Below are 452,050 nucleotides of genomic sequence, written 5' to 3' on the forward strand. Positions count from 1 at the left end.
ACCCGGACCCCAGCCCGTCGGACCCCGGCCCCGCCCCCCCCGCCCCGGGCCCCCCCCCCCCCCCCCCCCCCGCGCGCCCCCCCCCCCCCCCCCCCCCCCCCCACGGAGGGTGGACAGTACTCATAACTGTCCGTGAGCATGGGTGCGTTGGGTGTGAGGTACGGGGCAGGTGCGCGAGAGGTGGCCAGGATGGCCGGTGGCACGAAGGAGACAGGTGGTGGCGATGGCTGCGGAAGCGAGCCGGAGTCGTCGGACAGCATGCGGACGTTCGGCGCGATGGTCCAAGCGCTTCGAGAACACGCGGGGTTGAGCCGGGAGCAGCTCGGTGAGCTGTGCGGTACTCGAAGCACATGGTGGCGTCGATCGAGGTCGGCCGCCGGATGCCACCGGCGGACTTCGTCGAACGCGCGGAAGCGCCGCTGGGGAACACGGGAGCGCTGCAAAGGTCGGCACCGCACCGGCGCGGCGGCCTGGGCTGGCGCGGTGGTTCCGGGAGTGGGCGAGGCTGGAGAGGGACGCGATCAGCCTCCATACGTACGAGTGTCGGCTGATCCCGGGCCTGTTGCAGACGGAGGCGTACGCCAGGGCGGTGTCCTTGAGCGTGCCGCCGCTGCCGGACGAGGCGAAGCTCGAAGAGCGAGTGGCCGCACGGCTCGCACGCCAGGAGTTGCTGTCCACGAGCCGCCAACCGCCGTGTGCGTTCAGCTTCATCATCGACCAGGCCGTTCTGGAGCGGCACACCGGCGGTGAGGCGGTCACGCGGGAGCTGTTCGACCACCTGCTGGCGGTGATCGAGCAGCACTGGAACGTGGAGGTGCAGATCATCCCGCTGCGGCAGCCGTCACATGCGGGCCTGGACGGTCCGTTGCAACTGCTGGAGACTGCGGACAACCAGTGGTTCGGCTACTCGGAGGGGCAGAAGAACGGACGGCTCATCGTCGATCGTCAAGAGATCAGCGTGTTGCAACAGCGGTATGCAAAACTGCGCTCGCAGGCTCTCACCCCCGAGGACTCCAAGAGCCTGCTCCGGCAGATGCGAGGAGACCTATGAACAGCATCGACCTGGCCCGGCACAAGAGCAGCCACAGCGGCTCCCAAGGCGACGACTGCGTCGAAGTCGCCGTCTCCTGGCGCAAGTCCAGCCACAGCAGCGGCAGCGAAGGCGACTGCGTCGAGGTCGCCGCCTGCCCGTCCGCCGTCCACGTCCGGGACTCCAAGGACAAGACCGGCCCCCAGCTCGCCTTCTCCCCCGACGCCTGGGCCGACTTCGTCGCCTTCGCCCGCCGCCACCAGCCCTGACCCCTGCACCTCCACCGGCCAACCCGGCCTCCGGAAAGGATTCCGAGACCTCCGGGCGAGGCTCGGATCGCACTTCACTTCGGCGCGTGACCGTGGAACGGGTGCGGCCACTGGTGGGCAATGTCCGACCAGGTGGTACCGCGAGCGACTGCATGCACCTGCCTGCTGCTCATCCGCCGCAACCGGACCACCGGCGAACTCGCCTAGCCGATCCCGCTGGAGCAGGTCGCGGTCGGCCCGGCAGGCGCTCTTGTGTTTGCGGTCGGCTCAGCGGACCGTCGGAGTCGGCGGCGCGACAACCTCGCGCAGCTCGGCGGCGGCCTGGGCCATGAGCTGGGCCAGGGTGGTGTCCGGCTCGGCTAGCCAGCGGGGCACGGCGCGCCGGTGGATCGCCAGCACCACTTCGACGATGAAGCGTGCTTTCCCGGGCTCGACGCCGCGGCGCCCGAGCGCCGATGCCAGCGCGTCGGCGATGTCGGCGAGCTTGATCAGATCGCGCTCTGCCAGCGCCGGGTTGGCGGCGATCACTCTTCCCCGGCGCAGCAGGAACTCGCGTGGGCGGAAGACTTCCTCGGCGGTTCCCAGCGCGGTCAGCAGCGCGTCGATCGGGGTGATGCCCGGGTCGGCCGCCTCGACCTGGGCGACGAGGTGGGCCTCAAGTTCGTTGCCGGCGAAGAGAACTTCCCGCTTGTCGGGAAAGTAGCGGTAGAAGGAGCGCTCCTTCAGACCGGCGACGCCTGCGATCTGCGCGACCGAAGTGCGCTCGAACCCCTGCTGTTCGAACAGCTCAAGCGCCGCGCGTTCGAGCCGGCCCTGTGCGTCGGATTCCCATCGTGGCATGCCACCAGCGTACGACAACAGAAGCTGTTATCGACTGGTACGGTCAATGACGACAGATGCTGTCATCAGTCAGGAGATCGTCATGCAAGCTCTGCAGTTCGACCGGTTCGGCTCCCCGGACGTGGTCGTGCTCCGCGACGTCCCCCAGCCGGAGCCTCGACCCGGCCAGATCCGGATCGCCGTGCGGGCGTGCGGCCTGACACCGGCCGACTGGCACCTCGTCGACGGTCTCCTCGCCGACCATCTACCACCGCTGCCGCGCGGGCTCGGCCTTGAGGTCGCGGGGACCATCGACGCGCTGGGCGAGGGCGTCACCGGCGTCCGGATCGGCGACCGCGTGTTCGGCCCGGCCACCTTCGACGGCCCGACGGCCGGGGCCGCCGAGTACGCACTGATGCCGGTCTGGGCGCGCATTCCCGAGGGCGTGACCGCCGAGCAGGCCGCCGCGCTGCCGATGGCGGCCGAGACGGCATGGCGCGCGCTCGACGACCTCGGCGTTCAGCCCGGTGAGCTGCTGCTCGTCCACGGCGCGGGCACCACCGTGGGTGAGGCGGCGGTGCGCTTCGCGATGCACCGGGGTCTTCGGGTGATCGCCACCGCCGGGCCGACCCGGGCCGCCGCCCTGGAAGAGATCGGCGCCCAGGTGACCCCCTACGGAGAGGGGATGGCCGAACGCGTCAGCGCACTGGCCCCAGGCGCTGTGGACCGCGCTCTGGACACCACGCCGACCGGGGGCCGGATCGACCGCCCTGACCAGCCCAGCCCGGCCGGCGGCTCACTGCCGACCCTGATCGAGCTGACCGGGGACCCCGACCGTGTCCTCACCGTCTCGGACTTCGCCGCCGCAGCCGAACTGGGCGTCCGGATCACCACCGAGATCCGCTACGACCAGATGAATGAGTTCGCCAGGCTGGCCGGCGAAGGCATCCTGGTCGTACCGGTCGCCCGCACCTACACCCTCGACCAGATCCAGGAAGCAGCCAAGCTCAGCCAATCCCGCCGCCCCGGCGGCAAGCTCATGCTCGTCCTGTGATCACCTTGCGGCCGCCGAGCTTCGCAGGGCGCGGAGGGTGGCCGACGCGCCGAACGCTGAGCGCTCCAACTCAGGAGGGAGGAGTTCGCCCTGATCTCCAGCAGTATCAGGATGCACGCGCTCGTCAGGCGGGGGCGACTTCACCTGCAGCTCGTCAGCGCTGATGATCACGCTGGGCCCGGGTGCACGGTCACATGTGACGAGCAGCCACAGGAGTGCAGCAGGACGCGGACGATGCGGCCGGCCAGGCGCACCGGCACCGAATGGCGGCCCATACGGACACAGATCTCGGATCGGCGGACATCCACTCGAGGATGGAAGACCCGGCCGGTCTCAAACGGCTCGTTCGGTACCGGCCGCAACAACGACTGTTCCAGTGCGAAGTGCTCCCCGCCGGTACGCGCGCGAGAGTCGATCCGCCACAGGTCATCGGCGGCTTCCCACTCGGCGATCCACGCGTTGAGCTCCATTCAACCCGGTAGATTCTCGGCCATGTCTCTCGATCTCATCGGCATTCCGGATATCCAGGTGCCTGCGGCCGAACTCGTTCCGTTCTCCCCGGAGGATGGCCTCGGGTGCGATATCGCCTTCTCTGACGACGGCCGGCTGCTCGCGGCCATCAGCGGTGAGGGAACGCTGGTGGTGTGCGAGACCGCCGGCTGGGCCGAGGTGTGCCGCGTAACGGAGGCCGTCAGCTTGCATTCTCCGCGGCTGATGTGGGTGCCGGGCAGTACGGTCGTCACGATCGCGGCCGCGGACGACGACACCATCGAGCAGGTGGCCTTCGATCCGCGTACCGGCGACTCGGTCGAGGTGCCGGCCGAGGCCGGGGTCAGGCGGTCCCGGACGGGCCGTGTTCGCGCCACCTTTGGATACGACGCGGGCATCGAGGTCCTCATCGAGGACGGTACGGGACCGCGCCGCCACCGGCCCGGGCCGGACCTTCTCTTCGAAGCCGTCTCGTTCACCGCGGACGAGACCCGTATGTACGCGGCGACCCTGGACGGTGGTGTCTACCTCCTCGAACCGCCGGAGGCCGATCGCTTCACGAAGACCTTGCGGATGATGCCCGCGGTGGCCACTCTGGCTGTGGCGCCGGACGGCCGCCACCTGGCCGTTTACGGTGTTCCTTCCGCTGATGGGGAGGAGTACGTGATCGCCGTTGTCCGGTTGGAGGACGAGGTCGTGGTCGCGTCGCACGACCTGGGCCATGACGTCAGCACATTGGCCTGGTCGCCCGATGGCGCAACGCTCGCCGCACTGGTCGTGCGCGACCGCGACGCCGGTGGCGACGTCGAGGTCATCCGGATCATGTCGGCCGGCGGCGATCGCTCTTCACAACTCGCAACCCAGCAACCCTGACCGCCCGCCCCCGGCCCGCCCACAGTGCGGTCACTTTCATAAACATCATGGCTCCGCCCCCCAAGCGCGGTCAGAACTCACGGACAGACGCGGCCACTTCTCGCGAACGAAATCAGGGCCGCGTGGTGGCGTGAACGCAGGCGGCCACCGCGGGACTGTGTGAGGTGTGAATGGACTCAACAGAGCACGGGGGCCGTCCACCTAAAAGGGCGGCGTTGGAGGTCGCGATCACCGCGGCGCCACCAGCCCTGACCCCTGCACCTCCGCCGGCCAACCCGACCATCGCACTTCACTTCCAGGGCCGAACGGGCTGAGTGCCGTGCCCCGTCTCGGGGGATCTGGTCCACGTCTCAGGCGGTCTGGTCCCTTTTTTGCTCGTGGTTTCAGGTGATCTGGTCGGTCGTCGTGATTGAAGCGCCCGGGTGCCGGGCCAGTCCCACGCCCCCCGGCATGAGTGCCAGGGGGCTGGGCAGCCAGGTGAGGACAGAGCGTGGGGTCGGAGAGGGCTTGTCGGCCGTAGTCCACCGGTCGTTCATTGCGCGCCTGCCTCGGCGGATCTCCGGATGCCCCGGAGAAGGAAGCCCACACCCAGCACGACCGCCACCATCGCCGGCGGCACGAGCTGCCAGGGAACACCGAGCCACACTGCGGGCAGCCCCACGCCGAAGATGGCTGCCAGGTTGGTAAAGAACAGCCTCTTGCCGGACCTGCTCCAGGTGAAGGGGCCGGGGCGGCGCGGCGCGACGAGGCGTACCGCGCCGAAGACGAGGCCGGGCACCGCGAGCAGGCCGAGGCCCGCGCCTCCGGCGGCGATCATCTGGGGCTCGTCGCGCGGCTCGTCGGAGGTCTTCTGCCGGATGCTGCCCTTGGTGAGTGCGACGATGTCGCCGCGCCAGACGGTGCCGACGGCTTTGTCGCCCTCCTGGAGCGTGTCCAGGAGGGGGCCGGGGTCACCGAAGGCCAGCGTGCCGTGGAACCGATTGCTGTCCACGGTCGCCCGGTACTCGCCGCCCTTGCCTCCGCGGACCTCCGTGTCCACGATGTCGAGGTCGATCTCCCGCAGGCAGTCCTCCCGCCACGCATCTGGCGTCGAGTGGGCCGGGCAGCGTTCGGCTGCGCGGTAGTCCTCGTATCGCGCGACGTCGGCGGGCAGCCAGTCAGTGAACGCGAGGACGCAGCCCGCCGCCAGGGCTCCGGACACCGCGATCATCAGCAGCCCCAGGACCCGCGTCACTCCGGCCCGGAAGGCTGTCAATTCCCGCAGACCGGTCATCTCGCACTCCACCCCTCGCAGGCCGGCGCCCCGGCCTGTCGGCATATCCTCCTCTGTCGGGAACCTGCAACGTCATGAGGGGTGCTGGCAGGTCAGGCCGGTGTATCCCTGCCGGGTCCAGGCAATCAGCAGGGGTGGACTCGGCTCTCCTCAACTGCTTCTCGTCGGCGGCCTCGACCAGCTCGTCCACCAGTTACGTGGCAAGGGTGTAGCGGACGCGGTAGCCACGCGCCTTTCCCAGGTGCGGGCTGCATGGCTGCCAGGGCGATGACCTGGGCTTTTGCGGCTGGCGTACACATCCTTGCGGGCACCGTGCACGCCGCCCGATGCTCGGGGGCGTTCCGGAGACCGTGCGTCACTCCGGACCGCACCGGAAGGGAAGTGAACGCGTTCGAGTCGACCGAACGGCCGCCGCGTCGACGGCGGGCGCGCGAGGCCGGGGCAGCGCCGCCCGGCGCAAGCATCTTCCGATTCTCTGAAACGGCCCGCGCAGGGCCTTCTTACACGGGGTTGGCCTTCATGCGATCTGCTATGCCGGCACCCTGGTCAGCGCGACCTCCCACGGCTCGAACAAGTCGTCCGCCCTGCTGCGGGACGGCACCCTGCTCTACAAGGTCGATCTGGGCTACACGGCCGCGCCCTCGGCCACCGGCGAAGTCGGCTTCACCGCCGGTGACGTCGACGCCCGGGTCCGTGAGCTCGCCGAAGAGTTCCACACGGGGGTGACCGCCGGAGACGGCTCCTAGCCGTCCGACGAGGAGCCGTCTCCCACCGCCCGGTCCGCGCCCGTGTCGAGCACGCCCGCGCACGCATGAAGACGTGGAAGGCCCCCCTACACCTCTGCCGCCTTCGGGTCCACCGGGTGGACCGCCAGGGCGTGGACCGTCACGTCCATCCAGGGCCAGACCGGCAGGGACGAGATGATCGCGTGCATCTCCGTCGGGTCCGCCGCCCGCCACAGGCCCCAGTTGTCCGTGCGGCCCGGGACCCGCCACATGCGGACCAGGTGGCCCGCGTCGGCGAGTTCCGCCGCGCGGCGGCGTTCGGCCTGGGAGACGGAGTCCTTGTGTTCGGGGTCCATGCCCTCGGGCCAGGTGATGCGTATGTTGATGAGGAATTCCAAGGGACTCTCCTGTCGTCTCGTACGGGGAGGGCGTCAGGCGCCGAACGGGTCCGCGGGCGTGCCGTATTCGGTGACCACGGACTTGGTCCGGAGGAATTCGGCCACTGCCTCGACGCCGTTCTCGCGGCCGATGCCGGACTGCTTGTAGCCGCCGAAGGGGACGCTCCAGTGCAGGAGGCGGTACGTGTTGACCCAGACCACCCCCGCCTGGAGCCGGCGGGAGACCAGGTGGGCGCGGGCGGCGTCCCGGGTCCAGAGGCCGGCCGCCAGGCCGTATTCGACGGAGTTGGCGATCTCGACCGCCTCGTCGTCGGTGTCGAAGGGGTGGACCGTGACGACCGGGCCGAAGACCTCCTCGCGGCAGACGGCCGCGTCGGGGGCGGTGTCGACGAGGACGGTCGGCTCGTACCAGTAGCCCTCCTTCGCATCCCCCTCCACCGGCGCCCGCCGCCCGCCCGTCACCGCGCGGGCGCCGCCCGCCAGCGCCTCGTCCACGTACCCCTCGATCCGCTCCAACTGCGCCGCGGACGCCACCGGGCCCACGTGCGTCGCCGGGTCCGCCGGGTCGCCCACCCGCAGCCGCCCCACCGCTTCCGCGTACCGGCTCAGGAACTCCTCGTACACGTCCCGCTGTACGAGGATCCGCGAGCCCGCGACGCACGTCTGGCCCGCCGCCGAGAACGCGCCCTGGCGGGCGGCGGTGACGGCGGCGTCCAGGTCGGCGTCGGCGAAGACGATGTGGGCGGACTTGCCGCCTGCCTCGCAGACGTAGCGCTTCATCCGGCTCGCCGCGCGGGCGCCGAGGGTACGGGCGACCGCGGTGCTGCCGGTGAACGTGACCATCGCGACGTCCGGGTGTTCCACCAGCCGGCCGCCCTCCTCCGCGCCGCCGATGACGACGCTGACGACGCCCGGCGGCAGCCCGGCGTCGAGGGCGAGTTCCGCCAGCCGTACGGAGGACGCGGGGGCCTGCGGCGGCGGCTTGAGGACGACGGTGTTGCCCGCGGCGAGCGCCGGGGCCAGCTTCCACGAGCCCAGCGACAGCGCGCCGTTGAACGGCGTGAAGGCGGCGACGACGCCCAGCGGCTCCTGCCGGATCAGTGCGTCGGTGGTGGCGCCGAGCGTGCGGTGGCGGTCGTCGAGGGTCTCGGCCGCGGCGGCGAAGTAGCGGTACCAGCGGGCCAGCGCCCGCATCTCGCCGCGGGTGGCCGCCAGCGGCTTGCCGTTCGCCAGGGTCTCCAGCCGGGCCAGTTCGTCGGCGTGGTCCACGATGACGTCGCCGAGCCGGTGGAGGAGGTCGGCGCGGGCGTGCGCGGGCAGCGTGCCCCACGGGCCTTCGCGGAAGGCCGCGGCGGCGCCGCGCACCGCGTCGTCCACGGCGTCGGGGTCGATGTGGGCCAGCGCCCAGACGCGGCCGTTCGCCGGGTCGGTCAGCGGTACGGACGTGCCCGCGGGCGCGCGCCGGGCGCCCTCCGTGTGGGAGGTGTACTCGGCGGCGGCCGGGGTGGCGGGGGTCATGGTGCGGGGGTCCTTTCGGCGAGGGCGGCGCGCACGGCCGGGGTGTCGTGGTGGTGGCAGGCCACAAGGTGGCCGGTCGCCGAGACGGCGGCGGGCGGCGGGGAGTCGCCCTCCCGGCACTCGGCGGTGGCGAAGGGGCAGGACGCCTGGAAGCGGCAGCCGGGCGGCGGGGCCGACGGGTCGGGGGGTTCGGCCCGCGGGCCGTCGGCGGGTGTGCCGCCGTCGTCCCGTACGCCCGCCGCCCGCGGGTCCGGCACCGGCACCGCGCGCAGCAGCGCCCGCGTGTACGGGTGCCGCGGCGCCGCGAACAGTTCGGCGCACGGCGCGCTCTCCATCACCTTCCCGCCGTACATCACGACGACGTGGTCGGAGAGGTGCCGGACCACCCCCATGTCGTGCGAGATGAAGAGGAAGCTGACGTCCCGCTCCCGGCGCAGGTCCTGGATGAGGTTGAGGATCTGGCCCTGGATGCTCACGTCGAGCGCGGAGACGATCTCGTCGCACACGATGAACCGCGGCTCCACCGCCAGCGCCCGCGCGATCGCCGCCCGCTGCCGCTGCCCGCCGGACAGTTCGTGCGGGTAGCGGTCGGCCAACTGCTTGCGCAGGCCCACCTGGTCGAGGAGTTCCGCGACCCGCCCGGAGGCGCCGCCCGGCTCCACCGTGCGGTGCACGGTGAGGACTTCGCGGAGCATGGTGCGCAGCGTCATCCGCGGGTTGAGGCTCGCGTACGGGTCCTGGTAGACGATCTGCGCCACCCGCGGCAGCGTCCGGTCGCGGCGCAGTTCGCCCAGCTCCCGGCCGTGCAGCCGCACGCTGCCGGAGGTGACGGGCGACAGGCCGAGCAGGGCGCGGCCCGTGGTGGTCTTGCCGCTGCCGGACTCGCCGACGAGGCTGACGATGCTCCGCGCCGGGACGGTGAAGGAGACGCCGGCGACGGCGTGGGTCGTGCCGGTGACGCGCCGCAGCAGCCCGGTGCGTACGGGGAAGTCCACCCGCAGGTCCGTCACGACGGCGGCGGGCGGCGCGGTGTCCGAGGCGGTCATGTGCCTGCTCCTCCGGTCGGTACGGGGACGTTGACGGGGCAGCGCACGAGGTGCCCGGCGCGTACCGGCTCCGGCTGCGCCAGAACTGGGACACCGTCCCCGCACTCCGCCCGCGCCAGCGTGCAGCGCGGCTGGAACGCGCACCCCGGCGGCGGCGCCGACGGGTGCGGCGGCAGTCCCGGGATGGCGGGGAGCCGGTCGCCGGGCTTCCGGTCCATCCGCGGTACGGACCGCATCAGGGCCCGCGTGTACGGGTGGCCCGGCGCGTCGAACAGCTCGGCGGTCGACGCCGTTTCGACGATCATCCCCCCGTACATCACGGCGATCCGGTCCGTGACCCCGGCGACGACGCCCAGGTCGTGGGTGATGAGCACCAGCGCCATGTCCAGCTCCCGGCGCAGCCGGTCGATGAGCCGCAGCACCTGGGACTGGATGGAGACGTCGAGCGCGGTGGTCGGCTCGTCGGCGATGAGCAGCTTGGGTTCGCGGCTGATCGCCATGGCGATCAGCACACGCTGGCGCATGCCGCCGGAGAGCTGGTGCGGGTACGCGCGCAACCGTTCGCGGGCCGCGGGGATGCCGACGAGCTGGAGCAGTTCCGTGCAGCGGTCGGCGGCGGACCCGCGGTTGTGGCCGTCGTAGCGGATCAGCGGCTCGGCCATCTGCTTGCCGATGGTCATGGCGGGGTTGAGCGCGGACAGGGCGTCCTGCGAGACGAGCCCGATGCCGGAGCCGCGGACCGCGCGCAACTGCTTCTGGCTGAGCGCGGTGAGGTCAGTGCCGTCGAACTCCACCCGGCCCGAGACCCGGGCGCCGCCCCGCCCCAGCATGCCCAGGACCGCCAGCATCGTCTGGCTCTTGCCGCTCCCGGACTCGCCGACGACGCCCAGCGACTCGCCGGCGGCGACGCGGAAGGAGACGTCGCGGACGGTGGTCAGCCAGGAGTCGTGGCCGTGGCCCGGGTGGGTGACTTCGAGGTGCGCTACGTCCAGCACGTTCACGTTGTGCCTCCCGCTACGCGAGCTTGATCTTGGGGTTGAAGTACGCCTGCGCCACGTCGACCAATAGGTTGATCAGCACGAAGGCGACGGCGATGACGAGGATTCCGCCCTGGACGAGGGGGATGTCGCGGGACGAGATGGCCTGCTGGAGCGCGAGGCCGACGCCCGGCCAGGAGAACACCGTCTCGGTGAGCACCGCCCCGCTGAGCAGGAACCCGGCCTGGAGCCCGATCACCGTGACCACCGACGGCATCGCGTTCGGCAGCACGTGCCGGACGATGACGTGGAACTCGCCGATGCCGCGCGAACGGGCCGTCTGCACGTAGTCGTTGTCGATGACCTCCAGCACCGCCGAGCGGGTCATGCGGGCGATGACCGCGAGCGACCAGGCGGCCAGGGTGATGACGGGCAGCACCATGTGCGCGGCCGTGTCGAGCGCGCCGCCGCCGGCGATGGAGGTCATGCCGGTGGCCGGGAGGATCCGCAGTTGCAGCGAGAAGACGACGATCAGGACCAGGCCGAGCCAGAACGACGGCACCGAGTTGAGGAACAGCACGCCGACGGTCAGCCCCCGGTCGCGTACGGAACCGGGCTTCTGCGCGGCCCACGTACCGATCGCCACGCCCAGCACCGCGGCGACGACGATGGCCGTGCCGGAGAGCAGCAGGGTGTTGAGCAGCCGCTCGGACAGCACCTCGGAGACCGGGCGGCCGAAGGACAGCGAGCGGCCGAGGTCGCCGCTGAAGAGGTTGCCCAGGTAGGTGAAGTAGCGGGAGATCGCGGGCTCGTCGAGGCCGAGGTCGGCGCGGAGCGCCGCGCGGTCCTCCTCGGACGAGGTCGGGCCCAGGAGCGCGGTGGCCTGGTCGCCGGGGATGATCTGGCCGAGGCCGAAGGTGGCGACGGTCACCCCGAGGAGCACGGGGATCATCTGCAGCCCGCGGCGCAGGATGAAGGTCAGCATGCCTCGTCTCCCGTCTCGTCGCTCTTCGCCGCCCGCGACCGCCGCGAGCGGGGGTCGAGCCGGTCGCGTACGCCGTCGCCGAGGAGGTTGAAGCCCACCGCCAGGACCACCACCGCCAGCCCCGGGAGGGTGGCGACGTGCGGCGAGGTCACCAGCAGCGCCCGGCCGCCGCTGAGCATCTGGCCCCAGTCGGGCGTGGGCGGCTGCGCGCCGAGGCCGAGGAAGGCGAGGCTGGCGCTGAGGATGACGTTGCGGCCGGTCTGGAGGGTGGCGAAGACGACCACGCCGCCGAGCAGGTTCGGGGCGATGTGGCGGAACGCGATCCGCCGGTGCCCGTACCCGAGGGCCGAGGCCGCCTCCACGTACTGCTCCTGCCGCAGCGAGACGACGTTGCCGCGCACGATCCGGCCGAACTCGGGGATCGTCACGACCACCACCGCCACGATCAGCGACGTGGTGCTGGGCCCCAGCGCGACGCCGATGCCCAGCGCGAGCAGGATGCCGGGGAAGGAGAACATCACGTCGAAGACGCGCATCAGCACGCTGTCGGCCCAGCCGCCGACGTAGCCGGAGAACAGGCCGATGCAGCCACCGACCGCCAGCGCGAGGACCGTCGGCAGGATCGCGACGAGCAGCGCCATCCGGGCCCCGTACATGAGCCTGCTGAGGATGTCGCGGCCCACCTCGTCGGTGCCCAGCAGGTGGCCGTCGCCGAAGAGGCCGAGGCCGATGGCCGCGGGATCGGTGTCCAGCGGGTCGTACGGAGCGATGAGGGGCGCCAGGAGCGCGACGAGGACGGTGGCGGCGACGATGCCGCCGCCGAGGTACGCGGTGGCGTTGCCGGCGGAGAGCCGGGCGAGCCGGCCGCGCGTGCGCGTCCGTGCCGGCGGGCGGGCGGCGGGCGCGCCCGCGGCTCCCGGGGGTGCTGCCGCGGTGGCCTTCATGGCTGTTCTCCCCTCACTTCTCTCGGCACCTGTCTCACTTCTCTCCTTGTCGCGGGCTCACCGGCGGCGGATGGTGGTGTAGTCGACGTAGACGGAGGCGGCGGGGGCGACGCCGCGGACCTTGTCGCCGAGGAGCCGGGGCAGCCGGTCCTGGTAGAGGAAGACCCAGGGGGCGTCGGCGGCGATCTCGTCGGCGGCCTGCCGGTAGAGCCCCATGCGGCTCGCGGTGTCCGGCTCGCCCCTGGCCCGGTCGAAGAGCGCGTCGACGCCGTCGTTCGCGTACCAGCCCCGGTTGACGCCCGCGGGCGGGTGCGCCTGGCCGCTGAACATCCGCTCCAGGAAGTCGGCGGCGTCGGCGCCCGTGGTCCAGCCGTTGAACGAGCCGTGGGTGCGGTCGTCGTAGCCGTTGCCCTCCTCGGCCACCAGCGACGCGAACTCCATGTACCGCACCTTCAGCGACACCCCGACCGCCTTCAGGTCCTGCTCCAGCAGCGCCATGATCTCGGTCGCCTGGGAGAAGCCGGGGCCGCTGTCGGGCGCGAGGAGCGTGATGCGCACCGGCGTCTCGACGCCGCTCTCGCGGATGAGCTGCCGGGCGCGCTCCGGGTCGTACGTGTACGGGGAACTGCCCGCCCCGTCCGTCTCCGCGGCCGCCTCGTCGTACGCCTCGTTGCCGCGCGGCAGCGGGCCGGTGGAGGGCGCGACCTGGCCCTGGGTGAGGGTCGCGATCGCCTCCCGGTCGACGGCGTAGTTGAGCGCCTGCCGGAACTTCGGGTCGTCGGTGGGGGCGATGCGGGCGTTGAGCCGCAGGAAGTACTGGTTCGCCGCGTCCGGGTACTGCACGCGCATCGCGTCGTCGTGGGTGAGCTGGTGCACCTGCTGGGCGCCGGCGCTCAGGATCGCGTCCACCTCGCCGGTCTCGGCGGCGATGGCGAGCGTGGTGGGGTCGGTGACCGACTCGACGACGATGGTCGGCGTGCGCGGCTTGCCGCCCCAGTAGCCGGTGTTGCGCTCCAGGGTGATGCGCCGGCCGTGGTCGGCGGCGCGCTGCGTGAACGGCCCGGTGCCGACCGGGTGCAGGCCGATGTCGTCGGGCTTGCCCGCGGTCAGCGACTTCGGGCTGACGATCGACATGCGGCGGTCGGTGAGCAGCCGCGGGAGTCCCGCGTACGGCTCGGAGAGGCGCAGCGTCAGCTCGTACGGCCCGGTGACCTCGACGCGCTCGATCCAGCGGGTCAGGAACGTCATGTTCCCGGCGGCGGTGGCGTCGTGGACCGGGGAGTCCTCGTCCATGATCCGGTCGAAGTTGAGCTTGACGGCGTCGGCGTCGAGGCGGGCCCCGTCGGCGAAGGTGACGCCCCGGCGCAGTTCCAGGGTGTAACCGCGGGCGTCGGGGGCGGACTTCCAGGACTCGGCGAGGCCGGGGCGCAGCGCGGGGGCGCGGTCCGTACGGGCGCTCAGGTCCTCGCGGATGAGGGGGTCGTAGAGGGCGTCGACGATGCGCAGGCCGACGGTGCCGGACATGCGGTGCGGGTCGAGGGGCGGGATCTCGCCCTCGGCGCCGATGACCAGGGTGCCGGAGTCGCGGCCGAAGGACGGGTTGGCGCTGCACCCGGCGAGCAGGAGGGCGGCGGCGAGGGCGCAGCCGGCGGCGGCGCGCAGGCCCCTGCGGGGGGCGCGGCGCGGACGGGGCGGACGGGGACGGGGACGGTGCGTGTACCTCATGCCGGTCGCCTTCGGTCGTCGTCGGTCGGGTCGTGGTCGGGGCGGGTGCCGGGGCCGGGGCTCGGAACGGGATACGGGGCGGAGAGCGGGGCGGGGTTCGGGCTCGGGGCGGCGCCGGGGGCGGAGCCCGCGGTGGTCCGGCCGGCGGCGGCGCCCTCGCGCAGGTCGGTCAGCACCGCGCGGGCCGCGTTGCGGCCGGGGGTGCCGGTGACGTAGCCGCCGGGCCAGACGCCGGCGCCGGAGAGGTAGAAGCCGCGCAGCGGGGTGCGGTATCCGGCGACGGCGGGGTGCGGGCGGGCGCCGAAGAGTCCTGCGGGGAGCATGTCGCCGTGGGTGATGTTGCTCTCCACCAGGCCGAGTTCGCGCTCGATCTCGACGGGGCCGAGGAAGCGGTGGGCGGTGATCCGGTCGCCGAGGCCCGGCATCAGCTCCTCCAGCACCGCGACGCAGCGCCGCCCGAACGCCTCGGTGCGCGCCCCGTCCCAGCCGCCGTCCTCCGGTGCGTACGGCGCGTGCCAGGCGTTGACGCTGACGAGGTGGGTGTCCCCGGGGGTGAGTCCCGGCGAGGTGAGGGTGGGGATGAGGCCCCACATCAGCGGGCGTTCCGAGGTCCGCCCGGCGAGGGCCGCGGTGACGGACTCCTCGATGTGGCCGAGCGAGTCGCCGAAGCGGAACTGGCAGGCACGCGCGGAGTCGGGGTCGGCGTCCTCGGGCAGACCGGCGTACGCCGGCAGGGAGTCGACCTCCAGCACCAGCTTGAACGCCGAGCCGCGCATCCGCTGCCCCGTCACGTCCGCGCGGACGTCCGCGCCGAGCGCGCCGTCGTCGAGGAGGTCGCGGAAGAGGTGGACGGGGTTGACCGCGGCGACGACGCGGTCGGCGGTCAGCTCCTCGCCGGCCGCGGTGACCACGCCGCGGGCTCCCCGCTCGTCGTAGAGGATGCGGGAGACGGGCGCACCGGTGTGGAACTCGACGCCGTGGGCGCGGCAGTCCGCTTCCAGGGCGTCGACGATGGCGCTCATCGAGCCGACCGGCAGTCCCGTGGAGCCGCGCAGCGCGACGCGCTCGGCGTCACCCGGGCCGCGGAGCCCCGCCGCCGACGCCCGGGCGAAGGGGCGCATCATCAGCCCGATCGCCGTGCCCGGCGCCGACGGCGGGACGAGCTGGGCGTTGAGCGCCAGCATCCCGAGCAGTCCCCCGACCTGCTCGGAGTGCAGCCGCTCTGCCAGCAGCCCGCGGAGACTGCCGTCGAAGACGGCGGTGAAGAGCTTGAGATCCTCCGGGTCGCTCAGCCGGGCGCGCAACTCGCCCAGTGCGGGCGGCGGTTCGTCCAGCGAGACGCCGAGGGCGGCGCCGAGGCGGTCGAGTCCCGCGATCAGCTCGCGGTAGCGGCCGGACTCGCCGGCGGCGAGGGCGTCGAGCTGCCGGTCGACGCGGGCCTGGTCGCGCCAGCCGACGAAGCTGCGGTCGGCGAAGCGGTGCACGACGGTGGGATCGGCCCGTACGAACCGCAGACCGTGGTCCGCGAGGCGCAGCTCGCGGACCACCGCGGGGTTGAGCGAGCCGGGCGAGTTGGTGAACGACAGGGTGCGTCCCGGCAGGAACTCGTACGGGCCGCACGGCCCGCCGAGGCGCTCGCGCGCCTCGGCCACCGCGACGCGCAGCCCGGCCCGGCCCAGATAGGCCGCGGCCACCAGGCCGTTGTGGCCGCCGCCCACGACGACCGCGTCAAAGCGCCTCATTGCGCACCACGTCCCCTCCGCCGTCCTGTCGTCCTGCTGTCGTCTGCCGTCGTCTTGCCGAATGCCGCGCGGGTCAGCCCTGCGGGCCCGGCCGGAACCCCTCGTCGAAGACCCGGACCCAGTTGCCGCCCGAGATCAGCTCGATCTCCCGCTCGCCGAACCCGCGGCGGCGCAGTTCCGCGAGCACGTCGGCGTAGCCGCTGCCCGCGGCGAACCACTCGGGGAAGTCGACCTGGCCGGAGATCGGCACCATGGGCTTGCGGCTCCACCGCCCCTGGCGCCACCAGTGCAGTTCCTCGTCGCCCTGTCCCGCGTAGTAGTCGGAGGCGAGGCCGACGTGCTCGACGCCGATCAGCTCCACGGTGTACGCGACCATGTCGCAGAAGTCGGCGACGCTGCACGCCTGCCCGTTCGGCGCCAGCCGCGGGTACATGCTCAGCCCGACGACGCCGCCCTGCTGCGCCGACTCCTTCAGCACGGTGTCGGACTTGTTGCGGAAGGCGAGTTCGACGTCCTCGCCGACGAACGCGCGCGGGTTGGCGTGCGTGATCATGACGGGCCGCTCGGACGTCCCGATCGCCTCCAGCGAGGTCCGCTCGTTGCAGTGCGAGATGTCGACGAGCATCCCGACCCGGTTCATCTCCCGGATGAGGTTCACGCCGTACGTGCGCGAGAGCCCCGCGTTGTCCGCCTCCCAGCAGCCGGCCCCGGCGGAGTTCTGGGTGTTGTACGTGAGCTGGGCGATCCGCACGCCGGCCTGGTGGAACGCGCCGACGAGGTCGAGGTCGTCCTCGAACGGGCTGCTGTTCTGGAAGCCGAGCACGACCGCCGTGCGGCCGTCGCGGTCCGCGGCGCGGATGTCGTCGGCGGTGCGGCCCTCGCGGAGCAGGTCGGCGTGCTCGGCGAGATGCCGTTGCCAGCGGCCGACCTCCCGCATGGTCTCGGTGGAGTCCTCCCAGATCGCCACGGTGACGTGCACGGCGGTGAGCCCGGCGGCGCGCCACTCCTCGAAGCGTTCGCGGGCGGGCTTGTTGAACTGCAGTGCGTCTACGAGCACGGTCCTGTTCCTCTGCGGTGCGGTGGGGTGTGGTTCGACGGGCCGGCAGGCCGACGGGGTGCGCTCAGCCGGGGAGGCCCGGGATGCCGCCGAGCCGGCCGAGGGCCGGCAGCTCGTCCCGTAGCCCCAGGTGGCGCAGGGCCCGCCAGAGAGACGCCTGATTGCTCGTCACGACGGGAACACCGGTGTCGAGTTCGAGGTACGGCAGCACCTCGAAGGTCCGGAAGGTGCCGCAGGAGATGAGGAGCGCGTCGGCGTCGGGCGCCGCCTTGTGCAGCCGGCGGCCGAGCCGGTAGGCGCTGTCGGCGTCGTGCACGCTGGCGTCGTACGGGTCGGTGAGCTGGAGCCCCTCCATCGCCGTCACCTCGAAGCCGAGGGCGGTGAGGTAGGTGCGCAGGGACTCGTTGACCTCGTCGGTGTAGATGGTGCCGACGGCGACCTTGGTCGCGCCGAGGGCGCGGAGGGCGTCGTTGGTCGCCTGCTGCATGGTGATCGCGGGTACGCCGGTGGCGGCGGTGATCTCGCCGGTGACCTTCTCGTCGGTGCCCGGGCCCGGGATGAAGGTGCCGGGGGCGCCGCACTGCACGATCAGGTCCACCTTGGCGGTGGCCAACTGCCGGGACGCCTCGACGACCTGGCTCATCATCTCCCGCAACCCGGCGGCGTCGACGCGCGGGACGATGGTCCGGGCGTCGGCGAACGCCACGCCCGTAGGGGCTACTTCACGCCACTCCTCCGCTCCTTCGATCGCCGTCGCGGGGCGTATCTGCCCGATTCGTGCACGCCAGCCGAGCAACATCAGAGGCTCACCTCAAGTTCTGGGACACTGTACCAAGACTGATTGGGACACCGTACCTTCAGCTTTTGGGCAGGTCAATGGGCTGGAAGCAGCAGGATGCGGGCGCAAAAAGGCCGGTCAGACGCCTATGGAGCGCCGGACCGGCCGGAAATCGCGGTGGGGACGGGGTTACTGAGGGCGAGGCGGCTGGAGAGCGGGGACCGCCGGGGGCGGGTGGGCTACGCGGGCTGGCGCCAGCGGAGGGCGATCTCCGCCGCCGCCTTCTGGAGCGCCGGCACCAGCTCCGCCATGCGCTCGTCGGTGAGCCGGGCCTCGGGCCCGTAGATGCTGAGGGAGGCGACGAGGCTGCCCTGCGTGCCGATGGGCACGGCCACCCCGCAGCCGCCGGCGATCCACTCGCTGCGGCTCAGCGCGTAACCGTTCTGCCGGACCTCGGCGACCTGTCCCAGAATCCGGTCCGCGGCCTTCTCGTCGGGACCGTCGGCCACGTGCGCGTCCACGAGCCGGCGGAGTTCGTCCGCGGGCAGCAGGGACATCAGGACCCGTCCGGTGGCGCCGGAGAACAGCGAGTAGGGCCGGCCCACACCGGTGATGAGCCGCAGCGGCTGCGAACTCTCGGCCTCGTGCACGGTGACGCGGCGGCCGTCGACGATGGTGGAGATGCAGGCGGTCTCGCCGGTCACCGCGGCGATCCGCGCGGTGGTGCCGGTGGCGGCGCTGACCAGGTCGCTGTTGTCGGCGTGCTTCCAGGCGAGGGTGAGCGCGGCGGGCCCGACGACGTACTTCCGGGTGGCCTCGTCCGCGACGGCCAGGCCGACCCGCTCCAGGGAGGCGAGGATGCGCTGCGTGGAGCTCTTGCTGATCGCGAGGTCGCGGCTCAGCTCACGCACGCCGCGCGGGCGGTCGGCTTCCGCGATGGCCTTGAGCACCATGAGCGCGTGATCCACGATCTGCACGGTCCCGGACCCCTGCGCGCCCCGCCCCGCACCGGCGGCGGAATCCGCGCCGCCGTGCCCGGCGGGGGCCGCCGGCTCCGACGCCTCTCCGGTCGCCATCGAGCCCGGTCCTCTCCCTCGCGGGCGCTCTCTGCACCGCCAGGAAGTATCACACAGGGCCCCATGAGCAGTCACTTCACGCCCCGGGCGACCGGATGGGGAGCCGCCGCACATGTGGGTGGACCACATCCGCCACTGGGCGGCGAGGAACAAGGTCGACCGGTCGAGGCCCGCCTCTGCCCACCGATGACTCAGGAGGCGAACGGCTCGATCTCCCCCGCGAAGACGATGACCTGGTCGATGAGGCTCCGCCGCATGTGGACGACGTCCGTTCCCGCCAGCCGGGGGCCTCCGTCCGGCGTGGTGAAGACCCACTGGTACCGGGCCCACTCGTCAGGCATGTCCACCGCCGAGCAGCGCACCATCGTGCCGGTCCCCGCCGGGTGGCGCCGGATGTCCAGCACGAACCGCTCGACCGCCCCGATTCCTTCGCTGCGGCCCAACGGCCCCCAGAAGACCACGTCCGAGGTCAGGGCCTGGGAGAGCAGGGCAGTCACATAGCTCTCGTCCGAGGCGTTGAACGCGGAGATGAACGTGTCGATCGCGGAGCGTGCGGCCTTTTCCTCCATACCCCAGTAATACCAGCCGTTTCGCATGCGCTGACGAGGGAGCGGCCGGCACCGACGAGAGGTGCCGGTGCCGGCGCCGGCGCCGTGCACCCGGGTCAGTGCTGGTCGTCGTCTACGTCGTAGTGGCGCTGGGACAGGCGCATCGGGCGGGGCGGCTCCGGGGTGCTCGCCACGGTGACGCCCGGGCGGCCCGCCTCGACGACGAACTCCGCCGACGTGGTCGCCGTCGTGCCCTCCGGGCGCCAGACGGTGTCGACGGTGCGCAGCGAGGCGGTCATCCGCTCGCGGGTCACGTCGCACAGCACGTACGCGCGGCGGTTGTCGATGTACTTCCAGTGCGGGCTCTCCGCCATGATCGGGTCGTACGTCCGGTGGAAGGCCACCGGGTCGCTGTCCCCGCCCGAGGAGATCGACGAGCCGGTCAGCTCGGCGCCGACCACGGGGCTCGCCGGGTCGTCGAAGTCGGGCTTGAGGTCGCAGACCCAGGTGGAGTGGCGGTCGCCGGTGAGGACCACGGGGTTCTGCGTACGGCCCGAGCCGAAGAACTCCAGCAGGCGGCGGCGCTGGGCGCGGTAGCCGTCCCAGTTGTCGAAGTCGAAGACCTGCTCGGCGCCCGCCCTGCGGTCGTTCTGGGCCCACATGAGCTGGTTGGCCAGCAGGTTCCAGCGGGCGCCGGAGCGCTCCATGCCGCGGACGAGCCAGCGCTCCTGGGCGGCGCCGGTCATGGAGCGGGCCGGGTCCCCGGCCTGTTCGAGGGTGGTGATCTGGTCGCTGCGGTACTGGCGGGTGTCCAGGACGTGCACGGTGGCGAGGCTGCCGTAGCGCAGCGAGCGGTAGAGCTGCATGTCCAGGCCGTCGGGCATCGAGGCGCGGCGCAGCGGCATGTGCTCCCAGTACGCCTGGAAGGCGGCGACGCGGCGGGCGCGGAAGGACTCCGGGGTCTGCTTGTCGGGGTCCTGGGGGATCTCGTCGGCCCAGTTGTTGTCGATCTCGTGGTCGTCGAGGGTGACGATCCAGGGGGCGTGCGCGTGCGCTGCCTGCAGGTGCGGGTCGCCGCGGTACTGGGCGTGGCGGTTGCGGTAGTCGGCGAGGCTGTACGGCTCGTCGGTGCCCTCGTGCTTGCGGACGGTGGTGTCGCGGGGGACGGACTCGTAGATGTAGTCGCCGAGGAAGGCGATGAAGTCGACGTCCTCCTGCGCCGCGTGGTGCCAGGCGGTGAAGTAGCCGTCCTGCCAGTTCTGGCAGCTCGCGAAGAGGAAGCGCAGGTTGCGTACGCGGGCGTCGGTGGCGGGGGCGGTACGGGTGCGGCCCGCCGGGGAGGTCTCGCGGCCGGCGCGGAAGCGGTACCAGTACTCGCGGTCGGGCGCCAGGCCGTGCACCTCGACGTGGACCGAGTGGCCCTGCTCGGGGCGGGCGAGGGCGGCGCCGCTCTTGCGTATCCGGCTGAAGGAAGGGGAGTCGGACACCTGCCACTGCACCGGGACGGGGCGGGCCGGCATGCCGCCGCCGGCGAGCGGTTCCGGCGCCAGCCGGGTCCAGAGCACGACCCCGTCGGGCAGCGGGTCGCCGGAGGTGACGCCGAGGGTGAAGAGCCCGGCGGGCAACCCGTCTGCGGTGCCGCTGCGTTCGGCGGCGGTGGCGGTGGAGGGGGCGAGGAGGGCCGGGGCGCCGGCGGCGGCGCCGAGGGTGCCGAGGGCGAGGGCGCCGCCGGTGCCGAGCACACTGCGGCGGTCCGGATTCGAGCGAGAACTCACGGATTCTTCCTTCTTGTGTGGGAAGTTGCCTGAGAACTCGCATGACCATGACAGCGCGAGAAGAAGACGCGTGGAAGCGGCGGCTACGGCCCGGTGGGCACCGCTTGAAGGATGGGAGACGGGAGCCGGGCGCGGGTGGCGGAACGCCCGGACGGCGGGTCGCGGGCTGACGGGTGGCGGGGTTCCGGCCTCCGGACTCCGGGTGCCGGGCTCGGGCACCCGGTGCCGGGTTCCGGGTGCCGTGCGAACGCCCAGGTGGGCGGCGGGCGTTGCCCCGTCAGGCCGGCGGCGGGGGTGCGGCGAGTGCGTCGACCTCCGCCGCGTACAGCTCCGCGGGGTCGAACCCCATGCCCCTGAAGTGGCCCGCCAGTTCCAGCGACAGCACCCCGTGCAGCCGGGTCCAGGCGGTCAGCGCCCGGTGCAGGACGGCGGGCGGTGCGGGGTGGCCGCGGGCCCAGTCGCGGTGGGTCGCCAGGTGCCCGGAGAAGGGTGTCTCCGCGGGCCCGTACGGCATCGCGGCACAGGCGTTGAGCACCGTGCCCATGATCTCGGCGGAGATCGCGGTGATGTCGTCGGGGGCGTGGTAGCCGGGGATGGGCGTGCCGTAGATGAGCAGGTAGCGCTGCGGGTCGGCCAGCGCCCACGTACGCAGGGCGGCCGCGAGGGCACGGAGGTCAGGGGCGCCGTCGCCGGCCGCGGCGGTGCGCGTCGCGTCGGCCATGCTCTGGTACGCGTCCCTGATCAGCTCGGTGATCAGCTCGTCGCGGTTGGCGAAGTAGCGGTAGAGCGCGGGGCCGCTCATTCCCATCTGCTTGGCGATCGCGTTGAGGGAGAGCGCGGAGGCGCCCGCCGTGCCGATCTGGTCCCACGCGTGCTCCTTGACCTCCGCGCGCACCTGGGCGCGGTAGCGCTCGCGGGGGGTCGTCGAGTCCGTCTTCGCGGCCATGGCCTGCCCTCACCCCTTACAGCTTCAAGGTCTCGTTAGAAGGTATCACTCTTCCCGTTGACTCCGGCCTTTCGCGAGCGTTATAACTTCTCACTAAAGGAACGGCCTATACGAATCGGGAGACCGTCATGTCAGCCACCACCCACACCACCGAGGGGCGGTAGACCGATGCTGTCGCGCATTGCCGAGCTCGCCATCCGCCGCGCCCGCCCGCTGCTCGTCCTCGCCGCGCTCGCGGTCGCCGCCATGGCCGTCGCCGGCCTCGGCGCCTTCGGCAAGCTCAGCGGCGGCGGGTTCAGCGACCCGGACGCGCCGTCCAGCCGCGCCGAGCGGGTCATCGACGAGGAGTTCGGCGGCGACACGAACCTCGTCCTGCTCATCGACGCGGAGCGCGGCGGGCCCGGCTCCCCCGCCGCCGCCGAGCGCGGCCGGCAGCTCGCCGAGGGGCTGCGCGCGGAGGAGACCGTCTCCCACGTGGTGTCGTACTGGGACCGCGACGACGAGGCCCTGAAGTCCCGCGACGGCGACCAGGCCCTCGTCCTCGCCCACGTCGAGGGCGGCGACCGGCACGAGGGCGAGAACGCCGAGGCGCTGATGGCGAAGTACACCGGCGAGCGGGACGGCGTCTCCGTACGCGCCGGCGGCAGCGCCGCCGTGAACAGCGACATGGCGACGCAGGTCGCGGAGGACCTCGCCCTCGCCGAGGCGGTCGCCATCCCGGTCACCCTCGTGCTGCTGCTGGTCGCCTTCGGCAGCCTGGTCGCGGCCCTGCTGCCGCTCGTCATCGGCCTGATCGCGATCCTCGGCACCCTCGCCGAGCTGTACGTGCTCGGCAGCGTCACGGACGTCTCCGTCCTCTCCGTCAACCTCACCACCGCGCTCGGCCTCGGGCTGAGCATCGACTACGGCCTGCTCCTCGTCTCCCGCTTCCGCGAGCAGTTGGCGGCCGGCGACTCCGTACCCGACGCCGTCCGCCGCACCGTCACCACCGCGGGTCGCACCATCGCCTTCTCCTCCGCGGCCGTCGTCGCCGCCCTGGCCGCGATGCTGCTGTTCCCGCTGGTCTCGCTGCGCTCGTTCGCGTACGCCGGGATCGGGGTGGTGGCGATCGCCGCGGTCAGCTCGCTGCTCGTCATCCCCGCGCTGCTCGCCGTCCTGGGCCACCGCGTCAACAAGGGCCGCATCCCCGGCACCCGCGCCGCCCACCGCGCCGACTCCCCGCTGTGGGGCCGGATCGCGGGCGCCGTGATGCGCCGGCCGGTGCTGGCCTCCCTGCCCGTGCTCGCCGTGCTGCTGCTCGCCGCGAGCCCGCTGCTGGGCGTCGGCTTCGGCACCCCCGACGAGCGGGTGCTGCCCGGGAGCGCGCAGAGCCGCCAGGTCACCGCGGAGCTGCGGGCCGGGTTCGCCGCCGACGAGGAGGCCGCGGTGCAGATCGTCACCACCGGGCCGGTCGCGGACGGCGCGCTCGGTGCGTACGCGAGCGACCTCTCCCGGCTCGAAGGGGTGCGCCAGGTCGACGCCGCCACCGGCAGCTACGCCGACGGCAGCCACACCGCGCCGGGACCGGCCGCCGACGCCCTCGCCGCCCCGGATGCGCAGCGGCTCACCCTCGTACACGACCTGACCCCTGCGTCGGACGCCGCGCAGGACCTCGTACGCGACATCCGCGCCGTCGACCCGCCCGCGGGCGCGGACGCGCTCGTCGGCGGCGGCGACGCCCGGCTCGTGGACTCCAAGGACGCCATCGCCGACGCGCTGCCCGTGGCCCTGGCCTGGATCCTCGGCACCACGTTCGTGCTGCTCTTCCTCTTCACCGGCAGCGTGATCCAGCCCCTGCGGGCCCTGGTCCTCAACGCGGTCAGCCTCATGGCCACCATGGGCGCGCTGGTCTGGATCTTCCAGGACGGCCACCTCAGCGGCCTGCTGGGCTTCACCGCCCAGCCGATGGAGACCGGCACGGTGGTGCTGATGTTCTGCGTCGTCTTCGGCCTCTCCATGGACTACGAGGTCTTCCTCACCAGCCGCGTCAAGGAGCTGCACGACGCCGGCGCGACGCCCGCCGAGGCGGTCACGAAGGGGCTCGCGGGCACCGGCCGGATCGTCACGATGGCCGCCGGGCTGCTGGCCGTCAGCTTCTTCGCCTTCGTCACCAGCGGCGTCAGCTTCATCCAGATGTTCGGGCTGGGCAGCGGGCTGGCGATCCTGGTGGACGCGGTGGTGGTACGGGGCGTGCTCGTACCGGCGGCGATGCGGCTGCTCGGCCGCTGGGCCTGGTACGCACCGGCGGCGCTGCGCAGGCTGCACGCGAAGGTCGGGCTGAGCGAGGGCCCGCGGGCCGCGGAGGCCGCGCGGGGCGCGGAGTCCACCGGGGCTCCGGAGTCCGGCGAGGCTCCAGAGTCCACCGGGGCTCCGGCGTCCGTCGAGGTTCCGGAGTCCCCGCAGGTCCACGACGTGGAGGAGCGGGAGCCGGCGGGCGCGTAGCGCCCGGAATGCCCGACCTCACGCGGCGGGTGCGGGAGTTGACAGCTATCTGCCAATTCCCGCCCCGCCCGCGGCGGGTCATGATGCCCGTACGGCTCCGACGTCGGTGACGCCTGAAGTGGGGTATCCGGATGAGCAGTGGCTCCTCGCCCGCACCGTCCTCGCCGACCCCGCTCCCGCCACCCGGTTCCGCCGTACCCACGCACTGCCCGTACTGCGCGCTGCAGTGCGGCACCCGCCTGCGGCCCGGCGCCACCCCCGCGGAGCCGCTGCACGTCGAGCCGGACGCCGACTTCCCCGTCAACCAGGGCGGCCTGTGCCAGAAGGGCTGGACCGCCCCTGCCGTCCTGCGCGCCGCCGACCGGCTGCGCACCCCGCTCGTCCGCGACCGCACCGGCCGCCTGGCCCCCGCCGGCTGGGACGGGGCCCTGGACACGGTCGCCGCCCGGCTCGCGGAGATACGCGCCGCGCACGGCCCCGACTCCGTCGCCGTCTTCGGCGGCGGCGGGCTGACGAACGAGAAGGCGTACCTGCTCGGCAAGTTCGCGCGCGTGGCCCTCGGCACCCGGATGATCGACTACAACGGCAGGTTCTGCATGTCGTCCGCCGCGGCGGCCGGCGTCGCGGCCTTCGGCCTGGACCGCGGGCTGCCGTTCCCCGTCACCGACCTCGGCGAGGCCGACACCGTCCTCCTCGCCGGCGCCAACCCGGCCGAGACCATGCCCCCGTTGATGCGCCACCTCAACAAGGCCGGCGCCCTCGTCGTCATCGACCCGCGCCGCACCGCCACCGCCGAGCGCGCCGCGCTCCACCTGGCCCCCGCCCCCGGCACCGACCTCGCGCTCGCGCTCGGGCTGCTGCACATCGCCGTCACCGAGGGGCGGCACGACGAGGAGTACGTCTCCGCCCGTACCGTCGGCTTCCGCGCCGCGTGGCGGCGGGCGGCGGGCTGGTGGCCGGAGCGCGTGGAGCTGGTGACCGGCGTGCCGGCCGACGCGCAGCGGGAGGCGGTGCGGCTGCTGAGCGAGGCGCGGCGCGCGTACGTCCTCAGCGGGCGCGGCGCCGAGCAGCACAGCAAGGGCACGGACACGGTGGCGGCGTTCGTCAACTTCGCGCTGGCGCTGGGGCTGCCGGGGCGGCCGGGCTCCGGGTACGGGTGCCTGACCGGGCAGGGCAACGGGCAGGGGGGCCGCGAACACGGGCAGAAGGCCGACCAGTTGCCCGGCTACCGGCACATCACCGACCCCGGGGCACGGGCACACGTCGCGGGGGTGTGGGGCGTGCCACCGGAGAGCCTGCCGGGTCCCGGGCTGAGCGCGGCGGAGCTGCTGAACGCGCTGGGCACGGCGGACGGGCCCCGGGCGCTGCTGGTGTTCGGCTCGAACCCGGTGGTCTCGGCGCCGGACGCCGACCGGGTCCAGCGCCGGCTGGCGGAGCTGGACCTGCTGGTCGTCGCGGACTTCGTACCGTCGGAGACCGCGGCGATGGCGGACGTCGTGCTGCCGGTGACCCAGTGGGCCGAGGAGGAGGGCACGCTCACCAACCTGGAGGGCCGCGTCCTGCGCCGCCACCGCGCGCTCACTCCCCCGCCGGGCGTACGCACCGACCTGGCCGTGCTCCACGAACTCGCCGTCCGCCTCGGCGAGCCGCCCGACCGCTTCCCGGCAGAACCGCGCCGCGTCTTCGACGAGCTGCGCCGCGCGTCCGGCGGCGGTACGGCCGACTACGGCGGCGTCAGCTACGACCGTCTGGACGCGGGCGAAGCGCTGCACTGGCCCTGCCCCGCCACCCCCGAAGGCTCCCCGCCGCACCCCGGCACCCCGCGGCTGTTCCTCGACCGCTTCGCCCACCCGGACGGCAAGGCGCGCTTCCAGGACGTCGACCACCGCGAGCCGGCCGACACACGCGACGACCGCTACCCGCTGTGGGCTACGACGGGCAGGCAGCTCGCGCACTACCAGTCGGGCGCGCAGACCCGCAGGGTGCCGGAGCTGGTACGGGCCGCGCCGGAGGCGACGGTGGAGATCCACCCGGACACGGCGGCGCGGGCGGGGCTCGCGGAGGGCGAGCTGGCGCGGGTGCGCTCGCCGCGCGGCGCGGTGCTGGCGCGGGTGCGGCTGGTGGCGACGCTGCGTACGGACACGGTGTTCCTGCCGTTCCACTTCCCGGGCCACGGGCGGGCGAACCTGCTGACGGGGACGGCGCTCGACCCGCGCAGCCGGATGCCGGAGTTCAAGGTGAGCGCGGTGAGCGTGGAGCCGGTTGAGCTGCCGGAGCGGGTGCGGGAGCCGGCGGTGCGGGGCGCGGCGGGATGAGGCGCAGGGGAACGCGGACGGGGCGGCGGAGGCGCCGGGCGGCGGGCACGCGATCCAGGGCGGAGGCGGGCCCGTTCGGCACCGGCGGGAGTCCGCCGGCTTCCCGCGTCGTGATCGTCGGCGGCGGCCCCGTGGGCCACCGGGTCGCCGAACGCCTGCGCCACCACGGGCACGAGGGACCCGTCACCCTCCTCGACGCCGAACCCGGCCCCGCGTACCACCGCGTCCTCCTCCCCGCCCTCCTCGACGGCAGCCTCACCGCCGCCGACCTCCGGCTGCCGGACCTCCCGGACGTGACCGTCCGCCACGGGGTCTCCGCGGCCGGCATCGACCGCCGCCTGCGGCAGGTGCGTACGACGGAACACGACCGGCTCCCGTACGACACCCTCGTGCTGGCCACCGGCGCCCGCCCGCACCTCCCGCCCGTCCCGGGCCTGCGGCACGCGTCGGGCTGGCCGATCGACGGGGTCACCGGGCTGCGTTCGCGCACGGACTGCGCCCGCGTGCGCGGCGACGAGATCGTCGTCCTCGGCGGCGGCCCGCTGGGCGTGGAGACCGCGGCGGCGCTGCGCCGCGCGGGCCGCCGGGTGACGCTGGTGCACCCGGGCCCGTACCCGCTGGACGACCGCCTCGACGCGGAGGCGGGCGGGCTGCTGACCCGGCATCTGACCGGGCTGGGCGTCGGGTTGGAGCTGGGCCGGGTGGCCGCCGGGGTGCAGCCGGGGAAGCTCTCGCTCGATGACGAATGGCTGCTGGCCTGGGACACCCTCCTGTGCTGCACGGGCGTGCGCCCCCGCACGGGACTCGCGGAGGCGGCGGGTCTGGCGGTACGTACCGGGGTGCTGGTCGACGCCGCGGGCCGCACGAGCGACCCGGCGATCCGCGCGGTCGGCGACTGCACGGAGCCGGCGGGTTCGCTGTACGACGGGTGGGAGCAGGCGGAGGCGGTGGCGAGATCGCTGACGGGCGCATCGGTACCGGGCGGGAGGACCGCCCGCCGCCCGGTGTTCCGGCTGCGGGTGCCGGGGCTGACGCTGGGGGTGCTGGGCGACGGGCGGGGCGGCGCGGGGGACGAGATCGTCACGTACCGCGACCCGGCCCGCGGCCGCTACGCCCGGCTGGCGCTGGACACCGCGGGCCGCCTGCGAGCGGCCGTCCTGACGGGCCTCCCCCAGGCCCTGGCCACCCTCACCCAGCTCTACACCACGGACGCCCCCCTCCCCGAAAGCCGCCTGGCCCTCCTCCTCGGCCGCCCCGCCCCGCGCACAGGCCCCCTGCCGGAACTGCCGCCGGAGGCGGTGGTGTGCCGGTGCAACAACGTGACGAAGGGGGCGCTGGCGGAGTCGTGGGAGGCGGGCGCGCGGACGGCGGAGGCGCTGGCGGAGGCGACGAGGGCGACGACGGGGTGCGGTTCGTGCGAGGACGACATCAGGGGTCTGTGCCGGGAGTTCGCGGGAAGCACGGCATGAACCGCCTGGTGGTCATCGGCTACGGAATGACGGCACACCGCCTGGTGGCGGAGCTGCGCACCCGGGACCGCCGGGGCCTTTGGCAGATCGTGGTGCTGGGCGAGGAGCGGCACGGGGCGTACAACCGCATAGGGCTGACGGACAGATTGAGGGGCGCAGAGGAAGCGCGACTGATGCTGGGAACCCAGAACGCCCCGGGACTCCAGGTCCGCACGCACACAAGAGCAACGGCTGTGGACAGACCGGCACGAGAGGTGGTGACGGCGGAGGGCGAGCGCCTGCCGTACGACGCCCTGGTGCTGGCGACGGGAGCTGTGCCCGCCCGACCGCCGCTGCCGGGGGCGGAACTGAGGGGCTGTTACGTCTACCGGACGCTGGACGACGTCAACGCGATCCGCAGGGCGGCGGAGACCGCGCCGGGAAAGAGGGCGGTCATCGTGGGCGGGGGCCTCCTGGGCCTGGAGACGGCGGAAGCCCTCCGCCGCCACCTGGGCGTACGCCCGCACGTGGTGGAGGCGGCCCGGCACCTGATGCCGGCGCAACTGGACCTGGCGGCGGCGGAGATGCTGGCAACGGGCCTGAGCGAAAGAGGCATCCACCTCCACCCGGGGCGGGCACTCAAGTCCATCGACGCGGGTCCGGACGGTGCGGCGACGGGGGTGACCCTGACGGACGAGACCCGCATCAGGGCGGACCTGGTGGTCTTCACCGCGGGCACCCGCCCCCGCGACGACCTGGCGACGGCCGCGGACCTGCCCAGGGGCGAGAGGGGCGGCTGCCTGGTGGACGACGACTGCCGCACCACGGACCCGGCGATCTGGGCGATAGGCGACTGCGCGGCGATCAACGGGCGCCGCACGGGCACGGTGGCCCCCGGCTACCACATGGCGGCCACAGTCGCCGGCCACCTCACCGGCAACCCCACCCCGCCACCGCCGCTGTCCCCGGCGGAACCGTCAACGGTGCTGAAACTCCCGGGCGTAGACGTAGCCAGCATGGGCAACCCCCACCCCGCGGGGAACGCCACTATAGAACTCACCTACACCCACGCGACCCCCACCCCGCGCTACGCCAAACTCATCCTGGACCCGGAAGCCAACACCCTCCAGGCCGCCATCCTCCTGGGCCACCCGTCGGCGTACCCCCGCCTCCACGCCCTGATAGGCCAGGAACTCCCGGCCCCCGCAGAACAACTCCTCACCTGACCCGCTGTTCCTGCGCCTCGGCCAGCCGCTCGACCTGCTTTTTGATCAGGTCCGCCGGAAACGGCGTGGTGTGCCCCAGGTCGTACCTCAGGAAGGTCGCGATCACGTCACCGACCCGCACCACGGTGAACTGCGACACCCGCTCTCGCGGGTCTTTGGGATGATCCATCGGAATCATCTCCAGAAAGGTCACCGCCTCGTCGCCGAACCCGGCGGTCGACTTTTCTTCGATCCTTGCCCGGTAATCTCCGCCGTAGCTCTCACCCTCGTAGGATTCGCAGCGGTCAAGCGCCTCCCGGAGACGATCGAACTCACTCTCCGCCCGTCCTGCCGGGTAAGCGGCGATAACCGAATCACCAGCGAAGATGTCGTCCTTCCAGTTGAAGAGCTGCGACACTCCGGCAGATGCACTCTCGCCGCTGCGGATTTCATTAACGAATTGACAGTAGGGATCCGACACGGGCGGAAATTCACTCTCCCCCTCCTCTGCCGCGAACTCCGTTACCTCCATGCCCCCTTCGGACGCCTGCGGCACCTCGCCGTCCTTGAAGGTAAGCGCCTTGAGCTCAGCGGACGTCAGAGGCTCCGGCACGCGCTCCGCCGCCTTACTCGCCCGCGGCTTCCTTTCTTCGGGTTCGGCGTCCTGCGGTGCCGAACAGCCGGAGAGCAAAGCGAGGCCGACGCTCAACGCGCCGGCCACGGGCACCAGGTACCGCATACTGAAGCCCCACCCCTGTGACAACGAACGTAACGCTGCAACAACCTAGCGTTGTCGTCACCTCTGGACTAGACCTTCTCGGGTAGATAACCCGATAGTTACGGACAAGGTGCGCCCCGCGCCGTCCCGCGGGGTCGGGGTTCGGGGCGGCGCGGGGCACGGGTGGAGGGCGGTGGGTCAGCCTGTTTCGGTGGCGGAGGAGCGGGCCGGGACCCTCAGGGTCTTGCCGTCGGAGAAGGTCACCGTCTGGTCCGTGGCGCCGTAGTTGTGCGCCGCGTACGTCTTCGTGGCGCCCGTCGCGAAGACCGCCGCCGTCGGGCTGTCCGCCGTCACCGCGGTGTCCGGCGCGCCTGTCGCCGCCAGGGTGTGGATCCAGTGGTAGACGTGCGCCCACGACTCGCCGGCTTCCGGCGCGTACGTGCCGCCGCCGCCCGCCGCGTACGCCTGGCGCGCCGCGGCCGGGTCGCTCAGGGCCTGGAACTCCCAGAGGAGTTCGCGCCATTCGACCGCCGGGCCGCCGTTCTCGCGTTCCATCTCCGCGAGGTTGCGGTCGATCGCCGTCTTGTCGCGGGCGAGGTGCAGCGAGGCGCCGGTGACCGGGAGGACGTTGATGCCGTGGATCTCCTCCGGGTTGCCCGTCCACCACGTGGCGTGCGCGCCGCCCGCGCTCCACACCATCCCCAGCGTGTTGTGCTGGAAGTCCGCCGGGAAGGCGTCCTCGTCGGCGTCGAACCAGTAGTTGCGTACCGCCTCCGACTCCGTCGTCAGCAGGTACACGCCGAGGTCGCGCAGTTCGGTGTCGCCCGTCGCGGCGCCGAACATGATCAGGCCGGCGCTGAGGTTGACCGACTCCGACGACGCCTCCTGGTTGTTGCCGGCCGCGAAGCCCGCGTGGCCCGCGGCCCAACTGTGGCCGGCGTAGACGTCGAAGCCGCGCAGGAACGGGTAGCGGTCGCCGTCGCGGGCCGGGTTGGCGGCGTCGGCGATCAGTTCGCGGACCATGCCGCCCCAGGCGGAGTCCGCGGCCCAGGCGGGGTCGTACTGGGCGACGACGGCGGCGGCCATCACGTAGTAGCCGTAGTGGAAGTGATGGTCGTTCAGCTCGGTGTCGCTGCCGTACGAGGCCGGGTAGCCGGTGAGCGTCTTCCACACCGCGTCGTACGAGAACTCCGTCTCGCCGCCCGCCGTGAACCACTCCTCCAGCCGCGCCTTCATCACCCCGAGGATCTTGTCCCGCGCCGCGGTCGCGTCCACCTGGTCCGCGAGCGGCACGACCTGGGCGAGGCGGCCGAGGGCCTTGCCCGTCCAGTACGTGTCCGCGCGGCCGATCGAGGCGGTGTCCGCGACCTCGTTCACGAAGGCCGCCAGCCGCCCCCGGTCCACCCCGCCCGACTCCGGCAGCGCGGGCAGGACCCCCGTCACGTCCTGGGACGTGGTGAAGGAGGCACCCTCGCGGACCTTCATCGTGCCGCGCGGCGAGACGTATTCGTACGCCGTGAGCTGGTCGGAGGTGTGCTTCCACTGGTGCGGGTAGAGCGCCTGGAGGGTGCCGGTCTCGGTGCCTTCGCGGGCCTCGGTCTCCAGGGTGTACGTGGCGTTCATGCGGCCCTGGCCCTGCGCGTAGTCCCAGTCGACGCGGGAGCCGGTGACGAAGCTGAAGGCGTAGCGGCTGAAGGTCTCGAAGGCGCCCGGGTCGGGCAGCACGGCGACGGAGTAGTAGTCCTTGCCGCCGAGGTCGGCGCTGAGGGTGCTGCCGGAGACGGTCCAGTCGCTGCCGGTGGGGGCGAAGAGCGCGTAGTGCTTGCCGCCGACGGTGATGCCGAGGGCGTTGCCGTCGTCGGCGAAGACCTGGGGCGCGGCGGCGGCGGTGATCTGCGCGGCGCCGCCGGTGGCCTCGGCGTAGACGTACGGGCTGCCGTGGCCGATGGTGGCGCGCAGGGTGCGGCCGCCGCCGGCCCAGTAGGGGCTGACGGTCCAGTCGGACCAGCCGTCCGCCCGGGCATCGGGCGAGTTGAGGCCGGCGACGCCGAGGGTGAGGTCGGCCTTGTGCTGGAACTCGTACTGCACGCCGCCGCCGACGACGACGTGCTCGGTGGCGTACCCGACCTCGAGACCGCCGGACACGGCGCGGTAGCTGAGGGGGTGGCCGAACATGGGCAGGGAGTACGGGTTGTCGGCGGCCCGCTGGAAGGCGAGCGACGACCACCAGTCGTTGGTCGGTACGGGCCGGTCCGCGACCCGCTCGGTCACCTTCGGCGCCACCGGCTGCCCGGCGTTGTCGACGGGTCCCGAGGTGCCGGGCGGCCGGGTGTCGGAGTAACTCCCCCGTCCGACCGGTATCTCCGCGGCGGCCGCCGGCCCGGCGGGCAGTGCGGTCCCGGCGGCGACGGTGGCGGCGGCGGTGAGGGCCAGGAGGATGCGTCTGTGCTTCTGCTGTGGTCCCACGAGCTGCGTACCTCGCAATGAGTGGGGGACAAAGGAGGGTGAGAGCGCTCTCAGAGGGGCGTGGCAGAACCTAGAGCCGCCCGAAACCGCTGTCAACACCTCTCGTCAGGACTCAACCCGACGTCCACTCACCCGCGTTCAGTTCCCGAACGCACCCCGGATTGGCCCGAATCGGGCGCATGGAGTCCGACCGTAGAGCCCCTCCCCCGTGAGGAAGGTGGAATCATCGACGCTCAGGGGCCGACCACCTCCGGATGTCCGAGCGACACGACATTGCGGGCCCGGCGGGGGCCGCGTCCGATGTCGGCCCTGGGTCACGCTCCCGACGAGCACGAACGGTGATCATGAAAGACTCCAGAGGCGAACGGCTCACGTCCCTCGTCGTGTGCGCCGGCGCCGGCGGCATGGCCCTCGGCTTGGAGCAGGCCGGCTTCGAACCCGTGCTGCTCCTCGACAACCGTCCGGTGGTGTGCGAATCGCTGCGCCTGAATCGTCCCGGTTGGCAGGTCCTCGAGACCGATCTGCTGGAGTTCGATCCGGTGGATCACCAGGAGACCTACGACGTGGATCTCTTGGTGGGCGGTCTGCCCCGAGTTAAGGCAAGTGCGGCGGTGACCCGCGAGGACACCGGCGAGGAGCTACGCCTGCTCGTGGCGACGATCATGCTCGTGCACGGGGTGCAGCCTCGTGCCCTGCTGCTCGAGAACCTCCCGGATCTCGTATCGAAGCCTGCGTATGCATCGATCCGCTCGGATATCGCCGCCGAGCTCGACCACCTCGGTTACCGGCACCGTTGGTTCGTGGTCAACGCGATGGACCACGGTGTGCCACAGGACCGGAAGCAGGGGCTCTTGGTGGCCTTCAAGGGCGATCACCTGGACGACTTCGTCGCACCGGGTCCCGGCACGACTCCCCCACCCACCGTGGGAGAGGCGTTGGGTGCCTCCATGGCCGCGGGCGGCTGGCCGCACGCCGCCGCCTGGGCGGCGCAAGCCGACCGCGTCGCACCGACGTTGGTCGGTGGTTCCTGGAATCGTGGCGGTGCCGACCTGGGTCCGACGGGATCGAAACGGGCCTGGGAGCGCATGCGGGTGAACGGCGGCACCGTGTTCGACGAGGTGCCGGGACCGGATTTCCCGTGGGACCTCTCGCTAGGCGTCAAGGGCATGGTGTCACTGACCGTCGAGCAGGCGGCGCGGCTCCAGGGCTTCCCCGACGACTGGTCGTTCGCCGGCCTCAAGACGGTCCGCTACCGCCAAGTGGCGCACGCCTCGCCGCCCCCGGTTGCACGAGCCCTCGGACGAGCGGTCAAGACCGCGCTGGGACTCCGATCGGCACCGGTCATGGATTGAGGAGTCCGGCGAAGAACCCCAGGGACGGGGTCTGCGGGGTGCCGATGAGAAGGGCCCTGTCCAGAAGACCGTTGTTGTACTCGCAACTCGTCTCCGGGAGCATCACGCATGCATGGCAGGCGGCGAGGTTGGTCCCCCCGCTGCCGGAGATCTCGGTCTCCAGACAGAGCGGGTCGGCGGAGCACCACTCCGCACGGTGGATCGCCGAACGGACCGCGACGGCGAGAGGTGCGGGTTCGCCCTGGGCCACCAGACCACCCAGGCTGCCGGCCGAGTCGGTGGTGGCCGTGTAGATCAGTACGCCGGCCATCCCGGCACCCGAGTAGATCCGCTCGCGGAGCGAGGCCGCCGGGTAACCGGAGTCCAGGCTCCACTCGTTGATCATCACGTGCGCGAAGGTGTGCAGCAGCACCATGCGCGGGTCGGCGGGTGACACGGGCACCCGCCCGGAGGCCGGGGCCCGCTCGGTCAGCACGCGCTGGTGCCGTTCACGGATCAGCTCCACTCGGTCGGTCACGGCAGGCGATGCCGCCCACGTGTCGATCGCCTCCTCGTCCAGGCGAAGGAAGACACCCTCGCCGTGGACCTCCATCGCGGGCAGCCAGTCCGTCCACATCGAGGACAGCTCTGCCTCGTGCCCTTCGGTGGACGTTTCCGGATCGATGACACGGGTGAACGCCTTGAGAGCACGGACCTCGCGCAGCTTCTTCACCAGCATCGGGCTGATCGGGCCCGTATCCGCCGAGGCAGTCCCACCCTCGGCCGGGGGCTCGCAGACGAACTGCTCGGTATGCGAACCGGAGTCCTCCGGGTTGCCCACGCACAGTCTCTCGTACTCCAGGACTCGCAGTGCCCGATAGCGCTGCTCCTGATCGACGTGGGGACCGGCCTCGTCTGTGGAGTCCTCCGCCTCCATGGCGGCCAGGAGTTCCAGGACTTTCTCACCACTCAGCGGAGGAGTCCCGTCGAAGGCGCCCTTCAAGTAGGCCTCGATCTCGGCCGCGCCCGAGTACCTGCGCAGCGCGTCCCAATGCCGATCGAGCGCGTTCACACGCACGTCGCTCCACGGCGGGATGGACAACGCCGAACGAAGGACCGGCTGCCACACGGAGGAAGAACCTCGTTGGAGTGTTCTGGGCGGCCGAGAGCAGACGACGTCGGGTACGTTCCTCAGCCAAGGTCGCCTGCCCTCACAGCGAATGTGCAGATCCCCGAGGGCCTCCCGGCGGAACGAGCCCTCCATGGAGACGTCCGGCACACCGCAGGAGCATGAGATCACCACGGAGCGGAGGGAGGAGGTCCGCCCGGAGGAGGTGAGGCTCATCCGGCCCCCGCAGAGTCCCCTCTCACCCTCGGCACGCCGACCGCGGTGAAGCCACTTCCAGTACGGGAAGTCGTCGATGTGCCCGTCTTCGCAAGCCATCACGAAGCGAGACGGCACCAGAGGCTCGGCACACTCACCGCATTCGTTCCGGCCCGGTGGTGGGTTGAAGTTGCGCACGTGATCCAGCGCGTGGCACTCGGGGCAGTGGTGCCACAGCGGGAAGCGGCGAACTCGCACGCCGTCCCGGCTGTCGTCGCCGGAGGCCGGTGGCACGCGGAAGTGACGCACCCCCAACACGCGGGCGAGGCGCGGCTCGTGGATCACGGGTGCCTCGTCGCGAGGCCAGTATCCATCGGCCCCGTCGATGCCGGAGACGATGAACGACTCCTGCTCCACGGCGATCAGTGCGCCCACGCCGTAGGTCGTGATGGCCTGCGCACGGCGGACCGCACCTCGCCGGGGCAGATTGCGGGCGGGGGCCGAGGAATCGCCCGCGCCGCGGCGGCGGCGGGAAGGCGGCGGTGTCATCGGGATGCCTCCAGGAACAGAGCGGACTCGGCGTCGACGTCGCGGAGGGACCACAAAGTCTCCCACGCCTCGACGTCCTCCAGGGCGTCGTTGTAGGGCTTGAGCAGAGAAGGGACACGTCGCCCGCGCCTCGGCTCGTAGTAGAGGCCGCCATGCGCCGCCGCCTCGTCGCACCACCAACCGACGAACTCGTCGAAGGCATCCGCCACATGGGAGACCTCTTCGGGAGCCACGGCCTCGACCCGCTCGAGGATCTTCGGGCGGACCTTCTCGCGCAGCTCGCCGAGATGGCGGTCGACGTTCCCGGCATCCTCGTCCTCCCGAAGACCCGGGATCAGGATGCGGGCCATGGCGACGATCACCGCATGCAGGCCGCGGTCACGGGCCCGCGCCGAGAAAGGCGTCACCGAGGTCGATTCGACCTCGCGGTAGAGGGCGGAATGGAAGTGCTGGAAGCTCTCGTAGTGCGAACGGTCCCGGGACCGGACCGCGTTGAGCATCACCGCGACCAGCCCTGGGTGGGCACGACCCACTCGGCTCGTGGCCTGGATGTATTCGGCCGTGGTCTGTGGCTGACCCATGACGGCCATCAGCCCCAGGCGGTCCACGTCCACGCCGACCGCGATCATGTTCGTGGCCAGCAGAACGTCCACGGCATCGCTTCCGGGCAACCGCCTCTCGATCTGCTTCAGCCGGGCCGGAATGTCGCTCGCGTCGACCCGGCTGGTCAGCTCGGAATAGTTTCCTACGGAACGAGGCTCGCAGCCGTCCCGCGCGGCCAGGTGTTCGAGATAGGCCACCACGTCGTCGTGGACCTGGAGTTCGGCGGCGGAGAGCAGGCGCAGGCTGTTGAAGTAGCCGACCAGCGTCCAGTACGCGTCGCGCACGTCCTGGGTGGTGCCGGCCCGCATCGCGTGGTGGAGCAGGGTGGCGTACGTGCGGATCAGCAGGGTCGACTGACTGGTACCGGGTGCGAGCAGGCCCACGTAGCGCCGCGACGCCTTGTCCCGAGCAGGCGTCTCCACCGCGAACCAGGAGTCACGGGCGTCGAGGCCGGCCGGCGGGAACTGGCGCACCGTACGGGAGAACAACGCCTTGCCCTGATCGCCGGCGCGCCGGATGGTCGCCGTCGAGGCGAGCACCTTGGGACGCGCGGCGAGCACGTCGACGGCGGTCTCGTACAGACCGGTGAGGCTGCCCAGGGGACCGGAGATCAAGTGGAGCTCGTCCTGCACGATCAGTTCGGGTGGCGGGGTGGAGTCCTGGCTGTCCCGGTTGAACAGCGCGGAAGTCTGCGCACGCCACGGCATCGAGGCGAACTTGTCGACGGTGGCGATCACCAGAGTGGGCCGAGCCTGATACACGGCCTGATCGACCAGGTGTACGGGCAGGCCGCCGGCGAACGCGCACGCGGAGCCGGGACATCGCACGTGCATTCGCTCCGCCGACTCGTCGACCGAGTAGTGGTACGCGTCGAGCGCAGTTCCGCACCACGGGCAGGCGTGTAGCTGGACCGGGTTCTCCTTCTGCAGCGTCTTACCGGAACGGGCCGCACGGAGCTGCTCGGACGCCCGTTCCAGCGTGTTGGGGGTTGCAGAACGGCCGACCCACATACCGAGGGAGATCTCTTCGCGGCCCAGTTCGGCGGGATTGTCCCGGCGCATCCGCTCCATGGCACAGATGAGGCTCGCGGCCCGTTCGAACTGCTGGAGCGTCAAGAGCCGGAGCGTGTACCGCATGAGGACGGTGACTCCACCGCCGTCCCGGCCCCTTCGCATCCTGCGCAAGAAGGTGGTCAGGGCGATCAGTCCGAGGTATGCCTCCGTCTTCCCGCCGCCGGTGGGGAACCAGAGGAGGTCCGACACACCTCGGTCCGGGTGCTCGGAGTCGTCCACTCCGGCCAGGCAGAGCAATACGAACGCGATCTGGAAGGGACGCCAGCGTGCCGAGGCCGGGTCCGGATCGCCGGCTCGACCGGCTTTGATCCAGGCACTCCTGGCGCGCTGGGTCGCCATGGCCTCGTTGGCGAGCCGGAACGCGCGCATGAGATCGGGTTTGTCGCGCAGCAGCGCGATGCCCGCGCGAATCCGGTCCAACGCTTCCTGACACGCATCGACTTGGTGGGATGCGGCTTCCTCGTACGCGCTGCCGACGAGAGCGGTGGCCTCGGCCCTCTTCCACACGATCCACTGCTCATAGCCCTCGGCCAGCGCCTCCAAGGCAGCGATCACGGCCACGTCGGAGGCTCGCGCGAGGCTCAGCATGGTGAGGGCGCGGTCGTCGATGTCGGGGTTCGAGTCCGTGAGCAGCACCTCGTGGGTGGGAACGAACTCGGTACGCACCTCGTCGACACCTGCCGTCACGACGTCGGTCATACCGACCGGAGGCGGAGTCCAATCCCATACGGCGGCACAGCCGTGACCGGTGGCGAAGGTGGGAACGTGCCGGTGGAGCAGCCGGCTCGTCTCCAGCTCGGAGTCGATTGCGGAGCGCACGGCAGGGCGCTCCACGAATGCGCTCGACCCGTCCGCGGCGCGCACGACGAGTCCGGTCTGGAACAGTGCGAACGCGTCCTGGAGCGCCCGCTCCTCCACCCTTCGGGCATTGACCATGGTCACGGTCACGGTGACCGTGCCTGTGACCGTCGACGGAGGTCGCACGTTCACTTCCAACCGCACCGCTCCGTCCGCCAGTTCGTGCGAGGGGCGCCCGGCGACCCTCAGGTCGAACGTGACCTCCGGCAGATCCAGTTCGATGCGGCGCCAGCGTTCCCGCTGTTCCGAGGTCGTACGGGCCTCCGTGCGGCGGGCCGAGACCTTGCGGCCCTCGGCGTCCTCCGGCTCGTACGCGGACGCGGACGCGGCGACGACGATCTCCGGGCACACCGCAGGGTCGACCGCGAAGGTGAGGCCGACGGCGGACGGTCGCCGGTCGCCCGCGCCGGGGCGCTCGTCGGTCGGGCTCGACTCGTCGCCACTCCGGCTCCGGGGGACGGGCTCCACGTCCAGACCGAGCTGTTCCTGGACGTCGTCCGCGAGTCGACTCCTCGTCTTGGCATCGGCCGGACGAGGAAAGAGGACACCGACGGGATAGCGGGTGAGCGGTGCGTCCTCCTCCAACACCTCGCCGCGATCCTCCACCGAGGCTCCCGCATCCGGGCCGAACAGTTCCCGCCGGAGCTTGGCCACCAGATCCTCACGGACCTCGTAATGTGCGGCATGGCGCCCTGCGTGGCTGGTCATTGCTGCTCCTCCTCGACGCCGGCATGCCGCCGGAACCGTCCGATCCCGCTGATGCGCGGTGCGATCCACACTCCGTGATCGCCCAGGCCCGCGTTGGCCCCCGCCGCGGTGCTCCCGGCGATCGACTCCAGACAGTCGATCCTCAGTCCGATGATCTCCTCGGGCCACCGGACATCCCACGACGTGCCCACTTTCAAGACGGAGTACAGCTCGCTGCGAAAGGTCTCGGAAGCGCCGCCGATCTCTCGTCCCTCGTGCAGCAATGCATAGCCGGGGCTCTGCTCCGCCCCCATGGGAAGCTCGTCGCGCAGCATGAACCTCACCCGATCCCCGGGACGCACCTTCTCCAGCATGTAGGCCTGCGCGGCGACCGCGTCGACATGGAGGTCCGCCGGCTCCAACGCGCCCACGTCACCGGCCCGCACCTCGATCCCGTCGCGCCGCCACTTCTGTCGCGGATTCGGCACTCCCCGGTACCAGCGCGCCGTCGGCTTGTGCTTGAGCACCGTCGCCGTCTCCGGTGCGGCGACACGGTAGATGTCCTCACGCGCCCGGGTCATCGCCACGTACAGAGCTCGGGCCTCCCCGGGCATGTCCAGGTCCGGAATGCCCCGACGACGCAGTTCGGCCACCGTGGGAGGACTGGGCAGCACGACCCGGTCGAACTCCAGCCCCTTCGAGCGGTGGACCGTGGACACGACCAGACGCGCCGGTTCCGGGTCGGCCAGTTCGTCGGGGAACCGACGCTCCACCACAAGCCTGCGCAGGCGCGTCACGTCGATGGTTCCCCGCCCCGCCCCGCGTGCCGCGAAACGCAGGGACCGCCACACGCGGTCGTGGGAAGTTCCTTCCGGCAGCGGCATTCCGCCGAGGAGCTCCCGAAAGCGCTCCTCGGTGAGGGTGACGGCCTCGGTACGGCGCAGCAGCTCGGCCACCCAGTACGGCACCGGCCGGTCCTGGAGCGACCGTCGCAGGGAGTGCTGCACGCCGTGCATGTGCAACAGCTCAGAAGTCACCAGGGCCTGCCGGTTGTCGCGGGTCAGGATCGCGCAGGTGCCGGGGAAGGAACGGAGTACGTCCAGGGTGAAGGAATCCGTCAGAGCGCCCAGGTCCGGCAGGTCGAGCAGCAGTCCACGCAGCTCGCCGTGGAGCCGTTCGGCTGCCTCGTCGACACCCTCCGGTGCACTGCCGACCCCCTGCACGCCAGGGCCGAGAACGAGTGCGGTGCGAGCTTCCGGGGTGGTGGCCCGGAAGTTGCGTGTGAGTCGCAGCTCCACCAGGTCGTCGTAGTAGGACGCACGGACCCAGCGAAGAAACAGGTCGGCGCGGTCGGCGTACTCCTCCGGGTTCCGATCCCGGTCGATCTGGAAGTCGTAGATCGCCTGGGCGGAGTCGCCGACGAGCGTGAACCCACAGGAGTCCTGCAGTTGATCGAGGAGCGACTCGACCAACTCCCGACGCGCGCCGACCAAGTCCTGAACCTCGTCGATGATCACATGTGCAGGGGGTCCGGACTCCAGCGAGGCGAGTGCGTCCTCCTCGATCGCCTTGCGAGCGGCATCGATCCGCTCGGCGAAGGAGAGCGCCGACCACTCGCCGTCCGGATACGCCTGCACGAGCAGGGAATAGGCCCAGGAGTCGAAGGTCTGTACGCGCACACGCCGGGCGTGCTCGCCGTGGCGGGCGATGCGGTCCCGCAGTTCTCGGACGGCCGCTCGGGAGAAGCTGAGGACGAGCAGCTCGGATGCCTGCAGAGCCTCGTCGGGATTCATGTGGCCGACGAGTGCGTCCATGCGGCGTACCAGCGTGTGGGTCTTGCCCGTACCCGCATCGGCGGTCACCAGCAGGCGGGTGTCCCAGGGCTGGTCGACCACGGCCTGCTGCTCGGCGGTGAGGGCCGGTCCGCCCTCCGGATCGCCCGTCACTTCTCGCTCCACAGGTGCTCGAACCCGGTGAAGGCGAGGGCGGTGTGGAAGTTCTTGATGTTGTCGCGCACGTTGAGGATCAGGCAGGTCTCCTTGCCACCGTTCCGAGGCCCACGCAGACCCCGTCCGATCATCTGCTGGTACACGTTCGGGCTGTAGACGGGTCGGGCGACCACCACCGCACGGGTGGCAGGGGCATCGAAACCCTGGGTGAGGACACCGTAGTTGGTCAGCACCCGCACCCGTCCGTCGCGGAACTCCCGGACCCTGGCCCGACGGTCACTGTCCGAGGTGGTGGCGTCGACGGACGACGCAGAGATCCCGTGGTCCTTCAGGCGGGCCGCAAGGTACTTGGCGTGCTCCACCGAGGTCGCGAACACCAATACCGGCCAGTCGTCCGGCATCCCCGCGATCTCGGTGACGATCCGCCGGCTGCGGTCGTGGTCCTCTGCCAGCCGTTGTTCCGCGGCCTTGGACAGCAGGCTGAACTGCTCGGCGCTCTCCCGCTCCTGGCGGGTCAACTCGATGGTGCCGCCGACAAGTTCACGATGTTCGACCTGTGCAAGTACGCCCAGCTCCTGAAGAGTCCCGTACGGATCGCCCGAGGGGAAGACGCCCTCGTCCAGTCGACGGGCACCGAAGCGATTGACCAGCCGACGTGTCTCCTCCTCGTGGACGCCGCGGAAGGGCGTGGCCGTGAGGCCGAGCAGATGCCGCTCGGTCCGATGCTGAGTCAACCCGAGCAGTTGCAGGATCTCGGTGTAGCGCGCGCTGGTCGCCGCATGTGCCTCGTCCACCACGACCAGCGCCGCGTCCCGCAGCCAGGCGTACCGGTCGCTGTCCAGGCACACCTGAAGCTTGGCATCGGTGGCGACGACGAGTTGCGGACCGTCGTCGATCCGGGCCGCCTCGTTGGACGTCCAGAGTCGGTTGATCGTCAGCCGGCTCTGCGCACCCGCTTTGCTCCACACGAACTGCCAGCTCTGAACGGCTTGTTCGCACAGCTCCTCGGTCTGGGCGATCCACAGGATCGGGCCCTTGAGGGTGCCGGCCTGCTTCACCCAACGGATGACGGCCTCCGCGGTGACACGGGTCTTGCCGGCACCGGTGGGCAACGACAGCATGGCCCGCTGCGGAGCCAACCGCTCCAGCATTTCGAAGATGTTGAGGGCCAGCCGCTCCTGGTAGTCGTGCAAGCGCGGGAAATCGCGCGGGCCCTCGACCGACAGACTCTGTTCCAAGGTCGGGGCTCTGTAGCCGGCGAAGGGGGCGGGCAGCCCGAGATCGGCCACGAACGAGACGGCCGCGGAGCCGCCGGTGTAGGACGAGGGGGCGCTCGGAAACCGTTCGAGGATGTCGCGGGCGTGGGTCTTCAGCACCGTGTCACCGTGCGCGTTGAACGCCATCTGCGCGATCCGACGTCCGGAAGGCTCCTGACCGTCGAGCTCCTGGCGCTCCGCCTCCAGCAGGCCGGCGGGCAGCCGGTCGCGCAGGGCCGCGGAGCCGATGAGCAGTTCGAGCTTCGCCGTCACGTCCTCGGCCTCACGCACCGCCTTCAAGGCGGCGCGAACCTTCTCGTCCTGCTCCTGCCGGACCTGAGCCTCGAGGACCGCCTGGCAGCCGGACTCACCCATCCGCAGACCGAGCTCGCGGTCGACCGCCCGGAGCACACCGAGCCGGTCCAACGAGTCCACGACTTTGATCACGCTGCCCTGGCGGGCGCTCTCCAACGACTTCGCCCGCGCACCGTTCGGGGTACGGACGACCTCTTCCAGCGTGGAGCAGCGCAGCAGGACGTACGTGCCGACGGAGGCCCCCATCTTCTGGCGCAGTGTCGGAAACTCCTCGGACAACGGCACCGCTTCCACCGTCGACTCGTGCCGGGTCTCGCGGCTGACCACGTCATCGTGGCGCAACATGCCCCATCGTTCGACCATGAGATCGGCCGAATCCTGATCGGGCATCAGAAGCGCCGGAACGCGCTCGGCCCGCAGTGAGCGGTACTCGTCCGCGTCGGCGGCCACGGCGATCTCGCCGTCCTCCCGAGCATCCCATGCGTCGCCGACCCGGCAGCGGGTCAGGGAATCCTCGGGGAAGTCGATCTGCAGACGGGTGAGCAGGACGTAGGTGGAGCCGACGAAAGCATCGTCCTCGCTCTCTTGGAGGTTCGTGAGCAGTTGCTCCCACTGCCGCGGACGGACCTTCTCGACGCTGTCGACGAGGCCGAGCTTGCGGGCCTTCTCGGCACCGATCGCGGCCACCGGGAGTACGTCCCCGTATGCCTCGAGTCGAGGTCCCACCGCCTCGCGCAGGGGCTTGATCCCCTGCGATGTCATGACTCGGGCGTGCCGGTCGAGCATCCAACGGATCGGTGAGGGAACCGCCCGTCGGGTGGAGGTCTGAGCACCGATCTGCAGGGTCCAGTTCTCGATGAGACCGTCATCGGGGAGCACCTGAAGAAAAGCGGCGCGCGCCTCCTCCGACATCAGCGGCAGGAGGTGAAGCGGGCCGGCGACGGCAGCGCCCTCGGTCCCGGTCCGAGCCAGTGTCGGACGACTCGCCCGGTCGTCGAGCGTCCGGCAGTACCAGGCGTGCAAGGCCTCGCGGTACTCCTCGTACCAGGACTCGTTCTCGGGCCGGTGGCCGGAGGTCGGCCGATCCCGCAGGCCCACGTCGCGGAAGAAACCGGCGTCGTCCGAGTGGAACCCCATGTCGACAGCGAGACCCGCGTCACGCTCCGCGGTGACGACCGGACCGGGGAGCATACAGTCGCGGAGAGCCTGGAACCGCCCGTCCGCCGTGCGCACCCTCAAGGCGTCCATCGGGTTCGCGACGCGCCGGATCACCTCGGGGCCCACGGCCGAGGCACCCGCCCGATGGAACAACTCCCAGAACCGCGTCCACTCCTGCGGACCGTAGGAGTCGAAGCCCTTGTCGAGAACGCTGACGAACCGACCCCGTACGTCCGCCTTCTGGATTCCGAGCGCGCCGAGCGCAGAAGACAACGACAAGTCGTCGGCCAGTACCCGATCGACGTAGATCAGCGATTCCCGCAGGCCGTCGTCGTCGGCGCGGCGGAAGACCTTGCCGACAACGGGTGCCACCAGACCGTGCTCCTCCGTCAGGACGATCCTGGCCTTCCTGGCCTCCGCGGCAATCTCGGCACGCGAATCGATCATGTCGGCGACGATTCGGACGGCCGTCGCCGAAGCCCGTGGCGTGCCGTCGGAGACCAGCGCCTCGAGCCACTCGCAGACTCCGGCCCGTTGCCGCCTGCTCCTTTCCAGGATGTGCCCGACCTTGCCGGCACGGAGGGTGGTGACCTCCGCGGACGGATGCAGCCAGTCCTTCGGGCGTCCGGAGTAGGAGTGCCACAGTCGCAACCAGCGGTCGCTCGCGGTGAGATCGCGGGACAGGTCCGGGTGAATGCGCAACTCGTGGGGGATACGGAGCACGCCGTCCTGATCAGGCAGCGACGGGCGCTGGGCTGCCGCGTCCCAAATGTTCTCCAGGAGATATTTGTCCGCCCAACTGATCGCCTCCCTGGAACGTCCGGGGAGGAGAGGCAGGTACGCGGCAGGGTCCTCCGTCGGCGCCAGCTCGGGCAGGGAGTCGACCACCAGACGGGCCGCGACCTGGATCATCTCCCTGTTGAAGGGGGAGGCGTCGAGCAGATTCTGGCGGTCCTCGTTCGTCTTCCAGGCGCCGTTGAGGATCCCGGTAAGGGACATCTCGTACTTGCTGGGGAAGTACGCCCAGAACTGCCCTCGCCGGCGCTGCCCCGCAGGGGTGAACAGGCCGTTCTCGTCCCGCTTGTAGTCCGGGACGGCCCAGGCGAGATCGATGCTCAGCCGGTCGTGCAGTTCCCCGGCATCACGACGGGCGGCCTCGGTCGGCTCGTGGCTGTGGGTGAAGACCCGCCATTGCGAGGTGACCGGCGGCCTGCCCACGCGCTCCTCGTGCACCGTGTGCAGGCTGCCGTCCCGGTCCGCCCGTAGAGTCCGGCGGACGACGGGGCGTGGCCGGTGGTCCTCCAACACCACGTGGCCGACGTGCGGCGAGAACAGATGGAAGCTCGAAGGGAATTCCTCGCGGACCTCGTGGCCGGCGGCTCCCGGATGACCGTGCATGTCCCTGCCGAGCCGATCGGCGGCGTCGGGCAACAGCGGCAGACGGACCACGGTGGTGGCCCATTCGAGCAACTCGTCGAGTACGCGGTCGCGCAGCCGCTCCGCGGCCACGTCCAGCTCACGGGCCATGCGCAAGACCGGGGCCTCGAACTCCTCGCCGAGCCGCTCGCGGACACCGGGCACATCGCGGATACGCCCGTACGACCAGGCCCGATCGAAGCCGAAACTACCGTCGCGACTGAAGAACTCGGGCGTGTCGGTCACCACCAGCACCGACTTCACGCCCACGCCGAAGCGTCCGATCTGACCGCCACGCTTCTTGGACATGCTCATACGGAGGATGGTCTCGGCGCCCTCGGCGGTCACCGGATCCCCCTCGTTGGCGCAGTACAGGTGGGTCTCGGTGAGGATGACGTGAATCCGGCCGCCGGGCTGGGCACGCAGCTCGTCCGCGGCGTTCTGGACCAGCTCGAAGAGCTGCCGGTCACCGTAACCGCCCTGGGCGATGCGCCGCTCGCCGTTGGCGTGCTCGGAGATGAGTCCCGGATCGATGCGGTAGGTCTCCAGAACTCGGGAGGACTGCTCGACGACGGTGTGGATCACGGAGGACTGCGCCTGCTGTTCGGCCACGAATGCTTCCAATTCAGGAGGAAGGGGAGACAACGGTCGGCGATCTCAGTTGGAGAGCTGCACGGTGAACGTGGCAGCGGTGACGCAGCGGCGGCCGACGGACTCCCGGACCTGACGACGCGCGCCCTTCCGATCGGCACGCTGGAACGCGTCCCGGTAGGGGGCGATCATGTCGCGATCCAGATCCGTTAAACGGTCGCGCGGAGTATTCTGCGACGGCATTCGGAAAACCGCACTTTCACTTTGGCGGGTCAGGGCAGGACGCAATGACACTGGCTCCGATGAAAAATCCCGGACGATTTCGCATCACCCGAGAGAAAAACCTGCTGACGAACCGGCATGGACGAATCCCTGGGCGCGACAAACCTAAGACTCCCATGGGACGTCCGGGCTGCAGGCCCCTCCCTGAGCCTCATCCACTCGGCACCATGAACGCGGAAAATGATATGGCTGTGCCCTCGGAGAGGACAGATACCGCACTTCCCCGAGTTTCCGGCGGGGTTACGGAAACACATGTCTAGCACACGGAAGGGATGAGCCGCAAGGGCTGCGAGACTCGATCGAACTTTCGAAATCGCGGGCACATTCCGCCGGTTTCCCAGGCAAACACGGACGCAATATCGATCTTTCACGGCGAAGCACATCCGGGCAGCGGATCCCCATGTCAAAGATCTTTTGACAAGGCTCCGACGTGTCAACAGACATGCGGTACCGTGACTCCCACCGACCGATCAAGGTCACGAGGGAAGCAGGTGGGACGTGGAGGCGGCTGAGGACTTCGGCCCCTGGCTGGCACGTCAGCTCAGGAACGCCAAGAAGAGTCAGACCGAGTTGGCCGTGGAGCTCGGGATGACCCGCGCAGCCGTGTCGGCCTGGATCGTCGGTCGCTCCGTCCCACGCGACGAGACGATCCGCCGCATCGCCCAGGTCCTGCAGACGGACCTGGAGACCATCCACTCGCGGAGCTCCGACGCCCAGGCCGGCCTTCCCGTCACCTGGTATCACCGGCCGGCCCCAGCGGACGGAGGGAGGGAGTACGGCAACGCCGCGGCGTTCGCCTTCCACGCGGACGTGTCGGTACTCGCACGCGAAGCCACACAGAACAGCCTCGACGAGCGACTGGACTCCGCGGAGCCGGTTCGGGTCCGCTACACCTTGCACGAACTCACGGGAGAGGCCCTGGCCGGCTTCCGCGAGGCGATCGACTGGGAGCACCTCCTCCCCCACTACGAAGCACTCACCGCGGACGACAGCAAGCAGGGCAAGGTCTCCCGGACCATTGCCGCCGGCCTGCGGGACATGTACCGACACGACCGCTTGGTCCTGCTCCGCGTCGACGACTACAACGCAGCAGGTCTCACGGGGGACGACTACGGCAATGGGCGTTTCGCCGCAGTCGTCCGCCGACAACTCGACAGCCACAAGCGGGGCACCGGGGCAGGCGGTTCCTACGGCTTGGGCAAGGCCACGCTCTGGGCGACCAGCCGACTCGGCCTCGTACTGATCAACTCCACTCTCTCCGAACCTCACGAAGGTCGTACCGAACGTCGACTGATCGGACGGCTGGACCTCCCCTGGCGCGACGTGGACGGGGTCGCCTTCGCCGGTCCCGCCTGGTTCGGCCGCGCCGACCCCGACGCGGCGAACAGCGACGTGGCCCGCTCGTGGTGGTCCGACGAGGAGACCGTGGCCAGGCTGCACCTCACTCGTGACAGCTCGGCCGCCGGTACGTCGTTCCTGATCGTCGGCGCTCACGACGTCGCCAGCCTTGTACCGGCGTCCGACACCACAGACGAGGCATCCGGCGAGGACGACGAGTCCGTCCATCGGATGCACGCCAGACTCGTCGAGGCATTGGGCCGCAATTTCTGGGCTGCGATGACAGGCGGCGGTGCCCACAAGCCGCACCTCGAGGCGTCCGTGCGTACCTACCGCAACGGCGAGGTGCTGATCGCCGAGGAGCGCGTGGACCCGTCGGTCACCCAACCTTCCCGTACCCGTGCGCTGCGGGCCTTCCTGGAGGGCGACACCGTCGCCCGTCTCACCGCTCCCGGGCAAGTGGCCCGCGCCACGGTGCCGTTGAACGTGCCCCTTCGCGGAGGTCCGGCGCGCGGTGGCGTAGCCCACGAGGCGGTACTCCTCGTGACCTCTGCCGAGGACGCAGACGGCGACTACAACAGATTGGTCTCCATGCGGGGCACTCGAATGACGGTCAAGGACAGCGCCGTCACGTTCCTTCCCGTCGGCACCAACCCCTTCCAGGCGATCTTGCTCACCGGACAGGCCGCCGGGCAGGATGCCCCCGGAGCGGATGCCGCGGAGGAGTACCTGCGGGCCTCCGAGCCGCCCTCGCACAACAAATGGGGGCAGACGGAGGAGTTGCGTCTCGCCTACTCGCCGTCCGCGTACCGACGCATCCACTCCCTGACGACCAACGCCAACAACGCGGTGCGAGAACTCGTCGCCGTGTCCCGGGCGAAGACCCGCAAGAGCGGCGAAGCCGCAATCGCCGGCCGGTTGACTGTCGGCGGCGGACCGAAGAAGCGAGGTCGCGCGGGCGGACCCACCACCCTGCCCGAGTTGGACAACGTGGATGCACGGATCGACGAGACCGGTGCCTGGTCTGTGACCGTCGACCTGCGGATGTCGTCGACGGTCGACACGGATCGCCCCGTCACCCCCGTCGCCAAGTTCGACGTCCGCTCCGGGCCCCGCCCCAGTGCGCCCTGGAAGGAACTCGTGGCGATCAGCGGTTGCCAGGTCGTGGACGGGGCCCTCCTGCTGACTCCCGGCAACCGCAAGGCGGTCTTCCAGGGCATCACCGACGTGTCCCGCCATCCCGTCCGTGCCCAACTCACCGGTCTCGTCGTCGAACTCCGCACCGGCAAGGGGGAACAGGTGTGAAGGTCTATCCCTATCGACGGCTCTCAGGCAATGTGCCGTGGCGGGTCGAGAGTGCCCAGCTCAAGGTCGAGGGCGCGTCCTGGGAGGACGTGGAGAGCAAGTACGTTTCCACCGTCGAGCGTGTGGTCGCCCTCGGCCCCGACGAGGACCGTCCGGACTGGGCCGAGGCCCGACTGCGTCTCGCCGCGGACCTTCCGGCGAAGGCGGTCGACCCCGAGGGCCCCTGGCAGGACGTGACCGTCGTTGCCGTCCTGACCGAAAGAGCCACGAACATGCGAACGGCGGTGGAGCTGTCGCCGATCTCCGCCGACGGCCGAAAGAGGACGGGCGAGCTCCATGTCCACCGATGCGACGTCCTCGACCGAGCCTCCGTCACCATGAGTGTGGTCGCCACGGTGGAGGGCGTTCCCGGTCGGGTGATCGCCACCTCGGACACGGACTGGTTCGTCGACGTGGTCGCGGACGCGCCATCACTCGCTCGTGAACTCGAGGTCAAGATGGTCCGCTTCGCCTCCGGGCCGAGCCGCCTCCGGCGGTTCGCCGATTCTCCCTGGACTGTCGACACCACGGGCCGGATCCCGGCGGTGAACGTGAACATCGACTTCGAGGGGCTCGGCGAGCTTTTCGACGTCGACGGCGGCAGCGGTACGGAGAAGACCGTTCGTGAGCTCCTCCTCGCCCAGATGTGCTGCGAGGTCTGGACCGCCGTCTTCCACTCCGCCGTCGGAGACCTGGAGATGGAAGAGGACGGCTCCCCGCTCTTCCCGCACGGCTGGCAAGGCGAGGTGTTGCGAGAGATGTTGCCCGACATGTATCCCGAGCTCACACCGGAGGAGGCCCTGAGGGTGGTCCATGCGGCCCGGACGGGGACCGCGGCAGCCGGTTGGGCCGAGCTCCAGCCCCGCGTGCATTTCGCCGGGTCCCGGCGGGCCGGCGTCCCGCGTACGCTCTCCACCACCATCCGCGACCTGGAGCGACTCACACGAGGGGACGAGGCATGACCGGCCGGCCCGGGCACCTCCCTGAACGTCTCGCGATGCTGACCAACACGGAGGCACTGGACTTCCTCACCGATGGGCTGCTCACCGGCCGTGAGGAGGTGCCGAGCATCCGGCTCAACGAAGTCACCGAGCCTCTGCCGCACGACGAGCGACGCGGTGATCTACGGCCCGTACGTGATCTGATCGAGGATGCCATGGCGCACTGCCTGAGCGAAGGACTCAGGCCGACGCAGGCCGACGCCTGGCTCGCTCCCCGTCTGCACGCAGCGCTGCGCCTGAGCCGGAAGGAAGCGGCAGATCCGGCGTTGTGGAACTACCTCGCCCTCGGAGTCGCTCCCGACCACGTCGTCTGGCGCTGGCTGTCGGAAACGAGGGACGGCAAGCCGGCCAGGGTGGCCACGGATCGCTTCCGCGGCCCGTACCACAAGCAGGCATTTTCCCGCCTGTGGTGGGCGGCCGAGCTGTTTCGCGACGGCGCGGACTACGAGCCGGTCGTCGTTGCCTGCGGCAACCAGGACGTGCTGAACACTGCCCTACGCATGTCCGTGATCAGTCACCGGCCCACGGCTCAAGCGATCGTACGATTGGCCGAGAAGGGCGTGATCAACACCGGCCGTGAGGTCAACGCGCTTCTCGGAGCGGTCAATGCCTCGGCGGCGACGCTGATGTACGACCTCCTCGCCCCCGATGCCGAGCGTGAGTCCCGTCCGCTGCTGGAATGGATCGACGAGGCGGAAATCGCCCGCCAAGTGTCGCGGAGCGCACTTCCGACCGGGCCTCAGGAAGATCCTGCTCCGCCGACGTCGGTGAGCGTGCTGGTGGAGTACTTCTCCGAACTCTTCACAGACGCCCCGGTGCGAGGCCGCGCCGAGGCGGTGGAGGCCTGATCCTCGGGCTGTGGGCAGTTCGGACCGCAGGTTTCCCCGTCGTCCTTGCAGCCCTCCTTCCGCAGAATGCGACGCTCTTCGTCCGTCGCCTTCCGCCACCCCTCCCGCAGCTTCTCCTCCGGTGGAAGCGGCAACCCGAGCGCCGTAGCCAGCACATGCATGCCGAACAAGGGCGGCACGGCATTACCCACCTGCTGCGACCGGTCTCCCCCCGACCAGGGATAGTCCGGCGGGAAGGTCTGGAGAATGCCGGCCTCGCGAATGGTCAAGCGGTTGGGAGAGTGTGGCCTCCCGTCCTCACGGAACACCGCGTTGCGAGAAACCTTGCCCGTCACGGTGAATGCGGGCTGCCTGTGCGTACGGACGCCACGGTTCTTCGGGTCACCACCGCTGCCGTAGTTGGAGACGATCTCGAAGGGGGTGTCGCGGCCTTCGAACCGGTCGCCATCGATCCCGTCCTCCTGAGCCTTGAGCACCTCCCCCATGGAGACCCAGGGCTTGAGAGACAGCTCCATCCCGCCCAGAGGCGGCGCGATCTGGCCGGCCGCAGCCGTGTTCTCCGTGCACTCGAACCCGCCTCGTCCGGGAAATCGCGGGTCGTAGGTGTGGTGTGTGGGCATGGGCAATCGGGGCACGGCGTAGTCGGCCAGCCGAGCCATCAGGATCGTCCGGCGACGGGTCTGGGGGACGCCGTAGGCCTCGGTGTGCAGAGTCCTGACCTTGGCGACGTTGTATCCGACCCGCTCGCCGTCCTTCCCCGGCAGCCCCGCACGCAGGACGTCGGCATAGACGTCCCAGAGCGCCTTCACCCCGGGCACCTGTTCCAAGACGATCACGTCGAACGCGCGCCCCTCACGGTTGGGACAGGTCAGCGCTTTGATCGCATACCGGAGCGGTTCCAGGACCAAAGGAGTCCTGGGATCGGCATCGAGCTCTTCCAACTGCTTGTCGATCAGTTCGTCGTCGTCACCGTTCACCAGTGCGCGGACGAACCCCTCGACTTCCTTCAGCGCCTTTCGCCCCGCCCCGTTGCCCGCCACCGAGTACGTCTGGCACGGAGGCCCCCCGACCAGCACGTTCAGATCTTTCGGCAGCTCGTGGAATCTCTCCCGGCGCACGGCACTGACGTCCGCATGCCATGTCCGAAGCCCTGCCTCGTAGCGGGTCTCACAGGCGTTCCTGTCCCATTCGATTCCCAGCGTCTCCACGCCGATCATGCGCGCTGCCACATCGAGACCGCCCGGACCGGCAAAAAGGTCCAAAATGTGCGGATGCTCAAGGAATGGGGCGTCTGTGTCCAGGCTGGCCATGTGGCGAAAGTGTAACCGGGCGACGGTCGGTGCGTGGCAGCCGGTGGAGACTTCCACCGAAGCCGTCCTCCGCCACGTCCGGGGAGCTATGCCTTGCGCCGGGACCGCACCAAGGCGGCGATCCGATCGGACGCCTCGTCTGCGTCCTCGTGCTCCCAGACACGCACCGAAGCCCAGCCGGCCCGGGCGAGACGCGCATCGGTGTCGACGTCCCGGGCCCGATTCTTCTCGATCTTCTCGCGCCAGAACTTTGCATTGTTCTTCGGCCAAGTCGCGTGTTCGGGGCACCCGTGCCAGAAGCAGCCGTCGACGAAAACGGCGACGCGCGCAGGACCGAAGAGAATGTCGGCCTCGCGGCGCACGCCTTTGAGCGGGCGGCGGTGGACCCGGTAGCGCAGCCCTGCGGCATGGAGTGTCCGGCGGACTGCAATCTCGATGTCCGTGTCGCGACTCCGCTGCTTGCTCATTCTCGCGCGGGTCTTCGCTGTCGTCTCCAGGTCGCCCATGGACCCCATCCTGCCGCGACGTGCGGGGCCGCGCCGACTCTCGACCCCCGTGGAAATTGCGCGCGGCGGACCCGGCGGGGTCCGCCGGGTCCGGGTCTGGGGTCTGGTCAGGGCTTGCGGAGGAGACCGCCGTACTCGTACAGCCTGTTGCTCTCCTTCGTGATGCCCACGTACTCCTTCAGCTCCGGCGGGACCGGCGGGAGCGGCGGCTGGGACGGGTCCGGGCGCCACTCGGCCAGGTTCACCATGCCCGGGGAGACCGGCTCCAGGCCGTCGGTGAAGGCGTCCACCTGCTGCGGGGTGCGGGTCTGCCACGGGACGCGGTTGTTGTTCATGTACTCGGACGTGACCCGGGCGTGCTCCTCGTCGTCGGTGACGACCTGGGAGATCGCGAGGTAACTGCCCGGCGCGGACCGGTCGATGATGGTACGCAGGATGGTGCGCGGGTCGTCGGCGTCGACCAAGTGGTGGGGCACGGAGAGGAAGAGGATGGCCAGCGGCTCGTTGAAGTCGATGAGCCGCTGGAGGTCCGGATGGCCGAGGACGACCTCCTGGTCGCGCATGTCGGCCGTGATCACCACGGTGGAGTCGTCGTCGGCGAGCAGCGCGCGGCCGTGGGCGAGGACGATGGGGTCGATGTCGACGTAGACGACGTTGGCGGACTTGTCGATCTCCTGCGCCACCTGGTGCACGTTGTTGTTCGTGGGCAGGCCGCAGCCCATGTCGATGAACTGCCGGATCCCGGCCTCGTGCGCGAGGTAGCGCACCGCGCGGTAGAGGAAGAGCCGGTTCTGCCGGGTGATGTCGACGCCCTCGGGGAACCGCGGCAGCCCGGCGCGAATCATGTCGCGGTCGACCTCGTAGTTGTCCTTGCCGCCCAGCATCCAGTCGTAGGCGCGGGCCGAGGTGGGGCGGTCGGTCGGAATGCCGGGTATCGCGGGTCCTTCGTCAGGCATGACTGCCCACTCTCCTCGTCTTGTCACGGCCGAACATACCTACGTACGGCGGGAGTTGAGACTATCCGCTCCCGTCCACCCGGACCACCGGGACTCGGCCCGCGCTCAAGGCCCCCGCCCGGCGCCACGGGCGGGCGCCGGCGGGAGGGCGCGGGAGGCGGCGGAAGACGGGGACGGGCGGGGTGGTGCCGCGCAGCGGGCGCGGGGCGTTGACCGGGGGGGTTTGCGGTGGGGAGCAAAGGGGTCGTCCGCGGGGGTCCCACCGGGCGATGGTGGTGACCGCAACGCGGAGGGCCGGGTGGACACGGCCCGGTCCGCCGCGTTGCACCCCGTGCAGGTCCGTACGGGGACTGCAAGATGGGGGATTCGTACCGTGCGCAGGAAGATGAAGGCTTCTGCCGTGGCGAAGAGGGTCTGGGGCCAGTCGGCCACGGCCTCCGGCGCACAGCAGACCGGGGTCGACGGGATCACCGGGCGGGGCGGGGTGGTGCTGCGGCTGCCGCTGCCGGGCGTGGCGGGGGGCCGCGGGGGCGACGAGCCCGCCGGCACCCCCGGCACGGCGAACTGCGTCAGGGCACTGCCATCCGGTTCCGCCACTCATCCGGGCTGATCGGTCCGGCCGCCCGCGGTCGCCCCGCAGCCGCACCGGATCCGCACAGCGGCGGGTCGCCGGGCCGGGCCCCGGGCCGTACTCCGGTCCGCGGTCCGGTCCGCGACCCGCCGGGCCGCCGCCGCGCCCGTCCCGCCCGGAGCACCCGGAGCACCCGACCCGCCGGACGCGCGCAGCACCGCCGCGCCCGCCGGGGTGAGGGTGTGCAGCACCGAGCCGCCGTCGCGGACCGTGGTGATCAGGCCCGCGTCGCGCAGCGTGCCCGCGTGCCGGCTGGCCGCGGAGGCGGAGACACCGGTGGCACGGGCGAGTTCACCCGTCGTCGCGCCATGCGCGGTGGCGTGCAGGACGGCCGCCCGGGCCCGGCCGAGGAGCGCGGCGAGCCGCTGCTCCGGGGGAAGGCCGGGACCGGGGGGTACGGGGGCCTGCCGGTGGTGGACCGGGTACCAGAGGACGGGCGGGAGTTCGGGGTCCGCGAGGCTCACGGGGGCGTCGGCTGCGAAGTACGACGGCACGAGCGTCAGACCCCGCCCGTCCAGGCGAAGGTCCCGGTCCACCCCGGCGGGGTAGCGCACCTCCAGCACCGGTGCGCGCCAGCGCATCGCCGGCGCGAGGCCGGCGAGCATCCCCTCCGCGCCGCCGTCCAGCAGCCCGCGGACGCGGGCGGTCCGCTCGGCTTCGAGCCGGGCCCAGATGTGGTCGGACCAGGGTTCGACGACGGCTTCGTAGTACGCGCGCAGGAGCCGTACGAACTCCCTGCGCTCCCCCGTCTCCGCCAGCTTCTGCGCCCACGCCGGGGCGCCGACCGTACGGGCGAGGCGGCCGACTTCGCCGCGCACCCGGCCCGGTGGCGCCGCGAGCAGCAGCTCCGCGCCTTCGCGGAACGACGTGACGGACTCGCCCGGCGCCTGACCGGGCGTCAGGAAGTCCGGGAAGTACCGCGCCCGCGGGTACAGCGGGAGGAGGGTCTCGCGCACCGCCCGCTCCAGGCCGCGCTCGCGCAGCATCCGGCGGGCCATGCGGTACCACGCGGCGTGCGCGTACCGGCCCCTGCTCGTCTGCAGCCGGTGCAGGCTGACGGCGATCTCCCAGAGGGGATCCGGCGCGTCGGCGAGGCGCGTTCTGGCCAGGTCGGCGTCGCGGAAGTGGATGCGGAGCATGATCGTCCCCCGATCGGTGGAACCCGGCCCCGCGCGCGCATCGGCGAGCGCGCGGCCGTTCCCCGAGTGACGGCCCCCGCGGCCGGTGACGTGATCCACGATGCGGAACGCACCTGGTGCGAACCTTGCAGGCACCTAGAATCCGCTGGTAGAGCCGCCGGGCGGGCGGCCAGGCAGACGAGGACGCGCATGGAGTTTCACCTGCTCGGCCGGATCGAGGCCGTGGCAGCCGACGGCCGTCCGGTCGACCTCGGGCCCGCGCGGCAGCGGAGCGTACTCGCCGCACTGCTGCTCGACGCCGGCCGCGCGGTGCCCACGGCGCAGCTCGTCCACCGGGTGTGGGGATACACCGCGCCGCAACGGGCCACGGAGACGCTGTACAGCTACCTGTCCCGGCTGCGCCGTGCCCTCACCGGCTCGCAGGCGGCCCTCGCCCGCAGCGCCGACGGCTACGAACTGACCGTCGGACCCGCCGACTCGGTGGACGTCCACCGCTTCCGCCTGCTCCTCACCCGGGCCCGCGCCGCGACGGCGACGGCCGATGGCGGGGCCGGGGCCGATGCCGGTGCCGGGGCCGCCGAACTCTTCCGCGAGGCGCTCGCGCTCTGGCGCGGCCTGCCGTTCCCCGGCGTCGACACCCCGTGGTTCAACGGCGTACGCGAAGCCCTCACCAAGGAGTTGCTCGCCGCGGAGCTGGACTGCGCCGACGTGCGGCTGCGCCTCGGCGACCACGCCGCGCTGCTCACCGAACTCGCCGCGCGCAGCGCCGCCCACCCGCTCGACGAGCGGCTGGCCGCCCAGTACATGACCGCCCTCTACCGCTGCGGCCGCCCCGCCGACGCGCTCGACCACTACCGGCGCATCCGCCGCCTGCTCGCCGAGGAGCTGGGCATCGATCCTGGCCGGCGGCTCCAGCAGGTGCACCAGGCGGTGCTGGGCGGCGACCCGGAGCTGAGCGTGCCGGAGTCCGCCCGGGCGGCCCCGGCCCGGCGGCCGGAGTCCACTCCGCCCGCCTGGCTGTCGCAGTGCCAACTGCCTCCTGCCGTACGGGGCTTCGCCGGCCGCACCGACCTCGTCACCCGCCTCGCGGAGCTGCTGGAGTCCCCCGACGCCGCGCCCGTCGTCGTCTCCGGCTCGCCGGGGGTCGGCAAGTCGGCGCTGGCCGTCCACCTCGGCCACCGGCTGCGGCAGGCGTTCCCCGACGGCCAGTGGTACGTACGGCTCCAGGGCACCCGCGAACGCCCCCGGGACCCCGCCGACGTCCTCGCCGGCCTGCTGCGCGTCTCCGGCGAGGACGCCGCCGCCGTCCCCGAGTCGCTGGAGGACCGCGCCGGGGCGTTCCGCGGCCGGGTCGCCGACCGCCGCGTGCTGCTGGTGCTCGACGACGCCGCGGACGCCGAGCAGGTACGCCCCCTGCTGCCCGGCACCGCGGGCGTCGCGGTGCTCGTCACCAGCCGCTCCGACCTGCGGGGCCTGACGGCCAGTCATGCGGCGCACCCCGTACCGCTGGACGTGCTGCGCCCCGGCGAGGCCGGGGACCTGCTCGCCGGCATCCTCGGCGAGCGGCGCGTCGCCGCCGAGCCCGCGGCGGCGGCGCGGCTGGCGGAGCTGTGCGCCCGGCTGCCGCTGGCGCTGCGGATCGGCGCGGCCAACCTGGCGGCGCGGCCCGGGCGTTCCCTGGAGGCGTACGCGGACGAGCTGGCCGGTGACGGGCGGCTGGCCAAGCTGTCCATCGCCGGCGACCGCGAGGCCGCGGTCCGTACCGCCTTCGACCACTCCTACGCCGCCCTGGAGCCGGCCGCCGCCCGGCTGTTCGGCCTGCTCGGGCTGCACCCGGGGCCGGACTTCACGGCGGCGTCGGCCGCCGCGCTGCTCGGCTGCCCGCCCGCCGCGGCCGAGGAGCCGCTGGACCGGCTGGCGACCGCGGGTCTGGTGCAGCACACGGGCGCCGACCGGTTCCAGTTCCACGACCTGCTGCGGCTGTACGCCGCCGAGCGGGCGGCCGCCGACCCGGACGCGGAGGCGGCGTGGCGGCGGCTGTGCGCCTGGTACCTGGACTCCGTGGACGCCGCCACGGCCTTCGACTTCGCCGGCTTCCCCCAGCTCCCCCGGCGGCGCCGCACGTCCGCCGGGTTCCGCACCGGGGCGCAGGCGCTCACCTGGCTCGACGCGGAGCGGGCCAACATCGTCGCCGTCGTCGGCCGCGCCGCCGCGTCGGGACCGTACGAGATCGCCTGGCAACTGACCGACCAACTGCGGATGTTCTTCTACTACTGCGGCCACCAGCCCGAATGGGACGCGGCGGCCACCGCCGGGCTGCGGGCGGCGGCGGAGTGCGGCGAGGTGGCGGCCCGCGGGGCGATGTACCACAGCCTGGGGCTGCTTCGGCAGAGCACCGGCGACTCCGACGCCGCCCTCGAAGCCCTGCACCGCGCACGGGACGACTACCGGGCCAGCGGCCTGGCGACCGGCGAGGCGGCCATTCTGGGCAACCTGTCCGTGCACGCGGGGCAGCGCGGTGAGATGCGTGAGGCCCTGCGCTTCCAGGAAGCCGGCATAGAGGTGATCCGTGGTCTCGACAAGCCGCTGCAACTGGGCAGGGCGCTCAACATCGTCGGCCTGATCCACGCGTACCTCGGCGAACTCGACCGCGGGCTCGACCGCACCACCGAGGCGATCGAGCTCTGCCTGCGCCGGGGGCAGCCGCCGCGCACCATCGCCCCGCTGATCAACCGCGCGCTGATCCACAGCTATCTGGGGCGGTACGAAGAGGCGCTGGCGGATGCCGCCGGGGCGCTGCGGCTGAGCCGGGAGCACCGCGCCCGCAAGCACGACGCCGGTGCCCACGGGGCCCTGGCCGGCGCCCACCTCGGCAGGGGCCGCCCCGACCTCGCCGAGTCCCATGCCGAGCAAGCGCTCAGGGCCGCCCGCGAGGTCGGTGACCCGAGCCAGGAGGTGGACGCCCTGATCGCCCTCGCGACCGTCCAGGGCCTCGGCGGCCACCTCACCCCGGCCACGGACCACCTCACGGCGGCCCTGGCCGTCACCCGCCGCTGCGGCTTCCGCCACCAGCAGGCCGAAGCCCACGCCGCCCTGGCCCCCCTCCACCTCGCCCGCGGCGAGGTGGCCACGGCCGCGGACCACGCCGAACTCGCCCTGGCCACGGCCCGCGAACTGGACCTCCCCCTCACCGCCCACCGCGCCCTGACGGCCCTGGCGGCGACAGCCCACGCGGCGAACGCCCCCGACAGGGCCGCCCGCCACACGGCCGAAGCCCACCGCATCGAACAGCAAACGGGCTACCACCCGCCCCCGAACCCCTGACCCGGGGAAGGTGGTTCGGCGGTTCCCGTACGGGGCGGGGGTGATTACCCGTGATTAGCTTGCGGGTTGCCTTGACGGCCTTCGGAGGGTGGCGGCACAGTCCCGGTAATACGCATTAGCCGCCGCCCTTCTCGGTCCCGCTCCCGCCGCTCGTGCGTATGAGCAGTACGCGTCGCGCGCAGCCGCCCACCCCCCGCAGCCGACAGAGGAGCCCCCATGACACTCGACCGCCGCCGCTTCCTGCGCACCGCCTCCGCCGCGTCCGCCGCCACCGCCGGCGGCGGCCTGATCGCCCTCGGCAGGGCCGGCGCCGCCCCGGCGGCCGCCGCGCCCGGAGGGTTCCCCGACTACCGGTACGTGCGCACGCTGCTGGTCCCCGGGCAGCTCTCGTACAACCCCAGCGGCGAGATCATCTTCCCCTGCGTCCGCGGCGTCTACGACCGCCTCTCCGCCCCGCTCGGCCGCTACTACCTCTACTACGCCCCCCACGAGAACCCCGGCGGCATCTGCCTCGCCTACGGCGACTCCCTGGAGGGGCCGTTCACCGAGTACCCGCGCAACCCGGTCGTCGGCAACGTCTGGTCCCCGCACTACAGCGTCAGCCACGTCTCCTCCCCCCACGTCATGTGGCACGCCGGGCGCCGCGAGCTGTGGCTCTACTTCCACGGCGAGAACAACACCACCCGCCTCGCCCGCTCCAAGGACGGCATCTCCTTCACGTACGACAAGACCGTGCTCACCACCGCGATGCTTCCCGCCGGCACCACCGAGACGTCCTACGCCCGCGTCTTCCCGTACGAACTGCCGGGCCGCGGCGCCCACTACGTCATGCTCTTCATGCGCAACGACCGCAGCAACCACCGCGACATCGGCTGGGGCTGGTCGGCCGACGGCCGCACCTGGACGTTCGACCCCGCGCCGCTCATCGACCACGCCGCCGTCGGCGCCTCCGACGTCTCCGGCGCGCATCTGCTGGAGCGGGGCGGCAGCGCGTACGTCGTCTACCACACGGACAAGGGCAGCGGCGGGAACATCCTGATCACCGAGGTCGGCGCCGACTTCTCCCGCCGCAGCCACCTCGGCGTGTTCTACGACTCCCGCACCACGGGCCCCGAGAACGGCCGCGCCGCGGCCCCGGCGTTCGGCACCGACCGCGGCGTGCCGTACATGATCTACGAGGCCGGCGAACGCCTCTCCGGCGTCATCGCCATGGCCCGCGGCTGACCCGCGGCGGCGGGGACAGCGGGGACAGCGGGGACAGCGGGGACAGCGGGGGCGGCGAGGGCAGCAGGGGCGGGCGGGGCGGCTACCGCAGCACCCGCACCGGGTCCCCGTCGCCGTCCACCGCCGTCACCTCGTACGGCGTCGTGCTGCCGTCGATCCCGTACTTCTCCAGGTCGGCGGCGAGATACCGGCCCTGCCCGCTGATCCGCCTGCCGTCGCCGAGGACGACCTCGATCCGCTCGACCTCCTGCGTGCCCGCGACCACGATCCAGTGCCGGTACGGGCCCTCATCGGCCGGGTCCGTGCGGTCCGACCAGGACGCCACCGCGGCGTCGCGCCACAGCGTGCCCGCCGCCTCGCCGCGGAAGACGAAACCGCCGCGGTCGCGGTCGTCCGAGGCGAGCATCCGCAGGTTCTCCTCGCCCGTGCCGAGGGTGAGGAGCGAACCGGTGCCGCCCGCGGGCAGTTCGCCCCGCCACAGCTCCGAGACGTACCAGAGGCCGGTCAGCGGCTCCCGCATCTCGCCGTGGTCGACGCAGGCCAGCCGGGACAGCAACCGGAGCTGCGCGGCGTCGAGTTCCCGCTCCCCCACACGCGGCCGGTCCCCGGGCGGCCGGCGCCCGGAGGCGTCCAGGGGTCGTACGTCGCCCTGCAGCAGGGCCCCGACGGGGCTGCGCCCGGAGCGTACGGCGTGGACGAGCCCGCGGTTCCGGTCGGCGACGACGCGCAGCCCGCAGCCGTCAGGGCCCGCCTCCGGTACGTCGAGCGCCACGCCGTCCGCGACCTCGACCGGCCGCCACCGCACGCCGTCCCCCGCAAGTACCGCGGCCTCGTAGCCCGTACGGGGCGCGCCGCCGCCCAGCCAGATGTCGCCGGGCCCGTCGGCGGGCCCGAGCAGCAGCGACCCGGCGGCGACCCGGGCGGGGGTCTCGTCGTCCGCCGCCGAGCCGATCGGGGTGACCCACTCCACCGCCCCGCCGCCCGCGGCGGGCCGCGCGTAGGCGCTGCCGAGGCCGGTCTCGTCGAGCAGGACGACGACGTCGCGGTCCCCGGCGCGGCCGGCGTGGACGACGGAGATCCCGCCGCGCGGGCGGTCGTCGGGGGGTTCCGCGCGCCAGGCGTCGGCGGCGCTGCGCACCAGGTCCTCGTCCGCGTCCGCGTAGTCCAGCACGGGGTTGGGGTCGTCGGCCGCTACGCCGCCCGCATCCGCCCCGCCGACGGCGGCACCCCGCGCGACATCCCGCTGACGCCGCGCGAACTCGAAGTCCTCCGCCTCATCGCCGACGGCCTGTCCAACGGCGAGATCGCCGCGGAGCTGCAGCTCAGCCACGAGACGGTCAAGACCTTCGTGTCCCGCATCCTCACCAAGCTCGATCTACGGGACCGGGTGCAGGCCGTCGTCTACGCGTACCGGCAGGGCCTGGTGACCTGACCCCGCTCGGGGCGGCCGCCCCGCCAAGCGGCCCCGGCGCTCCACGGCCCGCGTGCCCAGTGGCCCCCGTGCTCAGTGGCCGCGCAGCTCGGCGCGGGCGGCTTCGAGGTCGGCGGTGCGCGGGCGGTTGTGCGGGAGCTTGCCGAGGACGACCGCCATGCCGCAGGTGTTCGTCAGCGCCGAGAACACCAGACCGCCCGCGATGCCGGCCGAGATCAGCAGCAGCGCCGGGTGGACGAGGACGCCCAGGAGGAGGCCGAGGAGCACGACGCTCCCCGCGGTGAAGCGCACCTGGCGCTCCATGCTCCAGCCGGCCCGGGTGTCGCAGGCAGCGGGAGTGTGCAGGTCGTGCCCGGCCGCGGCCCAGGCGCCGGTGCCGCCCACGAGCGTGGCGGCGGTGATGCCCTCCCCGGCGAGCAGCTTGCAGGCGCTCTCGGAGCGGGCTCCGGAGGCGCAGACGACGAGGATGTCGCGGCGCTCGGCGGCGTGGCGTATGTCGTCCAGCGCGGCGCGCAGGTGGTCGAGCGGGATGTTCACGGCGCCTGGCAGGTGACCGGAGGCGTACTCGGCGGGGGTGCGCACGTCGACGACGACGAGTTCGCCGAGCCGGGTGCGGGCCTGGTCCGTGGCGAGGGTGGCGGGAATGCTGGTCATGGCGGGTGGTGTCCTTACTGTTCGACGTCGTCCCGGGCCGGGACGTACGATACCCACAGGGGTATTTTTTCCGAGGAGTGAGCGTGGAACTGGAGCTGGAGGGCGCGGACCTCAAGGCCGTGCTGAACCGCCTGCGCCGGGCCCAGGGCCAGATCTCCGGAGTGATCCGGATGATCGAGGAGGGGCGCGACTGCGAGGACGTCGTCACGCAACTCGCCGCGGCGTCCCGGGCCTTGGACCGGGCCGGGTTCGCGATCATCGCGACCGGGCTGCAGCAGTGCGTGACCGACATGGAGTCCGGCCGCAAGAACGGGGAGGACCCCGAGGCGATGCGCGCCCGGCTGGAGAAGCTGTTCCTGTCGCTGGCATGATCACTCCGCGCGGCCGGCTCACGCCACCGCGTCGATCAGCATGAACGCGGCCACCGCGAGCAGCGCGACGGCGAAGACCCGCTGCAGCGCGTCCCCGGAGACCCGGGCGGCGAGCCGCTTGCCGCCGGCCGCGGCGAGGACCGCGGCACCGGTGAACGGGCCGACGACCGCCCAGTCGAGATCCGCCACGGTGCCGGCGCGGGTGGCGAGGGCGGCGAGCGCGTTGACCGTGATGACGAGCAGGCTGGTGCCGACCGCCGCCTTCATCCGCATGCCGAGCACCCCGACCAGCGCAGGTACGGCGAGGAAGCCGCCGCCGACGCCCACGAACCCCGTGACCCCGCCGAGCCCGGCCCCCGCCGCGGCGGCCCGCCCGGGACGTACCGCGGGAGTGGCCTCCGCGCGCCGGCGGCATCGCAGCATGCACACCGCGGCCGCCCCGGCGACCACGGCGAAGGCCGCGGTCAGCGCCGCGCCGGGCACGTGGCCGGCGAGCGCCCCGCCGAGCATCGCGGGGCCGGCTCCGGCCGCCGCGAAGAGCAGGCCCGTACGCCACCGCACGTGGCCCTCGCGGGCGTGGGCGGCGAGCGCCGTGGCCGAGGTGAGGGCGACGATGACCAGGGCGGCGGAGGTCGCGGCCACGGGGCCGAAGCCGAGCAGGTAGATCAGCGCGGGCACGGCCAGGACGCTGCCGCCGCCGCCGAGCGCGCCGAGGGCGCCGCCGATGAGCGCGCCGGCGGCGAGGGCGAGTATGACGGCGGTCACGGGACGGCGCCGGTGGGGCGGGGCCCGTACACCGGGCGGCCGCCGGGGCGTATCGGGCGCCGGCGGGCGGTCACGGGGCGGTCCGTACGGGAAGTCCCGCCTTCGCGGCGGAGTCGAAGGAGTCGTCGACGGCGACGACGTCGCGGCCCGCGGCGTCCAGCAGGGAGGCGGCGATGGCGGCGCGCATGCCGCCGGCGCAGTGCACCCACACCTCACCGGCGGGGATCTCGGCCAGGCGTCCTGGCAGGGTGTGGATGGGGATGTGGACGGAGCCCTCGACGTGCCCGGCGGCGCGGCGCTCCGCGTCGCGGCGCACGTCCAGGACGACGGCGTCTGCCGCCGTACCGGCCAGGTCGGCGAAGGTGGCGCGGGGGAAGGAGGCCGGGGCCTCCCCGTCGCGCACCCAGTCGGCGGGCGTGCCGGTGGCCGCGGCGGCGGGGCGGTCGATGCCGACCCGTACCAGCTCGCGCTGGGCGTCGGCGAGCTGCGCGGCGGACTCGGCGAGCAGGGTGACGGGCTTGCCCCAGGGGATGAGCCAGGCGAGGTACGTGGCGAGCTGCCCGGCGGCCTCGAAGTTGAGCGAACCGGAGACGTGCCCCTCGGCGAAGGCGACGCGGTTGCGCAGGTCGACGACCCACTCCCCCGCGGCGAGCCGCTCGGCGATCTCCCGGGCCGCGGCGGGGGCGGGCGGGGTGAGGTCGACGGGGGCGGGACCCGCGGTGTTGGCGGGGCTCATGTGGACGTAGTACGCGGGGGTGTCGTCGAGCCCTGCGAGCAGGTCGGCGACGAAGGTGTCGACGTCGCGGGTGAGGGCGTCGTTGACGGCCTTCTCCCGGCCGATGGTGGTGTCGCTGCCGGTGGCCTGCGCGGAGGAGCAGAAGCTGCCGAACCCGTGGGTGGGCAGCACGGCGGTCTCCTCGGGCAGTTCGTCGGCGAGCCGCCGCGCGGAGGCGTGCTGCGCGCGGGCCAGGCCCTCGGTGAGCCGGGGCTCGACCAGGTCGGGGCGGCCGACGGTGCCGATGAGCAGGGAGCCGCCGCTGAAGACGGCGACGGCGGTGCCGTCCTCCTCCAGCACGTACGAGGTGTGGTGGGGCGTGTGCCCGGGGGTGGCCAGGGCCCGCAGGGCGAGGCGGCCGTCGATCTCCGTACGGTCCCCGTCGCGCACGGGTACGTGCCGGAAGGAGACGCGGGCGCCGGCGGGCACGAGGTAGGCGGCCCCGGTGACCCGGGCCAGCTCCAGGCCCCCGGTGACGTAGTCGTTGTGCACGTGCGTCTCGACGACGTACGAGATCCGCACCCCGCGCCGCGCGGCGGCGGCGAGCACGCGGTCGATGTCGCGCGGAGGGTCGACGGCGACGGCGGTGTGCTCACCGCCGGCGAGATAACTGCGGTTGCCGAGCCCCGGCACCTCGATCGTGTCGACGAAGAACACGACGTACTCCCTTCCAGTGGCTAATTACCCCGGGGGGTATATCAGCGACCGTAGCATAATTACCCGGGGGGGTATTTTGGGAGGCGGGGAACACCCCGGGAGAACGGCCTGCCGGGACCGCGCCGGCGCCCGGACACCGCCCCTCGCCCCGTGCCCCACACACCACGCGCCGACCATCGGAAGGGCAGCCGACCGCCATGCGCTACGACCGCACCGTGCACCTCGACACCGACTTCACCACCGCCGTCGCCCGCACCCGCGACGCCCTCGCGGCGCAGGGCTTCGGCATCCTCACCGAGATCGACGTCACCGCCACCCTGAAGGCGAAGCTCGGCCACGACATGGAGGACTACGTCATCCTCGGCGCCTGCAACCCGCCCCTCGCCCGCCGCGCCCTGGACGCCGACCGCTCGATCGGTCTGCTGCTCCCCTGCAACGTCGTCGTCCGCCGCGACGGCGACCGCACCGCCGTACAGGCCCTCGACCCCGGCACGATGGTCACCCTCACCGGACTCGACGCGCTGCGCCCGGTCGCGGAGGAGGCGACCGCACGCCTCGACGCGGCGCTCGCCGCGCTCGCGCCGCTCACCGGGGCCGGGGAGACGGACTGACGCCCGCGCCCCTGGCGGCGGCCCGGGTGATGTTGCGGGCCATGCCGCCGAAGACGACGTGGTGGAAGGGGAACACCGACCACCAGTAGGCGTGCCCGAGGAGGCCGCGGGGGTGGAACAGGGCGCGCTGCCGGTACCGGGTACGGCCCGCGGCGTCCCGCTCGGCGTACATCTCCAGCCACGCCAGCCCCGGCATCCGCATCTCCGCCCGGAGCCGCAGCAGGTGCCCGGGCTCGATCTCCTCGACGCGCCAGAAGTCCAGCGAGTCGCCGGCCCGCAGCCGCTCGGCGTCGCGCCGCCCGCGGCGCAGGCCGACGCCGCCGGCGAACCGGTCGAGCCAGCCCCTGACCGCCCAGGCGAGCGGGAAGGAGTACCAGCCGTTGTCCCCGCCGATGCCCTCGATCACCTTCCAGAGCTCGTCGGGGGGTACGTCGACGGAGAGCCGGCGTTCGTCCTCGTAGAGGCTGCCGCCCGCCCAGTCCGGGTCGGTGGGCAGCGGGTCGCTGGGCGCACCGGGCACGGCGGCGGACGACCACCGGGTGGCGACGCGCGCCTCGCCCACCCGGCGCAGCGCCAGGGCCAGCGCCTCGCCGAAGGGCAGCGGGCGCCCCGGCAGGTCGGGCACGTACCGGGCGATGTCGTGCTCGCGGCAGACGACCTCGTGGCGCAGCGACTCGGTGAGGGGGCGGGCGAGGGCGGCGGGCACGGGGGTGACGAGCCCGATCCAGTGGCTGGACAGCCGCGGGGTGAGGACCGGCACCGGCAGGATGAGCCGCTTGCGCAGCCCCGCCGTGGCGGCGTAGCGGCGCATCATCTCCCGGTACGTCAGGACGTCGGGCCCGCCGATGTCGAAGGCCCGGTCGACGTCCGGGGGCATGGCGGCGGCGCCGACCAGGTAGCGCAGCACGTCGCGGACGCCGATGGGCTGGGTGCGCGTGTTCACCCACCGGGGGGTGACCATGACCGGCAACCGCTCGGTCAGATAGCGCAGCATCTCGAACGACGCCGACCCCGAACCGATCACGACCGCGGCCCGCAGCACGGTGGCGGGCACGGCCCCCTCCAGAAAGATCCGCCCGACCTCGGCCCGGGACCGCAGGTGCGGGGACAGGGACGCCTCCGGCACCCCCCGCGGCGTAAGGCCGCCCAGATACACGATGCGCCGCACCCCGGCGGCATCCGCCTCCCGGGCGAAGACGCGGGCCGCCCGCCGGTCGGTCTCCTCGAACCCGCCGCCGGAGCCGAGGGCGTGCACCAGGTAGTACGCGACATCGATCCCGCGCAGGGCGGCACCCACGGACTCCTCGTCCGTGACGTCCCCGCGCACGACCTCGACGTCCCCGGCCCAGGGATGGTCGCGGAGCTTGCCGGGCGTACGGGCCAGGCACCGCACCCGGTGCCCGGCCGCGAGCAGCTCCGGCACCAGCCGCCCGCCGATATACCCGGACGCCCCGGTGACCAGGCACGTCAGCGTTTCGGAGGTGGGCTGGCCATCGGTGTCCATGATCGATTCCTTCGGAGGGGCCGGTCGTCACCGCGTGCGGGCAGTACGACTCCATGATCACGTCGAAGGGGCCGCGGCGCGCGGCAACGTGGCCCGGACAGCGGCCGGGACAGGCATGTGAACGCATCACCACCCGCCACGCCCTTTGTCGGAGACCGACGGGCAAATGAGCGCTTGCCCGGGTCTGGCGGCTGCACGACGTCAACTCGCCGCGACGCGGAGTCAATTATTCCGCGGGAGCGCGTGACCCCCTTGCCGTCGAACACATGATCCCCCTAGCGTGGCTGCCCGTTCGAAAGGCGAACACCCGCTGCGCGCCGGACCGCCGAATCCTGCCCCCGGCGCCGCGGTACCTGCCGATCAGCTCGCACCGCCGGGCAGGAGCGGGGGACCCACGGGTCCGGCCCCCGCCGGACCGCGCCGTCCCTGCGACGGCTCGGGGTGAGGTCCGCCGAAGCCGGCGGCCGGGCAGCTCCAGCCCGAACCCGACAGCTCACCTCGCAGGCGTCCGGAGAAAGAGGCCCGTACGATGTCATCCCCTCACGGCCGCCACCGCGCGGCGCGCCGCCCCGGCAGCGCCCGCAAACTCGCCACCCGCGCCTCGGCGGCGGGCGCCACCCTCGCCCTGCCGGTCATCGGCGCGTCCGCCGCCTTCGCGGAAGAGGACACCACCTACACCGTCACCTCCGGCGACACCCTCTCCGTCATCGCGGCGGAGCAGGACGTCGACGGTGGCTGGAAGACGCTGTACGAGAACAACAGAGCCGTCATCGGCGAGGACCCGAACCTGATCTCCCCCGGCATGGACCTCTCCCTCGACGGCCCCGCCGACGGCCCGGGCACCAACGCCGACAACGCCTCCTACGGCACCGCCACCGCCGCGCCCGACCCGACGGCCGTCATGCCCGTGGACGGCAGCACCCCCACGGCCGGCTACGAGGCGTCGGGCGCGAACTGGCAGAACGGCCACACCGGCCAGGACTGGTCCGTCCCGGTCGGCACGACGGTCAAGGCCGCGGCCAAGGGAACCGTCGTGGAAGCAGGCTGGGACGACTCGTTCGGCTACCAGATCGTCATCAGACACGGCGACGGGGACTACACCCACTACGCCCACCTCTCGCAGATGGACGTCTCCGAGGGCACCGCGGTCGGCATGGGAGACCGCATCGCCCGATCCGGCGCCACGGGCAACGTCACGGGCCCGCACCTGCACTTCGAGGTCCGCACGACACCGGACTACGGCTCCGCCAAGAACCCCCTCACCTGGCTCACCAACCACGGCGTAACCACCTGACGCGACCCGGGACGGTCGGGGCGGGCCTCCAGGGGCCCGCCTCACCTCGCCACCCCTCACCTCGCCACCCCTTTCCTGCCGGCACCGGGCAGAATCTGCCATCAGCAGAAGGGGAGACGTCTCCGGCACCGGGACCCGTCATGCTGGGCAGATGCCGAACGACGATCACACCGAAAGCCTCCGCGCGGCCGAACGACGCCTTCAGGCGGCCCAGCTCGCCTCCGACGTCGACGTAATGGGCGAACTGCTGGACGACGCGGGACGGTTCACCGGTCCCGACGGACGCCTCTACTCGAAGGGCGACGACCTGGAAGCCCACCGGACCGGCCACCAGGTGCTGACCGGCCTTGAGGAAGAAGACCTCCGGGTGTTCGCTACGGCGCACACCGGAGTCACCTGGTTCCTCGGCACGCTGGAGGGCTCCGTCGGCGGGCAGCCGCTGCGTGCCCGGATGCGCTACACCCGGACCTGGAGCCGCGACCGGGCAGGCTGGAGGATCATCGCGGCGCACGCCGGCTTCGTCACCGAATGATCCCGTCGGCCGGGGTTCAGTCCTCTTCGAGGGGCCAGGTCTCCCAGACGGCGTCCAGGCGTCGGTACGCGTCGTCGAACCAGGCGTCGGCCAGGGGGACGGTGACCGTCACCGTCGTCAGGGAGGCGGAATGGTCCTTGATCGTGACCCGGCACCTGTCGTCGTCCTCGTCGAGCTCGACGTACAGCCACGGCGCCCTCGATCCCTCGCGCCAGGCGATGTCCTCGCCCGCGTCGAGCGAGTCCAGAGCCTGCTGCCACTCCCCCAGGTCCTCGGGGAAGAGCCAGGTCTTGAGGGTGCCGCGGACGAACGGCGTTTCGACCACGAACTCCCCGACCAGCACATCCGCTTCGACGGGGGGCTTCCGCGTCTCCCTCCCGTCGATCCGGAGGACGACGCTGTTGCCGTCCCCCTCCAGACGGATCAGGTCGATCGGATCCTCAGCCATGACTGCCCCTCCCTGCTCGCGCACGTCGCCGAAGACTAGTCGCCACCACTGACACGACAGCGGCCGAGGGTCCATCAGCCCGCGCAGGCCCGGGAGTTGGCACCGTCGAGCACCGACGGACCGTCAGGCACCCAAGTCACGGCGCACTCCACGCACCAGCGGTCGCCGCCGCTCGTACGAGGCCCGCGGCAGCCGGAGGGCGAAGGGCTCTCGCCTGGGCGGCACCGCGCGGCGTTCTCCGGCGCGGTGCCGTCGGCGTGGGGAATGAGTTAGATCATCTGCTGTACCCACCAGAAGAGCAGACCCGCCAGCCCGGTACCGAGGCCGTAGTACAGGCCGCGCAGAAGGTGTGTAGTGATCTCGCTCCTGCGCGTGCGGCACCGGCAACTCCGCCGGCAGGCCGGGGCGTGGTGCACACGGATCCGGTTGTTCCTCGGACGCACGGCGGAATTGGCCGGCGGGCGCGTGAGCTTGGGCACCGGGACACCCTTCTTTCGTCAGTGCTGTTCGCAGTGGCGTTTGAAGCGGTCGGCGATCTCGCTTTCCGGTCGGCAGACCAGCGCGTCGCGGACGTCTTCGCGGGAAGCCAGACGCTGTATTTCCCGGTGCATGTGCGGTTCCCAGCCGGGTTCGCAGTGGCGGTCGACGTAGTCGGCGAACAGGCTCACGCCGGATATGAACTCGTCGTCGGGTCCGCCGTCCTTCTGCAGTTGCGTACGCCAGTGGCCGGCCTCGGCGGGCTCGCCGAGACCGAGGTGGTGCAGGTGCAGGCAGTACGCGGCGGCGCGGCTGCCGGCGCCGGCGGCCAACTGCCACCAGAACTGCGCGCTTTCCCGGTGATCCGCCTGGTACAGCATGCAGGCGAAGACCTGCATGCCGCGGATCGCCCCGTCTATGTCGGGCACCTCCAGCCACGTCTCGTGGCCCTGCGGCCCGTGGTCGCTGAGCAGACTGGCCAGCCGGCCGACGAACCCGGTCGCCCCGGCCCGGTTGACGGTCCAGCGCACCAGGACCGACAACTCGTCCCGCGCCTGCACCACCGGAGAGGCGTCCGTGCCCGGCCCCGTATACCCGGCCGGCCCCTCCTGCAGCCGCCGGAGCCCGGCCGCCACGTCGAACCGCCGCCGGCCCGCCAGCATCATCTCCCCGGCCCCCGCCAGGAGTTGTTCCACCGCCGAGCTCTGTTCGCTCACTTCGTGTCCCCGTCCTTCTTCAGCAACTGCGCGAGATCCCGTTCCAGGCGCTTCGTGGCGCGACGGCAGTGGTAGTCGACGGTGCTGGCCGTGACACCCAGGTACCAGGCGATCCGGTCGGTGGGGAACTTGCACAGGTAGCGCAGCACCACCACGTCGAACTGCCGCGGAGAGAGCTTCGCTATCGCCTCGTACAGCCCGACGCCCGCGTTCTGCTGCTCCAGGAGCTCCTGGTACACGGCCAGCACGTGCGCGATCTCGCGCCGCACCTTGGACTCCTCGACGTACGAGGCGACCACCCGGCGCAGGATCGCCCACGCCTGCTGCCGCAGGTCGCCGTGCCGGCCCAGTTCCTCCCAGCGGTTGCGGATCTGATGAAACGCCAGGTGGATCGCCTCTGCCGCGGTCTCGTCGTCGAGCCAGTGCTGGGCGTACGTGAAGTACGCGTCCGCGTTGGCGAGGTACAGCGCCTCGCACACGGGCGGGACGTGCAGCATGGCGTGCGTCACCGGGCTGCTGTGATCCTCTGCGGGGACTTCCTCGGTCATAGGTCCTCTTCGAACGGGGGCCGGATATGGAGAATCGGGTGACTCCCTCGTCACCCGATGAACTGCTGCACCCAGCCAACCCGACCACTTGAGCGAACACGCATGAGCAGCGCGCCATTTTCGCTCCGCGATCATGGATTCCGCGCCGCCCACAGCGACTTACCTCGCGGTAACGCCCGGCGAACTGCACGTTCGGGAATCCGGCACAACCGCGGTCTACACCTCTCGGCCATCGTGATGTGTCTCACAGTGCAAGCTGTGACCTGAGCCCTGAAATTGCAACCACGGACCGGAGACCAAACCAGACCACAAGACACCCACCATTGCCCGCCCTTCGACCGGAATAGGCAGCCACACGAATGAACCGGCCCGCCCGACGCCCGGACCACGCGACGGGGTCAGGCAAGCCGGGCAGATCCCGACCAGCCGTTCGGTACGGGCACTCGACGACTCTTCACTCGTAGATGCGGGCGAAGGCGGCCGTGGGCAGTGGTCCCCAGGTGTCCTCCCAGGCGATGGCGATCCCGTGCTTGTCTTCGAGGAAGCGCAGGAAGGCGGTGTCCAGGAGTTCCTCGTCGGTGTAGGTGAAGTCCGGTATCGCTTCGTCCGCTCCGGCCTCTCCCGAACGCAGCGTGAGCTGATCGCAGTAGGTCAGCACCTTTCCGTCCCGGGCGTAGCCGATCTCATGCTCCCCGTTCACGCTGCGGTACACCGAGTAGGTCCGCGTGCCGCGCGACAGCGCGGCCAAGTGGGCCGTGGAGCGGGCCGAGAACTCCTCGATGGCGTACGCCCAGCCGGGGACGGCGCCGGCGCGGACGATTGCCTCGGGGCAGGAGAGGAACCCGGCCTCGGCAAGGCGAGACAGGAGGGGCTCGTCTTCCAGGTCGAGGAAATCAATATCACCCAGCGGGTCGTCCTCCTCCCGCGACAGAAACTCCATGGCCTCGTCCTCGGTCAGCTCGTGGATGTGCTGCCGTTGCGCGCCCAACCGCACCAGAAGCTCCTCCGGCGTGATGTTCTCGCACAACGTGAAGGTGTAGCCCAGATCGTGCGCATTCGCTATCCACCGAATACCGTTCACCACGTCACGCCCTTCCGGCAGCCCGGCACGTACGCCGCAAAGTAGCCCACCAATCCCCCGCACGGGCAGGGAACTTCTGAACACCCGGCGGACACGGGCTGCCCCAAGGGCGCCGCCCGGGTACGCGCGGAGGTGCCCCGGCCGCCGGGTGCCGACTTCCGGACCGGCGGTGATGGGTGCGTGGGGCGGGGTGTCAGTGGGCTCCCGTATCCTTCCGGCCACCGCACATCGACTGGGAGGACCAGGAGAATTGAGTCGCCTTTCCGCTTTCCCGCTGCCCTTCAGGGCATCGCGTTCCCTCTCGTTCGCGAAGCCTCGCACCCTGCGGGAACTCGAGATGATGGAGTGCAGCGCCCATATCCGGGCGAAGCCGGAGTGGTTCGAGAAGAGGAACGACGCCGGCATCGTCGCCAGGTGGACGCAAGAGGCGATAGCCCAGGGCCTTACCGAGGCGCAGGTCCGTTACGTGCTCGCCGAGCTCGCGCACTACGCGGCGCTGCGCGACGGAAGCAACGGCGCGGAGGTGTCTGCAGTCGACGGGGTGTGGCAGTCGGACCGGCTGGTCGACGACGAGTTGCGGTCCCGGTTGCGGGAAGCGGTCCGGGTGCTGGAGGAGGTGCCGGAAGAGGAGCGGGACTGGCATCCCGGCTCCGCCGGGCAGGTGCTCGATCTGGTTCATCCGTCGCTGTTCTGCCTCGTGCACGGGGTGAGCGGCGCGCCGGAGCGGGCTTGGGAGAATCCGACGGACCGCTGGTCGACGTACGAGTTCTCGGAGAAGTTCCAGTGGCTGCCCACGGACGTCGACGTCAGCGCCGACGGCGAGGTCGCCTTCCGCTCGTACGTGAACAACGTCCACCCCGAGGCCCATCGCGAACTGGCCGACGTGCTGCCCGACTTGTTCGCCCGGATGCGGCCGCTGCTGGAGAACGTGCTCACCGACCTGCGCCATCCGCGGCCCCCGCGGATCGTGGCGGATCCGTACGGGTGGTACGACTCGGAGCCGGAGTATCCGGACGAGGCGGACCACGGCGACAAGGCGGCCCACGAGGAAGCCGTACGCGCCTGGGAGGAGGCCCAGGACGACTGGTGGGCGAACCGCAGCCCGGTTGTCCCCGACGCGCCGGCCTTCACCGCGCCCGAGCCGCCCGGCGACTCCGCCCGCGTCGACCTGCGCGGACGGCGGCTCCAGGTCATCGTCAAGCTGGCCACCATCCATCTCACCCCGGACAGGCCCGAGTACGCCGGCGGGTCGTGGCACGTCGAGGGGATGGTGAACGAGCGGATCGTCTCGACCGGCATCTACTACTGGGACAGCGAGAACATCACCGAGAGCCGGCTGAGCTTCCGGGCGGGCCTCGACGACCCCAGCTACGAGCAGAACGACGACAACGGCGTGCGCGAGGTCTACGGCCTGGAGAACGAGGAGGCGATGAACCAGGTCCTCGGCTCGGCGGCCACCCCGGCGGGCCGCTGCCTGGCCTTCCCGAACATCCTCCAGCACCGTGTCGGCGAGTTCCGCCTCGCGGACCCCACCCGCCCGGGACATCGCAAGATCCTCGTGTTCTTCCTGGTCGACCCGTCGAAGAACATCGTCTCCACGTCCGACGTACCACCGCAGCAGCCCTGGGCCGGCACGTCGACCATGACGCTGGCGGAGGCCAAGGGCCACCGCGAACAGCTCATGCACGAACGCAAGTTCTTCATCGACGAGCACAACGAACAGGTCTACGAGCGGGGGTTCTCCCTCTGCGAGCACTGAGGCCGGCTCGGCGGGCCTGGCGCGATCGACGGGGGGAGCCCGCCCGGCCCGCCAGGTCTCCCGGCCCCGCCCGTGCGGGTCCGTCGCGGCGGATATTGCTCCGCCCGGGCCGGAACCGTTCCGGCCCGGGCTGCGTGACCTCCTTGTGTTGCCGGCTGATGCTGAGGGGGACGAATGAAGGCTCGGACGATCGTGGGCGTGGTGCTGGCGGGGAGCGCGGCCCTGGTCGCGACCGCGTGCGGTCCGGACAAGGACAAGGACGACTCGGACGCGAAGGCACCGGCGGCGTCGGAGCCGTCCGAGCCGGCGGAGGCGTCCACGGAGGTCGAGAAGCCCTCGACCGCCCCGTCCCCGTCCGCCCCGAGCGAGAAGCCGTCCGCCCTCCCGGCCGGTGACCAGCCCGCGCCCAAGACGAAGGAGGGCGCGATCGAGCGGTACGAGGTGTACCTCCACGCCGTGGGCCGTGAGGACATCGACACCGTCTGCGAGGTGGCCGGGCCCGCCGCCGAGAAGGGGGAGGCCGAGGGGGTCGGTCCGTGCTCGACGGCCTTCCTCGCCATGTTCCAGATGATCTCGCCGGAGCAGAAGGAAGCCCTGAAGACCGCCACCGTCGACCCGCAGGGCGTCGCCGTGATCGCTCCCGACCAGGTCGAGATCCCCGCGGAAGCGGTCAGGGCCTCCATGACCTTCTCCGACAGCGAACTCGGCAGGCGCACCATGGGGTACCTCGAGGACGAGTGGTTCATCACCGACTGACCCGGCCCGTCACCCCTCGCGTACGGAGCCGTCCGCCCGACGGCTCCGTACACCCGTCCCGCCTTCCTCCCCCGGCCTGCCGTCACTCTGCGTAGCACCCCGGCCGCCCACGGCGAGACCCGGCGCCCCGCCGGATGCCCTGGCCGGCCCCGGGTACGCGCCCGCCGCGCCCGCCCCGCACCCGCCCGCACCCGCCCCGCGGCCGGTGAAGATGCCGGACCGCCCCGGTGCGGGACAATGGAAGTGCCATGGTCGGGGTTGTGGCCCCTACGCGGCAGGCGTCACCGCGCGTACGCGCAACCGCCCGGCCTGTCTCTCGCGCTTCATGCGGAGTCGAGAGGCGAGAGGAGGGCGGTCTTCATGACCAGCATCACGAAGCGAATCGGCGCCCTGTTCCGGATCAAGGCCGACAAGGCGCTCGACCGGGCCGAGGACCCGCGCGAAGTCCTCGACTACTCGTACCAGCAGCAGTTGGAGATGCTGCAGAAGGTACGGCGCGGTCTGGCCGACGTCGCGACCAGCCGCAAGCGCATCGAGCTGCAGACGGACGAGCTGCGGAAGTCCACGGGCAAGCTGGAGGGCCAGGCTCAGCAGGCCCTCGCCGTCGGCCGGGAGGATCTGGCCCGCGAGGCGCTCACCCGCCGTACGACCACGGCCGCCCAGATCGCCGATCTGCAGGACCAGCAGACGGCGCTGCAGGCGGAGGAGGAGAAGCTGACCCTGGCCTCCCAGCGCCTCCAGGCCAAGGTGGACGCGTTCCGTACCCGCAAGGAGACGATCAAGGCCACCTACACCGCGGCCGAGGCCCAGACCCGGATCACCGAGGCCGTCAGCGGCGTCGGCGAGGAGATGGGCGACGTCGGCCTCGCCGTGCAGCGGGCCCAGGACAAGACCGAGCAGATGCAGGCCCGCGCGGGCGCGCTGGACGAGCTGATCGCCACCGGGGCGCTGGAGGACGCCACGCAGCCGGGCGGCCGGGACGACATCGAGACCGAGCTGGAGCGCGTGGGCGCCGATCAGGACGTGGAGATCGAGCTGGCCCGGATGAAGGCGCAGTTGCCCGCCGGTTCAGGACCGCAGCCGAAGGGAGATCCCGGCGCCGCGGAGGGCGGCTCGGAGGGCGGCTCGGACGAGGAGGCGACGTCATGATCATTCGGATTCTCGGCGAGGGCCAGTTCGAGGTCGCCGACCAGCACCTGGACCGGCTCAACCACCTGGACACCGCTCTCCAGTCGGCCGCGGACGCGGGTGACGAGGGCGCGTTCGGCACCGCGCTGTCCTCGCTCCTGGACGTCGTACGCAGCCTCGGCCGGCCGCTGCCGGACGAGGAGATCACGCCGTCCGACCTGGTACTGCCCGACGAGGGCACCAGCCTCACGCAGGTGGGGCAACTGCTTTCCGACGATGGCCTGATTCCGGGGTGAGTACTGATGCACAGCCGCTTTGAGCCCGACCGGCGACTGACCACCCGCATGGTGGTCACGATGTTCCTGCTCGGGCTGGTGTACGTGGCCTTCGTCGCCGCGCTGATCGCACTGCTCAAGTCCATCGTGCTGGTGGTGGTCATCGCCGCCGGGGTGCTGGCGGTGCAGTACTGGTTCTCGGACCGGATCGCCATGTACGCGATGCACGGCAGATTCGTCACACCCGAGGAAGAACCCCAGTTGCACGGCATCATCGACCGGCTGTGCGCCACCGCGGACATGCCCAAGCCGCGGGTGGCCGTCTCCGGGATGGACCTGCCGAACGCGTTCGCCACCGGCCGCAACGCCAACCACGCGGTCGTCTGCGTCACCAAGGGGCTGCAGCGCCGCCTGACGACCGAGGAGCTCGAAGGCGTCCTCGCCCACGAGCTGTCCCACATCGCGCACCGCGACGTGGCGGTGATCACCATCGCCTCGTTCCTGGGCGTGATCGCGGGACTCGTCGTCCGCTTCGCCTTCTACTCCCAGCTCTTCGGCGGACGCTCGCGCGACCAGAACACCGTCGTCATCCTCGCCGCGGTGATGGCGGTCTCGGCGGTCGTCTACGCGGTCAGCTTCGTGCTCATCCGCGCCCTCTCGCGCTACCGCGAGCTCGCCGCCGACCGCGCCGGGGCCATGCTGACCGCCAAGCCCTCCGCGCTGGCGTCGGCCCTCACCAAGATCAGCGGGGACATCGCCCGTATCCCCACCCAGGATCTGCGTACCTCCCAGGCGTTCAACGCGTTCTTCTTCACCCCCGCCATCCGCCCCGGCAGCGCGATGGCCAACATGTTCTCCACCCACCCCACCCTGGAGCGCCGGCTGGAGGCCCTATCGGGGATCTCCGCCGAGCTTGGCGAACAGGGCGGCGGGGACAGCGCGGGAAGGAGCTGAGACCACGTGGGCTTCCTGGATTCCCTGTTCGGCCGGTCCAAGCCGGTCAAGCCCGACCTCGACCAGCTCTTCGGGCTCCCCTCCGCGGCGATCACGCTCCAGGCGGCCGTCGGCTTCACCCCGACCGGTGCGGGCTCGGTGTGCTTCGCGTCCATCGAGGGCGGGGCCTTCGCCCAGGTCCAGCAGGAGGTACGGGCCCTGCTGGACGCCGACTCCGAACGGGCCGGCGTGCCGGTCGAGTCCAGCCGCGACGACTACGGGTACTCCTGGCTGCTCTCCCGCCGCGCTCCGGACGACCTGCCCGCGCTGGTGAGCGACCTGCACGCGGTGAACTCGGCACTGGAGGACAGCGGCTTCGGGCCGCAGCTCCTCTGCTCCCTGGTCACCTTCCACGACGCCGAGCGGCGCTCGATGGCGCTGGTCTACCTCTACAAGCGCGGCACCTTCTACCCCTTCGCCCCGATGCCCGGCGAGAAGCGCGACAACCCGCTGGAACTCCAGGTCAAGGCGGTGGTCAAGGACGACCTGCGCGTCGAGGAGGACCTGACCCGCTGGTTCCCGCTGTGGGGCGCCCCCGGACTGTGAGGCCCACCGCGGCGCTCAGCCGGCCGTGATCATCTCCTTGAGCACGTCGTCGAGCGGGGTGGGGTGCAGGTCGAACGTCGCCTCGATACGGGAGGAGTCCAGGACGAACGGCTGCTGGAACTGGTACTGCATCTCCGGCAGTTCCCGTACCACCGGCGAGAACAGCCCGCCGGCCCGGAGCACCCAGCCCGGCATCGCGCGCAGCCGCGGCTCGCGTACCTCGGCCAGCCGGGCCAGGCGGGCGGCCAGTTCGCGTACGGAGAGGGGCGGAGGGGTGGGCGCGTGCCAGACGCGGCCCCAGGCCCGCTCGTCCTGCGCCACCGTCACCAGCGCCCGGGCGGCGTCGCGGGTGGCCGTCCAACTGTGCGGGGCGTCGAGGTCGGCGGGCACCAGCGCGGGCTTCCCGGCCAGCACCTTGGGCGCGACGCTGACGGTGACGACGGAGTACGCGCCGGCGCCGATGAAGTCCGAGGCCCGCACGGTCGTCACGCGCACCCGGCCGGCCTCGTGCGCGGCGTCGGCCTGCCGCCAGACCTCGGCCCGGACGCGGCCCTTGGCGCTGGAGGGCGCCAGGGGCAGGTCCTCGGTCATGGGGCCCTCGACCGGCCCGTAGGCGTAGAGGTTGTCGAGCATGACGTAGTCGGCGCCGGTGCGTTCCGCCGCGGTGAGCAGCCCTTCGGCCAGCGGCGGGAGGGCCTTGGGCCAGGTGTGGTACGGCGGGGCGGCGCAGTTGAACAGGGTGGCGGCGCCCCGGGCCACCTCCGAGAGCCGGTCGGCGTCGGCGGCGTCGGCGGCCACGCGCTCGATCGACGGGTGCCCGGGCCCGCCGCCGCCGCGGGTGACCAGCCGGACGCGGTGGCCGGCATCGGCGAGCAGACGTGCGGTGGCCACGCCGGTGCCACCGGCACCGACCACGACGGCGAGAGACATGGGCTTCTCCAGGGCTCCGGGCGGGCTCGGCGCCAGGGCCCGGCAACCCGGACGTACGGCACTGGCCGGGGACCGAACACCTGGAGGTTCAGACTATGCCCACCCGGGATCGGGCCGCCGTGAACCCCGCGCCGGTCAGGCGGGTCCCCGGCCGCCGGCGCACGGCTGCCCCCGCCGGGCGGCGGGGGCAGCCGTGCGGTGCGTCGTGCGGGAACTACCGCAGGGTGATGGCCTTGCTGCTGGTCTGCTCGACGCGGTTGCCGTCCTCGTCCCAGGCTTCCGCCCTGAGGCTTACGGACCCGGAGGTCCCGGCCAGGGCCGGATAGGTGAGGGTGACGGCGTAGTCGCCTTCGCCGCGCTTGCGGACGGTGGCGTTCTGCCAGGTGGCGCCGTCGTCCGTGGAGTAGCCGAGCTTCAGCCCGGCGATCTCCGGCATCCGCTCGGTGGACTCGGGGTGGCGGACGTCGACCGTGAACGTGTGCTTGCGGCCCGCGGGGACGGTGCTGTCCAGGGACAGGCTCCCGGACAGGTCGTAGCCGACGAACACCAGCGGCTGCGGGTTGCACGGACCGGTGTTGCCGACCTGCGCGAGGAAGCACATGTCGTTGGGTCCGGTGGTGTCCTCGTCCCGCACGCGGGAGCGGAACGTCCACGTGTTGGCCATGCCGGCGCCGCTCTGCCTGATCTGATACGTGCCCTCGCCCTTCGGCATCCGGAACGCCTCGATCGGCAGCGGGGTCTTGACCCGCTCCAGTTCCACGCCGTCGCGGGTCACCGTGACGTTGGTGTTGGCGACCGTGGTGCCGCTCTCCGTGCCGTCCCCGATCACCCGTTCGTAGGTGGGCAGGAGCAGATCACCCTGCACGCAGAACGAGCAGCCCAGCTTCCAGCCGACACCGGGGACGGTGCCTCCCCGGGCCCATCCGGGCGTCAGCGGGGTGGAGAGCCAGTCGAGTTCGGTACGGACCGGCCGGTCCACGACCGTGGCGACCGAGCGGTTGTCGTTGGGCTGCACGGTCTGGACCTGGCCGGTGCGCAGCGCGTCGGAGTAGAGGCCGCCCAGGTAGAGCGGGCGTTCCCGGCCGGAGGTGAACGCGGAACCGACCGCGAACGAGGCGATCTCCAGCGGCTTGTGGCTGTGCCACGCCTCGGTGGTGTACCGGCTGCCGTTGGTCTGGTGGAAGCGGGACTGGACGGTGGCGAGCTGGTTGTTCTTGTAGGTGTAGGTGAGGTTCGCCGGGATCTGCCCGTCCTCGTACCGCAGCAGGTTGTAGACGTAGTCGATGTCGGGGTTGCTGTCGATCCGGACGGTGACCGGGCCGCGTTCGAGCTGGCTACGGATCTTCTGGCCCTGGTCGGGCAGGATCTGGCCGACGGGCAGCGGAACCCGCTGGCCCTCCACGCCGCCGGTGGGCACCGAGCACCCCTGGTGCACGTACTTGGCGTAGAGGAGCACGCCGGTGGCTCCGGCGTCCTTCAGTTGCTGTATCCGGTCGTTGTACAGGTAACAGCCCCAGTTGGCGCCGTCCTCCGGGTCGGGGGACATCATCAGCAGGGCGACCTTGCCCTTGAGGTCCGCCCCGGCGATGTCCTCGGGCGTGGCCATGCCCACGTCGGCCACCTGCTTGCGGTAGCGGCCCTCCGGGAACGGCGTGTACTCGCCCCGCGGCATGGAGAACGTCCCGTCGGTCTTCCCGTAGGTGTGGACGTCCAGCGGCGTCCTGGCCGGGGAGGTGACGCCGATGTCGAGCTGGAGGTTGGTCAGGGTCGTCCGGGTGGAGAAGAGGAACTCGCCCTTGGTCACCTTCTTGGTGGGCGTGAAGTACCGCTCGCCCTGGAAGAGGCCGAACCCTCCGGAGAAGATCGGCGTGCCGTCCCACGCGGTACGCAGGCTCTGGACGGCGATGCCCTCCCATTTGTCGCTGTGCGGCCGGGGGGTGCGGTACTGCAGCCGGACCGCCTTGCGGGCGTCCAGGGTGACCTCGGCCCCGTTCTCGCCGACGGTCACCTCGGGCTCGTACAACTGCGTGCTGGTGCCCGGGCCGCCGTCCTCGGTGTTGCCGAGGATCGAGCCGCTGACGCTCCAGGTACCGGGCTGGACGAGGAACTGCGCGGTGCCGTCGCCGTAGCTGTTCGCGGCCTGGCTGTACACCTCGGGTACGTCCACGGCGGAGGCGCTGACCGAGAACATCTGGGGGTCGGCGGGGTTGCCCTTGCGGTCGAGGACCTTCACGCTGAGCAGGACCTTCTTCGGCTGGCGCTGCAGGTTGACCGCGGTGGAGACGCGGTTGCCGCCGCCGTCGGTGGCGACGACGCTGCCGTAGTAGGCGTCCTGCTCCAGGCCGCCGGGGTCGGCGGTGACGGTGACGTCGGCGGTGGCGTGCGCCGGGACGGTGACGGTGTCGCCGCCGGTCGTCAGCCGGCCGTCGAGCGGGCCCGCCGCCTTGCCGCCGAACTCGGTGGCGAGGGAGAGCGTGACGTCGGTGTCGCCGTCGTTGGCGTACGTGATCGTACGGTCCAGGGGGTCGTTCTCGCTGAACTCCACGGTGCCGTAGTCCACCGCGCCGGTGGTCGCCGTCACCTGCTGGCCGGTCGCCCGCGCCACGTCGAGCCGTCCGGCGCCCTGGTCCGCGGGGGTGTGCCCGGCGTCCTTCGACGTGGACATCAGGGCGGTCTTGAGCCGGGACCAGGACCAGTCCGGGTGCTGCTGGGCGAGGACCGCCGCGGCACCGGCGACGTGCGGGGTGGCCATCGAGGTGCCGCCGGCACTGGTGTAGTTGTCGTCCACGGGCGTGCCCATGGACGTACCCGCGGCGCGGGCAGCGGCGATGCCGACGCCGGGCGCGGCGATGTCGGGCTTCAGGGCGCCGTCGCCGAAGCGCGGGCCGCGGCTGGAGAAGTCCGCCATGCCGTCCGACTTGTCGGTGGCGGCGACGGTCAGCGCGGAGTCGGCGGTGCCGGGGGCGCTGACGGTCTCCTTGCCGGGGCCGTCGTTGCCGGCGGCGATGACGAACAGGGAGTCCGTGGACCGGGTCAGTTCGTCGACCGACCGCGACAGCGGGTCGCTGCCGTCGGTGGCCGAGCTGCCCAGGCTCATCGACACGACCTTCGCGCCGGCCTCCTTGGTGGCCCACTCCATCCCGGCGACGATCTGCGAGGTGCTGCCCGAGCCGGCGTTGCTGAGCACCTTGCCGACGGCCAGCTTCGCCCCCGGGGCGACGCCCTTGTGCGAACCGCCCGACGCGGCGCCGGACCCGGCGATGGTGGAGGCGACGTGGGTGCCGTGGCCGTGCCCGTCCACGACCTCTTCGCCCGTGATGAAGCTCTTGCCGGCGGCTATCTTCCCGGCCAGGTCCGGGTGGGTGGCGTCCACACCGGTGTCCAGGACGGCGACGGTGACCCCGGCGCCGTCGAGGCCGTTCTTCCATGCCTCGGGCGCGCCGACCAGCGGCACGCTCTCGTCCAGTACGGCCTCGACCTTGTCGTCGAGCCACACCTTCGCGACGCCGCCGGCCAGCGCCTTGGGCGCTCTCGCCGAGGTGCCGGGGGCGGGCAGCTTGCCGCGCAGCGCCTCCCAGAACCGCTCGGCGTCGCCCTTGTCCACCTTCACCGCCGCACCGTGCAGCGAGTCCAGCGACAACGGCGCGCCGGCCGCGGGCAGTTCCCGCGCGGTACGGGCCACCGACGCCTGCGGGGCGTCACCCCGGTAGCTGAGGACCAGCGGAAGCTGCTCGGCCTTCGCGTCGGCGAAACCATTCTGCGCGAGGTAGGCGACGTCGAAGAGCTTGCGCTCCAGGATTCCGGCGCGTACCGCGGCCTGGGCGTCGTCGGGAATGACGAACGTCCCCTCGGGACCCGAGTACGTCTCGAACGTCGGAACGTGCCCGTCCGGCCGCCGCTGCGGGTCCGCGGTGACCGAGAAGCGCCCGGAGGCGTCCCGGCCGACCTGCACGGTGTCCCCGGTGACCAGGGTGACCCGCCACGAACCGGCGCGGGCACCGGATACGGGCACCACCTCGCCCTCGCGGGCCGCGGCGGGGGCGTTCTCGCTCCCGTTCCCGGCGGCGGCCTGCGATGCCACCGGCGTCAGCATCCCGGTGGCCAGCGCGGTCACCGCGACGCCGATGACCAGGCGCCGCCGGGACCGCGCCCGGCGGGGCACGCGTGATCTGCTCGTGGACATACGGCGTTCCAGCCGGCGGGGGCGCGAGGGTGATCGGTCGCGGAGCCTGTTGAGAGGCATGGAGGATCCTGCCTTTCAGGTCAAGGGAGGGGAGGAGAGGTGAGCGTCCGGGTCACGATGCGGCTGCGCTCGTGGCCGTTCAGGCCGGCAGCCATCCGTCGTCGTCCGGCCGGGCGTCGGAATCGGTGGAGCGGGTGCGGTTCGTGGATCCGGTCGGGGAACTGTCGCCGGGCGACGGCTCCCCGACCGTGGGCGTTGCGGCTTCGGGACGGGCGTGGGCGGCGGGGTCCTGCTCGGCATCGTCGCGGGGCCCGGTCTGGCCGGCCGGTGTCGGGGAAGCGGGCATGCCGGAGAGCATGGCAGCGTGGCGATGCGTAGCCACCCGTGGACCTACGTGTTTTTGCTCCCGCCGGTACGTGCGCCCTCCCCCAGGCGGTGCGCGAGACCGATCCGGGAGCGCAGACCCAACTTGCGGAGCACCGTGCCCAGATGGCCTTCGACCGTGCGTGTCGAGAGGAACAGCGTCTCGCCGATCTCGCGGTTGGTCCGCCCGGCCGCGGCCATTACGGCGACCTGCCGCTCACGCGGCGAGAGACGGTCACCGTAGCCGCGACGTCCGCCGCGGTGGCGCGCCGCGGGGGCCAGGCCGTGATCGCGGGACAGCCGGGAGGCGCGGTCGTGGTCCCAGCGCGCGTCCAGCTCCTCGTACGCCTCGATCGCCTCCCGCAGCAGCGCCTGCCCGGCCGGATCCCCGGCGCCCAGCAGGACTGCGGCGGCCTCTTCGTGGCACTGCGCGGCCTCGTACGGACGGGGGAACCCGCTGTACACCTGTGCCGCCGCGGCCAGTTCGCCGGCCGCGTGCGCGTGATCGCCGCGGTGGGCGGCGAGCAGGCCGCGGGCACGGGGCAGCGCCGCAGCCGCCAGCGGCGCGTCCAGCGGCACGACGGCCTGCTCGAACTCCCGTAGGACACGACCGGCCTCCTCGGTACGCTCGGCGGCGGCCAGCGCCGCCACCAGCGCGGGGAGCGACTGGACCGCCAGCGGCCACAGCCGCTTGAGCCGCCACCGGTCAAACGCCTCGGCGGTCGCCTCGATCCCCTCGACCGGCCGGTGTTCGGCGACGGCCAGCCGCAGGGTGCCCGTCACCATCGGCGGCAGGGCCTCCAGAGCGGCGATCGACAAGGCCGCGCTCATCCCGCGGCCGAGACGGTCGCGGGCGGCGCCGGGTTCACCGCGGGCGAGTTGCAGACAGGCGGCCACGCTCTCCGCCCCGATCCACATGTAGCGGCGGTCGCGCAGCGCTTCCAGCAGCCGGGCGACCTGGGGGTCGATCTCCCGCCACGCCCCCCGGGCATGGTCCAGGACCAGCGCGAGGGTGCTCCTCAACAGGCCGGACACGGGCCCGCTGCGGGCGTCCGGGACGATCGCCAGCAGCCTCGCGGCGAGAGCGTCGTGCCCGGCCAGACATGCCTCGGCCACCGAGTACAGGGCACCGGCCTCGTCGCGGTGCGCGGGCGCGCCGACCAGGTGCTCCAGCACGAGATCGGCCGCGTCGCGCCAGCGCCGGTCACCCAGCAGCGCCAACTGCGACGCCGCCTTGCCCCGCACCAGTGCCGCCGCGCGCGGATCGTCCAGCGTGTCGGCCGTCGCCAGGGCGCGGCCGAGCCAGGCCGCGTGCTCGGCCGCCGGCACGTCGTCATCGAAGGGGAACCCGAGCCCGTTCATCACGAGCGCGGCCTCGAAGGGGTCCTGCAGATCCTCGACGGCGGCGGCAAGCGCCCGGCGCACCAGCGCCGGGTCACTGCCGGAAGCCTCCAGCAAGAGCCCGACCTGGAAGTGCAGCAGGCCGCGCATGGCCGGTGGCGGTTCGAGCGCGAGGGCCTGTTCGAGCAGGTCCTGGACATCGGGCCAGCGGACCGCACCCTGGGCGCAGTCGCCCAGCCTGATGGTCAGACGGACCCGGTCGGCCGGCGCGAGGGGGGCGGTGCGCAGCACGTCCTCCAGCAGCCGGGCGGCCTCGGCGTCGTCGGCGAGCGCGGCCGCCTGCTCGGCGGCGGCCTCGGCGGCGCCCACCCAGGCGTCGTACTGGCGCGCCTGGCGCAGGTGGTGGGCGACCTGCCCGAGGGGCACCGGGGTACGGGAGCGGACGGCGGCGGCGGCCCGGCGGTGCAGGTCCTGGCGGCGGGGCAGCAGCATCGACGCGTAGACGGCCTGCGCGGCGAGGGCGTGCCGGAAGCCGACGGTGCCGTCCCGCTCCTGGAGCAGCCCGGCGGCCAGCCCTTCGGTCAGCCCGTCCAGGGCATCCGCCGCGGGCACCTGGCAGGTCGCGGTGAGCACCTCCACCGGCACCGGCTCGACCAGCACCGCCGCGGCCTCGACCACCGCCTGCCCGGCGGCGGAGAGCCGCAGCACCCGGCTCAGCACGGAGTTGCGCACCCCCGCGGGGATGTCGAGGTCGTCGATGGCCCGCCGGGACCAGTTGCCGTCGCGCAGCACCAGGCTCCCCCGTTCCCGTAGCAGCGCCAGCAACTCCTGGATGACGAACGGGATCCCGGAGGCCCGCTCGCACAGATGCACGGCGAACTCCTCGGAGACGTGCGCGTCGGTCCGCAGGATCGCCGACGCCAGCAGGCGGGTCTGCGCCGCGTCGAGGGGGTGCAGCAGCAGATGGGTGTGGCCGACGCCGGTCCCCAGCCGCGCGGTGACGTGCCGCAGCGCGGCGTCCGCCTCCTCGCCGCGATAGGTCAGCACGACGGTGAGCGCGGGCGGGGGATCGCCGAGCAGGTAGCCGAGGAAGTCGACGGTCTGCTCGTCCGCCCAGTGCGCGTCCTCGACCACCAGCACGGCACGGCCGGCCTCGGCCAGCAGGCTGACCAGGCCGCGGAACACCCGGTGCCGCTCGGCCGCGTGGTCGTGCAGCGGCGCGGGCGCCTCCGGCAGCAGCTCGGCGAGTTCCGGCAGCAGCGGCCGCAGCGCCCCGGTCACCGCGGACAGCCGCCGCCCCCGCGCCACGGCCCCGACCCCGCGCACCGCGTCGAGCACGGGCCCCAGCGGAAACGGCTCCCGAATCTGCCGGCACCCCCCGACGAGCACCCGCACCCCGGCCAGCTCCCGGCGCCCGGCCATCTCACTGACGAGCCGCGTCTTCCCGATCCCGGCCTCGCCCTCGACCACGACCACGCCGGGCGCCCGCCCCACCGCCTGGACGAGCTGCCGCAGCTCACCGTCCCGCCCCACCAGCGCGGACACCTCGGCCGAGGTCCCAGCCTGCTCCTGCGGCACCGACGGTCACCAGCCCTTGGATCTACGCGGCGCCGCCGGGGGGCATCACGGCACCGCGGTACGGGAGAGGACCCAGGAAGTATCACCAGAACGGGATCGCCGAAACAGCCCCTGATCATGGCGGAGTTGCGTCACGCCGCCATGACCTGCGGCGGGCCCGCGGTTCCGTGGCCCCGGCCGCGGCACGGCAGCCCGTACGCTGGGGCCCGAGGGGAGGTTGTGATCCGATGGGCAACGGGCAGACGCCTGGGGGCTCCGAGCAGCAGGACGCGCTCGAAGCCGAGTGGGAGCAGCACCGCCCCGCGGTGTTCGGCGTCGCCTACCGGCTGCTGGGCAGTGTGGCCGATGCCGAGGACGTGACCCAGGACGTGTGGCTGCGGGCGGCCAAGGCGGATCTGCGGGGGATCGGCAACCTGCGGGCCTGGCTGGTGACGGTGGCCGCACGGCGGGCGTACGACATCCTCAAGAGCGCCCGGGTCCGCCGGGAGACGTACGTCGGGCCATGGCTGCCCGAACCGCTGCTGACGGGGCCGGACGCGTCCGAGCCGGTGCTCGTCGACGAGTCGGTCAGCACGGCACTCCTCCTGATCATGGAGGAGCTGACCCCGCTGGAGCGGGTGGCCTTCGTCCTGCACGACGTCTTCGGCATCGAGTTCGGCCGGATCGCCGAAGCGCTGGACGTTTCCGTGCCGGGTGCCCGGCAGCTCGCCTCACGGGCCCGGCGCCGCGTGGCCAAGGCGAGGGAGTCCATGCCGCAGGCGTCGAAGGCCGAACGCGCCCGCGTCCTTCAGACCTTTCGCGCCGCCTACGAGGCCGGGGACCTGGACGGCCTGGTCAAGCTGCTGCACCCGGACGCCGTCTACGTCAGCGACGGCGGCGGCAAGGCCCTCGCGGCACGCAAGCTGATCCACGGCGGTGAGCGCATCGCCGAGGTGCTGGTACGCGTGGGCCGCCAATGGCGTACGGACCGCATCGGCCTCGTCGAGGCCGGCGGCGAACTCGCCCTGGTCTTCCGCCGGGAGGGCGGGGTCTACTCCGTGGACACGCTGCAGATCACGGACGGTCTGATCACCGCGTACCGCAGGGTCGTCAACCCGGACAAGCTGTCCCACCTCTGAGCCGTCACTTCGCCACTCCCCCACCGGCTGTCACGCCCCGGCGGGCTGTCTCGTCTCCCTGATGAGCGGCCGTACGGAGCAGACGAAGGAAGGGTGCGCAGGTGAGGTACCTGGCGGACCGGGCGGCGGGAGTGACCCGGTCCGCGGCGACGGTGGCCGCAGCGGATGGCGAACGGGAGTGGAATCATGCGTGAGATTGTGATCGTCGGAGGCGGGTACGCGGGCTTCTACACGGCCTGGAGGCTGCAGAAGAAGCTGCGCAAGGGCGAGGCACGCGTCACGATCGTGGACCCGCGTCCGTACATGACCTACCAGCCGTTCCTGCCGGAGGTGACGGCCGGGTCGATCGAGGCACGGCACGCCGCCGTCTCGCTGCGGCGGCATCTGCGCCGTACCCGGGTGATCGCGGGGACCGTGACCGAGATCCACCACGCGAAGCGCAAGGTCACCATCCGGCCGGAGCACGACGGGGACTACCCGTTGCCCTACGACATCCTGGTGGTCACCGCCGGCGCCGTGACCCGCACCTTCCCCGTCCCCGGCATCGCCGAGCGGGCGATCGGCCTGAAGCACGTGGAGGAGGCCGTCGCCATCCGCGACCGGCTGCTGACCGCGTTCGACCAGGCGGCCTCCCTGCCTCCGGGCCCTCGGCGGCGCGCCCTGCTCACCTTCACCTTCGTCGGCGGCGGGTTCTCCGGTGTCGAGGGCTTCGGCGAACTGCTGTCACTGTCGAAGGCCGCGCTCAGGTCCTACCCCGAGCTGAGCGCCGACGACCTGTCCTTCCACCTGGTCGAGGCCCGCGGTCGGATCCTGCCCGAGGTGACGGACAAGCCGGGGGCCTGGGTGGTGCGCTCCCTGGAACGGCGCGGCGCGCGCGTCCACCTGAACACCCAGGTCGAGTCCGCCAAGGACGGACACATCGTGCTCTCCGACGGAGAGGAGTTCGACTCGGCACTGATCGTCTGGACCGCCGGCAACGCCTCCAACCCGGTCGTGCACAACCACACCGATCTGCCGGTCGACGAGCGCGGCCTGCTCCTGACCCGCGCCGACCTGCGGGTGGGCACGGAAAGCGAACCTCTCGCGGACGTGTGGGCAGCCGGCGACGACGCGGCCATCCCCGACCTGGCCTCGCACGTGCCCGGGGCGCTGACGATGCCCAACGCCCAGCACGCCGTCCGGCAGGGCAAGCGGCTGGCCAAGAACATCGCGGCGAGCCTGCGCGGACGCAAGGCCCGCCCCTACCGCCACGACAGCCTCGGAGCGGTCGCCACCCTGGGCGTGGGACGCGGCATCTTCCAGTACAAGCGCATCGTGATCAAGGGATTCCCCGCCTGGCTGATGCACCGCGGCTACCACGTCCTGGCCGTACCCACGTGGGAACGCAAGATCCGCGTCCTGGCCGTCTGGCTCACCGCCGCACTCTTCGGCCGGGACATCGTCTCCCTGCAATCCGTCCAGCACCCCCGCGACGCCTTCGTCACCGGCTCCGACCCGGAACGCACCCGGGCCCACCGGACAGATCACAACGCCGCCTGAACGACCCCCGGTTACCGCCGGAGGGTCGATGCCGTAGACCTGGCGAAGAAGCCTCAGACCTGTACGCATGCCCGGAGGCGGGCCCCGCACCTGTGTGCACTTCGGTTCATGTGACAGACCCGTGTCAACCCGCCGCCCGGCGAGGCGCCGATCGCTCCGCTGCCCGCTTGGCGAAAATAGCCGAGAAGACATCTGAATCCAGGCGAAAGGTGCGGACGCGGCATGCTCGACACCGCGCGGGTGCCCCCGCTGCTGGCCCTGGCGGCCCTGGTGGTCACCTTCCTCGTCACCCGCGGCATCACCCGCATGATCCGCGCCGGCCGGGGACCGTTCCGGAACGTCGACCCCGGCGGGATGCACATCCACCACGTGGTGCCGGGGGTCGTTCTCATGGTCATCGGAGGCTTCGGCGCGGTCTTCGTGGAAGGAGGCGTGGTCGCCGAGTCCGTGGTCGCCGTCGTCTTCGGTATGGGCACGGGTCTGGTGCTCGACGAGTTCGCCCTGATCGTCCACCTGCACGACGTCTACTGGAGCGAGCAGGGCCGCACCTCGGTCGAGGTCACCGTACTGACGACCGTGGTCGTCGGCATGGTGCTGATCGGCTCGTCCCCCTTCGACGTGAACAACCAAGGAGGGCCGCAGGATCAGGGGGCGCTCCTGTGGTCGGTCAACCTCGTCATCGGCGCCCTCATCGCCGTGATCTCCTTCGCCAAGGGCAAGTTCCGCATGGGCGTGCTCGGCGTGGTCATCCCCCTGGTCGGAGCGATCGGCGCGATCCGCCTGGCCCGTCCCACCTCACCCTGGGCGCACCGCTTCTACACCCGCCGGCCGCACAAACTCGCCCGCGCCACCCGCCGCGCCGCCCGCCACGACGCCCACTGGAACGGCCTGCGCACCCGCTTCCAGAACGCCATCGCCGGCGCCCCCAGCAAGCCCCGGCAGCAGGACCGGGACGACCCTCCCCCACCCCCCGAGTGACCCCGGCGGGAAGACGACGGGTGCCGAGCCGTCGGTCCGCCCTCACGTCCGTTCGGCCCGGCGGACGACTCCGCGCTTCAACCGGTCGGCCTCGGCACCGGTGGGCTGTCGTTCGCGGCCGTGGGGAGGGCCAGTCTGCGGTCGGGGTCGGCGGTGACGTGGCCCTCGACCACGGTGGCGACGACGCGATGGCGAAACGTCATGCCGTGAAACGGGGTGTTGTCCGACGCGCTGACCGACTCGGTCCTGTCCACCCGCCAGTCGGCCCGCGGGTCCACCAGGGTGAACGTCGCGGGCTCCCCCGCGGCCAACGGGCGGCCCGCCACCTCGGCGAGCCCCGCGATACGGGCGGGACGCGTGGACATCACCGTGGCCACGAGGCCCCAGTCCGGGGCGCCCCCGTCGCCCAGTGCCTCCGCGACCACGGGAAGCGCGGTCTCCAGGCCCAGCATGCCGAAGGGCGCCTCGCACCAGTGCTCGTCCTTGCTCGACGCGGTGTGCGGAGCGTGGTCGGTGGCGACGGCGTCGATGGTTCCGTCACGCAGGGCCGCGCGCAGCGCCGCCACGTCCTCGGCGCTGCGCAGGGGCGGGTTCACCTTGTACAGGGGGTCGGCTTCGCGGGTCATGAGATCGGTGAGCAGCAGATGGTGGGGGGTCACTTCGGCTGTTACGGGCCAGCCGCGCGACTTGGCCCACCTGACGATCTCGACGGTCCCCGCTGTGGAGACGTGACAGATGTGCAAGCGTCCGCCGGTGGCCCCGGCGAGTATCACGTCACGCGCGACGATCGTTTCCTCGCCCGTCGCCGGCCAGGGCGGCAGGGCGGTGGCCTGCGCCGCCGCGCCGGCGTTGATCTGGCCTCGCTGCACGAGACGGGGGCACTGGGCGTGCTGGGCGACTAGGGTTCCGGTGCGGCGGGCCGCCTCCAGCGCCCGTAGCAGCAGCCCGGGGTCGTCGACACATACGCCGTCGTCGGAGAACATCAGGGCGCCGGCCGCCGCCATGGCGTCGAGGGGTGCGAGCCGGCGGCCGGCGAGCCCGTCGGTGACGGCTCCCACCGGGTGCACCCGGCAGGATGCCGTTCGCGCCGCCCGCTCGACGATGTGCCGTACCCGCTCGGGGGTGTCGGTCACCGGCAGGCAGTTGGCCATGGCGAGCACGTCGGAGTACCCGCCGTGCGCTGCCGCCCTTGTGCCGCTGGCGATGGTCTCCGAGGCGGTGTCACCGGGCTCGCGCAGGTGGGTATGGAGGTCCACCAAGGCCGGCAGCATGATCAGCCCGTCGCAGTCGGCTGTCGTCACGTGCGCGGCGCTGGTGCCCTCCCTGTTCCCAGGGGGGGTCACGGCGACGATCCGGCTGCCCCGTACGGTCACGTCCCGGGATGCGCCGCCGAGGGGGCGGACCCCCCGCAGGATCGTCGTGCCCGCCGAGCTGCCGGCCCGGGGGCCGTTCACCTGTCCGTGTCCCGGTGGGCGAGGCGGAAGACCGGTCCGTCCGCGCAGATCAGCGGGGACTCCTCGGGGCCGCTCCTGGTGCCGGTGGCGCAGCCGTGGCAGTAGCCGAGGCCGCAGGCCATGTGGGCTTCCAGCGATACCTGGACGTCCGCCGCCCAGCGCCGGCCGAGTTCCTCGCAGAGCCGGGCCAGCCGCTCCGAACCGCACGTCATGATCTGCTGCGGAGGGGCCTGATCGAGGTCTGCGGTCAGCATGTCCCGGAGCCGGGTGACCTCGCTGCTGCCGGTGTCGTCGGTGACTTCGTGCAGTCGTGTCACACCTGCGGCCCGGTAGACGTCCGCTCCTACGACTCTGTCCGCGCTTCTGCCGCTGGCCACGGCGACGATCTCGACCTCGGTGCCCACGCATTCCTGGGCGACGGTGGTCAGCGAACAGGTGCCGATGCCTCGTCCGACCAGAAGGACGCGCCGCGTTCCCCGGGTGATCCGGAATCCCTGGCCCAGCGGTCCTACGACCAGCATTCGCTCGCCCGGTCGGAAGGAGGCCAGGCGACGGGTGCCGTCACCGACCACTCCGAGAAGGATGTCGATGGTGCCGGCCTGCGGATTCCGGGCGTATACGGCCATGGGGCGGGGCAGGACGGGACCCGTGTCCTCGTCCCGGGCGGCCGTCAGCATCACGAACTGCCCTGCCTGGCACGTCCGGGCGATACTCGGTGCTTCCAGGCGCAGGAAGTGGTGGCCGCGTCCGTGCGGCGTGGAGGCGAGGACCCGGGCACGGTGCCAGGTCGCGGCGGGCCGGCCGGTCCCGGACCCGGGCAGCGGTGTCACGCTGTCCGCGACCGGTATGACGGCGTCCGTGTCGAGGGTGTTCATGCGGCTGGGGCCTCCTGTGCGGACAGCCGGGCATCGAGTCGCAGGAGACCCGAAGCCAGGATGTCGGTGCCGACCGCGAGTTCGGCCGGGAAGGTCAGCTCCTCGGGACTGTGGCTGACCCCGCCGTTGTGACTGGGGACGAAGATCATGCCGGTGGGCACCACACGGTTGATCATCTGTGCGTCGTGGCTGGCCCCGCTGGGCATCACCCGGTGCGTGACCCCGGCCTCCGTCGCGGCCTCGGCGACGGTGTCGCGGAGCCATCTGGGGAGGATGACGGGAGAGGCGTCGGCCAGCAGCCGGGATTCGCACCCGATCCCGCGCCGGGAGCAGATGTGCTGTGCTTTTTCGACGATCTCCGCCGCGGTCAGCCGCTGTCGGTCGTTGTCGACGTCCCGGACGTCGACGTATACCTCGGTGCTCCCGGCGATCGTGGTGAGGGACCCGGGGGAGACATCCATGCGTCCGACGGTCGCACGCGTGCCGTGATGACGGCTGTCGTTGGCCAGGGCCTCGATCATCAGGATGATCTCCGCCGCCGCGGCCATCGCGTCGGCCCTCATCCGCATCGGGGTTCCCCCGGTGTGCGAGGCCCGTCCGGTGAGATCGAGGCGCAGCCGGGTACTGCCCGAGATCAGGTCGACGAGTCCGACGGGAACGGACTCGGACTCCAGCAGGGAGCCCTGCTCGATGTGCAGTTCCAGGAAGGCGGCCCAGTCCTCGCCGCGCCAGCGGGCCGTCCCGGTGTCGTTCGGGTCGAGGCCGACGGCCGTCATGGCCTGCGCCAGCGATACGCCCTCGGCGTCCTGCTTGGTCTTCAGGTCGGCTGGGCCGGTCAGTCCCGCGGCGATCCGGCTGCCCGTGCACGCCTGTCCGAAGCGGGCTCCCTCCTCGGCGGCGAACGCCACGAAGCGGACCGGCCTGGTGAGCCGGATCCCAGCCGAGACGAAGAGCCGTGCCACCTCCATCGCCGCGACCACACCGGCTATGCCGTCGTACGCGCCGGCGCCCGGCACGCTGTCGAGATGGGAACCGGTGCCCAGACCCGGCAGTCCGGGGGTCGTGCCGGGCAGTTCGGCGAGCGTGTTGCCGGCTGTGTCCGTACGTACGTCCAGGCCGAGCGCACGCATGTGCGCCGCGAATACGTCGTGGGCCTGGCGCTCCAGTGGGGTGTAGGCCAGCCGGGTGACGCCCGGGCCACTGCCGGGCTCCGACATTCCGGCGAAGGTGTCCAGGTGCGTTTGGAGCCGGTCCGCGTCGGCGTGACGAAGAGCGGCGAGCGTCGGTGCGGCCATCAGAGTCCGGCCGACGAGGCTTCCGCCTCGGAGAGCAGCGACACCACAGGTGGGGAATCCACGGCTGCGAGCGTCGGCGTGTGCAGGACGGCGGCCACCGCGGTGACTTCGGCGGCGGCGCCGCGCAGCAGGCCGAGCATCACCTGTAGCGGTTGCGGCTCCCAGGCCGTCGCCAGCAGTACGACTCGGTCACCGGGGGTGATCGCCGGGGCGACGGAGGTGATTCCGGACTCGTCGGTGACCCGTAGGACGGTAGCGTCCGTCGCCAGGGCCACGATGTGGGCGAGCACGGCTTCGTCGCTGCTCTCCCACACCGAGATGCGGTCCGGCTCCAGGTGCCGCACGGCGTCGGCGAGGGCGCGGCCGATGAGGTCGGTCGCGGCCGGGGACACCTGGGTGTTCAGGGTGAGCCCGTAGGTGTCGGTGCCCGCGCCGAGTTCACGGACGCCGGAAAGGATCGCGGAGGTGCTTTCGGTCATCGGGGACCCTCCTCTTTCGTGTCGGTCGCGGGCCTGGGCGGGGCCGGCGACGGGGTGGCGGGGAAGAGCGCATGGAACCGTACTCCGTACCGCTCCAGGAGCGTGTCCACCACGCTGTTGTCACCGAGATCGAGCACGCTCAGTACGCAGGAGACCCGCATCCCTGCTTTCAGGGCGGCGTGCACCGGCGGCGCGGCGTCCTGCGCCGTGCCCGTCAGCGGCACGACGACGACGGTGTGTTCACCCGCGTGGGCCTCGCCGGTCAGACGGGCGTCGTCCCCGGTACCGGTCACGGTCGCGAACGGCAGCCCTGTGTGCAGGGCCAGGGCGGTGGTGGCGGCGATGCCTTGGGGGCTGGTGCACACCAACCGGTCGGTCCCGTGCGGGAGCGCCTCGGCCAGCAGCGCCGCGGTGCGGCGCAGGATGGACGGCCGGCACTGGACGGCTTCGATGTCGACCCGGCCGTCGCCGAGGGGCGCCACCGCGAGTATGTCGGCGTACAGTTCGGCGCTTCGTTGCCGGGCGCTCTGGAAGGCGCCGGGGGTGTCAGGTGCCGTGTGGAGGACGTGGTCGAGGTTCATGTGGGCTCCGTGGATGGGACGGTCTTTGGTGACCGTGCGAGGCCAGCGGGTCGCCGGGGGGTGCTCCGGCCGTGCGGGAGAGTCAGGTCCGCACGGTGCCGCGTTCGTCGGCGAGACGGGTGATGCCGAGTTCGCGGCACAGGGCCTCAAGGTCCCGCAAGACCTGGGTCATGGCGTACGGGCGGGTGAACGTCGCGGTACCCATCTGTACGGCGGTGGCTCCGGCCAGGACGAACTCCAGGACGTCCCGGGCAGTGCTGATGCCGCCGCACCCGACGACGGGTATGGCGACGGCCGCGGCGGCCTGCCACACCAGGCGCAGCACCATGGGCCGGACCGCGGGCCCGGACAGTCCTCCCACCCCGTTGCCCAGCACCGCGCTCCGCCCGTTCAGGTCGATGGCCATACCGGGGAAGGTGTTGGCGACGGTCACGGCGGTGGCGCCCGCCTGTTCGGAGGCGCGCGCGATGTCCCCGATCGACGTCACGTTCGGGGTGAGCTTGACGATGACGGGCAGCGAGGTACGTGCCACGACGCCGGAGACGACACGCTCCACGGTCGACGCGTCCGTTCCGATGCTGAGCCCGCCGTGCTCGAGGTTCGGGCAGGAGACGTTCACCTCCAGTGCCTCGCAGGGCGCGTCGGCGAGTTCCTCGGTGATCCGCAGGTACTCGTCCGGGGCGAGGCCCCCGACACTCACCACGACGGGCACCCCGAACGAGCGGTAGCGGGGCAGCACCGTGCGGAGGAACTCCGCCGAGCCGGGGCTGGGGATTCCCACGCTGTTGAGCATGCCCCTCGTGCTCTCGGTGAGCCGGTGCGAGGGGTTACCGGAACGCCGTTGTGAGAAGAGGGTCTTGGTGACCAGGGCGCCCAGCTCGTGTACGGGCAGGAGACCGGCGAGCTCGGGGCCGAAGCAACCCGACGCGGGCATCACGGGGTTGGCCAGACGCAGGGGGCCGAGCGAGACCGCGAGGTCGGTCCGGAACGCGGCCCGGTCCGCGAAATGCCGGTCGCGGTCGTCGAACATCGCGGGATCGTGGTCTTGGACCTCCGTCATGGTGCCTGCCTTCTGCGTCAGGGGATCGAGGGAGAGTGGGCGGAAGGGCGCCGAGCCGGCCGGCGTGCGGGACGGCAGAGCGGGGACCGCGGGCCGCGGGGTGTCAGCCGCCGAATCGCTCGGTGAGCTTGCGCTCGACCCAGCCGACGAGGGCGTACATGGCCCATGCCATGAGGCAGAGCAGCCCGAGACAGATGATCACCAGCTTGATGTCGTCGTTGTCCTGGGCCTGCTTTTCCAGGTAGCCGAGCCCTGACTGCGCCCCGATGAACTCGCCGATGACCGCTGCTGTCACGGCCTGCAGAACTCCCAGGCGCAGACCCACGGCGATGGCCGGCAGGCTGTACGGCAGGTCGATCTTGAGGGCTCGGGCGACCGGTCCGATGCGCAGCAGGCGGGCCAGGTCGTCGACCCCCTTGGGCACGGACCGTAGCCGCGTCACCATGTTGATCATGACGGGGTAGAACGACACCAGAGCCACGAGGGCGATCTTGGAGCCGACACCGAGCCCCAGCCAGAGCACGATCAAGGGGGCGATCGAGATCTTCGGGGTCACCTGCGCCACGATGACGAGGGGCATCAGCAAGCGTTCGGCAAGCGGCAGGCGGGTGAAGAGGATCGCCAGGACGATCCCTGCCACCGCGCCGATCAGTACACCCTGTACCACCTCGGCCAGCGTCTGCTGGATGTGCACCGTGAGCACGTCGTCCCCGGCCAGTTGCCAGGCGTGACCGGCTACCGCAGCCGGGCTCGGCAGCTTGTAGGCCGGTATGCCGAAAGCTGCCGCGGCCAGCCACCAGAGCGCGACGCCGGCCAGCAGGGACAACGTGCCGATCAGCACCGGCCGGACGGCGTCGGCCGTCCGGCCGGGGCGAGCGGCCGTCTCAGCCGAGGTCATTCGGCTTCACCACCAGATCACCCGCGTCGAAGGACGTGTCGAGGAGTTCGAACTGCTCCTGGGAGTCGATGGCCTGCTGCCAGCGCACGAGGTCCGGGGAGCCCAGGCCGTTCTTCTTGGTGTTGTCCGACTGCCACAGGCTCTTGGCGAAGAGGTCCTCGACGATGGTGGTGATCTCGTCTTCCTGGCCCTTGAAGGATGAGGCGTACTTCTGCACCGACATGTCGACCGCGGCGCGCGGGTTCTTGACGGTGTACTCGATGCCGCTGTTCAGCGCCTTGTCGAACGCCTTGACCGTGTCCGGGTCGTTCTTCACCTTGTCCTCACCGGCGATGACCACGTTGCCGAAGGAAGGCAGGTACTTGTCACTCAGGATCTGGTTCACCTCGACCCCGGCGGACTGGAGCGCGTAGTAGCGCAGGCGCGAGAAGACGATCGCGTCGACCTGACCGTTCTTCAGCGCGTCCACGATGACGCCGGTGCCCAGGGTGCGGACCTTCACGTCGGACACCTCCATTCCGGCGTCCTCCAGCATCGCCTGGAGCTGGATGTAGTTCGGGCTGCCGAGGTCGGTGACGGCGACGGTCTTGCCCTTCAGGTCGGCCGGGGACTCGATGTTCGCCGAAGGCTGCGACAACAGGGCGCCGATGCCCTCCTGGTACGTGGTGTGCACGACCTTGGTCTTGATGCCCTTGCCGTACGCGGTGACGACCGAGTCGCCGTTCGGGAAGCCGAAGTCGACGTTGCCCGACGCCACGTTCTTCACGATGTCGGAGCCCTGGGCGTAGGTGAATTCGACGTCCAGGCCCGCGTCGGCGAAGTAGCCCTGCTCCTTGGCCGCGTACAGCGGGGCGTAGTACGGGACCGCGGCGCCGTCGATCTGGATGGTGACCTTCTTGCTGCCGTCGGACGACGTCTTCGCCGAATCGGAGGAGCCGGGGCTGCAGGCGGCGAGGAGAGCGGCCGCGGCCACGATGGCGGGGATACCGACCAGCTTCAGGGGCCTTCTGTTCATGATCTTTCCTTAGGGCGAAGTGGGAGTGAAAACTCAGCGGCGTCCGCGCAGGAGCCTGCGTTCGGCCAGGGAGACGAGGCCGAAACCGAGGAGCCCGACCGCTACCGTGATGAGGACTGCGGCGATCAGCAGGGGGGTGTCACTGGACGTGTTGCCGAGCACCATGAGGTAGCCCAGGCCGCGTTCGGAGGCGAGGTACTCCGCCAGGAACGCGCCGGTCATCGCGTCGATGACGGCGATCTTGGCACCGGCCAGCAGCGCGGGCAGGGCCGCGGGGAGCTGGATCTTCCGCAGGTACTGCCACCGGGACAGGTGCAGCAGCCGGCCCAATGAGCTGATGTCCGCGGGCACATCCTTCAGCCCGAGCATCGTGGCCATGGCCATGGGGAAGAAGACCAGCAGCAGGATGAGCCCGTACTGCGACGTCGTGCTGAGCCCGAACCACAGCACCAGCAGCGGTGCGACGGCGATCTTGGGAGCCGCCTGGAGCAGCACCATGTAGGGCGCGAGGATCTCCCGGACGGTGCGGGAGGCCCACAGGACCCAGCCCAGGGCGATCCCGATCAGCGATCCGCCGACGAAGCCCAGCACGATGTTACGCAGGGTGTAAGTGAGGTTGGGCCACAGCGTGCCGTCCCGTACCAGGTTCAGCCCCCCGTCCAGCACCTCGCCGGGAGCGGGCAGCAGATAGGACGGTACGTCGGCCAGCGTGACATAGGCGCTCCACGCGGCCAGCACGGCTGCCACGTAGACGAGTGGCGTCAGTACGCGTACGACCCTGTTGAGGGCGGCGCCGTCCCGGAGGCCGGACGCGGCGGGACGCTTCACGGCTCGCTCGGGGCGACTCTGGCGCGTAAGCGTGTCCTTGCTCACACCAGCTCCCGGCGGAGCATCCCGGCGAACTTCGCGAATGCGGGCAACTGCCTCGTCTCGGGCGTGCGCTCACGCCCCAGAGGCACGGTGTGCACGGCCTTGATCCGCCCCGGCCGCGCCGACATCACGGCCACGCGGTCGGCGAGGTAGGTGGCCTCCTCGACACTGTGGGTGACCAGGACGATGGTCTTGTGGGTCGATTCCCAGATACGCAACAGGTCGTCGTGGAGCCGGTCCCTGGTGATCGCGTCCAGCGCCCCGAAGGGCTCGTCCATGAGGAGGATCCGAGGGCTGTAGGCCAATGCCCGGGCGATGGCGGTGCGCTGGCGCATGCCCCCGGACAGTTCCTTGGGGAACGACTCGGCGAAGTCGGTGAGGCCGACCAGGTCGAGCAGCTCCGACACCCGATCGCGCCCCTGCTGCGAGGTGTCGCGCTGCGCCTCCAGCCCCAGGGAGACGTTACGCCTCACGGTGCGCCATGGAAGCAGCGCGGGCTCCTGGAAGACGAAGCCGATGTCCTTGCCAGGACGCGGTTGAACGCTCCAGGTCAGGTCTCCTTCGAAGTCCGTGTCCAGGCCGGCCATCATCCTCAGCAGCGTCGACTTGCCGCACCCCGAGGGGCCGATGAGCGCGACGATCTCGCCCTCGCCCACGTCCAGGTCGACGTCCTCCAGAGCCACCACCTTCGAGCGCTTGGCAGCGGTGTACGCCTTGTGGACGCCTTGCACCGACAGAAGGGGGTTCATGCGGACCTCACTCCCGGAGTCGCGGATCCCGGGCCCAGGGCGGCGCGCGCGCCACGGTGACGCCCGTGATCGGCGCGTATGGAGCGGTGTGGCATGAAGATCTCCTCGATAGTCACGGCGGCTCGGTGTCCGTACGGAGCTCAGCGGGACCGTTCCGGACCACCGGCACGACGTCGCACCACAACTTCCGTATTTGGAAAATACCCCTCCAGGAATGTTGTTCAGAGGTTGGACCCTTTCTCGGCCACAGTCAAGCCCTAGATCTGGTCGGCAATTCGGTGTATACCGTGACGTGGACTCGACCTCTCGCGGCAGGGACGGCTGCGCGAGCCGCAAACCGGACGGCGAAAAGTTACGCCTCCACGACGCACTGTTTCCATATATGGAATCTGAGGACTCATACGGAGGTTGTCGCCGATGGCGAGAAGCGCGCAGGATCCATGGCACAGGGGGGCGCCGCCCCATCTCCCGGTCAGCGCCGCAGAAGCCCTCCCACCGGTCTGTCTGCTCCCGGGAGACCCCGCGCGAGTCGACCTGGCCGCCGAGGTGCTCGACGACTTCCACATCCTCGGCCAGAACCGGGAGTTCAGGATCGGTACCGGCCGCGCACCCGGCGGCCGGCGCATCGCGGTCTGCTCGACCGGCATCGGAGGCCCTTCAACCGAGATCGCCGTCGTCGAACTCGCCCGGCTCGGAGTCAGGAGCGTGCTGCGCACCGGCGGCATGGGCGCCCTGACCAGCCGCATAGCCCCCGGCACCGTCTGCGCGGCCACCCGAGCGGTGGGGGGCAGCGGCGCCGCCTCGCACTATCCCGCCGACACGGCAGGACCGGCGGCCCATCCGGCCGTCCTGACCGCCCTCCGGCGTGCGGCACGCGACCTGGACGAACCGCTCACCGAGATCACCCTCGCCACGGTCGACTCGTACTACCTCGGGCAGGGACGACCGCTTCCCGGACACGAAGAACGCGCGGCCGCGAGGATGGGCGTCCTGCGCGGACTGGGCGTCGACGGACTGGAGATGGAGACCGAGACGGTGCTGGCCGTGGCCGGGGCCCTCGGCATCCGAGCAGGCGCCGTTCTGGTCGCGCACGCCAACCGCGCCACCGACGACTGGCTGGAGGACTACCGTCCAGCTCAACTCGCCATGCTGCGGGTGGCGGTGCGCGCCGCGGCGCTACTCTCGGACGACGACCTCCCCAGGCAGGCACCGCGGTCACGAGGTGAACAGGTTGACAGCGCATCAGTACGATCCCACTGTCCCCGCCCGGCAGTCCTCTAGCCTCAACGAACGGACAGACCGCTGAGTACCGACAGTTACACCAGAGCACTGCGCGTCCTGCGAGTCATCGCGGCCCACGTGCGCGGTATGTCGTTGCAACAGCTACACGAAGAGCTGGGCATCCCGATAGGCAGCCTGCACCGGGTGATGGCGGCGCTCGTCGAAGAACGCTACGTCACCCGCTCCCCCAGCAACCGCCGCTACTTCCTCGGACCGGCCTTCACCGAGCTGTCCACGACGGCCATCGCCTCCCAGGGTACGGCGGTCAGCCCGCCGCGCCCCATGCAGGACGCCGCCAGGGAATGCGGCGAGACCGTATTCCTCACCGAACTGACCGGCACCCGCCTGCTCTGCGTGGCCCTGGTCGAGGGCGTGCACCCGCTCCGCCTGTTCGTCCGGGTGGGCCAGGTCATGCCACCGCACGCGGCAGCCTCGGCACGCAGCATCCTCGCGTACCAGACACCCGAGACGGTCGCCATGGTGCTGCGTGCACAGGAACTGACGGCCTACACGGCAGACACCCCGCACACGGAGGAGCAGGTGACCGCCCACCTCACCCAGGTTCGGTTGCAGGGTTTCGACGTGTGCGAGAACGAACTGGACGACGACGTCTGGGCGGTGTCCGCCCCCGTGTTCAGGTCCACCGGCCAGGCCACGTCCAGCATCACCCTCGCTGCCGCGGGCCAGCGAATGCGGGACCCACTGGCCCGCACCCGCGCCACCGAGACCGCCCTGCGCGCCGCCCGCGCACTCTCGATGGAACAGGGCTACGCCGGCGCTGCCTCCCCCGCCCGAAACCGCTTCTCACCCGAACCCGCCGGATAGCACCGCAACCACGCTTCACGGTCCGGCGGGGCCTACACGTTGAAGCGGAACACCGGGCGCACAGATTTGACCTGGAGAAACGCCGGAGACCCGGACTGGATCCAGCCGGGATCCAGCCGCCGGAAACGGCGGCCCCTGACTCTCGTTCACGCCGGATGCACGGCCCGCCGAGGGCCCGTCCCGCGGCCCCAACTCGCGGAGGATCGCGCCGGAATCAGCCTCGCCCGGCGTCCGGGTGGAACACGACGACGGCGACACGCCCCTCGCCGTAGGGGGCGATGACCGCGGCCGGCAGGGCGTTGTCGTACGTGGCGATCACGGCGGCGTTGGCAGCCTCGTCGGCCGGCTTGAGGTAGGGCCTGTCCTGGAAGTGCACGTGCCGCCGCCGACCGCACCGGCGCACGGGGATGACGGTGTCCGCCGCCGCGTGCACCGACGCGTCCGGTGCCGCAGCTCGGACGCGATCTCGCGCATGGCCGCCCCCGGATCAGTGCAGCGTAGCGGCCAAGCGGCCGGTGATGAGTTCACCGGCTTCCCCCACGATGCGGTCCACGACCTCGCGGACCGTCGGGATGTCGTCGATGAGGCCCTGGGCCAGGCCCGCGCTCCAGATGCCGGCTTCCAGGTCGCCGTCCTCGAACACCCTGAGGCCGCGGGCGCCGGCGACCAGGTCGCGTACGTCGGGGAACTCGCCGCCCTCGTCGAGGATCTCGACGACCTTGCGGCTGACCGTGTTGCTCGCCACCCGCGCGGTGTTGCCCAGCGGGCGGAAGAGCAGCTCGGTGTCCCGTTCGGTGTGGGCGACGATCTGCTCCTTCACACGCCGGTGCACCGGGGACTCCTCCGTGCACAGGAACCGCGTGCCCATGCTGATGCCGTCCGCCCCGAGCGCGAGCGCCGCGACCAGGCCCCGGCCGTCCGCGAAGCCGCCGGAGGCGATCATCGGCACCGTCAGCCGCCGGGCCGCCGCGGGGATGAGGACCAGGCCCGGTACGTCGTCCTCGCCGGGGTGTCCGGCGCACTCGAAGCCGTCGATGCTCACCGCGTCGACGCCGAGCCGTTCGGCCTTGACGGCGTGCCGGACGCTGGTGCACTTGTGCAGCACCCTGACGCCGTGCGCGCGGAACTCCGGCAGGTGCTCCTGCGGGTTGAAGCCGGCCGTCTCGACGATCCGGACGCCGGACTCGATGATCGCGCGGCGGTACTCGTCGTACGGCGGCGGGTTGATCGACGGCAGGATGGTGAGGTTGACACCGAACGGCCTGTCGGTCAGTCCCCGGCAGCGGTCGATCTCCTTCACCAGGGCCTCCGGCGTGGGCTGGGTGAGCGCGGTGAGGAATCCGAGCGCGCCCGCGTTCGCCACCGCCGCGACCAGTCCGGCCCGGCCCACCCACTGCATGCCGCCCTGGACGATCGGGTGCTCGACGCCGAACGTCTCGCAGAATCGCGTCGTCAGCACGTCACGCCCCTCACAGCCCGTAGGTTTTGCCGATGATGTCGCGCTGGATCTCGCTCGTGCCGCCGTAGACCGTGGACGCAACGGTCGAGCGCAGCAGGGCTTCCATGCCGTACTCCGTGGCGTAGCCGTAGCCGCCCATCATCTGCATGCCCTCCAGGGCCACGTGCTTGGCCAGCTCGGTGCACTTGAGCTTGGCCATGGACGCCTCACGGGCGAAGACCCGGTCGGGTTCGGCGTCGATCGCCGCCGCGACGTCGTCCAGCAGGAGCCGGGCGCATTCGAGTTCGGTGGCCATGTCGGCGATGCGGTGCTTGAGCGCCTGGAACGAGCCGATCGGCCGGCCGAACTGCTCGCGCTGGCGGACGTAGGCGAGGGTGTCGTCGAACGCGCGCCGGGCGGTGCCCAGCATCAGCGCGGCGAGGATCATCCGCTCCAGGTTCAGCCCGGTCATCAACTGCGTCCAGCCCTGTCCGGGGGTGCCTACGACGGCTGCGTCCGGTACGAAGCAGTCGGTGAAGTACAGGTCGTTGACCTCCCGGCCGCCCATCGTGTCGATGCCCCTGACCTCCAGCCCGGCGGCGTCGGCGGGGACCATGAACTGGGTCAGGCCCCGGTGCTTCGACTCCTCGTGCGACGTGCGGGCGACGAGCAGGATGTGGTCGGCGAAGTGCGCGTTGGAGCACCAGGTCTTCTGCCCGTTGATCACGTAGCCGCCGTCGGCCCGCTCCGCGCGGCAGGCCAGCGCTCCCACGTCGGAGCCGGCGCCCGGCTCGGACATCGAGATGGCCTGTACCCGGCCGCGCACCGTGCCTTCCAGGACGACCCGCCGCTGCTCCTCGGTGCCGTACTTCTCGTAGGTCGCCGCGGCGATGACCGTGGTCCCGAAGCCGCTGATCGGCGCGAGTCCGTAGGCGGTCTCCTCCAGGAAGAGGCACAGGTCCGTCATGCCGAGACCCGCGCCGCCGTACTGCTCCGGGACGACGATGCCGAGCCAGCCGAGCTCCGCCATCTTCTCGTAGAGCCTCTGGTTGTGCGGCTCCTGGCCGCCCGCGGTCAGCTTGTCCCGCTGCTCCTTGGTGCCGCACTCGCGGCGGCAGAAGTCGCCTATCGCCTTGGTCAGATCACGGCGTTCGTCCGTCAGGACTCGGGGCATGGTGCGTATTCCTCCCTCTCACGGGGTCATGGCGTCGGTGAAGTGGTGCCGCCGTCGGCCGCCCGGATCGCGGGATAGACCGTGTTCAGCAGATGGAGCACGGTGCGGGTCAGGATCACGTGCAGGTCGCTGCGGCTGAGCGTGCCGCGCACCAGCCACTCCCGGGATGCCGCCTTGAGCATGGCGCTGTGGGCGCGGATCATGGCCCTGAGCTGGGTCCGCCCCTCGGTGACGTCGGCCATCAGCGCGGCCTCGAGGATGCGGTCGGTCGCGATCTCGTCGGCCTCCAGCATGATGCGGTCGATCTCCGGGTCGTTGCTCAGGGCTTCCAGGCCGATCGCGGACAGCCACATCTCCCGGTTGCGCTCCACGACGTCGAGCCAGCGGTCGACGCAGATCGACAGCCGCTCCTCGGGTCCGGTCGGGGGCAGTTGCCGGGACACGGAGGCGGGCACGACCATCATCTGCCGCACCACCTCCAGGTAGAGCTGGCGCTTGCTGCCGAAGTAGTGGTTGATCAGCGCCCGGGTCACGCCTGCCTCGGCCGCGATGTCCGAGGTGGACACCGTGGCGTAGCCGTTCGCCCCGAAGACCCTGCGGGCGACGCCGAGGATCTCCGCACGCCGGGCGTCCGGCTCCATCCTGCGTCGCTGCGTCTGGCGTTGACCGCCCATGCCGATGTCCTTGTCTTCGTGCCGTCCGCTGACCGCTGTTCTGCCGGATCTATGTGTACATGGACTCGATCGTCGCGGTGTGCAGCCGGTCGATGGCCCTGCGCCGCAGGCTCAGCTTCGGTGTCAGTTCGCCGGTCTCCGGGGTCCACGGTCCGGGCAGGACCTCGTACTTCTTCACCTGTTCCGCCCGGGAGAGGGCGGCGTTGGCTTCCGCGACGGCCTTGTCGAGGGCGCTGAGCACCTCGGGGTGGCGGGCCAGCTCGCCGGGGCCGGCGGCAGCGATCCCGTTGGCCTGCGCCCAGAGCGGAGCGGTTTCCTCGTCGAGGACGAGGAGCGCGGTGACGTACGGGCGGCGGTCGCCGATCGCGACGGCCTGGGCGACGAGGGGATGCGCCCGCAGCAGGGATTCGATCCTCGTCGGGGCGATGTTCTTCCCGCCGTCGGTGATGATGATCTCCTTCTTGCGGTCCGTGATCCGGACCAGGCCGCGCTCGTCGATCGCGCCGACGTCACCGGTCGCAAGCCAGCCTTCGCGGTCGGTCGCCGATGCGATACGGCCGTCGGCCGTGAGGTAGCCGGGGAAGACCACGGGACCGCGGACGAACAACTCGCCGTCGTCGGCGGCCTTCACCTCGATGCCCGGCCCCTGGGCCCCGACCGCGCCCAGGGCGAACGTCCCAGGTGTGCTGACCGTCGCCGCCCCGGTGGTCTCGCTCAGCCCCCAGACCTCGTACACCGGGAGGCCCAGGCCGGCCAGGAACTCCAGGACCGCGGTGGGGATCGGCGCCGCTCCGCTGAACGCCCGGCGGCAGTCGTCGAACCCGATGGCGGCCCTGACCGGCCGCAGCACCTGCGCGTCGAGCCGCGCCAGCTTCGCCGTCAGCTCGTCCGGGACGTCCTGGCCCGCGGACCGCAGGTGGAACGCCCCCCAGGCGGCCTCCTGCGCCTGCCGCACCGCCGCGGACTGCTCCGCGGGAAGCGCGGCGAGCTTCGCCCGCAGCCCGGCGGCGAGCTTCTCCCACACCCGGGGAACGCCGAAGAAGCCGTGCGGACGCACCGCGAGCAGCGCCGGCAGCAGCCGTGCCGGGTCGGGGCAGATGGTCACGTGGCCGGCGTTGCAGATCGGCATGTAGATGCCGAGCACCCGCTCGGCGACGTGCGCCATCGGCAGGTACGCCACCGTCCGCGGATGCTCGGGGACGGCGACGAGGTGGTCCTGCATGAGCGACTCGTAGATCACGTTGCGGTGGGAGAGGACCACGCCCTTGGGCTCGCCGGTGGTGCCCGAGGTGTAGACGAGGGTCAGCGGCTGGTCCGCGGTGACCGCGTCCGTGAGCACGTCGAACGCGGCGTCCCCGGACGGCCCTTCGCGGGGGATGTCCGCGTAGCGGACGATGAGCCGGCCGCCGGGGACACCTTCCGGATCGACGACCACGAGGGCGCGCAGGTGCGGCAGTTCCTTGAGGACCGGCTGCCAGCGCCGCATCTGCTCTTCGTCCTCCACGACGAGGACGGTGGCCCCGCTGTGCCGGGCGACGAAGCGCAGTTGCTCGGTGCTGAGCGTGTCGTACAGGCTGCAGGCCATCGCCCCCAGGTGGATCGCGGCCAGGTCGGCGATCCAGTGCTCCGGCCGCTTCGACATGGCGATCAGCATCCGGTCTCCGCGGCTCAGGCCGAGCGAGGACAGACCGCGGGTCAGGGCGGCGACCTCGGCGCGAAGCTGCGACCAGGACAGCGTCGTCGCGTCCGGCTCGATCCCGCTGGTGAGCGCGGGAAGGTCGGGGAACTCCCGGGCGTTGCGGCGCAGCAGGCGGGTGATGGTCAGCCCTGCTGCGGCCTGGTGGAGCTGCTCTGCGGTGACCACGGCGGACTCCCTCATCGCGGACCGTCAACGAACTCATCGCGCGACCTCACGATGGACCACTGTTATTCGAGTGTCAATAGCGCGCCACCGCCGTGTGTACACCAGAGTTCCTGTGTCGCAAGAACCCACTGCCGTGCCCGAAAGACGCGAGGCAACTGCTATTGACACATTGACAATAACTCGGTTGCCTGTCCTCCTACACGGGCCCACGAGGGAGCAGAGGACGATGACCGAAGCCTTCATCTACGACGCGATCCGCACCCCGCGCGGCCGGGGCAAGAAGGGCGCGCTGCACCACGTCAAACCGGTCTCCCTGGTGACCGGGCTGATCGACGAACTCCTCCGGCGCCGGCCGGAGCTGGACCCCGGCCGGCTGGACGACGTCGTGCTGGGCGTGGTCTCGCCGGTGGGTGACCAGGGCATGGACCTCGCCAAGGCGGCGGCGCTGGCGGCCGGTCTGCCCGACCACGTGGCCGGGGTGCAGCTCAACAGGTTCTGCGCCTCCGGCCTTGAGGCGGTGAACATCGCCGCGCAGAAAGTCCGTTCCGGGTGGGAGCAGCTCGTGGTCGCAGGCGGCGTCGAGTCGATGTCGCGCGTGCCGATGGGCAGCGACGGCGGGCCGATGGCGACCGACCCGGAGACCGCGTACGACACGTACTTCGTCCCCCAGGGCGTCAGCGCCGACCTCATCGCGACCGTCGAGGGCTTCACCCGGCAGGACGTCGACCTCTTCGCGCTGCGGTCCCAGCGCCGGGCGGCGACGGCCTGGTCCGGCGGGTACTTCGCGAAGTCCGTGGTCCCGGTCAGGGACCGCAACGGGGTAACCGTGCTCGCACAGGACGAGCACCCGCGCCCGGAGACGACGCTCGACACGCTCGGCGGCCTGGGGCCCTCGTTCGCGGACATCGGCGACCAGGGCGGGTTCGACGCGGTGGCCCTGCAGAAGTACCACTGGATCGAGCGCATCGACCACGTCCACACCCCGGGCAACTCCTCGGGAGTGGTCGACGGCGCGGCGCTCGTCCTGGTCGGTTCCGAACGGGCGGGCGCCGAACTGGGCCTGACGCCCCGCGCCCGCATCGTCGCCACGGCGGTCAGCGGGGACGACCCGACGATCATGCTCACCGGCCCCGCCCCGGCCACCCGCAAGGCGCTGGACCTCGCCGGGCTGACCGTGGACGACATCGACCTGTTCGAGATCAACGAGGCGTTCGCGTCGGTGGTGCTCCGCTGCGTGGGGGACCTCCGGCTTCCCTGGGACAAGGTCAACGTCAACGGCGGCGCCATCGCCCTGGGACACCCACTCGGCGCGACCGGCGCGATGCTCGTCGGCACGGTCGTGGACGAGCTCGAACGCCGCTCCGCGCGACGGGCCGTGGTCACCCTCTGCGCCGGCGGGGGCATGGGGATCGCCACCGTCGTCGAACGCCTCTGAACCCGCACGCACCCGGAAGGAACGCCGTAACCGATGCCGGAGAAGAGCATGATCAGGTGGGAGCAGGATCCCGACGGGATCGTCATGCTGACGATGGACGACCCCGGCCAGGACGTCAACACGATGAACCAGACCTACGTCGACTCGATGGGCGCCGCCGTCGACCGTCTCGAGGCCGAGCGGGAGAGCATCGCCGGCGTGGTGCTCACCTCCGCCAAGAAGAGCTTCTTCGCCGGCGGTGACATCGGCTTCATGAGCAGGGCGAAGCCGGAGAACGCCGCCGAGCTGACCGACCTCTGCACGACCCTGAAGTCACAGTTGCGGCGCCTGGAGACGCTCGGCAGGCCGGTCGCCGCGGCCATCAACGGCACGGCCCTCGGCGGCGGCTACGAGATCGCGCTCGCCTGCCACCGCCGCTTCGCGCTGGACACCCGGGACAGCCGCATCGGCCTGCCGGAGGTGACCCTGGGACTGCTGCCCGGCTGTGGCGGGGTCAGCCGGACCGTCCGCCTCCTGGGCCTGGAGCGCGCACTGAGCGACGTCCTGCTCCAGGGGCAGCAGTACCGCCCCGCCGACGCGCTGGCCAGGCAACTGGTGCACGAACTGGCCGGGTCGCCGGCGGAACTGCTGACCGCCGCCCGTGCGTGGGTCCTGGCCAACCCCGGATCCGTACAGGCATGGGACGCCCCGGGCTACCGGATCCCCGGCGGCGCCCCCTCCCACCCGAAGCTGGCGGCACGCCTCCCGGCGTACCCGGCGAATCTGCGCCGGCAGTTGAAGGGCGCGAACATGCCCGCCCCGCGCGCCATCCTCGCCGCGGCCGTCGAGAGCGCCCAGGTCGACCTCGAAACCGGGCAGAAGGTCGAGACCGGCTATCTGGTCGAGCTGATGACCGGTCAGGTCGCGAAGAACATGATGCAGGCGTTCTTCTACGACATGCAGCACATCGCCTCGGGCGGCAACCGCCCGGAGGGCCACCCCCCGCACGTCGCGCGCAAGGTCGCCGTGCTGGGCGCCGGCATGATGGGCGCCGGGATCGCGTACTCCTGTGCCCGGGGCGGCCTCGATGTCGTCCTCAACGACGTCACCCACGACGCCGCCGCGCGGGGCAGGCAGTACTCCGAGAAGCTGCTCGCCAAGGCCGTGGTACGGGGCCGGATGTCCTGGGAGAAGGCCGACGAGGTCCTCGCGCGGATCACGCCGACCGCCGATACCGCCGATCTCGCCGGCTGCGATCTGGTGATCGAGGCGGTCTTCGAGGACCCGGAACTGAAGAACCGGGTCTTCGCCGAGGTCGAGAGCGTCGTGGCGCCGGACGCGGTACTCGGCTCGAACACCTCCACGCTTCCCATCACGGGGCTGGCCGAAGGCGTCAAGCGCCCGGAGGACTTCATCGGCCTGCACTTCTTCTCGCCGGTCGACAAGATGAAGCTGCTGGAGATCATCGCCGGCGAGAACACCGCCGACCGCACGGTGGCGAAGGCGGTGGACTTCGCGCGGCAGATCGGCAAGACGCCGATCGTGGTGGGCGACGGCCGGGGCTTCTTCACCAGCCGCGTGATCGGCAAGTTCATCGACGAGGCGGTGGCGATGGTCGGCGAGGGCCTGCCGCCTGCCTCGATCGAGCAGGCCGGCGCCCAGGCAGGCTACCCGGCGCCGCCGCTGCAACTGCTGGACGAGCTGACCCTGACCCTGCCCCGGAAGATCCGCGAGGAGACCAGGGCCGCGGTGCTGGCCGAGGGCGGGCAGTGGCGCCCGCACGGGTCCGAGACGGTAGTGGACCGCATGATCGACGAGTTCGGCCGCGCCGGACGTTCCTCGGGCGCCGGGTTCTACGCCTACGAAGGCGGCCGGCGCACGGGGCTGTGGCCCGGCCTGGCCGAGCACTTCACCGTGACCGGACGCGAGATACCGCTGGCGGACATGAAGGAGCGGATGCTCTTCGCGGAGGCGCTCGACGCGGTCCGCTGCCTCGACGAAGGCATCCTGCGGTCGGTGGCCGACGCGAACGTCGGCTCGATCCTGGGCATCGGCTTCCCCGCGTGGACCGGCGGCGTGCTGCAGTACATCAACGGCTACCCGGGCGGCCCGGCCGGCTTCGCCGACCGGGCCGGGGAACTCGCCGAACGGTACGGGGAACGGTACGAGCCGCCCGCCTCGCTCGTGGCCCGCGCGGAGAAGGGCGAACGCTACGAATGAGCCGGGTGCGGTGGTCCTGAGCCTCTCCGGGGCGGACTGTCGCCGGCTGCTCGCCGCGGTGCTGATGGCCCGAAGCCCCGCGGCAGTCGACCTGCCACCCGCCTGCTGCCCGGCAGCCGTCCTCACCGGTGACCGTCTGCCGGGCCGCAGCCCGGCCGGGGGTGGCACGAGTCAGCGCCGGGCCCCGCCGGAGGCGTTCAGCATCGGGACGAGGAACTGCCGGGCCACCGCACGCACCTGCTCCTCGTCGTCGAGGTCGATGACGTGACTGGGGATGACCAGGAAGGACGCCGACACCCGGACCATCATCTCGGCCACCACGCCGACGTCCACGTCGCCGGCGACGTTGCCCGCCCGTTGCTCCCGGCGCAGCCTGCCCGCCACGAACTGCTGCACCACGGCGAGAGTACGTCCCCCGTCGCCGGTCATGGACGGCACGACCGCGTCCGGCTCCGCCTCCATCAGTCCGCCGATGAGGGGGTTGCTGCGGATCGCCCGCAGCGAGCTCGCGAAGCCCAGCACCACGCGGTCGGCGACGGTCTCGGCGTCCTGGACGTCGATGATGAACTGGTCGAAGTACCGCCGGAACTCGCGCTGCACGACGTGCTGGACCAGCGTCTCCTTGGAGGCGAAACGCCGGTAGACGGTGATCCGGGAGACGCCTGCCCTGCGGGCTACGTCTTCCATCGTGGACCGCCGTATCCCCATGCGGCACAACTGCTCGAACGCGGCGTCGAGCACGCGCGTGGTCGTCTCGTCGCTCTCGTCGGCCTGTTCGGCGGCCTCGGCGAACGCGCGCTCCAGCACCGAATCGGACTCCTGGGGCGCGGCCAGGAAGGCAAATGCAGGTTCCACGGTCGCCTTTCTCGGATCAAGGTGCGGTCGGAGCCCGGGGCCGGGGAGCCCGGTTCTCCGCTCATTATCGGCGGTGGCGAAGAAGTTGGTTCCAGAGGCTTGTGCTCCGACCCGGCTTACGCTTCCCTCGATGATACGAAGCTACATGATTCGTATCACCGTATCCGAACATCGGGCTACCGGCCAGGCTTCCGGTGCCTCAAGGAGGAGTACGAGGCCCATGGACGAACTCAGCAGGCGCAAGATGCTGCTCGCCGGCGGAGCGCTCGGAGCACTCGGTGTGCTCGGCACGGCGATGCCGGCGCACGCGAGGTCCGCCTGGGCATGGGCGGCCGGCGGCTCGGTGGCGGGCCACGGGACGGGCACGGACCCGCACGAGGCGTGGGACGACGAAGCCGACTACCTCCTCGCCGAGGTACTCAGGCGGGGCGACGTGCCCAGGGTCAACGAGGCGCTGCGGACCTGGAGCCGCAACGATCAGCCGGTGCCGGACACACTGCCCGCGGACGTACGGGCCTTCATGGAGAAGGCACGCAAACTGCCCTCGTGGGCAGACCGGGAGAAGCTGGAGACCGCCGCCCAGTTCAGCAAGAGGAGGAGCATCTACCACAACATCCTCAACGGTCTCGGCGGCGGCATGCTCAGCACCGCCATCCCCCGCGAGGCACGCGCCGTGTACTACTCCAAGGGCGGCGCCGACATGGAGGACCGGGTCGCCAAGACCAGCAAGCTGGGCTTCTCCGTAGGCGCTCTGGACGCGTACCGCCCGGAGGGCATCTGCATCGTGGAGTCGGTGAAGACCCGCATGGTGCACGCGGCCGTACGGAACCTGCTGCCGAAGTCGGAGGGTTGGACCGACACCAGTGGCGGCCAGAAGATCCCGATCAGCCTGGGAGACATGCTCGTCACCTGGCACAGCCTGGCCACCTACACGATGCGCAAGATGATCGAGTGGGAAGTCCCGATGAGCCCGGCCGAGTCCGAGGCGTACCTGCACGTGTGGCAGGTATCGGTGCACATGCTCGGCGTCCGGGACGAGTACATCCCCGCCACCTGGGCCGCGGCCAACGCCCAGTCCGACCAGCTCCTCGACCCCGTCCTCGGGCCCACGCGGGAAGGCGTCGAGCTGACCGACATCCTGCTGGGCCAGCTCGCCGAGCAGACCAGCCTGGGCACCCACATCACCCGGCCGCTGGTCAACGCGTTCGCACGGTATCTCGTGGGCGACCAGGTCGCCGACTGGGACGGCATCCGCCGCGAGCCGTTCTGGCAGAGCACGATCGAAACCGTCTGGCCGCTGCTGGTGAAGTTCCGCGAGGGCGTGATCGACCTGCCCCTGGTGCCGGAGATCGCCTGGACGATCGACGAGGTGGTCCGCCAGTACATCCTGTTCTACCTCACCAAGGGTGAGGCGATCCACATCGAGATCCCGGACGCCAACCGTCCCACCTGAGCGCACGATCCCATCCGTAAGATCCGAGGAGGAACTGCGAGCATGGACGAACTCAGCAGGCGCAAGATGCTGCTTGCCGGCGGAGCGCTGGGAGCACTCGGGGTACTCGGCGCGGCAGGGCCCGCCCACGCGAAGCCCGCGTGGACCTGGGCGCCGGGGGGTTCGGTGGCCGGCTCGGGGGCGGGCAGTGACCCGGACTGGGTGTGGGACGACGAGGCCGACGAGGTGCTCGGCGCCGTCCTCGCCCGGGGCGAGGTTCCCCGCGTCAACGAGCTGCTGCGCACGTGGACCCGCAACGACCAGCCGCTTCCCGACGGACTGCCGCAGGACCTGCGGGAGTTCATGGAGAACGCACGCCGGCTGCCGGCCTGGGCGGATGCGGGCAAGCTCGACACCGCCGCCGAGTTCAACAAGACCAAGGGGATCTACGTCGGTGCCCTGTACGGGCTCGGCAGCGGCCTGATGAGCACCGCCATCCCCCGGGAGTCGCGCGCCGTGTACTACTCCAAGGGCGGCGCCGACATGAAGGACCGCATCGCCAAGACCGCCAAGCTCGGCTACGACGTCGGGGACCTGGACGCCTTCCAGCCCCGGGGCGGAATGATCGTGACCGCGGTGAAGACCCGCATGGTGCACGCGGCCGTGCGGAACCTGCTGCCGCGGTCCCCGGGCTGGACCGACACCAGCGACGGCCAGACCATCCCGATCAGCCAGGCGGACGTGCTGGTCACCTGGCACAGCCTGGCCACGTTTGTCATGCGCAAGATGATCGAGTGGAAGGTCCGGATCAGCTCCGCCGATTCCGAGGCGTATCTGCACGTGTGGCAGGTGACCGCGAGCATGCTCGGCGTGCGGGACGAGTACATCCCCGCCACCTGGGCCGCGGCCAACGCCCAGTCCAAGCAGCTCCTCGACCCGGTCCTCGGCCCCACGGAGGAAGGCGTCAAGCTCTGCGAGATCCTCCTGGACATCGTCGCGGAGCTGGACGCCGGCCTGACCCGCCCGCTGATCTCGGCCTTCTCCCGGTACACCCTGGGGACCCAGATCGGCGACTGGATCGGGCTGTCCCGGGAGCCCTTCTGGCAGCCGACCATCGAGGCCGTCTGGCCGCTGCTGGTGGCCTTCCGGGAGGGCCTGATCCCGTTGCCGCTGGTCCCCGAGGCGGCCTGGACGGTCGAGGAGGTCATCCGCAAGGTCGTGCTGCTCTTCCTGTCCGAGGGCAGGGGGATCCACATCGAGCTGCCCGACGCGAACCGCCCGTCCTGAACCGGAGCCGTAGAGGACACTGATGACGAATCCCGACCCGCCGCCGCTCGCGTCCGGACGACCCGCCCCCGGGCGGCGCCGATTCCTCGGCTACGTGCTGGCCGCCCCGACCCTGGTGACGGCCGCCGAACTCGTCCCGGCGCAAGCGGCAGGGGCAGCCGAGGTCCCGTCCGGGGAGATCACCGAGCTGGTCGACCTCAACGACGTGATGACCGCTGCGGCCCTGCCGACCGCCGGCCTGATCAAGGTCGAGGTCCACCCGGACGGCACCGTGTCGTTCGCGCTGCCGCGGGCCGAGGTCGGGCAGGGAATCACCACCTCGACGGCCATGCTGATCGCGGAGGAGCTGGACGTGCCGGTCGGCCGGGTACGGGTCACGCTGGCCGACGCCCGGCCGGAGTTGGTCTTCAACCAGCTCACCGGCGCGTCCAACACCACCATCTCGACGTACATCCCGATTCGGGTCGCCGCCGCCGTCGCCCGCGCCCGGCTGCTTGCGGCGGCGGCGGCCGAGCTCGGCTCGGCGGCCGGCGACCTCACCCTGAAGGCCGGAGTCGTCACCGGCTCCGCGGGCGGGAGCATCGGCATCGGTGCCCTCGCCGAGAAGGCCGCCACCGCCGAGCCGCTGCAGGTGCCCGTCGAGCTGAAGGACGCCGGGCAGTTCACCGTGATCGGCCGGCCGCACAGCCGTGTCGACGCCCTGGACGCCGTGACCGGACGCAAGAAGTTCGCGTTGGACCTCGACGTCCCGGACGCCAAGCCGACCATGGTGTGCCGTCCGCCGACCATCAACGGCAAGCCCGGCGCGGTGGCCAACCTGGACGAGGTCAGCGCCATGAACGGCGTCACCGACATCGCGGTGGTCTCCACCGGGGTGGCGGTACGCGCGCAGACCTTCGGCCAGTGCATCGACGCGGTCCGAGCCCTCCGAGTGGAGTGGGAACCCGGCACGGCGGAGGGGAAGTCGGACGACACCGTACGCGAGGAGCTGCGCAGGGCCGAGCTGCCGATGGGGCTTCCCCCGGTGACTCCGTCGGTGGACGCCACCTTCACCTTCTACTTCCGCAGCAACAGCGCGCTCGAACCCAACTGCGCCATCGCCGACGTACGGGTCGACAGCGCGGAGATCTGGTCGGGCCTGAAGTCGCCGATCGTCGCCAAGCAGGTCATCGCCGCCCGGCTGGGGCTCCCGCCGAGCAGAGTCACCGTGCACGTCACCGAGGGCGGCGGCTCCTTCGGGCGCAAGCTCTTCTTCGACGCCGCGCAGGAGGCCGCCGAGATCTCCCAGCAGATCGGCAAGCCCGTGAAGCTCATGTGGCACCGGGCCGACGACGCCCGCCAGGGCCGTACGCACCCCATGGCCACCTCCCGGGTGCGCGCCGCCTACCTCGGCGACACCGTGCTCGGCTACGAGCAGCGGCACACCTCCGTCGCCACCGACCTCGGCCACGGCCTCGGCGAGCTGTTCACCGCCATGGCCGCGAGCCTGCCGGTCGGCGACATGACCTTCTCGCAGATCTTCTTCCAGCTCTCCCAGTCGATGCCGTACCGGTTCGGCGCCTACAGCCGGCTGCTCAACGAGACCGACAAGGGCTTCAACACCGGCAGCATGCGCAACGTCTACTCGCCCGACGTCGTCTGCGCCCGCGAGCTGATCGTCGACCAGCTCGCCGCGAAGACGGGCGAGGACCCGTACGGCTTCCGCCGCAAGTTCCTCCGCGACGACCGCGCACGGGCCGCACTGGAAAAGGTCGCCGAGGCCGGCGACTGGGGCCGGCGGATGCCCGAGGGCACCGCGCAGGGCATCGCCCTCCACACTGAGTACCACGCGGTCAACGCCGTACTCGTGGAGATCGACTGCCGGCCCGAGACCGTGAACCGCCCCATCCGTGACGGCGTCACCGGCCCGCGCGTGACCAAGGCCGTACTCGCCGTGGACGCCGGCCTCGCGGTCAACCCGCGCGGTCTCGAAGCCCAGATGATGGGCTGCCTCATGGACGGCATCGCGCTGGCCCTGACGTCGAGCCTGCACCTGCGCGACGGCCACTTCCTCGAAGCCAGTTGGGACGACTACTTCTACACCCGGCAGTGGAACACCCCGCCCGAGCTGAAGGTCGTCGTCATGCCCGACACCTCCGACGAGCCCGGGGGCGCGGGAGAGCTGGGGGTCGCCGCGTCGATGGCCGCGGTCGCCTGCGCGTACGGCCGGGCCACCGGCACCATGCCCACCGTCTTCCCCATCAACCACGGCACCCTCTCCTTCGAACCCAAGCCGACCGTGCCGCCCATCCCCGCCTCGCCCACCGACGGCCTGGACCACGTCCGCTGACCCTGCCGGGAGCCTCTCCGTGCCCGAACACACCTTCCACCTCAACGGCGAACAAGTCACCGTCGACGCGGCTGACGACGAGCGCCTGCTGTGGGTGCTGCGCGACGTCCTCGGCATCACCGGGCCGAAGTACGGCTGCGGCATCAACGTCTGCAAGGCGTGCACCAGCCACCTCAACGGCAAAGCGGCCAACCCCTGCGCCATCCCGGTGGGCGACCTGGGGCCGGCCGACGAGGTCACCACCATCGAGGGCCTCGCCGACACCGTCGACACAGATCTGCACCCCATGCAGCAGGCGTGGCTCGACCACGACGTCGTCCAGTGCGGCTACTGCCAGCCCGGCCAGATCATGGCCGCCGTAGCCCTGGTGCGCCAGGTCGCCGCGGAGGGCCGCGAGATCACCGACGACGACCTCGACGGCATCCGCAACATCTGCCGCTGCGGCACCTACTCCCGCATCCGCGCAGCCATCGAAACGGGCGCCAAGAGCATGTGAGGCACCTGCGTGCCGAAATCCACCGACGGCTCCGCCTCATCCGCTGTCCACCGGCCCCGCCCTCGTCCGCACAGAGGAGCGCACCCATGCGAAGAAGAAAGAGCACCATCGCCCTCGGCGCGGGTGCGGTGATCCTCATCGCCGCCGCGGCCGTCCTGCGGTTCGCCGTCGTCCCGGTGCTCGCGCAGGTCCCGTCCGACCTCGACGCCACCGCGCGCTACGCCGGCACCGCCTCCCTGCTCGACTCGGCCGCCCTCGAAGGCGGCGACTCCGAGAACCTCTTCATCCAGGACCTCCCCGTCACGGCCTCCCAGCGGGTCCAGGTCACCGGCACCGACGGCGGGACGGCAGTGGCGTCCGAAGACCTCGTCATGCGCGACCCGGACGGGGAGAAGATCCGCGACACCCACCACGTGTACGCCATCGACCGCAAGGACCTGAACGCGGAACAGCCCCCCGCCGGCAGCCACGCGGAGAAGCACGAGGGCCTCTCCGTGGGCTTCCCGCTGGAGCCGGAGAAGACCGACTATCCGTTCTGGGACGCCACGACCCAGGACACCTCGCCCGCGAAGTACCGCGAGACGACGTCCACCGAGGGCCGCGAGACGTACGTCTACGAGTTCCAGCACTCCGGCACCGTCGCCGACCCGGCGACGGTGAAAGCGCTGCCCGAGGCGCTGTCGAAGGCCGCGGTGCAGGCACTCGCCGCCGGCCTGCCCGCCGCCGGCCGGGAGGAGGTGACCGCGGTGCTCCCCGAGCTCGCCGACCCGGTGGCGCTGACCTACACCGCCGAGGTCGACACCACGTTCACCGTCGACACCGAAACCGGCGTGCCGCTCCACACCGTCAAGGCCCAGCAGGTCACCGCGAACATCGACGGCCCGGAGGGGCCGATGCCGCTGTTCGACGTACTGAGCTACGAGCTTGAGTCGACCCCGGAGTCGGTGGAGGAGCGCGTCCAGGACGCCTCGGACGCGGCCCGGTTGCTGTCGCTGGCCGGGAACGTGATTCCGCTCGCACTGATCCTGGCCGGAGCCCTGCTCACCGTGGCAGCGGTATGGACGGCCCGGCGTGGCGGCGGCTCCGGGACCGCGGCGCCGGACGCGGCTGCCGAGAGCCGGGACGTACCCGAGGAAGAGTCCGAACCGGTGTGACCCGCGCCCGGCCGACCTGTCCCAGCACCCGGAGGAACCCCCGATGACCAGCTCCTTCGCCTGCCTGTCGCCGTCGAGCGGCGAACAGGTCGCCGAGTACCCCGTGGCCACGGAAGCCGAGGTACGCACCGCCGTCGCCGGTGCCCGTGAAGCAGCCGCGGGCTGGTGGCGGGCCGGGCCACGCGGGCGCCGTGCCGCGCTGCTCGCCTTCAAGCACGCCCTCGCCCGCGAGACCGACGCGCTGGCCGGCGTCATCGCCACGGAGACGGGCAAGCCGGTACGCGACGCCCGGACCGAGGTGATCCTCACCCTCCACCACCTCGACTGGGCAGCGCGCAACGCCCACCGGGTCCTGCGCCGCCGCCGCGTGCCCTCGGGCGCCCTCGCCGTACACGAGCGGGCGCTCGTCGGGCATCGTCCGCTGGGCGTGATCGGCGTCATCGGCCCCTGGAACTACCCCCTCTACACCCCCATGGGCTCCATCGGCTACGCCCTCGCCGCGGGGAACGGCGTCGTCGTCAAACCTTCCGAACTCGCCCCCGGCGTCGCCGTCCGTCTGTCCCGCGTCTTCGACGCCGCCGTCCCCGCCCACGCGGGCCTGCTCCGCACCGTCACCGGCCTGGCGCGGACCGGTGAGTCGCTGACCCGTGCCGGCGTGGACAAGGTCGCCTTCACCGGCTCGCCCGACACCGCCCGCAAGGTCGCCGCCGTGTGCGCCGAGACCCTCACGCCGGTCCTCGTCGAGGGCGGCGGCAAGGACGCGGCGATCGTGGGACCCGGTCTCGGCCAGGCCGCGCTGGAGCGGGCCGCGGAGGCGATCGTGTGGGGTGCGATGTCCAACGCCGGGCAGACCTGTGCCGGCGTGGAGCGGGTGTACGCGGCCGCGGACGTGCACGAGCGGCTCGTACAGCTCATCATCCGCCGCGCCCGCCGGCTCGAACCCGGCGCGTCCGGCGGCGAAAAAGCCGCGGACTACGGCGCCACGACGCTTCCCTCGCAGGTCGGCACCGTCGAGTACCACGTCAAGGAGGCGGTGAACGCGGGCGCCCGTGCGCTCCTGGGCGGCCCCGGGTCCGCCCAGCCGCCCTACGTCCGCCCCGTCGTGCTCGTCGACGTGCCGGAGGACTCACCCGCCATGCGCGAGGAGACCTTCGGGCCGGTCGTCGCGGTCAACGCCGTGGCCGACCTGGACGAGGCCGTCCTGCGCACCAACGACTCCCCGTACGCCCTCGGCGCCGCCGTCTTCACCCGCACCCGCCGCGAGGGCCTGAGGGTGGCCGCCGGGCTGCGCGCTGGCGCGGTCTCGGTCGGCTCGGTGCTCGGCTACGCGGCCGTCCCCGCGCTGCCCTTCGGCGGCAGCGGCCTGTCCGGGTACGGGCGCATCCACGGCGCCGAAGGTCTGCGCGCGTTCGCCGCGCCCGCGTCGGTCACCGTACGCCGCTTCCACCCGTACGCGGACCTCACCTCGTTCGCCACCCCGCGGACCCGCGCGGCCCGCGCCGTGGAGTTCGCCCGGCGGCTGCACACGCTGCGCTGACCGGCCGTGATCCGCCTCCCGCGCTGGCGCACGGGTGCGAAGCACCACCGTCCCGGCAACGGACGGATCGTGAGGATCTGCCGGACATGGCCGACGGGGCCGGTCAGCAGCAGCCGCTCACCCACGTCGCGCGTTCAGCGCGACCCCATCGCGGCACCCTTCGGCTCTGCCGGCTCTCGTCACCTATTCACACGTTGAAGCGGAACACCGACTGCACAGCCTTGGCCTGCGGAAACACCCGAACGCCGAGCGGGATTCAGCCGGTTTCCAGCCACCGGAAACGGCCGGTCCGTCGAACACTGATGTCCAGCTTGGCGGATCCCTCGACTGCTTTCCCTGGGCTAAGGGCTCGCGGCTGGAGGAGGTTCGGCGAAGTTCTGTGTCCTCGATGTGAAAGATGCCGACGAGGTTCCTCCCGATTACACTAATGGCACCATGGCTGCCATGTGAGCACAGCATTGTCTTCGTCAAATTGAAGAGATGTGCGCAACTCGAAGAGCATTGCCGCTGAGCCGATGAGGACAGACACCCTGCAGTATACCGTCGAGGTCGTTCCCCACGACTGGCTCAGCCCGGAGGGCATGCGTTCACCGATAAGAACCCATCCTGGTCATGTCAGCCGGTGGGCGAGGGAGGCGAGGACGGTGCCTGGCACGAAGCGGACGAACGGTGGGCAGTCACAGGGCAAGGGCGGACCCAGCCGCCTGCCCAGGTCGCTCTACGAGAAGGAGATGCTCCGTCTGCAGACCGAGTTGGTGATGCTCCAGGAGTGGGTCCGTGCCGAACGGGAGCGGCTCGTGGTGATCTTCGAGGGCCGCGACGCGGCTGGTAAAGGAGGCGCGATCAAGCGGGTCACCGCGCTTCTCAACCCCCGTGTCGCGCGCATCGCCGCCCTGCCCGTGCCGACAGAACGCGAGCGAACACAGTGGTACTTCCAGCGTTACGTCGCGAAGCTCCCCGCCGCGGGTGAGATCGTGCTGTTCGACCGCAGTTGGTACAACCGCGCCGGCGTCGAGCACGTCATGGGGTTCTGCACTCAGGAGGAGTACGAGCGTTTCCTGCACCAGTGCCCCGTCTTCGAGCGGATGCTCATCGAGGACGGGATCTTGCTGCGCAAGTACTGGTTCTCGGTGAGCGACGCCGAGCAGGAGCGGCGGTTCCGGCAGCGGCTGAGCGATCCGGCACGGCGCTGGAAGCTCTCGGCGATGGATCTGGAGTCCATCACTCGCTGGGAGGCGTACTCCCGGGCCAAGGACGAGATGTTCGTGCACACCGATCTTCCCGAGGCGCCGTGGTTCGTCGTGGAGAGCGACGACAAGCGGGCTTCCCGCATCAACATGATCGCTCACCTGCTGTCCACGGTCCCTTACCGAGAGATCCGGCAGCCGGAGCTCCGCCTGCCGCCCCGTCCGCCGCCGAGCGGGTACGAACGCCCACCGAAGCACCTTCAGACGTACGTGCCGGACCACGCCTCCGCGATCCTGGGCAGTTCCCGGCGCACGCCGTAGAGCCCCCGACCAGACGTCGTCACACTGTCTGCCTGGAAGAGCTGCGCCGGGCACTCGCGCGCAACCACCGCGACGTGGAGGGCATCTGCGACCGGCTTCTCGACGAACTGGTCACCGAACCCCGCACCGACTACCTGTCCCTGCTCGTCGCGCGCGTACAAACCCTCCCCGCGGACGCCGTCGTCTCCTGGACCTGGACACCTCCCCGACTGCGCCCCGCACTGCCCGCGGCATGGTCCGCTTCCACGACCTCCGGCACTCCACTCGCCACCCTGCTCCTCGAACAGGGCATCGACCTCGTCGTCATCAAGGAACTTCTCGGCGACACCCACATTGGCGTCACCGCCGGCGCCCTATGCCCGCCTCCGCCTCCGCCTACAACGCCAAGCCAGCGACACCCTGGGCAACGCACTGGCTGCGGGCGACGACTCCGAGGAGCCGCCGCCCGCAGCACTAGGCGTCCGTCGACGTTGCCGTCGGCGTTGCCGTCAGGCGCCTCGTGAGGGGCCGTCGGAGCTGGAGGAGTTACGCCTCGCATCGATCTCGTTGCGAAGCTCCTCCCGCTCCTCGTCGTTTGGCTCGAACGGCGCAGAGCAGGTCTTCAAGACCTCAATCTCCTGATTGACTCCCCACTCGTCCCGCACTTCCAACGATGAGGCGTACCGAGCGATCACGCCTCTCTCGTACTCTCTCGTAGACCACTTTCGCCAGGACTCCCAGCGCGCCACCCGACGCGAATTCCGGATTCGCTCACTTCCAAGTTGATCGAATCGCATTCGAGCCGAGCACCGGCTCGACGAGCAGGCCGCCGTATGGTTCGAAGTGCATTGGCCGACCCGCGAGTACGTGGTGGAGCGCGCGCCGCCGACGGCCCAGGTCCGCCGCACGCACGTTCCCCGAGGCGCACCACCTGCCGGTCGCCGGCGCCCCTGCCTGCAAGGCTTCGCGCCGCCCACCCCGCCGCCGGGCGACACGACCAACCGCATGTGCCCCTCGGCGCGTTACGCGCAGGAAACCGGCGGCATCTCTTCCCGGTAACAGGCGCTGCATAGACATGGCACGTCACCGCACACACCACACGTCACCACATCGTGGCATGTGTATACCGCGCTACGACGAGGGGCCTTGATGTCATACGAGCCGCGCGTGCCGACCGATCTCCCCGCCACGACCGCAGCCGCCGCCATATCCGCCGAACTTCCCGTGGCGTACGAGGCGTTGGTGTCGCGCCTCGGACGGCGGGGTCTGCTGCGCATCGCGGCGGGGCTCGGTGCGGCCGGTGGGATGGTGGCCGCGGGTACGCACTCCGCCGCCGCAGCGCCCGCCGGGCCCGCCGCCGTCTCCCGCCCGCAGCGCATCCTGCAGCCCGGCAAGGGCCCCATCGACGGTCAGCACTATCTGCGCGCCACACCGGACACCGTCCGGTGGGGCTACGTGCCCGCCCGCGACGCCGCCCCCGTGCTGCGCATACGGTCTGGCGAGACGGTCACCGTGGACGCCCTCTCGCACGAGGGTCTGCTGGAGGACCAGGGCCGCGACCCCGTCGCCTGGTTCGGTGAGCACGGCGTCGGCAGGGACCAAGTGCTGCGGGACGCGGTCGACCTCGCCCGCGACTATTCCCGCACACCCCGCTCCTTCGACACCGACGGCCCGCACGTCGTCCTGGGCCCGGTGCATGTCGAGGGTGCAGAGCCCGGCGATGTACTGAAGGTGGAGACACTGTCGCTGCTGCCGCGCGTGCCCTACGGCGTGGTGTCGAGCCGGCACGGCAAGGGCGCCCTGGCCCGCACCCGGGACGGCGGCGCCCCCGCCGGCATCACCCGCGACGAGGTCATGCCGCCCGTCGACACGGACGGCCGTCCGTCCGCCGAGGACCCCGAACAGTATGGAAACGTTTCGGTGTTCGCACCGATCCGCGGCGGCGGCGCGGCCGGTGGCCGAGATGGCCACGGTGTCCTCCCGATCGACGGTCCCGGCGAGGTCACTTTCCCGCTCAACCCGCACATGGGGCTGATGGGCACCGCGTTCACCGATGCCGCCTCGCTCACTGACCCGCTGCTCAACTCGATCCCGCCCACCCTCGGCGGCGGCAACATCGACATCCGCCACCTCGGGTCCGGCTCCGCGTTCTACCTCCCCGTACACGCGGACGGCGCCCTCTTCCACACCGGCGACCCGCACTTCGCGATGGGCAACGGCGAGGTGGCGCTCACCGCGCTCGAAGGATCGCTGCGCACGACCTTCCGCCTCACCGTCTGCAAGCCCGGCTCCGGCGACGCCCCCACCGTCGCGTACCACTACCCGTTCGGCGAGACCGACGAGGCGTGGCTACCCATCGGCCTCTCCGACCCGGACGGCTCCGCCGGAGCCGGGGGCCAGGGCTCCGATCTGGACACGGCGATGCGCCGCGCCGTCGTCAACGCCCTCGACTTCCTCCAGGCAGACCTCGGAATGCGCCGCCCGGTCGCGTACGCGTATCTGTCGGCGGCGGCCGACTTCGAGGTGTCACAAGTGGTGGACCGGACCACGGGGGTGCACGCGGTGATCAGGAAGAGCGACTTCGGCCGCTAGCACCACTGACCCCTCAACTCCGGCCAACAGCACGCGCACTGACGAGATCCAAAGGAACGCAGGCAGCATGAAGACAGCGAATCGAAGAAGGTTCCTCGGCCTCGCGGCCGCGGCGGGCGCCGGTGCGGTGCTCCCTCTGGGCGGGCGCCCGGCCTCCGCGAGCTCCCTCCCCGACCCCACGGTGTGGCGGGAATTCGGCACGCCGCTCGTGCCCGCCACGGGGCACGGCCCGCTGTCCGGGCTCAATGTGGCAGTGAAGGACCTGTTCGCCGTCCAGGGACACCGGGTGGGCGCGGGCAACCCCGTGTGGCTCGCCGAGAGCCGCCCGCAGGCGACCACCGCCGCGGCGGTCGCCGCGCTGCTCGCTGCGGGTGCCGACATCGTCGGCCTCGCCCGCACCGACGAGTTCGCGTACAGCCTCGCCGGCACGAACGGCCACTACGGTACGCCGCCCAACCCCGCGGCCCCCGACCGGATTTCGGGCGGCTCGACCTCGGGACCTGCCAGCGCGGTCGCCCTCGGTCAGGCCGACATCGGACTCGGCACCGACACCGGCGGCTCGATCCGGATCCCCTCCTCCTACCAGGGCCTGTACGGCATCCGCCCCAGCCACGGTGCGATCGACACCACGGGGCTGCTGCCGCTCGCCCCGTCCTTCGACACGGTCGGCTGGATCGCCCGCGACGCCTACACCCTGCGCGCCGCGGGCCGGGTGCTCTGCCACGCGCCACAGGGCCCGCACCGTCGGCCGCGGTGTTCTCCCAGGAGATCGTCGACGTGGCCGACACGGAGGTCTCCGCCTCGGTGCGGCGGGCGCTCGCCGGGTGGCGGGGCGCGGCAGATCTGCCGCACCTGGGCACCGTACGGTTCGACGCCGGGGTGCTGCCGGGATGGGTGCGCGCCTTCCAGACCAAACAGGGCGTGGAGGCATGGCAGCACTGGGGCCCGTGGGTCTCCCGGCACTGGGACTCCCTCAACCCCGACGTCCGCTCCCGCTTCGAGACGGCCTCGCGCTACACCCCCGCCGACCTGGCCGCCGCCGAACGCGTGCTGCGCGAGGCACGGACCCGCGTCGACGACCTGCTCGGGGACCGGATCCTGCTCCTACCGTCCGCGTCCTCGGTGGCGCCCACCCGCAAGGACGCCGCCATCGGTGGCCCGGCGATCGAACAGACCCGGGCACAGACCTTCCAACTCACCTGCCTGGCGGGCCTGTCAGGCCGCTGTGCCGTCAGCGTCCCCGTCCGCAGCCGCACCGCTCCAGTAGGCCTGTGCCTCGTCGGGCCGCAGGGCAGCGACCGGCACGTCCTGGATCTCGCGGCGCGGGTGTCGGCGGCGCTGTAGGCGGCGGCTGTGGGGGTGTGGCGAACCGTCCGCCCCGCACATTCCCGCCGAGGCCAATGCCGCACCCTGGCGCGCGGTCCAGGCGGAGCGTGTCGAAGCCTTCCCTCGCAAGCTTGCCTATGGCAAGTCGAATGAGCGGCGCCGCCCCGTCGCACGCGGCATCGGCGGACTGACCTACCTTGGTGCAGCAAACACGTTCGCCATGCTGCGCCTGCTACCGATGAGCAATCGAGACAGGTCATCGACATCCTCTCCCTGCGCCACCAGATCCGGCCTGGGATTGCGTCCCGTCGAGTGGTGTACGCGACCCACGCCCCGGGTGCTGCTACCCCGAGTCCGCGATGCCGGCTTCGCGCTCAACGCGGCGAAGTGGCCGCTGCTGCGGAGGAGTGCCGGCTGTTGGCGGGCAGGAGATCGAGCCGTACGTCGGCGTTATAGGCCAGTGCCCAGTCGATGACCGGCCGGCGATGCCCGTGGGTCCCTCCCCCTGGATTCGCCGACTGACCGGCGCACCAGGCAACGCAACGCAAGACCCACGGCCGCCCTCCCGTACGCGCATTCAACACGATGCACATGACGGCACGTCAGTTCGTCCAGCCACATTCCAGCCACTGTGACGGTGACCGCACCGTCACGTACCGCTTCCGGCAGCCCTCCCACGCCTCCGACCTGCGAACACGTGAAACCCGCGGCTATCACCCAGCTACTCAAACATTCCGCGGGACCGCGACGACACACCATCCGCACAACCCACAAAGCACCCCCTGACCTGCGAATTCATCGCGCGGGGCCAGGGACGGAATCATTCATACATTGAAGCGGAACTCCACGACGTCGCCGTCGCGCATCACGTAGTCCTTGCCTTCCATGCGGGCCTTGCCTGCCGCGCGGGCTTCCGGGACCGAGCCTGTGGTGACCAGGTCGTCGAAGGAGATGACCTCCGCCTTGATGAAGCCCTTCTGGAAGTCCGTGTGGATCACGCCCGCCGCCTCCGGGGCCGTGGCGCCCTTCTTGATGGTCCAGGCGCGGGCCTCCTTCGGGCCTGCGGTCAGGTAGGTCTGGAGGCCCAGGGTGGCGAAGCCGACGCGGGCCAGGGTGACCAGGCCCGGTTCTTCCTGGCCTACGGACTGGAGGAGTTCCAGGGCGTCGGCCTCGTCGAGTTCGGCGAGCTCGGATTCGAGTTTGGCGTTGAGGAAGATGGCCTCTGCCGGGGCGACCAGGGCGCGCTGTTCGTCCTTGAAGGAGTCGTCGGCCAGTTCGTCCTCGTCGACGTTGAAGACGTAGAGGAACGGCTTCGCCGTCAGCAGGTGCAGGTCGTGGAGGAGTTCGGCGCGCTCCGTGCCCTGGGCGATGCCCGCGGCGAAGAGGGTCTGGCCCGTGTCGAAGATGGCCTTGGCCTCCTCGATGGCGGCGAGCTTGGGGGCCAGGTCCTTCTTGATGCGGGATTCCTTCTGGAGCCGCGGGAGGACCTTCTCGATGGTCTGGAGGTCGGCGAGGATCAGCTCGGTGTTGATGGTCTCGATGTCGTTCTTCGGCGAGACCTTGCCGTCGACGTGGACCACGTTCTCGTCCCGGAAGGCGCGGATGACCTGGCAGATCGCGTCGGACTCGCGGATGTTGGCCAGGAACTTGTTGCCCAGGCCCTCGCCCTCGCTCGCGCCGCGCACGATGCCGGCGATGTCGACGAAGTCGACCGTCGCCGGGAGGACGCGCTGGGAGTCGAAGATGCCCGCCAGGGTGGCGAGGCGGGGGTCGGGGACGCCGACGACGCCGACGTTGGGCTCGATGGTGGCGAACGGGTAGTTGGCCGCCAGCACCTCGTTCTTGGTCAGGGCGTTGAAGAGGGTCGACTTGCCGACGTTCGGCAGGCCGACGATTCCGATCGTGAGCGACACGTGAACGACTTCCTACGAGGTACGGGGACGGGGGCGCGGCAGGGCCCGGTGCGATTCTACGGGTGATCGCGCCCGCCCCGTGTGTGCGTCCTGTGGGACTCCGGCACTCCGAATGAGCGCATTCTGTGCCCCTCCCCGGGTTTCACCTGCTGCGGGGCCTAACGTGGAGCGATGCAGCATCACCGTACGAATACGGATCCTGACGGAGAGCGACGGCAGGCTCACGTCCCGCGACCGGCCCGCGAGCCCGACCCCGCCGGTGCTCCCGGGGCTCCCGGTGCTCCCGGTCCGGAGGAGAGCGCCGTGGTGTACCGGACCGCCGCGCGGCGGCCCGTGCCGCCCGTGGTGCGGACGCTGCTGCGGCCCGCGGGCCCGCGGCTGACGGCGGCCGGCGGGGGGCTGCTGGCGGCGGCGGTGATGCTGGGCACGGGGGCGTTCGTGCAGGTCGTGATGGGGACCGCGCCGGTGTTCTTCGGGGTGGTGTACCTGGTGCTGTCCGTGTGCTGCGCGCTGTGGATCCGGCCCTCGGACGTCATCGCCGCGCCGATCGCCATGCCGATCGCCTTCGCCGCCGGGACGCTCGCCGTCGGCGAAGGCTCGGGCGGGATCTCCGCGCACATGATGGCCGCCGGTACGACCCTCGCCCTGGAGGCACCGTGGCTCTACGGCGGCACGCTGCTCGCCGCCGCCGTCGCGCTGCTGCGGCACTTCGCCATGCTCGCCGTACGCCGCAGCCCCGGCGGGGAGTCGCAGGGCCGGCCGTCCTCCGGGGCGCGCCGGCGGGCGAAGCCGCGGCGGCGGGCCCCGGAACAGCCCGCGGCGGTCAGTCCGCCGCGCCGCCGCCCAGCGCAGCCGCCTCGGCGCGCAGGTCGCGGCGGAGCTCCTTCGGCAGGGAGAAGGTGATCCGCTCGTCCACCGGCTGTACGAGGTCCACGTCGACGTAGCCCCGCTCCGCGAGCCACTCCAGCACGCCGTCGACCAGGACCTCCGGCACCGACGCCCCCGACGTCACACCCACCGTCGTCACGCCGTCGAGCCACGCCTCGTCGATCTCCTCGGCCCCGTCGACCAGATACGAGGCGTCGGCGCCCGCGTCGACGGCGACCTCGACGAGCCGCAGCGAGTTCGAGGAGTTCTGCGAGCCGACGACGATCACGAGGTCCGACTCCGCACCCACCTGCTTCACCGCGACCTGGCGGTTCTGGGTGGCGTAGCAGATGTCGTCGCTCGGCGGGTCCAGCAGGTTCGGGAAGCGGCCCTTGAGCCGGTCGACCGTCTCCATCGTCTCGTCCACCGACAGCGTGGTCTGCGACAGCCAGACGACCTTGTCGGGGTCGCGCACCTCGATCTGGTCGGCGCCCTCGGGACCGTCGACGAGCTGGATGTGCTCCGGCGCCTCGCCCGACGTGCCGACGACCTCCTCGTGGCCCTCGTGGCCGATGAGCAGGATGTCGAAGTCGTCCTTGGCGAACCGGACGGCCTCCTTGTGCACCTTGGTGACCAGCGGGCAGGTCGCGTCGATCGTGGCGAGCCGGCCCTCCTTCGCCTCGTCGTGGACGGTGGGGGCGACGCCGTGCGCGGAGAAGATCACGATGTTGCCGGGCGGCACCTCGGCCGTCTCCTCGACGAAGATCGCACCCTTGCGCTCCAGCGTCTTGACGACGTATTTGTTGTGCACGATCTCGTGCCGTACGTACACCGGTGCGCCGTACTGCTCAAGGGCCTGCTCCACGGCGATCACCGCCCGGTCTACACCGGCACAGTAGCCCCGGGGAGCGGCGAGAAGGACGCGGCGGGCGGGCTGCGGCGTGCTCGAAGCAGTCATGCGGCCATCGTACGGAACACCACCTCCCCGATTCGAGGGTGCGCCACCTGCGACCCCGTCCGCCGGTGCCGCCCGGGTGTCGTACCCCGCCGTTAGGCTCGGGCCCATGGCGGTGAACACGGCCGAGACACCCATGCCCGTCGGGGTCGTCTCGCGGAAGATCGGCGGCTGGATCGACCGGCTCGGAGCGCTGTGGGTGGAGGGGCAGATCACCCAGTTGTCGCGGCGGCCGGGCGCGGGCGTGGTCTTCATGACGCTGCGCGACCCGGCGCAGGAGGTCTCCCTGACGGTGACGTGCTTCCGCGACGTGTTCGACAAAGTGGCGGATGTCATACAGGAAGGCGCGCGGGTCGTCGTCTTCGCCAAGCCGGTCTGGTACGCGCCGAGCGGCCAGCTCTCGCTGCGCGCCGCCGAGATCCGCCCGGTGGGCGTCGGCGAACTGCTCGTGCGGCTGGAGCGGTTGAAGAAGGCGCTGGCCGCCGAGGGGCTGTTCGCGCCGGAGCGCAAGAAGCCGCTGCCGTTCCTGCCGCGCCGCATCGGGCTGGTGACGGGCCGGGCGTCGGCGGCGGAGCGGGACGTGCTGGAGACGGCGCGGCACCGGTGGCCGGCGGTGCGCTTCGAGGTGCGGCCGGTGGCGGTGCAGGGGGTGCACGCGGTGCCGCAGATCGTCAAGGCGCTGCAGGAGTTGGACGGCCTGCCGGAGGTGGACGTCATCATCGTCGCGCGGGGCGGCGGCAGCGTGGAGGACCTGCTGCCGTTCTCGGACGAGCAGCTCGTACGGGCCGTGGCGGCGTGCCGTACGCCGGTGGTCTCCGCCATCGGCCACGAGCCGGACAACCCCCTGCTGGACCACGTGGCGGATCTCCGGTCGCGTACGCCCACGCACGCCGCCAAGGACGCCGTGCCGGACGTCGGCGAGGAGCGCGCGCGGATAGAGCAGCTCCGGCTGCGCGCGCTGCGCGTGCTGACGGGGGTGCTGGACCGCGAGGAGCGCGGGCTCGCGGCGTGGCTGAGCCGGCCCGCGATGGCCGAGCCGTACGCGATCGTGGACGAGCGCGCGGAGGTCGTGGACGCGGTGCTCGCGCGCGGCCGGCGCACGCTGGCGCATCTGCTGGACCGCGCCGACTCCGAGCTGGAGCACACCCGCGCCCGGGTCGTCGCCCTCTCCCCCGCCTCCACGCTGAAGCGCGGTTACGCGGTGCTCCAGCGGCAGGACGGCGCGGCGGTGCGCGCGGCGGACGAGGTGAGCGAGGGCGAGGAGTTGCGCGCCCGGGTCGCCGACGGGGAGTTCGGTGTCACGGTCGGCCCGCTGTCGTAGGCGGGTCCTAAGGTGGGGGCCATGGCAGAGACGAAGGACCGGGGGACTCTCGGCTACGAGCAGGCGCGGGACGAGCTGATGGAGGTCGTGCGCCGGCTGGAGTCCGGCGGTTCGACCCTGGAGGAGTCCCTGGCGCTGTGGGAGCGCGGGGAGGAGCTGGCGCGGATCTGCCGGCAGTGGCTGGACGGCGCCCGCGAGCGGCTCGACGCGGCGCTGGCGGAGTCGGAGGGCGAGAGCGCGGAGGGAGAGGAAGAGGGGGACGCGGAGGAGCCGGCCGCCGCCGACCGTGCGGGCTGAGGTGCCGCGCCGGCGGCTTCGATCCGGACCCGGCCCGGGCCGGGTTTCCACCGATCCCGCGCGGCCCCTTCGTACGCACGTCGTGCGGACCGCGCCAGGGCTCTCCGCAGGCCCGGAGCCCGCTCACTTCTCCTGCAGTGCCGCCGCCATCCGCTCCATCTGATTCACGCTCCCCGTGCCCGTGACCACGGTCGTCACATCGTCGCCCTTGTGCACCAGCGCGTCGTACGTCCTGCCCTGGTAGTGGGCCCACTCCGCGCCCGCCACCTGCCGGCTCTCGCCCGTCGGCCGCGCGTCGTGGGTGACCTTGCGGATGAAGCGGTCGGCGTTCTCGCTCCCCTGCTCCACCGCCACGTACTCGTCGTCGGGCGTGACGAAGCCGATGTGCCACGTCGTGCCGTGGTCGCCGGTCCCGCGGTACGTCACGGAGTTGGCCCGCCAGTCGTCCGGCAGCCCCACCGGCGCGACGACCGGGAACGGTGCGGCGCGGCGGGCCTGGCCCAGCTCCTGGCTGTAGGAGACGGCCTCCATCTCGTTGCCGTCGCCCTCGCGCGGGAGGACGCCCCAGTAGACGACCAACGACACCCCGCAGGTGACCGTCAGCGCGCCCACCAGATTGCGCACCGTCCGCATGCTGTTCCTGTCTGCCACCCCTCCATCGTCCCTCATCTGCGGAGCGGTCCCTTCCCCGGGGTGCGGGCGGGCGGCGGACAGGGCGGAGCCGAAGCGCTCATCCGAGGGGCGGTGTGCTCATAATGGCGATAAACGGATAGGCTCAGAGCACCCCCTCGTGCCCCTCCGGCCGTCGACCGAGCCGAAAGGTCCTCACGGATGTCGCAGTCCCATGAGACGCCCCACCACCTCCCCGAGCAACTGGAGGTGGCCCCCGAGGCCCCCGACCGCAACCTCGCCCTGGAGCTCGTCCGGGTCACCGAGGCCGGCGCGATGGCCTCCGGCCGCTGGGTCGGCCGCGGCGACAAGAACGGCGCCGACGGTGCGGCCGTACGCGCCATGCGCACCCTCGTCAGCACCGTCTCGATGAACGGCGTCGTCGTGATCGGCGAGGGTGAGAAGGACCATGCCCCGATGCTCTTCAACGGCGAGCGCGTCGGCGACGGCACAGGACCCGAGTGCGACGTGGCCGTCGACCCGGTCGACGGCACCACGCTCACCGCCAAGGGCATGGGCAACGCCGTCTCCGTGCTGGCCGTGGCCGAGCGGGGCTGCATGTTCGACCCGTCCGCGGTCTTCTACATGGACAAGCTCGCCACCGGACCCGAGGCCGCCGAGTACGTCGACATCAACGCCCCCGTCGCCGTCAACATCCGCCGCGTCGCCAAGGCCAAGGGCGGCAACACCGGGGACGTCACCGTCTGCGTGCTGGACCGGCCGCGCCACGACGGGCTGGTGCAGGAGGTCCGCGAGGCCGGGGCCCGGATCAAGTTCATCTCCGACGGCGACGTCGCCGGCGCCATCATGACCGCCCGCGACGGCACCGGAGTCGACCTCCTGCTGGGCGTCGGCGGCACCCCGGAGGCCGTCATCGCGGCCTGCGCGATGAAGTGCCTCGGCGGTACGTTCCAGGGCCGGCTGTGGCCGCGGGACGACGCGGAGCGGCAGCGGGCCCTCGACGCCGGGCACGACCTGGACCGTACGCTGCTGATCGACGACCTGGTCAGGGGCGAGAACGTGTTCTTCGTGGCCACCGGGATCACGGACGGGGAGCTGCTGCGCGGCGTGCGCTACCGCGCGGACCGGGCGTTCACGCAGTCGCTGGTGATGCGGTCGAAGAGCGGCACCATCCGGCAGATCGAGTCGGAGCACCGGCTGTCGAAGCTGCGCGCGTACAGCTCGGTCGACTTCGACCGGGCCCAGTAACGGACGCAGCCGCGAGCGCGGGCGGGCGGGCGGCGGGCGCGTACGGCCGGCACCCCCGGCAGAACCGTTTGTCCAGACCCCGGGGCCGCCTCAGCCCGCCTGGGCTATCCCTCGCGGTGCGGTCAGCTTCTCGGCCGTCTCCCGCCGCCTGCGCCGCGCCTGCACGACCCGCCGCTCCGCCGCCGTGAGGCCGCCCCACACGCCGTACGGCTCGGGCAGCAGCAGCGCGTGCTCCCGGCACTCGACCATCACGGGACAGCGCGCGCAGACCCGCTTCGCGGCGGCCTCGCGCGACAGCCGGTCGGCGGTCGGCTCCTTCGACGGAGCAAAGAACAGCGCGGCCTCGTCCCGCCGGCACACCGCCTCCGTGTGCCAGGGATCCCCCTCTTCCCGCCGTCCGGAGCGCTGGATCGGCACCCGGGCTTCCTGCAGGGACTGCTGGTGGGACTGCAGCACGGTCCACTCCTGACGACGGCGTTGGCGGATCAGGGACAAAGCTGTCTCGTAGGGCGTACGACCGTTCGCACCTGCAGCCGTACGGAGGAGACGATGCACGTGCTCTACCCGCTGTGCGCGCGCTTATGCGCCGAGTGGCCACCCGGGATGGCGGTGCTCCCCGGGTGTCTCCGGGGGCAGTTGAGGGCGGCGGGAAGGTGGTGGAACGGGGTCAGTGACCGAGGCCGTGCTTGCGCATCCGGTCCGTCAGATTCCTCAGGTACTTGCCCTTTTTGCCCTTTGCGTCCACCCCGCCGAAGAGCGCGAACCCGGTGACGACCACCACCGGCGCACGCGGGTCGTCCGCCTCCTGCGCGTGCACGTCGAAGCCGCCGAAGATGGCCGTGCCGGAGCCGCGCAGCGACACGTTGGCCGGGACCTTGATGTCGACGCCGCCGAAGATGGCGGTCGCGTTGATGACGATCTCCTGCTGGTGGAAGACGGCCTCGGTGAGGTCGATGTCGACGCCGCCGAAGAGCGCGAACGCCGAGGTCCTGCGCCCCACGCTCCAGCGCCCCTTGCGCGTGGAGCCGCTGAAGATCGCGACGAGGGTCTGCGGCTGGGGCTGCGGGTACGCGGACGGGGGCGGCGGCGCCGCGGGGCCGGGCGCGCGCCGGCCGACCGGCAGGTCGCGGACGAGCGGCTCCAGCTCGCCGACCGTCTTGGCGTTGTAGACGCCGTCGATCCGCTCGGCGTGCTCCTCCGGGTCCAGCCGCCCCTCGGCGAGCGCCTCGCGGAGGATGTCCGCCACCCGGTCGCGGTCCGCGTCGGAGGCGCGCAGCTCCCCCTCCGCAACCGGCTTCTTCGACAGCGACGGCTGGGCGGCGGGCACGGGGGCGTTGTCGCGCGGGGTCTCGTCCACGGGACCAGCGTAACCAAACGCGATACATCGTGACTAGGGCCCCGGCGGCGGGCGGAGGGGCACCTCGCCACGCCGCGCCCGAGGGCCCGTCCTAACCTGGGGGACGCACAGCCCCCGCCGGCCGACGACAAGGAACGCGATGACAGCCACCGCCCGCCCCGCCAGCCCCGCGTTCCAGTACACGGACCTCCTCCCGCTGGGCGCGGACACCACGACGTACCGCCTGCTGACCACGGAGGGCGTACGCACGGTCGAGGCCGGCGGGCGTACGTTCCTGGAGGTCGAGCCGGAGGCGCTGCGGCTGCTGGCCGCCGAGGCGATGCACGACATCTCGCACTTCCTGCGCCCCGCCCACCTCGCCCAACTGCGCGCCATCTGCGACGACCCGGAGGCGTCGGCCAACGACAAGTTCGTCGCCCTCGACCTGCTGAAGAACGCCAACATCTCGGCGGCGGGCGTGCTCCCCATGTGCCAGGACACCGGCACGGCGATCGTCATGGGCAAGCGCGGCCAGCAGGTGCTGACCCCGGGCCGGGACGAGGAGGCCCTGTCGCGCGGGGTGTTCGACGCGTACACCAAGCTCAATCTGCGCTACTCCCAGATGGCGCCGCTGACCATGTGGGACGAGAAGAACACCGGCAGCAACCTGCCGGCGCAGGTGGAGCTGTACGCCGCCGACGGGGACGCGTACAAGTTCCTCTTCATGGCCAAGGGCGGCGGCAGCGCCAACAAGTCGTTCCTCTACCAGGAGACGAAGGCCGTACTCAACGAGGCGTCGATGCTGCGCTTCCTGGAGGAGAAGATCCGCTCGCTGGGCACGGCCGCCTGCCCGCCGTACCACCTCGCGATCGTCGTCGGCGGCACCTCCGCCGAGTACGCGCTGAAGACCGCGAAGTACGCCTCCGCGCACTATCTCGACTCGCTGCCCACCGAGGGCTCCGCCGCGGGCCACGGCTTCCGCGACACCGAGCTGGAGGCCAAGGTCTTCGAGCTGACGCAGACGCTCGGCATCGGCGCCCAGTTCGGCGGCAAGTACTTCTGCCACGACGTGCGCGTCGTCCGGCTGCCGCGGCACGGCGCGTCCTGCCCGGTGGCCATCGCGGTCTCCTGCTCCGCCGACCGGCAGGCGCTGGCGAAGATCACGGCGGAGGGCGTCTTCCTGGAGCAGTTGGAGCACGACCCGGCGCGCTTCCTGCCGGACACCACCGCGGCGGAGCTGACCGCGGGATCCGCGGGGGCCATGGACGAGGCGGTGCGGATCGACCTCGCCCGGCCGATGGCAGAGGTGCGGGCGGAGCTGACGAAGTACCCGGTGAAGACGCGGCTGTCGCTGACCGGCCCGCTCGTCGTGGCGCGGGACATCGCGCACGCGAAGATCAAGGAGCTGCTGGACGCGGGCGAGGAGATGCCGCAGTACCTGAAGGACCACCCCGTGTACTACGCCGGCCCGGCCAAGACCCCCGAGGGCTACGCCTCCGGCTCCTTCGGGCCGACGACGGCGGGGCGGATGGACGCGTACGTCGAGCAGTTCCAGGCGGCGGGCGGGTCGCTGGTGATGCTGGCCAAGGGCAACCGCTCCAAGCAGGTCACCGACGCCTGCGCGGCGCACGGCGGCTTCTACCTGGGCTCGATCGGCGGTCCCGCGGCGCGGCTGGCACAGGACTGCATCAAGAAGGTCGAGGTCCTGGAGTACGAGGAGCTGGGCATGGAGGCGGTCTGGAAGATCGAGGTGGAGGACTTCCCGGCGTTCATCGTGGTGGACGACAAGGGGAACGACTTCTTCACCGACCCGGGCCCGGTCAAGCCGTTCGTGACGAGCATCCCGGTGCGGGGCGCGGCGCAGCCGTAGCGGGGTCGCATACGGGCCGGAGGGGCGGCTGGGGCGCGCCGGGCGCCCCTCCCGGGCGTACGAGCCGGGTGGTACGCCGGCGCCGTCAGCCGCGCCGCGCGGCCGCCGCCCGGCGCCGGAGCGCGAACACCGCGCCCCCGCCGCCCAGCAGCAGCGCGCCCGCGCCCAGCCCGTACGCCACGGCGCTGTCGGACTCGGCGGTGGCCCGCGGCTCGGCCTCGCGGTCGCCGCCGCGGCCGTCGTCGCCGGCGGGCGCCGGCGCGTCGGTCAGCTTGTCGATGTCCGGCGCGCACACCACCGCGGCCTCCGCGCCCTTCTCGTACGCGCACGCCGTCGCCGCCAGGTCGCCCGCCGTCGGTGCGCCCTCGGCGATCCGCGTGCGCGCGGTGAACTCCGCGTCCTTGTGCCCCTTCAGGTCCGCCGTCCAGGTCACCTCGCGGCCGCCCCGCACCTTGCCGCCCGGGCCCGGCTCGACCAGGTCCATGCCGTCCGGCAGCGTCTGCCGGACCACGAGGCCCTCGATCGGCCCGTCCTGGAGGCTGGAGACGCGGATCGTGTACGTGGCCTCCTGCCCCGGGCCCGAGGTCTTGCGCGCGTTGTCGATGGCGATCTTCATCGCCGGTCCCGTCACCCCCCGGACGTCCTTCCCCTTGTCGTCCCCGTCGTCGTACGGGGCGGCGCCCGCCGGCTGCGCGGCGGCGGCGAGCAGGGCGCAGGCGAGCGCGGCGGCGCGTGCTCCGCTGCGGAAACGGCGGGTGCGAAGGCTGGTCGTCACGTCACTCCTCGGGCCGAACCTGGCGGTTGTCTACCGATCTCTTCCGGTCTCTTCCGGTGTCTTCCGGTGTCTTCTGAGTTCTTCTTGTTTCTTCCGATTTCCTCCGGTCCTTCGATTCCACCGCGCACCCGCCCGCGCCCCCGGCAGCCGCCGCGGCAAGTCCGCGGCCGTACCCGCCGAATCCACCGTTCGGCGCACCGGCACGGACGGCGGCGCGGGTGTCGGCGGGCGGTCGTATCCTCGGCAGCATGAGCCAGCCCGCTGACCGGTCCCCCGCAGAACGCCCCGCATCCGACGGCTTCCGCATCGAGCACGACTCGATGGGCGAGGTCCGCGTCCCGGCCGCCGCCAAGTGGCGCGCCCAGACCCAGCGCGCCGTGGAGAACTTCCCCGTCTCCGGGCTGCGCCTTGAGCCGGCCCACATCGCCGCGCTGGCCCGGATCAAGGCCGCCGCGGCGAAGGTCAACGCCGAGCTGGGCGTGCTCGACGCGGGCGTCGCCGCGGCCGTGCAGGCGGCGGCGGAGGAGGTCGCGGCCGGCCGCTGGGACGATCAGTTCCCGGTCGACGTCTTCCAGACCGGCTCCGGCACGTCGTCGAACATGAACATGAACGAGGTGCTGGCGACCCTCGCGCAGGAGAGGCTGGGCGCCGGCGGACCGGTGGTCCACCCCAACGACCACGTCAACGCCAGCCAGTCGTCGAACGACACGTTCCCCTCCTCCATCCACATCGCCGCGACCGGCGCGGTCGTGCAGGACCTGATCCCCGCGCTGACGCATCTGCAGGCGGCGCTCGCGGGCAAGGCGGAGGAGTTCGCGGAGGTGGTGAAGTCGGGGCGGACGCACCTGATGGACGCCACGCCCGTCACCCTCGGCCAGGAGTTCGCGGGCTACGCCGCGCAGGTCGCCTTCGGCGTCGAGCGGCTGCACGCCTCGCTGCCGCGGCTGGCCGAGCTGCCCCTCGGCGGCACCGCGGTCGGTACGGGGATCAACACCCCGCCCGGCTTCGCCGCCGCCGTCATCGCCGAGGTGGCGCGGGCCACCGGGCTGCCGCTGACCGAGGCCCGCGACCACTTCGAGGCCCAGGGCGCCCGCGACGGCCTGGTGGAGACCTCGGGCCAGTTGCGCACGATCGCGGTCGGACTGACAAAGATTTGCAATGACCTGCGCTGGATGGGCTCGGGACCGCGCACGGGCCTCGCGGAGATCGCCCTGCCCGACCTCCAGCCCGGCTCCTCGATCATGCCGGGCAAGGTGAACCCGGTGATTCCCGAGGCGGTGCTGATGGTCTGCGCCCAGGTCGTCGGGAACGACGTGACGGTCACCACCGCGGGCGCCTCGGGCAACTTCGAGCTGAACGTGATGCTGCCCGTCCTCGCCCGCAACGTGCTGGAGTCCGTCCGGCTGCTGGCCAACGCCGCACGCCTGCTCGCCGATCGCACGGTCGACGGCATCACGGCGCACGCCGGGCGCGCCCGGGAGTACGCCGAGTCGTCCCCGTCCGTCGTCACGCCGCTCAACCGGTACCTCGGCTACGAGGAGGCGGCCAAGGTGGCGAAGAAGTCGCTGGCCGAGCGCAAGACGATCCGCGAGGTGGTCCTGGAGGACGGGTACGTCGAGCGCGGGCTGCTCACGGAGGAGCAGTTGGACGGTGCGCTGGACGTGCTGAGGATGACCCGGCCGTGACGCGCCCCTGGTTACCATCGTCTGATGCACGGGCCAGACGCGACGCTTGACAGCGACAAGAACGTCTCAGGCGGCCGGTGGACGCCCGGGGACCACATCCTCTGGCGCTACCGCGCCCACGCGCCCGGGGCGGCCGGCACAGCCGGTGCCGGCGGCCCGGACGGAGCCGGCGGCGCCGGGCGGCTGGGCCGTACCGTCGCCGTCTGCCGCCCGGTCACCGTCGTCCGCGACGACGCCGAGACGCTCGCCGTCTGGGTGGCGCCGGACACCGAGTGCGTACGCCCCGTGCTCGCCGACGGCACCGAGTTACACCGCGAGCCGCTGGCCACCCGCTACACCAAGCCGCACCGCCCGTTCCGCACCCGCTGGTTCGGCGCCGGCGTGCTCAAACTGGCCCGGCCGGGCGAGCCGTGGTCGGTCTGGCTGTTCTGGGAAAACGACTGGACGTTCAAGTCCTTCTACGTCAACCTCGAAGCGCCCCGGGTGCGCTGGGCCGGGGGCGTCGACTCCGAGGACCACTACCTGGATCTCGTCGTCCACTCCGACCGCTCCTGGGAGTGGCGGGACGAGGACGAGTTCGCCGCCGCGCAGCGGGCGGGGCTGATGTCCGCCGCCCGGGCCGCGGCCGTACGGGATGCCGGAAGGCGGGCGGTCGACGCCATCGGGGCGTGGGGGCCGCCGTTCTCCGAAGGCTGGGAACGCTGGCGCCCCGACCCGAAGTGGACAGTTCCGCTTCTTCCGGCGGATTGGGACCGCACACCCGCGCGCTTGTCTTCATGAGACCCTTGCTGCGCCCCGGTAGGTCAAACGTAGGATCGACGTCCACAGCACGCAGTACCCACAACTCAACCCGCCCTGTGGAGACTTGGGTGGAACGGCCGGATGGACGGTACCGACACGTGACGGAGCGCGACAGGCGGCGGGCAGCCGCCGAGCGGACGGAGTCCGGCAACACCCTTGCCGCCTCCGGCACGGACGAGGCGGTGTCGCCGACCGCACCCACCGCGAACTCGGGCGAGGCCATCCCGGACCCGCGTGACTCCCTGCACCGTGCGAAACCGGCGCAGCCCGCACAGGCCCCGGGGGCCGCCACCGGCGGCGTACCGGCGCACCAGGGCGCCGACGACACCCCCAGCGGCGGCCGGCCGCGCCCCCAGCCGGGCGCGGGCGGGGACGCCGACCCGACCCGGGGGATGGGCCGGCCGGAGGAGGACGCCGCGTCCGCGCGGCTGCGGTTCCTCGGCGCGGCCACCCGCAGGATCGCCCGCGGCATCGACCTGGACGAGATCGTGCTCGGCCTGTGCCGCTCGGTCGTCCCGTCCTTCGCCGACGCGATCCTCGTCTATCTCCGCGACCCGCTGCCGGTCGGCGACGAGCAGCCGACGGAACCGTTCCGGCTGCGGCTGCGGCGTACGGACCGGATCACCGACGGCGTCGAGGACGTCGACAGCATGGGCGGCAGCCGGCTGCTGCCCGCGGCGGCGGAGCACGACGCCCCGGGCCTCGGCGCGGCCGAGCAGGTCGACGTCGTACGGGCCGGGGCACTGCTCGAAGTGCTGCGCGGCGTCCGCCCGGTGTTCGGCGAGACGCTCGCCGCCCGCGCGGCGCTCATCGAACTGCTGGGCCGCGAAAGCCCGCTCGCCAACGCGCCCGCCGACAAGCGCACGATCGTCGCCCCGCTGCGCGGCCGCCGCCGGGTGATCGGGGTGGCGGTGCTCGTACGGGGTCCCGCGCGGCCCGCGTACGGGCAGGACGACCTGCTGATCGCCGCCCAACTGGCCACGCACACGGCCCTCGGTGTCGACAAAGCGGTCATCTACGACCGTGAGGCGTACATCGCCGACCAACTGCAGCGCACGATGCTGCCCGAATACCTGCCGGAGCCCACCGGCGTCCGCCTCGCCAGCCGCTACCGGCCCGCGGCCGAGACCGCGCGGGTCGGCGGCGACTGGTATGACGCGATCCCGCTGCCCGGCAGCCGGGTCGCGCTGGTCGTGGGCGACGTCATGGGCCACTCGGTGACCTCCGCGGCGATCATGGGCCAGTTGCGTACCGCGGCGCAGACGCTGGCGCAGCTCGACCTGCCGCCGCAGGAGGTACTGCACCACCTCGACGAGCAGGCGCAGCGCCTCGGCGACGACCGCATGGCCACGTGCCTGTACGCGGTCTACGACCCCATCGCCCACACCCTGACCGCCTCCAACGCCGGCCACCCGCCGCCGGTCCTGCTCCGCCGCGACGGCTTCAGCGAGGTGCTGGACGTGCCGCCGGGAGCGCCGATCGGGGTGGGCGGCGTGGGCTTCGAGGCGGTGGAGCTGCAGGCGCCGCAGGGCTCGACGCTGCTGCTCTACACGGACGGCCTGGTCGAGTCCCGGCTGATGGACGTCTCCACGGGCATCGACCAGCTCTGCGCGCGGCTGACCCGCACGGCGGCCCTCACGGGTCCCGGCAACCCGCCGCCGCTGGAGCCGCTGTGCGACGAGGTGCTGGACGTCCTGGGCCCGGGCGACCGGGACGACGACATCGCCCTGCTGGCGGCGCGGCTGGACGGCATAGCGCCCAGCGCGGCGGCGCAGTGGTCCCTGGACCCGCGCGCGCAGGCGCCGCGCGAGGCTCGGTCGCTGGCGCGGGGAGCGCTGGCGGGGTGGGGCCTGGAGGAGCTGACGGACATCGTGGAGCTGCTGGTGAGCGAGGTGGTGACGAACGCGGTGCGGTACGCGCAGCGCCCGGTCACGCTGCGCCTTGTGCACACGGACAGGCTGCGGTGCGAAGTGGTCGACGACGTCCCGCAGTTGCCGCGGATGCGGCGGGCGGGGCCGGCGGACGAGGGTGGGCGTGGGATGTTCCTGGTGAACAAGCTGGCCCGGCACTGGGGCGCGGAGCGGCTCAGTGTGGGCAAGGTGGTGTGGTTCGAGATCTGAGCGGTTCTCGGGGGCGCAGCGCGCCCTCGGCCCCGCAGAGCCCGCGCAGCGGGCTCACTCACAACCGGGCAGCGGGGGCAGCGTCGCGGTTTCGGTGAGCTGGATGGCGTCCTTCGCGTTCGCCGCCTTCGCCTCGCCCTCCGGGTAGGCCACCCCGAGTCCCCCGTCCCGCGCCAGCGCGTACCCGTACCTCGGGGTGATCCGCGTGTACGTGCGCGAGCGCAGGTCCAGGGCCCAGGCCGCCTCCGTCGTGCGCCACGTCACCACCTCGCCGCTGACCTGCACCTGGTCGATGCCCCCCAACGCCGGCTCCGCCGCCGCCCCCGCGGAGCCGCCACGCACCAGCGGCAGCGGCTTCGGCCAGCCCTCCCGCCAGACGTACAGCCGCGGGCGCTCCGGCTCGCCGCCCGCCCACGCCCACGTGCGGCCGTCCGACGCCACGTACCGGACGTTGCGCAGCGCCGCGATCGGGGCCGGGAGTTCCGCCCGCCGCAGGGTGTCCGTCGCGACCGCGGAGAGACGGGTCTCCGGGTCGCCCGACGGCGACTCGGACTGGCGCAGCCACACCAGCAGGCCGCCCGCCGCGAACGGCGTGTCGGCGACGCCCTCGTACACCGTCCGCCGCTCGCCGCCGCTCAGGTCCCGCGCGTACACCGCGGAACGGCCGCCGCCGGTCCCCTGCGCCCAGAACAGCCGCCCCGACCGCACCACCACCTGCACGAACGGCCCTGGCACCGCGCTCTGCCCGTCCGCCGCCCGCTCCGCCTCCGCGACCGCCTGCCGGCGCCCGTTCGTCGCGTCCCAGGCGTACAGCGTCCAGGGGCTCTCCAACTGCCGGCCCTCGACAACGTCGAAAACAAGCCACCGTCCGTCGAAGTCCGCGCTGCCCACCTGATGCTCGACCGGGTCCACGAGCCGCATCACCCGCCGCTCCTCGTCCCCCTCCCGCAGCACGATCGACCGGTCCGCCCCGGACGACTGCAGGACCGACCACCCGGCCCCGGGGCCGACCTCCGTGAGCACCGCCCGCTCCCCCTCGGGCACCGGGACCCGCCCGGCCGCCAGCGCGTCCGACCACCCGCCCGGCAGCTCCACCTCGCAGGCCCGGTCCCGTACGGGCGCGCCGGTCGGCGCCGCCGCCGTTGGCGAGCCCTCGCGCGACCTCTCACGCGACCCGTCGCCGTCCCCCGGCGAGCACGCGGGCGTGCCCGCCAGGAGGACGACCGCGCTCAGCGCCGCGGCCGCGAGGCCGCGCGCCCGGAGCGCGCCGGGCCGGGCCTCACCAGACGTACCCACGACCGCCCATGATGGTCGTGATGGTGTCCGACGAGATGGTCGCGGTACGCGGCACGCTGCCCGCCCACGAGATCACGCTCGTCGGCACCCCGCCCACCGGGTCGCGGTACTGCACGGTGCGCGCCCCGTCGTCGCTGTGGCCGTCTATCGACACCCAGTGGAATATCTCCCGGTTGGGGTGGCCGACGAGGTGCGGGCCGCCCACGACCTCCCAGGCGTTGCCCGCGATCGCGTAGTCGCCCGAGGTGTTGTGGACGATGTGGTCGCGGAAGTTGGCCTTGTCCGTCGCGCTCGGCGTGTACGGCAGCGCCTTCGGCACGTACCCCGCGCCGGGCAGGCGGTGGTTGAGCACGTCGGGGATGGGATAGCCGGTCGGGTTGGGCACGTTCGCGTTGATGCCGTACCAGGCGGTGCCGGAGGAGTTCGTCCGCAGCTCGCTGCCGGCCTGCGTCTGGGACCGGTTGCCGACCTCGTCGCGCGCGGACTGCGTGATCACCAGGGTGGCGGGGCCGCAGTAGTAGGAGTTGATCTGGGACTGCTGCACGGCGCCGGAGGAGACGATCGCCGCCGCCCCGACGTCGCCGCGCACGGCGGACCGCTGCGCCGCGGACTGCTGCGCCGCGCCCTTCGCCGCCGCCGACTTGTCGGCCAGCAGCCGCCGTTGCTCCGCCGTCAGCCGCTCGGCGGGCAGGGTGTCGGTGCGCTCCTTGTACGCACCCGCGGCCGCGGCTCCGGCGCCCGCGGCGGGGCCCGGCTCGGCCGCCTGCGCGGGGCCGCCGGTGAGCACGAGGGCGGCGACGAGAACGCCGCCCGCTCCGGCTGCGGACACGGCTCGGATAGTGGACATCGCTGTCTCCTGTCGTTCGTGGGGGTGACACGGGGACGGTGATGCCGGCGTCTGCTCCCGCAGGCGGCTCCATTCTGACCGGTGTAGACCACCCACCGGAAGGGGGCATGACAATCCACCTTTAAAAAGTGATATCACTTTGCTAGGCTCCACCGCACAATCAGGCATCGAGAACGGGGACTTCGCATGACCGACCAGCAGCCACACGACCAGCACGCCCCCGACATGCCCGTCTCACCCGTCGCCGAGCGGCAGGCCAACAGCATCGGCGGCGCCCTCGCCCTGGTCCTCGGCCTGGCCGGCGCCCTCGTCGGCGCCGGCCTCCTCGCCCTCGGCATCGCCCTGACGGGCAGCGGCACCCCCGCCGCGGGCGTCCCGGTCCTCGTCTTCGGCGCCCTGCTCTCCCTCGCCGCGCTCGTCGCGATGGCCGGGCTGAACATGGTCGAGCCCGGCGAGGCCCGCGTCGTGCAGCTCTTCGGCCGCTACACCGGCACCATCCGCGACGACGGCCTGCGCTGGGTCAACCCCCTCACCACCCGCCGCAAGATCTCCACCCGGGTGCGCAACCACGAGACCGCGGTCCTCAAGGTCAACGACGCCCGCGGCAACCCCATCGAGCTGGCCGCCGTCGTCGTCTGGCAGGTCGAGGACACCGCCCAGGCGGTCTTCGCCGTCGACGACTTCGGCGAGTTCGTCGCCACCCAGACCGAGACCGCGGTACGGCACATCGCCATCGAGTACCCGTACGACGCCTACGAGGACGACGAGTTGTCGCTGCGCGCCGACGCGGAGGAGATCACCGAGAAGCTGGCCGAGGAGCTGACCGCCCGGGTGCAGGCGGCCGGGGTCCGGATCATCGAGTCGCGCTTCACCCACCTCGCGTACGCGCCGGAGATCGCCTCCGCGATGCTCCAGCGCCAGCAGGCCGGCGCCGTGGTCGCCGCGCGGCGGGAGATCGTGGACGGGGCGGTGGGCATGGTCGAGGACGCGCTCGCCCGGCTCACCCGGCAGGACATCGTCGAGCTGGACGAGGAGCGCAAGGCGGCGATGGTCGGCAACCTCATGGTCGTCCTCTGCGGCGACCGCGCCCCCCAGCCCGTCCTCAACACCGGGTCCCTCTACCAGTGACGGACGACGACCCCGACCGCACCCCCCGGGCCCGGCGCAAGCAGGTCCTGCTGCGGCTCGACCCGGCGGTGCACGACGCGCTGGCCCGGTGGGCGGCGGACGAGCTGCGCAGCACCAACGCGCAGATCGACTACCTGCTCCGCCGGGCCCTCGCGGAGGCCGGCCGGCTGCCCGGGAACGCCCGCCCGCACCCCCGCCGCGGCCGCCCGCCCCGCGAGGCGGAGGAGTAGCCGCCCCGGCCCCGGCACCGCACCCACCAGCAGTGAAGTACTAAACACTCCGTCTATACACAGGACGTATACACACCGTGTAGAGTCCTCCGCATGACGATCGGCCACACCCTCCTCGGGCTCCTGGAGTCCGGCCCCCGCCACGGTTACGACCTCAAACGCGCCTTCGACGAGCGCTTCGGCCACGACCGCCCGCTGCACTACGGGCAGGTCTACTCCACGATGTCGCGGCTGCTGAAGAACGGCCTCGTCGAGGTCGACGGCATCGAGCCGGGCGGCGGCCCCGAGCGCAAGCGCTACGCCATCACCGACGCCGGCATCACCGACGTCGGCGGCTGGCTCGCCACCCCGGAGAAGCCCGAGCCCTACCTGCAGTCGACCCTCTACACCAAGGTCGTCCTCGCGCTGCTCACCGGCCGCGACGCGGCCGAACTCCTCGACGTACAGCGCGCGGAGCATCTGCGCCTGATGCGCGAGCTGACCCGTCGCAAGAAGGGCGGCGACCTCGCCGACCAGCTCATCTGCGACCACGCCCTGTTCCACCTTGAGGCCGACCTGCGGTGGCTGGAGCTCACCGCCGCGCGCCTCGGCAAACTCGCCGCGGAGGTACGCGCATGAGCACCACACCCGTCCCCGGCCCGCTCGCCGAACCGGCGCCGATCCTCACCGCCACCGCCCTGCGCAAGGTCTACGCCGGCACCCCCGCGCTCGACGGCGCCGACTTCGCCATCGCGGCCGGCGAGACCGTCGCCGTCATGGGCCCCTCGGGATCCGGCAAGTCGACGCTGCTGCACTGCCTCGCCGGCATCGTCCCGGCCGACGGCGGCACCGTGACGTACGCGGGCCGCGACCTCGCCGCGCTCTCCGACGCCGAGCGCAGCGCCCTGCGCCGCCGGGAGTTCGGCTTCGTCTTCCAGTTCGGCCAGCTCGTACCCGAGCTGACCTGCGTGGAGAACGTCGCCCTTCCGCTGCGCCTGACGGGCCTCGGCCGCCGGGACGCCGAACGCGCGGCGCGGCCGTGGCTGGAGCGGCTGGAGGTCGACGACATCGCGCACAAGCGGCCCGGCGAGGTCTCCGGCGGCCAGGGCCAGCGGGTCGCGGTCGCCCGCGCGCTGGCGACCACGCCGCGGGTGGTCTTCGCCGACGAGCCGACCGGGGCGCTCGACTCCCTCAACGGCGAGCGCGTCATGGAACTGCTCACCGACGCCGCGCAGGACAGCGGCGCGGCCGTCGTCCTGGTCACCCACGAGGCGCGCGTCGCGGCGTACGCGGACCGCGAGATCGTCGTACGCGACGGGCGCACCCGCAGTCTGGAGCCGGCCGGCCGATGAGCGACGTGACGTACGCCGAGAAGGCCACCGGCACCGGCCCCGCGCAGCCCGCGGGACCGCCCCCCGACCCGCGCGGCACCCTGCGCGTCTGGGCCGACGACCTGCGCATGGGCCTGGCCTTCGCGCTCCGCGGCGGGCGCGAGGGCTGGATGCGCACCGTGCTCACCGCGATCGGCGTCGGTCTCGGGGTGGCGCTGCTGCTGCTCACCACCGCGATCCCGGGCGCGCTGGCCGCCCGCGACCAGCGCGAGAACGACCGCGTCGAAGTCCTCGCGTCCGACGCCGAGTACACGGGCGACACCGTCCTGGTGGGCACCGCCGACACCGAGTACCACGACACCGCGATCCGCGGCCGGCTGCTGCGCCCGGAAGGGCCCGGCGCGCCGCTGCCCCCGGGCGTCGCGGAGTTCCCCGAGCCCGGCGAGATGGTGGTCTCCCCCGCGCTCGCCGACCTGCTCGACGACCCCGGCGCGGGACTGCTGCGCGAGCGCCTGGACTACGGCATCGCCGGCACCGTCTCCGACGCCGGCCTGATCGACCCCGGCGATCTGACGTACTACGCGGGCAGCGACGACATCGCCGCCCCGGACGTCAACGTCAGCCGGGTCGTGGACTTCGGCGAGAAGTCCGAGGACCAGGTCATGGAGCCGGTGCTGCTGCTGCTCGCGATGATCGTGTTCGTCGCGCTGCTGATGCCCGTCGCGGTCTTCCTCATCGCGGCCGTACGCTTCGGCGGCGACCGCCGCGACCGCCGGCTCGCCGCGCTCCGGCTCGTCGGCGCCGACGGCCGTGCGGTGCGCCGGATCGCCGCCGGCGAGGCGCTGGCCGGCGCGCTGCTCGGACTCGCGGTCGGCACGCTGCTGTTCCTCGCCGGGCGGGAGCTCGCGGGCGGCGTGACGGTCTACGACATGAGCATCTTCGCCGCCGACCTGAACCCCTCGCCGATGCTCGCCCTGCTGGTCGCGCTGGCCGTGCCAGCCGCGGCCGTCGGCGTCACGCTGCTCGCGCTGCGCGGCGTCGTCATCGAGCCGCTGGGCGTCGTACGGTCGGCGCGGCCCGGCCGCCGGCGCATCTGGTGGCGGCTGCTGCTGCCCGCCGTCGGACTGGGCCTGCTCGCGCCGATGATGGGCCGCGGCGACGACGCAGGATCGTTCCCCGAGTGGCAGGTCATCAGCGGCACCGTCCTGCTGCTGACCGGGATCACCGCCCTGCTGCCCTGGCTCGTCGAGGCCGTGGTCGCCCGCCTCGGCCGCGGGCCGACGTCCTGGCAACTGGCCGTCCGCCGGCTCCAGCTCAGCAGCGGCACCGCCGCCCGGCTGGTCAACGGCATCGCCGTCGCCGTCGCCGGGGCCATCGCGCTGCAGATGGTCTTCACCGGCGTCGAGGACGACTACAGCGAGGCGACCGGGCACGACACCACCCGGTTCCAGCTCGGCATCTACGTCGACGCGGGGCAGGACCTCCGCGTGGGCGAGCGGGTCGCCACGGCCGAGGGGGTCGACGAGACCGTCAGCCGGATCAGCGTCGAGGTGGCCGACCGCCCGCGCGATCCGGAGAACTTCGCCACGCTGACCGTCGGTTCCTGCGCGAAGCTGCGCACGCTGGCGAAGCTCCCCGACTGCCGCGACGGCGACGTCTTCCGCCTCACCGACACGTACGGCGCCGCGGACACCGGACGCATGATCGGCGCCGGCGGCCCGCTGTATCTGAACCCGTCGTACGAGGGCATGCCGGGCAAGGCCATCCCCTGGACCCCGCCGGCCGGCACCCGCCCGGCCAAGGCCCTCCCCGACGGCGACGGCAACCTCTACGACGGCATCGTCGCCACCCCCGGCGCCGTTCCCGACGTCCACGACTCCGGCGTCTTCAACGGCTGGATCGACGTGCGGCTCGACCCGGCCGTGCCGGACGCGGCCGAGCGCGTACGCAACGTGGTCGACGGTGCCGACCCGCTGCTGGCCGTCCACACGCTGGACGGCGAGATCGTCGCGGAGGACTTCGCGGGCATCCGTACCGGGCTGGCGGTGGGCGCCGCGTGCGTGCTGGTGCTGATCGGCAGCAGCCTGCTCGTCGGCCAGCTCGAACAACTGCGGGAGCGGCGCAAGCTGTTGTCGTCCCTCGTCGCCTTCGGCACCCGGCGCTCCACGCTCAGCCTCTCGGTGCTCTGGCAGACGGCGATCCCGGTGGCGCTGGGCATGACCCTGTCGATGGGCTTCGGGCTCGTGCTGGGCACGGTGCTGCTGCGCATGACGGACACGCCCGTCGCGGTCGACTGGCCGTCGGTGCTGCTGATGGCGGGCGCGGGCGCCGGGGTCGTCGCCGCGGTCACGGCGCTGAGCATGCCGCTGCTGATCCGGCTGATGCGCCCGGACGGGCTGCGCACCGAATAGAGACCGGGACCGGCCGGGCGCGCGTCATAGGGGGGCGCGCCGGGCCGGTCCCGTACGGACCGCCGGGGAGCGGTCCGCACCTTCTGTAGGGTCGGGCGCGTGGCACTCGACGCGCTCAAGTCGGCCCTCCCCGGCTACGCCGGGGACCTGCGCCGCAACCTCACCGCGGTCGTCGACGACGGGCCGCTGCCGGAACGGCAGTTGTGGGGCGCCCTGCTGGCCTGCGCCATCGCCGTACGCTCCGCCGCCGTGCTGCGCGCCGTGGCGCCGGAGGCGCGGCGGCGGCTGACGCCCGAGGCGTACGAGGCCGCCGGGGCGGCCGCCGCGGCGATGGCCGCGAACAACGTCTTCTTCCGCGCCCGGCACCTGCTCTCCGACCCCGGCTACGGCCATCTGCGCACCGGGCTGCGGACGAACGTGCTGGGCGCCCGGGGCGTGCCGAAGGCGGACTACGAGCTGTGGTGCGTGGCCGTGTCCGCCGTGGGCGGCTGCGGGGCCTGCCTGGACGAGCACGAGGCCGCGCTGCGGCGTACCGGCGCGGACCGGGAGACGGTGCAGGAGGCGCTGAAGGTCGCCGCGCTCGTGCACGCCGCCGGCACCGTCCTCGACGCGCAGGAGGCGCTCGGCGCCGGCTGACCGCGGCCGGCCCGTCGTCGGCGAGCGCCCCGCACCCGGCCCTGCGTCAGCTCTTCTGGTCGCCGCCCCCGGCCTCCGGGCCCTCCCGCGTCGCCGCCGCGGCCTCCGCCGTCTCCTCGTCCGAGCCGGGCGCGGGGGTGTCGGTCGGCGTGGCCGGTGAGATTTCCAGGACCGTCGACCCGTACGGCGGCGGTCCCGGATCCGCCGCGTGTTCCCGGTGGTACGCCTTGAGGTATCCGACCGCCGTGTTGAGCACCGCGATCAGCGGCACCGCCACCACCGCGCCCGGGATGCCCGCGACGAGCGTGCCGATGGCCACCGAGAGCACCACCGCGAGCGGGTGCACCCGCACCATGCGGCCGAGGATGAACGGCTGGAGTACGTGCCCCTCGATCTGCTGCACCAGGAGCACCACACCGAGCACCAGCAGCGCTGTGACGAGCCCGTTCGTCACGAACGCCACCACCACCGCGAGCGCGCCGGAGACCAGCGCGCCGACGAGCGGCACGAACGCGAAGAGGAAGATCAGCACGGCCAGCGGGACGGCCATGGGCACGTCGAGGATGAAGATGCCGATGCCGATGAACACGGCGTCGATGAGCGCCACCAGCACCGTGCCGCGGACGTAGCCGGTGAGCGTGGCCCACACCTTCGGCCCGGCGCCCGCCACCGCGTCGCGGGCGTCGGTGGGCACGAAGTTCAGGCACCAGCGCCAGATGCGCTCGCCGTCGTAGAGCAGGAAGAGGGTGACGAACGCGGCGATGGCGGCGCCGGAGAAGAACTCCAGCACGTACGAGACGCCTTCGAGACCGGCGGAGGTGACCTCGCTGGAGTTCTCGCCCAGCCAGTCGCTTATCTCGTTGCCGATGTTGTTGATCTGCTTTTCCTGCACGTGGAACGGCCCGTCGATGAGCCATTCCTGCGCGTCGTCGATGCCCTGCTGGATGCGGTCGGTCAGATCGTCGATGTTCTCCATGATCTGCCAGACCACGAACCAGCCGATGAGCCCGATCGCGACGAAGCCGCCGATGAACGTGGTGGCGGTGGCGAGCCCCTGGCTGAAGCCCCAGCGGCGCAGCCGCGCGACGGTCGGCTGGAGCAGCGCGGTGACCAGCAGGCCGACCGCGAAGGCGATCACGACGAGGCTGACGACGCTGATGACCTGCATCAGCACGTAGATCAGGCCGGCGAGGACCAGCAGCCGCCAGCCCACCTCGGCCGCGACCCGCACCCCCCACGGCACCACGCTGGCCGGCGCGGGCCGCGGCGGCGGCCCCGGGGGCCGGGCGGCGGCGGCCGGCTCGGCGACCACGTCCTGGGGGGTGTCCTCGACGGCGGGCTGCCCGGACGCGGACTTCTCCGCCCCGGCGGCGGCCGCGGCCCGGCGCCGCTCCGCCATCCGGCTGGCTCGCTCGCCCACCCCGCCGAGCCAGTCCGTCATCTTCGACATAGAAGTCCTCACGCCGCCTACGGTCCCGCCGCAGTCCCGTCCGTCACCCGCACGACCGTACACGGCCCGTGCGTACAGCAGGGGTCTGCTCCGGTCATCTAGGGCCTGTCCCCAATCTCCCGTCTGCGGCGCGACGCCTGGCACGCACGCTCGCCGCGTTGTCGGGATCGACCGAATAGGCCCACTATGCGGTCGCCCCTCCGCCTTGCGATCGCACGCACCAGACGCCGCGCCGCCCGCCCTACGGGCGAACGACGCGAGATTGACGACAGACCCTAGGACGTGCCGGACGGGAGCGGCGGTTCCGTACGCATGCGAAACGCCCCCGGCGGCGGAGCCGGGGGCGTTTCGCGTACGCGCGGCGCGGGATGCGCGCCGGGGTTCAGTACCAGCCGTTGGCCTGCCAGAACTCCCAGCCGCCGCAGGGGCTGCCGTAGCGGTCGTTCATGTAGTTCACGCCCCACTCGATCTGAGTGGCGGGGTTGGTCTGCCAGTCGGCGCCCGCCGAGGCCATCTTCGAGCCCGGCAGCGCCTGCATCAGCCCGTACGCACCGGAGCTCGGGTTGGTGGCGGTGTAGTCCCAGCCCGACTCGTGGTCGACGATGTTGCTGAAGCACTGGTACTGGTCGGCCGGCACCATCTGGCGGGCCATGGCCTGCACGTCGGCGACGGAGTAGGACGACTGCGGAGCGAAGTCGCCCGCGTCGGCGGAAGCCGACTCGGACTCGGCAGCGGCCGAGCGGCTGGCGGCCTCGGCGGCCTCCCGCTCCTTCTCGGCTGCTTCCTCGGCCGCCTTGCGCTCTGCGGCCTCCTTCTTCTCCTCCGCGGCCTGGGCGGCGGACTTGCGCGCCGCCTCCTCGGCCGCCTTACGGGCGTCCGTGTGTGCGGCGTCCGCCTGGGCGTCCGCCTGCTCCGTGAGGGAGGCGGTCTGCACCTGGGCGGAAGCGCCAGCGGGTACGTCGGCGAGGAGCGTCGCGTCGGCGGCGGTCGCCTCGACGTTGGCCGTCGAGTCGTCGCCCTTCTCCGCGCCCGTGGCCACGCCGACGACAGCGCCGACAGAGGTGACCGCGGTGGCGGAAGCCACGGCGAAACCCCGGACCGAAATCCGGCTCACACAAAGTCCTTCCAGCGTCGCCCGCTTCGGTGACCTCGCGGACGCGTCCCTGCCCCTGACACTGGCCTCCCCTTGTTCCGGGCCGCCGACGATGGCGGTCCGGCTGGTCACGGGAGGCGCGGGCCCGGCAGCCCCCGCGTCCGCGGGGACCGGTACTGCGCTCGGGCGGCGTACGGCGGCTCTGTTCAGTTGAGTCGTGCTGCACCGGGGTCGGTGCGGGGCCGTACGCAGGGCCTGACGAGTCCCAGACTCTGCCGGAGACGGACACCCGGACGCAATTCCCCGTCCAGTGGGAAAGCTCACACCGCGTTTGCCCCTCGCTGTTGACGGAAACCCGTGCGTAGCACTGGGCGCAACAGCTAAGCTGCTGCGCCCAGTTCACACGTTCGGGAAGTAGCACGGGGAGCAGTATCCCGTTATACCCGGCCGTCTTCCAGCATTTCGGTCACCAGCGCGGCGATCGGCGACCGTTCGGAGCGGTTGAGCGTCACATGCGCGAAGAGCGGGTGCCCCTTCAGCTTTTCAACGACGGCCACCACGCCGTCGTAGCGGCCGACGCGCAGATTGTCCCGCTGCGCCACGTCATGGGTGAGGACGACGCGGGAGTTCGTCCCGATCCGCGAGAGCACCGTGAGCAGAACGTTCCGCTCCAGCGACTGCGCCTCGTCGACGATCACGAACGAGTCGTGCAGCGAGCGGCCCCGGATGTGGGTCAGCGGCAGCACTTCGAGCATGCCGCGCGCGATGACCTCCTCGATCACCTCGCGCGAGGTGACCGCCGACAGGGTGTCGAAGACCGCCTGCGCCCACGGGCTCATCTTCTCGGCCTCGGTGCCCGGCAGATAGCCGAGCTCCTGGCCGCCGACCGCGTACAGCGGGCGGAAGACCATCACCTTCTGGTGCTGCCGGCGCTCCAGCACCGACTCCAGGCCCGCGCACAGCGCCAGCGCGGACTTGCCCGTGCCGGCCCGGCCGCCCATCGAGACGATGCCGACGTCCTCGTCCACCAGCAGGTCCAGCGCGATCCGCTGCTCGGCGCTGCGGCCGTGGATCCCGAAGACCTCCCGGTCGCCGCGGACCAGCCGGACCCGTCCGTCGGGGGTGACCCGGCCGAGGGCCCGGCCGCGCTCGGACTGCAGCACGAGCCCGGTGTGCACCGGCAGGTCGTCCGCCTCGGGCACCGAGACGACCTCGGCGGCGAAGAGGTCGTCGACCTGCTCGCCGCTGAGCATCAGCTCGGCCATCCCGGTCCAGCCGGAGTCCGTGATGGCCAGCTCCGCGCGGTACTCCTCGGCGGCCAGCCCCACGGACGACGCCTTGATGCGCAGCGGCAGGTCCTTGGAGACGACGGTGACGTCCTGCCCCTCGGCCTGAAGATTGCGCGCGACGGCCAGGATGCGGGAGTCGTTGTCCCCCAGGCGGAAACCGGCGGGGAGCACCCCGATGTCGGTGTGGTTCAGCTCCACGCGGAGGCTGCCGCCGAGGTCGCCGAGCGGGATCGGGGCGTCGAGCCGGCCGTGCTTGACCCGGAACTCGTCGAGCTGGCGGAGCGCCTGGCGGGCGAAGTAGCCCAGCTCCGGATGGTGCCGCTTGGCCTCGAGCTCGGTGACCACCACGACGGGCAGCACCACCTCGTGTTCGTCGAACCGCGCCATGGCCATGGGGTCGGCCAGCAGGACGCTCGTGTCGAGGACGTAGGTGCGCCGGTCAGGCTTCTTGCTGTTCACCACGGATGGACGAACCCCCTCGGATGAGGTCGGCACGCGACGGAGTCGCGGGGATCGGGCCGGGCGTCCGGACCCGTGCGGCCACGCGGGCGCGCAGGACCGGGCCCCGGCCCTCCGCTCCGTCCGTACGTGCGATGGTGCGCTGCGCACGGACCTCGTGATGCGGCACGTGGTGCAAAGGGCCCTCCCGGGCGGGCGGTGCGGTGGACCGCCTGCTAGCACGGATATTCCCTCGCGAGCCCCGGGGCATGCAATGCCTGTGGCCGAGGGGCCGTAACGGTGGATACGTGCTAAAGCGTGCGCCGCGGGGGTTTCAGCCGCCGAACCTGCGGTGGCGGGCCGCGTAGTCGCGCAGGGCGCGGAGGAAGTCGACGCGGCGGAACGCGGGCCAGAAGACCTCGCAGAAGTAGTACTCGGAGTGCGCCGACTGCCACAGCATGAACCCGGACAGCCGTTGTTCGCCGCTGGTGCGGATCACCAGGTCGGGGTCGGGCTGGCCGCGGGTGTAGAGGTGCTGCGCGATGTGCTCCACCTCGACGGTCTCGGCCACGTCGGCGAGCGACCTGCCCTGGTCGGCGGCGTCGCCGAGCATCGAGCGGACGGCGTCGGCGATCTCCTGCCGGCCGCCGTAGGCGACGGCGACGTTGACCAGGACGGCGCCGCTGCCGGGGCCGGTGACCACGTCGAGGGTGGCCTCCTCCGCCTCCTTGAGGATCCGCTGGGTCCGCATGGGCAGCAGGTCGAGGTTGCCGACGTGGTGCACCTGCGCGCCGCCGCGCCCGGCGACGCCGGAGACGGCCTCCTCGATGATGGCGAGCAGCGGGTTCAGCTCGGGCTCGGGCCGGTCCAGGTTGTCGGTCGACAGCAGCCAGAGCGTGAGCACCTCGACGTCGGTCTCGCGGCACCAGCGGATCAGCTCGTGGATCTTCTCGGCGCCGGCCTGGTGGCCCTGCGCGGTGGTGCCGCCCGCGGCGCGGGCCCAGCGACGGTTGCCGTCCAGGATGACGCCGATGTGCTTGGGCACACGGGCCGGGTCGAGACGGCGCTCCAGCCGCTTCTCGTACACGCGATACACGATGCCGCGCCAGGTCATCCGGCGTTCAGCCCTTCCGTCGTACGTTCGGAACACCCCCCGGAAGGCGCCACAGTACTTCCCGTTGTGCCACAGTCCTGTCACAGGGGCGCACCGGGTTCGTGATAGGCAGGTTTTGTGAACAGTCTTTTGCCTTACCTGCCAGCAGACACCCGCTACGACGCGATGACCTACCGCCGGACGGGTCGCAGCGGCCTGAAGCTCCCGGAGATCTCCCTCGGTCTCTGGCACAACTTCGGCGACGACCGCTCCCTGGAATCGCAGCGCGCCATCCTGCGGCGCGCGTTCGACCTCGGGGTGACCCACTTCGACCTGGCGAACAACTACGGCCCGCCGCCCGGCTCCGCGGAGGAGAACTTCGGCCGGATCTTCGCCGCCGACTTCCGCCCGTACCGCGACGAGCTGGTGCTGTCGACCAAGGCGGGCTACCTGATGCAGCCCGGTCCCTACGGCGAGTGGGGCTCGCGCAAGTACCTGCTGTCGTCGCTGGACGCGTCCCTCGGCCGCATGGGCGTGGACTACGTCGACATCTTCTACTCGCACCGCTACGACCCGGACACCCCGCTGGAGGAGACGATGGGCGCGCTGGCGTCCGCCGTGCAGCAGGGCAAGGCGCTCTACGTCGGCGTCTCCTCGTACACCGCGGAGCAGACGCGCGAAGCCGCCCGGCTGCTGCGGGAGATGGGCGTACGGCCGCTGATCCACCAGCCCTCTTACTCGATGATCAACCGCTGGACCGAGGAGGACGAACTCCTCGACACCCTGGAGGCGGAGGGCATGGGCTGCATCTCCTTCGCGCCGCTGGCGCAGGGGATGCTGACCGACAAGTACCTGGACGGCATCCCGGCCGGCTCGCGGGCCGCGCAGAACAAGTCGCTGGATCCGGAGCTGCTGACGGACGAGGTGGTGCGGCTGCTGCGCGGGCTGAACGAGATCGCGCGCGGCCGCGGGCAGTCGCTGGCGCAGCTCGCGCTGGGCTGGGTGCTGCGGGATCCGCGGATGACCTCTGCGCTCATCGGCGCGTCGAGCGTGGCGCAGTTGGAGGCGAACGTCGCGGCGCTGGGCGCGGCGGAGCTGACGGCGGCGGAGCTTGCGGAGATCGACGGGTTCGCGAAGACGACGAGCGGCGTCAACATCTGGGCCGGACGCGGCTGACAAGCCGGTACCGGGCGGCGCCGGGAGGGGTCGTCCGGAGAAAGGGAACGGGCCGGTCCGTGGGGGGGATACGGACCGGCCCGAGGGGGGGAGTTCCACCATAACCCAGGGTGAGGGGTGCTCAGTACCGGAACGGACGGGTCACCTCGAAAAGTGCTCGTACGGTGACGTTCCGTATACGAACTCCGCTGCGATCAGGTCACTCGCACGGGGCGGTTCGCGGCTCACGGGAGGGGTTCGGGGGGCGTGCAGGGCGTACGGGCGGACCGTCCCCGCGCCGCTCAGCCGGCCGCCAGTCCGCCGACGACGAGCCCCGCGAAGGCTCCGACGATCATGAAGGGGCCGAACGCGATGCCCGTCTTCCGGCCGACCCGGCGGGCCGCCAGCATGGTGATCGCGTACCCCGCGCCCAGCAGCAGACCGGCGAACGAGCCGGTGAACAGCACGTCCCAGCCGTACCAGCCGAGCGCGACGCCCAGCACGAGCGCCAGCTTCACGTCCCCGAAGCCCATGCCGGCCGGGTTGAGGAAGAAGAGCAGGAAGTAGATCGCCCCCAGCGCGAGGCCGCCCAGCAGGGCGCGCGTCCACGATCCCGCGCCTCCTACGAGCGCCGCACCCCCCAGCAGCACCACGGCCGCCCCCGCGAGCGGCAGCGTCAGGACGTCCGGGAGGCGGCGCACCGCCCGGTCGACGGCGAAGAGCAGTACCCCGAAGGGCGCCAGCAGCAGCCAGACCGCCAGCTCCGGCTCGGGTCCCGTGGCGGCGGCCAGCGCGGCGCAGGCGGCGGCGGTCGCGGTGGCGGGGAGCCAGGCGCGCAGCCCGTACGGGCTGCCGCCGCACTCCTTGCACGCCGCCGGGCCGGCCCAGCCGGGCAGCGGGTGGTCCTGCGGGCAGCGGTCGCGCCACGGTTCTTCGGCGGCCACGGAGAGCCGGTAGGCGGCCCGGGGCAGCAGGGCCCCGGCGGCGGCGCCGTAGCCGGCGGCGAGGACGACGAGGAGGACGGCGAGCACGGGGTGAGCCTAACGGCGCTCCCGGCGGCCGGGCAGGGGCGGGTCGGCGGTGGTCCCGGGGCCGTACGGCGGCGGGTTCACGACGGTACGGCGGCGGGCCCGCGGCGGTACGGTGGCGGCTCGGGGCCGGAGCCGGGGAGCGTACAGGGTGGCTTCCGGCCCGTAGCGACACCTCGGGGGGAGGCCCGCGATGCCCGCCTGGCCCGACGGACCGGCCGCGCTCACCGTCGGCACCGGCACGGACCCGCTGCCGCTGGAGGTGGCGTCCTCCTTCGCCCGCCGCAGCCGCGGCCTGCTGGGCCGCGACGGCCTCGCCGGCGCCCTCCTCCTCACCCCCGCCCAGGGCGTCCACACCCTCGGCATGCGCTTCGCCATCGACGTCGCGTACCTCGACCGCCGGCTGACGGTCCTGGCCGTACGGACCATGCCCCCGGGACGCCTCGGCCGCCCCCGGCTGCGGGCCAGGCACGTGCTGGAGGCGGAGGCGGGTGCGTTCGCCGGCTGGGGCGTCCGGCCGGGGGTGCGGCTGGGCGTCGGCCCCGCCCCGGCGGGGGCGGGCTGACCGGGCGGCGGGAGCGTCGGCGGCGCTCGCTACGATCGAAAACGACCGTGATCGCGGCCCGCGCGCCGGGGCGAGGCGCGGACGACGTACGGACGTACAGGGGGCACCACCGTGGGGATATTCGGTCGCAAGCCGCGCCGCGACGGGCGGGACACCACGCGCGACGCCTCGTTCGAGTTCTTCTCCGAGGACGAGGGCGCCCGCTTTCGCGCCGGGGTCCACGCGGCCTTCGCCGAGCAGGGCCTGGAGGTGACGGTCGGCGCGGACGCGGTGACCGACAGCTCGGGCCGGCAGTTCGGCCTGGGCAACCTGGCGGCGGTCTGCCACAACGACACCCGCGGGCCACGGGTCTGGCCCGAGCTGACCCGCCGCCACATCGGCATCATGCTGCGGGCCATGGACGGCCCCTCGGTGCTGGAGACCATGCCGGCGGAGAAGTTCCGCTCCCAGCTCTACCCGCGGCTGCTGCCCGACGAGATGACGGGACCCGACGGCTTCGACTACGCGCGCCCGCTCGCCGAGGGGCTGCGCGAGGTGCTGGCGCTCGACCTCCCGGAGAGCGTCATGGTCCTCCCGCGCTCCTCGCTGGAGCCCTTCGGCGACGTCGCCGTGCTGCGGGCGCGGGCGCTGGACAACCTGCGCAGGCTGCGCGTCGAGGCGCACGAGACGATCGAGCAGGAGGAGGGCGCCCGCGTCGACGTGGTGATGGGCGAGTCGATGTTCACGGCCAGCCTGGTGCTGACGCTGGACGAGCTGGTGCCCCGGATCACCGGCCGCGGCCTGAGCACCGACGGGGCGCTGGTGGCGGTGCCGTTCCGGCACCAGCTCGCGTTCCACGCGATCCGCGACCGGCATGTGATAGCCGGCCTCAACACCCTCGCGCAGTTCGCCGCGGCGGGCTTCGAGGAGGGCGTCGGGCGGATCACGCCGGACGTCTACTGGTGGCGGGCCGGTGCGCTGACCCGGCTCAGCGCGATGGACGAGGACGGCATCAAGATCATGGTGGACGGGGAGTTCCAGGCGGTGCTGGAGCGGCTCATCGAGGGCTGAGCCCGACACCCGGGGAGCGCACGGGAGTTGACCGGTGGTGGACCGCCGTTGGCCCGCGGGCCAACGCCCCCCGACGCACCCCGAGCGCCCCTGGTACGCGCGCGGCACCCGGCCTACGGTGGTGGGCCGAAGAACCGGCGAAGACCGCGGCGGGAAGCCGAAGGAAGCAGCCATGGGCGACTGGTGGTCCATCGAGGTGTTCGACGCGCACTCCTCCGCACTGCGGTGGAAGGACGCGTACGAGTACGCGCTCGTCGAGTCGGCGATCAGCAACAAGGCATCGACCTGGGAGTGGCACGTCCACTCCGACGGGATCGTCTTCGAGATCGCGTTCCGCGAGGAGAGCGACGGGGAGGCGTGGCGCCGGCTGCCGGGCGTACGGGCGGCGCTGGACGCCGTACCCGACCCGGCGGCAGGTCTCCTCGTCCGCCGCGGCCCGGACGGCACCGCCTGCTGCCGCGGCGCGCGGGGGCGGCAGGGTGTGTGAGGCGGAGCCGGCGGCCGGCGGCCCGGCGGGAACGGGCGGCCGGCGGGCCGGGAACGCGCGGGGAGCGACGGGGAACGCGCGGCCGGCCGACGCCGAACGCGCCGCCGGCTGACGGGAACGCGCGGAAGAAGCGGTAACAACGGGCTCTACGGGAACTAAGTGCCGTTCCGTGTCGTCATTCGTTTCGAGGTTTGTGCCCGCATTGGGCGGCCTTGGGCGCGTCGTGGTCCGGCGCGCGGTACGTGACATACGGCGGGGAGACCGATGAGCACCGAGCACGGCCCTGACGGCCTGGAATGGCGGAGGAGCAGCTACAGCCGCGGGGCCGGGGCCAAGTGCGTGGAGGTCGCCGCAGGAGCCGGGGTGGTGCACGTACGGGACTCCAAGACGCCGGACGGGCCGGTGCTCACGTTCACGCCGGAGGCGTGGGCGGCGTTCACGGTGTACGCGACGCGCACGCCGGGGACGGTGCGCAGGTTCTGAGCGGGGCTCAGGAGGTCCGGGCCGCCCGTCCCGGGCAGTCGTCGCCCCGCTGCCGGGAGAAGCCGAGGACGTCCCCGTGGCGGATCTCGTCGCCTTCGCGGTCGTTGACGACGACGACGGGCAGCTTCTCGACGCAGTCGGCGAGGAGTTGCTGCATGTGCGCCACCTTGATGCCGGCGGCGATCCGGCGGCCGGCGGCGTCGTCGGCGAGGTCGGTGGAGATGACCGTACGCACCGCGGTGTCGCCCTCCCACTCGGTCTCGACCCCGGTGACGTGCTCGGCGAACTCGGCGGGGGCGTAGGCCGACGTGCCGGCCGACCGCCCGGCGGCGGGGCGCAGTTGGGCGGAGTCGGCGGGCAGGCCCCGTAACACGTCGTCGGCGAGCCACAGCACGCCGCCCAGCACCACCGCGGCACCGGCGACGACACCGGCAACCCGCAGCACCCGCCCCACGAAGGTCACGCGGTCCTCGCCCCCTCCCGGTACGCAGGCGCGCCGAGGCGAGCATACCGGGCACGACGGACATCCGGGTCACTGCCCCCGGGGGAAGCTCACCTCGACCCGCCGGTTCTGCTTCCGGCCTTCCTCGGTGGCGTTGTCGGCGATGGGGTAGTCCTCGCTGTAGCCGCGGACGACGTAGGTGATGTCGGCTGCCTGGAGGGTGTTGGTCAGCTCCTGGTGCACGGCGTTGGCGCGGTTCTTGGAGAGCGTGACGCCGTGCTCGTAGGACCCGAGGTCGTCGGTGAAGCCGAAGACGCGGACGGTGTCCGGGCTGTTCTGCTCGATCTCGTCGGCGATGGCGGCGATCCGGGACTGCGCCTGGCCGGTGAGCCGGGCGCTGTCCTTGGGGAAGAGGACTTCGGCCTGGAGCGCGATGGTGATGGTCGAGTTGGAGTCGGACCGCCGCTCCTCGCCGCCCTGGGTCTCGACGACGGAGACGATGTCCAGCACCTTGGGCTCGTCGAGGGTGGCGCCGTCCTCCAGTTGGAGATCGGGGTCGTTGGCGTCGGTCTCGACGGGCGGCGGGGCGGAGGTACTGGTCCCGGGCGGCGAGGAGGGGACGGGGACGTCGTCCTGTGCGGGGAGCGCGTGCGCGACACCGGGAGAGGCGGCGAGAAAGGAGGCGAGCGCGAGCGCTACGGCAGTCCGGGAGGGCATCGCGGTCCTCACCTCATTCGGAGATCTCTAGGTTGGCCGGCGGGAACGTGGGGAGTTGGAACTCGACTTCGGTTGTCTCGTCCGGCGGGGCGGGGAACTGTATGTAGACAGTCAGGGTCTCCCCGGCGTCGAGGCTCGCGATGCCGGAAGTGCACAGGCACCGCATCTCGGTGTCCCGCAGGGCGTAATAGCGCTTCTTGCCCTCCGAGTCCACGAACGTCGCCCCCATGAGGGACGACTTGTCCGCGCCCTGCTCCCGGCCGGACCAGTCCTGGATGTGGAGGAAGTCTTCGGTGCCGGTGTTCTCCAGCTCGCCGTTGAGCGTGACGAACCCGCCACCGTCCCGCTTCAGCTCCAGTATGCGAAGGACGATGCCCTCCTTGTTCTTCACCTCGGCGATCGGGTCCGATGGGATTTCCTCGTCGTCGGCGTCCTGCTGCCCTTCACCCTTGGCGTCGGAGTCGCCTCCGCCGGACGTCTCGGAGGTGTCGGACGACTTCGCGTCGCCGTCGTCGCCGCTGCCGCAGCCCGCGGCGGTGAGCGCCAGGGCCGCGGCCAGCGCCACGGTGGCGGCTGCCCTGCGCGCCCTGCTCGTGCCCCTCATGCTCATTGCCAGCTTCCTTCGCAGTTCAGTCGACGAGACGTACGGAGAAGAGGTCCTCGGGGTCGGGAAGGAGGTCGATGTCGTCCGGATCGAGGGACCAGTCGCCGCCCTCGCAGTCGAGTTCGAGCGGCGGCTTGTCGCGGTCCTCGTCGTCGCGACCGCCGTCGCCCTCGCCGTCGCCGCCTCCGCCGTCGTCCCCGTCCCGGCCGTCGTCCTCTCCCCCGGAGTCGTCAGGCTCCTGCACGTCGCAGCGGGATTCGAGGACCGCCGTCGCGGTGGCCTCCGAGCGTTTGCTCTCCGTTCCCGGCACGAGCGTGTCACCCACCGCCTCCCGGTTGCGTACGGTCACGGCGAAGCCGTCGTCCGGGTCGTAAACACGGTCGCACGCGGTCGTGTCCGCGCCGTTCCTGGCGGCGAAGTCCTCGGCCGCGGCGCAGGCCGACCCGTACTCGAAGCCTTCGCCCCCGATGACGTCGTCCCACGACCCGGGGTCGAGGAGCGTGTCGAGCAGCCCTTCGGACAACTGTTCGCGGGCGTCATGTGCCGCAGCCAGCGCCGCGGCGTCGGCCGCGCCCTGGGCGTCGTTGCGGTTCGCGGCCGCCTGACCGACGGCGAAGTACGCGACGGCGAGGAACAGCAGGCCCGCAATCCCGGCGATATAGAGCGGGAACGCCTGACCTGAGTCATCCCTCAGCCGATCTTTCCGATCTGGTCCTGGATCTTGCCGAGGATCAACTCCCCCAGCCCCGACTGGATCAGCACGAGCACGATCACCACGGCCACCGCGATGATCCCCAGGTACTCCACCGCTGTCTGCCCCCGATCGCGCTTGCGGCCGTGGTGCAGCCGCTGGGTGGCGGCCAGGGACCTCAGCAGCACGTCGTTGGGTTTCCACATGCGGTCTACCTCCGGAGTCGGACAACGCGGCCGTTGCCGTCGGTCCGTCAAGCCAATTGTGGTCTGTAACAGCGGACTTGGCGTCAGGAACGGCCATTTTCCGTCCTCCCCCTCGCCGCCCGCCTTACACCTGCGGCGGCCCGCGCCGCGGCGCGTCCACGTGCGCAGCGTAACCGGCCGCTTGCCGACTGTCCCACACCCCCCTCGCCCATGCGAGAGGTCGGCGGGGAATACCCCGGGATGTCCGCCTCCCGGGTGGTGTCGGCCGTCCCGGGTACCGTCGCCGCATGACGAGACTTGCCACCGTGTTCATCCCCCAGTTCCCTCCCGAGCAGCTTCGCGCCGTGGCCCGCGCCGCCGACGAGGCCGGGATCGACGAGTTGTGGGTGTGGGAGGACTGCTTCTACGAGAGCGGGGTCGCCACCGCCGCCGCCGTGCTCGCCTGGACCGAGCGGGTGCACGTCGCCATCGGGATCCTGCCCGTGCCGCTGCGGAACGTCGCGCTGGTCGCCATGGAGACCGCCACCCTGCACCGGCTCTTCCCCGGGCGCGTGACGCTCGGGGTCGGGCACGGCGTGCAGTCGTGGATGGGGCAGGTGGGGGCGCGGGCCGCGTCGCCGCTGACGTTGCTGCGCGAGCATCTGACCGCGCTGCGCGCGCTGCTCGCCGGGGAGAAGGTCACCGTCGACGGGCGGTACGTCACGCTCGACGGCGTCGAGCTCGCCTGGCCGCCGGCCGCGGCGCCGCCGGTGTTCTCCGGGGGTACGGGGCCCAAGACCCTGCGGCTCACCGGGGAGTCGGCCGACGGGACGATCCTCGCCGGGGGTGCCTCCCCCGAGGTGGTGCAGGAGGCCGCCGAGGCGGTACGGGCCGGGCGGGCGGCCGCCGGGCGGGGCGGGGAGCATCCGCTCGTCGCCTCGATCCTCGTCGCCACCGGGCCCGGCGCCGAGCGCCGGCTCGCCGAAGACGCCCGCCGGATGGGCTGGGATCCGGCCGCGGAGGCCCATGTCGCCGGGGACGCCGCCGCGGTCGCGGCCGCCGTGGACCGCTGGGCGGCGGCCGGGGCGACGACGGTGGTGCTCCAGCCGACCGCCGACGAGCCGGATCCGGTGGCGTTCGTCCGGTGGGTGGGGGAGGAGGTGCGTCCGCTGGTGTCGTAGCGCCGCCGCGCAAGGCTGCATCCGCTACTCCGTCAGCACGCCGAACTCCGAGCCGGAGCCCAGATACACCGCCGTCACCAGCAGGATGATCGTCGCCGGCACCATCAGGCTGGTGATCAGCAGCGTCGCCTTCGGGATCGCCCGGGACGCGCGCCGGCGCGCGTTCTGGGCGTCCGTGCGCCGCTGGTCCGTGGCGATCTGTATCAGCGTCTCGACGATCGGCGCGCCCAGGTCCTCGCCCTGCTGGAGCGCGGTGACGAACTGGGCGACCTGCTCGGAGTCGTTGCGGCGGCGCAGTTCCTCGAACGCCTGCCGGCGGGAGACGCCCATGTCCATCTGGCGCAGGGTGATGCGCAGTTCGTCCGCCCAGGGGCCCGAGTAGCGCTCGCTGACCCGGTCCAGCGCCTGCCGGAAGCCGAGCCCCGCGCTGACCACCACGGCCAGGACGTCCAGGAAGTCGGGCAGCGTGCGTTCGATGACGTCGCGCCGCTTGCGTACGGCCGCCCAGATGCCGACCTCCGCCCAGCCGTAGCCGAAGGCCGCCAGCACCAGCGCGCCGACCCACTGGCCGGAGGAGAGCAGGGTGAGCGCGCCGCCGAAGCCGATGGCGGCGTAGACGGCGCGGCGGGCGGCGTAGCGGTCGATCGTCAGGCCGCCGGGGTTGCCCGCGCGGTCTATCTTGCGGCGCTTGTTCTCCACCGCCCGCCGGCCCATCAGCTTCAGCACCAGCGGCGCGAACCGCATCCCGAGCCGGTCGATGAGCGAGCCGACCACGGTCGTGCGGGTGGCGCCGACCTCCAGGGCCACCTGGAGGTCGCTGGGGAGCTTGACCTCCGCGCGGTAGACGCGGATGCCGCTGAGGACGCCGAAGGCGGCGAGGCCGACGGCGGCGGCGAGGAGCAGGCCGAGGGTTCCGTATGCCATGTGAGTCCCGGGCCCCTCAGACGTCGATCTTCGCGAGCCGGCGGATGAGCAGGATGGCCAGCGCGTACAGCCCGACCGCCGTCAGGACCGCGCCCTGGCCGAGCGGCGAGGAGCCCATGCGCTCGATGGACCCCGGCATCACCTGGTCGGTCAGGAGCAGGGTGCCTATGCCCATGACGGGCACGGTGTACGCGGTGAGGGTGACCTGCGAGAGCTGGGTGCGCACCTCGCGGCGGGTCTCCTTGCGGTCGTTGAGGGTGCCGGTGAGGTTCCGCAGCGAGCCGACGACCTGGCCGCCGGCCTTGTTGGAGAGCACCAGCGTGGAGACGAGCACGGACAGCTCGCGCGACGGCAGCCGCTCGGCGAGGTCGCCGAGGGCGTCGTCGAGCGGTACGCCCACGGCGAGCTGGTCGGTGACCTTGGTCAGCTCCTCGCCGGCCGGCGCCTCCAGCTCCTCGGCGGCGAGGCCGAGCGCGGTGCGCAGGGCGAGGCCGGCCTGGGTGGCGTTGGCGAGGATGCGGGAGAGGTCGGGGAGCTGGTTGATGAACGCCTCGATGCGCTTCTGCCGCTGCCAGTTGAGGTAGGCGTGCGCGCACCACACCCCGATGAGCCCGGCGATCGGGCCGAAGAACGCGGCGAAGAGCGCGTCGGCGAGCAGCCACAGCACGGCGACGCCGGCCAGCACGTACACCGTGAACTCACCCGGTGTGACGTCCAGTCCGGTCGTCGCGATGCGCCGCTCCAGATAGCGGCCGACGCGCGTCGGCCGCACCCGCCGGTCGACCTCCGCGAAGCGGCGCCCGGGCCGCCGGTCGCCGGCGTCGGCGAGCCGGTCGAGCAGCTCGGCGCGGCGGGCGCGGCCGGCGGCGTAGACGGCGACGCCGCACACCGCGAGCGCGCCGGCGAGCAGCGACAGGCCGACGACGAGCGCGAACAGTTGCTGGCGGTCCATCACCTCGCCTCCCGCGTCTGCAGGTGCCGCTCCGAGGGCGCGACCCCGAACGCCGGCGGTACCGGCTCGCCGGCGTAGAACAGGCGGTCGCCGGTGCGCCGCGGTAGCGGCGAGAACTCGAACTGGCCCCGTACGATCCGGTCCGAGCTGATCGGCAGGGCGCGGAAACGGCAGACGGACACCAGTTGGTAGACCTCCCGGCCGCGGGACGACAGCATCACGATCTCGTCGATCTTCCGGGTGCCGTCGGTGTGCCGCGCGAGCTGCACGATCACGTCGACGGCCGAGTTGATCTGGTCGCGCAGCGCCTCGAAGGGCACCTCGACGTCCGACATCGACGCCAGCGTCTGCAGCCGCATCAGCGCGTCCTCGGCGGAGTTGGCGTGCACGGTGGCCAGCGAGCCGTCGTGTCCCGTGGACATGGCCTGCAGCATGTCCAGCGTCTCGCCGCCGCGCACCTCGCCGACGATGATGCGGTCGGGGCGCATGCGCAGCGAGTTGCGTACGAGGTCGCGAATGGTGATCCGGCCCTTGCCCTCGACGTTCGGCGGGCGCGACTCGAGACGGATGACGTGCGACTGCTGCAACTGCAGCTCGGCGGCGTCCTCGACGGTGATGATCCGCTCGTGCTCGGGGATGAGCCCGGAGAGGGAGTTCAGCAGGGTGGTCTTCCCGGCGCCGGTGGCGCCGGAGACGATGACGTTGAACTTCGCCCGGACCAGGCCGGAGAGCAGCAGCAGCATGTGCTCGTCTAGGGTGCCGAGGCCGATGAGCTCGGCGAGCGTGTACGAGCGCGGGAAGCGGCGGATCGTCAGCGTCGGCCCGGTCAGCGACAGCGGCGGGATGATGACGTTGACCCGCTCGCCGGTGGGCAGCCGGGCGTCGACCATGGGGGTCGACTCGTCCACGCGGCGGTTGACGGTGGAGACGATGCGTTCGATGGTCTGCATCAGTTGGTCGTCGGAGGCGAACCGCAGGGGCAGTTGCTCGACCCGGCCGGCGCGCTCGACGTAGATCCGGTCGGGGCCGTTGACCATGATCTCGGTGACGCTCGGGTCCTCCAGCAGCGGCTCCAGGATGCCGAGCCCCAGCGCCTCGTCCACGACGCGGCGGATGAGCTGCGAGCGCTCGGCGGTGGAGAGCACCGGGCCCTCGCGGCTGAGGATGTGGCCCAGCACCCGCTCCAGCCGGGCGCGCCGCTCGGCGGGCGACAGCGCCGACATCTCGGCGAGGTCGATCTCCTCCAGCAGCTTGGCGCGGTAGGTGGGGACGAGGGTCTCGCCGTGGCCCTCCGTGGTGTGGTCGGGGGTGGTGATACGGGCCCGCAGGCTCATCGTCAGTCCTTCCCCCGCGGCATGGTGGAGCTGCGCTCCACCGAGCCGAAGTTGTCGACTCCGGGGATGAGCGACGGGATCTCGACGCTGGCGGTGACGGTGACCTCGCCGTCGCCGGAGGAGACCTCGAAGCCGGCGTCCAGCCAGTCGCTGATCGCCGCGGCACCGGCGGCCGCGGCGGAGGACGGCGGGTCGTCCAGGGACTCCATCCGGGCCGCGGCGCGGGCGGCGGTGCCTGCCTGGGAGGCGGTGTAGGCGGCGATGCCCAACTGCACGGCGGCGAGCGCGATGAAGATGAGCACGGGCAGGAAGCCGATGTACTCGATCGCCACGGACCCCCGGTCCCGGCGGCGGCATTGCTTCGTACGCGGTGCGCTGCCCACCCTCAGCCTCCCTCGTCCGTCGCGCCCGCGGTGCCGCTGACCGTGAACGGGAAGTCGAGACCGCCCGGGAAGAGGACCGGCACCTTCAGATCGACCTGGGCGGTGGTGACGCCGTTCGACGAGCCGACCGACACCGAGGCGTCCCAGGCGTCCGGCAGGTCCTCCTGCGCCGCTGCGGCCGGGTCGTCGCCGACGGCGGCGGCGCGGGCGGCCATGTCGGCGGCGTTGCCGGCGAGCGAGTAGGTGTAGCCGACGAGGACGAACTGCCAGACGACGACGAGGACCAGCGCGATCAGCGGCAGCATGCCGGCGAACTCCACCGACACCTGCCCGCGGTCCCCCCAGCGGCGCCCCCCGCGCCCTGCCGCGGGACCCGGCGCGGCGTCCGCCCCCGGCGCCCCCGGTGCACCGGGCGGCAGCGCCGGCTTCGCGCCGGTCGGTGCGACCTGGGGCGCGGGGCCCGGGCCTCGGCCGCCGGCGGCGACGGCGCCTGGACCGGCGCCCGCGCCCAGCGCCCGCTGCCCGCCGCCCCCGTGCGCCCCCTGACCGCCGGGACCGCCGGCCGCACCCGGGCCCGCCTGGTCCGGCACCACCGTCAGCCCCAGCTCCCCCGCCACCGCCCACAGCGCCTGCCGCACCGTCGACTTCTGCTCCAGGTCCTGCAGCCGCCCGGCGTCCACCAGCGGCTGCAGCTCCTTGAACGCCGCGGGCACCGCCGTGCGCGCCACCGTCGTCCCGGTGGCCCGCGCGATGATCGACGGCTGGATCTCGGTGTTCCGGGTGAGCCGGTTGACCAGCACGACGGTGTCCTCCGCCTTGCGGATCTGCAGCCGGTCCCACAGCCGCAGCATGCGCTTCGCGCCGCGTACGGAGATCACGTCGGGCGTCGTCACGAGCAGGGCGACGTCGGCGAGTTCGACGGCCGCGGCGTTCGGCGTGGTCACCTGGCTGCCGCAGTCGAGCACCACCACCTCGTACCGCGACCGCAGCGCGCTGAGCGTCTGCCGCGCCGCGCGGTCGTCGACGTCCTCGCCGCGCTCGCCCTCGGAGGGGGCGAGCAGCAGGCCGAGGCCGGTGTGGTGGGTGAAGACGGCGTCCTGGAGCACGCGCGGGGAGATGTCCTTGATGCCCGCCAGGTCCGCGACCGAGCGGCGGAACTGCACGTCGAGGTACGAGGCGATGTCGCCGGACTGCAGGTCGAGGTCGGCCAGCGCCACCTGCCGCCCCGCGGCCCGCGCGGCGAGCGCGAGCTGCACCGCCGCGACGGTGGTGCCGACGCCGCCCTTCGCGCCGCTGACCGTGACGAGCGTGCCGCCGGGGCCGCCGAACGCCTCGGGACCGGTCGCGGCGCCCAGGTGGCGCCGGACGCCGCCGCTCCACTGCGCGGCGGCCTGCACCCGGGCGGCCAGCTCCTCGTACGCCAGCGGCAGGCCGACGACGCCGCGGGCGCCGGCGTCCATGGCGGCGGAGTAGCCGGCGGGCGAGGTGTCGGCGGTGACGAGGACGGTGCCCACGGCGGGGAAGCGCAGCGCGACGTCGCGGATCAGCTCCAGCGCGGGCACCGGCCCGATCCGCTCGTGGACGAGGACGACCTCGGGCAGTTCGGCCACGCCGGTGCCGGCGAGCGTCGCGAGGTGGTCGAGCAGCGCGACGGAGTCGCCGATCGGCGCGGCGGCCTCGGCGTCGGGCAGTTGGTGGAGCAGCGAGACGGTGGCGCGCGCCGCGTCGGGGTCGGCGATGACGGGCTGGATGCGTACGGTCATGGCCGCCCGCCCCCTTCCGCCGGGTACGCGCACGGGGGCGCGCCCCGGGTCCCGAACGCCCGCGGGGCGGCGGCGCTTCGCCGGATGCGGATGGTCATGTGCGGCCCCTCACCGGTCCTCGTCGAGGGTGTACGTGCGGTCCTCGGGGGCGATGTCGGTCTCCTCCTCGCCGGGGGCGACCAGCGCGAGGCGTACGTGGGTGGCGAAGGACTCCGCGTACGCCACGCGCTGCGCGTCGGAGGTGCCGAGGGCGAAGGTGATCGGCACGGCCTCGCCCTCGTCGGCCCGCGGGTCGTCGTCCCCGGTGCGCTCGATGGGCGTCAGTTCGCCGACGTCGATGACCCGGGCACCGGCGACGATCACCTGGGAGACGGGCTTGTCGCCGTCGCCCTGGGCGTCGAAGGTGGCGAAGATGTTGACCCGCGCGCCCGGCGTGATCTTCCCGGCGACGCCGGTGGAGGCGTCGATCATGATGGCGATCTCCTGCTGTCCCGGCTCCAGGTCCGGGCGCCCGCTGACCATGTCGCTCTGCAGCAGCGAGCCCTGCTTCAGCGGCGTGAGCGCGACCTTCCCGGCCAGGTCGCCCGGGTCGGTGACCGCGGTGTCGGGCAGCCAGCGCTTCGGCATGGTCGTCTTCTCGTACTGGTCGGGCTCCAGCGGCTCGTACGCCTCGACGTCGGTGGTGAGCCGGTACGCGGTGGCCTCGTCGCCGACCTTGGACTCCACGTCGCTGACGAACGCCAGCACGCCGGCGAAGGCGCCGAGTGCGACGAGGACCGACAGCAGGACGAGGATGATGCCGCGACGCTGGCGTGAGTTCATCGACGGGACCTCAACGGTTGATCTCGGGGGGTGACGGTGGCGCCGCGCCGACGGCGGGCTGGTGGTACGGCTGCGGTACGGACCGCGGCGGCGGCTGCGCGACGGGCGGGGGCGCACCCTGGTGCGGTACGGGCTGCGGCAGGGACTGCGGCAGCGGGGGCGAGGGGGCGGCGGGACCCGGCGGCACCGGGGTGGCGCACAGCAGGCACCGGTCGCCGATGATCTCCAGACCGCACCACGAGCAGCGGGCCCGCTGCACCGAGGCGACCAGCCGGCTCAGCACCAGCGGGTCGGTGATCCCGGCGGCGAACTCGCACACCTTGTCCGTCGCCCACCAGGGCGCGGAGGCCGCGGGCAGCGGTGCCATCTCCATCGCCTGCACCCGCCAGCCGGCGGCGAGTTCGCCGGTGACCCAGGCCGCGTCGGCGCGCCCGGAGGCGTGCACGAGCCCGGTGGCGAAGTCGGGTCCCGGCGGCACGGGGTCGCGGCCGATCCGTACCAACTGGGGGCGGGGCGCGGCGAGGACGGCGAACTGCGTGCCCGGCACCCAGGAGCGGGCGTGCGCGCCGAGGGTCACCGGCACCCGGTCGAGCTTGGCGACGCTTCCGAGTACGGCGCCCGCGTGGATGTAGTGCGTTAGCAGCCGGGCGGCGGTGGCGAGCACGCCGGCGCCGAGGTCGGCGGTGGACAACTGGAGCAACTGGCGGGCGATGACGGCGACGGCCAGCGGCGGTAACGGCAGCGGGATCAGCGCCATCCGGTCGCTCTCCAGCACGGACCGGACGGTGTGCAGCCTGCGGACCACCTCGGCGGGGGCGGCGGCGGGGTGGAGCACGACGAGGAAGCCGTGCTGCTCCAGCACGGCGGACACCTCCGCCAGCGCCTCCTCCAGGGGCTGCTCCCGCGGGTGGCGCAGCGCCATCACCGTGGGTCCCGGGAGGCCGGGCGGGCCCTGCCGGCCGAGCGGCCCGTGCCGGCCGGGAGCGGGGAGCACGAGGTCGGGGCCGGTGACTGCGATGGCTGTTGGCACGTCGGGCGTCCCCCCACCGGTCTCAGACACGCTCTGAGCACCATAACCGGGACGTGGGCTGCGGAAACACCTTTTATGCAAAGAGGGTTGGGGTGCGCGGCGGCCGGGCGGGGGCGGGCCGGACGGCGCCGTTCGCGGTGCGGCTCTCGTACGGGAAGACTTGACACCCGCATTGGTCTGGACCAAGTTGTGCGGCGCACCCTGCACCGACCCGCACCACCCCTGACCCGTACGTCCCCGGCCCACCCACTACCCCGCACGGTCCAGCTCCTCACGCGCTCCCCCGTTACGGAGGCCCCCGTGTTCCGAGCACACAGACCCCGCACACTCCGCACACCCCGCACGCCCCGAACCGTCCGCACCGCCAGGGGCTCGTTCCGCCGGCTCGCCGTCGCCGCGGCCGGCGGGCTCCTCGCCACGCTCCTCGGCGCCCCGCTCGCCACGGCCGCGGAGCCCAACCTCGTCCAGAACCCCGGCTTCGAGTCCGGCCTCAGCGGCTGGACCTGCTCCGGCGCCGCCGGCACCACCGTCGCCAGCCCGGTGCACGCCGGCACGGCGGCGCTGCGCGCCACCCCGGCGGGGCAGGACAACGCCCGCTGCTCACAGAGCGTCGCGGTCAAGCCCAACTCCGCGTACGAGCTGAGCGCGTGGGTGCAGGGCTCGTACGTCTACCTGGGCGCCGGCGGCACCGGCACCACCGACGTCTCGACCTGGACCTCGGGCGCGTCCACGTACACCCAGCTCAAGACGAGCTTCACCACCGGGCCCAGCACCACCTCGGTGACCGTCTACACCCACGGCTGGTACGGCCAGCCCGCCTACCACGCCGACGACGTCAGCCTCACCGGGCCCGGCGGCGACCCCGGCACCGTCCCCGCCGCGCCCACCGGCCTCCAGGTCACCGGCACCGCCGCCCGCTCCGTCTCGCTGGGCTGGTCCCCGGTCACCGGCGCGACCGGCTACAACGTCTACCGCGACGGCACGAAGGTGCTCGGCACGAGCGGCGCCTCCGCGACCGTCACCGGGCTGACGCCCTCGACCGCGTACCAGTTCCAGGTGACCGCGACCAACGCCGCCGGGGAGTCCCCGAAGTCGGCGGCGGTCACGGGCACCACGGCCCCGGACGGCGGGGGTGGCGGCGGCGTGCCGAAGCACGCGCTGACGGGCTACTGGCAGAACTTCAACAACGGCGCCACGGTCCAGAAGATCCGCGACGTGAGCAGCCAGTTCGACATCATCGCGGTCGCCTTCGCCGACGCGACGCCCACGCCGGGCGCGGTGACCTTCAACCTCGCCTCGGCCGCCCTCGGCGGCTACACGGTCGCGGAGTTCAAGCAGGACATCGCCGCCAAGCAGCAGGCCGGCAAGTCGGTCATCATCTCCGTGGGCGGCGAGCTCGGCACGGTCGCGGTGAACTCCCCGCAGGCGGCGACGAACTTCGCGAACAGCCTGCACGCGCTGATGCTGGAGTACGGCTTCGACGGGGTCGACATCGACCTGGAGAACGGCGTCAACTCCACCTACATGACGCAGGCGCTGCGCTCGCTGTCGCAGAAGGCGGGCCCGGACCTCGTCATCACCATGGCGCCGCAGACGCTCGACATGCAGTCGACCGCGAGCGAGTACTTCAAGACGGCGCTCAACATCAAGGACATCCTCACCGTCGTCAACACCCAGTACTACAACAGCGGGACGATGCTCGGCTGCGACGGCGGCGTGTACGCGCAGGGCACGGTCAACTTCCTCACCGCCCTGTCCTGCATCCAGCTCGAAGGCGGGCTCGCGCCCTCGCAGGTCGGCCTCGGCCTGCCCGCGTCCACCCGCGCCGCGGGCGGCGGCTACACCACGCCGTCCGTCGTCAACGCCGCGCTCGACTGCCTCGCCCGGGGCACGAACTGCGGCTCGTTCAAGCCCCCGCGGACGTACCCCGACCTGCGGGGCGCGATGACCTGGTCGACCAACTGGGACGCCACCGCGGGCAACTCCTGGTCCGGCGCCGTGGGGCCGCACGTGCACGCCCTGCCCTGACCGGCCGCCCGCGGCCGGCCGCCTCCCGCACTGCCGGCCGCGCCGGCGGCCCACGGCCCGCCCGCCCGTGCAACCCGGGCGGGCGGGCCCGTATCCGCCCCGCTACCAGGGCAGGTCCCTGATCTGCTGCACGCACAGCACGAGGAAGAGCAGCCCGGAGACGGTCAGCAGCGAGTTGCTGAGCAGGCCGTTGCGCCACTGCCGCGGGGTGCGTTCGGTGTTGAGCAGCCACAGCAGCGTCAGCGCGAGGAACGGCATGAAGAACGCCCCGAGCACGCCGTACGTGATGACGATGGCGAACGGCTGGTCGAGCCAGAGCAGCGACATCGGCGGGAACGTCAGCCACAGCAGGTAGACGCGGAACGGCAGCGACCGCTCCCGGCCGCCCGCGGCGACCTCCCGCGCGCTGCCGTCGCCGTCGCCGCCCGCGCCGCGCACGTTCTCGACGAAGTCCGCGAAGAGCAGGCTGACGCCGTGCCAGACGCCGATGAGCGAGGTGAACGAGGTGGCGAAGAAGCCGACGAGGAAGAGTTTCGCGGTGGCCGCGCCGTAGCGCTCCTCCAGGATGTCGCCGAGGTCGACCAGCCCCTTGTCGCCCGACTCCAGCGTGAGCTGGGTGGCGTGCAGCAGCTCCGCGCCGACGAGCAGCATCGCGACGACGAAGATGCCGGTGGTGAGGTACGCGACCCTGTTGTCCAGCCGCATCACCTTCAGCCAGCCGATGTCGGTCCAGCCCTTGGCGTTGACCCAGTAGCCGTACGCGGCCACGGTGATCGTGCCGCCGACGCCGCCGATCAGGCCGAGGGTGTAGAGCAGCGAGTCGTCGGGCAGCGTGGGCCACAGCCCCGCGAAGGCGTCCCCGATGTTCGGGGAGACGCGGACGGCCACGTACACGACGACCACGAACATGACGCCGACGAGGACGGTCATGACCTTCTCGAAGACCGCGTAGCGGTTGAACCAGACGAAGACCAGGCCGACCAGGCCCGTGAGGATGCCCCAGACCTTCAGCTCGGGACCGCCGGGGAAGAGCGCGACCAGCGGCAGCGCGGAGGACGACATGGCGGTGGCGCCGTAGACGAAGCCCCAGATGACGACGTAGATCGCGAAGTAGACGGAGGTCCAGGTGCCGAGGGTGCGCCAGCCCTCGAACAGGGTGCGGCCGGTGGCCAGATGCCAGCGGCCCACGGCCTCGGCGAGGGCGATCTTGACGACGCAGCCTATGACGGCGGCCCACAGCAGGGTGTAGCCGAACTTGCTGCCGGCGAGCAGCGTGGCCACCAGGTCGCCGGCGCCGACGCCGGTCGCGGCGACGACGATGCCGGGGCCGACGTAGCGCCATTTGGCCTTTCTCATCACGGGTGGTGCGGACGCGGGCTCGGTGCGGTCAGCCATGAGCGGCTCCTTCGCAGCTCGTCCCCCCTGCGATCTCCGGCATTGAAAGGGATCCGCGGACGGCCGCACAAGAGGGCGTACGCGGCGGATGGCCGGCGCGGCCTCTTGACCTGACCACGCCAGGTTCAGAACCATTGACGCGCACCACAGCCCCACACGACACGACGTCGCCATGCACCACCCCACACCTCCACATCCAGGAGCAGGCATGCGACTACGCATTCGGTCGGTGACCCTGACCGCGGTGCTCGCCCTCACCGCCGCCGGCGCCCTCAGCGCCGCCGGCGCCGAACCCGGCGCCGGGCCGGCGCGGACCACGGAGGCCGGCGCCGCCCAGGCGGAACGGAGCGAGCAGAGCCGGCAGATCCGGCAGAGCCGGCAGATCCGGCAGTACGAGGTCCTGGGCCAGACCGGCCGCGAGGCCCGTACCCGCCTCGCCGCCACCGGCGTGTCCGTCGACGAGGCACGCGACCACTCCGTGGTCGTCTCCGCCGACGGCGCCCAGGCCCGGCAGCTCCGTGCGCTCGGCTACCGGCTCGAACAGCTTCCCGCCCCGCCAACGCGGCTGGCGGACCAGCCCCCCACGACGCTCGACTTCCCGCCGGCCGACTCCGGCTACCACAACTACGCGGAGATGACCGCGGAGATCGACCGGCTGATCGCCGCGAAACCGGACCTCATCAGCAAGCGGGTCATCGGCACCTCGCACGAGGGCCGCGACATCGTCGCCGTCAAGGTCAGCGACAACGTGCGCACCGACGAGAACGAGCCCGAGGTCCTCTTCACCCACCACCAGCACGCCCGCGAGCACCTGACGGTCGAGATGGCGCTGTACCTGCTGGGCGAGTTCGCCGACGGCTACGGCACCGACCAGCGGATCACGAACGCCGTCAACGGCCGCGAGATCTGGATCGTGCCGGATCTGAACCCGGACGGCGGCGAGTACGACATCGCCACCGGCTCGTACCGGAGCTGGCGCAAGAACCGCCAGCCCAACTCCGGCTCCAGCGCGGTCGGCACGGACCTGAACCGCAACTGGAACTACCGCTGGGGCTGCTGCGGCGGCTCCTCCGGCAGCCCGTCCTCCGACACCTACCGCGGCAGCGCGGGCGAGTCGGCCAAGGAGGTCAAGGTCGTCGCCGACTTCGCGCGCAGCCGGGTGGTGGGTGGCAAGCAGCAGATCAAGGCGGGGATCGACTTCCACACGTACAGCGAGCTGGTGCTGTGGCCGTACGGGTACACGTACAACGACACCGGCCCCGGCCTGACGCAGGACGACCGCGACGCGTTCGCCGCGGTCGGCGGGAAGATGGCCGCGAGCAACGGCTACACGGCCCAGCAGTCGAGCGACCTCTACATCACCGACGGGTCGGTCAACGACTACCTCTGGGGCGAGCAGAAGATCTTCAGCTACACGTTCGAGATGTACCCGCGCTCGGCGGGCGGCGGCGGGTTCTACCCGCCCGACGAGGTCATCGACCGGGAGACGAGCCGCAACCGCGACGCGGTGCTGCAACTGCTGGAGAACGCCGACTGCATGTACCGCTCGATCGGCAAGGAGGCGCAGTACTGCACCGGCTGACGCCGGCGGCGTACCGCACCGGCTGACGGCGGCGGCGCGCCCCCGGGACCGGGGGCGCGCCGTACCGTGCGGGGCCGCGGGGCTTGCGGGGCTTGCGGGCCTTGCGGTCAGGCGGCGCGGCCGTAGCGGGCGAGCGCGTCCCGTACGGAGACGTCCTTCGCGGGCGCCGCGCCGGCGCCGCGCTCGGCGGCCTTGAGCCGGCGGTCGGTGAGGCGCTCGCGCCGGTCGAAGTACAGGGCCGGACCCGCGAGGATCGCGGCCATCAGGAGCAGGACCAGGGTGCCGACGGTGTAGTCGAGGATCGCGTTCATGTCGTCTACGATCCCGGATCCTTGCACACACAAACAGTGGCAGCCCTGCCATAGACCTTCGAATTGCTGCCATCGGCATGGCATACTCGATCCATGCTGTCGAACGTCGTGTGTCTGCTGACCGATGACGTCAACGCCTTCGAGCTGGGCGTCGTCTGCGAGGTCTTCGGCATGGACCGCCGCGAGGAGGGCCTGCCGCTCTACGACTTCTCCTTCGCCGCCCCGCGCCCGGGCCGCGTCACCGTCCACCCGGGCCTGCCCGTCGACGTACCGCACGGCCTGGAGCGGTTCGCCGACGCGGACCTGATCGCCATCCCGGCCGGCCAGAAGTTCGCGTACCGCGACTTCCCGCCCGAGCTGCTGCACGCGCTGCGCGAGGCGGTGGCGCGCGGCACCAAGGTGCTCAGCGTCTGCACCGGCGCGTTCCTGCTCGCCCAGGCCGGGCTGCTGGACGGCCGCCGCTGCACGACGCACTGGCTCTACACCGACATGCTCAAGCGCGAGTACCCGGCCGCGCTCGTCGAGCCCGACGTGCTCTACGTCGCCGACGGCCCGGTGCTCACCTCCGCCGGCACCGCCTCCGGCATCGACGCCTGCCTCGCCCTCGTCCGCGAGGAGCAGGGCAGCAAGGTGGCCAACGCGATCGCCCGCCGCATGGTCGTACCGCCGCACCGCGACGGCGGCCAGGCGCAGTACATCGACCGGCCGGTGCGCGGCACGTGCGACGACGACGCCATCGCCCGGGTGCTGGCCTGGATGCAGGAGCACCTGGACGAGGACGCCACGGTGGAGCAGTTGGCGGCGCGGGCGCACCTGGCGCCGCGGACGTTCGCCCGCCGCTTCCAGCAGGAGACGGGCACGACGCCGTACCAGTGGCTGCTCGGCCAGCGGCTGCTGCTGGCACAGCAGTTGCTGGAGGAGACCGACGCCACGGTGGACGCCATCGCCACCCGCGCGGGCTTCGGCAACGCGGCGACGCTGCGCCACCACTTCCTGCGCCGGCTGGACACCACGCCGAACGCCTACCGGCGGACGTTCCGCGGACCGGCCGTCGGCGCGGGGCGCTGAGGGCCGGTCCCGGGGGCCGGGGGCCGGAGGGACGGCCGGGTCAGCCGAGGACGGCCAGGCAGTCGATCTCCACGAGCAGCCCGGCGGGCAGCCCGACGTACACGGTCGTACGCGCCGACGGCGGCTGCTCCAGCTCCGCGAAGTAGGCGTCGTAGATCTGGTTGAACTCCGCGAAGTGGGCGGTGTCGGTGAGGTACACGCGGATCATCACCGCGTCCTCCCACGACGCGCCGCCCTCCTCCAGGACCGCCTTGACGTTGGACAGCGTCTGCTCGGTCTGCGCGCGCAGGTCCGGGCCCGCCGGGGTCGGCGGCTTGCCCTCCTCGGCCGGCAGGAAGCCGACCTGTCCTGCGACCTGGAGGATGTTGCCCTTGCGCACGCCCGCGGAGAAACGCGCCGGCGGCGGGACGTGGGTGGCGGGGGTGACGTCGGTCTTCTGGGCCTTGTCGCTCATGCGGGCACTCTTCCGGAGTAGTCGTCACTGATCGCTGCCGCCGTGCGGCGGAGCTGCGGGAGGAGGGTCATCAGCTCGTCCGCGGTCACGACGACGTTCGGCGCCGACAGGGAGCAGGCGGCGGCGGTACGGCCGTCGGCGCCGCGGATGGGGGCGCCGATGCAGTTGATGGACTCCTCGTGGCCGCCGAAGTCGGTGGCCCACCCCTGCTCGCGCACCGCGGCCAGCTCGGCGAGCAGGGCCTGCGCGTCGGGCGTCGAACGGGGGGTGTACATGGGGTATTCGAGCCGCTCGGCGACGGCGCGCCGCTCCGGCTCCGGCAGGTCGGCGAGGAGCAGCTTGGCCACGGCCGCGACGGTGATCGCGACGGGCCGGCCGATGCGCGAGTACATCCGCACCGGGTAGCGGCTGTCGACCTTGTCGATGTACATCACCTCGCGGTCCTCGTAGACCGCGAGGTGCACGGTGTGCCCGGTGAGCTCGCCGAGCTTCACCAGGTGCGGGTGGGCGATCTCGCGGACGTCCAGGCTCTCGGCCGCCGCCTGGGCGAGGGCGAAGAGCCGGGCACCGAGGCGGTAGCGCTGGTCGTCCTGGCGGTAGACCAGGCCGTGTTCGTGGAGGGTGCGCAGCAGCCGCATCGCGGTGGTCTTGTGCACGCCGAGCCGGGTGGCGACCTGTTCCAGGCCCGCGGGTCCCTCGGCGAGCATGGGCAGGATGGCGAGCGCGCGGCCGACCGACTGGCTCATCGCGACCTCCCGCTGCGTGGCTCCGTACGCCGGCTCCGACCGCCGGCTGCGTACCGCCGGCCGTTGACCAGCCGTTCGCCCGGATGTTAGACAGCGGTGTCGATATACGCAATGCACGTTGCGTGTTGCGCAACCAACCTGCTGGAGGGCTTCATGGCGTCGCTCGCCGAGCTGGCGGAAGAACGTATCGACCACCGCTTCAAGGGCCTGCCGCCCGACGCGGCCGGGCTCACCGTGGGCGAGCTGGCCGCCGAGCGCCGCTCGCTCTTCACCGGCGGCTTCACCACCCCGGTGCTCGCGCTCTCCGCGCCCGCGCTGGCGCACAACCTCGGCGCGCTCGCCCACTTCGCCGCCGCCCACGGGCTGGCGTTCGCGCCGCACGGCAAGACGACGATGGCCCCGCAGCTCTTCGCCCGCCAGCTCGACCACGGCGCCTGGGGCATCACGGTGGCGGTCCCCCACCAGGTACGGGTGGCGCGGGCGTTCGGCATCCGGCGGATCTTCCTCGCCAACGAGCTGGTCGACGCGGCCGCGCTGCGCTGGCTCGCCGCCGAGCTGGCCGCGGACCCGGACTTCCGGCTCGTCTGCTACGTCGACTCGGTGCGCGGCGTCGAGCTGATGGACGCGGCGCTGCGGGCGGCCGGGGCCACCCGTCCCGTGGAGGTCACGGTCGAGCTGGGCGGCGGTCCTGACGCGCGCACCGGGGCGCGTACGGACGCCGAGTGCCGCGCGGTCGCCGAGGCGGCGGCGCGGGCGGGGACGCTGCGGCTGGCCGGGGTCGCCGGGTACGAGGCGGAGGCGCCGGGCGCGGACGCCGCCGTGGTACGGGGCTGGATGGCGCGGCTGCTGGGTCTCGCGGCGGAGTTCGACGCCGCGGGGCTCTTCGCGGAGACCGGCGAGATCGTGGTCAGCGCCGGAGGCAGCGCGTGGTTCGACGCGGTCGCGGACGGCTTCGCGGCGGCGCCGGAGCTGTCCCGGCCGGTGCTCAAGCTGCTGCGCTCGGGCGCGTACATCAGCCACGACGACGGGCACTACACCCGGGTGACGCCGTTCAACCGGGTGCCAGGCGAGGGGTCGCTGACGCCCGCGTTCCGGCTGTGGACGCAGGTGGTCTCGCGGCCGGAGCCTGGGCAGGCGTTCGTCAACGCCGGGAAGCGGGACGCCGCGTACGACCTCGACCTGCCGGTGCCGGCGGCGGTGCGCCGGTTCGACCCGGCCACCGGGGCGGGCGCGGAGCGGGCGGCGACGGGGATCACCGTACGCAAGCTCTCGGACCAGCACGCCTGGCTGGACGTGGCCCCCGGCGGCGTGGAGCTGGAGGTCGGGGACTGGGTGGCGCTGGCGATGTCGCACCCGTGCACGATCTTCGACAAGTGGCAGCTCATCCCGCTGGTGGAGGAGGACGGTACCGTCACGGAGTACGTACGGACCTTCTTCTGAGCGGCACCCGGGAGCGGCAGGCATGGAGCTGGTGATCCGCGGCGCCCTCGTCGTCGACGGCTCGGGGGCGCCGGGACACCGCGCCGACGTCGGGCTGGCCGAGGGCCGGATCGCGGCCGTCGGCCCGCGGCTCACCGGCCGCACCGTCCTCGACGCCGGGGGCCTCGTCCTCGCCCCCGGCTTCGTCGACATGCACGCCCACTCCGACCTCGCCCTGCTGCGCGACCCCGCGCACACCGCCAAGGCCGCGCAGGGCGTGACGCTGGAGGTCATCGGCCAGGACGGGCTGTCGTACGCCCCCGTGGACGACCGCACCCTCGGCGAGCTGCGCCGCCAGATCGCCGGCTGGAACGGCGGCGGGCCGGACGACGACGCGGTCGCGTTCGACTGGCGCACGGTCGGCGAGTACCTCGACCGCCTCGACCGCGGCCCCGGCGGCGACGGGCTGGCGGTCAACGCCGCATACCTCGTACCGCAGGGCACCGTGCGGATGCTGGCGCTGGGCTGGGAGGACCGGCCGGCGGAGGACGACGAGCTGGCGCACATGAAGCGGCTGGTCGCGGAGGGCCTCGAGCAGGGCGCGGTGGGGATGTCGTCGGGGCTGACGTACACGCCGGGGATGTACGCGCCGACCGCCGAGCTGACGGAGCTGTGCCGGGTCGTCGCGGCGTACGGCGGCTACTACTGCCCGCACCACCGCTCGTACGGCGCCGGCGCCCTCGGCGCGTACGCCGAGATGCTCGGCCTCGCCCGGGACGCCGGCTGCGCGCTGCACCTCGCGCACGCCACCCTCAACTTCGACGTCAACGCCGGCCGCGCCGCCGAGCTGACCGCCCTGCTGGACCGCGCGCTCGCCGAGGGCGTGGACGTCACCCTGGACACGTACCCGTACCTGGCCGGCTGCACCACGCTGGGCGCGCTGCTGCCGAGCTGGGCGGCGGTGGGCGGCCCGGAGGCGGCGCTCGCGCGGCTGCGGGACGCGGACACCGCGGCGCGGATCGGACACGCGCTGGACGTGGAGGGCTCCGACGGGTCGCACGGGGTGCCGATGGACTGGTCGACGATCGAGGTCTCGGGGGTGGGCGACCCGGCGCTCGCGCACTGGGTCGGGCGGCGGCTGCCGGACTTCGCCGCGGCCCGCCGGCTGCTGCTGGACGACCGGCTGGCGACGACGATCCTGCAGCACGTGGGGCACGAGGAGAACGTCCGGGCGATCATGGCCCACCCGGCGCACACCGGCGGCAGCGACGGCATCCTGCACGGCGCGAAGCCGCACCCGCGGGCGTACGGCACCTTCCCGCACTACCTCGGGCACTACGTGCGCGAGCTGGGCGTGCTGACCCTGGAGGAGTGCGTCCACCACCTCACCGGCCGGCCGGCGGCCCGGCTGCGGCTGCCGGACCGGGGTCTGGTGCGGGAGGGCTACGTGGCGGACCTGGTGCTGTTCGACCCGGCGGCGGTGGCGGCGGGGGCGACGTACGACGAGCCGCGGCGGGGTCCCGTGGGCGTGCCGTACGTGCTGGTGGGCGGGGAGTTCGTCATCCGGGAGGGGCGTCGGACGAGCGCGGTGCCGGGGCGGACGGTTCGGCGGCAGCCGGTGCCGGGGCGGACGGTTCGGGGGCGCGGAGGGCGCTGAGGGAGGCGGCCAGCTCCATGGCGTAGCGCAGCAAAGCGTCCCCGCTGTTGAAGATCCGGGCGTTCAGCTCGCGCGCACCCTCCTCGCGCTCGGGAGTGACCCGGCTGGACAGGAACACCGCCGGGCCGCCGTACGTCCCGGAGGTGCGCCAGGCCCGCAGGTCGTCGAGGCCCGCGGACTGTTCGCCGCCGCGGGTGATGTCGGAGATCAGCAGGTCGAAAGGGAGGGCGGCCAGCTCCCGCCCGGCCTCCCCGCGATCGTGCGCGAGGGCGATCCTGGCGCCGAGGCTGCGCAGCCGGCGGACGTGGGCCTCGTTGTTCTCGGGATGGTCGTCGACCCACAGGATCCGCAGGCCCTCCAGCGCGAGCGAGGACGGCAGCGGGCGGCCGAGGTCGAGGTCACCCCTCGGGGGGAGGGGGCTCGCGAAGGCCGGCTGGGGCCGGCCCTGCGGGTACGCGTAGCCAGGCTGCGGGTGCGCCCGCTGAGGGGCCGGACGGGAAGGCGGTGCCGCGAACGACTCCTGGTAGTCGTAGGGGGTCGTCTCGTACGGTGCGCCGCCCGCGGACGTGTCCCAGGGGTCGACCGCCGCGTCCCGCCCGGCGACGACCGGCGGCTGCGCCTGGCCCATGCCCTCCACCGGCACCGGCGCACCCTCGCGCAGCAGCACCAGCAGCCGCTGCGCGTCGGGCACCCGCAGCAGCTCGCCGAGCAGGGACGTGAACCCCTGGTCGTCCGCGTGCTCGGGGAAGCCGACCGGCAGCCGCCGCTCCATCTGCTCCAACCCGTGCTCCGACTCCCCGCGGGGCTCGGGGGCGGACAGCTCGTACTCCTCGAAGAACGCGCCGACCTCCTCGTCCGACGCGAACTCCGGCGACGACACCCTGCCCCCCGGCGGCACCGGCGACAGCAGCGTGCGGCGTACCCGGCGGTAGGTCATGAACTCCTGCACCACGTCACCGCCCGGGGCACCGGACGCGCCCGTCATCATCCGGTAGAACTCCGGATAGAAGTACTGCAGCAGCAGCGTCCTGATGACCGCCTCCGGGCGGAACCCGGACCACACCGGGTTGAGCGTGGCCTCCAGCACGAAGCCGTTGACCAGCCGCTTGATCCGCCGCGGGTTCCGTCCCGACCGCTCGACCAGCAGCTTCTTCAGCGCCCCGTCGAGCATGCCCTCGATGCCTGCGCTGCGGGCGCACCACTCGACGTAGCGGCCGACGCCGTCGTTGTCCGCCACGGGGATGCGGTAGCTCGTCTGGAAGATCTTCTCCATGAAGGCGGACCCCGCGGGCGACAGGTCGCGCAGCAGCCCGCTGGGGCCGAGGGCGGAGCGGTCGCAGCCGACGACGAAGACGAGGCCCGGCACGTCGAGGTAGACCTTCAGGGCCTCGCAGACGGCGAGGACCGTCTCCTCGGAGCAGCGGTCGAGGTCGTCGATGAAGACGACCAGCAGCCGCCGCGGCCGGTTCTCGGCCCACTCGCGGGCCATGCGGTCGATCTCCTCGCGCATGCCGTTGCGCGCCTCGGGTCCCGCGTCCCAGCTCGTCCACAGCTCGTCGACCAGCCCGGCCGCGCCGAGCGCCCCGCCGAGCGCGGTGGTGACGGCGCGTACGCCGCGCGTCACCGCGCGCGCCCGGGAGATCCGCGCCAGCGCGCGCTTGAGCGTGCGCCGCTCGAAGCGGACGAGCACCGACTTCACCAGCCCTTCGAGGGCGTCGGCGCCGGTGGAGGTCCAGGCGTTGTACCAGACCGTCTCCACGTCCGGCTCGGCTTGCAGCCTGGCGTCGACCAGCCGCATCAGGCTGGACTTGCCCATCCCCCAGCCGGCGTCCACGGCGAGGGTGAACGGCGTCGAGGCGCGGGAGGCGTGGAGCAGCCGGGCGAGCTGCGCGGCGGCCAGTCCCGTGCCCAGGATGTCGTCGCCGGGGGCCGCCACGGGCTCGTCGTTGACCAGGGCGAGCGTGCCGGCCCCGAGGGAGGCGAACGTCGGTGTGCCGCTGGGGGGTTGGGCCGCCATGCGGCCATTGTCGCAGCTACGGACCGCCCCCGGCGGGCCCTCGGCCGTGTGACCGGCCTCGCACGTTATCCGGAGGCGGGGTCGGGGACCGGCCCGTACAGTGGCCGCATGCAGGTGATCCAGTCAACGAAGCTCGCCAACGTCTGCTACGACATCCGGGGCCCCGTGCTCGAAGAGGCGATGCGGCGCGAGGCGGCAGGTCACCAGATCCTCAAGCTCAACATCGGCAACCCGGCCCCCTTCGGCTTCGAGTGTCCCCCGGAGATCCTGGAGGACCTCCTCCGCACGGCCGGCACCGCCCACGGCTACGGCGACTCCAAGGGCATCCTCCCCGCGCGCCGCGCCGTGATGCAGCACTACCAGACCAAGGGCATCGACCTCGACGTCGAGGACGTCTTCCTCGGCAACGGCGTCTCCGAGCTGATCCAGATGTCCATGCAGGCCCTCCTCAACGACGGCGACGAGGTCCTGATCCCGGCCCCGGACTACCCGCTGTGGACCGCCTCGGTCTCCCTGGCCGGCGGCACCCCGGTGCACTACCACTGCGACGAGCAGGCCGACTGGATGCCCGACCTCGACGACATCGAGCGCCGCATCACGGACCGCACCCGCGCCCTGGTCGTCATCAACCCGAACAACCCCACCGGCGCCGTCTACGACGCGGAGCTGATGCGCGGCCTGACGGACATCGCCCGCCGCCACGGCCTGGTGCTGTGCTCCGACGAGATCTACGACAAGATCCTCTACGACGACGCCACCCACGCCCCCACCGCCACGTACGCCCCGGACCTGCTGGTCCTCACCTTCAACGGCCTCTCCAAGGCGTACCGCGTGGCCGGCTACCGCAGCGGCTGGCTGGCCGTCTGCGGCCCGAAGCAGGAGGCCCGCAGCTACCTGGAGGGCCTGACGATCCTGGCGAACATGCGCCTGTGCGCCAACGTCCCCGCCCAGCACATCGTCGCCACCGCCCTCGGCGGCCGCCAGTCGATCAAAGACCTGATCCTCCCGGGCGGCCGCCTCCTCGTCCAGCGCGACACCGCGTACGACCTGCTCACCCAGATCCCGGGCGTCACCTGCGTCAAGCCCAAGGGCGCCCTCTACGCCTTCCCCCGCCTGGACCCCAAGGTCCACAAGATCAAGGACGACGCCCGCTTCGTCCTCGACCTCCTCCGCGCGGAGAACATCCTCCTGGTCCAGGGCACCGGCTTCAACTGGCCCCGCCCGGACCACTTCCGCATCGTCACCCTCCTCGAAAAGGACGGCCTGACGGACGCCATCACCCGCATCGGCACCTTCCTGGACGGCTACCGCCAGCGCTAGCCCGGGAATGAGAGGCTGGGCCTGTGAACCGACTGGCCGACGCCACCTCGCCCTACCTCCAGCAGCACGCCGACAACCCGGTCGACTGGTGGCCGTGGTCGCCTGAAGCCTTCGAGGAGGCGCGGCGGCGGGATGTGCCCGTGCTGCTGTCGGTGGGGTACGCCTCCTGTCACTGGTGCCATGTGATGGCGCGGGAGTCCTTCGCCGACGAGGCGACCGCCGCGGAGCTGAACGCCGGGTTCGTCAGCATCAAGGTCGACCGCGAGGAGCGGCCCGACGTCGACGCCGTGTACATGGAGGCGGTGCAGGCTGCCACCGGGCAGGGTGGGTGGCCGATGACGGTGTTTCTGACGCCCGATGCGGAGCCGTTCTACTTCGGGACGTACTTTCCGCCGCGGCCGCGGGGCGGGATGCCGTCGTTCCGGCAGGTGCTGCAGGGGGTCGCGGCGGCGTGGGCGGATCGGCGGGGGGAGGTCGCCGAGGTGGCGGCGCGGGTTGCCGCCGATCTCGCCGGGCGGACGCTCGGCGCGCCGGGAGGCGGGGCGCCCGGGGCGGCTGAGGTGCATGGGGCGCTGCTGGAGCTGACGAAGGAGTTCGACGCGGTACGGGGCGGGTTCGGCGGCGCGCCGAAGTTCCCGCAGCCGATGGTGCTGGAGTTCCTGCTGCGCCACCACGCCCGCACCGGCTCGGCGGCGGCGCTGGAGATGGTGCAGGCCACCTGCGAGGCGATGGCCCGCGGCGGCATCTACGACCAGCTCGGCGGCGGCTTCGCGCGCTACTCGGTGGACGCGGAGTGGGTCGTCCCGCACTTCGAGAAGATGCTCTACGACAACGCCCTGCTGGCCCGCGTCTACGCCCACCTCTGGCGCGCGACCGGCAGCGAGCTGGCCCGGCGGGTGGCGCTGGAGACCGCGGACTTCTTGGTGCGCGAGCTGCGCACCGAGGAGGGCGGCTTCGCCTCCGCGCTGGACGCCGACAGCGACCGGCCGGACGGCGGCGGGCACGCCGAGGGCGCGTACTACGTGTGGACGCCCGGCGAGCTGCGCCAGGTCCTCGGCGCGGAGGACGCGGCGCTGGCGGGTACGTACTACGGCGTGCCCGGGGCGCCGGCGGCGGCGACCTTCGAGGAGGGCGCCTCGGTGCTGCAACTGCCCGACACCGGGACGCCGTTCGACGCCGGGCGGAACGCCTCCGTACGGGAGCGGCTGACGGCGGCGCGGGCGGAACGGCCGCGGCCGTTCCGCGACGACAAGGTGGTCACGGCGTGGAACGGGCTGGCCATCGCCGCCCTCGCCGAGATCGGCGCGTACTTCGACCGGCCGGACCTGGTCGACGCCGCGGTGGCGGCGGCGGATCTGCTGGTACGGGTGCACATGACGGACGGCGCCGGCGGGCCCGGCACGGTGGCCCGGCTCGTCCGCACCTCGCGCGGCGGCGCGGCCGGCGGCAACGCCGGCGTGCTGGAGGACTACGGCGACGTGGCGGAGGGCTTCCTCACGCTCACCGCCGTCACCGGCGAGGGCACGTGGCTGCACCTCGCCGGGCTGCTGCTCGACACCGTGCTCGACCGGTTCCGGGGCGAGGGCGGCACGCTGTACGACACGGCCGACGACGCCGAACAGCTCATCCGGCGCCCCCAGGACCCGACGGACAACCCGACGCCGTCCGGCTGGACGGCATCCGCCGCGGCGCTGCTGTCCTACGCCGCGTACACCGGCAGCGAACGGCACCGCGAGGCCGCCGGGCAGGCCCTCGGCATCGTGGCGAAGCTGGGCCCGCGGGCGCCCCGCTTCGTCGGCTGGGGCCTGGCGGCGGCGGAAGCGGCGCTGGACGGTCCGCGAGAGGTGGCCGTCGTCGGCACCCCGGATGACCCCCGCCGCGCTGAACTGCACCGCACGGCCCTCCTCTCCCCCGCCCCCGGCGCGGTGATCGCCATCGGGCCGCCCTCCGGTACGGATGAGGCTCCGGAGGCAGCGGCGACCACCGGACCCACCGCCGTACTGCCCGGAGATCCGGACGCCGTCCCCCTCCTCGCGGACCGGCCCCTCGTCGACGGCGCTCCCGCCGCGTACGTCTGCCGCCACTTCGTCTGCGCCGCCCCGGTGACCGGGCCCGAGGAGCTACGCGCCCAGTTGGCCCCGGCCGCACCCCCGCACGGCTGAGACGCGGGCCCGCCAAGAGCGCCAGGCGGGCGGTCTCACAGCGTCAGGCCGCGCTCCAGGACAGCCAGCGCCCGGTCGACCGTCTCCACCAGGTCGCAGTCCGGGCCCCGGTCCACCCACTCGAACAGCATCTGCGTGAGCGCCCCGAAGATCGCCCCCACCACCACCCGCAGCTCGAAGTCGTCCCTCGGCCGCCCGGTGCGCTCGGAGAGCACCCTGCACAGCAACTCGACGTTCTGGTCCATGCCCTCGTGCATCTGCGCCCGCAGCGCCGGCACCTCGCGCACCAACTGCATCCGCAGCACGAACTCGGGCCGGAACTCGTCGTACAGCAGCCGCAGCGAGGCGACCACCGCCTCCCGCAGCGCGACGAGCGGCGGCTCGTCCGCCGGCCGGTCGAGGATGGCCTGCTCCAGCACCGGGTCGTACTCGTCGGTCAGGATGATGTCCTCCTTGGTCGCGAAGTACCGGAAGACGGTGCTCGGCGAGACCTCCGCGGCCTCGGCGATCTGCTCGACGGTGGTCTGCTCGTACCCCTGCTTCCCGATCAGCCGGTACGCCGCCTGCCTGATCGCCTGGCGGGTGCGCAGCTTCTTGCGCTCGCGCAGACCGAGCCCGGCCTCGGCGACCGAAGCCGCCTGGGAGGCGGCGACGGGTGGGGTGGCGGAGGTACGGGAGGAGGCCATGCTCCTCATTGTCCTGTACCGCCCTTGGCCGCGGCTATTCCGGCGCCGCGGCCCGCTCTCCCCTCCTTCCGCGGGCTCCCTGATCCCCGGTCCTCCTCTCGTCCGCCGTCGGGCAGCCGGACGGCGGTGACGACCGCCGTGACCAGCGCGGTGATTCCGCAGACCAGCAACGCCAGGCCCATGCCGTGCACATACGCGGAGTGGGCCGACTCCGCGAGCCGCGGTGCGCCCAACCGCTCGGCGACCGCGTGCGGCATGACCAGCGCCCCGCCCAGGCCCATCACCGTACGCACGACGATCACCGCCATGACGAGCCCGCCGAGAGCCCACCAGCGCCTTTTGGAAGTCACTCGCAAAACGTAGCGACTCCCAGATTTGATCGCCAGACCTGTGGACAACCGCCTGTGGACAACCGGCTGACCGCGGACACGGCGAAGGTCCGGCCCGCACGTCGGGACGTGCGGGCCGGACCCGGAATCCGTGGAGAGTGCCTCCGCGTGGTGCCGCGAGCGCCCTGCCGCAGCAGGGCCGGAGGGCTCAGCGCCCGATGACGATCGCCTCACGGTCGTAGCTCTGCAGCGGGCCGAACTGCACGGAGGCGGTGGGGTTGATCTCCGTGTACTTGTTGCCGCTGATGCGGTTGTTGATGTTGTTGTCGACGTCGATCTCGACCTCGGTCTTGTTCCACTTCTTGTGGATCTCGGTGTTGATCTTCTTGCTGATCTCCTGGTTGAACCACTTGGAGCAGCACTGCTTGTCGTGCTTCGGGTGCGAGGTGGCCTGAGCCGAAGCCGCGCCGGCACCGGCGAGACCGATCACGAGGGCACCGGCAGCGAGGGAGCGGGCGAGCGTACGGATGCGCATCTTCTGCCTCCACGAGGAGCGGGGGATCGTAGGCACCGATAACAGCACCCTCGCGGCTTTCGCCCCGGGACGTTCACGAGCCGACACGATCGGATCACCCGGACAGTCGGACACTCGTGTGCGAACACGCCCCGCGCGGCTCAGGCGTGGCGGTACGCGACGAGGGAGATCCCCACGTAGTGGACGGCGAACGCCGCCAGCGTGAACGAGTGGAAGACCTCGTGGAAGCCGAACCAACGCGGCGACGGGTTGGGCCGCTTGATCCCGTAGATCACGCCGCCCGCGCTGTACAGCACACCGCCCACGATCACCAGGACGAGCACCGCGATACCACCCGCGCGCATGAAGTCCGGCAGGAAGAACACCGCCGCCCACCCCATTGCGATGTAGCACGGCGTGTAGAGCCACCGCGGCGCACCGACCCACAGCACGCGGAACGCGATCCCGGCCAGCGCCGCCGCCCAGATGAACCAGAGCAGCGCCTGCTGCCTGCCGCCCTCCAGCAGCAGGATCGTGAACGGCGTGTACGTGCCCGCGATGATCAGGAAGATGTTCGCGTGGTCGAGCCGCCGCAGCACGGCGGTGCCCCGGGGCCCCCACTCGCCGCGATGGTAGAGCGCGCTCACGCCGAAGAGCAGACAAGCCGTCAACGTGTAGACGGCGCAGGCGAGCCGGCCGCGCGGGCTCTCGGCCATCGCCGTCAGGAGCACGCCGGCGAACAGCGCCGCCGGGAACATCACCGCGTGCAACCAGCCACGCAGCCGCGGCTTGAGCACGGCGGCCGCGGCGTTCGCGACCCGCTGCAGCTCTCCCTCGCCCGTCGCACTCATGCGCCCATGCTACCTACGCGTCCGTAGGCAGCGGCCCGGGAGTGGCGCTGTTCACTCAGGAGCCCGCTGGACATGACGTCTGAGCTACCTCATCATCAAACGAGCGCACACCCGACACCGGATGGGCTCATATGAGCGGCGACCGGGTTGGCACCCCCAAGGGGTAACGGTCTTGAAAACCAGATAGATGTGACATCAGAGAAGAAACGGCCCAAACCCTCTACATCTGGAGCAAGCGGCACTCATGACCACCCCGACCAAGCACCAAGGGCTCGTCTCCTGGGTCCAGGAGATCGCCGACCTCACCCAGCCCGACGAGATCGTGTGGTGCGACGGCTCCCAGGCGGAGTACGACCGCCTGTGCGCCGAGCTCGTCGCCAAGGGCACGTTCACGAAGCTGGACCCCGTCAAGCGGCCCGGTTCGTACTACGCCGCGTCCGACCCGACCGACGTCGCACGGGTCGAGGACCGTACGTTCATCTGCTCCGAGCAGGAGCAGGACGCCGGGCCGACCAACCACTGGATGGACCCCGCCGAGATGCGCGAGGTCTTCACCGGCACTTCAGGCAACGGCGGCCTCTTCCGCGGCGCCATGCGCGGCCGCACGATGTACGTCGTCCCCTTCTGCATGGGCCCGCTGGGCTCCCCGCTCTCCGCGCTCGGCGTCGAGATCACCGACTCCGCGTACGTCGCCACCGCCATGCGCACCATGACGCGCATGGGCCGCGCGGTCCTCGACGAGCTGGGCGACGACGGCTTCTTCGTCAGGGCCGTCCACTCCGTCGGCGCCCCCCTGGAGCCCGGGCAGCAGGACGTGCCCTGGCCGTGCAGTTCGACGAAGTACATCTCGCACTTCCCCGAGACCCGCGAGATCTGGTCGTACGGGTCCGGCTACGGCGGCAACGCCCTGCTGGGCAAGAAGTGCTACGCCCTGCGCATCGCCTCCGTCATGGCGCGCGACGAGGGCTGGCTCGCCGAGCACATGCTGGTGCTCAAGCTCACCCCGCCGCGCGGCGAGGCCAAGTACGTCGCCGCCGCGTTCCCGTCGGCCTGCGGCAAGACCAACCTCGCCATGCTGGAGCCGACCACCCGCGGCTGGACCGTGGAGACCATCGGCGACGACATCGCCTGGATGCGCTTCGGCGAGGACGGCCGGCTGTACGCCATCAACCCCGAGGCCGGCTTCTTCGGCGTCGCACCCGGCACCGGCGAGCACACCAACGCCAACGCCATGAAGACCCTGTGGGGCAACTCCGTCTTCACCAACGTCGCCCTCACCGACGACGGGGACGTGTGGTGGGAGGGCATGACCGACGAGCCCCCGGCGCACCTCACCGACTGGCTCGGCAACGACTGGACCCCCGATTCCGGCACCCCCGCCGCCCACCCCAACGCCCGCTTCACGGTGCCTGCCGCGCAGTGCCCCACGATCGCGCCGGAGTGGGAGGACCCCCGGGGCGTGCCCATCTCTGCCATCCTCTTCGGCGGCCGCCGCGCCACCGCGGTGCCGCTGGTCACCGAGTCCTTCGACTGGCAGCACGGCGTCTTCCTCGGGGCCAACGTCGCCTCCGAGAAGACCGCCGCCGCCGAGGGCAAGGTCGGCGAGCTGCGCCGCGACCCGTTCGCCATGCTGCCCTTCTGCGGCTACAACATGGGCGACTACTTCGGCCACTGGCTCAAGGTCGGCGCCTCCGCCGACGCCGCGAAACTGCCGAAGATCTTCTACGTCAACTGGTTCCGCAAGGACGCGGACGGATCGTTCGTCTGGCCCGGGTTCGGCGAGAACAGCCGCGTACTGAAGTGGATCGTCGAACGGCTCAACGGCGAGGCCGAAGGCGTCGAGACCCCCATCGGGGTGCTGCCCGCCAAGGGCGCGCTGGACGTCGACGGGCTCGAACTCACCGACGAGCAGCTCGACTTCCTGCTCTCCGTGGACCCCGAGGTCTGGCGCGAGGAGGCCGCGCTGATCCCCGCGCACCTCGACACCTTCGGCGACCGCACTCCGAAGGAGCTGTGGGACGAGTACCGCGCGCTGGTCAACCGCCTGGGCTGACCTGGTACGCGGCCGACCGGACCGGCGGATACGACAACGGCGTCGTACCCGCCGGTCCGTGTTTTCCCCGCCCCCCAATTCCGCTCGGGGACCGGATACGCGGTGATATCAGCTCTTCATTCACCGCGTCATCCGGCCGAGTTATCCACAGGGGGATGCCGAATGCCCGGGAAACGCGGAAGACTTGGCAGTGCAAGGCAACTGCACGAGCGAGCGACGGGTATGGGAGGGGAGCACATGCCGGGCACAGCGTCCCGACTGCGCGACAAGCATCGGGGGGAGGCGGAGCTTCTTCTCACCCGCGCCGTGGAGGAAGAAGTGCGCCGCTCCGGTGGCCGGACCGACGGCGTGGTGCTGCTCGGCCGGGCGCGGGCGGCGCTGGACGACATGGCGGAGCGCGCCGCCGAGGAATACGGGGTGTACGTGCGCGCGCTGGACGAGGCCGCCGCCGGCAGGCGCTCGCTCGCCGAGCGCTTCACCCCCCAGTCGATCGGGCCCGCCGTGACGGCGACGCTCACCGCCGCCGCCGTCGCCCTGCTCGTCTCCGCCGAAGAGGGCCTGGGCTCGACCGCCGCGCTCTGGACCGGGGTGGCCGCCGGCCTCGCCGGGCTCGGCGCGGGCCTGGTGCAGATCGGCCTGGCCCACTGGCTCTCGGGCAACACGCGCTCGGGCGCCGCCCGGCAGCCCGGCGGCCCGGAGCAGCTCCGGCTGCAGTGGCTGACCGCGCTGGAGCTGCGTGGCGTACGGCCGTTCTTCGACCAGCAGCGCATGATCTCGGCCGCCACCCGCACCGGCAGCCGCGCCGAGCCCGCCGCCGACCGCCCGCGGCCGAGCACGGCCGGTGGCGGGGGCACGGACCGTGAGCCCCAGTCGCGCCGGAACCGCAGCCAGGAGGCGCGGCAGCGGGCCACCCTGGAGCAGTCCTACCGCCAGCTCCCCGAGGCTGCCCGGGTGTTCGTGGGCCGCAAGGCGCAGCTCACCCAGATCGCCGGGTGGGTGCAGCAGGGCCGCGCCAGTACGGAGACCAAGCCGACCGTCGTGCTGCTGCACGGCCCGCCCGGTGCCGGGCGCACCACGCTCGCGGTCCGCGCCGCCCACCAACTGCGCGAGCAGTTCCGCGCCGCCGTGGTGGTGGACCTGCGCGGCGAGAGCCTGGGCGAGGACCCGCTGCCCACCCGGGACGCGCTGCTGCACCTGCTCAACCGCCTCGGTGCCCCCCGCGACCAGCTCATGTTCCGCGAGCGCCCGGCGCACGACGCGCAGTTGCGCCGGCTCATCGAGCTGTACCACCAGCATCTGACGTCGCTGCCCGTGTCGATAGTGCTGGACGACGCGGTCGACGCCGAGCAGGTCAGGCTGCTGGTGCCGGAGCGCTCCGAGAGCCTGGTGCTGGTGACCTCGCGGGAGCGTCTTGAGCTTCCCGACGACCTCGACGCGTGGGTGCACCACATGCCCGTCGAGGGCCTGGAGCCGACCGCGGCCGAGGAGCTGCTGAGCGCGATGGTCCAGGGGACGGAGGGCGCGGAGCGCTCCGCCGACCCGTACGACGCTCAGTCCACCGACCGCATCGGGATGCTCTGCGGCGGGCTGCCGCTGGCGCTGCGCATCGCGGGCTCCGCGCTGGACGGGCGCAGCATGGTCGGGCTCGCGGAGGCGCTGGACGCCTACGGGCCGGTGGGTCCCGTGGAGCGCGCGCTGTGGCTGCGCTACGGCGACCTGCCGGAGCCGACCCGGGCGCTGCTGCGCCGGCTGTCGCTGGTCGGCCGGGCGAGCCTGGGGGCGGCGGCCTGCGCCGCGCTCCTCGACGTCGGCCAGGAGGAGGCCGGCAAGCGGCTGACGGCGCTGGCCCGCGCCGGGCTGGTGGAGCACGTGCGCAGCTCCCGCTTCCGGGTGCACGACCTGGTGCGCCGCTTCGCGTACGCCCGCCTGCTCGACGAGGAGGACCCGGAGGTGCGCGCCGCCGCGCACGAGCGGCTGATCCGCAGCTACGCGGAGCTGGCCGACTCCGTGATCCGGCTGGTCGACGGGCGTACGTCGACGCGCGCCGACCGGTTCGGCTCGCACGGGTTCACCTCGCTGGATTCCGCGCTGCGCTGGCTGGACGACGAGCAGAGCTTCATCACCGCCGCGCTGCGGCACGCCGAGGGCGTGGACCAGGCCGCCGTGCTGCATCTGCTGGGCGCCCTCGCGGACTACTGCCTGCTGCGCGGCGACCTGTACCGCCTCGGTGAGCTGAACGAGCTGACCAAGGCCGCCGACCAGGGGCTGCTGATGCGCTCGGTGCAGTGGCGTACGGGCGTCGCCGCCCGGCAGCTCGGCGAGCTGGACAAGGCCCGCTCGACGCTGTCCTCCGTGGTCGACCTCTACCGAGAGGCGCAGCACTCCGCCGGCGCCGCCCGGGCCCTGCGCGACCTGGGCATCACCCTGCAGCAGCAGGGCAGCCTGCGCGAGGCGGAGGCGAAGCTGCGCGAGGCCCTGCAGATGCAGCAGGGCGAGAACATGCGCGGCGACCGCGCCTGGACGCTGCACGCGCTGGCGGCCGTCCTGCGCGACCGCGCCCAGTTGGGCGACGCGCTGACGCTGCTGGACCAGGCGCTCGCGCTGCACCAGGAGAGCGAGAGCGTGCACGGCGAAGCATGGGCGCATTTCCAGCTCGGCCAGGTGCGGCTGCGGATGGGCGACGTCCCGGGGGCCGAGGTGCAGTTGGAGGAGGCGCTGGAGAAGTACGCGCGCACCCGCGACGGCCGCGGCGAGGCCTGGGCGATGACGCAGCTCGCCCGCGCCCGGCTGGTGGCCTCCGATCCGGCCACGGCCGTGACGCAGCTCAAGGCCGCCCTCGCCCGGCACCGGGAGAACGACGACGCGCGCGGTGAGGCATGGACGCTGTACTACCTGGGCCAGGCCCAGGAGGGCGCGGGCAAGCGGGAGTCGGCGGTGCGGGCGCTGGAGCGGTCCCGCTCGATGTTCAGCCGCATGCGGGACGTGTACGGGCTGGCCTGCGCGCGGCACCACTCCGCGCGGGTCACCCGCGACCTGCGCGCCGAGCAGACCGGCACGCTGCGCAACAGCGGCTTCGCCCGGCAGCTGCTCCAGGACGCCAGGCAGGACTTCCGCCGGGTGGGCGTGGCCCACGGCGAGGCGTGGTCCTGCATCGAGCTTGCGGTGATCGACGCGGGCAACGGCCGCGCGGGGCAGGCGCTGGAGCTGGTGGACACGGCGATGGACCTGTTCGGCGGCATCGGCGACCGGCGGGGGGCGACGTGGGCCCGGTTCCTGCGCTGCACGCTGCTGCCGTTCGCCTCGCCTGGCGGCTCGGTGGTGGGTGCGGCGGTCGCGCAGCAGGAGCTGTCGGAGCTGCTGGACGAGCTGCGGACGGCGACCGCGGGGCGCCGCGGGACGGTCGACCCGGCGCTGGAGGACTACGCGGAGACGTTCCAGCTCGTGCTGGAGCGGGGCGTGGAGCCGGAGACGGGCTGGCAGGCGTGGCGCCTGGGGATGGTCCCGAGCCGGCACGCCCGGGAGGTCATGGGCGTTCCGCTGGACGGCGCGGCACCCGCGGGCGACGCCCTGGCGGGCTGACCGCGGGTCGGCGAGCTGACCCGCGGCCCGAAAGCCAGGCGCGGTCCTCTTGACCGACCGCGGTCGTCCGGCCGCATCCGGTGACGCTCAGGCAGGGCAGCGGCGGAGCCGGGTGCTGACCGCGCCTGGCGTCCCCGGCCGGGGTATCGGACGGCCACGCGTACGGCGCACCGATCGGGGCCGGTGCGGACTCCGTCCGTACCGGCCAACTGATCCGTACCGGCCACTGGCCGTGACAGCCCAGAGACGGTGCCCGCCGCTGACGACGGGCGCAGGGCCGTGCCCGCCGGATGCCGTCAGCGGCGGCGGCCGACCGGCTGCTTGTCGTCCGCCGGGCTCTCCGCCGGCGCCGGGGTGCGCGGCGACTCGCCCCGCGGGCTGTCGTCGCGCGGGGCGCCGCCGCGGGGCGCGTCACCGCGCGGGGCCGACCCGCGCGGTGCGTCCCCACGGGGCGCGTCGTCACGCGGGTCGCCCCCGTCTCCCGGACCCTCGCCCTCCGGGCGGGAGCCGCCCGGACCGGCGTCGCCGCGGTCGGTCTTCTCCTTGAAGTCGACCTGGCCCAGATGCCGGTTCATGCTCTTCAGCAGGAACCACACCGCGACGCCGAGAAGCGCGAAGACGATGAAGCCGAGGACGCCCGGCGTGACCTTGTTCTTGTCGAGCTCCTCCGCGAGCGGGACGAGATCGGCAGCCAATGTGGTGTTCACACGCTCAATTGTCGCGGATGCCGGCGAAGAGGTCGTCCTCGGGGAGGGAAGTATCCACGAGCGACTTCGCCAGCTCGTACTCCTCGGTGGGCCAGACCTCCTGCTGGACCTCCATCGGGATCTTGAAGAAGGGGCCGTCGGGGTCGATCTGCGTCGCGTGCGCGATCAGCGCCTTGTCGCGGATCGCGAAGAAGTCGGCGCACGGCACGTACGTCGTGATCGTGCGCTCCTTGCGCTCGAACTCCTTCCACCGCTCCAGCCACTCCCCGTACGGCGACTCCAGCCCGCGCGAGAGCATCGCCTCGTGCAGCGCGACGGTCCGCGGCCGGTTGAAGCCCTGGTTGTAGTAGACCTTCAGCGGCTGCCAGGGCTCGCCCGCGTCCGGGTAGCGCTCGGGGTCGCCCGCGGCGTCGAAGGCGGCCATCGTGATCTTGTGGGTCATGATGTGGTCGGGGTGGGGATAGCCGCCGTTCTCGTCGTAGGTCGTGATGACCTGCGGCTTGAACTCGCGGATCAGCCGGACGAGCGCCTCCGCCGCCTCGTCGACCTCCTGCAGGGCGAAGCAGCCCTCCGGCAGCGGCGGCAGCGGGTCCCCCTCCGGCAGCCCGGAGTCGACGAACCCCAGCCATGCCTGCTTCACGCCGAGGATCTCCCGCGCCTCGGCCATCTCCTTGCGCCGTACTTCGTGCATGTTCTTCTCGATGAAGGCATCGCCCTGAAGCTTCGGGTTCAGGATCGACCCCCGCTCGCCTCCCGTGCAGGTGGCGACCAGGACCTCTACGCCCTCCGAGACGTACTTGGCCATGGTGGCCGCACCCTTGCTCGACTCGTCGTCGGGGTGCGCGTGGACGGCCATCAGCCGCAGGTCATCGCTCACAGATTCAATCCTCGGTAACAGGTCGTCTAGGCCGGCTTCTATAGTGACTGAGCGGACTGACAATTCATTCCGCCGTCAGCCGCAGCCAGCCGCTCTGCCGGGAGGGACCATCATGGCCGGTGCGCCCCAAACGCTGCCCGAGGGCCGTTACGGCCGCTCGGCCGACGCCCGTGCCGACAGGCGGCTGAAGGTCATCGGCGCCGTGCTCGGCGCGGCCCTGCTCGGCTTCGTGGCCTGGGGCGCTGTGGACGCGACGGCCGGTTCGAAGGCGTCCGGGGAGCTGATCCGCTTCCAGGTGATGTCCGACACCGAGGTCCAGGCGCACATCGAGGTCCGCAAGAAGACCGACGTCGACGCCGTCTGCACGCTGCGTTCGCTGGCAGCGGACAAGTCCGAGGTCGGCGTCCGCGACGTGCGCATCGACGCGCGGAAGACCCGCGTCGACACCGTGGTGTCGATCCGGACCACGGCGCGCGGCGCCAACGCCGAGCTCGTCGGCTGCAAGGCGGCCGACGAGCGATAAGAGTCGCCGTCTCGCTGCCGGAATTGTTACGATCGTGGTTTCGCCCCACCCACGAAGGCGCAATTCTTCTGGGTAGGGCGATTGCTGCATCACAGACCCATGAGAAGTTCCCCCAGCACCAGAACCACCACCGACAAGGAGCACCTGTGACCCAGACCAGCGACAACGTCACCTGGCTGACCCAGGCGGCGTATGACCAGCTCAAGGCCGAGCTGGAGCACCTGTCGGGTTCCGCACGCAGCGAGATCGCCAAGAAGATCGAGGCGGCTCGCGAAGAGGGTGACCTGCGGGAGAACGGCGGATATCACGCGGCCAAGGAGGAGCAGGGCAAGCAGGAGCTGCGCGTGCGCCAGCTTCAGCAGTTGCTCGAGAACGCGAAGGTCGGCGAGGCCCCGCCGGACGACGGTGTCGTCGAGCCCGGGATGGTCGTCACGATCGCCTTCGACGGCGACGAGAGCGACACCCTGACCTTCCTGATGGCCTCCCGGGAGTACGCGAGCGGGGACGTCGAGACGTACTCGCCGCAGTCGCCGCTGGGCAGGGGAGTCAACGGCAAGAAGATCGGCGAGGAAGCCAGCTACGAGCTGCCGAACGGCAAGAAGGCGATGGTGACGATCCTCAACGCCAAGCCGTACGCAGCCTGAGCGCGCGCCGGACGCAGCAGCCCATCGCGAAGCCCCCGGCGGGAACGAGATTCCCGGACCGGGGGCTTCGACGTGCGCCGCGGGGCGCGTTACCCGGCGGAGTTGCGGTACTTCCGCACGGCCAGCGTGCGGAAGAGCGCGATGATGGCGACCGAGTAGATAAGCGAGGCCAGCACCGGGTGCTGCATCGGCCAGGCGTCGGACTGGCTGACGCCCGGGTTGCCGAACAGCTCGCGGCACGCCTGCACGGTGGCGCTGAAGGGGTTCCAGTCGGCGATGTGCCGCAGCCAGGGCGTCATCCTGGTGGAGTCCACGAAGGCGTTCGAGACGAACGTCACCGGGAACAGCCAGACCAGCCCGCCGGACGTGGCCGCCTCGGGCGTACGCACCGACAGCCCGATGAGCGCCCCGACCCAGGTGAAGGCGTAGCCCAGCAGGAGCAGCAGGGCGAACGCGGCCAGCGCCTTCAGCACGCCCTCGTGGAACCGCCAGCCGACCAGCGCGGCGACCAGGGCCAGCACCACCAGCGTCAGCGCGGTCTGCACCAGGTCGGCGAGGGTGCGGCCGGTGAGGACCGCGCCGCGGGCCATGGGCAGCGACCGGAAGCGGTCGATGAGCCCCTTGTGCATGTCCTCGGCTATGCCGGCGCCCGCCCCCGCGGTGGCGAAGGTGACGGTCTGGGCGAAGATGCCGGCCATCAGGAACTCGCGGTACACCTCGGAGTTCGTGCTGCCGCCGACGTTCATGGAGCCGCCGAACACGTACGAGAACAGCACCACGAACATGATCGGCTGGATCAGGCCGAAGATGACGACTTCCGGGATCCGGGACATCCGGAGCAGGTTGCGCTTGGCGACGACCAGCGAGTCGCGGGCGGACTGGCCGACACCCCCCAGGGACGGTGGCGCCGTGGGTCCCGGGCGCGCCGGGGCGGTCGAGGCGGTCACTTGTCGGTCTCCTTCGCGGCGTCGGCGGCGGCCCTGGGGTCGCTGCCTTCGATGGCCTTCCCGTCCTCGGTCTCGGCCGCGTGGCCGGTGAGCGAGATGAACACGTCGTCCAGTGTGGGACGGCGCAGCCCGATGTCGTCGATGGCGATGCCGCGCTCGTCCAGGTCCCGGATGACGTCGGCGAGCAGCCGGGCGCCGCCGCTGACGGGCACGGTGAGCTTGCGGGTGTGGTCCGCGACCGTGACCTCGCCCTGGCCGAGGGCGCCGAGGACCTCGCTGGCGGCGAAGATCTCGTCGCGCTGGTGGACGACGACCTCGACGCGCTCGCCGCCGGTCTGGGCCTTGAGCTCGTCGGAGGTGCCGCGGGCGATGACGCGGCCGTGGTCGATGACGCAGATGTCGTGCGCCAGGTGGTCGGCCTCTTCCAGGTACTGCGTGGTGAGCAGCAGGGTCGTGCCGCCCTTGACCAGCTCCTGGATGACGTCCCAGAGCTGCTGGCGGTTGCGCGGGTCGAGGCCGGTGGTCGGCTCGTCCATGAACATCACGGGCGGCTCGACGACGAGCGCCGCGGCCAGGTCGAGCCGCCGGCGCATGCCGCCGGAGTACGTCTTGGCGGTGCGGTCGGCGGCGTCGGCGAGGTTGAACCGCTCCAGCAGCACGCCCGCGCGCGCCTTGGCGTCGCGCGAACTCAACTGGTAGAGCTGGCCGACCATCTGGAGGTTCTCGCGGCCGGTCAGATACTCGTCGACCGCGGCGAACTGGCCGGAGAGGCCGATGGACCTGCGCACCTCGTTCGGATGCTTGAGGACGTCGATCCCCGCGACCTCGGCGCGCCCGGCGTCGGGTCGCAGCAGCGTGGTCAGCACACGGACGGCGGTGGTCTTGCCGGCCCCGTTGGGACCGAGCAGGCCGAGAACGGAGCCTTCGGGGACGTCGAGATCGACGCCGTCCAGTGCCCGCACATCGCCGAAGTGCTTGACCAGCCCTTCGGCGTGGATGGCGCCTGGCATAGAGATCTCCCCAGGTTGGGTGGAAGTCGGTGGTGTTGGACGGTCTGGCGGCACTTCTCAAGAAATGTCAGACATGGGTGGACGATCGGGCAACAGCAGGAGAATAGAACACGCGATATATCGCGTCAAGTCGCGAGTGACAGAGTCGCGTGAGGTGGGTGAATGGTGGGCTGAGGGGGGTTGTGTGCGCCGATGCGCGTCGTTGCGTACGGGCCGGGCCGGCGGCGCCGCGGCGCGCGGCCCGTGTGTCGTGCGCGGGGGCGCTCCGTGACGCGTGATGCCCGTGGGGCGTGGTGGCGTCAGGCAGCGCTTCGTGCTCGCCGTACTCGTGTGTGTCAGGCAGTCACCGTGTACCCGGCTTTCCGGAGCGCATCGAGCACCCGATCACAGTGCTCCCGCCCCTTCGTCTCTAGCTGTAGCTCCACTTCGGCCTCCGTGAGCCCGAGGCGCGGATCCGTCCGCACGTGACTCACGTCGAGGACGTTAGCGTCCGCCTCTGACAACACCCCCAGGAGCGTCGCCAGCACCCCCGGGCGGTCGGTCACGCGCAGCCGCAGCGAGAGGTACCTCCCCGCCGCCGCCATGCCGTGCCGGAGGATGCGCTGGACGAGCAGCGGATCGACGTTCCCGCCGGAGAGCACCGCCACCACCGGACCGCCCCCGAAGGCCGCCGGATCGGACAGCAGTGCGGCGACCGGCGCCGCTCCGGCCGGCTCGACGACCAGCTTCGCCCGCTCCAGGCACAGCAGTACCGCGGCGGACAGCGCGTCCTCGGAGACCGTACGCACCTCGTCCACGTACTCGCCAATGATTTTGAAGGGGACGTCGCCCGGCTTGCCGACCTGGATGCCGTCCGCCATCGTCCCGAACGACTCCAGGGCCACCGGCCGCCCGGCCGCGAGCGAGGGCGGGTACGCCGCGGCGTCCTCAGCCTGCACGCCGATGATCCGCACGTCGGGGCGGACCGCCTTCACCGCCACCGCGATCCCGGCCGCCAGGCCGCCGCCGCCGATCCCCACCACGATCGTCGACACCTCGGGGCACTGCTCCAGCACCTCCAGGCCGACCGTGCCCTGGCCCGCCACCACGTCGGGGTGGTCGAAGGGGTGGATGAGGACGGCGCCGGTCGCCGCGGCGTACGACTCCGCCGCCTCCAGCGTCTCGTCGACGACCTGCCCGTGGAGGCGCACGTCCGCGCCGTAGTCGAGCGTCGCGGCCACCTTGGGGAGCGGGGCGCCGACCGGCATGAAGACCGTCGAGCGCACGCCCAGCAGCGATGCGGCCAGGGCGACGCCCTGCGCGTGGTTCCCTGCGCTGGCGGCGACCACGCCGCGGTGGCGCTCCCCCTCGCCGAGCCCGGCGATGCGCACGTACGCGCCGCGGAGCTTGAAGGAACCGGTCCGCTGCAGGTTCTCGCATTTCAGATGAACGGGCGCGTCGACCAGCCGGGAGAGGAACCTGCTGCCCTCCAGCGCAGTGACCCGTGCGATACCGGCGAGGATGTTCTGTGCGTCGCGAACGTCGTCCAGACTGACGGCACCGGCCGCGGCTGCGCTCATGGTCACAGTCTCGCACGCTGAGATGACGCCGGGTTTTCCACAGGGGGTTTTCCACAGGCCGTACGGCAAACGGCAGGGCCGCGTAATCTGTGGCCCAGTTCGAATCCGATGTTCATCCCCCGTCCCACGGACCGACCCGCGCCCGTGTCCGTGCCCCCACCCGTATCCACAGCCGTCCGTTCGCACTCCCTGCCGCCCTGACCGTGCCGGCAGCCAGATCCGCAGCCAGTGAACGTCCTCACGAAGTGAGCACCGTCCATGCCCTCCCCTCCTTCTCCCACCGACACCCCAGCACCGGCCGACCTGCTGAACGACCTGCAGCATCAGTTGGCCGTCTTCGCCCGCCGCGCCGAGCAGACGCGCCTCGCCGGCGCCGGGCAGATGCGCAACACGATGGACCGCGCCGCCTACCTGCTGCTCAACCGCCTCGAACAGCACGGCCCCACGGGCGTCAAGGCCCTCGCCGCCGGCATGGGCATCGACTCCTCGACCGTGACCCGGCAGGTCGCGCCGCTCGTCGACGGCGGGCTGGTCAAGCGCGCCACGCACCCCGAGGACGGCCGCGCGGTCGTGCTGGAGCTGACGCCGCTCGGCACGGCCCGGCTGCACGAGGTGCAGGATTCGCGGCGCGAGCTGGTCGCACGGCTGACGGCCGACTGGACGGCGATAGAACGGGCCACGTTCTGCACCCTGCTCACGCGGTTCAACACCTCGGTCTCGCAGGCCAACGCCGGGCAGCAGGAGAGCCGGCAGTCCGGCCGGCAGGACGGGGAGGAGAACGCAGGGGGGAACGGCAAGGAGAGCGGGGAGCGGGACGGGCTGGGCGGCCCGCGGGACGGGGGCGGCTGACGACGTCAGGTGCTCTGCCGACGTTCGGTGCTGCCGACATCTTGACCCCGGCGCCCGGCTGCCGTCCTATGGGATCGAGGGCGGTGAAGGGAGCAGCGCTGTGCGTCAGCGGCGCTCGGTACAACAGCGCCGCCGTGCCCTGGAGTTCGAGACCTTCTGTGCGGGCGCGGCCGGTCGGCTGCTGCATGCCGCCCAACTGCTCACCGCCGAACCGCCGGAAGCCGCCCCGCAGGCCGAGCGGCTGCTGACCCAGGCCCTGGCGCGTACGTACGCCCGCTGGGACCGGCTGCGCGGCGAGGATCCGTACGAGGCGGCCCGGCAGCAGCTCGTCGCCCGCTACGCGCAGACCTCCTGGCGCTACCGCCGCACCACCGGCGGGCTGCTGGACCGGCTGTCGCCGCAGGAGCGGCTGGTGCTCGTGCTGCGGATGTCGGAGGGCGTCGCCGAGGAGCAGACCGCGGCCGCGCTCGGGCTGCCGCCCGAGCGGGTCCACCAGATACTGATGCGGGCCAGCGCCGCCATGCTCAGCCGGCACACACCGGCCCCGGGGCGTACGCGACGGGAGGTGGCGACGTCATGATCTCGATCACCGCCCGCAAGGAGCAGGCCGTACGCGACCTGCTCGACGGCCCGCACCCCGCCGTGCCGCCGCAGCTCGCCGACCTGGCCGCCGCGCGCGGCCGGCGGCTGCTGCGGCGCCGGACGCTGCTGCGCACCGGGGTGTGGCTGCTGCTCGTCGCGGCGCTGGTGGCGCTGGCGGTGTGGGCCGCGGTGAGCGGAGCGTGGGTGGATCACCCGGCGCAGACCACGCCGGACTTCGACGGCTGGTGAGGCCGCGGCCGCCGGCGCCGCTGGCGGGGACGGCTTCGACGGCCCCGGGCTGGTGCGTAACGGGGTGGTGGGTCCCGTACCTGGTACGTCTCGGTCCGCTGTGGCCAGGCCCGGCGCGTCTCGGCCTGGCGGGTCCCGGGCCTGTGGGTCCCGGGCCGGGGTGTCCCGGCCCGGTGCGTCCCGTCCTCAGCCGCCCAGGGCCTGCGTGAGGTCCGCCAGCAGGTCGTCCACCGACTCGATCCCGACCGACAGCCGCACCAGGTCGTCCGGCACCTCCAGCGGCGAGCCCGCCGCCGAGGCGTGCGTCATCCGCCCCGGGTGCTCGATCAGCGACTCGACGCCGCCGAGCGACTCCCCGAGGATGAACAGCCGCGCCCGGTTGCAGACCTCGACCGCCGCTTCCTCGCCGCCCTCGACGCGGAACGACACCATGCCGCCGAAGTCGCGCATCTGCTTCGCGGCCGTCTCGTGCCCCGGGTGGTCTTCGAGACCCGGGTAGTACACGTGCGTCACCCGCGGGTGCCGGTCCAGCATGTGCGCGACGCGCGCCGCGTTGGCGCTGTGCCGGTCCATCCGCACGGCCAGCGTCTTGATGCCGCGCAGCACCAGCCAGGCGTCGAACGGACCGGCCACCGCGCCCATCGCGTTCTGGTGGAACGCGAGCCGGTCGCCCAGCTCGCGGTCGGCCACGACGAGCGCGCCGCCGACGACGTCCGAATGCCCGCCCATGTACTTGGTCGTGGAGTGCACGACCACGTCGGCGCCGAGCGCCAGCGGCTGCTGCAGGTAGGGGCTGGCGAAGGTGTTGTCGACGACGAGCAGGGCGCCGGCCTCGTGCGCGACGGCGGCGGAGGCGGCGATGTCGGTGATGCCGAGCAGCGGGTTGCTGGGCGTCTCCACCCACACCAGCTTCGTACGGTCGGTGAGCGCGGCCCGTACCGCCGCCGGGTCGCCGGTGTGCGCGACCGAGAACTCCACCCCCCAGCGCGCCGCGACCTGCGCGAAGAGCCGGAAGGAGCCGCCGTACGCGTCATCCGGGATGACCACGTGGTCGCCGGGGGTGAGCGCGGTGCGCAGCAGGCAGTCCTCGGCGGCCAGGCCGGAGGCGAAAGCGAGGCCGCGGGCCCCGCCCTCCAGCGCGGCGAGGTTCTGCTCCAGGGCGGTGCGGGTGGGGTTCGCGGAACGGCTGTACTCGTAGCCTCCGCGCAGGCCCCCCACCCCGTCCTGCTTGTACGTGGACACCTGGTGGATCGGCGGTACGACCGCGCCCGTCGCCGGGTCGGGCTCCTGGCCCGCGTGGATCGCGACGGTCTCGAAGCTGGGCTGGCTCATGCGGCCCGAGGATAAGCCCTGGAGGGGGGCCGTTGCGCGCGGCCGTCTGGTTTGCTGGAGGGGAGGACCCGTACGTGTACCAGCCCGGCCCGCACCCTCTTTGAGAACCCAGGACACATTAATGGAACTGTTGTTCGCACTCCTCGCCATCGCACTGATCGCATGGGTCGCCGTGCCCCTGCTGCGGCGGGCCCGGGGCGGCCGGGAGGTGCTGCAGTCGAACGCGCGGGCCGTCGACCCGGCCGGAAGCTACGGCTTCGTACCCCTCGACGAGCTCGACGTCCGCCTGCCCGGCCCCGACCCGCAGCTCGCCGAGGTCCTGCAGGAGCTGCAGGAGGACCAGGACTGGCAGGCCGCCTCCCGGCTCCTCGCGCTCACCGACGACGAGTGGGAGCTGCGCTGGCAGCGGGTGCAGACGCTGGCGGGGGCGGCGGCCTTCGAGCTGGCGCGGGCGCCGGGCGAGGGCGGGGCGTGGCTGCGCACGTGGCGGGCGGAGAAGCCCAAGGACGTGGGCGGGGCCGAGGTGCACGCGGAGTTCCTGGTGCGGCAGGCGTGGATGGCCGGGGTGGGGGCGGCGGAGTTCCCGGTGATCCTGGAGGAGGCGAAGAAGGTCTGCGCGGAGGCGGCGATGCTGGCGCCGGGGAGCCCCATGCCGTACATCATCGAGCTGGCCATCGCGCGCGGGGCGCACTACCGCGAGGCGGACTTCGAGGAGCTGTGGCACACGGTCGAACAGCGCGCGGGCGACCACATGGGCGCGCACCTCGCGGCACTGCAGTACGCGTGCGAGAAGTGGCACGGCTCCAGGGAGGCGGCGTACGACTTCGCGCAGCGCGCGGCCTCATCGGCGGGGCCGGGGACGCTGCTGCCCGCGCTGCCGCTGTTCGCGGTCTGGGAGCACCTGCCGGAGGCGAACCTGGTGCGGGGGCTGTACGAGGGCGAGGTCGTCAGGCAGGCGATCGAGGGCGCGCAGTACGCGGTGCACCACGCCCCGGCGGACCACCCGATGCTGCCGCACGTACGGCACCTGCTGGCGTGCTTCCTGGTGCGGGCGGAGCGGTACGAGGAGGCGCTGGAGCAGATGCGGCACGTGGACGGGTACGTGGGCGCGCTCCCGTGGTCGCTGAGCGAGCAGCCGGCGGCGGAGTACGCGGCGTACCGGGCGCTGGCGGTGGCGGGGTACGAGGGCGGCAGGGGTGCGGCGTTGAAGTGAGGCGGCGGGGAATGTCTGAGGTGAGCGATACGTTCCTTGGAAGGGTAATCAGCAGCGTCAGCGGAGGAGGCCGGAGATGTTCCTGAACCGCCACAAGAACCACCTGGTGACCAAGGACGAGGCGATTCCCGGCCGCGCCGCGCCCGCTTTCGGGGTCCCGGAGCGTCACACGGTGCTGGGCAACCCGCTGGAGGGCCCGTACCCGGAGGGCCTGGAGGTCGCGGACTTCGGTCTGGGCTGTTTCTGGGGCGCGGAGCGCAACTTCTGGCAGACGCCGGGCGTGTGGACGACCCTGGTCGGCTACCAGGGCGGGCACACGACGCACCCGACGTACGAGGAGGTCTGCTCGGGCCGGACGGGCCACACCGAAGCGGTCCGGGTGGTGTACGACCCGGCGGTGGTGTCGTACGAGGAGCTGCTCAAGCTGTTCTGGGAGTCCCACGACCCGACGCAGGGCTTCCGCCAGGGCAACGACATCGGCACCCAGTACCGCTCGGCGATCTACACCCACACCCCCGCCCAGGCGAAGGCGGCGGACGTTTCGCGCGCCTCGTACCAGCAGGTCCTCTCCGCCTCGGGCTATGGCGACATCACCACGGAAATCCTCCCGGCAGCCGACCGCCCCTTCTACCCGGCGGAGGCGTACCACCAGCAGTACCTGGACAAGAACCCGGGCGGCTACTGCGGCATAGGCGGCACGGGCGTGAGCTGCCCCGTGGGCGTCGCCAGGGCGGAGTGACCCCTTCAGGGTGAGAGCGGCGCCGAGTCGGCGATCCAAGAGGGACATCGTCCTGCTCGTCCGCTTCTCATCCGCGCGAGGAGCGGTGCGCTGCCACGGTCCCTCTCGGCTGATCCGGACTGTCCCGACACGGGTCCAGCCCGGCAACTGGATCCGCCACCCCGATATCCGCGTCACGTCGCCGCCGAGATCCACTTGCCACAGCGCGTGCACTCCCAGCCCCGGCAGTCACCCGCCACGTGCTTGCAGTGCCAGACCACCACTGCGTCGTGCATGGCGTGACAGACACAGTGTTGTAAATAGCATAAAATAGGATACGGCCTAGAATATTGCGGGCGCACGAGCGGAGCGCGCAAGAGGTGGTAGCCGGTGGCGGACGACGGAGACAGCGCGGGCGCGTGGAGCCATACCTCCGCGCAGCTTGGCGCGTTGCTTGACCTCGTCGACGAGGCCGTCGTCACGTGCGACCGCGCCGACGGGACGATCCTGGGGTTCAACCGGGCCGCCGCGCGCCTCTTTCCCCGGCTGCGCCCGGGGCAGCCGGTCAGTGCGTCGGCGGCACCCCTGGCCCGTGCCGCCGCCCGGGGGGCGAAGCGCTTCTCCGCCCCTTTCGAGGGCCACAGGCTCCGCGGTCACCTGTGCACCGCCGACGGACTCGCGGTATGGCTGGTCAGTCAGGTCAGCAGCGCGCAGGAGGCAGAGGCTGCGCTCGCCGACGCACACGCCAGGTCGGCCTTTCTGGAGGAGGCTACGCAGCGCCTTGGCTCTTCGCTCCATCACGGCCGCACCGCCCGTACGCTCGCCGAGATCGCCATCCCGAAACTTGCGGACGTATCCGTGGTGGTCCTGCCCGCGAGCGGGCGGCGTACGGACTGGCACCGAGCGGGTCCGGGCGAGGACCGCTCCTCCGGTGAGGTGACGGTCGAGAGGCTCGAAGAGGTGCCCGAGGTCGCGAACGCACTGTACGGACTCCAACCCCGCCCCACCGTCGTGAGCCCTCAGAAGCTGGACCCGCTCGACAGCCTTGTGCTCCCAGAGTTCGTTCAGGGCACAGAGCCGCTCGTGGCCCAGCTCGCCGCAGGGGGCGTGCCGGCCGGCGCGCTGATCCTGCTGCGCGGCCCGGAACGTGACCGCTTCGACGACGCGGACATGGAACTGACACATCAGTTCGCCGAGAGGGCCGGACTCGCGCTGGCAACGGCGGCACTCTATACACAGCAGGCCCACACCATCGCCGTCCTGCGAGCCAGCATGGCCCCGGAACCCCTGCCCTCCGCCGACGGCCTCAGGCTCGGCGCCGCCTACCGGCCGGCCGCTGAGGCGCTGCACATCAGCGGCGACTTCTACCACGTGGCCCCCTCCGCCCTGGGCGGGGTCACGTTCTACTTCGGTGACGTGTCAGGGAAGGGTGCGGAGGCCGCGGTGCTGGCAGGGCACCTCAGGCAAAGTATGCGGACGCTGGCCATGGTCGCGAAGGAGAGCGAACCCCTGCGTGACCTGCATCTGCTCAACGAGATCGTCCTCAGCGAGGACACCCGTTTCACGACCCTGGTCACGGGCTACGCCCGCCCCTGCCACGACGGCTCGGTGAAGGTGGAGATCGCCGGCGGCGGCCACCTCTCCCCGCTCGTCCTTCGTCTCGACGGAAGGGTGGAGGAAATCGCCTGCGAGGGCACGCTCGTCGGGGCGGTGCCCGATCCCGGTTTCAGCCTCGCGGAGTTCTTTCTCGAACCCGGCGAGCTGATCCTTTTCTACAGTGACGGGGTCACCGAAGCGCCAGGTGGTGCGAGCGGGCGGGAGATGTACGGCGAGGAACGCCTCGTCGGCGCGCTCGCCAGTTGCACCGACATGCAGGCGGCGTCGGTCGCCGAGCGGCTGGAGTTGCTCACGACCGAATGGCTTGCCGGCCGCCCGCACGACGACATCTCCATCCTGACGCTTCAGGCACCTCCCCGCCGTGGCTCTTCCGCCGCACCGTCAGCCCGGGAGCCGCACGAGTCCGCCGTTGCCGGAAGGCCGGGATCCCATGAGTGAGCCCCGGATCACCGAAGCCGCCCGGGCCCGCTTCGACGCCTGCCTGGCGGACGCGGACGAGGACGCGGCGGTCGAGCTGACCGTCGATCTTGTGACGAGCGGTGTGAGCGCGGAGGACGTCCTGCTCCGACTGGTGGCGCCCGCACAGGTGAGGGTCGGCGAGCGGTGGGAGTCCGGCGAGTGGACGGTGGCGCAGGAGCACGCGGCCACCCATGTCAGCAGGAAGGCCGTCGACGGGGTCACGTCCGCTGCCCGCGGCACTGCCCGCCTGCCCGACGGGGCCGGTTCACGGGGCCACGTGCTGGTGGCGTGCAGCGATGGCGAATGGCACGTCCTCCCCTCCCAGATCCTCACCGAGGTGCTGCGACTGCACGGCTTCGACGTGCGCTCACTGGGCGGGTCGGTGTCCCCGCACGGGATGCTCTCGGACGTACACCAGAACGGCCCCGACGTGGTCGCGGTCTCGTGCACACTGCCCTGGAACCTTCCGCTGGCCCACCGGCAGATCGAGATCTGCCGGTCGGCCGGCGTTCCCGTCATCACGGGCGGGGCGGGGTTCGGTCCCGAGGGCACATGGGCGTACGCGCTGGGTGCGGACCTGTACGCGGCCGACGCCCGTGGCGCCGTGGACGCACTGACTCGCCACTGGCCGCCGGTACTGCGCGGAGAGTCGTCGGTCGAAGCGGATGCCGTGGAGGCGTACGCGATGCTCGTCAGGCAACGACCCGGGCTGCTGGAGCACCTGACCGCCGCGCTGCGAGACGCCGCCCCGGGCCTGCGCGGAAGCTCGGGCACGGCAGACGGCACCGGCTCCGGCTCCGCCATGGAGCACGAGGAGAGCACCGGGTTTCTCGGCCGGCTTCTGGATTCCCTGGCAGCGGCCGTCTATGTCGACGACGAGCGCGTGTTCACCCGGCACCTCGCCTTCGCGCGGACCTATCTCACCACCCGCTCGGCGGACTCACGCTGCCTCATCGTGATGGCGGACGCCCTCGCCGACCGGCTGGACGAGTCGCCGCGGGCCCTCGACCAACTCTCGGCGGGGCGCCGGTTCCTCGTCGAGCAGGAGGATGCCCCCCGCCGTCCGGGATGAACGAGTGCCGCGACGGCGGTCGCACGAAGACGACACCCCGCAGTCGTGGGCGTCGAGCCGAGTACCCAGTTGGGGCGCCCCCGCGCGACCACGTGATCCTCTGCGCTCATGGGTCACATGGCAGGGCAGGCTCGCGGGCGCGGGCATGAGCTGCCCGGTGGGCGTTGCCGGGGCGGGCGGCTGAGTTCCTGCCGAGAGCCGTCTCGGGGTTGAATTCGTGAGCCGGTGAAACTATGGGGCTGTCTCACGCGTTGATCAGGTCGTGACTCAAGGACCGGCGCCTCGCCCACTTTCCGACGAAGCCCTTTCTCACCTCCTCGGCAAGCAACAGTTCGGCACTCTCGCCACCGTCAAGCGCAGTGGCCATCCCCATATGACGACCCTGCTGTACGACTGGGACCCGGACGCTCGCGTCGTGCGGTTTTCGACGACGGTGGACCGGGTCAAGGTTGCGCACCTGCGGCGCGATCCGCGAGCGGCGGTGCATGTGCGGGGGGACGACGTGTGGTCGTTCGCCGTTGCCGAAGGGGAGGCCGAGGTCTCGGACGTCTCGACGGCCCCGGGGGACGCGGTGGGGCGGGAACTGCTCGCCATGGTTCCGGCGGCCGCCAAGCCGGAAGACGAGGGCACGTTCTTGGAGCAGATGGTCGCCGAGCGCCGGGTCGTCATCCGGCTGAAGGTGAACCGGCTGTACGGCACGGCACTCGACGTCACCGGCTAGCACCGCAACGGTCGTTGTGAGGGCCCGGCGGGCGGTCAGGTGCCTTCCGGGGGGAGCGGGTGGATTCCCTCTCTTACTGCTCGTTGGATGGTCTGCGAGAGGTTCGCCGCGTCGTAGGTGAAGCCCGTGAGCAGGAGACGTTTGCCGTTGTGGACTTTTATGCGGCAGTGGACGTCCCAGCCCATGGCCGCGCTGATCGCGTTCCGCTGGCCGCTGTCGGAGACCTTGCGGATGGTCTCCCAGGGAATCACCCGGGACTCGCCGGTCCTGCGGTAGACGAGGCCGCCCTCGCGGACCGTGTATACCTCGCCGTGACGGGTGGTGTAGCGCAGGCCGTTGGTGATGCCCGACCACAGGCAGAGGAGGGCCACGCCCACCACCAGGCCGGCGAAGGTGCCGCTGGAGGACTCCTCGAAGGTCTGGATGACGACCGGGATGGACACGGCCCCTGCCGCCACCCCGATCACTAACGAGATGATCCCGGTCCGTCCGTGGCGCGCCACGTCGGTCTGGTGGCGCCCTACGAAGGCACCGAGTTCCTGCTCACCCGGCACGGTCATGTGTCTCCCCCTCAGTCCCCCTTGCGGTGCGCAGCATTCTCGTGAGATCCGCGACGTGCCACAAGCACACCGGCGGCCCGGCCGATCGGCTGGCCCTCCTGGACACGGGGTGGGTGGACGTCAGGTGGTGGTGAGGAGTTCGAGGGTGTCTATCACTCGGTGGGAGAAGCCCCATTCGTTGTCATACCAGGCGACCACCTTGATGTGGCGGCCGTCGACGCGGGTGAGGGCCGAGTCGAAGACGGCGGAGGCCGGGTTGCCGGTGATGTCGGCGGAGACGAGGGGGTCTTCGGAGTATTCGAGGATGCCGGCCAGGGGGCCTTCCGCTGCCGTGCGGTAGGCGGCGAGGACGTCTTCGCGGGTGACGTCGCGACTGACCGTGGTGTTGAGTTCGACGATCGAGCCGACCGGAACCGGGACGCGGATCGAGTCGCCGGAGAGTCTGCCTTCCAGGCCGGGGAGTACGAGGCCGATGGCCTTGGCGGCGCCCGTGGTGGTGGGGACGATGTTGACGGCCGCGGCGCGGGCGCGGCGGGCGTCGCGGTGGGGGCCGTCCTGGAGGTTCTGCTCCTGGGTGTAGGCGTGCACGGTGGTCATGAAGCCGTGCTCGATGCCGGCGAGTTCGTCCAGTACGGCGGCCAGGGGGGCGAGCGCGTTGGTGGTGCAGGAGGCGTTCGAGACGATGGTGTGGGTCTGCGGGTCGTACGCCTCGGTGTTCACGCCGGGCGCGAGGGTGACGTCCGCGCCCGCGGAGGGGGCGCTGACGAGGACCTTGCGCGCGCCCGCGTCGAGGTGTGCGCGGGCGGCCGTGGCCGCGGTGAAGCGGCCGGTGGCTTCGAGGACCACGTCCACGCCGAGTTCGGCCCACGGCAGCTTCGCCGGCTCCCGCTCGGCGAGCACCTTGATGCGGCGGCCGTCGACGACGAGGGTGTCGCCGTCCGCCGTCACCGGGCGGCCGAGGCGGCCGGCGGTGGTGTCGTAGGCGAGGAGCCGCGCTAGGGTCGCCGGCTCGGCGAGGTCGTTGACGGCGACGACGTCGAGGCTGCTGTCGCGTTCCAGCAGCGCGCGCAGCACGTTGCGGCCGATGCGGCCGAATCCGTTGATGGCGATGCGGGTCATGGTCGTCCTGCCTTCCGGGTGTCTGCGGCTTCCCACTGGCTTTCCACCGGGGTTGCCCCCGGGGTTTCCGCGCTTTCCAGCAGGTTCGCCCGCCGTGCCACCCGCACGACAGCGGCCTGGGTGCCATCCTCCGCAAGGATCTCGCCAGCTACTCGCCCCGCGCGAACGTGCGCCGGTATTCGCTCGGCGTCGTCCCCAGAATCTGCTGGAAGTGCAGCCGCAGATTGGCGCCCGTGCCGAGGCCGACGGTGTCCGCGATCTGCTCCACGCTCTGCTCCGACCGCTCCAGCAGTTCGCGCGCCACGTCGATGCGCGCCCGCATGATCCACTGCATCGGCGTGTACCCGGTGTCGTCCACGAACCGCCGCGAGAACGTGCGCGTCGACACCCCCGCGTGCCGCGCCAGCGCCTCCAGCGTCAGCGGCTCGCCGAGCCGGTGCAGCGCCCACTCCCGGGTCGCGGCGAACCGCTCGCCGAGCGGCTCCGGCACGCTGCGCGGCACGTACTGCGCCTGGCCGCCGCTGCGGTACGGGGCCGCCACCAGGCGCCGGGCGGCGTGGTTGGACGCGGCCACGCCGAGGTCGCCGCGGAGGATGTGCAGGCACAGGTCGATGCCGGAGGCGGCGCCCGCGGAGGTCAGGACGCTGCCTTCGTCGACGAAGAGGACGTTCTCGTCGACCCGTACCTCCGGGTGCTTCGCGGCGAGTGCGCGCGTGTAGTGCCAGTGGGTGGTGGCGCGGCGGCCGTCGAGGAGGCCCGTGGCGGCCAGCGCGAAGGCGCCGGTCGAGATGGCGGCGAGGCGGGCGCCGCGGCGGTGGGCGGCGATCAGGGCCTCGGTGACGGCGGGCGGCGGGTCGTCGCGGTCGGGGAACCGGTAGCCGGGTACGAAGACGATGTCGGCCCAGGTCAGCGCGGACAGGCCGTGCGCGACGTGGTACGAGAGCCCGTCGCCGCCGGCCACCAGCCCGGGTGCGGCGCCGCAGACGCGGACCTCGTACGGCATGCTCCGCCTGGTGCTGAAGACCTGCGCGGGGATGCCGGCGTCGAGGGGTTTGGCGCCTTCGAGTACGAGGACGGCGGCGCGGCGGAGGCGCGAGGAGGCTGGCACGGGGACACGGTACGTGCCCGGTCCGCGGATCCTCAGTCGCGCGGGAAGTACGTGCCCGGCGGTGCCCCCACGGTGCGGTGGAAGGCCGCCACGAACGCGCTCGACGAGGCGTAGCCGACGTGCCGGGCGGCGGTCGCCACCGTCGCGCCGGAGGCGAGCAGCGGCAGGGACGCCTGGAGGCGCAGGTGCGTACGCCAGCGCCCGAAGGGCATGCCCGTCTCGGCGACGAAGAGGCGCGCCAGCGTGCGGGGCGCCGCGCCGGCGTACGGGGACCACTCCGCGAGCGTACGGGCGTCCGCCGGGGTGTCGCGCAGCGCCTCGGCGACGGCGCGCGGGCGCGGGTCGTGGGGCATGGGCGCCAGGACGGACGCCGGGGCGACGGGGCTGAGCTGGTCGAGGAGCACGGCCTCCGCGCGGGCGCGGGCGGCCGGGGCGGGGGCGTCGTCGGCGAGGTGGTCGAAGAGGGCACGCAGCAGCGGGGTCACGGCCACGACGGTCGGCTCGGCCCACCCGGGCCGATCCGTCGGCGGGCGGGTACGGAGCGGATGGTCAGCGGCCGCCGGGGCCGGATGCCGGACGTACAGCGCCCGCGGCTCCGTCGTGCCCGCCGTACCCGTCGCGTGGCGTACGCCCGGGGGGATCCACAGCGCCGTCGTCGCCGGCAGCACCCACGTGCGGCTCAGCGCCCGCACCATCAGGACCCCGCTGCGCGCCCACGCCAGTTGCGGCACCGGGTGCCGGTGGCGGTCGGTCCAGCCGCCGCCCGCCGCCACGAGGCCCGCCACGAGCACCGCACCGCCCCCGTGAGCGGAAGCGGAAGCGGAGGCGGAATCGGCAGGCGGTGCGGGGCCGTTCAGCGACATGGCTCGCCAGACTAGCGCGTGGCGGCCACTCCCCACCCCGCCCGTCCACCCGGCGAAGCGGAAGCGCACGAACAGGCCCCCGCCCGGGTAGGAATCGGGCATGCGCCCCGTGGACTACGACGACCGCCTCCACCGCACCTACGCCGCAGGCCGCGCTCTCACCGACGCCCAGCGCACCGCCTGGTCCCGTGCGTTCGCCGCCCGCCTGCCCGCCGCCCGGCCACTGCGCGGGCTTGACCTGGGGTCCGGCACCGGGCGGTTCACGCCGCTGCTCGCCGCGGAGTTCGGCGGTCCGGTCACCGGGGTCGAGCCGTCGGCGCGGATGCGCGAGCAGGCCGTCGCCGACGCCGCACATCCGCAGGTCGCGTACGTCCCGGGGCGCGCCGAGGCGCTGCCGCTGCCGGACGCGTCGGTCGATTTCGCGCTCGGCTTCCTGGTCTGGCATCACGTGCGGGACAAGCACGCCGGCGCCCGCGAGCTGCACCGTGTCGTACGCCCCGGCGGCACCCTGCTGCTGCGTACCGAACTCACCGACGCGCTGCCCGACTTGTGGTACCTCGACGCGTTCCCGCGCGGGCGCGACGTCCTCGCCGCGCTCTACGAGCCGCTGTCAGTGCTGCGCGATACGTTCGAGACGGCGGGATGGGAACTGAAGGGGGTGGGAGAGGTCTGGCTGCCGGCGCCCGGGACGTGGGCGGGGGCGCTGGCCCGGTTGCGTACGCGCGCGTTCTCCGTCTTCGAGCACATGCCGGAAGCCGATATCGAGGCCGGCTTCGCGGAGTTGGAGCGCCGGGTGGCCGCGGCGCCGCGGGCGCCCGCGCCGGTGACGCCGGGGACGGTGGTCACCTTCCGCCGCGTGTGAGAGACCACGGAGTTCACCGGCCGGGGGCTCACCAGCCGCGGGACTCGTCAGCCGCGGGACTCACCAGACGCACGGCTCACCAGACGCCCACCTCGCTGTTCGGCTTGATCTGCGCCACCACCGGCACGGCCTCGCCCACGGCCTCGACCGCCTCCACCGACCACGGCCCGACCGCGACGAACACCACGTGCTCGATCCCGAACTCCGCGAACGACTCGCACCGCTCCGCCACCGACTCCGCCGGCTCCCCCAGCTCCATCCGGGCGGTGACCGTCTTCTCCACCTCCCAGAACGGCCGCCCCGCGGAGGCGCAGTGGTCCGCGAGCACGTCCAGCTCGCGCCGGAGCGTCAGGCCGCCGTCCGGTACGTCGAAGAAGTTGCACGCGTCCGCGTACTGCGCCGCCAGCCGCAGCATCGGCCCGTCGCCCACGCCGCCGACGAGCACCGCGGGCCGCGGCCGCTGCACCGGCTGCGGGCTGCACACGGGGTAGTCCAGCGTGAAGTGCCGGCCGTCGAACGCGCCGGTGTCGCCCGCCCACATCTGCTGCGCCAGCCGCAGCGTCTCCTCCAGCCGCTCGACCCGCTCGACCGCGGGCGGCATGGTCAGGCCCATCGCGTACGCTTCGTCCTCGCGGTAGCCGGCGCCGAGGCCGAGCCAGGCGCGGCCGCCGGAGAGCACGTCGAGGGTGGTGACGGCCTTGACGAGCAGCGCGGGCGGGCGGTAGGTCACGCCGGTGACCATCGTGCCGATGCGGACGTGCTCGGTGCGCGCGGCCAGGTAGCCGAGGGTGGTGTACGCCTCCAGCACCGGCTCGTCCGGCGTGCACGTGGGGTCGGCCTGCAGCAGATGGTCACCCACCCAGACCGTGTCCACCCCTGCCGCGTCCGCCGCGCCGACGACCTCGGCGAGCGCGGGCGCGAGGGCCGTGGGACCGCCGGGCCAGGAGAAGTCGGTGACGTTGATGCTGATGCGCATGGTGGGCGGCCTCCTCGTCGCTTACACGCAGTCTGCCTGTGACGGCGCGTGCCGGTCGTCCGTCCACAGGAGTCAACTTTCTTACTCCCAGGGGAGTAACGGGCGCTCAGGAGGTCTTCCCGGGACGGCAGGAGCCCGTCGCGGGAGGAGCCGGGACGGTACGCGGACGGGGATGTCGCGGCGACTGCGTACCGTGGTGGCATGAGCACCGCCAAGTTGACGCCCGCCCGGCGCCGGGCCGTGGCCGGGGCCGACGCCGCGACCGGGCTGGTGCGCGCGAGCGAGCGCGTGCTGGAGGGTCTGGTGGACGGCGGTTTAGCGGTACGGCATCCGCGCCCGCCGCACCGGCACTACCTCACCCCCGCGGGGCGCGAGCTGCGCGACCGGCTGCTCGCCGAAGCCGCGGCATCGGCCGAAGCCGAAGCCGAAGCCGGCGCCGGCGGGCCGGCCGGCGGCCGGAGCCCGGCGGAGCCCGGGGTGTTCGCGGCCCGTACCGGCGGCGAGCCCGCCCCACCAGACGCCGCCGCGCGCGCCCGCGAGGTGCGCAGCGCCTGGAGGGCCTCACCGAGCTGCGCCGGCTCACCAACGCCGACGGCGCCACCGACGTGCCGTGCGCCTGGGAGCGTACGCACCTGGCGTCCGCCGTCGCCCTCGCCCTGGAGGCCGGCGGCCTGCCGCCGGCCACGGACGTGACCGGCGGCTACGCCGTCACCCCCGCCGCGCACCAGCCGGAGGCGGTACGGGTCGACTGGCGGCCGGGACCGGCGCTGCGGGAGCTGGTACGGGGCGCGGGGGTGCTGGAGTCGGCGGGGTGGCAGGTCTCCGAACACCCCGAGCGCGACGGCGGGATGTACCTGCTTGCCTCACCGCGCCGCCGCTGAGAAGGCCGGCGCCCCGGTGCCGTACGACACCGGGGCGCGCAGGGGCGCGTACGGACGCCTCCGCGCCCGCACGCGCCCTTCCCCCGTGACCCCCGAGACCCCCGTGTCCCCCTTCTCCTTACACCGCTACGCCGCCTCCCGCTCCGTGACCTTCAGCAGGCCCTTCTTGATGACCGCCAGCCTCGGCGCCCGCCTGGCGATCGCGCTGTCGTGCGTGACCAGCACGTACGTCAACCCCAGCTCTTTCCACAGCCCTTCGAGCAGCGCCACGATGTCGTCCCGGGTGTCCTCGTCGAGGTTGCCGGTCGGCTCGTCGGCCAGCAGCACCTTCGGCTGCTTCACCAGCGCCCGCGCGATGGCCACGCGCTGCTGCTGCCCGCCGGACAGCTCTCCCGGCAGATGCGTCAGCCGCTCCGCGAGCCCCACGGACTCCAGCGCCTCGGCCGCCCGCTTGGCGCGCTCGGTCGCCTTGACGCCGAGCGGCACGAGCGCGGTCTCGACGTTCTCCTGGGCGCTGAGGGTGGGGATGAGGTTGAAGCTCTGGAAGACGAAGCCGATGGTCGCGGCGCGTACCCGGGTGAGCGCGGCCTCGCTGAGACCGCCGAGGTCGGTGCCGTCGAGGCTGACGGTGCCGGAGGTCGCGCGGTCGAGGCCGCCGAGCAGTTGCAGCAGCGTCGACTTGCCGCCGCCGGTGGGGCCGCGGACGACGAGCTGGTCGCCGTCGGCGATGGTGAGGTCGACGCCGGCGAGGGCGTCGATCGCCTCCTTGCCGCGCTGGTAGCGCTTGGTGACGCCGTTGAGCTGGTACATCGTGGTCAACTCCTGGATGGCCGCGGTGAGGTGGTCGGGGGGAGGTGGGGCTACTCGACGCGCCGCAGCGCGTCCGCGGGCCGCAGTCGCGCCGCCCGCCAGCCGCCGAAGAGGCCGGCGATCAGCCCGCCGGCGACCGCGAGCGCGACGGCCAGGGCGATCACGGAGAGCGTCACGGGCGCCTGGAGCGCGACTTCCACGGTGGAGTTCGCCGCGTCCACCATCTCCTTCGGCCCGCGCATCACCGCGCCCTCGGGCATGTCGGAGCCCGGGCCCACCGAGGCGTCGAGCGTCGGGGCGACCGCCGTGACGAGGTACGCGCCGGCGACGCCGAGCGCGATGCCGAGGGCGCCGCCGAGGATCCCGTTGACGAACGCCTCGCCCATCACCTGCCGGACCACGCGCCCGCTGCGCCAGCCGAGCGCCTTGAGCGTGCCGAACTCCCGCACCCGCCGGCCCACGGCGGACATCGTGAGCAGCCCGGCGAGCAGGAAGGCGGCGGCCAGCACGACGACGGAGAGCCACTTGCCGATGTTGGTGGCCAGGTTGGAGGCGGTGGAGAGGTTGCCGGAGACCTGCTCGGCGAGGTCGGAGGCGGAGGTGACGCTGGCGCCGGACACGTTCTCGTCGATGGCGTCCTTGACCGCGGGGATGTCCTCGGAACTGTCGGCCTTGACGTAGATGGTGGAGACCTTGTTCTCCAGGTCGGCGTCGGACAGTTCCTGGGCGCGCTTGAGGGGAATGTAGACGTTCGCGGTGGCGGCGCCGGTGTCGGCGGTGGCGATGCCGACGATCTCGAACTTCTTGCCCTTGATGGTGACCTCGTCGCCGACCTTCAGGTCCTCGTCCTTGGCGTACGCGCTGTCGACGACCGCCTTGAGGGCGTCGGTGTCGTTCTTGCCGAAGGTCGCGCCGTCGCTGATCTTGGACGAGGAGAGCGGGCCGACGTCCTGCTGGGTGACGTCGAGGCCGGTGACGGTGAAGGAGTCGACGTCGATGTCGGCGCCGCCGCCCTCGATCCGCGGGCCTCCCCCGCCGCCTCCGCCGCCGGACCCGCCCTGCCCGGGAGCGGTCTGCTCGGTGGCGCCGCCCTCGATCTTCCCCTGCTGGAAGTCGCCCTTGAACTCGATGTCGTTGAGCGCCAGCGCGCCCACCGCCGTGTCGACGCCGTCCTGGGCCTCGACCTCGCCCACGACCGAGTCGTCGAGGTGGTCGAAGCCGCCGAGCGGCATCAGCCGGTCGTCGGTCTCGGTGGCGTCCTCACCGTCCTTGCCGGGTCCGATACGGAAGCTCTGCGGCCCGCCGCCGCTCTCGTCCGCTTCCTTGCTGACGGTGAGGTCGGTGCCCACGCCGTAGAGGGAGTGCAGGACTTCGTCCTGGGCGTCGCGCATGCCGGCGGCCACGGACGACACGGTGATGACGAGGCCGATCCCGAGCGCCAGGCCGAGGGCGACGACCAGTGCGGCCTTTCTGCGCCGGCGCAACTCGCGCCGGAGGTAGGTGAGGAACATGCGGCGAAGTTATGGCGCGAGGTTGGGGAAAGGCTGAGGCCACCGTGAGAGTGCCATGAGAAAGGGCCGGGCCTCGCCGTACGTACGTCGTACGGTCCAGGTCCCGGCCCTGTGCCGGTGCTACGGCGCCCGCCCGCGGCGCCCGCCGGAGGAAGCCGCTCCGCGCTTCCGCGCGCTGCGGTACGCCGGGGCGTACGGGGCATGAGCTCCGTACGCCCCCCGGCGCACCGCGTCGCCTCGGCGGCGGCGTGCCACGGCTCGGCGGTCAGCGGCTCAGAGCGCGCTGCCCTCCTGCCAGGCGGCCCAGTCCATGTTCCAGCCGTTGAGGCCGTTGTCCGGGGCGATGGTCTCGTCCGGCGAGTTCTGGACGATCACGACGTCACCGACCAGCGACTGGTCGTAGAACCAGGCGCCGTCCGTCCCGGAGTCGTTCGCGCCCTGCTCGTCGAACAGGCCGACACAGCCGTGGCTGGTGTTGGCGCTGCCGAAGACGCCCCGGCCGCCCCAGTAGTTGCCGTGGATGAACGTGCCGGAGGTGGACAGCCGCATGGCGTGCGGCACGTCCGGGATGTCGTACTCGCTCTTGCCCTTGTCGTCGGTGAAGCCCACCGTCGAGCCGTCCATCCGGGTCTCCTTGTGCTTCTCGGAGATCACCATCTGGCCGTTGTACGTGGGGTTCTCGGGCGAACCCGCGGAGATCGGGATGGTCTTGACCTTCTTGCCGTCCCGCACGACCTCCATCGTCATGGCCTTGACGTCGACGGTGGTGACCTGCGAGCGGCCCACGGTGAAGCTCATCTCGCGGTCCTGCACGCCGAAGACGCCGGGCGACGCCTCGACGCCGTCGAGGTTCATGTCCATGGTGACGGTGGAGCCCGCCTCCCAGTACTCCTCGGGGCGGAAGTCGAGCCGGGTGTCGTTGAACCAGTGGCCCACGACCTCCTGGCCGCTGCTCGTCTCGACCGCGATCTTCGACTCGACCGCCGCCTTGTCCTCGACCGGCTTGTCGAAGTTGAGCGAGACGGGCATGCCGACGCCGACCTCGGTGCCGTCCTCCGGGGTGAAGTAGCCGATCACGCTGTTCTCGGCGGAGACCGTGGAGAAGTTCGCGTTGGACGTGGACACCTGGCCGTCGCTGTCCTTGGCCTTGGCCGTGAGCCGGTACTCCGTGCCGCGCTCCAGGGCCGCGTCCGGGGTCCAGGAGGAACCGTCGTCCGCGATCGTCCCGGCGATCTGGTCGGTGCTGCCGGCAGCGGTCAGCACGACCTCGGTGAGCTTGCCGCCCTTCACCGTGACCTTGGTGTCGGAGTTGATCCCGACGTTCTCCGTGCCGTCCTTGGGCGCTATGGATATTCGGGCGTCCGGCACGTTCTTCTGCTGATCCGAGGCGGAATCCTTCTGATCCCCGGAGCCTTCCGCATTGCTGTCGCCGCCGCACGCGGTCAGCCCCAGCACGGCGCTCATCGCCACCGCGGTCAGCGCCACCCCGCGCCGCCCCTTGCCGTACACCCTCACGTCGTAACTCCCCTTCACCGCGAAGGGCACGATGCCCTACCTCACGGAGTAGGACGCCCAGTCCCCACTAGTCCGTTCCGTCCTGCCACCCCACTGTGGCACACGCCACCGACGCTCCTGACCGGCGGTCGGGCACACCGCCCCACATCCGGCCGGAAGGAGAGGGAACGGCGCAGGTCAGCGCCCATTCGATCAGATTGCGACGAATCAGGAAAGAGGCCCTGTGACGGACTCCACCGCCGCGACGAGCCGCCCGGAACGGACGAAACCCTCCGCCGCGGCCAGGTCCGGCGACAGGAACCGGTCGTCCCCCGGCCCCGCGACCCCCGCGTCGCGCACGGCGCGCAGCACGGCCTGCGTGGCGGGCGCCGGCGTGAGCCCGGCGCGCAACTCGACGGCGCGGGTGGCGGCATACATCTCGACGGCCAGCACCTTGGTCAGATGATCGATCGCGGTACGCAGCTTCCGCGCCGCGGACCAGCCCATCGAGACGTGGTCCTCCTGCATCGCCGAGGACGGGATGGAGTCCGCCGACGCCGGCACGGCCAGCCGCTTCAACTCGCCGACCAGCGCCGCCTGCGTGTACTGGGCGATCATCAGGCCCGAGTCCACCCCGGGGTCGCCGGCCAGGAAGGCGGGCAGGCCGTGGCTGCGGTTCTTGTCCAGCAGCCGGTCGGTGCGGCGCTCGGCGATGGAGCCGAGGTCGGCGGCGGCGACGGCGAGGAAGTCCAGGACGTAGGCGACGGGGGCGCCGTGGAAGTTGCCGTTGGACTCGACCCGGCCGTCGATCACCACCGGGTTGTCGACGGCGGCGGCCAGTTCGCGCTCCGCGACCGTACGGGCGTGGGCGAGGGTGTCCCGGCCGGCGCCCGCGACCTGCGGCGCGCAGCGCACGGAGTACGCGTCCTGCACCCGGGGCGCCGCGGGCAGGCCGTCGTGGCCGGTCTGGTGGTGGCCGGTGAGGCCGGAGCCGTCGAGCACCTTGAGCATGTTGGCGGCGCTGGCGGCCTGGCCGGGGTGGGGGCGTACGGCGTGCAGCTCGGGCGCGAGCACCCGGTCCGTGCCGAGCAGGGCCTCCAGGGTGAGGGCGGCGGTGACGTCGGCGGCGGTGAGCAGCGCGGCGAGGTCGGCGCAGGCCATGAGCAGCATGCCGAGCATCCCGTCGGTGCCGTTGAGCAGCGCGAGGCCCTCCTTCTCGCGCAGCGTCACGGGCGCGAGGCCGTGGGCCGCGAGCAGGTCCGCGGCGGGGTGCACGGTGCCGTCGGGGCCTTCGGCGTCGCCCTCGCCCATGAGCGCCAGCGCGCAGTGCGAGAGGGGGGCGAGGTCGCCGGAGCAGCCGAGGGAGCCGTACTCGTGGACGAGGGGGGTGATGCCCGCGTTGAGCATCCCGGCCATCGCCTGGGCGACCTCGGGGCGTACGCCGGTGTGGCCGGAGGCCAGGGTCTTCAGGCGCAGGAACATCAGCGCCCGTACGACCTCGCGCTCCACCCGCGGGCCCATGCCGGCCGCGTGCGAACGGACGATGTTGCGCTGGAGCTGCACGCGCAGGTCGGGGCTGATGTGCCGGACGGCGAGCGCGCCGAAGCCGGTGGAGACCCCGTACACCGGGTCGGGCTTGGCGGCGAGGTCGTCCACGACGCGGCGCGCGGCGGCGAGCGCGTCGAGGGCGCGTACGGACAGCTCGACCGGGGCGCCGCGGCGGGCGACGGCGAGGACGTCGTCCGCGGTGGTGCCGGCGGGCCCGAGGACGACGGGCGCGGGGCGGGGGTGCATATTCATATTCAGAAACCTTACGAACTGAATCCCGGGCTGTCACGGGCGCTGCGCGGACCCCCTCGCGGGACGTCCAACTGATCAGAAAACACACTTGGTCGGCTCTGGCGCGGCGCGGCCGCACGCACTACGTTAGCGAGCGTTAACGCCACGAGCCGCCGGAGGCAGATTCGCATGGGCGAGGGCATCGCCGTCCGCACGCACGAGCACGTCGCCGAGCTGGTCCTCGACCGACCGGAGGCCATGAACGCGGTCTCCACCGAGCTGGCCCGCGCGCTCACCGAGACCACCGCGCGGCTGGCCGCGGACGCCTCCGTACGGGCCGTGGTCCTCACTTCCAGCCACGAGCGCGCGTTCTGCGTCGGCGCGGACCTGAAGGAGCGCAACGCCTTCACGGACGCCGACATGCACCGCCACCGCCCCACCTCGCGCGCCGCGTACACCGGGGTGCTGGAGCTGCCGATGCCGACCATCGCGGCGGTCCACGGCTTCGCCCTGGGCGGGGGGTACGAGCTGGCGCTGTCCTGCGACTTCATCGTCGCCGACGAGACCGCGGTGGTCGGGCTGCCGGAGGTGTCGGTCGGGGTGGTGCCGGGCGGCGGCGGGACGCAGTTGCTGCCCCGCCGGGTGGGCTCCGCGCGCGCCGCGGAGCTGATCTTCACCGCGCGCCGGGTGGAGGCGGCGGAGGCCCATGCGCTGGGCCTGGTCGACCGGCTGGTGCCGGCCGGCGAGGCCCGTACAACGGCGCTGGAGCTGGCCCGGCGGATCGCGGGCAACTCGCCGGTGGGCGTGCGGGCCGCGAAGCGGGCGCTGCGGCTGGGCTACGGGCGGGAGCTGCGGGCGGGGCTGGAGATCGAGGACGCGGCCTGGCACCGGACGGCACTCTCGGCGGACCGGAAGGAAGGCGTGGCCGCGTTCAACGAGAAGCGCAAGCCGGAGTGGCCGGGGACGTGAGGGGCGAAGGGGGTTGCCTCCCCCATAGTGGGCAATCGGCCTAAATCCTGCAAATGCGGATTGATTGCCTACTCTGGAGCCGTGACGGGCAACGACCGGCCCCCGGACGAACCGCTGCACGCCGTGGTCGAGCTGGCCCGGGCGCTGGCGGACGCGGTCACGCCCCGCGACACGGTGCGTGCGGCGGCGGCGGGGGCCAGGCGCGCGCTGGGCGGGTCGTTCGCGGCGGTGTCCGTCTGGGAGCGGGAGCGCGGGCGGCTGCGGGTGCTCGTGAACGACGGCGAGCGGACACCCCGCGAGGAGGAGTTCCCGCCGGACGAGTCGTACCCCCTGCGCGACTTCCCCGACCTGGCCTCGCCCGGCGGCCCCAGGACGGCGACGTCCGGCTCGCCTGGACCGCGGGGGGAGATGCTGCGGCGGCACGGGCGGGGCAGTTGCCTCTTCGCGCCGATCCTGGTGCACGGGCGGGCGTGGGGTGAGCTGTACGTCGCCCGCCCGCGCGGCGCGGCCGCCTTCACCCCGTACGACGAGAGCTTCGCGGCGGCGCTGAGCGCGGTGGTGGCGGCGGGGCTGGCGCAGACGGAGCGGCTGGAGGAGGCGCGGCGGCTGGCGTTCACGGACCCGCTGACGGGGCTGGCCAACCGCCGGGCGCTGGACCTGCGGCTGGACGAGGCGGTGGAACAGCACCGGGCGGAGGGCACCGTGGTCAGCCTGGTGGTCTGCGACGTCAACGGCCTCAAGGAGGTCAACGACTCGCTCGGCCACGCGGGCGGCGACCGCCTGCTGGAACGATTCGGCTCGCTGCTGTCGCTGCACGGGGCGGCGCTGCCGGGCACGTTGGCCGCCCGGCTGGGCGGCGACGAGTTCTGTCTGCTGTCGGTGGGCCCTCCGGCGGACGACGTGGTGCGGACGGCGACGGAGTTGTGCGCGCGGGCGGCGACCCTGGAGCCGGGCCGGGGGGTCGCGTGCGGGGTGGCGTCGACGGGGGACCCGATCGGCCCGGTGCTGTCGGGGCGGCGGCTGCTGCGGCTGGCGGACGCGGCGCAGTACGCGGCGAAGGCGGCGGAGTCGGAGGGTCCGGTGGTGGCGGGCCGGGACAGGGAGGTGACGAAGTTGGCGGACGACCCACCGCGGGGGCGGAGCCGGCGGGCGTTCAGGGGGCAGCAGGCGGGGAGCCGGGAGTAGAAGGCGCCAGCCGCGGGGAGCCGGGAGTAGAAGGCGCCAGCCGCGGGGAGCCGGGAGTAGAAGGCCAGCCGCAGGGAGCCGGGAGCAGGAGCCTTCAGCCGCGGGGAGTCGCGGGGGGGGGAGCGGGTCTCAGCCGCGGCGGCTCAGCAGCCAGGGCTCCACCACGCCGAGACCCCGCACCGGGCGCTGCCACATCGGCTGGAGCGCGAAGCGGTACGACGGGGCCTCCCCCGTGCCGCCCTCCGCCGCCGCCTTCTCCGCCGCCGTGGCCGCCGCCTCCGACTCCGGGGCGTCGCCGTCCCGTATCAGCTCCTCGGCGAAGTCGCTGTGGACCAGCACCGTGTCCTTCGGCGCGATCGACGTCAGCCGCGACGCCAGGTTGACCGTCGTGCCGAACACGTCGCCCATCCGCGTCGTCACCGTGCCGAACGCGATGCCCACCCGCAGCTCCGGCATCGTCTCGTCGTGGGCGAGGGTCTCGATCAGCCGGATGCCGATCTCCGCCGCCGTGCCCGCGTCGTCCGCGGAGAACAGCACCTCGTCACCCAGGGTCTTGATGAGCCGGCCGCCGTGGGCGGCGACCAGGTCGGCGGCGGTGGTCTCGAACGCCTCGACCAGCTCGCCCAGCTCCTCCTCCTCCAGCCGCCGGGTCAGCCGGGTGAAGCCCACCAGGTCGGCGAAGCCGACCGCGAGGCGGCGGTCGACCATCTCGTCGTCGTCCTGCGCCTGGACGACGCGGCCGGTGGCCGCGGCGAGCTGGCGGCGCCAGACATAGACGAGGAACTCCTCCAGTTCCGGCAGCAGCAGCTCGACCAGCGGGTAGGCGATCTCCGTACGGGACATGCCCTCCTGCGGCTCGGTGAGCCCTTCGAGGAAGGAGTCGATCTGCCAGTCCGCCAGCCGGGCCGTGGTCTGCCCGGTGGACCGCGCCACCTGCACGGCCATGCCCTCGCTCAGCAGCCCGGCCTCCACCAGGCCCGCCAGCCGGCGCAGGGCCAGGACGTCGGCCTCGGTGAGCGCCTTGGCCTGGCCGATGTCGGCGAAGCCCATGGCGCGCCAGAAGCGGGCCGCCAGCTCCATCGGCACACCCGCGGCGCGGGCGGCCTGGAAGGGCGTGTAGCGGCGGTCGGAGCCCAGGATGAGCTGCTCGATGCGGATCGCGATCGGGTCGTCTTCGCTCTCCGGATCGACCGGCTCTTCCGCATCCTCCGGCTCTTCCGCGGCCGCCGGAGCTTCAGGGCCCTCCGCGTCCGCCACGCCCGCCGGGTCCCCGGCACCCGAAGCGCCCGGAGCGCCGCCGGAGGCGCCCTCCGAGCCGTCAGGACCCACCGGGTCCCTCGGCTCCTCCGCGCCGGAGGAGCCCGCAACCTCACTCACCGGCTGCCCCCTCCCCCCCGTCCGTTCCTGGCCACCGCCCTTGCGGTCTCCAACGATACGGGAATTGTGGCCCAGCTCACTCCGCTTCGGCCGCGGATCGCAGGTGCACCACGTCCCCCGCGCTGACGGGCTCCGCCAGCCCCGCCGCCGTCGCCAGCACCAGCCGGCCGTCGCCGTCCACCGCGACGGCCTCCCCCGTCACGGCCGTCCCGCCCGGCAGCTCCGCGCGGACCTGCCGGCCGAGGGTCGCGCAGCCCGCCGCGTACGTCTCCTGCAGCCGGGCGCCGGCCGGGTCGCCGCCGGCGGTACGCCAGCTTCCGTACCACCGCTCCAGCGACCGCAGCATGGCGCGCAGCAGCGGGTCCCGGTCGGTGACCTTCGCGCCCGCCAGGGCCAGCGAGCCGGCCTGCGGGACGGGGAGTTCGCCGGCGCGCAGGGTGACGTTGATGCCGATGCCGAGGACCACGGACTCGCTCGTGGCGTCGGGCCGCTCCACGAGGATGCCGCCCGCCTTGCGCTCCTCGCCGTCGACGGTGACGAGGACGTCGTTCGGCCACTTCAGCGCCGTGTCCACGCCCGCCGCCCGCGGCAGCGCGGTCGCCACGGCGACCCCCGCGAGCAGCGGCAGCCAGCCCCACCGGCTGACGGGGACGCCCTCGGGGCGCAGCAGTACGGAGAAGAACAGCCCCGACCGGGGCGGTGCCGACCACCGGCGCTCCAGCCGCCCGCGCCCCGCCGTCTGCTCCTCGGCGACCAGCACCGCGCCCTCGGCCGCTCCCTCGCGGGCGCGCGCGGCGAGGTCGGCGTTCGTGGAGCCGGTGGACTCGACGACGTCGAGCGACGTCCACAGCCCTCCGGTCCGTACGAGCGCCCGGCGCAGCGCGTCGGCGTTCAGCGGCGGACGGTCGAGGTCGGACCAGCGGCTTCCCCGATCTGCACTCATACGGCCACCCTACGGCCAGACATCGGTCCCACCGCCGCCGACGCCACGGGGCCCCTTACGCCCGCCGTGCGCCGGCGTCAAGACCGCCCCGGTGGCGCGCCACGCCGCGGGTGTGGCCAACGCCGCACCCGTGGGGCGGCCGAGCGCCGATAGCCTACGTAGCGGTAAGTCCCGCACTCCCCCGGGTTCCCCGCCCGGAGGCGCCCCCGACGAGCAGGAGCTGCACCGCGATGGCCATGGCCCAGGAGCCCCCCGCCGAGATGGCGGACAGCCACACGACGGGCGGCCGGCTCGCCGATCTGAGCCGGCGGATCGAGGAGGCCACGCACGCCGGATCGGCGCGCGCGGTGGAGAAGCAGCACGCGAAGGGCAAGCTGACCGCGCGCGAGCGGGTCGACCTGCTGCTGGACGACGGGTCGTTCACGGAGCTGGACGAGTTCGCCCGGCACCGTGCGACGAACTTCGGCATCGAGGCGAACCGCCCGTACGGCGACGGCGTGGTCACCGGCTACGGGACCGTCGACGGCCGCCCCGTCGTGGTGTATTCGCAGGACTTCACGGTCTTCGGCGGCTCCCTCGGCGAGGTCTACGGCGAGAAGATCGTCAAGGCGATGGACTTCGCGATGAAGACCGGCTGCCCGATCATCGGCATCAACGACGGCGGCGGCGCGCGCATTCAGGAGGGCGTCGTCGCGCTGGGGCTCTTCGCGGAGATCTTCCGCCGCAACGTGCACGGCTCGGGCGTCGTCCCGCAGATCAGCGTCATCGTCGGCCCGTGTGCGGGCGGTGCGGTGTACTCCCCCGCCATCACGGACTTCACCGTCATGGTGGACGGCATCTCGCACATGTTCATCACCGGCCCCGACGTCATCAAGACGGTCACCGGCGAGGACGTCGGCTTCGAGGAGCTGGGCGGCGCCCGTACGCACAACACCACCTCCGGTGTCGCCCACCACATGGCGGGCGACGAGAAGGACGCCTTCGAGTACGTCAAGGCGCTCCTGTCGTACCTGCCGTCGAACAACCTCAGCGATCCCCCCGCCTTCCCCGAGGAGGGCGAGGCGTCGGTCACGGACGAGGACCGGGAGCTGGACACCCTCATCCCGGACTCGGCGAGCCAGCCGTACGACATGCACGCCGCCATCGAACACGTGCTGGACGACCGCGAGTTCCTGGAGACCCAGGCGCTGTACGCGCCGAACATCATCACCGGCTTCGGCCGCGTCGAGGGCCACCCCGTCGGCGTCGTCGCCAACCAGCCGATGCAGTTCGCCGGCTGCCTGGACATCAAGGCCAGCGAGAAGGCCGCGCGCTTCGTGCGCACCTGCGACGCGTTCAACGTCCCCGTGCTCACCTTCGTCGACGTCCCCGGCTTCCTGCCGGGCACGGACCAGGAGTACGACGGGATCATCCGCCGCGGCGCCAAGCTCATCTACGCCTACGCCGAGGCCACCGTGCCGCTGATCACCGTGATCACCCGCAAGGCGTTCGGCGGCGCGTACGACGTCATGGGCTCCAAGCACCTCGGCGCGGATCTGAACCTGGCCTGGCCCACCGCGCGGATCGCCGTCATGGGCGCGCAGGGCGCGGTCAACATCCTGTACCGCCGCACGCTCGCCGCCATCGAGGACGAGCAGGAGCGGGAGGCGCGGCGCGCGGAGCTGATCAGGGAGTACGAGGACGCGCTGCTGAACCCGTATGCGGCGGCCGAACGCGGGTATGTGGACGCCGTCATCATGCCGTCGGAGACGCGGCGGCAGGTGGCGAAGGGGCTGCGCGTCCTGCGCACCAAGCGGGAGACGCTGCCGCCGAAGAAGCACGGGAACATCCCGCTGTAGCACGGCGGGTGTCGAGGAGGGCCGATGTCCGAGGAGATCAAGGTCGTCCGGGGCAACCCGACGGCGGAGGAACTGGCGGCGGCGCTGGCGGTGGTCCAGGCGCGGGCGGCGTCGTCCGCTGCGGGCGCGAACGGCGGGCCGGCCGGCGAGTGGGCGGATCCGGCGCGGCGGGTGCTGGCCCGGCGGACGCCGCAGCCGGGGCCGAAGGCGTGGCGTACGACGTACTGGCCGTCGTAGGAGGGCCGCACCGCGCGTAATTGAGTACCCGTACTCAGGCGCTCGGGGGCGCGGGACCGGCACCATCGGAAGATGCTCTGGTCCGACCCTCCAGACGAACCCGACGCGGAGTTGCGTGCGGCGGAACGGCGGCTGCGCCGCGCCGGCTGGCTGCTCGCGCTGGCGGCGGTGGTGACGATGGCGCTGGGGGCGGCGGGACCCGACGTGCTGCCCACGTGAGCCGCCGGCCCACGGGCGCCCCGCCCCCTGACACGCCCAAGTCGTCGTGCCGGCACGACGACTTGGGCCCCGGTGCCGGTGCCCGGCGGCGATGTCACCGCCGCCGCCTACGATGACGCCCATGACCCACCACCCCGCCCGCACGCTCGTGCTCGCGTCGCAGTCCCCCGCCCGGCTCGCCCTGCTCCGGCAGGCGGGGCTCGCGCCCGAGGTCGTCGTCAGCGGTGTCGACGAGGACGCCGTCACCGCCGCGACCCCGGCGGAGCTGGCGCTGGTGCTCGCCGAGGCGAAGGCCGGCGCCGTCGCCGCGCGGCCCGAGGCGGCGGGGGCGCTGGTCGTCGGCTGCGACTCGGTGCTGGAGCTGGACGGCAGGGCGCTCGGAAAGCCGGTGGACGCCGAGGACGCGACGGCGCGGTGGAAGGCGATGCGGGGCCGCTCGGGGGTGCTGCAGACGGGGCACTGCGTGATCGACACGGCCTCGGGGCGGCGGGCGAGCGCGACCGCGGGGACGGTGGTGCGGTTCGGCGAGCCGAGCGACGCGGAGATCGCGGCGTACGTGGCGACGGGCGAACCGCTGTACGTGGCCGGGGCGTTCACCATCGACGGCCGCTCGTCGGCGTTCATCGACGGCATCGACGGCGACCACGGGAACGTCGTGGGGATCTCGCTGCCGCTGCTGCGCCGGCTGCTCGCGGACGTGGGGGTGCAGATCACGGACCTGTGGGCGTAGGGCGCCCACAGGCCCGTACGGGATGCCGCGCGGGCGGCGGTGGACCCGACGCGGCTCAGGCCGCCGGTGCCGGCTCGGCGCCGCCCTCCGGCTGCCGTACGGGGACGTCCTCGGCGGTCAGCGTCAGCACGATCAGCCCGAAGAGCACCATCAGCCCCGCGAACGCCGCCCAGCCCACGAGCCCGACGGCGGCCGCCGCCAGCACCGCGTGCAGCACCGCGCAGCTCACCAGCAGGGCCCGCCCGGCGCGCCCGGGGGCACGGTCCCGTACCGCGATGCGCAGCGAGACCGCGCCGCAGCACAGCAGATAGAGCCCGATCGCGACGCCCGCCGCGCGCGTGGAGGCGGACATGAGACCGGAGTCGAGGCCGGCGAGGGACATGTCCTGGCGGTCGACGACCGAGCCCAGGACGAAGTGCACGACGGCCAGCGCGACCGCGTCGGCGAGCAGCGCGGCGCCCGCCAGCGCGGCGGCGGTTCTGCGCATGGCGGCACCCCCTGACTCAGGTCCGTACGGCCCTTTCACGCTACTGATGGGTAGTCCGGAGCGGCAAGGGTGCGCGCACGATGGACACGCGAGGGACACGCGACGGGCACACGACAGGCTGGCGCCATGGATCCGACCGGACGGGCGACCCGAAAAGATTCCGTCTCGCCTTCGTATGGTTCCCACAAAAAGATGCGCCGTCCATCTGCTCAATGCGCGCGAGACCTTGGCCACACGCCGGTTTCGCGCGCACGGCCCGGGATGCGGCGTACCTTGGGAACTCAGGGCTACGCGCCCGAGTGCGGCGGCGCGGATCACCCTCTGTGTGGGAAAGCTCACCTCCGGGATCCCGCAGCGCAGAGGTGTCGCCATTACCTAAAATCTCGGTGTTCCGAGAAGGGAGCCAACGTGCGCAAGGTGCTCATCGCCAACCGTGGCGAAATCGCCGTCCGGGTCGCCCGCGCCTGCCGGGACGCCGGTATCGCCAGTGTGGCCGTCTACGCCGCGCCGGACCGGGACGCACTCCACGTCCGCGTGGCCGACGAGGCGTTCGCGCTCGGCGGTGACACCCCGGCCACGAGCTACCTCGACATCGGCAAGGTGCTCCAGGCCGCCGAGGACTCCGGCGCGGATGCCGTCCACCCGGGGTACGGGTTCCTGTCGGAGAACGCCGAGTTCGCCCAGGCCGTGCTCGACGCGGGGCTGACGTGGATCGGCCCGCCGCCGCAGGCGATCCGCGACCTCGGCGACAAGGTGTCCGCCCGGCACATCGCCCAGCGCGCCGGCGCGCCGCTGGTGGCCGGCACGAAGGACCCGGTCGCGGGCGTGGAGGAGGTCACGGCCTTCGCCGAGGAGCACGGCCTGCCGATCGCCATCAAGGCCGCCTTCGGCGGCGGCGGTCGCGGGCTGAAGGTCGCCCGCACCCTCGAAGAGGTCCCCGAGCTGTACGAGTCGGCGGTGCGCGAGGCGATCGCCGCGTTCGGCCGCGGCGAGTGCTTCGTCGAGCGCTATCTCGACCGGCCGCGGCACGTGGAGACGCAGTGCCTCGCGGACAAGCACGGGAACGTGGTCGTGGTCTCCACCCGGGACTGCTCGCTGCAGCGCCGCCACCAGAAGCTGGTGGAGGAGGCGCCGGCGCCGTTCCTGTCGCCGAAGCAGAACGCCGAGCTGTACCGGGCGTCGAAGGCGATCCTGCGGGAGGCGCGCTACGAGGGCGCGGGCACGTGCGAGTTCCTCGTCGGCCAGGACGGCACGATCTCCTTCCTCGAGGTCAACACCCGGCTCCAGGTGGAGCACCCGGTGACCGAGGAGGTCACGGGCATCGACCTGGTGCGGGAGATGTTCCGTATCGCCGACGGCGAGGAACTGGGGTATGACGACCCGCCGGTGCGGGGTCACTCCTTCGAGTTCCGTATCAACGGCGAGGACCCGGGGCGCAACTTCCTGCCCGCGCCCGGCACCGTGACGGCCTTCGAGCCGCCGGCCGGTCCGGGCGTGCGGCTGGACGCGGGCGTGGAGGCGGGCAGCGTGATCGGCCCGGCGTGGGACTCGCTGCTGGCCAAGCTCGTCATCACGGGCGCGACCCGGCAGCAGGCGCTGCAGCGCGCGGCGCGCGCGCTGGACGAGTTCACGGTCTCCGGGATGGCGACGGCGCTGCCGTTCCACCGCGCGGTGGTACGGGATCCGGCGTTCGCGCCGGCCTCGGCGTTCGAGCCGTTCGCCGTCCACACCCGGTGGATCGAGACGGAGTTCGCGGGCGGCATCCCCCCGTTCGCCGGCGGCGCTGACGCCGACGCGGCGGAGGAGACCCGCGAGACGCTGGTCGTCGAGGTGGGCGGCAAGCGGCTGGAGGTGTCGCTGCCGTCGTCGCTGGGCGCGGTCGCCTCGGCGGCGGCCGGGCGGTCGAAGCCGAAGCGGCGGGCGGCGAAGAAGTCCGGCTCGGCGGTCTCGGGCGACGCGCTGGCCTCGCCCATGCAGGGCACGATCGTGAAGGTGGCGGTCGAGGAGGGCCAGCAGGTCGCGGAGGGCGATCTGGTGATCGTGCTGGAGGCGATGAAGATGGAGCAGCCCATCAACGCCCATCGCGCGGGCACGGTCAAGGATCTCGCGGCGGAGATGGGCGCGACGCTCACGTCGGGCGCCGTCATCTGCGAGATCAAGGACTGACCTGAACTGACGCGGACTGACGCGGTCGGGGGCGGGCCCGCGGGCCCGCCCCCGACGCGTTCTCACGGCGTACGGGTCACGTTCCGGGCCCCCGCCATCAGCAGCAGCGCGACCGCGGAGAACGCCGCCGCGGCGGTGAACGCGGCACCCGTACCGTCGAAGAACGTGTGCCCCGACGAGTGCCGCACGCCCACGTCGAAGACGGAGACCAGCACGGACAGGCCCAGGCTGCCGCCGACGTACTGCATCGTCTGCAGCAGCCCGGAGGCGGAGCCCGCGTCCTCGGGCTCGACGCCGCTGAGGATGAGGGTGGTGAGCTGCATCATCGTCAGCCCGACGCCGACGCCCATGAGCAGCAGCGGGCCCAGCAGCCCGTCGGCGTAGCCGGAGGAGGCGTCGAGGCGGGTGAGCCACAGGATCCCGGCGGTGTTGAGGGTCAGCCCCGCCAGCGCGGTGCGCTTCGGCCCGAACCTGGCCTGGGCGCGCGGCGCGAAGCGCGACGCGGCGAAGAGCGGCAGGGTGAGCGCGAGGAAGGCCAGGCCGGCGCGGAACGGGCTGTAGTCGAGGGACCGCTGCAGGTACTGGGTGGTGAAGTAGAAGACGCCGAACATCCCGGCGGGGACCATCAGCATCGTTCCGTACGAGACCGAGCGGTTGCGGTCGGCGAAGAGCGACAGGACCACCAGCGGGCGGCGGACGCGGATTTCGACGGCGAGGAAGCTGCCGATCAGCGCCGCGGCGGCGGCGAAGGCGCCGAGGGCGAGGCCGTCGCTCCAGCCCTGCTCGGCGGTGCGGATGAAGGCGTAGACGAGCGAGGTCATGCCCAGGGTCGCGAGCAGCGCGCCGAGGGCGTCGAACGGGCCGCGCTGGCGCGGGGTCTCGTCGAGGTGGCGGGGGGCGAGCCAGGCGATGGTGAGGCCGACGGGCAGGTTGATCAGGAAGACCCAGTGCCAGGACGCGAGGTCGGTGAGCGCGCCACCGAGGACCAGGCCGAGCGCGGAGCCCGCGCCGCTGATGGAGGCGAAGACGGCGAGCGCGCGGGCGCGTTGGCGGCCTTCGGGGAAGGTGGTGGCGATCAGGGCGAGGGTGCTGGGGGCGGCGAGGGCGGCGGCGACGCCCTGGGCGGTACGGGCGAAGAGGAGCCAGCCGCCGCTGGGGGCGAGGCCGGCGAGGAGGGAGGCGGCGGTGAAGGCGAGCACGCCGGTGACGAGGGCGCGGCGGCGGCCTATGCGGTCGCCTACGCGGCTGCCGAGGAGCAGCAGGCCGCCGAAGGCGAGGGTGTAGAGGTTGAGGATCCAGGACATCCGGGTCGGGGAGAAGCCGAGGTCGAGCGCGATGTCGGGGAGTGCGACGTTCACCACCGTGGCGTCGACCAGGAACATGAGCTGGGTGGCGACGATCGCGGTGAGGGCGAGCCCCGGGCGGGCGCCGCGGGCCTTCCGGCTCTGACCGCGGATGCCGTGGCCGGTGGGCGTGCGCAGGGATGTGGACACAGATGTGCCTCCGGCAGAGAATGAAGTGGAGGGTAGCTCCGCTTGACTATACGGAGGCTGCCTCCGTTTTCGCAATGGCATTCTGGGCGGCAGCGGGGACGACGAAGGGTGGTGCCCATGGGAACGGTGCAGGGCCGGCCGATGCGCGCGGACGCGCGCCGCAACTACGAGCGGCTGCTCGGCGAGGCCGCGGTGGCCTTCGCCGAACACGGCGCGGACGCCTCGCTGGAGGAGATCGCGCGCCGCGCGGGCGTCGGGATCGGCACGCTGTACCGGCACTTCCCCGACCGCTTCGCGCTCATGGGCGAGGTGTTCCAGACGCGGGTGGACGAGCTGGACGCGGCGGCGCGGGCGCTGACGGCGGAGGCCGGGACGCCGATGGCGGCGCTGGCGGCGTGGATGCGGCGGTACGTGGACGTGTCGTCGACGATCCGCGGGATCGCGGCGACGCTGATGGACGAGGGCCTGATGGTCAACTGCAAGGAGCAGTTGCGGGAGACGGTCGAGCTGCTGGCGTCGCGCGCGCGCCGATCCGGCGAACTGCGGGCGGACGTCGCACCGGACGACCTCCTGCGGCTGACGAGCGCGATCGCGTACGCGGCGGAGAAGGCGTCGGCGAAGAACCCGGAGGACACGGAGATCGCGGACCGCCTCCTGGGCCTGGCCCTGGACGGCCTCCGCACACGCGGCGCCTGACGGCGGGCCCCGGGGAGGGCGCGGGGCGCGGGACTCCGGGGGGGGGAACGACTCCCTGCGGCGCACCCCGGGGCCCGAGCGAGAAGGGCACACACCGGGCGTCCGACCCGACGACGCGGGACCGCCATCCCCGGCGGAGCCGGGTGCCGGGAGGGCAGTGCCCCGCGAGGTGACCGCGGGCGGGAGGCGTGTGGCCGCGGGCTTGCGCGGTGTGTCCCGGGTACCGGGGAGATCACCACGCCGGCCCGGTGTGCACCGGGGGCCGGGGCGCGGAGTGCGGGCCCCCCGGCCGGGGTTACCGGCGGCGGGGGGCCAGGTCGGCTACGCGTCCCTGGTCGGAGAGGGGGGTGGCTGGGCGCATGGTGGTGGGGGCGGGTTGAGGGGTGCGGCGCTGGCCTGGGAGCGGGACGCTGTCCTCGGTACGGCGCCGCTCACCCCCGTGCCGGGGGTGCCGGCGGGGTGCCGGGGGGCCGCTGTCACCGCCCGCCGGCTGCTCCGGGCCCGCCACCGCGATCTGCACCCCCTGGTCGGCCAGGGCCTGCAGCTCCGTCGCCGCCCGCTCGTCGTTCGGCGGCGGGTCGTCCGTGACCAGCCGCGTGATCACGTCGGTGGGCACCGTCTGGAACATCGTGTCGGTGCCCAGCTTGGAGTGGTCCGCGAGCACCACGACCTCCGCCGCCGCCTGCACCAGCGCCCGGTCGACGCTCGCCGACAGCATGTTGGACGTCGACAGCCCCCGCTCCGCGGTCAGCCCGCTGCCGGAGAGGAACGCACGCGAGACGCGCAGCCCCTGCAGCGACTGCTCGGCGCCGCTGCCCACCAGCGCGTAGTTGCTGCCGCGCAGCGTGCCGCCGGTCATGACGACTTCCACCCGGTTCGCGTGCGCCAGCGCCTGGGCGACGAGCAGGGAGTTGGTGACGACGGTCAGGCCGGGGATGCGCGCGAGCCGGCGGGCCAGCTCCTGCGTGGTCGTACCGGCACCGACGACGACGGCCTCGCCCTCCTCGACGAATCCGGCGGCCAGATCGGCGATCGCGGTCTTCTCCGCGGTCGCAAGATGTGATTTCTGCGGGAAGCCGGACTCACGGGTGAAACCGCCCGGGAGGACCGCGCCTCCGTGCCTTCGGTCCAGCAACCCTTCTGCTTCCAGGGCGCGTACGTCTCGGCGTACGGTCACCTCGGAGGTCTGTACGACTCGGGCAAGCTCTCGGAGGGATACGGCCCCATTGGCCCGTACCATTTCCAGGATCAACTGACGACGTTCTGCAGCGAACACGAAACCGACAGTAACGCCAAAGACCGTGTTCTTTCAGCCGCTTGCGTCGATGAGAAGAAAATGCTCCTTGGCGACATCCGAAGGTGGTATGGGCGTCCGGTTGCCCACCGGGCCCACCCGTGCGCCGGACCGGGTACGGACCGGGGAAGACCTGGTACGGAGCTAGTCGTCGCCGCCCGGCTTGCTGGCCTGGAGCTGCCGCGCGACCTCCGCGATCGACCCTGACAGCGAGGGATAGACGGTAAACGCCTTCGCGATCTGTTCGACGGTCAGATTGTTGTCGACGGCGATCGAGATGGGGTGGATCAGCTCGCTGGCCCGCGGCGCGACCACCACGCCCCCTACCACGATCCCGGTGCCGGGGCGGCAGATCAGCTTCACGAATCCGTCCCGCACCCCCTGCATCTTGGCCCGCGGGTTGCGCAGCAGCGGCAGTTTCATCACCCGTGCATCAATGCGCCCCTCGTCCACATCCGACTGCTGGTAACCCACCGTGGCAATCTCGGGGTCCGTGAACACATTCGCGGAGACCGTCTTCAGCCGCAGCGGCGCGACGGTCTCGCCGAGGAAGTGGTACATCGCGATCCGGCCCTGCATCGCCGCCACCGAGGCGAGCGCGAAGATGCCCGTGCAGTCGCCCGCCGCGTAGATGCCCGGTGCGCTCGTGCGCGACACCTTGTCGGTCCAGATGTGGCCGGAGTCCGTCAGCCGCACCCCGGCCTCCTCCAGGCCGATGCCGCGGGTGTTGGGCACCGCGCCGACCGCCATCAGGCAGTGCGAACCGGTGATCACCCGGCCGTCGTTGAGCGTCACCTCGACCCGGTCGCCGACGCGCTTGGCGCCCTGCGCGCGGGAGCGGCTCATCACGTTCATGCCGCGGCGCCGGAAGACGTCCTCCAGCACCCCCGCCGCGTCCGGGTCCTCGCCCGGCAGCACCCGGTCCCGGCTGGAGACCAGCGTGACCCGCGAGCCGAGCGCCTGGTAGGCGCCGGCGAACTCCGCGCCGGTGACGCCGGAGCCGACGACGATCAGCTCCTCGGGCAGTTCGTCGAGGTCGTAGACCTGCTTCCAGTTCAGGATCCGCTCGCCGTCGGGCTGCGCGTCCGCCAGCTCGCGCGGGCTGCCGCCGGTGGCGACCAGCACCGCGTCCGCGACCAGCTCCGCCGGCTCCCCCGCGGCCGCCCCGGTCACCAGGACCGTGCGCGAGCCGTCCGGGGCCTGCTGCGGGGAGACGCTCGCCCGGCCCCGTACGACCCGGCCGCCGGCGCGCGTCACGCTCGTGGTGATGTCCTCGGACTGGGCCAGCGCCAGCCGCTTCACCCGGGCGTTGACCTTGCCCAGGTCCACGCCGACGACGCGGGCGGCCTGCTTCTCCGGCGGCGTGTCGTCCGCGACGATGATGCCCAGCTCCTCGTACGAGGAGTCGAAGGTCGTCATCACCTCCGCGGTGGCGATCAGCGTCTTCGACGGCACGCAGTCGGTGAGCACCGACGCACCGCCCAGGCCGTCGCAGTCGACGACCGTCACCTCCGCGCCGAGCTGCGCGGCGACGAGCGCCGCCTCGTACCCGCCGGGGCCTCCACCGATGATCACGATCCGAGTCACGTACCCCATTGTCCCCCGCCGCGGGCGACGGCTCCCGCGCGGGGCGGCGGGCACCCAGTGGGGGGCCGCTTCTACGCGCGTAGGGGGTGACGGGCTAGGCTCGTGCGTGTGAACGCATCCACTCCGCACGCCGCCCCCGACGCGGCGGCCGCCGCCGACCGCCTCCGCGAGCTCACCGGGGCCGAAACCCACGACGTCGCCCTCGTGATGGGCTCCGGCTGGGTACCGGCGGCGGAAGCGCTGGGCGCGCCAGAGCACGAGCTGCGCGTCACCGACCTGCCCGGCTTCCCGCCGCCCGCCGTGGAGGGCCACGCCGGGCGGATCCGCTCGTACCGGCTGGGCGACAAACGGGCGCTGGTCTTCCTCGGCCGTACGCACTACTACGAAGGCCACGGCGTCGCCGCCGTGGCGCACGGCGTGCGCACGGCCGCGGCGGCGGGCTGCAAGACCGTGGTGCTCACCAACGGCTGCGGCGGGCTGCGCGAGGGCATGCGGCCGGGCCAGCCGGTGCTGATCGCGGACCACATCAACCTCACCGCGGCCTCGCCGATCGAGGGCGCACACTTCGTCGACCTGACGGATCTGTACTCGCCGCGGCTGCGGGCGCTGTGCAAGCAGGTGGACCCCAGCCTGGAGGAGGGCGTCTACGCCCAGTTGCCGGGACCGCACTACGAGACGCCGGCCGAGATCGAGATGCTCCGCCGCCTCGGCGCCGACCTGGTGGGCATGTCGACGGTCCTGGAGGCCATCGCGGCGCGCGAGGCGGGCGCCGAGGTGCTGGGCATCTCGCTGGTGACGAATCTGGCGGCGGGCATGACCGGCGAGCCGCTGAGCCACGAGGAGGTCCTGCAGGCGGGGCGCGACTCGGCGGCGCAGATGGGCGGGCTGCTGGCCGAGGTGCTGCGCCGGGTGTGAAGCCGGCGCCGGGCGTGCAGCTTCGGGCGGTACGCGCCGGGGCGTACGCCGCGACGGGCCGGGGACGGACGGACGGAGAGGACGCGACAGTGACTGAGGACGACGACCGGTGACGACGAACCCGACCGCAGACGCCGCCGGCGACGCCGCCGCACTCGCCGCCAGGGCCGGGGCCTGGCTCGCCGAGGACCCCGACCCCGACACCCGGGCCGAGCTGGCGGCCCTGCTGCGGGCCGGCGACACCGCCGCCCTCGCGGAGCGCTTCGCCGGCACGCTGCAGTTCGGCACCGCCGGGCTCCGCGGAGAGCTGGGCGCGGGGCCGATGCGGATGAACCGGGCCGTCGTCATCCGCGCCGCCGCGGGGCTGGCCGCGTACCTGAACGAGCAGGGTGCGGGCGGCGGCCTGGTGGTCGTCGGCTACGACGCCCGGCACAAGAGCCACGCCTTCGCCGAGGACACCGCGGCCGTCATGACCAGCGCCGGCTTCCGGGCCGCCGTCCTGCCCCGCCCGCTGCCGACGCCGGTGCTGGCCTTCGCGATCCGGCACCTCGGCGCGGTCGCCGGGGTCACCGTCACCGCCAGCCACAACCCGCCGCGGGACAACGGCTACAAGGTCTACCTCGGCGGCGGCTCGCAGATCGTCCCGCCCGCGGACGCCGGGATCGCCGAGGCCATCGCGGCGGTGGGCCCGCTCGCGGACGTGCCCCGCCCGGCGGACGGCTGGGAGGTCCTCGGCGAGGAGGTCGTGGAGGCGTACCTCGACCGGGCCGCCGCGGTCGTCGCCGCGGGCGGCCCCCGTGGCGTACGGACCGTGCACACCGCGCTGCACGGCGTCGGCGGGGCCACGCTCGCCGCCGCCTTCACCCGCGCCGGCTTCCCGGCCCCGGTGCCGGTCGCGGCGCAGGCGGAGCCGGACCCGGACTTCCCGACCGTCGCGTTCCCCAACCCGGAGGAGCCGGGGGCGATGGACCTGGCGTTCGCCACGGCCCGCGCGGCGGGGGACGGGGAGGTCGACGTGATCATCGCCAACGACCCCGACGCGGACCGCTGCGCGGTGGCCGTACCCGACGCGGCGGCGGACGGCGGGGCGGGCTGGCGGATGCTGCGCGGCGACGAGGTCGGCGCCCTGCTGGCCGCGCACCTCGTACGGAAGGGGGCCGCGGGCACCTTCGCCGCGTCCATCGTCTCCTCGTCGCTCATGGGCCGGATCGCGCGGGCCGCGGGCCTGCCGTACGAGGAGACGCTGACGGGCTTCAAGTGGCTGGCCCGGGTCGACGGCCTGCGCTACGCCTACGAGGAGGCCCTCGGCTACTGCGTCGACCCGGCCGGCGTCCGCGACAAGGACGGCATCACCGCGGCTCTGCTCGTCGCCGAGCTGGCCGCGGAGCTGAAGGCGGCCGGCCGTACGCTCCAGGACCTGCTGGACGACATCGCGGTGGAGCACGGGCTGCACGCCACGGACCAGCTCTCCGTCCGGGTGGAGGACCTGGACGTGATCGCGGCGGCGATGCGGCGCCTCCGCACGGACCCGCCCCGGTCGGCGGCGGGCCTGCGGGTGATGCTGGCCGAGGACCTCGCGAAGGGCACCGCGGCCCTCCCCCCGACGGACGGCCTCCGCTACACCCTGGGGGGTGACGGGGCCCGGGGCGTGGCGGCGGCCCGGGTGATCGTCCGCCCGAGCGGCACGGAGCCGAAGCTGAAGTGCTACCTGGAGGCCGTCATCCCGGTCCCGGCAGGCCACGCGGGCCTCCCGGCGGCACGGGCGACGGCGGCGGCGGTCCTGGCGGAGTTGAAGAAGGACCTCTCCGCGGCAGCGGGTCTCTGAGACCTCCGGTGCGTGTGGGGGAGTTCAGCCGCCGCAGTCATCCGTCTGTCCGCCTGCCGGGCCGTCGGGTTCCTCGGCGCTCACGCTGACCGCGGCGGAATCCGCCCTGTCACGGGCGACGGCTCCCCGCAGCCGCCGGGCGTTGGCCTGGGAGCGCAGGAGGTAGACGGTCTCCTGCCAGGCGTCGAAGTCGTCGGCGGACATCAGCACCGCGTCACCGCCGCGGGTGATGGTGCGTAGGGGGCCGCTGCCCCGGAGGGCACGGAGCCGGGAGGACTCTGCTCTACCTTGAGCGGATGAGGGATGCACATGACTTCCGGGTCGGTGACGTGCTGTCGGTTGCCTGCCCATTCACGCCGACGCGGGTCGAGCGCGGCGTGAAGTGGGACCTTATAGCGGTGCGATGGCCGTGGTGGGAGGTGGACGCCGGCAGCGAGTCCGGGCGCTGGAACGGGGGCGCCGCCCTGGGCGTGGACGGCGGCGGATACGCCGGGCCCGAAGTGGAATGTGAGCTGTTCCGTACCGACCCGCCGCCCGAGCACCTGAAGGCAGGGGACACTTGCCGGATCGGAGTGCCCCCGACCGTGGTGCACGTGACGGCCGTCGACCCTTACGACCCGCCGCGGGTGACCGGTTGGCTGCCGCGCCCCACGCTGGCCGTGACCGTGCTGCGCCACGGCCTGTCCTACCGGGAGTATCCGGACGACAGCCACCTCGATGGCTCGGGTTACCGGATTCACCCGGAGGGGATCCCGTTCACCTTCGAACTGCTGATGCGGCCGTACGCATCACTCCAGCCGGACGACGAGGTCGCCGATGCCGCCGGCAGGGCGTGGCGGTTCGCCGGTCCCTGGCACTGGACGCCCTTCGACGGAGAACCGGCGGGTCCGGGTCCGGAGTGGCCGCTCACCCTCCTGGCCCGCGCGGGCACGCCGCGCTCCGGCGCGGACGCGGAGGCACAGGCAGTGGCCGGGAGCACGGCAACCGGTTCGCATCAGGAGACGGTCCGGGACTGGATGTCGCTCACCGAGTCATCGCCGACGCCCTGACCGGTCTCGTACGTCAGCATGTGCCGTCCATGGGCCGGGCGGAGGGCGGCAGGGAACGCAGGGTATCGGCCAGTTGGCGCGTCTGGGCGGGGTCGAGGGTGCCCAGGTGGATGGTGTAGGAGGTACGGCGGCAGGTGGGGCAGGGGGCGGTGACTTCGATGTCCTCCAGGGGGAGGCCCAGGCGTTCGGCCTGGTGAGCGAGGCCGCGTGCGGCCTCTTCCGCTTCCTCGCGGGCGACGTCCGGACGGACCAGCTCTTCCAGGGACATGGATTTCCTTCGTGTGAGTCGGGTGTTCAACGTGCCCGTCGCGACGTGTCGCGGACTCTCGCGTCGGCGTCCGGCGGGCGGACCACGTGCAGCGCCGTGGCGTCGGTGAACTGCACGACATATCCGGTACCGGTCTGGACCAGCGCCGTGATCCGCCGCTTCCGGCCGAGATAGACGACGTTGTCGTCGACGGCCACCGTCGCGAAGTTCACCCGCCGCGCGCCCGGCGCACGCGCGGGAGCCGGTTTGCGGTCCCGCGCGGCGGCGGTCAGCGGGACGCGGAACCACACGGCCTTGCCGTCCGCCCGGCATTCGTAACCCCAGTCGGCCACCGGCGAGTTCAGGAGCCACAGACCGCGTCCGCTCTCCGCGTCCCAGACCGGGGTGGTGAGCGCGGGCGCCTGGCGGGAGGTGTCGTATACATGGACGTAGACCCACCCCTCGTCGACCCGGACGGTGAGTCGGCAGGTCTTGTCCCCGGCGTGTATGGCGACGTTGCTCAAGAGTTCCGAGACGCCCAGCCGGACCACCGCCACGGCGTCGGCATCGCCGCCCATGTCGGCGGTTGCGGCGGCGGCCGCGGTGCGCCATCGCTCGATGGTTCGCGCCTCGGCGGTCACGTGCCATGCGCGCGCCGAGCGCCCTTCGGCGTTTTCCGCGGTGACCTTCATGGGGACCTCCAGCGCTCACCTCGTGCGGGAATGGCTCAACTCATGGCCCGGGACGGCTGATCGGGCCGCGTGACGGGGCCGCCGCCGGCCACCGTCGGTAGCGAAGCCGACACGTTCTGTACCGTCAGCGGAAGCGTGGCACGAGCGGAACATTGTCCGCAAGTGACACTTCTGGGAAGCATCACTCGAAGGAGTGATTGCGGCGCAATGAAGGTTCCCGCGGCGCTAGTCTGCGCCGCCAGGGAGGTACACCCATGACCGATGCTCAGCCCAACCTGCACCGACGCCGCCTCGGTTTGGAGCTGCGATCGCTACGGAAGGCCACCGGCCTGTCGTTGGCGGATGCCGCGAGCCGGCTCGATCTGCCGGGCGCACCCTCGTTGAGCCGGATCGAGAACGGCAAGCAGCGCGTGGCACCGACGTCCGTGCTCGCCTTCTTCGATGTCTACGGGCTCACCGATGACGACCGCCGCAGGCAGGTCAGGGAACTTGCGAAGATCGCCAACAGCGGGAAGCGAAGCAACCTGCTCGACGAGTACCGGAGCGCTATCCGCGATCGGTTCGTGGACTACGTGCAGCTTGAGGAAATGGCCGTCAAGAGCGAGACATTCGTCAACATCGTTCCAGGGCTTCTCCAGACTGAGGCGTACGCGACCGCGATCGTGGAGGGCAGTCGTGCCTGGCGGCACCAGCGAGAGATCGCGAACTTCGTCCAGCTCCGCATGGTGCGGCAGGCGGTTCTGAGTCGTGAGGAGCCGCTCCATCTGTGGTGTGTCCTGGACGAGGCGGCCCTGCTGCGTCGCGTCGGCGGCAATGCCGTGATGAAGGCCCAGCTTGAACACCTGCTGGCCATGTGCGAGCAGAAAAACGTGGACGTGCAGGTGCTCCCCTTCGATCAGGGAGCCCACGCCGGGCTCGACGGCGCATACCACCTCCTGCACTTCTCGGCGGGTCCGCCCGTCGCAGTGGTCGAGCCGATGACAACCTCGCTGTATCTGGAGGAGGATGGTCATCTGGCACGGTACGAGAGCGGGTTCGACCACCTCAGGGCCGAAGCCCTTGACGTGCGGGCATCCCGGGAACGCATCCACCAGGTACTCAAGGAGCGCTACGCATGATGATAAAACCTGACCTCACCAACGCTCTCTGGGCCAAGAGCGCCATGAGCAACGGCGGTGACAACTGTCTGGAGGTCGCGTTCATCGACGGCGTCGTCGCCCTCCGCGACTCCAAGGACGTCGGCAACCCCGAAGCCCAGGTCCTCATCCTCTCCGAAGACGACTACCGGGCCTTCACCGGCGGCATCCAGAACGGGCAGAGCAACCTCCTGCTCCCCTGACCGGGAGGCATGGGCGAGGCCGGGACGGGTAGCGGTTTGGGATGGCCATTCGCTCTTGGATACGTGGGCGGCCCGCGATCGTTGCCGCCTCCTTCCTCATAGCGGCCGTTCTGCTGACGCAGGCCGCCGTCGCCGATGAGCCCGGCGGTTCCGGTGCCGTCGAGGAGCAGCGGGAGCGGGCCGAGGATGCCGCGCAGCGGGCGGCCGGCGTACGGGACCGGGTCAACGAGCTGCATCGGCAGGCCGGCGTCGCCGGAGGGCGCGTCAACGAGGCGGAGGCCGCGGTCGACGAGCAGCAGGCGGCGGCCGACCGGCTGCTGGCCCGGGCCGCGCAGGCCACCGCGCGGGTCAACGACGCGCGGCGGACGCTCACCGGCTACGTCACCACCCAGTACCGCACGGGGGCGACCGGCCTGTCGGAGGCCGCCGTTCTGCTGCTGGCCGAGGACCCGCAGGGGTACGCCGACACCCGGCACCTGCTGAGCCGGCTCTCCGCGCGGCAGCAGCACGCGCTGGACCGGTTCACCGCGCGGCAGCAGGAGGCCCGTAAGCGCAGCAAGGCGGCGGGCGCGGCCGTGGAAGAGCTGAAGGACCGCGAGGCGTCCCTGCGCGAGCAGGAGAAGGAGTTGCGGGCCAGGCTCGCCGAGGCCCGGCAGTTGAAGGCGGAACTGAGCGACCGCGAGCGCGAGGAGTTCGACAAGCTGGAGCGCGCGGAGCGCGCCGAGGCCGAGGAGCGGGCCCGTGAGCACGCGCGGCGGGAGGCAGCCGAGCAGCGCCGGCTGCGCGAGCAGCAGGAGGAGACGCGGCAGGAGCTGGCGGAGCGGACCATCACCGGGGAGGCGACCGCACCCGCGGCGGACGGGCCCGTATCGGAAGGGGCGGCGGCCGCCATCGCCTTCGCCGAGGCGCAGATGGGCGAGCCCTACGTGTGGGGCGCCACCGGCCCCGACTCGTGGGACTGCTCAGGTCTCACGCAGGCCGCGTGGCGGGCGGCCGGGGTGGAGATCCCCCGCGTGACGTGGGACCAGGTCACCGCCGGCGCCTCCGTGCCGGTCGCCGAACTGCGCCCCGGCGACCTGGTCTTCTTCTTCGACGACATCAGCCACGTCGGCCTCTACACCGGCGGCGGCCACATGATCCACGCCCCGCGCCCCGGCACCTTCGTCCGGTCGGAGTCGATCTACAGCATGCCGATCCACAGCGCGATCCGCCCCGGCTAGGCGCGGCGTCACGCGCGAGACGAGCGGCGGGCGGGCGGTCAGCCGACGGCGATGGCGATGATCAGGGCCAGGCTTCCGGCGATGGCGGGGCCCAGGATCTCGTAGGCCCAGCGCACCGAGACCGGCCCCTGCGCGCCCTCGCGGTCGGCGTACGTGTGCGCCAGCTCGCGCAGCTCGCGGATCGACTTGTCGGCCGTCGGCGTCAGGTCGCCCGCCGAGGGGTCCAGGTCCCCTGCGCCCGTGCCGCCGGGGCGGCGCATCGCCGGATCGGACAGCGCCGTGCGGCTGGACGGGCTGAAGAGCCCGCCGCCGCCGGCCGCGCGGTCCCGGCGGCGGTTGGCCCGCTTGCGGGCGCGCAGCGAGACGGGGATGGCCCACATCTGGTACTTGGCGTCCTCGGTGACGACCTCGCTGGAGTAGCCCGCCCTGATCTCCTCGACCCGGCCCCACGGGACCACGATCGTGCGGAACGGGTTGCGCACCCGCAGCCGCTCCTCACCCGCGTACACCACGGGGCGCAGCGTCAGCGACACCACCATCGGCACCCCGGCGACCAGCGCCGCCACCGCGATCACCCGCGCCTGGCCGCTGCCGCGGACCAGGGCGTCCGCGCCGAGCCAGCCGCCGAGAGCGAGCAGCAGCACGCCGGCGGCGATGCCGGCGACGGAGCGGTAGGCGCGGTCGGCGTATTTCGGCCGGGTGTCCTGGGTGTCCTTGCTCATGCCGCCGATTGTGCCCGACGGCTCCGGAATCCGGACATCGCGCCGGCATTGCGGTCGCGCATCGATCCACCCGGACGGTAGGCCCACTCCCGGGACGCTACGCGGGTAGATATGCTCGTGTGGTGACCATGCCCCGCATACCCACCGCAGCCGCGGGCCCGCCGGCGTCCCTCGCGGACGTGACGGCCTCCGACGGCGCGCTCCGCCGCTTCCTGCACGGTCTGCCCGGCGTCGACCCGGTCGGCCTGGAGGCCCGCGCCGCCGCCCTGGGCACCCGCTCCATCAAGACCACCGCCAAGGCGTACGCGCTGGACCTGGCGGTCTCGATGATCGACCTGACCACGCTCGAGGGCTCCGACACCCCCGGCAAGGTGCGCGCCCTGTGCGCCAAGGCCCGTACCCCCGACCCCACGGACCGTACGACGCCCGAGGTCGCGGCAGTCTGCGTCTACCCGGACCTGGCCGCCGTCGCCGCCGAGGCGCTGGCCGGCTCCGCCGTCAAGGTCGCCTCGGTGGCCACCGCCTTCCCCTCCGGGCGGGCGGCGCTGGAGGTGAAGCTCGCCGACACCCGGGCGGCGCTGGCCGCGGGCGCCGACGAGATCGACATGGTCATCGACCGCGGCGCGTTCCTCGCCGGCCGCTATCTGGAGGTCTACGAGCAGATCCGCGCGGTGCGGCAGGCCGCCGCCGGCGCCCGGCTGAAGGTGATCTTCGAGACCGGCGAGCTGTCCACGTACGACAACATCCGCCGGGCGAGCTGGCTCGGCATGCTGGCGGGCGCCGACTTCATCAAGACCTCGACCGGCAAGGTCGGCGTGAACGCCACCCCCGCCAACACCCTGGTCCTGCTCGAAGCCGTCCGGGACTACCGCGCGGCCACCGGCGTGCAGGTCGGCGTGAAGCCCGCCGGCGGCATCCGCACGGCCAAGGACGCGGTGAAGTTCCTGGTGCTGGTCAACGAGACCGCCGGGGACGACTGGCTGGACAACCGCTGGTTCCGCTTCGGCGCCTCCAGCCTGCTCAACGACCTGCTCATGCAGCGCCAGAAGCTGCGCACCGGCCGCTACTCCGGCCCCGACTACGTGACCGTGGACTAGAGGGGGTCCGAGCCGACATGACCGCAGAACACAAGCTCTTCGCCTACGCGCCCGCGCCCGAGTCCCGCTCGGTCGTCGACATCGCGCCCAGCTACGGCATGTTCGTCGACGGCGAGTTCGCCGAGGCCGCCGACGGCAAGGTCTTCAAGTCCGTCGCCCCGGCGACCGAGGAAGTGCTCTCCGAGGTCGCGCGGGCCGGTGAGGCGGACGTCGAGCGGGCGGTCGCCGCCGCCCGGCGGGCGTTCACCTCCTGGTCGGCGCTGCCGGGCGCGGAGCGCGGCAAGTACCTGTTCCGTATCGCCCGCATCATCCAGGAGCGCTCGCGCGAGCTGGCGGTACTGGAGACGCTGGACAACGGCAAGCCGATCCGCGAGACCAGGGACGCCGACCTGCCGCTGGTCGCCGCGCACTTCTTCTACTACGCCGGCTGGGCGGACAAGCTCGGCTACGCCGGCTTCGGGCCCGAGCCGAAGCCGGTGGGCGTCGCGGGCCAGGTCATCCCGTGGAACTTCCCGCTGCTGATGCTCGCCTGGAAGATCGCCCCGGCGCTCGCCTGCGGCAACACCGTGGTGCTCAAGCCCGCCGAGACCACCCCGCTGTCCGCGCTGTTCTTCGCCGACATCTGCCGCCAGGCCGGGCTGCCCCGCGGGGTGGTCAACATCCTGCCGGGCTACGGGGACGCGGGCGCCGCGCTCGTCGCGCACCCGGACGTCGACAAGGTCGCGTTCACCGGCTCCACGGCCGTCGGCAAGGAGATCGCCAGGTCCGTCGCCGGCACCGACAAGCGGCTCACGCTGGAGCTGGGCGGCAAGGGCGCCAACATCGTCTTCGACGACGCGCCGATCGACCAGGCCGTCGAGGGCATCGTCGGCGGCATCTTCTTCAACCAGGGCCAGGTCTGCTGCGCGGGCTCCCGGCTGCTGGTGCAGGAGTCGGTGGCCGACGAGCTGCTGGAGTCGCTGAAGCGGCGGCTCGGCACGCTGCGGCTGGGCGACCCGCTGGACAAGAACACCGACATCGGCGCCATCAACTCCGCCGAGCAGCTCGCCCGGATCACGGAGCTGGCGGACGCAGGCGACGCGGAGGGCGCGCAGCGCTGGACGGCGCCGTGCGAACTGCCCGGCAGCGGCTACTGGTTCGCGCCGACGCTCTTCACCGGCGTCACGCAGGCGCACCGCGTCGCGCGCGAGGAGATCTTCGGCCCGGTGCTGTCGGTGCTGACGTTCCGTACCCCAGCGGAGGCGGTCGCAAAGGCCAACAACACGCCCTACGGGCTCTCCGCAGGGGTGTGGACCGAGAAGGGCTCGCGGATCCTGGCGGTGGCCGACCGGCTGCGGGCGGGCGTCGTGTGGGCGAACACGTTCAACAAGTTCGATCCGACCTCGCCGTTCGGCGGCTACAAGGAGTCGGGCTTCGGCCGCGAGGGCGGCCGCCACGGGCTGGAGGCGTACCTGCGATGACACAGGCGGATGCGAGGCTGTCGGTCCTCAAGACCTACAAGCTGTACGTGGGCGGGAAGTTCCCCCGCTCGGAGAGCGGGCGGGTGTACGAGGTGACCGACGCGAAGGGCCGCTGGCTCGCCAACGCGCCCCGCGCCTCCCGCAAGGACGCCCGCGACGCGGTGGTCGCCGCCCGCAAGGCCGTCGCGGGCTGGTCGGGCGCCACGGCGTACAACCGCGGCCAGGTGCTCTACCGGGTGGCGGAGATGCTCCAGGGGCGGCGCGAGCAGTACGTGGCGGAGGTCGCCGACGCCGAGGGCCTGTCGAAGGCCAAGTCGGCGGCGCAGGTGGACGCGGCGATCGACCGCTGGGTCTGGTACGCGGGCTGGACCGACAAGATCGCCCAGGTCGCCGGCGGCGGAAACCCGGTCGCCGGGCCGTACTTCAACATCTCCGCGCCGGAGCCGACGGGCGTCGTGGCCGTCGTGGCGCCGCAGGAGTCGGCGCTGCTGGGGCTGGTGTCGGTGCTGGCGCCGGTGATCGCCACCGGCAACGCGGCGGTGGTGGTCGCCGCGGAGGAGCGGCCGCTGCCTGCGCTGTCGCTGGCGGAGGTGCTCGCCACGTCGGACGTGCCGGGGGGTGTGGTCAACGTGCTCTCGGGGCGTACCGCGGAGATCGCGCCGACGCTGGCCGCGCACCAGGACGTCAACGCCATCGACCTGACGGGCGCGGACACGGAGCTGGCGCGGGAGCTGGAGGTCGCGGCGGCGGACAACCTGAAGCGGGTGCTGCGCCCGCGGCCGCCGTACGACTGGACGGCGGACCCGGGGACGGGCCGGCTGACGGCGTTCCTGGAGACGAAGACGGTCTGGCACCCGACGGGCAGCCTGGGCGTGAGCGGCTCGGCGTACTAGCGGCCTCCCGGCCGGGACGGCGGGGCGTACGGGACGAGGGCGCGGTGGCGCCCCCTGCCGTAGGCGGGGACCGGCGGACGGGCGGCGCTCCGACCGGGCGCGGCAGCACCGCCCCGGTCGCGCACGTGGTCCGGCGACCGGCCCGGCCGCCGGCGCACGTCGCGCCGGCCGGGCCCGCGCGGCGGCGCGGGAAGCCCGGCGACGTCCGTGCCGCGGTCACCGGCCGGGCCCCGCGAGCGACGGCCCGCCGGGGAGTCGTCGCGCCGCGGCGCGCGCGGCACCCCGCGCCGCGCGCACGAGCCGGGGCCGGACGCACCCCCCGCGCGTCCGGCCCCGGCTCGTCCCCCGATCCCCCGTCCCCCCGATCCCCCGTTCCCCCCGAGCCCTCACGGACACCCCCCGGCCCCGTACGGTCTCGCGGTCCTCCCCCGTTCCCCCGATTCCCCCCCGCTATCCCCCGATTTCCCCCCGTTTTTCCCCTCCCGTGGCCCCGGGTCCCCCCGTCCCGGTCATCGGCCCTTCAGGCCACGAGCTCCTCGAACGACTCCTCCCGGTCCCGCCCGAAGCTCAGCGCCTCGTCGTCGCGCAGCCGGCGCAGCGAGCGCCAGATGCTGCTCTTGACGGTCCCCACGCTGATCCCCAGCACGTCGGCGATCTCCGGGTCGGTCCTGCCCTCGTAGTAGCGCAGCACGAGCATCGTGCGCTGCATCTCGGGCAGCCGCGCCAGCGCCTGCCAGAGCACCGTGCGCAGCTCCGTGCCGCGCATGGCGTCCGACTCCCCCGGCGCCTCGGGGAGTTCCTCGGTCGGGTACTCCGCGAGCTTGCGCCGGCGCCAGGCGCTGATGTGCAGGTTCGTCATGGTGCGGCGGAGGTAGCCCCCCACCGCCGCCTTGTCGCTGATCCGGTCCCAGGCCCGGTAGGTGGAGAACAGTGCGCTCTGCAGCAGGTCCTCCGCCTCGAACCGGTCACCGGTCAGGTGGTAGGCGGTGGCGTACAGAGAGGCGCGCCGCTCGGCCACGTAGGCGGTGAACGCCGCGGTGCTGTCAGCCTCCGCGGCGGTCCCGGCCTGCGTGCCGACCGTTTCCCCCGGCACCTCTCCGTACGCCTTCCCCCCGTCGTCCCCCCTGGTGTTGTCCTCCGCGATCCCCCCCGGGTTCGCGGCCGGTCCGGTCCCCGCCGGCGTGACGCCGGTCCCCCCGGGGCCCGTGCTGCCCGCGATCGCGACCATGTAAGGAGGACGACGCCCGGCGCCGCGACCGCACCCCCGCGCGGCTGCGGCACCGGACTCCCCCGCACCGCGCGAGGCGCGGGCGGGAGCCATCCCCTCAGCACTCCCCCCCTTGGCGTGCAGGCGTGTGTGAACCGCTGCGCTGGTGGTGCTGTCGTGCAGTGCGTTCATCTCACGCCCCCCGCCGGTGGAGTCTGCTTCGGTCGGTCCTGTCGTGCCGGGCTTGCCCGACGCCCAGAATCCTGTCGCCCCGACTTCATCGCGCTGTCCGCCGACTGTCACAGGCGTGCAACAGGGGCTGGTGCCCCTTACACAGGCCCTTCCGGAGGCCGTGATGACGGCGAACTCGCCCCTTCCGGCGCGCCCTGCCAGAATGACCCGCGTGCCTTCTCTGTTGCTGATCGAGGACGACGACGCCATCCGCACCGCGCTGGAGATGTCCCTCTCCCGCCAGGGCCACCGCGTGACCACCGCGGCGACCGGTGAGGACGGGCTCAAGCTGCTGCGCGAGCAGCGGCCCGACCTGATCGTGCTGGATGTGATGCTGCCGGGCATCGACGGCTTCGAGGTGTGCCGGCGCATCCGCCGCACCGACCAGTTGCCGATCATCCTGCTGACCGCGCGCAGCGACGACATCGACGTCGTGGTCGGGCTGGAGTCGGGCGCCGACGACTACGTCGTCAAACCCGTGCAGGGGCGGGTGCTGGACGCCCGGATCCGCGCGGTGCTGCGCCGCGGCGAGCGGGAGACCACCGACTCGGCCACCTTCGGCAACGTCGTCATCGACCGCTCCGCGATGACCGTCACCAAGGACGGCGAGCATCTGCAACTGACGCCGACGGAGCTGCGGTTGCTGCTGGAGCTGAGCCGCAGGCCCGGCCAGGCGCTGTCGCGGCAGCAGTTGCTGCAGTTGGTCTGGGAGCACGACTACCTCGGCGACTCCCGGCTGGTCGACGCCTGCGTACAGCGGCTGCGCGCGAAGGTCGAGGACGTACCGTCCGCCCCGACGCTGATCAAAACCGTACGCGGAGTGGGCTACCGGCTGGATCCGCCCTCGTGAGTCCGGGCCCCGCCGACGCGCAGGGGCGGCAGGGGCTCGTACGCGGCTGGGCGGCGGGGCTGCTGCGCTGGATCAGCCTGCGACTGCGTCTGGTCATCGTGTTCGCGCTGGTGGCCCTGGTCTCGGCGGTGTCGGTCGCCGGCATCGCGTACTGGCTCAACCGGGACTCCGTGCTCACCCGCACCCAGGACGCCTCGCTGAAGGACTTCCGGGAGTCGCTGCAGGACGAGAGCGGCGAGCTGGACCTGCGGGCCGGCTGTACGGACCTCGCCAAGGCCGCGCGGCGGCTGTCGAGCACCACCCAGAACTTCGACGTCATACTCATCTCCGGCGGCGGGGGCAGCGGCGGCGAGCCCGGCTGCGTGGAGCGCTCCGACGAGTCGTTCACCCTGCACGACGTCCCGAAGACGCTCACGACGGCGGTCGACCAGCGGCGCGACGACGGCAAGTGGCCGTACCACCTGTACTGGCAGCGGGTGACGATGGACGGCACGCCGTATCTCGTCGGCGGCGCCCGGGTGATCGGCACGGACTGGACCGGCTACATGTTCAAGTCCCTGGACTCCGAGCGCCGGGACCTCAACTCGCTCGCCTGGTCGCTGGGCATCGCCACCGGACTGTCCCTCATCGGCTCCGCGCTGCTCGCGCAGGGCGCCGCGTCCACCGTGCTGCGGCCCGTCCAGCGGCTCGGCGACGCGGCGCGGCGGCTCGGCGAGGGCAAGCTCGACACCCGGCTGCGGGTGACCGGCACCGACGAACTGGCCGACCTCTCGCGGACGTTCAACCAGACCGCGGAACGGCTCCAGCAGCGGGTGGAGGAGCTGAGCGAGCGGGAGAAGTCCAGCAGGCGGTTCGTGGCGGACATGTCGCACGAGCTGCGCACGCCGCTGACCGCGATGACCGCGGTCTCCGAGGTGCTGGAGGAGGAGCAGGAGAACCTGGACCCGATGATCGCGCCCGCGGTGCAGCTCGTGGTGCAGGAGACCCGGCGGCTCAACGACCTGGTGGAGAACCTGATGGAGGTGACCCGCTTCGACGCGGGCACCGCCCGGCTCGTACTCGACGACGTGGACGTCGCCGACCAGGTCACCGCCTGCATCGACGCCCGCGCCTGGCTGGACGCGGTGGAGCTGGACGCCGACCGCGGCATCGTCGCGCGGCTCGACCCGCGGCGCCTGGACGTGATCCTCGCCAACCTCATCGGCAACGCGCTCAAGCACGGCGGCTCCCCGGTGCGGGTGTCGGTGCGCACCACGGCGGACGCGCCCGGCGCCGGCGATCTGGTCATCGAGGTCAAGGACAACGGGCCCGGCATCCCCGCCGAGGTGCTGCCGCACGTCTTCGACCGGTTCTACAAGGCGGACACCGCGCGCCCGCGCTCCGACGGCAGCGGCCTCGGGCTGTCCATCGCGGTGGAGAGCGCCCGGATCCACGGCGGTACGATCACCGCGGCCAACGACCCGGCGGGCGGGGCGGTGTTCACGCTGCGGCTGCCGCGGGACTCGTCGGCGGCGGCGGAGGCCCTTGAGCAGGAGGACGAGTGAGGGCGGCAGCCTCGAACCGGCGGGTCTTCCCCGCCCTCGCGGCAGTTGCCGCGGTCGCCGTCGCGGTGCTGGCCACCGGATGCGGGATCCGGCCCACGTCCGTGCCGGTGGACGCCGGCAGCGCGCCGTCGCGGGCGGAGTGCGCGCCGGGCGGTCCTTCGCCGGCGGCGAGGTCGGCGGACGGCGAGACGGTGCGTGCGGTGTACCTCGTGTGCGGTACGCAGTTGGCGCCGGTGCCCCGCAGCGTCCCCGACGACCTGGCGGACAGGGAGCTGGCGGCGCGGCTGCTGGCGGAGCTGGAGCGGGAGCCGGGCGAGGACGAGAAGCAGGCCGGCTACTCCACCGCCGTCTCCGGGCTGCGGGTCGCGGACGGGCTGTCCGGGGATCCGGCGGGCACGGTGCGGCTGAGCCGGGATCCGCAGGGGCTGGGGTCGCCGATGCTGGCGCAGGTCGTGTGCACCTACGCGGCGGGCGAGGAGCGTACGGCGGTGCTGGCCGGGCCGGACGCGGGCGACCCGCCGTACACGTACCGCTGCACCGACGACGCGCTGCGGGCGCCGGAGAACACCGTGGGCGAGCCCGCGGCCTGAGCTGTTCCGGCACGGCGGGTCCTGTGGCCGGCGGCCGTGCGGGGGCGGTGTCAGTGGCGTGTGCCACAGTGTCCGCATGCTCGGGATCGTGGTGAAGACGGAGCGCGGGGAGCGGCATGTGCGCGTGTCCGCGGCGGAGTTGGCGGGGCTGGTCCGGCGGATCGGCGGCGCCGGCGACCACTTCCTCGTGCTCCAGCGGATCCCCGACCTGCCCGACGTGTTCGCCCAGGTCTGGCACGACGCCGGCGGGGGCTACGAGGTGGAGCACCGCGACGGCGGCGCCGGCCGGCACTTCGCCGCGACGGCAGGCGACCCCGCGGCCGTGATCGCGGCGCTGACCGGCTGGGCCCGCGAGGAGGCCGGCTGGGCCGCCGGGCTGTCCTGGTCCCGCGCGGACATCACCCCCGCGCCCGCGGTGCCGCCGCTCGGCCTCGGCGCGGCGGAGCGTGCGGAGCTGGAGCGGCGGCTCCGGGAGATGCTGGCCGCGGGGTACGCGACCCGTGCGGAACTGGCCGAGTGCGCCGAGGAGTTCCTCGTCGCCGGGGACCGCAGGCCGGTCTCCGCCCCGCAGGCCACGGCGCTGGCCGACCGGCTGTGGCTGGAGCGGGTCGCCGAGCAGGCCGGCTGGCACGACGAGACGGACCCCGAGCGGCTCACCCGCGCCTTCGCGACCCTGCGGGAGGCCGGCATCACCGCGCGTGAGCACTTCGCCTGCTGCCGCAGTTGCGGCAACGCCGAGATAGGCGGGGCGGGCGAGCCGGACGCGCGCGGCTTCGTCTACTTCATCCACCAGTCGTCGGAGTCCGCGGCGGCGGACGGCGGGCTGACGCTCTACTACGGCGGGTTCGACGGCTCGGGCGAGACGACCGCGGCCGTCGGGCACGAGGTGGTCGCGGCCCTCGGGGAAGCCGGTCTGCGGACGGAGTGGGACGGCGATCCGGGCCGCTCGATACCCGTCACGGGGCTCGACTGGCGCCGCCGTCTGGTCGGCTGAGGAGGCTCCGTACGGAGGATCACCATCCGGCCGGCGGAGGGCGGGAACCGTACGGGTCGGTAGCAGCGTCCTTGCCTGCGTGCAGCGCCATGCGACGGGCGGAACGGCCGCCCTGAGATTCCGGGTGGCCGGCGTTGTCCTCCTAGTCCTGCATCTGACCGCAGTCTGGTGGTTTACGCTCCGCCCCAACGCCGTGCCGTGGGTTGACGCGGCGAATCTGCGACCGCTCACGACGATCCGGGCGGAGTTCGGCGATGACCCGTGGTCGGCGCTGCGGTACGCCGTCGAGTCGCTGTTCGTGCTGGCCCCCGCGGGGGTGCTGCTGCCGCTGATCGGCGGCCGGGTCAACGCGTCGGTGGCGGGGTCGTTCGCACGTACCGTCTTCGCGGGCTCGATGCTGGCGCTGGTCGTCGAGCTGCTGAAGACGACGGTGCCCGGGCAGGTCGCGAACGTGGACACGATGCTGCTCTACATCCTGGGGATCGCGCTGGCGCATCTGGCGGTGGTCCCGGCCACGCGGGCGCGGCTGCGCCGGGGGCACCCCGCGGGCCGCGCGGCGGGCGCGGCGCACGCGGAGGAGGCGGCCGGGACGGAGGAGGCGGACGCGGCGAAGCCGGCGGAGCGTGCGGCGGACGGGAAGGCTCAGGGCACGGCCCCGAGAATCACCAGGGTCGAGATCGCCCCGTAGGGCGACGTTTCGTCCGGCTTGTATGCCTACGGTGGAAGCACCGGCCCACACACGGCGGGCCGCGAACGCCGACCCGAGGAGTGACGCAGCCATGGCCATGCCGATGAGACCGCGCGACGGCCGGATGATCGCCGGAGTGTGCGCCGGCCTGGCCCGGCGCTTCGACACCACCCCCACGACGGTGCGGGTCGTCTTCCTGGTGTCGTGCCTGCTGCCTGGTCCGCAGTTCCTGCTCTACCTGGCGCTGTGGGCACTGATGCCCAGCGAGGAGAAGGTGCAGCACCCGGCCTGGTGAGAACGGAATCCGACGACACGGAGCCGGGGCCGGCGTCCACGAGGGACGCCGGCCCCGGCTTCGCTGCGTACGGGCCTCAGAGCCCCAGCGCACCGCCCACGGGAAGCGCGTTGGTCAGGGTGCCGAGCTGACCGAGGGACGGCTGCTGGGCGCCGGCGGCACCGTTCGGGGTGCCGTTGTTGCTCGCCACCTGGGAGCCGGTCACCGACTCCAGCGGCGAGGTCAACTGACTGACCGGGTCGGGCAGGCCGGGGACGGGCGCGGCGGAGGCGGTGCCCGCCGCGGCGGCGGCGAAGGCGGCGCCGAGCAGTGCGGTACCGACGATCTTGCGGGTCTTCATGGAATTCAGGTCCTCGTCCTCGCGGATATCCAGCGGCAATGAAAAACCTAGCCAGCCGGTTATCGCGGCGGCAAAGACCGCCCCGCCGGTGCCGAAATTGGCCCGTACGGCCTCATCCGCGGATCGTAGGACCATCGCCCCGCGAACCGGCGGACGCGCGAGTGTGCAGGTCAGAACCGGTCAGCGGAAGAGCCACTCCGACTTCAGCCCGGCGTATCCGGGCTTGATGACGTCGTTGATCATCGCCAGCCTTTCATCGAAAGGAATGAACGCCGACTTCATCGCATTGACGGTGAACCACTGCATGTCGTCCAGCGTGTAGTGGAACGTGCGCACCAGCTCCTCGAACTCGCGGCTCATGCTCGTGCCGCTCATGAGCCGGTTGTCGGTGTTGACCGTGGCGCGGAAGTAGAGCCGGCGCAGCAGCCCGATGGGGTGCTCGGCGTACGAGGGGGCGGCGCCGGTCTGGAGGTTGGACGTCGGGCACAGCTCCAGCGGGATCCGCTTGTCGCGCACGTACGCCGCCAGCCGGCCGAGCTTGACGGTGCCGTCCTCGGCGACGTGGATGTCGTCGATGATCCGTACGCCGTGGCCGAGCCGGTCGGCGCCGCACCACTGCAGCGCCTGCCAGATCGACGGCAGGCCGAAGGCTTCGCCGGCGTGGATGGTGAAGTGGTTGTTCTCGCGCTTCAGGTACTCGAAGGCGTCGAGGTGGCGGGTGGGCGGGAAGCCGGCCTCGGCGCCGGCGATGTCGAAGCCGACGACGCCGAGGTCGCGGTAGCGGTTGGCGAGTTCGGCGATCTCCAGCGAGCGGGCGGCGTGCCGCATGGCGGTGAGGAGGGCGCCGACGCGGATGCGGTGCCCGGCGGCGTGCGCGCGCCGCTCGCCCTCGCGGAAACCCTCGTTGACCGCCTCGACCACCTGCTCCAGGCTGAGCCCGCCCTGGAGGTGCTGCTCGGGGGCGTAGCGCACCTCGGCGTAGACGACGCCGTCGGCGGCGAGGTCCTCGGCGCACTCGGCGGCGACCCGCACGAGGGCGTCGCGGGTCTGCATCACGGCGCAGGTGTGGGCGAAGGTCTCCAGGTACCGCTCCAGCGACCCGGAGTCGGCGGCCTCCCGGAACCAGACGCCGAGCCGCGCGGGGTCGGTCTCGGGCAGCCCGTCGTAGCCGGTCTCGCGGGCGATGTCGACGATGGTGCCGGGACGGAGACCGCCGTCGAGGTGGTCGTGGAGCAGCACCTTGGGCGCCCGCCGGATCCGCTCGAGGTCGGGCACGTTCCGGGCCGGCGCACCTCTGTTTTCCTCCGCCATGCGGCACCTCTCTCTCGTCACGATTTGCGCCATCCTACGCGCGTAGAGCGATGCCCGGCGGCGGGCACCGACGGCGGGGTGCGGCGACGCGTGGGATCCCGGGGGCGCGGAACGCGGGGGCGCGGGGAGCGGGCGGGGCGGGCGTATGTGCGCTGTGGGCCCGAGCGTGGTGGTGGCGAGCGGGCGGGGGCCGACGCGCCGGGCCGCGGGCCGCGGGGACGGCTCGGGCGTGACCCTCGCGGACCGGCGGCAGTACGCAACGGCCGCCGGAGGGCCGGGGATGTGACGGTCACCTCCGGTGTCCGGGCAGGCGGGGTGGGGGAAAGCGGCCGGGAGACGCCGCGGCCGCCGGCTCGCCGGCGCGCGGCCGACTTGGGCCGTACCGCCCTCGTGGACGGCGCGTGGGCCCAACGGCCTCCGAGGGCCGGGGACGTGGCGGCGGTGAGCGGAGTCCGGGTGGCCGGCACGGGACGGCGGGAGGTATCGCCGAGCCTCCGCGAGCCCCTGGTGGTGCCGTGACCGCCGGCTTCGCGGCGGCGGGGACGCACGGGCCGTGCGGCCCTCGCGGGCCGGCGCCAGGACGCAACGGCCGCGGGAGGGACGGGAGGTGGCGGCAGCCATCGGGCCGGGCAGGCGGGGGGAGCGGCCGAGGTGCCGCGGCAGCCGTCAGGGTGTGCCGCCTCCGGGCGGACCCGCGCCCCCCGGAGGGCGACCGCGGGGGCAACTGGAGGGTTGTCGGGGGGTGTCGGGGTGGTGCAGACCACTGGGCACGGGGGGACGGATCTGCCATCGTGCTGCCATGGCACAGGAGATCAGCGCGACCCGCCCCGCCCGGCTCGGACGTGCCACCGGGGCGGCCTCCGCGCAGGCGGTGGCGTTGCTGCTGCCCGCCGGGGAGGGCGTCAGCAGCCGGCGGCCCTCGCGGCTCGCCGCCGCCTCCGTGTGGTCGCTGGCCCGCCGGCTCGGGCGCGCCGGGCGCGGTGACGGGCTCGTCGCGCACACCGTGCACTACCGCTACCGGGGCTGGAACGGCGCCGCGGCGGACGCCGCGCAGGATGCCGAGTGGGCGCTGGAGGAGGTCGTACGGCGGTACGGGGACGTGCCCGTGGCGCTGGTCGGCACCGACGTCGGCGGCCGGGCCGCGCTGCGCGCCGCCGGGCACGAGGCGGTCGTCTCTGTACTGGCGGTGGCGCCGTGGCTGCCGGACGCGCAGGCGGCGGACGCCGAGCCCGTACGGCAGTTGAGCGGCCGCACCGTGCTCTTCGTCCACGGCACCGACGACGCCCGCACCGACCCCGACCTGTCGTACCGGCTGGCCGTACGGGCGAAGAAGGCCAACCGCGACGTGTGCCGCTTCGAGGTGCACTCCGACGGGCACGGGCTGCACCAGCACCGCCCCGAAGTCCTCGCCCTGGGCGCCGACTTCGTCATGGGCTCGCTCTTCGGCCGGCCGTACAGCAGACCCCTGGCCGACGCCCTCGCCGCACCCCCGCCGATCGGCCTGCGCATGCCCCTTGCCGCGGGGTTCGCACCGGCGTGACCGCCGCTCACCCCGCGAGCAACTGCCCCCGCCGCCCCAGCAGGAACCGCCGGAACGCGCCCACCGGCGCCGTCTCCTGCTGTCCCGCCACCCACGCCACGCCGATCTCCCGCACCGCCCGCGGCGCCGTGACGTTCACCTCCACCACCCCCGGCCGCGGCACCGCGGGCGGCGGCAGCAGCGCCACCCCCAGCCCCGCCGCCACCAGCCCGCGGATCGTCTCCGCCTCCTCCCCCTCGAACGCGATCCGCGGCACGAACCCCGCCTCCGCGCACAGTTCCTCCAGCATCCGCCGCATCCCGTAGCCGGGTTCGAGCGTCACGAACGGGTCCTCCGCCACCTCCGCGAGCCGGATCCGCCGCCGCCCCGCGAGCCGGTGGTCGTCCGGCACCACGATCCGCAGCCGCTGCTCGTCGAGCCGCCGCGCCTCCAGGTCCGGCGCGTCCGGCACCGGCGAGGTCAGGCACAGGTCCAACTCGCCCGCCCGCAGCCGCTGGAGCATCCACTCGCCGTAGTTCTGCACCAGCGCGAAGCGCACCCGCGGGTGGTCCTCGCGGAACTCCCGCAGCAGCCCCGGCACGGTCTCCGAGCCGAGCGTGTGCAGGAAGCCGAAGGCGACCTTGCCGGTCTCGGGGTGCGCGTCGGCGCGTACGTCCTCGGCGCCGCGGGCCACCTCCGCCAGCGCGCGCTCCGCGTACGCGAGGAAGTCGCGGCCCGCGGTCGTCAGCGACAGCGTGCGGCCGCGGCGGGCGAAGAGCGCGACGCCCAGGTCGGCTTCGAGCCGCACCATCGCGCGGCTCAGCGTCGGCTGCGGGACGCCGAGCGCGCGGGCGGCGCGCGTCACGTGCTCCTCGCGCGCGACCGCGGCGAACTGCGCGAGCCGGGGCGCGAGCACGGCGCCCCACTCCCCCGGCTCCCCCGGGGGGCCGACGGCGCCGGCCGCACCCTGGGCGACCGCGGCCGAGATGTCTTCCTGATGACGGGACCGTGACAACGACTCCCGTGACCTCTGCTCATTCACCACAGCATCGATTATCGCCGTTTTCCGCATTGGACGCATGAGCGGGCCCGCCGTACGTTCGACGCATGCCCTCCGATACCGGGGCGCTTACGCCCCATGTGAGCGCCCCCACCCAGGTGCCCGCCAAGCACGCCCCCGGCGAGCGCGGCTACCGCCGCGTGCTCCTCGCGCTGTTCGCCGCCGGCGTCGCCACCTTCACCCTCCTCTTCTCCACCCAGGCCCTGCTGCCCGCCATCTCCGCCGACCTCGGCGTCAGCCCGGGCGCGGCCAGTTGGACCGTCTCCGCCACCACCGCCGCCCTGGCGCTCGCCGTGCTGCCGCTGAGCGCCGTCTCCGAGCGGTTCGGCCGGCAGCGCACGATGACCTGGTCGCTGACGGCGGCCGTGCTGCTGGGCCTTGCGATGCCGTTCGCGCCCGACCTGGGTGCGCTCGTCGCGCTGCGTACGCTCCAGGGCGTGGCGATCGCCGGGATCCCGGCGTCGGCCATCGCGTTCATCGCCGACGAGGTACGGGCCCGGGCGGTGATCGGCGCCGTGGGGCTCTTCGTCGCGGGCAACAGCATCGGCGGCATGGCCGGACGCATCCTCACCGGCTGGACGGCGGACGCCTGGGGCTGGCGCGCGGCGCTGGCCACCGTCGCCGCGCTCTCGCTGCTCTGCGCGGTGGCGTTCCGCGTACTCCTGCCGCGCGCCCGGCACTTCACCCCCGCGCCGCTGGCGCCGCGGGCGCTCGCGCGGACCGTACGCGGCCATCTGTCCGACGGGCTGATGCGCCGGCTGTACGCGATCGGGCTGCTGTTCATGACCGTCTTCGGCTCGGTGTACACGATGATCGGCTACCGGCTGGCCGGCGAGCCCTTCGGCCTGTCCGCGGGCCTCATCGGCTCGGTCTTCGTCATCTACCTCGTCGGCACCGGCTCCTCGGCCGCCGCCGGCCGGCTCGTCGCCCGCCTCGGCCGCCGCGGCACCCTGTACGCCGCCGCCGGCACCACCGCCGCCGGACTGCTGCTGACGATCGGCGACTCCCTGGCGGCCGTGCTGACCGGTCTGGTACTGCTCACGGCGGGCTTCTTCGCCGGGCACGCGGTCGCCTCCGCCTCGGTCAGCCACGCGGCGCAGACGGGTAAAGCGCAGGCGTCGGCGCTCTACCAGGTCGCGTACTACGTCGGGAACAGCGCGGGCGCCACCGCGGGCGCGATCGCCTTCCACGCCGTCGGCTGGCGCGGGGTCGTCGTCCTCGGTCTCGTGGCCCTCACCGGCGTCACGGGCATCACTATTCGCGCCACCCTGCTGGCCACCGCGGCGACCCGCACGGCAGCGCGCGAGCAGGCCCGGCAGGAGCCCCGCGCAAGCGGGCGCGCACCGGTCCCCGCAACCCGCCCCGTACCCCGTGAACCGACAGGTCAGCCGATACGTGCCGGGCTCGCCCGCAGCGTCGAAAGCACCGGCGCGGAGACGATCCGGTAACGGGTTCGTTGCCGGAGGTTCAGCTTGTTCTACGCGCGTTACGATGCCCCCGAAGCAGCGCCGGAAAGAGGCGCTTCGCCAAGACGAAGGGGAAGTCCTCTTGCGCCGGGTAACCAAGATCGCCGCCGCGGGTGTGGCAACCGCGGCCCTCGCTTTCACCAGTGCTGCGTGCAGCAGCGACAGCGGCAGCAGCGACAAGGGCGTCGGTCTCGCCTTCGACGTCGGCGGCCGCAGTGACGCCTCCTTCAACGAGTCGGCGGCCCGCGGGTACGACAAGGCCAAGAAGGAGTTCGACCTCGGCGGCAAGGAGCTGACCGCCCGCGACGGCGAGACCGAGGCCGACCGCGAGCAGCGCCTCACCTCCCTCGCCGAGGCGGGCTACAACCCGGTGATCGGGGTCGGCTTCGCCTACGGCAAGTCGGTCAACAAGGTCGCCAAGGACTTCCCGGACACCACCTTCGCCGTGATCGACGAGGCGTCCCAGGGGAAGAACGTGGCCGGCGTCACCTTCGCCGAGCACGAGGGCTCGTACCTGGCGGGCGTGGCCGCCGCCACCAAGAGCAAGACCGGCAAGGTCGGCTTCATAGGCGGCGTGCACAACAACCTGATCAAGAAGTTCGAGGCCGGCTTCGTCCAGGGCGTCAAGGACACCAAGCCGGACGTCGAGGTCGACGTGAAGTACCTCTACGAGAGCGACCTCAAGGGCTTCCAGGACCCGCTGCGCGCCAAGGGCATCGCCGAGGGCATGCTCGACTCCGACGCGGACATCATCTACAGCGCCGCCGGCCTGTCCGGCACGGGCTCGATCGAGGCCGTGGCCGCCCAGGAAGGCGCATGGGCGATAGGCGTCGACTCCGACCAGTACCGCGACAAGGCCCTGGCGGACTACAAGGACGCGATCATGACGTCCGTGGTCAAGAACGTCGACGTGGCCGTCTACGACGTGATCAAGAGCGTCCAGGACGAGAAGCCGCTCACCGGCGACCAGACCTTCGCGCTCAAGGACGACGGCGTGAGCCTCGCCACGTCCGGCGGGTTCATCGAGGACGTCCAGGCCGACATCGACGCGGCCAAGCAGAAGATCGCCGACGGCGAGATCAAGGTCAGCGACACTCCCTGAGCACGGTACGTGTGACGGGGTCCGGAGGACGGCGGGAGCCGGCCGTCCACCGGACCCGCGCATCTGCCTCCGGACTACGCGCGTAGCGTGATATGCCGTAACTCGCGTCACGTAACTCGCGCCGTCCGCACGGCGCTTCGGTACGTCCGCCGCCCCGCATCCACCGCCCTCGACGAGGAGTGTGCGCCATCACAGCCCCCAGCAGCAGCTCCACGGCAGCGGACCCACCCGCCGGCGCCGCCGCCGTCGAACTCCACGGCATCACGAAACGCTTTCCCGGCGTCGTCGCCAACCACGACATCGACATCACCGTGCGCCGCGGCACCGTGCACGCCCTCGTCGGCGAGAACGGCGCCGGCAAGTCGACCCTGATGAAGATCCTCTACGGCATGCAGAAGCCGGACGAGGGCACCATCACACTCGACGGCACGGAGGTCGCGTTCGCCAGCCCCGCCGACGCCATCGCGCGCGGCATCGGCATGGTGCACCAGCACTTCATGCTCGCCGACAACCTCACCGTGCTGGAGAACACCGTCCTGGGCAGCGAGAAGCTGCACGGCATCGGCGACCGGGCGCGGGCGAAGATCAAGGAGCTGTCGGACGCGTACGGCCTCGGCATCCGCCCCGACGTGCTGGTCGAGGACCTCGGCGTCGCCGACCGGCAGCGGGTCGAGATCCTCAAGGTCCTCTACCGCGGCGCCCGTACGCTCATCCTCGACGAGCCCACCGCGGTCCTCGTCCCGCAGGAGGTCGACGCGCTCTTCGACAACCTGCGCGGGCTGAAGGCCGAGGGCCTGACCGTGCTGTTCATCTCGCACAAGCTCGGCGAAGTCCTCGCCGTCGCCGACGACATCACCGTCATCCGGCGCGGCACGACGGTCGCCGCCGTGAAGCCCGCGGACGTCACGTCCAAGCAGCTCGCGGAGCTGATGGTGGGCAGCGAGCTGCCGACCCCCGAGACCCGCGAGTCGACGGTCACGGACATACCCATGCTGCGCGTCAGCGACCTGCACCTGACGGCCGTCGACGCCGACGGCGTACCGCGCGAGGTGCTGGACCGCATCTCCTTCACCATCCACAAGGGCGAGGTGCTGGGCATCGCCGGCGTGGAGGGCAACGGCCAGTCCGAGCTGGTCGAGGCCATCATGGGACTGCGCGACCCGGACGACGGCTGCATCGTGCTGGACGGCGCGGACATCAGCCACGCCGCCACCCGCAAGCGCCGCGAGAGCGGCATCGGCTACATCCCCGAGGACCGCCAGCGGCACGGCCTGCTGCTGGAGGCCCCGCTGTGGGAGAACCGCATCCTCGGCCACACCACGGAACCCCCCAACAGCCGCGGCATGCTCATCGACGCCGCCGCGGCCCGCAAGGACACCAAGCGGATCGTCGAGGAGTACGACGTCCGCACCCCCGGCATCGACGTGACCGCCGCCTCGCTCTCCGGCGGCAACCAGCAGAAGCTGATCGTCGGCCGGGAGATGAGCCACTCGCCGAAGCTGCTCATCGCCGCCCACCCCACGCGCGGCGTGGACGTGGGCGCGCAGGCGGACATCTGGGAGCAGATCCGCGCGGCCCGCCGGGAGGGGCTCGCGGTGCTGCTGATCTCCGCGGACCTGGACGAGCTGATCGGCCTGTCGGACGCGCTGCGGGTGATGTACCGCGGCCGGCTGGTGGCCGACGCGGACCCGGCGGCGATCACGCCGGAGGAGCTGGGCAGTGCGATGACGGGCGCGGCGAGCGGGCACCTGGAGGACGGCACGGCGGTGCGCGACGCCGCGGTGCCGCCCCCGCGGGGCACCGGGAGCGGCAGCGACGACGGGCAGGGCGGAGGCCGTACGCGATGAAACGCCTCGACAGGGACAAGCTGATCAAAACGGTCGGCGCCCCGGTGCTCGCGGTCTTCGCCGCGCTGGTGCTGACCTCGCTGATCATCCTGATCTCCGGGAAGGACCCGTTCCGGGCCTACCAGGTCATGATCGAGTTCGGCACGACCGACCGGAGCGCCATCTACATCGTCAACAAGTCGACGATGTTCTTCCTCTCCGCGCTCGCCGTGGCCATCGGCTTCCGGATGAACCTCTTCAACATCGGCGTCGACGGCCAGTACCGCATCGCGGCCTTCTTCGCCGCGGCCGTCGGCGGCGCGCTGTCGCTGCCCGGCATCATCCAGATCCCGCTGATCATCCTGGTCGCCATGGGCGTCGGCGCGATCTGGGCGGGCATCGCGGGCGTGCTGCGTACCACCCGCGGCGTCAGCGAGGTCATCACGACGATCATGCTCAACTCGATCGCCGGCGCCGTCATCGGCTACTACCTCACCGCGGGCCGCCTCGGCGAGAAGGACGGGAACCTCACCCACACCCCGAACATCCCGTCCTCCAGCCATATCTTCATGATCGAGACCTCGGTCGGGGACATCAACGGCTTCGTGGTCTTCGCCGTGCTGGCCGGCTTCCTCTACTGGTTCGTCCTCAACCGCACCCGGTTCGGCTTCGACCTGCGCAGCGTCGGCCAGTCGGAGACGGCCGCCGCCGCGAGCGGCGTGGACGTCAAGCGCATGATCGTCACGAGCATGGTGCTCTCCGGCGCCGTCGCGGGCCTGGTCGGAATGCCGACGCTGCTCGGCGAGTCGTACAACTACGGCACCGACTTCCCGCTCGGCGTCGGCTTCACCGGCATCGCCATCGCCCTCCTCGGCCGCAACCACCCCGTCGGCATCGCGCTCGGCGCGCTGCTGTGGGCCTTCCTGGAGCGCACCGGCACGCAGCTCGAATTCGAGGGCTACGACCAGAAGATCGTCGAGGTCATCAAGGGCATCATCGTGCTCTGCGTCGTCATCGCCTACGAGGTGGTCCGCCGCTGGGCGCTGCGGGACCAGCAGCGCCGCGTCGGCGAGGAACTGGCCCAGGCACGTAAGACCGAGAAGGCGGAGGTGGGCGCGTGAGCATCGCGACCAGGACGGGCGCCGCCGCGCCCGCGAAGCGGCCGCCGAAGGACGGCGGCAAGCGGCGGCTCGGCATGCCGCAGATCCTCCTGCTCGTCGCCGGCGGACTGCTGCTGCTGTCCGCGGTACGCGCGATCACCGACACCACCAACCTCACCGCGTCGGCGCAGATCGGCGGCGCGCTCGCGCTGGCCGTGCCGATCGGCCTGGCCGGCCTCGGCGGGCTGTGGGCGGAGCGGTCCGGTGTGATCAACATCGGCCTCGAGGGCATGATGATCCTCGGCACCTTCTTCGCCGGCTGGATCGGCTGGCAGCACGGCCCGTGGGCGGGCGCGCTGGCCGGGGTGATCGGCGGGGCGCTGGGCGGTCTGGTGCACGCGATGGCGACGGTGACGTTCGGCGTCGACCACATCGTGTCGGGTGTCGCGATCAACATCCTCGCGCTGGGCACCACCCAGTACATGGCGAAGATCTTCTTCGCCGACGGTGACGCGCTGTCGGCGGGCGGCACGGACAAGCAGTCGCCGCAGGTCGACGACATGCATACGTTCTCCGTGCCCTGGCTCTCCGACTGGCTCGGGGACCTGGAGGAGGAAGGCATCGGAGGCAAGCGCAGGTTCTTCATCTCCGACGTCGCGGGCATCCTGCGCGGGTTCACGGAGGACGTGTCGTACCTGATCCTCATCGCCGCGCTGCTCTTCGTGCTCACGTACTACGTGCTGTGGCGCTCGGCGTTCGGGCTGCGGCTGCGGTCCTGCGGCGAGAACCCGGTGGCCGCCGAGTCGCTGGGTGTGAACGTCTACCTGTACAAGTACGCGGCGCTGGCCATCTCCGGCGCGCTCGCCGGGCTCGGCGGGGCGTTCCTGGTCACGTTCACCCACATCTATCTGGAGGGCCAGACCGGCGGCCGCGGCTACATCGGTCTGGCGTCGATGATCTTCGGCAACTGGCGCCCCGGCGGTACGGCGATGGCGGCGGGCCTCTTCGGCTTCACCGACAGCCTGCAACTGCGCGGCGGCGGCGAGGCCGTGCACGGGCTGTTCCTGCTGCTGGCGGTGCTGCTCGCGGTGTACGCGGTGTGGAAGTACGTGCGCGGCGGTGTCCGGGCCGCCATAGCCGCCGGGGTCGCGGCGGTGCTCCTCGGGGTGCTGTACGCCACGACCGACACGGTGCCGCGCGAGGTCGTGGAAGCCACGCCGTATGTGACCACACTGGTGGTGCTCGCGGTGTTCGCGCAGCGGCTGCGAGTGCCGAAGTGGATCGGCAAGCGCTACCGAAGGGGAGAGAGCACGTGACGTCGCAGGACGACGAGCGGTGGGAGGCGTTGCGGCGTGCGGCGCGGGACGCGATGTCCCGGGCGTACGCCCCGTACTCGCGGTACCCCGTGGGCGCCGCGGCGCTCGTGGACGACGGCCGTACGGTGGTCGGCTGCAACGTGGAGAACGCCTCGTACGGCGTCGGGCTGTGCGCCGAGTGCGGCCTGGTGTCCGCGCTGCACGCCGGCGGGGGCGGCCGGCTCACCCACTTCACCTGCGTCAACGGTGAGGGGCAGCTCATCCTGCCGTGCGGCCGCTGCCGCCAGTTGCTCAGCGAGCACGGCGGGCCCGGCCTGCTGCTCGACACCCCGGCGGGCATCCGGCCGCTGGCCGAACTGCTGCCGGACGCCTTCGGCCCGTTCGAGCTGAGCAGGATGAACGGTTCCGGGCATTCCGAGAGCGGAGGATCGCAGAACTGATGGACGCCATCTCCGTCATCCGCGCCAAGCGCGACCGCGAACGGCTCTCCGACGAGCAGATCGACTGGGTCGTGGCGGCGTACACCCGCGGCGAGGTCGCCGACGAGCAGATGTCCGCACTGGCCATGGCGATACTGCTGAACGGCATGGACCGGGACGAGATCGCCCGCTGGACCGCGGCGATGATCGCCTCCGGCGAGCGGATGGACTTCACCGCGCTGCCGCGCCCGACCGCCGACAAGCACTCGACGGGCGGCATCGGCGACAAGATCACGCTGCCGCTGGCGCCGCTGGTCGCCGCCTGCGGGGCGGCGGTGCCGCAGTTGTCGGGACGGGGCCTCGGGCACACCGGCGGCACGCTCGACAAGCTGGAGTCCGTCCCCGGCTGGCGGGCCTCGCTGTCGAACGACGAGATGATGGCGACCCTGCGCGACGTCGGCGCGGTGATCTGCGCCCCGGGCACGGGCCTGGCGCCGGCGGACCGCAAGCTGTACGCGCTGCGGGACGTGACCGGGACGGTGGAGTCGATCCCGCTGATCGCGTCCTCGATCATGTCGAAGAAGATCGCCGAGGGTACGGGCGCGCTGGTGCTGGACGTGAAGGTCGGCTCGGGCGCGTTCATGAAGGACCTGGACCGGGCGCGCGAACTGGCCGCGACCATGGTCGGCCTGGGCAACGACCACGGGCTGCGCACCGTGGCGCTGCTCACCGACATGTCGACGCCGCTGGGGCTGACGGCGGGCAACGCGCTGGAGGTCCGCGAGTCGGTGGAGGTGCTGGCGGGCGGCGGTCCCGCGGACGTGGTGGAGCTGACGCTGGCACTGGCCAGGGAGATGCTGACGGCGGCCGGCCTGCCGGACGCGGACCCCGCGGCGGCGCTGGCGGACGGCTCGGCGATGGACGTGTGGCGCCGCATGATCACCGCCCAGGGCGGCGACCCGTCGGCGCCGCTGCCCACGGCCCGCGAGACCCACGCGGTGCCTGCCCCGGCGACCGGGGTCCTCACCCGCCTCGACGCGTACGCGGTGGGCCTGGCGGCCTGGCGCCTGGGCGCGGGCCGGGCCCGCAAGGAGGACCCGGTGCAGGCGGCGGCGGGCGTGGAACTCCACGCGAAGCCGGGCACGGTGGTGACGGCGGGCCAGCCGCTGCTGACCCTGCACACGGACACCCCGGAGCGGATCCCGGAGGCGCTGGAGGCCCTGGAGTCCGCGTACGACGTGGCCCCGCCGGGAGCGACGGTGGAACGCAGCCCGCTGATCCTGGACCGCCTGGACTGAGGGAAGCGTCAACGAGGACGGCCTTCGGCCACTCGTACGGAGGAGATAAGCAGATATGCCGCTGGCATATCTGCTTATCTCGTTAACGTCCCGATCATGGTCAACTCCCCACACGAGACGCACCACCGGGCCTTCCAGCAGATCCCGGAGTTATTCACGAGCGCCTTCAGAGTGCTCGACCTAGCGGTCCCGGGCGACGCCGTGGTCACGGCGATCGACAGCGACGTCACGGAGGTACGGCCGGTAGAACGCCACGTCGACACGCTGCTCCGGCTGGACTTCCCCGACGGCGATCCGTACTTGCTGCTGGTCGAAGCCCAGACGAAGCCGGACAAGGACAAGCCCGACAGTTGGGCGTACTACCTCAGCTACCTCCGCAACCGCTACGGCCACCAGCCGATCCTCCTCGTCGTCTGCCGCGACCGCGCCACCGCCCTCTGGGCCTCCCGCCCCTTCCGCATCGGCCACCCGTCCCACCCGAACCTCACACTCACCCCACTGGTCCTCGGCCCGCACAACGTCCCGAAGATCACCGACTACGAACACGCGGCGGCGGACGTGCCGTTCGCGGTCTTCTCGGCCATTACGCACAGCAATGACCCGGATGCCGATGCCATACTGAAGGTGCTGGCAGAAGCCCTGCAGAAGACCGATGACGAGAGCCGCACGATCTGTGCCGAACTGGCAGCCACCGGACTGGGGGGCACCCCGGCCGCCGGAATTTGGAGGAACCTGATGGAGACGGGTCTGTTTTCCTTCCGCGGCTTCGTCGCCGAGGGCCTGCGTGAAGAGGGCCGCGTAGAAGGCCGTGAAGAAGGCCGGGTGGAAGGCCGCGCACAAGGGCGGGAGCGGGGCCGGGAAGAAGGCCGTTCGCTGGGGCTCAAGCAGGGCCGCAAGGAGGGGCTCCTTGAGGGCCGCGAAGAGGGCCAGGTGGCCGCGGGGATCGCGAAGGTGATCCGGCTCCTGGAGGTACGGAGCATCCCCCTGCCCGACGACGCCCGCCGCCGTATCAGCACCTGCGACGACGCGGAACTCCTCGACCTCTGGTTCGACCGCGCCGTCACCGCCACCAGCGTCGGCGAACTCTTCGCCGACCCGCCGCAGGACTGACACCGCACCCGGGGAGGCCGTGCCGTTCGTCTCGGACGCCGGCCTCCCTCACCCCTAGAAGCGGCGGGTGATCAGGGCGCGCTTCACCTCCGCGATCGCCTTCGTCACCTCGATGCCGCGGGGGCAGGCGTCCGTGCAGTTGAACGTCGTGCGGCAGCGCCACACGCCGTCCTTGTCGTTCAGGATCTCCAGGCGCTGCTCGCCCGCCTCGTCCCGGCTGTCGAAGATGAAGCGGTGGGCGTTCACGATCGCCGCCGGGCCGAAGTACTGGCCGTCGTTCCAGAACACCGGGCACGAACTCGTACAGGCCGCGCACAGGATGCACTTCGTGGTGTCGTCGAAGCGCTCGCGGTCCGCCGCCGACTGGAGGCGCTCGCGGGTGGGTTCGTTGCCGTGGGTGACCAGGAAGGGCATCACGTCGCGGTACGCCTGGAAGAAGGGCTCCATGTCGACGATCAGGTCCTTCTGCACCGTCAGGCCCTTTATCGGCTCCACCGTGATCGGCTTCTCGGGTGCGAGGTCCTTGATCAGGGTCTTGCACGCCAGCCTGTTGCGGCCGTTGATGCGCATCGCGTCGGAGCCGCAGATGCCGTGGGCGCAGGAGCGGCGGAAGGTCAGGGTGCCGTCCATGTCCCACTTGATCTTGTGCAGCGCGTCGAGGACCCGCTCCTTCGGGTCGATCTCGACCTTGAAGTCCTCCCAGTACGACTCCGCCGCCGCCTCCGGGTTGAACCTGCGGATGCGGAACGTCGCGGTGATGTACGGGGAGGCCGCGGCCTCGTCTTCGACCTTGTCCAACACGGGTGTCGCCATCAGTACTTACGCTCCATGGGCTGGTAGCGGGTCTGCACGACCGGCTTGTAGTCGAGCCGGACGGTCTCCGCGCCGTCGTCGCCGACCTCGCGGTACGCCATGGTGTGGCGCATGAAGTTGACGTCGTCGCGGTTCGGGTAGTCCTCGCGGTAGTGGCCGCCGCGGGACTCCTTGCGGGCGAGCGCGGAGATCGCCATGACCTCGGCCAGGTCGAGCAGGTTGCCCAGCTCGATCGCCTCCAGCAGGTCGGTGTTGAACCGCCGGCCCTTGTCCTGGATGCCCACGTTCTTGTAGCGCGCCCGCAGCTCCGCGAGCTTCTCGACGGCCTCCTTGATGGTCTGCTCCGTGCGGAAGACCATCACGTTCTTGTCCATCGTCTCCTGCAGCTCGCGCCGCAGCTCCGCCACCCGCTCCTTGCCCGCCGAGTCGCGCAGCCGCTCGACCTCGCCGACCACGAACGTCTCCGGGTCCTCCGGCAGTTCGACGTGGTCCGCCGTGGCCGCGTACTCCGCCGCGGCGATGCCCGCGCGGCGGCCGAAGACGTTGATGTCGAGCAGCGAGTTGGTGCCCAGCCGGTTGGCGCCGTGTACGGAGACGCAGGCGACCTCCCCGGCCGCGTACAGCCCGGGGACGACCGTGGTGTTGTCGGCCAGCACCTCGCCGCGGACGTTGGTGGGGATGCCGCCCATCGCGTAGTGCGCGGTCGGCTGGATCGGGATGGGGTCGGTGTACGGCTCGATCCCCAGGTACGTGCGCGCGAACTCCGTGATGTCCGGGAGCTTCGCGTCCAGTTGCTCCGGCGGCAGGTGCGTGAGGTCCAGGTAGACGTGGTCGCCCTCGGGGCCGCAGCCGCGGCCCTCGCGGATCTCGGTGTAGATCGCGCGGGAGACGACGTCGCGCGAGGCGAGGTCCTTCATGACGGGCGCGTACTTCTCCATGAAGCGCTCGCCGTCCTTGTTGCGCAGGATGCCGCCCTCGCCGCGCGCGCCCTCCGTGAGCAGGATGCCCATGCGCCAGATGCCCGTCGGGTGGAACTGGAAGAACTCCATGTCCTCCAGCGGCAGCCCGCGCCGGAACACCGACGCCTGCCCGTCGCCGGTCAGGGTGTGGGCGTTGGAGGTGACCTTGAAGAACTTGCCGTTGCCGCCCGAGGCGTAGACGACGGCCTTGGCCTGGAAGACGTGGATCTCGCCGGTCGCCAGCTCGTACGCGACCACGCCCGCCGACCGCTTCACCCCGTCGGTCTCGACGATGAGCTGGTCGAGGACGTAGAACTCGTTGAAGAACTCCACGCCCTCCTTCACGCAGTTCTGGTAGAGCGTCTGGAGGATCATGTGGCCGGTACGGTCCGCCGCGTAGCACGCGCGCCGCACCGGCGCCTCACCGTGGTTGCGCGAGTGGCCGCCGAAGCGCCGCTGGTCGATGCGGCCCTGCGGGGTGCGGTTGAAGGGCAGGCCCATCTTCTCCAGGTCGAGGACCGCGTCGATGGCCTCCTTCGCCAGGATCTCGGCGGCGTCCTGGTCGACCAGGTAGTCGCCGCCCTTGATGGTGTCGAAGGTGTGCCACTCCCAGTTGTCCTCCTCGACGTTCGCGAGGGCGGCGGCCATGCCGCCCTGCGCGGCGCCGGTGTGGGAGCGCGTCGGGTACAGCTTGGTCAGCACGGCGGTCCGGCTGCGCTTCGTCGCCTCGATGGCGGCGCGCATGCCGGCGCCGCCCGCGCCGACGATCACGGTGTCGTACTTGTGGATCTGCATGAGGGGAACCTCTTCGCCGCGTCAGCGGATGTTCGGGTCGAAGGTGAAGATCACCAACGTGCCCAGGAGGATGGTGAAGACCGTGGCGGCGTACAGCAGCATCTTCAGCCAGAAGCGGGTGCCGTCACGCTCGGCGTAGTCGTTGATGACCGTGCGCAGCCCGTTGCCGCCGTGCAGCATCGCGAGCCAGAGCATGACCAGGTCCCAGCCCTGCCAGAAGGGCGACGCCCAGCGGCCGGCGACGAAGGCGAAGCTGACCTTGCTGACGCCGCCGTCGAGCACCAACTGGATCAGCAGGTGGCCGACGACCAGGACCGCGAGCACGACCCCCGACACCCGCATGAACACCCAGCCGTACAGCTCGAAGTTGGTGCGGGTGCGGGAGGAGGGGGTGCGGGCGCTGCGCGGGGTGCGGGCGCGGGGGGCCTCGATGAGCGGGGCGGGATTGTCGGCGGAGTACGCGGCGGAGGAGCCGGTCAGCTCGACGTCGGAGGTGGCCATGGTCATCAGCTCCCGAACAGCTCGCGCGCGGTGTGGCCGAGCACCGGGTAGATCGCCCCGACCATCAGCACCGCCCAGATCCCGACCACGATCCACAGCATCGGCTTCTGCAGCCGGGCGCCCTTCGACCAGAAGTCGACGGCGATGACGCGCAGTCCGTTGAGCGCGTGGAAGAGGACGGCGGCGACCAGCCCGTACTCCAGCAGCGACACGATCGGCGTCTTGTACGTGGCCACCACGTCGTCGTACGCCTCGGGCGACACCCGCACCAGCGAGGTGTCGAGGACGTGGACGAACAGGAAGAAGAAGATGAGGACGCCGGTGACGCGGTGCGCCACCCATGACCACATGCCTTCCCGGCCGCGGTAGAGCGTTCCAGCCGGCACGGAAAAAACCCTCCGGAAACTGATCGGGGGCCGGCCGTCAGGGCTCGGGTACTGCACTGTCGGTCATGACCCGGCCGGGTACGGTCCTCCGGCCTTCGCCATCGTAGCGACGGTGCGTCGGCACATCGGCCATGGGGGTGCAGGTGTGATCAATCAGGCACGCGCGTGGCCTAACGGCGCAGGCAGGCGTGGGGATGCGGGTGGTTGCGTCCCCATTTGGCGCAGGTGCCCGTGGCGGGTTTTCGCCGTCGGACAACCGTCGGACAGCAGTCGGACAGCCGTCAGACAGGTGCCGGGCCGGCCGCCGGGGCGACGAGCCGGGAGAGCCGGGCGCGGGCCCGGCGGCGGAGTTCGTCGGCGGCCACGAGGCGCTCCTCGTCGGGTTCGTTGCCGAGGCGGGTGCGGATGGCGGCCAGGGTGTGGTCCAGGCGTTCGTCCTCGGGGCAGCCGTCGAGGCACAGGACGAAGGAGTGGCCGAAGCGGCTCTCGTACGCGGCGTGCGCGGCCCGCAGCGCGGTGCGCTCGGCGGGGCCCGCGGCCGCGGGCGGGGCGGTCGCCTCGCCGGCCAGCGCGCCCGCGACGGCGCCGGGGGCGAGGTCGTAGCTGGCCTCGTCGGCGGCGGCGAGCAGGGCGCCGAGGTCGGGGTACGGGCGGTGGGCGGTGAGGCGGCGGGCCCAGTGCCGGTCCTGGAGGCAGCCGAGGAGCGCATCCTCGGCGTCGGCGGCGGGTGCCGCGTTGAAGGCCGCCAGCCGCGCGGGGTCGGCGGCGGGACCGGGGGCGCGCGTCGCACGGGGGGCTGGTGTGGGCAGGGTGGCTCCCTGGGGCGTGCCGGGTGCGTGGGGGCGTACCGGGGGCGGTTACGGTCGAACAGCGATGCGCCACGCTAGCGGCCGGAACCGAACGTTCCGGTGGTACCGGCCGTCGGTTCACCCGGAAGAGGAGGTTTGTCGCACTGAATCACCAGGAGTGCTGCTTCGCGTCCCCACGCTCTGCCGTGGCCCTCCGGAAGGTCCCCACCCATGCGATTCCCCCCGCTTCCCCGTCCCCCGCGCCGGTCCCCCGCCGGCCGGCACGCCCGCCGCGCCGGCGGCCCGCTCCGCGCCCTCCGGGGCCCCCGCCGCGCGCTGTACTGGGCCCTGGCCACCGTCCTGGCCACCGCCGCCGTACTCCTCGCCCTCCGCCCCGTACTCGACGCCGGTGACGGCGACGGCACCCCCGACCGCGGCGTCGGCGCCGCTGCCCACCGCACCGCGCAGGGCCAGGCCCCGGCGACGCCCACGCCCGGCGGCGAGGACTTCCCCGCCCCGCCCCGCGGCGACCGCGGCAAGCCCCTGCCCGACCCCCGCACCGTCCCCGCCGTCCGCTCCTACGAGCGCGCCGGCGGCACCGGCTGGCGGCCCGCCGACCGCGCCGTCGTCATCGCCGAGGACGACGGGCTCACCGACGAGTCCATGCGCCTCGCCGCCGAACTCGGCATGCTCTACGCGAAGGACCCCGGCGGCGACCGGTCGGCGGACCTCGGGCAGCGCGGCGGCGACATCCGCCTGCGGCTCGACCCCGGTCGCGCCGGCGGCCCCGAGGCGTACCGCATCGACGTCGCCGACGGCCGCGCCACCGTCACCGCCGCCACCGACACCGGCGTCTTCTACGGCACCCGCACCCTGCTCCAGGCCGCCCGCTCCGGCGGCGGCGTACCGCCGGGCCGCATCGACGACCGCCCCGACCGCCGGCAGCGCGGGTTCATGGTCGACATCGCCCGCAAGCACTTCAGCGCCGCCTGGCTGTCCGACCGCCTGCGGGAGATGGCCGACCTCAAGCTCAACCAGCTCCACCTGCACCTCTCCGACGACCAGGCGTTCCGGATCGAGAGCGACAGCCACCCCGAGGTGGTCTCCGACCCGCACCTGACCAAGGCACAGGTCAAGGACATCCTCGGACTCGCCGCCGACCTGCACGTCACCGTCATCCCCGAGATCGACTCCCCCGGCCACCTCGGCGCCGTCCTCGACGCCCACCCGGACCTGCAACTGAAGACCCCGGAAGGCAGCCCGGTGGAGGGTGCGATCGACATCTCCGAGCCGCGCGCCGCGCGCATCGTGGACGACCTGCTGACGGAGTACGCGGAGCTCTTCCCCGGCCCGTACGTGCACATCGGCGGCGACGAGTACGTCGCGCTGATGGCGAGCGACCCCGAGGCCCGCTACCCGCACCTGGCCGCCGCCGCCCGCGAGCGGTTCGGCGCCGGCGCGGTCGTCGCCGACCTCAACGCCGCCTGGCTCAACGAGCGGGCGGACACGGTCAGAAAGCACGGCAAGAAGGTCAAGGCGTGGAACGACGGCTTCATCCCGGGCGTGAAGGTCCGCCCGGACCGGGACCGGGAGGTCGAGTACTGGACGGGCAAGGAGGCGTTCGCGCGCGACCCGCAGACGTTCCTCGAGGACGGCTGGCGGCTGGTCAACCTCAACGACGAGTACCTGTACTACGTCCTCGGCGAGCCCAACGACTTCACGTACCCGACGGGCAAGCGGATCTACGAGGAGTGGACGCCCGCGGTGCTGCGCGGCACCCGCCCGGTGCCGGCGCGGCTGGCGGGCCCGGGGAAGGTGCTGGGCGCCCGCTTCGCGGTCTGGGGGGACCGGGCGGAGGCCCAGACGCCGGAACAGGTCGCCAAGGGCGTCAGGCTGCCGCTGGCGGCGCTGGCGCAGAAGGTGTGGGACCCGCGCAAGCCCCGGCCGGGGTGGGGGGAGTTCGCGGCCCTGGCGGGGACGGTACGGGGCGGGGGCTGAGCGGCGTACGCACGCCGAAGGGGCCGCTCCCGGCGGGAGCGGCCCCTCGTCGGCGGTGGTGCCGGGAGTCAGCGCGTCACGGCGCCAGCTCCACGCCCAGCCGGCCGCCCGTCGGCGTGCCGAGCGCGGACTTGCCGTAGTACACGGCCCCCGACGCCGACACGCCCTGGCTGCCGCTGTCGAGCTGCAGCAGGGTGCCGTCGTAGGCGTCCTCGCCGATCACGCCGATGACGAGGTCCGCCCGCCCGTATCCGGACAGGTCGGCCAGCAGCACCGAGGAGCCGAGCCGGTCGCCCTTCTCGCTGACCCCGCTGATCCCGGCGGTGTCCTGGTGGTACGCCTTCGGCGAACCGGACGCCGTCGACAGGCCGGTGGAGCCGCCGCGCAGCAGCAGGGACGTACCGGCGTCGGCGCGGTTGGCGCCGTCGCGGGTCATGTCCTCGCGGTAGACGCCGGTGAGCACGTCGGCGTAGCCGTTGGCGTCCACGTCGCCGACCGAGACCGAGAAGCCCATCGCGTCGCCGGCCTCGGACGCGCCGGGCACCGAGCCCGTGTCCTGGTGGACGATCTGCTTGCCGGTCGCCGTCAGCCCGCTCGCGGAGCCCTTCAGCAGCGTGATCTGGCCGCCGGTGTTGGCCCCCGACTCGCTCGCGAAGGGCTGGCCGACGACGAGGTCGGCGTAGCCGTCGCCGGTGATGTCCCCGGTGGCCACGGAACGGCCGCCCGGCACCCCGAGGTTCGCGGTGACGTCCAGGCCGGCCGCCGAGCCGCGCAGCACGTCGAGGCGCGCCTTGCCGCTCGGGTCGCGGTAGGTGATCGCCGCGTCGTCGTAGCCGTCGCGGTTGAAGTCGCCCACGGCGGCGTCCTGGTACTCGACCTTCGAGTACGGGAACGAGCCCTCGCGGCCGTTGCCGTTCAGGTCGTGCGTGGCCCACGCCTCAGCGCCGACGCCGAGCACCTCGTCGCGGCCGTCGCCGTCGAAGTCGCCGGCGGCGACCGCGGATCCGTACTTGGCGCCGGCCGGCGAGAAGCCGTCGCCGAGGACGAGGTTCTGGCCGGAGTCCAGCCCGGGGCCGTACAGGACGGTGATCACGCCGGCGTCGGCGTGGCCGGCCGAGTCGTCCTTGTTCGGGGCGCCGACGAGGAGGTCGGCGATGCCGTCGTTGTTGACGTCGCCCCACTCGGTGTCCGTGCCCCAGGCGTCGCCCGCCGCGGCCGTGCCGGGCACGCCCGCGCTGTTCTGGGTGATGCTGCGCTTGGCGCTCGCCACCGGGCCGTTCTCGCCGCCGGGGACGACGAACACCGCGCCGGAGCCGGTCTTCCCGCCGCCGTTGGCCCGCGGCGTACCGGCGACGAGGTCGCCGCGGCCGTCGCCGTTGAAGTCCCGGGTGGGCAGGGCGTGCGAGGCGCCGGGCGCCGCGGCCATGGCGCGGATCTGGCCCAGCTTGGCGTACAGCCGGTCACCGGGGCAGGCGGTCGCGTTGACGTCCGCGGGCGCGCCGTCCGGGCGGAACTGGGCGTCCTTGTGACCGGAGATGTTCTTCATGGTCTTCGGGGGACCGGCGGGGACGAACTCGTCGTTCGCGTCGAGCTTCATCGGCGTCAGCGACGTGCTGCCGGTGGGGCTCACGCCGTACTGGCCGAGCTTCCAGGCCGCGATGCGCGAGACGGCTTCCAGCGACGCCCGGGAGGGGTGGCTGAAGGTGTGGTAGTCGCCGAGGATGGAGATGCCGGTGGAGTGGCTGTTGAAGTTGCTGGTGTGCGCGCCAAGCACCGGCTGGTCGATACCGCCGGCGCGGCCCTCGAAGACGCGGCCGCACTTGTCGACGAGGAAGTTGTAGCCGACGTCGTTCCAGCCGTTGTCGTTCACGTGGAAGAGGAAGATGCCGCGGACGATGGCCGCGGACTCGGCGCACGAGTAGTTCACCGCCTGGGCGGTGTGGTGCACCAGCGCGGTCTTGATGCCGTCGGGGTTGTACGTCGGCGGGTCGTCGACCAGCGACTCGTCGGCGCCCCAGGCGGCCCGGCGGATCACGGGCGGCGGGGTGACGGGCGAGTCGGGCGCCGGGCCCGGGTCGGCCTGGGTGACGGCGGCCGCGGGGGCCATGTCGGTGGCGTACGAGGTCGAAGAGGACGAACCCGCGCCGGACTCCGCCGCGGGCAGCGCGGCCGCCTGCGCGACCGGTGCCGTCTCCGTACCCGCCTCCGTGCCGACGCCGGCGGCCTCCGCCTCCTCGGCCTCCTTCTGCGTGACACCGGGGTCGACGAGGGCGACCTCCATGCCGGCGGGCAGCGGCGTGCTCGTACCGTCCGCGCGTACGACCCGCGCCTCGACGCCGTCCGACGGGCCGACCCACAGCGGCTCGGTGCTGCCGCGCATGTCCGGGGTCAGGTCGTCGGTGGACGGGCCGCCGTCCGTGTCGAGGGCGCGCCAGTCGCTCCAGGCACCGGTCTCGGCCGAGCGGGTGCGCACCTCGGCGGCACCGCCGAGGTCGCGGCGCTCGTTGCTCCAGGAGATGCCGACCATCGAGAACTGCTCGGTCTCGGTACGGTCCACCTCCTGCCGGGCGCCGTCCCCGGTCAGGTCGACGCCGTGCACCGCCGGCTTGCGCGGCTCCAGCCCGGCCGCCGCCGGGTCGTCGGAGCCGGAGCCGGGGTCTGCCACGGCGACGGTGATCACGCCGGCACCGCCGAGCACGACCGCGCCCAGCGTCAGCCAGGCGCGTCTGCGCAGGCTCAACGGCCGGTACGCATGGGATCTACGCGGACTCACATTCCGCCCCTTCGGTTCGCTCACGTGTGACGTTCGCTCACGCTTGACACACGTACAGCGCCGCCGGGTCCGAAAACGTGTCACAGCAGCCCTGACCGGCACAAAGAAGACGGCCGGAGCCGCTACCCCCCACAGGAGCTGCTCCGGCCGTCGGCCTCGGGCGCGGTGCCCGTTCGGGCCCGCTGTATTACTCAGCGCCAGAGGGCCCGGAAATGTCACAGCCCCCCGTCGGCGGGTGCCGCAAAGCCTCCGCACGGCCGCCCTCCGGGCCCCGTCCCGCCCCTCTCCCACGGGCTGTCGGGCCTCTCTCCGCGGGCCGTCCGGCCCCTCTGCGGCGGGCCGCGGGGGCGCCGTGGGGGCGCCGCCCGGAGCCGTCCGTTCCGCATGCGGTCGGGCGGGGAGGGCCCCGGTGTGTTGCGAAGGGACCGCCACCGCCGTAGCGTGCAGTTCGCGTCGACTAGGCGCACAGACATTCGTTCGACTATCGCTCGACGGTCCGCCCAGATCCGGGGGTGCTCCGCAGATGTGTCCGCGTGTACAGCGTCTCCCGGCGCCACGGACCGACTGACCACCGTGCAGGGGGAATACGCGGAAGACGCCGCGCTGTCCGGCGCGGTGCACGCTGCCCAGCGTGGTGACGAGGCAGCGTTCCGCATCGTGTTCCGGACGGTGCACCCACGCCTGCTCGGATACGTGCGCAGCCTCGTCGGCGACGGCGACGCGGAGGACGTGACCTCGGAGGCGTGGCTGCAGATCGCCCGCGACCTCGGCTCGTTCAGCGGTGACGCCGACCGCTTCCGCGGCTGGGCCGCCCGCATAGCCCGCAACCGCGCGCTCGACCACGTGCGGATGCGCTCGCGCAGGCCCGTCTCCGGCGGCGACGAGACCCAGCTCGCCGACCGGCCCGCGGACTCGGACACCGCGGAGGAGGCGATCGAGGCGCTGGGTACGGGCCGCACGATGGCCTTCATCGCACGGCTGCCCCGCGACTACGCCGAAGTCGTGGTGCTGCGCGTGATCATGGGACTGGACGCCAAGCGCACCGCCGAAGTCCTGGGCAAGAGCCCGGGTGCGGTGCGTACGGCGGCGCACCGCGGCCTCAAGCAGTTGACCGCGCTGATCGAGCGGCCGCAGGAAGAGGGGGACGTTCCGCCCGGGGAAGGGCAGCAGCCTGGCGGTGTGACGCAATCAGCCGCGCGGACGCTTAAGGAAATGTGATGGAGGACGACCGGTACGGCTGGCTCGACGAGGACGTCGCGGAGCGCATGCTTCGCGGGGAGCCGCTCGACTTCGCGGACGGCAACGGCCGGCGAGGGCGTAAGCGCTGGTCGCCGGAGGACCGGGCCGCCGCCGAGCGGCTGGCCGCCGTGCTGGCGCGGGTGGCGGAGTCGGGCCGTCCGGACGCGAACGGCCGGGTGCCGGGCGAACAGGCCGCGCTGGCGGCGTTCCGGGCGGCGCAGGAGAGCCCGAGCCCGGCGTCGGCCGCGGAGTTCGCCGCCGAGTCGCCGTTCGACGGGCGCCGCGGACGGCGTCGTTCCGGCGTCGTGGAGCGGCTGCGGTCGCTGCGGCTGAGCGTCGTGGGCGCGGTGGCGGCGTGTGCGCTGGGCGGGGTCGCCGTGGCCTCCAGCGCGGGTGTGCTGCCGGCGCCGTCGTTCATCCAGGACACCGGGGGCAACCGGTCGCCGAGCGTGGGCGCCACGTCGTCGGCGGCGACCCCCGGCGGCGAGAAGGAGAACGGCTCCGCGCCCGAGGACGGCAAGGGGTCGGGCAAGCACGGCAAGGACAAGGACTCGGGCAAGGACGGCAAGGACCCCAAGGACCAGGGCCGCGGCGCGGACACGGACCTGCCGGGCCGGGGCGTCATCGGCGACGTACGCGGCAGCAAGCCGCCGAACATGGCGAACGCCGACGCCGTCCTCGACGAGCTGTGCCGCGACTACCTCGCCGCGCAGGCCGGCACCGGCCCGATGCCGGGCCAGGGGCGGCTGCGCGTCCTGGAGCAGGCGGCCGGCTCGCCGGAGGCGATGTCGTCGTACTGCTCGAACCGGCTGGGCACGAGCGTGGGCACCCCCGGCGGCGCGACCGGCGGCGGCACGGGCGGCTCCTCCGGGGGCAGCACGGGCGGCGACTCGGAGGAGCCGACGAGCCCGAGCCCGTCGCCGACCGACCCGGGCACGGACCCGGGCGGGAGCACGGGCGGTTCGAGCGGCTCGAGCGGCTCCGGCGGCGAGACCGGCGGCGGTGACACCGACGGCGGCAGCGAGAACGGCGGCAGCGAAGGACCGCCGCAGGAAGGCCCGTCACCGAATCCCGGCGTCAACGTCTCGGAGTCCCCGGCCCCCGAGCCCTCGGCCACCGCGACCGCCGCGGAGCCCGAGGAGTCCGCCGCCGGCTGACGCCGCGGCACCCCGCCCTCCGGCAAGTCGCCCGCCACGGCGCCCGTTTATCCCGTTTCATCCGGAGCGGGCCGAGAATATTTGTGGCGGTCACCTGCCCGTACGGGATAAATGTGGGGGTGCTCACGTCAAACGTCCATGATGTCTGGCATTGTTGCAGTGATCTGTTCGATTCCGGGAGTGGCTGGGGCAGCGGCCTGACGGAGAGCGCGCGGGGGCGCGGGCACGGTGCACAGTGCCGCAGGCCGATCTCACGAGGCTCACAAGGTGGGGGATTACGACAGACCGGCTGCCGCACGGGCGGCGCCGGGACGCAAGGTTGCGGACGAGGACCTTCAGCCACTGGTCCACCGGGCACAGAACGGCGACGAGACGGCGTTCACCGCGCTCTACCGGCGGCTGCAGCCGGTGCTGCTCGCGTATCTGCGCGGCGTGGTGGGCGACGACGCCGAGGACGTGGCCGCGGACGCCTGGCTGGTGATCGCGCGCGACCTCGGCAAGTTCCGCGGCGACGGCCCGTCGTTCCGCGGCTGGACGATCACCGTCGCCCGGCGCCGGGCGCTCGATCTGCTGCGCCGCGAACGCCGCCGCCCGCAGGGCGTGCTGCTCGACGAGGACGTCCACGACCTGCCCGCGGAGCGCGCGGCCGAGGAGCACGCGCTGGAGTCGCTGGGCACCCGGCAGGTCCTCAGGCTCATCTCCACGCTGCCCCGCGACCAGGCGGAGGCGGTGCTGCTGCGCACGGTGGCCGGGATGCGCGCCACCGACGCCGGCGAGGTGCTGGGCAAGCGGCCTGGCGCGGTGCGTACCGCCGCCCACCGGGGGCTGCGGCAGCTCGCCGAGCTGGTGACGTCCGCGGCCCGGCGGGAACGCAGCCTGGAGCGCGCGGCCTTCGCGGCGGACGGGAGCGGCCCGCGGGCGGCGGAGCGGGAAGAGGGCTCGGAGGAGCGGTTGAAGCTGGGCCTGGGCGCCTGAGGGGCGCCGTACGCCCGTTGCCGTACGCGTTTTGGCGTACGGAATCCGTAGGCGCCTTCAGGAGGAGGGAGTGGCGCGGGCGGTGCTGGGGGAACGCAACCCGCCCGCGCCATATGCGCTGAGCCGCAGGTACGGGGGGAACCCCGGCCGAGCGCTGGGCCGATGACCAGTCGGCACATCACTTACAGCGTCGCCGGCGGAGAAAGTGTCACAGCCACAGCTCAGCCCCTGCGTACGGCGCGTACGGCACCGCGGGTGCCGTACCGCCGCGCGCGCTCAGCCGTAGACGACCACCTTGTCGCCGACCCGGACGTCCCCGAAGAGCTTCGCGATCTTCGCCTCGTCGCGCACGTTCACGCAGCCGTGCGAGGCGCCGGCGTAGCCGTTGGCGGCGAAGTCCGCGGAGTAGTGGACGGCCTGGCCGCCGCTGAAGAACATCGCATACGGCATGGGGGTGTCGTAGAGCGTCGAGACGTGGTGCCGGCTCTTGAGAAAGACCTCGAACACGCCCTCGCGGGTCGGCGTGTACTGCGACCCGAAGCGCACGTCCATCGCCGCCAGCACCTCGCCGTCCTTCATCCAACGCAGGGTGTCGCTGCGCTTGCTCACGCACAGCACCCGCCCCTCGTCGCAGCGCGGGTCGGGCTTCTCCATGGCCTGCGAGGTCGGCGGGTACAGCTCGTCGCGCGTGGGCTCGTCCGTACGGGCCAGCAGCCGCTCCCAGGTGACGACGTCGGTCTCCCCGGTGCGCGGCAGGCCGCGGTCCTTCTGGAACGCCGAGACGGCGTCGGCGGTGATCGGCCCGTAGTACGCGGTGGGGCTCTGGTGGAAGACGCCCTCCGCGCGCAGCCGCGCCTGGAGCTCCCGCACCTGCTCGGTCTCGTCGCCCACGGCCATCAGCACCTCGGGGCCCTCGGGCGTCGGCTCGGGGGTCGGCGTCGGGGTCGCGGACGCCGGTGGCCCGGGCTTCTCGGACGGCTTCGCGGGCTTCTTCTCGGACGGCGTCGCCGAGGGCTCCGCCGGCTTCTCTGACGGCGTGGGCGTAGCGCTCGACGTCGACGGCGACGGCGAACGGCCCCCGCCCCCGGCCGCGTCCGCCGAGGCGGAACACCCCGCCGCGAGCGCCGCACCGGCGGCCGCGAGCGCGACGGCCACGCGGATCGAATGAAGTTTCCTGTAAACGCTCACACGTGCTGGACGCAATTCGCCCACCCCCCCGGTTCCCTCCTGCAAGACGTCGAACAATTCTCTCCCCTGCCACGGGCGGTCCGGAACCCCGTAGCGCGCCGTTGCCTGCCGGACACCTTGCGTTTGCCACGATCCCCTGGAATGGCCCGTCGGCCCGGCGGGCGCCGCCGGACCGACCGTGACCGCCGCTAGGAGAGTTGGGTGTGCGCATGAACGCCGTCGGCAAGGGGCTCAAGCGACGCGGCAAGCTGATGGCGCAGGCGCTCGGCCCACCCCGGCGCGCCCCCTGGTCCACCACCGCGCCCGCGCGCAGCACCGCCTCGCCGGAGTACACGGCCCCCCGCGCCCCGCGCCTCGTCGAGTCCCCGGTCTTCGTGCTGTCGTCCGTACGCTCCGGGTCCACCCTGCTGCGCGTACTCCTCAACAGCCACCCCGAGATCCGCGCCCCGCACGAGATGCACCTGCGCACGCTGCGCGTGGACCTCACCCGCCCGTACAGCGCCAGGGCCATGGAGGGTCTGGAGCTGGACCGCCGCGAGCTGGAACACCTGCTGTGGGACCGGGTGCTGCACATGGAGCTGGAGCGCAGCGGCAAGCGGGTCATCGTCGACAAGACCCCCGCCAACGCGCTCATCCGCGACCGCCTCGGCGACTGCTGGCCGGACGCCCGCTTCCTCGTCCTGCTGCGCCATCCCGGGGCCGTCGTCTCCTCCCTCGTCAACCGCCGCAAGGAGCCGGACCTCGACGCCATCCACACCGAGGTCCTCGAATACGCCGAGGCCCTGGAGGCCGCCCGTACGGAACTGGGCGCGGCGGGGCACGTACTGCGCTACGAGGAGCTGACCGCGGAGCCGGCCGCGACCACCCGCGGCATCTGCGACTTCCTCGGCGTCGAGTGGGCCCCGGGGATGCTCGACTACGGCGCGCACGACCACGGCACCTTCCGGCCGCACATGGGCGACTGGAGCAGCAACATCAAGTCGGGCCGCATCCAGCCCGCGCGCGCCGGGGACCACGACGCCGGGCTGAGCGGGCGGCTCGCGGAGCTGGCGGAGCTGTGGGGGTACCGGCGCGCGGGGTAGGCGCCGCGCGGAGCAGGCGGTGCGCGGAGTAGGCGGTGCGAGGTCCCGGCGCGAGGTCCCGGCCCGTTGTCAGCGGCGGAGCGTACGCTCGTGACTACGGTCCGTACAGGGCACGGAAGGCTGGGAAAGGCTGGGATCACATGGCGCGCCACTCGGAGTCCGGGCTGCCCATCGAGCCGGTGTACGGGCCCGGGGCCCTGGCCGGCTGGCACCCCGACGTCCGGCTCGGGGAGCCGGGGGCGTATCCGTACACGCGCGGCGTCTATCCCACGATGTACACCGGCCGGCCCTGGACGATGCGCCAGTACGCGGGCTTCGGCACGGCCGCCGAGTCCAACGCCCGCTATCGCGACCTGATCACCCACGGCACGACGGGCCTGTCCGTCGCCTTCGACCTGCCGACGCAGATGGGGCACGACTCCGACGCCGCGCTCGCGCACGGCGAGGTGGGCAAGGTCGGCGTCGCGATCGACTCGCTGGACGACATGCGGGTGCTCTTCGACGGCATCCCGCTGGACCGGGTGTCCACCTCGATGACGATCAACGCACCGGCCGCGCTGCTCCTCCTGCTCTACCAGCTCGTCGCCGAGGAACAGGGCGTCGCCGCGGCGCAGCTCACCGGCACGATCCAGAACGACGTGCTGAAGGAGTACATCGCGCGGGGCACGTACATCTTCCCGCCGAAGCCGTCGCTGCGGCTGATCGCCGACATCTTCCGGTACTGCCGCGCCGAGATCCCGAAGTGGAACACCATCTCGATCTCCGGCTACCACATGGCGGAGGCGGGCGCCTCGCCCGCGCAGGAGGTCGCGTTCACGCTCGCCGACGGCATCGAGTACGTGCGCACCGCCGTCGCGGCGGGCATGGACGTGGACGACTTCGCGCCCAGGCTGTCGTTCTTCTTCGTCTCCCGCACCACGATCCTGGAGGAGGTCGCCAAGTTCCGCGCCGCGCGCCGCATCTGGGCGCGGGTGATGCGCGAGGAGTTCGGCGCGCGCAACCCCAAGTCGCTGATGCTGCGCTTCCACACCCAGACCGCGGGCGTCCAGCTCACCGCCCAGCAGCCCGAGGTGAACCTGGCCCGCGTCACGGTCCAGGCCCTGGCGGCGGTCCTCGGCGGCACGCAGTCGCTGCACACCAACTCGTTCGACGAGGCCATCGCGCTCCCCACCGACAAGGCGGCGCGGCTCGCGCTGCGCACCCAGCAGGTGCTGGCGTACGAGACCGACGTGACCGCGACGGTCGACCCCTTCGCCGGGTCGTACGTGGTGGAGACGATGACCGACGACCTGGAGGCGGCGGCGGTGGACCTGATGCAGCGGGTGGAGGACCAGGGCGGCGCGGTCAGCGCGATCGAGAACGGCTTCCAGAAGGGCGAGATCGAGCGGAGCGCGTACCGGATCGCGCAGGAGACGGAGGCGGGCGAACGGGTCGTGGTGGGCGTCAACCGCTACCAGTTGGCGGCGGAGGAGCCGTACGAGCCGCTGCGCGTCGACCCGGCGATCGAGACCCGGCAGGTGGAGCGGCTGGCCCGGCTGCGAGCCGCCCGCAACGGGAGCGCGGTGGCGGCGGCGCTGGCGGAGCTGCGGACGGCGGCGGAGGGGACGGGGAACGTGCTGTATCCGATGAAGACGGCGCTGGCGGCGCGGGCGACGGTGGGAGAGGTGTGCGACGCGCTGCGGGAGGTGTGGGGGACGTACGAGCCGGTGGACGCGTTCTAGGGGGCGGTGAGCTGATCAGTGCCGTCAGCCGGCCAGTTCCGCAAGCTCGGCGTCGGCGCGCTCCTTGACGAGGGCGAGGACGCGGCCGGCGGCGGCAAGGTCCTCGGCGGCGATGCCGCCCCAGATGCGCGCGGAGAAGGGAGCGGTCTCCGCACCGACGGCGGCGAGCAGCTCGCGCCCGGCGTCGGTGGGCCGGAAGTGGGCGCCATCGGCGACGAGCAGTTCCCTGGCCGCCAACTCGCCGAGCGTGGCGCGGATGCCGGCCGGGTCGGCCTTGAGGGAGCCCTGCACCTGGGCGACGAGTTCGTCCGCGCTCTGCGGGGCGCCGGCGGTGACGGCGGCGCGGAGGGCGATCTGCTGCTGGAACGTGACGCCGTGGCGGGCGAGCACGTGCTCCAGGACCCCGCGGGCGGCGTAGTGGGCCAGGGCGAGGGCACGGGCGTCGGCGGCGGGTGCGGTGGTGGTCACGGTGATGTCCCCTGGGTCGTCGGGTCGTTCGGGAGAGGGGCGAGTGGAGCGTCGAGCAGGGCCAGCAGCTCGTCGGTGAACGCACGGGTCCGCGGGGTGTCGAGGCCGCCGAGCGGATCCAGCAACTGATGGACCAGCTCCCGGACCACCGCGACGGCCTCCCGCGTCACGGTGAGACCGGACTCGGTGAGGGCGAGCCGCATGGCACGCGGATCGCGGGGATCCCGGGTGCGCTCGATCACCCCGTCGGCTTCGAGGGCGCGCGCCAGCTTGGAGACGTACAGCGCCTCCATGCCGGTGTGGTCGGCGAGCTGCCGCTGGCTGGGCCGCTCGCCGGCGTGCTGCATGCCGTAGAGGGAGCCGACGAGCGCGTACTTCGCGTGGGTGAGATCCAGCGGCGCCAGCGCGCGGTCGACGGCGACGCGCCACTTGTTGGCGAGCCGCCAGACCAGGAATCCGGGCGTGGGACCGGGTGGACCTTCAGTCATGACGGATAGAGTACATGGCTACCATATCCATGGCTACTATTTTGGTGACCGGTTCGGTTGCCGGGATGGCGGGTGTTGGCGGTCGTTCCGGGTGGTGGTGTTCTGGAGGCGGGTTCCGGAGACTGGGCGGGTGGCGTCTCCCTCCGGCTCTCCTCCGGCTCTCCGGGCCGTGCTCTTCGACTCGGGCGGTGTCCTGATGCGGCCGATCGGCGGGCGGTGGAATCCCCGCGCCGACTTCGAGCAGACCGTCCTCGCCCGTGCCCCGTCGCTGACGGAGCAGCAGTTCGCCGCGGCGATCGCCGCGGGCGACCGCTTCCTCGCCGCCTCGTCCTCGACGCCCGGCCCCGACGACTACCACCGGGCGATGCTCCGCCACCTCGGCGTCGACCCGACCGCGCAGCTCCTCGCCGACCTCCGCCGCGACGTACACCCGTCAGCGTTCCTGGAGACGTACCCGGACGTCGAGGGGACCCTGGTCGAGCTGAGCCGGCGGGGTGTGCGGATGGCCGTGGTGTCGGATGCCTGGCCCAACCTGCCGGAGCTGCACGCCGGACTCGGGATCGGCCGGTTCTTCGAGGCGTACGCCATCTCCGCCGTCCTGGGCTGCAACAAGCCCGACCCGCACATGTACCGCCACGCCAGCACCGCGCTGGGCCTCCCGCCCGGGGTGTGCCTGTTCGTGGACGACGACCCGGAGTTGGTCGCCGCGGCGATCCGGCTCGGGTACGCGGGACGTGCGCTGTGCCGGGACGGCACCGCCTCGGCCGTGCTCTCGGTCGTACCCTCGGCCGGCTCCCTGACACAACTGCTCGATCTCTTCTGACCCCTGGGGGTCCGGCTACGGGGCTGCCGCTTCCAGGGCCGCCACCGTTCCCGACATGATCGTCCGTACGTGCTCGGTGATGTGCTCCACCGGCCAGTCCCACCACGCCACCGCGAGGAGCCGGGCGACGTCCGACGCCTCGTAGCGCGTGCGGATGAGACGGGCCGGGTTGCCGCCGGCGATGCCGTAGTCGGGGACGTCGCCGGTGACGACGGCGCCGGCCGCGACGATCGCCCCGTGGCCGATCCGTACACCGGGCATGACCGTGGCGCCGTGGCCGAACCACACGTCGTTGCCGACGACGGTGTCGCCCCTGCCCGGCAGGCCGGTGATCAGGTCGAAGTGGTCGGCCCAGGAGCCGCCCATGGTGGGGAAGGGGAACGTGGACGGGCCGTCCATGCGGTGGTTGGCGCCGTTCATGAGGAACCGCGTGCCGGTGCCCAGCGCGCAGTACTTGCCGATGACCAGCCGCTCGGGCCCGTAGTGGTACAGCACGTTGCGCGTCTCGAACGCGGTCGGATCGTCGGGGTCGTCGTAGTACGAGAAGTCGCCGGCCTCGATCAGGGGCGAGGTGAGCAGGGGTTTGAGGAGAACGACGCGCGGATGCTCGGGCATCGGGTGCAGGACGGTGGGGTCGGCGGGGAGGGCGGGCGCGGGTGGCATGGGGAGGCGGTTCCTCTCGGGCGACGGCTCTGGTATTAGTGCGACAACTGTAGCTTTAAGATGGTCACGCATCCCCGGCCCGCCGATCAACCGGATTCTGGACTCCCGATGACAGACCCCAAGGCCACGACGCCTGACCGCCGCCCCGGCGGTCGCACCGCCCGCATCCGCGCCCAGGTCCTCGCGGCGGTGCGGGCCGAACTCGCCGAGAGCGGCCACGAAGGGCTCACGATGGAGGGCGTCGCCACGCGCGCGGGCGTCCACCGCGCGACGGTCTACCGGCGCTGGGGCGATGTGGGCGGCCTGCTGGTCGACGTCATCGACGCGGCCGGGGAGATCGACTGGCACCCGCCGGACACCGGTTCGCTGCGCGGCGACCTGACGGCGCTGAACGAGGAGATCCAGGAGTCGCTGGTGGTGCGGCCGTCGTTCGCCGTTGCCCTGATGGCCGCGTCTTTCCACTCCGAACGGGCCGCGCGGGCGCAGTCGCGGTTGTGGGAGGACCGGTACGCACAGTGCGAGATCGTGGTGACCCGGGCGGGCGACCGGGGTGAACTCCCGGCGGCGGGCAGGACGGATGCCAGGGCGGTGCTGATGTCCGCGACGTCGCCGGTGTACCACCACGTGGTGCTGCTACGAGCCGATCCGGACCCGCAACTCCCGGAACGCGCGGCGACAGCGGCGGCACTGGCAGCGGAGGCGGGTGCGTTCTCGGCGCGGGTGGGTGGGTGATCCCGGGGCGGAGATCGGCGGCCCCGGGGCCGGGGGGCGGGGTCGGCGCTCCGGAGGGCGGGGTCGGGGGTCAGGGGGCCGGGGCCCGGGCCGGGGCCGGGGCCGGGGGCCGGGTGGCCGGGGGCCGGGGATCCGGGGGCCGCCGCGGTTCGCCCACGACCCCCGTCTCGGCGTCGCCCGCCCTTTCCCCTCACGCCCACCCAAGGGTATGCGCCTGCTCTGACAGCGCGGGGGCGGCAGGGCGCTGAGCTGGTACGTCGCGTCCGTGCAGGCCGGGTGCGGGGGTACGGCGTCGGGCGGGCGGTGGTGCGTGAGGTGGGCCCCTATCGGGGAAGGCGCCGCGAAGGGAGTAGCCGTGTCGTTGAGGCTCCCCCCGGGCCACCCCGCTTTTGAGTGTGCGGGCCTCCGTCCGCCGTCAAGGGCGTCCCCTCCGCTTCGCTCCGGAGACGTCGCTACGCGATGGGGCTTCGCCCCACCCCTGACACCGGACTGCGGCCCGTAAAAGACCGGCGGCTATGGGTGGCCCGGAGGGAGCGGGCACCCTAACGCTGCGATACGTAGGCGGAGCCCCGCGGACGGGGGCCGAGGTCACCGGCGCCGGGTCTGGCCCGATCGCAGGTGATTCCGGCGAACGGGGCGGGAACCCGGGAGTCTCGCCGGCCCCGATCGCGGACGCCCCGGCAGACGGGGGCGGGGCGCCGGAGGCGGGCCTGCCGGATCTCCGGTTCCTCCCCGCCGGGCGGGGGCGGGCTCGCGGTTCCGGGTTCGCCCCGGCCGCCGATGCCCCGGCGGGTCCGGGCGAACGGCGGCGCGGGTGGGCGTCACCCTCGCGTACGTGTCGGCGGGCAAAACTCGGGCCACCGGGGTGGTTTGTCCAGGTTCACAGGGGGTGTTACCGCGAGTATGGCGCCAGTTCCTGCATGTAGAGTCGCCCGCGACGCGGCCGGCCCGCCTGCGATCCGTGAGTGCGCGCAAGTAGGCAAGAGCCTGGCCCGGTGGGCGATTTGAGGCGGTTTCAGAGGCGGGCTGTCGCGACTTCCTCCCGGTCGCGTTCATTCAGGGCGGCCTGGGCGGCCGTTGGCGTGTCCAGGTGCACGAAAGTCGGCCTCGGTGGGTGTTTTGGGCAGGTTTGGAGAATGGTTACCGCGAGTTCGTCTCCGCGGCACGCATTCGGCGCGGCCCGGATGGTCACGACGTCCGCGATCCGGGCGGACTCGCCTCCAGCCGCCCGGCCCCCGCCTGCCGGGGCGTCCGCGATCGGGGTCGGCTCACATCCCTTGTGCCGGCCCCGTCCACCGCTGGCACCCGCGAACAGGGCAGCACCGCCTCGGCCGCCGCCTGACGTCGGCCGGGGGCATCGGCGATCGGGGCAGCCCCGGCGTCCGGCGGCCCGTCACCCCGTCCGCCGGGCTCCGCCTCCGTAGTCCCGGTTCGAGGGTGCCCGCTCCCTCCGGGCCACCCATAGCCGCCCGTCTTTCGGGCCGGAGTCCGGTGTCAAGGGTGGGGCGAAGCCCCATCGCGAAGCGACGCTCCACGCAGCGAAGCGGAGAGGAGCGCCCTTGACACCGGACGCAGGCCCGCACACTCAGGAGTGGGGTGGCCCGGGGGGAGCCCTTACGACACGGCTACTCCCCTCGCCGCACCCCCCGTCGCCGTTGGCGAACGGTACCGGCGGCGTCGGAACCGCATGGGGTCAGGCGGAGAGTTCGCCTGACTTCACGGAGGCGAGAAACGCCGTCCAGGCGGCGGGGGCGAAGCTGAGCTGCGGGCCCTCGGGGTCCTTGGAGTCACGCACCGGGATCGCCGTCGGGGTTCTCTTCACCTCGACGCAGTCGCCGCCGTTGGATTCGCTGTAGCTGCTCTTGCGCCATTCCGCGGCCACTTCGATGCAGTTGCCGCCGTTCGACTCGCTGTAACTGCTCTTGCGCCAGGTGATGGCCATGCTGCCGGTATCCCTTCATGAACTCGCCGATCAGAGCGGCGGATTCGTGAGCTGACAGAGCATCGGCTCTGAGCACATCATAGGTCTGCGCGTGGCGGGTGTAGACTGCTGGAGCGTCGGTCACATGTCCACGATCCAGCGACTCCCAGTAGATCCAGTCATCCCCTTCGGGCATGGTGATGAGGGACATCGGCGTCGTGGGGCGGAAGATGCCTGCCCTGTCGGCCGGGACGATCTGGATGCGGATGTTGTCCCGCTCTCCCGCCGCGAGCAGGTGTGCGTACTGCTCGCGCATGACCTCGGCCCCGCCGATCACCGTGCGCAGGCAACTCTCCTCCAGCAAACCCACGTAATGCGGTGGCTCCTTGGGGGAGTAGAACCGCTGCTGGCGGCTGAGCCTGGCACGTACCCGGTCTTCGACCTCGGCCTTGTTCGGCTCGGTGGTGAACAAGGCGCGAGCGTAGCTCTCCGTCTGGAGCAGACCGGGGACCACATGCCGCTGATACTCCCGCATTGTCACGCACTCTGCGTCCATCTGCGCTCTGCGTTCGAACCAGTTCGGATGCCCCACATCCGGATACCAGTCCACCCTCCCCCACAGCGCGATCAACAACCCACCCGTGTCCAGGATCTCGTCGCACTTCTCCACGAACACATCCGGCGGGACGCTCCGCCCCGTCTCCACCCTCGCCACATACGACCTGTCGCACGGAATCTGCCGCGCCAACTCCGCCTGCTTCAGCCCCGCCGGTTGCGGAAGTGCTTCAGCACATCACCGAACATCATGGCGGTCGTGACCCCGCCATCTCCCGTCGCGTTACGTCGACTCACCCGCCAGGCCCCCTACGCACCGAGCTCAATCAACCACTCACCGTAGTCAATCGGTCCGACAATAGCGCCGCAAGTGTCCAACTGATCACTCACGTGACGAGGGTGAAGAGGGTGACGCTAGTCGGCCGTCCCCGCGTCCAGGAGCGCCGCCGCCGTGAAGAGTTCGACTCCCACCCGGATCGCCCCCTCGTCCACGTCGAAGTCCCCCTGGTGCAGGTCCCGCGGCAGACCCGTCTCCCCCACCGCCCGCACGCCCAGCCGGGCCAGCGCGCCCGGGACGTGCTCCAGGTACCAGGAGAAGTCCTCCCCGCCCAGGCTCTGTTCCGTCGTCTCCACCGACTCCGCTCCCCGCCGCGACGCCATCGCGTTGGCCAGCAGCGCCGTCGTCACCGGTTCGTTGACCACCGGCGGGACCCCGCGGACGTACGTGATCGCCGACTTCGCCCGGTGCATCGACGCGACCTCGTCCACCGCCGCGTGCACCAGGTCCGGGGCGCGGCGCCACGTGTCCAGGTCCAGGCAGCGCACCGTGCCCGACAGCTCCGCGTGCTGCGGCACCACATTGCAGGCGTGGCCCGCCTGGAGGCGGCCGAACGTGACCGCCAGGCCCGCCCGCGCGTCCACCCGGCGGCCGAGCAGTGCCGGTACGTCGGTGGCCACCCGCGCGGCCGCCGTGACCAGGTCGGTGGTCAGGTGCGGGCGCGCCGTGTGGCCGCCGGGACCGTCGAGCGAGATCTCCAGCCGGTCGCACGCGGACGTGATGGCCCCCTGGCGCAGGCCGATCCTGCCCACGTCCACCCGCGGGTCGCAGTGCACCCCGATGATCCGGCCCACCCCGTCGAGCACCCCGGCCTCGATCGCGTCGGTCGCGCCGCCGGGCAGCACCTCCTCCGCCGGCTGGAAGATCAGCCGTACGGGATGCGGCAGCATGCCCTCGCGGGCCAGCGCGGCGAGGACGATGCCCGCGCCGAGGACGACCACCGTGTGCACGTCGTGGCCGCAGGCGTGGGCGCGGTCCGGGACGGCCGAGCGGTACGGCACCGTCTTGGTGTCCGGGATCGGCAGCGCGTCGATGTCCGCGCGCAGCGCCAGCATCGGGCCGGGCGGCGTCCCGCCCTCCTCGACCCCGATGTCGCAGATCAGCCCGGTCCCCGCGGGGAGTACGCGCGGGGCGAGGCCCTCCGCCTCCAGCCGCTCCTTGATCGCGGCGGTGGTACGGAACTCCTGGTTGCCCAGCTCCGGGTGCATGTGCAAGTCCCGCCGGAACGCGATGAGTTCGGCGTTCAGCGCCGCCGGGAGCGCCCCGGGCAGCAGCGCGTCGGGGCCGGACTCGGGCTCTGCGTCACGGGACATCAGTCGGTTCACACTGTGCAGGGTACGGGGATCACCGGGGCTGCCGAGAAGGGATCAACAAAATTTCAGTCCCGCGGGTGCATGACCGGCGTGCGCGGTGGGTACACTTCGGCGCTCGCGCGACCCGCTCCCCCGTTGCCCCCGTATCTCGCTCCCCCGTCACCCGCGGAACGGGCCTCTCACACCGACGCCGCCGGCGCCCCCGACCACCCCGTCGCCGTCGCAGGACCCACCGGCAGCCCGTCCACCCCGCGCCGCTCCCGGGCCGCCCCCGCCACCGACGACAGGAAGCCCTGCGCCCGCGGCGACGCCGTCTCCGTCAGCCAGCTCGGGTCGACCTCGCAGACCGCCACCTTCACGCCCGTACCGGCCAGCGCCAGCGGCAGCGTGTGCACCACCGTCGACGGGAAGCTGACGATCGTGCGGCCTATCGGCCCGCGGCGGGCGACGATCTCCAGCGGCAGGTCGGGGCGGACGATCTCCAGGCCGGTGTGCGCGTGGAGCTGGTGGAGCTTGTCCGCCCGCTCCCTGCGGTGCGCGAAGTAGCGCGTGACGCCGTACGCCTTGGCGAGCGACGCCACCGCCTCCAGATACCGGTCGTGGTCGACGACACCGGTCTCCACCAGCGACGTACCGACCAGGTCCGTCGCCGTGCCGACGCTCGGCGGGCCGAAGCGCGAGCGGGTCCAGGCGAACTCGTTCGCCGTCACCTTCAGCCCGGCGGGCGGGTCCACCACCGGCATGGAGGTGAACACCTCCACCCGCGTGCCCGACGCGCCGCTGCCCGCCGGCGTCAGCCGGCGCCGCGCCGCGCTCGCGACCGGCGCGAAGAGCATCCCCCGCGCCCCGCCGCCGCGCCCGCTGCGGTGCCAGCGGACGAACCGCTCCCCCCGCGACAGTTGCGCCGTGAACTCCATCGTCGCCGTGCCGTCGTCCACGACGACGACCTCCCGCGCCTTGACGACGGTCAGCAGCGTCTGCACGTACCGCGAGAACGGGTCTCCCAGCACCACCCGGCGCGCCCGCCGCAGCGGGCGGGCCAGGCTCGTCATGGTGCGCAGCGGGCCCGCGCCGCCGCGCGCCTCCTGCCAGCGGACATCCAGCCCGTCGTCCATCGCCAGCTCCGCCATCCGGCGCAACTGGCCGCGCGACAGCGGCTCGGTGGGGGGCAGCACGACCACCGTCAACGGTATGACGGTGCCGCCCTGGTACGCCCACTCCAGCACGTTGAGCAACTGGACCGGGCTCTCCACCAGGGCGACGGTCGTGCCGCCGGCGCCGTCTTCGGTCATACGCCGACAGGCTCCTTCTCGACTCCCGCCCCGTCGGCCGACTCGGCGGCCTCCGCGACGACTCCCTTGACCCGGCGCAGCTTCTTCATCGGCGCCAGCTCGCTGTCGTAGACCTTCTTCACGCCGTCGCCCAGCGACTCCGAGACCACGCGGATGTCGCGTACGAGCCGCACCAGGCCCTGCGGCTCCACCGAGGCGGCCTGGTCGGAGCCCCACATCGCGCGGTCCAGCGTGATGTGCCGCTCGACGAAGACGGCGCCCAGGGCGACCGCGGCGAGCGAGGTCTGCAGGCCCGTCTCGTGGCCGGAGTAGCCGATCGGCACGTTCGGGAACTCGGCCTGCAGCGTGTGGATCATGCGCAGGTTGAGCTCCTCGGCCTTCGCCGGGTACGTGCTGGTGGCGTGGCAGAGCAGGATGTTGTCACTGCCCAGCACCTCGACCGCGTGCCGGATCTGCTTCGGGGTCGACATGCCGGTGGACAGGACCACCGTGCGGCCGGTGGCGCGCATGGCGCGCAGCAGCTCGTCGTCGGTCAGCGAGGCGGAGGCGACCTTGTGGGCCGGCACGTCGAACTTCTCCAGGAAGGCGACGGCCTCGGGGTCCCAGGGGGAGGCGAACCAGTGGATCCCGCGCTCCTTGCAGTGCGCGTCGATCGCCCGGTACTCCTCCTCGCCGAACTCGACCCGGTGCCGGTAGTCGATGTACGTCATCCGGCCCCAGGGGGTGTCGCGCTCGATGTCCCACTGGTCGCGGGGGGTGCAGATCTCGGGCGTGCGCTTCTGGAACTTCACCGCGTCGCAGCCCGCCTCGACGGCGGCGTCGACGAGCGCGAGCGCGTTGTCGAGGTCGCCGTTGTGGTTGATGCCGATCTCACCCGTGACGTAGACCGGCCGGCCGGGGCCGACGACGCGGTCGCCAAAGGTGCGGAAACGCTGGGTGGAGCTCATGCAGATCTGTTCCTTACTCTCCAGACCCTCGCCAGGGAGGGATCGGGCTACAGGGAGGGACCGAGGATCCACGAGGCGATCTCGCGGATCGCTCCGTCGCCTCCGGGGGTGGACGTCACCGCACGCGCCGCGTCCCGCACGATCGCGTGGGCGCCGGCGACCGCGACGGGCCAGCCGACGAGGCCGAAGCACGGCAGGTCGTTCACGTCGTTGCCGACATAGAGCACGCGCTCGGGCGCGATGCCCTCCTCTTCGCACCACTGCTTCAGTGCGATGTCCTTACGGTCGACCCCGTGCAGAACGGGGAGGTGAAGTTTGCGTGCCCGCGCGGCGACGACCGGGTTCTTTTCCGAGGAAAGGATGAGCAGCTTCAGTTCGGCGCGGCGCAGCGCGGCGATGCCGAGGCCGTCGCCGCGGTGGACGGCGACGAGTTCGCGGCCCTCGGCGTCGATGTAGACGCGGTCGTCGGTCTGAGTGCCGTCGAAGTCCAGGACGATGGCGTCGACGTCGCGGCGGGTGGGCAGCGACCCCGGTCCCGGCACGTCGAGCAGCGGGGCCAGGGCGCGGGCGCGGGTCAGGTCGTCGGGCTCGTCGACCTCCAGCACGCGGGCGGCGTCGGTACGCACCGGGGCGGTGCGGCCGAAGAAGCGGTGGCGGTGCTCGCGGAACCCGGGCGTGCGCATGGCGTACGCGGCGCCGGTCTCCAGCAGGTCCTGGGGCCGGTCCTGGCGCCGGGGCCGGTACGACTTGTCGTGGTTGACGCCGTACCCCTGGGCGGGGGCGGCCTCGACGGCCGGGGCGACCTTCGTCGGCGCGGCACCGGTCGCGGTGCCCGCCGCGGCGCCCGTCGCCGCCGCCTTGGCGACCGCGGTGGCCTCCGCGACGGCCGTGGTCTTCGCCGCGGGGGTCTCGGCGACGGCGGCGGTCTCCGCCTCGTCGGCCTCGTCCCGCCAGATGAACCCGTGGAAGGGGGCCACCGTCAGCGCGCTGTCCGCGCCCTCTTCGAGCACCGCCCTGGTGACGCCGTCGATGTCCTCGCCGGTCAGGAACGGGCTCGTGCACTGCACCAGCAGCACCGCGGCCATCGTCGCGCCGCAGCGCTCCTCGTGGCTGTCCAGCGCGTGCAGCACCGCCGCCTCGCTGGAGGCGGTGTCGCCGGCGATCTCGGCCGGGCGGCGGACGACCTCGGCGCCGGCCTCGCGGGCGACGGAGGCGATGGTGTCGTCGTCGGTGGAGACCACGACGTCGGTCACGAGCCGGGCCGCGAGGCACTGCCGTACCGCGCGCGCCACCAGGGGCACGCCGCCGACACGGGCGAGGTTCTTGCCGGGGACGCCCTTGGACCCCCCGCGGGCGGGGATGACCGCGAGCACGCGGGCTGCGGACTCGGGCTGGGACATGGAGGCTCCTTGCTGATGCGGGCGGCCGAGGGGCGTCGCGGCGTCGTCTGGTTCGCTTCTCCGCCCGCGCGGCGAAGGTGCGGGTGCGCTGCCGGCCTGCGGTGTCGCGGCCGCGCGTGCGTCGCTCACAGCGCCCCCATGCGGCGGATGAGGGGCGCGATGCGCTGCACTCCGCCCCGGTACGCGGCGCGCGCGGCCTTGCGCAGCAGCGTGCGCGCCCACCGGCGCAGCGGGCCGGGCTCGGCGACGGCCGCGGCCTGGGGCAGCGGCTCGCCGGTGGGTGCCAGGCCGTGCCGGGCGAGGATCCGCGGCAGATAGCCGCCGGCGGTCCCGGGGGTGTAGTACGGCGCCAGCGGCGGCAACTGCGGGTCGGCGACCAGCGTGGTCAGCCGGGCCCGCGCGCGGTCGAAGGCGGCGTCGTACGGCTCGGCGGAGGCCGCGCCGGGGACGCCCTGGCGGGACAGCCACACGGGGTCGGGCTTGGGCAGGTGGCCGGCGTCCAGTTCGTCCCAGGAGGCGAGGCAGCCGGAGCCGAGGAAGTGGTGGTTGCCCAGCGGCTCGCGTACGCCCAGGTCGGTCAGGACGGCGGTCGGGATGCCGCGGTGCAGGGACTCCAGCGCGGCGGTGGAGGAGACGGTGACGAGCAGGTCCGTGCGGTCGAGGACCTCGCCCATGTTCCCGTAGACCAGGCTGCAGTTCGCGGGCAGGCCGCCGGGCAGCTTCTGGGCGAGCTTCTGGTACGGGGCCTCTTCGATGTGCGTCGTGTGCTCGCCCGGCCGGCTGCGCAGCTTGACCAGCACCTCCCGCTCCGGGTGCCGCTCGGCGTGCCGGGCAGCGCGGCGCAGCAGGTACAGCCGGTCCTCGCGGGTGTCCGGCACCGAGGGCTGCACGGCGAAGACGACGGTGTACGGGCGGTCGCCGCCCGGCGCCGCCGGGTCGTACGGCTCGTACGCCGCGCCGTCGAGGAACGGCAGCGCGCACTCCACGATGCTGTTCGGCGAGGCGCCGACGCCCTCGTACACCGCGCGGAAGCGCTCGGCGTCCTGCCGGCTGTTGGCCAGCACGATGTCGGCGCCGTTGCGCAGGAGGAGGCCGTCGGAGAGCTTCTCGTACACGACGCCGACGTAGCCGGTGACGACCGCGGGGCGGCGCTTGGCGCCCTGCCAGGCGCGGGCGAGGCCGTGGAGCATCGCCTGCACGGTGCCGCCGACGCAGGAGAGGAGCACGACGTCGTAGCGATCGGGGTCGGCGGCGGCCAGGAACTCGACGGCCGTGACCTCCCTCATCGCGTCCGCGGGTACGCCCACCTCGGCGAGCTGGCGGGCCGTGGGTGTCGCCCGGCCGTGCAGCAGGTACCCGTCGAGCACCGCCTCCGGGGCCATGCGGCGAGCGGTGAGCGCGCCCCATTTCCAGCGGGTGTCCGAGTCGGCGAGAACAGCGGTGCGAAGCTGTGACGGGGGGTCGTTGAGCACGCCGCCGACGGTAGGGAGGCATTCCGCTCGATGGCCCAACACCGGCCGTACAAATGGTTAACAACACGCCGCCGGACGGCGAACCCGGTCGCAGAAGGACGGCGTTCACCATTCCGCCGCCCGGCGTTCATGCCGGCGTCGGGGCAGGGCAAGCCCCGGGCGCGGGGCGGCCCCTAGCATCGCCTGGATGCTTCAACTCTCCGTGATCGTTCCCTTCTACAACGTGCAGGACTACGCGCCCGAGACGCTGGCCTGCCTGCGCGCCAACGCGGCACCCGACACCGAGTTCATCCTGGTGGACGACTGCTCGACGGACCGCACCGGCGAGCTGCTGGAGCAGGCCGCGCGCGACCTGCCGGGCGCCGTGCACGTACGCCACGAGCACAACGGCGGCCTGGCCACCGCCCGCAACACCGGGCTCGACCGGGTCCGCGGCCGGTACGTGACCTTCCTCGACGGCGACGACTGGCTCGCCCCCGGCCACTACCGCCGGCTGCTGGCGGCCATCGGCGAGCTGGACTGCGACTTCGTCCGCACGGACCACGTGCAGTGCGCCGCCCGCGCCCGCACCATCCACCGCGTCCCGCACGGCCGCCGCGGCGTGGTCCAGGACCCGCGCTCGGCGATCCTGCCCGCGACGCACACCACGTCCGTCGACTACGCGTACGCCTGGGCCGGCATCTACCACCGGCGGCTGCTGGACGAGGGCCTGCTGCACTTCCCCGACGGGCTGCGGACCGCCGAGGACCGGCCGTGGATCTGGCGGCTGCACCGCGAGGCCCGTACGTTCGCGGTCGTCGGGCTGCTCGGCGTCTTCTACCGCCGCGGCGTCGCGAACTCCCTCACCCAGATCGGCGACATCCGCCAGCTCGACTTCCTGCGCGCCTTCGACCAGGTCGTCGAGGAGACGGCGGCGGACCGGGACGCGGAGCTGCTGCTGCCCAAGGCGGTGCGGAACTTCTGCGCGATCATCGCGCACCATCTGAAGAACATCGAACGGTTCGAGAAGCCGGTGGCCCGCAGACTGCGCGAGATGAGCGCCGAGGCGCTGCGGCGCATGCCCCAGCACGTACTCACGGAGGCGCTGGACGCCATGGACGCCGACCGCTCCGAACTGCTGCGCCGGCTCCACCGCCGCGGCGTACCCGCGGAGGTGGCCGTCTGATGACCTCACCGTCCGCGGAACCCACGGCCGCCATGTCCGCGTATCCGCCGCTGCAGATCCGCTACGCGCCCGGCCGGCACACGCAGGTCTTCGTGGCCTCCACCCTCTACGGCACCGCGACCCTGGCCGCCGCCCTGGACGCCGGCCTCTTCCCGGCCGCGGACCGCCGCGTCCTGCTGCTCACCAACAACGCCGCCAACCCCGAGACCACCCCCGCCGTCGACGCCATGGCCGGCTTCGCGCAACTGCGCTCCCGCTTCGACGACGTACGCGACTGGAACCACGCCATCCGCCCGCTGCACCCCGCCGCGTGGGAGCCGCGCGCCGAGGACGTGCCGCTGTGGGAGCGGCACCTGCGGCTGCTGTGGGGGCTGGGTGACGACCGGCTCACACTCGTCGTGGAGTCGATCCAGGTCAACCCGGCGCGGGCGCTCGTCCAGCTCTTCCCCGACGCGGCCCTGCACGTCTACGCCGACGGCCTGATGAGCTACGGCCCCACCCGCAACAAGCTCTCCTCCTTCGTCGGCACCCGCGTCGAGCGGCTACTCCACCCCGACCTGCTGCCCGGCGTACGGCCCATGCTGCTCACGGAGTTCGGGGTGCCGCCGGAGATCGTGCCGGCCGAGGAGCTGAAGAAGGTGCTCGCCGAACTGGCGGCCGCCGCCGGCCCCGACCTGCCCGCCGCCGGACTCGCCGACGGGTCCTCGCCCGCACTCCTCCTGGGCCAGTACCTGTCGGCGCTGAAGATCCTCACGGCGGAGGAGGAAGAGGAACTGCACGTGCGGATGCTGCGCGGGGCGGCCGGACTCGGCCACCGCAGCGTGGTGTTCAAGCCGCACCCGATGGCGCCGGCGCGCGTCTCGCGGCTGCTGGAGCAGGAGGCGGAGAGCCTCGGCGTGACGCTGACGGTGCTCGACTCCCCGGTGCTGGCGGAGGTGCTGTACGAGCGGCTGCAACCGGCCCTGGTCGCGGGCGCGTTCTCCACGGCGCTGATGACCGCCTCGACGCTGTACGGGCTGCCGGTGGCGAGCATCGGCACCGACACCCTGCTGGAGCGGCTGACCCCGTACGAGAACAGCAACCGCGTCCCGGTCACGATCGCCGACGCGCTGCTGCCGTCGCTGGACGACCCGGCGGCGGTGCGCGACTGGCGGCCGCCGACCGCGGAGGAGGCGCAGGCGGCGCTGGGCGGGCTGCTGACGGCGGTCGGGTTCACGATGCAGCCCCGCATCTACGCGCGGCGGCGGCCGGAGGCCGAGGCGTGGCTGGCGGCGGAGCTGGACGCGGACACCTGGCGGTACTTCAAGCGGCGCCGGCTGACGGTGGAGGGGCTGCCGGGCGGGGTGCCGAGGCGGCTGGCGTTCGTGCCGCGCAGCCCCGCGGTACGGCGGGTGGCGCGCCGGGCACGGGCGCTGCGGCGGCGGCTGGGGTGACGCGGCGGCGGGGCCGGAGCCCGCTTCTGGGCCGCCGGCTCGTACGCGTACCGGATCCCCGCGGCCCGCGCCCCTGCCCCGCTCAGTCCTCCTCCGCCCCTTCCCCGGACGCCTCCCTAGACTCCTCCCCCGACGCCTCCCCCATCCCGCTCGCCGCGCGCGACGCGCGGCCGGCGAGGGCCCCTAGGTACTCCGCCAGCTCCCGCGGCTCGTGCACCTCGAACTCGCAGCCCAGCGCGGTCAGCCGGAGCGCCAGCCAGTCCAGCGCGTCCGCCTCCGTCACGAACGCGCAGCGCTCCTCGTCCAGCCGCGTCAGCCCCTCCGTGCCGGCGAGGCGGCGGGCCAGCTCCTTGTACGGCGCGTGCAGCGTCGCGCGGGCGCGGTAACGGGGCCGGTCCCCGCCCATCCGGGCCTCGACGAACGCCGCCGCGTCCGCCGCCGGCAGCTCGCGGCGCGGCGGGCGGACGCCGGTGGCGAAGGGGCGGGTGATGCGGTCGACGCGGAACATCCGCCAGTCGTCACGGTCGTTGTCGTACGCGACGAAGTACCACCGCCGGCCCGCCGCGACCAGCCCGGCCGGCTCCACCAGCCGCTTGGTCTCGGTGCCGTCCGCCGCGCGGTAGCCGAAGCGCAGCCGCTCGCCGCCCGCCGCACCCGCGGCCAGCACCGTCAGCACCTCGGCGTCGACCTGCGGGCCCTGCCAGCGGGTCAGCGGGGTGGTGGCGGTGCCGAGGGAGGTGACGCGGCGGCGCAGCCGCGACGGCAGCACCTGCTCCAGCTTCGCCAGCGCCCGTACGGACGCCTCCGCGAGCCCCGCGACCGTATGGCCCGCGGAGCTGCGCAGGCCGACCGCGATCGCGACGGCCTCGTCGTCCTCGAGGAGCAGCGGGGGCATGGCCTTTCCCGCCACCAGGCGGTAGCCGCCGGCGGTGCCCCTGGTGGACTCGACCGGGTAGCCGAGGTCGCGCAGCCGCTCGACGTCGCGGCGGATGGTGCGGTCCGTGACGCCGAGGCGGCCGGCCAGCTCGCTGCCGGGCCATTCGCGGGGCGTCTGGAGGAGGGAGAGCAGGTGCAGAAGCCGCTTGGGAGTGTCGGTCGTCATGTTTTCCAGACTGCCTTCCCTTTAGGACACGACTTGTCCTATACGGATTCTAGATTACCGCTATGACCTTCCAGAACGCCTCTGTGGCAGGACCGGATCGCCGCCGGTGGATCGCGCTCGCCGTCGTGCTGACGGCCTCCTTCATGGACCTCGTCGACGCGACGATCGTCAACATCGCCATCCCGAGCATCCAGGAGGACACCGGCGCCTCCTTCGGCGCGATCCAGTGGATCACCGCCGGGTACGCGCTCGCCTTCGCCATCGGCCTCATCACCGGCGGCAGGCTCGGTGACATCTACGGCCGCAAGCGCGTCTTCCTGCTCGGCATGGGCGGCTTCACCGTCGCCTCGCTGCTGTGCGGCGTCGCCGCCGACCCGGCGATGCTCGTGGGCTCGCGGGTGCTGCAGGGCGCGATGGCGGCGCTGATGGTGCCGCAGGTGCTGAGCATCATCCACGTCACGTTCCCCGCGGAGGAACGGGGCAAGGTCTTCGGGATGTTCGGCGCGGTCGCCGGCCTCGGCGCGGTGTCCGGCCCGATGATCGGCGCGCTGCTCACCGAATGGGACCTGTTCGGGCTGGCCTGGCGGCCGATCTTCCTCATCAACCTGCCCGTCGGCATCGCCGGCCTGATCCTCGGCCGCCGCTTCATCAGCGAGTCGACGGCACCCGACGCGCTGCGCCTGGACCTGCGCGGGGTGCTGCTGGCCACCGCGGGGCTACTGATGCTGCTGTACCCGATCACCATGGGCCACGAGAACGACTGGCCGGCGTGGGGCTTCGTCTCGATGGCCGCGAGCCTGCCGGTGTTCGCCGCCTTCGTCGCGTACCAGAAGCGCAAGCAGCGCGCGGACGGCTCGCCGCTGGTCGAGCTGACGCTGTTCCGGGTCAAGAGCTTCGCCGCGGGCATCGGGGTGCAGCTCGCCTTCAGCACCGGGCTGGGGATCTTCTTCCTGGTGTGGACGCTGTACATGCAGCTCGGTCTCGGCTGGAGCGCCCTGCACGCGGGCCTGACGGGGCTGCCGTTCTCGCTCGGCTGCTCGGTGGCGGCGGGGATGTCGGTGCAGAAGCTGACGCCGCGGTTCGGGCGGAAGGTGCTGCACGGCGGCGCGGTGATGATGGTGTCGGGAGCCCTGCTCTACCTGGCGGCGTCCAACCGCTACGGCACGGAGATCTCCACCTGGCAGATGGCACTGCCGCTGACCCTCCTGGGCGCGGGCATGGGACTGGTCTTCGCCCCCCTGACGAACGCGGTCCTCTCCGGCGTCCCGCGCCGCCACGCGGGCTCGGCGTCGGGCCTGATCAACACGACGAACCAGTTGGGGATGGCGCTGGGTCTCGGCCTGGTGTCGGTGGTGTTCTTCGGCGCGATGGACGAGCCGGCGGCCCCGCAGGAGGTGGGCCCGGCGTTCGCGGGGGCGTTCGAGAACGCGATGTGGTGGGTGATCGCGATCCTGGGAGTGGTCTACGCCCTGCTCTTCGCCCTCCCGAAGCACAACCCGGCGGAGGAGCCGGAGCCGTCCGCGGAGCCGGAGCAGAAGGAAGAACTGGTAACGGTCTGACCACGAGACCGCCGTACGGAACGGGGTGCAGCCCACCAAGGGCAGCACCCCGCTCCGCCGCACGGCCGGGTGTTCCCGCCTCCGGCCCCCGCCGAAGTCGCCTTCCGGGACGCCGGTGCCTAGCTATGCTGCCTCGGTGACCGTCGCCATGCGTATCGGCTTGATCTCATTCGGTGCCCGGGAGTTCGCCACCCTGCACGAGGTCTGCGTTGAAGGCGGCCACACCCCCGTCGTCTACGCCTACTCCCGTTCCATGCGACCGAGATCGGCGGCCGATCCAGCCGCCGCCGACACCGCGGGGCGCATCACCGCCGCCCTGCCCGCGGGGATCGATCTGCTCTTACCCGGGAGCTCCGAAGGGCTCGGGACAGCCCTCGGCGGATACGGTCTCGATCTCCTGGTCTGCTTCGGCTTCTCATGGCGGCTGCCCCCGGCCGTTCTCTCGGTCCCCCGCTACGGCGCCGTCAACGTCCACTGCTCGATGCTGCCCGAGTACCGCGGGCCGGCCCCCGTGCTGTGGGCGATCCGGAACGGCGATCCGAAGCTCGGTGTCACGGCCCACCGCATGAACGAGGAGTTCGACGCCGGTCCCGTGCTCGCCCAGGAGCGCTCGGTCCCCATCCCGGACGACGCGACGCCCGAGGCGCTGTGGCCCCGGCTCGCGGAGTCGCTCCGACGGATTCTCGCCGTCGCGCTGGAGCGTGCGACGGACCCGTCCGCCGGTGAGCCGCAGCCAGCCCGAGGAGCGACCTACGCGGGGTTCATGGAGGAGGAGTTCTCCGTTGTGGACACCGCGCGCAGTGCTCACGAGGTGCACAACCAGGTAAGGACGCACCGGTACATCGGCACCGGCCGGGGACCGGTCGCGGTCGTGGGAGGACGGCGCGTGAAGGTGCTGCGGACCAGTCTCACCCCCGCCGACGGGCTCCGTCTGGACTGCGCGGACGGGCCCGTGTGGATCGCCGAATCCGCACCCGCGGAGTAGCTCCGTACCCCGGGGACGTTGCTCAGGAGGCTTCGAGCCGCCCGGCCACCCGCTCCGCCAGCGCTCTCGCCTCCGGGTCGTCGAACCGGCCCAGCTCGCCCGCCGCCTCCTCCCAGACCGTACGAGCCGGCGCCCCCATCCGGCCCAGCGCCTCCGCGAGGTTCACCAGCGCATGCGCAAGCTGCCAGTGGGCGTCGGCCTCGCGAAAGTGCTCGATGGCCTCGCGATGGAGGCCGGCCGCCTCGTCCAGCCGGCCGAGCGCACCGCACGCCTCGCCGGCGATGTCCAGTGCGGCGGCCTCGCGGCCGGTGTCGCCTAGCCGTTGCTGCACGGCCGCAGACTCGCGGGCCAGTCGCAGGGCTTCCGCCGCCCGGTCGAGCGCGAGTTCCACCCGGGCCGACTCGGCCAGCCAGTGCCCCTGCCAGAGCTGGTTGTCCTCCGCCGCGGCCAGGGACAGCGCTTCGGCGATCGCCCGCGCGGCGGACCCGGGGTCACCGGATTCCCGCCGAGCCCGGCTGAGCAGCCACAGCGCGTTGCCCACCCCGAAGCGGTCGTCGAGATCCCGGAAGTCCGCGAGCACCTGCTCCACGACCTCGCACGCCTCGCCCGCGCGGCCGGCGTCGCACAGCGCCTCCGCGAGGTTGGTACGCATCAGGGCCGTCCAGCGGCGTTCGCCGAGCGCACGGAACATCTCCGCGGCTTCGGCGAAGCGGAGTTCGGCTTCGTCCAGGCGGCGGCGCCGGAGCCGAGGAGACCGAGGGCGTTGGTGGACACCGCCATGCCGTGGGCGTCCCCGAGCCGGCGCCGGATGGCCAGCGCGCCGCGGTGGCACTCCTCGGCCTCCGCCAGCCGCAGTCTCTGGAACTCGGCCTTGCCCAGGTTCTCCAGCGCCTGCGCCTCGCCGGCCTCCTCGCCCGACGCGCGCGCGGCCTCGACAGCGATCCGGGCGGTGGTACTCCACGCGTCGAAGGCGTTCTGGTGCATGTAGATCGCCCGCAGCACCACCGCCAGCCGCCAGGCGATCCCGAAGGCACCGGCGTCGGCGGCGGAGCGGGTGGCGGTGACCAGGTTGGCGGACTCCATCCCGTACCAGCGGAAGGCGGACTCGTAGCCGTCGAAGGCGGGCGTGTGATCCGGGGCGGGGACGTGGTCGTCGAGGGGCCAGCGGTCGTAGGGCGCGATGGCCCGCTGCGCCGCGTCCTCGGCGTGCAGGTACCAGGCGAGGCAGCGCGAGAGGACCGCGGTCCGGTCGTCCTCGTTCTCCTCCCGGCGCACGCGTTCGGCGGCATAGGCGCGCACCAGGTCGTGGAACTCGTAGCGTCCGCCCGGACGTCGCTGCAGCAGGTGGGCGCGCGTCAGGGTCTCCAGCACCGGTTGTACGCGCGCGGGTTCCAGGCCGGCCAGGGCGGCCGCGGCGGGAAGCCCGAACTCGTTGCCCGGGTGCAGGCCGAGCAGCCGGAACAGCCGGGCAGCGGACGGGGGCAGCGCCCGATAGGACCACTCGAACACGCTGCGCATGGCGTCCGTTCCCTCCTCGTTCCCTTCCCCGGGGTCGGCGGTGAGCACGGTCCACCGCGCCGATTCGTCGCGTAACTCGTCGATCAGCTCACGTAACGGGATCGCGGGCCGGCCCGCCGCGCGTTCCGCGGCGATACGGAGCGCCAGCGGAAGTCCGCCGCACATCCCGGCCAGTTCTGAGAGGTCGGCGCCCGGGTCGCCGGTCCGTTCGTCGGCGGTGGTGGCGCGCAGCAGGGTGACGGCGTCGTCGGCCGGGAACGTCGGCACCCGTATACGTACGGCATCACCGTGGGTCACCAGGCCGGTGAGGTCGTCCCGGCTCGTGACGAGCACGAGCGATGCGGCGGTGCCCGGCAGCAGGGGCCGCACCTGGGCGCTGTGGGCGGCATTGTCGAGGAGGATGAGCATGCGGCGTCCCGCCACCAGCGAGCGGAACAGGGTCTCGCGCCGCTCGCGCACCGCCGGCACCTGCGCGGCGGGGACGCCCAGGTCCTCGAGGAAGTGACCGAGCACCTCCTCCGGGGCCGCCGGGGCCTCGGCGGCATAGCCGCACAGGTTGGCGTACAGCTCGCCGCCCGGGAAGTGCTCCTGCGCGGCATGCGCCCAGTGCAGGGCGAGCGAGGTCTTGCCGACCCCGCCGGTACCTGTGAGCGCCGCCACGCGCGACGTACGCGACCGGGCAGCGTCCTCCGCGAGGAGGGAATCCAGCCGGGCCAGCTCCCGGGACCGGTTGGTGAAGTGCCCGGCGCCGCCGCGCAGTTGATGCGGGACGATGGCCGGCGTCGCCTGACCGTGCTGATGCAGGTGCAGCCCGCCGCTGATGTCCCGGGCCTGGACGACGGCGTGGGCGACGGTCTCGCCCCCGACCCGGTTCACGTGGCCCGGCGTACCGTCACCGCCCATCGCTACGTCTGGGCGGGTGGAGGCGGCAGGTGCGCAACGTGTCCGTCGAACCAGTCGAGCAGGGGCTCCCCGGCCTGGTAGAGCTCCTGGATGAAGCTCTGGCAGCGCAGGATGAGGTCGCGATCGACATACTTCCGGGCGGCTTCCAGCACGCCCTGTTCGTCGTACACGGCCTCGTACATCACGTGTTCACCGAGGGTGTAGATCTCGGGGAGCGGGCCGTCGGACTCGTACTGGACGACCTTGTCCGCATCGATCACGTGAATCCGCCCACCGGTTTCGGTACGGACCCGCAGGGCGTGTAACTCCCACTGCATGTACGGGCTCAGCGGCTCCTCCACCACCCGGATCCGCCGGGAGCTGAAGCCGTGCCGCTTCCCCTTCTGGTGATACCGCGTCAGTTTTTCCCGGCCCGCCTCGAGCAGGCGCAGGGATTCCTCCCAGTCACCGCGGGCGAACGCCTCCCAACTGTCGTAGCCCGGCTCCTGGAAGGTCTGCTGCCGCTCCAGCTTCCAGAACCCCAGGTCGGCGCTGCGCCAGTAGTGCGTCTCGAAGTCGGCATAGTACGGGGCGAGAGACATGCGCTCGCCCGTCACGCCGTTGAGCAAGCTACTCATCCGGGATATCCGTCTTCGCCGCGATGACCGTCGCCCGCGGGATGACCACCAGACGCTCGCCGGGGTCGACGCTGACTCCTTCAGGTAACCGCCCCTGATAGTCGGCCGTCAGATCGCTGCCGATGACCGCGACATCCCCGTTGTCCAGCTCCCATACATCCGGGCAACTGGCGTCACCGGAGGTCTGCCCGAGCTCATGCGACGACTTGCCTAAGCGCCGCGCGAACGCCGCCGCCGGGTCGGCTTCCCACTTCGCGTCCATGGTCCCCTCCATGCGTGAAACAACCGCCGGGAGCGTACCACCGATTGAGCCCATTTGACTACTCTCCGTAGTCATCGGGTCGTCGTCACCGACCTCTACGACGACCGCCCCGTCGTCTTCGCCAGCTCCTGTGGGTGCGGGGCGGCGTGCGGTGCGGTGGGGGGTTCGCGGGGTTCTACTGCCAGGTGGGGGAGGTGGCGGTCGAGCCACGTGGGGAGCCACCAGTTGGCGGGGCCTATCAGGTGCATCAGGGCGGGGACCAGCATCGTGCGGATCACGAAGGCGTCCAGGGCCACCGCGCCGGCCAGGCCGATGCCCGCCATCACGCCCTCCAGGTCGCCGCTCAGGACGAACGCGCTGAAGACGCAGATCATGATGAGCGCCGCCGCGTTGATGACCCGGCTGGACTCCGCCAGGCCGACGCGGACCGCGCGGGCGTTGTCGCCGTGGTGGACCCACTCCTCGTGCATGCGGCTGACCAGGAAGACCTGGTAGTCCATCGACAGGCCGAAGAGCATGGCCAGCATGATGACCGGGAGGAACGCCGTGATGGGCACCTCGCGGCCGAGGCCGAAGAGGTCGCTGCCCCAGCCCCATTGGAAGATCGCGACCAGGGCGCCGAACGCCGCCGCCGCGGCGAGCAGGTTCATCACCGCCGCCGTCAGCGGCACCACCACCGAGCGGAACGCGACCAGCAGCAGGACGAAGCCCAGCGCGACGATGATGCCGACGAAGAGGGGCAGCTTGCCGGTGATGACGGAGGCGAAGTCCTTGTTGATCGCCGTGACCCCGCCGACGTGGACGTCCAGCGACGTGCCCTCCTCGGCCGCCGGGATGACGTCGTCCCGCAGCCGGTCGATGAGCTGGTCCGTCGCCTCGTCCTGGGGGGCGCTGTCCGGGACGACCTGAACGACCGTGATCCTTCCGTCCGGGGCCGGGGCGGGGGTGCCCACCTCCGCCACGCCCTCGGTTCGGGATACCCGGGTGATCAGTCGGCTGAGGGCGGGGGTGTCGGCCTTCTCCGGGGTCTCCGCGACCAGTTGGAGCGGGCCGTTGAAGCCGGGTCCGAAGCCGTCCGCGAGGAGGTCGTACGCCTTGCGCGTGGTCTTCGACTCCTGGTGGTTGCCCTGGTCGGTGGTGCCGAGGCGGAGGGAGAGCAGCGGGAGGGAGACGATCGCGATGACGACGAGCGCGACGGACGCCAGCAGCTTCGGCCTGCGCTGCACCAGCAGCGCCCACCGGGCGGCCCGGCCGGCGGCTTCCCCGGGCTCCCCCGCCGACGCGTCCCCCGGCTCCGGCGTGCGCTCCGGGCCCTGTTCCGGGCCGCGCTCCGGGCCGTGTTCCGCGAGCCTGCGGCGCTGGCGGCGGCTGAGTACCCGCGTCTGCAGGATGCCCAGCAGCGCCGGGAGCAGGGTCACCGACGCCGCGACGCCCAGCAGCACCGTCAGCGACGCCGCGATCGCCACCCCGTTCAGGAAGCCGATGCCCAGCGCGATCATGCCGAGCAGCGCCACGCACACCGTCCCGCCGGCGAACAGCACCGCGCGCCCGGCGGTGTTCATGGCCCGTACCGCGGAGTCCTCCACCGGCAGGCCGCGGTGCAGCCCCGTACGGTGCCGGGTGACGATGAAGAGCGCGTAGTCGATGGAGACGCCGAGGCCGATGAGGCTGCCGAGAAGGGTGGTGGCTTCTGCGAAGTCCGTCGTGTGGCTGAGCAGCGTGACGGTCATCAGGCCCGTACCGATGCCGAAGACGGCGCAGACGATCGGCAGCAGCATCGCGAACAGCGAGCCGAACGCGATCGACAGGATGACCGCCGCCGCGACGATGCCCGTCACCTCCGCGAGCCCGCCGGGCGCGCCCTCGATCGCCTGGATCGCCTCGCCGCCCAGCTCGACCTGGAGTCCGTCGACGTCGCCGGCCGCGGCCCGCGCGGTGTCGACGACCTCCTCGACGTTCTCCTTCTCCAGGTTCATCGCCTGCTCGGTGAACGTCACCTGCGCGTACGCGATCCGCCCGTCCTCGCTGATCTGCCCGCCGCCCGCCGCCTCGTACGGGCCGACGACCCGGCCGACCTGCGGCACGTCGGCGATGCCGGCCAGCGCCTCCGTCATCCGGGCGCGGATCCGCGGGTCGCGTACCGAGGCGCCCTCCGGTGCCCGCCAGACGACGCTGTCGGTGTCCCCGGAGGTCTGCGGGAAGGATGCGCGCAGCAGGTCGACCGCCTCGGCGGACTCGGTGCCGGGCAGTTCGAAGTCGTTGGCCCAGCGGCTGCCCGCGGCCTGTGCGGCGACGGCGGTGCCGAGCAGCGCGCACACCCACAGCAGCAGGACGACGAAGCGGTGGCGGAAACAGAATCGGGCCAGTGCGGCCACGGCGGGCTCCTCGGCTCGGTGACACGGAGTGGGGAGCTTCAGCGTCACCGTGGCGGCCGGTCGTACCCAGCGCCCTCAGGGATCCCGCAGGCGCTTCACACCGAACTCTCAACCCGCGCGCCGGGCAGCGGCAGCCGGATGGTGACGGCCATGCCCGCGCCTGGTGCGGTGTCGAGCGCGACCTCGCCGTCGTGCGCCTCGACCACCGCCCGCACGATCGACATGCCCAGGCCGCTGCCGCCCGCGACCCGCGCGCGTCCCGGGTCGGCGCGGAAGAACCGGTCGAAGATGCGCGCCGCGTCCTCCGGGCGCATGCCGGGCCCGGTGTCGGCGATGCGCAGCACGGCGGCGCCGTCGCCGGTGGCGGCGGAGAGGGTGCAGGCGGCGTCTTCCGGGGTGTGGGTGCGTACGTTGGCGAGGAGGTTGCCGAGGACCTGGCGCAACTGGGCCTCGTCGCCGACGACGACCGCGGGTGCCCCGGCGTCGGCCGTCACGGGGCGGTGCGGCTGCTGCGCGCGGAGGTCGGCGGCGGCGTCGCGGACGAGGGCGGCGAGGTCGACGGGGGCGCGGTCGCGGGCGGGGTGCTGGTCGAGGCGGGCGAGGGCGAGGAGTTCGTCGACGAGGCGGCTCATGCGCTCGGCCTCGGCGCCGACGCGGGTGAGGGCGCGTTCGGCCTCGTCGTCGTCGAGGATGCCCTTGTCGTAGAGCTGGAGGTAGCCGAGTACGGTCGCCAGCGGGGTGCGCAGCTCGTGCGAGGCGTCGGCGAGGAACTGGCGCTGCCGCGCGGCGGCTTCCTCCCTGCTGGCCATGGCGCCCTCGACCTGCTGGAGCATCGCGTTGAGCGCGTCGCGCAACTGCTCGACCTCGCTGCCGCCGGGCGGCGAGGTGTCGACGCGGCGCGACAGGTCGCCCTCGGATATCGCGGACGCGGTCTCGACCATGTCCTCCAGGGGACGCAGCCGGCGGCGGGCGGCGTGCGAGGAGACGACGGCGAGGAGCAGCAGGAGCAGGGCGCCGAAGACGGCTTCCATGACGAAGAGTTTGCGTACGGCGTTGCGCACGGAGTCGTAGCGGGTGGTGCTGATCGCGTACGAACCGTCGTCGAGGCGGGCGACGGCGGCGCGGTAGTGGTGGCCGCCGGCCTCGATGCTGGTGAGGCCGCCGGAGTCGGCGAGGGCGCCGGGGTCGCCGACGGAGGCGGCTATCGCGCGGGAGAGCCGCGGGTTGTCGCCGCCGATGAGCGGGCAGGTGGGCTGGAGTTCGCCGCGGGCGTCGAGGAGGACGAAGGGCTCCTCCTTGGCGGCGGAGCCGAAGCCCTTGTCGTCGTGCGCGCCGAAGGCGCCGGCGAACCGGCACACCTGCTTCAGGGCGGTGGCGCTGAGCGGTCCCGAGACGAGGGTGTCGCGGTCCTGGCGCACGGTGGCGTCGACCTCGCCGACGAGGATGGTGTACGTACCGAAGAGGCTGGCGCAGGCGGCGGCGAGGAGACCGACGGCGAGGATGACGACGTTGGTGACGGAGAGCCGGTTGCTGAGCGAACGGGGGAACCGCTTCACGGCGGCGGCCCGGCAGACGCCGCGGAATCCCTGGCTCCCGCCGATCCCCCGGGTCCGTCCGACCCCCCGGGTCCGTCCGGGCCTACAGGTCCGTCCGGGCCTACGGGGCGCAGGCCGTAGCCGACGCCGCGGCGGGTCTCGATGAGCGGCGGGCCGAGGGGGTCGAGCTTGCGGCGCAGGTAGCTGATGTACGTCTCGACGACCGTGGACTCCACCGCGGTGTCGAACTGCCAGACGTTGCGCAGCAACTGCTCCTTGGTGAGGATGCGGCCGGCGTTGCGCATGAGGTGCCGCAGCAGGTTGTACTCGGTCGGCGTCAGCTCCACGGGCGCGCCCCCGCGCCGTACGGTGAACGTCGCCTCGTCCAGCTCCACGTCCCCGTGCCGCAGCACCCCGCCCGCGGGCGCCCGCCTCCGGGTCCTGCGGAGCACGGCGCGCACCCGGGCGACGACCTCGTCGACGTTGAACGGCTTGGTGATGTAGTCGTCCCCGCCGAGCGCCAGCCCGCCGAGCACGTCGGCGGGCGCGTCCCGGGCGGTCAGGAAGATCACGGCGGGCTCGTCCCCGTACGCCCGCAGCTCGCGGCAGACCTGCCAGCCGCTGCCGTCGGGGAGCATGACGTCGAGGAGGACGAGGTCGGGGGCGTGGCTGCGGGCGAGTTGGAGCGCGCGCCCGGCGGTGGCCGCGGCGCGCACGGCGAAGCCGTGGAAGCGCAGGGTGATCTGCAGGATATCGGCGATCCCGGGATCGTCCTCGACCACGAGGACGGACTGCCCCGCCGCACTACGCTCCGCCGCACCGCTCATGGCCCCCAGTATCGGGGCGGCGGGCGGGCGCGCCGCGGGGAGGGATGTTGCGAGTTCCCTGTGAGTTCCCCCGCGTTGCCGTTCCCGCAACGGCCGTAGGGGCAACGGCGGCAGCCGTGCCCGGCCGTCAGGCCGGGCACGGCTGCCGCGTACCGCTCAGGTTCGGCTAGCCGATCAGCTTGGCCCTGCCCTTGGACTCCCAGCCGGCGGACAGCCCGGCCCAGTTGTTCGGCACCGTGTAGGTGTCGGAGTTCGGGGCGGCACCCGCCACCGCGCCGTCGGTGGCGGCCGGAGCGCTCATGAGCGACGGCGGGGTCGTCTGCTGGATCCACGCCTCGTCGCAGGTGAGCGTCGTGCCCGGTACGTCGCAGTGGGTCTGCCAGACCTGGCCGTCGGTGGTCAGGACCTGAACCCACAGGTCGTTGCCCTGGGTGGTGATACCGACGCTGCAGGCATTGGCCGGGTAGTCGGTGTTGTCGCTCAGGTCGTTCCACACGAAGTCGCCGACGGTGGGCGTGAGGTCCTGGCGGCCCACGGACGTGACACCACCGGAGATCACCGCGCTGAACTGCTCGGAGCGGGAGGGGGCGACGCTGTCGATGTCAGCGCAGGGACCGGTGGGCCCGGTCGCACCGGTGGCTCCGGGCGGGCCCTGCGGTCCGGTGGAGCCGGTCGCTCCGGGCGGACCCTGGGGGCCGGTGGAGCCGGTCGCTCCGGGCGGACCCTGCGGACCGGTCGGACCGGTGGCCCCGGTCGCCCCGGTCCCGGGCGGACCCTGCGGGCCGGTGGCCCCGGTCGCTCCGGGCGGGCCCTGCGGACCGGTCTCGCCGTTGGCTCCGGGCGGGCCCTGCGGACCGGTGGCCCCGGTCGTTCCGGGCGGACCCGTGGGGCCGGTGGGGCCCGTCGCGCCGCGGCAGTGGTCCTTGCCCTTGCCCTTGCCCTTCTCGCCGTGCGTGCCCTTGTGGTGGTCGTGGCCGTGACCGTCCTTGCACTTGTCACCGCCGCCACCGCCGCGAGCCACGCTCTCGTGCGGAACCATGCTCTCCGCAGCCGCTACGGCCGGGCTGGCCACCCCGGCGGTCAGGACCAGCGCGAGCGAGGCCATCATGCCCGCCCGCTTGAAGCTGTCCCGTGCCAGCGGCCCCAAAAGCGGGCGCCCTGCGCCTCTAGGACTCATTTCGCACTGCCTCTCTGTTTGCGTCAATGTACGAGGAGGAATCTCTTGCGCAGAGTGTGAACGGCTGCCCCTCGCCAAGACGCGTGCCTTGGCGAGACGCGCTTTGGACATCAGCGAATCGGCCGAAGCGGCAAAAGCGAACGGGGTATTCGTGTGACAAGTAAGGCGTGATATGCGGGCCATGCCTTTGCGTGGATACCGGGTCCCGGATCGACCACGTGTCACAGTGGTTGCGCTCCCCGCATCAAAGGGCCCCGCCATCATCCAGGACCGGTGAAGCGTGACGAAGCAGAGCATCTGCCTGTGCATGATCGTCAAGAACGAATCGCGTGTGATCGAACGGTGCCTCGCGTCCGTGCGCCCCCTGATCACCACATGGGTGATCTCCGATACCGGTTCCACCGACGGTACGCAGGAACTGATCCGCTCCGCGCTCGACGGCATCCCCGGAGAACTCCACGAGGAGCCCTGGACCGACTTCGGGCACAACCGCACGGAGAACATCCGCCGAGCCCGCGGGAAAGCCGACTACCTGCTCACCCTCGACGCCGACCACGTCATGCGCCAGGACGCACCGCTGCCGTATCTGACCGCGACCTCGTACATGCTGAGCTACGACACACCCGGCACCCAGCACCGCTTCAAGCACCTCATGCGCGGTGACGTGGCGTGGCGCTACGAGGGCGTCACCCACGAATACCCCTGCACCGACGAGAAGGACGTCCAGGAGAACCTCGACGCCCTCGTCATCGAGGACCACGCCGACGGCGGCTGCCGCACCGACAAGTTCGAGCGCGACGCGCGCCTGCTGCGGCAGGAACTGGAACGCGATCCCGCCAACCCGCGGACGGTCTTCTATCTGGCCAACACCGAACGCGATCTGGGCCACGCCGCAGCGGCGATCGAGCTGTACGAACGCCGCGCCGCCATGGGCGGCTGGGCGGAAGAGGTCTACTGCTCGCACCTGGAGGCCGGCCTTCTCAAGGCCGACAAAGGCAACGACTGGCCGGGGGCACTGGATTCCTTCTCCCGCGCCTGGGACTCGCGCCCCCAGCGGCTGGAAGCCTGCTACGAAATGGTGTCCCGGCTGCGCGGCCAGGGCCGCTATCAGACCGCGTACGCCATTCTCCGTGCCGTCGTCGGCCGGCAGGCGCCGGCGGACCTGCTCTTCACGAAGTCCTGGGTGTACCAGTGGGGCCTGCTCTTCGAGTACGCGCTCACCGCGTACTTCGTACGCGATTTCCCCGCGTCGCTCCAGGCGTGCGAAAGGCTCCTGAACACGCCGGGACTGCCCGAGACGGTCCGCTCCCAGTCCGAGATCACCCGGGAGTTCGCGGCCCGCGAGCTCGCCGTCATCCCGCAGCCCGCCTCCGGGCCCCGGCGGGCACAGGCCGTCCGGGCGGGTGCCGGCAAGGCGGGTTCCCGGAAGAAGAAGGCGGCCAGAGCGCGCAGGAAGTAGCGACGCGGGGCACGGGCACCTGCTCCGTGCCCCGCGTCGGTGCGGCGGCGCTGCTGGTCAGGCGGTGAGGGTCTCGCGGAGCTGCGTGAGGCCCCAGTCGAGGTCTTCCTTGGTGATGACCAGGGGCGGGGCGATGCGGATCGTGGAGCCGTGGGTGTCCTTGACCAGGACGCCGCGTGCCATCAGCTTCTCCGAGAGCTCCCGACCCGTGCCGTGCGCCGGGTCGATGTCGACGCCCGCCCACAGGCCCCGGCCGCGCACCTCCCGGACCGCGCCCGTGCCCGTCAGCAGGCCCAGTTCGCGGTGCAGGTGGTCGCCGAGCTCCGTCGCCCGCTGCTGGTACTCGCCGGTGCGGAGCATCGCGACGACCTCCAGGCCCACGGCGCACGCCAGCGGGTTGCCGCCGAAGGTGGAGCCGTGCTCGCCGGGGTGGAAGACGCCCAGGACCTCGCGGCTCGCGACGACCGCGGAGACGGGGACCACGCCGCCGCCCAGGGCCTTGCCGAGGATGTAGACGTCCGGCACCACGCCCTCGTGCTCGCACGCGAACGTACGGCCCGTGCGGCCCAGGCCCGACTGGATCTCGTCGGCCATGAACAGCACGTTCCGGGCCGCGGTCAGCTCCCGTACGCCCGCCAGATAGCCCGGCGGCGGCACCAGCACGCCCGCCTCGCCCTGGATCGGCTCCAGCAGCACCGCGACCGTGTCCTCGTCGACGGCCGCGTCGAGCGCGGCCAGGTCGCCGTACGGGACGATGGCGAAGCCCGGCGTGTACGGGCCGTAGTCGGCACGGGCCTCGGGGTCGGTGGAGAAGCTGACGATGGTGGTCGTACGGCCGTGGAAGTTGTTCTCCGCCACGACGATCTTCGCGCGCCCCTCGGGCACGCCCTTGACGCGGTAGCCCCACTTCCGGGCGGTCTTCACCGCGGTCTCGACGGCCTCCGCGCCGGTGTTCATGGGCAGCACCATGTCCTTGCCGCACAGCTCGGCGAGCTGCGTGCAGAACTCCGCGAAGCGGTCGTGGTGGAACGCGCGCGAGGTCAGCGTCACCCGGTCCAACTGGGCGCGGGCGGCGTCGAGGAGGCGGGGGTTGCCGTGGCCGAAGTTGAGGGCCGAGTAGCCGGCGAGCATGTCCAGGTAGCGGTTGCCCTCGACGTCGGTCATCCACGCGCCTTCGGCGGTGGCGACGACCACGGGCAGGGGGTGGTAGTTGTGCGCGCTGTGGGCGTCGGCCGCGGCGATGGCTGCGTCGGTTCGCGTCACGGGATCTCCGTTCCGTTGCGCCGTGAAGGGCGGTGCGGGCGGGGCAGGGGTGGTGCCCCTGTTTCTATCTTCGCTCGGTTGATGGACGAAGGATCCATCACCGGCGGGCGTGCCCGCTAGGGTGGCACCACGTGCGGCGACTGGCGAACGTGGAACGGACCACGGGGGAGCCGCGCGGCGCAGCAGCCGAGTGGTGCCGCCCGCCTGGGTGCCCCGGGTCCGACGCAGACTCGACCCGGAGGTACGTCATGGCCCCTTCCCCCGCGCACCCCGCCCTCGCCAGGACCGACCCGGAGCTGGCCGCCCTCGTCGCCGCCGAGGAGCAGCTCCAGACCGACACGCTGCGGCTCATCCCCAGCGAGAACTACGTCTCGGCCGCCGTGCTCGAAGCCACCGGCACCGTGCTGACCAACAAGTACAGCGAGGGCTACCCCGGCAAGCGCTACTACGAGGGCCAGCAGAACATCGACCCCATCGAGACCCTCGCCGCGGACCGGGCCAACGCCCTCTTCGGCACCGAGCACGCCAACGTGCAGCCGTACTCCGGCTCCCCCGCGAACCTCGCCGCCTACCTCGCCTTCGCAGAGCCCGGCGACACCGTGATGGGCATGGCCCTGCCGCACGGCGGGCACCTCACCCACGGGTGGAGCGTGTCGGCGACCGGCAAGTGGTTCCGCGGCGTGCAGTACACGGTGGGGCGCGGGGACGGGCGCATCGACTTCGACGAGGTACGGGACCTGGCGCGCGCCGAGCGCCCGAAGATCATCCTGTGCGGCGGCACCGCCATCCCGCGGACCATCGACTTCGCCGCCTTCGGCGAGATCGCCCGCGAGGTCGGCGCCGTGCTCGTCGCCGACGTGGCGCACATCGCCGGGCTGATCGCCGGCGGCGCGCACCCCTCGCCCGTACCGTACGCGGACGTCGTCACGACGACCACGCACAAGACGCTGCGCGGGCCGCGCGGGGCGATGATCCTGACCCGCGCGGAACACGCGCGGGCGATCGACCGCGCCGTCTTCCCCGGCCTCCAGGGCGGGCCGCACAACCACACCACGGCGGCTATCGCGGTGGCGCTGCACGAGGCGGCGCAGCCGTCGTTCCGGGAGTACGCGGCGGCCGTGGTCGCCAACGCGCAGGCGCTCGCCGCGCGGCTCGCGGAGCGCGGCTTCTCGCTGGTCTCGGGCGGCACCGACAACCACCTGATCCTCATCGACCTCACCGGCAAGGAGGTCCCGGGGAAGGTGGCGGCGAAGGCCCTGGACCGGGCGGGGCTGGTGGTCAACTACAACACCGTCCCGTACGACCCGCGCAAGCCGTTCGACCCGTCGGGCATCCGGCTCGGCACGCCGTCGCTGACGTCCCGGGGGCTGGGGACGGCGGAGATGGCGCAGGTGGCGGAGTGGATCGACCGGGGGGTCGCGGCGGCCCGGACGGGCGGCACGGAAGGGGATGTGGCGCTGAAGGGGATCAGGGGCGAGGTGGCGGAGCTGATGGCGGCCTATCCGGCGCCGGGGCTGCCGGTGGGCTGAGCACGGGACGCCGGCGGCCGGTCCGTTGCGGCCGGCCGTCGTCCGGTGCCGTGCGCGGGCCGGGAGCGTGAGCCGGATGGCTCGCGCCCCCGGCGGCGCGGGCTCCGGCGGGCCTCAGCCGTCGAGGTCCAGGAGTACGCCGCGGGAGCCGGCCCGTTCGGCCGCCGCCGTCCGGCGGCGGCGGTGGAGGCGGGGTGCGGCGGTGGCCAGGAGGGCACCGGCGGCCAGGCCGGGCAGGGTCCACCACCAGTTGGTGCCGGGACCCGTGTCCGGGCCGGCGGCGGTCGCCTCGCGGCGGGCCGCCCGGTCCGTATCCGCGGCCGCCTGCCCTTCCTCCCGGGCCGCCCCCTCGTCCGCGGCCGGCTCCGGCCGGCCCCCGGCCTCCGGTACGGCGGCGTCGGTGCCGAACTGCGGCGGCAGGTACCACCCGCTCTGTGCTTCCGGCCGCTGTGCGACCCCCAGCCGGCCGAGCAGCGAACCGAGCCGCCCCGGGTGCTCCACCCGCCGCCAGGTCTGCTCGGTCGCCGCGTCCCCGCCGGTGCCCCTGCCGACCACCGCGCCGCCGCGGGCGTCCGGGTAGACGGTGTCGACGCGCCACACGTGGACGTCGTGCTGGAGCCACGTCACCGTGATCTGCCGCGCGTCCGCGCCGCCGAGATCGGCTTCTGTGAGCACCGGGCCGACCCGTTCGCCGGTGCCGCCGATGGCTTTGTCGAGCGCGGCGTAGTCGGGGTGGGTGGCGTACAGGGCGGCGGCTTCGCCGCTGCCGCCGTTGACGAGCAGGACGCTCGTCGGACCGCCCGCGGCGGCGGGCGGGGCGAGGCCCAGGGCGAGCCCGAGGGCGGTGAGGGCCGCGGCGGCGGCAGCGGTCAGGCGGCGGCTGTGCCGGTGGATGGGTCTGCGCATGGCGTCGCTCCGTCGTCCGGTCGGTGTCCGGCCGAGGCCGGTGGCGTACGAACCGGGCCCCGCTCCCCGTGCGAACCGGGCCCCGCCCTCCGTACACCGCGACCGGCGCTCCGGTTCCGCCCCGGCCGCCTCACGACGCCGACTCCGCGACGCGCAGCGCCTCCCGCTTGGCCGGGATGCCTTCGAGGCGCAGGGTCAGCGCGTCCTGGCCCTGCCAGAGGAGGGTGGGGCCCGCGGTGCGGACGGGACGCGTGTACGTGCTCCCGCCCGGCTCGCGCAGGAGCAGCTCCAGGCGGTGCGCCTCCGGGAACCACAGCGCCGTACCGGTGCGGACCTGCTCCCACTCCGGCGGCACCGGCGACGTCTTGCCGACGAGCGGGTCGAGCGTCCCCCGGAACGCGTCCAGCCGCACCGCACCGCCACCCCCCGCCCCGCGCCCAGCCGCCCAGCACAGCGACACCATCCGTCCGTCCGCCGAGACGCCCGCCGCGTCCGGCGGCCCCAGCCCGCGGGGCACCGGCGGCCGGAAACCCGCGCGGCGGGCGGCCGCGTCGAGGCTCAGCGCGCCGCAGCCCGGGACGGCACCGGGGGGAGGGGCGCCGGGGCCGGACGGCGACGAGGACGGCGTGACCCGTACCGCGACGCCGCCGAAGTCGAACAACGACGCCACCCCCGCCCGTACGGGCGCCGCCAGCACCAGCCCGGCCAGCACCGCCGCGAACCCCGCGAGCAGCACCCGCCGCCGCCCCCGCACCCGGCGCCCTGCCCGCACCCGCCACCCCGCGACGGGCACGGGCTCCCCCGCGACCCGCCCCATCACCCCCGCGACGACCCCCTCGACGTCCACCCCGGCCCCACCGGCCGGCTCCGCCGGAGCCACCCCGGCCTCGTGCACCGCCCCCGCGCCGCCCGCGGCGGACGACCGCCCCAGAGAGCGCAGCTCCGCCTCCAGTCCCGCCGGCCCGTCCAGCCCTTCCGGCTCACGCCCCACCGACCCCGCCCCCTTCCCGCTCCCCCGCGCCCGCGCCCCCGCGGCCCCGCACCCCACCGGCCGCACCGTCCCGCGAACCGCCGCCCTCCCCCAGCAGCCGCGCCAGCTCCCGCAGCGCCCTGCTCAGCCGGGACTTCACCGTCCCCCGCGGCACCCCCAGCGCCGCCGCCGTCTCCGCCTCGTCCAGATCCAGCAGGTACCGGTGGATCACCACCTCCCGGTGCCGCTCCCGCAGCGCCCGCAGCGCCGTCACCAGCTCCTCCCGCCGCTCCGCCGCCAGCGCCAGCCCCATCAGGTCCGCCGCGGCCACCCCCGCACCGCCCGCCGCCGCCCCGCCGGCCAGCGCCCCGGCGCGCTCGGTCGCCGCCCGCCGCCGGGCCGCGGCGCGCACTGTGTTCTTGGTCTCATTGGCCACGATCCGCAGCAGCCACGGCCGGAAGGCCGCGCCGTCCCGGAAGCCGCCGAGCGCCCGGTATGCCTTGATGAAGGCGTTCTGCACCACGTCTTCCGCCTCCGCGCCCGCGCCCAGCAGCCGCGCGAGCCGGTGCGCGGTCTCCGCGTGGGCGCGCACCAGTTCCGCGTACGCCTCGGTCTCCCCGTTCCGCACGCGCGCCACCAGCCGCGCCTCACCCGCGCCGTCCCCGCTGATCGCCGCCCCTCCCGCCGCCGCCCACCGGCCCGCTCACGGGCCGCCCGCGGTCCGCCGCCGGCGGCCCCCGCATCCTCCCTACACCGCCGGGCCGAAACGCGTTCCGCACCTGAGAGAATGAGCCCCATGGCAGCCCCGACCCATCGCCCCCGCGTGCTCTCCGGCATCCAGCCCACCGCCGGCTCGTTCCACCTCGGCAACTACCTCGGCGCCGTCCGCCAGTGGGTGGCGCTGCAGGAGACGCACGACGCGTTCTACATGGTGGTGGACCTGCACGCGATCACGGTCCCCCAGGACCCCCGGGAGCTGCGCGCCAGCACGCGCCTGGCCGCCGCGCAGCTCCTGGCCGCCGGTCTCGACCCGGAGCGCTGCACGCTGTTCGTGCAGAGCCAGGTGCCCGAGCACGCGCAGCTCGGCTGGGTGATGAACTGCCTCACCGGCTTCGGCGAGGCGTCCCGCATGACGCAGTTCAAGGACAAGGCCGCCAAGCAGGGCACGGCCAACACGACCGTCGGCCTCTTCACGTACCCGATCCTGCAGATCGCCGACATCCTGCTCTACCAGGCCGACGCCGTCCCGGTGGGCGAGGACCAGCGCCAGCACATCGAGCTGACCCGCGACCTCGCCGAGCGCTTCAACACCCGCTTCGGCCGCACGTTCACCGTCCCGGCGCCGTACATCCTCAAGGAGACGGCCCGGATCTACGACCTCCAGGACCCGACGGTGAAGATGAGCAAGTCCGCCTCCTCGCCCAAGGGCCTGCTCAACCTCCTGGACGAGCCGAAGTCCTCCGCGAAGAAGATCAAGAGCGCGGTGACGGACACGGAGACCGAGATCCGCTACGACCCGGAGGCCAAGCCCGGCGTCAGCAACCTCCTCACCATCTACTCGACGCTCACCGGCGCCGCCGTCGCCGAACTGGAGCAGAAGTACACGGGCAAGGGCTACGGTGCGCTCAAGACCGACCTCGCCGAGGTGGTGACCGAGTGGGTGACGCCCTTCCGTTCCCGTACGCAGGAGTATCTGGACGACCCGGAGACCCTGGACTCGCTGCTGGCCAAGGGCGCGGAGAAGGCGCGTGCGGTCGCGGCGGAGACACTTGCCGAGGCATATGACAAGGTGGGCTTCCTGCCCGCCAAGCACTGAGGGCCGTGAAGGAGACGCTTGTGGGGACCGTGACGGTCGGTGTATCGATCGCCGTCCCGGAGCCGTACGGCAGCCTGCTGCAGCAGCGCCGGATCGGCTTCGGCGACACCGCGGCCCACGGCATTCCCACGCACATCACGCTGCTGCCCCCGACCGCCGCCGACGCCGGGACGCTGCCGCTGATCGAGCGGCACCTGGCGCAGATCGCCGACTGCGGGGTGCCCTTCCCGATGCGGCTGAGCGGGACGGACACGTTCCGGCCGCTGACGCCGGTGGTCTTCGTGCAGGTGGTGGAGGGCGCGGCGGCCTGCTCCTGGCTGCAGAAGATGGTCCGGGACGCCTCCGGGCCGCTGGCCAGGGAGCTGCAGTTCCCGTACCACCCGCATGTGACGATCGCCCACGACATAGACGAGGCGGCGATGGACCGGGCGGCGGCGGAGCTGGCGGACTTCGAGGCGGCGTGGTCGGTGGCCGGGTTCTCGCTGTACGAGCAGGACGCGGAGGGCGTGTGGCGGCTGGAGCGGGAGTTCCGCTTCGGCGGCGACTCGGCGCTGGAGGTGCCGGCGCAGACGCGCTCGGAGCCGGCGCCGTCGCCGGGCTGAGGCGGGCCCGCGGGGCACGGAACTTCCCGTACGGCACGTAACTGTCCCGTACGACACACAAGGCGCGTACGGGACATAAAGCCCCTGTCGCTCCGCCCGCGGCACCCCTTACCGTCCAGCGTGCCGCGTCACTTTCCCCACCCTCCCCACAGATAACCTGGCGTTTCCGGGGCAGACGCCGGATCGTACGGCCGCCGCGCACCCGGCGGCGGCTCGGGGGACGCGACGGCAGGAGTGCAGCGTGGAGTGGCTGACCAGGTTGCCCTTCGTCGGCCCGTATGTCGCCCGCTTCATGCGCACCCGTCCCTACCGGGCCTTCGAGTACGTGCAGGCGCGGCACTGGAGCCGGCTCGCCGGGGCCGTGACGTTCAGCAGCTTCGTCGCCCTCTTCCCGCTGCTCACCACCGCCGCCGCGATCTCCGCCGCCGTCCTCAGCGACAGCCGGCGCAAGGACATCGAGAACTGGCTCACCAAGCAGGTGCCCGGCATCTCCGACCGGCTCGACATGAGCAGCATCTTCGAGAACGCCGGCACGGTGGGGCTGATCTCGCTCGCCCTGCTGATGTTCACGGGCGTCAACTGGATCAGCACCCTGCGCGACGCCCTGCGCGCGGTGTGGGACCGGGCGGACATCTCCGAGAACCTGTTCCTCGGCAAGGGCAAGGACGCCCTCATCCTGTTCGGCCTCGGCGGCACGGTGCTCGTCTCACTGACCGTCTCGATCACGGCGGCGACCGCCGCCGACGCCGTACTCGGCGCGATCGGCGTCACGGAGGGCGGCTGGGGCAGCGCGGTGCTGGAGGTGGCCGCGTTCGGCGCGGCCGTGACCGCGGGGTTCCTGCTGCTGGTCTACGTCCTGACCCGGCTGCCCGGCGTCCACCCGCCGCGGCGGCGGGTGCTGGAGGCGGCGCTCGCCGGGGCGGTGGGCTTCGAGCTACTCAAGCTTCTTCTCAGCGGCTACTTCAGCGGCGTCGCCGGACGGAGCGTCTACGGCGCCTTCGGCGTTCCCGTCGCGCTCGTCATCTGGATCAACTTCATGGCCCGCCTCCTGCTCTATTGCGCCGCCTGGACGGCCACGCCCGACGAGGTCGGGAAGCGGCCAGCGGCGGTGGATGACGTAGGCGACGATCGCGAGCAGCGCGACTGACCCGATCGTGATGGCGAGCGCCGTGCCGACGCCGCCCTCCTCCTCGCCGTCCGCGGCGGTGGGCCTGGCGCCGTCGGACGCGGACGCCTCGTCGCCCGAGCCGGCGGAGCCCTGGGTGCCGCCGCCGTCCTTGCCGGTCTCCTGGCCGGTGTCCTGGCCGGCGCCGTCCTCGTTCCGCATGCCCTCCGGCGGGACCAGCTCGCCGACCGGCTGCACGGCGGGCGCCGCCTCGAAGCCCCAGTCCAGCAGCTTGCCGGCCTCCTTGTAGACGGCGTTCGACTCGTCCTCGTCGGGGTGCATGACGGTGACGAGCAGCACCCGGCCGTCGCGCTCGGCGACGCCGGTGAAGGTGGCGCCGGCGTTGGTGGTGTTGCCGTTCTTGATGCCGGCGATGCCCTTGTAGACGTCCACGTCGACGTCGCCGGTCAGCAGCCGGTTGGTGTTCTGGATCTCGAAGTACTCGCGCTTCTTGCCCTTCTTCCCGCCCGGGAACTTCGCCCGGGGGGTGGCGGCGTACGCGCGGAAGTCCGGGTTCTGCATGCCGGCGCGGGCGAAGAGCGTCAGGTCGTACGCGCTGGAGGTCTGCCCCTTCGCGTCGTACCCGTCGGGGCTGACCACGTTCGTGTCCTCGGCGCCCAGCTCGCGCGCCCGGTCGTTCATGGCCTGCACCGTGGCGTCGACGCCGCCGTTCATGGCCGACAGCACGTGCACGGCGTCGTTGCCGGACCGCAGGAAAACCCCGAGCCACAGCTCGCGGACGGTGTAGGTGAGGTCCTCTTTTATGCCGACGAGGCTGCTGCCCGCGCCCATGCCCTCCAGCTCCTCGGCGGCCACCTTGTGCTTCTCCTCCTTGTTGAACAGGGGGAGCAGGGTGTCCGCGAAGAGCATCTTCAGCGTGCTGGCGGGGGGCAGCTTCCAGTGCGCGTTGTGCGCGGCGAGCACCGCGCCGCTCTCCGCGTCGGCGACGACCCAGGACCTGCCGGTGAGCTTCTTCGGCAGTGCGGGGGCGCCGGTGCCGAGATCGACGTGGGTACCGGGCTGGCCGAGGAGGGTGCCCCCGATGTTCGACATCTGGTCGGGCGGCCGCGGCTTGTCGTCCTGGGCCGCGGCGGGCGCGACGCCCCCGAGCGACAGGAGCGTGGCGGCGGCGGCGAGCGCGGCGCCGCGGATAGTCACATGAGATGTCGGCACGTCGCGAACCTACCTGGAGTCGCCGTCGATGTGGACACCGAGGTGCGCTAGTTGGCCGAGGAGCGCCCCCGGATGGGGGCGGGTGGGACACGGGAGGGGTCCCGGGTCCCGGTTCTACGCTGAAGGTACGACCGTCGCCGACGGAGGAGCGGTGGGCATGGACTGGATCCGGAAGAGGCTGTTCGGCGGGCGCGCGGGCCGGGCACGGGGCGGCGGGGACGCGGCGCTGCCGGCGCCCGCCGGGGACGGCGGCGCCGGCGGGAGCGGGGGCGCCGGCGGGCGGGGCGGCGAGATGGTGTGCGACTGCTGCAACGCGCCCTTGGAACGCGCGGAGGCGTACTACCTCCCCACCAGGACGGTGATGATCTCCGAGGTCCACTGGGCCGACTGCTTCGAGACGAACAAGGGGCTGTGGGAGATGTTCCTTCCGGCGGACCGGCTGCCGTCCGTGTTCGACGACTTCTTACGGCAGCACGTCGCCAGCGACACGCCGTGGGCCGTGTGCGAGCGGTGCAGCGAGTTCTTCATCTTCGACCGGGCGGCGGCACGTGCGGACGCGCTGAACGACCACGTCTCCGACGCCAACGGTGCGGTGGACCCGGCGGGTTGCGTGCTCTTCGCGGCCCTGGGGTGGGAGCGGGTCCACGGCTCGTGGCCGGAGTCGGTGAAACGGCCGGATGTCGCCGACGTATGCGACTTCTGCGAGAAGAAGATGTATGTGGGCGAGATGTGGGGTTTCGTCACGACGGAGACGCTGGCGCGGTACGAGGCCAACGGGTTCACCGACCACGGCCGTCCGGTCCGCGTGGTCCGTACGAAGGAGGACGGGGAGACCGGCTGGGTGGAGTGCCAGGTATGCCTGGCCCGGAACCTCAACCGGGGCCAGCGGGCGAACTACAGCCCCGAAGGCCGGGATTGAGGCGGCCCGGCCGGCGATCCGTGACCTAGGCTGCGGCTATGGCACGTATCGACGGCGCCGCGGCCGGGGCGGGTGACCCGGGTACAGCCGCTACTCGGGCCCGGGTGAACGAAGACCTGCTTCCTCTTCTTCGTGGCCGAGGTACCGCCGGCGGCTACCGGGTCCGTTCCCACCGGCTCCGGGTGAGGGCGTACTCGACCTCACCGTGTTCCGAGCCTTCGATCCGCTCCGGCCAGTCGCCCGTGAAGTGCCGTACGAAGATCAGGCCGGACTTCTCCATCACGCGGCGGGAACCGGTGTTGACGGCCATGGTGTTGGCGGTGACCCGCTCGACGCCGAGGTCGGTGAACCCCTTGCGGATGAGCGCGCGTGAGCCCTCGGTGGCGTAGCCGCGCCCCCAGGCGGACCGGTTGAGCCGGTACCCCAGCTCGACGACGGCGGGGCTGTCCGCCTCCACCGGCCGGAACTCGAACCAGCCGAGGAACCCGCCACCGCCCTTCTCCTCCGCGGCCCAGTACCCGCGGGTGCCCCACGGGTAGTCGTGGAGCAGCCGCGGCAGCACGCGCTGCTCGACGGCCTCGCGGCTGGTGGGGCGGCCACCGTTGATGAACCGCATGACGGCGGGATCGCCGTCCAGGGCGACGAGGAGATCGACGTCGCCGGCGCCGAACGGCCGCAACACCAGCCGCCCGGTCTCCAGAAAACTCCCCATCCCCGGATCGTCACCCGCCCCACCCCGCCCCCGCCACCGGATTACCCGCGGACGGGGACCACGGGTGGCGTAACAAGGGGTGGCCGGGTGATGAACGGTTAGCATCGCGGGCACCGTAGTCGAGGTCTGGAGTGCCGTCGTGTCCGTACCGCGCCTCGGGGTCGCCGTCCTGACCATGGGCACGCGCCCCGCCGAACTCGCCGCCCTGCTGGAGTCGGTGGCCGCGCAGCGGGTGCCGGCCGCGCGGGTGGTGGTCGTCGGCAACGGATGCCGGCTGCCGGACCTCGGCGACGGCGTGACCGCCGTGGAGCTGAGCGACAACCTGGGCGTCGCGGGCGGGCGCAACGTCGCGATCAAGGAGCTTCGCGCCTTCGGCGACGTGGACGTGGTCGTCGACCTGGACGACGACGGGCTGCTGGTCGACGACGAGGTCTTCGCCCGGCTCCGCGACCACTACGCCGCCGACGAGCGGCTGGGCGTCGTCAGCTTCCGCATCGCCGACGCCACCGGCGCCACCCAGCGCCGGCACGTACCCCGGCTGCGGTCCGGCGACCCGATGCGCGGCGGAGAGGTGACCACCTTCCTCGGCGGCGGACACGCCTTGTCGATGCGCATGCTGGACGAGGTCGGCACCTGGCCCGGCCACTTCTTCTTCACGCACGAGGAGACGGACCTCGCCTGGCGGGCGCTGGACGCCGGCTGGAAGGTCGTCTACGACCCCGAGCTGCTGCTCCAGCATCCGAAGACCTCCCCCGCCCGGCACGCGGTCTACTACCGCATGACGGCCCGCAACCGCGTCTGGCTGGCCCGCCGGCACCTGCCGTTCCCGCTGGTCCCGGTCTATCTCGGCACCTGGCTGGCGCTCACCCTGGCGCGGGTGCGGTCGGCGGCGGGGCTGCGGGCGTGGTTCGGCGGGTTCACCGAGGGGATGCGGACCGACTGCGGCGGGCGGCGGCCCATGCGGTGGCGCACCGTGTGGCGCATGTCCAGGCTGGGGCGGCCGCCGATCGTCTAGCTCACCGGGGGCGGGGGCCCGCCGGTGCGGGGCTCAGAGTGCCCCGGGCGTGGGTTCGTGGGGCGGGGTGCGAGGCTTGTCGCATGTACCTCTCACGCCGCGCCTCCTGGTTTCTGCTCGCCTTCGGCGGGTGGTCCTGGTTCATCTGGATCACGTTCGTCCGGAATCTGTGGAAGGACTCCAGCGGGCTGGCCTTCGAGGACGGCGACCCCACGGGGTACTTCTGGGTGCACCTCACGCTGGCCGTGACCTCCTTCGTGCTGGGGACGACGATCGGGTGGCTGGGCCTGCGCGGCGTACGGGCGGGGCGGCGGGCCGAGGGCGGTCCGGCGGACGGCGGTCCGGGCGGCGGCGGGCGCGGCGGCGCCGACGGCGCCCACGGCTCGGACGGTGCCGACGGCGCGGACGGGGCCGGCGGGGCCGGCGGGGACGTGCGCGAGGCGGCGGCCGGGGCCGGGAGGTAGGGCCGTGGTCTTCGTGCCGATTGCGATCGGGATGCTGCTGCTCGTCGCCGGGGCGCACTGGTACGTGTGGCGGCGGCTGGTCCGGGACACCATGCGGCGCGGCGGCTGGCCGCGCAGGCTGGCGACTCCCGCCGTGGTGCTGCTGCCGCTGATGGCGTTCGCGGCGGTGGCCTCGGAGCGGGCCGGGGCGCCGATGCCGGTGCAGCAGACGCTGGGGTGGCCGGGGCTGATGTGGCTGGCGTTGCTGCTGTATCTGCTGCTGGGACTGGCGGTGGGCGAGCTGGTACGGCCGGTGCTGCTGCGGGTGCTGGAGCGGCGGGCGCGGCGGGCGGCCGGTGGTGCCGGAGCGGCGGCGCCGGTGGCAGAGGCGGAGCGCGAGGCGGCCGTCGCCGCCCTGGCGCAGCAGGTCGCGACCGCGGAGGCGGCCGACGAGGCCGCCGCGGAGGCCGGTGGCGGCGCGGGTGGCGGTGGCGGTACGGGGACCAAGGCGCCGCTGCGGCTCGGGCCGGCCACCGGGACCGGGGACGAGCGCGGCGCGGCCGACGGCGGCTACCCCGCCGCCGCGCCGGGCGGCGGTGACGTGTCGCGGCGGCTCTTCGTCGCCCGTACCGTCGCCATCGGCGCCACCGCCGTCGCCGCCGGGACCGTCGCGTACGGGGCGTACGGCGTGCTCGGCCGCGCGCCCAGGGTCAAGAACGTCACCGTCCCCCTCACCAAGCTGCCCGCGTCCGCCCACGGCTACCGCATCGCCGTCGTCAGCGACATCCACCTCGGCCCCGTCCTCGGCCGCGGGCACACCCAGCGGATCGTCGACACCATCAACGCCCAGCGCCCCGACCTCGTCGCCGTCGTCGGCGACCTCGTCGACGGCTCCGTCGACCATCTCGGTACGGCCGCGGAGCCGCTGGGGCAGTTGGACGCGCGCGACGGCTCGTACTTCGTCACCGGCAACCACGAGTACTTCACCGGCGCCGACGGCGCCGCCGAATGGCTCGACCACCTCCGCGAACTCGGGCTGCACCCGCTGGAGAACGCCCGTACGGAACTGCCCGGCTTCGACCTCGCCGGCGTCAACGACGTCTCCGGCGAGGACGTCGGCAAGGCCCCGGACTTCGCGCGCGCCCTCGGCGACCGGGACACCTCCCGCGCCTCGGTGCTGCTCGCGCACCAGCCGGTCGTGATCCACGACGCGGTGGACCACGGCGTCGACCTGCAGTTGTCGGGGCACACGCACGGCGGGCAGATGTGGCCGGTGACGTACATCGCGGAGGCGGCGAACCCGACGCTGGCGGGGCTGGAGCGGTACGGGGACACGCAGTTGTACGTCACGCGCGGCGCGGGGGCGTGGGGGCCGCCGGTGCGGGTGGGGGCGCCGTCGGACATCACCATGGTGCGGCTGGCGTCGCCGGGGGCGTGAGGGGCGCTCGTACGCGTACGGCCCGCGCCCGCCCCCGCGCGGGACGGGTCCGTACCCCCTACGTCTCCGCCTCCAGCACCCGGCACAGCGCCCCCAGCGCCCCCGGGTACAGATGGTCCGGCGGCGTCCCGTACCCCACCACCAGCGCCTCCCCCTGCACCCCCGGCGCGTCCCCCGCCGGGGCCGGCGCCGTGAAGTCGCCGCCCTCCTCCCACGCCGCGTTGCCGTACGCGTACGCCCCCAGCCGCGCCACCGCGAGCCCTTCCACCGCCGCCCGCGCCAGCACCCGCCGCTCGGTGCCCGGCGGGAGCCGTACGACGGCGTGCAGGCCCGCCGCGATCCCGGTGACGGTCACCCGGGGCGCCCGCCGGGCGAGTTCGGCCACGAGGCGGTCGCGGCGGCGGCGGTAGCGCTGGCGGGCGGCGCGTACGTGGCGGTCGTAGCCGCCGGAGTCGAGGAACTCGGCGAGGGTGAGCTGATCGACCACCCCCGGCGGCGTCCGGCTCAGCGACTGCACCGCGTGCACCCCGCGCAGCAGCCGCTCCGGCAGCACCATCCAGCCCAGCCGCAGCGCGGGCGACAGGCTCTTGCTGGCCGTTCCCAGGTGCGCGACGTGCTCCGGGTCGAGGGACTGGAGCGCGCCCACCGGCTGCCGGTCGTAGCGGAACTCGCCGTCGTAGTCGTCGTCCAGCACCACCCCGCCCGTCGCCCGCACCCAGTCGACGGCGGCCGCGCGCCGGTCGGGGGCGAGGGGGACGCCGGTGGGGAACTGGTGCGCCGGGGTGAGGAGGACGGCGCCGGCGCCGGTCGCGGGCAGGGCGGCGGTGGCGATGCCCTCGTCGTCGTACGGCAGCGGCACCGTCCGCAGCCCGGCGTCGGTGAGGAGGCGGCGGTGCAGCCCGAGCCCGTACGGCTCGACGGCGACCCGCCGGGCGCCCTCGGCCCGTAGCACCTCGGCCAGCAGCCGCAGCCCGCCGGTGAACCCGGCGCAGACCACGATCCGCTCCGGCTCCGCGTACACCCCGCGGGCCCGCGCCAGATACCCGGCCAGCGCCCGCCGCAGCTCCACCCGCCCGCCGGGGCCCTGGTGCCCGAAGGCCGCCGAGGGCGCCGCGGTGAGCGCCCGCCGCGCGGCGGCGGCCCAGGCGGCGCGGGGGAAGCGGGCGGCGTCGGGGGCGCCGGGGAGGAGGTTGTAGACGGCCTGCCGGTCGAGGGGGTGGCGCGGCGGCTCGTGCGCGGGGGCGTGCGCCTGGGGCGTGGTGCGGCGGGGCTCGCTGCGGGCGGCGACGCGGGTGCCGGAGCCCTGCCGGGCGGTCAGCCAGCCCTCGGCGACGAGTTCGGCGTACGCGTCGGCCACCGTGTTGCGCGCCACGCCCAGGTCTGCGGCGAGCGCCCGGGACGACGGCAGCCGGGCGCCGGGGGCGAGCCGCCCGGTGCGTACCGCGTCGCGCAGCGACCTGATGAGCGCGGCACCGGCGCCGCGGGTGCCGGCGCGGACGTCGACGTGCAGGTCGAGGGAGCGGTGGAAGTCGCGCAGCTCCGCCGAAGTGGCCCAGGAATCCGCCATGGAAATGGACCATACATCTGGGATATGAAGATCTAGCGTGGGAGGCATGACACAGCGTCTCGACCTCTTCGCACTCGCCCCCGACGTCCACCGCGCCCTGGTCAGGGTGGAGCAAGCGGCCAAGAAGGGCCTCGATCCGGTCGTCTACGAACTGGTGAAGCTCCGCGCCTCCCAGATCAACCACTGCGCGTACTGCATCGACATGCACGCGAAGGACGCGCGCGCGGCCGGCGAGACGGAGCAGCGGCTGTACCTGCTGAACGCCTGGGAGGAGGTGCCGCACCTCTACACGGAGAAGGAGCGGGCCGCGCTGGCGCTGGCGGAGGCGGTGACGGTGCTGACCGACGGGTTCGTACCCGACGAGGTGTACGAGCGGGCGGCGAAGCACTTCGGGGAGCAGGAACTGGCGCGGCTGATCGGGGTGCTGACGGTGATCAACGCGTGGAACCGGTGGTGTGTGACGAGCAGGGCGAAGGCGGGGGACTACACGCCGGGTCAGTACGAGCAGGGGGCGTGAGGGCCGTGGCGGGGAGAGCCGAGGAGTTCCGGGCGCTGCACCACGGCAGGGAGCCGGGCAACCCGCTGGTGCTGCCGGGCCCGTGGGACGCGGCGAGCGCCCGCGTCTTCGCGGACGCGGGCTTCGCGGCGCTGGCCACGCCGAGCGCGGGCATCGCGAGGGCCCTGGGCTACGGGGACGGGGAGGCGACGCCCGTGGCGGAGATGTTCGCGGCGATCGCGCGGATCGTGCGCGCGGTGGACGTACCGGTGACGGCGGACGTGGAGGCGGGCTACGGCCTGCGGCCGCGGGAGCTGGTCGAACGGCTGCTGGCGGCGGGGGCGGTGGGCTGCAACCTGGAGGACACGGTGCACCCGGGCAGGACGCTGCGGGCGGCGGGGGAACAGGCGGAATTCCTGGCGGAGGTCAGGGCGGAGGCGGGGGACGGGCTGTTCGTCAACGCCAGGGTGGACACGTTCGTACGGGGGGTGGAGGACCCGGCGGCGGCGGTGGAACGGGGCAGGCTGTACGCGGCGGCGGGGGCGGACGGCGTGTACCCGATCGGGGCGCCGCCGAGGTATCTGGGCCTGCTGGCGGAGGAGACGGGCTTGCCGGTGAACGCGCTGGCGGCGGCCCCGGGGGCGGGGCCGGGCCCGGCGGAGCTGGGGCGGCTGGGGGCGAGCAGGATCACGTTCGGGGGCGGGTTGCTGGAGAGGACGCTGAAGGGAGTGGAGGAGCTGGCGAGGGAGTTGGGGAGGGGGTAGGGGCGAGTGCCGCGGGCGGCGGCTCCCGGCTCCGCTACGGGGGTACGGAGCCGGGTGGGCGGCATCGCGCGTGCGGTGGGCCTGCCCCACGCCGGGCGGCAGGCCCGGAGGCGCCGGGAGACCGTCTCCGGCTCAGGCTCCGCCCACTACCTCACACTCCGCCCCCGTGCAGAACGACGCCGTCATCTCGTCCACGACCTCCCGCTGTTGGGGCCAGGCCGTCTCCGGGCCCGAGACCAGCAGCGCGTACATCTTTCCGTCCCCGGTCTGCGTGTCGTGCAGCAAGACGCGCCGCGGGCCCAGTTCCTCGTCGACGTACGAGTAGTCGTACTCCGCGGCGTGCCCCAGATCCGCCAGCTCGTTGAGCCGGTAGCCTTCCGCGTTCTCCTTCGTGCCCTCGATGATCTGCACCGCCTCATACGGGCTGACCTGCTCGGTCACCTCGTAGACCTGGATGAACGCGCCCCCCGCGAACGGCTCTTCGTAAAACACCGACACCCCGTCGACGCGCCGCTCCCAGTCCTCCGGTACGGCCACCGCGTACCCGTTCTCCCTCGCGAGCACATAGCCGGGCGGTACGGCAGGCTCCGACGACGAAGGAGACGGCGACGAGGGCTCCGACGACGGGGCAGGGTCCTCCTTCGGGGACTTGGGGTCCGCCGCGGCGCTGCGCCGGGGTTCCGCCGCCTGCTCGCCGTCGTCGTCTCCGCCGAGCAGCAGCCAGCCCGCGGCGATGAGCCCGCCGGCCACGATCACCACGAGACCCACCACCGCCGCGATGACGCCGCCGCGTCGCCGCGGGCGCTCGGGCTCGACGCCGAGTTCGTAGCCGGGGTACGGGGTGTAGGCACCGGCGTAGGGGTCGTACGAGGCGTCCTGCCCGTAGCCGTACGCCTGCTCCTGCTCCTGCCCGTGCGCCGCCGGGTACCCCGGCCCCGGCGGCGGGGTGGCGGCCTGCGTCGGCACGTCCGGCGGCGGCGGGGGGAGCACTCCGGGGGCCGGTTCCGGGCCCCAGCCCGGCGCGGTGGGGGGCGGCTGGTGGGCGGACTGCGTCGGCAACTCCGGGGGCAGGGGCGGGACCTGCGCTTCGGGGGCGCTCGCCGCGCCCCAGTCGGGTGCGGTGACGGGTGGCGGTGGGACGGCACCGGGGGCTTCCGACCAGTCGGGCGCGGTCGGCGGCGGTGCCGGACTACCGGCCCCCGCCCACCAGTCGGGCACCCTCAACGCCGGCGGCTCAGCCCCCGGACCGGCCGCCTCTGCCGGCAACCTCAACACCGGCAGGTCGGACTTCGCGCCCGACGGCTCGGCCTCGGCAGCCTGCGACTCGGCCTCCGCATCCCGCGGCCCGGCCTCGGAGTCCTGCGACTCGCCCTGCCCCGGCGACTCCGCGCCCGCAGCCATCGGCGACTCGGCGTCCGCCGCCGCCTCCGTACCGGCATCCGGCGCCGCATCCGCCGGCCTGTCCGGCGCCACTGTCGGCCGCGGCGGTACGTCGTCTTTCGCTCCCGCCGCCGCCCAGTCCGGCCCCGCCGACGACGCGTCCGGAGCCCGGTCCTCCCACCACTCCCGCTCCGCCGACGGCGACGGTGACGGCGCCTCATCCGCAACGGAGTTCGACGGTTCTTCGTCCTCGTCGCCCTCGTCTTCCGCCGACTGGTCCGGAACCCTGTCCTCAGGTGCCCTGTCCTCGGGAACCCGGTCCTCAGGCACCCCGTCTTCCGGCGCCCGATCCCGCGGCGGCGACGAGGCTGGCACCTCGTCGGATTCCGCGGCCGGAGTCTCCTCCCCCGCGTCCTCCACGGACGTCGTCCCGTCGCCCACGGCCGGTGCATCCGACTCCGCGTCACCCACCGGCACGTCAGAACCCCCCGCGGGCGCCCCCACCGGCCGCGGCGGGATCGTCGGTGGTGGAGGGACCTCAGGGCCCTGCCCCCGCTGCTGTGCGTCCTCGTCCCCGTACGACCCGCCGCTGCTCATGTCAGTCTCCTGTCCCCCAGGTCTCCGAGAGCCCCGCACGGGCAACACAGCACGCCCCGCCCGGACTCGCCCCCGGCACCGCACCCTCCGCCGGCACACCGAACCGTACCGAGGACTCGGCCCCTCGCGCCCCCCGCCGCCCGACTTCGCACCCGTCCGGACACGGGCCCCCGCCGCCGGTCCGCCCTCCCCGCACGAACCGGCACCCCGCCCGGGCCGGCCGGCCCGGGCGGGGTGCCCTCGGACGCGCTACGGGCGGTAGACCTGACGCCCCTTGTACTGCCCGCAGTTCGGGCAGGCGGTGTGCGGCGGCTTGGGCTCGCCGCACGCCGCGTTCGGGCACGTCATCAGCGCGGGCGCGGAGACCCGGCCGCGCCACTGGGCGCGGTGGTGGCGGACCCGGGACCGCGACTTCTTCCTGAACATGGAGCTGGACACGCTGGTTTCCTTCCTCCGGTGGACGTTCGCTGCGGTGCGGCGAACGCGGGCGGGGGATCCCGCCCGACCAGGGGCCGGAGAACCAGGGCTGTGTCTGGATGCACGTACGGACGCGCGTACGCATGCGCACGCGTACGGGCGCGAAGCAAAGGCAACTGAGGAAGCACGGGGATACGTCCCGGAGACGAGATGGTCGAGCAGGACAAGACGAAGCAGCCCCGCTACCCGCGGGGCCGGCGCGAGGGCGCTAGTGCGCCTCGGGTGTGTCGACCGGCTCGGAGACCATGCGCCCGACCGTAGAGACCACCCCGGCAGCCCGCAACCGAATATCCCCGTCACACGAAAACCGCGGCGGGCCCTCCCCCAGGAGGACCCGCCGCGGCAAGCGGCAAGCGGCCGGCAGTCAGCGGCGCCAGGCGGTCAGACCAGCCCGAGGCCCCGCACCGCCTCGCGCTCCTCCGTGAGCTCCTTCACCGAGGCGTCGATACGGGTCCGCGAGAACTCGTTGATCTCCAGCCCCTGCACGATCTCGTACGCACCGTCCGCGCACGTCACGGGGTACGACGAGATCAGCCCCTCCGGCACGCCGTACGAGCCGTCCGACGGGATGCCCATCGAGACCCAGTCGCCCTGCGCCGTGCCGTTGACCCACGAGTACACGTGGTCCACCGCCGCGTTGGCCGCCGACGCCGCCGACGAGGCGCCGCGCGCCTCGATGATCGCCGCGCCGCGCTTGGCGACGGTCGGGATGAACTCGTCGGCCAGCCACTTCTCGTCGTTGACGACCTCGGCGGCGTTCTTCCCCGCGATCTCGGCGTGGAAGACGTCCGGGTACTGGGTCGCCGAGTGGTTGCCCCAGATCGTCAGCTTCTTGATGTCGCCGACCGCGGCACCCGTCTTCTTCGCGAGCTGCGACAGCGCGCGGTTGTGGTCGAGGCGGGTCATCGCCGTGAACCGCTCGGCCGGTACGTCCGGGGCGGCGGCGCGGGCGATGAGCGCGTTGGTGTTGGCGGGGTTGCCGACGACGAGGACCTTGATGTCGTCCGCGGCGTGGTCGTTGATGGCTGTGCCCTGCGGCTTGAAGATGCCGCCGTTGGCCTCCAGCAGGTCGCCGCGCTCCATGCCCTTGGTACGCGGGCGGGCACCGACCAGCAGCGCGACGTTGGCGCCGGCGAAGGCGACGTTCGGGTCGTCGGTGATGTCGATGCCGCGCAGCAGCGGGAACGCGCAGTCGTCGAGCTCCATCGCCGTGCCCTCGGCGGCGCCGAGGGCCGGGGTGATCTCCAGCAGCCGCAGCTTGACCGGCACGTCCGGGCCGAGGAGCTGGCCGGAGGCGATACGGAAGAGCAGCGCGTAGCCGATCTGCCCGGCCGCTCCGGTGACGGTGACGGTGACAGGGCTGTCGGGAGTGCGGGTCATGGTGATCTCTCCGATGAGGGGGCGCGACGTACGGGCTGGCGGGGCCCGGGCGGCCAAGGGCAGCCGTGCCCCCGGGGGTCAATCTATCCGACTGGCACGGAGTGCCGGAGGGCGGCCGGTGTGGGCCCGGTCACGACGGCGGGTCAGGCGGAGCCGCCGGTACGGGCGGGAAAGGGCAGTTGCGCCCCGACCGACCGCTACGACGGCCACCGCGGCTCCGACCCCACGACGGCCACCACGCCTACGACGGCAGTGTCCCCTTCGTGCAGGCCGCGGTCCCGTCCGGCAGTTCCGCACACGCCCGTACGGCCTCCAGCTCCTCCGCCACGACCATCGCGGTATATCCCTCGGTCGTCCCGGCCGACGAGTCCTCGCGCACCGGCTCCTCGCCCGGCACCTCGGCCAGTGCGGTGACCGTCGAGCCGGGCTCCGCGGCGGTGATACGGGCCCACGCCGCCTGGCAGGGTTCGCTGTAGCGGATCTCCAGGACCATGTCGCCGATGGTCGTCTGCGTGGTCGTACGGGCGAAGTCGCCGCCGCAGCCCATCTCGTCGGCGTCCTTGCCCGTGCAGTCGTCGCCCTGGCACTCCACGCCCTCGGGCAGCTCCGCCGTCTCGGACGGCGACTCGGCCCCGGACCCGGAACCCGACGACTTCCCGGCCGGGCCGGACTCCGGCTTCGGGCCGCCGCGGGGCTTCTGCTGCTCCTCGACGCCGGGGTCGGCGATCAGGCCGTGGCCGACGTAGACGACGCCGACGACGCTGCCCGTGAGCAGCAGGGTGACGAGGCCGGCGAGGAGCACGCGGCGCAGGGGCCAGTTCTTCCGCGCGGGCGCCGCGGCGGGCGGGGCCGGGGCGGGGGCGGTGGATATCGGCCGGGTACGCGCCGTCTCGCCGGCCGGCTCCGGGGCGGGCGGCGGGGTCGGGCGGGAGAGGGCACGGAGTTTGGTGGTCTCGTCGGTGTCCCGGGCGGCGGGGTCGGCGGCCTTGCTTCCGGCGCTGTGCCCGGTGTCGCTTCCGGTGTCGCTTCCGGTGCTGCTCAGGGTGCTGTGCCCGGTGTTGCTTCCGGTGTTGCTGCGGGTGTCACTTCCGGTGCTGCTGTAGGTGTCACTTCCGGTGCTGCTCCGGGTGTTGCTGCCCGTGTTGTTTCCGGTGTCGGTCCCCGCGTCTGCACCGGCGTCGCCCCCGGTGTCCGAACCGCGGCCGGCTTCCTCCGCCGTCACGGCTCCTGCGCCGGCCCCGGCTCCCGGTCTCGCCCCCGCGTCGCCCTCCCCGGCCGCCCCCGTCGCCCGCCGCTCCGGCGGCGGCGGAGGTCCGGGACGTACCGCCGAGCGCTCCGTCGCGTCCGGGTGTACGGGCCTCTCCGCACCCCGCCCCGCGCCGCCGGTCCCGCCGCGGCCCGCCGTCTCCCCGGCGCCGGGTATCTCCTCGCCGCGCCCCCTGCCCCGGCCCAGGACTCCGCGGAGTCCCCGGCCCTGGCGGCCGGGCTCCGAGGCGGGCGGGTCATCCGGGTCGGGCTGTGCCGCCCGGAGGGCGCGCAGCGCCGACCGGTTCCGCAGCTCCGCCCGGCTCCAGGCGCGGTCCGCCGCGCTCCACTCGGTCATGAGCTGGTCGTCCAGCGCCCCCGTCACCTCCGCGAACGCGACGACCGACTCGCGGGACGGCATCAGCCGCCCGTTGAGGTAGCGCTCCCACGACGACCTGCTGTACCCGGTGCGGTCCGCGACCTCGGACACGGTCAGGCCGCTGCGGTCGACCAGCCGGCGCATGTGCGCGGCGAAGTCCCGTATCTGCGGGTCGAGCTCCTCCGGCAGCTCCTTCCAGCGAGGCATCGCTACTCCCTCGTTCCCCCTTGGTCCCCGTGACGCGCTCCCGCTCCAGCATCGCATCTGCCAGCGCGGACGTGGAGATCCCGGGTACGATCCCGCCTCTCGCCGGCTCCCCCTCGCAGACCCTCGCCGGCCCTCCGCAGAGATCCGCAGACCTCGGCCGGCCCCCCGCCGGCCGCGCCCGTCAGCGTACGGAGAAGTGGACCGCGTCCTCCAGGAACGGCACCTCGAGCCACGGGTCCGGCATCGCGACCAGCGCCAGCAGCACGAGCGCCAGCCCCAGCACCCCGAACGTCACGATGTCCGTGAACCGGGACCGCACCGCCAGCATGCCCACCTCCGGCACCGTCCAGCGCAGCACGCCGCCGACGAGCAGTGCCCCGCCGAGGATCAGCGTGCCCTCGCGGAACGGGCCCGCGGCCACCGTGATCAGCCCGGCCGCCGCTATCGCGAGCACCAGGAGTATCGGCCACTGCCGCACCGGCGGCGGGGCCTGGCCGGACGCCGCCCGGCCGCCGCCCTCGGGGCGGACCGTGCCGCGGGTGGGGAACGCCGTGCGGCGGGCCATCACGGCGCCGCCGGCGCGGCCGTGCCCATCCCGGACGTGCCGGCGGCCCCGTTCGCCCCGGTCGCGGCCTCCGCCGCCTCCACGACGTTGACCAGCAGCATCGCCCGTGTCATCGGCCCCACCCCGCCCGGGTTCGGCGACAGCCAGCCCGCGACGTCCGCGACGCCCGGGTGCACGTCCCCGACGATCTTGCCGTGCTCGTCGCGGCTCACGCCGACGTCGAGGACGGCGGCGCCCGGGCGGATGTCCGCCGGCTTGATCAGGTGCGGCGAGCCGGCCGCGGCCACGACGACGTCGGCCTGCCGGAGGTGCCCGGCGAGGTCACGGGTGCCGGTGTGGCACTGGGTGACCGTGGCGTTCTCGGACTTGCGGGTGAGCATCAGCGGCAGCGACCGGCCGATGGTGACGCCGCGCCCGACGACCACGACGTGCGCCCCGTTCAGCTCCACGCCGAACTGGCGCAGCAGCCGGATGACGCCGTTGGGGGTGCAGGGCAGCGGCGCCGGCTCGTTGAGCACGAGCCGGCCCAGGTTCGTGGGGTGCAGCCCGTCGGCGTCCTTGGCCGGGTCGATCAGCTCCAGCACCCGGTTCTCGTCGATGTCCCGCGGCAGCGGCAACTGCACGATGTAGCCGGTGCAGTCCGGGTCCTCGTTCAGCTCGCGGACGACCGCCTCGATCTGCTCCTGCGTGGCCGTGGCGGGCAGCTCGCGCTGGATCGAGGCGATGCCGATTTCGGCGCAGTCGCGGTGCTTGCCCGCGACGTACTTCTGGCTGCCCGGGTCGTCTCCGACCAGGAGGGTGCCGAGGCCGGGCGTGACACCCCGGCCCTTGAGCGCCTGCACGCGCGTGGCAAGCTCGGACTTGATCGCGGCCGCGGTGGCCCTGCCGTCGAGAATCTGGGCGGTCATGGCCCCATCCTCCCCGATGCTGCGGGTAACAGACCAATCAGCCGGTCTGGACAGCCGTCCTCGGGCCAGGTCAGTGTGTCAGTACGTCCAAACCGCGGAAGAAGGGCACCGTGAGCCTCCCCGACCAGAACAACCCCTACGGCGGGCCCCAGGGCCAGCAACAGCAGGCGCAGCAGCAACAGCCTGCCCAGCAGCAACAGCCTTACGGCTACCCGCAGTACCCCGGCGCCGGCCAGCCGTACCCGGCGTACCCGGGCGGTGCAGGGCCGTACGGCGACGGCGGCGGCTACCCGACGAGCATCCCGGGCAAGGCGACCGCCGCCCGCATCATGATGTTCATCTCGGCAGGTCTGCAGTCCCTGCTCTCACTCGTGCTGCTCATCGTCATCGCGGTGGACTCGGACTCCTTCGAGGACGGCTTCGAGGAAGGCTCGGGCGTCGACGTCCCGGCGGAAGCGGTGGCCGTGATCGCCGGCATCTATCTGGTGCACGCGATCCTGGGCATCGTCCTCGCCTCGCTGTTCGGCAGGGGCGCGGGGGGCGTGCGCGTCGGCAGCATCGTGTGGCTGAGCTTCCTTATCCTCTTCGGTCTGGTGTCGCTCCCGTTCGGCATCATCTGGGTCGCGCTCGGCATCATCTCGATCGTGATGGTCGCGAACCGCGACTCCGGGCGCTGGTTCTCGCGGCCCAGGCAGTGACATTCGTTACGTATACGGACGGAGCCCCGCCGGCGAAGGCGGGGCTCCGTTCGTCTGTGCGATCCCTGTGATCTGTGCCGGCCGAGCCGACCGGCCTCAGTGGTAGAAGTGCCGTGCGCCGGTGAAGTACATGGTCACGCCCGCCTTCTGCGCGGCCTCGATCACCTGCTCGTCGCGGATCGAGCCGCCCGGCTGCACCACGGCCCGTACCCCCGCTTCGAGCAGCACCTCGAGACCGTCGGGGAACGGGAAGAAGGCGTCCGAGGCGGCGTACGCCCCGGCCGCGCGCTCCGCGCCCGCGCGCTGCACGGCGAGCTTCGCCGAGTCGACGCGGTTGACCTGACCCATGCCGACGCCCACGGTGGCGCCGTCCTTCGCCAGCAGGATCGCGTTGGACTTCACCGCGCGGCACGCCCGCCAGGCGAACGCCAGGTCCGCCAGCCCCGCCGCGTCGAGGCCCGCGCCCGCGGCGAGCCGCCAGCCCGCCGGGTCGTCGCCCCCGGCCTGGAAGACGTCCCGCTTCTGCACCAGCAGGCCGCCGTCGACGGGCCGGAACTCCTGCCCGCGCTGCGGCGTCCCGGCGCTGCGCAGGATGCGGATGTTCTTCTTCCGCGCCAGCGCCTCCAGCGCCCCGTCCTCGTACTCCGGCGCCACGATGACCTCGGTGAAGATGTCCGCGACCTGCTCGGCCATCGCCTTCGACACCGGCCGGTTGACGGCGATCACGCCGCCGTACGCGGACACGGGGTCGCAGGCGTGCGCCTTGCGGTGCGCCTCGGCGACGTCCTCGGCGACGGCGATGCCGCAGGGGTTGGCGTGCTTGATGATGGCGACGCAGGGGCGCTCGTGGTCGTACGCGGCGCGGCGGGCGGCCTCGGTGTCGACGTAGTTGTTGTACGACATCTCCTTGCCGTGCACCTGCTCGGCGCCGGGCAGCCCTGCGCCGGAGCCGTCGGTGTAGAGGGCCGCGGCCTGGTGCGGGTTCTCGCCGTAGCGCAGCGGGCTCAGCCGGGTGTAGGCGGCGCCGACGAAGTCCTGCGGTCCTTCGTCCGCGGGGGCGTAGTCCGCGGCGAACCAGTTGGCCACGGCCACGTCGTACGCCGCCGTGTGCTGGAACGCCTCCGCCGCGAGCCGCTTGCGCTGCGCCAGGTCGAAGCCGCCGTCCCCGACGGCCTTGAGCACCTCGTCGTAGCGCGCCGGGTTGACGACGACGGCGACCGACGGGTGGTTCTTCGCCGCGCCCCTGACCATCGAAGGGCCGCCGATGTCGATCTGCTCCACGCACTCGTCGGGCGAGGCGCCGGAGGCGACGGTCTCGGCGAACGGGTAGAGGTTGCTCACCAGCAGCTCGAACGGCTCGACGCCCAACTCCGCGAGCTGCCGCCGGTGGTCGTCGAGGCGCAGGTCGGCCAGGAGGCCCGCGTGCACCCGCGGGTGCAGGGTCTTGACCCGGCCGTCCAGGCACTCGGGGAAGCCGGTCAGCTCCTCGACCTTCGTCACCGGCACTCCCGCGGCGGCGATGCGCGCGGCCGTGGAGCCGGTGGAGACGAGCGCGACCCCGGCCCCGTGCAGCCCGCGGGCCAGCTCCTCCAGGCCGGTTTTGTCGTAGACGCTGATCAGCGCGCGGCGTACCGGCCGCCGGGAGTCAGCCCCGGCACCCTCTTCCGACGCGGAACCTGCCTTGCCCGGGGACCCAGAATTACTCACCGAACCGAACCTTTCGATCCTCGACGCGGTACCCGTCCCGGGCCAGCCGGCCCACGACGTCGACGAGCAGCCGCCGTTCGACTTCCTTGATGCGCTCGTGCAGCGCCTCGCCCCCGTCCCTGTGGTCCTCCTCGCGGACCTCGACCGCGCCCTGCGCGATGATCGGGCCGGTGTCGACGCCTTCGTCGACGAAGTGGACGGTGCACCCGGTGACCTTCACGCCGTGCGCGAGCGCGTCGCGTACGGCGTGGGCGCCGGGGAAGCTGGGGAGCAGCGCGGGGTGGGTGTTGACGAACCGGCCGCCGAAGCGGGCCAGGAACTCCTTCCCCACGATCTTCATGAACCCGGCCGAGACCACGAGGTCCGGCTCGTACGCGGCCGTGGCCTCGGCCAGCGCCCGGTCCCACTCCGCGCGGGTGGCGAAGTCCTGGACCCGGCAGACGAACGTCGGCAGCCCGGCGCGCTCCGCCCGCAGCAGCCCGGCGGCGCCGGCCTCGGCGGTGCGGTCGGCGCCGACCGCGACGACCTCGGCGCCGTAGGCGTCCGCCCCCTGCCCGGCGACGGCGTCGAGCAGGGCCTGCAGATTCGTGCCCGAGCCGGAGACGAGCACGACGAGGCGGGCGGGCGCATGCGCAACCACGGGGGATCTCTCTTCGGCGGGCGATTGTGTGTCCGTACGAGCCGCGAGACCCTGGGGTGCCAGGGGTCCCGGGGAGGGGCGGCGGACGTCTGCCACCATACCGGGCGTCCCCTGGCGGGGCCGCGCCAGGCCGGGCGGGGTAGCGTCTCCGGTAGCAGTTACGCGCGCCCGCGCACGCGGCCCGGCCGCGCGGGCAGACGACCTGAGGAGACGACGCCGTCCAGATGCAGCAGGACCGACGCCGCAGCGCGGCCCTCCGACGCCCCGTCCCCGCAGCGGCCGGGGGCCCTTCGCAGTCCCCCGGCTGGTTCGGCGCGCCCCGGGACGTGCTCGTGCCCGGACAAGGCGGCGTCGTGTACCGCGACTCCAGGCCGCCGTCGGACCCCCAGGCCCCGGCGCCGCCGCCGGAGGGCGGCGGGCAGGGCGGCCAGGGCGCGCAGGGCGGCCAGGGGACGCCGGGCGGCCAGGACGGACAGGGCGGACAGGGGCAGCCGCAGTACGGGCCCGGGCCTTACGGTGCTCCGCCGCAGGGGCCGCCGCAGAACGGTCCCGGACCGCAGGACGCGCCGCCCCAGGGGCAACCACCGCAGGGCCCGCAGGGATCTCCCGGTGGCGGCGGCCAGGGCGGTCCGCAGCACGGCGGCCAGGGCGGTCAGGACGGCCAGGGCAACGGGCAGGGCAACGGTCAGAACGGCGGTCAGGACCAGCCGCCGCCCCCGTGGGGCAACCAGTGGAGCAGCCACCAGCCGCCCCCCGGGCACGGCGGTTGGGGCGGCGGCGACCACGGCCGGCAGGGCTCCGGCGGCGGCCCGCAGGGCCAGGGGCCAGGCCCCGGCGGCTCCGGCGACGGGCCGGGACCGGGCCGGGACAACGGCCGGGACAACGGCCGGGACAGCGGCGACGGGCCGGGGAAGAACCTGCGCTGGGACCCGACCGACCCGGTGCAGCGCCGCTCGCGGTACGCACTGCTCGCCGGCATGTGGGGCTTCTTCTTCGCCCTGTTCAACTGGTGGCCGCTGGCCCTGCTCCTCGGCTCGCTCGCCCTCTACTGGGGCATCGACGCGCTGCGCGGCAAGTCCCGCCCGGCGGGCAACGGCGCGGCCGCCAACGGCCGCGCCAACGGCGGCGGCACGGACGCGTACGGCCAGCCGGTGCAGCGCCGGGCCCGTGGCGGCCGTCCGCACACCACCGCGGCGATCACCGGCATCGTGGCGGCGGGCATCACGCTGTCCATCGTGCTCATCGGGTTCTCGGTGCAGATCGCGTACCGCGACTACTTCAACTGCCGCAGCGACGCGCTCACCGAGGCGTCGAAGGACCACTGCACCAACGAACTGCCCAAGCCCCTGCGGACGTTCTTCGAGCGCGACTGAGCGGGAGCAGCGGAGCAGTCACTCACCTTCGTGCCCGGGCGCCCGCTGCGGCGGCGCCCGGGCGCGGTGCGTACGGCCTCGGCCCATGCCGTACGGCGCCGGTACCTCCCGTACGGCGTCAGTCGCCGCCCGGTTCCTCCTCCCACTCCTCCGCCAGCCGCGAACGCGGCTCCCACAGCGGCCAGCCCTGCCGCCCCCACGTCCACCGCCGCGCCCGTACGCGCCCGCGGGGCGCGGCCACCGACGTCGGCACCGGCAGCGGCGCCGCGCCGCGCAGCCGGACGGCCCGTACCGTGAGCGCGACCGGCACCCCGACCAGCGCCGTCCACGCCACCGCCGCACCGCCGGCCTGCCACCACACCGGGCCGAAGGCCGCGAGCGTCTCCGTACCGAGCGGCCCGCCTGCGAGCCACGCCACCGCGGCCGTGCCCGCGCCGCAGCCGAGCGCCGCCAGCGCCGTCACCCACACCGTGGGCCACCACCGCCAACTCGGCTCCCGCTCCCCCGCCACCGGCGCCGCGGCCCGCCCCGCGAAGCACCCGACCACGATCCCCGCCGCCACCGGCACCGCCGCGGCGGCCCAGGTCAGCGGTCCGCCGGGGCCCTCTCCCGGCACCGCGGCGAGCAGCGGGAAGACGGGCTGCTCGGGGTAGTCGGCGGCGCCCAGCGGCGTCACCGTGCTCCCCGCCCCGACGGCGAAGCCGGGCCCGAGCCCGTACGCCGCCGCCCACGTCGCGGCGTTCGGCAGCAGCGCCAGCGCGAGGAGGAAGACGCCGAACCGGCCGGAGACCGTCGTGGACAGGGACAGGAAGTGCTCCTGCGCGACGGCCGCGTGCGCGACCAGGGCGACCGCGCACAGCAGCGCGCCGCCGCCGAGCAGCGCGACGACCCCCGCCGCCCCGGCCCGCGCGGCGGCCTCCGCGCGCGGCGCCGCCCCGGCCCGGGCGTCGGCGGCGCCCGGGTGCCAGCGGCGGGGCAGCAGCACGGCGGGCGTGCCGGCCGCGGACCACACCCCGGCGGCGGTGGCCGCCGCCACCGTCAGCGGCACCACGGCGGCGACGCTGAGCGGCGAGGCGTGCAGCGGCCCGCCCAGCGCGTAGCCGGTGACACCGGCGGCGACGGCGAGGTAGCCGCAGGCCACCCACGCGCCGGTGGCCAGCGGCGCGAGCTGCGGCCTGCCGTCCTGCGGGGTGAGCGCGTCGCGCGCACCGCGGTGCAGGAGGAACACGGGCAGCGCCGTGAGCAGCAGCGGGGTGAGGCCGACGGGGGCTGGAGTGCCGGTGCGCGTCTCGGTGCGTACGAGATCGGCGCCGTGGGCGAGAAGCCACAGGTCGGCGACGATGTGCAGGGCGCCGCCCGGGCCGCTGTCGGGGTACGGGGACGTGATCCACAGCAGCAGCACGAGCACGGCGAGAAAGCCGAGGCCGAGGCCGGCGGCGAGGAACCCGCTCGCCAGCGCCGCGGCGACGGCGGCGCTGCGCGCGCCCTGGGCCCGGTGCCGGGGCGACAACGACGGGGCGAGGTCGGTCAATTGGCTCACGCCCGCCATGGTGCCAAATTAACCCGTTTCGCCCTGGTAACGAGCGTTTGCCCGTCGTGTTGGCCACGATGGTGCTATGGACCCTGACATATCCCCGCCGACCGGGCCGCCGGTCCCGGTCGGGCCCCGGGAGAGGCGCCGGCGGCGGCGCGGGCAGGGGCGGTCTCCCGATCTGGAGGACACCGAGGAGATCCCGGTCGTGGGCCTGGGCATGGCCGGGACGGGGGCGGGGGCGGATGCGTGGACCGGAGGCACCGGAGCATACGGGCTGGGGCCGGCCGGCGGGACGCCCGGGAACCGGGTCGCGGCGGGCCGGGCGCACCGGGTCGGCGTGTACGGGAACAGGGCGTACCGCGCGGGCCGGCGGGCCGCCGCCGCGCGGAACTCCGTGGCCGCCGCCGACACCGCGGCCGCCGCCGCGGAGGCCGCGTACGACGCCCTCTACCAGCGCTGCGCCGCCGACGTCGCCCGCCACACGTACCTGCTCACCGGCGACCACGCGCTGACCCGCGACGCCGTCGAGCACGCCTTCCACCTGGCGTGGGAGCGGTGGCCGGAGGTGGCCACGGACCGGGATCCGCCGGGGTGGGTGCGGGCGGCGGCGTTCGCGTACGTGCAGGAGCCCTGGGAGTGGCTGCGCGCCCGGTGGCGGCGCCGGGCGCGGCGCGGGGAGGAGGCGGGCGGGGACGGGACCGACGGGGCAGGCGGGGAGGTGCGCTGCGGCGAGGAGGCGGACCGGCGGGTGTTCGCGGCGCTGCGGGCGCTGCCGCAGTCGTACCGCAGCGCCGTCGTGGTCTACGACGTCGTCGGGCTCGACCTGCCCGCGGCCGCCGCCGAGCTGGAGGCCGGCACCCTGGCCGCCGCGGGGCGGGTCACGCACGCGCACGAGGCGCTGGCCGAGGCGCTGCCGGAGCTGGGGGCGCTGCCGGAGCGCAGGCGGGCGGAGGAGCTGCGCGCCCGGCTGCGGCGGTTCGCCGCGGCGCAGCCGATACGCACCCTGCCCCCGGGCGCGGCGCGGCAGCGCAGCGAGCGCCGTACGGACCGGCAGTTGCGCCGCTACGCCCTGCTGGCCGCCGTCATCTTCCTGATCGCCGCCGTCGTCTCCGTCATCGGCGAGATCCAGGCCCGCAACAGGGCCACGCCACCCGTGAAGCCCGCGTGGCTGACCGGCAGCTCCGTCTGGCCGCCCGCCCCCGGCCACGGCGCCCCGCCCGCACCGGGCTCCCGTGCTCCGGGCCCCGACGGCGGATCCGGCCACGGCCTGCCCGCCGCGCCGCTCGGGCCCGGTCCAGCCGCCGCGCCCGCCGGCGAACGGGACCACCCGTCCGTGGGACCCGTCCGCGGCACGTCAGGTTGACGCGCGCCCGCCCCGGCACGCGAGAGCGGGCCCGCCCCACCGGGGGCGGGCCCGCTCTCGTTCCGTGCCCCTGCCGGGGCCTGGGCGGCGAGCCGCGTCAGCCCGCCAGCACCTCGCGGGCCAGCCGCGCCGTCTCCGACGGCGTCTTGCCGACCTTCACGCCCGCGGCCTCCAGCGCTTCCTTCTTCGCCTGGGCCGTGCCCGAGGAGCCGGAGACGATGGCACCGGCGTGGCCCATGGTCTTGCCCTCGGGGGCGGTGAAGCCGGCGACGTAGCCCACGACCGGCTTGGTCACGTTGGCCTTGATGTAGTCCGCGGCCCGCTCCTCGGCGTCGCCGCCGATCTCGCCGATCATCACGATCAGGTCGGTGTCGGGGTCGGCCTCGAAGGCTTCGAGCGCGTCGATGTGGGTGGTGCCGATCACGGGGTCGCCACCGATGCCGACGCAGGTGGAGAAGCCGATGTCACGCAGCTCGTACATCATCTGGTACGTCAGCGTGCCGGACTTCGACACCAGGCCGATCCGCCCGGGCTTGGTGATGTCCGCGGGGATGATGCCGGCGTTGGACTGGCCCGGGGTGATCAGACCGGGGCAGTTGGGGCCGATGATGCGCGTCTTGTTGCCCTTGGCGCCCGCGTACGCCCAGAAGGCGGCGGTGTCGTGGACCGCGATGCCCTCGGTGATGACCACCGCGAGCGGGATCTCGGCGTCGATGGCCTCGATCACGGCGGACTTGGTGAACTTCTCCGGCACGAAGATCACGGTGACGTCCGCGCCGGTGGTGTCGATGGCCTCCTTGACGGAGCCGAAGACCGGGATCTCCGTGCCGTCGAAGTCGACCTTCTGGCCCGCCTTGCGGGGGTTGACCCCGCCGACGACGTTGGCGCCGGACGCCAGCATGCGCCGCGTGTGCTTCTGGCCCTCCGAGCCGGTCATGCCCTGGACGATGACCTTGGAGTCCTTGGTGAGGAAGATAGCCATGGTTTTCTTCTGCCCTCTGTCCTTACTTGGCGGCCAGCTCGGCGGCGCGGTCGGCGGCGCCGTCCATCGTGTCCACCTGCTCCACGAGCGGGTGGTTGGCGTCGCTGAGGATCTTGCGGCCCAGCTCGGCGTTGTTGCCGTCGAGCCGCACGACCAGCGGCTTGGTGACGTCCTCGCCCTTGCTCTTGAGCAGTTCGAGGGCCTGCACGATGCCGTTGGCGACCGCGTCGCACGCGGTGATGCCGCCGAAGACGTTGACGAAGACGGACCGGACGTCCGGGTCGCCGAGGATGATCTCCAGGCCGTTGGCCATCACGTCGGCGGAGGCGCCGCCGCCGATGTCCAGGAAGTTGGCGGGCTTGACGCCGCTGTGCTTCTCGCCCGCGTACGCGACGACGTCGAGGGTGGACATGACCAGACCCGCGCCATTGCCGATGATGCCGACCTGGCCGTCGAGCTTCACGTAGTTGAGGCCCTTGGCCTTGGCCGCGGCCTCCAGCGGGTTGGCGGCGGCCTTGTCCTCGAAGGCGACATGGTCGGGCTGGCGGAACTCGGCGTTCTCGTCCAGCGACACCTTGCCGTCCAGCGCGAGGACCGTGCCGTCGGCGGTCTTGACCAGCGGGTTGACCTCGACCAGGAGGGCGTCCTCCTTGATGAAGACCGTCCACAGCGTCTGCAGGACGTCGACGACCTGGTCGGCGATCTCGGCGGGGAAGCGCGCGGCGCCGACGATCTCGCGGGCCTTGGCCTCGGTCACGCCCTCGTTGGCGTCGACGGGGATCTTGGCCAGCGCCTCCGGCTTGGTGGCCGCGACCTCCTCGATGTCCATGCCGCCTTCGACGGAGGCCATGGCGAGGAAGGTGCGGTTGGCGCGGTCGAGGAGATACGACACGTAATATTCGTCGGCGATGTCCGCGGTCTGGGCGAGCATCACCTTGTGGACCGTGTGGCCCTTGATGTCCATGCCCAGAATCTGGCCGGCCTTCACGACGGCGTCGTCGGGGTCGGACGCCAGCTTCACGCCGCCCGCCTTGCCCCGGCCGCCGGTCTTGACCTGGGCCTTGACGACGGCGCGACCGCCGAGCTCCGCGGTCACCTGGCGCGCCGCGTCGGGCGTGTCGATGACTTCGCCGGCCAGCACCGGTACACCATGCTTGGCGAAGAGATCCCTCGCCTGGTACTCGAACAGATCCACGCGCGTCCGTCCCTTGTGATTCAGTCGTGTCGCGTTGTAATGGCAGGGTCGCCTTGCAGGTTAGCCCTGCCCGACAGCCCGGCCTAAATTCGGGGTCACACCGGCGCGGTGAGAACGGTCACAAGTGCGGTTCCCGTGTGAGCGGGTACGGATGGGGCACGGGGGACTCCTCTCCGCCTCCCGCTACGTCGCCGCGGGGACGGGCAGCGGGCGGCCTTCGAGCGCCGCCGCCATCACCTCGGGGAACAGCTCGGGCGTACAGGCGAACGCGGGTGCGCCGAGGGCGGCGAGCGCCGCCGCGTGATCACGGTCGTACGCGGGCGCCCCCTCGTCGGAGAGCGCGAGCAGCGCGACGAACTGCACGCCGGACGCCTTCATCGCGGCGACCCGCTTCAGCATCTCCTGGCGTATGCCGCCCTCGTACAGGTCGCTGATGAGCACGACGACGGTGTCGGCGGGGCGGGTGATGCGCTGCTGGCAGTACGCGAGCGCCCTGTTGATGTCCGTGCCGCCGCCGAGTTGGGTGCCGAAGAGCACGTCCACGGGGTCGCTGAGCTGGTCGGTGAGGTCGACGACCGCGGTGTCGAAGGCGACGAGGCGGGTGGCGAGGGAGCGCATCGAGGCGAGCACGGCGCCGAAGACGGAGGCGTAGACGACGGAGGCGGCCATGGACCCGGACTGGTCGATGGCGAGGACGACTTCCTTGCGGACGGAGCGGGCGGCGCGCGCGTAGCCGACGAGGCGCTCGGGGACGACGGTGCGGTGCTCGGGCACGTAGTGCTTGAGGTTGGCGCGGATGGTGCGGTCCCAGTCGATGTCGCGGTGCCGGGGGCGCTGCACGCGGGCGGCCCGGTCGAGGGCGCCGGTGAGGGTGGCGCGGGTGCGGGCGGCGAGCTTGCGCTCCAGGTCGTCGGTGACCTGCCGGACGACGGTGCGGGCGGTCTCGCGGGCCTCGTCGGGCATGGCCTTGGCGAGGGAGAGGAGCGTGCCGACCAGATGCACGTCGGGCTCGACGGCGGCGAGCATCTCGGGCTCCAGGAGGAGCGAGGCGATGCCGAGGCGGTCGATGGCGTCGCGCTGCATGACCTGGACGACGGGCGTCGGGAAGTACTCCCGCACGTCGCCGAGCCACCGGGCCACCTGCGGTGCGGAACCGCCGAGCCCGGCCCGCCGCCGGCCGCTGCGGCCGGGTTGCTCCGCGGCGCCGTAGAGAGCGGCCAGCACCTGATCCATCCCGGCGTCGTCCCCGCCCAGCGCGGCACCGGTCCCGTCCCCGCCGCCCTCGCCTCCCAGCACCAGCCGCCACCGCCGCAACCGCTCCCCCGCGGGGGCGGCGGGTGATGCGGGTGCGGGGGTCGGGGCCGCGGGGGCGGGGTCGGCGGGGGTGGGATCGGCGGGGGCGGGGTTGCCGGGGGTGGCGGGGCTCGCGTCCGCGGAGCGGACGGCGGAGGCAGGGGCAGAGGACACCGGAGCGACGAGAGCCGGGGTCACGGCGGCGGGGTCGGTGGCGGGGTCGGTGGCGGGGTCGGTGGCGGCGCGCGGTGCGGTGCCCCTCGTGGAGGGCCGGGAGGTGGGCATCTTGGACTCCTCTGCGGGGGTGCGGGGGTCTGGAGGCGAACCGGGTGCGGGCTTCACCGTCGTCCCTCCTCGGTGCCGAGCAGGGCGCGCAGCGTGGGCAGGACCGCGGCCGCGCGGGCCGGGTCGATCTCGTCGGCGAAGCCCGGCAGGCCCTCCGGCTCCGCCGGGCCCGCGGCGGAGGCGCCGCGGCGCACCAACTCGCCGATGGCGCGCCGGGCTCCCGGCTCGTACTCGGCGAACGTCCGCCGCAGCAGCGGCAGCACGTCCGTGAAGGTGTCGCCGGACAGCCCGGTCAGCCAGCCGTCGACCAGCGCGAGCAGCCGCTCGTCGTGGACGAGGAGCATGCCGCCGTCGCCGCCGAGGAAGCCCTCGACCCACGCGGCGGCGTCCGCGGGCGGCACCGCGTGCGACAGCGCGAGGCCCATGACCCGCTCCGCCTCGCCGGCCGGCATCCGGCCGCCGTCGAGGAGCAGCCGCACGGCCCGGCCCCTGATGAGCCCGGGCACGGTGTCCCGGCCCGCCAGCACCCTCAACGCACCGGCCCACCGCCCCCGCAGCGAACCAGCCGTGTCAGCGACCGCCGCCGTACCGCCCTCGGCGGCGGCTGGTCCGCGCCCATAGTTCACCGCACCGCCGGAGGCGTCCGCCTCAGAACCGGCGTCCGCCGGCCCCGCGCCCGCGTCCAGCAGCGCCACCGCCGCGTGCACCGCGTCGGCATGCGTCCGCATCTCCTGTGCCCCGTCCGCGTCGAGCCCCACGCACGCGGCCGGGAGGCCCACGAAGATGCGGTCGGCCAGCCCCGTGGCGACCTCCGTGAGCGCCGCGGTCTCCGTGCCGCGGACGTCGCCGTAGCGGACGGAGCGGGCCAGCGCCGGGAGCGCCGCGGCCAGGTGGCCGACGTCGGTGTCGAGCGCGGCGCGGTCGGCGAGTGCCCGCATGGCGACCGGCAGGGCGTCGGTCAGCTCGGCGAGCAGGCACTGCTCGGCCAGCGCCGTCACCTGCGCCAGCGAACCGGCCTGCGCCGCCTCGTACTCGGCCTTGGCCGTGGCCGCCGCGACCACCGTCGTGCCCCAGAGCGCCGCCTCCACGACCCGTACGGACAGGTCCGGCTCCCACCGCAGGGTCCACGTCTCCCGGAACGTGCCGGTGCTCGCCCGGGAGGCCGCGGGCACGCCCCAGTCGATGCCGAGCAGCCGCAGCCGGTGCAGCAGGCGGCTGCGCCCGGCGTCGGTCTCCTTGCGCAGATCGAGCTGCAGCTCGCGCTCCTCCGCCGCCGGCTTGAGCCGCAACGCCCGCTGCGTACGCGCCAGATCCCGCTGCAGCGGCACGGCGGGCGCCGACTCCGGCACCTCGCCGAGCGCGTCGCCCACGACGAGCCGGTCGGCGACGAGCGCCAGCGGCACCTCGGAGCCGTCGCACATCACGGCCCGTACGGCGTCGAGCGTCTCGGCCAGCCCGGCGAGCGGGCGGCCCCGCATCGTGGCCAGCGCGGTGGCGAGCCGGACGGCCTCGATGACGTGTGCGGACGAGACGGTCCGGCCCTCGGCGCGCAGCAGGCCGGCGACCTTGATCAACCAGCGCTCGATGGGCCGGTCCGGGACCTCGAAGAGATGCGCGTACCAGCCGGGGGAGTCGATGCCCGCCCCGTAGCCGCTCTGCCGCGCCAGCCGGCGGTGGGTCCACGGCACCCAGGCCACCTCGGTCTTGACCTTGGGCAGGCCCTTGAGCAGGCGGCGGTCGGCGGTGACGGTGGTACGGGCCCGCAGCGCGGGCACGTGCCACGCGCCGCAGACGACGGCGACCCGGCCGTCGAACTCGCGTCGCGCCTCCCGCAAACGCAGCCGCATGTGCGCTTCGCGCACCAGGTCCCGGTCGTGCCCTCCGTCCCCGTAGCGCTCGCGCAACGCGCCCATCGCCTCGCCCAGCGCGGCGAACGTCGCGGCGACGCCACCGCCGCCGGCCGCGGCGGCGTCCGGGCCGCGGAGGTCGGCGGCGGCGGAGCCGTCGGCGTCCGGCGCCGCGGGGTCCCCCGCCTCGGCCGCGGTCACCGCACGACCGCCCCGCTCCCCCGCTTCCGCACCCGGGTGCGGCATGCGGTGCTCGATCGCGTCCTCCCACCACCTCTCCGGGTCGTCGTACCCTGCGGCCTCCGCGAGGACCGCCAGCGGATCGATGCGCAGCGCCTCGGGGTTGAGCCCCGCCCCTTCCCCTCCCGTGCCTCCTGCTCCGTCCCCGTCGCCGGACCTGCCCTCCTCCTGCCCCTCGCCCGGACCCGGCCCGCCCGGCGCCAACTGGCCGGCGCCGGCCATCGCGAGGGTGTGCGTGGCGGGGAGGTCGATGAAGCGGACCGGGACGCCGTGGCGCAGCGCCCAGCGGATCGCGACCCACTCCGGCGAGAAGTGCGCCAGCGGCCAGAACCCCGCCCGCGCCGGCTCGTCGACGGCATGGGCCAGCAGCGCGACGGGCGGCCGCATCTCCTCGTCGCCGGCCAGTCCCACGATCACGTCCGCCTCCGGCGGCCCTTCGATGAGCACGACCCGCGGCCGGTACGCGTCCAGCGCCGCCGCGACCCCGCGCGCGGAGCCGGGCCCGTGGTGCCGCACGCCGAGCAGCAGCGGCTCGGCGGCCGCGGCGCTCCGCCTGCTCCCCTCCTCCACACCGCTCACAGCCCGCTCCCCCTCCACGACCCCGACTCCCCCACCCAAGCGCTCCGCGCTCCTCCCCGCCACGCCTGCGGCGACTCCCCCGGCCACGGATTCCGCGCCCCTCCCCGCCGGGCGCCCCGCGGCTTCCCCGGCCACGTGACCGGTGCCGCTCGCGGCCGCGGTCCGCACGGCTTCCTCGGCCGCGGGCGCCGCGCCTCCCGCTGCCCCGTGTCCCGTGCCCTCCTGCCGCGCGTCGGCGGACTCCTCGCCCGCATACGCCTCTTCCGCCACCTTCACCCCCTCACTCCCTTCCTTATTTCTTTATGTGCGGCACTCCGGTGGGGTCACGCCGTGAGCTCGCGGCAGGCGCGGTAGAAGTCCTTCCAGCCGTCGCGCTCGCGGACGACCGTTTCCAGGTACTCCTGCCAGACCACGCTGTCCGCCGCCGGATCGCGGACCACCGCGCTCTGGATGCCCGCCGCCACGTCGCTCGCGCGCAGCACCCCGTCGCCGAAGTGCGCCGCCAGCGCCAGGCCGCCGGTGACCACGGATATCGCCTCCGCCGTCGACAGCGTCCCGGACGGGGACTTGACCTTCGTCCGGCCGTCGGACGTCTGCCCGTCGCGCAGTTCGCGGAAGACCGTGACGACCCTGCGGATCTCGTCGACCGCCTCGGGCACCGGCGGGAGCTGGAGGGAGGCGCCGATCTGGGCGACGCGCTGGGTGACGATGCCGACCTCGTCCTCGGGGGACGCCGGGAGCGGCAGCACCACCGTGTTGAAACGGCGGCGCAGCGCGCTCGACAGCTCGTTGATCCCGCGGTCGCGGTCGTTGGCCGTCGCGATGACGTTGAACCCCCGGACGGCCTGGACCTCTTCGCCCAGCTCCGCGATCGGCAGGGTCTTCTCCGACAGGATGGTGATGAGCGAGTCCTGCACGTCGGCGGGGATCCGGGTCAGCTCCTCGACCCGCGCCGTCATGCCCTCCGCCATCGCCCGCATCACCGGGCTGGGCACCAGCGCCTCCCGGCTGGGTCCCGCGGCCAGCAACTGCGCGTAGTTCCACCCGTAGCGGATCGCCTCCTCCGGGGTGCCCGCCGTCCCCTGCACGAGCAGCGTGGAATCGCCGCTGACGGCGGCGGCCAGATGCTCCGAGACCCAGGTCTTCGCCGTGCCGGGGACGCCGAGGAGCAGCAGCGCCCTGTCCGTCGCCAGCGTGGCGACCGCGACCTCCACGATCCGGCGCGGGCCGACGTACTTGGGCGTGATGGCCGTGCCGTCCGGGAGCGTGCCGCCCAGCAGGTACGTGGACACCGCCCACGGCGAGAGCCGCCAGCGCGGCGGCCTGGGCCGGTCGTCCGCGGCGGCGAGGGCCGCCAGTTCATGCGCGAAGGCGTCCTCGGCGTGCGGCCGCAGCGCGGCGTCCGCGGCCGCGGATCCGCCGGTGCCCGCGGACTCCGCGGACCCCTCGGACTCCGCGGCCGTGCCCGCCTCGCCGCTGCCCCCGATGGCCGCGCCTGCCCCTGTCGTGGTCGTCATCGTCCCCTCCTCGCCGACTCGGTCGCAGCCGCCGCCCGCTACCGCCGCGGTGACTGCGGGAACCACCTTGCCGCACGGCACTGACACCGCCCCCGTGCCTGTGGACAACGCAGGTCAGGGCCGTTGTCAGTGGGGGGCCGTAGCGTCGTGGGCATGGACGGGCTGAGCGAACGGTGGAGCGTGGATCAGGTGTGGGGGCTGGCGCCTGACGCCTCGTCACGTACGGCGGGCGGCAAGCTCGCCGCGGCCGGGCCCTGGGTGGAGTCCGGGGCCGCGGGCGAGGCGGTGTGGGGGCTGTGCCGCGGGAGCGGGAGCAGGCCGTATCAGACGGTGGTGGATCTGCAGGGCCCGGCGTACAAGTGCAGTTGCCCGAGCCGGAAGTTCCCGTGCAAGCACGCGCTGGGGCTGCTGCTGCGCTGGGCGCAGGGCGACGTACCCGAGACCCCGGCGGGTGCGCCGGCTCCGGAGTGGGCGGCGGAGTGGCTGGCGAGCCGGCGGGAGAAGGCGGAGCGGAAGGCCGCCGCCGAGCCCGCGGCGGAGCGGGCCGCGGATCCGGCGGCGGCGGCCGAGGCCCGGCGGCGGGCGGAGCAGCGGCGGCAGCGGATCGCCGCGGGGGCCGCGGAGCTGGAGCAGCGGCTGGTGGACCTGCTGCGCGACGGGCTGGCGACGGCGCCGCGGGGCGCGGTGTGGGAGGAGACGGCGGCGCGGATGGTCGACGCGCAGGCGCCCGGGCTGGCGGCGCGGGTGCGCGAGTTGGGGACGCTGCCGGCTTCGGACCCGGGGTGGCCGGCGCGGCTGCTCGCCGAGTGCAGCCTGCTGCATCTGCTGGACCAGGGGTTCCTGCGGCTGGACGAGCTGCCCGAGCCGCTGGCGGCGACGGTGCGGGCACGGGTGGGCCTGACGGTCGACGCCGCGGGGCTGCTGCGCGGCGGCACGCTGCGGGACGACTGGCTGGTGCTGGCCCAGGAGGACGCCGACGACGGCAAGCTGGTCACGCGCCGCATCTGGCTGTGGGGCGCGGGCACGGAGCGGATGGCGCTGCTGCTGGCGTACGGGGCGGCGGGCCGGGCGCCGGAGCAGTCGCTGCCGACGGGGCTGGTGCTGGACGCGGAGCTGGCCTATTACCCGGGCGCGTACCCGCTGCGCGCGGCGCTCGGCGCGGTCCACGCGGGCCCGCGGACCTCGGCGGCGGGGGGTGGCAGGGACGCGCGGGCCGTGCCGCCGGGATCCGGGGTGGCGGCGGTGGCCGCGGCGTACGGGGCGGCGCTGGCGGCGGACCCGTGGCTGGAGGGGATACCGGCGGTCCTCACGGACGTGGTCCCGGTGCCGGAAGAGGGGGACGGAGGCTGGCAGTTGGCCGAGCGCACGGGCGACCGCGCGCTGCCGCTCCACCCGGCCGCGGGGCGCGGCCCGGGTGTGTGGCAGCTCCTCGCGGTGTCGGGGGGCGGCCCGGTCACGGTCTTCGGCGAGTTCGGCCACGCGGGCTTCCGCCCGCTGACCACGTGGTCGGGGGCCACGGCGGTCCCGCTGACGGGCGCGGTCGCGGCGGTGGCGGGTGCGGGGGCGCCGGTCGCGGCGGCGAAGGGCGGAGGCGCATGGCACTGATACGGGCTCGGGAGGAGTCGCGGCGCAACGGACCGGCGGGGGCCGGCCGGCGGGGCGCGAGACGTGAGGGACGGGCGGCGGCCGCCGTGGCGTGGGCGCACGGGTGCGGGGTTCGGGCGGAGTGCGGGTCTTCCGAGGGGGGCGTATGACGGCGGGGACGGCTGCGAGGACGCAGGTCTTCGAGGACTGGGGCGAGTTGGTCGGAGCGGCTGTCGTGGGGGGCGGGCGGCGGTGCGTCGACGAGGGGGCGCTGCTCGACGCCGCCGCCGCGGCCACCGTGCGGCGGCGGGCGGGGGTCGTGCCGGGGCCCGCGCGGCGGCTGCCCGAGCCCGCCGCGCACGATCCGCGGCCCCGGCTGCCCGCCGCCGCGCGGCGGCGGCTCGCCGGGCTGCTCGCGGACCGCTCCGGTACGGGTGGCGGCGCCCGGCGCCGCGGGCCCTCGCCCGACCTCGCCGAGCTGATACCGGAGTGGCTGCGGCACGCCGTCGAGTGCGGCTACCAGGCGCCGCCCGAGTTGCTGCCCGCGCTGCTCGACGCCGCCCGGGCCCGTATCGACCTGCGGCCGCACGCGCTCGCCCTCGCCGGGCCGCGCGGACTGTGGCTCGCCGAGCGGGCGCCGCAGTGGGCGCCGCTGCTGCGCGACGGCGCGGCCGGGCCCGCGCTGCCCGACCCGCGCGACGCGGGCGCCGTCCGCGCGCTGTGGGAGGAGGGGCCGCGGACCGGCGGGCCGGGGACCAGCCAGGTGCGCGGTGCGCTCTTCGCCGAGGTGCGCAGGGCCGACCCCGCGGGCGCCGTCGAGTTGCTGACGACGACCTGGCCGGCCGAGAAGGCCGAGGACCGGCTCGCGTTCGTGGAACTGCTGCGCACGGGGCTGTCCCTCGCCGACGAGCCGTTCCTGGAGGACGCGCTGGCCGACCGCAGCCGCGGCGTACGGACGGCGGCCGCCGAACTCCTCGCCGGGCTCCCCGGTTCGGCGCTGGCCGGGCGGATGGCCGCGCGGGTGCGGTCGCTGGTGGTGCTCGACCGCAGCGAGGAGCCGCCGGTCGTGGCGGTGGAGGCGCCGTACGAGTGCGACGCCGCCATGCAGCGGGACGGGATCGTGGCGACGCCGCCGGCGGGCATGGGCGAGCGGTCGTGGTGGTTCGGGCAGTTGGTCGCGGCGGCGCCGCTGGCGGTGTGGACGGAGGTCTTCGACGACCGGACGCCGGCGGAGGTCATCGACCTGCCCGTCGCCGACGGCTGGCGGCCCGACCTGCTCGCCGCCTGGAGCCGCGCCGCCGCCCGGCAGCACGACGCCGCCTGGGCCCGCGCCCTCCTCGGCACCGCCCCGACCTCGCCGCCGAACGAGCCACCGCCCTTCACCGCGGGCCCGCCCTCCCCCGCCCGCATCCCCGCACCCGGCAGCGCGTCGGGCGGCGGCGAGCACGTCCCCGGGCGGGACCCCGCGCGGCTGCTCACCGCGCTGCCCGAGGCGGAACGGGCCGCGTGGGTCGCCGAGTTCATCGCGGCGCACGGCCTGTCCGAGGCGTTCCGCCTCCTCGGTGCCTGCGCCGTGCCGTGGCCGGAGGAGCTGGGCCGGGCCGTGGTCGACGCCCTGGAGATCGCGCGGGACGGCGGCAGTTACCCGTGGAGCTTCAGCGGCGTGATGGGCCTCGCGGAGCGCTGCCTCGACCCCTCGTACGCCGTCCGCCTCGAACCACTGGCCGCGATGCACGAGGAGGCGGAGGAGAGTTCGCCCGGCGCCGCCGGGTACTGGTCGGAGGCGTTCCAGCGGCTGGTCGCCACCCTGCGGATACGCGCGGCGATGCGCGACGAGCTGACCGCGCCCGCCGCCCTGCGGCCCTGACGGACCGGGGCGCGCAGACGGTCACCCGCCGCTCCCGGTGGCGCAACGCGCCACCGGGTGCGCGCCCTCGGGGCGTACGCCCTACGCGCCCGCCGGCTCCCGCACGTGCGTCCGCACCCACTCCACCACTTCGGTGGTCGCCGCGCCCGGCGTGAAGATCGCCGCGACACCCAGCCCCTTCAACTGCGGGATGTCGTCCTCCGGGATGATCCCGCCGCCGAACAGCTTGATGTCCAGCGCGTCCCGCTCCCGCAGCAGCTCCACGACCTTGCCGAAGAGCGTCATGTGCGCCCCGGAGAGGATGGAGAGGCCGATCGCCTCGGCGTCCTCCTGGATCGCGGTGTCGACGATCTGCTCCGGCGTCTGGTGCAGGCCCGTGTAGATGACCTCCATGCCGGCGTCGCGCAGCGCCCGCGCGATGACCTTGGCCCCGCGGTCGTGGCCGTCGAGTCCCGGCTTGGCCACCACCACGCGGATCGGACCGGTGCCACTCATCGCTGCCTCCATCGCGCCGTCCCGCGCGTCCGTGAGTCCTTCGAGGGTGTGAACGAACGTTATCCCCAGCATCCCGCACCCCGGCCGACCGCAACATCCGGGGAGGGGGAAATCACACGGGCGGCCACCGGCAAATCGGACAGCCGTGGCCCCGGTCTTACCCTCGGGTACTCGAAAAATCGGGCAAGTGCCCCGAACGCGCCCCGGCGAAACCAAGGAAAGATTGTCGAGCCGTGGGACGCCCGGTACAGTCGCGGCAGTCTCCTGCTCCCGAGGCGAAAGAGAAGTGGTGAACGACCGTCCCCCGCCGGGCTTCCCCACCCCGGCCTCTCCCGCTGGCGACGCCTCCGCCTATGGAAGCCTCGACAGCTTCGGGTACGGCTACGACACCTCCGGCCACGGCGGCGGTTCCGGTGAAGAGCCTCTCCATCACGGCTATCAGAGCTACGACCAGAGCTATGACGGCTACGACGCGAGCCAATCGGCCGCGTACGACTCGGGCACCTACGCCACCACCGGCTACGAGGCCGGCGGCTATCTGACGCCCGACGCCGCCCCGTCGTGGGACACCGGCACGCAGTCCGCCGACTTCGGCACGTACGGCGCGAACGGCCTGTACGGCACGGCCGATCCCTACGCCGCCGACGCCCACGCCTCCGGCGGCTACGACGTCTCCGCGCTCTGGACGGAAGCCGCCACCGACACCCCGGCCGCCGGCATTCCGGCGGGCGGCATCCCGCGGCAGGCGGGCCCGGCCGACGACTACGACTACGGCTATCCCTCGGCGAGCGCTCCGGCCGGGCAGTGGAACACCACCGGCGAGTGGTCCGAGTGGGACACCGGCGCGCAGTACGAGGCCGGGCAGTACGAGGCCGCGCATGCCGCGCATGCCGCGCAGTACGACGGCACGCAGCACGAGGCCGCGGCGTACGACGGCACGCAGTACGACGGTACGCAGTACGAAGCCGTGCAGCACGAAGTCCCGCAGCACGCGGGCACGCAGTACGACTCCGCCGCCGGCTGGGACACCGGCCACTACGACACCTCGGCGTACGCGGAGGCGGCCACGGACACGACGGGGTACCCGGACGCGACGGGGTACCCGGACGCCACGGCGTACGCCGAAGCCACCGTGTACCCCGAGGCGTTCGCCGACACCGCGGCGGCCACCGCCGCGTACGACGAGCACGCGGTCTACGCCCCGGACTACGCGAACGCCGCGCACACCGACCCCGACGCGACCTCCGCCTGGGACTTCGCCGCCCTCGCCGAGCACGACGGCGCCGAAGGCGTCCACGGCCCCGGCAAGCCGGACGGGTTCGACCACCCCGACGCACCCGGGACCCCCGCGACGCTCGACGCCGACCCCGCACCCGCCCCCAGCGCCGCGCGCCGGCCGGCCGGCGTCCCCGTCGGCCGCGCCGTACGCGCCCGCCGCCGCTGTCCCAAGCGCTCCGCGCTGCTGACCGTGGCCGTGCCGTCCATCGCCGTCGTCGGCGTGGCCGGGGTCGCCGCGGCGACCGTCACCGGCACCGGCAAGGGCGGCGCCGAGGGCGACGGCAAGACGACGCAGGCGGCCGCGGACACGGCGTCCGCGAAGACCTCGAAGGCCAACGCCGCGCTCGACACGCAGCTTCGCGGCGTCACCGAGGACGCCGACGACTTCGCCGACCGCGCCAGCCGCACCCAGGAGCGCATCGACCTCAAGGAGAAGCAGGAGGCCGAGCGGAAGCGGGAGGCGGAGGAGGCGGCGCGCAAGGAGGCGCTGCGCCCGAAGTTCGCGGTCCCGGTCGACAGCCCCGGGCTCAGCGCGTACTACGGCCAGGCGGGCGTCAACTGGATGTCCGTGCACACCGGCATCGACTTCCCCGTCTCGTACGGCAGCGAGGTCAAGGCCGCCACCGACGGCACGGTCACCACCCGCTACGACTACTCGTACGGGAACATGCTCGTCCTCACCGCCGCCGACGGCACCGAGACGTGGTACGCCCACCTCGACAGCTACGCCATCACCACCGGCCCCGTACAGGCGGGCGACGTCGTCGCCTACTCGGGCAACTCCGGCAACTCCACGGGACCGCACCTGCACTTCGAGGTGCACCCCGGCGGCGGCTCCGCCATCGACCCGCTCGCCTGGCTGCAGGAGAAGGGCCTCGACCCGCAGTAGGCGACCCGCAGCAGGCCGCGCGGCACGTACGCACCGCGTCGGCCTCCGGACACCGCGGGCGCACGGGCCCTACAGCTTCTCCACCGGCGCGTACCGCAGCAGCAGCTTCTTCGTCCGTCCCCCGTCGCCGAAGTCGATCGTCGCCTGCGCGTTCGCGCCCGAGCCCGACACCTCCACGACCGTCCCCATCCCGAACTGGTCGTGCGTCACCCGGTCCCCCACCGACAGCGCGATCACCGGCCGCTCCGTCGCCCGCCCCGTGGCGAAGCCGGAAGGGCCCTGCCGGGTACGGGCCGAGGCCGAGGACGTGGACGACGCCAGCGCCGCCGCCGCGGACTCCATCGGCGACCGCCCCCCGCCGCCGCCGCCCCGGGTGGCCGAGGCGCCCGTGCGCCGCCACTCCAGATAGGCCGGCGGAATCTCGTCCAGGAAGCGCGACGGCGGGTTGTACGACGGCTGGCCCCACGAGCTGCGCATCACCGAGCGCGTCAGATACAGCCGCTGCTGCGCGCGCGTGATGCCGACGTACGCCAGCCGGCGCTCCTCCTCCAGCTCCTTCACGTCGCCGAGGGCCCGCATGTGCGGGAAGACGCCGTCCTCCATGCCGCTGAGGAACACCACGGGGAACTCCAGGCCCTTTGCGGTGTGCAGCGTCATCAGCGTTATGACGCCGGAGCCGTCCGTCTCCTCCTCCGGGATCTCGTCGCTGTCGGCGACCAGCGCGACGCGCTCCAGGAAGTCGGCGAGCGTGCCAGGACCCTCCTCGCCGCGGTCCTGCTCGAACTCCAGGGCCACGGCGGCCAGCTCCTGCAGGTTCTCGATACGGGTCTCGTCCTGCGGGTCCGTCGACGCCTGCAACTCGGCGAGGTAGCCCGTTCGCTCCAGCACCGCCTCCAGCACCGTGGCGGGCCCGGCGCCGGACTCCACGACCGTGCGCAGCTCCTCCATCAGCGTGTTGAACCGCTTGACGGCGTTGACAGAGCGGGACGCCATCCCGTACGCCTCGTCGACGCGCACCAGCGCCTGCGGGAAGGAGATCCGCTCGCGCTGCGCCAGCGCCTCGATCATCGCCTCGGCGCGGTCGCCGATGCCGCGCTTCGGCACGTTCATGATGCGGCGCAGCGGTACGGAGTCCTCGGGGTTGGCGAGCACGCGCAGGTACGCGAGGACGTCGCGGACCTCCCGGCGCTCGTAGAAGCGGACGCCGCCGACGACCTTGTACGGCAGGCCGACGCGGATGAAGACTTCCTCGAAGACACGGGACTGGGCGTTGGTCCGGTAGAAGACGGCGACGTCGCCCGCGCGCGCCTCGCCGGCGTCCGAGAGCCGGTCGATCTCGTCGGCGACGAACTGCGCCTCGTCGTGCTCGGTGTCGGCGACGTAGCCCACGATGCGGGCGCCGGCGCCCGCGTCCGTCCACAGGTTCTTGGGGCGGCGGGAGGCGTTGCGCTCGATGACGGCGTTGGCCGCGTTGAGGATCGTCTGCGTGGAGCGGTAGTTCTGCTCCAGCAGGATCGTGCGCGCCTCCGGGTAGTCCTCTTCGAACTGCAGGATGTTGCGGATGGTGGCGCCGCGGAAGGCGTAGATCGACTGGTCGGCGTCGCCGACGACGCACAGCTCCGCGGGTCCCTCCGGGCCCGCCGTACGTCCCGCGCCCCCGTCCTCCGCCGCGGCCCCGTCCTCCTCCGCGGGCGCCTCGGCCGGCGGCCCGACCAGCTCGCGCACCAGCATGTACTGCGCCCGGTTGGTGTCCTGGTACTCGTCGACCAGCACGTGCCGGAACCGGCGGCGGTAGTGCTCGGCGACGTCCGGGAACGCCTGCAGCAGGTTCACGGTCGTCATGATCAGATCGTCGAAGTCCAGCGCGTTGGCCTCGCGCAGCCGTGACTGGTAGAGCGCGTACGCCTCGGCGAGGGTCTTCTCGAAGCCGTCGACGGCCTGGGCGGCCCAGCTCTCCTCGTCGATCAGCTCGTTCTTCAGGCTGGAGACCTTGGCGCTGAGCGCCTTCGGCGGATAGCGCTTCGGGTCGAGGTCCAGGTCCCGGCAGACCAGGGCCATCAGCCGGCGCGAGTCGGCGGCGTCGTAGATCGAGAACGAGGACGTGAAGCCCAGCTTCTTCGACTCGCGGCGCAGGATGCGCACGCAGGCGCTGTGGAAGGTGGAGACCCACATCGCGTTCGCGCGCGCACCGACGAGCTCCTCGACGCGCTCCTTCATCTCCCCGGCCGCCTTGTTCGTGAAGGTGATGGCGAGGATCTGGCCGGGGTGGGCCCGCCGCTTGGCGAGCAGGTACGCGATCCGGTGGGTCAGCACCCGGGTCTTGCCCGAGCCGGCGCCTGCGACGATCAGCAGGGGCGAGCCGGTGTGCTCCACGGCGGCGCGCTGCTGCTCGTTCAGCCCCGTGAGCAGCGCTTCCGGGTCCGTCACGGGGCGGGGGGCGCCATCGCGGTAGTACGACTCGGGGGTGCTCGCGGCGAGGGCGAGATGACTGTCGTCGAAGAGGCTGCTCATCGTCCACAGAGTCTAGGGCGCCGCACCGACAACCCACTCCCGCAGGCCGCTTTCCACCCCCGCCGGGCGACAGGGCGGGGGTCCCGGCGGCCGGCCGCACCGCGCGACCGGGATGTCCGCCTTGCAGGGGAACTGTTCCCCGGATCACGAAACGGTTTCGGGCATATCGAACATCAGACTTCACAGCAGTCCCACCGAGTGGCTACCGTGCACGGCACTGCCCGGACGGAAGGAGTGGCCTGCCTTGGCTTCCCACCGAAAGCCGCGGACCCGGATCCTCGAGTCGCCGGCGGGGCGCCGTACCGCCGTCGGCGTCGGCTCCGCGGCGCTGGCCTCAGCGACGCTTCTCACCCAGGAAGCCGGCGCGACCCCGGCCGAGCGGTCGATCGAGGACGTGCAGAAGGAAGTCGACCACTTCTACCACGAGGCGGAGCGGGCGACCGAGCGCTACAACGGCGCCAAGGAGCGCACCGCGCAGCAGCGCACCCGGGTCGAGCAGCAGCTCGACGAGGTGGCCAAGGAGACCGCGCGGCTCAACGAGTCGCGGCGCGAGCTGGGCCAGCTCGCGGCCGCCCAGTACCGCACCGGGGGCATCACGCCCACCGCGACGTTCATGCTCGCGCCCGACCCGCAGACCTACTTCGACCAGGCGCACCTCATGGAGCGGCTGACGAACCGCGAGAAGGCGGCGGTCGACCAGTTCCAGGTGCGCCAGGCCAAGGCCGCCAAGAAGCGCACGGAGGCGCAGGAGAGCCTGCGCAGCCTCACCGACTCGCAGGAGCAGCTCCAGGAGTCCAAGCAGGACGTCCAGACCAAGCTGTCCGACGCGCGCAAGGTGCTGGACCGGCTCACCGAGGCGGAGAAGGAGCGCCTCGCCGAGCTGGAGCGCAAGCGCGAGGAGGAGGCGCGGCGCAAGGCCCAGGAGGCCGCGCGCCAGGCGGAGTTGGAGCGGCAGCAGCAGGCCGAGCAGGAGCGCCGCGAGCAGCAGCGGCGCGAGCAGGAGCAGCAGCAGGAAGAGGAGCAGAAGGAGGAGCCGCCGCCCGCGGACCCAGGACCCTCGAAGTCGGAGCAGGTGCTGGCGTTCGCCGAGGCCCAGTTGGGCAAGCCGTACGTGTGGGGGGCCACGGGCCCGGACTCGTACGACTGCTCCGGCCTGACCCAGGCCGCGTGGCGGGAGGCGGGCATCTCACTGCCGCGTACGACCTACGACCAGGTCAACGCCGGCACGCAGGTGGCCAAGGCGGATCTGCAGCCGGGCGACCTGGTCTTCTTCTACGACGACATCAGCCACGTCGGCATCTACGTGGGCAACGGGCAGATGATCCACGCTTCCAAGCCGGGCGACGACGTGAAGTACGAGTCGATCGACTACATGCCGTTCCACAGCGGGGTGCGCCCGGCCTGAAGGCGTGGGGTTGCAGGGGGTCGGGGACCGGAAGAACGGTCCGGCCGTCAGGTCCAGGTGGTGGCGATGACGACGTTGGCCATGGTCAGGAGTCCGATGGCGGCGAAGTAGGGCTTCGGGATGCGCTCTTCCTTCCGCTTGATGAAGACCATGACGAGGATCACTATCAGGATCAGGCTCTTGACGCTGATCTTCGTCTGGTCGAGTTCCACGTCGTCGGCCTCGTTGAGACCGACGAGGAGGAATCCGGTCACCAGCATGACCAGCGCGCCGTGCACCATCGAGGGCGCGATACGCACGTCGCCCGTGCTCAACGACTTCAACTGGGTGAGCCAGCCGCCCAGCAGCGCGGCGACACCGATGATGTGCGAGGCGACGAAGAGGTTGATGAGTACATCCATGAGACGCGAGCGTAGCGGTCCGTAACAGCTCGCCCCAATGGGGGTGACCACTTCCGGAACATCGGTCACGGATGCCAACCCGCAGATCAGTAGACCGTGTTCGCCCGATCACGATTTGTCACCGCCAGACAGGTCCGGTAAGTCTCTTTCATCCCCTCCTCCCGCGCCGCGCCCTCGGCTTAGCGTCTCCGCTCAGGTGGTCGGCTTCTCACCGCCGCCCGCGTCACCGGCGCGGCAGCCGGCCACCCCCGCCGAGAGCCGGCGGCGGTCCGCTCCCCCGTGCGGGCCGCCGCCGGACCGCAAGGAAGGGGTGAACGCCCGAGTGGCGTCCCACAGCAAGGCCACGGCCCGTACCGCCGGGGCGCTCGTGCTCATCGGCGCCGCCACCGCCACCGCGCTCGGCGGCTTCGCGCACGCCGACCCGCGGCCGGCCCCCGCGGAGGTGAGGGCCAAGGTGGACCGGCTGCACCACGAGGCCGAGCAGACCGTCGAGGAGTACAACGGCGTCAAGGAGAAGGCGGACCGTACCGAACGGGCCCTGGACGACCTCCGCGACGAGGCCGCCCGCAAGACCGCGCGGCTCAACGACGCCCGCAACGCCCTCGGCTCCTTCGCCACCGCCCAGTACCGCAACGGCACCGCCGACCCCACCGTGCAACTCGCCCTCTCCGCCGAGCCGGAGGACTACCTGCGCCAGGCCGCCCTGCTCGAACGGGTCGGCAACCGGCAGGCCACCGCGCTCGAAGGCGTCGGGCGGCAGTTGCGGGAGGTGGAGCAGGTGCGCGCGGAGGCCCGCGACCGGCTGGTGGAGCTGAAGGACGCGCGGGCGGCGCTGAAGCGGCACAAGGACGCGATCGAGGACAAGCTCACCGAGGCCCGCGGACTGCTCGACACCCTCACCGCCGAGCAGCGCGACGCCGTCCTCGGCGCCGACGGGCACGGCGGCGCGGGCGGCGCGGCGGGCGACCGGGCGGCGCGCGGCGCCGCGCGCGGGCCGGTGCAGGCGCCGAACGCCCGCGCCGCGCGCGCCGTGTCGTACGCCCAGGGCGCGGTCGGCAGCCCGTACGTGTGGGGTGCCGTCGGCCCCGCCGCCTTCGACTGCTCGGGACTCACCCAGGCCGCCTGGGGCGCCGCGGGCGTCTCCCTGCCGCGTACGACCTACACCCAGGCCGCGGCGGGCAGCACCGTCCCGCAATCCGCGCTGGCGCCCGGGGACCTGGTCTTCTACTACTCAGGACTCAGCCACGTCGGCATCTACGCGGGCGGCGGCCAGATCATCCACGCACCCCGGCCGGGCGCGACCGTGCGCTACGCGCCGGTGGACTCCATGCCGTTCGTGACCGCGGTACGCCCCGCCTGAGCGCGGGGGCGCGAGGAGTCGCCGGGGGCGGTCCGTCAGACCAGGCGGCGGGCCGTCGCCCAGCGCGTCAGCTCGTGCCGGTTCGACAACTGGAGCTTGCGCAGCACCGCCGAGACATGCGATTCGACGGTCTTCACGGAGATGTAGAGCTGCTTCGCCACTTCCTTGTACGCGTACCCCCGGGCGATCAGCCGCAGCACCTCCCGCTCCCGCTGCGTCAGCCGGTCCAGGTCCTCGTCCACCGGCGGGGCGTCCGTCGACGCGAAGGCGTCGAGGACGAAGCCTGCCAGCCGCGGCGAGAACACCGCGTCGCCCTCCGAGACCCGGAAGATCGCGTCGACGAGGTCGGTGCCGGTGATGGTCTTCGTCACGTAACCCCGCGCGCCGCCGCGGATGACGCCGATGACGTCCTCGGCCGCGTCCGACACCGACAGCGCCAGGAAGCGCACCGGCGCCTCGCCGCTCGGCGACTCCCCCATCAGCCCGGAGCAGCGGCGCAGCACCTCGACGCCGCCGCCGCCCGGCAGGTGCACGTCGAGCAGCACGACCTCGGGGCGGGTGGCGGTGATGACCGTCACGGCCTGCTCGACGTCCGCCGCCTCGCCGACGACCTCGACGCCGGTCTCCTCGGTCACCCCGATCTCCGCCTGCACCCCGGCCCGGAACATGCGGTGGTCGTCGACGAGCACGACCCGCACCCTGCGGCCCTCCTCCGGGCCCGCGCCGCCCGCCTGGATCCCGGCCGCCGGGGTCCCCGCCGCCGGGGTCCCGCCCGCTGCGTCGTCCGTCATCGTCCGCTCCTCACTGCGCCCACCGCGTCCGCGTACGCCCTCACTCCGCGCGCTCCATCTCCAGCTCCACCTCGGTGCCCCCGCCCGCCGGCGTGCGCAGCCGGGCGGTGCCGCCGTTGCGCTCCATCCTGCCGATGATGGACTCGCGTACGCCCATTCTGTCGGCCGGGACCGCGTCGGGGTCGAAGCCGGGACCGCGGTCCTTCACCGAGATGAAGACCTGCCGCCCCTCGACCTCCGCGAAGACCTGCACCGGCCCCGCCTCGCCACCGTACTTGGCCGCGTTGACCATCGCCTCACGCGCCGCCTGCAACTGCGCACTGAGCTTCTCGTCCAGCGGGCAGTCGCCGACGCACACCACCTCCACCGGCACCCCGTGGTAGTCCTCGACCTCCGCCGCCGTCTTGCGCACCCCTTCGGCGAGCGTCCCGGGCCCGGCCCCTTCCTCCTCGTCCTTGCCGGTCCCCTCCGGCTTGTACAGCCAGGTGCGCAGCTCCCGCTCCTGCGCGCGGGCCAGCTTGCGCACCTCGCCGGCGTTGTCCGCGTTGCGCTGGATGAGCGTGAGGGTGTGCAGCACGGAGTCGTGTACGTGGGCCGCGACCTCGGCGCGCTCCTGCGCCCGGATCCGCATCAGCCGCTCCTCGGACAGGTCCTGCACCATCCGTACGAGCCAGGGCCCCGCCAGCAGCGCCACGCCCACCAGCACCGCGAGTGACGCCTGCACCACCGCGCCGATGTGCCGCGTGGAGCCCTGCATGACGAATATCGCGCTGACCCCCGCCCCGACCAGCAGCACCCCGGCCGCGCCGCGCGCCAGCGGCAGGAACTTCTTCCGCCGCGTGACCGCCGCCCACTTCGCCCGCCGCGCGTTGTCCGCCTGGCGCCACACCAGGGCCACACCGGCGCCGATGAGCAGCAGCGGCCAGACGAAGGCGTTGGAGCGGCCCAGGTCCAGGCTGCCGGCGAAGATGCCGGCGCCGATGAGCAGGGCGAGGAGGGCGAGCAGTTGCCCCTTGTCGGGTTTGCGGAGCCGCTTGCGCCCGTCGGCGTCGACGTCCGCGAGCGGCTTCTCCGCTCTGCCGCCCTGGCCGAGCGGGACGACGAACCAGAAGACCGCGTACAGCAGCACGCCCAGGCCGTTCGCCATGAGCAGGCCGAGGAAGACGATCCGCACCCACGACACCGGCAGCCCCAGGTGCCCGGCGAGGCCGCGCGCGACGCCGCCGAGCCAGCGCCCGTCGGCGCTGCGGTACAGGCGCCTGACGGGCCGCTCGTACGGGTCGTACGGGCCGCCGGGCGGAGCGGCGCCCTCGGGAGCGGGCGCGGCGGTGGGGGCGGTCATGCCATGCATCGTCACACGGGTGGGGCGGCTCTGGCATCAGGGTTGGCCCCCCATCGGTCCCGGGAGGATTTCAGGGTGGGCTCGGGGTAGTCCCGCCTCCCGCGCCGCGGCGGCGTCCGCCACCATGGACCCATGACGGACACGAGCGCCGGCGCGGGCCGCCGCGGCACCGCCGGGACCCCGGCGGCCGGGCCGCCCGACGGGGCCCCCGGGCGGCCGCGGCTGCGGCGCAGCCGCCGCTACAAGGTCGTCGGCGGCGTCTGCGGCGGCCTCGGCCAGTACTTCGGCATGGACCCCGTCATCTTCCGCGTCGTCCTCGGTGTGCTCACCGCCACCGGCGGCCTCGGCCTCGTCGCGTACGGCTTCGCCTGGCTGCTGATGCCGCTGGACGGCGAGGACGACAGCGAGGGCCGCCGGCTGCTGTCCGGCCGGGTCGAGGGCTCGGCGCTGACGGCGCTGCTGTTCGCCATCGTCGGCTGCGGCCTGTTCCTGTCCGTGCTGAACTCCACGGACACCCACTTCTTCGCCGCCCTGCTGCTCCTCTGCCTCGGCGGCGCCGCCTACTGGTCGCACCACCGCCGCGAGGCCGAGGAGCTGGCCGCCGACGGCGTCCCGGTGGACGACGCCACCGCCCACGCCGTGGCCGACGCCCCGCCGGAGACCGCGCCGCCGCCCGTGCCGTACTCCCCGTCCTGGTGGCGCGACCCGCTCACCAAGGACGGCGACTTCCCGCCCTACCTCTGGGGCCCCGACGACGGCGAGGGCCCGGAGGACGCCGTCCCGGGCGGCCCTCCGGGCGCCGGCTTCCGGGCGCAGAAGACGGCGCCGCCGGGCGGCCGGGACGAGCACGAGGCGGCCGGCATCGGCGGCTGGACGTTCCTCGCCGCCGCCGGCACCTGCGCCGTCGTCATCAGCGCCACCTGGAGTGCTGGGCCCCTGGGCACCACCCTGGCGTACGGCCTGGGCAGCGCGCTGGCCGTCTTCGGCGCGGGCTTCACGCTCAGCGCCTGGTTCGGCCGCACCGGCGGCGGCACCGCCTTCTGGGCGCTGCTGACGACCGTCCTGCTGGCCGTCGCGCTGTGGCTGCCCGACACGATCACGGCGGAGTGGGGCACGCGGAACTGGGAGCCGGCGGCGGCCGCGGACGTGCGCGACCGCTACGAGCTGGGCAGCGGCGAGGCCCGGCTCGACCTCAGCCGGCTCGATCTGGACAAGGGCCGGCGGGTCGAGACGGCGGCCCAGGTGGGCCTGGGCCAACTGACGGTGCGGGTCCCCGACGACGTACGCGTGGAGGTGCGCTCCCGGGTCGACATCGGCGACATGCAGCTCCCGCCCGCCACCGGCAGCGGGGACCGGGGCGACGGCGACATCGACGTCTCCCCGCGGCAGGAGCGCACGACGGTGCTGGAGCCCACGGCCGGCGGGTCCGGGGCCCCCAAGGGCACGCTGGTGCTGGACCTGACGGTCTCGATCGGGCAGTTGGAGGTCCAGCGTGCGGCGTCATAGGTTCGAGCCCGCGAAGCTCGTCGCCGGGCTCGTGCTGCTCTCGGGCGCGGCGTTCGCCCTGCTCGACGCGGGGGACGCGCTGCGGCAGCCGGACTGGGTGCCGCTGGCCGTGGTGCCGCCGGGGCTCGCGCTGGCCGGGCTGGTCGCCGCCGTCGGCTACGGCGCGCGCCGCGCACGCCGGCGGGCGCGGGAGGCGCGCGCGGCGGCGGCGCGGGACCCGGACGTGGACGTAGGCGCGGACCTGCGGGGGCTGCCGATGGACGAGCTGCGCGGGACGTACGACGCCCGCTTCGGCGCCCGGGACGCGGACGGCCCGGGCACGGACCGCTCCGGTGCGGACGGTGCGGACGACTCGGACGCCGGTGGCTCTTCGGGGAACGGGACGGCGGACGGGGACGCGGACGCGGTCAGGGACGCGGTCAGGGACGGGGACGGGGACGCGGACAGGGACATGGACGGGAGCGGCCGGCGGCGCGGGCCGGGGAGCCGGGCGTAGCGGCGGGGACGGCCGGTGCGTGACCCGGCGCGGATGCCGAAGCGGCCGCGCTAGGCGAAGAGTTGCTGGCCCTTCCGGCGGCGGCGGACGGCGAGCACCGAGTCCAGCGACCAGTACGGCGCGCCCGCCAGGATCAGCGGAATCCACGCGATCATGTACGGCAGGTCCTGGCCGTAGTAGTACGGGTCCGCCGACCAGCTCATCGTGAACCACAGCGTCATGGACAGCAGCGCCCCGCCGGCCGCCGCCAGCCGCGCCCACAGCCCGGCGAGCGTGCCGAGCCCCACGGCGATCTCGCCGAGCGAGATGGCGATCCCGAACTCCGTGGGCGCCTGCTGCGCCAGGTCCACCAGGGCCGGGATGGCGACGTCGGGCAGGGTGTCCAGGGTGTTGTGCAGCGAGCCGGGGCCGCTGGCGTCGAGGAACACGTCGTCGGTGAGCTTGTCGAAGCCGGCGTAGACGAACGTGATGCCGAGGAAGATCCGCAGCGGCAGCAGCGCGAACCGGGCGGCGGCGGCGCGGAGCCCACCGGGCGGCTCTCCCTGGGGCACCCTCCCGAGAACCGTGGTGCCGGACGCTTGGTCCTGTGCCATGTGTAGTCCGCCTCTCCTGCCGTGGACCGTGCCGGTGATCGCCCCGGCGCCGATACTTCATGTGTGGGAGGGGATACGTAAAGCGTTTCGTGAACGCTCAACCGGATCGGGTCGTTCGCGTCCGCTTCAGTCGACGATGTCGAGCAGGTACGGAGCGGACTCCGCGCCTCCGGCGGTGACGACCCGCAACTCCGTGCGGCCCGGCTCCACGTCCACCGGCACCGGGACGGTCAGCCGGGTGGGCGCGGGGTTGGCGAAGCCGCCGGGCACGGGGACCAGCGGTACGTGCACGTGGACGGCGCCGATCCGCACGACCACGCGGGCCAGCAGCTCCGGCGACTCGGCGCCCGGCGGCACGAAGCCGGTGCCGCGGACCTCGATGTCGTCGCCGGTGCGGATCGCGGTGTGCAGGTCGCCGGGCTCGCGGACCCGGACGACGGAGAGCACGGCGGGACGCCCGCCGTCGACGAGCCGGGCGGCCAGGTGCACCGCCGCGCTCACCGCGACCAGCGCGGCCACGCCCCAGGGCAGCCCCGGCAACTGCTCGGGCCGGCGGCCGAGTTGTACGAGGGCGAAGAGCAGGGCGGCGGCGGAGACGACGACGTACTGGACGTCGACGGCGGCGGCGCGGCCGGCGTCGTCGGTGAGCAGGTCGGCGCCGCGGGGGCGGGCCGCGCGGGTCTTGGTCAGCCCGCCGCTGCGCAGCCGGTACGCCACGACGGCGCGGGCGCCGAGGGCGGCGGCCCACGCGACGGCGACGGTGACGACGAGCCCGGCGGCACCGCCGGCGCCGGCGCCCGTGCCGGACCAGCCGAGGCCGTCGAGGAGCCGGTCGCGGGCGGCGGAACCGTCGGCGAGGGCCAGCGCGAGGGCGAGGTGCAGCAGGGCGTACCCGGCGAGCAGCGTCCAGGCGCCGGCCACCGCGCGGCCGGTCGACAGCCGGCCGTCCTCGCCGACGACGGGGGCCAGGAGCCCGCCGCGGGCGCGGTTCAGCCACGCGGCACCGGCGAGGAGTCCCGCGGTCAGCACGGCGGCGAGCAGCGCCGCGGTACGGGCCCGGGTCCAGCCGGGGCCGAGGGCGGTGAGCCCGATGACGAGGAGGAGGGCGAGCAGGCCGGCGCCGATGACGTACAGGCTGCGCCGCCACAGGGAGGCCAGCCACGTCCCGCCCGCGGCGGCGCCGCGCTCGGCGAGGGTGTCGGCGGAGCGGGTCAGCTCGTCGGAGACCCACTGGCGGGAGGCGCCGGGCGAGTAGGCGACGCCGGCGGGCACGCCTTCGCCGGCGGCGAAGCCGTCGCGGCGGCGGGCGAACTCGACGGCGGGGTCTGCCGGCGAGACACCGGACGGCGCGGGGGCAGGGTCCGCCGGCGTAGCGGCAGCGCCGGCCGGCGTACCGCCCGATGCACCGGACACGGGCCCTTCACCGGACGCGGCCGTGTCGCCAGGTCCCAGGACACCCGCGCCCGCGCTCGCACCCGTGCCCGCGACCGGCGGGCCGGGCTGTACGGGGACGTATGCGGCTCCCGTAGCCGAGTCGTCGCCCCCCGCTTCCACCGCCACCTCGTGCCCCCTTGACCGCAAGCCGTACATGTGATGAGAGCGAATTCTGCCCTACCGCCGCCGCGGCGGGGGCGCCGGGCCGCTCACTCCCACTCGATGGTCCCCGGCGGCTTCGACGTCACGTCGAGAACCACGCGGTTGACGTCCGCCACCTCGTTCGTGATCCGCGTCGAGATCCGGGCCAGCACGTCGTACGGGAGCCGGGACCAGTCCGCCGTCATCGCGTCCTCGGACGAGACCGGCCGCAGCACCACCGGGTGCCCGTACGTGCGCCCGTCGCCCTGCACGCCCACCGACCGCACGTCGGCGAGGAGCACGACGGGGCACTGCCAGATGTCGCGGTCGAGCCCGGCGGCGGTCAGCTCCTCGCGGGCGATGGCGTCGGCCTCGCGCAGCAGGTCGAGCCGGTCCTTCGTGACCTCGCCGACGATCCGGATGCCGAGCCCCGGGCCGGGGAACGGCTGGCGCTGCACCATCGCCTCGGGCAGCCCCAGCTCCTTGCCGACCATCCGGACCTCGTCCTTGAAGAGCCGCCGCAGCGGCTCGACCAGCTCGAAGTCCAGGTCCTCCGGCAGCCCGCCGACGTTGTGGTGGGACTTGATGTTCGCGGTGCCCGTGCCGCCGCCGGACTCCACGACGTCCGGGTAGAGCGTGCCCTGGACGAGGAAGCGCACCGGCGCCCCGGTCTCCCCCGCCGCGGCCACGATCTCCGCCTGCGCCTGCTCGAAGACCCGGATGAACTCCCGGCCGATGATCTTCCGCTTCTGCTCGGGGTCGGACACCCCGGCGAGCGCGGCGAGGAACCGCTCGGCCGCGTCGACGACCTTGAGCTGCACGCCGGTCGCGGCCACGAAGTCCTTCTCGACCTGCTCGGACTCGCCCTTGCGCATCAGCCCGTGGTCGACGTACACGCAGGTGAGCCGGTCCCCGATGGCCCGCTGGACGAGGGCCGCGGCCACCGCCGAGTCCACGCCGCCGGACAGCGCGCAGATCGCCTGCGCGTCGCCGACCTGCGCGCGGACGGCGGCGACGGACTCCTCCACGACGTTCGCGGTGGTCCAGGTGGGGGCGAGGCCGGCGCCGCGGTAGAGGAAGTGCTCCAGGACGAGCTGTCCGTGGGTGGAGTGCACGACCTCCGGGTGGTGCTGCACGCCGTAGAGCTTCCGCTGGTCGTCCTCGAAGGCGGCGACGGGCACGCCCTCGGTCGACGCGGTGACCGTGAAGCCCGCGGGGGCGGCGGAGCAGGCGTCGCCGTGGGACATCCAGACGTCCTGGCGCTCGGGGGTGCCCGTGAAGAGGGTGGAGTCGGGGCGGGTGACGTCCAGTTGCGTACGCCCGTACTCGCGGCTGCCGGTGTTGTCGACCGTGCCGCCGAGGGCCTGGGCCATGAGCTGGAAGCCGTAGCACATGCCGAAGACGGGGACGCCGGCGGTGAAGATCGCCGGGTCGATGCCGGGGGCGTCCTCCGCGTACACCGAGGAGGGGCCGCCGGACAGGATGATCGCCTTGGGGTTCTTCGCCAGGATCTCCGGCACCGGCATCGTGTGCGGCACGATCTCGCTGTAGATCCGGGCCTCGCGCACGCGGCGCGCGATGAGCTGGGCGTACTGGGCACCGAAGTCCACGACGAGAACGGTGTCGGGGGTCGCTGAGGTCACTGCTGCGGCCTTCCGGCGGTGGGAGGGAGATACCGCCGAGTCTATCGGCTGCCGCCGTCTCACCATGCGGGCCGCCTTTGGCCACCAGGGGCCGGGGGTGAATACTGGCGGCCATGCGCACGCGGAGCTTCCTCTTTACCTATGGCAACCGGCCCGTCCGGCTGCCATGGTCGTGCGCTTGAGCTGACAAGCGACTTCCCAGGCGCCCCGGGCCGGCAGGCCCGGGGCGCGCTGCGTTTGCGCCCGCCGGGCGGCGGGCTCCGGGGCCGTGACCCCAGGAGCGACGAGATGAACGCAACCCGGTCGAGCGACCGCACCACCGCCGCCGCACCGGCCGGCACCTCCGACAGGACCGGTGCCCGCACGGACGAGGCGGCGACGGAGATCACGGACGCCCGCGAACGGATCGACGACCTGGACACGCGGATCATCGCGCTGGTCGAGGAACGGATGGCGGTCTCGGCCCGCATCCAGACGGCCCGCATCGCGTCGGGGGGCCGCCGGGTGAACCTCTCCCGCGAAATGGAGATCCTGGCCCGCTACCGCGACCACCTGGGCCGCCCGGGCACGACCCTCGCGATGACCCTCCTGGAACTCAGCCGCGGCCGGGTATGACGCCGGGTGCCCGGGTGCTCCGCCGCCACGACGGGGGCCGGAGCACCGGGACGTCCCGAGCCGGGGCGGCTCAGGTCACCGTGCAGGACTCCCGGCCGGACCCCCGGCCACCGGCTCGACGACCACAGCCCACACCACCTTGCCGACCCCGTCCCGCTCGGCGACGCCCCACCAGGAGGAGAGCGTCTCGACCAGGAGCAACCCGTAGCCCCCGGCCTCGTCGGGCGCACGCCGCACCGGCCAGACGCTTGAGGCATCGTGCACCTCGATCCGCACCCCGCCGTCCTGCCGTACGAAACGCGTCTGGATCTCCCGCCCCGGCGGTACACGGGCATGAACGACGGCATTCGTCACCAGCTCCGACACCACCAGCACGGCCGACTCCTCCAGCTCGGCCATCCCCCACCCCGCCAGCGCCTTACGCAACTGAGCCCGCGCCAGGCCCACGCACCTGCGATGCCTGCGCCACTGCCACTTCACCACGTGCGCGCTCAATGCCTGCGGATCTTCTGCCTGTGCGGCCATCTCACGGCCTCTCGTGGAAAGTTGAAGCGGACCGGTACCAGTCAACGGCCGCCGCGCGGCCGTAACCACGTCACTTCCACGGCAGTTGTGCCGCACGTCTGCTGCATCCACTACCGTGACCAGGGAAGACGGCATGCCTGGGAGGACGAGGTATGGCGGACAGGCGTGATCGCTTAGCTCGGCGTATGAAGGCGTGCGGCTACAGTCAGGAACGGTTCGCGCATGCCCTGTCCGTCGACCGCACCACGGTCGGCCGCTGGGTACGCGGTGAGGCGGCTCCGCAGGGATTTCTGTGGCCGAAGCTCGCGCGGCTCCTCAGGGTGACCCCGGCGGAGCTGGAGAGCCTGTTGGCAGCGGACGAGACTCCGGCAGCGGCCACGAGGTCGCAGGGGGGCGGCTCTGACGACGTGATCCGACGTGACTTCCTTCAGCTCATGACCATGGCAGGCGCGATGGTCTCCATGCCCACGCCCGCCGCGGCGAGCGGACCGACGGGCTACACGAGCATGGGCCCGCACCTGTGGCAGGTATACGCCCTGGCGTCCTCCAAGCAGTCTATGTACCCCTTTGTCCGCGATCAGGCGGTCGAATTATCCGGGGCCCTTCGGGCAAGTCACGGAGCGGCACACAAGCGTCTCTGCGCGGACGCGGGGGATCTCTTCCAACTTGCGGGAGAGATCATGTTCGACGGCAATCGCTACACTGACGCAGCTCACTGCTACACCCTCGCGGCCAGCGCGGCGCGGGAGGCCGAGGATCCGGACCTGTGGGCCTGTGCGCTGACGCGGCACGCCTTCATCGGTCTGTACGGAGACCAGAGGTACGAGGAAACCGCTCCGCTGGTGGAGCTGGCGGGTAATGTGGCCCGGCGCGGAGATGCGCAGCTTTCCACTCGGCACTGGGTTGCCGCGGTGCAGGCCGAACTCTTCGCAGCCATAGGTGATCTCGACTCATGCAAGCGGTACCTGGATGAAGCCGAGGAAGTCCATGCGCTCTCTGGCCCCGTACACAACGGCGGGTGGTTGAGGTTCGACGGCTCCCGCCTCGCTGAGGAACGCGGCACGTGCTTCACAAAACTCCAGCGACCGGATCTGGCCGAGGACGCACTCAATGCGGCGTTGAAGCAGTTGCCTCCCTCGTCACGCCGGCGGGGTGGCATTCTGGCGGATCTGGCACTGATCGGGGTACAGCGGCGGGACATCGACCAGATCGTGTCGTACGCGAACGAGGCCCTGCGGATCGCGCGCCAACGCGGATCCGGCTGGATCGGCCGTAAGCTCCTCGGGCTCAGGACGGAACTCGAACCGCTGAAGTCCGACCACCGAGTGAGAGACCTGACCGAGCAGATTTCTGCGCTGAACTTCTCAGCATGAAAGGAAGATCCGTGGACATCGAGGAAGGCCGCATCTTTCGCGAGGCGTGGATTGCGGGGGTCAGGAAGCATTTTCCCGGCGAGCCGAAGCCCGGGTACGTCACACCGTGGGGGGAGACGCCGGACTGGGAGCGGGAGGCCGCGGCGGTCGTGTGCCGACAGGTGCGGGAGTTCATCGAGTTGTCGGGCGGCAGCACGGGTCGGCTGAGCAGGGAACAGCGCGGGCGCTTCGTCGCCACGTGCTGGATTGCGCAGATCTACTACCGCATCGAGGACCCGAAGCCGGGCTATGTCGCGGACTGGTCCGAGCTTCCCGAGTGGCAGCAGGAGACGGACGCGGACATCTTCGACGCCATCGAGAGGGCGACCACCCCGTAGCTGCCCGCTCGACCCGATCACGGTGGCCGGGCTTCCGGACCGGGCGGTGGCCGAGCGCCGGGATGCCGGGCCGGGTTCAGCGGGGTGCGGCCAGTACTGCCGCCAGGCCCTCTTGCAGATCCTTGACGAAAAGCTCGGGGACCTCCAGCGACGGGAAGTGTCCCCCGCTCTCGGGCAGGCTCCATCGGACGATCCGGCGGTACCGCTCCTGTGCCCAGGGGCGCGGACACTTCTCGACGTCGCGGGGATACCCGGTGATGGCCGAAGGGACGTCGACCCGGAGTTCGGGGTCGAGCGAGTTGTGGCTTTCGTAGTAGATGCGGGCCGCCGATGCGCCGGTCCGGGTCAGCCAGTACAGGGTGACGTCGTCGAGGATGCGGTCTCTGGAAATCCTCTCGAACGGGCTGTCCTCGGTGTCCGACCACTCGGCGAACTTGTCGAGGATCCAGGCGAGAAGCCCGACCGGTGAGTCAACCAGCGCATAGCCGATGGTCTGCGGCCGGGTCGCCTGCTGCTTCGCGTACGCCGCACGGTGGCGCCAGAAATCACGGGTCTCCTCGGCCCACTTGCGCTCGTCCGCCGTCAGCCCGTCCGTCGTCAGACCGGGCGGTCCCTCCGCGAAGGTCGTGTGGATGCCGAGGACGTGCGCCGGGAACCTGCCGCCGAGGACCGTGGTGATGTTGCCGCCCCAGTCGCCGCCGTGGGCCGCGAACTCGGGGTAGCCCAGCCTTCCCATCAGCTCCACCCAGGCGCCCGCGATCTTTTCTGTTCCCCACCCGGTGGTGGCCGGCCTGTCGCTGTAGCCGAAGCCCGGTAGCGACGGGACCACGACGTGGAAGGCCGGCGTGTCCGCGTCTTTCGGATCCGCCAGCTCGTCCACCACATCGATGAACCGCACGATGCTGTCCGGCCAGCCGTGGGTCAGGATCAGGGGAACGGCATCCGCGCGCGCGGATCGGCGGTGCAGGAAGTGGATTCCCAGGTCGTCGATGGTCGTACGGAACTGGCCGATCTGATCGAGGCGTTCTTCGAACGACCGCCAGTCGTACCCGGTGCGCCAGTAGTTCACGACATCGACGAGGTCGGCGAGCGGAACGCCCTGTGCCCATCGGCGCGGGCCGGGCCCGGCCCGATGGACCGTCTCGGCCTCCGGCAGCCTCGCCGCGGCCAGTCGCGCGCGCAGATCGTCGAGGTCGGCGTCGGTCGCACGGGCTTGGAATGCTTGCACGTCGTGACGTGGACGAGGCATGAGACCTCCTGGCCATCGGAACCGGCTGTGGGGAACCATAACCCCGGACCTGGTGGGTGGGGGGAAGGGAGGACCGACGCGAGCGTCAGCCGGGACGGCAGTCCTCCGGCTGGACCACGATGCCGCCGAAGCGGGCTTCGGCGGCCCAGTAGCGAACGCCGTCGACGAGTACCAGGCCGTCGACCGTGACCTGCTCGCATTCCGTGTCGTCGTCCCGGTGGACCGCCATGAAGCCGCCGCCCAGGCCGGTGTTGTACATCTTGATCGGGCGGCCCGCCAGATCCGTTGCCCGGCGCGGGCATTCGTTGCACAGAGCCCTCGGGTACCGGGCGCTCCACGGCCTGGAGGTGCCGTCGTGGGGGCACATGCTCATGGGTCGTCGGCCGGTAGACAGGTGCACCCCCCTCCCGCCGGAGCTCGTGCCTTGTCTACTCGTCCGAGCCGGACCTGTCCAGGCCCGCTCTTCGCCACGTCCCCCCGCCGACGTGATCGTCGGGGGGACTGGCGGCTACCTCGTGCCGGCTACGCCGATCAGATGGCCCTCCGGGTCTGTGAAGTGGCCTACCACCAGGGTTCCCGGGGTGCCCTCCGGGCCCATGCGGCGGGTGCCGCCCAGGGTCTCGGCCTTCCGGAGTGCGGCCTCCACGTCCGGGACTCCTACGTAGAAGAGGACGCGGCCCGCGTAGCCCTCACCGCCGCCGACGCCGCCGTTGATCCCCCCGTCCGTCGTGCTGCCGTCCACGAAGCCGTAGTTGCCGGGCTGGGAGACCGACTCGGTGGCCGCGTCGCCCACTCCGAACTCCCACCCGAACAGCTCGCCGTAGTAGCTCCGGAGCTTCGCGGGGTCGCGTCCGATGACCTCGAAGTGCACCACGGGGTTTCCCATCGGATGTCCTTTCTGCGCTGATTGCCGGGTCGTCCATCATCGACCCGGGCCGGCGGCGAAAGTCATCGGTCAGGCGCGTTCCAGCAGCGTGGCGATCTCCGTGAAGCCGCGGTCGTTCGCGTGCCGGAGCGGCGTCACACCGTCCTTGTCGGCGATGGCGGGGTCCGCGTCGGCGGCGAGGAGGAGGGCGACGATCTCCTGGTGGTCCTTGCCGCCGTCGCCGAGGATCACCGCTTCGAGGAGCGCGGTCCAGCCGAGGTCGTTGACGTGGTCGACGTCCATGTCCGTGTGCTCGGTGATCCAGCGGACGTACGCGACGTGGCCGCGCTCCGAGGCCGGGATCAGCGACGTGCCGCCGAAGCGGTTGGTGACCGTCAGGTCCGGGGTGCGGTCGCCGGACATGAGGAGGCGGGCCATCTCCGTGCTGCCGGTGACCCCGGTGACGAGCCAGGCGCTGTCGCTGCGGTCGTCCTGGGCGTCGGGGTCGGCGCCGGCGGCGACGAGGGGGCGGGCGGCGGCGACGTGGTCGCCGAGGGCGGCGAGGAGGAGCGGGGTGCGGCGGTGGCCGTCGCGGGCCTCCGGGCGCGCGCCGGCGTCGAGCGCGGCGCGTACCGCGCCGGCGTCGCCGCGCTCGGCGGCGTCGAGCAGGTCGCGGTCCCTCGCCGGGTCGCGGGGGGTGTCGCGGGGTGCGGGGCTGTCGGACACGGGGTCTCCCGGGGTGGTGGGGGCGGCGGGCGTCGAGGGAGCGGGGGACGATGCACCCGGCTTCGCTTCGCCGTCCCCCGCGCAGCCGGCGACCGCGACGAGGGCCGCGAGTACGGCGCCGGCCGCCGCCGCGCCGCCGCGGAGGCCGCGGCGGCGGGCGGACGGCACGGCTGCCGCGGCCCGGGGCGGGGGCAGGGACGAGGGCAGGAGCGGGGACGGGGGCAGGGGCGGGGACGGGGGCAGGGGCGGGGACGGGGGCAGGGACGGGGCCGACGCCCGGGCCGACGCGGCTCCTGCGTCGCGCCGGGCCGCACGCGCCCCCGGTGCCTGGGGCGCACGAGGCCGCGGATCGGGAGCCGCGCCTGACCGCCCGGGCGGGGGCGCCCCATCCCGCGGAGCCGCAGTCGGCCCACCCGGCGGACCCGTGGTCCCACCGCCCCGCGGCTCCCGCGTCGCGACGGGTTGCACGCGCCGGTGCAGAGGCGGGCGGCCGCGCATCAGCGGCCCAGTGCGGCGACGCCGGCTTCCGCGTACGCCTCGTCCTGGGCGCCGCTCGGCGCGCCGGCCACGCCGATGCCCGCGATCGGGGCGTCGTTCGCCTGCACCGGGGCGCCCCCGGCCAGGAACAGGGTGCCCGGGATGTCCTTCAGGTTCGGGGCGTCGTCCAGCCGCTCGACGAGGTCGGAGGTGGGGGCGTTCCAGGAGACGGCGGTGTACGCCTTGCGCTCCGCGGACTCGTACGACTGCGGCCCTGCGCCGTCGCCGCGGACGGTGACGATGGTGTTGCCGTTGCGGTCGACCACGGCGACCGTCACCCGCTGGCCGTCCTTCTCGGCCGCCTTCAGCGCCGCCTGCGCGGCCTCCAGCGCGGCGTCGTCGGTCAGGTGGCGGGTGGTGGCGAGGTCCTTGGCCGCGACACCGCCCTTGGCCGCTGCCGCGGCGGGAGCCGGTGCCGCCGCCGGCTCCGCCGTCGCGGTCGCGGCGGCGCCCAGGACACCGCCGCCTGCGACGGCCGCCGCGGCGGCACCGGTCAGGACTCGGGCGCGGATCGAGAGCTTCTTCATGGTGGGCGTTCCCTCCGGTACGTACGGTACGTGGACTTCCGTCGAGCCCGGCGGCCCGCGCCCTCCGGCCCGTACCGCCTGCTCCGTACCTCCACCCTCGGCCCGCCCCGCGCCCCCGCGGGTCGGCGGTGCGGCTGCCGTCGGGCGGCAGGTCGGGCGATACGGGGGTCAGCCGAACGGTTGATGCGGCGCGGTGCCCCCGCGCGGTACTAAACGAAGATGGACGTGCCCACCGACCCCCTCGGCCCGCTCCGGGCCGACCCCGACGCGGGGCGGCTGCGCGCGGTGCTCCACACCGCCTTCTTCCTGCTGCTCGCCGCCTCCCTCGCCCGGTACCTGCTGCGCCACCCCGGCAGCGGGCTCATCCCGTGGGTCGTGGGGCTGACGGCGGCGCTGGTCGCGGTGTACGTGATCGGGCGCGGCGGACTCGGGGGCCCCGGCGGGACCGGCGGAACCGCGGGGCGGGTGTGGCTCGGGGTGCTCGTGGGGGTGTGGGTGGTGCTCGTCGTGTGCGCGCCGAGCTTCGCCTGGAGCGGCGTCCCGCTCTTCTACGCCGCGCTGCGGATCCTGCCGACCCGCGCCGCGCTGTGGCTCATCGGGGCACTCACGGTGCTCGTGGTCGCCGCCCAGTTGCGTATCGCCAGGAACGACGGCGACCTGCCCATCCTCATCCTCGGCCCGCCCGCGGTCGCCGCCCTGGCCGCGGCGGTCTTCGTCTCCATGCAGCGGCAGTCCGCGCGGCAGCGCGCGCTGATCGACGACCTGGTGCGTACCCGCCGCGAACTCGCCGCCACCGAACGCCGCGAGGGCACCCTCGCCGAGCGGCAGCGGCTCGCCGCGGAGATCCACGACACCCTGGCGCAGGGGCTGTCCAGCCAGCGGATGCTCCTCCAGGCGGCGGAGCGTACGTGGCGGACGGATCCGGCCGCGGCGATGCGGCACGTCGAGGTCGCCGCCGCCGTCACCGACCGCAACCTCGCCGAGGCCCGCCGCTTCGTGTACGACCTGGCTCCCGCGGACCTCGCCGGGGGCGGCGGCCTCGCGGAGGCGCTGGCGCGGCTGGCGGAGCGGGAGAGCGGGGCGGGCGGGGGTCCGGAGGTGGTGTTCCGGCAGGACGGTACGCCGCCGGAGCTGCCGGAGCGTACGCAGGCGGCGCTGCTGCGGGTCGCGCAGGGGGCCGTCGCCAACGCCCGCGAGCACGCCGGCGCCGCGCACGTGGCGCTCACCCTCAGCGACCTCGGCGACCAGGTGGTGCTGGACGTCGCCGACGACGGCCGCGGCTTCGACCCGGAGACGGTCCCGGGCCCGGGGGCGGCGCGGGGGCACGGGCTGCCCGCGATGCGGGCGCGGCTGCGGCAGCTCGGCGGGGGGCTGACGGTGGAGTCGGCGCGGGGCGAGGGGACGGTGCTGTCGGCGGCGGTGCCGGCGGGTGGTGCCGTACGGGAAGCGAGGCAGGAGAGGGAAGGGACTTCGTCATGACCGTCCGCGTACTGCTCTGCGACGACCACGCCGTCGTCCGCGCCGGGCTGCTCGCGCTGCTGTCGAGCGCCCCGGACATCGACGTCGTCGGCGAGGCGGGCACGGGAGAGGAGGCGCTCGCGACGGCGGCGAAGCTGCGCCCGGACATCGTGCTGATGGACCTCCAGCTCGGCCCCGGCATGGACGGCGTGACGGCCACGCGCCGGATCGTCGCCGAACTCCCCGGCACCCGGGTGCTGGTGCTCACGACGTACGACACGGACGCGGACGTCACCCGCGCGGTAGGCGCGGGCGCGACGGGCTATCTGCTGAAGGCGGAGCGGCCGGAGGAGCTGTTCTCGGCGATCCACGCGGCGGCGGAGGGCCGCACGGTGCTGTCGCCGCCGGTCGCGGACCGCGTCATGGCCCAGCTCCGCACCCCGCGCCGGGCGCTGACGGACCGCGAGCGCGACATCCTGGCGCAGCTCGCCCGGGGCAGCTCGAACCGGGAGATCGCGCGGGCGCTGTTCATCAGCGAGGCGACGGTGAAGACCCACCTGGGCCGGATCTACGACAAGTTGGGGGTGGACTCGCGCGCGGCGGCGGTGGCGGTCGCGAACGAGCAGCGGCTGCTGGGCTGAGCACGGCGGCAGGGCGGGGGTAGGGCCTGGCCGCGCAGGGGCAGGGCGCCCGGGAGGCGCGACCCGGCGCGCAGGGCGGGGCTCACGGACCGGGAAACCCGCGCGTTCCCGCTCGTGCCCGCGTGCGGAGGACGGTCGGCCCGTGACCGGCCTCCCCGCCTGACCGCCGCCGGCGGCGGTCAGGCGGCACGGGGCGCGCCGACTCGCGGCGCGCGTGCGTACGGCCGGTTTCCCGCACCCCGCACCCCGCACCGCAGGCGCGTGGCGCGCGGCGCGTGGCGCCTCAGGAGATCGGGTCCGGGCCCGCCTGCGGCGTGGTCGGGCGGGAGGGCGGGTCGGCGGGCGTGGGGGCGAACAGCGGGGCCAGCACCTCCAAGTCCACCGCCTGCAGCGCCTCCGCCAGCGTGCTGCGGGGGCGGCGCGTGCCGGCCGTGCGCAGCACGCCCGTGAGCGGTCTGGCGTCCGCGACCGCCAGCGCCGCGGCGATCGCCTCCGCCGTGTCCCGTACCTCCGCGAACTGCGCCACCCGCCCCGTGCCGCCCCGCGGTGCCCGCTCAGGTCCGCCGGGCGCCGCCGCGCCGCCGCCGCCCGGCGACGCGTTCTGCGTCACGTCCCGTACGGTCGCCGCCACCGACGCCGCACCCGACGCGCGCCACGTGAACTCCGCCGTCCGCTCCCCGCCCCGGTACACCGCGATCCCCGCCGCGCCGTCCGCCGCGTACAGCGCGACCGCGGGCCAGCCCTCGCCCCGCGTCATCGCCGCCGCGGCGGCGAGCAGCGCGTCAGGCGACGGCGCCTCCCCCGCCGCCGTGCGGCCCCGCGGCCACCGGCCCGGCGCCCGCCCGGGCACGCGCACCGGCGGCCGGCCCGGCTGCGGGCGCTGCCGGGTGCGCAGTTGGGCGCAGGTGCGGGCGCCGCCGGTGGCGGTCAGGCGCAGCCGCAGGCCCGCCGCGTGGGCCGCCTTGGCGACCGCGGCCGGCGGCGCGGTGCAGACGACGATCCCGGCGTACGGGGCCGGCTCCGGCCCGGCGCCGGTGCCGGCGGGCCCGAAGGCCGCGCCCGGTCCTGGGGCGTTGTCCGGGCGGGGGCCGAACAGCGGGACGCGCCGGGCGAGTTGGGCCCGTACTTCCTGGCGGGAGAGGAGGAAGCGGCGCCGGATGGCCTCGGCGTCGTCGCCCGGATGGGCCCAGGGCACGCCGCGGGCGTCCGAGCCGACGGCGCGGAAGACCTCCAGCGCCTCGTCCCAGCGCCGGGCGCGGACGAGTGCGGCGGCGAGGCAGTTGCGGAAGCCGGCGGCCTCGGGGTCGCCCGGCTCGTAGTGCGCGGACAGCTCCAGCGCGCGTTCGACGGCCCAGGTGGTGGACGATCCCGGGGCGTCGGCGGGGTCGGAGCCGCCGGACGGTGCGCTTTGGGCCCGGCACGCGCCCAGCGACGCGGCCTCCAGGGGCAGGGCGTGCAGCAGTGACCCCGGCAGCGCCTCCTCCGCCGACTCCTCCGCGAAGACCATCAACTCCTCGACGTCCGCGCCCCCGACGATGGCGAGGTAGCGCAACGCCGCGACGTGCGCCCCGTGGTGGCCGGGCGCGCGGACGACCGCCTCGGCGAACCGGGAGACGAACGCCTCCCGCGGCGCCCGTACGGCGGTGGCGTGTTCGAGGGCGATGCGCCACGGCACGGGGTCGCCCGGCGCCTGGGCGGCGGCCAGCCGGACGAGGGGCAGGACGTCGCGCAGCACGGCGCGGGGGTCGGTGGCAGAGAGCCCGCCGGCGCCGTACGGGCCCCGCGACCGCCGCCCGCCGCCGGTACCGGCACCGGCCGCGCCATCGGATCCGGCGGCGCCGGCGGTTCCGGCAACTCCTGCGGTTCCGCCCTCTCCGGTACGGGGATCCCCGCCGCCCCCCGGCACCGGGCCCCCCGGTCCGGCGCCGGGGTCGGCCCCCGCGCCCGCGCCCGGCACTGCCCCCGTTCCCGGCCGGCCGTGCTCCGTTCCCGCACCCGCCCGTCCGTACCCGGGCCCCGCGCCCGGCACCCCGTACCACGGCCACGACTCCGCGTCGGCCACCCCGGCCCACGCGCCACCCGCCCCGTCAGCGTCCCCGGAACCGCCCCCGGCGCCGTCACCGCCCCCGGCACCAGACCCCGTGCCCGCCCAAGGGCCCTCCACCGGCCCCCCGCCACGCCGCCCGAACCGCCGTCTGCGCGGCCCGTACCGCTCCACCCGCCACGCCCGCAGCAGCCGCTCCGCCTCGACCACCGCCGCGTCCCCGCACTCCGGGTCCCACTCCCGCCACCGCCGCAGCCACCCGTCGTCGTCGAGGGCCGCCGTCGCCAACTCCGCGACGTACGTGTCCCGCCGCTCCCACTCCGCCGCCCGCCCGGCACCGGCGAGGAGTTCGCGGGCCGGGCGGAAGTCGCCCGCCTCGGCGGCGGGAAGGACCGCACGGACGCGGTGTCCCGGGGCATCCAGCAGGACGTCTTCGTCGAGGGGCAAGTCGGCGCCGACCCAGGAGTAGTGGCGCACCACGCGCGGGAACGTCACAAGGGGCCGGAGGAAGTGCATGGCACTGCATTCAAGGCCATACGAACCCCCGCGTTCCAGACTCCTACGGTGACGATCCGATATCCGAAGCGGAGTCCGGTCCATGCAGTCACAGAATGGTTTCAGCAGGAGGGACGGGCGGGGGCAAATCCGTTCTCACCGGTCACCCGGTCGGCGTCCGGGTGTGGCGTGACCGCCGCCACACCCGGTTCGTTGAACCGGACGCGGCGACCGGATGCAGGGGACAGCTTCCCGGTCCCGGCAGGGACGCGGCCGGCTCCGGGGACGCCCGGACCGGCCGCCCCCGCGCCCGCCCCGGGCACCGCCGCCGGGGGGGTACGCACCGCCCGCGCCCGCGCCGCGCGACGACTCCGTACGCACACCCGCCTCAGCGGAACCGCAGCGCCTTCAGCGCCCGCAGCCCGCGGCTCATGAAGGCCGCGTAGCTCTTGTCGTCGTCGTACCGCAGCGGCCCCAGCGCGAACGGCGCCAGCGGTACCACCCGCTGCTGCGCCACCGTCTGCGACTCCGTGTACTTCAGGATCCCCTCCGAGCCGTGCCGCCGGCCGACCCCGGAGTCCTTCATCCCGCCCATCGGGGCCTGCACGCTGCCGTACGCGGCGCCGTACGCCTCGTTGACGTTCACCGTGCCCGACTGGATCCTGGCCGCGATCCGGCCGCCTCTGCGGCCGTCCTTCGTCCACACGCTCGCGTTCAGCCCGTACGGCGTCGCGTTGGCGCGCGCGACGGCGTCGTCCTCGTCGCGGAAGCGGTAGACCGAGACGACGGGCCCGAAGGTCTCCTCGTCGCAGACGGTCATGCCGGGCTCGACGCCGTCGAGGATCGTCGGCTCGTAGAAGTACGGGCCCACATCGGGCCGCGCCCGCCCGCCGGCCAGCACCTCGGCGCCCTTGCCGACCGCCTCGTCCACGTGCCGGGTGACGGTCTCCAACTGCTGCCCGCTGACCAGCGAGCCCATGTCGGCGCCGTAGCCGAGGGTGTTGCCCAGCCGCAGGGCCTTGGTCCTGGCGACGAAGCGGGCGAGGAAGGCGTCGGCGACCGACTCGTGCACGTACAGCCGCTCGACGGAGATGCACAACTGCCCCGCCGACGCGAACGCCGCGCGCACCGCGCCCTCCGCCGCCTTCTCCACGTCGGCGTCGGCGAGCACCAGCATGGGGTTCTTGCCACCCAGTTCCAGCGAGGCACCGACGAGCCGGGCCGCGGCGCCCTGGGCGACCTCGCGCCCGGTGCGGGTGGAGCCGGTGAAGGAGACGTAGTCGGCGTGCCGGACGATCTCCGGGCCGACGACGGGGCCGGGGCCGATCGCGACCTGCCACACCTCCTCCGGCAGCCCGGCCTCGACCAGCTTCCGGCGCGCCCACAGGGCGGTCAGCGGGGTCTTGGAGTCGGGCTTCATGACGAGCGCGTTGCCCGCGACGAGGGCGGGCAGGGCGTCGCCGACGGAGAGTTCGAGCGGGTAGTTCCAGGGCGCGATCTGGCCGACGACGCCGCGCGGGTGGCGCAGTTCGGTGACCTTGGTCAGCGTCGGCAGCGCGCCGGTGCGGCGCTTGGGGCCGAGGTAGGCGGGGGCCTTGCGGCCGTAGTGGCGGGCGGCCAGCGTGACGGACTGCACCTCCTCGTACGCGTGCAGCCGCGCCTTGCCCGTCTCCAACTGCACGAGGTCCAGGACCTCGTCCTGGTCGCGCAGCAGCAGGTCGTGGAAGCGCAGCAGCACGGCGGCCCGCTCGCGTACGGGCCTGGCCGCCCAGGCGCGCTGCGCGGCGCGGGCCCGCTCGAACGCGGCCTCCACGTCCGCGGGCCCCGCCTCCGGCACCTCGGCCAGCACCTCGCCGGTCAGCGGCGAGCGGACGGCGACGGTGCCGGCGCCGGCGCCGACCACGCCGCGGGTCAGGCGCTCGACGAGCGCGGGCGTGACGAACTCGGCGGCCACGGCGCCGGCGGTGCGGGCGCCGTCGGAAGCGGAAGCGGTGGGGTTGCCTACGGCGGTCTCCGTCATAAGGCCGAGGGTAGGACTCCTGCGGCGCCTTTGGATACCTGCCGGTAACCGAATTCCGCCAGCGATTGCTGGCTCATACGTTCGGCGCCCTGCCGGGGCCGGGACACGGCCGGCGCCCCGGCACCCCGGGGGCGTACCGACGGCCGCCCCCGCCCCCGTCACATGTCCTGGATGTCGAGCGAGTCGACGACCTCCTCGAAGACCCGCTCACCGTCGCGCTTCCCCTCGCCCGCGGCCGGCATCTGCACGGTCAGGTGCCAGCCGATACTGTCGTCGTTGACGTAGAAGAACTCCCGGCTGCGCATCTTGGTCTCGGTCTCGTACCCCTCGTCGCGGGTCCACGTCGTGACCATCTCGGCGGCGTCCTCGCCCCGGTACTCGAACTCCTTGATGGCCCCGTCCACATCGGAGCTGAGTTCTGTGCACTGGATGTCGTCGCCCTTGTCGCACGCCAGGGTCTGGTTGGCCTCGCTCAGCGCGCTGTCCTCGTTGCCGGAGGAGCGGGTGAGCCACAGGCTGGGCATGCCGCCCGGGTCGGTGAACGTGACCGTGCCCTCGTCGACGCTGCGCTTGTAGTCCTCGGGCACCGCCAGCGACGCCTTGAGCTGTTCCGTCTCGTCGTACGTCTTCCAGCCCTCCGGCGCGTCGTCGCCACCGCCGAACGGGTTGGCCAGCGTCACCACCAGCGCCGCGACGACGGCTATCGCCCCGCCCAGCACGGCGAGTCTCCCGCCACGCCCCTTCGGCAGCGCCGCCGCCAGCTTCCCGCCGCGACCGCCACCCGTGCCGTCCTCGCCGCCCCCGGCCACCGGGGCGATCATCGTCGGCGCGGGCACCGGCCGGGCCACCGCCTCCAACTGCCGGCGCACCTCGTCCGGCGCCGGCCGCGCCGCCGGGTCCTTGCGCAGCAACTGCATCACGACCGTGCCCAGCGCCCCGGACCCGCGCGCGGGCGCCGCCGGTTCGGCGGAGAGCACGGCCTGCAGCGTCGCCGGCGCGGTCTGCCTGCGGTACGGGGACATGCCCTCCACCGCCGCGTACATCACCACGCCCAGCGACCACAGGTCCGACTCGGGACCCGGCCGCTGGCCCAGCACCCGCTCCGGCGCGATGTACTCCGGCGACCCGACGAACGCGCCGGTCTCCGTCAGCCCCTGCTCCCCCTCGATCTGCGCGATGCCGAAGTCGGTGAGCACGACGCGGTCGTGCCGGCCGAGCAGCACGTTGTCGGGCTTGACGTCGCGGTGCAGGATCCCCGCCTCGTGCGCGGCGGTCAGCGCGCCGAGCACGGCGCCGCCGATGCGCGCCACCTCGCGCGGGTCGAGCGTGCCCTCGGTGAGCTGGTCGCCGAGGGAGCGGCCGCGGACCAGCTCCATCACGATCCAGGGCCTGCCGTCCTCCATCACCACGTCGTGCACGGTGACGACGGAGGGGTGGTCGATCCGGGCGGCGGCGCGGGCCTCGCGCTGCATCCGCTCGTACGCCGTCTGCCGCGTCCGCTCGTCGAGATCGGCGGGCAGCCGGGGCTCCTTCACTGCGACATCGCGGTCGACGACCTCGTCGTGGGCCCGCCAGACGGTGCCCATGCCGCCGACGCCGAGGCGGGCGGCGAGGCGGTAGCGCCCGCCGATCAGCCGGCCCACCGCGGGATCGCCGACGACCTGCGTGGCCGCGGGCCCCTGCGCGCTGCCTTCGGCGTTCTGCTGCGGTGGCCGCAGGCCGTAGCTCGTGGGCTCGTCCCCCACCTTGTCCCCCTCGTCCGTCATGGCACCATCAATAGCGCACTACCGCGCGGTCGTTCCCCCGGATATCAGCTCTGTAGAAAACGTGCGACATCGGCGGCCTCCGCCGTGACATCCGCCGCAACCCGGTCGGGGCCCTCGGCGAACATGCTGACCTGCACGTTCCCCTTCCGCGGGCGGGTCCATGTGCCGGCCGCGCGGCCATTCACGGTAACAGCGGCGCGAATCTGGCCGCCGCCGGGGCGGACGGCGCGGACGAAGTCACGGGGAATGGCGGCGTCACGGTCGCGCCAGCCGAGCCAGTAGTCGTCGTACGCGGGGAGGAGGCGCACGTCGGGGGACGGACCCGGCCCGTCCGTTCCCGGCGGGTCTGCGCCCGGCGAGTCCGTGTGCCGCTCGTCTGCGTCCTGCTCGTCCCTGCGCCGCTCGTCTGCGTGCTGCCCGTACGGCGCCGGCTCCGGCCATACGCGGCGGGCCGTGCCCTGCGGCAGGCCGGACCAGGCGGCGAAGTCGCCCGGGGCGGCGGGTCCGTGGCCGCGGAGGTAGCGCCGCACCAGCTCGCGCACCGCGGCGTCGCCGGCCGGCTGCGGTCCTGCCGGGGGCGGCAGCCAGTCGCGCAGCGCGACGTACGTTGGCTCCCCCGCCCGCAGCGGCCCGTGGCAGACCAGCCCCGCGAGCGCCGCCCTGCGGATCACGTGGAACGGCGCCTGCCCGTCGGGCCCGACGCCGACGCGCGCCAGCCGCCCGGCCAACTCGGCGCGGGTCAGCGGCCCGTGCGCCGCGACCGCCTCCACGACGACGCGCTCCGCGCGCTCGTACACGCCCTCGTCCAGGCCGAGGTCGCGGTAGCGCCGGGCGGCGGCGGAGACGAGGCGGGGGCCGTAGAGGGCGAGCAGCCAGTGCACGTCCGCCGCGGGTACGAGATGCAGCGTGCCGCGCATGAACCACCCGCGGACCAGGGTCCGCCGCTCCTCCAGCGCCTCGCGCACGGCGGTGCGCGTGAGCCCGTACGCGCGCGCCCGCAGCCCGAGCGCCGCGGCCTCCAGGTCCTGCGCCTGCACGGCGAAGACACGCGCCGCGACCTCTTCGGCGCCGGCGCACCGCACGCCCCCGGCGACGCACTGCGCCCGCGCCCGCGCGAGGAGCACGGCGGAGTCCGTCACCGCGCCGCCTTCCGTCACCGCTCCGCCCACCGTCCCCGTACCGCATACGCCACCGCGCCCGCCGCCAGCACCCCCGCACCCGCGGCCACCGACACCGGCGGCAGCGAGAACGCCAGCACCACGCACCCCGCAAGACCCACCGCCGGCACCGCGCGCGGCGGGCGGCCCTCCTCCGGGGCGAGCGTCCACGCCGAGGCGTTGGCCACGGCGTAGTACAGCAGCACCCCGAACGACGAGAACCCGATCGCCCCGCGCACGTCCACTGTCGCAGCCACCACTGACACCACCGCGCCGACCGCCAGCTCCGCCCGGTGCGGCACCCGGAACCGCTCGTGCACCGCCGCGAGACCGTGCGGCAGATGGCGGTCCCTTGCCATCGCCAGCGTCGTACGGGAGATCCCGAGGATCAGCGCCAGCAGCGACCCCAGCGCCGCCACCGCCGCCCCGACCCGCACCACCGGCTCCAGCCACCCCGCGCCCGCCGCCGACGCCGCGTCCGACAGCGGCGCCGTCGCGTGCGCGAGACCGCCGGCGCCGAGGACGGCGAGGACGGCCACCGCCACCGCCGCGTACGCGACGAGCGTGATGCCCAGCGCCACCGGCACCGCGCGCGGGATGGTGCGCTCCGGGTCGCGCACCTCCTCGCCGAGCGTGGCGATGCGCGCGTACCCGGCGAACGCGAAGAACAGCAGCCCCGCCGCCTCCAGCACCCCCCACACCGAGGTGTCGCCGCCAGGCCGCAGCCGGTCCGCCTCGGCGGCACCGCTGGTCAGCACCGCCACGACGACGGCGGCCAGCACCGCGAGCACGGCCGCGACGATCACCCGGGTGAGGAGCGCGGACTTCTGCACTCCGCGGTAGTTGACGGCCGTCAGCGCCACGACGGCGGCCACCGCGACGACGTGCTTCTGCTCCGGCCAGGCGTACGCCCCGACCGTCAGCGCCATCGCCGCGCAGGACGCGGTCTTGCCGACGACGAACGCCCAGCCCGCGAGGTAGCCCCAGAAGGGGCCGAGGCGCTCGCGGCCGTAGACGTAGGTGCCGCCGGAGGCGGGGTAGCGGGCGGCGAGACGGGCGGACGAGGTGGCGTTGCAGTACGCGACGACGGCGGCGGCGCCGAGCCCGATGAGCAGCCCGGAGCCGGCGGCGCGGGCGGCGGGCGCGAGGGCGGCGAAGATCCCGGCGCCGAGCATGGCACCGAGGCCGACGAGCACGGCGTCGCCGACGCCGAGACGGCGGACGAGAGGGGTGGCCTGGTCGGACATGGGCGGGAGGGTATCGGAGGGAGGTGACGGGAAGGGGGCGCGCGGGATCACGCGGGGGGCGTGTGGCGCGTACGGGACGGAAGGGGCGGGCCCGGCCACGGAACCCGCCGCCTCGTCACCCCGTGGGCTGGTAGCTCTCCGCCGCGATCCGGTGGAACCGCTCCACCTCGTCGTTCTTGCCGTCCGGGCCGATCATCAGCACCACGTGGTAGCTGTCGTCCCAGATCATCGCCAGGTTGCGCGCGTGCACCTGCCGCCCGCTGCCGTCCGTCCAGTCGAACTCGCCCTCGGCCATGACCCGCTGACCGACCTCGATCCGCCGCAGCCCGTCGGCCTGCGCCCACGCGGAGTCGCGGTACTCGTCCAGCTCCGGCTCGCTCTGCTGCTGGTACGCCATCGGGTCGCTGCCGAACTCGCCGACGCCGTCGCGGCCCGGGACGACGAGGAGTTCGTACTCCCCGCCGACGTAGCTGACCTGGCCGTCGCTGCCGGCGGTGCGCTGCCAGCCGTCGCGGACGGCGACCTCGAAGCCCGCCGGGTCCTCGCGGAGCACGAAGCCGTCGGGCAGTTCCGAACCCGCGCCGCTGCCCTGCCCGCCGTCCTTCGGCTTGTCGGGGTCGTCCTTGGGCTCCTTCGGCTCCCCGCGCTCCCCGGCCTCGTTCGTGTCGCCGGAGTCCGCGGACGGTGCCGCCGACTCGCCGGGACCGTCCTCGCGGCCGGCGCCGACGGCGCTGCGCTGGTCGCGGCCCGCCTCGTCGGCCCCCGGCATGAACATCGCCGCGTACGCGATGGCGCCCGCCATGGCGACGAAGATCAGCGCGATGAGCGTACGGCCGAGGCTGCGCGGCCCGCGCGGGCCGCGCCGCGCCCGGCGCTTGTGCCGCCGCCGCACCGGCACCGGCGACTTGTTCGCGCGCCGCCTGCGCATCAACTCGCCGCGCCTGCGCAGTATCGGCAGCCGCCGGGGATCGCCGCCGCGGCCGGTGCCGTGCTGCGGCACGGTGACCGTGCGGCTGCCGATGCCGGGCTCGGGCGCGGTCCTGATCAGGGACCGCAGCCAGCCGCGCAGCTCCTCGAAGTCCGGCCGCTCCGTGGGGTCCTGGCGCAGCAGCGACTCCACGACGGGGCGCAGGGCCCCGCACTCCTCCGCGTGCGCGGGGGGCTCGGAGCAGACGAGCTGCACCAGCTCGGCGACGTCCTCCTCGGGGTACGCGGAGTGCCCCTGGACGGCGCGGAAGAGCAGCGCACCGAGCGCCCACAGGTCGGCGGCGGGGCCGACGGGGGGCGCGAGCTGCCAGTGCTCGTGGATGGGCCCGGCCTGCTCGGGCGCCCAGCGCTCGGTGACGGCGCCGACGACCTGCATCCGCGTCTGCCGCGCGCGCTCGGCGGCGAGCCGGGTGCTGGGCCCGGGGTAGCGGGCGGCCCCGCCGGTCTCGGGACCCGGCAGCTCGTCGCGCCCCGCGGGCACGGCCTGCGCGCCGACGGGCACGGCGATGGACGCCCCGGGCCGCACCCCGGGCAGGCTGCCGCCGTAGGAGGCGCCGCCGGGGAGGGGGTCGGGAAGGGACTGCCGCTCGGGCTCGGCGAACTCGGCGGGCCTGGCACCGGGGTTGCCGTAGGCACCGGGACCGCGCCCGGCGGGCTGCCCGCCGGGGTACGGCCCGGGGGCACCGGGCGGACGAGAGCGGTCGGCGGACGGATAGCCGCCCTGGCCACCGGCACCGCCGGACGCGGGCCCCTGCCCGGGCGCACGCGACGCACCGGGCCCACCGGGACCGCCGTGGGCACCGGGCTGCCCGCCGGGGTACACCCCGGGGGCACCGGGCGGGCCAGTGCGGTCGGCGGACGGATAGCCGCCCTGGCCGACGCCCCCGGTCGCGGGGCCCTGGCCGGGCCCGCGGGACCCGCCGGGGCCTCCGGATACGGGAGACCCACCGCCGGGGCCTCCGGAAACACCGGTGCCGCCGTGGGCGCCGGGACCGCCCGCGCCCCCGGGCGCACCGCCGGGACCGCCGTGGGCGCCGGGTGCACCCGCACCTCGGTACGGACCGGGCCCACCGCCGGCGGGCGCACCGCCGGGTGCGCCGCTGCCGCCGGGCGGCGCCGCAGCTCCGGGCGGGCCCGTATCACCGGGCGCACGACCGGCCCCGGGGGCGCCGCCTGCGCCGGGCGCTCCGGGCGTAACGGGGCCGCCCGCGTGCGGCGCCGGGGCGCCGGGGGCCGCTCCCGTGGTCCGGTACCGGCCGCCGGGGGCGGCCGTCTGCGTGCCGTAGGGGTCCGCGGTTCCGTACTCGTCGTAGCCGTCTTCGCCCGCGTCGTGCGGCAGGTCGTCCCAGGGGGCGCCGCTATCCGGTGAACCGGCGGCCTGCGAAACGGGGTTGGCGGCGCCGCCCTGCGCGGGCCGGCCGCCGCCGATGTCGATACGGTCGCTGTACGCCGGTCCTGTACCCGCGCCCGGAGGCCGGCCGGCCTCGGGCGTACGCGCGGCCTGCCCCGGCACCACCGGGCGTCTCGCACCGCCGGCACCACCGGCGATCTGCGCCTCGGCGGCCCGCGTACCGGCCTGGTACGCGGCCATCACCCCGGCCCGCGCCGCGGGCACCTCGTCCCCGCGCGGCTGCCCTCCGGACACCGCGCCGGGCACCGCGCCCCCGGGCCGACCGCCCTGCGTCCCACCCGCATACGGCTGTTGGGCCGGACCACCGCCCGGCACCCCGGGTCCCTGCCCACGGGCCCCGGGAAGACCACCACCCGACTGCCCGCCCGGGTAAGGCCGTTGGGCCGGGCCTCCGCCCGGGACCCCGGGCCCCTGCCCGTGCGCACCAGCGGCACCGCCGCCCGGCTGCGCACCGCTCCCGTGCGACTGCTGAGCCGGTCCGCCGCCCGGCACCCCGGGCCTCTGCCCGGGGACCCCGGCGGCACCGCCGCCTGGCCGACCGCCCTGCGCCGCACCGCCCTGCGGGCCGCCCGCAGGCGGCCGCTGGGGCGTACCGCCCTGCTGCCACGCGCCGAACGGCCAGCCCTCCGCGGCGTCTTCGCCCGCACCCGCTCCGGTGCCCGGGCCGCCCTGCGCGCCCCAGCCCGGGTCGCGGCCTCCGCGGCCCTCGGTGCCTCCACGGCCTTCGCCGCCCCGCGGCTCGCCCTCCGCCGCCTCCGGCCCGCCGCCCGCCCCGTACGGAGCCGAGCGCCACACCTCGTCGTCCTCGTCGTACGGCGGTGTGCCGTACGGGCCCGCGCCGCCGCGCGCCTCCGCGCCGTCGCCGTACGGGCCGCCGCGGTCGTCCCACCCCGGCGGTAAGACACCGCCCTCCGGCTGACCGGCCACTCCCCGCGGAGCGCCGGGAGAGCCCTGCGCCGGCAGGAACCCCGTTGCCGGGTCCGGGAGTTGCGGCAGGCCCGGTGCGTCGCCCGGCCCCGGCCCCTGCTCCGGTCCCGCCCCCGGGTCCGCGGTGACGCCGGGGCGGGGCCCCGGGCTGCCCGACGGGCGCGGGGGTTCGCCGCGGCCCGGCGGCGGGGGCAGCGGATCGTAGCCGCACAGCGCCTCTTCCGCCGCGCCCGACGCCAGGCCCGTCAGGACCACCCGGCCGTCGTCGCAGACGAGCACCGTGCGCGTCGTGATGTTCCGGTGCGTCCAGCCGTGCGCGTGCAGCGCGCGCAGCGCCGTGAGGATGTCCGCCGCGACCTCCGCCCCGCGGTACGGGCTCAACGGCCGCTCCTCCAGCAGCCCTTCGAGCGTCCGCGCGGGCACCAGCTCGCTGACGATCCAGAGACTGCCGCCCTCCTCGAAGACGTCGAAGACCTGGGCCAGCCGCGGGTGGTCCGGTATTGCCGCCGCCGCGCGGGCCGCGTCCATCGCGCGCTGCACCACCGCGCTCGCCGCGCTCCGGCCCGCCCCGCCCCCGTACCCGGAGGGATCCGCGCCGCCGCCGTCCTCTATCAGCTCGGCCTCGACGATCTCCGGCAGCGGCACCTGTCCGATGAGGACGTCCTGCCCGCTGTACGTGTCGAAGGCGCGCGTGTGGATGGGTTCGGCGTCGACGGCAGCCGGTAGCCGGTAACGGTCGGCGAGCACTCGGCCCGCGTAGTCGTCCACGAACGCCTCCCCACAACCGCGCAATGAGCCTGAGACCGGGCCAAATGCGGTCGGTATTCAGCCTGGTCCGGATGCGTACGGTCCGCGAGACATCACGATACGTGCTCGACGGGTGGTCTGTGCCCCGCTCGCGCGGGTTAGTCGACCGGCTTGAAGGATTCGAACGCCGTGTCGCGCAGCTCGCGGCACTCCGCGCCGTCCCACTCGCTCTCCGGACAACTGATCATTATCGCGTAGCCGTGGGTGTCGTCCACGGCGAATCCGCGGTCCAGGACCCTGATCCGCTGGCCGTCCTGTACCCGGCTGAACTGCCAGTCCGCGACCGTGGGATACCCGCGCCACCCGATTTCCTTCATCGAGATCTTGCGGTAGCCGGAGCTGGAGGAACTCACGTCGCCCTCTATTCCCTGCCAGTTCGACAGCGCGCCGCCCTCGGTGTTGTTCGGCTGGGACGTGAAATCGATCTGTACGCGCGGGAAAGAGGACGATCCGCTGAAGATCGCGCCGCCGCCGCCCGGCGACGTGCTGGTGCGCTTCCAGCCGTCGGGGAGGGCCACGGAGAACTTGAACTCGGGCTCCGTGAGCGTCGCATAGCCGTCGGGTGCGCCCGCGGAGTCCTTCCCGGAGCCGGAACCGGAGCCGGAGTCGTCGTCGCCCTCGTCCTCGTTCTTCCCGGAACCCGGACCCGAGGAGTCGTCGTCCTCGTCGCCCGCGGCGGCGCCGTCGTCGTCCTGCTGGCGCTTGTCCTCCTGGGCGTCGTTCTTGCCTGCGCCGCCCCGGTCCTCGTCCTGCTTCGCCTCCTTGCCGTCCTGGGTGCCCGCGCCCGCGCTCTGCCCGCCGTCGTTGCCGGACGTGCCCGAGCCGGAGTCGTCGCCGCCCAGCGCCACGGCGAGCACCGTGCCGAGGATCGCGAGCGCCACCACCGCGGCGATGACCGCAAGCGTGCGCCGGGGCAGCGCCGCCACCCGCGCCGCGAGGTCACCGGCGCCCGCCCGCGCCCGGGCCGCCGGCGGTGCCGCGCCCGTGACCGTCGTACGGGCGGCGGGGCCCTCGGCACCGTACGCACCGGCGCCCTGGCCTGCGGCCCCGGCCGGCCCAGAACCGGCGGCGCCCGCGCCCGAAGTCCCGGCGGCGGCCGCACCGGACGGCGGCGCCGCGGGCCTCTCGGGCGTACGGGGCCGGGCGTCGGGGCGCGGCGGCAGGGCCGGCACACCGGCCGGCGCCGCCGCCTCCGCCGCGGAGGCGGCGGAATCCGCACCGGCAGCGGCGGCACCGGCGCCCGACGCGCCCGCGCCCGCGGCCGTACCGGCACGTCCCGTACTCCTGCCGCCCTGCGCCCCCGAAGTCTGTCTGCGCCCCGCCTTCTTCCGCTCCGCCTTCCGCCGCGCCGGCGCCTGCGCGCCCTGCCCCGCGTCCGGCACCACCGGCAGCGGCACCATCTTCGTCGGCGCCGTCGCCGAGGGCTCGCCCGGCGCGTCCTCCGGGGCGTCGACGACGGCGCGCAGCAGCGCCCGCGCGCCCGCGTCGTCGAGCCGCTCGTCGGGATCCTTGCGCAGCAGCCCGTAGATGGCGTCTTCGAGCGGACCGGCGTTCTTGGGCGGGTCGATGGGCTTCGTCATCACCGCGGTCAGGGTGGCGATGGCCGACCCCAGGTCGTACGGAGGATGCCCCTCAACCGCCGCGTACAGCAGCCCGCCGAGCGACCACAGGTCGGCCGGGGGGCCCGGCTTCTGCCCGCGGGCGCGCTCGGGCGAGATGTACGACGGGGCGCCGACGAGCATGCCCGTCGTCGTGATGGACGGGTCGCCCTCGACCTGCGCGATGCCGAAGTCGCTGAGCACGACGCGGCCGTCGTCGGAGATGAGCACGTTCGACGGCTTCACGTCGCGGTGCAGGATGCCCTCGCGGTGGGCCGAGCGCAGCACGTCGAGCACGGCGAGGCCGACCTCGGCGGCGCGCCGCGGGGTCAGCGGGCCGTCGTCGCGGGTGAGGTCGGAGAGCGAGCGGCCCTCGATGAGCTCCATGACGATCCACGGGCGGTCGTCCTCGTCCACCACGTCGTAGACCGTGACCGCGCCGGTGTTCCTGATGCGCGCGATCGCCTTCGCCTCGCGGAGCGTTCGCGTGACGAGGCGGCGCTTCTCGTCCTCGTCCACACTGGTGGGCAGCCGCAGCTCCTTGACCGCCACCGAACGGCCCAGCACTTCGTCCGTGGCACGCCAGACGGTGCCCATGCCACCGCGGCCGAGCACCTCCCCGAGCCGATAGCGGCCGGCCAGCAGCCGACCCGTCGCGCCGTCCCCTTCGCGCCCCATCGATCCCCTCAGCGATTCACCCCGGCAGGACCTCCATTGTGTCTTATCGCACGGACAGCCCTGAGCGCCGGGCGAGGTTTACCACGATCGATCTTCCGCCGTCCGCGGCCCGATCTGCGGCGTTGACGCCGCCCAAGTCCCGTGTCGCGTGTGCTTACATGCACCTACAAGCGACATGCCGCCACCGCGGCGCCGGCCCCCCGCCGGACCCGCGGGAGCACCGGCACGCGCACCCCCGCGGAGGCACGGTCACAGCGGCACGATCTCCGGCGCGCCCAGCCGCGCCGCGTCCGCCGTCTGGTCGTCCGGCTGCCGCTGCGACTCGCGCTCCGCCTCGACCCGCTTGTCGTAGTGCGCCACCTCGCGCTCGACCTGGTCGCCGTCCCAGCCGAGCACCGGCGCCATCAACCCGGCGACCTCGGCGGCGCACTGCGTACCGCGGTCGAAGGTCTCGATGGAGATCCGGGTGCGCCGCGTCAGCACGTCGTCGAGGTGGCGGGCGCCCTCGTGGGAGGCCGCGTACACGACCTCCGCGCGCAGATAGTCGTCCGCGCCCGTGAGCGGCAGGCCGAGCGACGGGTCCTGCTCGATCAGCTCCAGCACCTCCTCCGACAGCGACCCGTACCGGTTCAGCAGGTGCTCCACGCGCGCGACGTGCACCCCCGTACGCGCCGCCGTCCGGGCCCGCGCGTTCCACAGCGCCTGGTACCCCTCCGCGCCCAGCAGCCGCACGTCCTCCGTGACGCACGGCCCGACCCGCTGGTCGAGCCCGTGCACGGCCTCGTCGACGGCGTCCTGGGCCATCACGCGGTACGTCGTGTACTTGCCGCCCGCGACGACGACGAGCCCGGGCACCGGGTGCGCCACGGTGTGCTCGCGCGACAGCTTGCTGGTCGCGTCGGACTCGCCGGCGAGCAGCGGCCGCAGACCCGCGTAGACGCCCTCCACGTCGTCCCTCGTGAGCGGCACCGCGAGCACGGAGTTGACGTGCTCCAGGAGGTAGTCGATGTCGGCGGAGGAGGCCGCCGGGTGGGCCTTGTCGAGGTCCCAGTCGGTGTCCGTGGTGCCGATGATCCAGTGCCGGCCCCAGGGGATGACGAACAGCACGCTCTTCTCGGTGCGCAGGATGAGGCCGGTGGCGGAGTGGATGCGGTCCTTCGGTACGACGAGGTGGATGCCCTTCGACGCCCGCACGTGGAACTGCCCGCGCTCGCCGACCATCGCCTGCGTCTCGTCCGTCCACACCCCGGTGGCGTTGACGACCTGCCGCGCCCGCACCTCGAACTCCCCGCCCTGCTCCAGGTCGTGCACCCGCGCGCCCACGACGCGCTCGCCCTCGCGCAGGAAGCCCACGACCCGCGCGCGGTTGGCGACCTGCGCCCCGTACTGCGCGGCGGTGCGCACGAGCGTGGCGACGTAGCGCGCGTCGTCGACCTGGGCGTCGTAGTACTGCAGCGCGCCCACGAGCGCGTCCTTGCGCAGACACGGCGCGACGCGCAGGGCGTGCGAGCGGGAGAGGTGGCGGTGCGCGGGCATGCCGCGGCCGTGTTCGCGGGAGACGGACATGGCGTCGTACAGCAGCACGCCGGAGCCCGCGTACGCCCGCTCCCAGGCGCGGTGCTTGAGGGGGTAGAGGAACGGCACCGGCTTGACGAGGTGCGGCGCCAGCCGCTCGGTGAGCAGCCCGCGCTCCTTCAGTGCCTCGCGGACGAGGGCGAAGTCCAGCATCTCCAGATAGCGCAGCCCCCCGTGGATGAGCTTGCTCGACCGGCTCGACGTGCCCGACGCCCAGTCCCGCGCCTCGACCAGCCCGGTGGCCAGCCCGCGGGTCGCCGCGTCCAGCGCGGTGCCCGCGCCGACCACGCCGGCGCCGACGACCAGCAGGTCGAGCTCGCGCTCGGCCATCTGTGCGAGGGCCGCGCCGCGCTCGGCCGGCCCCAGTACCGCTGTCTTCACGGATGCCTCCTGTCCTGTCGCCCCGTTGCGGCAGTCCACGTGCCCACGTCCGATTCTGTCCGCACCCGCGCCGTACAGCCACCGTGCGTCGGCCTCGGGGCACAGCGCGCAGCCGTGCAACAGCCGCAGATCAGCCACAGATCAGCCACAGAGCAGCCGCGGAACGGCCTCCGCACACCCCCGGCGGCCCCCGCATACCGCCGCGCCACGGGCACCGCAAAGCGCCCAATACTGAATAACAGTCATATATGCCCGTAGCCTGACAAGAGCCTCTACCCGCCCCGGGCCCGGCACCCGGGGCCCTCCGGGAAGGAACGTCCCCCAGACATGCCCGCAGACGTCGCCGTCATCGGACTCGGCCACCACGGCCTGCCGCTCGCCCAGGCCGCGGCGGCGGCCGGCTTCTCCGTCGTCGGATACGACCCCGATCCGCGCGCCGTCGACGCCCTCGCCACCGGCCGCCCGCCGGTCGGCGGCTCGCTGACGGCCGCCGAGGTACGCAGGCTGCTGACGACCGGGTTCCGCGCCTCCGCGGACCCCGCCGACCTCGGCGGCGTCCGTACCGCCGTCCTCTGCGTGCCCACCCCGCTCGCCGAGGACGGCGCGCTCGACCTCGGCCCGGTCGCCGACGCGGCGCGCGAACTGGCGCGGCACCTCAAGCCCCGCACCACCGTGCTGCTGGAGTCCGCCGCCTACCCGGGAAGCACCGAGGACCTCCTGCGGCCCCTCCTGGAGCAGGGCTCCGGGCTGCGCGCCGGGCGCGACTTCCACCTCGCCTACTCCCCCGGCCCCCTCGACCCCGCCGACACCGCCTCCGCGCCGAAGGTCGTCGGCGGGCTGACCCCGGGGTGCACGGAGGCGGCGGTGGCGTTCTACGGGCGGTTCGCGGAGCGGGTCGTACGGGCCAGGGGGCCGCGCGAGGCGGAGACGGTGCGGCTGCTGGAGGGCAACGTACGGCACGTGAACTTCGCCCTCGTCAACGAGCTGACGTGGTTCTGCCACGACCGGGGCATCGACCTGTGGGACGTCGTCCGCTGCGCCGAGACCCGCCCCTTCGGCACCGCGCACAGCTTCCGTCCGGGCCCCGGCGTCGGCGGCCACGGGGTGCCGGTCGACCCGGGCCGCGTCCCCGTCCGCGTACCGCATCCGGGCGGCAGGACCGCACCCGGCTTCGATCACCCGCTGCGGATGGTCGACCTCGCCCGGGAGGTCAACGGCCGGATGCCGCGGTACGTCGTCCAGCGCTGCGCCCAGCTCCTCAACGAGCACGGCAAGTCCGCCCGCGGCGCCCGGGTGCTGCTCCTCGGCGTCACGTACGACCCGGACGTCGCCGACCTGGAGCGCACCCCGGCGACCGACGTCGCCGCGCGGCTGACGGAGCTGGGCGCGCGGGTGGGGTTCCACGACCCGTACGTCACGGCGTGGCAGGTGCTGGGCCGGCCGGTGCCGCGGACGGGTTCCGTGTACGACGCGGCGGCGGACGCGGACCTGACGGTGCTGCTGCAGCCGCACCGGACGTACGACCTCCAGGCGCTGGCGGTGAAGGCGCAGCTCCTCCTGGACACCCGGGGGGCGACGCCGCCGGGAGCGGCGCACCGGCTCTGAGCGGCGCACCGGCTTTGCGCGGCACGCCGGCTCTGCGCGGCACGCCGCTGTGAGCGTCGCGCGGCCGGATCCGGACGGCGTGCGGCAGGGGGCGTAAACACCCGGCGGATCACCCACCCCCGGGGTGCCGGAACCGGAGGTATCCCGGCGGAACTGCTACCGTTCGGCCGTATGGGTGATGCGGTGATGACGACGGCCGACAGCCGCCCCGGGCTGCTGCAGGCGCTCGCCGTCGGCGCCGCCGCCACCGTGGCGGGAGCGCTGGTCCTGGGCCTGACGCAGGGCCTCGTGGGCGAACGCGGCCTGGAGCTCGGCTACTGGGCGCTGGCCCTCGGCCTCCTCGTCGGTGCCGCCGTCGGCCGCGCGGGCGCGGAGACCCGCGGCTCGGCGTTCCTGGCGATCCCCGTGGCACTCGCCGGCGTCCTCCTCACCCAGCTCTCGGCGACGGCCGTACACCTCGGCACGGCGGACGTGGGCGCGGCGTACGACTTCTGGCAGAGCGACGTGCTGGGGAAGAACGACATGTCGTTCTACCTCGTGGCCGCGGCGGAAGCGTTCCTGGTCAGCCAGCGAGTGTCCGAAGTTCGAAACAGCATGTCGCAGTCGCGTCACGACTCCCTTTAAGGGCTTGTTGTCGGGCACCGCTCAACTGCTAGCGTGCCGCGGGTTGTCCCACTGACCGCGCCCACCACACCAACTGTCCCCGGGCACGGCAGACCCATCTCTCCGGGGGGAAATACACATGTCCCAGCCTTACCAGCAGCAACCAGGCCCCGGCGCTCCCGGCCAGCAGCCGTACGGCGCCCCGCCGCCCTACGCGCAGCAGCCGGCCGGCTCCGGCAACACGGGCCTCGCCGTGGGCGTCGGCATCGTCGCGATGATCGTCGGCGCCGTCATCTACGGTGCCATCATGCGGGCGTCCGGGGGAGACGCCGGCGAGTACACGCTGTACGCCTACCCCGCCGCCGCGGCCGGCATCCTCGTCGGCCTCGCGTTCGGCAAGCTCGGCGGCCGGAACCCGGCGCTGCCGTTCGTCGCCATCGTCCTCGGCATCCTCGGCGCCATCATGGGCCAGTTCCTGGGCTACGCGATGCTGATCAACCACTGGACCGACGGCCAGATCGGCATCGCGACGGCGTTCACCGACGAGTTCGACCTGCTGAAGGAAGCCTTCAAGGAGGACTTCGACGCTCTGGTGGCCGCGATGTACGCGGTCGGCGGCGCGGCCGGCTTCGCCCTGACGAAGCGCCTCGCCCGCGACTGAGGCAGCAGCAGACGGCACACGACGCAGGGCCGGGACCGCGACGAACGCGGCCCCGGCCCTGCGTCGTTGCCGCCCGGTCCGGGCGGCGCCCCCCGTCCCGTCCGTCAGGCGGGCGGCATCGCGGTATCCAACCTCCCGTGCAGCAGCAGGTAGAAGACGTACAGCGACTCCCGGCCGCCCTTACCGCGGTCGTAGCGGCGCAGGGCGCGGCCGAGGGGGTTCCACACCCGCCCGTCCGGCATCCGCACGCCGACGGGCTGCTCGAAGTAGTCGCGCTGCCGGTCGTCGAGGTCCACCCAACTCCCGCCCCCGGCCCGGACCATGACCTCTCCGACGTATGCCCCGACCCCGCGCAGCGCCTGCGCCACCGCGCGCTCGTCGGCCCCCTGCCCGGCACGGACCCCGGCGACGATCCGGTCCGCGACGCGCAGGCTCTCGACGGAGTAGTCCAGCGGCAACCGCCGCGGCCCCCGCAGCCATTCGGCCACCACCCCCTCCACGTACCGGCTCATCCCGGCCGCTTCGGGTAACACATCGCTCGCACGCCCCATGGGAATCCCCTCCACGCTCGTCGGCAGCGACCTTCACCTGAACAGCGCCGGAACCCCGTTTAAACGTCACACCTCCGAGGGGTGACACTTCCCACACGAGGGGTCACCACCCAGGTCTGGACAAACCCCCGACCTGCCGGCTCCGGCAATCAGCAAGGCCCCGCCGACCAGCGGGACTCCGGGAACCCCACGGATAAGTCCGGCTTGGGGGGAATGTCTTTTGGGTTGCGGGCGGGGGGAGTGGGGGGTTAATCAATGCGGGTGCAGCGATCGGCCGGCGGCGGCGCGGAGTTGGCCGATGTGCGGGTGCCGGGTACCGGCGGGGGCGTACCCCGGAAGACCCGGGCCGCCGGGAGGCGGTTCGTGAGCGCACCCCCCGGCCCCGCGGGACTGCCCTCCCGCCGGGGCCGGGGTGGTGCTCCCGTTCGTGGACGGGGGGTTCAGCGGGAGCGGGCCACCGTGACCTCGACGCGCTGGAACTCCTTCAGCTCCGAGTAGCCCGTCGTCGCCATCGCCCGGCGCAGGGCGCCGAAGAAGTTCATCGACCCGTCCGGCGTGTGCGACGGGCCCAGCAGGACCTCCTCGGTCGTGCCCACCGTGCCCAGGTCCATCACCTTCCCCCGCGGCACGTCCTCGTGGACCGCCTCCATCCCCCAGTGGTGCCCCCGCCCCGGCGCGTCCGTCGCGCGGGCCAGCGGCGAGCCCATCATCACCGCGTCCGCCCCGCACGCCACCGCCTTCGGCAGGTCGCCGGACCAGCCGACGCCGCCGTCCGCGATCACGTGCACGTAGCGGCCGCCGGACTCGTCCATGTAGTCCCGGCGCGCCGCGGCGACGTCCGCCACCGCCGTCGCCATCGGCACCTGGATGCCCAGCACGTTGCGCGTCGTGTGCGCCGCGCCGCCGCCGAAGCCGACGAGCACGCCCGCCGCGCCCGTGCGCATCAGGTGCAGCGCCGCCGTGTACGTCGCGCAGCCGCCGACGATGACCGGCACGTCCAGCTCGTAGATGAACTGCTTGAGGTTCAGCGGCTCCGCCGCCGACGAGACGTGCTCCGCGGAGACCGTCGTGCCGCGGATGACGAAGATGTCCACCCCCGCGTCCACGACCGCCTTGGAGAACTGCGCCGTACGCTGCGGCGACAGCGCCGCCGCCGTGACCACGCCCGACTCGCGGACCTCCGCGAGCCGCCGGCCGATCAGCTCCTCCTTGATCGGCTCGTCGTAGATCTCCTGCATGCGCCGCGTCGCGTCGCCCTCGTCCAGCCCGGCGATCTCGGCGAGCAGCGGCTCCGGGTCCTCGTAACGGGTCCACAGCCCTTCGAGGTTGAGCACCCCGAGGCCGCCGAAGCGCCCGATCCTTATGGCCGCCTCCGGCGAGACCACGGAGTCCATCGGGGCGGCGAGGAAGGGCAGCTCGAAGCGGTAGGCGTCGATCTGCCAGGCGATCGAGACCTCCTTCGGGTCCCGGGTGCGCCGGCTCGGCACGATGGCGATGTCGTCGAACGCGTACGCCTTGCGCCCGCGCTTGCCCCGGCCGATCTCGATCTCAGTCACGGATGCTGCCCTTTCCAGACGGTTGCCGCCCCAGTATCCCCCGGTCGGTCCGGTCAGCCCTTGCGGGAGTAGTTCGGGGCCTCGGTCGTCATCTGGATGTCGTGCGGGTGGCTCTCCTTCAGGCCCGCGGAGGTGATGCGGACGAAGCGGCCGCGGTCCTTCATCTCCGGGACGGTGCGCCCGCCGACGTAGAACATCGACTGCTTCAGCCCGCCGATGAGCTGGTGTACGACTGAGGCGAGGGGGCCGCGGTACGGGACCTGGCCCTCGATGCCCTCGGCGATGAGCTGGTCGTCGCTCTTGACCTCGTCCTGGAAGTAGCGGTCCTTGGAGTACGACTTGTTGCCGCCGCGGGACTGCATCGCGCCCAGCGAGCCCATGCCGCGGTACGACTTGAACTGCTTGCCGTTGATGAACAGCAGCTCGCCCGGCGACTCCTCGCAGCCCGCGAGCAGGCTGCCGAGCATCACGGTGTCCGCGCCGGCGACCAGCGCCTTGGCGATGTCGCCGCTGTACTGCAGGCCGCCGTCGCCGATGACCGGCACGCCGGCGTCCCGGGCCGCCTGCGCGGCCTCGTAGATCGCGGTGACCTGCGGGACGCCGACGCCGGCGACCACGCGGGTCGTGCAGATGGAGCCGGGGCCCACGCCCACCTTGATGCCGTCGACGCCCGCGTCGACGAGCGACTGGGCGGCGTCGCGGGTCGCGACGTTGCCGGCGACGACGTCGACCGCCGCGTTCGACTTGATCTTCGCGGCCATGTCGGCGACGAGCCGCGAGTGGCCGTGCGCGGTGTCCACGACGATGAAGTCCGCGCCCGCCTCCACCAGCGCCTGCGCGCGGTCGTACGCGTCGCCCGCGACGCCGACGGCGGCGCCGACGATCAGCCGGCCCTCCGCGTCCTTGGCCGCGTTCGGGTACTTCTCGGCCTTGACGAAGTCCTTGACCGTGATGAGGCCCTTGAGCACGTCCCGGTCGTCGACCAGCGGCAGCTTCTCGATCTTGTGCCGGCGCAGCAGCTCCATGGCCTCCGCACCGGAGATCCCGACCCGGCCGGTGACCAGCGGCATCGGCGTCATGATCGACCGCACCTCGACGCTGCGGTCGGGCTCGAAAGCCATGTCGCGGTTGGTGACGATGCCGACGAGCCGGCCGCCGTCGTCGGTCACGGGTACGCCGCTGATCCGGAACCGGCCGCAGAGCGCGTCCGCCTCGGCGAGCGTCGCGTCGGGGCGGATGGTGATCGGGTCGGCGACCATGCCGGACTCGGAGCGCTTGACCTGGTCGACCTTCTTGGCCTGGTCCTCGATGGAGAGGTTGCGGTGCAGTACGCCGGCGCCGCCCTGGCGGGCCATGGCGATGGCCATCCTGGACTCGGTGACCCGGTCCATGGCGGCGGAGAGGAGCGGAATGTTCACCTTGACGTTCCGCGACACATGGCTTGCGGTGTCGATCTCGCCCGGTGCCATGTCGGCGGCGCCGGGCAGCAACAGCACGTCGTCGAACGTGAGCCCGATGGTGGCGAACTTGTCAGGGACGTCGGCGGCGCGCTCTGTCATGACACCCTTCCGGTGGGTCTTGCCCGATGGGACTGACCATGGTAACGGCGCGCCGGAGCGTCACGTAACGGGGCTGGTGACCGGTGTACGAAGGTACGAAGTCCGGGGCCGCCGGGACCTTCGGACCGCCGTCGCGACCCGCTCTCCGTACGCCGTACGCGCCCGTGCCGTACGCCCTGAGCAACGGCCCGTACGCCCCCGCGCCACGGCCCGTCCGCCCCGCGCCTACTGCCGCGCCAGCGCCCGCAGCCTGCTCAGCGCCCGGTGCTGCGCCACCCGCACCGCACCCGGCGTCATCCCGAGCATCTGCCCCGTCTCCTCCGCGCTGAAGCCCGCCGCCACCCGCAGCAGCAGCAGCTCCCGCTGGTTCGCCGGCAGGCTCGCCAGGAGCTGCTTCGCCCACTCCGCGTCACTGCTCAGCAGCGCCTGCTCCTCGGGGCCCAGCGAGTCGTCCGGCCGCTCCGGCATCTCGTCGGAGGGCACGGCGGTGGAGCCTGGGCCGCGCATCGCGGCGCGCTGGAGATCCGCGACCTTGTGCGCGGCGATGGCGAAGACGAACGCCTCGAAGGGGCGGCCGGTGTCGCGGTAGCGCGGGAGGGCGCAGAGCACCCCGATGCAGACCTCCTGGGCGAGATCGTCGACGAAGTGCCGTGCGTCGCCCGGCAACCGGTGCAGCCGCGTGCGAACATAGCGAAGCGCCAGCGGATGGACATGGGCCAGCAGGTCGTGCGTCGCGCGCTCGTCCCCCTCGGCCGCGAGCTGCACGAGTCCCCTGATCTCGACGGGCCTTTCGGCCGTCTGGGAAACAGTGGTCTCGTTGCCGCGCATCCGTCCATGGTGCCTCGCCCCCGAACGTTCCGCGGTATCGCGGCCGTCGTTGTAGACCGAAGCGTTATGCGCAACCGCGCGGACGGTCACCACGCGCGCCCTCCCTTCGCTGCCCCCGTGCGGGATTCGGCTGTGCCCGATGCGCCTCGTTCCGGAGAACCCATGCCTCAAGCATGCGCCTTCGCGCGGGAAACCGGATCGCCCCGTGGCCCGCGGCCCCGTTCCGCGGGCCCGCCGCCGGCTACGGGGCGGGTGTGCCGGCCCGGGGCGCGGGGCCCCGGCGCGGCGGATGCGCAGCAGGTCAGCGCACGAGACCCCAGCGGAAACCGAGGGCCACCGCGTGCGCCCGGTCGGAGGCGCCGAGCTTTTTGAAAAGCCTGCGCGCGTGGGTCTTCACGGTGTCCTCGGAGAGGAACAGCTCGCGGCCGATCTCGGCGTTGGACCGCCCGTGGCTCATGCCTTCCAGCACCTGGATCTCGCGTGCCGTGAGCGTCGGCGCTGCCCCCATCTCGGTGGAGCGCAGCCGCCGCGGCGCGAGCCGCCACGTCGGGTCGGCGAGGGCCTGCGTGACGGTGGCCCGCAGCTCGGCGCGGGAGGCGTCCTTGTGCAGGTAGCCGCGGGCGCCGGCGGCGACGGCGAGGGCCACGCCGTCGAGGTCCTCGGCCACGGTCAGCATGATGATCCGCGCCCCCGGGTCGGCCGAGAGCAGCCGGCGCACGGTCTCGACGCCGCCGAGTCCGGGCATCCGTACATCCATCAGAATCAGGTCCGAACGATCGGCACCCCAGCGGCGGAGCACTTCCTCGCCGTTAGCCGCCGTCGTCACGCGCTCGACGCCGGGCACGGTCGCAACCGCACGGCGCAGCGCCTCTCGGGCGAGTGGGGAGTCGTCGCAAACGAGGACGGAAGTCATGGCCGCCCTCCGGAGCTGATGCGCGTCACCTTGAGCCTCCAGGGCTGGTACGTATCGTCACCTTCGGCGGTCGACCGCGCGTCGGGCGCGCCCGGGACGAACGCGCTCGCAGTCAACCGCTTCCGCACTCTCAACGACGGTCACCCGAAAGAGTTACGGGGGCTCCTGGCACCTGTTGCAACGGCTGTCGCCACGGGGACCGGGGCCACACACGTCGCCACTCTACGTGAGGATGCGGTCACCGAGAAGCAGTCACCGCGCCGCGCCGCACCATGACCCGAATGCACCTATTGCTGCCGCTCTGATCAGCTATTTTCCATTTTCCCTATGAGTACTATTTACATCCGGTAAGCCCGGAAGGGTAGTGTCACGACCGTTAAGGGTCTTCCATGGCGCTCCCAAGGTGATACAAAATGGCTGATTTCTCCCGGCTGCCGGGCCCGAACGCCGATCTCTGGGACTGGCAGCTCATCGCCGCGTGCCGCGGTGTCGACAGCTCGCTGTTCTTTCACCCGGAAGGGGAGCGGGGCGCTGCCCGTAGCGCACGGGAGGCGTCCGCCAAAGAGGTGTGCATGCGCTGTCCCGTGCGCGCGGAGTGCGCGGCGCACGCGCTGGCGGTCCGTGAGCCGTACGGCGTGTGGGGCGGACTGACGGAGGACGAGCGCGAGGAGTTGCTGGGCCGCGCCCGGCACCGGACGCCGACTCCGGGGGCCACGTCTCCGGCACCCGCGGCGGCCCCCGCTCCGGAAGCGGCGCAGACGCCGACCGCGGCACCGGCCCCGACGCCGCACAACTGAGGCGGCGCGCTCGCGCGAAGTCGCCGGGCGGCGTCGCGTCCTACGTATCCCGAGCGCCCCCGTGTTTCGTACGTCCTACGTGTCCTGGGCGTCCTTCGCCGCCGCCGCCAGGCGGTCGAGCATCACCGCCACCGCCGGCACCCGCGCCAGGTCCGGCAGCGTCAGCGCGACCACCTCCCGCCGCGCCTCCGGCGTCAGCGGCACGGTGACGACCCCCCGCGGCGGCACCGCGCGCACGGCGAGCCCCGGCAGCACCGCGACCCCCAGCCCGGCGCGCACCAAGCCGACGACGGCGGGGTAGTCGTCGGTCGCGAAGTCGATACGGGGCGCGAAGCCGGCCCGTTCGCACAGCTCCACCAGATGCCGGCGGCACCGCGGGCAGCCCGCGATCACCGGCTCCGCTGCCAGCTCCGCCAGCTCCACCCGGCCCGCCACGACGGCGGGGTGGCCCTCCGGGACGAGGCACAGCAGCCGGTCCGCGAGCAGCGGCCGTACGACGAGGCCGTCCCAGCCGTCGACGGGATCGCCGGCGGCGCCGGCACCGGCGCCCGCGGCGGCGGCATCGGCACCGCGCTCCGGCACGGCCCCGCCCGCGGGCGGGTAGTGGAACGCCAGCGCGATCTCGCACTCCCCCTCCCGCAGCATCTCCACCGACCGCGGGGGCTCCGCGTCCACCAGCGAGATCCGCGTACCCGGGTGCGCCGCCCGCATCGCCGCGAGCGCGCCCGGCACGATCGTGGAGCTGCCGCTCGGGAACGACACCAGCCGCACCCGCCCCGCGCGCAGCCCGGCGAGCGCCGCGACCTCGTCCTCCGCCGCGGCCAGCCCGGCGAGGATGCCGCCCGCGTGCCGTGCGAGCGCCTCCCCCGCCTCCGTCAGCCGCAGCTCGCGGCCGGCGCGGACGAGCAGCGGCGTGGCCGCCGTCTGCTCCAGCGCCTTCATCTGCTGGCTGACGGCGGGCTGGGTCAGGCCGAGTTCGCGGGCGGCGGCGGAGAACGAGCCGGTCGCGGCGACGGCCCGGAGAACGCGCAGGTGGCGGGCGTCGAACATGCCTCCACCCTAGGCGAGTCGCACGCCCGGGCGGGCACGATCGGAAAGCTCGTTGAGCGTTGCCGGAAGGGGCGGTTACGGTCGGGGGATGCAGGTGCTCTCCGTGAACCTCGCCCGGCCGCAGACCGCGCCCGGCATCACCGACGCCCCCGGCTTCGTCACCGGCATCGACAAGCGCCCTGCCGACGGGCCGGTGCGCGTCGAGGAGCCCGGCCCCAAGGGCGTCGGCGGCAGCGCGCTCGCCGGCGACGTCATCGGCGACCTGCGCCACCACGGGGGCACGTACCAGGCGGTGTACGCCTTCGCGCGCGAGGATCTCGACATCTGGGGCGTGGAGCTGGGCCGCGAGCTGCCGAACGGGGTCTTCGGCGAGAACCTGACCACCGCCGGGCTCGACGTCTGCGGCGCACGCATCGGCGAGCGCTGGCGGATCGGCCCCGACCTGCTGCTGGAGGTCACCAGCTCGCGCATCCCCTGCCGCACGTTCGCCGGCTGGCTCGGCGAGCAGGGCTGGGTCAGGCGCTTCACGCAGGCGGCCCGCCCGGGCGCGTACCTGCGGGTGATCGAGCCCGGTGAGATCCGGGCCGGGGACGGGATCCGGATCGAGCACCGCCCGGACCACGAGGTGACGGCCGCGTTCTGGTTCCGCGCGAACACCCTGGAGCGGGAGTTGCTGCCCCGGCTCCTCGCGGCCGCGGACGCGCTGCATCCGGAGTCCCTGGAGAAGGCCCGCAAGGCGGCGGCCCGCGCGTCCTGACGGCCGGCGTTCTCCGGGCCGACCCGGAGAGCGGGCTCAGGGTTCCCTCCGGGACGTACCCGTGCGATGCCCGATGCCCGCGCGGCCCATGTGTCAGAAGACTCTGACACATGACAAAGACGAGTGGCCCGAGAACGCGGCTCAAGCGCGTGCTCCTCGCCCTGACCGCGGTGGCGGTCGCGATCGTGACCGTGGTCGTCGGCGCCGGAGCATGGTTCTACGCCACCACGGACGTCTCCACGGTCGGCAAGGTCGACTTCGCGAACGAGCTGCGGATACCGCCGCTGGAGGAAGGCGAGGTGGAGGCGGACGGCACCCGGGTCTTCACGCTGGGGATGCGCGCGGGCGAGACGGAGTTCAGGCCCGGCAGGACGACGCCGACCTGGGGGTTCACCAGCCCCGCCACGGCGGCCGACGAGCGGTGGCCTGGGACGTACCTCGGGCCGACGCTGCGCGCGGAGCGCGGCGAGAAGGTCCGCGTCGAGGTCGGCAACGGGCTCGACGAGCCGTCCACCGTCCACTGGCACGGCATGCACCTGCCCGCCGCCATGGACGGCGGCCCGCACCAGATGGTCGGGGCGGGCGGCCAGTGGCGGCCCCACTGGACGGTCGACCAGCCCGCGGCCACCCTCTGGTACCACCCGCACCCGCACGGGCAGACCGAGCGGCACGTGCAGCGCGGGCTCGCCGGGATGTTCCTCGTCGACGACCCGGAGGCGCGCGAGCTCGGGCTCCCCGACGAGTACGGGGTGAACGACGTGCCCGTCGTCGTCCAGGACGTGCGCTTCGACGGCGACCGGTTCGACCACGGCCACCGGATGATGGCGAACACCGGTTTCCTCGGCGACGAGACGATGGTCAACGGCACCCTCGCCCCGTACCAGGAGGTACGCGACGAGGTCGTCCGGCTGCGGCTGCTGAACGCCTCCACCGCGCGCGTCTACGACTTCGGCTTCGCCGACGGCCGCGCCTTCGACCTCGTCGGCACCGACGGCGGCCTGCTCGGCGCCCCGCACCGCACCGACCGCGTGCTGCTCTCCCCCGGCGAACGCGCCGAGATCCTGGTGCGGATGCGGCCCGACGAGCGGACCGTCCTGCGCAGCAGCCCGCCGGGCGGCGGCGACTTCTGGCAGTCCCGCTTCGCGGGCGGCGACGACTCCTTCGACGTGCTGGAGCTGCGCGCCGCCGACACCCTGCGCCCGGCGCCCGCCCTGCCGGCGCGGTTCGGCGACGTCGAACTGCCCGACCCGGCCGACGCCTCCCGCGAACGCCACTTCGACCTGCTCACGAGGGGCATCAACGGGCAGCCGATGGCGATGGAACGCATCGACGCCACCGTCGAGCGGGGCGCGACCGAGATCTGGACGGTGCGCAACCGGGACGGCGTCACGCACAACTTCCACGTCCACGACGTGCAGTTCCGGGTCCTGGAGGTGGACGGCGAACCGCCGCCGCCGGAGCTGCGCGGACGGAAGGACACGGTGTACGTGCCGAACGGGCGGGAGGTGAAGCTCGTGCTGCGCTTCGACGGGCCGCCCGACCCGGACGTGCCGTACATGTACCACTGCCATCTGCTGTCGCACGAGGACGGCGGGATGATGGGCCAGTTCGCGGTCGTGAACCCGGGTGAGCAGGCCGGGCGGCCGCCGGGCGGCGGGGACGGGCATGCCGGGCACTGACCGGCTGCCGATCGGTCGGCACCCGCCGGGTGCTGACCGGGTGCCGATCGCGCCCGCTAGCGTGCGCACATGACGACTGCGCTGATTACGGGATCGACGGCCGGCCTGGGCGCCGCCTTCGCACGCCGGCTGGCGGCTTCCGGGTACGACCTGGTGCTCGTCGCCAGGACGGCGGAGCGGCTGCACGAACAGGCCGCGGAGCTGCACGAGCGGTACGGCGTGGAGACGTCGGTGCTGCCCGCGGACCTGGCGACGGAGGAGGGCATCGCGGCGGTGGAGAAGCGCCTCGGCGAGACCGAAGCCGGGCAGCCGGTGGACCTGCTGGTCAACAACGCGGGGTTCGGGCTGAAGGGGCGCTTCCTCCAGGTGACGCTCGCCGACGAGCTGACGATGCTGAAGGTGCACTGCGAGGCGGTGCTGCGGCTGACGACGGCCGCGGCGGCGGCGATGCGGGAGCGGTCGCGGGGTGCGGTGGTGAACGTCGCCTCGGTGGCGGCGTTCGTGCCGCGGGGGACGTACGGGGCGAGCAAGTCCTGGGTCGTGCAGTTCACGCAGGGGGTGGCGCGGGACCTGGCGGGCAGCGGGGTGCGGCTGATGGTGCTGTGCCCGGGGTTCGTCAGGACGGAGTTCCACGAGCGGGCGGGGATGGGGACGGACGACATCCCGGGGTGGATGTGGCTGGACGCGGACAAGGTGGTGGCGGAGGGGCTGCGGGACCTGAGGCGGGGGCGTACGGTCTCGATCCCTGATCCGCGGTACAAGGCGCTGATGGGGGCGGCGAAGCTGGTGCCGCGGGGGTTGCTGGGGCGGGTGTCGACGGGGGCGGGCCGCAAGTACGGTCCGCAGTAGGGGATCGGGTCCGGAGGCCGCACGCCGCAGGGCCTCGCCCCCCTTGCGGAGGCGAGGCCCTGCGGTGTGTTGCCCGTACCGACCGGAGGTCAGTGGGAGTGGCCGTGGCCGTGGCCGTGGCCCTGGTCCTCCTGCGGCTCCGGCTTCTCCACGACCGCGCTCTCCGTGGTCAGCAGGAGCGAGGCGATCGACGCCGCGTTCTCCAGCGCCGAGCGGGTCACCTTCACCGGGTCGATGACGCCGGCCTTCACCAGGTCGCCGTACTCGCCGGTGGCGGCGTTGAAGCCCTGGCCCGCGGTCAGCTCCGAGACCTTGGAGGTGATGACGTAGCCCTCCAGGCCCGCGTTCTCCGCGATCCAGCGCAGCGGCTCGACCGACGCGCGGCGGACGACCGCCACGCCGGTGGCCTCGTCGCCGGTGAGGCCGAGGCCGTCCTCCAGCACCTTCGCCGCGTGCACGAGCGCCGAGCCGCCGCCGGAGACGATGCCCTCCTCGACCGCCGCGCGGGTGGCGGAGATGGCGTCCTCCAGACGGTGCTTCTTCTCCTTCAGCTCGACCTCGGTGGCCGCGCCGACGCGGATGACGCACACGCCGCCGGCCAGCTTCGCCAGCCGCTCCTGCAGCTTCTCGCGGTCCCAGTCGGAGTCCGTGGCTTCGATCTCGGCCTTGATCTGCGCGACCCGGCCGGCGACCTCGTCGGACTTGCCGGCGCCGTCGACGATCGTGGTGTCGTCCTTGGTGATGACCACGCGGCGGGCGGTGCCGAGCACCTCGAGGCCCACCTGGTCGAGCTTGAGGCCGACCTCCTCGGAGACCACGGTGCCGCCGGTGAGGGTGGCCATGTCGCCGAGCATCGCCTTGCGGCGGTCGCCGAAGCCGGGGGCCTTGACCGCGACGGAGTTGAACGTGCCGCGGATCTTGTTGACGACGAGGGTGGACAGCGCCTCGCCCTCCACGTCCTCGGCGACGATCAGCAGCGGCTTGGCGGAGCCGGCCTGCATGACCTTCTCCAGCAGCGGCAGCAGGTCCTGGATGGAGGAGATCTTGCCCTGGGTGATCAGGATGTACGGGTCCTCCAGCACCGCCTCCATGCGGTCCTGGTCGGTCACCATGTAGTGCGACAGGTAGCCCTTGTCGAAGGCCATGCCCTCGGTGAAGTCCAGCTCCAGGCCGAAGGTGTTGGACTCCTCGACGGTGATGACCCCGTCCTTGCCCACCTTGTCCATGGCCTCGCCGATGAGCTGGCCCACCTGCTCGTCCTGCGCGGACAGCGCGGCGACCGCGGCGATGTCGGACTTGGAGTCGATCGGGCTGGCGGCCTTCAGCAGCTCGTCGGAGATGGCCGCGACGGCCGCGTCGATGCCGCGCTTGAGCGCGGAGGGGGAGGCGCCGGCGGCCACGTTGCGCAGGCCCTCGCGGACCAGCGCCTGGGCCAGCACGGTGGCGGTGGTGGTGCCGTCGCCCGCCACGTCGTTGGTCTTCGTCGCCACCTCCTTCACGAGCTGGACGCCCAGGTTCTCGTACGGGTCCTCGACCTCGATCTCCCGGGCGATGGTCACGCCGTCGTTGGTGATGGTCGGGGCGCCGAACTTCTTGTCGATGACGACGTTGCGGCCGCGGGGGCCGATCGTCACCTTCACGGTGTCGGCAAGCTTGTCCACGCCGCGCTCAAGAGCGCGGCGGGCGTCCTCGTCGAACTTCAGAGTCTTCGCCATGGAACGTGGGTCCTCTCAAGGGGCGCCGTAGGGAGCGCCGACGCCCCGGCCCGTTTCGATATGTCCTGCTCGGCGAACGGATCCGGGGCGCGGCCTGGTGTGGGAAGAAGCGGGAAGCGCCCCGATTACTTCTCGATGATCGCGAGCACGTCGCGGGCAGAGAGGACGAGGTAGTCCTCGTTGTTGTACTTCACCTCGGTGCCGCCGTACTTGCTGTAGAGAACGACGTCGCCGACGGAGACGTCGAGCGGCAGCCGGTTGCCGTCCTCGAAGCGGCCCGGGCCGACGGCAAGGACGACGCCCTCCTGGGGCTTCTCCTTCGCGGTGTCCGGGATGACCAGGCCCGAGGCCGTGGTCTCTTCGGCGTCGAGCGGCTGGACCACGATGCGGTCCTCAAGCGGCTTGATGGCAACCTTGGTGCTGGCGGTCGTCACGATCCGACCTCCCCCTTCGGAGATCTCGCGGGGTTGAATGTCTGGGGTGGCGACCCTGGAGGACCCGTCGTCGCGGGTGCCGGATCCGCCTCGTCGCTGTGTTGGCACTCTCCCTGGGGGAGTGCCAGAGCCGAGGTTATGCCGCCCTTTAGCACTCGGTCAAGCCGAGTGCCAGATTGCCACCCGCGTCGCCCGCCGCCGACCGTACAGTCGTACGGGCCGCACCCCCGCCCGCGTCACATGTAGTCCTCCAGGCGGGCCACGGTGAAGCCCTGCCGCTGGACTTCCCGTACGAACTCAGCCATCACGTCCGTCATCGTCCGCCCGCCCTGCTGCTCGGGACCCCGGAAGTGCGCCAGCACGATGTCGCCCGGGCGCAGCCGGTCGCCGCTGCGGTACTCCAGGCCGCTCGCCTTCATGTCGGCCCGCCACAGCGGCATCGCGCGCACCCCGCAGGAGGCGGCGGCCCGCAGCGTCTCCGCGTCGTACTTGCCGTAGGGCGGCCGGAAGAGGGTCGGGCGGACTCCGAAGGCGCCGGCGACGCGCTCCTGCTGGCGGCAGATCTGGCGGCGCTGCCCGGCGTACGGGAGGGAGGTGAGGTCGGGGTGGGTGAGGGTGTGGCCGTGGACGGAGTTGCCGAGGCGCCGCAGTTCCTCGAAGTACCCGTAGTCCCCGCCGGCCGCCGAGTCGGAGAGGAACATGCTGAACGGCAGCCGGAGATCGGCCGCCATCCGGATCAGCTCCGGGTCCTTGTCCCAGCCGTCGTCGATCGTCAGGAAGACGACCTTGTCCCGCGTCGGCACCCGGCCCGCGACCGCCGGCAGCCCGGAGTCCGCCGGCCGCACCGGGCGGCTCGCGGGGGGCGTGGGCGGCGCGGCGAGGGGGCGGTCGAGGCCCCAGCGGCGGTACGCCTCGGCGCCGCCGGCACGGGCGACGTCCTTGCGGGTACTGCCGTCACCGCCGGGCAGCGCCCGCGGCGTACGCCCCGCGTGCCGCATGCCAGGCTTGCCGTCCGCCCGCCCGTCCCCGGGCGCCGCGGACTCCTCCGCGCGCTGCGGGAACCACTCCTCCGTCGGCCTGGCCGCGTCCGCGCAGGCGCTGAGCGCGAGCAGGCAGACGACGGCTATCGCGGCGGCTGACGACCGCCGCCCGGAGCGGCGGGTGCGCCTCATACGTAGTCCTCCAAGCGGGCAACGGCGAAGCCCTCGTCGTTCGCCTTACGGAGCACCGTACGGAGCATGTCGGTCATCGTGCCGCCGAATTCGGAAGGTCCTTCGAAGTGGGTGAGCACGATATCGCCGGGGTGGAAAGCGGTGTCCGCGCGGGAGTACGTCCAGCGTCCGGGGAACGCCTCCTGCTGCCACAGCGGTACGAGGCCGATGCCGCAGTCCCGCGCGGCGCGCAGGGTGTCGGCGTTGTAATTGCCGTACGGCGGGCGGAAGATCCGCGGCTTGGCGCCCATCTCGCGCTCCAGGACGCGCTGCTGGCCGCAGATCTCCTCGCGCTGCGCCTCGTAGGGCAGTTCGCGGAGGTTGGGGTGGTGGAGGGTGTGGTTGCTGACGGTGGTGCCGAGGTCGCGGAGGTCGCGGAAGTAGCCGTAGTCGTCGCGCGCGACCTCGTCGGCGAGGAAGGCGCTGACGGGCACGTCGAGTTCGCGCAGCATGCGCAGCAACTCGGGGTCCTTGCGGTAGCCGTCGTCGATGGTCAGGAAGATCACGCGGTCGTCGGTCGGCACCCGGGTGATGACGGGCGGCAGGCCGGGGCCGCCGCCGTTCGCCTCGAAGCCGGGTTCGGTGGCGAGCGCGGGCTTGGTGCGCGGCGGGGCGGGCGGCAGCAGCGGGGTGGCGTCCAGGCCCCAGGTACGGGCGGCGGCGAGCCGCTGCGCGTGGACGCGCTGCTGGTGCTGCGCGGTGCGGGCGAGCGCGCGGGCGGGGGCGGCGGCGAGGCCGCCGGCGACGGCGGGCTTGGCGTCCTCGTAGGGGTGGGTGAGGGGGCGGGGATGGTCGGACCCGGCGGTGCCTGAGGAGCAGCCGGACGCGAGGAGCGCGGCGGTGACGGCCAGGGCGAGGAGGCCGGTGCGGGGTCGGGCACGTGGGATCATTTTATCCTTTTGTCGTATTAGTTCCGGAGTCCGCATCCTGCCAGTACGGAGCGGGGCGTCATGGCGCCACGCCGTACGGGCGCCCGCATGGCGGACAGCGGACAATGGACCCATGCACGGCCCCGACGCCTCCGACGACCCCCTCGCCGCCCTCCTCACCCCCGAGGGCCAGGCGCTCCTCGCCGAGCTGCGCGAGCACGACCCCGCCGACGAACTGGCCCTCGCCACCCGGCTGCGCCGCACCCACCCCGCGGAGCTGGTCTCCGCCGCGCTCGGGCAGGCCCGGCTGCGGCAGCGGGCGGCGGCGAAGTTCGGGGCGGACGCGGCGCGGATGTACTTCACCCCCGACGGCGTCGAGCAGGCCACCCGTACGGCGGTGGCGGCGCATCGCGCGGCGCGGTTCGCGGCGCTCGGCGTCGACCGGGTCGCCGACCTGTGCTGCGGCATCGGCGGCGACGCGGTGGCGCTGGCGCGGGCCGGGATCGCGGTGCTCGCCGTCGACCGGGACCCGGCGGCGGCGGCCGCCGCGCGGGCCAACGCGGCGGCGCTGGGGGTCGCGCACCTGGTCGAGGTGCGCTGCGCGGAGGTGGGGGACGTGGACATCTCCGGGTACGACGCGGTGTTCGTCGATCCGGCCCGCCGGGTCGGAGGGGGCGCCAGGGGGCGTACCCGGGTCTTCGACCCCGAGGCGTACTCCCCGCCGCTGTCCTGGGCCGTCGAGGTCGCCGGCCGCGTCTCGCACGCCGCGCTGAAGGTCGCCCCCGGCATCCCGCACGAGGCGGTGCCGGAAGCCGCGGAGGCGGAGTGGGTCTCCGACGCCGGCGACGTGAAGGAGGCCGTGCTCTGGTTCGGCACCGCATCCGACGGCGTCTCCCCTGGCGGCCGCCGCGCGACCCTGCTGCCCGCCGGCGCCAGCCTCGCGGGGCGCGGCCTGCCCGACCCGGCGCCGGGACCGGTGGGGCGCTATCTGTACGAGCCGGACGGCGCCGTCATCCGCGCGCACCTCGTCGCCGAGGTGGCGGCGCAGGTCGGCGGGCGGCTGCTGGATCCCGCCATCGCGTACGTCACGGCGGACGACCCGGCGCGGACCCCGTACGCCACCGCGTACGAGATCACCGACACGCTCCCGTTCAACGTCAAGAAGCTCCGCGCCCTGCTGCGCGAACGCGGCGTCGGCAGCGTCACCGTCAAGAAGCGCGGCTCCGCCGTCGAGCCCGAGGAGCTGCGGCGCAAGCTGAAGCTCACCGGCCCGACCGCGGTGTCCTGCACCGTCTTCCTCACCCGGGTCGCCGGCGCCCCTACGGTGCTTCTGGGCCGTCCGGTCCCAGCGACGTGAACCGCCAGCGGTGCACCGGCCGGGCCAGCAGACCGGCGTCCGGGTCCGGGAGTTCCGGCATGCCCGCCTCGCGGTTGCCTGAGCCCGCGTCCCACCAGGTGATGACCAGCACCCGGTCCCCCGGCCCACGGAACGTCTCGCGCCGCAGCGGCCGGAGGGGCAGGCGCTGCGCCCGCGCCCACGCCAGCAGCTCGTCGCCGCGCCCGGCCGCGGCCTTGGCCTCCCACATCTGCGCGACGACGGTCACTGGTACAGGTTGTCCTTCGCCAGCTCGTGCACGTGGTCGTGGTCGTGGCCGTGCCCGGGCGCCTGCTCGTGCCCCGGTACGTGCGTCTCCGTGACCGGCAGCGACGAGTCCGCCGACAGCTCCCAGTCCGACACCGCCCGCCCCCGCGCCACCATCTCCGCGCCCAGCGCCGCGACCATCGCCCCGTTGTCCGTGCACAGCTTCGGCCGCGGCACCCGCAGCACGATCCCCGCGTCCTCGCAGCGCCGCTCGGCCATCGCCCGCAGCCGCGAGTTCGCCGCCACGCCGCCGCCGATCATCAGGTGCCCGACGCCGTTGTCCCGGCAGGCCCGTACCGCCTTGCGCGTCAGCACGTCCGCGACCGACTCCTGGAACGACGCCGCCACGTCCGCCACCGGCACGTCCTCCCCCGCCGCCCGCCTGGCCTCCACCCAGCGGGCGACGGAGGTCTTCAGACCGGAGAAGGAGAAGTCGTACGCCGGGTCGCGCGGGCCCGTCAGACCGCGCGGGAAGCGGATCGCGGCCGGGTCGCCGTCGCGCGCCGCCTTGTCGATGAACGGGCCGCCGGGGAAGCCGAGTCCGAGGACGCGGGCGACCTTGTCGAACGCCTCGCCCGCCGCGTCGTCGATGGTCGCGCCGAGGGGGCGGACGTCGGCGGTGATGTCGGCGGACATCAGCAGCGAGGAGTGCCCGCCGGAGACCAGCAGGGCCATCGTCGGCTCGGGAAGCGCGCCGTGTTCGAGCTGGTCGACGGCGATGTGCGAGGCGAGGTGGTTGACGCCGTAGAGCGGCTTGCCGAGCGCGTACGCGTACGCCTTGGCCGCCGACACCCCGACCAGCAGCGCCCCGGAGAGACCCGGGCCCGCCGTCACCGCGATCGCGTCCAGGTCGCGGGCCGCGATCCCGGCGTCGCGCAGCGCCCGCTCGATCGTCGGGACCATCGCCTCCAGGTGCGCCCGGCTCGCCACCTCGGGCACCACGCCGCCGAAGCGGGCGTGCGCGTCGACGCTGGACGCGATGGCGTCGGCGAGCAGCGTGTGCCCGCGGACGATCCCGACACCGGTCTCGTCGCAGGACGTCTCGATGCCGAGCACCAGGGGTTCGTCTGCCATGGGGGGCGTCACTCTTTCTCGGTACGGCGCATGACGAGCGCGTCGACGTTTCCGGGCTGGTAGTAGCCGCGCCTGACGCCGATGACGGCGAAGCCGTGGCGCTCGTAGAGGCGCTGCGCGCGCTCGTTGTCGACGCGCACCTCCAGCAGCACCTCGCGGCAGCCGAAGCGGCGGGCGGCGGCGAGCAGCGCCTCCAGCAGGCGCGGGCCGAGTCCTGTGCCCCAGTGGTCGCGGGCGGCGGCGATGGTCTGGATGTCGCCGGTGCCGTCGAGCGCGGCGAGGCCGCCGTAGCCGACGACGCGGCCGGCCTCGTCCTCGGCGACGAGGTACGCGCGGGTGGCGCCGGGGCCGCGGGCGTGGGCCAGCTCGGACCAGAACATCGCCGGGGACCAGGCGTCCTCGGGGAAGGTGTCCCGTTCGAGGGCGAGCACGGGGTCGATGTCCCACCACCGCATCTCGCGCAGGGCGACGGCGGTCACGGGCTCTCGCCGCTCTCGTACGGGTCCCGGCGCACGGTCATCGCGGGGTGACCGCCTTGTACGCGGCGGGCACCTGCGCGTCGGGGCGGCGCAGGTACAGCGGGCGGGGCGGCAGCAGTTCGGCGCCGGCCGCGAGCCGCTCGGCGGCCAGCGCGGCCAGCGCGCCGGCGTGCGGGTGCGCCGGGGGGCGGGCGTCGGGGAACGCCCCGGGGTACAGCTCCGCGCCCGCCCCGGCGGCGGGCAGGCCCGCGACCTGCTCGGCGAGGTCGGCGGGCCGGTCGACGGCCGGGTCCGTGACGCGGGTGCGGGCGTCGGCGTAGCGCGCCCAGTACACCTCTTTGCGCCGGGCGTCGGTGGCCACGACGAACGGGCCGTCGATGCCGCCGGCGGCATCGACGGCGCCGTCGCGGCCGGCGGCGTAGGCGATGCCGTCCAGCGTGCAGACCCCGTACACGGGGATGCCGAGCGTCATGCCGAGGACCTCGGCGGTCACCAGCCCCACCCGCAGCCCGGTGTACGGCCCGGGGCCGACGCCGACGACGACGCCGGTCAGCTCCGCGAGCCCGCGGCCGGCCTCGGCGAGCACCCGGTCGACGGCGGGCAGCAGCAGCTCGCCGTGGCGCCGGGCGTCGACCTGGTGCGACGCGGCGAGCGCGGGCGATGCGGGATCGCCGTCGTGGAGTGCGACGGTGACGGCGGGGGAGGCGGTGTCCATGGCGAGCAGCACGCCCTTCAGGGTAGTCGCGCGGAAGGGGTGCCCGGAGCGCGTCCGCCGGGCCGGTGACTCGGGCTGCGGCGGCACCGGGGGCGCGCGGCGGCGGGTGCTACCGTCGGGCGGAGCAGGCGGGGGCGGACCGGCGCGTGAGAAGAGGGCGGGCCGGGGCAGACTGCGGCAGAGCGGCCCTGTAGCCGCCGTACCGGAAGGGGCGTACCGCGTGGCAGGCAGCGGGAAATTCGTGGCCGGGCTGACGGCCGCCGCCCTGGGCGTGGTCGCCTTCCTCGCCTACCAGGCCAACGCCAACGCCCCCGACTCCCTCGCCCGTAACCGCCCGGGAGTCGCCAGCCCCGAGCCGTCCAAGGCCAAGGAGAAGAAGCTCGAACTGCCCGCGCGCTCGGGCTCCGGGCTGCGGGTGGTGTACGCGCTGAAGGACAAGCGCGTGTGGCTCGTCGGCGAGGACAACTCGGTGCTGCGGACGTACAAGGTGACCCCGAGCACCGTCGACCCGCCGCCCGGGATGTACACCGTGACCTCGCGGTCGCGGCAGATCACGGGCACGGACGGGGTGCTGGTGGAGCACGTGGTGCGGTTCGCGGAGGCCGAGGGCACGGTCATAGGCTTCAGCGCCGCCATAGACGGCTCCCGGCCGGACCCGGACGCGGCGGAGAAGACGGGCGGCGTGCGCTCGTCGCGGGTGGACGGCAAGGCGCTGTGGCGCTTCGCGACCGTGGGCGTCCCGGTCGCGGTGGTGAAGTAGCGGGGACCCGCCGCGGGACCCCGCCCCTTCGTCCGTACGTCCCTACAGCCCGGCGGCCTCCGCGATCAGCGAGACCTGCGCCAGGTCCGGGTTGCAGGGGAACAGCACCAGCTCGCCGCAGCCCGCGTCCGCGAACGCGGCCTTCGCACCGGCGACCGCCTCCGGCGAGGTCAGCGCCCCCTCGACGATCTTCTCGGCGAAGTCGCCGAGGAACCCGTAGTAGTCCAGCAGGTAGCGGCGGGCGTGCTCCGCGGCGTCGGGGCCGAGGCTCACGTACCCCAGCGCCGCCACCCGCGGCTCGCCCTCCCGGCCCGCCTCGCGCCAGGCGGCCCTGGCCTTCTCGGCACCGCCGGCCAGTTGCTCCGGGCTGCCGCCGCCGAGGATCCACCCGGCGCCGTACTCCGCGAGCCGCCGGAAGGCGGCGGGCGAGTTGCCGCCGAGGAGGATCGGCGGCCCGCCCGGCTGCACCGGCGCCGGGCCGACGGGGTGGGCACGGCCGCGGGCGTCCTGCTGCCACACGGCGCGCATCTCGGCGAGCTGGTCGTCGAAGATCCGGCCGCGCTTGCCGAACGGCACGCCCGCCGCCTCGTAGTCGTCCTCCCGGCCGCCGACGGCGGCGCCGACGGTGAGCCGGCCGCCGGAGAGCACGTCGACGGAGGCGAGCTGCTTGGCGAGCAGCGCGCCGTTGCCGCGGTACGGGGCGATGAGGATGGTCGTCGTCAGCCCGATCCGCTCGGTGACGGCCGCGGCGGCGGCGAGGGTGGGGATCGTTTCGAGGTTGCCGTAGACGACGCGGTCGATGGTGCCCAGGGTCGAGAACCCGGCCCGCTCGGCCGCGGCGGCCCACTCGGGGATCAGCTTGCCGGGGATGCCGGAGATGGTGGAGGGAAGTCCGATGCCGATGTCCATGCAGCGCAGCCTAGATGTCCCGGGGTGGCCCAGGGCGCGCCTGCGCTACGCGGCGTGCTGCTCCGGCGCGGCGGGGCTGTCCGGGGCCCGCTGCCCGTCCGTCCCGGCCGCCTCGGGTTCGGGCGCGGGCGGCGTCGAGACCGCCTCTGCCGCCGCGCAGGCGGCGAGCAGCTCGGCGACTCCCACGGCGGGCCGCTGCTCGTCTTGCTCAGGTGCCATACGCCCATGGGACCACGCCCGCCGACCTGGGGCAACGATATGCCGACAGCACGTCGGCATATTTGTCGGAACGTCCAGCACTGCTGTTCAGGTGCGGGCGAGTGTTCAGGTGCGGGCGAGCGCGGCCAGCGCGCCGTGCGCCCAGCGGTCGCCGACGCCGGTCACGGTCACGTGCCGTACGTCGGCCGCCTCCGCGCCTTCCGCGTCCGGCTCCCCGGCGTCCGCCACCGGCTCCGGCGCACCGCCCGCGGTGCGCTCGATGACGACGTGCAGCCGGTCCTCGGCCAGCTCCTCGACCTTGCCCTCGCCCCACTCCACGACCACGACGGAATCCGGCAGCGACACGTCGAGGTCCAGGTCCTCCATCTCCTCGAGCCCGCCGCCGAGCCGGTAGGCGTCGACGTGGACCAGCGGCGGCCCGCCCGAGACCGACGGGTGCACGCGCGCGATGACGAACGTCGGCGACGTCACCGCCCCCCGTACCCCGAGCCCGGCGCCCAGCCCGCGCGCGAGCGTGGTCTTGCCCGCGCCCAGCGCCCCGGTGAGCAGCACGAGGTCCCCGGCGCGCAGCACGGCGGCCAGCCGGCGGCCCAGCTCCTGCATCTGCTCGGGCGACTCGACGGTCAACCGGACGGCGGTGGTGGTGGTCGCGGCGGCGCTCATGGCACTGGATGTTAGAGGGTCCGGCGCGTGGTGCCGCGCGGCCGCCGTACGGGCCCCGCCCCCGGCTCCGCCCCCGGCCCGGTGCGCAGCCGCACGCCCGTGCGGGCGAGCAGCGCGGCCAGCGCGTCGTTCACCCGGTCCGGGCGCTCCAGCATGGCCAGGTGCCCGGCGTCCTCGACGACCTCGACCGCGGCGTCGGGCAGCCGCGCGGCTATGTGCTCGCTGTGCTCGGGGGGCGTGACCATGTCGCGGTCGCCCACGAGGACGAGCCCCGGAAGGTCGCGGAAGAGCGCTAGCGCCTCGCCCTTCTCGTGCGCGGCGAACGCCGGGTAGAACTCCGCGACCACGTCTATCGGCGTGCTCTCCAGCAGCCGCTCGGCGAAGCGCGCGACGCCCGGGTCGACGCCCTCGGTGCCGAACGAGTAGTGCTTGATGATCCCGGCGAAGAGGTCGGCCGTCGCCTGCCGGCCGCGCTCGGCCAGCTCGGCGCGGCTGCCGAGGGCCCTCAGGACGCCGGGCACGAAGTGCCGTACGGCCCAGGCGCCGGCCGCGGGCAGGCCGAACGTCACCCGGCCGAGGTCGCCCGAGGAGGTGCCGAGGAACGCGGCGCCGGCCACCCGGTCCCGTACGGCGTCGGGGAACTGGTCGGCGAACGCCATGATCGTCATGCCGCCCATCGAGTGCCCGACGAGCAGCAGCGGGCCCTCGGGGGCGGCGGCGTCGACGACGGCCTTGAGGTCGCGGCCGAGCTGCTCGATGGTGACCGGCTCGTCGCCGGCGAGCTGGGAGATGCCGCGGGCGGAGCGGCCGTGGCTGCGCTGGTCCCAGTAGACGGTGCGGACGTGGCCGCGGAGGGCGGCGCGCTGGAAGTGCCAGGAGTCCTGGGTGAGGCAGTAGCCGTGGCTGAAGACGACGGTGAGCGGCGCGGGGTCGCGGCGTCCCGCGAAGCGGCGGCGCCGGCGGCGGGAGGCGGTGGTCTGCGCGTCGGGGGGTGTGCCGTCGGGGAACGCGGCCGGGAACTCGTCGGCCTCCTCGACCTCGTAGTACAGCTCGGTGCCGTCGTCCGCGACGGCCGTGCCCGGGGTGCCGCGGAGGGTGCCGTACGGACCGGCCGCGTCGAGCGCCTGCCGGGCCCGGCGGCGTACGTCGCGGCCCATCGCCAGGCGCTCCACCGCCACGCCCGCGGCCGCCCCGGCGGCGAGCACGCCGATGGCGACGCCGGCGATCCCGGCACGCCGGCCGGCCCTCGCCCAGCCGCCGAGGCCGGAAACGGGGACAGGGACGGGGACGGGGGTGGCGAGGGGGTCAGCCATGGCGGGTCCCGGAGCGGTCCGTGTCGGTGTCCATGGGGGTGGCATCCCCCGCCCCGCCCACGTACACGCGCGGTACGCGGGGTCCGATGCGCGTGACGATCTCGTAGCCGATCGTGCCCGCCGCCCGCGCCCAGTCCTCCGCCGTCGGCTCGCCGTGGTCCCCGGCGCCGAAGAGCACCGCCTCGTCGCCCGCCGCCGCGGCGTCCCCGCCGAGGTCCACGACGAACTGGTCCATCGCGACCCGCCCCGCGACCGTCCGCCACTTCCCGGCGACCAGCACGGGGCCCGTACCGGACGCGTGCCGCGGCACCCCGTCCGCGTAGCCGAGGGGGACGAGTGCGAGGGTGGTCCGGCCGGGGGTGACGTAGTGGTGCCCGTACGAGACGCCCAGGCCGGCCGGCGCCTCCTTGACCTGCGCCAGCGACGCCTTGACCGCCATCACGGGACGCAGCCCGAAGTCCGCCGGGCTGCCCACCTCGGGGCTCGGCGACAGCCCGTACGACGCGATGCCGGGCCGGACGAGGTCGAAGTGGGCCTCGGGGAGCGTGAGCATCGCGGGCGAGTTCGCCATGTGCCGCACCTCGGGGCGCAGTCCCGCGCGGTCGGCGACGGCGAGCGCGTCGTGGAAGGCGTCGAGCTGACTGCGCACAGAGGGGTGGCCGGGCTCGTCGGCACAGGCGAAGTGCGACCAGACGCCGGTGACCTCGATGGCGCCCTCGGCCTCGGCGGCGCGGGCGGCGGCGAGGAGACCTGGCCAGTCGGCGGCGAGGCAGCCGTTGCGGCCGAGGCCGGTGTCGGCCTTGAGCTGCACGCGCGCGGTGCGCCCGGCGGCGCGGGCGGCGGGCAGCAGCTCGCGCAGCGCCCACAGGCCGCTGACGGTGATGTCGAGATCCGCCTCGACGGCCTCCCGCCACGGCCCGCCGGGCGTCCACAGCCAGCACAGGATCCGGCCCCGGTCGCCTGCGGCGCGCAGGGCGAGCGCCTCCTGCGGGGTGGCGGTCCCCACCCACTCGGCGCCCGCGGCGCGCGCGGCGCGGGCGCAGGGCAGCATCCCGTGGCCGTACGCGTCGCCCTTGACGACGGCCATGAACTGCGCGCGCGGGGCGATGCCGCGCAGGGCGCGGATGTTCGCGCCGTACGCGGTGAGGTCGATCTCCGCGCGGGCGCGGAGGGGGGAGTCGGTCATCGGTAGCCAGTCTCGCATTTCCGCCTGGTCAGGCTTCGCGCTCGGCACGGGCGGTCACAGGCGGCCGCGGACGTCGCGCACGTCGCGCCAGACGGCGGGGAGGGCGTCGGGGAGCTGGTGGGCGGTGATCGGGGCGCCGGCGGCGAGGGTGCGGGCGGCGAGCCCGTGGAGGTACGCGCCGACGGAACCGGCGTCGCGGGCGGCGAGGCCGGCGGCGAGGAGGGAGCCGGTGAGACCGGAGAGGACGTCGCCGCTGCCGGCGGTGGCGAGCCAGGAGGTGCCGGTGGGGTTCTGCCGCACGGGGTGCTCGCCGCCGGGGTCGGCGATCAGGGTGGTGGAGCCCTTGAGCAGGGTGGTCGCGCCGTACGCGTCGGCCAGCGACCGTACGGCGGCGAGCCTGCGGGACTCGACCTCGGCCCGGTCGACGCCGAGGAGCGCGGCGGCCTCGCCCGCGTGCGGGGTGAGCAGCGTCGGGGCGGACCGGCGCCGTACCCGTACCCGGTCCAGCAGCCGGAGGCCGTCGGCGTCGACCAGCACCGGCACGTCGGTGGCGAGCACCTGCTCCAGCACCTCCTCCGCACCCGGCCCGTCCCCCAGCCCGGGCCCGACGACCCACGCCTGCACCCGGCCCGCCCTCCCCGGCGGGCCGGGGTGGACCAGCGTCTCCGGGTACCGCTCGATGACCGCCCGCGCTGCGGGCCCCACGTACCGCACGGCCCCCGCCCCGCCGCGCAGCGCCCCGCCGACGGCGAGCACGGCGGCGCCGGGGTAGCGCTCGGAGCCGGCGACGACGCCGACGACGCCGCGCCGGTACTTGTCGCTCTCGGCGGTCGGCTCCGGCAGCAGCGCGGCGACGTCGGCGTGCTGGAGGGCCTCCAGGTCGGGCACGGCGGGCAGGTGCGGGCCGAGCCCGATGTCCACGAGCCGCAGCGCGCCGGCCCGCTCGGCGGCGGGATCGACGAGCAGCCCGGGCTTGTACGTACCGAAGGTCACGGTGGCGTCGGCGGTGACGGCCTCGCCCCGTACCTCCCCGGTGTCGGCCTCCACGCCGCTGGGCAGGTCGACGGCGAGCACGGGGGCGCCGGTGTCGCGTACGACGCGCATGAGCGCGGCGGCGGCGGGGCGCAGCCCGCCGGAGCCGCCGATGCCGACGATGCCGTCGACGACGAGGTCGACGCGGTCGAACACGCGGCACAGGGGCGATCCCAGGTCGCCGCCCTCCTCGGCGGGCACGACGCACCCGCCGACGGCCCACAGCGCGGCGAGCCCGCCCTCGTGCGTACGCTCCGGGCGGAGCAGCACGGCCGTCACCCGCGCCCCGCGCCGCGCCAGCCGCGCCCCGGCGTACAGCGCGTCCCCGCCGTTGTCGCCGCTCCCCACGAGCAGCACCACCCGCCGCCCGTACACCCGCCCCAGCAACCCGGCCACGGCGGCGGCGAGCCCGGCGGCGGCGCGCTGCATGAGCGCCCCCTCGGGCAACTCGGCCATGAGCGCCGCCTCGGCGCGACGCACCGTCTCCACCCCGTACGCACTCCTCATGCCCCCATCCTCCCCCGCCCCGGGAAGCCCCGCAGCCGGGGACCCGGCCGCCTCACGCCGGCTGTCGGGGTCGGGGCCGGGGCCGGGCGACGTGCCGGCAATGCCGCCTCGGCCCGGAGTACGCACCGGCCGGCCCGCACGAACACCCCGGTGATCGAGACTTGCCGCTGCCGGGGCCAATCCGCCTCACCTGCTACCAGGCAACTCCCTTGCGGGGCACACTCGTTGCATGTCGAGTCTCACGCCGATGCCGGGAAGGGCCGCCGCCGCGGCGGGGCCGGTGGTGATGGTGGACACCGACGACATCGGGGTGCCGGACCGCCTCGGCTGGTGGCACGACATGGTCGACCGCGAGGTCATGCCGGTGTCGATCCGCATGGCGCACGCGCACCGCTTCCAGGGCCGGGTGGAGTCCGTCGGGCTCCCGCACACCCAGGCCGCCGCCTTCGACTTCTCCCCCATGGCCGCCCGGCGCTCCCCGGCGCACATCCGCCGCCAGGACCCCGAGGACGTCTTCCTGATGCTCGTCCGAGAGGGCGCGGTCCGTCTTGAGCAGCAGCGAAGCGTCGCCTGCCTCGGCCCCGGCGGCATGGCGCTGTACTCCTCCTCGCATCCACTGACCTGCGACTTCCTGGGCAATGGCGGTGCCGTCCGGCTGACCCTCCTCCGGCTCCCCCGCACCGTACTCCCGCTGCCCGCCGGCCGCACCGACCGGGTGCTGGCCGAACCGCTCCCCGCCGATTCCGGCTCCGGCGCCCTACTGGGCCCGTATCTGACCGCCCTGCCGGCCGCCGCCCGTACGTCGGGCCCCGCCGAGCTGGCCCGGCTCGGCACCATCGGCGTCGACCTGGCCGCGTCCCTCCTCGCGGCGCGGTACGGCGACCAGGACTCGCTGCCCGCCGCGACCCGCAGGACGGCGCTCCGTGCCCGGATCAACGCCTACATCGACCGCCACCACACCGACCCGGCGCTGGACCCGGCGGCCGTCGCCGCCTACCACCACATCTCCGTACGCACCCTCCACCAGCTCTTCCAGGGCGAGCCGCAGACCGTCGGCGCCACCATCCGCCACCGCCGCCTGGAGCGCTGCCACGCCGATCTGACCGACCCCCGCCTGCGTCACCGCACGATCGGCGAGATCGCCCTACGCCGGGGATTCCAGCACCCCGCGGACTTCAGCCGGGCCTTCCGCAGGGCCTACGGGGTCTCGCCGAGCGAGGTCCGGGCCGGCCTGCGCTGAATGCGCAGGATCTCTGCGCTGACGGCTGATGACCGATCCCCTCGGCACGGAGGACAGTGAGGCGGCGGCACCGTGTGACTTCCGGTGCGGGGGAGGACCGGGACTCCGCGGTGCCGCCAACCCGTCTGCCTGCCCGTACGGAGAATCGGTGGCGAACTTGCGACGCTTATGGCTGAAGAACCGGGCCGTCGATGCCGGCTGCGCGGCTCTGGGGTTCACCCTGCTCCTGGGGTGCACGGCGACCGACGAGGACGCCGGGAGCAGCCGGAAGGACCCCGCCGCTTCTCCGAAACCGTCGGACACGGCTCCCCCGGCGCCGCCGCGCGCGTACGACCGGGTGACGAAGTTCAGCGCGGAGGAAACGGTGCTCCCGGGCGGCCTGAGCCGGACGACGCTGGACGGCACCACCGCGTGGATCACCGGGCCCAGCGACCTCAAGGTCGTGGACCTGACGACCGAGGAAAGCACCGTCATCCGACCCAAGGGCCAGCCACCCGCGATATCGCCGCACTTCGGCCGCCCCGTCCTCACCGAGGTGCAGGGCAAGCGGGTCGCGGTGGCGGTCCTGCCGGTTTCCACACCCGGCAGCGGAACACACAACGACAAGGCCGCGGTCGAAATGCTCGTGGTGGACGCCCGCACCCACAAGACCATATGGAGTGCCGAGATCGCCGACGCGGGAGCCGGATTCTCCGAGGACGACGCAGGGGCGGTCCTCGGCGCGGACGACGGCATCGCGATCGTCGACGACGGATGGGCCATCCGGGCGGTGGACCTCGCCACGCGCAAGACTGTCTGGAAGACGGACGGAGAAACGCAGGAAGTCGTCGCCGTCGGCGAGGGAATCGTTGCCCTGACCAAGACCGAAGACTGGGGAGAAGTGCTTCACGGCCTTCGCGTGCGCGACGGCAAGCGTGCGTGGACCTCCGGCGAGCCCGAGGACAGCCTGCACGTATCCCAGCTCGGACCCGGCCGCCTCCTGATCACGCGGGGTGCGGACACGGCCTACGACGGCGGCAGGGTCGTCGGCCTCGCGGACGGCCGGCAGGTGGCCTCCCCCGAGATCTACGCGGTGCCGGACCGGTGCGTCTACGACGACGAGGCGACCGTCGTCTGCTTCCAGGAGCAGCGGGGACAGCCCGGTGCGTTCGCCCTGGACGCGACGTCCGGCAAGGTGCTCTGGCAACTCCCCACGCAAGACCGCTTCACGCCCCCGATCTCCACCGCCTGGCACGGCATCGTCTACGCCGAAGCCGGGGACGTCCCCCTGATGCTGGACGCGCGCACGGGCGAGGACAGAACCGGGGACCTGCCCGACGTCCCGGACCTGGTCAACGGTTACGTGGGGCTCTTCCAGGCGGACGAGAGCGACTTGGAGGACGAACCACCCACGACAATCCGCCGGACGACAGGCTGACGCCGGTTCCGGGGTCTTCTGCGACGACCACCTCGCTCAACGCCGGGCGACCGCCAGCAGGTGGGACGCGGCGGCCAGCAGGTCCGGATGGCCGTCTGCCAGCCGTGCCGCCCGCAGGGCTGCCTCGAACGCCGGGTGATCCTCGGCCAACGCCCGCCCCGTGTCCTGCTCGACGGCCTTGAGCTGCGCCCAGCCAGGCCCCTCGACCCCGTAAACGGTCACCTCCCCCAGCCCCGCGTCGCGCAGTTCGCCCTCCAGCTCCGCCGCGGTGTGGAAGTACGCGGCGGTGAAGCCCTTGCGTCCGGGGTCGTGGCGGCCGGTGGTCAGGATGTCGCGTACGGCGTCGTGGACGCGGTCCTTGGTGAGCAGCGTGGTCGCCGTGTGCTCGAAGACGGAGGCGTACCGGCCGATCGCCGCCGCCACCACGAGACCCCCCGGCCGGGTGACCCGCCGCGCCTCGGCGAGGGCGCGGTCGCGGTCGGCGCGCTCCAGCAGGTGGTACAGCGGCCCCAGGACCAGCGCCACGTCGTACGCGGCATCCGCCACCGGCAGCGCCCGGGCGTCGCCCACCTCCGCGTCGACCCCGGCCCGCCGCGCGGCCTCGACGTGCCGCGGCACCGGGTCCACGAGGCGCACCCGGTACCCGCCCCCGGCCAGCCACGCCGCATGCACCCCGGGCCCCCCGCCCACGTCGATCACGTCGGCCGGCGCCCCGGGCAGATACCGCCCCAGCAGCTCCCGCGTACGCACCAACTCCAACCGCCCGTCCGCGGTGCCGGTCAGCCGGGCGGCCTCGTCGAAGTCGGTGCCGTAGAAGTGCAGGATCTCGGGCGCGACTTGGGGCTCATGGCTCATGTGGACAATGCTCTCCCTTGACCGGTGGGAGGACGGCCGCGGGCTGCGGATCGTCGATGCGCCGGCCGACGCGTGGGGTGTCACGCCACGGGTCGGGGGCATCGGCAGGACCGTCTGGGCGGACCGTCCCGTACGGGACGGTGAGCAGCCGCGCCGGCCGTGCGGCGCTGCCGTGATCGCGGCGCCTGCGTGCCCACCCGTTACTCTGCCGCGCATGAGTGGAATCGTCGGGGTCGGGATCGATGTCGCCGAGGTGGGGCGGTTCGGGGCGGCATTGGAGCGGACGCCGGAGTTGGCGGATCGGTTGTTCCTGCCCGCGGAGCAGGTGCTGCCCGACGGGGGGCGGCGCGGGGTGGCTTCGCTGGCGGTGCGGTTCGCGGCCAAGGAGGCGCTGGCCAAGGCGCTGGGGGCGCCGTCCGGGCTGCACTGGCACGACGCCGAGGTGTGCGTCTACGACAACGGGCGGCCCCACCTCCGCGTCCGCGGCACCGTCGCCGCGCGCGCCGCCGAGCTGGGGGTGCGTACCTGGCACGTGTCGCTCAGCCACGACGCCGGCGTCGCCTCCGCCGTGGTCATCGCCGAGGGGTGAGCGCGGGGGCTATCTGCCCCACGCCATCCGTTCCACCGCCTCCTGCACCAGGTCGAGGTACTCCACCTCCTCGCACCGCGGCTTGCTGCCCATGCGGTACAGGTCGAGCGACTCGCCCAGGTCCTCCCCCAGGTCCTCGTCCGGCAGCTCCGCCGCCAGATCGCCCCGGACCCGGCCCGCGAACGCCTCGCGCGCGCCCCGGGCCCGCCGCCGCCGGGCGCCCGCAGCCGCGAGCTGTCTGCGTCTCTCGTGCCAAACCGTCTGCAGTACTGACATCTCGTCCCCTGGATTCGAATACGCATCCGGACCATAACCCTCCGCCCGGTCCCGGCCTAGGGGTTGGACACGCCCCGCCCGCGCGTCCCCCCGCACGCCCGCGCACAATGGCCCCGTGGCCTCGCCGACGAGCACGCACAGCCCCTCCCCGTACGTCGACCTCTCCCGCGCCGAGTGGAGCGCCCTGCGGGACCGGACGCCGCTGCCGCTGTCCGCGGCGGAGGTCGAGCGGCTGCGCGGCCTCGGCGACGTGGTCGACCTCGACGAGGTTCGGGACGTCTACCTGCCCCTCTCCCGCCTGCTCAACCTCTACGTCGGCGCCACCCACGGCCTGCGGCACGCCGTCAACACCTTCCTCGGCGGCCCCGGCGAGACCCCGGGCCCCCAGTCCGGCACCCCGTTCGTCATCGGCGTCGCCGGCAGCGTGGCCGTCGGCAAGTCGACCGTGGCCCGGCTGCTCCAGGCGCTGCTCGCCCGCTGGCCCGAGCACCCGCGCGTGGAACTCGTCACCACCGACGGGTTCCTGCTGCCCAACGCCGAGCTCGAAGCCCGCGGGCTGATGTCGCGCAAGGGCTTCCCCGAGTCGTACGACCGGCGCGCGCTGACCCGCTTCGTCGCCGACGTGAAGTCCGGGAAGGACGAGGTCACCGCGCCGGTCTACGACCACCTCACGTACGACATCGTCCCCGGCGAGCGGCTGAAGGTGCAGCGCCCCGACATACTCATCGTCGAGGGCCTCAACGTCCTCCAGCCCGCGCTCCCCGGCCGCGACGGCCGCACCCGCGTCACGCTCGCCGACTTCTTCGACTTCAGCGTGTACGTGGACGCCCGTATCGAAGACATCGAGCGCTGGTACGTCGAGCGGTTCCGCAAGCTGCGCGAGACGGCCTTCCAGAACCCCCTGTCGTACTTCAGCCGCTACGCCGAGGTGCCGGAGGCCGAGGCGATGGCGTACGGCAGACGCAACTGGCGCACGATCAACGAGCCCAACCTGCGCCAGAACATCGCCCCGACCCGCGGCCGCGCCACCCTCATCCTGCGCAAGGGCCCGGACCACAAGGTCCAGCGCCTCTCCCTGCGCAAGCTCTAGCGCTCCGGCCCGCGCTACGCCACCGCGCCCGGGCCCGCGCCCCGCACGACCACCTTCGCCGCGTCGTTCCCCGGCACCGGGTCGAACGGGAACGCCGCGCCGCCGTCCGCGGGGCGCACCCGTACCCGCCCGGCCGCCTCCGGCAGCGAGCGCTCGACGGTCAGCTCGAAGGGGAAGACGACCCGCGCCCCGGCGGGCACCCTGGCCGGCGTACGGCACCAGTACCGCGGGGCGCCGGTCCGCTGGTCCGGCAGCGGCCGGCCGTCCCTGGTCATCGCCGCGCACCGCCGCGGCACCGCGGTCGCCGATGTGCCCGGCGGGACGCGGAAGTCGACCAGGGCGACCGGCTCGCCGGAGCCCAGGTTGGCGATCGTGGCGGGTCCGCGGTTGCGCGTCACGAGGTCGAGCGGGACCGCCTGCCCGGCCGCGCCGGTCAGTTCGGCCCGGCGGACGCGGAAGTCGGCGGTGTTCTCCGCGGCGACCTCGACGGTCGAGAAGTTGTCGCCCGTGTCGGCGTCCTCGGCGTCACCGCCCGGCGCGACGGAGGTGTCGACGCGCTCCGCGTACGCGTCCGGCGCGACGGCCATGCGCAGCGGCCGGGGCAGTCGGAAGGTGGCCCCCGGCGCGAGGGCGTCGGGAAAGAAGCAGTCGGCGTACTCGTAGCCCCTGGGCAGCGGCGTGTACGTGCACGCCTCGTACCGGGTGACGAACTCCAGGCCGGACGACGCCTGGATGGCCACCCGCACGCCGGCCGCCGGCCGGTCGCCCTTGTTGGTCACCTTGACCGGCACGCGCAGCACGTCACCGGGCTGAACCCCGGTCATCGGCCTTCCGTCGGGGATCGCCAGGTCAGGACCTGGCACGGCCCCCTCGCCCGTACCTTCGGCGCCCGCCGCCGTGCCCGACGCGAGCAGCGCCGCCGCCGCGACGCCGGCCACCGCTAAGCGTCTCCGTGCGGATCCCGGCATTCTTCCTGTTCTCATCATTTCACTCGTTTCCAGGTCGAGAGCCTTGATGGTGCGATTTGCCGTACAGACCCGTCTCGCCGTCGGACGGTTGTACGGAATCCCGCCCCCCGGTAACCGCTAACCTCGGCGCATGCTGCACCTGCGGATCCAGTGCCCCGCCGCCCGCACCCCGGAGGTGGTCGGGCTGCTGCACAAGACCGTCGGCACCGCCCACCTCGCCGTGCTCCGCGGCGCCTCCCTCGACCCCGAGGGCGACGTGGTGCTGTGCGACGTCGCCCGCGAGGCCGCCGACAAGCTGCTCCAGGAGCTGCGCGTACGCGGGCTGTACGACGAGGGGGCGGTCTGTGTCGACCAGGTCGACCTGACACTCTCGCGCCGCGCCGACCAGGCCGAGGAGGCCGCGCCGGGCGAGGCAGCGGACGCGGTGGTGTGGGAGTCGCTGGTCGAGGAGACGCACGAGGAGTCGACGCTGTCGCTCACGTACCTCGCCATGCTCGGCGTCGCCACGCTGCTCGCGGCCTGCGGCGTGATGATCGACAGCGCGATCCTCATCGTCGGCGCGATGGCGGTGGGGCCGGAGTTCGGCCCGGTGGCCGGGCTGTGCGTGGCGCTGGTGCAGTGGCGGCCGCGGCTGGCGGGGCGGACGCTGGTGGCGCTGCTCGCGGGGTTCGCGGCGGCGATGGCGCTGACCGTGGCCTTCAGCGTGATGATGGACGCCTTCGGGCTGTTCACCGAGGGGCACCTGGACGCGGACCGGCCGCAGACGGGGTTCATCTTCGCGCCGGACTGGTTCTCGTTCATCGTCGCGCTGCTGGCGGGCACGGCGGGCACGCTGTCGCTGACGTCGTCGAAGTCGGGGGCGCTGGTGGGCGTCGCGATCTCGGTGACGACGGTGCCGGCGGCGGCCAACGCGGCGGTCGCGGTCAGCTACGGCGACTGGGGGCAGGCGCGGGGCTCGTCGGAGCAGTTGCTGCTCAACCTGCTGGGCATCCTCGTCGCCGGGACGCTGACGCTGCTGGCGCAGAAGCTGTACTGGGCCTGGCACACGGAGCAGACGCTCGGCCAGCACCTCCAGCGGTCCCGGGCCGCGGCGCAGCAGCCGCAGCGGAGGATCTGACGGCCGTACGCCGTACGGAGCGGGCGGCCCGTACGGCGTACGACGACGGCGACTACGGCGGCGACGACACCGGCGGCGGCAACGGCCTCAGCCCAGCGCCGACTTCACCACGTCCGCCAGCTTCCCCGCCACCGACCGCGCCTGGTCGATGTCGGCCGCCTCCACCATGACCCGGACCACCGGCTCCGTACCGGACGAGCGCAGCAGCACCCGCCCCGTGGCGCCCAGCTCCCGCTCCGCCTCCAGGACGGCCTGGCGCAGCTCCGGGGAGCTGGCGACCCGGGACTTGTCGACGTCCCGCACGTTGATCAGCACCTGCGGCAGCCGGTCCATCACCGCCGCCAGCTCTGCCAGCGGCCGGCCGCTGGCGGCCACCCGGGAGGCGAGCAGCAGGCCGGTGAGCGTGCCGTCGCCGGTGGTGGCGTGGTCGAGGACGATGACGTGGCCGGACTGCTCGCCGCCGAGGGCGTAGCCGCCGCGCTTCATCTCCTCCAGCACGTAGCGGTCGCCGACCGCGGTCTGGATCAGGTCCACGCCCTCGCGCTCCAGCGCGAGCTTGAAGCCGAGGTTGGACATGACGGTGGCGACGACGGTGTTCTCGCGCAGCCGGCCGGCCTCGCGCAGCCCGAGGGCGAGGACGGCGAGGATCTGGTCGCCGTCGATCTCCTTGCCGGCGGCGTCGACGGCCAGGCAGCGGTCGGCGTCGCCGTCGTGGGCGATGCCGAGGTCGGCGCCGTGCTCGACGACGGCGGCGCTGAGCTGGTCGAGGTGGGTGGAGCCGAAGCCGTCGTTGATGTTGAGGCCGGTGGGGTCGGTGCCGATGGGGATCACCTCGGCGCCGGCCCGCTGGAACGCCTCGGGGGAGACCCGGGCGGCGGCGCCGTGGGCGCCGTCGACGACGACCTTGAGCCCGTCGAGGCGGTGCGGCAGGACGCCGAGCAGATGGGCGACGTAGCGGTCGAAGCCCTGCTCGTAGCGCTGGACGCGGCCGACGCCGGCGCCGGTCGGGCGCTCCCAGGGCTCGCCGCGCTCGTGCTTGTGGTAGAGCTCCTCGATCTCGTCTTCCAGCTCGTCGGAGAGCTTGTGGCCGCCGCGGGCGATGAACTTCACGCCGTTGTCGGGCATCGGGTTGTGGCTGGCGGAGAGCATCACGCCGAGGTCGGCGCCGAGCGCGCCGGTGAGGTACGCGACCGCGGGGGTCGGCAGCACGCCGACGCGCAGTACGTCGACGCCCGCGCTGGCCAGTCCGGCGACGACGGCCGCCTCCAGGAACTCTCCGGACGCCCGTGGATCGCGCCCGACCACCGCCTTCGGGCGCTGGCCGGCCGGCTGGGCGGCGTCGGCGATGGCGAGCACGTGTGCCGCCGCCACAGACAGCCCGAGGGCCATCTCCGCGGTGAGGTCCGCGTTGGCGACGCCGCGCACGCCATCGGTGCCGAAGAGTCGTCCCACTGATCTCCTCCGAGTGCTCCCGAGTGCTCAATTCTGAGCGAGTACGTTCGGCTACGGACCGTTAAAAAGTCCTCACGTGACCATACCCGCGGACCGTATGCCGACCATACAAGCGCGCCCCGGCGCCCTCCCGGATCTCTCCGGGGGCCGCCGGGGCTGAGCACAGTAGCAGTATGATGATCAGCGCTTGCTGTACTGCGTTCCCTTACGGGCCTTCTTCAGACCGGCCTTCTTCCGCTCGACCGCGCGGTCGTCACGGGTCAGGAAGCCGGCCTTCTTCAGCGGGCCGCGGTTGTTGTCCGCGTCCGCCTCGTTGAGCGCACGGGCCACGCCCAGGCGCAGCGCGCCGGCCTGGCCGGAGATGCCGCCACCCGCGATGCGGGCGACGACGTCGTAACGGTCGTCGAGCTCCAGCACCTTGAAGGGCTCGTTGACTTCCTGCTGGTGCACCTTGTTGGGGAAGTAGCCCTCCAGGGTGCGGCCGTTGATCTTCCACTTGCCGGAGCCCGGGACGATGCGCACCCGGGCGATGGCGTTCTTGCGGCGCCCGGTGCCCGCGGCCGGCTGCGGGTCGCCGAAGCGCGCCGCGGCGGACTCGGTGGTGTAGTCCTCGGCGGGCGTCTCGGTGGTGTACTCCTCGACGTCCTCGACGGGCGCCTCAGCGGTGGTCTCAGCCACGATTCTCCTCAGCTTCTCTGTCTCTAGGGGGTGTGGCCGGGACTACTGCGCGACCTGGGTGATCTCGTACGGGACCGGCTGCTGAGCGGCGTGCGGGTGCTCGGCACCGCGGTACACCTTCAGCTTGCTGAGCATCTGACGGCCCAGGGTGTTCTTGGGCAGCATGCCGCGGACGGCCTTCTCGACGGCCTTCTCCGGGTTCTTGTCCATCAGCTCGTCGTAGCGGACGGAGCGGAGACCGCCGGGGTAGCCGGAGTGGCGGTAGGCCAGCTTCTGGGTCCGCTTGTTGCCGGAGAGGTGCACCTTGTCGGCGTTGATGATGATGACGAAGTCACCAGCGTCGACGTGAGGCGCGTACACCGGCTTGTGCTTGCCACGCAGCAACTGGGCGACCTGGGAGGCCAGGCGGCCCAGAACGACGTCGGTGGCGTCGATGACGTGCCACTGACGCTGGACGTCGCCGGGCTTGGGGCTGTACGTACGCACGGTCGTAGCCTTCGCTTCTTCAGTGGGTGTTCTCTGACAAGGTCACCCGGAGATCACGGCAGCAGTAGACCGCGCCGGCGACGCAAACCGACGGCTGATCGCTGAATCAATCGTCCTGGTGGACCAGGCGTAACGGCCTCACGCGTGAGAACGAGCAGCCAATACGCACAACAATCCAGCAGAATACCGGGGCCCGTGCCACCAGGTCAAAACACCCCTGCCGCTCCCCCGGGCGCCGGCCCGGCCCGCGTCCGCGCCGGAAGATCAACGCCGCCGGGCCACCCGGCCCTCGTCCCAGACCGCCTCCGGCGTCTCCCGGACCCGGCCGTCCGCGCCGAAGAGCAGGAACCGGTCGAAGCTGCGCGCGAACCAGCGGTCGTGCGTCACCGCCAGCACCGTCCCCTCGTACGCCTCAAGCCCCTCCTGGAGGGCCTCCGCGCTCTCCAGGTCGAGGTTGTCCGTCGGCTCGTCGAGCAGCAGCGCCGTCGACCCCTCCAGCTCCAGCAGCAGGATCTGGAACCGGGCCTGCTGGCCGCCGGAGAGCCGGTCGAAGTGCTGCTCCGCCGCCCGGTCCAGCTCGTAGCGGCGCAGGGCCGACATCGACGCGCCCTTGTCCTTCGCGTGGTCCTTCCACAGGATGTCCAGCAGCGTGCGCCCCGCCAGCTCCGGGTGCGCGTGGGTCTGCGCGAAGTGACCCGGCACCACCCGGGCGCCGAGCTTCCACCTCCCGCTGTGCGCCACGGCCTCTCCCGCGGGGCCGCCCGCCAGCAGCCGCAGGAAGTGCGACTTCCCCGAGCCGTTCGAGCCGAGCACCGCGACCCGCTCCCCGTAGAAGACCTCCAGCGAGAACGGGCTCATCAGCCCGGTCAGCTCCAGCTCCTCGCAGGTGATCGCCCGCACCCCGGTCCGGCCGCCGCGCAGCCGCATCCGGATGTCCTGCTCGCGCGGCGGCGCCATCGGCGGGCCGGCCTCCTCGAACTTCCGCAGCCGCGTCTGGGCGGCCCGGTAGCGCGAGGCCATGTCGGAGTTGAAGGCGGCCTTCTGCTTGTACATGATGACCAGCCGCTTGAGCTTCGCGTGCTCCTCGTCCCAGCGCCTGCGCAGCTCCTCGAACCGCTCGAAGCGCTCCTTGCGCGCCTGGTGGTACGTGCCGAAGCCGCCCCCGTGCACCCACACGTCGCTGCCCGCGGGGCTCGGCTCGACGCTGACGATCTTCTCCGCGCTGCGCGCCAGCAGCTCCCGGTCGTGGCTGACGAACAGCACGGTCTTCTGCGTCTCGCGGAGCTGCTGCTCCAGCCACAACTTGCCCGGTACGTCCAGATAGTTGTCCGGCTCGTCGAGCAGCAGCACCTCGTCCGTACCGCGCAGCAGCGCCTCCAGCACCAGCCGCTTCTGCTCGCCGCCCGACAGCGTGCGCACCTCGCGCCACTGGGCCCGCTCGTACGGCACCCCCAGGGCGGCCGTCGTGCACTTGTCCCACAGCGTCTCCGCCTCGTACCCCCGGGCCTCCGCCCAGTCGCTCACCGCCTGCGCGTACGCGAGCTGGGCGCGCTCGTCGTCGCGCTCCATGATCGCCAACTCGGCCTCGTCGACCGCCGCGGCGGCCGTCCTGATCCGCGGCTGGGCGACGGAGACCAGCAGGTCCCGGACCGTACGCTCGTCCCGCACCGAGCCGACGAACTGCGGCATCACGCCCAGCCCGCCGCCGGTCGAGACGCTGCCGCCGTGCGGCTGCAGCTCCCCGGCCAGCAGCCGCAGCAGGGTCGTCTTCCCCGCCCCGTTGGCCCCCACCAGCGCTACGGCGGCGCCCTCGCCGACGCGGAACGAGACGTCGCCGAGCAGCGGCCGCCCGTCCGGCAGGTAGTACTCCAGGTGCGCGGCCTCCAGGTGTCCCATGCACCCATCCTCGCCGCCCGCGGCGCCCAGGCGAAACGGGTTTTCCGCGCCGCACCCGCCTCACCGTCCCCGTACGCCGCGGACCGCCCCCGCGGCGCCCAACGCCCCCACGCCGCCGTCCGGGTGGCGGTGGGCCCGGTTAAGATGCCCGCCATGAGCTTCGGGCAGGGGGGCGGCTACGGCGGCCCCGGGGGGCAGGGGCAGGGATCGGGCTTCGGTCCGCCGGGATCCGGCGGGCCCGCGCCCGACTGGAGCGCGCTCGCCGACTCCGCGGCCGCCGAGCGGCGCCGCAAGCGGCGGCTGCTGACGATCGTCGGCGGTGCGCTGGCCACGGTCGTGATAGCCGGCGCCGTCGCCGCGGCGGTCGTCACCACCTCCGGCGGCGACGACGATCCGTCGAGCAGCGCCTCGGAGGACCGGATATCCGGCGCGGGGAGCGAGAGCGGCAAGGGCGACCCGTCGTTCTCGTCGGTGGCACCGCCGCCTGACCCCAAGGAGTTCATCGGCTCCGCCGACAAGGACACGGCCCCGCTGACCGTCGACAGCTTCTTCCCCAACGCGAAGATCACCGTCAGCGGCCACACGTACGAGCGCAGGGCCACCCACAGCACCCGCGAGTGCGCCTCCGGCGCCTCCAGCAAGCTCGGCAAGATCCTCACCGCCAACGGCTGCGACCGGCTGCTGCGCGCCACGTTCACCCGCGAGGGCACCGCGGTCACCGTCGGCGTCGCCGTCTTCGCCGACGAGGGCCCGGCCGCCCGCACCGCCGAGCAGGCGAACGGCAACCTGGAATCGCTGCCCGGCCAGGGCGTCCCCGAGTTCTGCCGCGCCACCGCCTGCCGGCTGACGAGCAACACCCTCGGCCGCTACGCCTACTTCACCATCGCCGGCTACGCCGACGGCAAGGCCGTCACCGCCGAGGACGGTCCGACGAGCGAGGCCGTACGGGACACCGGGGCGTACGTCTACCGCCGCATCATGGACCGCGGCCGGGAGCAGGCCCTGAAGTCAACCGAGCAGTAGCCCCGCCCGCCTTTCAGGTGACGGACAGCCCCCGAACGGGGCAACCCACGTGGTACGAGGGCGCGCGCGGTGGTCCGCTGGACCCATGAAAATCCTGGTCACCGGCGCCACGGGCGCCCTCGGCAGCCGACTCGTCCCCCTCCTCACCGCGGCCGGGCACACCGTCACCGGCACCACCACGAGCGAGGCGAAGACGGAGCGACTGCGCGCGGCGGGCGCGGAGCCGGTCGTGCTCGACGTGCTCGACCCGGCGGCCGTACGGCAGGCCGTGGCGGACGCCGCCCCCGAGGTGATCGTGCACGAGGCCACCGCCCTCTCGCAGCAGACCGACCTCAGCGCCCGCGAACTCCGCAACCTCGACACCGTCTTCGCCACCACCAACCGGCTGCGCAGCGAGGGCACCGACAACCTGCTGGCGGCGGCCGCCGAGACCGGCACCCGCCGGTTCATCGCGCAGAGCTTCGCCGGCTGGCCGTACAAGCGCGAGGGCGGCCGGATCAAGACCGAGGAAGACCCGCTCGACACCACCCCGCCCCCCGGCACCGAGCAGAGCCTGGGCGCCATGAAGCACCTGGAGGAGGCGGTCACCACCGCCCCCGGCATCGAAGGCATCGTCCTGCGCTACGGCGGCTTCTACGGCCCCGGCACGACGATCTACCCGGGCGGCGAGCAGGCGGAGATGGTGCGCAGGCGCCTCCTGCCGGTGGTGGGCCGCGGCGAGGGAGTGCTGTCGCTGATCCACATCGAAGACGCGGCCGCGGCGACGGCCGCGGCGGTGGAACGGGGCACGCCGGGCATCTACAACATCACCGACGACGACCCCGCGGCGCAGAAGGAGTGGCTGCCCCGGCTGGCGGCGGCGATGGGCGCGCGGCCGCCGCGGCGGGTGCCGGTGTGGCTGGCGCGGCTGGCGGCGGGGAAGTGGGTGACGATGGTGATGACGGAGGGCCGGGGGGCGTCGAACGACAAGGCCAAGAGCGAGCTGGGGTGGCAACCGGGGCACCCGACGTGGCGGGAGGGCTTCACGGAGGTGTTCGCGGCAAGGTAGGGCTACGGGGGCGGGGCGACCCGCCCCCGTAGGAAGACCGGAAACACCCCGCTTCAGTAGGGCCGGAGCCCGTACCCGTACCGGAACAGGGGCTTCGCCCCCGCCTCCCGGGACACCGGCGCGTCCGCCGCCCGGCGCGGCCAGGTGAAGGGCAGCCGCCCGCCGAACCCCGCCCCGAAGAGCGCGTCCGTGATCCCGCGCGCCTCCGTCCCCGGCAGCCAGGCCGCCACGAAGGCGTCCGTGCGCGCCAGGGCCTTCCCCAGCACCAGCGGCCGCCCGGAGTACAGGACGCCCACGCAGGTCTTCGCGCGCCCGCAGACGTCGGCGAGATCGGCCTCGTTCCGCGCCCCCAGGGCCAGACTCGCGGAGTCGCCGAACCACTCCGCGTACGGATCCTCGCCGCCGACCCAGATCCCGACGTCGCCGCGCCCCTCGGTCGCCACCTCGATGCCGGTACCGGCGGTGGCGGCCCGCAGCGCCCGGAGGAACGTCGTCCCCCGCGTCGTCCGCCCCGTACCGCCCTGCCAGCCGACCGACCAGCCGCCGAGCTGCCGCCCCAGGTCGCCGGCGCCGTTGCCGCCGACGACGATGCGGTACGGGCCGCGCCGCGGCAGGGGCAGCGCGCCGCGCTCGTTGCGGAGCAGCACCTGCGAGGCGCGTACGGCCTGGCGCGCGACGGCGCGGTGCCGGGGGGAGCCGACGGCGGCGGTGCGGGCGGGGTCGGTGAAGGGGTGGTCGAAGAGCCCGAGGCGGTCCTTGGCCGCGAGGATGCGGCGTACGGCGTCGTCCACGCGCTCCCGGGGGATGTCCCCGCGGCGGACGCCGCCGACGATCGCGCGGTGTACGCCGCGGTGGTCCCTGGAGACCATGACCATGTCGATGCCGGCGTTGACGGCGCGCGCGACCTGGGCGGCGAGGTCCCTGCCGGGGAGTTGCTGCACGGCGTCGTAGTCGCTGACGACGAAGCCGCGGAAGCCGAGTTCGCCCTTGAGCACGCCGGTGAGGAGCCGGCGGTCGCCGTGGGTCCTGGTGCCGTGGACGCTGCTGTAACTGGCCATGACGGAGCCGACGCCGGCCGCGATGGCGTCGCGGTACGGGGCGAGGTGCACGCGGCGCAGCTCCTTTTCTGTGACCCGTACGTCGCCCTGGTCCAGCAGCCGGCCTTCGCCGGCGGCGGTGCCGTAGGCGGTGGCGCCGTCGCCGAGGTAGTGCTTGGCGGTGGCGAGCACGGAGCGGGGGCCGGGGGCGGGCCCCTGGAACCCGCGCACGGAGGCGGGGCCGAGCTTCCCGACGAGGGCGGGATCCTCGGCGTAGCCCTCGTAGGTACGCCCCCATCGCACGTCCTGCGGCACGCACACGCACGGCGTGAACGCCCACCGCACCCCGGCGCCGAGCGCCTCGTCCCGCGCGACGCGCTCGGCGCGGCGGACGAGGGCGGGGTCGCGGGTGGCGCCCATGCCGATGTGATGCGGGAAGATCACGGACCCGGTGGTGCCGCTCATGCCGTGCACGGCGTCGGCACCGTAGAGCAACGGAATGCCCAGCCTGCTGCGCAGGGCGGCCCGCTGGTACCCGTCGACCATCCGGGCCCAGGCGGCGGCATCGTCGCCCCCACCGCGGGGCCCGCCGTCGTCACCGGCGCTGAGCATGGCGCCGATGCCGAGACGGGCGAGGTCGCGGGGGTCGCCGAGGAAGGCGTTCTGCACCTGGATCATCTGCCCGGCCTTCTCGGCGAGGGTCATGTGCCGCAGACAGCCGACACCGCGGCAGTGGGCGGGGGGCCGGGAGTCGGGGTCGAGGGAGGAAGGGGCGGCACAGGCGCCGAGGAGCAGCAGGGCACAGAATGCGGCAAGGAGACGCATGCCCCCACCCAAGCCCTGCCGGGGGCGCGGCGGGCCCAGGCACACGGGGCCGGGGGCGCGGGTCACCCGCCGGGGGGCAGGAGGTGGCTTGGCTTCGGACGCCGCGGGCGCAGCCCGGGCGGGCGGAGGGAGCACGGAGGGGTCCCGGGGCGAAGCCGCGGATCTGGAGGATGGCCGGGATCGGCGACCGACATCCATGCACGCCGCAGGCAGGGGGCCGTCCGGGGGCCCGAGGCCCCGAGGGCCGGAGGGAAGAGCCCCCGATTTCAGGGACGGCCGCGATCAGCGATCGGCGTCCCTGCCCACCGGAGGCACGGGCGATCCGGGGCCCGAAGCCCGCGAGGGCCGGGAGGCAAAGCCCCCGGTTTCAGCGGGTGGCCGGGATCAGCGGCCGGCGTCCCTGCACGCCGGAGGCAGGGGTCCGGGGGCGCAGCCCCCGGGGTGCGCGCTGGCGCGCGACGGGGGCCCGGGGGCGGAGCCGCCGCTTTCGGGAAGGGGCGGGATCGGGGACAGACCCCCACCCCCGCACCCGGCGTCCGGACCCGCCCCCACCCGCCCGTGAACAGCGCGCAGCCCCCGGGGGACGGACCCCTAGCCCGCGCTCAGGGTGCGGAGACGGCGGGACGCCGTGTTGCGGGCTGCCAGGGAATCGTCCGGAGGGTAGCCCACCTCCTCCAGCGTCAGCCCGTGCGGCCGCACGACCTGCACCGCAGAGTCCCGTACCGCCGCCCCCAGCACCCGCCCCACCCACTCCGGCTCCCGGTGCCCGTCGCCGACGAAGAGCATCGCGCCGACCAGCGCCCGCACCATGTTGTGGCAGAAGGCATCGGCCTTGACCGTCGCCTCCAGCACCCCGTCCGCCCGCCGCGACCACCGCAGGTCCAGCAGCCGCCGGATCGTCGTCGCCCCCTCCCGGCGCTTGCAGAAGGCCGCGAAGTCGTGTTCCCCGAGCAGCAGCTCCGCCGCCGCGTTCATCGCGGCGGCGTCGAGCGGCCGGTTGTGCCACAGCACGTGGCCCCGCAGCAGCGGGTCGACGCCGCCGGGGTCGTCGCCGACGCGGTACGCGTAGCGGCGCCAGATCGCCGAGAACCGGGCGTTGAAGTGCGGCGGTGCGGCGGTCACCCGCCAGACCCGGACATCGTGCGGCAGCCGCCCCGCCAGCCGCCGGAGCAGCAGCTCTCCCCGCTCCCCCTGCGCCGCCCACACCGGCTCCGGCAGGTCGACGTGCGCCACCTGCCCCCGCGCGTGCACGCCCGCGTCCGTACGGCCCGCCACCGTCAGCTCGTACGGCGCGGACGCCCGCAGGACGACGCGCAGCGCCGTCTCCAGCTCCTCCTGCACCGTCCGCTGGCCCTCGCGCTGCCGCGCCCAGCCGGAGAAGCCGCTCCCGTCGTACGACAGGTCCAGCCGCACCCGTACGAAGCTGGCCGCCACCTCGTCACTCACTGCCCTGTTCCTCTCAGCGCGACGGGCCCGCTCCCCCGGAGGGAAACGGGCCCGTCGTCATGCACGAAACGCGTGTCAGGCGTCCTTGGCGTCCTTGCCCTCGGCGGAGTCGGCCGCCTCGGCCGAAGCCTCGGCCTCGCCCGCCTCGGACTCGGCGGCGTCCTTCGCCTCGGCGGCGTCCGCGTCCTTCTTCAGACCGGCCACCGCCTCCTCGCCCGCCACGTCCTTCGCGGAGCGCTTCGTCGCCGCCTCGGCCTCGCCGACCGCCTCCTGCTGCACGGTCAGCGCCTCGACCAGCTCGATCACCGCCATCTTGGCGTTGTCGCCGCGACGGTTGCCGATCTTGGTGATCCGGGTGTAGCCGCCCGGGCGGTTGTCGTACCGCGGACCGATCTCGGTGAACAGCGTGTGCACCACGCTCTTGTCCGAGATGAGCTGCATGACCTGGCGGCGGTTGTGAAGGTCGCCCTTCTTCGCCTTGGTCACCAGCCGCTCGGCGTACGGACGCAGCCTGCGGGCCTTGGCCTCGGTCGTCGTGATGCGACCGTGCTCGAAGAGAGCGGTGGCCAGGTTCCGCAGCATGGCGCGCTCGTGCGCCGCGCCGCCGCCCAGTCGGGCGCCCTTGGTGGGCTTCGGCATGGTGTTTCTCCTTTACCGCACCGGCCGTGTCAGGTACCGGTGATCGGGGTCCGGGGGGCGTCGCGCCCCCCGGGACATCAGTACTGCTCGGTCTCGACGAAGCCGGCGTCGGCGTCGTCGTCGGCACCGAAGGTGTCGGCGGCCGAGGTGGGGTCGAATCCGGGCGGGCTGTCCTTCAGGGCCAGGCCCATGCCGGCCAGCTTCGCCTTGACCTCGTCGATCGACTTGGCGCCGAAGTTGCGGATGTCGAGGAGGTCCGCCTCGGAGCGGGCCACGAGCTCGCCCACCGAGTGGATGCCCTCGCGCTTGAGGCAGTTGTACGAGCGGACCGTGAGCTCCAGCTCCTCGATCGGCAGCGCCAGGTCCGCGGCCAGGGCGGCGTCCGTGGGGGACGGGCCCATGTCGATGCCCTCGGCGTCGATGTTCAGCTCGCGGGCCAGGCCGAAGAGCTCGACCAGGGTCTTGCCGGCGGAGGCCACCGCGTCGCGGGGGCGCATGCACGGCTTGGACTCGATGTCGACGATCAGCTTGTCGAAGTCCGTGCGCTGCTCGACACGGGTCGCCTCGACCTTGTAGCTGACCTTGAGGACCGGCGAGTAGATGGAGTCGACCGGGATCCGGCCGATCTCCTGGCCGACCTGCTTGTTCTGCACGGCGGAGACGTAGCCGCGGCCGCGCTCGACGGTCAGCTCCATCTCCAGCTTGCCCTTGCCGTTGAGCGTGGCGAGGACCAGGTCCGGGTTGTGCACCTCGACGCCGGCCGGCGGGGCGATGTCGGCGGCGGTCACCACGCCCGGGCCCTGCTTGCGCAGGTACATCACGACGGGCTCGTCGTGCTCGGAGGAGATGACGAGCTGCTTGATGTTGAGGATGAGGTCGGTGACGTCCTCCTTGACGCCCGGCACGGTGGTGAACTCGTGCAGAACGCCGTCGATCCGGATGTTGGTGACTGCGGCACCCGGGATCGAGGAGAGGAGCGTACGGCGGAGGGAGTTGCCGAGGGTGTAGCCGAAGCCGGGCTCCAGCGGCTCGATGACGAACCGGGAGCGGTACTCCTCGACGACCTCTTCGGTGAGAGAGGGACGCTGAGCGATCAGCATGTGTGTTCCTTCAGTCGTGGGCGCCCGCTATTTGACGCCCGCTGTACCGACCAGGGTACGGGCGGCACGGCGCAAACGCGCCATACCGCCCGTACCTGCGAACTTCCGCCCGAAGACTTACTTCGAGTAGAGCTCGACGATGAGCTGCTCCTGCACCTGGGTGTCGATCACCTGGCGCTCGGGCAGGCTGTGCACGAGGATCCGCAGATTCGACGGGATCGCCTCCAGCCAGGCCGGGACGGTCCTGTCGCCGGCCTCCGCCTGCGCCACCGCGAACGGGGTCAGGTTCCTGGAGGACTCGCGGACCTCGATGATGTCGTTCGGCACGACGCGGGCCGACGGAATGTCGGTCTTCCGCCCGTTGACCGTGATGTGGCCGTGCCGGACGAGCTGGCGGGCGTGGTCGCGGGACTTGGCGAAGCCGGCCCGGTAGACCACGTTGTCCAGCCGCGTTTCGAGGATGCGCAGCAGGTTCTCACCGGTCTTGCCGGACTGCCGGTTGGCCTCGTTGTAGTAACCGCGGAACTGCTTCTCCAGCACCCCGTAGATGCGCGCGCACTTCTGCTTCTCGCGCTTCTGCAGCAGGTACTCGCTGTCCTTGGTGCGCCCGCGCCCGTGCTCACCCGGGGGGTAAGGACGGATCTCGATCGGGCACTTAGCGCTCTCGCACTTGGCTCCCTTGAGGAAGAGCTTCTGCTTCTCCCGACGGCAACGCTTGCAGTCGGCCCCGGTGTAACGCGCCATGTCTAGTCGTCTCCTACTTCGCTTTTCTCAGACCCGGCGGCGCTTCGGCGGGCGGCAGCCGTTGTGCGGGGTGGGCGTGACGTCCTGGATGGACCCGACCTCGAGGCCGGTGGCCTGGAGGGAGCGGATCGCGGTCTCACGGCCGGAGCCGGGACCCTTCACGAAGACGTCGACCTTGCGCATGCCGTGCTCCTGGGCACGGCGGGCGGCGGACTCGGCTGCCATCTGGGCGGCGAAGGGCGTCGACTTGCGCGAGCCCTTGAAGCCGACATGGCCGGCGGAGGCCCACGAGATCACGTTCCCGGACGGGTCCGTGATCGAGATGATCGTGTTGTTGAACGTGCTCTTGATGTGAGCGTGGCCATGGGCCACGTTCTTCTTTTCCTTGCGGCGGACCTTCTTGGCCCCGGCCGCCCGGCTCTTCGGAGGCATTCGGTGTTATCTCCCGTGGAGGTGGTCGGTCCTGCAGCGATGCGGGCGCACGGAGCGGACCGCTGCGGACTACTTCTTGCCCGGCTTCTTCTTGCCGGCGATGGCGCGACGCGGGCCCTTGCGGGTGCGGGCGTTGGTGGAGGTGCGCTGACCGTGGACGGGCAGTCCGCGGCGGTGCCGCAGGCCCTGGTAGCAGCCGATCTCGACCTTGCGCCGGATGTCCGCCTGGATCTCCCGGCGGAGGTCACCCTCGGTCCTGAGGTTGTTGTCCACGAACTCGCGGATCTTGACGAGCTCTTCCTCGGTCAGATCGCGGACGCGGGTGTCGGGGTTCACCCCGGTCGCGACCAGCGTCTGCTGGGAGAGCGTCCGGCCGATGCCGAACACGTAGGTGAGGGCGACCTCCACGCGCTTCTCGCGCGGGATGTCGACACCTGCAACGCGTGCCATTGAAGGCTCCTGTGTCTTGTCGGAGGTCTTCCGCAGCACCGTTCCCGTATTTCGCTACGAGCCGGGTCCCCGGCCTCCGAGCCGGGGGTTTCGTCCCACACACGTTCGTGGGGGTCGGGTGGCTGCTTCTTTACTTGTTCGCTTGTTGCGTCGCGCGATGAGCTGCGAGCGGTGCGAGGTGATGGGTCGGCGTACGTCAGCCCTGGCGCTGCTTGTGGCGCAGGTTTTCGCAGATGACCATGACCCGGCCGTGGCGGCGGATCACCTTGCACTTGTCGCAGATCTTCTTGACGCTCGGCTTGACCTTCATGTGTCTGGAGGTTCTCCGGGTCGGTGCCCCGCCCCACGGGAGCGGGACGAAGCAAGATCTACTTGTAGCGGTAGACGATCCGTCCGCGCGTCAGGTCGTACGGAGACAGCTCCACCACGACCCTGTCGTCGGGAAGGATACGGATGTAGTGCATCCGCATCTTGCCGCTGATGTGCGCGAGGACCTGGTGCCCGTTCTGGAGCTCCACCTTGAACATCGCGTTCGGCAGAGACTCGACGACGGTGCCCTCGATCTCGATGGCCCCTTGTTTTTTGGCCATGCTTGAGCGCTTCACCTTCCGGATTCGGCTACCTGGATGGTCCGGGGCACACGGGTGCACGGGGACCGACGAGCCAGTCTACGCGACCGCACCGGAAAGGCGAAATCGGGAGTGTGCCCGCTCCGCAAGATCGTTAAGCACCCGGCGAACCGGGCGCCGCGGTGCCCGCCGCGGCCTCAGTCCAGCGGGTCGGGGGCCGCCGTGATCCCGTACGCCGCGAGCTTCTCGCGGCCGCCGTCCGGGGCCGTCAGCACCAGCGGGCCGTCCTCGGTGAGGGCCACGGAGTGCTCCCAGTGGCTCGACCAGCTTCCGTCGTCCGTCTTGACCGTCCACTCGTCGGCCAGCACGTGCGTGCGCGGGGTGCCGAGGCTGACCATCGGCTCGATCGCGATGCAGAAACCCGGGACGAGCTTGGGGCCGCGGCCGCGGCGCCTGTCGACGTAGTTCAGCAGGTGCGGGTCCATGTGCATCTGCGAGCCGATGCCGTGGCCGCCGTAGTCCTCGACGATGCCGTACTTGCCGGCGGCCGGGCGCGGCTGGCGGCGGATGTAGCCCTCGATGGCCGCGGAGATGTCCACCAGCCGGTTGCCCTTGCGGACGGCCGCGATGCCGGCCCACATGGACTCCTCGGTCACCCGGCTCAGCTCGTGCAGCTCGGCCTTGTGCCCGGAGCCGACGAAGGCGGTGATGGCGGCGTCCGCGTGCCAGCCGTCGACGATGGCGCCGGCGTCGATGGAGATCACGTCACCCTCGCGCAGCACGGTCTCGCGGTCCGGGATGCCGTGCACGACGACGTCGTTGACCGACGTGCAGATGTTGCCGGGGAAGCCCCCGTACCCCAGGAAGTTCGGCTTGGCGCCGTGGTCGGCGAGGACCTTGGCGGCGATCTCGTCGAGGTCCTTCGTGGTGGCCCCGGGCACGGCGGCGGCGGCGCACGCCTGGTGCATGGCCGCGACGACGAGGCCGGCGGCCCGCATCTTCGCGATCTGTTCCGGGGTCTTGATCTCCACCATGACGGCTGCTGCCTCCTGGGCCGGCGAGGGACGTCTCCCCCGTCCACGATACGTGCCCGCCGCGGGCCGCCGGGCGGGGGCGGGTGCGGGGGGCGTAGAAGGGTCGTACAGAGGTCGTACGGGGGTCGTACGGCCCGTGGCGCAAGGATCGTAGCCCCAGGGCGCCACGGGCCGTACAGGAGCCCTACGGGCCGTGGAACCGCGTCAGCCGGCCCCCGCGGGCGGGCGGGGACCGGCTGGGTGTTCCACGGCTGCTACGGGCGGCTCAGGAGCGGTCCGCCGGGACGTCGCCCGGCAGCGCCTCCATCGCCCGCCGGGTGACCTCGGCGACCGAGCCGAGCGCCGAGATCGTCGTCACCAGGCCCTGGGCCTTGAAGTAGTCGATGATCGGCTCGGTCTCCTCGTGGTAGACCTCCAGCCGGCGCCGGACCGTGTCCTCGTTGTCGTCGTCGCGCTGGTAGAGCTCGCCGCCGCAGATGTCGCACACGCCCTCGCGCTCCGGCGGGGAGTACGTGACGTGGAAGACGTGGCTGCTGTCGTTCCGGCAGATCCGCCGGCCCGCGATGCGCTTGACGACCTCGTCCTCCGGCACCTCCAGGTCGAGCACGGCGTCCAGCTCCAGCCCGGCCTCCTTCAGCAGCCCGTCGAGCGACACCGCCTGCGCCACGTTCCGCGGGAAGCCGTCCAGCAGGAAGCCGCCGGCAGCGTCGGGCTGCTCCATGCGGTCCCAGGCCATCCCCACGGTTACCTCGTCCGGAACCAGGTTGCCCGCCTCCATGTACGCCTTCGCCTGGCGGCCCAGCTCCGTGCCCTTGCTGATGTTGGCACGGAAGAGGTCACCGGTGGAGACGTGCGGAATGGACAGGTTCTTGGCGAGCAGGGCGGCCTGCGTGCCCTTGCCCGCACCGGGAGGCCCGACGAGGACGATTCGCATCAGCGGAGGAACCCTTCGTAGTGATGCTGCTGCAGCTTGCTCTCGATCTGCTTCACCGTCTCGAGCCCGACACCCACGATGATGAGGATGCTGGTGCCGCCGAAGGGGAAGTTCTGGTTCGCGTTGAACAGCACCAACGCCACTGTCGGTACCAGCGCGATCAGACCCAGATAGAGCGAGCCCGGCCAGGTGATCCTGTTGAGCACGTAGCTCAGGTACTCCGCGGTGGGACGGCCGGCCCGGATGCCCGGGATGAAGCCACCGTACTTCTTCATGTTGTCGGCGACTTCCTCGGGGTTGAACGTGATGGCCACGTAGAAGAACGCGAAGAACACGATCATGAGGAAGTACGTGAGGATATACACCGGGTGATCACCGGTGACGAAGTTCTTCTCGACCCATTGGGCCGCGCCCGAGTTGGAGCCGGTGAACTGGACTACCAGGGCGGGAATGTAGAGCAGCGAGGACGCGAAGATCACCGGGATGACGCCCGCCTGGTTGACCTTCAGCGGGATGTACGTCGAGGTGCCGCCGTAGGAACGGCGCCCGATCATGCGCTTCGCGTACTGCACGGGGATGCGGCGCTGCGCCTGCTCGACGAAGACCACCAGGCCGACCATCGCCAGGCCGAGCGCGATGACGACGATGAACTCGCCCCAGCCGTCGATGATCTTGCCGGACTGCTTGATGTTCCACAGGGCGCCGGGGAAGCCGGCGGCGATCGAGATGAACATCAGCATCGACATGCCGTTGCCGATGCCGCGGTCGGTGATCAGCTCGCCGAGCCACATGACCATCGCCGTACCGGCGGTCATGCAGATCACCATCGTGATGACGATGAAGATCGAGTCGTCGGGAATGATCTGGTCGTTGACCTGACACTGCGGGAAGAGCGAGCCGCTACGCGCTGTGGCGACCAGACCGGTGCCCTGCAGAATCGCGAGGGCGACGGTCAGATAGCGCGTGTACTGTGTGATCTTCGCGGTACCGGACTGGCCCTCCTTCTTCAGGGCCTCCAGCCGCGGAATCACCACCGTCAGCAACTGCAGGATGATGCTCGCCGTGATGTACGGCATGATCCCCAGCGCGAAGATGGTGATCTGCAGGAGGGCCCCACCGCTGAACATGTTGACCAGGCCGAACAGGCCCTGGTTGGCGTTGGCCTCGTCCATGCATTGCTGCACGGCCTGGTAGTCGGTTCCGGGGACTGGAACCTGCGCACCGAGCCGGTAGATCACGATGATGCCCAGCACGAACAGCAGCTTCTTGCGCAGGTCGGGTGTCTTGAACGCCCGGGCGAACGCGGTGAGCACGGTGCCTCCTGCGGCCCCCATGCTTGATCACGGGGGCTGACGGGTCATTTGTTCAGCGGATGGTCGGTAGACGTCCCACGCAGGCGTACACCCACATGGGTAGGGACAGTGCAGGCCACCTTACCGGGGGGTGTGGCTGCCGTGGAACGACCAACCGGGGATGCCCATGCGGGACATCCCCGGTTGCTCGTCACACTCAGACGCGCTCGGTGACCGAGCCGCCGGCGGACGTGATCTTCTCGCGGGCGGAGCCGGAGACCTTGTCGACGGCCACCTGCAGCGCCACGGAGAGGTCGCCGTTGCCCAGCACCTTCACGAGCTCGTTCTTGCGCACCGCGCCCTTGGCGACCAGATCGGCCACCGTGACCTCGCCACCCTCGGGGTAGAGCTCGGCCAGCTTGTCCAGGTTCACCACCTGGTACACCTTGCGGGCGGGGTTCTTGAAGCCCTTGAGCTTCGGCAGCCGCATGTGCAGCGGCATCTGCCCGCCCTCGAAGCGCTCCGGCACCTGGTAGCGCGCCTTGGTGCCCTTGGTGCCGCGGCCCGCGGTCTTGCCCTTGGACGCCTCGCCTCGACCCACGCGGGTCTTCGGCTTCTTGGCGCCCGGGGCCGGCCGCAGGTTGTGGATCTTCAGCGGCTTCTGCTCCGCCGCGTCCTGGACGGCCATGTCAGTCGACCTCCTCGACCGTCACCAGGTGGCGGACGGTGTGCACCATGCCGCGCACCTGGGGACTGTCATCGCGGACCACGCTGTCGTGGAGCCGGCGCAGGCCGAGCGTACGCAGCGTGTCCCGGTGGTTCTGCTTGCTCCCGATGTAGGACTTGCTCTGGGTGATCTTGAGCTGTGCCATCAGCCGTTCACCCCAGCGCGGGCGCGCAGCATTGCGGCGGGCGCCACGTCCTCCAGCGGCAGGCCACGGCGGGCGGCGATCTCCTCGGGGCGCTGCAGGCCCTTCAGTGCGGCCGTCGTGGCGTGCACGATGTTGATCGGGTTGGACGAGCCGAGCGACTTGCTCAGCACGTCGTGGATGCCCGCGCACTCCAGCACGGCACGCACCGGGCCACCGGCGATCACACCGGTACCGGGCGACGCCGGCTTCAGCAGCACGACACCCGCCGCCTCCTCACCCTGGATCGGGTGCGGGATGGTGCCCTGGATCCGGGGGACCTTGAAGAAGTGCTTCTTGGCCTCCTCGACACCCTTGGCGATGGCGGCCGGCACCTCCTTGGCCTTCCCGTACCCGACACCCACGGTGCCGTCACCGTCACCCACCACGACCAGCGCGGTGAAGCTGAAGCGACGACCACCCTTCACTACCTTGGCGACTCGGTTGATCGCGACAACGCGCTCAACATACGCGGTCTTGTCGGCAGCGTTGCCGCCGTCCCGGCCCTTCCGGTCCCGCCGCTCGCCGCCGCCGGCGCCGCCACCGCGGCGCTGGGGTCCAGCCATTGGACTTCCTCTCTCAGAACTTCAGCCCGGCATCGCGGGCGGCGTCGGCCAGGGCGGCAATGCGCCCGGCGTACTTGTTGCCACCGCGGTCGAACACCACGGCGTCGACTCCGGCGGCGCGCGCACGCTCGGCGACCAGCGCGCCGACCTGCTTGGCCTGCGCCGTCTTGTCGCCCTCGGCGCCGCGGATGGACGTGTCCATCGAGGAGGCCGAGGCCACCGTGTGGCCGGCGATGTCGTCGACGACCTGCGCGACCATGTGGCGGTTCGAGCGGGTCACGACCAGGCGCGGGCGGTCCGGCGTACCGGAGATCTTCTTCCGCACGCGGATGTGCCGGCGCTTGACGGCGGCCGCCTTGCGGGCACTGCCCTTGGCGATCTTCACACCGTATGCCATGGCTTACTTACCCGCCTTTCCGACCTTGCGCTGGATGTACTCGCCCTCGTACTTGACGCCCTTGGCCTTGTACGGGTCGGGCTTGCGCAGCTTGCGGATCTTCGCGGCGACC

397 protein-coding genes, 6 pseudogenes and 2 riboswitches (1 of these 405 cut by a window edge) are annotated in these 452,050 nt (G+C 72.9%); of the genes and pseudogenes, 170 read left to right on the forward strand and 233 right to left on the reverse strand.

Annotated elements, in window-relative coordinates; all coding sequences use genetic code 11:
- Positions 1–189: 189 nt before the first annotated feature.
- Together ACFYVJ_RS00005 and ACFYVJ_RS00010 are read left to right on the forward strand one after the other, a co-directional pair.
- A pseudogene (locus tag ACFYVJ_RS00005) lies at positions 190–1,051 on the forward strand (helix-turn-helix domain-containing protein).
- On the forward strand, positions 1,048–1,299 hold the full coding sequence (locus tag ACFYVJ_RS00010; RefSeq protein WP_388884779.1) for a DUF397 domain-containing protein: 252 nt from the start codon (positions 1,048–1,050) through the stop codon (positions 1,297–1,299). The pseudogene ACFYVJ_RS00005 and the gene ACFYVJ_RS00010 overlap by 4 nt, the downstream one beginning before the upstream one ends.
- Before the next feature lie 267 nt (positions 1,300–1,566).
- On the opposite strand, the gene ACFYVJ_RS00015 is transcribed toward ACFYVJ_RS00010, so the two are convergent.
- Positions 1,567–2,139: a TetR/AcrR family transcriptional regulator gene (locus ACFYVJ_RS00015; RefSeq protein ID WP_388884781.1), complete on the reverse strand. Its 573-nt coding sequence runs from the start codon at positions 2,137–2,139 to the stop codon at positions 1,567–1,569.
- Positions 2,140–2,221: 82 nt separating this feature from the next.
- Between ACFYVJ_RS00015 and ACFYVJ_RS00020 the strand changes: the two genes are divergently transcribed.
- Positions 2,222–3,172, forward strand: coding sequence for an NADP-dependent oxidoreductase (locus ACFYVJ_RS00020; RefSeq protein ID WP_388884783.1), 951 nt, complete (start codon positions 2,222–2,224; stop codon positions 3,170–3,172).
- A gap of 167 nt (positions 3,173–3,339) precedes the next feature.
- Here the strand turns inward: ACFYVJ_RS00020 and ACFYVJ_RS00025 are convergent, their stop codons facing one another.
- Positions 3,340–3,642 carry a hypothetical protein gene (locus ACFYVJ_RS00025; protein WP_388884785.1) on the reverse strand — a complete coding sequence of 101 codons (303 nt, stop codon included), beginning with the start codon at positions 3,640–3,642 and terminating at the stop codon, positions 3,340–3,342.
- Between the two features lie 22 nt (positions 3,643–3,664).
- Here ACFYVJ_RS00025 and ACFYVJ_RS00030 point away from each other — a divergent pair, with 22 nt between their 5' ends.
- Entirely contained in the window at positions 3,665–4,534 is an 870-nt protein-coding gene (locus ACFYVJ_RS00030) for a WD40 repeat domain-containing protein (protein WP_388884787.1), read from the forward strand.
- Between the two features lie 532 nt (positions 4,535–5,066).
- Here the strand turns inward: ACFYVJ_RS00030 and ACFYVJ_RS00035 are convergent.
- The 15 genes from ACFYVJ_RS00035 to ACFYVJ_RS00105 form a co-directional block, all read right to left on the reverse strand.
- Complete coding sequence (locus ACFYVJ_RS00035; RefSeq protein ID WP_388884789.1) at positions 5,067–5,807, reverse strand: hypothetical protein; 741 nt, start codon at positions 5,805–5,807, stop codon at positions 5,067–5,069.
- An 832-nt stretch (positions 5,808–6,639) separates the two neighbouring features.
- Positions 6,640–6,930: a muconolactone Delta-isomerase gene (locus ACFYVJ_RS00040; protein WP_388884791.1), complete on the reverse strand. Its 291-nt coding sequence runs from the start codon at positions 6,928–6,930 to the stop codon at positions 6,640–6,642.
- A gap of 33 nt (positions 6,931–6,963) precedes the next feature.
- Positions 6,964–8,448 (reverse strand): aldehyde dehydrogenase, encoded by a 1,485-nt coding sequence (locus ACFYVJ_RS00045; RefSeq protein WP_388884793.1) that lies wholly within the window; start codon positions 8,446–8,448, stop codon positions 6,964–6,966.
- Positions 8,445–9,494, reverse strand: coding sequence for an ABC transporter ATP-binding protein (locus ACFYVJ_RS00050; protein ID WP_388884795.1), 1,050 nt, complete (start codon positions 9,492–9,494; stop codon positions 8,445–8,447). The genes ACFYVJ_RS00045 and ACFYVJ_RS00050 overlap by 4 nt, the downstream gene beginning before the upstream one ends.
- On the reverse strand, positions 9,491–10,495 hold the full coding sequence (locus ACFYVJ_RS00055; protein WP_388884797.1) for an ABC transporter ATP-binding protein: 1,005 nt from the start codon (positions 10,493–10,495) through the stop codon (positions 9,491–9,493). Before ACFYVJ_RS00055 ends, ACFYVJ_RS00050 begins: the two co-directional genes overlap by 4 nt.
- Positions 10,496–10,508: 13 nt before the next feature.
- The gene (locus ACFYVJ_RS00060; protein ID WP_388884799.1) at positions 10,509–11,456 is read right to left on the reverse strand and encodes an ABC transporter permease; all 948 of its coding nucleotides are present in this window, start codon (positions 11,454–11,456) and stop codon (positions 10,509–10,511) included.
- The gene (locus tag ACFYVJ_RS00065) at positions 11,450–12,400 is read right to left on the reverse strand and encodes an ABC transporter permease (protein WP_388884801.1); all 951 of its coding nucleotides are present in this window, start codon (positions 12,398–12,400) and stop codon (positions 11,450–11,452) included. Before ACFYVJ_RS00065 ends, ACFYVJ_RS00060 begins: the two co-directional genes overlap by 7 nt.
- A 57-nt stretch (positions 12,401–12,457) precedes the next feature.
- Entirely contained in the window at positions 12,458–14,125 is a 1,668-nt protein-coding gene (locus tag ACFYVJ_RS00070) for an ABC transporter substrate-binding protein (protein ID WP_388884803.1), read from the reverse strand.
- A complete protein-coding gene (locus ACFYVJ_RS00075) occupies positions 14,122–15,867 on the reverse strand; it encodes a phytoene desaturase family protein (protein WP_388884805.1) in 1,746 nt (581 codons plus the stop codon). Before ACFYVJ_RS00075 ends, ACFYVJ_RS00070 begins: the two co-directional genes overlap by 4 nt.
- 73 nt (positions 15,868–15,940) lie before the next feature.
- Positions 15,941–16,924 carry a membrane dipeptidase gene (locus tag ACFYVJ_RS00080; protein ID WP_388884807.1) on the reverse strand — a complete coding sequence of 328 codons (984 nt, stop codon included), beginning with the start codon at positions 16,922–16,924 and terminating at the stop codon, positions 15,941–15,943.
- A gap of 64 nt (positions 16,925–16,988) precedes the next feature.
- Entirely contained in the window at positions 16,989–17,723 is a 735-nt protein-coding gene (locus tag ACFYVJ_RS00085; RefSeq protein ID WP_388884809.1) for an aspartate/glutamate racemase family protein, read from the reverse strand.
- Between the two features lie 218 nt (positions 17,724–17,941).
- The gene (locus tag ACFYVJ_RS00090) at positions 17,942–18,778 is read right to left on the reverse strand and encodes an IclR family transcriptional regulator (RefSeq protein WP_388884811.1); all 837 of its coding nucleotides are present in this window, start codon (positions 18,776–18,778) and stop codon (positions 17,942–17,944) included.
- Between the two features lie 191 nt (positions 18,779–18,969).
- A complete protein-coding gene (locus tag ACFYVJ_RS00095; RefSeq protein WP_388884813.1) occupies positions 18,970–19,347 on the reverse strand; it encodes a nuclear transport factor 2 family protein in 378 nt (125 codons plus the stop codon).
- A 95-nt stretch (positions 19,348–19,442) separates the two neighbouring features.
- Positions 19,443–21,068, reverse strand: coding sequence for an alkaline phosphatase D family protein (locus tag ACFYVJ_RS00100; protein WP_388886101.1), 1,626 nt, complete (start codon positions 21,066–21,068; stop codon positions 19,443–19,445).
- 310 nt (positions 21,069–21,378) lie between these two features.
- Positions 21,379–22,047, reverse strand: a complete 669-nt coding sequence (locus ACFYVJ_RS00105; RefSeq protein WP_388884815.1) for a TetR/AcrR family transcriptional regulator — start codon at positions 22,045–22,047, stop codon at positions 21,379–21,381.
- A 168-nt stretch (positions 22,048–22,215) separates the two neighbouring features.
- Here ACFYVJ_RS00105 and ACFYVJ_RS00110 point away from each other — a divergent pair, with 168 nt between their 5' ends.
- The 4 genes from ACFYVJ_RS00110 to ACFYVJ_RS00125 all read left to right on the forward strand — a co-directional run bounded on the left by ACFYVJ_RS00110 (position 22,216) and on the right by ACFYVJ_RS00125 (position 29,517).
- Complete coding sequence (locus ACFYVJ_RS00110; protein ID WP_388884817.1) at positions 22,216–24,528, forward strand: MMPL family transporter; 2,313 nt, start codon at positions 22,216–22,218, stop codon at positions 24,526–24,528.
- A gap of 131 nt (positions 24,529–24,659) precedes the next feature.
- Positions 24,660–26,843, forward strand: coding sequence for a molybdopterin oxidoreductase family protein (locus ACFYVJ_RS00115; protein WP_388884819.1), 2,184 nt, complete (start codon positions 24,660–24,662; stop codon positions 26,841–26,843).
- Between the two features lie 110 nt (positions 26,844–26,953).
- Positions 26,954–28,312, forward strand: coding sequence for an FAD-dependent oxidoreductase (locus ACFYVJ_RS00120; RefSeq protein WP_388884821.1), 1,359 nt, complete (start codon positions 26,954–26,956; stop codon positions 28,310–28,312).
- On the forward strand, positions 28,309–29,517 hold the full coding sequence (locus tag ACFYVJ_RS00125; protein ID WP_388884823.1) for an NAD(P)/FAD-dependent oxidoreductase: 1,209 nt from the start codon (positions 28,309–28,311) through the stop codon (positions 29,515–29,517). The genes ACFYVJ_RS00120 and ACFYVJ_RS00125 overlap by 4 nt, the downstream gene beginning before the upstream one ends.
- On the opposite strand, the gene ACFYVJ_RS00130 is transcribed toward ACFYVJ_RS00125, so the two are convergent.
- A complete protein-coding gene (locus tag ACFYVJ_RS00130) occupies positions 29,510–30,235 on the reverse strand; it encodes a hypothetical protein (RefSeq protein WP_388884825.1) in 726 nt (241 codons plus the stop codon). The genes ACFYVJ_RS00125 and ACFYVJ_RS00130 overlap by 8 nt on opposite strands.
- A gap of 177 nt (positions 30,236–30,412) precedes the next feature.
- Entirely contained in the window at positions 30,413–32,680 is a 2,268-nt protein-coding gene (locus tag ACFYVJ_RS00135) for a glycosyl hydrolase (protein ID WP_388884827.1), read from the reverse strand.
- A gap of 344 nt (positions 32,681–33,024) precedes the next feature.
- On the opposite strand from ACFYVJ_RS00135, the gene ACFYVJ_RS00140 reads away from it, so the two are divergent.
- The gene (locus ACFYVJ_RS00140) at positions 33,025–34,032 is read left to right on the forward strand and encodes a DNA cytosine methyltransferase (RefSeq protein ID WP_388886102.1); all 1,008 of its coding nucleotides are present in this window, start codon (positions 33,025–33,027) and stop codon (positions 34,030–34,032) included.
- Here the strand turns inward: ACFYVJ_RS00140 and drmB are convergent.
- The 5 genes from drmB to ACFYVJ_RS00165 are packed head-to-tail and all read right to left on the reverse strand — an operon-like array spanning position 34,022 to position 45,982.
- Positions 34,022–35,884 carry a DrmB family protein gene (drmB, locus tag ACFYVJ_RS00145; protein WP_388884829.1) on the reverse strand — a complete coding sequence of 621 codons (1,863 nt, stop codon included), beginning with the start codon at positions 35,882–35,884 and terminating at the stop codon, positions 34,022–34,024. The genes ACFYVJ_RS00140 and drmB overlap by 11 nt on opposite strands.
- Complete coding sequence (locus ACFYVJ_RS00150; protein ID WP_388884831.1) at positions 35,881–39,126, reverse strand: helicase-related protein; 3,246 nt, start codon at positions 39,124–39,126, stop codon at positions 35,881–35,883. Before ACFYVJ_RS00150 ends, drmB begins: the two co-directional genes overlap by 4 nt.
- Complete coding sequence (locus ACFYVJ_RS00155; protein ID WP_388884833.1) at positions 39,123–41,051, reverse strand: UvrD-helicase domain-containing protein; 1,929 nt, start codon at positions 41,049–41,051, stop codon at positions 39,123–39,125. Before ACFYVJ_RS00155 ends, ACFYVJ_RS00150 begins: the two co-directional genes overlap by 4 nt.
- Positions 41,048–45,811 carry a DEAD/DEAH box helicase family protein gene (locus tag ACFYVJ_RS00160; RefSeq protein WP_388884835.1) on the reverse strand — a complete coding sequence of 1,588 codons (4,764 nt, stop codon included), beginning with the start codon at positions 45,809–45,811 and terminating at the stop codon, positions 41,048–41,050. Before ACFYVJ_RS00160 ends, ACFYVJ_RS00155 begins: the two co-directional genes overlap by 4 nt.
- Before the next feature lie 45 nt (positions 45,812–45,856).
- A complete protein-coding gene (locus ACFYVJ_RS00165) occupies positions 45,857–45,982 on the reverse strand; it encodes a hypothetical protein (RefSeq protein ID WP_388884837.1) in 126 nt (41 codons plus the stop codon).
- A gap of 588 nt (positions 45,983–46,570) precedes the next feature.
- Here ACFYVJ_RS00165 and ACFYVJ_RS00170 point away from each other — a divergent pair.
- Genes ACFYVJ_RS00170 through ACFYVJ_RS00180 form a run of 3 tightly spaced genes read left to right on the forward strand, consistent with a single transcriptional unit; the run spans position 46,571 to position 50,603 of the window.
- Positions 46,571–48,715 carry a helix-turn-helix domain-containing protein gene (locus ACFYVJ_RS00170; RefSeq protein WP_388884839.1) on the forward strand — a complete coding sequence of 715 codons (2,145 nt, stop codon included), beginning with the start codon at positions 46,571–46,573 and terminating at the stop codon, positions 48,713–48,715.
- A complete protein-coding gene (locus ACFYVJ_RS00175; protein ID WP_388884841.1) occupies positions 48,712–49,716 on the forward strand; it encodes a hypothetical protein in 1,005 nt (334 codons plus the stop codon). The genes ACFYVJ_RS00170 and ACFYVJ_RS00175 overlap by 4 nt, the downstream gene beginning before the upstream one ends.
- The gene (locus ACFYVJ_RS00180) at positions 49,713–50,603 is read left to right on the forward strand and encodes a DUF6339 family protein (RefSeq protein WP_388884843.1); all 891 of its coding nucleotides are present in this window, start codon (positions 49,713–49,715) and stop codon (positions 50,601–50,603) included. The genes ACFYVJ_RS00175 and ACFYVJ_RS00180 overlap by 4 nt, the downstream gene beginning before the upstream one ends.
- On the opposite strand, the gene ACFYVJ_RS00185 is transcribed toward ACFYVJ_RS00180, so the two are convergent.
- The 3 genes from ACFYVJ_RS00185 to ACFYVJ_RS00195 form a co-directional block, all read right to left on the reverse strand.
- Positions 50,495–51,913: a DNA cytosine methyltransferase gene (locus tag ACFYVJ_RS00185; protein ID WP_388884845.1), complete on the reverse strand. Its 1,419-nt coding sequence runs from the start codon at positions 51,911–51,913 to the stop codon at positions 50,495–50,497. The genes ACFYVJ_RS00180 and ACFYVJ_RS00185 overlap by 109 nt on opposite strands.
- An 86-nt stretch (positions 51,914–51,999) precedes the next feature.
- The gene (locus ACFYVJ_RS00190) at positions 52,000–52,419 is read right to left on the reverse strand and encodes a very short patch repair endonuclease (protein ID WP_388884847.1); all 420 of its coding nucleotides are present in this window, start codon (positions 52,417–52,419) and stop codon (positions 52,000–52,002) included.
- A gap of 107 nt (positions 52,420–52,526) precedes the next feature.
- On the reverse strand, positions 52,527–53,375 hold the full coding sequence (locus ACFYVJ_RS00195) for an SAM-dependent methyltransferase (protein ID WP_388884849.1): 849 nt from the start codon (positions 53,373–53,375) through the stop codon (positions 52,527–52,529).
- 400 nt (positions 53,376–53,775) lie between these two features.
- Here ACFYVJ_RS00195 and ACFYVJ_RS00200 point away from each other — a divergent pair, with 400 nt between their 5' ends.
- Positions 53,776–53,985: a hypothetical protein gene (locus tag ACFYVJ_RS00200; RefSeq protein WP_388884851.1), complete on the forward strand. Its 210-nt coding sequence runs from the start codon at positions 53,776–53,778 to the stop codon at positions 53,983–53,985.
- On the opposite strand, the gene ACFYVJ_RS00205 is transcribed toward ACFYVJ_RS00200, so the two are convergent.
- The gene (locus ACFYVJ_RS00205; protein ID WP_388884853.1) at positions 53,973–55,145 is read right to left on the reverse strand and encodes a MarR family transcriptional regulator; all 1,173 of its coding nucleotides are present in this window, start codon (positions 55,143–55,145) and stop codon (positions 53,973–53,975) included. The genes ACFYVJ_RS00200 and ACFYVJ_RS00205 overlap by 13 nt on opposite strands.
- A 189-nt stretch (positions 55,146–55,334) precedes the next feature.
- Here ACFYVJ_RS00205 and ACFYVJ_RS00210 point away from each other — a divergent pair, with 189 nt between their 5' ends.
- Positions 55,335–58,469: a BTAD domain-containing putative transcriptional regulator gene (locus tag ACFYVJ_RS00210; protein ID WP_388884855.1), complete on the forward strand. Its 3,135-nt coding sequence runs from the start codon at positions 55,335–55,337 to the stop codon at positions 58,467–58,469.
- A 216-nt stretch (positions 58,470–58,685) separates the two neighbouring features.
- On the forward strand, positions 58,686–59,693 hold the full coding sequence (locus ACFYVJ_RS00215; protein ID WP_388884857.1) for a hypothetical protein: 1,008 nt from the start codon (positions 58,686–58,688) through the stop codon (positions 59,691–59,693).
- An 82-nt stretch (positions 59,694–59,775) separates the two neighbouring features.
- Here the strand turns inward: ACFYVJ_RS00215 and ACFYVJ_RS00220 are convergent, their stop codons facing one another.
- The gene (locus ACFYVJ_RS00220) at positions 59,776–60,831 is read right to left on the reverse strand and encodes a hypothetical protein (RefSeq protein WP_388884859.1); all 1,056 of its coding nucleotides are present in this window, start codon (positions 60,829–60,831) and stop codon (positions 59,776–59,778) included.
- Positions 60,832–60,873: 42 nt separating this feature from the next.
- On the opposite strand from ACFYVJ_RS00220, the pseudogene ACFYVJ_RS00225 reads away from it, so the two are divergent.
- Positions 60,874–61,125, forward strand: a pseudogene (locus tag ACFYVJ_RS00225) (response regulator transcription factor); the annotation flags it as partial.
- 72 nt (positions 61,126–61,197) lie between these two features.
- Here the strand turns inward: ACFYVJ_RS00225 and ACFYVJ_RS00230 are convergent.
- Positions 61,198–61,779, reverse strand: a complete 582-nt coding sequence (locus ACFYVJ_RS00230; protein WP_388884861.1) for a rhodanese-like domain-containing protein — start codon at positions 61,777–61,779, stop codon at positions 61,198–61,200.
- An 83-nt stretch (positions 61,780–61,862) separates the two neighbouring features.
- Here ACFYVJ_RS00230 and ACFYVJ_RS00235 point away from each other — a divergent pair, with 83 nt between their 5' ends.
- Positions 61,863–62,150: a metal-sensitive transcriptional regulator gene (locus tag ACFYVJ_RS00235; protein WP_047017838.1), complete on the forward strand. Its 288-nt coding sequence runs from the start codon at positions 61,863–61,865 to the stop codon at positions 62,148–62,150.
- An 18-nt stretch (positions 62,151–62,168) separates the two neighbouring features.
- On the opposite strand, the gene ACFYVJ_RS00240 is transcribed toward ACFYVJ_RS00235, so the two are convergent.
- Together ACFYVJ_RS00240 and ACFYVJ_RS00245 are read right to left on the reverse strand one after the other, a co-directional pair.
- A complete protein-coding gene (locus ACFYVJ_RS00240; protein WP_388884864.1) occupies positions 62,169–62,915 on the reverse strand; it encodes a TSUP family transporter in 747 nt (248 codons plus the stop codon).
- 70 nt (positions 62,916–62,985) lie between these two features.
- A complete protein-coding gene (locus tag ACFYVJ_RS00245; protein WP_388884866.1) occupies positions 62,986–64,347 on the reverse strand; it encodes a rhodanese-like domain-containing protein in 1,362 nt (453 codons plus the stop codon).
- A gap of 197 nt (positions 64,348–64,544) precedes the next feature.
- On the opposite strand from ACFYVJ_RS00245, the gene ACFYVJ_RS00250 reads away from it, so the two are divergent.
- A complete protein-coding gene (locus ACFYVJ_RS00250; RefSeq protein WP_388884868.1) occupies positions 64,545–64,958 on the forward strand; it encodes a DUF302 domain-containing protein in 414 nt (137 codons plus the stop codon).
- Here ACFYVJ_RS00250 and ACFYVJ_RS00255 read toward each other — a convergent pair.
- Positions 64,933–66,462: an SDR family oxidoreductase gene (locus ACFYVJ_RS00255; RefSeq protein WP_388884870.1), complete on the reverse strand. Its 1,530-nt coding sequence runs from the start codon at positions 66,460–66,462 to the stop codon at positions 64,933–64,935. The genes ACFYVJ_RS00250 and ACFYVJ_RS00255 overlap by 26 nt on opposite strands.
- Positions 66,463–66,820: 358 nt before the next feature.
- Positions 66,821–66,983, forward strand: a riboswitch (cyclic di-AMP (ydaO/yuaA leader).
- Positions 66,984–66,991: 8 nt separating this feature from the next.
- On the opposite strand from ACFYVJ_RS00255, the gene ACFYVJ_RS00260 reads away from it, so the two are divergent.
- Both ACFYVJ_RS00260 and ACFYVJ_RS00265 read left to right on the forward strand, forming a co-directional pair.
- Positions 66,992–67,756, forward strand: coding sequence for a peptidoglycan DD-metalloendopeptidase family protein (locus tag ACFYVJ_RS00260; protein WP_388884872.1), 765 nt, complete (start codon positions 66,992–66,994; stop codon positions 67,754–67,756).
- Positions 67,757–67,907: 151 nt separating this feature from the next.
- Positions 67,908–68,288 (forward strand): nuclear transport factor 2 family protein, encoded by a 381-nt coding sequence (locus ACFYVJ_RS00265; protein ID WP_388884874.1) that lies wholly within the window; start codon positions 67,908–67,910, stop codon positions 68,286–68,288.
- Between the two features lie 16 nt (positions 68,289–68,304).
- Here the strand turns inward: ACFYVJ_RS00265 and ACFYVJ_RS00270 are convergent, their stop codons facing one another.
- From ACFYVJ_RS00270 to ACFYVJ_RS00285, 4 genes are all read right to left on the reverse strand, one after another.
- Entirely contained in the window at positions 68,305–68,736 is a 432-nt protein-coding gene (locus ACFYVJ_RS00270; RefSeq protein ID WP_388884876.1) for a DUF5959 family protein, read from the reverse strand.
- 497 nt (positions 68,737–69,233) lie between these two features.
- Entirely contained in the window at positions 69,234–69,929 is a 696-nt protein-coding gene (locus ACFYVJ_RS00275) for a hypothetical protein (protein WP_388884878.1), read from the reverse strand.
- Positions 69,926–70,477 carry an RNA polymerase sigma factor gene (locus ACFYVJ_RS00280; RefSeq protein ID WP_388884880.1) on the reverse strand — a complete coding sequence of 184 codons (552 nt, stop codon included), beginning with the start codon at positions 70,475–70,477 and terminating at the stop codon, positions 69,926–69,928. Before ACFYVJ_RS00280 ends, ACFYVJ_RS00275 begins: the two co-directional genes overlap by 4 nt.
- A 454-nt stretch (positions 70,478–70,931) precedes the next feature.
- A complete protein-coding gene (locus ACFYVJ_RS00285; protein WP_388884882.1) occupies positions 70,932–71,561 on the reverse strand; it encodes a DUF6461 domain-containing protein in 630 nt (209 codons plus the stop codon).
- Between the two features lie 247 nt (positions 71,562–71,808).
- Between ACFYVJ_RS00285 and ACFYVJ_RS00290 the strand changes: the two genes are divergently transcribed.
- The 6 genes from ACFYVJ_RS00290 to ACFYVJ_RS00315 all read left to right on the forward strand — a co-directional run bounded on the left by ACFYVJ_RS00290 (position 71,809) and on the right by ACFYVJ_RS00315 (position 77,015).
- Positions 71,809–73,317, forward strand: coding sequence for a DUF4246 domain-containing protein (locus ACFYVJ_RS00290; RefSeq protein WP_388884884.1), 1,509 nt, complete (start codon positions 71,809–71,811; stop codon positions 73,315–73,317).
- A 174-nt stretch (positions 73,318–73,491) separates the two neighbouring features.
- A complete protein-coding gene (locus ACFYVJ_RS00295; RefSeq protein WP_388884886.1) occupies positions 73,492–74,073 on the forward strand; it encodes a hypothetical protein in 582 nt (193 codons plus the stop codon).
- 360 nt (positions 74,074–74,433) lie between these two features.
- Positions 74,434–75,222 (forward strand): PspA/IM30 family protein, encoded by a 789-nt coding sequence (locus ACFYVJ_RS00300; protein WP_388884888.1) that lies wholly within the window; start codon positions 74,434–74,436, stop codon positions 75,220–75,222.
- Positions 75,219–75,497: a hypothetical protein gene (locus ACFYVJ_RS00305; RefSeq protein ID WP_388884890.1), complete on the forward strand. Its 279-nt coding sequence runs from the start codon at positions 75,219–75,221 to the stop codon at positions 75,495–75,497. Before ACFYVJ_RS00300 ends, ACFYVJ_RS00305 begins: the two co-directional genes overlap by 4 nt.
- 6 nt (positions 75,498–75,503) lie before the next feature.
- Complete coding sequence (gene htpX, locus ACFYVJ_RS00310) at positions 75,504–76,430, forward strand: zinc metalloprotease HtpX (RefSeq protein WP_388884892.1); 927 nt, start codon at positions 75,504–75,506, stop codon at positions 76,428–76,430.
- 6 nt (positions 76,431–76,436) lie between these two features.
- Positions 76,437–77,015 carry a hypothetical protein gene (locus tag ACFYVJ_RS00315; RefSeq protein WP_388884894.1) on the forward strand — a complete coding sequence of 193 codons (579 nt, stop codon included), beginning with the start codon at positions 76,437–76,439 and terminating at the stop codon, positions 77,013–77,015.
- A gap of 15 nt (positions 77,016–77,030) precedes the next feature.
- On the opposite strand, the gene ACFYVJ_RS00320 is transcribed toward ACFYVJ_RS00315, so the two are convergent.
- The 4 genes from ACFYVJ_RS00320 to ACFYVJ_RS00335 form a co-directional block, all read right to left on the reverse strand.
- Positions 77,031–77,945: an NAD-dependent epimerase/dehydratase family protein gene (locus tag ACFYVJ_RS00320; RefSeq protein WP_388884896.1), complete on the reverse strand. Its 915-nt coding sequence runs from the start codon at positions 77,943–77,945 to the stop codon at positions 77,031–77,033.
- A 214-nt stretch (positions 77,946–78,159) separates the two neighbouring features.
- Complete coding sequence (locus ACFYVJ_RS00325; protein WP_388884898.1) at positions 78,160–82,128, reverse strand: S8 family serine peptidase; 3,969 nt, start codon at positions 82,126–82,128, stop codon at positions 78,160–78,162.
- Between the two features lie 139 nt (positions 82,129–82,267).
- Positions 82,268–82,474 carry a hypothetical protein gene (locus ACFYVJ_RS00330; protein ID WP_388884900.1) on the reverse strand — a complete coding sequence of 69 codons (207 nt, stop codon included), beginning with the start codon at positions 82,472–82,474 and terminating at the stop codon, positions 82,268–82,270.
- Between the two features lie 44 nt (positions 82,475–82,518).
- Positions 82,519–85,410 carry an ATP-binding protein gene (locus ACFYVJ_RS00335; protein ID WP_388884902.1) on the reverse strand — a complete coding sequence of 964 codons (2,892 nt, stop codon included), beginning with the start codon at positions 85,408–85,410 and terminating at the stop codon, positions 82,519–82,521.
- 227 nt (positions 85,411–85,637) lie between these two features.
- Here ACFYVJ_RS00335 and sigJ point away from each other — a divergent pair, with 227 nt between their 5' ends.
- From sigJ to ACFYVJ_RS00350, 3 genes are all read left to right on the forward strand, one after another.
- A complete protein-coding gene (gene sigJ / locus ACFYVJ_RS00340; RefSeq protein WP_388884904.1) occupies positions 85,638–86,528 on the forward strand; it encodes an RNA polymerase sigma factor SigJ in 891 nt (296 codons plus the stop codon).
- A gap of 186 nt (positions 86,529–86,714) precedes the next feature.
- The gene (locus ACFYVJ_RS00345) at positions 86,715–88,067 is read left to right on the forward strand and encodes an NAD(P)/FAD-dependent oxidoreductase (RefSeq protein WP_388884906.1); all 1,353 of its coding nucleotides are present in this window, start codon (positions 86,715–86,717) and stop codon (positions 88,065–88,067) included.
- A gap of 222 nt (positions 88,068–88,289) precedes the next feature.
- Complete coding sequence (locus tag ACFYVJ_RS00350) at positions 88,290–89,045, forward strand: hypothetical protein (protein ID WP_388884908.1); 756 nt, start codon at positions 88,290–88,292, stop codon at positions 89,043–89,045.
- 77 nt (positions 89,046–89,122) lie between these two features.
- On the opposite strand, the gene ACFYVJ_RS00355 is transcribed toward ACFYVJ_RS00350, so the two are convergent.
- The 10 genes from ACFYVJ_RS00355 to ACFYVJ_RS00400 all read right to left on the reverse strand — a co-directional run bounded on the left by ACFYVJ_RS00355 (position 89,123) and on the right by ACFYVJ_RS00400 (position 98,321).
- Positions 89,123–90,499 (reverse strand): dihydroorotase, encoded by a 1,377-nt coding sequence (locus ACFYVJ_RS00355; RefSeq protein ID WP_388884910.1) that lies wholly within the window; start codon positions 90,497–90,499, stop codon positions 89,123–89,125.
- Positions 90,496–91,374, reverse strand: coding sequence for a dihydroorotate oxidase electron transfer subunit (locus tag ACFYVJ_RS00360; RefSeq protein WP_388884912.1), 879 nt, complete (start codon positions 91,372–91,374; stop codon positions 90,496–90,498). Before ACFYVJ_RS00360 ends, ACFYVJ_RS00355 begins: the two co-directional genes overlap by 4 nt.
- Positions 91,371–92,669 (reverse strand): Zn-dependent hydrolase, encoded by a 1,299-nt coding sequence (locus ACFYVJ_RS00365; RefSeq protein ID WP_388884914.1) that lies wholly within the window; start codon positions 92,667–92,669, stop codon positions 91,371–91,373. The genes ACFYVJ_RS00360 and ACFYVJ_RS00365 overlap by 4 nt, the downstream gene beginning before the upstream one ends.
- Complete coding sequence (locus tag ACFYVJ_RS00370; RefSeq protein WP_388884916.1) at positions 92,669–93,148, reverse strand: hypothetical protein; 480 nt, start codon at positions 93,146–93,148, stop codon at positions 92,669–92,671. The genes ACFYVJ_RS00365 and ACFYVJ_RS00370 overlap by 1 nt, the downstream gene beginning before the upstream one ends.
- On the reverse strand, positions 93,145–93,729 hold the full coding sequence (locus ACFYVJ_RS00375; RefSeq protein ID WP_388884918.1) for a hypothetical protein: 585 nt from the start codon (positions 93,727–93,729) through the stop codon (positions 93,145–93,147). The genes ACFYVJ_RS00370 and ACFYVJ_RS00375 overlap by 4 nt, the downstream gene beginning before the upstream one ends.
- Before the next feature lie 82 nt (positions 93,730–93,811).
- A complete protein-coding gene (locus ACFYVJ_RS00380) occupies positions 93,812–94,789 on the reverse strand; it encodes a dihydroorotate dehydrogenase (RefSeq protein WP_388884920.1) in 978 nt (325 codons plus the stop codon).
- 103 nt (positions 94,790–94,892) lie between these two features.
- Complete coding sequence (locus ACFYVJ_RS00385) at positions 94,893–95,687, reverse strand: ABC transporter permease (RefSeq protein WP_388884922.1); 795 nt, start codon at positions 95,685–95,687, stop codon at positions 94,893–94,895.
- On the reverse strand, positions 95,674–96,702 hold the full coding sequence (locus tag ACFYVJ_RS00390; protein WP_388884924.1) for an ABC transporter substrate-binding protein: 1,029 nt from the start codon (positions 96,700–96,702) through the stop codon (positions 95,674–95,676). Before ACFYVJ_RS00390 ends, ACFYVJ_RS00385 begins: the two co-directional genes overlap by 14 nt.
- 33 nt (positions 96,703–96,735) lie before the next feature.
- Positions 96,736–97,530: an ABC transporter permease gene (locus tag ACFYVJ_RS00395; protein WP_388884926.1), complete on the reverse strand. Its 795-nt coding sequence runs from the start codon at positions 97,528–97,530 to the stop codon at positions 96,736–96,738.
- 41 nt (positions 97,531–97,571) lie between these two features.
- Complete coding sequence (locus tag ACFYVJ_RS00400; RefSeq protein WP_388884928.1) at positions 97,572–98,321, reverse strand: ABC transporter ATP-binding protein; 750 nt, start codon at positions 98,319–98,321, stop codon at positions 97,572–97,574.
- 417 nt (positions 98,322–98,738) lie between these two features.
- On the opposite strand from ACFYVJ_RS00400, the gene ACFYVJ_RS00405 reads away from it, so the two are divergent.
- Together ACFYVJ_RS00405 and ACFYVJ_RS00410 are read left to right on the forward strand one after the other, a co-directional pair.
- Positions 98,739–99,602: a nucleoside phosphorylase gene (locus tag ACFYVJ_RS00405; protein WP_388884930.1), complete on the forward strand. Its 864-nt coding sequence runs from the start codon at positions 98,739–98,741 to the stop codon at positions 99,600–99,602.
- 48 nt (positions 99,603–99,650) lie between these two features.
- A complete protein-coding gene (locus ACFYVJ_RS00410) occupies positions 99,651–100,427 on the forward strand; it encodes an IclR family transcriptional regulator (protein ID WP_388886104.1) in 777 nt (258 codons plus the stop codon).
- A 214-nt stretch (positions 100,428–100,641) separates the two neighbouring features.
- Here the strand turns inward: ACFYVJ_RS00410 and ACFYVJ_RS00415 are convergent, their stop codons facing one another.
- From ACFYVJ_RS00415 to ACFYVJ_RS00435, 5 genes are all read right to left on the reverse strand, one after another.
- The gene (locus tag ACFYVJ_RS00415; protein ID WP_388884932.1) at positions 100,642–100,830 is read right to left on the reverse strand and encodes a hypothetical protein; all 189 of its coding nucleotides are present in this window, start codon (positions 100,828–100,830) and stop codon (positions 100,642–100,644) included.
- An 84-nt stretch (positions 100,831–100,914) separates the two neighbouring features.
- The gene (locus tag ACFYVJ_RS00420) at positions 100,915–101,886 is read right to left on the reverse strand and encodes an NAD(P)H-dependent flavin oxidoreductase (protein ID WP_388884934.1); all 972 of its coding nucleotides are present in this window, start codon (positions 101,884–101,886) and stop codon (positions 100,915–100,917) included.
- Between the two features lie 10 nt (positions 101,887–101,896).
- On the reverse strand, positions 101,897–103,039 hold the full coding sequence (locus tag ACFYVJ_RS00425) for an acyl-CoA dehydrogenase family protein (RefSeq protein WP_388884936.1): 1,143 nt from the start codon (positions 103,037–103,039) through the stop codon (positions 101,897–101,899).
- A 26-nt stretch (positions 103,040–103,065) separates the two neighbouring features.
- On the reverse strand, positions 103,066–103,713 hold the full coding sequence (locus ACFYVJ_RS00430; protein WP_388884938.1) for a TetR/AcrR family transcriptional regulator: 648 nt from the start codon (positions 103,711–103,713) through the stop codon (positions 103,066–103,068).
- A 49-nt stretch (positions 103,714–103,762) separates the two neighbouring features.
- Complete coding sequence (locus tag ACFYVJ_RS00435) at positions 103,763–105,577, reverse strand: AMP-dependent synthetase/ligase (RefSeq protein ID WP_388884940.1); 1,815 nt, start codon at positions 105,575–105,577, stop codon at positions 103,763–103,765.
- Positions 105,578–105,803: 226 nt separating this feature from the next.
- On the opposite strand from ACFYVJ_RS00435, the gene ACFYVJ_RS00440 reads away from it, so the two are divergent.
- Both ACFYVJ_RS00440 and ACFYVJ_RS00445 read left to right on the forward strand, forming a co-directional pair.
- Positions 105,804–107,012: an acetyl-CoA C-acetyltransferase gene (locus ACFYVJ_RS00440; protein WP_388884942.1), complete on the forward strand. Its 1,209-nt coding sequence runs from the start codon at positions 105,804–105,806 to the stop codon at positions 107,010–107,012.
- 33 nt (positions 107,013–107,045) lie between these two features.
- The gene (locus tag ACFYVJ_RS00445) at positions 107,046–109,211 is read left to right on the forward strand and encodes a 3-hydroxyacyl-CoA dehydrogenase NAD-binding domain-containing protein (protein ID WP_388884944.1); all 2,166 of its coding nucleotides are present in this window, start codon (positions 107,046–107,048) and stop codon (positions 109,209–109,211) included.
- A gap of 171 nt (positions 109,212–109,382) precedes the next feature.
- Here ACFYVJ_RS00445 and ACFYVJ_RS00450 read toward each other — a convergent pair whose 3' ends face one another.
- Positions 109,383–110,066 (reverse strand): TetR/AcrR family transcriptional regulator, encoded by a 684-nt coding sequence (locus ACFYVJ_RS00450; RefSeq protein WP_388884946.1) that lies wholly within the window; start codon positions 110,064–110,066, stop codon positions 109,383–109,385.
- 220 nt (positions 110,067–110,286) lie between these two features.
- Here ACFYVJ_RS00450 and ACFYVJ_RS00455 point away from each other — a divergent pair, with 220 nt between their 5' ends.
- From ACFYVJ_RS00455 to ACFYVJ_RS00500, 10 genes and pseudogenes are all read left to right on the forward strand, one after another.
- Positions 110,287–111,519 (forward strand): oxygenase MpaB family protein, encoded by a 1,233-nt coding sequence (locus ACFYVJ_RS00455; RefSeq protein WP_388884948.1) that lies wholly within the window; start codon positions 110,287–110,289, stop codon positions 111,517–111,519.
- A 42-nt stretch (positions 111,520–111,561) separates the two neighbouring features.
- Positions 111,562–112,785: an oxygenase MpaB family protein gene (locus tag ACFYVJ_RS00460; RefSeq protein ID WP_388884950.1), complete on the forward strand. Its 1,224-nt coding sequence runs from the start codon at positions 111,562–111,564 to the stop codon at positions 112,783–112,785.
- Between the two features lie 22 nt (positions 112,786–112,807).
- Positions 112,808–115,114 (forward strand): molybdopterin cofactor-binding domain-containing protein, encoded by a 2,307-nt coding sequence (locus ACFYVJ_RS00465; protein WP_388884952.1) that lies wholly within the window; start codon positions 112,808–112,810, stop codon positions 115,112–115,114.
- 19 nt (positions 115,115–115,133) lie between these two features.
- Positions 115,134–115,610: a (2Fe-2S)-binding protein gene (locus ACFYVJ_RS00470; protein ID WP_388884954.1), complete on the forward strand. Its 477-nt coding sequence runs from the start codon at positions 115,134–115,136 to the stop codon at positions 115,608–115,610.
- A gap of 86 nt (positions 115,611–115,696) precedes the next feature.
- Positions 115,697–116,764, forward strand: a complete 1,068-nt coding sequence (locus tag ACFYVJ_RS00475; RefSeq protein WP_388884956.1) for a porin PorA family protein — start codon at positions 115,697–115,699, stop codon at positions 116,762–116,764.
- Positions 116,765–116,807: 43 nt separating this feature from the next.
- On the forward strand, positions 116,808–118,301 hold the full coding sequence (locus ACFYVJ_RS00480) for an aldehyde dehydrogenase family protein (protein ID WP_388884958.1): 1,494 nt from the start codon (positions 116,808–116,810) through the stop codon (positions 118,299–118,301).
- A 644-nt stretch (positions 118,302–118,945) separates the two neighbouring features.
- The gene (gene ppk2, locus ACFYVJ_RS00485; RefSeq protein WP_388884960.1) at positions 118,946–119,809 is read left to right on the forward strand and encodes a polyphosphate kinase 2; all 864 of its coding nucleotides are present in this window, start codon (positions 118,946–118,948) and stop codon (positions 119,807–119,809) included.
- Between the two features lie 1,146 nt (positions 119,810–120,955).
- Positions 120,956–122,380 carry an acetamidase/formamidase family protein gene (locus ACFYVJ_RS00490; RefSeq protein ID WP_388884962.1) on the forward strand — a complete coding sequence of 475 codons (1,425 nt, stop codon included), beginning with the start codon at positions 120,956–120,958 and terminating at the stop codon, positions 122,378–122,380.
- A 67-nt stretch (positions 122,381–122,447) separates the two neighbouring features.
- Positions 122,448–123,101 (forward strand): annotated as a pseudogene (locus tag ACFYVJ_RS00495) (amidase family protein); the annotation flags it as partial.
- Positions 123,102–123,133: 32 nt separating this feature from the next.
- Positions 123,134–123,724: a hypothetical protein gene (locus tag ACFYVJ_RS00500; protein WP_388886167.1), complete on the forward strand. Its 591-nt coding sequence runs from the start codon at positions 123,134–123,136 to the stop codon at positions 123,722–123,724.
- Positions 123,725–124,530: 806 nt separating this feature from the next.
- Here the strand turns inward: ACFYVJ_RS00500 and ychF are convergent.
- Positions 124,531–125,619 (reverse strand): redox-regulated ATPase YchF, encoded by a 1,089-nt coding sequence (ychF, locus tag ACFYVJ_RS00505; protein WP_388884964.1) that lies wholly within the window; start codon positions 125,617–125,619, stop codon positions 124,531–124,533.
- Between the two features lie 303 nt (positions 125,620–125,922).
- Here ychF and ACFYVJ_RS00510 point away from each other — a divergent pair, with 303 nt between their 5' ends.
- Complete coding sequence (locus tag ACFYVJ_RS00510) at positions 125,923–126,522, forward strand: DUF6542 domain-containing protein (protein ID WP_388884966.1); 600 nt, start codon at positions 125,923–125,925, stop codon at positions 126,520–126,522.
- Here ACFYVJ_RS00510 and ACFYVJ_RS00515 read toward each other — a convergent pair.
- Positions 126,443–127,444, reverse strand: a complete 1,002-nt coding sequence (locus ACFYVJ_RS00515; protein ID WP_388884968.1) for a 4-hydroxy-3-methylbut-2-enyl diphosphate reductase — start codon at positions 127,442–127,444, stop codon at positions 126,443–126,445. The two genes, ACFYVJ_RS00510 and ACFYVJ_RS00515, sit on opposite strands and share 80 nt — an antisense overlap.
- A 106-nt stretch (positions 127,445–127,550) precedes the next feature.
- Between ACFYVJ_RS00515 and xseA the strand changes: the two genes are divergently transcribed.
- Entirely contained in the window at positions 127,551–128,762 is a 1,212-nt protein-coding gene (gene xseA, locus ACFYVJ_RS00520; protein ID WP_388884970.1) for an exodeoxyribonuclease VII large subunit, read from the forward strand.
- A gap of 21 nt (positions 128,763–128,783) precedes the next feature.
- Positions 128,784–129,059, forward strand: a complete 276-nt coding sequence (locus ACFYVJ_RS00525) for an exodeoxyribonuclease VII small subunit (RefSeq protein ID WP_388884972.1) — start codon at positions 128,784–128,786, stop codon at positions 129,057–129,059.
- Between the two features lie 123 nt (positions 129,060–129,182).
- On the opposite strand, the gene ACFYVJ_RS00530 is transcribed toward ACFYVJ_RS00525, so the two are convergent.
- Positions 129,183–129,710, reverse strand: a complete 528-nt coding sequence (locus ACFYVJ_RS00530) for a DUF4245 domain-containing protein (protein ID WP_388884974.1) — start codon at positions 129,708–129,710, stop codon at positions 129,183–129,185.
- A gap of 180 nt (positions 129,711–129,890) precedes the next feature.
- On the opposite strand from ACFYVJ_RS00530, the gene glpX reads away from it, so the two are divergent.
- Positions 129,891–130,937, forward strand: coding sequence for a class II fructose-bisphosphatase (gene glpX, locus ACFYVJ_RS00535; protein WP_101421849.1), 1,047 nt, complete (start codon positions 129,891–129,893; stop codon positions 130,935–130,937).
- 90 nt (positions 130,938–131,027) lie between these two features.
- Here glpX and ACFYVJ_RS00540 read toward each other — a convergent pair whose 3' ends face one another.
- Together ACFYVJ_RS00540 and ACFYVJ_RS00545 are read right to left on the reverse strand one after the other, a co-directional pair.
- Positions 131,028–131,393 carry a WhiB family transcriptional regulator gene (locus tag ACFYVJ_RS00540; RefSeq protein ID WP_018834542.1) on the reverse strand — a complete coding sequence of 122 codons (366 nt, stop codon included), beginning with the start codon at positions 131,391–131,393 and terminating at the stop codon, positions 131,028–131,030.
- A gap of 211 nt (positions 131,394–131,604) precedes the next feature.
- Positions 131,605–132,294 (reverse strand): DUF1707 domain-containing protein, encoded by a 690-nt coding sequence (locus ACFYVJ_RS00545; RefSeq protein WP_388884977.1) that lies wholly within the window; start codon positions 132,292–132,294, stop codon positions 131,605–131,607.
- A 139-nt stretch (positions 132,295–132,433) separates the two neighbouring features.
- On the opposite strand from ACFYVJ_RS00545, the gene ACFYVJ_RS00550 reads away from it, so the two are divergent.
- Positions 132,434–134,143: a fumarate hydratase gene (locus ACFYVJ_RS00550; RefSeq protein ID WP_388884980.1), complete on the forward strand. Its 1,710-nt coding sequence runs from the start codon at positions 132,434–132,436 to the stop codon at positions 134,141–134,143.
- An 85-nt stretch (positions 134,144–134,228) separates the two neighbouring features.
- On the opposite strand, the gene ACFYVJ_RS00555 is transcribed toward ACFYVJ_RS00550, so the two are convergent.
- Complete coding sequence (locus ACFYVJ_RS00555; RefSeq protein ID WP_388884982.1) at positions 134,229–134,918, reverse strand: hypothetical protein; 690 nt, start codon at positions 134,916–134,918, stop codon at positions 134,229–134,231.
- 248 nt (positions 134,919–135,166) lie between these two features.
- On the opposite strand from ACFYVJ_RS00555, the gene ACFYVJ_RS00560 reads away from it, so the two are divergent.
- The 3 genes from ACFYVJ_RS00560 to ACFYVJ_RS00570 all read left to right on the forward strand — a co-directional run bounded on the left by ACFYVJ_RS00560 (position 135,167) and on the right by ACFYVJ_RS00570 (position 139,524).
- Positions 135,167–136,603, forward strand: a complete 1,437-nt coding sequence (locus tag ACFYVJ_RS00560) for a class II fumarate hydratase (RefSeq protein ID WP_388884984.1) — start codon at positions 135,167–135,169, stop codon at positions 136,601–136,603.
- A gap of 24 nt (positions 136,604–136,627) precedes the next feature.
- Positions 136,628–137,383 (forward strand): DUF402 domain-containing protein, encoded by a 756-nt coding sequence (locus ACFYVJ_RS00565; RefSeq protein WP_388884986.1) that lies wholly within the window; start codon positions 136,628–136,630, stop codon positions 137,381–137,383.
- A gap of 119 nt (positions 137,384–137,502) precedes the next feature.
- Positions 137,503–139,524 carry a SpoIIE family protein phosphatase gene (locus ACFYVJ_RS00570; RefSeq protein ID WP_388884988.1) on the forward strand — a complete coding sequence of 674 codons (2,022 nt, stop codon included), beginning with the start codon at positions 137,503–137,505 and terminating at the stop codon, positions 139,522–139,524.
- 54 nt (positions 139,525–139,578) lie between these two features.
- Here the strand turns inward: ACFYVJ_RS00570 and ACFYVJ_RS00575 are convergent, their stop codons facing one another.
- Both ACFYVJ_RS00575 and ACFYVJ_RS00580 read right to left on the reverse strand, forming a co-directional pair.
- Complete coding sequence (locus ACFYVJ_RS00575; RefSeq protein WP_388884990.1) at positions 139,579–140,820, reverse strand: hypothetical protein; 1,242 nt, start codon at positions 140,818–140,820, stop codon at positions 139,579–139,581.
- Positions 140,804–141,649: a hypothetical protein gene (locus ACFYVJ_RS00580; protein WP_388884992.1), complete on the reverse strand. Its 846-nt coding sequence runs from the start codon at positions 141,647–141,649 to the stop codon at positions 140,804–140,806. The genes ACFYVJ_RS00575 and ACFYVJ_RS00580 overlap by 17 nt, the downstream gene beginning before the upstream one ends.
- A 204-nt stretch (positions 141,650–141,853) precedes the next feature.
- Here ACFYVJ_RS00580 and ACFYVJ_RS00585 point away from each other — a divergent pair, with 204 nt between their 5' ends.
- The 6 genes from ACFYVJ_RS00585 (at position 141,854) to ACFYVJ_RS00610 (ending at position 147,382) form a co-directional block, all read left to right on the forward strand.
- Positions 141,854–142,795, forward strand: a complete 942-nt coding sequence (locus ACFYVJ_RS00585; RefSeq protein WP_388884994.1) for an SPFH domain-containing protein — start codon at positions 141,854–141,856, stop codon at positions 142,793–142,795.
- On the forward strand, positions 142,792–143,025 hold the full coding sequence (locus ACFYVJ_RS00590) for a hypothetical protein (protein WP_388884996.1): 234 nt from the start codon (positions 142,792–142,794) through the stop codon (positions 143,023–143,025). The genes ACFYVJ_RS00585 and ACFYVJ_RS00590 overlap by 4 nt, the downstream gene beginning before the upstream one ends.
- 93 nt (positions 143,026–143,118) lie before the next feature.
- On the forward strand, positions 143,119–143,643 hold the full coding sequence (locus tag ACFYVJ_RS00595; RefSeq protein WP_388884998.1) for a PadR family transcriptional regulator: 525 nt from the start codon (positions 143,119–143,121) through the stop codon (positions 143,641–143,643).
- Positions 143,640–144,356 carry an ABC transporter ATP-binding protein gene (locus ACFYVJ_RS00600; RefSeq protein ID WP_388885000.1) on the forward strand — a complete coding sequence of 239 codons (717 nt, stop codon included), beginning with the start codon at positions 143,640–143,642 and terminating at the stop codon, positions 144,354–144,356. Before ACFYVJ_RS00595 ends, ACFYVJ_RS00600 begins: the two co-directional genes overlap by 4 nt.
- A complete protein-coding gene (locus ACFYVJ_RS00605; protein WP_388885002.1) occupies positions 144,353–146,746 on the forward strand; it encodes an ABC transporter permease in 2,394 nt (797 codons plus the stop codon). The genes ACFYVJ_RS00600 and ACFYVJ_RS00605 overlap by 4 nt, the downstream gene beginning before the upstream one ends.
- 99 nt (positions 146,747–146,845) lie before the next feature.
- Positions 146,846–147,382, forward strand: coding sequence for a carboxymuconolactone decarboxylase family protein (locus tag ACFYVJ_RS00610; protein ID WP_388885004.1), 537 nt, complete (start codon positions 146,846–146,848; stop codon positions 147,380–147,382).
- A 46-nt stretch (positions 147,383–147,428) separates the two neighbouring features.
- On the opposite strand, the gene ACFYVJ_RS00615 is transcribed toward ACFYVJ_RS00610, so the two are convergent.
- The 4 genes from ACFYVJ_RS00615 to ACFYVJ_RS00630 all read right to left on the reverse strand — a co-directional run bounded on the left by ACFYVJ_RS00615 (position 147,429) and on the right by ACFYVJ_RS00630 (position 152,766).
- Positions 147,429–148,832 carry an AI-2E family transporter gene (locus ACFYVJ_RS00615; RefSeq protein WP_388885006.1) on the reverse strand — a complete coding sequence of 468 codons (1,404 nt, stop codon included), beginning with the start codon at positions 148,830–148,832 and terminating at the stop codon, positions 147,429–147,431.
- Positions 148,833–149,214: 382 nt separating this feature from the next.
- A complete protein-coding gene (locus ACFYVJ_RS00620) occupies positions 149,215–149,946 on the reverse strand; it encodes a transglycosylase SLT domain-containing protein (RefSeq protein WP_388885008.1) in 732 nt (243 codons plus the stop codon).
- A 416-nt stretch (positions 149,947–150,362) separates the two neighbouring features.
- Positions 150,363–151,676, reverse strand: coding sequence for a PhoH family protein (locus tag ACFYVJ_RS00625; RefSeq protein WP_388885010.1), 1,314 nt, complete (start codon positions 151,674–151,676; stop codon positions 150,363–150,365).
- Between the two features lie 310 nt (positions 151,677–151,986).
- Positions 151,987–152,766, reverse strand: coding sequence for an isoprenyl transferase (locus ACFYVJ_RS00630; RefSeq protein WP_388885012.1), 780 nt, complete (start codon positions 152,764–152,766; stop codon positions 151,987–151,989).
- Between the two features lie 117 nt (positions 152,767–152,883).
- Between ACFYVJ_RS00630 and mgrA the strand changes: the two genes are divergently transcribed.
- Entirely contained in the window at positions 152,884–153,921 is a 1,038-nt protein-coding gene (gene mgrA, locus ACFYVJ_RS00635; RefSeq protein WP_388885014.1) for an L-glyceraldehyde 3-phosphate reductase, read from the forward strand.
- Positions 153,922–154,202: 281 nt separating this feature from the next.
- Here the strand turns inward: mgrA and ACFYVJ_RS00640 are convergent, their stop codons facing one another.
- A complete protein-coding gene (locus ACFYVJ_RS00640) occupies positions 154,203–154,931 on the reverse strand; it encodes a prepilin peptidase (protein WP_388885016.1) in 729 nt (242 codons plus the stop codon).
- 190 nt (positions 154,932–155,121) lie between these two features.
- Between ACFYVJ_RS00640 and ACFYVJ_RS00645 the strand changes: the two genes are divergently transcribed.
- The 4 genes from ACFYVJ_RS00645 to ACFYVJ_RS00660 all read left to right on the forward strand — a co-directional run bounded on the left by ACFYVJ_RS00645 (position 155,122) and on the right by ACFYVJ_RS00660 (position 157,513).
- A complete protein-coding gene (locus ACFYVJ_RS00645; protein ID WP_388885018.1) occupies positions 155,122–155,493 on the forward strand; it encodes a DUF192 domain-containing protein in 372 nt (123 codons plus the stop codon).
- A 111-nt stretch (positions 155,494–155,604) separates the two neighbouring features.
- On the forward strand, positions 155,605–156,543 hold the full coding sequence (locus tag ACFYVJ_RS00650) for a hypothetical protein (RefSeq protein ID WP_388885020.1): 939 nt from the start codon (positions 155,605–155,607) through the stop codon (positions 156,541–156,543).
- Between the two features lie 172 nt (positions 156,544–156,715).
- Positions 156,716–157,030 (forward strand): hypothetical protein, encoded by a 315-nt coding sequence (locus tag ACFYVJ_RS00655; RefSeq protein WP_388885022.1) that lies wholly within the window; start codon positions 156,716–156,718, stop codon positions 157,028–157,030.
- Positions 157,031–157,294: 264 nt separating this feature from the next.
- Positions 157,295–157,513: a DUF397 domain-containing protein gene (locus tag ACFYVJ_RS00660; RefSeq protein ID WP_026276051.1), complete on the forward strand. Its 219-nt coding sequence runs from the start codon at positions 157,295–157,297 to the stop codon at positions 157,511–157,513.
- Positions 157,514–157,520: 7 nt separating this feature from the next.
- Here the strand turns inward: ACFYVJ_RS00660 and ACFYVJ_RS00665 are convergent, their stop codons facing one another.
- The 5 genes from ACFYVJ_RS00665 to ACFYVJ_RS00685 form a co-directional block, all read right to left on the reverse strand.
- Entirely contained in the window at positions 157,521–157,976 is a 456-nt protein-coding gene (locus ACFYVJ_RS00665) for a hypothetical protein (RefSeq protein WP_388885024.1), read from the reverse strand.
- Positions 157,977–158,045: 69 nt separating this feature from the next.
- Positions 158,046–158,672 (reverse strand): OmpA family protein, encoded by a 627-nt coding sequence (locus tag ACFYVJ_RS00670; protein WP_388885026.1) that lies wholly within the window; start codon positions 158,670–158,672, stop codon positions 158,046–158,048.
- Positions 158,673–158,685: 13 nt separating this feature from the next.
- Positions 158,686–159,282 (reverse strand): hypothetical protein, encoded by a 597-nt coding sequence (locus ACFYVJ_RS00675; protein WP_388885028.1) that lies wholly within the window; start codon positions 159,280–159,282, stop codon positions 158,686–158,688.
- Positions 159,283–159,301: 19 nt separating this feature from the next.
- Positions 159,302–159,970, reverse strand: a complete 669-nt coding sequence (locus tag ACFYVJ_RS00680; protein WP_388886106.1) for a pilus assembly protein TadG-related protein — start codon at positions 159,968–159,970, stop codon at positions 159,302–159,304.
- Entirely contained in the window at positions 159,967–160,173 is a 207-nt protein-coding gene (locus ACFYVJ_RS00685) for a hypothetical protein (RefSeq protein WP_047017773.1), read from the reverse strand. The genes ACFYVJ_RS00680 and ACFYVJ_RS00685 overlap by 4 nt, the downstream gene beginning before the upstream one ends.
- A gap of 287 nt (positions 160,174–160,460) precedes the next feature.
- Here ACFYVJ_RS00685 and ACFYVJ_RS00690 point away from each other — a divergent pair, with 287 nt between their 5' ends.
- Complete coding sequence (locus tag ACFYVJ_RS00690; RefSeq protein ID WP_388885030.1) at positions 160,461–161,333, forward strand: LLM class flavin-dependent oxidoreductase; 873 nt, start codon at positions 160,461–160,463, stop codon at positions 161,331–161,333.
- Between the two features lie 24 nt (positions 161,334–161,357).
- On the opposite strand, the gene ACFYVJ_RS00695 is transcribed toward ACFYVJ_RS00690, so the two are convergent.
- From ACFYVJ_RS00695 to ACFYVJ_RS00725, 7 genes are all read right to left on the reverse strand, one after another.
- A complete protein-coding gene (locus tag ACFYVJ_RS00695) occupies positions 161,358–162,257 on the reverse strand; it encodes a DUF5936 domain-containing protein (protein ID WP_388885032.1) in 900 nt (299 codons plus the stop codon).
- 16 nt (positions 162,258–162,273) lie between these two features.
- Positions 162,274–163,209 (reverse strand): type II secretion system F family protein, encoded by a 936-nt coding sequence (locus ACFYVJ_RS00700; protein ID WP_388885034.1) that lies wholly within the window; start codon positions 163,207–163,209, stop codon positions 162,274–162,276.
- Positions 163,209–164,543, reverse strand: coding sequence for a CpaF family protein (locus ACFYVJ_RS00705; protein ID WP_101421891.1), 1,335 nt, complete (start codon positions 164,541–164,543; stop codon positions 163,209–163,211). Before ACFYVJ_RS00705 ends, ACFYVJ_RS00700 begins: the two co-directional genes overlap by 1 nt.
- Positions 164,544–164,545: 2 nt before the next feature.
- Positions 164,546–164,926: a TadE/TadG family type IV pilus assembly protein gene (locus tag ACFYVJ_RS00710; protein ID WP_388885036.1), complete on the reverse strand. Its 381-nt coding sequence runs from the start codon at positions 164,924–164,926 to the stop codon at positions 164,546–164,548.
- Between the two features lie 2 nt (positions 164,927–164,928).
- Positions 164,929–166,689: a CpaE family protein gene (locus ACFYVJ_RS00715; protein ID WP_388885038.1), complete on the reverse strand. Its 1,761-nt coding sequence runs from the start codon at positions 166,687–166,689 to the stop codon at positions 164,929–164,931.
- Between the two features lie 108 nt (positions 166,690–166,797).
- Positions 166,798–167,511 (reverse strand): Flp pilus assembly protein CpaB, encoded by a 714-nt coding sequence (gene cpaB, locus ACFYVJ_RS00720; protein ID WP_388885040.1) that lies wholly within the window; start codon positions 167,509–167,511, stop codon positions 166,798–166,800.
- A 10-nt stretch (positions 167,512–167,521) separates the two neighbouring features.
- The gene (locus ACFYVJ_RS00725; protein WP_388886108.1) at positions 167,522–168,505 is read right to left on the reverse strand and encodes a hypothetical protein; all 984 of its coding nucleotides are present in this window, start codon (positions 168,503–168,505) and stop codon (positions 167,522–167,524) included.
- 336 nt (positions 168,506–168,841) lie between these two features.
- Here ACFYVJ_RS00725 and ACFYVJ_RS00730 point away from each other — a divergent pair, with 336 nt between their 5' ends.
- Positions 168,842–170,569 (forward strand): chitinase, encoded by a 1,728-nt coding sequence (locus ACFYVJ_RS00730; protein WP_388885042.1) that lies wholly within the window; start codon positions 168,842–168,844, stop codon positions 170,567–170,569.
- 102 nt (positions 170,570–170,671) lie between these two features.
- On the opposite strand, the gene ACFYVJ_RS00735 is transcribed toward ACFYVJ_RS00730, so the two are convergent.
- Positions 170,672–171,964, reverse strand: a complete 1,293-nt coding sequence (locus ACFYVJ_RS00735) for an Nramp family divalent metal transporter (RefSeq protein ID WP_388885044.1) — start codon at positions 171,962–171,964, stop codon at positions 170,672–170,674.
- Positions 171,965–172,172: 208 nt separating this feature from the next.
- Between ACFYVJ_RS00735 and ACFYVJ_RS00740 the strand changes: the two genes are divergently transcribed.
- The gene (locus tag ACFYVJ_RS00740) at positions 172,173–173,546 is read left to right on the forward strand and encodes a M14 family metallopeptidase (protein WP_388885046.1); all 1,374 of its coding nucleotides are present in this window, start codon (positions 172,173–172,175) and stop codon (positions 173,544–173,546) included.
- A gap of 107 nt (positions 173,547–173,653) precedes the next feature.
- Here the strand turns inward: ACFYVJ_RS00740 and ACFYVJ_RS00745 are convergent, their stop codons facing one another.
- On the reverse strand, positions 173,654–173,857 hold the full coding sequence (locus ACFYVJ_RS00745; protein ID WP_388885048.1) for a hypothetical protein: 204 nt from the start codon (positions 173,855–173,857) through the stop codon (positions 173,654–173,656).
- 93 nt (positions 173,858–173,950) lie between these two features.
- Between ACFYVJ_RS00745 and ACFYVJ_RS00750 the strand changes: the two genes are divergently transcribed.
- Entirely contained in the window at positions 173,951–174,925 is a 975-nt protein-coding gene (locus tag ACFYVJ_RS00750; protein ID WP_388885050.1) for a GlxA family transcriptional regulator, read from the forward strand.
- A gap of 40 nt (positions 174,926–174,965) precedes the next feature.
- On the opposite strand, the gene ACFYVJ_RS00755 is transcribed toward ACFYVJ_RS00750, so the two are convergent.
- Together ACFYVJ_RS00755 and ACFYVJ_RS00760 are read right to left on the reverse strand one after the other, a co-directional pair.
- Positions 174,966–175,379: a RidA family protein gene (locus tag ACFYVJ_RS00755; protein ID WP_388885052.1), complete on the reverse strand. Its 414-nt coding sequence runs from the start codon at positions 175,377–175,379 to the stop codon at positions 174,966–174,968.
- Entirely contained in the window at positions 175,376–176,125 is a 750-nt protein-coding gene (locus ACFYVJ_RS00760; protein ID WP_388885054.1) for an IclR family transcriptional regulator, read from the reverse strand. Before ACFYVJ_RS00760 ends, ACFYVJ_RS00755 begins: the two co-directional genes overlap by 4 nt.
- Positions 176,126–176,236: 111 nt before the next feature.
- On the opposite strand from ACFYVJ_RS00760, the gene ACFYVJ_RS00765 reads away from it, so the two are divergent.
- On the forward strand, positions 176,237–177,565 hold the full coding sequence (locus ACFYVJ_RS00765) for an alanine racemase (RefSeq protein WP_388885056.1): 1,329 nt from the start codon (positions 176,237–176,239) through the stop codon (positions 177,563–177,565).
- Positions 177,566–177,587: 22 nt separating this feature from the next.
- On the forward strand, positions 177,588–179,201 hold the full coding sequence (locus ACFYVJ_RS00770; protein ID WP_388885058.1) for an amidohydrolase family protein: 1,614 nt from the start codon (positions 177,588–177,590) through the stop codon (positions 179,199–179,201).
- Here ACFYVJ_RS00770 and ACFYVJ_RS00775 read toward each other — a convergent pair.
- Entirely contained in the window at positions 179,104–181,218 is a 2,115-nt protein-coding gene (locus ACFYVJ_RS00775) for a P-loop NTPase fold protein (protein WP_388885060.1), read from the reverse strand. The two genes, ACFYVJ_RS00770 and ACFYVJ_RS00775, sit on opposite strands and share 98 nt — an antisense overlap.
- Positions 181,219–181,326: 108 nt before the next feature.
- Between ACFYVJ_RS00775 and ACFYVJ_RS00780 the strand changes: the two genes are divergently transcribed.
- On the forward strand, positions 181,327–182,538 hold the full coding sequence (locus ACFYVJ_RS00780; protein WP_388885062.1) for a pyridoxal phosphate-dependent aminotransferase: 1,212 nt from the start codon (positions 181,327–181,329) through the stop codon (positions 182,536–182,538).
- A gap of 23 nt (positions 182,539–182,561) precedes the next feature.
- On the forward strand, positions 182,562–184,700 hold the full coding sequence (locus ACFYVJ_RS00785; RefSeq protein ID WP_388885064.1) for a thioredoxin domain-containing protein: 2,139 nt from the start codon (positions 182,562–182,564) through the stop codon (positions 184,698–184,700).
- 35 nt (positions 184,701–184,735) lie between these two features.
- Here the strand turns inward: ACFYVJ_RS00785 and ACFYVJ_RS00790 are convergent, their stop codons facing one another.
- From ACFYVJ_RS00790 to ACFYVJ_RS00805, 4 genes are all read right to left on the reverse strand, one after another.
- A complete protein-coding gene (locus ACFYVJ_RS00790) occupies positions 184,736–185,386 on the reverse strand; it encodes a TetR/AcrR family transcriptional regulator (protein WP_388885066.1) in 651 nt (216 codons plus the stop codon).
- A 5-nt stretch (positions 185,387–185,391) separates the two neighbouring features.
- A complete protein-coding gene (locus ACFYVJ_RS00795; RefSeq protein WP_388885068.1) occupies positions 185,392–185,736 on the reverse strand; it encodes a hypothetical protein in 345 nt (114 codons plus the stop codon).
- Between the two features lie 187 nt (positions 185,737–185,923).
- On the reverse strand, positions 185,924–186,250 hold the full coding sequence (locus ACFYVJ_RS00800) for a hypothetical protein (RefSeq protein WP_388885070.1): 327 nt from the start codon (positions 186,248–186,250) through the stop codon (positions 185,924–185,926).
- Positions 186,251–186,390: 140 nt separating this feature from the next.
- Positions 186,391–187,080, reverse strand: coding sequence for a hemolysin III family protein (locus ACFYVJ_RS00805; protein ID WP_388885072.1), 690 nt, complete (start codon positions 187,078–187,080; stop codon positions 186,391–186,393).
- Positions 187,081–187,324: 244 nt separating this feature from the next.
- Between ACFYVJ_RS00805 and ACFYVJ_RS00810 the strand changes: the two genes are divergently transcribed.
- On the forward strand, positions 187,325–189,133 hold the full coding sequence (locus tag ACFYVJ_RS00810; protein ID WP_388885074.1) for a phosphoenolpyruvate carboxykinase (GTP): 1,809 nt from the start codon (positions 187,325–187,327) through the stop codon (positions 189,131–189,133).
- Positions 189,134–189,370: 237 nt separating this feature from the next.
- Positions 189,371–192,712, forward strand: a complete 3,342-nt coding sequence (locus ACFYVJ_RS00815; RefSeq protein WP_388885076.1) for a tetratricopeptide repeat protein — start codon at positions 189,371–189,373, stop codon at positions 192,710–192,712.
- Between the two features lie 296 nt (positions 192,713–193,008).
- Here ACFYVJ_RS00815 and ACFYVJ_RS00820 read toward each other — a convergent pair whose 3' ends face one another.
- Positions 193,009–193,419, reverse strand: coding sequence for a hypothetical protein (locus ACFYVJ_RS00820; RefSeq protein ID WP_388885078.1), 411 nt, complete (start codon positions 193,417–193,419; stop codon positions 193,009–193,011).
- A gap of 4 nt (positions 193,420–193,423) precedes the next feature.
- Positions 193,424–194,296, reverse strand: coding sequence for a mycothiol conjugate amidase Mca (gene mca / locus ACFYVJ_RS00825; RefSeq protein ID WP_388885080.1), 873 nt, complete (start codon positions 194,294–194,296; stop codon positions 193,424–193,426).
- A 112-nt stretch (positions 194,297–194,408) separates the two neighbouring features.
- Between mca and ACFYVJ_RS00830 the strand changes: the two genes are divergently transcribed.
- Positions 194,409–194,819 (forward strand): DUF4307 domain-containing protein, encoded by a 411-nt coding sequence (locus tag ACFYVJ_RS00830; protein WP_388885082.1) that lies wholly within the window; start codon positions 194,409–194,411, stop codon positions 194,817–194,819.
- Between the two features lie 146 nt (positions 194,820–194,965).
- Positions 194,966–195,463 (forward strand): transcription elongation factor GreA, encoded by a 498-nt coding sequence (greA, locus tag ACFYVJ_RS00835; RefSeq protein ID WP_101421935.1) that lies wholly within the window; start codon positions 194,966–194,968, stop codon positions 195,461–195,463.
- Positions 195,464–195,552: 89 nt separating this feature from the next.
- Here greA and ACFYVJ_RS00840 read toward each other — a convergent pair whose 3' ends face one another.
- From ACFYVJ_RS00840 to ilvA, 3 genes are all read right to left on the reverse strand, one after another.
- A complete protein-coding gene (locus tag ACFYVJ_RS00840; protein ID WP_388885085.1) occupies positions 195,553–196,410 on the reverse strand; it encodes an ABC transporter permease in 858 nt (285 codons plus the stop codon).
- A complete protein-coding gene (locus ACFYVJ_RS00845) occupies positions 196,407–197,420 on the reverse strand; it encodes an ATP-binding cassette domain-containing protein (protein ID WP_388885087.1) in 1,014 nt (337 codons plus the stop codon). The genes ACFYVJ_RS00840 and ACFYVJ_RS00845 overlap by 4 nt, the downstream gene beginning before the upstream one ends.
- A 335-nt stretch (positions 197,421–197,755) precedes the next feature.
- Complete coding sequence (gene ilvA, locus ACFYVJ_RS00850) at positions 197,756–198,979, reverse strand: threonine ammonia-lyase (RefSeq protein ID WP_388885089.1); 1,224 nt, start codon at positions 198,977–198,979, stop codon at positions 197,756–197,758.
- A 258-nt stretch (positions 198,980–199,237) separates the two neighbouring features.
- On the opposite strand from ilvA, the gene ACFYVJ_RS00855 reads away from it, so the two are divergent.
- The 3 genes from ACFYVJ_RS00855 (at position 199,238) to ACFYVJ_RS00865 (ending at position 200,659) form a co-directional block, all read left to right on the forward strand.
- Positions 199,238–199,828 (forward strand): MarR family winged helix-turn-helix transcriptional regulator, encoded by a 591-nt coding sequence (locus ACFYVJ_RS00855; RefSeq protein ID WP_388885091.1) that lies wholly within the window; start codon positions 199,238–199,240, stop codon positions 199,826–199,828.
- A gap of 100 nt (positions 199,829–199,928) precedes the next feature.
- Positions 199,929–200,408, forward strand: a complete 480-nt coding sequence (locus tag ACFYVJ_RS00860; protein ID WP_388885093.1) for a sigma factor-like helix-turn-helix DNA-binding protein — start codon at positions 199,929–199,931, stop codon at positions 200,406–200,408.
- A complete protein-coding gene (locus ACFYVJ_RS00865; RefSeq protein ID WP_388885095.1) occupies positions 200,405–200,659 on the forward strand; it encodes a hypothetical protein in 255 nt (84 codons plus the stop codon). The genes ACFYVJ_RS00860 and ACFYVJ_RS00865 overlap by 4 nt, the downstream gene beginning before the upstream one ends.
- A 186-nt stretch (positions 200,660–200,845) precedes the next feature.
- Here the strand turns inward: ACFYVJ_RS00865 and ACFYVJ_RS00870 are convergent, their stop codons facing one another.
- The gene (locus ACFYVJ_RS00870) at positions 200,846–201,991 is read right to left on the reverse strand and encodes a cystathionine gamma-synthase (RefSeq protein ID WP_388885097.1); all 1,146 of its coding nucleotides are present in this window, start codon (positions 201,989–201,991) and stop codon (positions 200,846–200,848) included.
- A gap of 121 nt (positions 201,992–202,112) precedes the next feature.
- On the opposite strand from ACFYVJ_RS00870, the gene ACFYVJ_RS00875 reads away from it, so the two are divergent.
- From ACFYVJ_RS00875 to ACFYVJ_RS00895, 5 genes are all read left to right on the forward strand, one after another.
- Entirely contained in the window at positions 202,113–203,204 is a 1,092-nt protein-coding gene (locus ACFYVJ_RS00875) for a hypothetical protein (protein ID WP_388885099.1), read from the forward strand.
- A gap of 76 nt (positions 203,205–203,280) precedes the next feature.
- Positions 203,281–203,943, forward strand: coding sequence for a peptide-methionine (S)-S-oxide reductase MsrA (gene msrA, locus ACFYVJ_RS00880; RefSeq protein WP_388885101.1), 663 nt, complete (start codon positions 203,281–203,283; stop codon positions 203,941–203,943).
- Between the two features lie 369 nt (positions 203,944–204,312).
- Positions 204,313–205,977: a SpoIIE family protein phosphatase gene (locus ACFYVJ_RS00885; RefSeq protein WP_388885103.1), complete on the forward strand. Its 1,665-nt coding sequence runs from the start codon at positions 204,313–204,315 to the stop codon at positions 205,975–205,977.
- Positions 205,970–207,070 carry a B12-binding domain-containing protein gene (locus tag ACFYVJ_RS00890; RefSeq protein ID WP_388885105.1) on the forward strand — a complete coding sequence of 367 codons (1,101 nt, stop codon included), beginning with the start codon at positions 205,970–205,972 and terminating at the stop codon, positions 207,068–207,070. The genes ACFYVJ_RS00885 and ACFYVJ_RS00890 overlap by 8 nt, the downstream gene beginning before the upstream one ends.
- Before the next feature lie 262 nt (positions 207,071–207,332).
- Positions 207,333–207,791: a TIGR03618 family F420-dependent PPOX class oxidoreductase gene (locus tag ACFYVJ_RS00895; RefSeq protein WP_388885107.1), complete on the forward strand. Its 459-nt coding sequence runs from the start codon at positions 207,333–207,335 to the stop codon at positions 207,789–207,791.
- Positions 207,792–207,826: 35 nt separating this feature from the next.
- On the opposite strand, the gene ACFYVJ_RS00900 is transcribed toward ACFYVJ_RS00895, so the two are convergent.
- The 4 genes from ACFYVJ_RS00900 to ACFYVJ_RS00915 all read right to left on the reverse strand — a co-directional run bounded on the left by ACFYVJ_RS00900 (position 207,827) and on the right by ACFYVJ_RS00915 (position 211,363).
- Positions 207,827–208,351, reverse strand: a complete 525-nt coding sequence (locus ACFYVJ_RS00900; RefSeq protein ID WP_388885109.1) for a hypothetical protein — start codon at positions 208,349–208,351, stop codon at positions 207,827–207,829.
- 120 nt (positions 208,352–208,471) lie between these two features.
- Complete coding sequence (gene gap / locus ACFYVJ_RS00905; RefSeq protein ID WP_388885112.1) at positions 208,472–209,470, reverse strand: type I glyceraldehyde-3-phosphate dehydrogenase; 999 nt, start codon at positions 209,468–209,470, stop codon at positions 208,472–208,474.
- A 148-nt stretch (positions 209,471–209,618) separates the two neighbouring features.
- Entirely contained in the window at positions 209,619–210,578 is a 960-nt protein-coding gene (locus ACFYVJ_RS00910) for a GlxA family transcriptional regulator (RefSeq protein WP_388885114.1), read from the reverse strand.
- Between the two features lie 32 nt (positions 210,579–210,610).
- Positions 210,611–211,363 (reverse strand): AraC family transcriptional regulator, encoded by a 753-nt coding sequence (locus ACFYVJ_RS00915; RefSeq protein ID WP_388885116.1) that lies wholly within the window; start codon positions 211,361–211,363, stop codon positions 210,611–210,613.
- Positions 211,364–211,541: 178 nt separating this feature from the next.
- Here ACFYVJ_RS00915 and ACFYVJ_RS00920 point away from each other — a divergent pair, with 178 nt between their 5' ends.
- Positions 211,542–212,303: a methyltransferase domain-containing protein gene (locus ACFYVJ_RS00920; protein ID WP_388885118.1), complete on the forward strand. Its 762-nt coding sequence runs from the start codon at positions 211,542–211,544 to the stop codon at positions 212,301–212,303.
- A gap of 76 nt (positions 212,304–212,379) precedes the next feature.
- On the opposite strand, the gene ACFYVJ_RS00925 is transcribed toward ACFYVJ_RS00920, so the two are convergent.
- On the reverse strand, positions 212,380–213,279 hold the full coding sequence (locus ACFYVJ_RS00925; RefSeq protein WP_388885120.1) for a TIGR03560 family F420-dependent LLM class oxidoreductase: 900 nt from the start codon (positions 213,277–213,279) through the stop codon (positions 212,380–212,382).
- A 201-nt stretch (positions 213,280–213,480) separates the two neighbouring features.
- Between ACFYVJ_RS00925 and ACFYVJ_RS00930 the strand changes: the two are divergent.
- A pseudogene (locus ACFYVJ_RS00930) lies at positions 213,481–214,160 on the forward strand (hypothetical protein).
- A gap of 126 nt (positions 214,161–214,286) precedes the next feature.
- Here ACFYVJ_RS00930 and ACFYVJ_RS00935 read toward each other — a convergent pair.
- The 4 genes from ACFYVJ_RS00935 to hutH all read right to left on the reverse strand — a co-directional run bounded on the left by ACFYVJ_RS00935 (position 214,287) and on the right by hutH (position 219,769).
- A complete protein-coding gene (locus ACFYVJ_RS00935; RefSeq protein WP_388885122.1) occupies positions 214,287–214,970 on the reverse strand; it encodes an ABC transporter ATP-binding protein in 684 nt (227 codons plus the stop codon).
- A gap of 50 nt (positions 214,971–215,020) precedes the next feature.
- On the reverse strand, positions 215,021–216,481 hold the full coding sequence (locus ACFYVJ_RS00940; protein ID WP_388885124.1) for an ABC transporter permease: 1,461 nt from the start codon (positions 216,479–216,481) through the stop codon (positions 215,021–215,023).
- 273 nt (positions 216,482–216,754) lie between these two features.
- The gene (locus ACFYVJ_RS00945; protein WP_388885126.1) at positions 216,755–218,026 is read right to left on the reverse strand and encodes an Ig-like domain-containing protein; all 1,272 of its coding nucleotides are present in this window, start codon (positions 218,024–218,026) and stop codon (positions 216,755–216,757) included.
- A gap of 177 nt (positions 218,027–218,203) precedes the next feature.
- Positions 218,204–219,769, reverse strand: coding sequence for a histidine ammonia-lyase (hutH, locus tag ACFYVJ_RS00950; RefSeq protein ID WP_388886110.1), 1,566 nt, complete (start codon positions 219,767–219,769; stop codon positions 218,204–218,206).
- Between the two features lie 174 nt (positions 219,770–219,943).
- Between hutH and ACFYVJ_RS00955 the strand changes: the two genes are divergently transcribed.
- Positions 219,944–220,723, forward strand: coding sequence for an enoyl-CoA hydratase/isomerase family protein (locus ACFYVJ_RS00955; RefSeq protein ID WP_388885128.1), 780 nt, complete (start codon positions 219,944–219,946; stop codon positions 220,721–220,723).
- A gap of 81 nt (positions 220,724–220,804) precedes the next feature.
- Positions 220,805–221,908 (forward strand): diguanylate cyclase domain-containing protein, encoded by a 1,104-nt coding sequence (locus tag ACFYVJ_RS00960; RefSeq protein WP_388885130.1) that lies wholly within the window; start codon positions 220,805–220,807, stop codon positions 221,906–221,908.
- Between the two features lie 129 nt (positions 221,909–222,037).
- Here the strand turns inward: ACFYVJ_RS00960 and ACFYVJ_RS00965 are convergent, their stop codons facing one another.
- Entirely contained in the window at positions 222,038–223,237 is a 1,200-nt protein-coding gene (locus tag ACFYVJ_RS00965) for an adenylate/guanylate cyclase domain-containing protein (RefSeq protein WP_388886112.1), read from the reverse strand.
- A gap of 124 nt (positions 223,238–223,361) precedes the next feature.
- Positions 223,362–224,228: a biotin--[acetyl-CoA-carboxylase] ligase gene (locus tag ACFYVJ_RS00970; protein WP_388885132.1), complete on the reverse strand. Its 867-nt coding sequence runs from the start codon at positions 224,226–224,228 to the stop codon at positions 223,362–223,364.
- A 230-nt stretch (positions 224,229–224,458) separates the two neighbouring features.
- Here ACFYVJ_RS00970 and ACFYVJ_RS00975 point away from each other — a divergent pair, with 230 nt between their 5' ends.
- From ACFYVJ_RS00975 to ACFYVJ_RS00990, 4 genes are all read left to right on the forward strand, one after another.
- Complete coding sequence (locus ACFYVJ_RS00975) at positions 224,459–226,066, forward strand: acyl-CoA carboxylase subunit beta (protein WP_388885134.1); 1,608 nt, start codon at positions 224,459–224,461, stop codon at positions 226,064–226,066.
- A 24-nt stretch (positions 226,067–226,090) separates the two neighbouring features.
- Positions 226,091–226,303 (forward strand): acyl-CoA carboxylase epsilon subunit, encoded by a 213-nt coding sequence (locus tag ACFYVJ_RS00980; RefSeq protein ID WP_388885136.1) that lies wholly within the window; start codon positions 226,091–226,093, stop codon positions 226,301–226,303.
- Positions 226,304–226,375: 72 nt separating this feature from the next.
- Positions 226,376–226,522, forward strand: coding sequence for a morphogenic membrane protein MmpB (gene mmpB / locus ACFYVJ_RS00985; protein WP_164492577.1), 147 nt, complete (start codon positions 226,376–226,378; stop codon positions 226,520–226,522).
- 121 nt (positions 226,523–226,643) lie between these two features.
- Positions 226,644–227,252 carry a Maf family protein gene (locus tag ACFYVJ_RS00990; RefSeq protein ID WP_388885139.1) on the forward strand — a complete coding sequence of 203 codons (609 nt, stop codon included), beginning with the start codon at positions 226,644–226,646 and terminating at the stop codon, positions 227,250–227,252.
- A gap of 55 nt (positions 227,253–227,307) precedes the next feature.
- Here the strand turns inward: ACFYVJ_RS00990 and ACFYVJ_RS00995 are convergent, their stop codons facing one another.
- On the reverse strand, positions 227,308–227,739 hold the full coding sequence (locus ACFYVJ_RS00995) for a hypothetical protein (protein ID WP_388885141.1): 432 nt from the start codon (positions 227,737–227,739) through the stop codon (positions 227,308–227,310).
- Between the two features lie 408 nt (positions 227,740–228,147).
- Here ACFYVJ_RS00995 and ACFYVJ_RS01000 point away from each other — a divergent pair, with 408 nt between their 5' ends.
- Complete coding sequence (locus tag ACFYVJ_RS01000; protein WP_388885143.1) at positions 228,148–229,905, forward strand: biotin carboxylase N-terminal domain-containing protein; 1,758 nt, start codon at positions 228,148–228,150, stop codon at positions 229,903–229,905.
- A gap of 62 nt (positions 229,906–229,967) precedes the next feature.
- On the opposite strand, the gene ACFYVJ_RS01005 is transcribed toward ACFYVJ_RS01000, so the two are convergent.
- The gene (locus ACFYVJ_RS01005; RefSeq protein WP_388885145.1) at positions 229,968–231,398 is read right to left on the reverse strand and encodes an MFS transporter; all 1,431 of its coding nucleotides are present in this window, start codon (positions 231,396–231,398) and stop codon (positions 229,968–229,970) included.
- A 117-nt stretch (positions 231,399–231,515) separates the two neighbouring features.
- On the opposite strand from ACFYVJ_RS01005, the gene ACFYVJ_RS01010 reads away from it, so the two are divergent.
- Complete coding sequence (locus ACFYVJ_RS01010; RefSeq protein WP_388885147.1) at positions 231,516–232,094, forward strand: TetR/AcrR family transcriptional regulator; 579 nt, start codon at positions 231,516–231,518, stop codon at positions 232,092–232,094.
- A 295-nt stretch (positions 232,095–232,389) separates the two neighbouring features.
- Here the strand turns inward: ACFYVJ_RS01010 and ACFYVJ_RS01015 are convergent, their stop codons facing one another.
- A complete protein-coding gene (locus ACFYVJ_RS01015; RefSeq protein ID WP_388885149.1) occupies positions 232,390–233,370 on the reverse strand; it encodes a DeoR/GlpR family DNA-binding transcription regulator in 981 nt (326 codons plus the stop codon).
- A 162-nt stretch (positions 233,371–233,532) separates the two neighbouring features.
- Positions 233,533–234,984: an NAD(P)H-quinone dehydrogenase gene (locus tag ACFYVJ_RS01020; RefSeq protein ID WP_388885151.1), complete on the reverse strand. Its 1,452-nt coding sequence runs from the start codon at positions 234,982–234,984 to the stop codon at positions 233,533–233,535.
- Between the two features lie 99 nt (positions 234,985–235,083).
- Between ACFYVJ_RS01020 and ACFYVJ_RS01025 the strand changes: the two genes are divergently transcribed.
- Both ACFYVJ_RS01025 and ACFYVJ_RS01030 read left to right on the forward strand, forming a co-directional pair.
- Positions 235,084–235,890, forward strand: coding sequence for a purine-nucleoside phosphorylase (locus ACFYVJ_RS01025; RefSeq protein ID WP_388885153.1), 807 nt, complete (start codon positions 235,084–235,086; stop codon positions 235,888–235,890).
- A gap of 109 nt (positions 235,891–235,999) precedes the next feature.
- Positions 236,000–237,715: a phospho-sugar mutase gene (locus tag ACFYVJ_RS01030; protein WP_388885155.1), complete on the forward strand. Its 1,716-nt coding sequence runs from the start codon at positions 236,000–236,002 to the stop codon at positions 237,713–237,715.
- Positions 237,716–237,739: 24 nt separating this feature from the next.
- Here the strand turns inward: ACFYVJ_RS01030 and ACFYVJ_RS01035 are convergent, their stop codons facing one another.
- Positions 237,740–238,066, reverse strand: a complete 327-nt coding sequence (locus tag ACFYVJ_RS01035) for a type II toxin-antitoxin system Phd/YefM family antitoxin (protein ID WP_388885157.1) — start codon at positions 238,064–238,066, stop codon at positions 237,740–237,742.
- Between ACFYVJ_RS01035 and ACFYVJ_RS01040 the strand changes: the two genes are divergently transcribed.
- Positions 238,012–238,764: a hypothetical protein gene (locus tag ACFYVJ_RS01040; RefSeq protein ID WP_388885159.1), complete on the forward strand. Its 753-nt coding sequence runs from the start codon at positions 238,012–238,014 to the stop codon at positions 238,762–238,764. The two genes, ACFYVJ_RS01035 and ACFYVJ_RS01040, sit on opposite strands and share 55 nt — an antisense overlap.
- A gap of 13 nt (positions 238,765–238,777) precedes the next feature.
- On the opposite strand, the gene ACFYVJ_RS01045 is transcribed toward ACFYVJ_RS01040, so the two are convergent.
- On the reverse strand, positions 238,778–239,032 hold the full coding sequence (locus tag ACFYVJ_RS01045) for a hypothetical protein (protein ID WP_388885161.1): 255 nt from the start codon (positions 239,030–239,032) through the stop codon (positions 238,778–238,780).
- A gap of 26 nt (positions 239,033–239,058) precedes the next feature.
- Complete coding sequence (locus ACFYVJ_RS01050; protein WP_388885163.1) at positions 239,059–239,703, reverse strand: ATP-binding protein; 645 nt, start codon at positions 239,701–239,703, stop codon at positions 239,059–239,061.
- 254 nt (positions 239,704–239,957) lie between these two features.
- Between ACFYVJ_RS01050 and ACFYVJ_RS01055 the strand changes: the two genes are divergently transcribed.
- Genes ACFYVJ_RS01055 through ACFYVJ_RS01065 form a run of 3 tightly spaced genes read left to right on the forward strand, consistent with a single transcriptional unit; the run spans position 239,958 to position 242,262 of the window.
- Positions 239,958–240,821: a helix-turn-helix domain-containing protein gene (locus ACFYVJ_RS01055; RefSeq protein WP_388885165.1), complete on the forward strand. Its 864-nt coding sequence runs from the start codon at positions 239,958–239,960 to the stop codon at positions 240,819–240,821.
- A complete protein-coding gene (locus ACFYVJ_RS01060; RefSeq protein ID WP_388885167.1) occupies positions 240,818–241,042 on the forward strand; it encodes a DUF397 domain-containing protein in 225 nt (74 codons plus the stop codon). Before ACFYVJ_RS01055 ends, ACFYVJ_RS01060 begins: the two co-directional genes overlap by 4 nt.
- A gap of 41 nt (positions 241,043–241,083) precedes the next feature.
- The gene (locus tag ACFYVJ_RS01065; RefSeq protein ID WP_388885169.1) at positions 241,084–242,262 is read left to right on the forward strand and encodes an NlpC/P60 family protein; all 1,179 of its coding nucleotides are present in this window, start codon (positions 241,084–241,086) and stop codon (positions 242,260–242,262) included.
- A 38-nt stretch (positions 242,263–242,300) separates the two neighbouring features.
- Here the strand turns inward: ACFYVJ_RS01065 and ACFYVJ_RS01070 are convergent, their stop codons facing one another.
- The gene (locus ACFYVJ_RS01070; RefSeq protein ID WP_388885171.1) at positions 242,301–242,984 is read right to left on the reverse strand and encodes a PH domain-containing protein; all 684 of its coding nucleotides are present in this window, start codon (positions 242,982–242,984) and stop codon (positions 242,301–242,303) included.
- Between the two features lie 128 nt (positions 242,985–243,112).
- On the opposite strand from ACFYVJ_RS01070, the gene deoC reads away from it, so the two are divergent.
- Genes deoC through ACFYVJ_RS01085 form a run of 3 tightly spaced genes read left to right on the forward strand, consistent with a single transcriptional unit; the run spans position 243,113 to position 246,434 of the window.
- Complete coding sequence (deoC, locus tag ACFYVJ_RS01075) at positions 243,113–244,081, forward strand: deoxyribose-phosphate aldolase (protein ID WP_388886114.1); 969 nt, start codon at positions 243,113–243,115, stop codon at positions 244,079–244,081.
- A 17-nt stretch (positions 244,082–244,098) separates the two neighbouring features.
- Positions 244,099–245,541 (forward strand): aldehyde dehydrogenase family protein, encoded by a 1,443-nt coding sequence (locus ACFYVJ_RS01080; protein WP_388885173.1) that lies wholly within the window; start codon positions 244,099–244,101, stop codon positions 245,539–245,541.
- A complete protein-coding gene (locus ACFYVJ_RS01085) occupies positions 245,538–246,434 on the forward strand; it encodes an aldehyde dehydrogenase family protein (protein WP_388885175.1) in 897 nt (298 codons plus the stop codon). The genes ACFYVJ_RS01080 and ACFYVJ_RS01085 overlap by 4 nt, the downstream gene beginning before the upstream one ends.
- Before the next feature lie 520 nt (positions 246,435–246,954).
- On the opposite strand, the gene ACFYVJ_RS01090 is transcribed toward ACFYVJ_RS01085, so the two are convergent.
- The gene (locus tag ACFYVJ_RS01090; RefSeq protein WP_388885177.1) at positions 246,955–247,833 is read right to left on the reverse strand and encodes a SigE family RNA polymerase sigma factor; all 879 of its coding nucleotides are present in this window, start codon (positions 247,831–247,833) and stop codon (positions 246,955–246,957) included.
- Between the two features lie 211 nt (positions 247,834–248,044).
- Here ACFYVJ_RS01090 and ACFYVJ_RS01095 point away from each other — a divergent pair, with 211 nt between their 5' ends.
- From ACFYVJ_RS01095 to ACFYVJ_RS01120, 6 genes are all read left to right on the forward strand, one after another.
- Positions 248,045–248,722 carry a response regulator transcription factor gene (locus ACFYVJ_RS01095; protein WP_027771656.1) on the forward strand — a complete coding sequence of 226 codons (678 nt, stop codon included), beginning with the start codon at positions 248,045–248,047 and terminating at the stop codon, positions 248,720–248,722.
- Complete coding sequence (locus tag ACFYVJ_RS01100) at positions 248,719–250,266, forward strand: ATP-binding protein (RefSeq protein ID WP_388885179.1); 1,548 nt, start codon at positions 248,719–248,721, stop codon at positions 250,264–250,266. The genes ACFYVJ_RS01095 and ACFYVJ_RS01100 overlap by 4 nt, the downstream gene beginning before the upstream one ends.
- 65 nt (positions 250,267–250,331) lie before the next feature.
- On the forward strand, positions 250,332–250,856 hold the full coding sequence (locus tag ACFYVJ_RS01105) for a hypothetical protein (protein ID WP_388886116.1): 525 nt from the start codon (positions 250,332–250,334) through the stop codon (positions 250,854–250,856).
- 76 nt (positions 250,857–250,932) lie between these two features.
- Complete coding sequence (locus ACFYVJ_RS01110) at positions 250,933–251,850, forward strand: DUF6891 domain-containing protein (RefSeq protein ID WP_388885181.1); 918 nt, start codon at positions 250,933–250,935, stop codon at positions 251,848–251,850.
- A gap of 124 nt (positions 251,851–251,974) precedes the next feature.
- Positions 251,975–252,538, forward strand: coding sequence for a VanZ family protein (locus ACFYVJ_RS01115; RefSeq protein WP_388885183.1), 564 nt, complete (start codon positions 251,975–251,977; stop codon positions 252,536–252,538).
- A gap of 91 nt (positions 252,539–252,629) precedes the next feature.
- The gene (locus tag ACFYVJ_RS01120) at positions 252,630–252,833 is read left to right on the forward strand and encodes a PspC domain-containing protein (protein ID WP_388885185.1); all 204 of its coding nucleotides are present in this window, start codon (positions 252,630–252,632) and stop codon (positions 252,831–252,833) included.
- Between the two features lie 76 nt (positions 252,834–252,909).
- On the opposite strand, the gene ACFYVJ_RS01125 is transcribed toward ACFYVJ_RS01120, so the two are convergent.
- Positions 252,910–253,173, reverse strand: coding sequence for a hypothetical protein (locus ACFYVJ_RS01125; protein ID WP_388885187.1), 264 nt, complete (start codon positions 253,171–253,173; stop codon positions 252,910–252,912).
- A 180-nt stretch (positions 253,174–253,353) separates the two neighbouring features.
- Entirely contained in the window at positions 253,354–254,484 is a 1,131-nt protein-coding gene (locus ACFYVJ_RS01130) for an adenosine deaminase (protein ID WP_388885189.1), read from the reverse strand.
- Between the two features lie 799 nt (positions 254,485–255,283).
- Here ACFYVJ_RS01130 and ACFYVJ_RS01135 point away from each other — a divergent pair.
- Positions 255,284–256,024 carry an alpha/beta hydrolase gene (locus tag ACFYVJ_RS01135; RefSeq protein WP_388885191.1) on the forward strand — a complete coding sequence of 247 codons (741 nt, stop codon included), beginning with the start codon at positions 255,284–255,286 and terminating at the stop codon, positions 256,022–256,024.
- A 7-nt stretch (positions 256,025–256,031) separates the two neighbouring features.
- Here the strand turns inward: ACFYVJ_RS01135 and ACFYVJ_RS01140 are convergent, their stop codons facing one another.
- Positions 256,032–257,075 (reverse strand): LysR family transcriptional regulator, encoded by a 1,044-nt coding sequence (locus tag ACFYVJ_RS01140; RefSeq protein ID WP_388885193.1) that lies wholly within the window; start codon positions 257,073–257,075, stop codon positions 256,032–256,034.
- A gap of 35 nt (positions 257,076–257,110) precedes the next feature.
- Here ACFYVJ_RS01140 and ACFYVJ_RS01145 point away from each other — a divergent pair, with 35 nt between their 5' ends.
- The 8 genes from ACFYVJ_RS01145 (at position 257,111) to ACFYVJ_RS01180 (ending at position 266,700) form a co-directional block, all read left to right on the forward strand.
- Positions 257,111–258,511 carry an MFS transporter gene (locus tag ACFYVJ_RS01145; RefSeq protein ID WP_388885195.1) on the forward strand — a complete coding sequence of 467 codons (1,401 nt, stop codon included), beginning with the start codon at positions 257,111–257,113 and terminating at the stop codon, positions 258,509–258,511.
- A 100-nt stretch (positions 258,512–258,611) separates the two neighbouring features.
- Complete coding sequence (locus ACFYVJ_RS01150; RefSeq protein ID WP_388885197.1) at positions 258,612–259,631, forward strand: BMP family protein; 1,020 nt, start codon at positions 258,612–258,614, stop codon at positions 259,629–259,631.
- 179 nt (positions 259,632–259,810) lie between these two features.
- Complete coding sequence (locus ACFYVJ_RS01155) at positions 259,811–261,478, forward strand: ABC transporter ATP-binding protein (protein ID WP_388885199.1); 1,668 nt, start codon at positions 259,811–259,813, stop codon at positions 261,476–261,478.
- A complete protein-coding gene (locus tag ACFYVJ_RS01160; protein WP_388885201.1) occupies positions 261,475–262,578 on the forward strand; it encodes an ABC transporter permease in 1,104 nt (367 codons plus the stop codon). Before ACFYVJ_RS01155 ends, ACFYVJ_RS01160 begins: the two co-directional genes overlap by 4 nt.
- Entirely contained in the window at positions 262,575–263,873 is a 1,299-nt protein-coding gene (locus tag ACFYVJ_RS01165) for an ABC transporter permease (protein ID WP_388885203.1), read from the forward strand. Before ACFYVJ_RS01160 ends, ACFYVJ_RS01165 begins: the two co-directional genes overlap by 4 nt.
- Positions 263,870–264,313 carry a cytidine deaminase gene (locus ACFYVJ_RS01170; protein ID WP_388885205.1) on the forward strand — a complete coding sequence of 148 codons (444 nt, stop codon included), beginning with the start codon at positions 263,870–263,872 and terminating at the stop codon, positions 264,311–264,313. Before ACFYVJ_RS01165 ends, ACFYVJ_RS01170 begins: the two co-directional genes overlap by 4 nt.
- The gene (locus tag ACFYVJ_RS01175; protein ID WP_388885207.1) at positions 264,313–265,590 is read left to right on the forward strand and encodes a thymidine phosphorylase; all 1,278 of its coding nucleotides are present in this window, start codon (positions 264,313–264,315) and stop codon (positions 265,588–265,590) included. Before ACFYVJ_RS01170 ends, ACFYVJ_RS01175 begins: the two co-directional genes overlap by 1 nt.
- Before the next feature lie 96 nt (positions 265,591–265,686).
- The gene (locus ACFYVJ_RS01180) at positions 265,687–266,700 is read left to right on the forward strand and encodes a hypothetical protein (protein ID WP_388885209.1); all 1,014 of its coding nucleotides are present in this window, start codon (positions 265,687–265,689) and stop codon (positions 266,698–266,700) included.
- Positions 266,701–266,754: 54 nt separating this feature from the next.
- Here the strand turns inward: ACFYVJ_RS01180 and ACFYVJ_RS01185 are convergent, their stop codons facing one another.
- From ACFYVJ_RS01185 to ACFYVJ_RS01205, 5 genes are all read right to left on the reverse strand, one after another.
- On the reverse strand, positions 266,755–267,513 hold the full coding sequence (locus ACFYVJ_RS01185) for a succinate dehydrogenase iron-sulfur subunit (protein WP_388885211.1): 759 nt from the start codon (positions 267,511–267,513) through the stop codon (positions 266,755–266,757).
- Complete coding sequence (gene sdhA, locus ACFYVJ_RS01190) at positions 267,513–269,267, reverse strand: succinate dehydrogenase flavoprotein subunit (protein ID WP_388885213.1); 1,755 nt, start codon at positions 269,265–269,267, stop codon at positions 267,513–267,515. The genes ACFYVJ_RS01185 and sdhA overlap by 1 nt, the downstream gene beginning before the upstream one ends.
- Positions 269,268–269,288: 21 nt before the next feature.
- Positions 269,289–269,774 (reverse strand): succinate dehydrogenase hydrophobic membrane anchor subunit, encoded by a 486-nt coding sequence (locus ACFYVJ_RS01195; RefSeq protein WP_388885215.1) that lies wholly within the window; start codon positions 269,772–269,774, stop codon positions 269,289–269,291.
- A complete protein-coding gene (sdhC, locus tag ACFYVJ_RS01200) occupies positions 269,774–270,154 on the reverse strand; it encodes a succinate dehydrogenase, cytochrome b556 subunit (RefSeq protein WP_388885217.1) in 381 nt (126 codons plus the stop codon). The genes ACFYVJ_RS01195 and sdhC overlap by 1 nt, the downstream gene beginning before the upstream one ends.
- Before the next feature lie 281 nt (positions 270,155–270,435).
- On the reverse strand, positions 270,436–270,963 hold the full coding sequence (locus tag ACFYVJ_RS01205) for a 2-oxo-4-hydroxy-4-carboxy-5-ureidoimidazoline decarboxylase (RefSeq protein ID WP_388886118.1): 528 nt from the start codon (positions 270,961–270,963) through the stop codon (positions 270,436–270,438).
- 210 nt (positions 270,964–271,173) lie between these two features.
- On the opposite strand from ACFYVJ_RS01205, the gene ACFYVJ_RS01210 reads away from it, so the two are divergent.
- The gene (locus tag ACFYVJ_RS01210; protein WP_388885219.1) at positions 271,174–272,940 is read left to right on the forward strand and encodes a glycoside hydrolase family 20 protein; all 1,767 of its coding nucleotides are present in this window, start codon (positions 271,174–271,176) and stop codon (positions 272,938–272,940) included.
- Between the two features lie 76 nt (positions 272,941–273,016).
- Here ACFYVJ_RS01210 and ACFYVJ_RS01215 read toward each other — a convergent pair whose 3' ends face one another.
- Positions 273,017–275,680: an N-acetylmuramoyl-L-alanine amidase gene (locus tag ACFYVJ_RS01215; protein ID WP_388885221.1), complete on the reverse strand. Its 2,664-nt coding sequence runs from the start codon at positions 275,678–275,680 to the stop codon at positions 273,017–273,019.
- 606 nt (positions 275,681–276,286) lie between these two features.
- Between ACFYVJ_RS01215 and ACFYVJ_RS01220 the strand changes: the two genes are divergently transcribed.
- From ACFYVJ_RS01220 to ACFYVJ_RS01230, 3 genes are all read left to right on the forward strand, one after another.
- The gene (locus tag ACFYVJ_RS01220; protein WP_047017683.1) at positions 276,287–276,931 is read left to right on the forward strand and encodes an RNA polymerase sigma factor; all 645 of its coding nucleotides are present in this window, start codon (positions 276,287–276,289) and stop codon (positions 276,929–276,931) included.
- The gene (locus ACFYVJ_RS01225; protein ID WP_388885224.1) at positions 276,931–278,109 is read left to right on the forward strand and encodes a hypothetical protein; all 1,179 of its coding nucleotides are present in this window, start codon (positions 276,931–276,933) and stop codon (positions 278,107–278,109) included. The genes ACFYVJ_RS01220 and ACFYVJ_RS01225 overlap by 1 nt, the downstream gene beginning before the upstream one ends.
- A gap of 267 nt (positions 278,110–278,376) precedes the next feature.
- On the forward strand, positions 278,377–279,084 hold the full coding sequence (locus ACFYVJ_RS01230) for an RNA polymerase sigma factor (RefSeq protein ID WP_388885227.1): 708 nt from the start codon (positions 278,377–278,379) through the stop codon (positions 279,082–279,084).
- 276 nt (positions 279,085–279,360) lie between these two features.
- Here ACFYVJ_RS01230 and ACFYVJ_RS01235 read toward each other — a convergent pair whose 3' ends face one another.
- Complete coding sequence (locus ACFYVJ_RS01235; protein WP_388885230.1) at positions 279,361–280,239, reverse strand: L,D-transpeptidase family protein; 879 nt, start codon at positions 280,237–280,239, stop codon at positions 279,361–279,363.
- Between the two features lie 242 nt (positions 280,240–280,481).
- Here ACFYVJ_RS01235 and ACFYVJ_RS01240 point away from each other — a divergent pair, with 242 nt between their 5' ends.
- On the forward strand, positions 280,482–281,354 hold the full coding sequence (locus tag ACFYVJ_RS01240) for a sulfotransferase family protein (protein ID WP_388886120.1): 873 nt from the start codon (positions 280,482–280,484) through the stop codon (positions 281,352–281,354).
- Between the two features lie 140 nt (positions 281,355–281,494).
- A complete protein-coding gene (locus ACFYVJ_RS01245) occupies positions 281,495–283,075 on the forward strand; it encodes a methylmalonyl-CoA mutase (protein ID WP_388885232.1) in 1,581 nt (526 codons plus the stop codon).
- A 24-nt stretch (positions 283,076–283,099) separates the two neighbouring features.
- On the opposite strand, the gene ACFYVJ_RS01250 is transcribed toward ACFYVJ_RS01245, so the two are convergent.
- Positions 283,100–283,543 carry a MarR family transcriptional regulator gene (locus ACFYVJ_RS01250; protein WP_388885234.1) on the reverse strand — a complete coding sequence of 148 codons (444 nt, stop codon included), beginning with the start codon at positions 283,541–283,543 and terminating at the stop codon, positions 283,100–283,102.
- Entirely contained in the window at positions 283,540–284,031 is a 492-nt protein-coding gene (locus tag ACFYVJ_RS01255; protein WP_388885237.1) for a MarR family winged helix-turn-helix transcriptional regulator, read from the reverse strand. The genes ACFYVJ_RS01250 and ACFYVJ_RS01255 overlap by 4 nt, the downstream gene beginning before the upstream one ends.
- A 130-nt stretch (positions 284,032–284,161) precedes the next feature.
- Here ACFYVJ_RS01255 and ACFYVJ_RS01260 point away from each other — a divergent pair, with 130 nt between their 5' ends.
- Entirely contained in the window at positions 284,162–284,854 is a 693-nt protein-coding gene (locus ACFYVJ_RS01260) for an HAD family hydrolase (RefSeq protein ID WP_388885239.1), read from the forward strand.
- Between the two features lie 15 nt (positions 284,855–284,869).
- On the opposite strand, the gene ACFYVJ_RS01265 is transcribed toward ACFYVJ_RS01260, so the two are convergent.
- The gene (locus ACFYVJ_RS01265; RefSeq protein ID WP_388885242.1) at positions 284,870–285,517 is read right to left on the reverse strand and encodes a CatB-related O-acetyltransferase; all 648 of its coding nucleotides are present in this window, start codon (positions 285,515–285,517) and stop codon (positions 284,870–284,872) included.
- Between the two features lie 108 nt (positions 285,518–285,625).
- On the opposite strand from ACFYVJ_RS01265, the gene ACFYVJ_RS01270 reads away from it, so the two are divergent.
- Positions 285,626–286,249, forward strand: coding sequence for a TetR/AcrR family transcriptional regulator (locus tag ACFYVJ_RS01270; RefSeq protein ID WP_388885245.1), 624 nt, complete (start codon positions 285,626–285,628; stop codon positions 286,247–286,249).
- Positions 286,250–287,942: 1,693 nt separating this feature from the next.
- Here ACFYVJ_RS01270 and ACFYVJ_RS01275 read toward each other — a convergent pair.
- The 7 genes from ACFYVJ_RS01275 to ACFYVJ_RS01305 all read right to left on the reverse strand — a co-directional run bounded on the left by ACFYVJ_RS01275 (position 287,943) and on the right by ACFYVJ_RS01305 (position 295,486).
- Positions 287,943–288,071, reverse strand: coding sequence for a DUF397 domain-containing protein (locus ACFYVJ_RS01275; protein WP_388885248.1), 129 nt, complete (start codon positions 288,069–288,071; stop codon positions 287,943–287,945).
- On the reverse strand, positions 288,037–288,840 hold the full coding sequence (locus tag ACFYVJ_RS01280) for a DUF5753 domain-containing protein (protein ID WP_388886122.1): 804 nt from the start codon (positions 288,838–288,840) through the stop codon (positions 288,037–288,039). The genes ACFYVJ_RS01275 and ACFYVJ_RS01280 overlap by 35 nt, the downstream gene beginning before the upstream one ends.
- A 299-nt stretch (positions 288,841–289,139) precedes the next feature.
- A complete protein-coding gene (locus tag ACFYVJ_RS01285; protein ID WP_388886124.1) occupies positions 289,140–290,375 on the reverse strand; it encodes an amidohydrolase in 1,236 nt (411 codons plus the stop codon).
- A gap of 179 nt (positions 290,376–290,554) precedes the next feature.
- Entirely contained in the window at positions 290,555–291,667 is a 1,113-nt protein-coding gene (locus tag ACFYVJ_RS01290; RefSeq protein WP_388885251.1) for a hypothetical protein, read from the reverse strand.
- A complete protein-coding gene (locus ACFYVJ_RS01295) occupies positions 291,664–292,614 on the reverse strand; it encodes an N-acetylneuraminate synthase family protein (RefSeq protein ID WP_388885253.1) in 951 nt (316 codons plus the stop codon). Before ACFYVJ_RS01295 ends, ACFYVJ_RS01290 begins: the two co-directional genes overlap by 4 nt.
- 47 nt (positions 292,615–292,661) lie before the next feature.
- Positions 292,662–294,014, reverse strand: coding sequence for a cytidylyltransferase domain-containing protein (locus ACFYVJ_RS01300; RefSeq protein ID WP_388885256.1), 1,353 nt, complete (start codon positions 294,012–294,014; stop codon positions 292,662–292,664).
- A gap of 125 nt (positions 294,015–294,139) precedes the next feature.
- Positions 294,140–295,486: a DUF6716 putative glycosyltransferase gene (locus ACFYVJ_RS01305; RefSeq protein ID WP_388885259.1), complete on the reverse strand. Its 1,347-nt coding sequence runs from the start codon at positions 295,484–295,486 to the stop codon at positions 294,140–294,142.
- A 187-nt stretch (positions 295,487–295,673) separates the two neighbouring features.
- Between ACFYVJ_RS01305 and ACFYVJ_RS01310 the strand changes: the two genes are divergently transcribed.
- Together ACFYVJ_RS01310 and ACFYVJ_RS01315 are read left to right on the forward strand one after the other, a co-directional pair.
- On the forward strand, positions 295,674–296,651 hold the full coding sequence (locus tag ACFYVJ_RS01310) for a glycosyltransferase family 2 protein (protein WP_388885262.1): 978 nt from the start codon (positions 295,674–295,676) through the stop codon (positions 296,649–296,651).
- Between the two features lie 32 nt (positions 296,652–296,683).
- A complete protein-coding gene (locus ACFYVJ_RS01315; protein WP_388886126.1) occupies positions 296,684–298,084 on the forward strand; it encodes a polysialyltransferase family glycosyltransferase in 1,401 nt (466 codons plus the stop codon).
- 82 nt (positions 298,085–298,166) lie between these two features.
- On the opposite strand, the gene ACFYVJ_RS01320 is transcribed toward ACFYVJ_RS01315, so the two are convergent.
- Entirely contained in the window at positions 298,167–299,186 is a 1,020-nt protein-coding gene (locus ACFYVJ_RS01320; protein ID WP_388885265.1) for a helix-turn-helix transcriptional regulator, read from the reverse strand.
- Between the two features lie 62 nt (positions 299,187–299,248).
- Here ACFYVJ_RS01320 and ACFYVJ_RS01325 point away from each other — a divergent pair, with 62 nt between their 5' ends.
- Together ACFYVJ_RS01325 and ACFYVJ_RS01330 are read left to right on the forward strand one after the other, a co-directional pair.
- The gene (locus ACFYVJ_RS01325) at positions 299,249–300,745 is read left to right on the forward strand and encodes an MFS transporter (RefSeq protein ID WP_388885268.1); all 1,497 of its coding nucleotides are present in this window, start codon (positions 299,249–299,251) and stop codon (positions 300,743–300,745) included.
- 136 nt (positions 300,746–300,881) lie between these two features.
- Positions 300,882–301,730, forward strand: a complete 849-nt coding sequence (locus ACFYVJ_RS01330) for a methionyl-tRNA formyltransferase (protein WP_388885270.1) — start codon at positions 300,882–300,884, stop codon at positions 301,728–301,730.
- Positions 301,731–301,752: 22 nt separating this feature from the next.
- Here ACFYVJ_RS01330 and ACFYVJ_RS01335 read toward each other — a convergent pair whose 3' ends face one another.
- The 8 genes from ACFYVJ_RS01335 to ACFYVJ_RS01370 form a co-directional block, all read right to left on the reverse strand.
- Positions 301,753–302,421: a tetratricopeptide repeat protein gene (locus tag ACFYVJ_RS01335; protein ID WP_388885272.1), complete on the reverse strand. Its 669-nt coding sequence runs from the start codon at positions 302,419–302,421 to the stop codon at positions 301,753–301,755.
- Positions 302,382–304,124 (reverse strand): NB-ARC domain-containing protein, encoded by a 1,743-nt coding sequence (locus ACFYVJ_RS01340; RefSeq protein WP_388885275.1) that lies wholly within the window; start codon positions 304,122–304,124, stop codon positions 302,382–302,384. The genes ACFYVJ_RS01335 and ACFYVJ_RS01340 overlap by 40 nt, the downstream gene beginning before the upstream one ends.
- A 29-nt stretch (positions 304,125–304,153) precedes the next feature.
- Complete coding sequence (locus ACFYVJ_RS01345; RefSeq protein WP_388885277.1) at positions 304,154–304,768, reverse strand: DUF6879 family protein; 615 nt, start codon at positions 304,766–304,768, stop codon at positions 304,154–304,156.
- Entirely contained in the window at positions 304,761–305,030 is a 270-nt protein-coding gene (locus tag ACFYVJ_RS01350) for a hypothetical protein (protein WP_388885279.1), read from the reverse strand. Before ACFYVJ_RS01350 ends, ACFYVJ_RS01345 begins: the two co-directional genes overlap by 8 nt.
- A 95-nt stretch (positions 305,031–305,125) precedes the next feature.
- Positions 305,126–307,405 (reverse strand): MMPL family transporter, encoded by a 2,280-nt coding sequence (locus ACFYVJ_RS01355; protein WP_388885281.1) that lies wholly within the window; start codon positions 307,403–307,405, stop codon positions 305,126–305,128.
- 95 nt (positions 307,406–307,500) lie between these two features.
- The gene (locus ACFYVJ_RS01360; RefSeq protein ID WP_388885284.1) at positions 307,501–308,961 is read right to left on the reverse strand and encodes a sensor histidine kinase; all 1,461 of its coding nucleotides are present in this window, start codon (positions 308,959–308,961) and stop codon (positions 307,501–307,503) included.
- Positions 308,958–309,767 (reverse strand): response regulator transcription factor, encoded by an 810-nt coding sequence (locus tag ACFYVJ_RS01365; RefSeq protein WP_388885286.1) that lies wholly within the window; start codon positions 309,765–309,767, stop codon positions 308,958–308,960. Before ACFYVJ_RS01365 ends, ACFYVJ_RS01360 begins: the two co-directional genes overlap by 4 nt.
- Before the next feature lie 166 nt (positions 309,768–309,933).
- Positions 309,934–310,914 (reverse strand): hypothetical protein, encoded by a 981-nt coding sequence (locus ACFYVJ_RS01370; protein WP_388885289.1) that lies wholly within the window; start codon positions 310,912–310,914, stop codon positions 309,934–309,936.
- A 310-nt stretch (positions 310,915–311,224) separates the two neighbouring features.
- On the opposite strand from ACFYVJ_RS01370, the gene ACFYVJ_RS01375 reads away from it, so the two are divergent.
- Positions 311,225–312,403, forward strand: coding sequence for a glycosyltransferase (locus ACFYVJ_RS01375; RefSeq protein ID WP_388885292.1), 1,179 nt, complete (start codon positions 311,225–311,227; stop codon positions 312,401–312,403).
- Positions 312,404–312,460: 57 nt separating this feature from the next.
- On the opposite strand, the gene rocD is transcribed toward ACFYVJ_RS01375, so the two are convergent.
- Positions 312,461–313,666 carry an ornithine--oxo-acid transaminase gene (gene rocD, locus ACFYVJ_RS01380; RefSeq protein WP_388885294.1) on the reverse strand — a complete coding sequence of 402 codons (1,206 nt, stop codon included), beginning with the start codon at positions 313,664–313,666 and terminating at the stop codon, positions 312,461–312,463.
- 126 nt (positions 313,667–313,792) lie between these two features.
- Positions 313,793–313,883, forward strand: a riboswitch (ZMP/ZTP riboswitch).
- A 31-nt stretch (positions 313,884–313,914) separates the two neighbouring features.
- Between rocD and glyA the strand changes: the two genes are divergently transcribed.
- Positions 313,915–315,195, forward strand: a complete 1,281-nt coding sequence (gene glyA / locus ACFYVJ_RS01385) for a serine hydroxymethyltransferase (RefSeq protein ID WP_388885296.1) — start codon at positions 313,915–313,917, stop codon at positions 315,193–315,195.
- Between the two features lie 114 nt (positions 315,196–315,309).
- Here the strand turns inward: glyA and ACFYVJ_RS01390 are convergent, their stop codons facing one another.
- The 3 genes from ACFYVJ_RS01390 to ACFYVJ_RS01400 form a co-directional block, all read right to left on the reverse strand.
- Positions 315,310–316,101 (reverse strand): hypothetical protein, encoded by a 792-nt coding sequence (locus tag ACFYVJ_RS01390; RefSeq protein WP_388885299.1) that lies wholly within the window; start codon positions 316,099–316,101, stop codon positions 315,310–315,312.
- Between the two features lie 130 nt (positions 316,102–316,231).
- Positions 316,232–317,092 carry a hypothetical protein gene (locus ACFYVJ_RS01395; RefSeq protein WP_388885301.1) on the reverse strand — a complete coding sequence of 287 codons (861 nt, stop codon included), beginning with the start codon at positions 317,090–317,092 and terminating at the stop codon, positions 316,232–316,234.
- Entirely contained in the window at positions 317,082–317,711 is a 630-nt protein-coding gene (locus tag ACFYVJ_RS01400; protein WP_388886128.1) for an RNA polymerase sigma factor, read from the reverse strand. The genes ACFYVJ_RS01395 and ACFYVJ_RS01400 overlap by 11 nt, the downstream gene beginning before the upstream one ends.
- A gap of 156 nt (positions 317,712–317,867) precedes the next feature.
- Between ACFYVJ_RS01400 and trpS the strand changes: the two genes are divergently transcribed.
- The 3 genes and pseudogenes from trpS to ACFYVJ_RS01415 form a co-directional block, all read left to right on the forward strand.
- Positions 317,868–318,887, forward strand: coding sequence for a tryptophan--tRNA ligase (gene trpS, locus ACFYVJ_RS01405; RefSeq protein WP_388885304.1), 1,020 nt, complete (start codon positions 317,868–317,870; stop codon positions 318,885–318,887).
- 20 nt (positions 318,888–318,907) lie between these two features.
- The gene (locus tag ACFYVJ_RS01410; protein ID WP_388885307.1) at positions 318,908–319,489 is read left to right on the forward strand and encodes a 2'-5' RNA ligase family protein; all 582 of its coding nucleotides are present in this window, start codon (positions 318,908–318,910) and stop codon (positions 319,487–319,489) included.
- A gap of 292 nt (positions 319,490–319,781) precedes the next feature.
- Positions 319,782–320,507: pseudogene (locus ACFYVJ_RS01415) on the forward strand (YihY/virulence factor BrkB family protein); the annotation flags it as partial.
- On the opposite strand, the gene ACFYVJ_RS01420 reads toward ACFYVJ_RS01415, so the two are convergent.
- The gene (locus ACFYVJ_RS01420; RefSeq protein WP_388886129.1) at positions 320,424–321,812 is read right to left on the reverse strand and encodes a D-alanyl-D-alanine carboxypeptidase family protein; all 1,389 of its coding nucleotides are present in this window, start codon (positions 321,810–321,812) and stop codon (positions 320,424–320,426) included. The pseudogene ACFYVJ_RS01415 and the gene ACFYVJ_RS01420 overlap by 84 nt on opposite strands.
- A 172-nt stretch (positions 321,813–321,984) precedes the next feature.
- Between ACFYVJ_RS01420 and ACFYVJ_RS01425 the strand changes: the two genes are divergently transcribed.
- Positions 321,985–322,746 carry a hypothetical protein gene (locus ACFYVJ_RS01425; protein ID WP_388885310.1) on the forward strand — a complete coding sequence of 254 codons (762 nt, stop codon included), beginning with the start codon at positions 321,985–321,987 and terminating at the stop codon, positions 322,744–322,746.
- 154 nt (positions 322,747–322,900) lie between these two features.
- Here ACFYVJ_RS01425 and ACFYVJ_RS01430 read toward each other — a convergent pair whose 3' ends face one another.
- Positions 322,901–323,458 carry a GNAT family N-acetyltransferase gene (locus tag ACFYVJ_RS01430; RefSeq protein ID WP_388885313.1) on the reverse strand — a complete coding sequence of 186 codons (558 nt, stop codon included), beginning with the start codon at positions 323,456–323,458 and terminating at the stop codon, positions 322,901–322,903.
- A gap of 139 nt (positions 323,459–323,597) precedes the next feature.
- On the opposite strand from ACFYVJ_RS01430, the gene ACFYVJ_RS01435 reads away from it, so the two are divergent.
- From ACFYVJ_RS01435 to ACFYVJ_RS01445, 3 genes and pseudogenes are all read left to right on the forward strand, one after another.
- Positions 323,598–324,473 carry a glycosyltransferase family 2 protein gene (locus ACFYVJ_RS01435; RefSeq protein WP_388885316.1) on the forward strand — a complete coding sequence of 292 codons (876 nt, stop codon included), beginning with the start codon at positions 323,598–323,600 and terminating at the stop codon, positions 324,471–324,473.
- An 83-nt stretch (positions 324,474–324,556) separates the two neighbouring features.
- Positions 324,557–324,784: pseudogene (locus ACFYVJ_RS01440) on the forward strand (SCO4848 family membrane protein); the annotation flags it as partial.
- Between the two features lie 157 nt (positions 324,785–324,941).
- Entirely contained in the window at positions 324,942–326,354 is a 1,413-nt protein-coding gene (locus tag ACFYVJ_RS01445) for a metallophosphoesterase (protein WP_388885319.1), read from the forward strand.
- Between the two features lie 58 nt (positions 326,355–326,412).
- Here ACFYVJ_RS01445 and ACFYVJ_RS01450 read toward each other — a convergent pair whose 3' ends face one another.
- Complete coding sequence (locus tag ACFYVJ_RS01450) at positions 326,413–327,921, reverse strand: PLP-dependent aminotransferase family protein (protein WP_388885322.1); 1,509 nt, start codon at positions 327,919–327,921, stop codon at positions 326,413–326,415.
- A 46-nt stretch (positions 327,922–327,967) separates the two neighbouring features.
- Here ACFYVJ_RS01450 and ACFYVJ_RS01455 point away from each other — a divergent pair, with 46 nt between their 5' ends.
- Positions 327,968–328,438 (forward strand): carboxymuconolactone decarboxylase family protein, encoded by a 471-nt coding sequence (locus ACFYVJ_RS01455; RefSeq protein ID WP_388885324.1) that lies wholly within the window; start codon positions 327,968–327,970, stop codon positions 328,436–328,438.
- A gap of 5 nt (positions 328,439–328,443) precedes the next feature.
- Positions 328,444–329,181, forward strand: a complete 738-nt coding sequence (locus ACFYVJ_RS01460) for an isocitrate lyase/phosphoenolpyruvate mutase family protein (RefSeq protein WP_388885327.1) — start codon at positions 328,444–328,446, stop codon at positions 329,179–329,181.
- Positions 329,182–329,313: 132 nt separating this feature from the next.
- Here ACFYVJ_RS01460 and ACFYVJ_RS01465 read toward each other — a convergent pair whose 3' ends face one another.
- From ACFYVJ_RS01465 to ACFYVJ_RS01490, 6 genes are all read right to left on the reverse strand, one after another.
- On the reverse strand, positions 329,314–331,158 hold the full coding sequence (locus ACFYVJ_RS01465; protein ID WP_388885330.1) for a hypothetical protein: 1,845 nt from the start codon (positions 331,156–331,158) through the stop codon (positions 329,314–329,316).
- 249 nt (positions 331,159–331,407) lie between these two features.
- Positions 331,408–331,596 (reverse strand): 50S ribosomal protein L32, encoded by a 189-nt coding sequence (gene rpmF, locus ACFYVJ_RS01470; RefSeq protein WP_388885333.1) that lies wholly within the window; start codon positions 331,594–331,596, stop codon positions 331,408–331,410.
- Between the two features lie 420 nt (positions 331,597–332,016).
- The gene (locus ACFYVJ_RS01475) at positions 332,017–333,015 is read right to left on the reverse strand and encodes a malate dehydrogenase (protein WP_388885336.1); all 999 of its coding nucleotides are present in this window, start codon (positions 333,013–333,015) and stop codon (positions 332,017–332,019) included.
- 241 nt (positions 333,016–333,256) lie between these two features.
- Positions 333,257–334,846 carry a helix-turn-helix domain-containing protein gene (locus ACFYVJ_RS01480; RefSeq protein WP_388885338.1) on the reverse strand — a complete coding sequence of 530 codons (1,590 nt, stop codon included), beginning with the start codon at positions 334,844–334,846 and terminating at the stop codon, positions 333,257–333,259.
- A gap of 181 nt (positions 334,847–335,027) precedes the next feature.
- Positions 335,028–335,411 carry a DUF3017 domain-containing protein gene (locus tag ACFYVJ_RS01485; RefSeq protein WP_388885341.1) on the reverse strand — a complete coding sequence of 128 codons (384 nt, stop codon included), beginning with the start codon at positions 335,409–335,411 and terminating at the stop codon, positions 335,028–335,030.
- Positions 335,411–336,319 (reverse strand): bifunctional methylenetetrahydrofolate dehydrogenase/methenyltetrahydrofolate cyclohydrolase, encoded by a 909-nt coding sequence (locus ACFYVJ_RS01490; protein ID WP_388885343.1) that lies wholly within the window; start codon positions 336,317–336,319, stop codon positions 335,411–335,413. Before ACFYVJ_RS01490 ends, ACFYVJ_RS01485 begins: the two co-directional genes overlap by 1 nt.
- A 110-nt stretch (positions 336,320–336,429) precedes the next feature.
- Here ACFYVJ_RS01490 and ACFYVJ_RS01495 point away from each other — a divergent pair, with 110 nt between their 5' ends.
- Positions 336,430–337,017 carry a hypothetical protein gene (locus ACFYVJ_RS01495; RefSeq protein WP_388885346.1) on the forward strand — a complete coding sequence of 196 codons (588 nt, stop codon included), beginning with the start codon at positions 336,430–336,432 and terminating at the stop codon, positions 337,015–337,017.
- A gap of 96 nt (positions 337,018–337,113) precedes the next feature.
- Here ACFYVJ_RS01495 and purH read toward each other — a convergent pair whose 3' ends face one another.
- Positions 337,114–338,724, reverse strand: coding sequence for a bifunctional phosphoribosylaminoimidazolecarboxamide formyltransferase/IMP cyclohydrolase (gene purH, locus ACFYVJ_RS01500; protein ID WP_388885349.1), 1,611 nt, complete (start codon positions 338,722–338,724; stop codon positions 337,114–337,116).
- Positions 338,717–339,364 carry a phosphoribosylglycinamide formyltransferase gene (purN, locus tag ACFYVJ_RS01505; protein WP_388885352.1) on the reverse strand — a complete coding sequence of 216 codons (648 nt, stop codon included), beginning with the start codon at positions 339,362–339,364 and terminating at the stop codon, positions 338,717–338,719. Before purN ends, purH begins: the two co-directional genes overlap by 8 nt.
- A 224-nt stretch (positions 339,365–339,588) precedes the next feature.
- On the opposite strand from purN, the gene ACFYVJ_RS01510 reads away from it, so the two are divergent.
- Entirely contained in the window at positions 339,589–340,737 is a 1,149-nt protein-coding gene (locus ACFYVJ_RS01510) for a hypothetical protein (RefSeq protein ID WP_388885354.1), read from the forward strand.
- Positions 340,738–340,855: 118 nt separating this feature from the next.
- On the opposite strand, the gene ACFYVJ_RS01515 is transcribed toward ACFYVJ_RS01510, so the two are convergent.
- Positions 340,856–342,277, reverse strand: a complete 1,422-nt coding sequence (locus tag ACFYVJ_RS01515) for a DUF6350 family protein (RefSeq protein WP_388885356.1) — start codon at positions 342,275–342,277, stop codon at positions 340,856–340,858.
- A 76-nt stretch (positions 342,278–342,353) separates the two neighbouring features.
- Between ACFYVJ_RS01515 and ACFYVJ_RS01520 the strand changes: the two genes are divergently transcribed.
- Positions 342,354–343,634, forward strand: coding sequence for a hypothetical protein (locus ACFYVJ_RS01520; protein ID WP_388885359.1), 1,281 nt, complete (start codon positions 342,354–342,356; stop codon positions 343,632–343,634).
- A 97-nt stretch (positions 343,635–343,731) separates the two neighbouring features.
- On the opposite strand, the gene sucD is transcribed toward ACFYVJ_RS01520, so the two are convergent.
- From sucD to ACFYVJ_RS01545, 5 genes are all read right to left on the reverse strand, one after another.
- Positions 343,732–344,616, reverse strand: a complete 885-nt coding sequence (gene sucD / locus ACFYVJ_RS01525; RefSeq protein WP_388885362.1) for a succinate--CoA ligase subunit alpha — start codon at positions 344,614–344,616, stop codon at positions 343,732–343,734.
- 22 nt (positions 344,617–344,638) lie between these two features.
- Positions 344,639–345,811: an ADP-forming succinate--CoA ligase subunit beta gene (sucC, locus tag ACFYVJ_RS01530; RefSeq protein ID WP_388885365.1), complete on the reverse strand. Its 1,173-nt coding sequence runs from the start codon at positions 345,809–345,811 to the stop codon at positions 344,639–344,641.
- 183 nt (positions 345,812–345,994) lie between these two features.
- Positions 345,995–347,389, reverse strand: a complete 1,395-nt coding sequence (locus tag ACFYVJ_RS01535; protein WP_388885368.1) for a VWA domain-containing protein — start codon at positions 347,387–347,389, stop codon at positions 345,995–345,997.
- A 53-nt stretch (positions 347,390–347,442) separates the two neighbouring features.
- Positions 347,443–350,055 carry a DUF5682 family protein gene (locus ACFYVJ_RS01540; RefSeq protein ID WP_388885371.1) on the reverse strand — a complete coding sequence of 871 codons (2,613 nt, stop codon included), beginning with the start codon at positions 350,053–350,055 and terminating at the stop codon, positions 347,443–347,445.
- A gap of 323 nt (positions 350,056–350,378) precedes the next feature.
- Entirely contained in the window at positions 350,379–351,572 is a 1,194-nt protein-coding gene (locus ACFYVJ_RS01545; protein ID WP_388885374.1) for an AAA family ATPase, read from the reverse strand.
- 147 nt (positions 351,573–351,719) lie between these two features.
- Here ACFYVJ_RS01545 and ACFYVJ_RS01550 point away from each other — a divergent pair, with 147 nt between their 5' ends.
- Together ACFYVJ_RS01550 and ACFYVJ_RS01555 are read left to right on the forward strand one after the other, a co-directional pair.
- Positions 351,720–353,177, forward strand: a complete 1,458-nt coding sequence (locus tag ACFYVJ_RS01550; RefSeq protein WP_388886131.1) for an SWIM zinc finger family protein — start codon at positions 351,720–351,722, stop codon at positions 353,175–353,177.
- Positions 353,178–353,322: 145 nt separating this feature from the next.
- Positions 353,323–355,023 (forward strand): DUF5691 domain-containing protein, encoded by a 1,701-nt coding sequence (locus tag ACFYVJ_RS01555; RefSeq protein WP_388885377.1) that lies wholly within the window; start codon positions 353,323–353,325, stop codon positions 355,021–355,023.
- Positions 355,024–355,104: 81 nt separating this feature from the next.
- Here the strand turns inward: ACFYVJ_RS01555 and ACFYVJ_RS01560 are convergent, their stop codons facing one another.
- A complete protein-coding gene (locus tag ACFYVJ_RS01560) occupies positions 355,105–355,518 on the reverse strand; it encodes a cobalamin B12-binding domain-containing protein (RefSeq protein ID WP_047017636.1) in 414 nt (137 codons plus the stop codon).
- A 289-nt stretch (positions 355,519–355,807) separates the two neighbouring features.
- Here ACFYVJ_RS01560 and ACFYVJ_RS01565 point away from each other — a divergent pair, with 289 nt between their 5' ends.
- Positions 355,808–357,685 carry a M23 family metallopeptidase gene (locus ACFYVJ_RS01565; RefSeq protein WP_388885380.1) on the forward strand — a complete coding sequence of 626 codons (1,878 nt, stop codon included), beginning with the start codon at positions 355,808–355,810 and terminating at the stop codon, positions 357,683–357,685.
- A 69-nt stretch (positions 357,686–357,754) separates the two neighbouring features.
- Here ACFYVJ_RS01565 and pcrA read toward each other — a convergent pair whose 3' ends face one another.
- Complete coding sequence (pcrA, locus tag ACFYVJ_RS01570; protein ID WP_388885383.1) at positions 357,755–360,196, reverse strand: DNA helicase PcrA; 2,442 nt, start codon at positions 360,194–360,196, stop codon at positions 357,755–357,757.
- A 244-nt stretch (positions 360,197–360,440) separates the two neighbouring features.
- On the opposite strand from pcrA, the gene ACFYVJ_RS01575 reads away from it, so the two are divergent.
- Entirely contained in the window at positions 360,441–361,601 is a 1,161-nt protein-coding gene (locus ACFYVJ_RS01575) for an NlpC/P60 family protein (protein WP_388885386.1), read from the forward strand.
- 47 nt (positions 361,602–361,648) lie between these two features.
- Here the strand turns inward: ACFYVJ_RS01575 and ACFYVJ_RS01580 are convergent, their stop codons facing one another.
- Complete coding sequence (locus tag ACFYVJ_RS01580) at positions 361,649–362,002, reverse strand: hypothetical protein (RefSeq protein WP_388885389.1); 354 nt, start codon at positions 362,000–362,002, stop codon at positions 361,649–361,651.
- Positions 362,003–362,312: 310 nt separating this feature from the next.
- Here ACFYVJ_RS01580 and ACFYVJ_RS01585 point away from each other — a divergent pair, with 310 nt between their 5' ends.
- Complete coding sequence (locus ACFYVJ_RS01585; RefSeq protein WP_388885391.1) at positions 362,313–363,362, forward strand: NlpC/P60 family protein; 1,050 nt, start codon at positions 362,313–362,315, stop codon at positions 363,360–363,362.
- 35 nt (positions 363,363–363,397) lie between these two features.
- Here ACFYVJ_RS01585 and ACFYVJ_RS01590 read toward each other — a convergent pair whose 3' ends face one another.
- A complete protein-coding gene (locus tag ACFYVJ_RS01590) occupies positions 363,398–364,153 on the reverse strand; it encodes a LuxR C-terminal-related transcriptional regulator (RefSeq protein ID WP_388885394.1) in 756 nt (251 codons plus the stop codon).
- Positions 364,154–364,193: 40 nt separating this feature from the next.
- Positions 364,194–365,495, reverse strand: coding sequence for a PspC domain-containing protein (locus tag ACFYVJ_RS01595; protein ID WP_388885397.1), 1,302 nt, complete (start codon positions 365,493–365,495; stop codon positions 364,194–364,196).
- 132 nt (positions 365,496–365,627) lie between these two features.
- On the opposite strand from ACFYVJ_RS01595, the gene ACFYVJ_RS01600 reads away from it, so the two are divergent.
- Together ACFYVJ_RS01600 and ACFYVJ_RS01605 are read left to right on the forward strand one after the other, a co-directional pair.
- The gene (locus tag ACFYVJ_RS01600; RefSeq protein ID WP_388885400.1) at positions 365,628–367,001 is read left to right on the forward strand and encodes a PspC domain-containing protein; all 1,374 of its coding nucleotides are present in this window, start codon (positions 365,628–365,630) and stop codon (positions 366,999–367,001) included.
- Complete coding sequence (locus ACFYVJ_RS01605) at positions 366,988–367,497, forward strand: hypothetical protein (protein WP_388885403.1); 510 nt, start codon at positions 366,988–366,990, stop codon at positions 367,495–367,497. Before ACFYVJ_RS01600 ends, ACFYVJ_RS01605 begins: the two co-directional genes overlap by 14 nt.
- 50 nt (positions 367,498–367,547) lie before the next feature.
- Here ACFYVJ_RS01605 and ACFYVJ_RS01610 read toward each other — a convergent pair whose 3' ends face one another.
- The 3 genes from ACFYVJ_RS01610 to guaA all read right to left on the reverse strand — a co-directional run bounded on the left by ACFYVJ_RS01610 (position 367,548) and on the right by guaA (position 371,308).
- Positions 367,548–368,090: a DoxX family membrane protein gene (locus tag ACFYVJ_RS01610; protein ID WP_388885407.1), complete on the reverse strand. Its 543-nt coding sequence runs from the start codon at positions 368,088–368,090 to the stop codon at positions 367,548–367,550.
- A 126-nt stretch (positions 368,091–368,216) separates the two neighbouring features.
- Complete coding sequence (locus ACFYVJ_RS01615) at positions 368,217–369,503, reverse strand: hypothetical protein (protein WP_388885410.1); 1,287 nt, start codon at positions 369,501–369,503, stop codon at positions 368,217–368,219.
- A gap of 230 nt (positions 369,504–369,733) precedes the next feature.
- Positions 369,734–371,308 (reverse strand): glutamine-hydrolyzing GMP synthase, encoded by a 1,575-nt coding sequence (guaA, locus tag ACFYVJ_RS01620; RefSeq protein ID WP_388885413.1) that lies wholly within the window; start codon positions 371,306–371,308, stop codon positions 369,734–369,736.
- 288 nt (positions 371,309–371,596) lie between these two features.
- On the opposite strand from guaA, the gene ACFYVJ_RS01625 reads away from it, so the two are divergent.
- On the forward strand, positions 371,597–371,923 hold the full coding sequence (locus tag ACFYVJ_RS01625) for a chorismate mutase (protein ID WP_388885416.1): 327 nt from the start codon (positions 371,597–371,599) through the stop codon (positions 371,921–371,923).
- Between the two features lie 75 nt (positions 371,924–371,998).
- Here the strand turns inward: ACFYVJ_RS01625 and ACFYVJ_RS01630 are convergent, their stop codons facing one another.
- On the reverse strand, positions 371,999–372,448 hold the full coding sequence (locus ACFYVJ_RS01630; protein ID WP_388885418.1) for an ATP-binding protein: 450 nt from the start codon (positions 372,446–372,448) through the stop codon (positions 371,999–372,001).
- Between the two features lie 152 nt (positions 372,449–372,600).
- On the opposite strand from ACFYVJ_RS01630, the gene ACFYVJ_RS01635 reads away from it, so the two are divergent.
- Positions 372,601–373,821 carry a helix-turn-helix domain-containing protein gene (locus ACFYVJ_RS01635; RefSeq protein ID WP_388885421.1) on the forward strand — a complete coding sequence of 407 codons (1,221 nt, stop codon included), beginning with the start codon at positions 372,601–372,603 and terminating at the stop codon, positions 373,819–373,821.
- Positions 373,818–374,198, forward strand: coding sequence for a hypothetical protein (locus tag ACFYVJ_RS01640; RefSeq protein WP_388885424.1), 381 nt, complete (start codon positions 373,818–373,820; stop codon positions 374,196–374,198). Before ACFYVJ_RS01635 ends, ACFYVJ_RS01640 begins: the two co-directional genes overlap by 4 nt.
- A 76-nt stretch (positions 374,199–374,274) precedes the next feature.
- Here the strand turns inward: ACFYVJ_RS01640 and ACFYVJ_RS01645 are convergent, their stop codons facing one another.
- The 5 genes from ACFYVJ_RS01645 to ACFYVJ_RS01665 all read right to left on the reverse strand — a co-directional run bounded on the left by ACFYVJ_RS01645 (position 374,275) and on the right by ACFYVJ_RS01665 (position 378,102).
- Entirely contained in the window at positions 374,275–375,447 is a 1,173-nt protein-coding gene (locus ACFYVJ_RS01645; RefSeq protein ID WP_388885427.1) for an epoxide hydrolase, read from the reverse strand.
- An 85-nt stretch (positions 375,448–375,532) separates the two neighbouring features.
- Positions 375,533–375,706, reverse strand: coding sequence for a hypothetical protein (locus ACFYVJ_RS01650; protein ID WP_388885430.1), 174 nt, complete (start codon positions 375,704–375,706; stop codon positions 375,533–375,535).
- Positions 375,707–375,955: 249 nt separating this feature from the next.
- Positions 375,956–376,333 (reverse strand): VOC family protein, encoded by a 378-nt coding sequence (locus tag ACFYVJ_RS01655; protein WP_388885433.1) that lies wholly within the window; start codon positions 376,331–376,333, stop codon positions 375,956–375,958.
- A 69-nt stretch (positions 376,334–376,402) separates the two neighbouring features.
- Entirely contained in the window at positions 376,403–377,038 is a 636-nt protein-coding gene (locus ACFYVJ_RS01660) for an ankyrin repeat domain-containing protein (RefSeq protein ID WP_388885436.1), read from the reverse strand.
- Positions 377,039–377,535: 497 nt separating this feature from the next.
- Complete coding sequence (locus tag ACFYVJ_RS01665) at positions 377,536–378,102, reverse strand: heme-binding protein (RefSeq protein ID WP_388885439.1); 567 nt, start codon at positions 378,100–378,102, stop codon at positions 377,536–377,538.
- 219 nt (positions 378,103–378,321) lie between these two features.
- Here ACFYVJ_RS01665 and ACFYVJ_RS01670 point away from each other — a divergent pair, with 219 nt between their 5' ends.
- Together ACFYVJ_RS01670 and ACFYVJ_RS01675 are read left to right on the forward strand one after the other, a co-directional pair.
- The gene (locus tag ACFYVJ_RS01670; protein WP_388885442.1) at positions 378,322–379,581 is read left to right on the forward strand and encodes a sensor histidine kinase; all 1,260 of its coding nucleotides are present in this window, start codon (positions 378,322–378,324) and stop codon (positions 379,579–379,581) included.
- Positions 379,578–380,201, forward strand: a complete 624-nt coding sequence (locus ACFYVJ_RS01675) for a response regulator (RefSeq protein ID WP_388885445.1) — start codon at positions 379,578–379,580, stop codon at positions 380,199–380,201. The genes ACFYVJ_RS01670 and ACFYVJ_RS01675 overlap by 4 nt, the downstream gene beginning before the upstream one ends.
- Positions 380,202–380,484: 283 nt before the next feature.
- Here the strand turns inward: ACFYVJ_RS01675 and ACFYVJ_RS01680 are convergent, their stop codons facing one another.
- The 8 genes from ACFYVJ_RS01680 to ACFYVJ_RS01715 form a co-directional block, all read right to left on the reverse strand.
- A complete protein-coding gene (locus tag ACFYVJ_RS01680) occupies positions 380,485–382,761 on the reverse strand; it encodes a hypothetical protein (RefSeq protein WP_388885448.1) in 2,277 nt (758 codons plus the stop codon).
- A gap of 367 nt (positions 382,762–383,128) precedes the next feature.
- A complete protein-coding gene (locus ACFYVJ_RS01685) occupies positions 383,129–384,760 on the reverse strand; it encodes a succinic semialdehyde dehydrogenase (protein ID WP_388885451.1) in 1,632 nt (543 codons plus the stop codon).
- Positions 384,761–384,918: 158 nt separating this feature from the next.
- Positions 384,919–386,526 (reverse strand): serine/threonine-protein kinase, encoded by a 1,608-nt coding sequence (locus ACFYVJ_RS01690; RefSeq protein WP_388885454.1) that lies wholly within the window; start codon positions 386,524–386,526, stop codon positions 384,919–384,921.
- A 44-nt stretch (positions 386,527–386,570) separates the two neighbouring features.
- The gene (locus ACFYVJ_RS01695; protein ID WP_388885457.1) at positions 386,571–387,665 is read right to left on the reverse strand and encodes a winged helix DNA-binding domain-containing protein; all 1,095 of its coding nucleotides are present in this window, start codon (positions 387,663–387,665) and stop codon (positions 386,571–386,573) included.
- 14 nt (positions 387,666–387,679) lie between these two features.
- Positions 387,680–388,930 (reverse strand): APC family permease, encoded by a 1,251-nt coding sequence (locus ACFYVJ_RS01700; protein WP_388885460.1) that lies wholly within the window; start codon positions 388,928–388,930, stop codon positions 387,680–387,682.
- A gap of 115 nt (positions 388,931–389,045) precedes the next feature.
- Complete coding sequence (locus tag ACFYVJ_RS01705; protein ID WP_388885463.1) at positions 389,046–393,023, reverse strand: protein kinase; 3,978 nt, start codon at positions 393,021–393,023, stop codon at positions 389,046–389,048.
- Between the two features lie 137 nt (positions 393,024–393,160).
- Positions 393,161–395,338, reverse strand: a complete 2,178-nt coding sequence (locus ACFYVJ_RS01710) for a serine/threonine-protein kinase (protein ID WP_388885466.1) — start codon at positions 395,336–395,338, stop codon at positions 393,161–393,163.
- 249 nt (positions 395,339–395,587) lie between these two features.
- Positions 395,588–397,294 (reverse strand): glycerol-3-phosphate dehydrogenase/oxidase, encoded by a 1,707-nt coding sequence (locus tag ACFYVJ_RS01715; RefSeq protein WP_388885469.1) that lies wholly within the window; start codon positions 397,292–397,294, stop codon positions 395,588–395,590.
- Positions 397,295–397,621: 327 nt separating this feature from the next.
- Here ACFYVJ_RS01715 and ACFYVJ_RS01720 point away from each other — a divergent pair, with 327 nt between their 5' ends.
- The 3 genes from ACFYVJ_RS01720 to ACFYVJ_RS01730 all read left to right on the forward strand — a co-directional run bounded on the left by ACFYVJ_RS01720 (position 397,622) and on the right by ACFYVJ_RS01730 (position 400,163).
- The gene (locus tag ACFYVJ_RS01720) at positions 397,622–398,899 is read left to right on the forward strand and encodes a nucleotide sugar dehydrogenase (RefSeq protein WP_388885472.1); all 1,278 of its coding nucleotides are present in this window, start codon (positions 397,622–397,624) and stop codon (positions 398,897–398,899) included.
- 171 nt (positions 398,900–399,070) lie between these two features.
- A complete protein-coding gene (locus tag ACFYVJ_RS01725) occupies positions 399,071–399,523 on the forward strand; it encodes a hypothetical protein (protein ID WP_388885475.1) in 453 nt (150 codons plus the stop codon).
- Between the two features lie 118 nt (positions 399,524–399,641).
- Positions 399,642–400,163, forward strand: coding sequence for a hypothetical protein (locus ACFYVJ_RS01730; RefSeq protein ID WP_388885478.1), 522 nt, complete (start codon positions 399,642–399,644; stop codon positions 400,161–400,163).
- 104 nt (positions 400,164–400,267) lie between these two features.
- Here the strand turns inward: ACFYVJ_RS01730 and ACFYVJ_RS01735 are convergent, their stop codons facing one another.
- The 5 genes from ACFYVJ_RS01735 to ACFYVJ_RS01755 form a co-directional block, all read right to left on the reverse strand.
- Positions 400,268–400,675 (reverse strand): hypothetical protein, encoded by a 408-nt coding sequence (locus tag ACFYVJ_RS01735; protein WP_388885481.1) that lies wholly within the window; start codon positions 400,673–400,675, stop codon positions 400,268–400,270.
- A gap of 479 nt (positions 400,676–401,154) precedes the next feature.
- The gene (locus ACFYVJ_RS01740; protein ID WP_101422185.1) at positions 401,155–402,270 is read right to left on the reverse strand and encodes a GuaB3 family IMP dehydrogenase-related protein; all 1,116 of its coding nucleotides are present in this window, start codon (positions 402,268–402,270) and stop codon (positions 401,155–401,157) included.
- 53 nt (positions 402,271–402,323) lie between these two features.
- Positions 402,324–403,829, reverse strand: coding sequence for an IMP dehydrogenase (gene guaB, locus ACFYVJ_RS01745; protein ID WP_388885484.1), 1,506 nt, complete (start codon positions 403,827–403,829; stop codon positions 402,324–402,326).
- Between the two features lie 225 nt (positions 403,830–404,054).
- The gene (locus tag ACFYVJ_RS01750; protein ID WP_101422187.1) at positions 404,055–404,657 is read right to left on the reverse strand and encodes a sigma-70 family RNA polymerase sigma factor; all 603 of its coding nucleotides are present in this window, start codon (positions 404,655–404,657) and stop codon (positions 404,055–404,057) included.
- A 301-nt stretch (positions 404,658–404,958) separates the two neighbouring features.
- The gene (locus ACFYVJ_RS01755; RefSeq protein WP_026276081.1) at positions 404,959–405,570 is read right to left on the reverse strand and encodes a response regulator transcription factor; all 612 of its coding nucleotides are present in this window, start codon (positions 405,568–405,570) and stop codon (positions 404,959–404,961) included.
- Between the two features lie 413 nt (positions 405,571–405,983).
- On the opposite strand from ACFYVJ_RS01755, the gene ACFYVJ_RS01760 reads away from it, so the two are divergent.
- The gene (locus ACFYVJ_RS01760; protein ID WP_388885489.1) at positions 405,984–406,367 is read left to right on the forward strand and encodes a WhiB family transcriptional regulator; all 384 of its coding nucleotides are present in this window, start codon (positions 405,984–405,986) and stop codon (positions 406,365–406,367) included.
- Between the two features lie 75 nt (positions 406,368–406,442).
- On the opposite strand, the gene ACFYVJ_RS01765 is transcribed toward ACFYVJ_RS01760, so the two are convergent.
- Entirely contained in the window at positions 406,443–407,417 is a 975-nt protein-coding gene (locus ACFYVJ_RS01765; RefSeq protein WP_388885492.1) for a LysR family transcriptional regulator, read from the reverse strand.
- Positions 407,418–407,505: 88 nt separating this feature from the next.
- On the opposite strand from ACFYVJ_RS01765, the gene ACFYVJ_RS01770 reads away from it, so the two are divergent.
- From ACFYVJ_RS01770 to ACFYVJ_RS01780, 3 genes are all read left to right on the forward strand, one after another.
- On the forward strand, positions 407,506–408,174 hold the full coding sequence (locus ACFYVJ_RS01770) for an MOSC domain-containing protein (protein WP_388885495.1): 669 nt from the start codon (positions 407,506–407,508) through the stop codon (positions 408,172–408,174).
- A 110-nt stretch (positions 408,175–408,284) separates the two neighbouring features.
- A complete protein-coding gene (locus ACFYVJ_RS01775; RefSeq protein ID WP_388885498.1) occupies positions 408,285–409,853 on the forward strand; it encodes a multicopper oxidase family protein in 1,569 nt (522 codons plus the stop codon).
- 69 nt (positions 409,854–409,922) lie between these two features.
- Positions 409,923–410,702 (forward strand): SDR family NAD(P)-dependent oxidoreductase, encoded by a 780-nt coding sequence (locus ACFYVJ_RS01780; RefSeq protein WP_388885501.1) that lies wholly within the window; start codon positions 409,923–409,925, stop codon positions 410,700–410,702.
- 89 nt (positions 410,703–410,791) lie between these two features.
- Here the strand turns inward: ACFYVJ_RS01780 and groL are convergent, their stop codons facing one another.
- From groL to ACFYVJ_RS01800, 4 genes are all read right to left on the reverse strand, one after another.
- Positions 410,792–412,417, reverse strand: a complete 1,626-nt coding sequence (groL, locus tag ACFYVJ_RS01785; protein WP_388885504.1) for a chaperonin GroEL — start codon at positions 412,415–412,417, stop codon at positions 410,792–410,794.
- A gap of 125 nt (positions 412,418–412,542) precedes the next feature.
- Positions 412,543–412,851 (reverse strand): co-chaperone GroES, encoded by a 309-nt coding sequence (groES, locus tag ACFYVJ_RS01790; RefSeq protein WP_047017603.1) that lies wholly within the window; start codon positions 412,849–412,851, stop codon positions 412,543–412,545.
- A gap of 236 nt (positions 412,852–413,087) precedes the next feature.
- A complete protein-coding gene (locus ACFYVJ_RS01795; protein WP_388885509.1) occupies positions 413,088–414,023 on the reverse strand; it encodes a polysaccharide deacetylase family protein in 936 nt (311 codons plus the stop codon).
- Positions 414,020–414,952, reverse strand: coding sequence for a polysaccharide deacetylase family protein (locus tag ACFYVJ_RS01800; protein ID WP_388885512.1), 933 nt, complete (start codon positions 414,950–414,952; stop codon positions 414,020–414,022). The genes ACFYVJ_RS01795 and ACFYVJ_RS01800 overlap by 4 nt, the downstream gene beginning before the upstream one ends.
- Positions 414,953–415,064: 112 nt before the next feature.
- Here ACFYVJ_RS01800 and ACFYVJ_RS01805 point away from each other — a divergent pair, with 112 nt between their 5' ends.
- Positions 415,065–416,288, forward strand: a complete 1,224-nt coding sequence (locus tag ACFYVJ_RS01805) for a methyltransferase domain-containing protein (protein ID WP_388885515.1) — start codon at positions 415,065–415,067, stop codon at positions 416,286–416,288.
- On the opposite strand, the gene ACFYVJ_RS01810 is transcribed toward ACFYVJ_RS01805, so the two are convergent.
- From ACFYVJ_RS01810 to tsaB, 4 genes are read right to left on the reverse strand one after another with little or no spacing between them, the layout of a single operon-like run.
- Complete coding sequence (locus ACFYVJ_RS01810) at positions 416,251–416,517, reverse strand: hypothetical protein (protein WP_388886133.1); 267 nt, start codon at positions 416,515–416,517, stop codon at positions 416,251–416,253. The two genes, ACFYVJ_RS01805 and ACFYVJ_RS01810, sit on opposite strands and share 38 nt — an antisense overlap.
- A 14-nt stretch (positions 416,518–416,531) precedes the next feature.
- Positions 416,532–417,647 (reverse strand): tRNA (adenosine(37)-N6)-threonylcarbamoyltransferase complex transferase subunit TsaD, encoded by a 1,116-nt coding sequence (gene tsaD / locus ACFYVJ_RS01815; protein WP_388885518.1) that lies wholly within the window; start codon positions 417,645–417,647, stop codon positions 416,532–416,534.
- A gap of 8 nt (positions 417,648–417,655) precedes the next feature.
- Complete coding sequence (gene rimI, locus ACFYVJ_RS01820; RefSeq protein ID WP_388885521.1) at positions 417,656–418,126, reverse strand: ribosomal protein S18-alanine N-acetyltransferase; 471 nt, start codon at positions 418,124–418,126, stop codon at positions 417,656–417,658.
- Between the two features lie 37 nt (positions 418,127–418,163).
- Complete coding sequence (tsaB, locus tag ACFYVJ_RS01825) at positions 418,164–418,841, reverse strand: tRNA (adenosine(37)-N6)-threonylcarbamoyltransferase complex dimerization subunit type 1 TsaB (RefSeq protein ID WP_388886135.1); 678 nt, start codon at positions 418,839–418,841, stop codon at positions 418,164–418,166.
- A gap of 241 nt (positions 418,842–419,082) precedes the next feature.
- Between tsaB and ACFYVJ_RS01830 the strand changes: the two genes are divergently transcribed.
- Positions 419,083–419,601 carry a hypothetical protein gene (locus ACFYVJ_RS01830; protein ID WP_388886137.1) on the forward strand — a complete coding sequence of 173 codons (519 nt, stop codon included), beginning with the start codon at positions 419,083–419,085 and terminating at the stop codon, positions 419,599–419,601.
- Positions 419,602–419,643: 42 nt separating this feature from the next.
- Here the strand turns inward: ACFYVJ_RS01830 and ACFYVJ_RS01835 are convergent, their stop codons facing one another.
- From ACFYVJ_RS01835 to ACFYVJ_RS01860, 6 genes are all read right to left on the reverse strand, one after another.
- On the reverse strand, positions 419,644–420,510 hold the full coding sequence (locus tag ACFYVJ_RS01835) for an LLM class flavin-dependent oxidoreductase (RefSeq protein ID WP_388885524.1): 867 nt from the start codon (positions 420,508–420,510) through the stop codon (positions 419,644–419,646).
- 45 nt (positions 420,511–420,555) lie between these two features.
- Entirely contained in the window at positions 420,556–420,729 is a 174-nt protein-coding gene (locus ACFYVJ_RS01840; RefSeq protein WP_388885527.1) for a hypothetical protein, read from the reverse strand.
- Between the two features lie 105 nt (positions 420,730–420,834).
- A complete protein-coding gene (gene tsaE / locus ACFYVJ_RS01845) occupies positions 420,835–421,392 on the reverse strand; it encodes a tRNA (adenosine(37)-N6)-threonylcarbamoyltransferase complex ATPase subunit type 1 TsaE (RefSeq protein ID WP_388885530.1) in 558 nt (185 codons plus the stop codon).
- An 11-nt stretch (positions 421,393–421,403) separates the two neighbouring features.
- Positions 421,404–422,705, reverse strand: coding sequence for an alpha/beta fold hydrolase (locus ACFYVJ_RS01850; protein ID WP_388885533.1), 1,302 nt, complete (start codon positions 422,703–422,705; stop codon positions 421,404–421,406).
- Entirely contained in the window at positions 422,698–423,891 is a 1,194-nt protein-coding gene (gene alr, locus ACFYVJ_RS01855; RefSeq protein WP_388885536.1) for an alanine racemase, read from the reverse strand. The genes ACFYVJ_RS01850 and alr overlap by 8 nt, the downstream gene beginning before the upstream one ends.
- 54 nt (positions 423,892–423,945) lie before the next feature.
- Positions 423,946–425,430, reverse strand: coding sequence for an NAD(P)H-hydrate dehydratase (locus ACFYVJ_RS01860; RefSeq protein ID WP_388885538.1), 1,485 nt, complete (start codon positions 425,428–425,430; stop codon positions 423,946–423,948).
- A gap of 229 nt (positions 425,431–425,659) precedes the next feature.
- Here ACFYVJ_RS01860 and ACFYVJ_RS01865 point away from each other — a divergent pair, with 229 nt between their 5' ends.
- Positions 425,660–426,670 (forward strand): helix-turn-helix domain-containing protein, encoded by a 1,011-nt coding sequence (locus ACFYVJ_RS01865; protein WP_388885541.1) that lies wholly within the window; start codon positions 425,660–425,662, stop codon positions 426,668–426,670.
- A gap of 148 nt (positions 426,671–426,818) precedes the next feature.
- On the forward strand, positions 426,819–428,087 hold the full coding sequence (locus tag ACFYVJ_RS01870; RefSeq protein ID WP_388885544.1) for a PQQ-binding-like beta-propeller repeat protein: 1,269 nt from the start codon (positions 426,819–426,821) through the stop codon (positions 428,085–428,087).
- 36 nt (positions 428,088–428,123) lie between these two features.
- Here the strand turns inward: ACFYVJ_RS01870 and ACFYVJ_RS01875 are convergent, their stop codons facing one another.
- Entirely contained in the window at positions 428,124–428,942 is an 819-nt protein-coding gene (locus ACFYVJ_RS01875) for a class I SAM-dependent methyltransferase (protein WP_388885547.1), read from the reverse strand.
- 214 nt (positions 428,943–429,156) lie between these two features.
- Between ACFYVJ_RS01875 and ACFYVJ_RS01880 the strand changes: the two genes are divergently transcribed.
- Positions 429,157–429,531 (forward strand): holo-ACP synthase, encoded by a 375-nt coding sequence (locus tag ACFYVJ_RS01880; RefSeq protein ID WP_047017589.1) that lies wholly within the window; start codon positions 429,157–429,159, stop codon positions 429,529–429,531.
- Between the two features lie 9 nt (positions 429,532–429,540).
- Here ACFYVJ_RS01880 and ACFYVJ_RS01885 read toward each other — a convergent pair whose 3' ends face one another.
- On the reverse strand, positions 429,541–429,807 hold the full coding sequence (locus ACFYVJ_RS01885) for a hypothetical protein (RefSeq protein ID WP_388885550.1): 267 nt from the start codon (positions 429,805–429,807) through the stop codon (positions 429,541–429,543).
- A gap of 115 nt (positions 429,808–429,922) precedes the next feature.
- On the opposite strand from ACFYVJ_RS01885, the gene coaA reads away from it, so the two are divergent.
- Positions 429,923–430,897 carry a type I pantothenate kinase gene (gene coaA / locus ACFYVJ_RS01890; RefSeq protein WP_388885552.1) on the forward strand — a complete coding sequence of 325 codons (975 nt, stop codon included), beginning with the start codon at positions 429,923–429,925 and terminating at the stop codon, positions 430,895–430,897.
- 14 nt (positions 430,898–430,911) lie between these two features.
- Here the strand turns inward: coaA and ACFYVJ_RS01895 are convergent, their stop codons facing one another.
- Entirely contained in the window at positions 430,912–431,835 is a 924-nt protein-coding gene (locus tag ACFYVJ_RS01895; protein ID WP_388885555.1) for a hypothetical protein, read from the reverse strand.
- 160 nt (positions 431,836–431,995) lie between these two features.
- On the opposite strand from ACFYVJ_RS01895, the gene ACFYVJ_RS01900 reads away from it, so the two are divergent.
- Positions 431,996–432,982: a DUF389 domain-containing protein gene (locus tag ACFYVJ_RS01900; RefSeq protein ID WP_388885558.1), complete on the forward strand. Its 987-nt coding sequence runs from the start codon at positions 431,996–431,998 to the stop codon at positions 432,980–432,982.
- A gap of 87 nt (positions 432,983–433,069) precedes the next feature.
- On the opposite strand, the gene glmM is transcribed toward ACFYVJ_RS01900, so the two are convergent.
- From glmM to ACFYVJ_RS01920, 4 genes are all read right to left on the reverse strand, one after another.
- On the reverse strand, positions 433,070–434,434 hold the full coding sequence (glmM, locus tag ACFYVJ_RS01905; RefSeq protein ID WP_388885561.1) for a phosphoglucosamine mutase: 1,365 nt from the start codon (positions 434,432–434,434) through the stop codon (positions 433,070–433,072).
- Between the two features lie 180 nt (positions 434,435–434,614).
- Positions 434,615–435,112, reverse strand: coding sequence for a 30S ribosomal protein S9 (gene rpsI / locus ACFYVJ_RS01910; RefSeq protein ID WP_388885563.1), 498 nt, complete (start codon positions 435,110–435,112; stop codon positions 434,615–434,617).
- Positions 435,113–435,154: 42 nt separating this feature from the next.
- On the reverse strand, positions 435,155–435,598 hold the full coding sequence (rplM, locus tag ACFYVJ_RS01915; protein ID WP_027772201.1) for a 50S ribosomal protein L13: 444 nt from the start codon (positions 435,596–435,598) through the stop codon (positions 435,155–435,157).
- Between the two features lie 264 nt (positions 435,599–435,862).
- Positions 435,863–437,494 (reverse strand): ABC-F family ATP-binding cassette domain-containing protein, encoded by a 1,632-nt coding sequence (locus ACFYVJ_RS01920; protein WP_388885567.1) that lies wholly within the window; start codon positions 437,492–437,494, stop codon positions 435,863–435,865.
- A gap of 153 nt (positions 437,495–437,647) precedes the next feature.
- Here ACFYVJ_RS01920 and ACFYVJ_RS01925 point away from each other — a divergent pair, with 153 nt between their 5' ends.
- Both ACFYVJ_RS01925 and ACFYVJ_RS01930 read left to right on the forward strand, forming a co-directional pair.
- Entirely contained in the window at positions 437,648–438,517 is an 870-nt protein-coding gene (locus ACFYVJ_RS01925) for a hypothetical protein (protein WP_388885569.1), read from the forward strand.
- Between the two features lie 85 nt (positions 438,518–438,602).
- On the forward strand, positions 438,603–439,565 hold the full coding sequence (locus ACFYVJ_RS01930; protein WP_388885572.1) for an NAD-dependent epimerase/dehydratase family protein: 963 nt from the start codon (positions 438,603–438,605) through the stop codon (positions 439,563–439,565).
- A 53-nt stretch (positions 439,566–439,618) separates the two neighbouring features.
- On the opposite strand, the gene ACFYVJ_RS01935 is transcribed toward ACFYVJ_RS01930, so the two are convergent.
- From ACFYVJ_RS01935 to rplF, 17 genes are all read right to left on the reverse strand, one after another.
- Positions 439,619–441,427 carry a glycoside hydrolase family 3 protein gene (locus ACFYVJ_RS01935; protein ID WP_388885575.1) on the reverse strand — a complete coding sequence of 603 codons (1,809 nt, stop codon included), beginning with the start codon at positions 441,425–441,427 and terminating at the stop codon, positions 439,619–439,621.
- Positions 441,428–442,018: 591 nt separating this feature from the next.
- The gene (gene truA, locus ACFYVJ_RS01940) at positions 442,019–442,873 is read right to left on the reverse strand and encodes a tRNA pseudouridine(38-40) synthase TruA (RefSeq protein WP_388885578.1); all 855 of its coding nucleotides are present in this window, start codon (positions 442,871–442,873) and stop codon (positions 442,019–442,021) included.
- Between the two features lie 75 nt (positions 442,874–442,948).
- Complete coding sequence (gene rplQ / locus ACFYVJ_RS01945) at positions 442,949–443,512, reverse strand: 50S ribosomal protein L17 (RefSeq protein WP_388885581.1); 564 nt, start codon at positions 443,510–443,512, stop codon at positions 442,949–442,951.
- A gap of 77 nt (positions 443,513–443,589) precedes the next feature.
- Positions 443,590–444,612: a DNA-directed RNA polymerase subunit alpha gene (locus ACFYVJ_RS01950; RefSeq protein WP_018834822.1), complete on the reverse strand. Its 1,023-nt coding sequence runs from the start codon at positions 444,610–444,612 to the stop codon at positions 443,590–443,592.
- Positions 444,613–444,729: 117 nt separating this feature from the next.
- Positions 444,730–445,356 (reverse strand): 30S ribosomal protein S4, encoded by a 627-nt coding sequence (rpsD, locus tag ACFYVJ_RS01955; RefSeq protein ID WP_018842032.1) that lies wholly within the window; start codon positions 445,354–445,356, stop codon positions 444,730–444,732.
- A gap of 27 nt (positions 445,357–445,383) precedes the next feature.
- Complete coding sequence (gene rpsK / locus ACFYVJ_RS01960; RefSeq protein WP_018834824.1) at positions 445,384–445,788, reverse strand: 30S ribosomal protein S11; 405 nt, start codon at positions 445,786–445,788, stop codon at positions 445,384–445,386.
- A gap of 69 nt (positions 445,789–445,857) precedes the next feature.
- Complete coding sequence (gene rpsM, locus ACFYVJ_RS01965; RefSeq protein WP_388885585.1) at positions 445,858–446,238, reverse strand: 30S ribosomal protein S13; 381 nt, start codon at positions 446,236–446,238, stop codon at positions 445,858–445,860.
- A gap of 196 nt (positions 446,239–446,434) precedes the next feature.
- Positions 446,435–446,548, reverse strand: a complete 114-nt coding sequence (rpmJ, locus tag ACFYVJ_RS01970; RefSeq protein WP_009740505.1) for a 50S ribosomal protein L36 — start codon at positions 446,546–446,548, stop codon at positions 446,435–446,437.
- Positions 446,549–446,606: 58 nt separating this feature from the next.
- The gene (infA, locus tag ACFYVJ_RS01975; protein WP_003948620.1) at positions 446,607–446,828 is read right to left on the reverse strand and encodes a translation initiation factor IF-1; all 222 of its coding nucleotides are present in this window, start codon (positions 446,826–446,828) and stop codon (positions 446,607–446,609) included.
- Between the two features lie 176 nt (positions 446,829–447,004).
- Positions 447,005–447,841, reverse strand: coding sequence for a type I methionyl aminopeptidase (gene map / locus ACFYVJ_RS01980; protein WP_388885588.1), 837 nt, complete (start codon positions 447,839–447,841; stop codon positions 447,005–447,007).
- A 265-nt stretch (positions 447,842–448,106) separates the two neighbouring features.
- Positions 448,107–448,775: an adenylate kinase gene (locus tag ACFYVJ_RS01985; RefSeq protein WP_388885590.1), complete on the reverse strand. Its 669-nt coding sequence runs from the start codon at positions 448,773–448,775 to the stop codon at positions 448,107–448,109.
- Positions 448,775–450,088 carry a preprotein translocase subunit SecY gene (gene secY / locus ACFYVJ_RS01990; protein WP_101422262.1) on the reverse strand — a complete coding sequence of 438 codons (1,314 nt, stop codon included), beginning with the start codon at positions 450,086–450,088 and terminating at the stop codon, positions 448,775–448,777. The genes ACFYVJ_RS01985 and secY overlap by 1 nt, the downstream gene beginning before the upstream one ends.
- 196 nt (positions 450,089–450,284) lie before the next feature.
- Positions 450,285–450,755 carry a 50S ribosomal protein L15 gene (rplO, locus tag ACFYVJ_RS01995; RefSeq protein WP_388885593.1) on the reverse strand — a complete coding sequence of 157 codons (471 nt, stop codon included), beginning with the start codon at positions 450,753–450,755 and terminating at the stop codon, positions 450,285–450,287.
- 1 nt (position 450,756) lies between these two features.
- Complete coding sequence (gene rpmD, locus ACFYVJ_RS02000) at positions 450,757–450,939, reverse strand: 50S ribosomal protein L30 (protein WP_018834830.1); 183 nt, start codon at positions 450,937–450,939, stop codon at positions 450,757–450,759.
- Complete coding sequence (gene rpsE, locus ACFYVJ_RS02005) at positions 450,939–451,541, reverse strand: 30S ribosomal protein S5 (RefSeq protein ID WP_018834831.1); 603 nt, start codon at positions 451,539–451,541, stop codon at positions 450,939–450,941. The genes rpmD and rpsE overlap by 1 nt, the downstream gene beginning before the upstream one ends.
- A 13-nt stretch (positions 451,542–451,554) precedes the next feature.
- Positions 451,555–451,938 (reverse strand): 50S ribosomal protein L18, encoded by a 384-nt coding sequence (gene rplR / locus ACFYVJ_RS02010; protein WP_326797836.1) that lies wholly within the window; start codon positions 451,936–451,938, stop codon positions 451,555–451,557.
- Between the two features lie 3 nt (positions 451,939–451,941).
- Positions 451,942–452,050 carry the 3' portion of a 50S ribosomal protein L6 gene (gene rplF / locus ACFYVJ_RS02015; RefSeq protein ID WP_018834833.1) on the reverse strand. The gene runs 431 nt beyond the window's last position, so only the last 109 of its 540 coding nucleotides appear in the window; its start codon lies beyond the right edge, outside the window; it ends in the stop codon at positions 451,942–451,944.

The sequence above is a fragment of the Streptomyces sp. NPDC004134 genome (genome assembly GCF_042874195.1).
GTDB lineage: Bacteria > Actinomycetota > Actinomycetes > Streptomycetales > Streptomycetaceae > Streptomyces.

Excerpts from the sequence above, each read along its gene's own strand:
- ACFYVJ_RS00010 (WP_388884779.1), top strand. The coding sequence starts at position 1,048 with ATGAACAGCATCGACCTGGCCCGGCACAAGAGCAGCCACAGCGGCTCC.
- ACFYVJ_RS00015 (WP_388884781.1), bottom strand. The coding sequence starts at position 2,139 with ATGCCACGATGGGAATCCGACGCACAGGGCCGGCTCGAACGCGCGGCG.
- ACFYVJ_RS00020 (WP_388884783.1), top strand. The coding sequence starts at position 2,222 with ATGCAAGCTCTGCAGTTCGACCGGTTCGGCTCCCCGGACGTGGTCGTG.
- ACFYVJ_RS00025 (WP_388884785.1), bottom strand. The coding sequence starts at position 3,642 with ATGGAGCTCAACGCGTGGATCGCCGAGTGGGAAGCCGCCGATGACCTG.
- ACFYVJ_RS00030 (WP_388884787.1), top strand. The coding sequence starts at position 3,665 with ATGTCTCTCGATCTCATCGGCATTCCGGATATCCAGGTGCCTGCGGCC.
- ACFYVJ_RS00035 (WP_388884789.1), bottom strand. The coding sequence starts at position 5,807 with ATGACCGGTCTGCGGGAATTGACAGCCTTCCGGGCCGGAGTGACGCGG.
- ACFYVJ_RS00045 (WP_388884793.1), bottom strand. The coding sequence starts at position 8,448 with ATGACCCCCGCCACCCCGGCCGCCGCCGAGTACACCTCCCACACGGAG.
- ACFYVJ_RS00050 (WP_388884795.1), bottom strand. The coding sequence starts at position 9,494 with ATGACCGCCTCGGACACCGCGCCGCCCGCCGCCGTCGTGACGGACCTG.
- ACFYVJ_RS00060 (WP_388884799.1), bottom strand. The coding sequence starts at position 11,456 with ATGCTGACCTTCATCCTGCGCCGCGGGCTGCAGATGATCCCCGTGCTC.
- ACFYVJ_RS00065 (WP_388884801.1), bottom strand. The coding sequence starts at position 12,400 with ATGAAGGCCACCGCGGCAGCACCCCCGGGAGCCGCGGGCGCGCCCGCC.
- ACFYVJ_RS00070 (WP_388884803.1), bottom strand. The coding sequence starts at position 14,125 with ATGAGGTACACGCACCGTCCCCGTCCCCGTCCGCCCCGTCCGCGCCGC.
- ACFYVJ_RS00075 (WP_388884805.1), bottom strand. The coding sequence starts at position 15,867 with ATGAGGCGCTTTGACGCGGTCGTCGTGGGCGGCGGCCACAACGGCCTG.
- ACFYVJ_RS00085 (WP_388884809.1), bottom strand. The coding sequence starts at position 17,723 with ATGTTGCTCGGCTGGCGTGCACGAATCGGGCAGATACGCCCCGCGACG.
- ACFYVJ_RS00090 (WP_388884811.1), bottom strand. The coding sequence starts at position 18,778 with ATGGCGACCGGAGAGGCGTCGGAGCCGGCGGCCCCCGCCGGGCACGGC.
- ACFYVJ_RS00095 (WP_388884813.1), bottom strand. The coding sequence starts at position 19,347 with ATGGAGGAAAAGGCCGCACGCTCCGCGATCGACACGTTCATCTCCGCG.
- ACFYVJ_RS00105 (WP_388884815.1), bottom strand. The coding sequence starts at position 22,047 with ATGGCCGCGAAGACGGACTCGACGACCCCCCGCGAGCGCTACCGCGCC.
- ACFYVJ_RS00110 (WP_388884817.1), top strand. The coding sequence starts at position 22,216 with ATGCTGTCGCGCATTGCCGAGCTCGCCATCCGCCGCGCCCGCCCGCTG.
- ACFYVJ_RS00115 (WP_388884819.1), top strand. The coding sequence starts at position 24,660 with ATGAGCAGTGGCTCCTCGCCCGCACCGTCCTCGCCGACCCCGCTCCCG.
- ACFYVJ_RS00125 (WP_388884823.1), top strand. The coding sequence starts at position 28,309 with ATGAACCGCCTGGTGGTCATCGGCTACGGAATGACGGCACACCGCCTG.
- ACFYVJ_RS00130 (WP_388884825.1), bottom strand. The coding sequence starts at position 30,235 with ATGCGGTACCTGGTGCCCGTGGCCGGCGCGTTGAGCGTCGGCCTCGCT.
- ACFYVJ_RS00140 (WP_388886102.1), top strand. The coding sequence starts at position 33,025 with ATGAAAGACTCCAGAGGCGAACGGCTCACGTCCCTCGTCGTGTGCGCC.
- drmB (WP_388884829.1), bottom strand. The coding sequence starts at position 35,884 with ATGACACCGCCGCCTTCCCGCCGCCGCCGCGGCGCGGGCGATTCCTCG.
- ACFYVJ_RS00150 (WP_388884831.1), bottom strand. The coding sequence starts at position 39,126 with ATGACCAGCCACGCAGGGCGCCATGCCGCACATTACGAGGTCCGTGAG.
- ACFYVJ_RS00165 (WP_388884837.1), bottom strand. The coding sequence starts at position 45,982 with ATGATCGCCCCCTACCGGGACGCGTTCCAGCGTGCCGATCGGAAGGGC.
- ACFYVJ_RS00180 (WP_388884843.1), top strand. The coding sequence starts at position 49,713 with ATGACCGGCCGGCCCGGGCACCTCCCTGAACGTCTCGCGATGCTGACC.
- ACFYVJ_RS00185 (WP_388884845.1), bottom strand. The coding sequence starts at position 51,913 with ATGGCCAGCCTGGACACAGACGCCCCATTCCTTGAGCATCCGCACATT.
- ACFYVJ_RS00190 (WP_388884847.1), bottom strand. The coding sequence starts at position 52,419 with ATGGGCGACCTGGAGACGACAGCGAAGACCCGCGCGAGAATGAGCAAG.
- ACFYVJ_RS00195 (WP_388884849.1), bottom strand. The coding sequence starts at position 53,375 with ATGCCTGACGAAGGACCCGCGATACCCGGCATTCCGACCGACCGCCCC.
- ACFYVJ_RS00205 (WP_388884853.1), bottom strand. The coding sequence starts at position 55,145 with ATGCTCCGCATCCACTTCCGCGACGCCGACCTGGCCAGAACGCGCCTC.
- ACFYVJ_RS00210 (WP_388884855.1), top strand. The coding sequence starts at position 55,335 with ATGGAGTTTCACCTGCTCGGCCGGATCGAGGCCGTGGCAGCCGACGGC.
- ACFYVJ_RS00215 (WP_388884857.1), top strand. The coding sequence starts at position 58,686 with ATGACACTCGACCGCCGCCGCTTCCTGCGCACCGCCTCCGCCGCGTCC.
- ACFYVJ_RS00230 (WP_388884861.1), bottom strand. The coding sequence starts at position 61,779 with ATGACCAGCATTCCCGCCACCCTCGCCACGGACCAGGCCCGCACCCGG.
- ACFYVJ_RS00250 (WP_388884868.1), top strand. The coding sequence starts at position 64,545 with ATGCGCTACGACCGCACCGTGCACCTCGACACCGACTTCACCACCGCC.
- ACFYVJ_RS00255 (WP_388884870.1), bottom strand. The coding sequence starts at position 66,462 with ATGGACACCGATGGCCAGCCCACCTCCGAAACGCTGACGTGCCTGGTC.
- ACFYVJ_RS00260 (WP_388884872.1), top strand. The coding sequence starts at position 66,992 with ATGTCATCCCCTCACGGCCGCCACCGCGCGGCGCGCCGCCCCGGCAGC.
- ACFYVJ_RS00265 (WP_388884874.1), top strand. The coding sequence starts at position 67,908 with ATGCCGAACGACGATCACACCGAAAGCCTCCGCGCGGCCGAACGACGC.
- ACFYVJ_RS00270 (WP_388884876.1), bottom strand. The coding sequence starts at position 68,736 with ATGGCTGAGGATCCGATCGACCTGATCCGTCTGGAGGGGGACGGCAAC.
- ACFYVJ_RS00280 (WP_388884880.1), bottom strand. The coding sequence starts at position 70,477 with ATGACCGAGGAAGTCCCCGCAGAGGATCACAGCAGCCCGGTGACGCAC.
- ACFYVJ_RS00295 (WP_388884886.1), top strand. The coding sequence starts at position 73,492 with ATGAAGGCTCGGACGATCGTGGGCGTGGTGCTGGCGGGGAGCGCGGCC.
- ACFYVJ_RS00300 (WP_388884888.1), top strand. The coding sequence starts at position 74,434 with ATGACCAGCATCACGAAGCGAATCGGCGCCCTGTTCCGGATCAAGGCC.
- ACFYVJ_RS00305 (WP_388884890.1), top strand. The coding sequence starts at position 75,219 with ATGATCATTCGGATTCTCGGCGAGGGCCAGTTCGAGGTCGCCGACCAG.
- htpX (WP_388884892.1), top strand. The coding sequence starts at position 75,504 with ATGCACAGCCGCTTTGAGCCCGACCGGCGACTGACCACCCGCATGGTG.
- ACFYVJ_RS00320 (WP_388884896.1), bottom strand. The coding sequence starts at position 77,945 with ATGTCTCTCGCCGTCGTGGTCGGTGCCGGTGGCACCGGCGTGGCCACC.
- ACFYVJ_RS00325 (WP_388884898.1), bottom strand. The coding sequence starts at position 82,128 with ATGTCCACGAGCAGATCACGCGTGCCCCGCCGGGCGCGGTCCCGGCGG.
- ACFYVJ_RS00330 (WP_388884900.1), bottom strand. The coding sequence starts at position 82,474 with ATGCCCGCTTCCCCGACACCGGCCGGCCAGACCGGGCCCCGCGACGAT.
- sigJ (WP_388884904.1), top strand. The coding sequence starts at position 85,638 with ATGGGCAACGGGCAGACGCCTGGGGGCTCCGAGCAGCAGGACGCGCTC.
- ACFYVJ_RS00345 (WP_388884906.1), top strand. The coding sequence starts at position 86,715 with ATGCGTGAGATTGTGATCGTCGGAGGCGGGTACGCGGGCTTCTACACG.
- ACFYVJ_RS00350 (WP_388884908.1), top strand. The coding sequence starts at position 88,290 with ATGCTCGACACCGCGCGGGTGCCCCCGCTGCTGGCCCTGGCGGCCCTG.
- ACFYVJ_RS00360 (WP_388884912.1), bottom strand. The coding sequence starts at position 91,374 with ATGAACACCCTCGACACGGACGCCGTCATACCGGTCGCGGACAGCGTG.
- ACFYVJ_RS00365 (WP_388884914.1), bottom strand. The coding sequence starts at position 92,669 with ATGGCCGCACCGACGCTCGCCGCTCTTCGTCACGCCGACGCGGACCGG.
- ACFYVJ_RS00370 (WP_388884916.1), bottom strand. The coding sequence starts at position 93,148 with ATGACCGAAAGCACCTCCGCGATCCTTTCCGGCGTCCGTGAACTCGGC.
- ACFYVJ_RS00375 (WP_388884918.1), bottom strand. The coding sequence starts at position 93,729 with ATGAACCTCGACCACGTCCTCCACACGGCACCTGACACCCCCGGCGCC.
- ACFYVJ_RS00380 (WP_388884920.1), bottom strand. The coding sequence starts at position 94,789 with ATGACGGAGGTCCAAGACCACGATCCCGCGATGTTCGACGACCGCGAC.
- ACFYVJ_RS00385 (WP_388884922.1), bottom strand. The coding sequence starts at position 95,687 with ATGACCTCGGCTGAGACGGCCGCTCGCCCCGGCCGGACGGCCGACGCC.
- ACFYVJ_RS00390 (WP_388884924.1), bottom strand. The coding sequence starts at position 96,702 with ATGAACAGAAGGCCCCTGAAGCTGGTCGGTATCCCCGCCATCGTGGCC.
- ACFYVJ_RS00400 (WP_388884928.1), bottom strand. The coding sequence starts at position 98,321 with ATGAACCCCCTTCTGTCGGTGCAAGGCGTCCACAAGGCGTACACCGCT.
- ACFYVJ_RS00405 (WP_388884930.1), top strand. The coding sequence starts at position 98,739 with ATGGCGAGAAGCGCGCAGGATCCATGGCACAGGGGGGCGCCGCCCCAT.
- ACFYVJ_RS00425 (WP_388884936.1), bottom strand. The coding sequence starts at position 103,039 with ATGCCCCGAGTCCTGACGGACGAACGCCGTGATCTGACCAAGGCGATA.
- ACFYVJ_RS00430 (WP_388884938.1), bottom strand. The coding sequence starts at position 103,713 with ATGGGCGGTCAACGCCAGACGCAGCGACGCAGGATGGAGCCGGACGCC.
- ACFYVJ_RS00440 (WP_388884942.1), top strand. The coding sequence starts at position 105,804 with ATGACCGAAGCCTTCATCTACGACGCGATCCGCACCCCGCGCGGCCGG.
- ACFYVJ_RS00445 (WP_388884944.1), top strand. The coding sequence starts at position 107,046 with ATGCCGGAGAAGAGCATGATCAGGTGGGAGCAGGATCCCGACGGGATC.
- ACFYVJ_RS00455 (WP_388884948.1), top strand. The coding sequence starts at position 110,287 with ATGGACGAACTCAGCAGGCGCAAGATGCTGCTCGCCGGCGGAGCGCTC.
- ACFYVJ_RS00460 (WP_388884950.1), top strand. The coding sequence starts at position 111,562 with ATGGACGAACTCAGCAGGCGCAAGATGCTGCTTGCCGGCGGAGCGCTG.
- ACFYVJ_RS00465 (WP_388884952.1), top strand. The coding sequence starts at position 112,808 with ATGACGAATCCCGACCCGCCGCCGCTCGCGTCCGGACGACCCGCCCCC.
- ACFYVJ_RS00475 (WP_388884956.1), top strand. The coding sequence starts at position 115,697 with ATGCGAAGAAGAAAGAGCACCATCGCCCTCGGCGCGGGTGCGGTGATC.
- ACFYVJ_RS00480 (WP_388884958.1), top strand. The coding sequence starts at position 116,808 with ATGACCAGCTCCTTCGCCTGCCTGTCGCCGTCGAGCGGCGAACAGGTC.
- ACFYVJ_RS00515 (WP_388884968.1), bottom strand. The coding sequence starts at position 127,444 with ATGACTGCTTCGAGCACGCCGCAGCCCGCCCGCCGCGTCCTTCTCGCC.
- xseA (WP_388884970.1), top strand. The coding sequence starts at position 127,551 with ATGGCGGTGAACACGGCCGAGACACCCATGCCCGTCGGGGTCGTCTCG.
- ACFYVJ_RS00525 (WP_388884972.1), top strand. The coding sequence starts at position 128,784 with ATGGCAGAGACGAAGGACCGGGGGACTCTCGGCTACGAGCAGGCGCGG.
- glpX (WP_101421849.1), top strand. The coding sequence starts at position 129,891 with ATGTCGCAGTCCCATGAGACGCCCCACCACCTCCCCGAGCAACTGGAG.
- ACFYVJ_RS00550 (WP_388884980.1), top strand. The coding sequence starts at position 132,434 with ATGACAGCCACCGCCCGCCCCGCCAGCCCCGCGTTCCAGTACACGGAC.
- ACFYVJ_RS00560 (WP_388884984.1), top strand. The coding sequence starts at position 135,167 with ATGAGCCAGCCCGCTGACCGGTCCCCCGCAGAACGCCCCGCATCCGAC.
- ACFYVJ_RS00565 (WP_388884986.1), top strand. The coding sequence starts at position 136,628 with ATGCACGGGCCAGACGCGACGCTTGACAGCGACAAGAACGTCTCAGGC.
- ACFYVJ_RS00585 (WP_388884994.1), top strand. The coding sequence starts at position 141,854 with ATGACCGACCAGCAGCCACACGACCAGCACGCCCCCGACATGCCCGTC.
- ACFYVJ_RS00595 (WP_388884998.1), top strand. The coding sequence starts at position 143,119 with ATGACGATCGGCCACACCCTCCTCGGGCTCCTGGAGTCCGGCCCCCGC.
- ACFYVJ_RS00600 (WP_388885000.1), top strand. The coding sequence starts at position 143,640 with ATGAGCACCACACCCGTCCCCGGCCCGCTCGCCGAACCGGCGCCGATC.
- ACFYVJ_RS00605 (WP_388885002.1), top strand. The coding sequence starts at position 144,353 with ATGAGCGACGTGACGTACGCCGAGAAGGCCACCGGCACCGGCCCCGCG.
- ACFYVJ_RS00615 (WP_388885006.1), bottom strand. The coding sequence starts at position 148,832 with ATGTCGAAGATGACGGACTGGCTCGGCGGGGTGGGCGAGCGAGCCAGC.
- ACFYVJ_RS00630 (WP_388885012.1), bottom strand. The coding sequence starts at position 152,766 with ATGACCTGGCGCGGCATCGTGTATCGCGTGTACGAGAAGCGGCTGGAG.
- ACFYVJ_RS00645 (WP_388885018.1), top strand. The coding sequence starts at position 155,122 with ATGCCCGCCTGGCCCGACGGACCGGCCGCGCTCACCGTCGGCACCGGC.
- ACFYVJ_RS00655 (WP_388885022.1), top strand. The coding sequence starts at position 156,716 with ATGGGCGACTGGTGGTCCATCGAGGTGTTCGACGCGCACTCCTCCGCA.
- ACFYVJ_RS00660 (WP_026276051.1), top strand. The coding sequence starts at position 157,295 with ATGAGCACCGAGCACGGCCCTGACGGCCTGGAATGGCGGAGGAGCAGC.
- ACFYVJ_RS00670 (WP_388885026.1), bottom strand. The coding sequence starts at position 158,672 with ATGCCCTCCCGGACTGCCGTAGCGCTCGCGCTCGCCTCCTTTCTCGCC.
- ACFYVJ_RS00675 (WP_388885028.1), bottom strand. The coding sequence starts at position 159,282 with ATGAGCATGAGGGGCACGAGCAGGGCGCGCAGGGCAGCCGCCACCGTG.
- ACFYVJ_RS00685 (WP_047017773.1), bottom strand. The coding sequence starts at position 160,173 with ATGTGGAAACCCAACGACGTGCTGCTGAGGTCCCTGGCCGCCACCCAG.
- ACFYVJ_RS00690 (WP_388885030.1), top strand. The coding sequence starts at position 160,461 with ATGACGAGACTTGCCACCGTGTTCATCCCCCAGTTCCCTCCCGAGCAG.
- ACFYVJ_RS00695 (WP_388885032.1), bottom strand. The coding sequence starts at position 162,257 with ATGGCATACGGAACCCTCGGCCTGCTCCTCGCCGCCGCCGTCGGCCTC.
- ACFYVJ_RS00700 (WP_388885034.1), bottom strand. The coding sequence starts at position 163,209 with ATGGACCGCCAGCAACTGTTCGCGCTCGTCGTCGGCCTGTCGCTGCTC.
- ACFYVJ_RS00705 (WP_101421891.1), bottom strand. The coding sequence starts at position 164,543 with ATGAGCCTGCGGGCCCGTATCACCACCCCCGACCACACCACGGAGGGC.
- ACFYVJ_RS00715 (WP_388885038.1), bottom strand. The coding sequence starts at position 166,689 with ATGACCGTACGCATCCAGCCCGTCATCGCCGACCCCGACGCGGCGCGC.
- cpaB (WP_388885040.1), bottom strand. The coding sequence starts at position 167,511 with ATGAACTCACGCCAGCGTCGCGGCATCATCCTCGTCCTGCTGTCGGTC.
- ACFYVJ_RS00735 (WP_388885044.1), bottom strand. The coding sequence starts at position 171,964 with ATGGCTGACCGCACCGAGCCCGCGTCCGCACCACCCGTGATGAGAAAG.
- ACFYVJ_RS00740 (WP_388885046.1), top strand. The coding sequence starts at position 172,173 with ATGCGACTACGCATTCGGTCGGTGACCCTGACCGCGGTGCTCGCCCTC.
- ACFYVJ_RS00745 (WP_388885048.1), bottom strand. The coding sequence starts at position 173,857 with ATGAACGCGATCCTCGACTACACCGTCGGCACCCTGGTCCTGCTCCTG.
- ACFYVJ_RS00750 (WP_388885050.1), top strand. The coding sequence starts at position 173,951 with ATGCTGTCGAACGTCGTGTGTCTGCTGACCGATGACGTCAACGCCTTC.
- ACFYVJ_RS00755 (WP_388885052.1), bottom strand. The coding sequence starts at position 175,379 with ATGAGCGACAAGGCCCAGAAGACCGACGTCACCCCCGCCACCCACGTC.
- ACFYVJ_RS00760 (WP_388885054.1), bottom strand. The coding sequence starts at position 176,125 with ATGAGCCAGTCGGTCGGCCGCGCGCTCGCCATCCTGCCCATGCTCGCC.
- ACFYVJ_RS00765 (WP_388885056.1), top strand. The coding sequence starts at position 176,237 with ATGCACGTTGCGTGTTGCGCAACCAACCTGCTGGAGGGCTTCATGGCG.
- ACFYVJ_RS00770 (WP_388885058.1), top strand. The coding sequence starts at position 177,588 with ATGGAGCTGGTGATCCGCGGCGCCCTCGTCGTCGACGGCTCGGGGGCG.
- ACFYVJ_RS00775 (WP_388885060.1), bottom strand. The coding sequence starts at position 181,218 with ATGGCGGCCCAACCCCCCAGCGGCACACCGACGTTCGCCTCCCTCGGG.
- ACFYVJ_RS00780 (WP_388885062.1), top strand. The coding sequence starts at position 181,327 with ATGCAGGTGATCCAGTCAACGAAGCTCGCCAACGTCTGCTACGACATC.
- ACFYVJ_RS00790 (WP_388885066.1), bottom strand. The coding sequence starts at position 185,386 with ATGGCCTCCTCCCGTACCTCCGCCACCCCACCCGTCGCCGCCTCCCAG.
- ACFYVJ_RS00800 (WP_388885070.1), bottom strand. The coding sequence starts at position 186,250 with ATGCGCATCCGTACGCTCGCCCGCTCCCTCGCTGCCGGTGCCCTCGTG.
- ACFYVJ_RS00805 (WP_388885072.1), bottom strand. The coding sequence starts at position 187,080 with ATGAGTGCGACGGGCGAGGGAGAGCTGCAGCGGGTCGCGAACGCCGCG.
- ACFYVJ_RS00810 (WP_388885074.1), top strand. The coding sequence starts at position 187,325 with ATGACCACCCCGACCAAGCACCAAGGGCTCGTCTCCTGGGTCCAGGAG.
- ACFYVJ_RS00815 (WP_388885076.1), top strand. The coding sequence starts at position 189,371 with ATGCCGGGCACAGCGTCCCGACTGCGCGACAAGCATCGGGGGGAGGCG.
- ACFYVJ_RS00830 (WP_388885082.1), top strand. The coding sequence starts at position 194,409 with ATGGCCGGTGCGCCCCAAACGCTGCCCGAGGGCCGTTACGGCCGCTCG.
- ACFYVJ_RS00845 (WP_388885087.1), bottom strand. The coding sequence starts at position 197,420 with ATGCCAGGCGCCATCCACGCCGAAGGGCTGGTCAAGCACTTCGGCGAT.
- ilvA (WP_388885089.1), bottom strand. The coding sequence starts at position 198,979 with ATGAGCGCAGCCGCGGCCGGTGCCGTCAGTCTGGACGACGTTCGCGAC.
- ACFYVJ_RS00855 (WP_388885091.1), top strand. The coding sequence starts at position 199,238 with ATGCCCTCCCCTCCTTCTCCCACCGACACCCCAGCACCGGCCGACCTG.
- ACFYVJ_RS00865 (WP_388885095.1), top strand. The coding sequence starts at position 200,405 with ATGATCTCGATCACCGCCCGCAAGGAGCAGGCCGTACGCGACCTGCTC.
- ACFYVJ_RS00870 (WP_388885097.1), bottom strand. The coding sequence starts at position 201,991 with ATGAGCCAGCCCAGCTTCGAGACCGTCGCGATCCACGCGGGCCAGGAG.
- ACFYVJ_RS00875 (WP_388885099.1), top strand. The coding sequence starts at position 202,113 with ATGGAACTGTTGTTCGCACTCCTCGCCATCGCACTGATCGCATGGGTC.
- msrA (WP_388885101.1), top strand. The coding sequence starts at position 203,281 with ATGTTCCTGAACCGCCACAAGAACCACCTGGTGACCAAGGACGAGGCG.
- ACFYVJ_RS00890 (WP_388885105.1), top strand. The coding sequence starts at position 205,970 with ATGAGTGAGCCCCGGATCACCGAAGCCGCCCGGGCCCGCTTCGACGCC.
- ACFYVJ_RS00900 (WP_388885109.1), bottom strand. The coding sequence starts at position 208,351 with ATGACCGTGCCGGGTGAGCAGGAACTCGGTGCCTTCGTAGGGCGCCAC.
- gap (WP_388885112.1), bottom strand. The coding sequence starts at position 209,470 with ATGACCCGCATCGCCATCAACGGATTCGGCCGCATCGGCCGCAACGTG.
- ACFYVJ_RS00920 (WP_388885118.1), top strand. The coding sequence starts at position 211,542 with ATGCGCCCCGTGGACTACGACGACCGCCTCCACCGCACCTACGCCGCA.
- ACFYVJ_RS00925 (WP_388885120.1), bottom strand. The coding sequence starts at position 213,279 with ATGCGCATCAGCATCAACGTCACCGACTTCTCCTGGCCCGGCGGTCCC.
- ACFYVJ_RS00935 (WP_388885122.1), bottom strand. The coding sequence starts at position 214,970 with ATGTACCAGCTCAACGGCGTCACCAAGCGCTACCAGCGCGGCAAGGAG.
- ACFYVJ_RS00940 (WP_388885124.1), bottom strand. The coding sequence starts at position 216,481 with ATGTTCCTCACCTACCTCCGGCGCGAGTTGCGCCGGCGCAGAAAGGCC.
- hutH (WP_388886110.1), bottom strand. The coding sequence starts at position 219,769 with ATGCACCCCCGCCCCGCGCCCGTCGTCCTCGGGCCCGCCGGCACCACC.
- ACFYVJ_RS00955 (WP_388885128.1), top strand. The coding sequence starts at position 219,944 with ATGGGCGAGGGCATCGCCGTCCGCACGCACGAGCACGTCGCCGAGCTG.
- ACFYVJ_RS00970 (WP_388885132.1), bottom strand. The coding sequence starts at position 224,228 with ATGAGTGCAGATCGGGGAAGCCGCTGGTCCGACCTCGACCGTCCGCCG.
- ACFYVJ_RS00975 (WP_388885134.1), top strand. The coding sequence starts at position 224,459 with ATGGCCATGGCCCAGGAGCCCCCCGCCGAGATGGCGGACAGCCACACG.
- ACFYVJ_RS00980 (WP_388885136.1), top strand. The coding sequence starts at position 226,091 with ATGTCCGAGGAGATCAAGGTCGTCCGGGGCAACCCGACGGCGGAGGAA.
- mmpB (WP_164492577.1), top strand. The coding sequence starts at position 226,376 with ATGCTCTGGTCCGACCCTCCAGACGAACCCGACGCGGAGTTGCGTGCG.
- ACFYVJ_RS00990 (WP_388885139.1), top strand. The coding sequence starts at position 226,644 with ATGACCCACCACCCCGCCCGCACGCTCGTGCTCGCGTCGCAGTCCCCC.
- ACFYVJ_RS00995 (WP_388885141.1), bottom strand. The coding sequence starts at position 227,739 with ATGCGCAGAACCGCCGCCGCGCTGGCGGGCGCCGCGCTGCTCGCCGAC.
- ACFYVJ_RS01010 (WP_388885147.1), top strand. The coding sequence starts at position 231,516 with ATGGGAACGGTGCAGGGCCGGCCGATGCGCGCGGACGCGCGCCGCAAC.
- ACFYVJ_RS01020 (WP_388885151.1), bottom strand. The coding sequence starts at position 234,984 with ATGGGGTACGTGACTCGGATCGTGATCATCGGTGGAGGCCCCGGCGGG.
- ACFYVJ_RS01040 (WP_388885159.1), top strand. The coding sequence starts at position 238,012 with ATGAGGGATGCACATGACTTCCGGGTCGGTGACGTGCTGTCGGTTGCC.
- ACFYVJ_RS01035 (WP_388885157.1), bottom strand. The coding sequence starts at position 238,066 with ATGGGCAGGCAACCGACAGCACGTCACCGACCCGGAAGTCATGTGCAT.
- ACFYVJ_RS01045 (WP_388885161.1), bottom strand. The coding sequence starts at position 239,032 with ATGTCCCTGGAAGAGCTGGTCCGTCCGGACGTCGCCCGCGAGGAAGCG.
- ACFYVJ_RS01050 (WP_388885163.1), bottom strand. The coding sequence starts at position 239,703 with ATGAAGGTCACCGCGGAAAACGCCGAAGGGCGCTCGGCGCGCGCATGG.
- ACFYVJ_RS01055 (WP_388885165.1), top strand. The coding sequence starts at position 239,958 with ATGACCGATGCTCAGCCCAACCTGCACCGACGCCGCCTCGGTTTGGAG.
- ACFYVJ_RS01060 (WP_388885167.1), top strand. The coding sequence starts at position 240,818 with ATGATGATAAAACCTGACCTCACCAACGCTCTCTGGGCCAAGAGCGCC.
- ACFYVJ_RS01065 (WP_388885169.1), top strand. The coding sequence starts at position 241,084 with ATGGCCATTCGCTCTTGGATACGTGGGCGGCCCGCGATCGTTGCCGCC.
- ACFYVJ_RS01070 (WP_388885171.1), bottom strand. The coding sequence starts at position 242,984 with ATGAGCAAGGACACCCAGGACACCCGGCCGAAATACGCCGACCGCGCC.
- deoC (WP_388886114.1), top strand. The coding sequence starts at position 243,113 with ATGCCCCGCATACCCACCGCAGCCGCGGGCCCGCCGGCGTCCCTCGCG.
- ACFYVJ_RS01080 (WP_388885173.1), top strand. The coding sequence starts at position 244,099 with ATGACCGCAGAACACAAGCTCTTCGCCTACGCGCCCGCGCCCGAGTCC.
- ACFYVJ_RS01085 (WP_388885175.1), top strand. The coding sequence starts at position 245,538 with ATGACACAGGCGGATGCGAGGCTGTCGGTCCTCAAGACCTACAAGCTG.
- ACFYVJ_RS01090 (WP_388885177.1), bottom strand. The coding sequence starts at position 247,833 with ATGAACGCACTGCACGACAGCACCACCAGCGCAGCGGTTCACACACGC.
- ACFYVJ_RS01110 (WP_388885181.1), top strand. The coding sequence starts at position 250,933 with ATGCTCGGGATCGTGGTGAAGACGGAGCGCGGGGAGCGGCATGTGCGC.
- ACFYVJ_RS01120 (WP_388885185.1), top strand. The coding sequence starts at position 252,630 with ATGGCCATGCCGATGAGACCGCGCGACGGCCGGATGATCGCCGGAGTG.
- ACFYVJ_RS01125 (WP_388885187.1), bottom strand. The coding sequence starts at position 253,173 with ATGAAGACCCGCAAGATCGTCGGTACCGCACTGCTCGGCGCCGCCTTC.
- ACFYVJ_RS01130 (WP_388885189.1), bottom strand. The coding sequence starts at position 254,484 with ATGGCGGAGGAAAACAGAGGTGCGCCGGCCCGGAACGTGCCCGACCTC.
- ACFYVJ_RS01135 (WP_388885191.1), top strand. The coding sequence starts at position 255,284 with ATGGCACAGGAGATCAGCGCGACCCGCCCCGCCCGGCTCGGACGTGCC.
- ACFYVJ_RS01140 (WP_388885193.1), bottom strand. The coding sequence starts at position 257,075 with ATGCGGAAAACGGCGATAATCGATGCTGTGGTGAATGAGCAGAGGTCA.
- ACFYVJ_RS01145 (WP_388885195.1), top strand. The coding sequence starts at position 257,111 with ATGCCCTCCGATACCGGGGCGCTTACGCCCCATGTGAGCGCCCCCACC.
- ACFYVJ_RS01160 (WP_388885201.1), top strand. The coding sequence starts at position 261,475 with ATGAAACGCCTCGACAGGGACAAGCTGATCAAAACGGTCGGCGCCCCG.
- ACFYVJ_RS01175 (WP_388885207.1), top strand. The coding sequence starts at position 264,313 with ATGGACGCCATCTCCGTCATCCGCGCCAAGCGCGACCGCGAACGGCTC.
- ACFYVJ_RS01180 (WP_388885209.1), top strand. The coding sequence starts at position 265,687 with ATGGTCAACTCCCCACACGAGACGCACCACCGGGCCTTCCAGCAGATC.
- ACFYVJ_RS01185 (WP_388885211.1), bottom strand. The coding sequence starts at position 267,513 with ATGGCGACACCCGTGTTGGACAAGGTCGAAGACGAGGCCGCGGCCTCC.
- sdhA (WP_388885213.1), bottom strand. The coding sequence starts at position 269,267 with ATGCAGATCCACAAGTACGACACCGTGATCGTCGGCGCGGGCGGCGCC.
- ACFYVJ_RS01195 (WP_388885215.1), bottom strand. The coding sequence starts at position 269,774 with ATGACCATGGCCACCTCCGACGTCGAGCTGACCGGCTCCTCCGCCGCG.
- ACFYVJ_RS01210 (WP_388885219.1), top strand. The coding sequence starts at position 271,174 with ATGCGATTCCCCCCGCTTCCCCGTCCCCCGCGCCGGTCCCCCGCCGGC.
- ACFYVJ_RS01225 (WP_388885224.1), top strand. The coding sequence starts at position 276,931 with ATGGAGGACGACCGGTACGGCTGGCTCGACGAGGACGTCGCGGAGCGC.
- ACFYVJ_RS01240 (WP_388886120.1), top strand. The coding sequence starts at position 280,482 with ATGAACGCCGTCGGCAAGGGGCTCAAGCGACGCGGCAAGCTGATGGCG.
- ACFYVJ_RS01245 (WP_388885232.1), top strand. The coding sequence starts at position 281,495 with ATGGCGCGCCACTCGGAGTCCGGGCTGCCCATCGAGCCGGTGTACGGG.
- ACFYVJ_RS01255 (WP_388885237.1), bottom strand. The coding sequence starts at position 284,031 with ATGACTGAAGGTCCACCCGGTCCCACGCCCGGATTCCTGGTCTGGCGG.
- ACFYVJ_RS01265 (WP_388885242.1), bottom strand. The coding sequence starts at position 285,517 with ATGCCACCCGCGCCCGCCCTCCCCGCCGACCCCACCGTCCTGCACCCG.
- ACFYVJ_RS01270 (WP_388885245.1), top strand. The coding sequence starts at position 285,626 with ATGACAGACCCCAAGGCCACGACGCCTGACCGCCGCCCCGGCGGTCGC.
- ACFYVJ_RS01285 (WP_388886124.1), bottom strand. The coding sequence starts at position 290,375 with ATGTCCCGTGACGCAGAGCCCGAGTCCGGCCCCGACGCGCTGCTGCCC.
- ACFYVJ_RS01290 (WP_388885251.1), bottom strand. The coding sequence starts at position 291,667 with ATGACCGAAGACGGCGCCGGCGGCACGACCGTCGCCCTGGTGGAGAGC.
- ACFYVJ_RS01295 (WP_388885253.1), bottom strand. The coding sequence starts at position 292,614 with ATGAGCTCCACCCAGCGTTTCCGCACCTTTGGCGACCGCGTCGTCGGC.
- ACFYVJ_RS01300 (WP_388885256.1), bottom strand. The coding sequence starts at position 294,014 with ATGTCCCAGCCCGAGTCCGCAGCCCGCGTGCTCGCGGTCATCCCCGCC.
- ACFYVJ_RS01310 (WP_388885262.1), top strand. The coding sequence starts at position 295,674 with ATGCTTCAACTCTCCGTGATCGTTCCCTTCTACAACGTGCAGGACTAC.
- ACFYVJ_RS01315 (WP_388886126.1), top strand. The coding sequence starts at position 296,684 with ATGTCCGCGTATCCGCCGCTGCAGATCCGCTACGCGCCCGGCCGGCAC.
- ACFYVJ_RS01320 (WP_388885265.1), bottom strand. The coding sequence starts at position 299,186 with ATGACGACCGACACTCCCAAGCGGCTTCTGCACCTGCTCTCCCTCCTC.
- ACFYVJ_RS01325 (WP_388885268.1), top strand. The coding sequence starts at position 299,249 with ATGACCTTCCAGAACGCCTCTGTGGCAGGACCGGATCGCCGCCGGTGG.
- ACFYVJ_RS01335 (WP_388885272.1), bottom strand. The coding sequence starts at position 302,421 with ATGTTCCGTGCGCTCGGCGAACGCCGCTGGACGGCCCTGATGCGTACC.
- ACFYVJ_RS01345 (WP_388885277.1), bottom strand. The coding sequence starts at position 304,768 with ATGAGTAGCTTGCTCAACGGCGTGACGGGCGAGCGCATGTCTCTCGCC.
- ACFYVJ_RS01350 (WP_388885279.1), bottom strand. The coding sequence starts at position 305,030 with ATGGACGCGAAGTGGGAAGCCGACCCGGCGGCGGCGTTCGCGCGGCGC.
- ACFYVJ_RS01365 (WP_388885286.1), bottom strand. The coding sequence starts at position 309,767 with ATGAGCGGTGCGGCGGAGCGTAGTGCGGCGGGGCAGTCCGTCCTCGTG.
- glyA (WP_388885296.1), top strand. The coding sequence starts at position 313,915 with ATGGCCCCTTCCCCCGCGCACCCCGCCCTCGCCAGGACCGACCCGGAG.
- ACFYVJ_RS01390 (WP_388885299.1), bottom strand. The coding sequence starts at position 316,101 with ATGCGCAGACCCATCCACCGGCACAGCCGCCGCCTGACCGCTGCCGCC.
- trpS (WP_388885304.1), top strand. The coding sequence starts at position 317,868 with ATGGCAGCCCCGACCCATCGCCCCCGCGTGCTCTCCGGCATCCAGCCC.
- ACFYVJ_RS01425 (WP_388885310.1), top strand. The coding sequence starts at position 321,985 with ATGGACTGGATCCGGAAGAGGCTGTTCGGCGGGCGCGCGGGCCGGGCA.
- ACFYVJ_RS01430 (WP_388885313.1), bottom strand. The coding sequence starts at position 323,458 with ATGGGGAGTTTTCTGGAGACCGGGCGGCTGGTGTTGCGGCCGTTCGGC.
- ACFYVJ_RS01450 (WP_388885322.1), bottom strand. The coding sequence starts at position 327,921 with ATGGCGGATTCCTGGGCCACTTCGGCGGAGCTGCGCGACTTCCACCGC.
- ACFYVJ_RS01455 (WP_388885324.1), top strand. The coding sequence starts at position 327,968 with ATGACACAGCGTCTCGACCTCTTCGCACTCGCCCCCGACGTCCACCGC.
- ACFYVJ_RS01465 (WP_388885330.1), bottom strand. The coding sequence starts at position 331,158 with ATGAGCAGCGGCGGGTCGTACGGGGACGAGGACGCACAGCAGCGGGGG.
- ACFYVJ_RS01475 (WP_388885336.1), bottom strand. The coding sequence starts at position 333,015 with ATGACCCGCACTCCCGACAGCCCTGTCACCGTCACCGTCACCGGAGCG.
- ACFYVJ_RS01480 (WP_388885338.1), bottom strand. The coding sequence starts at position 334,846 with ATGCCTCGCTGGAAGGAGCTGCCGGAGGAGCTCGACCCGCAGATACGG.
- ACFYVJ_RS01485 (WP_388885341.1), bottom strand. The coding sequence starts at position 335,411 with ATGGCCCGCCGCACGGCGTTCCCCACCCGCGGCACGGTCCGCCCCGAG.
- ACFYVJ_RS01490 (WP_388885343.1), bottom strand. The coding sequence starts at position 336,319 with ATGACCGCCCAGATTCTCGACGGCAGGGCCACCGCGGCCGCGATCAAG.
- ACFYVJ_RS01510 (WP_388885354.1), top strand. The coding sequence starts at position 339,589 with ATGCAGCAGGACCGACGCCGCAGCGCGGCCCTCCGACGCCCCGTCCCC.
- ACFYVJ_RS01520 (WP_388885359.1), top strand. The coding sequence starts at position 342,354 with ATGGACCCTGACATATCCCCGCCGACCGGGCCGCCGGTCCCGGTCGGG.
- sucD (WP_388885362.1), bottom strand. The coding sequence starts at position 344,616 with ATGGCTATCTTCCTCACCAAGGACTCCAAGGTCATCGTCCAGGGCATG.
- ACFYVJ_RS01535 (WP_388885368.1), bottom strand. The coding sequence starts at position 347,389 with ATGCCCACCTCCCGGCCCTCCACGAGGGGCACCGCACCGCGCGCCGCC.
- ACFYVJ_RS01545 (WP_388885374.1), bottom strand. The coding sequence starts at position 351,572 with ATGACGACCACGACAGGGGCAGGCGCGGCCATCGGGGGCAGCGGCGAG.
- ACFYVJ_RS01555 (WP_388885377.1), top strand. The coding sequence starts at position 353,323 with ATGACGGCGGGGACGGCTGCGAGGACGCAGGTCTTCGAGGACTGGGGC.
- ACFYVJ_RS01560 (WP_047017636.1), bottom strand. The coding sequence starts at position 355,518 with ATGAGTGGCACCGGTCCGATCCGCGTGGTGGTGGCCAAGCCGGGACTC.
- pcrA (WP_388885383.1), bottom strand. The coding sequence starts at position 360,196 with ATGAGCAGCCTCTTCGACGACAGTCATCTCGCCCTCGCCGCGAGCACC.
- ACFYVJ_RS01580 (WP_388885389.1), bottom strand. The coding sequence starts at position 362,002 with ATGGATGTACTCATCAACCTCTTCGTCGCCTCGCACATCATCGGTGTC.
- ACFYVJ_RS01590 (WP_388885394.1), bottom strand. The coding sequence starts at position 364,153 with ATGACGGACGACGCAGCGGGCGGGACCCCGGCGGCGGGGACCCCGGCG.
- ACFYVJ_RS01595 (WP_388885397.1), bottom strand. The coding sequence starts at position 365,495 with ATGACCGCCCCCACCGCCGCGCCCGCTCCCGAGGGCGCCGCTCCGCCC.
- ACFYVJ_RS01600 (WP_388885400.1), top strand. The coding sequence starts at position 365,628 with ATGACGGACACGAGCGCCGGCGCGGGCCGCCGCGGCACCGCCGGGACC.
- ACFYVJ_RS01610 (WP_388885407.1), bottom strand. The coding sequence starts at position 368,090 with ATGGCACAGGACCAAGCGTCCGGCACCACGGTTCTCGGGAGGGTGCCC.
- ACFYVJ_RS01625 (WP_388885416.1), top strand. The coding sequence starts at position 371,597 with ATGAACGCAACCCGGTCGAGCGACCGCACCACCGCCGCCGCACCGGCC.
- ACFYVJ_RS01630 (WP_388885418.1), bottom strand. The coding sequence starts at position 372,448 with ATGGCCGCACAGGCAGAAGATCCGCAGGCATTGAGCGCGCACGTGGTG.
- ACFYVJ_RS01635 (WP_388885421.1), top strand. The coding sequence starts at position 372,601 with ATGGCGGACAGGCGTGATCGCTTAGCTCGGCGTATGAAGGCGTGCGGC.
- ACFYVJ_RS01640 (WP_388885424.1), top strand. The coding sequence starts at position 373,818 with ATGAAAGGAAGATCCGTGGACATCGAGGAAGGCCGCATCTTTCGCGAG.
- ACFYVJ_RS01645 (WP_388885427.1), bottom strand. The coding sequence starts at position 375,447 with ATGCCTCGTCCACGTCACGACGTGCAAGCATTCCAAGCCCGTGCGACC.
- ACFYVJ_RS01650 (WP_388885430.1), bottom strand. The coding sequence starts at position 375,706 with ATGTACAACACCGGCCTGGGCGGCGGCTTCATGGCGGTCCACCGGGAC.
- ACFYVJ_RS01655 (WP_388885433.1), bottom strand. The coding sequence starts at position 376,333 with ATGGGAAACCCCGTGGTGCACTTCGAGGTCATCGGACGCGACCCCGCG.
- ACFYVJ_RS01665 (WP_388885439.1), bottom strand. The coding sequence starts at position 378,102 with ATGAAGAAGCTCTCGATCCGCGCCCGAGTCCTGACCGGTGCCGCCGCG.
- ACFYVJ_RS01670 (WP_388885442.1), top strand. The coding sequence starts at position 378,322 with ATGGACGTGCCCACCGACCCCCTCGGCCCGCTCCGGGCCGACCCCGAC.
- ACFYVJ_RS01675 (WP_388885445.1), top strand. The coding sequence starts at position 379,578 with ATGACCGTCCGCGTACTGCTCTGCGACGACCACGCCGTCGTCCGCGCC.
- ACFYVJ_RS01680 (WP_388885448.1), bottom strand. The coding sequence starts at position 382,761 with ATGCACTTCCTCCGGCCCCTTGTGACGTTCCCGCGCGTGGTGCGCCAC.
- ACFYVJ_RS01685 (WP_388885451.1), bottom strand. The coding sequence starts at position 384,760 with ATGACGGAGACCGCCGTAGGCAACCCCACCGCTTCCGCTTCCGACGGC.
- ACFYVJ_RS01690 (WP_388885454.1), bottom strand. The coding sequence starts at position 386,526 with ATGACGGACGAGGGGGACAAGGTGGGGGACGAGCCCACGAGCTACGGC.
- ACFYVJ_RS01700 (WP_388885460.1), bottom strand. The coding sequence starts at position 388,930 with ATGTCCGACCAGGCCACCCCTCTCGTCCGCCGTCTCGGCGTCGGCGAC.
- ACFYVJ_RS01710 (WP_388885466.1), bottom strand. The coding sequence starts at position 395,338 with ATGGGGCGCGAAGGGGACGGCGCGACGGGTCGGCTGCTGGCCGGCCGC.
- ACFYVJ_RS01720 (WP_388885472.1), top strand. The coding sequence starts at position 397,622 with ATGCCCGCAGACGTCGCCGTCATCGGACTCGGCCACCACGGCCTGCCG.
- ACFYVJ_RS01725 (WP_388885475.1), top strand. The coding sequence starts at position 399,071 with ATGGGTGATGCGGTGATGACGACGGCCGACAGCCGCCCCGGGCTGCTG.
- ACFYVJ_RS01730 (WP_388885478.1), top strand. The coding sequence starts at position 399,642 with ATGTCCCAGCCTTACCAGCAGCAACCAGGCCCCGGCGCTCCCGGCCAG.
- ACFYVJ_RS01735 (WP_388885481.1), bottom strand. The coding sequence starts at position 400,675 with ATGAGCCGGTACGTGGAGGGGGTGGTGGCCGAATGGCTGCGGGGGCCG.
- guaB (WP_388885484.1), bottom strand. The coding sequence starts at position 403,829 with ATGACAGAGCGCGCCGCCGACGTCCCTGACAAGTTCGCCACCATCGGG.
- ACFYVJ_RS01750 (WP_101422187.1), bottom strand. The coding sequence starts at position 404,657 with ATGCGCGGCAACGAGACCACTGTTTCCCAGACGGCCGAAAGGCCCGTC.
- ACFYVJ_RS01755 (WP_026276081.1), bottom strand. The coding sequence starts at position 405,570 with ATGACTTCCGTCCTCGTTTGCGACGACTCCCCACTCGCCCGAGAGGCG.
- ACFYVJ_RS01760 (WP_388885489.1), top strand. The coding sequence starts at position 405,984 with ATGGCTGATTTCTCCCGGCTGCCGGGCCCGAACGCCGATCTCTGGGAC.
- ACFYVJ_RS01765 (WP_388885492.1), bottom strand. The coding sequence starts at position 407,417 with ATGTTCGACGCCCGCCACCTGCGCGTTCTCCGGGCCGTCGCCGCGACC.
- ACFYVJ_RS01770 (WP_388885495.1), top strand. The coding sequence starts at position 407,506 with ATGCAGGTGCTCTCCGTGAACCTCGCCCGGCCGCAGACCGCGCCCGGC.
- ACFYVJ_RS01775 (WP_388885498.1), top strand. The coding sequence starts at position 408,285 with ATGACAAAGACGAGTGGCCCGAGAACGCGGCTCAAGCGCGTGCTCCTC.
- ACFYVJ_RS01780 (WP_388885501.1), top strand. The coding sequence starts at position 409,923 with ATGACGACTGCGCTGATTACGGGATCGACGGCCGGCCTGGGCGCCGCC.
- groL (WP_388885504.1), bottom strand. The coding sequence starts at position 412,417 with ATGGCGAAGACTCTGAAGTTCGACGAGGACGCCCGCCGCGCTCTTGAG.
- ACFYVJ_RS01795 (WP_388885509.1), bottom strand. The coding sequence starts at position 414,023 with ATGAGGCGCACCCGCCGCTCCGGGCGGCGGTCGTCAGCCGCCGCGATA.
- ACFYVJ_RS01800 (WP_388885512.1), bottom strand. The coding sequence starts at position 414,952 with ATGATCCCACGTGCCCGACCCCGCACCGGCCTCCTCGCCCTGGCCGTC.
- ACFYVJ_RS01805 (WP_388885515.1), top strand. The coding sequence starts at position 415,065 with ATGCACGGCCCCGACGCCTCCGACGACCCCCTCGCCGCCCTCCTCACC.
- ACFYVJ_RS01810 (WP_388886133.1), bottom strand. The coding sequence starts at position 416,517 with ATGTGGGAGGCCAAGGCCGCGGCCGGGCGCGGCGACGAGCTGCTGGCG.
- tsaD (WP_388885518.1), bottom strand. The coding sequence starts at position 417,647 with ATGGCAGACGAACCCCTGGTGCTCGGCATCGAGACGTCCTGCGACGAG.
- tsaB (WP_388886135.1), bottom strand. The coding sequence starts at position 418,841 with ATGGACACCGCCTCCCCCGCCGTCACCGTCGCACTCCACGACGGCGAT.
- ACFYVJ_RS01835 (WP_388885524.1), bottom strand. The coding sequence starts at position 420,510 with ATGGACATCGGCATCGGACTTCCCTCCACCATCTCCGGCATCCCCGGC.
- ACFYVJ_RS01840 (WP_388885527.1), bottom strand. The coding sequence starts at position 420,729 with ATGGCACCTGAGCAAGACGAGCAGCGGCCCGCCGTGGGAGTCGCCGAG.
- tsaE (WP_388885530.1), bottom strand. The coding sequence starts at position 421,392 with ATGAGCGCCGCCGCGACCACCACCACCGCCGTCCGGTTGACCGTCGAG.
- ACFYVJ_RS01850 (WP_388885533.1), bottom strand. The coding sequence starts at position 422,705 with ATGGCTGACCCCCTCGCCACCCCCGTCCCCGTCCCTGTCCCCGTTTCC.
- alr (WP_388885536.1), bottom strand. The coding sequence starts at position 423,891 with ATGACCGACTCCCCCCTCCGCGCCCGCGCGGAGATCGACCTCACCGCG.
- ACFYVJ_RS01860 (WP_388885538.1), bottom strand. The coding sequence starts at position 425,430 with ATGAGGAGTGCGTACGGGGTGGAGACGGTGCGTCGCGCCGAGGCGGCG.
- ACFYVJ_RS01865 (WP_388885541.1), top strand. The coding sequence starts at position 425,660 with ATGTCGAGTCTCACGCCGATGCCGGGAAGGGCCGCCGCCGCGGCGGGG.
- ACFYVJ_RS01875 (WP_388885547.1), bottom strand. The coding sequence starts at position 428,942 with ATGAGCCATGAGCCCCAAGTCGCGCCCGAGATCCTGCACTTCTACGGC.
- ACFYVJ_RS01880 (WP_047017589.1), top strand. The coding sequence starts at position 429,157 with ATGAGTGGAATCGTCGGGGTCGGGATCGATGTCGCCGAGGTGGGGCGG.
- ACFYVJ_RS01885 (WP_388885550.1), bottom strand. The coding sequence starts at position 429,807 with ATGTCAGTACTGCAGACGGTTTGGCACGAGAGACGCAGACAGCTCGCG.
- ACFYVJ_RS01900 (WP_388885558.1), top strand. The coding sequence starts at position 431,996 with ATGCTGCACCTGCGGATCCAGTGCCCCGCCGCCCGCACCCCGGAGGTG.
- ACFYVJ_RS01920 (WP_388885567.1), bottom strand. The coding sequence starts at position 437,494 with ATGGGACACCTGGAGGCCGCGCACCTGGAGTACTACCTGCCGGACGGG.
- ACFYVJ_RS01925 (WP_388885569.1), top strand. The coding sequence starts at position 437,648 with ATGAGCTTCGGGCAGGGGGGCGGCTACGGCGGCCCCGGGGGGCAGGGG.
- ACFYVJ_RS01930 (WP_388885572.1), top strand. The coding sequence starts at position 438,603 with ATGAAAATCCTGGTCACCGGCGCCACGGGCGCCCTCGGCAGCCGACTC.
- ACFYVJ_RS01935 (WP_388885575.1), bottom strand. The coding sequence starts at position 441,427 with ATGCGTCTCCTTGCCGCATTCTGTGCCCTGCTGCTCCTCGGCGCCTGT.
- rplQ (WP_388885581.1), bottom strand. The coding sequence starts at position 443,512 with ATGCCGAAGCCCACCAAGGGCGCCCGACTGGGCGGCGGCGCGGCGCAC.
- ACFYVJ_RS01950 (WP_018834822.1), bottom strand. The coding sequence starts at position 444,612 with ATGCTGATCGCTCAGCGTCCCTCTCTCACCGAAGAGGTCGTCGAGGAG.
- rpsD (WP_018842032.1), bottom strand. The coding sequence starts at position 445,356 with ATGGCGCGTTACACCGGGGCCGACTGCAAGCGTTGCCGTCGGGAGAAG.
- rpsK (WP_018834824.1), bottom strand. The coding sequence starts at position 445,788 with ATGCCTCCGAAGAGCCGGGCGGCCGGGGCCAAGAAGGTCCGCCGCAAG.
- rpsM (WP_388885585.1), bottom strand. The coding sequence starts at position 446,238 with ATGGCACGCGTTGCAGGTGTCGACATCCCGCGCGAGAAGCGCGTGGAG.
- rpmJ (WP_009740505.1), bottom strand. The coding sequence starts at position 446,548 with ATGAAGGTCAAGCCGAGCGTCAAGAAGATCTGCGACAAGTGCAAGGTG.
- infA (WP_003948620.1), bottom strand. The coding sequence starts at position 446,828 with ATGGCCAAAAAACAAGGGGCCATCGAGATCGAGGGCACCGTCGTCGAG.
- map (WP_388885588.1), bottom strand. The coding sequence starts at position 447,841 with ATGGTGGAGATCAAGACCCCGGAACAGATCGCGAAGATGCGGGCCGCC.
- ACFYVJ_RS01985 (WP_388885590.1), bottom strand. The coding sequence starts at position 448,775 with ATGCGAATCGTCCTCGTCGGGCCTCCCGGTGCGGGCAAGGGCACGCAG.
- rplO (WP_388885593.1), bottom strand. The coding sequence starts at position 450,755 with ATGGCCGTCCAGGACGCGGCGGAGCAGAAGCCGCTGAAGATCCACAAC.
- rpmD (WP_018834830.1), bottom strand. The coding sequence starts at position 450,939 with ATGGCACAGCTCAAGATCACCCAGAGCAAGTCCTACATCGGGAGCAAG.
- rpsE (WP_018834831.1), bottom strand. The coding sequence starts at position 451,541 with ATGGCTGGACCCCAGCGCCGCGGTGGCGGCGCCGGCGGCGGCGAGCGG.
- rplR (WP_326797836.1), bottom strand. The coding sequence starts at position 451,938 with ATGGCATACGGTGTGAAGATCGCCAAGGGCAGTGCCCGCAAGGCGGCC.